The sequence below is a fragment of the Oerskovia jenensis genome (assembly GCF_016907235.1).
Taxonomy (GTDB): domain Bacteria; phylum Actinomycetota; class Actinomycetes; order Actinomycetales; family Cellulomonadaceae; genus Oerskovia; species Oerskovia jenensis.
This window is the reverse complement of the sequence record NZ_JAFBBO010000001.1, coordinates 3945705-4405201: the sequence shown is the minus strand read 5'-3', so window position 1 is coordinate 4405201 and position 459497 is coordinate 3945705. Positions and strand designations below refer to the sequence as shown.

407 protein-coding genes, 4 tRNA genes, 2 other RNA genes, 1 pseudogene and 2 riboswitches (2 of these 416 cut by a window edge) are annotated in these 459497 nt (G+C 72.3%); of the genes and pseudogenes, 151 read left to right on the top strand and 263 right to left on the bottom strand.

Translation table 11 applies throughout. The features are described from left to right. On the bottom strand, positions 1 to 442 hold the 5' portion of the coding sequence (locus JOD49_RS19660; RefSeq protein WP_205308654.1) for an alkyl/aryl-sulfatase. Its footprint begins 1469 nt before the window's first position; the window shows 442 of its 1911 coding nt (coding positions 1-442); the start codon lies at positions 440 to 442; its stop codon lies off the left edge, out of view. 189 nt (positions 443 to 631) lie between these two features. Between JOD49_RS19660 and JOD49_RS19655 the strand changes: the two genes are divergently transcribed. Beyond that, positions 632 to 2800 carry a DUF11 domain-containing protein gene (locus tag JOD49_RS19655; RefSeq protein WP_205308653.1) on the top strand — a complete coding sequence of 723 codons (2169 nt, stop codon included), beginning with the start codon at positions 632 to 634 and terminating at the stop codon, positions 2798 to 2800. Here the strand turns inward: JOD49_RS19655 and JOD49_RS20880 are convergent. Together JOD49_RS20880 and JOD49_RS19645 are read right to left on the bottom strand one after the other, a co-directional pair. Continuing rightward, a complete protein-coding gene (locus tag JOD49_RS20880; RefSeq protein WP_307822707.1) occupies positions 2797 to 3228 on the bottom strand; it encodes a helix-turn-helix domain-containing protein in 432 nt (143 codons plus the stop codon). The two genes, JOD49_RS19655 and JOD49_RS20880, sit on opposite strands and share 4 nt — an antisense overlap. Before the next feature lie 140 nt (positions 3229 to 3368). Beyond that, positions 3369 to 4709, bottom strand: coding sequence for a GntR family transcriptional regulator (locus JOD49_RS19645; RefSeq protein ID WP_205308651.1), 1341 nt, complete (start codon positions 4707 to 4709; stop codon positions 3369 to 3371). 325 nt (positions 4710 to 5034) lie between these two features. Here JOD49_RS19645 and JOD49_RS19640 point away from each other — a divergent pair, with 325 nt between their 5' ends. The 3 genes from JOD49_RS19640 (at position 5035) to JOD49_RS19630 (ending at position 9700) form a co-directional block, all read left to right on the top strand. Continuing rightward, positions 5035 to 5289 carry a hypothetical protein gene (locus JOD49_RS19640; RefSeq protein ID WP_205308650.1) on the top strand — a complete coding sequence of 85 codons (255 nt, stop codon included), beginning with the start codon at positions 5035 to 5037 and terminating at the stop codon, positions 5287 to 5289. A gap of 32 nt (positions 5290 to 5321) precedes the next feature. Continuing rightward, positions 5322 to 7196, top strand: coding sequence for a sigma-70 family RNA polymerase sigma factor (locus tag JOD49_RS19635; protein ID WP_205308649.1), 1875 nt, complete (start codon positions 5322 to 5324; stop codon positions 7194 to 7196). Between the two features lie 206 nt (positions 7197 to 7402). Continuing rightward, positions 7403 to 9700, top strand: a complete 2298-nt coding sequence (locus tag JOD49_RS19630) for a VaFE repeat-containing surface-anchored protein (protein WP_205308648.1) — start codon at positions 7403 to 7405, stop codon at positions 9698 to 9700. Between the two features lie 137 nt (positions 9701 to 9837). Here JOD49_RS19630 and JOD49_RS19625 read toward each other — a convergent pair whose 3' ends face one another. After that, the gene (locus JOD49_RS19625; RefSeq protein ID WP_205308647.1) at positions 9838 to 12204 is read right to left on the bottom strand and encodes an arylsulfatase; all 2367 of its coding nucleotides are present in this window, start codon (positions 12202 to 12204) and stop codon (positions 9838 to 9840) included. 141 nt (positions 12205 to 12345) lie between these two features. Between JOD49_RS19625 and JOD49_RS20875 the strand changes: the two genes are divergently transcribed. Next, a complete protein-coding gene (locus JOD49_RS20875) occupies positions 12346 to 14601 on the top strand; it encodes a LuxR family transcriptional regulator (protein WP_205308646.1) in 2256 nt (751 codons plus the stop codon). Positions 14602 to 14605: 4 nt separating this feature from the next. Here JOD49_RS20875 and JOD49_RS19615 read toward each other — a convergent pair whose 3' ends face one another. Continuing rightward, positions 14606 to 14926 carry a carboxymuconolactone decarboxylase family protein gene (locus JOD49_RS19615; RefSeq protein ID WP_030153209.1) on the bottom strand — a complete coding sequence of 107 codons (321 nt, stop codon included), beginning with the start codon at positions 14924 to 14926 and terminating at the stop codon, positions 14606 to 14608. A 259-nt stretch (positions 14927 to 15185) separates the two neighbouring features. On the opposite strand from JOD49_RS19615, the gene JOD49_RS19610 reads away from it, so the two are divergent. The 5 genes from JOD49_RS19610 to JOD49_RS19590 are packed head-to-tail and all read left to right on the top strand — an operon-like array spanning position 15186 to position 17977. Continuing rightward, positions 15186 to 15632 (top strand): DUF6325 family protein, encoded by a 447-nt coding sequence (locus tag JOD49_RS19610; protein ID WP_205308645.1) that lies wholly within the window; start codon positions 15186 to 15188, stop codon positions 15630 to 15632. 27 nt (positions 15633 to 15659) lie between these two features. After that, positions 15660 to 15959 carry an SHOCT domain-containing protein gene (locus JOD49_RS19605; protein ID WP_205308644.1) on the top strand — a complete coding sequence of 100 codons (300 nt, stop codon included), beginning with the start codon at positions 15660 to 15662 and terminating at the stop codon, positions 15957 to 15959. Positions 15960 to 15986: 27 nt separating this feature from the next. Continuing rightward, the gene (locus tag JOD49_RS19600; RefSeq protein WP_205308643.1) at positions 15987 to 16370 is read left to right on the top strand and encodes an SHOCT domain-containing protein; all 384 of its coding nucleotides are present in this window, start codon (positions 15987 to 15989) and stop codon (positions 16368 to 16370) included. A gap of 28 nt (positions 16371 to 16398) precedes the next feature. Next, positions 16399 to 17139, top strand: coding sequence for a hypothetical protein (locus JOD49_RS19595; protein ID WP_205308642.1), 741 nt, complete (start codon positions 16399 to 16401; stop codon positions 17137 to 17139). Positions 17140 to 17143: 4 nt separating this feature from the next. Beyond that, entirely contained in the window at positions 17144 to 17977 is an 834-nt protein-coding gene (locus JOD49_RS19590; RefSeq protein ID WP_205308641.1) for a bestrophin-like domain, read from the top strand. Here JOD49_RS19590 and JOD49_RS19585 read toward each other — a convergent pair. Together JOD49_RS19585 and JOD49_RS19580 are read right to left on the bottom strand one after the other, a co-directional pair. Then, a complete protein-coding gene (locus tag JOD49_RS19585; protein ID WP_205308640.1) occupies positions 17962 to 21081 on the bottom strand; it encodes a bifunctional [glutamine synthetase] adenylyltransferase/[glutamine synthetase]-adenylyl-L-tyrosine phosphorylase in 3120 nt (1039 codons plus the stop codon). The genes JOD49_RS19590 and JOD49_RS19585 overlap by 16 nt on opposite strands. 40 nt (positions 21082 to 21121) lie before the next feature. Beyond that, on the bottom strand, positions 21122 to 22459 hold the full coding sequence (locus JOD49_RS19580) for a glutamine synthetase family protein (protein WP_138824170.1): 1338 nt from the start codon (positions 22457 to 22459) through the stop codon (positions 21122 to 21124). A gap of 141 nt (positions 22460 to 22600) precedes the next feature. Between JOD49_RS19580 and JOD49_RS19575 the strand changes: the two genes are divergently transcribed. Beyond that, the gene (locus JOD49_RS19575) at positions 22601 to 24346 is read left to right on the top strand and encodes an NAD+ synthase (protein WP_205308639.1); all 1746 of its coding nucleotides are present in this window, start codon (positions 22601 to 22603) and stop codon (positions 24344 to 24346) included. Between the two features lie 106 nt (positions 24347 to 24452). Then, on the top strand, positions 24453 to 25295 hold the full coding sequence (gene panB, locus JOD49_RS19570; protein WP_205308638.1) for a 3-methyl-2-oxobutanoate hydroxymethyltransferase: 843 nt from the start codon (positions 24453 to 24455) through the stop codon (positions 25293 to 25295). Between the two features lie 73 nt (positions 25296 to 25368). Here panB and JOD49_RS19565 read toward each other — a convergent pair whose 3' ends face one another. Beyond that, on the bottom strand, positions 25369 to 25590 hold the full coding sequence (locus tag JOD49_RS19565) for an SPOR domain-containing protein (RefSeq protein WP_205308637.1): 222 nt from the start codon (positions 25588 to 25590) through the stop codon (positions 25369 to 25371). Positions 25591 to 25689: 99 nt separating this feature from the next. Between JOD49_RS19565 and map the strand changes: the two genes are divergently transcribed. Both map and ppgK read left to right on the top strand, forming a co-directional pair. Further along, the gene (gene map, locus JOD49_RS19560) at positions 25690 to 26571 is read left to right on the top strand and encodes a type I methionyl aminopeptidase (RefSeq protein ID WP_205308636.1); all 882 of its coding nucleotides are present in this window, start codon (positions 25690 to 25692) and stop codon (positions 26569 to 26571) included. Continuing rightward, complete coding sequence (gene ppgK, locus JOD49_RS19555; RefSeq protein WP_191789038.1) at positions 26568 to 27347, top strand: polyphosphate--glucose phosphotransferase; 780 nt, start codon at positions 26568 to 26570, stop codon at positions 27345 to 27347. Before map ends, ppgK begins: the two co-directional genes overlap by 4 nt. A 102-nt stretch (positions 27348 to 27449) precedes the next feature. Here ppgK and JOD49_RS19550 read toward each other — a convergent pair whose 3' ends face one another. After that, the gene (locus JOD49_RS19550) at positions 27450 to 27830 is read right to left on the bottom strand and encodes an STAS domain-containing protein (protein WP_205308635.1); all 381 of its coding nucleotides are present in this window, start codon (positions 27828 to 27830) and stop codon (positions 27450 to 27452) included. Between the two features lie 271 nt (positions 27831 to 28101). Between JOD49_RS19550 and JOD49_RS19545 the strand changes: the two genes are divergently transcribed. Together JOD49_RS19545 and JOD49_RS19540 are read left to right on the top strand one after the other, a co-directional pair. Further along, positions 28102 to 28371: a DUF7218 family protein gene (locus JOD49_RS19545; RefSeq protein ID WP_205308634.1), complete on the top strand. Its 270-nt coding sequence runs from the start codon at positions 28102 to 28104 to the stop codon at positions 28369 to 28371. Positions 28372 to 28384: 13 nt separating this feature from the next. Then, complete coding sequence (locus JOD49_RS19540; RefSeq protein ID WP_239525262.1) at positions 28385 to 28957, top strand: DUF6328 family protein; 573 nt, start codon at positions 28385 to 28387, stop codon at positions 28955 to 28957. Positions 28958 to 29029: 72 nt separating this feature from the next. On the opposite strand, the gene JOD49_RS19535 is transcribed toward JOD49_RS19540, so the two are convergent. From JOD49_RS19535 to JOD49_RS19525, 3 genes are all read right to left on the bottom strand, one after another. After that, a complete protein-coding gene (locus JOD49_RS19535) occupies positions 29030 to 29491 on the bottom strand; it encodes a DUF1579 family protein (RefSeq protein WP_205308633.1) in 462 nt (153 codons plus the stop codon). An 86-nt stretch (positions 29492 to 29577) separates the two neighbouring features. Then, an RNA gene (rnpB, locus tag JOD49_RS19530) (RNase P RNA component class A) lies at positions 29578 to 29979 on the bottom strand. A 14-nt stretch (positions 29980 to 29993) separates the two neighbouring features. Beyond that, positions 29994 to 30380 (bottom strand): tautomerase family protein, encoded by a 387-nt coding sequence (locus JOD49_RS19525; protein WP_205308632.1) that lies wholly within the window; start codon positions 30378 to 30380, stop codon positions 29994 to 29996. A gap of 100 nt (positions 30381 to 30480) precedes the next feature. Here JOD49_RS19525 and JOD49_RS19520 point away from each other — a divergent pair, with 100 nt between their 5' ends. Next, the gene (locus JOD49_RS19520; protein WP_205308631.1) at positions 30481 to 31254 is read left to right on the top strand and encodes a YaaA family protein; all 774 of its coding nucleotides are present in this window, start codon (positions 30481 to 30483) and stop codon (positions 31252 to 31254) included. Between the two features lie 171 nt (positions 31255 to 31425). On the opposite strand, the gene JOD49_RS19515 is transcribed toward JOD49_RS19520, so the two are convergent. The 5 genes from JOD49_RS19515 to JOD49_RS19495 all read right to left on the bottom strand — a co-directional run bounded on the left by JOD49_RS19515 (position 31426) and on the right by JOD49_RS19495 (position 36737). Further along, positions 31426 to 32655, bottom strand: coding sequence for a bifunctional RNase H/acid phosphatase (locus JOD49_RS19515; protein WP_205308630.1), 1230 nt, complete (start codon positions 32653 to 32655; stop codon positions 31426 to 31428). Between the two features lie 365 nt (positions 32656 to 33020). Then, the gene (locus tag JOD49_RS19510) at positions 33021 to 33707 is read right to left on the bottom strand and encodes a hypothetical protein (RefSeq protein WP_205308629.1); all 687 of its coding nucleotides are present in this window, start codon (positions 33705 to 33707) and stop codon (positions 33021 to 33023) included. Between the two features lie 200 nt (positions 33708 to 33907). Continuing rightward, complete coding sequence (locus JOD49_RS20610; RefSeq protein ID WP_205308628.1) at positions 33908 to 34486, bottom strand: DUF6318 family protein; 579 nt, start codon at positions 34484 to 34486, stop codon at positions 33908 to 33910. Positions 34487 to 35070: 584 nt separating this feature from the next. Next, positions 35071 to 35805, bottom strand: a complete 735-nt coding sequence (locus JOD49_RS19500) for a zinc ribbon domain-containing protein (protein WP_205308627.1) — start codon at positions 35803 to 35805, stop codon at positions 35071 to 35073. A 38-nt stretch (positions 35806 to 35843) separates the two neighbouring features. Beyond that, positions 35844 to 36737, bottom strand: a complete 894-nt coding sequence (locus JOD49_RS19495) for a Nif3-like dinuclear metal center hexameric protein (RefSeq protein ID WP_205308626.1) — start codon at positions 36735 to 36737, stop codon at positions 35844 to 35846. 70 nt (positions 36738 to 36807) lie between these two features. Here JOD49_RS19495 and JOD49_RS19490 point away from each other — a divergent pair, with 70 nt between their 5' ends. Next, positions 36808 to 37659, top strand: coding sequence for a helix-turn-helix domain-containing protein (locus tag JOD49_RS19490; protein ID WP_205308625.1), 852 nt, complete (start codon positions 36808 to 36810; stop codon positions 37657 to 37659). 4 nt (positions 37660 to 37663) lie between these two features. Then, positions 37664 to 38092 (top strand): VOC family protein, encoded by a 429-nt coding sequence (locus tag JOD49_RS19485; RefSeq protein ID WP_205308624.1) that lies wholly within the window; start codon positions 37664 to 37666, stop codon positions 38090 to 38092. A gap of 9 nt (positions 38093 to 38101) precedes the next feature. Here JOD49_RS19485 and JOD49_RS19480 read toward each other — a convergent pair whose 3' ends face one another. The 8 genes from JOD49_RS19480 to JOD49_RS20865 all read right to left on the bottom strand — a co-directional run bounded on the left by JOD49_RS19480 (position 38102) and on the right by JOD49_RS20865 (position 53080). Continuing rightward, on the bottom strand, positions 38102 to 39904 hold the full coding sequence (locus tag JOD49_RS19480; RefSeq protein WP_205308623.1) for a bifunctional 3'-5' exonuclease/DNA polymerase: 1803 nt from the start codon (positions 39902 to 39904) through the stop codon (positions 38102 to 38104). Positions 39905 to 40108: 204 nt separating this feature from the next. Further along, on the bottom strand, positions 40109 to 40963 hold the full coding sequence (locus JOD49_RS19475) for a carbonic anhydrase (protein WP_205308622.1): 855 nt from the start codon (positions 40961 to 40963) through the stop codon (positions 40109 to 40111). A gap of 287 nt (positions 40964 to 41250) precedes the next feature. After that, a complete protein-coding gene (locus JOD49_RS19470; protein WP_205308621.1) occupies positions 41251 to 43407 on the bottom strand; it encodes a hypothetical protein in 2157 nt (718 codons plus the stop codon). Beyond that, a complete protein-coding gene (locus JOD49_RS20430) occupies positions 43404 to 44570 on the bottom strand; it encodes a VWA domain-containing protein (RefSeq protein WP_307822660.1) in 1167 nt (388 codons plus the stop codon). Before JOD49_RS20430 ends, JOD49_RS19470 begins: the two co-directional genes overlap by 4 nt. Next, complete coding sequence (locus tag JOD49_RS19460; RefSeq protein ID WP_205308619.1) at positions 44567 to 47278, bottom strand: DUF5682 family protein; 2712 nt, start codon at positions 47276 to 47278, stop codon at positions 44567 to 44569. The genes JOD49_RS20430 and JOD49_RS19460 overlap by 4 nt, the downstream gene beginning before the upstream one ends. Beyond that, positions 47269 to 48423: an ATP-binding protein gene (locus tag JOD49_RS19455; RefSeq protein WP_205308618.1), complete on the bottom strand. Its 1155-nt coding sequence runs from the start codon at positions 48421 to 48423 to the stop codon at positions 47269 to 47271. Before JOD49_RS19455 ends, JOD49_RS19460 begins: the two co-directional genes overlap by 10 nt. Further along, a complete protein-coding gene (locus tag JOD49_RS20870) occupies positions 48417 to 52199 on the bottom strand; it encodes a DUF4132 domain-containing protein (RefSeq protein WP_205308617.1) in 3783 nt (1260 codons plus the stop codon). The genes JOD49_RS19455 and JOD49_RS20870 overlap by 7 nt, the downstream gene beginning before the upstream one ends. A 230-nt stretch (positions 52200 to 52429) precedes the next feature. Then, a complete protein-coding gene (locus tag JOD49_RS20865; protein ID WP_205308616.1) occupies positions 52430 to 53080 on the bottom strand; it encodes a helix-turn-helix transcriptional regulator in 651 nt (216 codons plus the stop codon). A 356-nt stretch (positions 53081 to 53436) separates the two neighbouring features. Between JOD49_RS20865 and JOD49_RS20605 the strand changes: the two genes are divergently transcribed. The 8 genes from JOD49_RS20605 to JOD49_RS19410 all read left to right on the top strand — a co-directional run bounded on the left by JOD49_RS20605 (position 53437) and on the right by JOD49_RS19410 (position 60413). Next, positions 53437 to 53571, top strand: coding sequence for a hypothetical protein (locus JOD49_RS20605; RefSeq protein WP_275588984.1), 135 nt, complete (start codon positions 53437 to 53439; stop codon positions 53569 to 53571). A gap of 147 nt (positions 53572 to 53718) precedes the next feature. Next, on the top strand, positions 53719 to 54699 hold the full coding sequence (locus JOD49_RS19440; RefSeq protein ID WP_205308615.1) for a SagB/ThcOx family dehydrogenase: 981 nt from the start codon (positions 53719 to 53721) through the stop codon (positions 54697 to 54699). Beyond that, a complete protein-coding gene (locus JOD49_RS19435; protein ID WP_205308614.1) occupies positions 54696 to 55742 on the top strand; it encodes a hypothetical protein in 1047 nt (348 codons plus the stop codon). Before JOD49_RS19440 ends, JOD49_RS19435 begins: the two co-directional genes overlap by 4 nt. Continuing rightward, entirely contained in the window at positions 55739 to 57115 is a 1377-nt protein-coding gene (locus JOD49_RS19430; protein WP_205308613.1) for a YcaO-like family protein, read from the top strand. Before JOD49_RS19435 ends, JOD49_RS19430 begins: the two co-directional genes overlap by 4 nt. A 242-nt stretch (positions 57116 to 57357) precedes the next feature. Then, positions 57358 to 57864 carry a CPBP family intramembrane glutamic endopeptidase gene (locus JOD49_RS19425; protein WP_205308612.1) on the top strand — a complete coding sequence of 169 codons (507 nt, stop codon included), beginning with the start codon at positions 57358 to 57360 and terminating at the stop codon, positions 57862 to 57864. A 119-nt stretch (positions 57865 to 57983) separates the two neighbouring features. Continuing rightward, entirely contained in the window at positions 57984 to 58493 is a 510-nt protein-coding gene (locus tag JOD49_RS19420) for a hypothetical protein (protein WP_205308611.1), read from the top strand. A gap of 16 nt (positions 58494 to 58509) precedes the next feature. Further along, positions 58510 to 59742, top strand: a complete 1233-nt coding sequence (locus tag JOD49_RS19415; protein ID WP_205308610.1) for an acyl-CoA thioester hydrolase/BAAT C-terminal domain-containing protein — start codon at positions 58510 to 58512, stop codon at positions 59740 to 59742. A gap of 74 nt (positions 59743 to 59816) precedes the next feature. Further along, complete coding sequence (locus tag JOD49_RS19410) at positions 59817 to 60413, top strand: TetR/AcrR family transcriptional regulator (protein ID WP_205308609.1); 597 nt, start codon at positions 59817 to 59819, stop codon at positions 60411 to 60413. Positions 60414 to 60555: 142 nt separating this feature from the next. Here the strand turns inward: JOD49_RS19410 and JOD49_RS19405 are convergent, their stop codons facing one another. The 4 genes from JOD49_RS19405 to JOD49_RS19390 all read right to left on the bottom strand — a co-directional run bounded on the left by JOD49_RS19405 (position 60556) and on the right by JOD49_RS19390 (position 63775). Next, positions 60556 to 61773, bottom strand: coding sequence for an MFS transporter (locus tag JOD49_RS19405; RefSeq protein ID WP_205308608.1), 1218 nt, complete (start codon positions 61771 to 61773; stop codon positions 60556 to 60558). A 760-nt stretch (positions 61774 to 62533) separates the two neighbouring features. Further along, positions 62534 to 62607, bottom strand: a tRNA-Val gene (locus JOD49_RS19400). A 288-nt stretch (positions 62608 to 62895) separates the two neighbouring features. Next, a complete protein-coding gene (locus JOD49_RS19395) occupies positions 62896 to 63372 on the bottom strand; it encodes a peroxiredoxin (protein WP_307822659.1) in 477 nt (158 codons plus the stop codon). Further along, a complete protein-coding gene (locus JOD49_RS19390) occupies positions 63362 to 63775 on the bottom strand; it encodes a DUF3052 domain-containing protein (RefSeq protein WP_205308607.1) in 414 nt (137 codons plus the stop codon). Before JOD49_RS19390 ends, JOD49_RS19395 begins: the two co-directional genes overlap by 11 nt. A gap of 560 nt (positions 63776 to 64335) precedes the next feature. Here JOD49_RS19390 and aceE point away from each other — a divergent pair. Further along, on the top strand, positions 64336 to 67098 hold the full coding sequence (aceE, locus tag JOD49_RS19385; protein ID WP_191789018.1) for a pyruvate dehydrogenase (acetyl-transferring), homodimeric type: 2763 nt from the start codon (positions 64336 to 64338) through the stop codon (positions 67096 to 67098). A 208-nt stretch (positions 67099 to 67306) separates the two neighbouring features. Here aceE and JOD49_RS19380 read toward each other — a convergent pair whose 3' ends face one another. Beyond that, positions 67307 to 67993 carry a hypothetical protein gene (locus tag JOD49_RS19380; RefSeq protein ID WP_205308606.1) on the bottom strand — a complete coding sequence of 229 codons (687 nt, stop codon included), beginning with the start codon at positions 67991 to 67993 and terminating at the stop codon, positions 67307 to 67309. Between the two features lie 155 nt (positions 67994 to 68148). Between JOD49_RS19380 and JOD49_RS19375 the strand changes: the two genes are divergently transcribed. The 7 genes from JOD49_RS19375 to JOD49_RS19345 all read left to right on the top strand — a co-directional run bounded on the left by JOD49_RS19375 (position 68149) and on the right by JOD49_RS19345 (position 75416). Next, the gene (locus tag JOD49_RS19375; protein WP_205309114.1) at positions 68149 to 69261 is read left to right on the top strand and encodes a PucR family transcriptional regulator; all 1113 of its coding nucleotides are present in this window, start codon (positions 68149 to 68151) and stop codon (positions 69259 to 69261) included. Positions 69262 to 69491: 230 nt separating this feature from the next. Continuing rightward, complete coding sequence (locus tag JOD49_RS19370) at positions 69492 to 70520, top strand: ACP S-malonyltransferase (protein WP_205308605.1); 1029 nt, start codon at positions 69492 to 69494, stop codon at positions 70518 to 70520. Continuing rightward, positions 70517 to 71524: a beta-ketoacyl-ACP synthase III gene (locus tag JOD49_RS19365; RefSeq protein WP_205308604.1), complete on the top strand. Its 1008-nt coding sequence runs from the start codon at positions 70517 to 70519 to the stop codon at positions 71522 to 71524. The genes JOD49_RS19370 and JOD49_RS19365 overlap by 4 nt, the downstream gene beginning before the upstream one ends. Before the next feature lie 137 nt (positions 71525 to 71661). Continuing rightward, positions 71662 to 71910: an acyl carrier protein gene (locus JOD49_RS19360; protein WP_030151686.1), complete on the top strand. Its 249-nt coding sequence runs from the start codon at positions 71662 to 71664 to the stop codon at positions 71908 to 71910. A gap of 109 nt (positions 71911 to 72019) precedes the next feature. Continuing rightward, the gene (fabF, locus tag JOD49_RS19355; protein ID WP_205308603.1) at positions 72020 to 73264 is read left to right on the top strand and encodes a beta-ketoacyl-ACP synthase II; all 1245 of its coding nucleotides are present in this window, start codon (positions 72020 to 72022) and stop codon (positions 73262 to 73264) included. A gap of 248 nt (positions 73265 to 73512) precedes the next feature. Further along, positions 73513 to 74271 (top strand): DUF5819 family protein, encoded by a 759-nt coding sequence (locus tag JOD49_RS19350; RefSeq protein WP_205308602.1) that lies wholly within the window; start codon positions 73513 to 73515, stop codon positions 74269 to 74271. Continuing rightward, positions 74268 to 75416: an HTTM domain-containing protein gene (locus JOD49_RS19345; protein ID WP_205308601.1), complete on the top strand. Its 1149-nt coding sequence runs from the start codon at positions 74268 to 74270 to the stop codon at positions 75414 to 75416. Before JOD49_RS19350 ends, JOD49_RS19345 begins: the two co-directional genes overlap by 4 nt. Positions 75417 to 75500: 84 nt before the next feature. On the opposite strand, the gene JOD49_RS19340 is transcribed toward JOD49_RS19345, so the two are convergent. From JOD49_RS19340 to JOD49_RS19315, 6 genes are all read right to left on the bottom strand, one after another. Further along, positions 75501 to 76001, bottom strand: a complete 501-nt coding sequence (locus tag JOD49_RS19340; protein WP_205308600.1) for a DUF3145 domain-containing protein — start codon at positions 75999 to 76001, stop codon at positions 75501 to 75503. A gap of 291 nt (positions 76002 to 76292) precedes the next feature. Next, positions 76293 to 76778, bottom strand: a complete 486-nt coding sequence (gene def, locus JOD49_RS19335) for a peptide deformylase (RefSeq protein ID WP_205308599.1) — start codon at positions 76776 to 76778, stop codon at positions 76293 to 76295. A 33-nt stretch (positions 76779 to 76811) separates the two neighbouring features. Continuing rightward, positions 76812 to 77627, bottom strand: coding sequence for a DUF1206 domain-containing protein (locus JOD49_RS19330; RefSeq protein ID WP_205308598.1), 816 nt, complete (start codon positions 77625 to 77627; stop codon positions 76812 to 76814). Positions 77628 to 77880: 253 nt separating this feature from the next. Next, positions 77881 to 78426: a DUF488 domain-containing protein gene (locus JOD49_RS19325; protein ID WP_307822706.1), complete on the bottom strand. Its 546-nt coding sequence runs from the start codon at positions 78424 to 78426 to the stop codon at positions 77881 to 77883. A 176-nt stretch (positions 78427 to 78602) separates the two neighbouring features. Further along, positions 78603 to 79010 carry an ImmA/IrrE family metallo-endopeptidase gene (locus JOD49_RS19320; protein WP_239526844.1) on the bottom strand — a complete coding sequence of 136 codons (408 nt, stop codon included), beginning with the start codon at positions 79008 to 79010 and terminating at the stop codon, positions 78603 to 78605. Positions 79011 to 79020: 10 nt separating this feature from the next. Beyond that, the gene (locus JOD49_RS19315) at positions 79021 to 79410 is read right to left on the bottom strand and encodes a helix-turn-helix domain-containing protein (RefSeq protein ID WP_205308596.1); all 390 of its coding nucleotides are present in this window, start codon (positions 79408 to 79410) and stop codon (positions 79021 to 79023) included. A 96-nt stretch (positions 79411 to 79506) separates the two neighbouring features. Between JOD49_RS19315 and JOD49_RS19310 the strand changes: the two genes are divergently transcribed. The 9 genes from JOD49_RS19310 (at position 79507) to JOD49_RS19270 (ending at position 84281) form a co-directional block, all read left to right on the top strand. Further along, positions 79507 to 79743 carry a helix-turn-helix domain-containing protein gene (locus tag JOD49_RS19310; protein WP_205308595.1) on the top strand — a complete coding sequence of 79 codons (237 nt, stop codon included), beginning with the start codon at positions 79507 to 79509 and terminating at the stop codon, positions 79741 to 79743. A gap of 60 nt (positions 79744 to 79803) precedes the next feature. Beyond that, positions 79804 to 80025 carry a hypothetical protein gene (locus JOD49_RS19305; RefSeq protein WP_205308594.1) on the top strand — a complete coding sequence of 74 codons (222 nt, stop codon included), beginning with the start codon at positions 79804 to 79806 and terminating at the stop codon, positions 80023 to 80025. A 215-nt stretch (positions 80026 to 80240) separates the two neighbouring features. After that, the gene (locus JOD49_RS19300; protein ID WP_205308593.1) at positions 80241 to 80540 is read left to right on the top strand and encodes a WhiB family transcriptional regulator; all 300 of its coding nucleotides are present in this window, start codon (positions 80241 to 80243) and stop codon (positions 80538 to 80540) included. 88 nt (positions 80541 to 80628) lie between these two features. Next, positions 80629 to 80931, top strand: a complete 303-nt coding sequence (locus tag JOD49_RS19295) for a hypothetical protein (RefSeq protein WP_205308592.1) — start codon at positions 80629 to 80631, stop codon at positions 80929 to 80931. Between the two features lie 74 nt (positions 80932 to 81005). Further along, the gene (locus JOD49_RS19290) at positions 81006 to 81320 is read left to right on the top strand and encodes a hypothetical protein (RefSeq protein WP_205308591.1); all 315 of its coding nucleotides are present in this window, start codon (positions 81006 to 81008) and stop codon (positions 81318 to 81320) included. A gap of 76 nt (positions 81321 to 81396) precedes the next feature. Next, positions 81397 to 82179, top strand: coding sequence for a peptidoglycan recognition protein family protein (locus tag JOD49_RS19285; protein ID WP_205308590.1), 783 nt, complete (start codon positions 81397 to 81399; stop codon positions 82177 to 82179). A 10-nt stretch (positions 82180 to 82189) separates the two neighbouring features. Further along, entirely contained in the window at positions 82190 to 82534 is a 345-nt protein-coding gene (locus tag JOD49_RS19280; protein ID WP_205308589.1) for a hypothetical protein, read from the top strand. Positions 82535 to 82645: 111 nt separating this feature from the next. Continuing rightward, a complete protein-coding gene (locus tag JOD49_RS19275) occupies positions 82646 to 83236 on the top strand; it encodes a M23 family metallopeptidase (protein WP_205308588.1) in 591 nt (196 codons plus the stop codon). Between the two features lie 328 nt (positions 83237 to 83564). Continuing rightward, positions 83565 to 84281: a M23 family metallopeptidase gene (locus JOD49_RS19270; protein ID WP_205308587.1), complete on the top strand. Its 717-nt coding sequence runs from the start codon at positions 83565 to 83567 to the stop codon at positions 84279 to 84281. Positions 84282 to 84499: 218 nt separating this feature from the next. On the opposite strand, the gene JOD49_RS19265 is transcribed toward JOD49_RS19270, so the two are convergent. Further along, a tRNA-Ile gene (locus JOD49_RS19265) sits at positions 84500 to 84573 on the bottom strand. A gap of 63 nt (positions 84574 to 84636) precedes the next feature. Here JOD49_RS19265 and JOD49_RS19260 point away from each other — a divergent pair. Beyond that, positions 84637 to 85143: a hypothetical protein gene (locus tag JOD49_RS19260; protein ID WP_205308586.1), complete on the top strand. Its 507-nt coding sequence runs from the start codon at positions 84637 to 84639 to the stop codon at positions 85141 to 85143. A gap of 54 nt (positions 85144 to 85197) precedes the next feature. Continuing rightward, positions 85198 to 85270, top strand: a tRNA-Asn gene (locus JOD49_RS19255). Positions 85271 to 85614: 344 nt separating this feature from the next. On the opposite strand, the gene dnaG is transcribed toward JOD49_RS19255, so the two are convergent. Both dnaG and JOD49_RS19245 read right to left on the bottom strand, forming a co-directional pair. Then, a complete protein-coding gene (dnaG, locus tag JOD49_RS19250) occupies positions 85615 to 87552 on the bottom strand; it encodes a DNA primase (RefSeq protein ID WP_205308585.1) in 1938 nt (645 codons plus the stop codon). Between the two features lie 78 nt (positions 87553 to 87630). Continuing rightward, complete coding sequence (locus JOD49_RS19245; protein ID WP_205308584.1) at positions 87631 to 88512, bottom strand: AraC family transcriptional regulator; 882 nt, start codon at positions 88510 to 88512, stop codon at positions 87631 to 87633. Positions 88513 to 88596: 84 nt separating this feature from the next. Here JOD49_RS19245 and JOD49_RS19240 point away from each other — a divergent pair, with 84 nt between their 5' ends. The 3 genes from JOD49_RS19240 (at position 88597) to JOD49_RS19230 (ending at position 91176) form a co-directional block, all read left to right on the top strand. After that, a complete protein-coding gene (locus JOD49_RS19240) occupies positions 88597 to 89058 on the top strand; it encodes a VOC family protein (protein WP_205308583.1) in 462 nt (153 codons plus the stop codon). Between the two features lie 67 nt (positions 89059 to 89125). After that, positions 89126 to 89974, top strand: a complete 849-nt coding sequence (locus JOD49_RS19235) for a helix-turn-helix domain-containing protein (protein WP_205308582.1) — start codon at positions 89126 to 89128, stop codon at positions 89972 to 89974. A gap of 143 nt (positions 89975 to 90117) precedes the next feature. After that, on the top strand, positions 90118 to 91176 hold the full coding sequence (locus JOD49_RS19230) for an iron-siderophore ABC transporter substrate-binding protein (protein ID WP_205308581.1): 1059 nt from the start codon (positions 90118 to 90120) through the stop codon (positions 91174 to 91176). Positions 91177 to 91299: 123 nt separating this feature from the next. Here the strand turns inward: JOD49_RS19230 and JOD49_RS19225 are convergent, their stop codons facing one another. From JOD49_RS19225 to JOD49_RS19200, 7 genes are all read right to left on the bottom strand, one after another. Continuing rightward, positions 91300 to 92565, bottom strand: coding sequence for a deoxyguanosinetriphosphate triphosphohydrolase (locus JOD49_RS19225; RefSeq protein WP_205309112.1), 1266 nt, complete (start codon positions 92563 to 92565; stop codon positions 91300 to 91302). Between the two features lie 84 nt (positions 92566 to 92649). Continuing rightward, positions 92650 to 93168, bottom strand: a complete 519-nt coding sequence (locus JOD49_RS19220) for a metallophosphoesterase family protein (protein ID WP_307822658.1) — start codon at positions 93166 to 93168, stop codon at positions 92650 to 92652. Further along, a complete protein-coding gene (locus tag JOD49_RS20860) occupies positions 93105 to 93407 on the bottom strand; it encodes a metallophosphoesterase family protein (protein ID WP_307822657.1) in 303 nt (100 codons plus the stop codon). The genes JOD49_RS19220 and JOD49_RS20860 overlap by 64 nt, the downstream gene beginning before the upstream one ends. A 116-nt stretch (positions 93408 to 93523) precedes the next feature. Continuing rightward, a complete protein-coding gene (locus JOD49_RS19215) occupies positions 93524 to 95416 on the bottom strand; it encodes a glycoside hydrolase family 13 protein (RefSeq protein WP_205308580.1) in 1893 nt (630 codons plus the stop codon). 2 nt (positions 95417 to 95418) lie between these two features. Further along, positions 95419 to 96351, bottom strand: coding sequence for a sugar ABC transporter permease (locus JOD49_RS19210; protein ID WP_205308579.1), 933 nt, complete (start codon positions 96349 to 96351; stop codon positions 95419 to 95421). Position 96352: 1 nt separating this feature from the next. Further along, a complete protein-coding gene (locus JOD49_RS19205) occupies positions 96353 to 98005 on the bottom strand; it encodes an ABC transporter permease subunit (protein WP_205308578.1) in 1653 nt (550 codons plus the stop codon). A gap of 133 nt (positions 98006 to 98138) precedes the next feature. After that, entirely contained in the window at positions 98139 to 99359 is a 1221-nt protein-coding gene (locus JOD49_RS19200) for a sugar ABC transporter substrate-binding protein (protein ID WP_205308577.1), read from the bottom strand. Between the two features lie 239 nt (positions 99360 to 99598). Between JOD49_RS19200 and JOD49_RS19195 the strand changes: the two genes are divergently transcribed. Both JOD49_RS19195 and JOD49_RS19190 read left to right on the top strand, forming a co-directional pair. After that, positions 99599 to 100636 carry a LacI family DNA-binding transcriptional regulator gene (locus tag JOD49_RS19195; protein WP_307822656.1) on the top strand — a complete coding sequence of 346 codons (1038 nt, stop codon included), beginning with the start codon at positions 99599 to 99601 and terminating at the stop codon, positions 100634 to 100636. A 208-nt stretch (positions 100637 to 100844) separates the two neighbouring features. After that, positions 100845 to 102650, top strand: coding sequence for a glycoside hydrolase family 13 protein (locus tag JOD49_RS19190; RefSeq protein ID WP_205308575.1), 1806 nt, complete (start codon positions 100845 to 100847; stop codon positions 102648 to 102650). 143 nt (positions 102651 to 102793) lie between these two features. On the opposite strand, the gene dusB is transcribed toward JOD49_RS19190, so the two are convergent. Both dusB and JOD49_RS19180 read right to left on the bottom strand, forming a co-directional pair. Continuing rightward, complete coding sequence (gene dusB, locus JOD49_RS19185; RefSeq protein WP_372441344.1) at positions 102794 to 104005, bottom strand: tRNA dihydrouridine synthase DusB; 1212 nt, start codon at positions 104003 to 104005, stop codon at positions 102794 to 102796. A 93-nt stretch (positions 104006 to 104098) separates the two neighbouring features. Further along, positions 104099 to 105487: a glycine--tRNA ligase gene (locus tag JOD49_RS19180; RefSeq protein ID WP_205308574.1), complete on the bottom strand. Its 1389-nt coding sequence runs from the start codon at positions 105485 to 105487 to the stop codon at positions 104099 to 104101. A gap of 300 nt (positions 105488 to 105787) precedes the next feature. On the opposite strand from JOD49_RS19180, the gene JOD49_RS19175 reads away from it, so the two are divergent. The 5 genes from JOD49_RS19175 to JOD49_RS19155 are packed head-to-tail and all read left to right on the top strand — an operon-like array spanning position 105788 to position 109785. After that, entirely contained in the window at positions 105788 to 106807 is a 1020-nt protein-coding gene (locus JOD49_RS19175) for a metal ABC transporter substrate-binding protein (protein WP_205308573.1), read from the top strand. Beyond that, the gene (locus JOD49_RS19170; protein WP_205308572.1) at positions 106804 to 107688 is read left to right on the top strand and encodes a metal ABC transporter ATP-binding protein; all 885 of its coding nucleotides are present in this window, start codon (positions 106804 to 106806) and stop codon (positions 107686 to 107688) included. Before JOD49_RS19175 ends, JOD49_RS19170 begins: the two co-directional genes overlap by 4 nt. Before the next feature lie 23 nt (positions 107689 to 107711). Beyond that, positions 107712 to 108617 carry a metal ABC transporter permease gene (locus JOD49_RS19165; RefSeq protein WP_205309110.1) on the top strand — a complete coding sequence of 302 codons (906 nt, stop codon included), beginning with the start codon at positions 107712 to 107714 and terminating at the stop codon, positions 108615 to 108617. Further along, positions 108605 to 109000 (top strand): Fur family transcriptional regulator, encoded by a 396-nt coding sequence (locus JOD49_RS19160; RefSeq protein ID WP_205308571.1) that lies wholly within the window; start codon positions 108605 to 108607, stop codon positions 108998 to 109000. Before JOD49_RS19165 ends, JOD49_RS19160 begins: the two co-directional genes overlap by 13 nt. Beyond that, positions 108997 to 109785 carry a DedA family protein gene (locus tag JOD49_RS19155; protein WP_307822655.1) on the top strand — a complete coding sequence of 263 codons (789 nt, stop codon included), beginning with the start codon at positions 108997 to 108999 and terminating at the stop codon, positions 109783 to 109785. The genes JOD49_RS19160 and JOD49_RS19155 overlap by 4 nt, the downstream gene beginning before the upstream one ends. A 5-nt stretch (positions 109786 to 109790) precedes the next feature. Here JOD49_RS19155 and JOD49_RS19150 read toward each other — a convergent pair whose 3' ends face one another. From JOD49_RS19150 to JOD49_RS19070, 17 genes are all read right to left on the bottom strand, one after another. Then, the gene (locus tag JOD49_RS19150; RefSeq protein ID WP_205308570.1) at positions 109791 to 110168 is read right to left on the bottom strand and encodes a VOC family protein; all 378 of its coding nucleotides are present in this window, start codon (positions 110166 to 110168) and stop codon (positions 109791 to 109793) included. 133 nt (positions 110169 to 110301) lie between these two features. Further along, positions 110302 to 111099: an isoprenyl transferase gene (locus JOD49_RS19145; protein WP_205308569.1), complete on the bottom strand. Its 798-nt coding sequence runs from the start codon at positions 111097 to 111099 to the stop codon at positions 110302 to 110304. Continuing rightward, positions 111099 to 111863 carry a DNA repair protein RecO gene (gene recO, locus JOD49_RS19140; protein WP_205308568.1) on the bottom strand — a complete coding sequence of 255 codons (765 nt, stop codon included), beginning with the start codon at positions 111861 to 111863 and terminating at the stop codon, positions 111099 to 111101. Before recO ends, JOD49_RS19145 begins: the two co-directional genes overlap by 1 nt. Before the next feature lie 150 nt (positions 111864 to 112013). Then, complete coding sequence (gene leuA, locus JOD49_RS19135; protein WP_372441366.1) at positions 112014 to 113789, bottom strand: 2-isopropylmalate synthase; 1776 nt, start codon at positions 113787 to 113789, stop codon at positions 112014 to 112016. Positions 113790 to 114114: 325 nt separating this feature from the next. Continuing rightward, positions 114115 to 116175 (bottom strand): DUF7937 domain-containing protein, encoded by a 2061-nt coding sequence (locus tag JOD49_RS19130; RefSeq protein ID WP_205308566.1) that lies wholly within the window; start codon positions 116173 to 116175, stop codon positions 114115 to 114117. A gap of 86 nt (positions 116176 to 116261) precedes the next feature. Next, positions 116262 to 117914, bottom strand: coding sequence for an outer membrane protein assembly factor BamB family protein (locus JOD49_RS19125; RefSeq protein ID WP_205308565.1), 1653 nt, complete (start codon positions 117912 to 117914; stop codon positions 116262 to 116264). A gap of 124 nt (positions 117915 to 118038) precedes the next feature. Beyond that, positions 118039 to 119610: an outer membrane protein assembly factor BamB family protein gene (locus JOD49_RS19120; RefSeq protein ID WP_205308564.1), complete on the bottom strand. Its 1572-nt coding sequence runs from the start codon at positions 119608 to 119610 to the stop codon at positions 118039 to 118041. Between the two features lie 32 nt (positions 119611 to 119642). Continuing rightward, complete coding sequence (locus JOD49_RS19115; RefSeq protein WP_205308563.1) at positions 119643 to 121190, bottom strand: alpha/beta hydrolase family protein; 1548 nt, start codon at positions 121188 to 121190, stop codon at positions 119643 to 119645. Between the two features lie 69 nt (positions 121191 to 121259). Then, complete coding sequence (gene era, locus JOD49_RS19110) at positions 121260 to 122207, bottom strand: GTPase Era (RefSeq protein ID WP_204809426.1); 948 nt, start codon at positions 122205 to 122207, stop codon at positions 121260 to 121262. Then, positions 122204 to 123682 (bottom strand): hemolysin family protein, encoded by a 1479-nt coding sequence (locus tag JOD49_RS19105; RefSeq protein WP_205308562.1) that lies wholly within the window; start codon positions 123680 to 123682, stop codon positions 122204 to 122206. The genes era and JOD49_RS19105 overlap by 4 nt, the downstream gene beginning before the upstream one ends. Continuing rightward, entirely contained in the window at positions 123679 to 124131 is a 453-nt protein-coding gene (gene ybeY, locus JOD49_RS19100; protein ID WP_205308561.1) for an rRNA maturation RNase YbeY, read from the bottom strand. The genes JOD49_RS19105 and ybeY overlap by 4 nt, the downstream gene beginning before the upstream one ends. Next, on the bottom strand, positions 124131 to 125168 hold the full coding sequence (locus JOD49_RS19095) for a PhoH family protein (RefSeq protein WP_239526828.1): 1038 nt from the start codon (positions 125166 to 125168) through the stop codon (positions 124131 to 124133). Before JOD49_RS19095 ends, ybeY begins: the two co-directional genes overlap by 1 nt. Positions 125169 to 125483: 315 nt before the next feature. Beyond that, the gene (locus JOD49_RS19090) at positions 125484 to 125852 is read right to left on the bottom strand and encodes an HIT domain-containing protein (RefSeq protein ID WP_205308559.1); all 369 of its coding nucleotides are present in this window, start codon (positions 125850 to 125852) and stop codon (positions 125484 to 125486) included. A 70-nt stretch (positions 125853 to 125922) separates the two neighbouring features. Continuing rightward, a complete protein-coding gene (locus JOD49_RS19085; RefSeq protein ID WP_205308558.1) occupies positions 125923 to 126744 on the bottom strand; it encodes a 16S rRNA (uracil(1498)-N(3))-methyltransferase in 822 nt (273 codons plus the stop codon). Positions 126745 to 126746: 2 nt separating this feature from the next. Further along, positions 126747 to 127859 carry a molecular chaperone DnaJ gene (dnaJ, locus tag JOD49_RS19080; RefSeq protein ID WP_205308557.1) on the bottom strand — a complete coding sequence of 371 codons (1113 nt, stop codon included), beginning with the start codon at positions 127857 to 127859 and terminating at the stop codon, positions 126747 to 126749. 115 nt (positions 127860 to 127974) lie between these two features. After that, on the bottom strand, positions 127975 to 128991 hold the full coding sequence (gene hrcA / locus JOD49_RS19075) for a heat-inducible transcriptional repressor HrcA (protein ID WP_205308556.1): 1017 nt from the start codon (positions 128989 to 128991) through the stop codon (positions 127975 to 127977). Between the two features lie 233 nt (positions 128992 to 129224). Next, positions 129225 to 130685 carry an MFS transporter gene (locus JOD49_RS19070; RefSeq protein WP_307822653.1) on the bottom strand — a complete coding sequence of 487 codons (1461 nt, stop codon included), beginning with the start codon at positions 130683 to 130685 and terminating at the stop codon, positions 129225 to 129227. Positions 130686 to 130831: 146 nt separating this feature from the next. Between JOD49_RS19070 and JOD49_RS19065 the strand changes: the two genes are divergently transcribed. Then, positions 130832 to 131698 (top strand): DUF3097 domain-containing protein, encoded by an 867-nt coding sequence (locus JOD49_RS19065; protein WP_205308555.1) that lies wholly within the window; start codon positions 130832 to 130834, stop codon positions 131696 to 131698. 136 nt (positions 131699 to 131834) lie between these two features. Here the strand turns inward: JOD49_RS19065 and JOD49_RS19060 are convergent, their stop codons facing one another. The 5 genes from JOD49_RS19060 to lepA all read right to left on the bottom strand — a co-directional run bounded on the left by JOD49_RS19060 (position 131835) and on the right by lepA (position 139240). Next, positions 131835 to 132329, bottom strand: coding sequence for a DUF4870 domain-containing protein (locus JOD49_RS19060; protein WP_205308554.1), 495 nt, complete (start codon positions 132327 to 132329; stop codon positions 131835 to 131837). A 212-nt stretch (positions 132330 to 132541) separates the two neighbouring features. Further along, positions 132542 to 133591 (bottom strand): DUF2189 domain-containing protein, encoded by a 1050-nt coding sequence (locus JOD49_RS19055; RefSeq protein WP_205308553.1) that lies wholly within the window; start codon positions 133589 to 133591, stop codon positions 132542 to 132544. A gap of 177 nt (positions 133592 to 133768) precedes the next feature. Next, a complete protein-coding gene (locus JOD49_RS19050; protein WP_205308552.1) occupies positions 133769 to 135853 on the bottom strand; it encodes an acyltransferase family protein in 2085 nt (694 codons plus the stop codon). Next, positions 135850 to 137244, bottom strand: coding sequence for a radical SAM family heme chaperone HemW (gene hemW, locus JOD49_RS19045; protein WP_205308551.1), 1395 nt, complete (start codon positions 137242 to 137244; stop codon positions 135850 to 135852). Before hemW ends, JOD49_RS19050 begins: the two co-directional genes overlap by 4 nt. A gap of 73 nt (positions 137245 to 137317) precedes the next feature. Continuing rightward, on the bottom strand, positions 137318 to 139240 hold the full coding sequence (gene lepA, locus JOD49_RS19040) for a translation elongation factor 4 (protein ID WP_205308550.1): 1923 nt from the start codon (positions 139238 to 139240) through the stop codon (positions 137318 to 137320). A gap of 296 nt (positions 139241 to 139536) precedes the next feature. On the opposite strand from lepA, the gene JOD49_RS19035 reads away from it, so the two are divergent. Continuing rightward, positions 139537 to 140217, top strand: a complete 681-nt coding sequence (locus tag JOD49_RS19035) for a type II toxin-antitoxin system PemK/MazF family toxin (RefSeq protein ID WP_205308549.1) — start codon at positions 139537 to 139539, stop codon at positions 140215 to 140217. Positions 140218 to 140505: 288 nt separating this feature from the next. Next, the gene (rpsT, locus tag JOD49_RS19030; protein WP_191788967.1) at positions 140506 to 140766 is read left to right on the top strand and encodes a 30S ribosomal protein S20; all 261 of its coding nucleotides are present in this window, start codon (positions 140506 to 140508) and stop codon (positions 140764 to 140766) included. Between the two features lie 199 nt (positions 140767 to 140965). Here rpsT and JOD49_RS19025 read toward each other — a convergent pair whose 3' ends face one another. Next, positions 140966 to 141484 (bottom strand): GNAT family N-acetyltransferase, encoded by a 519-nt coding sequence (locus JOD49_RS19025; protein WP_307822652.1) that lies wholly within the window; start codon positions 141482 to 141484, stop codon positions 140966 to 140968. After that, entirely contained in the window at positions 141481 to 142497 is a 1017-nt protein-coding gene (gene holA / locus JOD49_RS19020) for a DNA polymerase III subunit delta (RefSeq protein WP_205308548.1), read from the bottom strand. The genes JOD49_RS19025 and holA overlap by 4 nt, the downstream gene beginning before the upstream one ends. On the opposite strand from holA, the gene JOD49_RS19015 reads away from it, so the two are divergent. Continuing rightward, positions 142496 to 142663 (top strand): hypothetical protein, encoded by a 168-nt coding sequence (locus tag JOD49_RS19015; protein WP_205308547.1) that lies wholly within the window; start codon positions 142496 to 142498, stop codon positions 142661 to 142663. The two genes, holA and JOD49_RS19015, sit on opposite strands and share 2 nt — an antisense overlap. 81 nt (positions 142664 to 142744) lie before the next feature. On the opposite strand, the gene JOD49_RS19010 is transcribed toward JOD49_RS19015, so the two are convergent. From JOD49_RS19010 to JOD49_RS19000, 3 genes are all read right to left on the bottom strand, one after another. Beyond that, positions 142745 to 145375, bottom strand: coding sequence for a ComEC/Rec2 family competence protein (locus JOD49_RS19010; RefSeq protein ID WP_307822651.1), 2631 nt, complete (start codon positions 145373 to 145375; stop codon positions 142745 to 142747). A 133-nt stretch (positions 145376 to 145508) separates the two neighbouring features. Beyond that, positions 145509 to 146657: a ComEA family DNA-binding protein gene (locus JOD49_RS20415; protein ID WP_307822650.1), complete on the bottom strand. Its 1149-nt coding sequence runs from the start codon at positions 146655 to 146657 to the stop codon at positions 145509 to 145511. Between the two features lie 108 nt (positions 146658 to 146765). Next, positions 146766 to 147620 (bottom strand): DegV family protein, encoded by an 855-nt coding sequence (locus JOD49_RS19000; protein WP_205308545.1) that lies wholly within the window; start codon positions 147618 to 147620, stop codon positions 146766 to 146768. Between the two features lie 83 nt (positions 147621 to 147703). Between JOD49_RS19000 and JOD49_RS18995 the strand changes: the two genes are divergently transcribed. Beyond that, a complete protein-coding gene (locus JOD49_RS18995; protein ID WP_205308544.1) occupies positions 147704 to 149641 on the top strand; it encodes a helicase HerA-like domain-containing protein in 1938 nt (645 codons plus the stop codon). A 69-nt stretch (positions 149642 to 149710) separates the two neighbouring features. Here the strand turns inward: JOD49_RS18995 and JOD49_RS18990 are convergent, their stop codons facing one another. The 10 genes from JOD49_RS18990 to JOD49_RS18945 form a co-directional block, all read right to left on the bottom strand. Next, on the bottom strand, positions 149711 to 150619 hold the full coding sequence (locus JOD49_RS18990; protein WP_205308543.1) for a PDDEXK-like endonuclease domain-containing protein: 909 nt from the start codon (positions 150617 to 150619) through the stop codon (positions 149711 to 149713). A 133-nt stretch (positions 150620 to 150752) separates the two neighbouring features. Beyond that, positions 150753 to 153665 (bottom strand): leucine--tRNA ligase, encoded by a 2913-nt coding sequence (gene leuS / locus JOD49_RS18985; RefSeq protein WP_205309105.1) that lies wholly within the window; start codon positions 153663 to 153665, stop codon positions 150753 to 150755. A 220-nt stretch (positions 153666 to 153885) separates the two neighbouring features. Then, positions 153886 to 154605, bottom strand: coding sequence for a vitamin K epoxide reductase family protein (locus JOD49_RS18980; RefSeq protein ID WP_205308542.1), 720 nt, complete (start codon positions 154603 to 154605; stop codon positions 153886 to 153888). A gap of 194 nt (positions 154606 to 154799) precedes the next feature. Next, a complete protein-coding gene (locus tag JOD49_RS18975) occupies positions 154800 to 155990 on the bottom strand; it encodes an MFS transporter (RefSeq protein ID WP_239526815.1) in 1191 nt (396 codons plus the stop codon). 233 nt (positions 155991 to 156223) lie between these two features. Further along, on the bottom strand, positions 156224 to 156928 hold the full coding sequence (locus JOD49_RS18970) for a metal-dependent transcriptional regulator (protein WP_307822648.1): 705 nt from the start codon (positions 156926 to 156928) through the stop codon (positions 156224 to 156226). Positions 156929 to 157040: 112 nt separating this feature from the next. Beyond that, a complete protein-coding gene (locus JOD49_RS18965; RefSeq protein ID WP_205308540.1) occupies positions 157041 to 157943 on the bottom strand; it encodes a metal ABC transporter permease in 903 nt (300 codons plus the stop codon). Beyond that, a complete protein-coding gene (locus tag JOD49_RS18960; RefSeq protein ID WP_205308539.1) occupies positions 157940 to 158872 on the bottom strand; it encodes a metal ABC transporter ATP-binding protein in 933 nt (310 codons plus the stop codon). The genes JOD49_RS18965 and JOD49_RS18960 overlap by 4 nt, the downstream gene beginning before the upstream one ends. Positions 158873 to 158982: 110 nt before the next feature. Beyond that, on the bottom strand, positions 158983 to 159951 hold the full coding sequence (locus JOD49_RS18955) for a metal ABC transporter substrate-binding protein (protein ID WP_205308538.1): 969 nt from the start codon (positions 159949 to 159951) through the stop codon (positions 158983 to 158985). A gap of 64 nt (positions 159952 to 160015) precedes the next feature. Further along, on the bottom strand, positions 160016 to 160732 hold the full coding sequence (locus JOD49_RS18950) for a YceI family protein (protein WP_205308537.1): 717 nt from the start codon (positions 160730 to 160732) through the stop codon (positions 160016 to 160018). 323 nt (positions 160733 to 161055) lie between these two features. Beyond that, a complete protein-coding gene (locus tag JOD49_RS18945) occupies positions 161056 to 162630 on the bottom strand; it encodes an MFS transporter (protein ID WP_372441343.1) in 1575 nt (524 codons plus the stop codon). Between the two features lie 104 nt (positions 162631 to 162734). On the opposite strand from JOD49_RS18945, the gene JOD49_RS20600 reads away from it, so the two are divergent. Next, positions 162735 to 163304, top strand: coding sequence for a TetR/AcrR family transcriptional regulator (locus JOD49_RS20600; RefSeq protein WP_205308536.1), 570 nt, complete (start codon positions 162735 to 162737; stop codon positions 163302 to 163304). Positions 163305 to 163809: 505 nt separating this feature from the next. Here JOD49_RS20600 and JOD49_RS18935 read toward each other — a convergent pair. After that, the gene (locus JOD49_RS18935; RefSeq protein WP_205308535.1) at positions 163810 to 164442 is read right to left on the bottom strand and encodes an SGNH/GDSL hydrolase family protein; all 633 of its coding nucleotides are present in this window, start codon (positions 164440 to 164442) and stop codon (positions 163810 to 163812) included. Beyond that, positions 164439 to 165215 carry a FadR/GntR family transcriptional regulator gene (locus JOD49_RS18930; RefSeq protein ID WP_205308534.1) on the bottom strand — a complete coding sequence of 259 codons (777 nt, stop codon included), beginning with the start codon at positions 165213 to 165215 and terminating at the stop codon, positions 164439 to 164441. The genes JOD49_RS18935 and JOD49_RS18930 overlap by 4 nt, the downstream gene beginning before the upstream one ends. A 94-nt stretch (positions 165216 to 165309) precedes the next feature. On the opposite strand from JOD49_RS18930, the gene JOD49_RS18925 reads away from it, so the two are divergent. From JOD49_RS18925 to JOD49_RS18890, 8 genes are all read left to right on the top strand, one after another. Then, complete coding sequence (locus JOD49_RS18925) at positions 165310 to 166935, top strand: ABC transporter substrate-binding protein (protein WP_239525260.1); 1626 nt, start codon at positions 165310 to 165312, stop codon at positions 166933 to 166935. Positions 166936 to 167010: 75 nt separating this feature from the next. Further along, the gene (locus JOD49_RS18920; RefSeq protein WP_307822646.1) at positions 167011 to 167964 is read left to right on the top strand and encodes an ABC transporter permease; all 954 of its coding nucleotides are present in this window, start codon (positions 167011 to 167013) and stop codon (positions 167962 to 167964) included. A gap of 1 nt (position 167965) precedes the next feature. Next, complete coding sequence (locus tag JOD49_RS18915) at positions 167966 to 170086, top strand: dipeptide/oligopeptide/nickel ABC transporter permease/ATP-binding protein (RefSeq protein ID WP_205308532.1); 2121 nt, start codon at positions 167966 to 167968, stop codon at positions 170084 to 170086. Beyond that, positions 170083 to 170877 (top strand): ATP-binding cassette domain-containing protein, encoded by a 795-nt coding sequence (locus JOD49_RS18910; protein WP_205308531.1) that lies wholly within the window; start codon positions 170083 to 170085, stop codon positions 170875 to 170877. Before JOD49_RS18915 ends, JOD49_RS18910 begins: the two co-directional genes overlap by 4 nt. A 71-nt stretch (positions 170878 to 170948) precedes the next feature. Continuing rightward, positions 170949 to 171872, top strand: a complete 924-nt coding sequence (locus JOD49_RS18905) for a dihydrodipicolinate synthase family protein (RefSeq protein ID WP_205308530.1) — start codon at positions 170949 to 170951, stop codon at positions 171870 to 171872. Next, positions 171869 to 172936, top strand: coding sequence for an ROK family protein (locus JOD49_RS18900; protein ID WP_205308529.1), 1068 nt, complete (start codon positions 171869 to 171871; stop codon positions 172934 to 172936). The genes JOD49_RS18905 and JOD49_RS18900 overlap by 4 nt, the downstream gene beginning before the upstream one ends. Before the next feature lie 31 nt (positions 172937 to 172967). Then, positions 172968 to 173705, top strand: coding sequence for an N-acetylmannosamine-6-phosphate 2-epimerase (locus tag JOD49_RS18895; RefSeq protein ID WP_205308528.1), 738 nt, complete (start codon positions 172968 to 172970; stop codon positions 173703 to 173705). 361 nt (positions 173706 to 174066) lie between these two features. Next, entirely contained in the window at positions 174067 to 176601 is a 2535-nt protein-coding gene (locus JOD49_RS18890) for a sialidase family protein (protein ID WP_205308527.1), read from the top strand. Positions 176602 to 176697: 96 nt separating this feature from the next. Here JOD49_RS18890 and JOD49_RS18885 read toward each other — a convergent pair whose 3' ends face one another. The 4 genes from JOD49_RS18885 to JOD49_RS18870 form a co-directional block, all read right to left on the bottom strand. Beyond that, positions 176698 to 177177, bottom strand: coding sequence for a VOC family protein (locus tag JOD49_RS18885; protein ID WP_205308526.1), 480 nt, complete (start codon positions 177175 to 177177; stop codon positions 176698 to 176700). Positions 177178 to 177299: 122 nt separating this feature from the next. After that, positions 177300 to 177806 (bottom strand): heme-degrading domain-containing protein, encoded by a 507-nt coding sequence (locus tag JOD49_RS18880; protein WP_205308525.1) that lies wholly within the window; start codon positions 177804 to 177806, stop codon positions 177300 to 177302. A 27-nt stretch (positions 177807 to 177833) separates the two neighbouring features. Beyond that, positions 177834 to 178808 (bottom strand): non-homologous end joining protein Ku, encoded by a 975-nt coding sequence (ku, locus tag JOD49_RS18875; protein ID WP_205308524.1) that lies wholly within the window; start codon positions 178806 to 178808, stop codon positions 177834 to 177836. A 39-nt stretch (positions 178809 to 178847) separates the two neighbouring features. Further along, complete coding sequence (locus JOD49_RS18870; RefSeq protein WP_205309101.1) at positions 178848 to 179408, bottom strand: MOSC domain-containing protein; 561 nt, start codon at positions 179406 to 179408, stop codon at positions 178848 to 178850. Between the two features lie 184 nt (positions 179409 to 179592). On the opposite strand from JOD49_RS18870, the gene JOD49_RS18865 reads away from it, so the two are divergent. Beyond that, the gene (locus JOD49_RS18865) at positions 179593 to 179895 is read left to right on the top strand and encodes a DUF1905 domain-containing protein (protein WP_205308523.1); all 303 of its coding nucleotides are present in this window, start codon (positions 179593 to 179595) and stop codon (positions 179893 to 179895) included. Here JOD49_RS18865 and JOD49_RS18860 read toward each other — a convergent pair. Beyond that, entirely contained in the window at positions 179892 to 180656 is a 765-nt protein-coding gene (locus JOD49_RS18860) for a GTP pyrophosphokinase (protein ID WP_205308522.1), read from the bottom strand. The genes JOD49_RS18865 and JOD49_RS18860 overlap by 4 nt on opposite strands. Positions 180657 to 180891: 235 nt before the next feature. On the opposite strand from JOD49_RS18860, the gene JOD49_RS18855 reads away from it, so the two are divergent. Further along, positions 180892 to 181503, top strand: coding sequence for a TetR/AcrR family transcriptional regulator (locus JOD49_RS18855; RefSeq protein WP_205308521.1), 612 nt, complete (start codon positions 180892 to 180894; stop codon positions 181501 to 181503). A 112-nt stretch (positions 181504 to 181615) separates the two neighbouring features. Next, a complete protein-coding gene (locus JOD49_RS18850; RefSeq protein ID WP_205308520.1) occupies positions 181616 to 182569 on the top strand; it encodes a DUF5692 family protein in 954 nt (317 codons plus the stop codon). Between the two features lie 71 nt (positions 182570 to 182640). On the opposite strand, the gene JOD49_RS18845 is transcribed toward JOD49_RS18850, so the two are convergent. Both JOD49_RS18845 and JOD49_RS18840 read right to left on the bottom strand, forming a co-directional pair. Next, on the bottom strand, positions 182641 to 184389 hold the full coding sequence (locus JOD49_RS18845) for an MDR family MFS transporter (protein WP_205308519.1): 1749 nt from the start codon (positions 184387 to 184389) through the stop codon (positions 182641 to 182643). Then, positions 184386 to 185027, bottom strand: a complete 642-nt coding sequence (locus tag JOD49_RS18840; RefSeq protein WP_205308518.1) for a TetR/AcrR family transcriptional regulator — start codon at positions 185025 to 185027, stop codon at positions 184386 to 184388. Before JOD49_RS18840 ends, JOD49_RS18845 begins: the two co-directional genes overlap by 4 nt. Positions 185028 to 185204: 177 nt before the next feature. On the opposite strand from JOD49_RS18840, the gene JOD49_RS18835 reads away from it, so the two are divergent. Next, complete coding sequence (locus JOD49_RS18835) at positions 185205 to 187826, top strand: ATP-dependent DNA ligase (RefSeq protein ID WP_205308517.1); 2622 nt, start codon at positions 185205 to 185207, stop codon at positions 187824 to 187826. 4 nt (positions 187827 to 187830) lie between these two features. On the opposite strand, the gene JOD49_RS18830 is transcribed toward JOD49_RS18835, so the two are convergent. Further along, a complete protein-coding gene (locus JOD49_RS18830; RefSeq protein WP_205308516.1) occupies positions 187831 to 188490 on the bottom strand; it encodes a GntR family transcriptional regulator in 660 nt (219 codons plus the stop codon). A 117-nt stretch (positions 188491 to 188607) separates the two neighbouring features. Here JOD49_RS18830 and JOD49_RS18825 point away from each other — a divergent pair, with 117 nt between their 5' ends. The 5 genes from JOD49_RS18825 (at position 188608) to JOD49_RS18805 (ending at position 193628) form a co-directional block, all read left to right on the top strand. Further along, entirely contained in the window at positions 188608 to 189849 is a 1242-nt protein-coding gene (locus tag JOD49_RS18825) for an amidohydrolase family protein (protein ID WP_205308515.1), read from the top strand. 223 nt (positions 189850 to 190072) lie between these two features. Then, positions 190073 to 190480 carry a VOC family protein gene (locus JOD49_RS18820; RefSeq protein WP_205308514.1) on the top strand — a complete coding sequence of 136 codons (408 nt, stop codon included), beginning with the start codon at positions 190073 to 190075 and terminating at the stop codon, positions 190478 to 190480. 66 nt (positions 190481 to 190546) lie between these two features. After that, entirely contained in the window at positions 190547 to 191470 is a 924-nt protein-coding gene (locus tag JOD49_RS18815; RefSeq protein WP_205308513.1) for an NADP-dependent oxidoreductase, read from the top strand. 106 nt (positions 191471 to 191576) lie between these two features. Continuing rightward, on the top strand, positions 191577 to 192410 hold the full coding sequence (locus JOD49_RS18810) for a hypothetical protein (RefSeq protein WP_205308512.1): 834 nt from the start codon (positions 191577 to 191579) through the stop codon (positions 192408 to 192410). Between the two features lie 90 nt (positions 192411 to 192500). Beyond that, positions 192501 to 193628 carry an aminopeptidase P family protein gene (locus tag JOD49_RS18805; RefSeq protein WP_205308511.1) on the top strand — a complete coding sequence of 376 codons (1128 nt, stop codon included), beginning with the start codon at positions 192501 to 192503 and terminating at the stop codon, positions 193626 to 193628. 10 nt (positions 193629 to 193638) lie between these two features. On the opposite strand, the gene JOD49_RS18800 is transcribed toward JOD49_RS18805, so the two are convergent. The 4 genes from JOD49_RS18800 to bioB form a co-directional block, all read right to left on the bottom strand. Further along, positions 193639 to 195027 carry an MFS transporter gene (locus tag JOD49_RS18800; RefSeq protein ID WP_205308510.1) on the bottom strand — a complete coding sequence of 463 codons (1389 nt, stop codon included), beginning with the start codon at positions 195025 to 195027 and terminating at the stop codon, positions 193639 to 193641. Continuing rightward, on the bottom strand, positions 195024 to 195629 hold the full coding sequence (locus JOD49_RS18795; protein WP_205308509.1) for a pyridoxamine 5'-phosphate oxidase family protein: 606 nt from the start codon (positions 195627 to 195629) through the stop codon (positions 195024 to 195026). Before JOD49_RS18795 ends, JOD49_RS18800 begins: the two co-directional genes overlap by 4 nt. 153 nt (positions 195630 to 195782) lie before the next feature. Beyond that, positions 195783 to 196316, bottom strand: coding sequence for a hypothetical protein (locus JOD49_RS18790; protein ID WP_205308508.1), 534 nt, complete (start codon positions 196314 to 196316; stop codon positions 195783 to 195785). Between the two features lie 108 nt (positions 196317 to 196424). Then, entirely contained in the window at positions 196425 to 197621 is a 1197-nt protein-coding gene (gene bioB, locus JOD49_RS18785; RefSeq protein WP_205308507.1) for a biotin synthase BioB, read from the bottom strand. Positions 197622 to 197790: 169 nt separating this feature from the next. Between bioB and JOD49_RS18780 the strand changes: the two genes are divergently transcribed. The 3 genes from JOD49_RS18780 to JOD49_RS18770 are packed head-to-tail and all read left to right on the top strand — an operon-like array spanning position 197791 to position 199987. Continuing rightward, positions 197791 to 198378 carry a TetR/AcrR family transcriptional regulator gene (locus JOD49_RS18780; protein WP_205308506.1) on the top strand — a complete coding sequence of 196 codons (588 nt, stop codon included), beginning with the start codon at positions 197791 to 197793 and terminating at the stop codon, positions 198376 to 198378. Further along, positions 198375 to 199145: a pyridoxine/pyridoxamine 5'-phosphate oxidase gene (locus JOD49_RS18775; protein WP_205308505.1), complete on the top strand. Its 771-nt coding sequence runs from the start codon at positions 198375 to 198377 to the stop codon at positions 199143 to 199145. Before JOD49_RS18780 ends, JOD49_RS18775 begins: the two co-directional genes overlap by 4 nt. Further along, positions 199142 to 199987: a maleylpyruvate isomerase family mycothiol-dependent enzyme gene (locus JOD49_RS18770; protein WP_205308504.1), complete on the top strand. Its 846-nt coding sequence runs from the start codon at positions 199142 to 199144 to the stop codon at positions 199985 to 199987. Before JOD49_RS18775 ends, JOD49_RS18770 begins: the two co-directional genes overlap by 4 nt. On the opposite strand, the gene nirD is transcribed toward JOD49_RS18770, so the two are convergent. Beyond that, positions 199977 to 200315, bottom strand: a complete 339-nt coding sequence (gene nirD, locus JOD49_RS18765; protein ID WP_205308503.1) for a nitrite reductase small subunit NirD — start codon at positions 200313 to 200315, stop codon at positions 199977 to 199979. The genes JOD49_RS18770 and nirD overlap by 11 nt on opposite strands. Continuing rightward, positions 200312 to 202885 (bottom strand): nitrite reductase large subunit NirB, encoded by a 2574-nt coding sequence (nirB, locus tag JOD49_RS18760; protein ID WP_205308502.1) that lies wholly within the window; start codon positions 202883 to 202885, stop codon positions 200312 to 200314. The genes nirD and nirB overlap by 4 nt, the downstream gene beginning before the upstream one ends. Before the next feature lie 235 nt (positions 202886 to 203120). On the opposite strand from nirB, the gene mqo reads away from it, so the two are divergent. Further along, the gene (mqo, locus tag JOD49_RS18755; protein WP_205308501.1) at positions 203121 to 204626 is read left to right on the top strand and encodes a malate dehydrogenase (quinone); all 1506 of its coding nucleotides are present in this window, start codon (positions 203121 to 203123) and stop codon (positions 204624 to 204626) included. Positions 204627 to 204793: 167 nt separating this feature from the next. Here mqo and JOD49_RS18750 read toward each other — a convergent pair whose 3' ends face one another. The 3 genes from JOD49_RS18750 to JOD49_RS18740 form a co-directional block, all read right to left on the bottom strand. Then, a complete protein-coding gene (locus JOD49_RS18750) occupies positions 204794 to 206029 on the bottom strand; it encodes an acyl-CoA thioesterase/BAAT N-terminal domain-containing protein (RefSeq protein ID WP_205308500.1) in 1236 nt (411 codons plus the stop codon). An 83-nt stretch (positions 206030 to 206112) separates the two neighbouring features. After that, complete coding sequence (locus tag JOD49_RS18745) at positions 206113 to 207354, bottom strand: acyl-CoA thioesterase/bile acid-CoA:amino acid N-acyltransferase family protein (protein ID WP_205308499.1); 1242 nt, start codon at positions 207352 to 207354, stop codon at positions 206113 to 206115. 139 nt (positions 207355 to 207493) lie between these two features. Then, positions 207494 to 207700, bottom strand: coding sequence for a hypothetical protein (locus tag JOD49_RS18740; RefSeq protein ID WP_205308498.1), 207 nt, complete (start codon positions 207698 to 207700; stop codon positions 207494 to 207496). A gap of 89 nt (positions 207701 to 207789) precedes the next feature. On the opposite strand from JOD49_RS18740, the gene JOD49_RS18735 reads away from it, so the two are divergent. Next, on the top strand, positions 207790 to 208743 hold the full coding sequence (locus tag JOD49_RS18735) for a helix-turn-helix domain-containing protein (protein WP_205308497.1): 954 nt from the start codon (positions 207790 to 207792) through the stop codon (positions 208741 to 208743). A 122-nt stretch (positions 208744 to 208865) separates the two neighbouring features. After that, complete coding sequence (locus JOD49_RS18730) at positions 208866 to 209840, top strand: NAD(P)-dependent oxidoreductase (protein ID WP_239525259.1); 975 nt, start codon at positions 208866 to 208868, stop codon at positions 209838 to 209840. A gap of 1 nt (position 209841) precedes the next feature. Here the strand turns inward: JOD49_RS18730 and JOD49_RS18725 are convergent, their stop codons facing one another. Then, a complete protein-coding gene (locus tag JOD49_RS18725; RefSeq protein ID WP_307822645.1) occupies positions 209842 to 210657 on the bottom strand; it encodes a siderophore-interacting protein in 816 nt (271 codons plus the stop codon). Between the two features lie 228 nt (positions 210658 to 210885). On the opposite strand from JOD49_RS18725, the gene JOD49_RS18720 reads away from it, so the two are divergent. After that, complete coding sequence (locus tag JOD49_RS18720; RefSeq protein ID WP_205308496.1) at positions 210886 to 211983, top strand: fatty acid desaturase family protein; 1098 nt, start codon at positions 210886 to 210888, stop codon at positions 211981 to 211983. A gap of 51 nt (positions 211984 to 212034) precedes the next feature. Here JOD49_RS18720 and JOD49_RS18715 read toward each other — a convergent pair whose 3' ends face one another. From JOD49_RS18715 to JOD49_RS18705, 3 genes are all read right to left on the bottom strand, one after another. Continuing rightward, on the bottom strand, positions 212035 to 212727 hold the full coding sequence (locus JOD49_RS18715; RefSeq protein ID WP_307822644.1) for a GyrI-like domain-containing protein: 693 nt from the start codon (positions 212725 to 212727) through the stop codon (positions 212035 to 212037). 180 nt (positions 212728 to 212907) lie between these two features. After that, positions 212908 to 214290, bottom strand: coding sequence for a Re/Si-specific NAD(P)(+) transhydrogenase subunit beta (gene pntB / locus JOD49_RS18710; protein WP_205308495.1), 1383 nt, complete (start codon positions 214288 to 214290; stop codon positions 212908 to 212910). A 3-nt stretch (positions 214291 to 214293) separates the two neighbouring features. After that, positions 214294 to 215856 (bottom strand): Re/Si-specific NAD(P)(+) transhydrogenase subunit alpha, encoded by a 1563-nt coding sequence (locus JOD49_RS18705; RefSeq protein ID WP_205308494.1) that lies wholly within the window; start codon positions 215854 to 215856, stop codon positions 214294 to 214296. Positions 215857 to 216119: 263 nt separating this feature from the next. Between JOD49_RS18705 and JOD49_RS18700 the strand changes: the two genes are divergently transcribed. Next, positions 216120 to 216356 carry a hypothetical protein gene (locus tag JOD49_RS18700; protein WP_205308493.1) on the top strand — a complete coding sequence of 79 codons (237 nt, stop codon included), beginning with the start codon at positions 216120 to 216122 and terminating at the stop codon, positions 216354 to 216356. 132 nt (positions 216357 to 216488) lie between these two features. On the opposite strand, the gene JOD49_RS18695 is transcribed toward JOD49_RS18700, so the two are convergent. From JOD49_RS18695 to JOD49_RS18605, 19 genes are all read right to left on the bottom strand, one after another. Continuing rightward, a tRNA-Ala gene (locus JOD49_RS18695) sits at positions 216489 to 216561 on the bottom strand. Positions 216562 to 216619: 58 nt separating this feature from the next. After that, positions 216620 to 217300: a histidine phosphatase family protein gene (locus JOD49_RS18690; RefSeq protein ID WP_205308492.1), complete on the bottom strand. Its 681-nt coding sequence runs from the start codon at positions 217298 to 217300 to the stop codon at positions 216620 to 216622. Next, a complete protein-coding gene (rsfS, locus tag JOD49_RS18685; RefSeq protein WP_205308491.1) occupies positions 217297 to 217734 on the bottom strand; it encodes a ribosome silencing factor in 438 nt (145 codons plus the stop codon). Before rsfS ends, JOD49_RS18690 begins: the two co-directional genes overlap by 4 nt. 29 nt (positions 217735 to 217763) lie before the next feature. Beyond that, the gene (locus tag JOD49_RS18680; RefSeq protein ID WP_205308490.1) at positions 217764 to 218801 is read right to left on the bottom strand and encodes a hypothetical protein; all 1038 of its coding nucleotides are present in this window, start codon (positions 218799 to 218801) and stop codon (positions 217764 to 217766) included. Beyond that, a complete protein-coding gene (gene nadD, locus JOD49_RS18675; RefSeq protein WP_205308489.1) occupies positions 218798 to 219403 on the bottom strand; it encodes a nicotinate-nucleotide adenylyltransferase in 606 nt (201 codons plus the stop codon). Before nadD ends, JOD49_RS18680 begins: the two co-directional genes overlap by 4 nt. Before the next feature lie 26 nt (positions 219404 to 219429). Further along, positions 219430 to 219585, bottom strand: a complete 156-nt coding sequence (locus JOD49_RS18670; RefSeq protein WP_191788907.1) for a hypothetical protein — start codon at positions 219583 to 219585, stop codon at positions 219430 to 219432. Between the two features lie 110 nt (positions 219586 to 219695). After that, complete coding sequence (locus tag JOD49_RS18665; RefSeq protein WP_205308488.1) at positions 219696 to 221045, bottom strand: glutamate-5-semialdehyde dehydrogenase; 1350 nt, start codon at positions 221043 to 221045, stop codon at positions 219696 to 219698. Positions 221046 to 221103: 58 nt separating this feature from the next. Continuing rightward, entirely contained in the window at positions 221104 to 222105 is a 1002-nt protein-coding gene (locus tag JOD49_RS18660; RefSeq protein WP_205308487.1) for an aldo/keto reductase, read from the bottom strand. A 78-nt stretch (positions 222106 to 222183) separates the two neighbouring features. Further along, entirely contained in the window at positions 222184 to 223668 is a 1485-nt protein-coding gene (locus tag JOD49_RS18655; protein WP_205308486.1) for an MFS transporter, read from the bottom strand. Beyond that, positions 223665 to 225359 carry a dipeptide ABC transporter ATP-binding protein gene (locus JOD49_RS18650; protein ID WP_205308485.1) on the bottom strand — a complete coding sequence of 565 codons (1695 nt, stop codon included), beginning with the start codon at positions 225357 to 225359 and terminating at the stop codon, positions 223665 to 223667. Before JOD49_RS18650 ends, JOD49_RS18655 begins: the two co-directional genes overlap by 4 nt. Next, entirely contained in the window at positions 225356 to 226333 is a 978-nt protein-coding gene (locus JOD49_RS18645) for an ABC transporter permease (RefSeq protein ID WP_205308484.1), read from the bottom strand. The genes JOD49_RS18650 and JOD49_RS18645 overlap by 4 nt, the downstream gene beginning before the upstream one ends. 19 nt (positions 226334 to 226352) lie before the next feature. Further along, a complete protein-coding gene (locus tag JOD49_RS18640) occupies positions 226353 to 227303 on the bottom strand; it encodes an ABC transporter permease (RefSeq protein WP_205308483.1) in 951 nt (316 codons plus the stop codon). Positions 227304 to 227447: 144 nt separating this feature from the next. Next, positions 227448 to 229100, bottom strand: coding sequence for an ABC transporter substrate-binding protein (locus JOD49_RS18635; RefSeq protein ID WP_205308482.1), 1653 nt, complete (start codon positions 229098 to 229100; stop codon positions 227448 to 227450). 317 nt (positions 229101 to 229417) lie between these two features. After that, a riboswitch (SAM riboswitch) is annotated at positions 229418 to 229529 on the bottom strand. 166 nt (positions 229530 to 229695) lie between these two features. Next, complete coding sequence (gene proB / locus JOD49_RS18630; RefSeq protein ID WP_205308481.1) at positions 229696 to 230838, bottom strand: glutamate 5-kinase; 1143 nt, start codon at positions 230836 to 230838, stop codon at positions 229696 to 229698. Between the two features lie 279 nt (positions 230839 to 231117). Continuing rightward, the gene (obgE, locus tag JOD49_RS18625) at positions 231118 to 232641 is read right to left on the bottom strand and encodes a GTPase ObgE (protein ID WP_205308480.1); all 1524 of its coding nucleotides are present in this window, start codon (positions 232639 to 232641) and stop codon (positions 231118 to 231120) included. 90 nt (positions 232642 to 232731) lie between these two features. After that, positions 232732 to 232989: a 50S ribosomal protein L27 gene (gene rpmA, locus JOD49_RS18620; protein WP_030151568.1), complete on the bottom strand. Its 258-nt coding sequence runs from the start codon at positions 232987 to 232989 to the stop codon at positions 232732 to 232734. Between the two features lie 75 nt (positions 232990 to 233064). After that, entirely contained in the window at positions 233065 to 233373 is a 309-nt protein-coding gene (gene rplU / locus JOD49_RS18615; RefSeq protein ID WP_191789147.1) for a 50S ribosomal protein L21, read from the bottom strand. Positions 233374 to 233592: 219 nt separating this feature from the next. Beyond that, positions 233593 to 233799 (bottom strand): dodecin family protein, encoded by a 207-nt coding sequence (locus JOD49_RS18610; RefSeq protein WP_056651409.1) that lies wholly within the window; start codon positions 233797 to 233799, stop codon positions 233593 to 233595. Positions 233800 to 233935: 136 nt separating this feature from the next. Continuing rightward, complete coding sequence (locus tag JOD49_RS18605; RefSeq protein ID WP_205308479.1) at positions 233936 to 234505, bottom strand: TetR/AcrR family transcriptional regulator C-terminal domain-containing protein; 570 nt, start codon at positions 234503 to 234505, stop codon at positions 233936 to 233938. A gap of 63 nt (positions 234506 to 234568) precedes the next feature. On the opposite strand from JOD49_RS18605, the gene JOD49_RS18600 reads away from it, so the two are divergent. Further along, on the top strand, positions 234569 to 235324 hold the full coding sequence (locus tag JOD49_RS18600; RefSeq protein ID WP_205308478.1) for an NAD(P)H-dependent oxidoreductase: 756 nt from the start codon (positions 234569 to 234571) through the stop codon (positions 235322 to 235324). 79 nt (positions 235325 to 235403) lie between these two features. Here JOD49_RS18600 and trxA read toward each other — a convergent pair whose 3' ends face one another. Further along, the gene (trxA, locus tag JOD49_RS18595) at positions 235404 to 235793 is read right to left on the bottom strand and encodes a thioredoxin (RefSeq protein WP_205308477.1); all 390 of its coding nucleotides are present in this window, start codon (positions 235791 to 235793) and stop codon (positions 235404 to 235406) included. A 161-nt stretch (positions 235794 to 235954) separates the two neighbouring features. Here trxA and JOD49_RS18590 point away from each other — a divergent pair, with 161 nt between their 5' ends. From JOD49_RS18590 to ppk2, 5 genes are all read left to right on the top strand, one after another. Continuing rightward, positions 235955 to 237370, top strand: a complete 1416-nt coding sequence (locus JOD49_RS18590) for an MFS transporter (RefSeq protein ID WP_307822643.1) — start codon at positions 235955 to 235957, stop codon at positions 237368 to 237370. Continuing rightward, complete coding sequence (locus JOD49_RS18585; protein WP_205308476.1) at positions 237357 to 239012, top strand: pyridoxal phosphate-dependent decarboxylase family protein; 1656 nt, start codon at positions 237357 to 237359, stop codon at positions 239010 to 239012. Before JOD49_RS18590 ends, JOD49_RS18585 begins: the two co-directional genes overlap by 14 nt. Positions 239013 to 239126: 114 nt before the next feature. Then, complete coding sequence (locus tag JOD49_RS18580; protein WP_191788895.1) at positions 239127 to 239696, top strand: NUDIX hydrolase family protein; 570 nt, start codon at positions 239127 to 239129, stop codon at positions 239694 to 239696. Next, positions 239693 to 240397, top strand: a complete 705-nt coding sequence (locus JOD49_RS18575; RefSeq protein ID WP_307822642.1) for a Pr6Pr family membrane protein — start codon at positions 239693 to 239695, stop codon at positions 240395 to 240397. Before JOD49_RS18580 ends, JOD49_RS18575 begins: the two co-directional genes overlap by 4 nt. Positions 240398 to 240496: 99 nt before the next feature. Continuing rightward, positions 240497 to 241372 carry a polyphosphate kinase 2 gene (gene ppk2, locus JOD49_RS18570; protein ID WP_205308475.1) on the top strand — a complete coding sequence of 292 codons (876 nt, stop codon included), beginning with the start codon at positions 240497 to 240499 and terminating at the stop codon, positions 241370 to 241372. Between the two features lie 12 nt (positions 241373 to 241384). On the opposite strand, the gene JOD49_RS18565 is transcribed toward ppk2, so the two are convergent. Beyond that, positions 241385 to 243070, bottom strand: a complete 1686-nt coding sequence (locus JOD49_RS18565) for an ABC-F family ATP-binding cassette domain-containing protein (RefSeq protein WP_205308474.1) — start codon at positions 243068 to 243070, stop codon at positions 241385 to 241387. Between the two features lie 181 nt (positions 243071 to 243251). Here JOD49_RS18565 and JOD49_RS18560 point away from each other — a divergent pair, with 181 nt between their 5' ends. Next, positions 243252 to 243674: a DUF3054 domain-containing protein gene (locus JOD49_RS18560; RefSeq protein WP_205308473.1), complete on the top strand. Its 423-nt coding sequence runs from the start codon at positions 243252 to 243254 to the stop codon at positions 243672 to 243674. An 85-nt stretch (positions 243675 to 243759) separates the two neighbouring features. Here the strand turns inward: JOD49_RS18560 and rdgB are convergent, their stop codons facing one another. The 7 genes from rdgB to clpS all read right to left on the bottom strand — a co-directional run bounded on the left by rdgB (position 243760) and on the right by clpS (position 248408). After that, positions 243760 to 244425: an RdgB/HAM1 family non-canonical purine NTP pyrophosphatase gene (gene rdgB / locus JOD49_RS18555; RefSeq protein ID WP_205309095.1), complete on the bottom strand. Its 666-nt coding sequence runs from the start codon at positions 244423 to 244425 to the stop codon at positions 243760 to 243762. A gap of 14 nt (positions 244426 to 244439) precedes the next feature. Beyond that, the gene (gene rph, locus JOD49_RS18550) at positions 244440 to 245198 is read right to left on the bottom strand and encodes a ribonuclease PH (RefSeq protein ID WP_191788891.1); all 759 of its coding nucleotides are present in this window, start codon (positions 245196 to 245198) and stop codon (positions 244440 to 244442) included. 20 nt (positions 245199 to 245218) lie between these two features. Beyond that, positions 245219 to 246067: an MBL fold metallo-hydrolase gene (locus tag JOD49_RS18545; protein ID WP_205308472.1), complete on the bottom strand. Its 849-nt coding sequence runs from the start codon at positions 246065 to 246067 to the stop codon at positions 245219 to 245221. After that, positions 246067 to 246870, bottom strand: coding sequence for a glutamate racemase (gene murI / locus JOD49_RS18540; RefSeq protein ID WP_191788889.1), 804 nt, complete (start codon positions 246868 to 246870; stop codon positions 246067 to 246069). The genes JOD49_RS18545 and murI overlap by 1 nt, the downstream gene beginning before the upstream one ends. Positions 246871 to 247191: 321 nt before the next feature. After that, a complete protein-coding gene (locus JOD49_RS18535) occupies positions 247192 to 247347 on the bottom strand; it encodes a hypothetical protein (protein ID WP_164984102.1) in 156 nt (51 codons plus the stop codon). A gap of 147 nt (positions 247348 to 247494) precedes the next feature. Next, positions 247495 to 248175 carry a DUF2017 family protein gene (locus tag JOD49_RS18530; protein ID WP_307822640.1) on the bottom strand — a complete coding sequence of 227 codons (681 nt, stop codon included), beginning with the start codon at positions 248173 to 248175 and terminating at the stop codon, positions 247495 to 247497. Next, on the bottom strand, positions 248145 to 248408 hold the full coding sequence (clpS, locus tag JOD49_RS18525; protein WP_307822704.1) for an ATP-dependent Clp protease adapter ClpS: 264 nt from the start codon (positions 248406 to 248408) through the stop codon (positions 248145 to 248147). The genes JOD49_RS18530 and clpS overlap by 31 nt, the downstream gene beginning before the upstream one ends. Positions 248409 to 248606: 198 nt before the next feature. Between clpS and JOD49_RS18520 the strand changes: the two genes are divergently transcribed. Further along, on the top strand, positions 248607 to 249998 hold the full coding sequence (locus JOD49_RS18520; RefSeq protein ID WP_205308470.1) for a nicotinate phosphoribosyltransferase: 1392 nt from the start codon (positions 248607 to 248609) through the stop codon (positions 249996 to 249998). Between the two features lie 203 nt (positions 249999 to 250201). Here JOD49_RS18520 and JOD49_RS18515 read toward each other — a convergent pair whose 3' ends face one another. The 9 genes from JOD49_RS18515 to JOD49_RS18475 form a co-directional block, all read right to left on the bottom strand. Continuing rightward, positions 250202 to 252010, bottom strand: coding sequence for a DEAD/DEAH box helicase (locus JOD49_RS18515; RefSeq protein WP_205308469.1), 1809 nt, complete (start codon positions 252008 to 252010; stop codon positions 250202 to 250204). A gap of 38 nt (positions 252011 to 252048) precedes the next feature. Next, on the bottom strand, positions 252049 to 252399 hold the full coding sequence (locus JOD49_RS18510) for a DUF3039 domain-containing protein (protein WP_138823974.1): 351 nt from the start codon (positions 252397 to 252399) through the stop codon (positions 252049 to 252051). Between the two features lie 112 nt (positions 252400 to 252511). Further along, complete coding sequence (gene nagB, locus JOD49_RS18505) at positions 252512 to 253294, bottom strand: glucosamine-6-phosphate deaminase (protein WP_205308468.1); 783 nt, start codon at positions 253292 to 253294, stop codon at positions 252512 to 252514. Continuing rightward, entirely contained in the window at positions 253294 to 254274 is a 981-nt protein-coding gene (locus JOD49_RS18500; RefSeq protein ID WP_307822639.1) for an ROK family protein, read from the bottom strand. Before JOD49_RS18500 ends, nagB begins: the two co-directional genes overlap by 1 nt. Before the next feature lies 1 nt (position 254275). Continuing rightward, on the bottom strand, positions 254276 to 255205 hold the full coding sequence (locus JOD49_RS18495) for a carbohydrate ABC transporter permease (RefSeq protein WP_372441341.1): 930 nt from the start codon (positions 255203 to 255205) through the stop codon (positions 254276 to 254278). After that, positions 255202 to 256155, bottom strand: a complete 954-nt coding sequence (locus JOD49_RS18490) for a carbohydrate ABC transporter permease (protein ID WP_205308467.1) — start codon at positions 256153 to 256155, stop codon at positions 255202 to 255204. Before JOD49_RS18490 ends, JOD49_RS18495 begins: the two co-directional genes overlap by 4 nt. Positions 256156 to 256314: 159 nt before the next feature. Continuing rightward, on the bottom strand, positions 256315 to 257586 hold the full coding sequence (locus JOD49_RS18485) for an extracellular solute-binding protein (protein ID WP_205308466.1): 1272 nt from the start codon (positions 257584 to 257586) through the stop codon (positions 256315 to 256317). A gap of 164 nt (positions 257587 to 257750) precedes the next feature. After that, positions 257751 to 258911 carry an ROK family transcriptional regulator gene (locus tag JOD49_RS18480; protein ID WP_205308465.1) on the bottom strand — a complete coding sequence of 387 codons (1161 nt, stop codon included), beginning with the start codon at positions 258909 to 258911 and terminating at the stop codon, positions 257751 to 257753. Between the two features lie 174 nt (positions 258912 to 259085). Next, positions 259086 to 260126 carry a PfkB family carbohydrate kinase gene (locus JOD49_RS18475; RefSeq protein WP_205308464.1) on the bottom strand — a complete coding sequence of 347 codons (1041 nt, stop codon included), beginning with the start codon at positions 260124 to 260126 and terminating at the stop codon, positions 259086 to 259088. A gap of 58 nt (positions 260127 to 260184) precedes the next feature. Between JOD49_RS18475 and JOD49_RS18470 the strand changes: the two genes are divergently transcribed. The 3 genes from JOD49_RS18470 (at position 260185) to JOD49_RS18460 (ending at position 262781) form a co-directional block, all read left to right on the top strand. Further along, positions 260185 to 261231, top strand: a complete 1047-nt coding sequence (locus JOD49_RS18470) for an LLM class flavin-dependent oxidoreductase (RefSeq protein ID WP_205308463.1) — start codon at positions 260185 to 260187, stop codon at positions 261229 to 261231. 214 nt (positions 261232 to 261445) lie between these two features. Beyond that, entirely contained in the window at positions 261446 to 262411 is a 966-nt protein-coding gene (locus tag JOD49_RS18465) for a DUF4349 domain-containing protein (RefSeq protein WP_205308462.1), read from the top strand. After that, positions 262404 to 262781, top strand: a complete 378-nt coding sequence (locus JOD49_RS18460) for a hypothetical protein (RefSeq protein WP_205308461.1) — start codon at positions 262404 to 262406, stop codon at positions 262779 to 262781. The genes JOD49_RS18465 and JOD49_RS18460 overlap by 8 nt, the downstream gene beginning before the upstream one ends. A gap of 82 nt (positions 262782 to 262863) precedes the next feature. On the opposite strand, the gene ssrA is transcribed toward JOD49_RS18460, so the two are convergent. The 16 genes and pseudogenes from ssrA to JOD49_RS18380 all read right to left on the bottom strand — a co-directional run bounded on the left by ssrA (position 262864) and on the right by JOD49_RS18380 (position 276111). Further along, positions 262864 to 263232, bottom strand: a transfer-messenger RNA (tmRNA) gene (gene ssrA / locus JOD49_RS18455). A 127-nt stretch (positions 263233 to 263359) separates the two neighbouring features. Then, positions 263360 to 263773, bottom strand: coding sequence for a hypothetical protein (locus tag JOD49_RS18450; RefSeq protein WP_205308460.1), 414 nt, complete (start codon positions 263771 to 263773; stop codon positions 263360 to 263362). Positions 263774 to 263909: 136 nt separating this feature from the next. After that, on the bottom strand, positions 263910 to 264380 hold the full coding sequence (gene smpB, locus JOD49_RS18445) for an SsrA-binding protein SmpB (protein WP_205308459.1): 471 nt from the start codon (positions 264378 to 264380) through the stop codon (positions 263910 to 263912). A 112-nt stretch (positions 264381 to 264492) separates the two neighbouring features. Continuing rightward, the gene (locus JOD49_RS18440) at positions 264493 to 265851 is read right to left on the bottom strand and encodes a M23 family metallopeptidase (protein ID WP_205308458.1); all 1359 of its coding nucleotides are present in this window, start codon (positions 265849 to 265851) and stop codon (positions 264493 to 264495) included. Between the two features lies 1 nt (position 265852). Further along, positions 265853 to 266764 carry a permease-like cell division protein FtsX gene (ftsX, locus tag JOD49_RS18435; RefSeq protein ID WP_205308457.1) on the bottom strand — a complete coding sequence of 304 codons (912 nt, stop codon included), beginning with the start codon at positions 266762 to 266764 and terminating at the stop codon, positions 265853 to 265855. A gap of 204 nt (positions 266765 to 266968) precedes the next feature. Further along, positions 266969 to 267649, bottom strand: a pseudogene (gene ftsE / locus JOD49_RS18430) (cell division ATP-binding protein FtsE); the annotation flags it as partial. A 181-nt stretch (positions 267650 to 267830) separates the two neighbouring features. Continuing rightward, entirely contained in the window at positions 267831 to 268943 is a 1113-nt protein-coding gene (prfB, locus tag JOD49_RS18425) for a peptide chain release factor 2 (protein WP_205308455.1), read from the bottom strand. A 74-nt stretch (positions 268944 to 269017) separates the two neighbouring features. Next, on the bottom strand, positions 269018 to 270304 hold the full coding sequence (locus JOD49_RS18420) for a WxL protein peptidoglycan domain-containing protein (RefSeq protein ID WP_205308454.1): 1287 nt from the start codon (positions 270302 to 270304) through the stop codon (positions 269018 to 269020). Between the two features lie 110 nt (positions 270305 to 270414). Next, entirely contained in the window at positions 270415 to 271071 is a 657-nt protein-coding gene (locus JOD49_RS18415; RefSeq protein ID WP_205308453.1) for a hypothetical protein, read from the bottom strand. A gap of 175 nt (positions 271072 to 271246) precedes the next feature. Continuing rightward, entirely contained in the window at positions 271247 to 271762 is a 516-nt protein-coding gene (locus tag JOD49_RS18410) for a pilus assembly protein TadG-related protein (protein WP_307822638.1), read from the bottom strand. Beyond that, positions 271759 to 272169, bottom strand: coding sequence for a pilus assembly protein (locus tag JOD49_RS18405; protein ID WP_307822637.1), 411 nt, complete (start codon positions 272167 to 272169; stop codon positions 271759 to 271761). Before JOD49_RS18405 ends, JOD49_RS18410 begins: the two co-directional genes overlap by 4 nt. 149 nt (positions 272170 to 272318) lie before the next feature. Continuing rightward, positions 272319 to 272690, bottom strand: coding sequence for a TadE/TadG family type IV pilus assembly protein (locus JOD49_RS18400; protein WP_205308452.1), 372 nt, complete (start codon positions 272688 to 272690; stop codon positions 272319 to 272321). A gap of 47 nt (positions 272691 to 272737) precedes the next feature. Then, the gene (locus tag JOD49_RS18395; protein ID WP_205308451.1) at positions 272738 to 272935 is read right to left on the bottom strand and encodes a hypothetical protein; all 198 of its coding nucleotides are present in this window, start codon (positions 272933 to 272935) and stop codon (positions 272738 to 272740) included. A 119-nt stretch (positions 272936 to 273054) separates the two neighbouring features. Continuing rightward, positions 273055 to 274005 (bottom strand): type II secretion system F family protein, encoded by a 951-nt coding sequence (locus tag JOD49_RS18390; protein ID WP_307822636.1) that lies wholly within the window; start codon positions 274003 to 274005, stop codon positions 273055 to 273057. After that, the gene (locus tag JOD49_RS18385) at positions 274002 to 274862 is read right to left on the bottom strand and encodes a type II secretion system F family protein (protein WP_205308450.1); all 861 of its coding nucleotides are present in this window, start codon (positions 274860 to 274862) and stop codon (positions 274002 to 274004) included. Before JOD49_RS18385 ends, JOD49_RS18390 begins: the two co-directional genes overlap by 4 nt. A 1-nt stretch (position 274863) precedes the next feature. Then, positions 274864 to 276111: a TadA family conjugal transfer-associated ATPase gene (locus JOD49_RS18380; RefSeq protein WP_205308449.1), complete on the bottom strand. Its 1248-nt coding sequence runs from the start codon at positions 276109 to 276111 to the stop codon at positions 274864 to 274866. A gap of 254 nt (positions 276112 to 276365) precedes the next feature. Between JOD49_RS18380 and JOD49_RS18375 the strand changes: the two genes are divergently transcribed. Next, positions 276366 to 277694, top strand: coding sequence for a pyridoxal phosphate-dependent aminotransferase (locus tag JOD49_RS18375; RefSeq protein WP_205308448.1), 1329 nt, complete (start codon positions 276366 to 276368; stop codon positions 277692 to 277694). 7 nt (positions 277695 to 277701) lie between these two features. Here the strand turns inward: JOD49_RS18375 and JOD49_RS18370 are convergent, their stop codons facing one another. From JOD49_RS18370 to JOD49_RS18355, 4 genes are all read right to left on the bottom strand, one after another. Beyond that, positions 277702 to 278997, bottom strand: coding sequence for an LCP family protein (locus JOD49_RS18370; RefSeq protein WP_205308447.1), 1296 nt, complete (start codon positions 278995 to 278997; stop codon positions 277702 to 277704). 158 nt (positions 278998 to 279155) lie between these two features. After that, entirely contained in the window at positions 279156 to 280439 is a 1284-nt protein-coding gene (locus JOD49_RS18365) for a multidrug effflux MFS transporter (RefSeq protein ID WP_307822635.1), read from the bottom strand. 101 nt (positions 280440 to 280540) lie between these two features. After that, on the bottom strand, positions 280541 to 281350 hold the full coding sequence (locus tag JOD49_RS18360) for a hypothetical protein (RefSeq protein ID WP_205308445.1): 810 nt from the start codon (positions 281348 to 281350) through the stop codon (positions 280541 to 280543). Beyond that, positions 281347 to 281733 carry a PadR family transcriptional regulator gene (locus JOD49_RS18355; protein WP_205308444.1) on the bottom strand — a complete coding sequence of 129 codons (387 nt, stop codon included), beginning with the start codon at positions 281731 to 281733 and terminating at the stop codon, positions 281347 to 281349. The genes JOD49_RS18360 and JOD49_RS18355 overlap by 4 nt, the downstream gene beginning before the upstream one ends. Before the next feature lie 149 nt (positions 281734 to 281882). Here JOD49_RS18355 and JOD49_RS18350 point away from each other — a divergent pair, with 149 nt between their 5' ends. Further along, on the top strand, positions 281883 to 282626 hold the full coding sequence (locus tag JOD49_RS18350; protein ID WP_205308443.1) for an SOS response-associated peptidase: 744 nt from the start codon (positions 281883 to 281885) through the stop codon (positions 282624 to 282626). A 38-nt stretch (positions 282627 to 282664) separates the two neighbouring features. On the opposite strand, the gene JOD49_RS18345 is transcribed toward JOD49_RS18350, so the two are convergent. Both JOD49_RS18345 and JOD49_RS18340 read right to left on the bottom strand, forming a co-directional pair. Next, positions 282665 to 283837 carry an adenylate/guanylate cyclase domain-containing protein gene (locus JOD49_RS18345; RefSeq protein WP_307822634.1) on the bottom strand — a complete coding sequence of 391 codons (1173 nt, stop codon included), beginning with the start codon at positions 283835 to 283837 and terminating at the stop codon, positions 282665 to 282667. A 9-nt stretch (positions 283838 to 283846) separates the two neighbouring features. Next, a complete protein-coding gene (locus tag JOD49_RS18340) occupies positions 283847 to 284737 on the bottom strand; it encodes a biotin--[acetyl-CoA-carboxylase] ligase (RefSeq protein WP_205308442.1) in 891 nt (296 codons plus the stop codon). 132 nt (positions 284738 to 284869) lie between these two features. Here JOD49_RS18340 and JOD49_RS18335 point away from each other — a divergent pair, with 132 nt between their 5' ends. The 7 genes from JOD49_RS18335 (at position 284870) to JOD49_RS18305 (ending at position 293020) form a co-directional block, all read left to right on the top strand. After that, positions 284870 to 286489: an acyl-CoA carboxylase subunit beta gene (locus JOD49_RS18335; RefSeq protein WP_307822633.1), complete on the top strand. Its 1620-nt coding sequence runs from the start codon at positions 284870 to 284872 to the stop codon at positions 286487 to 286489. A 56-nt stretch (positions 286490 to 286545) separates the two neighbouring features. Further along, positions 286546 to 287154: a hypothetical protein gene (locus JOD49_RS18330; RefSeq protein ID WP_239525256.1), complete on the top strand. Its 609-nt coding sequence runs from the start codon at positions 286546 to 286548 to the stop codon at positions 287152 to 287154. Continuing rightward, positions 287151 to 287417, top strand: a complete 267-nt coding sequence (locus tag JOD49_RS18325; protein ID WP_205308440.1) for an acyl-CoA carboxylase epsilon subunit — start codon at positions 287151 to 287153, stop codon at positions 287415 to 287417. The genes JOD49_RS18330 and JOD49_RS18325 overlap by 4 nt, the downstream gene beginning before the upstream one ends. Further along, positions 287414 to 288409, top strand: coding sequence for a hypothetical protein (locus tag JOD49_RS18320; protein ID WP_205308439.1), 996 nt, complete (start codon positions 287414 to 287416; stop codon positions 288407 to 288409). The genes JOD49_RS18325 and JOD49_RS18320 overlap by 4 nt, the downstream gene beginning before the upstream one ends. Before the next feature lie 51 nt (positions 288410 to 288460). Next, positions 288461 to 290215, top strand: coding sequence for a DUF885 domain-containing protein (locus tag JOD49_RS18315; protein WP_205308438.1), 1755 nt, complete (start codon positions 288461 to 288463; stop codon positions 290213 to 290215). Then, the gene (locus JOD49_RS18310) at positions 290212 to 290931 is read left to right on the top strand and encodes a Maf family protein (protein WP_205308437.1); all 720 of its coding nucleotides are present in this window, start codon (positions 290212 to 290214) and stop codon (positions 290929 to 290931) included. Before JOD49_RS18315 ends, JOD49_RS18310 begins: the two co-directional genes overlap by 4 nt. Before the next feature lie 271 nt (positions 290932 to 291202). Continuing rightward, on the top strand, positions 291203 to 293020 hold the full coding sequence (locus JOD49_RS18305; protein ID WP_307822632.1) for an acetyl/propionyl/methylcrotonyl-CoA carboxylase subunit alpha: 1818 nt from the start codon (positions 291203 to 291205) through the stop codon (positions 293018 to 293020). Positions 293021 to 293116: 96 nt separating this feature from the next. Here the strand turns inward: JOD49_RS18305 and JOD49_RS18300 are convergent, their stop codons facing one another. Further along, positions 293117 to 294577, bottom strand: coding sequence for an MFS transporter (locus tag JOD49_RS18300; RefSeq protein WP_307822631.1), 1461 nt, complete (start codon positions 294575 to 294577; stop codon positions 293117 to 293119). Between the two features lie 88 nt (positions 294578 to 294665). On the opposite strand from JOD49_RS18300, the gene JOD49_RS18295 reads away from it, so the two are divergent. Together JOD49_RS18295 and JOD49_RS18290 are read left to right on the top strand one after the other, a co-directional pair. After that, on the top strand, positions 294666 to 295967 hold the full coding sequence (locus tag JOD49_RS18295) for a benzoate/H(+) symporter BenE family transporter (protein ID WP_307822630.1): 1302 nt from the start codon (positions 294666 to 294668) through the stop codon (positions 295965 to 295967). A 98-nt stretch (positions 295968 to 296065) separates the two neighbouring features. Then, entirely contained in the window at positions 296066 to 296608 is a 543-nt protein-coding gene (locus JOD49_RS18290; RefSeq protein ID WP_307822629.1) for an NUDIX hydrolase, read from the top strand. Positions 296609 to 296701: 93 nt separating this feature from the next. Here the strand turns inward: JOD49_RS18290 and JOD49_RS18285 are convergent, their stop codons facing one another. Next, complete coding sequence (locus tag JOD49_RS18285; RefSeq protein WP_205308435.1) at positions 296702 to 297085, bottom strand: DMT family transporter; 384 nt, start codon at positions 297083 to 297085, stop codon at positions 296702 to 296704. Between the two features lies 1 nt (position 297086). Then, positions 297087 to 297401, bottom strand: a complete 315-nt coding sequence (locus tag JOD49_RS18280) for a DMT family transporter (protein WP_205308434.1) — start codon at positions 297399 to 297401, stop codon at positions 297087 to 297089. A gap of 13 nt (positions 297402 to 297414) precedes the next feature. After that, positions 297415 to 297479: riboswitch (guanidine-III (ykkC-III) riboswitch) on the bottom strand. 142 nt (positions 297480 to 297621) lie between these two features. Here JOD49_RS18280 and JOD49_RS18275 point away from each other — a divergent pair. Continuing rightward, complete coding sequence (locus JOD49_RS18275) at positions 297622 to 298398, top strand: methyltransferase domain-containing protein (protein ID WP_205308433.1); 777 nt, start codon at positions 297622 to 297624, stop codon at positions 298396 to 298398. 144 nt (positions 298399 to 298542) lie between these two features. Here JOD49_RS18275 and JOD49_RS18270 read toward each other — a convergent pair whose 3' ends face one another. The 5 genes from JOD49_RS18270 to JOD49_RS18250 are packed head-to-tail and all read right to left on the bottom strand — an operon-like array spanning position 298543 to position 305014. Continuing rightward, positions 298543 to 299682, bottom strand: a complete 1140-nt coding sequence (locus JOD49_RS18270; RefSeq protein WP_205308432.1) for a TIGR03842 family LLM class F420-dependent oxidoreductase — start codon at positions 299680 to 299682, stop codon at positions 298543 to 298545. 16 nt (positions 299683 to 299698) lie between these two features. Next, positions 299699 to 301135, bottom strand: a complete 1437-nt coding sequence (gene hydA, locus JOD49_RS18265) for a dihydropyrimidinase (RefSeq protein WP_205308431.1) — start codon at positions 301133 to 301135, stop codon at positions 299699 to 299701. A gap of 27 nt (positions 301136 to 301162) precedes the next feature. Continuing rightward, positions 301163 to 301996 carry a nitrilase-related carbon-nitrogen hydrolase gene (locus JOD49_RS18260; RefSeq protein ID WP_205308430.1) on the bottom strand — a complete coding sequence of 278 codons (834 nt, stop codon included), beginning with the start codon at positions 301994 to 301996 and terminating at the stop codon, positions 301163 to 301165. Further along, a complete protein-coding gene (locus tag JOD49_RS18255) occupies positions 301993 to 303447 on the bottom strand; it encodes an aspartate aminotransferase family protein (protein ID WP_205308429.1) in 1455 nt (484 codons plus the stop codon). Before JOD49_RS18255 ends, JOD49_RS18260 begins: the two co-directional genes overlap by 4 nt. 28 nt (positions 303448 to 303475) lie before the next feature. After that, positions 303476 to 305014, bottom strand: a complete 1539-nt coding sequence (locus JOD49_RS18250; protein WP_205308428.1) for a CoA-acylating methylmalonate-semialdehyde dehydrogenase — start codon at positions 305012 to 305014, stop codon at positions 303476 to 303478. 199 nt (positions 305015 to 305213) lie between these two features. On the opposite strand from JOD49_RS18250, the gene JOD49_RS20855 reads away from it, so the two are divergent. Beyond that, positions 305214 to 307952 carry an endonuclease/exonuclease/phosphatase family protein gene (locus tag JOD49_RS20855; protein ID WP_205308427.1) on the top strand — a complete coding sequence of 913 codons (2739 nt, stop codon included), beginning with the start codon at positions 305214 to 305216 and terminating at the stop codon, positions 307950 to 307952. Between the two features lie 26 nt (positions 307953 to 307978). On the opposite strand, the gene JOD49_RS18240 is transcribed toward JOD49_RS20855, so the two are convergent. Continuing rightward, positions 307979 to 309388: an aminotransferase-like domain-containing protein gene (locus tag JOD49_RS18240; RefSeq protein WP_205308426.1), complete on the bottom strand. Its 1410-nt coding sequence runs from the start codon at positions 309386 to 309388 to the stop codon at positions 307979 to 307981. On the opposite strand from JOD49_RS18240, the gene JOD49_RS18235 reads away from it, so the two are divergent. Next, positions 309387 to 310379, top strand: coding sequence for a DMT family transporter (locus tag JOD49_RS18235; protein WP_205308425.1), 993 nt, complete (start codon positions 309387 to 309389; stop codon positions 310377 to 310379). The genes JOD49_RS18240 and JOD49_RS18235 overlap by 2 nt on opposite strands. Here the strand turns inward: JOD49_RS18235 and JOD49_RS18230 are convergent. Further along, entirely contained in the window at positions 310309 to 311757 is a 1449-nt protein-coding gene (locus tag JOD49_RS18230; protein WP_205308424.1) for an NAD(P)H-quinone dehydrogenase, read from the bottom strand. The genes JOD49_RS18235 and JOD49_RS18230 overlap by 71 nt on opposite strands. Positions 311758 to 311867: 110 nt before the next feature. Between JOD49_RS18230 and JOD49_RS18225 the strand changes: the two genes are divergently transcribed. Both JOD49_RS18225 and JOD49_RS18220 read left to right on the top strand, forming a co-directional pair. Further along, on the top strand, positions 311868 to 312707 hold the full coding sequence (locus JOD49_RS18225; RefSeq protein ID WP_205308423.1) for a purine-nucleoside phosphorylase: 840 nt from the start codon (positions 311868 to 311870) through the stop codon (positions 312705 to 312707). A gap of 1 nt (position 312708) precedes the next feature. Next, positions 312709 to 314526: a phospho-sugar mutase gene (locus JOD49_RS18220; RefSeq protein ID WP_205308422.1), complete on the top strand. Its 1818-nt coding sequence runs from the start codon at positions 312709 to 312711 to the stop codon at positions 314524 to 314526. 108 nt (positions 314527 to 314634) lie between these two features. On the opposite strand, the gene JOD49_RS18215 is transcribed toward JOD49_RS18220, so the two are convergent. Beyond that, positions 314635 to 315396 (bottom strand): DUF4352 domain-containing protein, encoded by a 762-nt coding sequence (locus JOD49_RS18215; protein WP_205308421.1) that lies wholly within the window; start codon positions 315394 to 315396, stop codon positions 314635 to 314637. Between the two features lie 447 nt (positions 315397 to 315843). On the opposite strand from JOD49_RS18215, the gene JOD49_RS20395 reads away from it, so the two are divergent. After that, positions 315844 to 317175: a sensor histidine kinase gene (locus JOD49_RS20395; protein WP_205308420.1), complete on the top strand. Its 1332-nt coding sequence runs from the start codon at positions 315844 to 315846 to the stop codon at positions 317173 to 317175. A 7-nt stretch (positions 317176 to 317182) separates the two neighbouring features. Here JOD49_RS20395 and JOD49_RS18205 read toward each other — a convergent pair whose 3' ends face one another. Next, positions 317183 to 318136 (bottom strand): DUF2332 domain-containing protein, encoded by a 954-nt coding sequence (locus tag JOD49_RS18205; RefSeq protein ID WP_205308419.1) that lies wholly within the window; start codon positions 318134 to 318136, stop codon positions 317183 to 317185. A gap of 118 nt (positions 318137 to 318254) precedes the next feature. Here JOD49_RS18205 and JOD49_RS18200 point away from each other — a divergent pair, with 118 nt between their 5' ends. Further along, complete coding sequence (locus JOD49_RS18200) at positions 318255 to 318899, top strand: response regulator transcription factor (protein ID WP_307822627.1); 645 nt, start codon at positions 318255 to 318257, stop codon at positions 318897 to 318899. 43 nt (positions 318900 to 318942) lie between these two features. Here JOD49_RS18200 and JOD49_RS18195 read toward each other — a convergent pair whose 3' ends face one another. The 15 genes from JOD49_RS18195 to JOD49_RS18125 all read right to left on the bottom strand — a co-directional run bounded on the left by JOD49_RS18195 (position 318943) and on the right by JOD49_RS18125 (position 333931). Beyond that, on the bottom strand, positions 318943 to 319755 hold the full coding sequence (locus JOD49_RS18195) for a siderophore-interacting protein (RefSeq protein WP_205308417.1): 813 nt from the start codon (positions 319753 to 319755) through the stop codon (positions 318943 to 318945). Positions 319756 to 319873: 118 nt separating this feature from the next. Then, entirely contained in the window at positions 319874 to 320581 is a 708-nt protein-coding gene (deoC, locus tag JOD49_RS18190; RefSeq protein WP_205308416.1) for a deoxyribose-phosphate aldolase, read from the bottom strand. Then, positions 320578 to 321693, bottom strand: a complete 1116-nt coding sequence (locus tag JOD49_RS18185; RefSeq protein ID WP_205308415.1) for an adenosine deaminase — start codon at positions 321691 to 321693, stop codon at positions 320578 to 320580. Before JOD49_RS18185 ends, deoC begins: the two co-directional genes overlap by 4 nt. Positions 321694 to 321832: 139 nt before the next feature. Then, positions 321833 to 322081 carry a hypothetical protein gene (locus JOD49_RS18180; RefSeq protein WP_205308414.1) on the bottom strand — a complete coding sequence of 83 codons (249 nt, stop codon included), beginning with the start codon at positions 322079 to 322081 and terminating at the stop codon, positions 321833 to 321835. 28 nt (positions 322082 to 322109) lie between these two features. Then, a complete protein-coding gene (locus JOD49_RS18175; RefSeq protein ID WP_205308413.1) occupies positions 322110 to 323177 on the bottom strand; it encodes a hypothetical protein in 1068 nt (355 codons plus the stop codon). Positions 323178 to 323220: 43 nt separating this feature from the next. Continuing rightward, positions 323221 to 323535, bottom strand: coding sequence for a DUF202 domain-containing protein (locus JOD49_RS18170; RefSeq protein ID WP_205308412.1), 315 nt, complete (start codon positions 323533 to 323535; stop codon positions 323221 to 323223). Beyond that, the gene (locus JOD49_RS18165; protein WP_307822626.1) at positions 323532 to 323957 is read right to left on the bottom strand and encodes a YidH family protein; all 426 of its coding nucleotides are present in this window, start codon (positions 323955 to 323957) and stop codon (positions 323532 to 323534) included. The genes JOD49_RS18170 and JOD49_RS18165 overlap by 4 nt, the downstream gene beginning before the upstream one ends. A gap of 13 nt (positions 323958 to 323970) precedes the next feature. Continuing rightward, positions 323971 to 325317 (bottom strand): thymidine phosphorylase, encoded by a 1347-nt coding sequence (locus JOD49_RS18160; protein WP_205308410.1) that lies wholly within the window; start codon positions 325315 to 325317, stop codon positions 323971 to 323973. Beyond that, positions 325314 to 325745, bottom strand: a complete 432-nt coding sequence (locus JOD49_RS18155; RefSeq protein ID WP_205308409.1) for a cytidine deaminase — start codon at positions 325743 to 325745, stop codon at positions 325314 to 325316. The genes JOD49_RS18160 and JOD49_RS18155 overlap by 4 nt, the downstream gene beginning before the upstream one ends. Positions 325746 to 325749: 4 nt before the next feature. After that, positions 325750 to 327027 (bottom strand): ABC transporter permease, encoded by a 1278-nt coding sequence (locus tag JOD49_RS18150; protein ID WP_205308408.1) that lies wholly within the window; start codon positions 327025 to 327027, stop codon positions 325750 to 325752. Next, positions 327024 to 328292, bottom strand: a complete 1269-nt coding sequence (locus JOD49_RS18145; protein ID WP_191788828.1) for an ABC transporter permease — start codon at positions 328290 to 328292, stop codon at positions 327024 to 327026. Before JOD49_RS18145 ends, JOD49_RS18150 begins: the two co-directional genes overlap by 4 nt. Next, entirely contained in the window at positions 328289 to 329842 is a 1554-nt protein-coding gene (locus JOD49_RS18140) for an ABC transporter ATP-binding protein (protein WP_205308407.1), read from the bottom strand. The genes JOD49_RS18145 and JOD49_RS18140 overlap by 4 nt, the downstream gene beginning before the upstream one ends. A 111-nt stretch (positions 329843 to 329953) precedes the next feature. After that, a complete protein-coding gene (locus JOD49_RS18135) occupies positions 329954 to 331045 on the bottom strand; it encodes a BMP family lipoprotein (protein WP_372441365.1) in 1092 nt (363 codons plus the stop codon). A gap of 273 nt (positions 331046 to 331318) precedes the next feature. Then, on the bottom strand, positions 331319 to 332515 hold the full coding sequence (locus tag JOD49_RS18130) for an amidohydrolase (protein ID WP_205309083.1): 1197 nt from the start codon (positions 332513 to 332515) through the stop codon (positions 331319 to 331321). A 243-nt stretch (positions 332516 to 332758) separates the two neighbouring features. Continuing rightward, positions 332759 to 333931: a mannose-1-phosphate guanylyltransferase gene (locus tag JOD49_RS18125; protein WP_205308405.1), complete on the bottom strand. Its 1173-nt coding sequence runs from the start codon at positions 333929 to 333931 to the stop codon at positions 332759 to 332761. A gap of 336 nt (positions 333932 to 334267) precedes the next feature. On the opposite strand from JOD49_RS18125, the gene sdhC reads away from it, so the two are divergent. The 4 genes from sdhC to JOD49_RS18105 all read left to right on the top strand — a co-directional run bounded on the left by sdhC (position 334268) and on the right by JOD49_RS18105 (position 337802). Beyond that, positions 334268 to 334651: a succinate dehydrogenase, cytochrome b556 subunit gene (sdhC, locus tag JOD49_RS18120; protein ID WP_205308404.1), complete on the top strand. Its 384-nt coding sequence runs from the start codon at positions 334268 to 334270 to the stop codon at positions 334649 to 334651. After that, entirely contained in the window at positions 334651 to 335112 is a 462-nt protein-coding gene (gene sdhD, locus JOD49_RS18115) for a succinate dehydrogenase, hydrophobic membrane anchor protein (protein ID WP_205308403.1), read from the top strand. The genes sdhC and sdhD overlap by 1 nt, the downstream gene beginning before the upstream one ends. 84 nt (positions 335113 to 335196) lie before the next feature. Continuing rightward, the gene (gene sdhA, locus JOD49_RS18110; RefSeq protein ID WP_205308402.1) at positions 335197 to 337029 is read left to right on the top strand and encodes a succinate dehydrogenase flavoprotein subunit; all 1833 of its coding nucleotides are present in this window, start codon (positions 335197 to 335199) and stop codon (positions 337027 to 337029) included. Further along, entirely contained in the window at positions 337029 to 337802 is a 774-nt protein-coding gene (locus JOD49_RS18105; RefSeq protein WP_205308401.1) for a succinate dehydrogenase iron-sulfur subunit, read from the top strand. The genes sdhA and JOD49_RS18105 overlap by 1 nt, the downstream gene beginning before the upstream one ends. Before the next feature lie 71 nt (positions 337803 to 337873). Here the strand turns inward: JOD49_RS18105 and JOD49_RS18100 are convergent, their stop codons facing one another. The 7 genes from JOD49_RS18100 to sigE all read right to left on the bottom strand — a co-directional run bounded on the left by JOD49_RS18100 (position 337874) and on the right by sigE (position 344420). Beyond that, complete coding sequence (locus JOD49_RS18100; RefSeq protein WP_205308400.1) at positions 337874 to 339058, bottom strand: YihY/virulence factor BrkB family protein; 1185 nt, start codon at positions 339056 to 339058, stop codon at positions 337874 to 337876. Positions 339059 to 339087: 29 nt separating this feature from the next. After that, positions 339088 to 339639: a 2'-5' RNA ligase family protein gene (locus JOD49_RS18095; protein ID WP_205308399.1), complete on the bottom strand. Its 552-nt coding sequence runs from the start codon at positions 339637 to 339639 to the stop codon at positions 339088 to 339090. Next, on the bottom strand, positions 339639 to 340676 hold the full coding sequence (trpS, locus tag JOD49_RS18090; protein ID WP_205308398.1) for a tryptophan--tRNA ligase: 1038 nt from the start codon (positions 340674 to 340676) through the stop codon (positions 339639 to 339641). Before trpS ends, JOD49_RS18095 begins: the two co-directional genes overlap by 1 nt. Before the next feature lie 71 nt (positions 340677 to 340747). Then, the gene (locus JOD49_RS18085) at positions 340748 to 341125 is read right to left on the bottom strand and encodes a twin-arginine translocase TatA/TatE family subunit (protein ID WP_205308397.1); all 378 of its coding nucleotides are present in this window, start codon (positions 341123 to 341125) and stop codon (positions 340748 to 340750) included. 9 nt (positions 341126 to 341134) lie between these two features. Beyond that, a complete protein-coding gene (locus JOD49_RS20390; RefSeq protein WP_239525255.1) occupies positions 341135 to 342757 on the bottom strand; it encodes a S1C family serine protease in 1623 nt (540 codons plus the stop codon). Beyond that, on the bottom strand, positions 342754 to 343764 hold the full coding sequence (locus JOD49_RS18075; RefSeq protein ID WP_205308396.1) for an anti-sigma factor family protein: 1011 nt from the start codon (positions 343762 to 343764) through the stop codon (positions 342754 to 342756). Before JOD49_RS18075 ends, JOD49_RS20390 begins: the two co-directional genes overlap by 4 nt. Beyond that, positions 343761 to 344420 carry an RNA polymerase sigma factor SigE gene (gene sigE, locus JOD49_RS18070; protein ID WP_205308395.1) on the bottom strand — a complete coding sequence of 220 codons (660 nt, stop codon included), beginning with the start codon at positions 344418 to 344420 and terminating at the stop codon, positions 343761 to 343763. Before sigE ends, JOD49_RS18075 begins: the two co-directional genes overlap by 4 nt. Positions 344421 to 344636: 216 nt before the next feature. Between sigE and JOD49_RS18065 the strand changes: the two genes are divergently transcribed. After that, positions 344637 to 345287: an O-methyltransferase gene (locus tag JOD49_RS18065; protein WP_372441364.1), complete on the top strand. Its 651-nt coding sequence runs from the start codon at positions 344637 to 344639 to the stop codon at positions 345285 to 345287. 65 nt (positions 345288 to 345352) lie between these two features. Here JOD49_RS18065 and JOD49_RS18060 read toward each other — a convergent pair whose 3' ends face one another. The 6 genes from JOD49_RS18060 to dapE form a co-directional block, all read right to left on the bottom strand. Then, positions 345353 to 346900: a leucyl aminopeptidase family protein gene (locus tag JOD49_RS18060; protein WP_205308393.1), complete on the bottom strand. Its 1548-nt coding sequence runs from the start codon at positions 346898 to 346900 to the stop codon at positions 345353 to 345355. An 87-nt stretch (positions 346901 to 346987) separates the two neighbouring features. Further along, a complete protein-coding gene (locus JOD49_RS18055; RefSeq protein ID WP_064506638.1) occupies positions 346988 to 347155 on the bottom strand; it encodes a DUF3117 domain-containing protein in 168 nt (55 codons plus the stop codon). Between the two features lie 182 nt (positions 347156 to 347337). Further along, the gene (locus tag JOD49_RS20385) at positions 347338 to 348846 is read right to left on the bottom strand and encodes a putative hexosyltransferase (protein WP_239525254.1); all 1509 of its coding nucleotides are present in this window, start codon (positions 348844 to 348846) and stop codon (positions 347338 to 347340) included. Further along, the gene (gene folP / locus JOD49_RS18045) at positions 348843 to 349841 is read right to left on the bottom strand and encodes a dihydropteroate synthase (RefSeq protein ID WP_205308392.1); all 999 of its coding nucleotides are present in this window, start codon (positions 349839 to 349841) and stop codon (positions 348843 to 348845) included. Before folP ends, JOD49_RS20385 begins: the two co-directional genes overlap by 4 nt. Positions 349842 to 349861: 20 nt before the next feature. Beyond that, on the bottom strand, positions 349862 to 350680 hold the full coding sequence (locus JOD49_RS18040; RefSeq protein WP_205308391.1) for an LOG family protein: 819 nt from the start codon (positions 350678 to 350680) through the stop codon (positions 349862 to 349864). 42 nt (positions 350681 to 350722) lie between these two features. Beyond that, positions 350723 to 351811, bottom strand: coding sequence for a succinyl-diaminopimelate desuccinylase (gene dapE / locus JOD49_RS18035; RefSeq protein ID WP_372441363.1), 1089 nt, complete (start codon positions 351809 to 351811; stop codon positions 350723 to 350725). 128 nt (positions 351812 to 351939) lie between these two features. Here dapE and dapD point away from each other — a divergent pair, with 128 nt between their 5' ends. Further along, positions 351940 to 352923, top strand: a complete 984-nt coding sequence (dapD, locus tag JOD49_RS18030) for a 2,3,4,5-tetrahydropyridine-2,6-dicarboxylate N-succinyltransferase (RefSeq protein WP_205308390.1) — start codon at positions 351940 to 351942, stop codon at positions 352921 to 352923. A gap of 127 nt (positions 352924 to 353050) precedes the next feature. Beyond that, complete coding sequence (locus tag JOD49_RS18025) at positions 353051 to 353926, top strand: hypothetical protein (RefSeq protein ID WP_307822624.1); 876 nt, start codon at positions 353051 to 353053, stop codon at positions 353924 to 353926. A gap of 111 nt (positions 353927 to 354037) precedes the next feature. On the opposite strand, the gene JOD49_RS18020 is transcribed toward JOD49_RS18025, so the two are convergent. The 3 genes from JOD49_RS18020 to fdxA form a co-directional block, all read right to left on the bottom strand. Further along, on the bottom strand, positions 354038 to 355336 hold the full coding sequence (locus tag JOD49_RS18020) for a citrate synthase (RefSeq protein ID WP_191788809.1): 1299 nt from the start codon (positions 355334 to 355336) through the stop codon (positions 354038 to 354040). Between the two features lie 296 nt (positions 355337 to 355632). Further along, positions 355633 to 356769: a succinyldiaminopimelate transaminase gene (gene dapC, locus JOD49_RS18015; protein ID WP_205308389.1), complete on the bottom strand. Its 1137-nt coding sequence runs from the start codon at positions 356767 to 356769 to the stop codon at positions 355633 to 355635. Positions 356770 to 356785: 16 nt separating this feature from the next. Continuing rightward, positions 356786 to 357103, bottom strand: a complete 318-nt coding sequence (gene fdxA / locus JOD49_RS18010) for a ferredoxin (protein WP_205306357.1) — start codon at positions 357101 to 357103, stop codon at positions 356786 to 356788. A gap of 92 nt (positions 357104 to 357195) precedes the next feature. On the opposite strand from fdxA, the gene JOD49_RS18005 reads away from it, so the two are divergent. Next, positions 357196 to 357522, top strand: coding sequence for a DUF6725 family protein (locus JOD49_RS18005; RefSeq protein WP_307822623.1), 327 nt, complete (start codon positions 357196 to 357198; stop codon positions 357520 to 357522). A 4-nt stretch (positions 357523 to 357526) separates the two neighbouring features. On the opposite strand, the gene JOD49_RS18000 is transcribed toward JOD49_RS18005, so the two are convergent. The 9 genes from JOD49_RS18000 to JOD49_RS17960 all read right to left on the bottom strand — a co-directional run bounded on the left by JOD49_RS18000 (position 357527) and on the right by JOD49_RS17960 (position 369558). Next, positions 357527 to 357928, bottom strand: a complete 402-nt coding sequence (locus JOD49_RS18000; protein ID WP_205308388.1) for a RidA family protein — start codon at positions 357926 to 357928, stop codon at positions 357527 to 357529. A 45-nt stretch (positions 357929 to 357973) separates the two neighbouring features. Next, complete coding sequence (locus tag JOD49_RS17995) at positions 357974 to 359107, bottom strand: prephenate dehydrogenase/arogenate dehydrogenase family protein (RefSeq protein ID WP_307822622.1); 1134 nt, start codon at positions 359105 to 359107, stop codon at positions 357974 to 357976. After that, on the bottom strand, positions 359098 to 360114 hold the full coding sequence (locus tag JOD49_RS17990; RefSeq protein ID WP_205308387.1) for a prephenate dehydratase: 1017 nt from the start codon (positions 360112 to 360114) through the stop codon (positions 359098 to 359100). Before JOD49_RS17990 ends, JOD49_RS17995 begins: the two co-directional genes overlap by 10 nt. Then, a complete protein-coding gene (locus tag JOD49_RS17985) occupies positions 360111 to 360998 on the bottom strand; it encodes an ACT domain-containing protein (RefSeq protein ID WP_205308386.1) in 888 nt (295 codons plus the stop codon). The genes JOD49_RS17990 and JOD49_RS17985 overlap by 4 nt, the downstream gene beginning before the upstream one ends. Before the next feature lie 248 nt (positions 360999 to 361246). Then, the gene (locus JOD49_RS17980; protein WP_205308385.1) at positions 361247 to 363847 is read right to left on the bottom strand and encodes a VanW family protein; all 2601 of its coding nucleotides are present in this window, start codon (positions 363845 to 363847) and stop codon (positions 361247 to 361249) included. A gap of 82 nt (positions 363848 to 363929) precedes the next feature. Beyond that, on the bottom strand, positions 363930 to 364391 hold the full coding sequence (locus JOD49_RS17975; protein ID WP_205308384.1) for a DUF6113 family protein: 462 nt from the start codon (positions 364389 to 364391) through the stop codon (positions 363930 to 363932). Continuing rightward, positions 364388 to 365482 carry a PIG-L family deacetylase gene (locus tag JOD49_RS17970; protein WP_205308383.1) on the bottom strand — a complete coding sequence of 365 codons (1095 nt, stop codon included), beginning with the start codon at positions 365480 to 365482 and terminating at the stop codon, positions 364388 to 364390. The genes JOD49_RS17975 and JOD49_RS17970 overlap by 4 nt, the downstream gene beginning before the upstream one ends. A gap of 118 nt (positions 365483 to 365600) precedes the next feature. Beyond that, entirely contained in the window at positions 365601 to 367511 is a 1911-nt protein-coding gene (typA, locus tag JOD49_RS17965) for a translational GTPase TypA (protein WP_205308382.1), read from the bottom strand. Positions 367512 to 367752: 241 nt separating this feature from the next. Further along, positions 367753 to 369558: an ABC transporter ATP-binding protein gene (locus tag JOD49_RS17960; protein ID WP_205308381.1), complete on the bottom strand. Its 1806-nt coding sequence runs from the start codon at positions 369556 to 369558 to the stop codon at positions 367753 to 367755. A gap of 86 nt (positions 369559 to 369644) precedes the next feature. On the opposite strand from JOD49_RS17960, the gene JOD49_RS17955 reads away from it, so the two are divergent. Beyond that, entirely contained in the window at positions 369645 to 370235 is a 591-nt protein-coding gene (locus tag JOD49_RS17955) for a PH domain-containing protein (RefSeq protein ID WP_205308380.1), read from the top strand. A 67-nt stretch (positions 370236 to 370302) separates the two neighbouring features. Here the strand turns inward: JOD49_RS17955 and JOD49_RS17950 are convergent, their stop codons facing one another. From JOD49_RS17950 to JOD49_RS17925, 6 genes are all read right to left on the bottom strand, one after another. After that, on the bottom strand, positions 370303 to 371388 hold the full coding sequence (locus JOD49_RS17950) for an ABC transporter permease (protein ID WP_205308379.1): 1086 nt from the start codon (positions 371386 to 371388) through the stop codon (positions 370303 to 370305). Then, positions 371385 to 372911 (bottom strand): ABC transporter permease, encoded by a 1527-nt coding sequence (locus JOD49_RS17945; protein ID WP_205308378.1) that lies wholly within the window; start codon positions 372909 to 372911, stop codon positions 371385 to 371387. Before JOD49_RS17945 ends, JOD49_RS17950 begins: the two co-directional genes overlap by 4 nt. 238 nt (positions 372912 to 373149) lie before the next feature. Next, positions 373150 to 374997 carry an ABC transporter family substrate-binding protein gene (locus JOD49_RS17940; RefSeq protein ID WP_205308377.1) on the bottom strand — a complete coding sequence of 616 codons (1848 nt, stop codon included), beginning with the start codon at positions 374995 to 374997 and terminating at the stop codon, positions 373150 to 373152. 332 nt (positions 374998 to 375329) lie between these two features. Then, positions 375330 to 376415: a redox-regulated ATPase YchF gene (ychF, locus tag JOD49_RS17935; RefSeq protein WP_205308376.1), complete on the bottom strand. Its 1086-nt coding sequence runs from the start codon at positions 376413 to 376415 to the stop codon at positions 375330 to 375332. 155 nt (positions 376416 to 376570) lie between these two features. Next, the gene (locus tag JOD49_RS17930; RefSeq protein WP_205308375.1) at positions 376571 to 378157 is read right to left on the bottom strand and encodes a hypothetical protein; all 1587 of its coding nucleotides are present in this window, start codon (positions 378155 to 378157) and stop codon (positions 376571 to 376573) included. Beyond that, the gene (locus JOD49_RS17925) at positions 378139 to 379071 is read right to left on the bottom strand and encodes an ABC transporter ATP-binding protein (protein ID WP_205308374.1); all 933 of its coding nucleotides are present in this window, start codon (positions 379069 to 379071) and stop codon (positions 378139 to 378141) included. The genes JOD49_RS17930 and JOD49_RS17925 overlap by 19 nt, the downstream gene beginning before the upstream one ends. 164 nt (positions 379072 to 379235) lie before the next feature. On the opposite strand from JOD49_RS17925, the gene JOD49_RS17920 reads away from it, so the two are divergent. Further along, a complete protein-coding gene (locus tag JOD49_RS17920; protein WP_205308373.1) occupies positions 379236 to 380840 on the top strand; it encodes a DNA recombination protein RmuC in 1605 nt (534 codons plus the stop codon). 64 nt (positions 380841 to 380904) lie between these two features. Here JOD49_RS17920 and JOD49_RS17915 read toward each other — a convergent pair whose 3' ends face one another. Next, complete coding sequence (locus JOD49_RS17915) at positions 380905 to 381924, bottom strand: 4-hydroxy-3-methylbut-2-enyl diphosphate reductase (RefSeq protein WP_205308372.1); 1020 nt, start codon at positions 381922 to 381924, stop codon at positions 380905 to 380907. Positions 381925 to 382119: 195 nt separating this feature from the next. Between JOD49_RS17915 and xseA the strand changes: the two genes are divergently transcribed. Both xseA and JOD49_RS17905 read left to right on the top strand, forming a co-directional pair. Continuing rightward, positions 382120 to 383406 (top strand): exodeoxyribonuclease VII large subunit, encoded by a 1287-nt coding sequence (xseA, locus tag JOD49_RS17910; RefSeq protein ID WP_205308371.1) that lies wholly within the window; start codon positions 382120 to 382122, stop codon positions 383404 to 383406. 95 nt (positions 383407 to 383501) lie between these two features. Continuing rightward, a complete protein-coding gene (locus JOD49_RS17905) occupies positions 383502 to 383771 on the top strand; it encodes an exodeoxyribonuclease VII small subunit (RefSeq protein WP_205308370.1) in 270 nt (89 codons plus the stop codon). Between the two features lie 16 nt (positions 383772 to 383787). Here the strand turns inward: JOD49_RS17905 and JOD49_RS17900 are convergent, their stop codons facing one another. The 4 genes from JOD49_RS17900 to JOD49_RS17885 form a co-directional block, all read right to left on the bottom strand. Next, a complete protein-coding gene (locus JOD49_RS17900) occupies positions 383788 to 385056 on the bottom strand; it encodes an ABC transporter ATP-binding protein (RefSeq protein ID WP_205308369.1) in 1269 nt (422 codons plus the stop codon). A 73-nt stretch (positions 385057 to 385129) separates the two neighbouring features. Beyond that, positions 385130 to 385984 (bottom strand): carbohydrate ABC transporter permease, encoded by an 855-nt coding sequence (locus tag JOD49_RS17895; RefSeq protein ID WP_205308368.1) that lies wholly within the window; start codon positions 385982 to 385984, stop codon positions 385130 to 385132. After that, entirely contained in the window at positions 385981 to 386979 is a 999-nt protein-coding gene (locus JOD49_RS17890; protein ID WP_307822621.1) for a carbohydrate ABC transporter permease, read from the bottom strand. Before JOD49_RS17890 ends, JOD49_RS17895 begins: the two co-directional genes overlap by 4 nt. Beyond that, positions 386976 to 388271, bottom strand: coding sequence for an extracellular solute-binding protein (locus tag JOD49_RS17885; RefSeq protein WP_307822620.1), 1296 nt, complete (start codon positions 388269 to 388271; stop codon positions 386976 to 386978). Before JOD49_RS17885 ends, JOD49_RS17890 begins: the two co-directional genes overlap by 4 nt. A 254-nt stretch (positions 388272 to 388525) precedes the next feature. On the opposite strand from JOD49_RS17885, the gene JOD49_RS17880 reads away from it, so the two are divergent. After that, positions 388526 to 389158, top strand: a complete 633-nt coding sequence (locus JOD49_RS17880; RefSeq protein ID WP_191789122.1) for a carbonic anhydrase — start codon at positions 388526 to 388528, stop codon at positions 389156 to 389158. 103 nt (positions 389159 to 389261) lie between these two features. Next, positions 389262 to 390671: a class II fumarate hydratase gene (locus JOD49_RS17875; protein WP_205308366.1), complete on the top strand. Its 1410-nt coding sequence runs from the start codon at positions 389262 to 389264 to the stop codon at positions 390669 to 390671. Positions 390672 to 390843: 172 nt separating this feature from the next. Here the strand turns inward: JOD49_RS17875 and JOD49_RS17870 are convergent, their stop codons facing one another. Together JOD49_RS17870 and JOD49_RS20380 are read right to left on the bottom strand one after the other, a co-directional pair. Then, positions 390844 to 391371: a VanZ family protein gene (locus tag JOD49_RS17870; RefSeq protein WP_205308365.1), complete on the bottom strand. Its 528-nt coding sequence runs from the start codon at positions 391369 to 391371 to the stop codon at positions 390844 to 390846. Between the two features lie 101 nt (positions 391372 to 391472). Further along, positions 391473 to 391961, bottom strand: coding sequence for a MarR family winged helix-turn-helix transcriptional regulator (locus JOD49_RS20380; protein WP_191788783.1), 489 nt, complete (start codon positions 391959 to 391961; stop codon positions 391473 to 391475). A gap of 73 nt (positions 391962 to 392034) precedes the next feature. Between JOD49_RS20380 and JOD49_RS17860 the strand changes: the two genes are divergently transcribed. Further along, positions 392035 to 393399 (top strand): FUSC family protein, encoded by a 1365-nt coding sequence (locus JOD49_RS17860; protein WP_205308364.1) that lies wholly within the window; start codon positions 392035 to 392037, stop codon positions 393397 to 393399. 100 nt (positions 393400 to 393499) lie between these two features. Here JOD49_RS17860 and phoH2 read toward each other — a convergent pair whose 3' ends face one another. From phoH2 to JOD49_RS17845, 3 genes are all read right to left on the bottom strand, one after another. Further along, positions 393500 to 394759: an RNA 5'-3' helicase PhoH2 gene (gene phoH2 / locus JOD49_RS17855; protein WP_239526715.1), complete on the bottom strand. Its 1260-nt coding sequence runs from the start codon at positions 394757 to 394759 to the stop codon at positions 393500 to 393502. A 479-nt stretch (positions 394760 to 395238) separates the two neighbouring features. Next, on the bottom strand, positions 395239 to 396912 hold the full coding sequence (locus JOD49_RS17850) for a DHA2 family efflux MFS transporter permease subunit (protein WP_205308362.1): 1674 nt from the start codon (positions 396910 to 396912) through the stop codon (positions 395239 to 395241). An 84-nt stretch (positions 396913 to 396996) separates the two neighbouring features. After that, positions 396997 to 397632, bottom strand: coding sequence for a PadR family transcriptional regulator (locus JOD49_RS17845; protein ID WP_205308361.1), 636 nt, complete (start codon positions 397630 to 397632; stop codon positions 396997 to 396999). 386 nt (positions 397633 to 398018) lie between these two features. Here JOD49_RS17845 and JOD49_RS17840 point away from each other — a divergent pair, with 386 nt between their 5' ends. Then, complete coding sequence (locus JOD49_RS17840; RefSeq protein WP_205308360.1) at positions 398019 to 399176, top strand: formylglycine-generating enzyme family protein; 1158 nt, start codon at positions 398019 to 398021, stop codon at positions 399174 to 399176. A 21-nt stretch (positions 399177 to 399197) separates the two neighbouring features. Beyond that, complete coding sequence (locus JOD49_RS17835) at positions 399198 to 399740, top strand: DUF1697 domain-containing protein (RefSeq protein ID WP_307822617.1); 543 nt, start codon at positions 399198 to 399200, stop codon at positions 399738 to 399740. 11 nt (positions 399741 to 399751) lie between these two features. Here JOD49_RS17835 and JOD49_RS17830 read toward each other — a convergent pair whose 3' ends face one another. After that, positions 399752 to 400525: a YqeB family protein gene (locus JOD49_RS17830; RefSeq protein WP_205308358.1), complete on the bottom strand. Its 774-nt coding sequence runs from the start codon at positions 400523 to 400525 to the stop codon at positions 399752 to 399754. A gap of 264 nt (positions 400526 to 400789) precedes the next feature. On the opposite strand from JOD49_RS17830, the gene nhaA reads away from it, so the two are divergent. The 3 genes from nhaA to JOD49_RS17815 all read left to right on the top strand — a co-directional run bounded on the left by nhaA (position 400790) and on the right by JOD49_RS17815 (position 405357). Continuing rightward, the gene (nhaA, locus tag JOD49_RS17825; protein ID WP_205308357.1) at positions 400790 to 402172 is read left to right on the top strand and encodes a Na+/H+ antiporter NhaA; all 1383 of its coding nucleotides are present in this window, start codon (positions 400790 to 400792) and stop codon (positions 402170 to 402172) included. Between the two features lie 72 nt (positions 402173 to 402244). After that, on the top strand, positions 402245 to 403420 hold the full coding sequence (locus JOD49_RS17820) for a hypothetical protein (RefSeq protein WP_205308356.1): 1176 nt from the start codon (positions 402245 to 402247) through the stop codon (positions 403418 to 403420). Positions 403421 to 403488: 68 nt separating this feature from the next. After that, positions 403489 to 405357: an alpha/beta hydrolase gene (locus JOD49_RS17815; protein WP_205308355.1), complete on the top strand. Its 1869-nt coding sequence runs from the start codon at positions 403489 to 403491 to the stop codon at positions 405355 to 405357. A 79-nt stretch (positions 405358 to 405436) separates the two neighbouring features. Here the strand turns inward: JOD49_RS17815 and JOD49_RS17810 are convergent, their stop codons facing one another. Further along, the gene (locus JOD49_RS17810; protein WP_205308354.1) at positions 405437 to 407596 is read right to left on the bottom strand and encodes a catalase; all 2160 of its coding nucleotides are present in this window, start codon (positions 407594 to 407596) and stop codon (positions 405437 to 405439) included. 401 nt (positions 407597 to 407997) lie between these two features. Between JOD49_RS17810 and JOD49_RS17805 the strand changes: the two genes are divergently transcribed. Further along, positions 407998 to 409593: a methionine--tRNA ligase gene (locus tag JOD49_RS17805; RefSeq protein ID WP_205308353.1), complete on the top strand. Its 1596-nt coding sequence runs from the start codon at positions 407998 to 408000 to the stop codon at positions 409591 to 409593. Between the two features lie 87 nt (positions 409594 to 409680). On the opposite strand, the gene JOD49_RS17800 is transcribed toward JOD49_RS17805, so the two are convergent. After that, complete coding sequence (locus tag JOD49_RS17800; protein ID WP_205308352.1) at positions 409681 to 411240, bottom strand: helix-turn-helix domain-containing protein; 1560 nt, start codon at positions 411238 to 411240, stop codon at positions 409681 to 409683. Between the two features lie 305 nt (positions 411241 to 411545). Between JOD49_RS17800 and aceA the strand changes: the two genes are divergently transcribed. The 3 genes from aceA to JOD49_RS17785 all read left to right on the top strand — a co-directional run bounded on the left by aceA (position 411546) and on the right by JOD49_RS17785 (position 416061). Beyond that, positions 411546 to 412856, top strand: a complete 1311-nt coding sequence (gene aceA / locus JOD49_RS17795; protein WP_205309077.1) for an isocitrate lyase — start codon at positions 411546 to 411548, stop codon at positions 412854 to 412856. Between the two features lie 113 nt (positions 412857 to 412969). Further along, complete coding sequence (gene aceB, locus JOD49_RS17790; RefSeq protein ID WP_205308351.1) at positions 412970 to 414751, top strand: malate synthase A; 1782 nt, start codon at positions 412970 to 412972, stop codon at positions 414749 to 414751. A 284-nt stretch (positions 414752 to 415035) separates the two neighbouring features. Continuing rightward, positions 415036 to 416061: a hypothetical protein gene (locus tag JOD49_RS17785; RefSeq protein ID WP_205308350.1), complete on the top strand. Its 1026-nt coding sequence runs from the start codon at positions 415036 to 415038 to the stop codon at positions 416059 to 416061. Positions 416062 to 416089: 28 nt separating this feature from the next. Here JOD49_RS17785 and JOD49_RS17780 read toward each other — a convergent pair whose 3' ends face one another. The 5 genes from JOD49_RS17780 to JOD49_RS17760 all read right to left on the bottom strand — a co-directional run bounded on the left by JOD49_RS17780 (position 416090) and on the right by JOD49_RS17760 (position 422372). Then, positions 416090 to 418042: a glycerophosphodiester phosphodiesterase gene (locus tag JOD49_RS17780; RefSeq protein ID WP_205308349.1), complete on the bottom strand. Its 1953-nt coding sequence runs from the start codon at positions 418040 to 418042 to the stop codon at positions 416090 to 416092. 71 nt (positions 418043 to 418113) lie between these two features. Then, a complete protein-coding gene (locus tag JOD49_RS17775; RefSeq protein ID WP_205308348.1) occupies positions 418114 to 419010 on the bottom strand; it encodes a DUF1353 domain-containing protein in 897 nt (298 codons plus the stop codon). A 10-nt stretch (positions 419011 to 419020) separates the two neighbouring features. Further along, entirely contained in the window at positions 419021 to 420121 is a 1101-nt protein-coding gene (locus JOD49_RS17770) for a 5'-nucleotidase (protein WP_205308347.1), read from the bottom strand. A gap of 49 nt (positions 420122 to 420170) precedes the next feature. Beyond that, positions 420171 to 420716, bottom strand: coding sequence for a hypothetical protein (locus JOD49_RS17765; RefSeq protein ID WP_205308346.1), 546 nt, complete (start codon positions 420714 to 420716; stop codon positions 420171 to 420173). Between the two features lie 270 nt (positions 420717 to 420986). Continuing rightward, entirely contained in the window at positions 420987 to 422372 is a 1386-nt protein-coding gene (locus JOD49_RS17760; RefSeq protein WP_239526698.1) for an SNIPE associated domain-containing protein, read from the bottom strand. On the opposite strand from JOD49_RS17760, the gene JOD49_RS17755 reads away from it, so the two are divergent. The 4 genes from JOD49_RS17755 to JOD49_RS17740 all read left to right on the top strand — a co-directional run bounded on the left by JOD49_RS17755 (position 422371) and on the right by JOD49_RS17740 (position 425516). Further along, complete coding sequence (locus JOD49_RS17755) at positions 422371 to 422661, top strand: hypothetical protein (protein ID WP_205308345.1); 291 nt, start codon at positions 422371 to 422373, stop codon at positions 422659 to 422661. The genes JOD49_RS17760 and JOD49_RS17755 overlap by 2 nt on opposite strands. Before the next feature lie 398 nt (positions 422662 to 423059). Further along, on the top strand, positions 423060 to 423683 hold the full coding sequence (locus tag JOD49_RS17750) for a DUF6318 family protein (RefSeq protein WP_275588983.1): 624 nt from the start codon (positions 423060 to 423062) through the stop codon (positions 423681 to 423683). A gap of 60 nt (positions 423684 to 423743) precedes the next feature. Further along, positions 423744 to 424613, top strand: coding sequence for a hypothetical protein (locus tag JOD49_RS17745; protein WP_205308343.1), 870 nt, complete (start codon positions 423744 to 423746; stop codon positions 424611 to 424613). A gap of 75 nt (positions 424614 to 424688) precedes the next feature. Then, positions 424689 to 425516 (top strand): alpha/beta fold hydrolase, encoded by an 828-nt coding sequence (locus tag JOD49_RS17740; RefSeq protein ID WP_205308342.1) that lies wholly within the window; start codon positions 424689 to 424691, stop codon positions 425514 to 425516. Positions 425517 to 425583: 67 nt separating this feature from the next. Here JOD49_RS17740 and JOD49_RS17735 read toward each other — a convergent pair whose 3' ends face one another. From JOD49_RS17735 to JOD49_RS17725, 3 genes are all read right to left on the bottom strand, one after another. Next, complete coding sequence (locus JOD49_RS17735; RefSeq protein WP_205308341.1) at positions 425584 to 426315, bottom strand: HAD family hydrolase; 732 nt, start codon at positions 426313 to 426315, stop codon at positions 425584 to 425586. 196 nt (positions 426316 to 426511) lie between these two features. Further along, a complete protein-coding gene (locus JOD49_RS17730; protein WP_239525253.1) occupies positions 426512 to 427237 on the bottom strand; it encodes an esterase/lipase family protein in 726 nt (241 codons plus the stop codon). 118 nt (positions 427238 to 427355) lie between these two features. Continuing rightward, positions 427356 to 427745 (bottom strand): YccF domain-containing protein, encoded by a 390-nt coding sequence (locus JOD49_RS17725; RefSeq protein ID WP_205308340.1) that lies wholly within the window; start codon positions 427743 to 427745, stop codon positions 427356 to 427358. A 192-nt stretch (positions 427746 to 427937) separates the two neighbouring features. Between JOD49_RS17725 and JOD49_RS17720 the strand changes: the two genes are divergently transcribed. Further along, positions 427938 to 428711, top strand: coding sequence for a YggS family pyridoxal phosphate-dependent enzyme (locus tag JOD49_RS17720; RefSeq protein WP_205308339.1), 774 nt, complete (start codon positions 427938 to 427940; stop codon positions 428709 to 428711). Between the two features lie 151 nt (positions 428712 to 428862). Here JOD49_RS17720 and JOD49_RS17715 read toward each other — a convergent pair whose 3' ends face one another. From JOD49_RS17715 to lplAB, 7 genes are all read right to left on the bottom strand, one after another. Next, positions 428863 to 429834 carry an N-acetylmuramic acid 6-phosphate etherase gene (locus JOD49_RS17715; RefSeq protein WP_205308338.1) on the bottom strand — a complete coding sequence of 324 codons (972 nt, stop codon included), beginning with the start codon at positions 429832 to 429834 and terminating at the stop codon, positions 428863 to 428865. Continuing rightward, a complete protein-coding gene (locus tag JOD49_RS17710; RefSeq protein WP_239525252.1) occupies positions 429831 to 431141 on the bottom strand; it encodes an anhydro-N-acetylmuramic acid kinase in 1311 nt (436 codons plus the stop codon). The genes JOD49_RS17715 and JOD49_RS17710 overlap by 4 nt, the downstream gene beginning before the upstream one ends. Beyond that, positions 431138 to 432700 carry a glycoside hydrolase family 3 N-terminal domain-containing protein gene (locus JOD49_RS17705; RefSeq protein WP_205308337.1) on the bottom strand — a complete coding sequence of 521 codons (1563 nt, stop codon included), beginning with the start codon at positions 432698 to 432700 and terminating at the stop codon, positions 431138 to 431140. The genes JOD49_RS17710 and JOD49_RS17705 overlap by 4 nt, the downstream gene beginning before the upstream one ends. Further along, entirely contained in the window at positions 432697 to 433533 is an 837-nt protein-coding gene (locus tag JOD49_RS17700) for a carbohydrate ABC transporter permease (protein ID WP_372441362.1), read from the bottom strand. Before JOD49_RS17700 ends, JOD49_RS17705 begins: the two co-directional genes overlap by 4 nt. A gap of 104 nt (positions 433534 to 433637) precedes the next feature. Continuing rightward, the gene (locus JOD49_RS17695) at positions 433638 to 434654 is read right to left on the bottom strand and encodes a carbohydrate ABC transporter permease (protein ID WP_205308336.1); all 1017 of its coding nucleotides are present in this window, start codon (positions 434652 to 434654) and stop codon (positions 433638 to 433640) included. Positions 434655 to 434661: 7 nt separating this feature from the next. Then, entirely contained in the window at positions 434662 to 435969 is a 1308-nt protein-coding gene (locus JOD49_RS17690) for a sugar ABC transporter substrate-binding protein (RefSeq protein ID WP_205308335.1), read from the bottom strand. A 300-nt stretch (positions 435970 to 436269) separates the two neighbouring features. After that, a complete protein-coding gene (gene lplAB / locus JOD49_RS17685; protein WP_205308334.1) occupies positions 436270 to 437319 on the bottom strand; it encodes a lipoate-protein ligase LplAB in 1050 nt (349 codons plus the stop codon). Between the two features lie 337 nt (positions 437320 to 437656). Here lplAB and JOD49_RS17680 point away from each other — a divergent pair, with 337 nt between their 5' ends. From JOD49_RS17680 to JOD49_RS17670, 3 genes are read left to right on the top strand one after another with little or no spacing between them, the layout of a single operon-like run. Continuing rightward, on the top strand, positions 437657 to 438862 hold the full coding sequence (locus tag JOD49_RS17680; RefSeq protein ID WP_239526683.1) for a BadF/BadG/BcrA/BcrD ATPase family protein: 1206 nt from the start codon (positions 437657 to 437659) through the stop codon (positions 438860 to 438862). Continuing rightward, the gene (locus tag JOD49_RS17675; protein WP_030152170.1) at positions 438859 to 439746 is read left to right on the top strand and encodes a MurR/RpiR family transcriptional regulator; all 888 of its coding nucleotides are present in this window, start codon (positions 438859 to 438861) and stop codon (positions 439744 to 439746) included. The genes JOD49_RS17680 and JOD49_RS17675 overlap by 4 nt, the downstream gene beginning before the upstream one ends. Further along, positions 439743 to 442610, top strand: coding sequence for an FAD-binding and (Fe-S)-binding domain-containing protein (locus JOD49_RS17670; protein ID WP_205308332.1), 2868 nt, complete (start codon positions 439743 to 439745; stop codon positions 442608 to 442610). Before JOD49_RS17675 ends, JOD49_RS17670 begins: the two co-directional genes overlap by 4 nt. An 84-nt stretch (positions 442611 to 442694) precedes the next feature. On the opposite strand, the gene cimA is transcribed toward JOD49_RS17670, so the two are convergent. Beyond that, positions 442695 to 444359 carry a citramalate synthase gene (gene cimA / locus JOD49_RS17665; protein WP_205308331.1) on the bottom strand — a complete coding sequence of 555 codons (1665 nt, stop codon included), beginning with the start codon at positions 444357 to 444359 and terminating at the stop codon, positions 442695 to 442697. 383 nt (positions 444360 to 444742) lie between these two features. Between cimA and JOD49_RS17660 the strand changes: the two genes are divergently transcribed. Then, on the top strand, positions 444743 to 445321 hold the full coding sequence (locus JOD49_RS17660) for a DUF6069 family protein (RefSeq protein WP_205308330.1): 579 nt from the start codon (positions 444743 to 444745) through the stop codon (positions 445319 to 445321). 91 nt (positions 445322 to 445412) lie between these two features. On the opposite strand, the gene JOD49_RS17655 is transcribed toward JOD49_RS17660, so the two are convergent. Both JOD49_RS17655 and JOD49_RS17650 read right to left on the bottom strand, forming a co-directional pair. Then, positions 445413 to 446543, bottom strand: coding sequence for a branched-chain amino acid aminotransferase (locus JOD49_RS17655; RefSeq protein WP_205308329.1), 1131 nt, complete (start codon positions 446541 to 446543; stop codon positions 445413 to 445415). 207 nt (positions 446544 to 446750) lie between these two features. After that, complete coding sequence (locus tag JOD49_RS17650; RefSeq protein WP_205308328.1) at positions 446751 to 447794, bottom strand: 3-isopropylmalate dehydrogenase; 1044 nt, start codon at positions 447792 to 447794, stop codon at positions 446751 to 446753. Positions 447795 to 448051: 257 nt separating this feature from the next. Here JOD49_RS17650 and JOD49_RS17645 point away from each other — a divergent pair, with 257 nt between their 5' ends. Further along, entirely contained in the window at positions 448052 to 449317 is a 1266-nt protein-coding gene (locus JOD49_RS17645) for an ROK family transcriptional regulator (RefSeq protein WP_205308327.1), read from the top strand. 218 nt (positions 449318 to 449535) lie between these two features. Here the strand turns inward: JOD49_RS17645 and JOD49_RS17640 are convergent, their stop codons facing one another. The 5 genes from JOD49_RS17640 to JOD49_RS17620 form a co-directional block, all read right to left on the bottom strand. Further along, positions 449536 to 450168, bottom strand: a complete 633-nt coding sequence (locus JOD49_RS17640) for an ASCH domain-containing protein (protein ID WP_205308326.1) — start codon at positions 450166 to 450168, stop codon at positions 449536 to 449538. Between the two features lie 450 nt (positions 450169 to 450618). Continuing rightward, on the bottom strand, positions 450619 to 451647 hold the full coding sequence (gene ilvC, locus JOD49_RS17635) for a ketol-acid reductoisomerase (protein WP_191797418.1): 1029 nt from the start codon (positions 451645 to 451647) through the stop codon (positions 450619 to 450621). Between the two features lie 90 nt (positions 451648 to 451737). Then, positions 451738 to 452262 carry an acetolactate synthase small subunit gene (gene ilvN, locus JOD49_RS17630; protein ID WP_205308325.1) on the bottom strand — a complete coding sequence of 175 codons (525 nt, stop codon included), beginning with the start codon at positions 452260 to 452262 and terminating at the stop codon, positions 451738 to 451740. Positions 452263 to 452282: 20 nt separating this feature from the next. Further along, positions 452283 to 454202 carry an acetolactate synthase large subunit gene (locus tag JOD49_RS17625; RefSeq protein ID WP_205308324.1) on the bottom strand — a complete coding sequence of 640 codons (1920 nt, stop codon included), beginning with the start codon at positions 454200 to 454202 and terminating at the stop codon, positions 452283 to 452285. A gap of 461 nt (positions 454203 to 454663) precedes the next feature. Continuing rightward, entirely contained in the window at positions 454664 to 456490 is a 1827-nt protein-coding gene (locus JOD49_RS17620) for an alpha-glucosidase (protein ID WP_307822699.1), read from the bottom strand. A gap of 145 nt (positions 456491 to 456635) precedes the next feature. Here JOD49_RS17620 and JOD49_RS17615 point away from each other — a divergent pair, with 145 nt between their 5' ends. Beyond that, entirely contained in the window at positions 456636 to 457100 is a 465-nt protein-coding gene (locus JOD49_RS17615; protein ID WP_205308322.1) for a GatB/YqeY domain-containing protein, read from the top strand. A 90-nt stretch (positions 457101 to 457190) separates the two neighbouring features. Here the strand turns inward: JOD49_RS17615 and JOD49_RS17610 are convergent, their stop codons facing one another. Next, entirely contained in the window at positions 457191 to 457853 is a 663-nt protein-coding gene (locus tag JOD49_RS17610) for a 4a-hydroxytetrahydrobiopterin dehydratase (RefSeq protein ID WP_205308321.1), read from the bottom strand. Between the two features lie 168 nt (positions 457854 to 458021). Next, positions 458022 to 459497 carry the 3' portion of a dihydroxy-acid dehydratase gene (gene ilvD / locus JOD49_RS17605; RefSeq protein ID WP_205308320.1) on the bottom strand. It continues 225 nt past the right edge of the window, so the window shows 1476 of its 1701 coding nt (coding positions 226-1701); its start codon lies beyond the right edge, outside the window — the gene reads right to left on this strand; it ends in the stop codon at positions 458022 to 458024.

Below are 459497 nucleotides of genomic sequence, written 5' to 3'. Positions count from 1 at the left end.
CGACCACGGGCTTGTCGACCACGTGCTCGCGGAAGACCGCCATGCCGGTGCGTGCGAACTCGACCGACGACCCGCAGTCGATGATCACCAGGCCGTCGTCGCCCTCGACGATCGTCAGGTTGGCGATGTCGGCGTTGCGGAACTGGAAGATGTGGTCGACGACCTTGTACAGGCCGGCCTTGTGGATGACCTTCGACTGCCGCCACAGGCTCGGGTTGACCGTGTCGGGGTTCGGCGACTCCTCGTCGACGAGGAAGTCCGTCGCGCCGACGTCGTAGCTCACGCGCCCGTCGGCCAGCACGATCTTCCCGTCCGGCACGTCCGCGATCTTTCCCCGGGAGGCCAGCTCGAAGTCCCGGACGTCGTCGAGCGCGTACAGCGCCCTGGCCTCCCGGTTCACGGCGGCGGTGGCCGGTGTTGCGTCCTTCGGCGAGTACGGCACGTGCGACTCCTTCGACGACGATCGCCGGCGAGGTCTCGCCGGCCACACCGACCGTCCCGCCGAACGCCGCGGTGCGCAACAGGAGCCCGGAGCCTGTGTCGCGAGCGGGGGGCGAGGGCGGGCGGGGATCGAGGGCGGATGCCACCATGAGGAGTTGCCACATCGGGGTGGGCGAGCATCGGAGGGGCCATGAGCGCTCGAACGGCATGGCGGGCGGCCGTCGCAGGACTGGCGGTCGTGCTCGGCCTGGGCGGAGCTGTCGTGCTCGCGCCGTCGGCCGGCGCGGCGGAGTTCACCGACTACGTGGTCGTCTCCGAGCAGGAGCTCGACTTCGGCCAGGACGTCCGCTTCGGGGACCCGAACATCACCCTGACCTACACCCTGACCGCCGTCCAGGACACGACCCTGTCGACCGGTGGCTGGTACACGCCCGGACCCGACCAGTGGCTGAGCGAGGTGAGCGGCGGAGCGTGCCCCGGCCTGTCCGTCTTCACCACGAGCGTCACGCTCTCCGCCGGGCAGGTCTGCACCATGACCGTGACGTTCAACCCGAACATCTCGATCGCCCCGGGCAACTCCGTGTGGGGCGGGCGCGGCTGGAACGCGACGGGCGCCGACGGCCCTGCGACCACCCAGCAGTACCTGCCCTACAAGGCGATCGTCCGCGCCCTGGACTGGGACCCGCGCAACCTGAGCTTCACCGCCGCCCCGGGAGCGACCACCGATCCTCAGACGGTGACGTTCACCAACCTCGCACGCGTCCCGTTGTCGGCGCTCGACATGGGCGGGGAGTCCGCGGACTTCACGTTCGACGCGGGCACCTGCGCATCTCCCCTGCCGGTCGGGGGGACGTGCACCGTGAGCTACACCTACACGGGCCTGGGCTCCTCGGTGAGCTCGAACACGTGGGTCCACTTCTCCGCGACCGGCCCCAACGGCCCCAAGTCCTACACCTACGACTCGACCGTGGTGCGCCTGTTCGGCTGGACGCAGACTCCCCCGACGTTCGCGGACATCGCCGTGACCAAGTCGGTCGTGGGGACCGACCCGATCGTCGCCGGGTCGACGATCGGGTGGGACGTCACGGTGGCCAACCTCGGCCCGGACACCGCGAACACCGTCTGGCTCTACGACTTCCCCGGCCCGTACCTGGACGTCGACCGGGTCGAGGGAGCGACCTGCGAGCCGGTCGTCACCGGCCCCTCCGGCCAGGAGGGCGTCGAGCTGCGGGACCCCTACGCGCAGTGCACGGTCGGCCCGCTCGTCAACGGCGCGACCGCCACCGTGCGCGTCTGGACGAACGTCTCGGCCGACACCCCTCCCGGCACGACGCTCACGAACTCCGCGTCGGCCTACGGCGACGTGCAGGAGACCGACTACGACAACAACTACTTCGTCGCAGAGGCCGGCCCGACCGCGGCCGTCGCCGACGTCCAGGTGACCAAGACCGCGCCGTCCGACCCACCGGTCGTCGGGGCCACGACCGTCTGGCCCCTGACCGTGACCAACACCGGACCCGACGACGCGGCGGACGTCGTGGTCGGCGACACGTTGCCCGCCGGGACGGCCTTCGTCTCGGGTCCTGACGAGTGCACGGCCGACGCCGACGAGGTCACGTGCCTCGTCGGGGCGCTGCCCTCCGGCGAGTCCTGGTCGGGCGAGATCGTCCTGCGAGTCCAGGATCCGTCCCTGGTCGGCACGACGATCACCAACACCGCCACGGTGTCGACCACGTCCCTCGACCCCGACCCGTCGAACGACTCCTCGACCGCGACCTCCTTGCCCGTCGCGGCGGCGCCGGAACCGACGGGCAATCTCTCGGTCGCTCTCACCGCGCCGCCGAGCGTCGCCGCAGGGGACGAGCTCGACCACACGATCACCGTGACGAACACGGGCAGCGTCGCGATGGACGGCGTCACGGTCGTCACGCACGTCCCCGCCGGCACCGCCTTTCTCAGCGCCGGTGGCAGCGGCGCTCCCGGCGCGGCCGTGATCGAGCTCGCGGCAGCCTGCCCGGCGAGCGGCGACGTCGTGACCTGCTCGGCCGGGACCATCGCCCCCGGCGACACCGTGACGATCCCCGTCGCGCTGCGGGTGGCGCCTGCGACGACCGTCGGCAGCGCGATCCCGCTCGACGCGACCGTCACGTCCGCGACGCTCGACACGGACCCGTCCGACGACACGGCGACCGCCCAGGTCACGGTCACGGCGGCGGCTCCTGCTCCGCAGGGACCGCGTTCCGCGGGCACCGCGCTCGCCAACAGCGGCACCGACCTGTCGACGACCGCGGCGGTGGCGTTCCTGCTCCTGGTCGCCGGGGCGTCCGCCCTCGGCGTCCGCCGTGCCGTGCACCGCTAGCCTTCCGACGCTGCCCGGGGCGCCGGTCGGGCGCGCGTCCGTGGGCGGGAGGCACGCAGCTCCTCGACGTCCTCCCGACGAAAACGTCGATGCCCGCCGCTCGAGCGCTGGACGGGCAGGTGCCCGTGCTCGACCCACGACAGGAGGACCTTCACGCTGACCTCCAGCCGAGCGGCGGCCTGCGACGACGTCAGGAACATCTGCACCCTCTCAGGGCACTGCCCCTCGCCGAGCGCCCCCCTCTCGCCGAAGGCTCCGGGGCTCTCCAGGTGGATCCCGCCCCACACGCCCCACCGTTCCTCGCGGCCCCGCTCGAAGCACGCTCGACGGACGGCGCAGCCGTCGCACACCTCCAACGCCTGCAGCACTCCGGTCGTCGTGCTCGGATAGAACCTCTCGGTGCTCATGCCGCGGCATCGCGCACCCACCCACCAGGGACTCTGATCGTTCACGTTCGTGTCGCCTCCTCTCCCGAGGGACACGCCCCCGACCGCGCTCCGGTGACGCCCGGCGCCGGTGGGACCCGGGAGACGGGACGAGGCGCCACCCCCGCGCTCCGACGAGTCGGCTACCGGCGCGAGGAGTCTTCCGGTCCGGGCGCCGGGTCGACGGCGTCGATGTCGTAGACGCGCCCGATCGTCCGGACGGCGGACTCCACGTCCCCCGCACGCAGCAGCTCGACGACCCGGTGGTACGGATCGGGACCGAGCCGCTTCAAGGTCGTCGGACGGTTCGCGACGACGACACGCTGCATGGAGGCGCTGAGCTTCGCGCCGACCTCGACGAGAACCTGGTTCTCGCACCGGGAGCGCAGCAGGTCGGAGTAGGCGGCGGCACTCTGCGCCACCGCGCCGAACGCCCGGCTCTCGACGGCCTCGCCCATCGCGGTCGCCGCGTCGTCGAGGGCCGTCAGGTCCTGCTCGGTGAGGTGCGGTGCGGCACGGCGGACGACCTCCTGGGTGAGGACCCCGACGGCGACCGAGATGTCGGCGTACTCCTGGTCGCTGGGGCGGGAGACCCGTGGCTGCCGGTTCGGCTCGATGTCCACGAAGCCTTCGTCCGCCAGGACGTTGAGGGCCACCCGGATGGGGGTGCGCGAGGTACCCATCCAGGCGATCAGCTCGGACTCGGTGAGCTGCTCGCCGGGCTCCAGCGTGCCGTCCATGATCGCCTCGCGCATGCGGTCGGCGATCTGGTCGCTCATGAGACGGCGGGTTCCTGACCGTTCGTCCGTGGGTCGCGCCTGGCGGGGCGGCATCGCTTGCGGCAGGACGGAGTCGACGAAGCCGGTCAGCGCTTCCCTGGCGGCCACCGGGTCCCGGTCGACCATCGCCTGGGCGTGCTTCCTGGTCCGGGCAAGGGCGTCGTCGAGGTCGATCGCGTCGACCCGGGAGGCCAGGTACCGGGCGAGCATCGGGCGGAGCTCGTCACGCAACCGGCAGAAGGCCGAGTTGGCGTACCGGTCCAGGGTGACGTCCGCCAGGAGCATGTAGCGTCCGGCGACGATCTCTCGACGGACGTCGACCGTCGTCGTGCGTTCGCGCAGCACTCGACGGGCGACCTCCACGTCCTCCTCTGCGGCATGCGGCGTCACGTGCTTGTTCGCGTGGCGCCACAGCGCATCGAGCGTCTCGACCGCGTCCTTGGCCCTCCAGGGATCAAGACGTGAGACCAGGGTGTGCTTGCGGGGCGCGATCTCGACCAGGCCCAGGGCCGAGAGCCGGTTGAGTGCCTCTCGGATGGGAGTTCGCGAGGTGCCGAAGCGCGCGATGAGGTCGGCTTCGACGAGCGGGTCCCCCGGCCTGAGGGTCCCGGAGACGATGTCGTCCTTGAGCTCGTCGAACACGGTCGCGTGCAGCGGGGTGTTACCTCGGCCGATGGCGAGCACCTCGCCCTGAGGGATGGGCATGGCACTGATCGTAGCCGCTCCGTATTTTTGTCTGAGTCTCAAGTCTCACAGCGACCCGTGCAGGTCATGGCGACCTGCACGGGGCACAGACCTCTCACAACGGACAGGGACCAAAGTCCCTCGTCTCATCTGAAACTGAAATATAGACTGGCACTCATACCGACGCCGCGCTTCTGGATCTGGGCCGGCTCGACACATCCCCCATCGCCAAGGCATCGAGAACCCCTGTGCACCCACGACGGTCTCCCGCTGCGTCATCACCTCGCCCCTCCTCGCGTGCCACCAGAAGCAGCGGCAGCCGACCGGCGCCGCGAGGAGGGACGACATGACGACGAGCAGCGCACCGACCGAGGCATTCCCATCCGATCCCCGACGACAGTCGGCGACGCTCACCACGCTCGCGTGCTGGCTGTGCGGCGCGACCGCCTTCGCGCAGTGCGACGTCACGGCCCACCAGCAGTACGCGAACGCGTGGTTCGCCTGCACGACGTGCGAGGCGGAGGCCGGTGAGATCTGCCGCCCGGAGTGCGACGCCTCGAACGCCCTGACCGATCTCCTCGCCGGGATCCGGGCTCTGTGACCACCCCCTGTCCCCACCTCCAAGGAACCCTCATGACGAGCAGCACCCCAGAGCTGTCCGACGTCGAGCTCGTGGCCCGGGTTCGGGCCGGAGACCGCGAGGCGTACGCCGACCTGTGGCAACGCCATCGCGGCTCAGCCCTCTCCGTCGCCCGGCAGTACGCAGGCATCGCCGACCCCGAGGACATCGTCCAGGAGGCCACCCGCGCGGTCCTCGCCGCGATCCTCGCCGGGGGCGGCCCCTACGGGGCCTTCCGCCCCTACCTCAACCAGTCGGTCCGGAACACGGCGATCTCCATGTCCCGCCGTCGCGCTCCCCAACCGGTGGGCGACCTCCACGACGTCGCCGAGCGCTCGCTCGACGACGCGGTGGAGGACCCGGCCGACGGTTCGCTCGAGAAGCTGGTGACGGTCCGAGCCTTCAAGGCCCTCCCGTCGCGATGGCAGTCGGTGCTGTGGTTCACGTGCGTGGAGGGGCTGAACGTCCGAGACGCCGGTGCCCGACTCGGCCTGTCGCCCAACGCGACGTCCGCGCTCGCCGTCCGCGCCCGGGAAGGGCTGCGCAAGGAGTGGCTCCGGGCCCACCTGAGCGACCACCGTCTCGCCGTCACGTGTCGCACGGTCGTCGAGCAGCTCCCTGCCCTGGAGCGAGGAGCCCTCCCGGCAGACGACCTGAGAGTCGTCGAGACCCACCTTCGAGACTGCCTCCACTGCTCGATCGTCGCCGCAGAGATCAACGACCTGGCGGCACGACTTCCGGTGATCCTCGCACCCTTGGTCGCGACCGGCTTCGACCTGTTCGGTCCCGTCGCCCTGCGACGGCACGCCGTGCTCTCCCAGCGCCGGTCGCTGCACCGGCGCGGCCCGGTCGCCCGTCGAACCGCTCTGCGCTCGATCCGGGCGATGGCATCCGGGCCGGGGAAGGCGTGGGCCGTCGGTGCACTCGTCGTCGGGGGTGCGGCTGCCGCAGCCGGCGTCCTGACGCACGGGGTGACGCCACCGAACGCTGCGAGTACCGCCACTGAGCAGCCCGCACCGACCGGGTCCGTGGTCGGGTCGCCGGACCTGCCGCACGAAGCAGCCGATGACGCCCCGGGCTTCGAAGCAGCCGACGACGCACGACCGGTCCCGGTCCAGGCGGTCGCGCCCGTCAGGGTGCACGACGACCAGGTGGACGTCGAGACCGATGTCCCCGACCCCGCTCCCCCGGCCACAGGCTCCGGCGTCCTCCCCGACCCTGCAGACCTGGTTGCGAGCGGGTCACCCGAGGCCGAGCCCCCCGACCCCTCAGGTCGCGCAGACCGCGACCGGAGCGGAGAAGACCCGGGTCCCGCCCCGGCCATCAGCCTGCCCGCTCCGACGGTCGATCTGCATCCCCGCGGGACCGCGCCGCTCTGGGCCCTTCCTGTCGCGGGTACGGGCACTGCCCACGCGACGGTCGAGCTGGTGGACACCACGGGGACCGTCGTCGCGAAGGCGGCGGTCGGCAACGACGGTCGCTGGCAGCTCGCGCTCCTCGCGTCCGAGCGGACGGCCGATCTCGACACGTACTCGGTCCGGCAGGTAGATCAGGACGGCGCCGTCTCGCCCCAGGAACTCGTCGGGACGTACGGATTTGCCGCGCCCTCGATCGACGTCTGGCACGTCGAGCCGTCCGGCCTCGAGCGCCCGGGCACCCCGGGCGTCGCCCTGTGGCTCCACGGCTCCCCTGGAGTCGTCCAGACGAAGGTCGACGGCTCCCTGGGCGAGACCCACGCCATGCCTGGCGGGCTCCTCGTGCGCCTCCCCGAGCTCGCGGCAGGTCCTCACACCGCGAGCGTCCGCTACGTGAACCCCTGGACCGGAGAGACCGGTGCCTGGCGGTCCGTGCCGGTGATGATCCCGGCCCAGGACCGGTCGGCCGACTGAGCGCGGCCTCCCCGCACGGCTCGACCGCGGCGGGTGAAGTCCTTCCCACCTTCGTCATCCGTGCAGACCCGCACGCGTGACCAACGCGATGGCCCGCCGACCGGCGACTGGCCACCGCCCACCCATCACCGGCCTGTGCCGGTCCGAGACCTCTCTGCGTCGCCGATCGCGTCGCACGGAGCGTCCGCAACAGAGAGAAGAGCTCCATGAAGGTTCAGTGGATCTCGCGTCCCAGACGGCGCGGGAACGACAAGACAGCACGTCCCCGGTACGCACGACGCGCCGTGACGTTCGGTGCGGCTGCGGCGATGGCCCTGCTGCTCGGAACGAGCAGCCTGCTCGCCGGCGTCACGAGCGCACAGGCCGCGGTGGGCGACCAGACCCAGGCCACGAACCCCGACTGGGGTGGCGGGTCGTCGACGTGGTCCGCGCTGTGGGGCCTGAGCAACGGCACGTCTCAGTACTGCCTCCAGATCGACCGCTCCGGCCCGGAGACGAGCTACGAGGGCTTCAGCGTCAAGTACACGCAGAAGGCCTCGAGCGCGCAGGTCTTCGACTACAACCGTCCCGCCGACGCGCAGGGGAAGATCAACTGGATCCTCCAGCGCGCCTACCCCTACCTGACGATCTCCGAGGTGTCAGCGATCACCGGCATCAACGGTCTCGACTCGGACGAGGTCATCGATGCGACCCAGACGGCGATCCACTACTACGGCGACTCCCCCACGGTGGACGCGAGCCGGATCACGACCGGGGCCGACGCCCGCGCCCTCTACAACTGGTACGTCTCCCACGCGGTGAGCGTCAGCCCCAACGGCCCGAACGACGGCTCGATCTCCTTGACCCGCGCCAGCACCTTCTCCCAGGCCGCCGGTGGGCTGGTCGGCCCGTACGTCGTGCACACCGACCAGGTGCAGATCGTGCACCTGAGCGCCTCGGGCGGACGCGTGGTCAACGCAGCGGGAGCCGCGGTGAGCACCGTGACCGACGGCGCAAGCGTCTACCTGGCGCCGACCGGTGCCGGTCCGGTGACCCTGATCGCGAACGGCACGTACGTGTACGTCTCCGGGAACGTGTGGGACCCCCAGCCGGGACAGTACTCGCGCCGCAGCAAGCCGTTCCAACAGCTCACGACCGCCGAGGCCAAGCCGCGCCAGGCGCAGATCTCCGACACGCCCACGCCGCCTCCCGCACCCACGGTCGCGACCACCGCGGTCGACAAGGCCGACGGCGACCACACCCTGCCCGCCACCGGCGGCACGATCACCGATACCGTGACCTACACCGGACTCACCCCCGGCACGAAGTACACGCTCAACGGCGAACTCATGGACAAGACCACAGGCGCCACCACCGGCATCACCGCCACCGCCGACTTCACCCCCACCACAGCTGACGGCACCACCACCCTCGACTTCACCGTCCCGGCGAACATGGGCGGCACAGACCTCGTCGTCTTCGAGACCATCCTCAACGCCACGGTCACGATCGCCGAGCACACCGACATCAACTCCGAACCCCAGACCGTCCACATCGACACACCCCCCACCCCCCGCACACCCACGGTCGCGACCACCGCGGTCGACAAGGCTGACGGCGACCACACCCTGCCCGCCACCGGCGGCACCATCACCGACACCGTGACCTACACCGGACTCACCCCCGGCACGAAGTACACGCTCAACGGCGAACTCATGGACAAGACCACAGGCGCCACCACCGGCATCACCGCCACCGCCGACTTCACCCCCACCACAGCTGACGGCACCACCACCCTCGACTTCACCGTCCCGGCGAACATGGGCGGCACAGACCTCGTCGTCTTCGAGACCATCCTCAACGCCACGGTCACGATCGCCGAGCACACCGACATCAACTCCGAACCCCAGACCGTCCACATCGACACACCCCCCACCCCCCGCACACCCACGGTCGCGACCACCGCGGTCGACAAGGCTGACGGCGACCACACCCTGCCCGCCACCGGCGGCATCATCACCGACACCGTGACCTACACCGGCCTGACCCCCGGCACGAAGTACACGCTCAACGGCGAACTCATGGACAAGACCACCGGCACCACGACCGGCATCACCGCCACCGCCACGTTCACCCCGACCGCCCCCGACGGCACCACGACCCTGGACTTCACCGTCCCGGCGAACATGGGCGGCAAGGACCTCGTCGTCTTCGAGACCATCCTCAACGCCACGGTCACGATCGCCGAGCACACCGACATCAACTCCGAACCCCAGACCGTCCACATCGAGGAACCGGCTGAACCGACCCCTACCCCCACCCCCACGGCCCCACCGACCACTCCGCCCACCCCGGCCGCGGTGCCGACGCCCGGGCCGAGCCCGACGCCCAAGGCAGTCCCCACGGCGCCGTCGCGGCTCTCGTCCACCGGCGCGAGCGTCGCGTTCGCTGCCCTGAGCGGGATCGTCCTGGTGGGCGGCGGGACGGCTCTCCTGGCTGTCCGGCGTCGCCGTAGCGAGCACTGACCACCACGACCCGACAGCACCAGGGCCGGCCACACCGAGGTGTGGCCGGCCCTGGCCCGCGCCCGTCCTCCTCTGTCCCCCTGAGGTCGCGGCGCCGTCGGGCCGTGTGCGGGTGGGGGCGCTCCCTCACCGACCGGTCACTGGCGCGCCATCGCGATCCGCAGGCGCTCGTCCGGGTCGATGTAGTGGTCGTGGTCGTCGGTGCCCAGGTCGATCTGGACCCAGCCGATCCTGCCCGTGAACCGGCTCCCCCGGGTCGTGTAGTCGGACGTGACCGTGGTGCCCGACTCGTACCCGACGTCGGTCGTCTCGTCCGCGGAGAAGATCATGGGCTGCGTCGCCCCGACGCGTCCGGTTCCCACGACCTCGCCGTCGTAGTAGAGAGTGACGTCGCCGCCCTTGGCGAGGCCGCCGCCGTCGTACGCGAACTCCATGCGGACCTGGTGCGTGCCCATGGGGACGGGGCGCTCCGCGGTGACCGCGAACTCCTGGAGGCCCAGGACGTTGTAGACGAACTTCGCCCGCCCCTCCGTGGCGTAGAGCGACCACCCGCCGAACCGGCCGCCCTGGGCGATGATCACGCCCTCGACGCCCGCGGCAGGGACCTCCACCTCGGCCGTGACCGAGAACGACTTGTTCTTGACGCTGAGCACGCTGTTCTCGGAGAGCCGACCCATGCCCGGGAAGAGCTGCTGCGACGTGCCGCGGACGAGCGTGGGGCGACCCGCGAGGTCGGGGTTGAGCCGTTCGCCCCCGCGGTCGTCGAGGGGAAGCACGCCGTACTTCGCCGCCTCGATGAGCCAGAGCCGTTGGAGCACGTGCAGCTTCTCCGGGTGCTCGGCCGAGAGGTCGCGCGCCTGGCTGTAGTCAGCCGTGCCGTCGTAGAGCTCCCAGACGTCGTCGTCGAACGCGGGCACCACCCCTCCGACGAGGATCCACGGGGTCCTGTGCTTCGTGACCGCGCTCCAGCCCTTGTGGTAGACGCCGCGGTTGCCGAACATCTCGAAGTACTGCAGGTCGTGACGTTCGGGGGCGTCGGCGTCGTCGAACGCGTACAGCATGCTCGTCCCCTCCATCGGGGACTGGAGGACACCGTCGACCAGGGTCGGTTCGGGCAGTCCTGCGGCCTCGAGGATCGTCGGCGCGACGTCGATCACGTGCGTGAACTGGGTGCGCAGCCCGCCCTGGTCGCTGATGCCCTGCGGCCAGTGCACGATCGTGCCGTTGCGCGTGCCGCCCCAGTGCGAGGCGACCTGCTTGGTCCACTGGAACGGCGTGTCCATCGCGTGCGCCCAGCCGACCGCGTAGTGGTTGTAGGAGCTGGGCGACCCGAGCTCGTCCAGCTTGGAGCGCAGGAACTCCGGTGTCTCGAGCGCCGCCATGCCGTTGAAGTTCGCCATCTCGTTGAACGCGCCGTTCAGGGTCCCCTCGGCGGAGGCCCCGTTGTCGCCGATGATGTAGTAGATCAGCGTGTCGTCGAGGATCCCCAGGTCGTCGAGTGCGTCGACGAGCCGGCCCACGTGGTGGTCGGTGTGCTCGAGGAACCCCGCGTAGACCTCCATCTCCCGCGCGAGCACGGGCTTGAGGTCGTCGGGCATGTCGTCCCACGCCGGAATCTCCTCGTGCCGCGCGGTCAGCTCCGCGTCGGCCGGGATCACGCCGAGCTCCTGCTGGCGCGCGAACGTCCGCTCCCGCTGCACGTCCCAGCCGTCGTCGAACTCTCCCGCATACCTGTCCGCCCACTCCTGGGGGACGTGGTGCGGTGCGTGCGTCGCTCCCGGCGCGAAGTACGCGAAGAAGGGACGCTCGGGCATGAGGGCCTTCTGCGTGCGGATCCAGCCGATCGCGTGGTCGGCGAGGTCCGCCGTCAGGTGGTACCCCTCCTCGGGAGTGGCGGGCGGCTCGACCGGGGTCGTCCCGTCGTACAGCGCGGGGTCCCACTGGTTGCTCTCGCCGCCGATGAACCCGTAGAACGTCTCGAACCCGCCGCCACCCGAGGGCCAGGCGTCGAACGGCCCCAGGGGCGAGGACTGCCAGACGGGCACCTCGTGACACTTCCCGAACTGGGCCGTCGAGTACCCGTTGAGCTTGAGGGTCTTCGCGAGCGGCGCCTTGGTGTTCGGTCGCACCGAGCTGTTGCCGGGGGCCGACGTCGCGGTCTCGGTGATGCTGCCCATGCCCACCGAGTGGTGGTTGCGGCCCGTCAGCATCGCCTGCCGGGTCGGCGCGCACAGCGCGGTCGTGTGGAAGCGGTTGAAGCGCAGGCCGCCTGCCGCGAGCCGCTCCGCGGTCGGGGTGCGGCACGGGCCGCCGAACACGCTCGACGCCCCGAAGCCCACGTCGTCGAGCAGGATCACCAGGACGTTCGGCGCACCGTCCGGGGGGAGCAGCGGCTCGATGGGCGGGAACGACGTGTCGGGGTCCTTCGCGTCGTAGGTCGTGAGCCCGGGGGCCGGCCGGTCCGGGACGGGCAGCATCGTGCGGGCGTGCTGGTCGGGACGCATGAGGGACTCCGCTCGGTCGGGCGACGAGAGACGTGGATGCGTCCCACGCTAGGAACGGCCCCACCCCGGGGCATCCCCCAGACCAGGTGATCCCTCGGCTCCCCCGGGCGCTCCGGGGGCCCGCGCCCTATCGTGAATGACGTGAACAAGGAGCCGTGGACGGCACCCACGACCGTGGAGCTCGACCGTCAGCTCCTCGACGCCAAGCTCACCGTGCCCCGGACGGGAGCGCCGGTCGTGAGCCGGGCCTCGCTCATCGACGCGGCACGCGCGAGCGGACGACGGGTCGTCGGGGTCACCGCTCCCCCGGGCTACGGCAAGTCCACGTTCCTCGCCGAGTGGGCCGCGAGCGACCCGAGGGCGGTCGTGTGGCTCACGCTCGACCGGTTCGACGACGCCCCCCTGACCCTGCTGTCCGTGCTGGCCTCCGCCCTCGCCCGCCACGGGATCGGGCTGCCCGACCTCGGCGCGGACATGGCCGGCCCCGACGCTTCGCTGCTGGGGCGGGCGGCCCCGCACCTGGCGTCGGTCCTGCGGACGAGCCCTGCCGCCTTCGTCCTGGTGCTCGACGACCTGCACGAGATCCGGCACGCGGCCTGCCACGACGTGCTGGGCATCGTGGTCGCGGGGATCCCCGACGGGTCGCAGCTCGTCGCCGCGAGTCGCGACGAGCAACCCCACCTGGCGCGGCTGCGTGCGACGGACGAGACGGTCGAGCTCGGGGTACGTGAGCTCGCGCTCGACGCCGAGGGCACCGCGCAGGTGTTCGCCGCCTCGGACGTGCGCCTCACTCCCGACGTCGCGGCCGCCGTCCGGACACGGACCGAGGGCTGGCCCGTGGGGGTGCACCTCGCGGCACTCGTCGCACGCGACGGCGGGGACGGGGCGGACGCGGCGGCCGTCACGGGCACCGACCGGTACGTCGCGGACTACCTCCAACGAGAAGCGCTGCGACGACTGCCCGACGAGACGCGGCAGTTCCTGCGCCGCACCGCGATCCTCGACGACCTGACCGCCCCGCTGTGCGACGCCGTCCTCGGAGAGACCTCGTCGCTGCGGCACCTGCGCGAGCTCGAGTCCGCGCACCTCTTCCTCGTGCCGCTCGACCAGCACCGCCGGTGGTTCCGCTACCACGCCCTGTTCCGCGAGCTGCTGCTCGACGACCTCCTGACAGCAGAGCCCGAGCTCGCCGACGAGCTCCGGGTCAGGGCCGCCGACTGGTACGAGGCGAACGGCTCCCCGGCGCGCGCCGTCGAGCAGCTCCTCGCGACGGGCGAGCACGAGCGCGCCGCCCGGCTCGTCACCCGGATCGTCATGTCCCTCTTCCAGGGCGGGCAGATCTCCACGATCGACCGCTGGTTGGGCGTCCTGGGGGACGACGCGATCCGCAGCCACCCACCGCTCGCGGTGCTCGCCGGGTACGTCGCGGTGTACGAGGGACGCGCAGGGGCCGCCGAGCACTGGGGAGCGGTGGCGGACGCGGCCGCGTTCGACGGCGACCCCGGGGACGGGTCGGCCTCGTTCGACTCGGCGCGCGCGATGTACCGGGCGCTGAGGTGCCCGGACGGCCCGCAACGGATGCTCGACGACGTCGGTCTCGCCCTGGCGGCCGAGCCCGAGTGGAGCTCGTGGCGCGACACCGCGCTCGTGATGAGTGCAGACGCGCTCCGCCTGAACGGCGACGACGAGTCCGCCGTCCGGCACCTCGAGCTCGGGGTCGAGGCCGCGAGCGCCCACGGCGACGCCGACACGCTCGTGTACGCCGAGGCGCAGCTCGCCGACCTCGACATGGACCACCGTCGGTGGGAGAGCGCCAGGATCCGGGTCCAGCGGGTACTCACCACCATCGAGGACCACCGGCTGGACGACTACCCCACGAGCGCGCTCGGCTACGCGGTGGCCGCTCGCCTGGCCCACCACGACCACGACCCTGCCCTGACGAACGACCTCCTGACCCGCGGGATGCGCACCAGGACGTTCTGCACGTACGCGTTCCCCACGCTCGCCGTGCGCGTGCGCCTGAGGCTCGCTCGGACGAGCTGGGCGACCGCGGACGTCGCTGCGGTCCGGCACCTCCTGCGCGAGATCGACGACGTGCTGCTCCGACGGCCCGCGCTCGGCGTGCTGAGCGACGAGGTCGCGGACCTGCGCAAGGCCTTCGACGCGGCCGAGCACGCGAGCACGGCCGTGGGGCCCGGTCCTCCGCTCACACCCGCGGAACTGCGGCTCCTGCCCTACCTCCAGACCCACCTCACGATCCGGGAGATCGGCGAGCGACTCTTCGTGTCGCGGAACACCGCCAGCTCGGAGATCGGTTCGATCTACCGCAAGCTCGGGGTCTCGAGCCGGAGCGAGGCCGTGGAGCGCGCGGTCGACCAGGGGCTGCTGGGCGCGTGAGCCCTCACCCCGGCTCGCGCGCGTCGAACGGGTCGTAGCCGAGCGCGAGCGCGAGCTTGGGCGCCGCGGCCACGACGGCCGGCAGCCCGACGATGGGAATGGTCGCGGCGAGGACGTCGACGATCTCCGCGGTGGTGGCACCTGCCGTGACCGCTTCGTCGACCTCGCTGCCGTACGTCGGCTCGGCCCCGCCGACCGCGACGAGCGCGGCGAGCCGGATCAGCGCGAGCGTCTTGGGCTCGAGGACGGTCGACTCGAGCTCCAGGTCCTCCTCGAGGCGCGCGTCGTTGATCGCGAAGCGCCGAAGTCGGTCGGTGTAGTCCACGGTCTGGCCATCCTCTCGCCCGGTCACGTCCTCCCATTGCCGCACGCCGTCCGGGGGGCTCGCATCACCCCGATCACATGATCCGGCCGCGCGCCCACCGCGTGCCGGTGCGAGCAAGTTCATGCGGTCTGCATGACGACGGCGACCGGCGAGCGCCGGATGCTGGGCAGGAGCGACACGAGACGTGCGACCTCGCCCCGCACGGGGCGCCCCTGACATGAGGGGCGAGCGAGGTCCCGGAGGAGAGGACCGACGACCCATGACCCAGGACCCGAGCGACCTGCAGGACACCGGACCGATCGACTACCTCGTCGTCGAGTTCGAGTCCGACGCCATGACGGGCGAGGCCTTCCCCCTGCTCGTCGACCTGGTCGAGCAGGGGATCATCCGTGTCCTCGACCTGCTCGTGCTGCGCAAGGAGGAGGACGGGAGCGTGGTGGGGGTCGAGCTCGACGAGCTCGACGACGGCTCGACCGGCCTCGAGATCTTCGCGGGTGCCTCGTCGGGGCTCCTGGGACACGAGGACCTGACCGAGGCCGCAGAGGCGGTCGAGCCCGGGAGGACGGCGGCCGTCCTGGTGTACGAGAACGTGTGGGCCGCACCCTTCGCGTCCGCCCTGCGCCGCGGTGGCGCCCAGCTCGTCGCGAGCGGGCGCATCCCGGTGCAGGCCGTGCTCGCGGCGCTCGACGCCGCCGAGAACGCCTGACCCACGTCCCGACAGAGGAGGAACACCATGCCCGGACTCATCCGAGGCGTCGCGCGCACCGCCGTCGTCGCCGGTACCGCGACCGCCGTCTCCAACCGCGTCTCCCGCCGTCAGGCCGGCCGCTGGTCCGCCCAGGAGGAACCGCCTCCGCAGCAGGCACCGCAGCAGACCTACGCCGCACCGCCGCCGGCCCCGGCCCCCGCGCCCGCGTCCGCCGGCATGGACGCCAAGATCGCCCAGCTCACGCAGCTCGCCGCGCTGCGTGATCAGGGAGTGCTGAGCCCTGCCGAGTTCGAGACGCAGAAGGCTCAGATCCTCGCCGGTTGACCGGCACCCACCTGAGGAGGAGTTCGCATGGACAGCTTCATGGACTGGTTCTGGCTGATGGTCTGGTGGTTCTTCTTCTTCATGTACCTGATGATCCTGTTCCGGATCCTCGCCGACCTCTTCCGCGACCACACGCTCAACGGCTGGTGGAAGGCGCTGTGGGTCGTCGCCCTCATCGTCGTCCCGTTCCTGTCCGCGCTGGTCTACATCATCGCCCGCGGGCGAGGGATGGCCGAGCGCCAGATGCAGGACATGTCGCAGGCCAAGGTGCAGACCGACGCCTACATCAGAGGCGTCGCGGGCTCCGACACCTCCCCGGTCACGCAGATCGCCGATGCCAAGGCCCTGCTCGACTCGGGCGTGATCGACGAGAACGAGTTCGCCACGCTCAAGGCGAAGGCCCTGGCCTGAGGCTCGGGGCGTCCCAGGACCGGGCCGCATGACCGACGTGACCGGCACGGCCGCCCCGGACGGCCCCACCGACGCCGCCGACCGCAGGAGCAGCGCCTCCCGCGGCCCGGCGGCGTCGGTGCACCGGCACCTCGAGCTCGTCGCCGCGGTGCTCCTCGCGGTAGCGACCGTCATGACGGCGTGGTCGGCGTTCCAGAGCGCGCGGTGGGGCGGCGAGATGGCGACGGCGTACAGCGCGGCCGGCGCGGCGCGCACCGAGAGCAACCGGGCCTCGACGCGCGCCGGGCAGGAGACGATCATCGACGTCCAGCTCTTCACCGACTGGCTCAGCGCGCTCGACGCCGAGCAGGGCAGGGTCGGCCCGGCCCCGGGCTACGAGCCCGACCCCGCGACCTACTCGGGGTTCCTCTACGCGCGCTTCCGCGAGGAGTTCCAGCCCGCCGTCGAGGCGTGGGTCGCGCAGGACCCCTCGACCAACCCGGCCGCGCCGCCCAGCCCGTTCGCGATGGACGAGTACGTCCTGGCCTCGTCCCAGGAGTCGCAGCGGCTCGAGAAGAAGGCCGACGTGCTGGCCGCGCGGGCGCACCAGGCGAACGGCGTCAAGGACAACTACGTCCTGGCCACGGTCATGTGCGCCTCGGTGCTCTTCTTCGGCGGGATCGGCGCCAAGCTCGCGTCCCCCCGTCTGCGGCTCGCCATGGTCGGGCTCGGCGCGGTGGTGCTGCTGGCCACGCTCGGGGTCCTCCTCGCCTACCCGATCACGGTGTGAGGCCGTGAACCTCCTGATCGCCGCCCTCGTCACGGTCGGCGCGACCGCGATCACCGTGACCGCGATGCTGCTCGTGCGCTCCCGGGCCCCCGAGGGCAGCCGGTTCCGCGACGGCGACCGGGCCTCGGGGGTCTTCGGGGTGCTCGCAACGGGCTTCTCGGTGCTGCTCGGCTTCATCATCTTCCTGGCCTTCGAGTCGTACGACGACGCCCGCAGCGGCGCCGAGGAGGAGGCCCAGGTCGTCGCCCAACAGCTCCAGACCGCGCAGTTCCTCCCGCCCGACGCCGCGGCCGAGCTCTCGGGGCAGCTCGTCTGCTACGCCCGGTCGGTCGCGACGACCGAGTGGGAGGCCATGGCCGACGGCAGGCTCGGGGAGGCCGTCAACCCGTGGGGCGTCGAGATGTTCCGCACGATCCGCGGCGTCGAGCCGGCGTCCGACACCGAGCAGTCCGCGTACGACCGGTGGATGGACCAGACCGCCGACCGGGAGCAGGCGCGCCAGGCGCGCGTCCACGGCGCCGAGGGTCTGATCCCGCTGCCCCTGTGGCTCGTCCTGTTCGTCATCTCGGCGACCATCTTCGTGTTCATGCTGTTCTTCGCCGACTCGGGCGAGGGCGCCGTCACGCAGTCGGTCCTCATGGGCAGCGTGACGCTCGTGATCGCCCTGATGCTGAGCCTGCTCGTGTTCTTCGACCATCCGCACGGGCACCAGGTGGGCAAGCTGCAACCGGTCGCGATGCAACGCACGCTCGTGCTGATCGACCAGCAGGTGAGCGCGGCGGGCCTCGCGGTCGACGCACCGTGCGACGAGCAGGGCGCGGCTCAGTCCTCGCCGTAGAACACGCGCTCCATGACGGCACGTGCCCGTCGCGCGGTCCGCAGGTAGCGCTCCTCGAGCTCGGCCCCCGACTCCTCGTCGCCGATGACGCGCGCGAGCCCGGACAGTGCCCGGATCTCGTGCGGCAGGACGTCGGCCGTCGGGCCGCCCGAGCGACCGGACCAGAGCACGAGCGCGCTGCGCAACCGCGACGCGAGGTGCCACGACTCCCCCAGGGTCGCGGCGTCGTCGGGCGTGACGAGGCCCGCGAGCGCCGCAGCCTCGAGCGCGTCGATGGTCGACGTCGTGCGCAGGCCCGCGACCTCGTGGGCGTGCTGGAGCTGCAGGAGCTGGACCGTCCACTCGACGTCCGCGACGCCGCCCCGGCCGAGCTTGAGGTGGCGTGAGGGGTCGACGCCGCGCGGCAACCGCTCCGACTCGACGCGTGCCTTGATGCGCCGCACCTCCCGCACGGTCGCGGCATCGAGCCCGCCCGCCGGGTAGCGCAGCGGGTCGACGAGCGTCATGAACCGCTCGCCGAGCCCCGCGTCGCCAGCGGCCGGTCGGGCGCGCAGCAGCGCCTGGGACTCCCATGCGGCCGACCAGCGGTCGTAGTACTCGGCGTAGGAGGCGAACGAGCGCACGAGCGGGCCGTTGCGTCCCTCGGGGCGCAGGTCGGCGTCGACGGGCAGCCCGGGCTCGGGGCCCATGTCGCCCAGCAACGAGCGCAGCCGCGTCGCGACGACGAGCGCGAACGCCTGTGCGTCGCGGTCGCTCGCGCCCTCGACGGGCTCGTGGACGAACATGACGTCGGCGTCCGAGCCGTAGCCCATCTCGCGCCCGCCCAGGCGGCCCATGGCGATGATCGCGAACCGGGCCGGGTCGTCGGCCGGGCCCGCGACGCCGAGCTCGCCCCGGGCGACGAACTGCGCGACCCGCAGCCCGCCCACGAGCGCGAGGTCGGCGGCGTCGGAGATCGCGCGCGCGGCGTCGACCGGGTCCACGACGCCGAGGATCTCGGCGGCCCCGGTGCGGGCGAGCTCGCGACGGCGCACGGCCCGCAGCGCGGTGGCGGCCGGCGCCGCGACGTCGGCGCGCGTGAGGATCGCGTCGGCCTCCTTCGCGAGGCGCTCGGCCCCGCGCGGGACGAGGTCGGCGTCGTCGGCGAGCCAGGCCACGGACTCGGGCGAGCGCGAGAGCGCGTCGGCCATGTACCGCGAGCTCGAGAGGAGCGTCGCGAGCCGGTACGCGGCCGAGCCCGAGTCCCGCAGCAGCTTGAGGTACCAGTGCGTCGAGCCGAGCTCCTCGGACAGCTTGCGGAAGTTGAGCAGCCCCGCGTCGGGGTCCGCGCCCTCGGCGAACCAGCCGAGCATGACCGGCAGGAGCTGGCGCTGGATGGCGGCGCGGCGGCTCACGCCCTCGGTCAGCGCGAGCACGTGCCGCATCGCGCCCGCCGGGTCGCGGTACCCGATCGCCTGGAAGCGCGCCTTGGCCGCCTCGGGCGCGAGGCTCGCCTCCTCGGCCGAGAGCTGGGCCGTGGCCGGGAGCAGGGGCCGGTAGAAGAGCTCCTCGTGCAGCGCGCGCACCTCGCGGCGCGTCGCGCGCCAGCGGTCGAGGAGCCCCTCGGCGCCCTCGGCACGCATGCCCAACGAGCGTGCCAGACGGCGCAGGTCGTCCTCGCCCGTGGGCACGAGGTGCGTGCGACGCAGCCGGAAGAGCTGGATGCGGTGCTCGAGCGAGCGCAGGAAGCGGTAGCAGACCGCGAGGCGCGCGGCGTGCTCGCGCCCGACGTAGCCGCCCGCGGCCAGGGCCGCGAGCGCCGTGAGGGTGCTGGGGCTGCGGATCGAGTCGTCGGCCCGCCCGTGCACGAGCTGCAGGAGCTGGACCGTGAACTCGACGTCGCGCAGGCCGCCCTTGCCGAGCTTGAGCTGGCGGTCGGCCTCGGCGGCCGGCACGTGGTCCTCGACGCGGCGGCGCATGGCCTGGGAGTCCTCGACGAAGTTCTCGCGCGTCACGGCCGACCACACGAACGGGTTGATCGCGTCGTGGTAGGCCGCCCCGAGCTCGCGGTCGCCCGCGACCAGGCGCGCCTTGAGCAGCGCCTGGAACTCCCACGTCTTGGCCCAGCGCTCGTAGTACGCGAGGTGGCTCGCGAGCGTGCGCACGAGCGGGCCGTTCTTGCCCTCGGGGCGCAGCGCCGCGTCGACGGGCCACAGCGGCGGCTCCGACGACGTCCCCTGGCAGGCGCGGGCGAGCCCCGTCGCGAGCCGCGCGCCCACGCTCGTCGCGTACGCCTCGTCGTGGCCCTCTGCGGGTTCGACCACGTAGATCACGTCGACGTCCGAGACGTAGTTGAGCTCGCGGCCACCGCACTTGCCCATGCCCAGGACCGCGAGCCGCACGCCCGCCCCGAGGTCGTCGAGCTCGGAGCGCGCGATCGCGAGCGACGCCTCGAGCGCCGCGGCCGCGAGGTCCGCGAGCGCCGCCGCCACGGCCGGCATCCGCGTGAGCGGCTCGTGCGACGTGAGGTCGGTCGCGGCGATGCGCAGGAGGCGGGACCGGTAGGCGCGGCGCATGGCGTCGGTCGCGACGGGGGCCGGGGTCGCCGCGACGGGCTGGTGCGCCTCGGGGTCCGCCTCGACCGCGCGCAGCAGCTCGGCCCGGACCACCCCCGCGTCCACGCCCGTCCCCGGGGCGGGATCCGCGACGACGGCCAGCAGGTCCGGGTGGGACACGAGCTCGTCCCCGAGCGCGACCGACGCGCCGAGCACCGCGAGCAGGCGGTCGCGGCCCGAGGGGGTCGCGCCCTCCGACACAGGGGGCTCCCCTGTGAGCAGGTCGCGGAACGCCCGGCACGACGCCTCGTCCCCGGCCACCGCGGACGACAGCCGTGCGAGCTGGAGCAGCGCGAGGTCGGGGTCCGCGGTCGCGCCCACCGCGACCAGCAGGTCCTCCGGCAGCGGCCCGACGACCCCCACGAGGTCCCGGTCGTCGAGCAGCGTCGCCGAACGGGTCACGTCGGCGAACCCGAGCCTGCGCAGGCGCGAGCTCACGGTGGGGCGGCGCGAACCACCCGGCGCACCGATGCTGCCCAGGCGCGTGACGTCGTCGGGCCCCGCGGTCATGACGACCACCGGGACCCGACCGACCGACGGGAGGACTGGCTCACAGGACCTGGAGGAACCGCTTCAGCTCGAACGGCGTGACCTGCGACCGGTAGGCGTCCCACTCCTGGCGCTTGTTGCGCAGCACGAAGTCGAACACGTGCTCGCCCAGGGTCTCGGCGACGAGCTCGGACGTCTCCATGATCTGGATCGCGGCGTCGAGCGACTGCGGCAGCGGCTTGATGCCGAGCGCGCGGCGCTCGGCGTCGGTCAGCTCCCACACGTCGTCCTCGGTCGCCTCGGGGAGCTCGTAGCCCTCCTCGATGCCCTTGAGGCCCGCCGCGAGGATCACCGCGTACGCGAGGTACGGGTTGGTCGCGGAGTCGAGCGCGCGGTACTCGATGCGGCTCGAGTTGCCCTTGCCCGGCTTGTACATGGGCACGCGCACGAGCGCGGAACGGTTGTTGTGACCCCAGCACACGTAGCTCGGGGCCTCGGCCCCGCCCCACAGGCGCTTGTACGAGTTGACGTACTGGTTGGTGATCGCGGTGATCTCCGCCGCGTGGACCAGCAGGCCCGCGATGAACGAGCGTGCCGTCTTCGACAGCTCGAACTGCGCGCCGGGCTCGTGGAACGCGTTGCGGTCGCCCTCGAACAGCGACAGGTGCGTGTGCATCCCGGAGCCGGGCTGGTCCGCCATGGGCTTGGGCATGAACGACGCGAAGACCCCCTGCTCCAGGGCGACCTCCTTGACGACCGTGCGGAACGTCATGAGGTTGTCGGCCGTCGTCAGGGCGTCGGCGTAGCGCAGGTCGATCTCGTTCTGGCCGGGGCCCGCCTCGTGGTGCGAGAACTCGACCGAGATGCCCATCGACTCGAGCATCGTGATCGCGGCGCGGCGGAAGTCGTGCGTCGATCCCCGGGCCAGGTGGTCGAAGTACCCGCCCTGGTCGACCGGGACGAGCGGCGCCGAGGCGTCGGCCGGGTGGTTGAAGAGGTAGAACTCGACCTCGGGGTGCGTGTAGAACGTGAAGCCCTTGTCGCTCGCCTTCGCGAGCGCGCGCTTGAGCACGTTGCGCGAGTCCGCGAGCGAGGGCTCGCCGTCCGGGGTGAGGATGTCGCAGAACATCCTCGCGGTCCCGTGCCGCTCACCGCGCCACGGGAGCACCTGGAACGTGGTGGGGTCGGGGCGCGCGATCATGTCGGCCTCGTAGACACGAGTGAGACCCTCGATCGAGCTGCCGTCGAAGCCGATGCCCTCCGCGAACGCGGACTCGAGCTCCGCGGGAGCCACGGCGACCGACTTGAGCATCCCCAGCACGTCGGTGAACCAGAGACGGATGAAGCGGATGTCGCGCTCCTCGACCGTGCGGAGCACGAACTCCTGCTGCCTGTCCATGGGCTACATCCTGCCTGAAGAGTGTGACGAGCGGGTTACGTCGCGTCCTGACGCGGCCGACGTGTCACCAGCCTGCCACGACGAAGCCCACGTCGGGTGCGGGTGGGCGCCTGACCGGCGGTTTCGCATAGGCTGGCGGGCATGGCAGACCTCCGGATCGCCCTCGCACAGATCGACACGTGCGTGGGAGCGATCGACCAGAACACGGCGGCGATCCTCGAGTGGACCAGGCGTGCGGCCGGCGAGGGCGCCGACCTCGTGGCCTTCCCCGAGATGACCCTCACGGGCTACCCGATCGAGGACCTCGCGCTGCGGGCCTCGTTCCGGCGCGCGGCCTGGGACGCGGCGGCCGACGTCGCCGTCCAGCTCGAGCGCGAGGGCCTGGGCCACGTGACGGTCGTCCTGGGCACCGTGGGCACCTCCGAGACCGCGCTCCCGCGCGGCGCGGGCGCCACCGAGCGCGAGGTGTCGGGCTCGCCCGCCGACCTCCCGACCAACCGTGCGGTCGCGATCCAGCACGGGAAGGTCGTCGCGTCCTACGACAAGCACCACCTGCCCAACTACGGCGTGTTCGACGAGTTCCGCATCTTCGCGCCCGGCACCGAGCCCCTCGTCCTGGAGATCGCGGGCCGCTCGGTCGGCATCGTGATCTGCGAGGACATCTGGCAGGACGGCGGCCCGATCACCACGCTGGGCGGGCTCGACGAGGCCGGGCACGGGATCGACCTGCTCCTCGTGCTCAACGGCTCACCCTACGAGGAGGGCAAGGGGCACGTCCGCACCGACCTCGCCGCGCGCAGGGCGCGCGAGGTGGACGCCCCGGTCGCGTACGTCAACATGGTCGGCGGCCAGGACGACCTGGTGTTCGACGGCGGGTCGTTCGTCGTCGGGCCCGACGGCGCGGTGCTCACCTCGGCGCCGCAGTTCGTCGAGGACCTGCTGGTCTGGGACCTGCCCGAGCGGACCTCCGCTCCGACGGGAGCCGGGGCGACGACCACCTCGTACCCCGCAGGCCGCCTCGCTCCCCCGCTGCACCCCGACGAGGAGGTGTACCGGGCGTGCGTCACGGGCCTGGCCGGGTACGTGCGCAAGAACGGCTTCCGGTCGATCGTCCTGGGCCTGTCGGGCGGGATCGACTCGGCGCTGTCCGCGACGATCGCGGCCGACGCGATCGGCGGGCAGAACGTCGTGGGCGTCTCGATGCCCTCGACGTACTCGTCGGACCACAGCAAGGACGACGCCGCCGACCTCGCCAAGCGGCTCGGCGCCGACTACCGGGTGCAGCCCATCGCGCCCATGGTCGACGCGTTCCAGGGCGAGCTCGCGCTCGAGGGCGTCGCCGAGGAGAACCTCCAGGCGCGCGTGCGCGGCGTGGTCCTCATGGCGATCTCCAACCGCGAGGGCCACCTCGTCATCGCGCCCGGCAACAAGTCCGAGCTCGCCGTCGGGTACGCGACCATCTACGACGCGGGCAGCATCGGCGGGTACGCCCCGCTCAAGGACGTCGACAAGTCGCGCGTGTGGGCCCTCGCGCGCTGGCGCAACAACGCCGCGCTCGACGCGGGCGAGCTCCCCCCGATCCCCGAGTCCTCGATCACCAAGCCGCCCTCGGCAGAGCTCCGGCCCGGCCAGACCGACCAGGACTCGCTGCCGCCCTACGACCTGCTCGACGAGGTCCTCGACGCGTACATCGAGCACGCCGAGGGACGCGCCGAGCTGCTCGCGCGCGGGTTCGACCCCGAGGTCGTGGACAAGGTCGTGACGCTCGTCGACCGCGCCGAGTGGAAGCGGCGCCAGTACCCGCTCGGCCCCAAGGTCACGTCGCTGGCCTTCGGCCGCGACCGCCGCCTGCCCGTCACGTCCCGCTGGCGCGAGCCGGTCGAGTAGCCCCGACCGGCTCGCCCGCGCGCGCCCGCCGCCTGCCACCCATCCGCTTCCCGAACGACCGGCCCGCCGACCACCGACGGGCCGTACGACCTGGAGAGACGAGAGCATGTCCGCACACACCCAGCCCGGCCAGACCCCGGGCACGCCCGTCAAGCGCTTCCGCGTCCACCACCTCGCGGAGGCCAAGGCGCGGCACGAGAAGCTCACGATGCTCACCGCGTACGACGCGGTGACCGCCCGCATCTTCGACGAGGCGGGCATCGACATGCTCCTCGTCGGGGACTCGATCGGGAACACCATGCACGGCCACCAGACCACGCTGCCCGTCACGGTCGACGACATGATCCCCGCCGCGCGCGGCGTCGCCCGGGCGGCCCGTCGCGCGCTCGTGATCGTCGACCTGCCGTTCGGCTCGTACGAGGCCGGGCCCGAGCAGGCTCTCGCGACGGGCGTGCGCATCATGAAGGAGACGGGCGCGCACGCGGTCAAGCTCGAGGGCGGGCGCCGCTCGGCCGCGCAGATCCGTGCGCTGACCGACGCGGGCATCCCCGTCGTCGCGCACCTGGGGTTCACTCCCCAGTCGGAGAACATCCTCGGTGGGCCGCGCGTGCAGGGCCGCGGGGACGAGGCCGCGGAGATCCTCTGCGAGGACGCCCTCGCGGTCACGGACGCCGGGGCCGTGGCCCTCGTCCTGGAGATGGTCCCGGTCGAGGTCGCTGCGCGCGTCACCGAGATCGTGCGCATCCCGACCATCGGCATCGGCGCCGGCCCTGACTGCGACGGCCAGGTCCTCGTCTGGACCGACCTCGCGGGCATGACCGAGTGGTCACCTCGCTTCGCGAAGCGCTTCGCGGAGATCGGCGCCGCCCTGGGCCGCGCCGCGCAGGACTACGCGGCCGAGGTCAAGGGCGGGACGTTCCCGGACGCCGCGCACAGCTTCGAGAAGTAGCCCTCCCGCCCGATGATGCCACGCACCCGGGTGCACCGGTGCACCCGGGTGCGTGGCGTCGTCGGGCCGCAGGTCACCGGTCCTGCTCGCGCTCGCGCTCCTCCTCGTCCCACGCCTCGGAGCGAGCCCGGGCGAGCTCGAGCGCCTTGGCTGCCGCCTCCCGCGTCGGGTACGGCCCCATGCGCGACGACCACGTCGACTGCGGGCCCTTCGACACCTCTCCCGTGCGGGTGTCGAAGTAGTACTGCTCTTCGGTGGCCGGGTCACCGTCGTCGGAGAATCGTTCCTTGGTCATAGGACGATCCTGCCGTACCGACGCGTCCCCGCGCGCGACGGCGGGCGCGCGGGGAGCGGATGGACGTCTCGACGGCGCTCACCTCCGTAGACTGGCACGATGCCCGGTTCTCCCGTCCTGACCGCCCCGCGCGGACCTCTGGTCCCCGGGACGGTCTCACCGCCACGCGCCGTGCCGCGCTCGATCGCGCGGCCCGAGTACGTCGGGCAGCCCGGCCCGCTGCCCTTCACGGGCGACGACGTCGTGGACCCCGAGACCATCGAACGGATCCGCGTCGCGAGCCGCATCGCTGCCCAGGCCCTCGCCGAGGTCGGGATGCACGTCGCCCCCGGGGTGACCACCGACGAGCTCGACCGCATCGGGCACGAGTTCCTCCTGGACCACGGCGCCTACCCCTCGACGCTCGGCTACCGCGGGTTCCCCAAGTCCCTGTGCACGTCCCTCAACGAGGTCGTGTGCCACGGCATCCCCGACTCGACCGAGATGGTCGAGGGGGACATCGTCAACGTCGACATCACCGCGTACATCGGCGGCGTCCACGGCGACAACAACGCGACCTTCGCGGTCGGCGAGATCAGCGAGGAGGCCGCGCTGCTCGTCCAGCGCACACGCGAGTCCCTCGACCGGGCCATCAAGGCCGTGCGCCCCGGGCGCGAGGTCAACGTCCTGGGCCGCGTCATCGAGAAGTACGCGCACCGCCACGGGTACGGCGTGGTGCGCGAGTACACGGGCCACGGCGTCGGGGAGGCCTTCCACTCGGGCCTCGTGATCCCGCACTACGACGCGGCCCCCGACCACGACACCCTCATCGAACCAGGGATGGTCTTCACCATCGAACCCATGCTGACGCTGGGCGGCCCCGAGTGGCAGATGTGGGACGACGGGTGGACCGTAGTCACCGCGGACCGGTCACTGACCGCCCAGTTCGAGCACACCCTGGTCGTCACCGAAGACGGAGCGGAGATCCTGACCCTGCCATGAGCAAGCACTCACACCACCACCACGGCCTCGCCTTCGGGATCGACGTCGGCGGCAGCGGCATCAAGGGCGCTCCCGTCGACCTCTCGACGGGCGAGTTCGCCCAGGAGCGCCACCGCATCCCGACGCCGCAGCCCTCGACCCCCGAGGCCGTCGCCAAGGTCATCGCGGAGCTCGTCGACGAGTACGACCTCCCGCACGACGTCCCCATCGGCGTCGCGTTCCCCGGCCCCATCCGCCACGGCGTGATCGGGTTCATCGCGAACCTCGACAAGTCCTGGAAGGGCGTCGACCTGCCCGCCCTCATCAAGAAGGAGACCGGCCGGCACGTCGTCGCCGTCAACGACGCCGACGCCGCCGGGATCGGCGAGGTCCGCTACGGCGCCGCGAAGGACGCCCGCGGCACCGTGCTGCTCGCGACGCTCGGCACGGGCATCGGCAGCGCGCTCGTCGTCGACGGCGTCCTGGTGCCCAACACCGAGCTGGGTCACCTCGAGATCGACGGGTTCGACGCCGAGTCCCGCGCCGCGGAGTCGGCGCGCAGCCGTGAGGACCTCTCCTGGGAGGAGTGGGCCGCGCGGCTCCAGCGCTACTTCGACGTCGTCGAGATGTTGTTCTCGCCCGACCTCATCGTGGTCGGCGGCGGCATCTCCAAGCACCACGAGAACTTCCTGCCGCTGCTCGACCTCAAGGCGCCGATCGTCCCCGCGAAGCTGCGCAACGCGGCCGGGATCGTCGGGGCCGCGGCGCTGGCCGCCGAAGGGGCAGGGCTCGCGTAGCAGTCCGGGCCGGGCCGACTCATCGCGTCTGCTGGTCCGGCTCGCCGCGCCTGCTGGTCCGGCTCGCCGCGTCGCGGCGGGTCGGACCGGCTCGCGCTCCGGCTAGACCGCGGAGTGGTGCCGGTCCTCGACCGGGTGCTCGAGATGGTGGTTCGCCACAGCCGGGAAGATGTCGATCACGCCCAGCATCTCCAGGACGTCGGTGACGACCGTCGGCGGGTTGCGCAGGCTGACCTGAAGCCCTTCCTCGCTGCCGATCGTGTAGAACTGCACAAGGAAAGCGATCCCCGTCGAGTCCATGAACGTCACCTTCGAGGTGTCGATCACGACGGGAACGTCCCGATCGAGGGCGTTGGCCAGAGCCGCGCTCGCCTCGCTGCGCAGGGCGACGTCGATCTCGCCCCACATGTCCACCACGCTCGTGTCGGGCTGCTCGAAGAGCGTGATCCCGCCGGTCGTTGTCGTCGTCTTGCTCGCGATCATGACGTGAGCCCCCGCTCGTCGTGTTCTCGGCGCCTGAGAACTGGAGCGCCGCCAACAGAGCCAGAGTACCCCCGACAGGCGCCCGCATGACAGCATTCTGGGGATTGCTTTACCTGGAGTACCCATCAGGTGCGTTTTCGGGCGAAACCTCCTCGTGCTCGTGGTGCTTCGACCGGGTCTGCACCACCTGAGTGCACTTTCTCGCGCGAGTGGCGCGACGCCGTCGTACGGTCGGACGACCTGCAGAGACCCGACCCGAGAGGTGACCCCCATGCCCCGGCGCGACCCTGGCCCGTCCATCAAGGACAAGGACCTGTACGAGACCCTGCGCGACGAGGGGAACTCGAAGGAGAAGTCCGCACGGATCGCGAACGCGGCCGCAGCGTCCTCACGGAGCGAGGTCGGCGCCAAGGGTGGGTCGTCCCCCGCGTACGAGGAGTGGAGCCTCGACGACCTGCGGGTGCGTGCCCGGGAGGTCGGCATCGAAGGACGCTCGACCATGCGCAAGGGCGAGCTCATCACCGCACTGCGGAACCACTGAGCGGGGCGGCCGGATGAACAGAGGGGCCGACGCCGGCGGCCCCGCGGGATCGAGCGCCTCGGGCGACAGGGCCGGCACCGGGCAGCCCGACGGTGCGCGAGACGGGCTCCTCCGCGACTCGCGGGACGAGACCGACGACGAGCGGGCCGACCGGAACTGGGCCGAGCTCCTCCAGGAGCTGCGCGTCACGCAGATGGGCGTGCAGATCCTCACCGGGTTCCTGCTCACCCTGCCGTTCCAGCAACGGTTCGCCGAGCTCGACACAGCGCAGCGCAACGTCTACCTGTGCCTCGTGGTGCTCTCGGTGATCGCGACCGGGCTGCTCGTGGCCCCCGTGTCGTTGCACCGCATGCTGTTCCGCAAGCACCTCAAGTCACGGCTCGTGACGTCGGCCGACCGGTTGGCCCGGGTAGGGCTCGTCGTCCTCGCGCTCGTCGTCACGGGGACGGTCCTGCTGATCTTCGACGTCGTCGTGGGGCCCGCGGCCGCGCTCGCCGCGGCGATCGGCGCGCTCGTGCTGTTCGCGCTCCTGTGGGTCGCGCTGCCGCTCGAGCTGATGCGGCGGGCGCGGGCGGGCGACGAGTAGCCGTCCCCGCTCAGGTCCGCGGGCGTGCCGGTCCGGGCTGTGCGGGGCCGGCCGGCGGGAGCGTCGCGGCGTTCAGACCCGGTGGTCGTAGACGGCCTCGACGGCCTCGTACGCGGCCTCGCCCGGCACCAGGTTGAGCATGGTCATGCGCCCGCCGCCGCCCTCGACCGGCGCGACGAAGATCTGCCAGCCCCAGTCGGGGCCTTCCGGGGCCGCGTAGCTCCCCGTGAGTCGCACGACGGCGTCGTCCCCCACCGTCCCACTGAAGAGCATCCATGCGGGAGACGCGTGCCACGAGTCGAGCCACACCGCCGACACCCCCTCCTCGCCCGAGCCGCCGCTCAGGAGGAGCAGCCCCTCCTGGGGCGCGTCGCCGTCGGACCACGTGTACGCGAGCGAGACGTACTCGCGCGCCGTGACCGTGACCGACGCGGTCGCGGCCGACGCGACGAACTCGTCGGTCGGGAGGAGGCGCTGCCGATGGACGCCCTGCCACTGCCCCACGAGGGGGGCCAAGCACTCGACGATCCTCATCCCGCCAGCCTACGCAGGGGGCGCGGAGGGCGACAGGGGCGCGCGTGCGCAAGGGGGCTCCGGCGACGCCGGGTCGGAGGTGAGGGCGGATGAGTCGGTCGGTACGCCGGGTTCTGTCCCCGCGCGCGGTTGCCCCCGCACGGGTGACGGCCATCCATCTACGACGTACGTTGCCGCACGCCTCCAGCGGTCTACCCGACTGTGCTTCTCACCAGAGAATCGGGCGGGCCGCCCTCCAACACAGTCTGTCTGACCTTGCTCCAGGTGGGGTTTACCTAGCCGGACCAGTCACCTGGCCCGCTGGTGGTCTCTTACACCACCGTTTCACCCTTACCGCCCACGGCCGGAGCCGTGGGAGGCGGTCTGTTCTCTGTGGCACTGTCCCGCGGGTCACCCCGGGTGGGCGTTACCCACCACCTTGCCCTGTGGAGCCCGGACGTTCCTCGGCGACGCCACGAGGGCGCCGACGCGGCCGCCTGACCGACTCATCCGCTCCCGCAGCCTACACGTCCACGCGGTAGCCCAGCGCGAGCTCGTCGCCGCTCTTGCCGCGGATGCCCCAGCTCTCGGGCGGGCTCTCCAGGATGACGACCTCGAGGTCGTCCGCCGCCAGTCCCAGGAAGGGCGCGACGTCGTCGAACATCGCGGCGATGAGCGCCCGCTTGGCCTCGCGCGAGCGCCCGGTGAAGCACACGACCTCGATCACGAGGTACGCGTCACTGCGCGCCGGTGCGACCAGGTCGCCGTCCTCCATGAGGAGGAAGCGGTGGAACCGCTTGTCCTTCGGGAGCCCCCAGGCGCCGACGACCGCCCGGTGGATCGCGTCGGAGATGTCCTCGCGCTTCATCTCCCAGACCGTGCGGGTGCCGTAGATCTTGACCTGGACCATGCGGCTCAACCTAGTGCCCCTGGCCTCGCGTTCGCCACGGGTGACCATCGCCACGCCGGTGGCGGGCGGGCGCACGTCGGGACCGCCCTAGAGTGGCGGTGTGCTCCTGCTCCTGCCGCCCTCCGAGGGAAAGTCCGTGCCCGACGACGGCGCTCCCCTCGACCTCGCCTCCCTCAGCTCGCCGTCGCTCACCCGGCAGCGCAAGGCCGTGCTCACGGCGCTCGTCGCCGCGAGCAGGCGGCGCGACGCGCTCGATGTGCTGGGCGTGAGCGCGGGGCTCGCCGACGAGGTGGCGCGCAACGTGTCGCTGGCCACGGCACCGACGGCCCCCGCCGCGGAGATCTACAGCGGGGTGCTGTACGCGGCCGCCGGCCTGGCCGACCTGCCGCCCGCTGCTGCCGCGCGGGCCGAGGACTCGGTGCGGATCGTGTCGGCGCTGTGGGGCGCGGTCTCCCCCGCCGACCGCATCCCCGCCTACCGGTTGTCGATGGGCACCAAGCTTCCGCCGCTCGGGGCTCTGGCCCCGTCGTGGCGGCCGCACCTCGCCGCGGCCCTGGACCCGCGGGCGACCGGTGACGTCGTGATCGACTGTCGTTCTGCGCCCTACGCGGCCGCGTGGAAGGTCCCCGCCGGGGCCGAGCATGTCGCCGTGCGCGTGCTGCGCGAGCTCGACGGCAAGCGCAGCGTCGTGTCGCACAACGCCAAGCACACGCGCGGGGTACTCACGGGTCACCTGCTGACCTGTGCCGAGCCCGTGCACACGGCCGAGGAGCTGCTCAAGGCCGCGTACGAGCTCGTCGGGACCGCGCTGCTCGACGCGACGCTGCTGCCCGGGGCGCGTGGCGCGTCGACACTGGAGCTCGTCGTCGCCTGAGATTCCCTCGAAGCCGTGCGACCTGTCGGCGCCGAGCATGCTCGAGGCCGGGACGTCAGCTAACTGAGGTAGAGGTTCCGCGCGGTCCAGAACGAGGTGGAGGTCGATGGGGGCCTCATGGCGACCTCAACCCCGTTCTCGGCACCGGGCGCGCACTGGCGAGCGGCGGGCTCAGGGTTCGCTCGGGCACCCGACGACGGTCAGCTCGGTGGTCCCGTCGGCCCACAACCGCACGATGCTCACCGACCCCGGCGGCACCCTGAAGCCCGCCCATCGCGAGGGCGGCGCCTCGATCGCCCGCCCGACGGCGGCGCGCACCTGCACCGCGTGACCCACCACGACCACGGTCCGGCCGGTGCCCTGCGCGAGAAGATCCTGCAGCCCTGCCCAGACGCGGTCGCCCACGTCGGCCATCGACTCCCCGCCCGGCGCGACCTCGGTGCCCGAGACGAGCCACTGCTCGGGATGCCCGTCCCAGCGCTCGGCGATCTGCCCGGCCGTCAGCCCCTCCCACTCGCCGAAGTGGACCTCGGCGAACCGTTCGTCGGTGCGGACGTGCAGTCCCAGTCGGCGGCTCACGGCCCGCGCGGTCTCCTGCGCCCGAACCATGGGGGACGCCACGATCTCGGTCGGCTTCGGCAGGTCCGTCCAGCGGTCCCGGCCGATGCGGTAGATCAGGTCGGCCGCCTGGGCAGCCTGGACCCGACCCCGCGCCGTGAGCGACGGGCCCGGCACCGAGGAACCCGAGTAGGCACCCGCGACCGTGAGCGGCGTCTGGCCGTGCCGGACCAGGACGACGGTCAGCGGCTCGGCGCCGTCGAACCGGGCACGGGCGCCCGAGGGGCGGGTCGGCGTGTCGAAACCAGGGCCAGCGGCGACGGCGCCGGGCGCACCGCTCGCGTCGGCCGGCTCCTCGAATGCCGGGTCCGTGTTTGCCTGCACCTGGTCGGTCACAGGTGTGATGTCGGCCGCCTGGTAGTCGTGGGCGATCTCGCCGCGCGAGTCCATGACCTGGTTCGCGAGGGCGTCCGCATCGGAGTTGTCGGCCCGCGGCACCCACTCGTACGTGACCTGAGACGGTGGCAGCACCTGGGCCGCCTCGGCCGCGAGCCGCCGCATGTCCTCGTGCTTGATCTTCCAGCGCCCCGACATCTGCTCGACGACGAGCTTGGAGTCCATGCGCACGACCACGCGCGCCTCGGGGTCGATCTTCCGCGCGGCGTCGAGCCCCGCGACGAGCCCCGAGTACTCGGCGACGTTGTTCGACACGATGCCGAGGTAGCGGGCTCGCTCGGCCAGCACTGCTCCCGTCGCGGCGTCGCGGACGAGCGCGCCGTAGCCCGCTGGTCCGGGGTTTCCGCGCGATCCGCCGTCCGCCTCGACGATCAACGTCCTGCCCATTCCTCGTCCTCCACGTCTGCCATCGTCCTGTCGATCCGCTCGATCGGTGTGCCCGGCCGGTCGGTGTGCCCGGCCGGTCGGTGCCCGGCCGGTCGGTGTGCCCGGCCGGTCGGTCTGTCCGGCCGGTCTGTCCGGTCGTCCGTCCCGGGCGAACGTCGCTGTCCGGACCCCAGCTGCGTCACAGTTCATGGCCGGGGCCCGCACCGAGCGGTCGCCTCAGTGTTCCTCGCGCGGGCTGCTGGCGTCGAACCGACGGCGTTGATGGCACCTCCTGCGGCGACTGGCTGGCCGGGTCGATGGCAGGCACCGAGATGCTGTTCGTTGTCGCTCGTGGGTGCGACCGGGCGACAACGAGCAGCATCTCGTCAGTCGAGGGGTTCGGTGACGAGGCGGGAGCGGGCTTCGTGGATGGTCAGGGGTGGGGCGGTGGTGGTGGTCGTGGCGGTGCCGGTGATGGGGGTCCAGGTGGTGGTGCCCGTGATCTGGAAGCGCCCGTGCCAGGTCGTGCCCAACGTGATGGTCGCGGTCGCTTCCTGGGCGTAGACGTGGGCGACGGTGTGCTCGGGATAGGGCGCACCAGGGTCGGTCGTGGTGCGCGCGGCGGTGCCGTCGTCGTAGTCCCACGTGTACGTCGCCGGGGTGGCCTCGATCGTGACCGGGATACCCAGCAACGTGGTCGCGAACACCTGCGGGGCCGGGCTGGTGTAGGTGATCGTGTCGACGTTGACCAGGGTCCACCCGTCCGGCGGCTGGATCGTGATCGGGGACGGAGCGATCGTCAGACGCTGGAACTCGGCCTCGACCAACGGCGCCAGGTCGACCGCGGTCAGACAGTCACCCGGGTCAGCCGGGTCCTGCAGCTCCCACCGCGACAGATCGCTGATCGTGCCATCAGGGTTGTTGACCCAGGTCTGCTTGAAGATCGGGTCCAACGCGACCTGACCCGCCTCACACGTGACCGCCAACGCCCCCTCACGCTCCCCCGCCCTGCACGCCCCCACCTGCCCCTTGGTCGTCGGGAAGTCATCGGTGAAACAGACCGACGCGGGCATCCGCCGATACTCCTCCGACGCCGGCGAACCATCCGCATTCCGCGGCCGATGCGCCGACCCATCAGCCGAGACATCAGTCGCTCTCAGAACGACGGAGTCGTCCTCGGCGTCACCGGAGATGCTTGCCGCTGCCGCAACGACCGCAGTCGCGTTCACGATCACCAGTGCGAGGGCGGCAATCACAAGGTGCCGTAGCCCCCTCATGAAGCGGTCACGTCAGTGGACACGCCAGCAAGACGCCACTTCTCTCCGTCGTGGATCAGTTCGGCGCGCAGCACTGAGTCCTCCGCAGCCGTCTCCTCCAACACCGCACCGGTGGGCGAAACCACGGTAGAGCTGGCTTGTTGTACCCGAACATCTACGGGGTAGCCAGCATAGAGAGTGTCCAAGGGGTAAACCTCGAGGACTTCGACCGTGACTGCACCGCCCAGATACTGGTTACCGGCCGATACGTACCCAGCAACATGGTCGAGTACGGCACTACAGAATTCGCATGTCTCCCTCAACGAGACCTGCTCCCACTCCGTCAGGTCACCGGTCGCCATGACATACGGGTACAGCTCCAGGAAGTACGTCGCCGCCGCAGCCGCCCCGACCTCGTCGGTACGGTCCATGTCCGCCGGCCGCTCGGGCTTGACCGGCCCCGTCGGAGTCGGAGTCGGCGTCGGGTTCGGGGTCGGGCTCGGCTCCTCACTCACCACCGGCGCCGAAGACTCGACCGCCGGCCCAGGCGAAGAACACCCTGCCACCAGGCCGGCGAGCACCGCGACCACCACCACCAGCGCACCCCTACGCCGTCGTGCACCTGCAGCGGAAGCACGACCGCTTCCCGGACCAACCCCGCCCACGAACCCCATGGCACGCCCTCGACCACGCCCGACCAACCCCTGCGAACCCATCCCTGCCCCCTCGGTAGGTACCCGGCACAGGGCCACACCGCCCCCACCTCCAAGGAACCTAACGGGTCAAACCACCCCACCGGAACCCCTCGTCCCAGGCTGTGGACAACCGCCCCCACCCGCACCGGCACCGGCACCCCGCAGCCGGACCACGCCCGGCACCCGGGCACCGGGCACGAGCCGAACATGCGGCTACCGTCGCCCGACCATGCGGTTGACGTCCCTGTCGGGCCGAAACCCGACGCCAACCGCATGCTCGGCGCCAAGACCCTCGAACCCGAGACCGGGCACGACCACGACCTTCCCCGCCTTCGACCACGACCTTGAGGCCGCCAACCGCCCCGAGACGGCCTCAACCCCGTTCTCGACACCCGCTAGCCCCCAAGGGGGGCTGTGCCGGAGAGCAACCGAGGCCCCACCCCCGGACAGTCGGGGGCAGGGCCTCGGGCCACGGAAGGTCGACGTCAGGCGTCGAGCCGCACCAGGATGCGGGAGCACTCCTCGCAACGCGCGACCTGCTCGGGCGCCTTGGCCTTGATCGCGGCGACGTCGGACGGGTTGAGCTCGAGTCGGCAGCCCTCGCAGCGGCGGCCGTTGAGCACTGCGGCGCCCAGGCCGCCGAGCTGGTTGCGCAGGCGGTCGTAGAGCGTGACGAGGCCGGCGTCGATCCCGTCGGCGGCCTTGGCCCGTGCGGCGCTCACGGTCGCGACCTCGGCGTCGATCTCGGCGAGCTGCGCGTCGCGCTCGGCCTCGACCTCTCGCTTGGCGGCGACGAGCTCGTCGTTGGCGGAGTCGAGCTTGGCGAGCGCCTCCTCGTGGGCCTCGAGGCGCTCCATGACACCGAGCTCGATCTCCTCGAGGACCTCCTGGCGGCGGGACAGCGACTCGAGCTCACCGACGAGCGCCTGGGCGTCCTTGGCGCCGACCTGGCCCGAGTCGAGGCGGGTCTGGTCACGGGTCGCACGGTTGCGGACCTGCTCGACGTCTCCCTCGGCCTTGGTGAGCTCGCGCTTGAGGTCGCTCACGGCGGTGCGCGAGGCGACGAGCGAGGTGCTGAGGTCGGAGATCTGCGCGTCGAGCTCCGCGATGCGGGCGATCGAGGGCAGGGAGGCGCGCTTGTGCGTGAGCTGCTGCAGGCGGGTGTCGAGTGCCTGGACCTCCAGCAGTCGTCGCTGGTCCTCGGGGGGTGCAGTGCTCACAGGGTGCGTTCCTTTCGATGCAGTTGTGGGGCGCCGGGTCAGGCGCGGGGCGCGGAGCCGATCCGGGCGGTCCAGGGGTCGGTCCGGCGGACGCTCACGCGGGTCTCCACCGTACCCGCATCTGCGAGCCGTTCCGTCAGGTCGGCGGCCGCGTAGCGCAGCCAGGGCCATTCGCTCGCGAAGTGCGCGACGTCCACGAGGAACGGCCCGCCCGCCTCGCCCGCCTCGAACTCCGCGCGCTCGCGCAGCTCGGAGGCGGGGTGGTGGCGCAGGTCCGCGGTGACGTAGACGTCGGCCCCCGCGCTGCGGACGGCGTCGAACAGCGAGTCCCCCGAGCCGCCGACGACGGCCGCGGTGCTCACGGTCGCGTCAAGGTCGCCCGCGACGCGCACTCCTTGCTCGGTCGCGGGCAGGGCTGCGGCGACGCGCTCGGCGAAGGCGCGCAACGTCGTCGGCTCCTCGATGCGGCCCACACGACCGATGCCGGTCTCCACGAGGTGCGTGGCGCCGTCGGGCCCGGCAGCCCCGGATCCGGACGCCGGGACGAGCGGGGTCCGGTCCACGAGGCCGATCGCGTCCGCGAGCGCGTCGGCGACCCCGCGCGGTGCGGCGTCCGCGTTGGTGTGCGCGACGTACAGCCCGATCCCTGCCCGCACGAGGCGGTGCACGAGGTAGCCCTTGAACGTGGTCGCGGCGATCGAGTGCACGGGCCGCAGGAAGAGCGGGTGGTGGGTCACGATGAGGTCGGCACCCCACTCGATCGCCTCGTCGGCGACGGTCGCGACGGGGTCGACAGCGAAGAGGATCTTGCGCACGGGCTGGGCCGGGTCCCCGGTGACGAGCCCGACGGCGTCCCACCCCTCCGCGGTCGACGGCGGGTAGAGCGCCTCGAGGGTCCGGACGACGTCGGCGAGCGTGGGGTGTGCGGTCACGGGTCCAGGCTATCCGCCGCGGGCCGGCGACGACGCGCGCCGAGCGACCCCCAGGACCTACCGTGAAGGCATGGGACAGCACTACGTGCGCGCCTCCCCGGCCGGACCACTGGGGTCTGCGGTCGGCTCGATCCTGGGCTACGAGATCACGGACGAGGCCCCCTCGGTCCACCGTGGGCTGCCCTCGCCGTGGCTGACGTTCGTCATCAGCCTCGACGGTCCTGTCCCCACCGCGACGGGCCCAGGTGACGCGCCGCTGCACCGGTACGCCTCGCTCGTCGGGGGGCTGCACCTGTCCCCCGCCTACATCCATCAGCCCGCGCACCAGGAGGGCGTCCAGCTCGCGCTCGACCCCCTCGCGAGTCGCGCGCTGCTCGGCGTGCCGCCTCGCGAGCTGGGCATGGTGACTGACGCCGACGACGTGCTCGGCCCCCTCTCGCGCGACCTGCGGGAGCGGGTCGGCGAGACGGCGTCGTGGGACGAGCGACTCACGCTCGTCGCCGAGGCGTTGCGTCGCGTGGCCACTGCCCGCACCCCTGGCCACGGACACGTCCGGGTCGAGGTCGCCGAGGCCTGGCGCCACATCCTGCGCAGCAACGGCCGGTTGTCCGTGCCCGACGTCGCCGCGCACGTCTGGCTCAGCCCTCGCCAGCTCACGTCGCTCTTCTCGGCCGAGCTCGGTCTGAGCCCCGGTGCAGCGTGCCGCCTGGTCCGGTTCGACGCGGCCAGGGACGAGGTGCGCGCGGGGTTCCTGTCGCCGTCGGGCCCGCACCTCGCGGACGTCGCGGCCCGCACCGGGTACGCCGACCACTCCCACCTGGTGCGTGACTTCCACGCGTTCGCGGGCCTGAGCCCGACGGCGTGGCTCGCCGAGGAGCGCGCAAACATCCAAGCCGGGGGTGGCGCACCGCGAGCAGGCTGAGCTCATGGACACGTACACGACACAGGCACCCCCGGCTCAGGTCTGGCCCACCCTCCAGGCGCACGACGCGTCCGGGCTGATCGACTTCCTCGTCGACGTGGTGGGCTTCCGACGCAACACGGTCATGACGGGCGACGGGGGCGTCGCGCACGCCCAGCTCGACTGGCCGCCGGGCGGCGGCATCATGCTGGGCTCGTTCAAGCCCGACGGCGAGTGGTCACGTCCGCCGGGCACGTTCGGCGGGTACGTGGTCGCCGGGGCGCTCGGCAGCGGGACGGGGATCGAGGAGATCGCAGACCGGGCGGAGCGCGCCGGCGCGGTGCTCACTCCCCTGCGCGAGACCGACTACGGCAGCCGTGAGCTGGTGCTCGCGGACCCCGAGGGCAACCTCTGGTCGGTCGGGACGTACCGGGGCGAGCCGCGGGCCGCCTGAGCGAGAGCGCTACTTCGCCTGCGAGTAGTCGTCGACGATCGCGACCGTGAGCGGGAAGTCGACCGGGAAGTCGCCGAAGAGCAGCTTCCCGGCCTCGGTGCCCGCGGCCCGGATCTCGGCCGCGACCTGCTCGGCGAGCTCGACCGGGGTGTGCACGATGATCTCGTCGTGCAGGAAGAAGACCATGTGGGGCTGGTCGGCGAAGGGAGTCGGGGCTCGTCCGGGCGTCGCGGCCCGAGGCATGGCGGCGAGGCGACCGCGCAGCGACGCCATCCAGCACAGCGCCCACTCGGCGGCCGTGCCCTGCACCACGAAGTTCCTGGTGAACCGGCCCCACGCGCGGGTCTGGCTGCGGGCGCGGGACTGGGCGTCGCTCGACGCGGACTCGTCGTACGCGCTGCCCTGCGTCTCCTCCCAGCCCGACCCGGGCGGGGGCGAGCTCCGGCCGAGGCGCGTGGTGACGATCTCGCCGCGCTCCCCCGCCCGTGCGGCCTGCTCGACGAGGTCGAGCGCGCGCGGGAACGCCTTGGCGAGCCGTGGCAGCATGAGCCCGCTCTCTCCCGTGGTGCCGCCGTACATGGCGCCGAGCATCCCGATCTTGGCCTGGGCGCGCGTCTCGACGGCGCCCGCGTCGACGATGCCCTGGTACATGTCTCCGCCGCGCCCGGCCTCGGCCATGACGAGGTCCCCCGAGAGCCCCGCGAGCACCCGGGGTTCGAGCTGCGCCGCGTCGGCGACGACGAGCGTCCACCCGGGGTCTGCGACCACGGCCGAGCGGATCTGGTGCGGGAGCTGGAGGGCTCCTCCGCCGTTGGCGGCCCAGCGCCCGGTCACGACCCCCCCGACGACGTACTCGGGCCGGAAGCGTCCGCCTCGCACCCAGGTGTCGAGCCAGTTCCAGCCGTTGGCGGTCAGCAGGCGGCTGAGCTTCTTGTACTCGAGCAGGGGTGCGACGACCGGGTGGTCCACACGTTCCAGGTCCCACTTGCGGGTCGACTTGACGCCGACGCCCGCGTACTCGAGGGCCTTGAGGAGCTCGGGGGCCGAGTCGGGGTTGAGCGCGGGCGCGTCGAGCGCCGCGCGCACCCGCTCGGCCAGGGCTTCGAGCCGTGCGGGGCGCAGGCCGAGCGGTGGCCTGGCCCCCAGGGCTCCGGTGAGCATCGCGTCGTGCAGGTCCTCGCGCCAGGGCAGCCCGGCGTGGCTCATCTCGGCGGCCACGAGGGCGCCCGCGGACTCGGCCGCGAGCAGCAGCCGCAGCTGTCCCGGGCCCGACGACGTCGCGACCGCCTCGAGCTGTCGGCGCAGCTCCCCGACGGGGTCGGGTGGGGAGGCGTCCCGGGGGGCGCCGAGGTCGAAGAGAGCGTCGGGGCGCTCGATCCCCGGCACGGGGACCGTCGGGACGGGGAGCATGTCGTCCCACGCGTCGCGCGGCCCGCGCGCCAACGGTGTACCCGACGTGAGGACCGAACGCCGCAGGATGGCCCGGGAGAGACGCAGGTCGTGCGCGCGCTCGACGCGCACGCCCGCCGCGAGGGCGGCCGGGTACCAGAGGTTCGTGTCTTCCCAGACCCAGCGGGTCGCGGGCACCGCGGCCTGGGGCGCGTCGAGGGTGGTCGTGGCCACCGCGGGGCTCGCGGACAGGGGACCGGCGCGCTCGAGGACGGCCTCCGGCCAGGTCGTGCGGCGTGGGGCGGGGTGCAGCCGGCCGCCGTGGGGGTCGAGGTCCTCGACGTCGACGACGACCGGGTCGGCGGACGACGTGCGGAGCGGGACCGAGTACACGCCCCGAAGTCTGCCGTGAGGGTCTGACATCCGGGGCGCCCCGCGTCCCGCCCACCGTGATCACCGGTGCACGCCGTCACGTCACGGATATCGTCGGCAATTCCTGAACGACGGAACCAGAAATCCGGCCGCCGAATGAGAGCATTCTCATTTCCGCCTCTGGGACCGACGAAAGAAAAGCGTCCGGCCACCGACTCGACGTCGGCGACCGGACGCCTTTCCGGCAGTCAGGGATCAGTGCACGTCGACCTCGAACAGGCTCCTGCCGTTGAGCGGCTGTACCGGACGGCTGTTCTCCGGGTGCACCGCGGTGAAGGCGCCGAGCTGCGCCTTCGAGATCATCCGAGGACGCTCGTAGACGGTCCAGAGCACGCCTTCGCTGCACGGCGGCGTCGTGAGCGACCCGTCGTAGCGGATCAGGTCCGACCACGCGGGCACCAGGTGCGCCGGGTTGATCTGGACCGGCTGGGGCGCGACCGACGACGTCGCAGCGGCAGCCGCCGGGATCGCGTCGAAGTAGCCCGCGAGCGCCGCGTTCTCCCGGCCGAGCTCGAGCAGCACCCCGAGCACCGCGAGCTTGCCCTCGGCGCTCTGGTGCACCAGATGGAGCTCCATCGCAGCCGGCTCGCCGTCGATCGTGTGCTCGCTCGGGGTGTGCAGGTGGAACTGCCGGAGCTCGAAGCGGGTCCCGTCGACCGTGATGGCGTTGGAGCCGACCGTGGTCAGGTCGGCCTGGATCGTCTCCCCGGTGTCGCGGACCGTGAACGGGGCGCGCTCGTAGTCGAGCACGGGCGCCTTGACCTTGCGACTCTCCGTGAGGGAGCGCAGCGGGATGTCGACGGGCGACTGCTTGCTCGTGGGCGTCGACGCGCAGGTCGAGGCGATCTCGCCCCAGTGCTCGGGGCCGGTCGCCCCCTCGTAGGACCACCCTCCGCCGGGCGACGCGAGCTCGAGCACGCCCGTCGAGGTGCTCGCCGGGGCGACCGTGCTCGTGGGGGCGCTTGCCGGCGCCGCCCAGGCCGAGACGCCGCCCGTCAGGGCGAGCGCCGCGGCGGTCAGTGGAACGTAGAAAGCTGCGTACTTCGTCATACGGAACTCCGATCACAGGTATCGGTCACACATGGCAGAAGAATCGACGATGCCGAATCCTTCCGGCCGGATACGTCTTCCCCCGTCCGGCCCGCTGGACACTATGCGCACAATTCGTCGACCAATCAGGCACAAACAGAACATCGACAGTTCCGACACCTCATCTTCACATCGCCTGGGGCAACGAAGAATGCACTTCACAGCACCGAAAACTCCGTGACGAAAATGACCAGAACTCTGCGAGGTGCGGATTCACCACGCCCGCCCCTGCCCGTGCCCCTCCCGGGCTACGCGTCCGCGAGCCCCCGCGCCCGTCCGAGCACGAAGCGCGCCCGCAGGAGCATCGAGGTCGTCGCGTCGGTGCTCAGCGCCTCGATCGTGCGGCCGACGGTCACCATCCCGAGGTCGTGGGCGAGCCGTGCACGGTCCTCGAGCACGCTCTGCTGGTGCGCGGTGAGCCTGCGACGTCCGGTCGCCCCGAGCGAGTCCACGACCTCGAGCGCGGGCTCGCACACGCGTGCCACCGGGCCACGGGCCACCGGTTCGGCCACGTGCACCGTCGAGCCCCGGTGCAGCGCCGCGATCCGGGCCCTCAGTCGGCGCAGCGCCGTCCAGCTCACAGCGCGGAGCACGGGGGACATCGACGGCGCGAAGAGCTCGACGCTCCCCTGGCCCGTCCGCAGGAACACACCGACGGGTTCGTCCGCCCCTGTCGAGGCGTCGCGCTCGACGAGGACCGCGACCACCTGCTTGCGCGACGCCACGACCGACAGCAGCGCCTCCACGCTGCGCTCGTGCTCGACGCCCGTGCGCAGGACGTGCGTGACCCCGTCGGCGGCCGTGACGGGCCAGGTGACGTCTCGACGAACCTCGTCGACCCCGACGGCGCCGGTCTCCCGCACCATCACGAGACGGACGCTCCGCCTCGCCCGGCCGAACCCGACCGTTCCTGTCGTCGCGCCGCCCTCGAGGTGCTGCGCGATCGCCCGCAGCTCCCCGACGTCGAAGCCCCCTCGTGGCACGAGGCTCGTGCGCGAGGTCGTGCTGAGGGAGCCGTCAGGTCGCGTCTCCGCCCCCGCGAGCTCGAACGGCCCGCTGCAGACCGAGGCGACCGACACCTTCCAGAGCAGCGGCAGGTCGACGTCGCGGCGGAAGGTCGGGTCCGCACCCGAGGGCCTCGCGACCGTCGCGGTCCGCAGTTCCCGGTGGCGCGTGTCCCAGGCCGTGAGCGTCAGTCCGCGGGCGCCGCTGGGCGCCCGCCACCACCGCACGCCGAGCGGCACGAGGCGGCCCGGGAGCTCGTCGCCGGGTTCCGCGTCGGTGGTCCGGCGCACCGGTGCCCCCAGGAGGTCGGGAAGCGCCGCGACGGGCGCGTCCCTCAGCGCCGCCGCGAGCGCCCACGCCTCGGCGAGGACTCCGAGCGCATCGGCCTCGCTCACGTCGTCGTCGCGGGACGCGAGGCCGTCGACGAGACCGGCCGCGACGAGCAGGAGGCGGTGGAGCAGGACGAGGCCGGTGAGCCGTGCGCGGGCGGCAGCTCCGCGCAGCGTGTCGGCGGCGTCGGCACCGAGGTGGGACAGTCCGGCGTCGACCACGTGCCCGACGACGGCGCTCGCCTCCTCGATCCCCGCACGCTGAGCAGTGGTCAGCTCGCCCGAGCGTTCGGCCTCGATCTCACGCGGCCACGGCCACGACCTGCCCTCGCGGGCGAAGACCCGGACGACGGCCTCGAGCCGGGCCGCGGCCTGGTCCCCGGCAGAGCGTGCTCCGGCGACGACCATGCCCGCGAACCCCGCGGGGGCCACGAAGACGACCTGGGTCGGGACGCCCGCGCCGTCCGCCCACGTGATCGTGAGCCGCGCACCGTCGGCCGCGACCTCGCACGCGGTGGGCACCCCCGGGCCGTCCTGCGCGAGCGCCGCGAGCAGCGCCGCCGGGAGCCGTTCGACGACCCGGCGCAGCGCGGGCCTGCCCGCGGCCCGGTTCACGCCGACGGGGTCGAGCGCGAGGAGGTCGGCCAGGGAGTCCTGGGTGCCCGCGCGGTCGGCGCTGGGGGCCCGGCCCCCGCCGCCACCGGCGTCGACGCTGGTCGGCGCCGGCTCGACGGGCTCGCGCGCACCGACGGGCTCGCACAGGACCGCGTCCGTCGACTCCCCCGACGTCCCACCGGTCACCTGCTCGCGGGCCCACAGGCACGCCGCGACCACGTGCTGGCACACGCCCGCCGTCGGGCACGAGCACGACGCGGCCACCGGGCCCTTGGGCCCGAGCCGCACCTCCGCGCTCCCGCACGCGACCACGACCTCGACCGCGGACTGCGACGTGAGCGACACGTTCCCCGCCGCGAGGTCCTTGCCCGCACGCCGCAGCAGGCCCGCGTTGGCGAGCGCGACGAGCGCGGCGTCGTCGTACCCCGCGAAGACCGCGAGCCAGTCCGGCGTCATACGAGCACCTCCCCGAGCCACTCGGCGAACCGGTCGGGGGTGAGGGCGGCGACGTGCATGCCGCACTCGGCGAGGCGGCGGGCCGTCCCGTGGTCGTAGACGGGCTCGGCCGCCTCGTCGAGCGCCGCGAGCCCCAGCATCCGGACGCCGGACTCCGCGAGCCGCCGCACGCCCGCGAGGAGCTGGGTGACCGAGCCACCCTCCTCGAAGTCGCTCACGAGCACCACGACCGTGCGGCTCGGGTTCGTGACCTGCTGCTCGGCGTAGCGCACCGCCTTGGCGATGTCGGTGCCACCGCCCAGCTGCGCCGTCAGCAGGACCGCGACCGGGTCGTGCGCGAGGTGCGAGAGGTCGACCACGTTGGTGTCGAAGACTGCGAGCCGGACCGTGATCCCCGGCAGCGCCGACATGATCCCCGCGCACACCGCGCTGTAGAGCAACGAGGCCGCCATCGAGCCCGACTGGTCGACGAGCAGCACGACCTCCCAGGTGAGCGTGCGCCGCGCCCTGGACACGAACCGCACGTCCCCCACGATCAGCCGCCCGGACTCCGGGTCGTAGCGCGAGAGGTTGGCCGCCAGCGTGCGCTTGCCGTCGAAGTTCTGGCTGACCTTGTGCATCGAGCGTCGGGACCTGTCCTTGCGCCCGGTGAGCGCGGTCGCGAACTGCGGCCGAAGCCGTCGCACGATGTCCTCCACGACGCGCGCGATGACCGTGCGGAGCCCGGCGGCGGCACGCTCGTCGAGGCGTCCGCGCACCTGCAGCAGCGCGGTCGCGAGCTCACGGCTGGGTTCGAGCGCCTCGGCCGCCTCCGGGTCGGCGAGCAGGTCCGTGAGCTGGTACCGGCTCACGGCGTCGACCTGCATGCGCTCGAACGTCTCGCGCGGGAACAGCGTGCGGGCCTGGCCGAGCCAGTCGAGCGCCGTGAGCGCCGACGGATCGAGGCTCCCTCCGCCGCCACGCCCGCCAGGCCCCTTGCCCAGGCGATGCCCGCGCTCGACGTACTCGCGGTCGTAGAGGTACTGCAGCGCCCGCTCGACCCCCGCGTCCGACGGGTCCTGCGGGAGCTCCTGCGCGGCGTAGCGGCCGAGCACGAGCCGCCAGCGGCGCGCGGCCTCGAGCTCGTCGGCGGACGACGCCGGGAGTGCGGTCGGGACGGTCACGGCAGATTCTCCTGGTCGGGCAGGGTGGTGGTCAGGGTGGTGGTCGGGGTAGCGGTCGGCGTCGGCGTCGGACCGGTGCGCTGGGACGCACTGAAGGCCCACGCGCCGAGCCCGTCGCGCACGAGCATCGCGGTGAGCTCGCGTTCGAGCGCGAGCCCCGCGTGAAGGTCCTGCTCGGTCGCGGCCAGGTGCACGTCGATCCGCTCGGCCCGGGCGCCGGTACGCATCGCGACCTGCTGCGCGAGCCCGTGCGTCTCGGCGGGCTTGAGCCAGGTGAACGCGCGGCGCAGGTCCGGCAGCACGGCCAGGAACGCGTCCCCGTCGAGGCCACGGAGCCCGGCGTGGACGGCGTCGAAGAGCTCGGGGGTGTGCAGCAGGAGGTCCGGGGCGACGCGCAGCAGCCCGCCCAGGAAGCGGACCGCGGAGACCGGGTCCGCACCCGGGCTGAGCTGGGCACGCGCCTCGCCGACCAGGACGTCGTCGTCGAGGGAGTCGTCGGTCGCGGCGAGCGCCACGAGGGCACCTCGAACGCCGGGGGCCGTGCCGCGGTCCTCACGGAGCCGGGAGAGCTCGCGGAGCACGGGTTCGGCCCGACCCGTCGTGCGCGGGGCGGCCTCACCCGCCGGCGACGAGTCCCCGCGGGGGTGCGCGCCGCCGTCGGGCATCGGTGCGAGCGTGGCGCGGCTCGCCTCCCGCAGGAGGTCGCGCAGGGCCACGAGCGTCCCGACGGCGGCGGGTTCCGCGTCCGCGTCGACCGCGCCGAGGCCGGGCACGAGGTAGGCGACGGTCGCGAGGCCGTGGTCGAGCAGGTCCAGCAGGTCGTCCGCGTGGTCCTCCAGGCCCAGCTCGACGCGCGCGTCCCACAGGTCCACGAGGCGGTGCAGCCCGCCCACGACGGACTCGAGCGACGGGTCGACGTCGAGCGTCGAACGCAGGAGAGCGACCAGGCGGTCGAGGTGCTCCGAGAGCCCCGCCACGACGGCCTGGGCCACGAGGCGAGCGACGCCGAGCGCCGATCGTCCCGTCGTCGCGAGCTCGAGCTCGAGGCGGTGGAGGCGGTGCACCGCGACGGCGTCGAGGGTCGCGCCCACGTGCGACAGCTCGACCAGGGACGCCTCGACGAGGGGCGTCCAGGCATACTCCCACTCCTCGATCAGGAGCCCCAGGCCGCGCCCGGCGACGTGGTCGGGTCCCGAGACCTGGTGCGCGAACCCGCTCCCGACGAAGTCCATGAGCGACAGGAACGCCCGGCGCTCCCGGTGGCGGGGCGTGCGGCGGGCGTCGAGGCGCGTGCGACGCGGCGTCGAGTCGGTCACCACGAGCCGCAGCTCCTCGGCCCGTTCCCGCGCCCGCTGCACGAGCGGCGGCGAGGCGGTGCCCGGGGGCACCTCGCCGAGCGCGCGCCCGCCGAACACCTCGGCGACCGCCTGCCCGAGCGGGCGCCCGATGCCCACGTCGAGCCCGCCGTCGTCCTTGACGAAGCACGACGTGAGCGCGTCGAGGAGGTCCGTGCGTCCCGGCCACGGGCGCTCGCGCAGGTCCGCGAGCCGGGCCGCCTGCTCGGCCGCCGACGCGATCTCGGCCAGGCTCACCTGCGCCCCGCGCGCGGTGGCCGCCGCCGCGACGTCGACGAGCAGCGACGTACCCAGCGCGCGCGGCCCACCCGGTTCCCGGTGCGCTGCCCAGAGGCGCTCGTAGAAGCCCGGCGACGGCATGCCCGCGCCGTAGCCCCGCAGGCCGTCGAGCCGTTCGTGGTCGTAGCGGATGAGCCAGGCGTCGGCCGACGCGGGCGGGCCATAGCCGCCGGCCGGACGGCGGCTCACGACCGCCTCGCCCTCGGGCGCCCCGGTGAGGGCCTCGACGAGCGCGAGCGTGTGGAACGCACCCGTCACCACGACCACGGGCCCCTCGACCCGGGCCCGGTGCTCGGCGACACGGGCCGACATGAGGGCCTCGCGCGCGAGCGACCCGTCGGCGTCCAGCACCTCCTCCTCGTAGTCCAGACGCGCGAGCCCTGCCCAGGCGAACACGTCGTCGAAGAGCTCGCGCCAGTCCGCGAGCTGCTCGCTCGTGCGCGCCTCGAAGAGGTGGTCCCACACCTCGTCGTGGTCGCGGCACCCCAGTCGCTCGGCGATCGCGGTGATCGTCCGCGAGTGCGCGAGGTTGCGCTCGGACTGGAGCGTGCGGGCGAACGCGTCGCCGTCGGCGCCCTCCGGGGCGTCGCCGGCACCGCCGGGCGCGCCCTCGACGCTCTCGCCGTCGTCGGGCGGGCGCCGCCCGGACGCGTCGCCGGGCCGCTCGCCCGCCGCACGCGCGACCCACGACCGGTCGACGAACGCGACCTCGGCGCCCAGACGTGCCCCGGCGCGCAGCGCGACCCACTCGGGCGAGAACTCGGCGAGCGGGTAGAAGCCCGCGCCGCCGCCGTCGGTGCCCAGGCTCAGGACCGCGACGGGCGGGCGCGTGCGCGGGTCGAGCAGCGCGGGCAGGAGGCGCCCGTACTCCTCGGGTCCCTCGACGAGCACGACGGCGGGTCGCACCTCCTCGATGAGTGCCCCGACCGCGAGCGCGCACGCCGGGCTGTGGTGGCGCACGGGAGCGAGGTAGATCCCGTCACCACGCAACCGCTCGACCGCCGCAGCGGCCGCCCGCATGCGCGCGGGCGCCCGTCCCCACGCCACCCGTGCCGAGGTCTGCGCTACTGCCACAGGGACTCCGCCGCGGACAGGAAGGACTTCCAGCGCGGGTCACGGCGTGCCCGTTCGCGCACGACGTTGTCGACGTAGTGCCGCAGACGTCGGGCGTCCTCCTCGTCGCCCTTGGAGGCCACGCCCGCGAGCTGGCGCGCGACCTCGGCCGGGGTCACGGTGCCGTCGCCCAGGTAGCGGGCCTCGAGCGACGCGGCGACCGCGACGTTGACGGCCTCGGCCGTCGACATGACGGTCTCGGGGCGCTTGACGGGTGCTCCGTTGCTCGTGGCCCCGGTCCGCAGGTCCTGGAACGCCGTGACGAGCACGTCCAGGACGTCTCGCGCGAGCGGCGGGCGCTCGTTCGCCGGGCCCAGCTCGGCCGTGAGCTGTGCCTCGATGAGGTCGATCTCGAACTGGCGGTCCGTGAGGGGCTTGATGGTCTCGAAGTTGAACCGGCGCTTGAGGGCCGCCGACATCTCGTGGACTCCCCGGTCCTTGAGGTTCGCGGTCGCGAGCACGTTGAAACCCGGCCTGGCCGAGACCCTCGCCTCGCTGCCGAGCTCGGGGATCATGAGCTGCTTCTCGGAGAGGATCGAGACCAGGGTGTCCTGGATCTCGGGGGCACAGCGCGTGATCTCCTCGAACCGGACGACCTTGCCCGCGCTCATGGCCTGCTGGACCGCCGACGGTACGAGCGAGCGTTCGCTCGGCCCCTCGGCGATGAGCAGCGCGTAGTTCCACGAGTAGCGGATGTGGTCCTCGGTCGTGCCCGCAGTGCCCTGGACGGTGAGGTTCGACGTCCCGCTGACCGCCGCGGCGAGGAGCTCCGAGAGCATCGACTTCGCGGTGCCGGGCTCGCCGACGAGCATGAGTCCCTGACGGCCGAGCAGGGACACGACGGCACGGTCCACGAGGGGGTCGTCGCCGTAGAACTTCCGTCGCACCCCGAGCTCTGCGTCGCCCACGACGAAGGTGCGCACGGCCCGTGGACTGAGCCGCCACCCGGGGGGCAGCTCGGAGCCCTTGGCCCGGTCGGCCGCTTCGAGGACTGCGAGCTCGTCCGCGAAGCGCACCTCGGCGGGTGGGCGGATCTCCTGGGCAGGGGCACGGTCGAGGACCTGGGGTCCGTCGTCCTGCGTGGTCGCGCTCGCGACGGTCACCATGCGCTCTTCTTCTCCCACTCGGCGTCGAAGCTGCCACCGGCAGCGACGGTCAGGTAGTCGCGGTAGGACTCCGCGACCAGGACGGGCGGCAGGTCCGCGAGGCGGGCCTCCGCGCTCTGCCCGTACGCCCGGGTCGAGCGGCGGAACACGAGCTCGGTGATCGCCGCGGCGATGTTCTCCTCGGGCAGGAACGCGCCCGTGAACTCGATGACCGCCGTGATCCCGACGCTCGGGTACGCCTTCTCGTAGCCCGAGAACCAGCCGCCGTCCTCGGCCTGGCTGCGCGCGTAGCCGAGCTTGGTCGCACGCCCACGGACCGTGTAGCTGTCAGTGAGCCATCCCTTGCGGTCGCTGATCGAGGTCGCCTTGCCGTCCGTGACGGGCACCGTCACCTCGAGCTGGTCGAACAGGGGCGTGATCTCGTAGTCGGCCAGGTGCTCGCGCCAGCGGCTCGTCTCCTCGTCGCCCAGCAGCACACCGTGCGCGACCGAGACCGTCGCGCCCTCGGCGAGGGTCACGTCCTCGTCGTCGGCGTCGATGAGGGCTCCCCCGTCCCCGGGGCGGAACGCGCGCTGTCCCGGGCCGGGGTTCTCGAGCCACACCAGCCGGGCAGCGAGCCGGGACATGATCGGGTGTCCCGCCACGAACTCCAGCCAGTCGGCGACGGGCCACTCGCGGCCCGTGCACATGGCCTCGTAGAGGCGCTGGGTCTGGAGCGCGACGACAGCCTTGAGCTCCTTGCGGCTCGTCGAGAGCTGCGCCTTGGCGGCCTTGACCTGCTCCGGGTCGTCGTCCGCGCGGGGCGCGGGCAGCGCCTTGACGACCTTGCCCGCCTCGTTGGTGAGCTCGAGCGTGAACGTGGGCGAGATGCGCCCCGTGTACTCGCGCGACCCGAGGTCGAGGTGCAGGATCCCGTCGTCCTCGAAGCCCGCGGTCTGCACGGTGCGGTCGGCGAGCTCCTGCGCCGACCAGCCCCGGCGTTCGGCCAGGTCCTCGACGAGCTGTTGAGCGGTCGCCTGGACCGTGGCCTGGCGGTGACGGCGCGCCACGGACAGCAGGAGCTGGATCGACGCGGGGTCGCCGTTGGCCGCGAGCGCCCGGACGAGGGCCTCGATCTGCGCGCGGCGCGTGATGTGGGCCTTGAAGTACTGCTGGACCGAGCGCGTCAGGTCGACGCCCGGCATACCCACGGTGAGTGCGAGCAGCCCCTTGTCGGCGATGGCCGACCCGAGGTAGTTCGCCTGGTGCTCGCGGAACGCGTCCTGGTGGTGCTGGTCGACGGTCCGTGCGGCCTCGGCCTCGTAGTACTGGGGGTGCTGCTTGTACCAGTGCTGGTAGCGGTCGTACCGCTGCTGGGCCTCGCCGTCCGCGTAGGCCCTGCTCTCCTCGGCCGTGGGGCCCTGGGTGTCCTTGCCGATCCACGCGTCGAGCACGAACCGGCCGAGCGCCGCGCGGCTCTCGTCGTCGAGCAGCGACTCGTAGCGCGCGATCAGGCCCAGCCCGCTGGGGTCCTTGAGCTTGACCGCGAGGACGACCCACCACCGCACGACCTCGACGGGTACGGGGTCGCCGTCGGCGGCCCAGCGGAGCGCGGGCAGACCGTCGAGCGGGAACCACGCCATGCTCGCGGGCGCCTTGGCCTTGAGCCCCTTGGTCGCCTCGGCGAGCAACGCCGCCGGCGCGAGCTCGGGGGCGATGTCGTCGCCGAGTGCCTCGAGGGCCCCGAGGAGCGCGGCGCGGGCCACCTCGCGACGTTCCTTGGCGAGCGCGGTCCGCAGCGCCGGGACCGCGGCCGGGTCGCCGAGCCGCTGGAGCCAGACGGCGGCCGTGACGCGGATCTCCGCCTTGCCGTCGCGCAGGCCCTGCTCGGCGAGGTCGCGGGCACCGACGTGCGACTCGAGCACCTTCTGCGCCGCGACCCGGTGCGTCTTGCCCTCCCCGAGCGCGAGCTCGGCCAGTCGCGGGAGGTAGCGGTTCGGGATGACGGGGAACGCGCCGAGGATCGTGAGGGCGACCTCGAGCCGCTCCGAGCGACTGTACGCGTCGACCGTGCTCGACGGCCGCAGCCCCAGGATCGTGTCGAGCGAGCGCGGGTGCTCGGCGAAGTAGGGCCACAGGTGCTCGGGGGCGAACGTCCCGCGGGCGAACCAGGAGTCGAACACGAGCTCGGCGACGGCCGACTCGGAGTCCTGGACGCCCGCTCGCTCGACGCCGTCGGCCAGGACCCGGAGGTCGACCGCGATGTCCGTCGTCGCGTTGAGCTGGTACCAGGGATAGCGCTGCCTGCCGCCGCCGTGCGAGCGCGCGAAGCGGATGTCGTGCAGCATGGTCAGGCCGTCGAGCCGGCCCCGGATCGCGGGGGCCTGGAGCTCGAGGAGCACCTTGTGTGGGGGCACCTTGGTCAGGGCGCCCGAGAGATACTGCGCGACCTGCGCGAGGTGGTCGTCGGTGATGCCCGCGAGGTCCTTGACGGCTCCGCGGGCGTGCGACAGCCGCCAGCCCTGGGCCTCGGCCTTGGGCAGCGCCTCGAGCGTGGCGAGCTCGTCGCGGTTCGCGGCCAGCTTGCGGTCGACCGCGTCGCGGGCCGAGCGCACGAACGCGTCGCCGAGGACGACCTCGGGCAGGGGCGTGAACGGCGGGACGGCGAGGGGCTCGTCGACCACGACCGTCGCGACGTCGAGCGCGGTGGCGCGTTCGATCGCGTTCGACAGCAGCGTGCCGCGAGCGCCCTTGCCGTCGGCGGCGTGCGCGCGCCGCAGCGCGTCGATGCCACCCTCGACCCCCACGAGGTGGGTCACGATGCCGGCGAGCCGGCTCGCGGGCATCGTGGCGAGAAGGGGTTCGAGGAGCTCGACCTGGCGCTCGGCGGGCAGGGCCGCCAGGTTTCCGGCCGCCTCCTCGCGCACCGACTTGGCGTTGTCGGTCGCGAGCTGCGCGACGAGCCCGACGAACGCGTCCAGCGCAGCGGTCCGGGTTCGCAGGAACTGCAGGAGCTCGACCTTGCCGGTCGCGCGCAGCAGGGGTGCGACCACGGCCACGGCACCCGTGTGGGCGACCAGGTACTCCTCGACACCGGGCTGCGTGGTGAACACCGCGAGCGGGTCGCCGTAGTAGTCCGCGGTGACCGGGCGGTCGAAGATCCCGGCCACGACTGCCACGGGGATGCTCTCCTCGGCCATGCCGCCGTCGCGCAGGATCGCGGTCAGGAGCTCGGGCGTCCACTGGCTGCGGACGCCCGGCTTGCCGTTCTTGCCCTGGGTGCGCCGGTCGCCGCACGTCTTGGCGACGTCGGTCAGGAGGGCCGCGAACCAGGCGGGAAGCCTGTCCGAGGCACGCGAGACGTCGGGCGAGACCGCCGCGAGCAGGCGGCCCATCCGGACGAGCGCGTCGACGCCCACGGACTCGGTGAGCGTGTAGAGGTTGCTGCGGGCCGTGGCGCCCTTGGAGACGTTCCAGCCGGGCACGCGCTCCTTGATCGCCTTGTCCTCGGCCTGCGTCGTGTAGGTCCAGACGCCCAGCGTCGCGGGCCGGTTGAGCAGGCGGTCCGCGGCGTCGTCGGTGCGCTGCGACAGCTCGGTCACGAGCTCCGGTCCGTCGCCCGTGTGGACGTAGGCGACCGCGCGGGCTCCGAGGCCTTCGGTGTCCGCGTCCAGGATCTTCAGTCCGTCGACCAGTCGAGCCGAGGGCTCGGCGCGTCGCCGCCCCTCCGTCCTACCACCACCCTCGACCGCACCGTCGTGGTCTCCCTGGAGCCAACCCTTGATCTTGTCGAGCACGCGTCCCACCGTCTCCTCCGGGCCGCCGGACCACGTCCGGAGGCCGCCGCGCTCCGTCGGCACGGCGTCGTCGGTCACAGTAGGAGACGCCACCGACACGCGTCGATGCTGTCAGTGGAGAACGAGCGGGTGATTCGCCGTGCGGCGCACCACGAGGCACATCCTCTTGGCCCGACGGCGTCGATCACCCACCCCGTCGGGGCGGACGGCTGGACGCGAGAAAACTCCGGCTAGTGGTCTCGCAGAACCTGGTGCGTCATGAACCATGCCGCGATCTCCGAGCGCGAACGGACCTGCAGCTTCGTGAAGAGTCGTCGGACGTACGTCTCGATGGTGCGCTCGCTGACCTGAAGCCGCTGCCCGATCTGATAGTTGGTACAGCCCTGCGCGACGAGATCGGCAACCTCGAGCTCCCTGTGGCTGGCAGGCGTCGTCGCCCGCGCAGGGTCCGCGCCGGTTCGAGGGGGCATCGACAGGGCTGCCGCGACGGCGAACGAGTCCTGGCCGAGCCGCACGACGACCCCGCTCTCCACCAGCTCCTCGAGAGCCGCGCGAATGCGCCTGTCGGAGAGGACGAGAAGAGGCTCGAGCACTGCCGGGCCGAACGGGCTGCCTGCGAATCCTGCCGCGACCATGACCGCAGTGCCCTCGTCCGAGAGGCCGTCGACGCGGTCCACGAGATCGAGAGCGCCGTCGACGCGAGCCCGCATCGCGTCGATGAACGCCCGAGCGCCCGCGTCTCCGCTCCCCCACGCGCTCCCGGTACATGCGATGAGGGCCTCGGCGAACGGGTCGAGGTCGACGAGCTCCCGCACGGCGCTCGGGGTCGTCGACGCCAGCCCGGCCCAGCCCGTCCGCCGAGCGATCGCAGTCCGCCTCACCCGCGGCCTCTCCCCCGCCGCACGGCTGGCGGCGGTGATTCGGCATCGAGAATCAGTGCGGTCGCGGCGACGACGCGCCGACCGGCATTTCCTGTCGAAAGCGTTGCGGGCGCGAACCCCACCATGATCGCCCCCTGCCCGATACACCGTTCCGACAAAGCGATTTGCTTCATTTGCGCCCTCATGGGCTATACATACAGGATGACTCGTATCACTGTCAAGAGTTCCCATGTCCGCAAATATCCGGACTAGAGGATCACAAGCGTTCGTTCCTACGGTGAGAAGGCGAAATCGCAGCATCCTCTGGATCCGAACAATCCTCGTTCGGAGGGGTGCATCTTCAAGGAGGTCAGGTCATGCGTCTCACCACCACCGAAGTCGCAGAGCAGCGCACGCTCGCCCACAACGACGACGCCGGCGTGCAGATGGTCGTTCCCGCAGGGACGACCGGAACCACGACGGCCGCCGTCGTCACCGTCGACGACGAGTAGGTCGCCGGGGTCGCTGACGGTGCCGACAACCGGCACCTGATCAGCGGGTCGGCCCCTGGGTCAGCAGATCGAGCCCAGGGGCCGGCATCCCCTTCTTTTTTCCGTCATCGCGAGACCGTAGGCAACGAGAGATCGAAGAGAGGGCCCATGCCGGACCGAATCACTCCCGAGAGCGTGCGGGCGGACGAGACGCCCAGGACCAGGAACGCCCCGGGCCTGACATCGTCGGAGCTGCGCCATCTGGCGATCAACAACGGCTACAAGACATGGCAGCCGTCGATACGAGCGACGGGCCTGCGGTCGTCCGAGCTGACACATCGCACACTCGGGCAAGGGCCGAGCAGCCGCATCGCGGAGCAGTACCTGCTCGCCTCCCGGATGGTTCGTGGCGACGTCCGGGTCCAGATCTCGACCCGGCCCTACTTCAACGACGACGGCCTACGAACGGTCTCGCTGATCGGGCAGGAGGACGTCCATCCGGACGATCTCGTCCAGCTCCCCGCCCCGACCCCGACGGACATGACGCTGAGCGAAGCGATCACGTCACGGCGCAGCCGGCGGGACTTCGTCTCGGCACCACTGTCTCTGCAAGAGCTCGCCGACCTCATCGGCCACAGCGCGGCCGAGACGGGCCGGGCGCACGTTGCGCTCACCGGCGGCGGCCAGGTCGAGCTACCTCTGTACGCCGCGGCCAACGGCGGCGGCCTCCGGCCGATCGACCTGTACGTCCTGCCACTCCAGGTCGACGGGCTCGCACCCGTCGTGCACCGATACGGCCGGAGACGACACGCGCTGGTCCGGGATCCCGCGGCCGCAGAAGCCCGACGCATCGTCGACGCGTGCGTCTCACCGCCCGACCAGGAACACCTCGCGCGCTCGTCGGTGGTGTTCATCCTGACCGGTCGGCCATGGCGATCGATGCGGAAGTACGGCGCACGCGGTCTGCGCTTCCTGTTCGTGGAGGCTGGGCACCTCGCGGCGGCCACCGGACTGACCGCGAACGCCCTCGGGCTCGGTGCGGTCGAGTGCGGGAGCCTGTGCGACGACGAGGTGCACGAGCTGCTGGGTATCGACGGGCTGTACGAGACATACATCCATTCGGTGATCATTGGAAAGAGGGCCCGGTGAGCAATACCTCCGAGAAGTACTACTCGATCAAGAAGCGGTACTCCGTCGTCGTTCACGAAGCCGATCGCATCGAGTTCCGCCAGGGGGCCTGGAATCCGACGTCCATCACGCTCACCGACGAGTCCGGATCAGGAAAGCTGGCGTCGACCATCGACCTGCTCGACGGCGCGCACAGCATCGACGCGATAGCGAGTCTCACCGTCCAGTCGATCGACGACGTGCGCGCCATCATCGATCATCTGGTGCTCAAGGAGGTCGTCTCGCTGCAGGCCGACAACTATCTCGACCAGTACATCGATGTGATTCAAGGTCGGCGCGCACCGATCGCCGTCTTCGACGGGCCGGTGGTCATCGCAGGACCGCCGGAGATCGCCGAGCCCCTGCGCACCGGCCTGGCACGCACGGTACCGGCCCTGCGTGTCACGATCGCCGACGAGGAGCACCCGTTGTCGACGATCGACCATCAGGACACCACCTGGCTCGAGGACGGGCTCGACTTCCACCGCAACGCACGGCGGTTCGAGGACCTTCGAGGGGCCTTCGTCGTCTACGCCGAGTCCGTCGCCGATCCCGTGAAGACCAGGATCGTGGATCGAGTGCTCCACCACCTGGGCACACCGTGGTTGTACGGCGTGGTCGACGGACCGTTCGTCCTCGTCGGGCCTACGACCGTTCCCGGCCGCACCCCCTCGTGGGACGCGTACGAGACGCGGATGCTGATGAACCTTCGAGAGAGCGCCTCGTACCAGGGCTACAAGAGGGCACTGGCCGAAGGGCGTGTCCGTCGCGACAAGGACTACGAGGTGCAGCCTGTTCTTGCGCAGCTCCTCGCCGCCCACCTCCTCCCGGAAGCCACGTCGTGGGTGACGACCGGAACGGCAGGCACCCTCTCGCACGCCTACACGTTCTTCGCCCCGACCTCGGAGTTCGCCGTCCACGAGATCCTGCCGCTCCCCGACAGCACTGTCGGGATGCCGGTCGCAGAGCGCGACGACTTCGAGCTGTACTTCGGGACCCGGACGCTGGAGGAGATCGCAGAATGAGCGCACCGAGCACCGTCAGGCTGTCCTCGACGGATCACCACCCACGCCTGAACCCCGGCTTCGATCGTCTGGCCCGCCGCGTCGTCAGCCCGCTCACCGGGCTCGGTCGGACCCTGGGGTTCATGATGCGCGGCAGGGACGAACCACGGATCATCGTCTCGGGGGCGCAGCTCACCGGCGTCGAGCATCTCCTCGGACGCAAGGGCGGCCTGACCTACCACATCGGTGGATGCGGCATCTTCTCCGAGGAAGCCATCATCCGCAGCGTGGGAGAGACGATCGAGCGTTACGCCCAGGTCGTCAAGCCACTCACTGCCGACTATGCCAGCATCTTCGCGACCGAGTCGGACATGGCTGAGCAAGGCCGGAGCACACTGGTAGGTGCATTCGCGCGCCCGTTCCTGGAGGACCAGTACGCGCAGCACAAGTGGGCCTACTCGCCCCTGGCGCCGGATTCCCCGGTGACCTGGACCCCGGCTCGCTCGCTCATCACGGGTAGGACGCTGTGGGCCCCGGCCCAGCTTCTCTACATCGGCTATCAGCTACGCCGCCGTGACGGAGAACCTTGGCTGAACTCCGCGGTGACCACCGGCAGCGCCGCGCACACGTCGCCCGAGCTGGCGATCAGGTCCGCACTGTACGAGCTGATCCACGGCGACGCCGCGATGGGTCACTGGTACTCCGACCGAACCGCTCCTCAGGTGCGCCTGGGCCGCCGCACCACCGCACTCAACGACCTTCTCGATCAGCATGTCGCGGGGTCCCACGTCACCCCCACGTTCCACTATCTCGAGCTACCAGGTTTCCGTGTGCACGTGACGGCGTGCGTCATGCGCAGCCGCCCAGGATCCGGCAGAGGACACAACCTCGGACTCGGCATCTCGTCAAGTCTCGAGGAGTCGCTCTACAAGGCCTTCCTCGAGGCCGCCGCCGGGGTCCAGCTCTCGAAGATGCTACGGATCTCGCCAGAGCTCGTGGACGGAGCGGTCGGGGCGCGAACCACCGACACCTCCCAGATGTTCGACCTCGATGCCAATGTCGCCCACTACGCCCGTCCCGCCGGGGCCGAGGTGCTCGAGCGAAAGTTCCCGACGGACGACGTCGTCGACAGCGCCGACCTGCCCGCCGACGGCAGGTCGGACGTACGGTCCGAGATCGATGCCGTCATCGACGGCTATGCCGACCTGGGCGCAGAGCTGGTCTTCGCCGACTGCACGACTCCTGAGGCACGACGTCTCGGCTTCCACGTCCCGAGGGTCTGGTCGCCCGACACGATGAGTCTGTGTCTGCCGAGCGCACCGCCGCTCAACCATCCACGCTTCCGAGCGTACGGGGGTGTCGCAGAGACGCTGCTACCTCACCCCTACGCCTAGCCGCCGGACGTCAGGTGATCGCCCTCACCGCTCTGGCGCTCGCGAGCCGACCACTGAGCGCGTACGTGCTCGCGTGGAGCGTCAGCCGCGGACTGAACGTGCGACCGGGCACGGTGTTCGTCGCCACCATGGCTCCCCTCGGGCTCGTGGCTCTGCTGATGCACGCCACGGTGATCGCATTCCCGGAGACGCTCGCTCTGGCGTTGGTCCAGGCTCTCGTGGGTCTTCTCCTGGGAGGAGTCATGATCCTCGCGGAGCGGACGGTCGCGCGCCGCCCGGTCACGGGCCGGGAAGGAGCCCAGTCCCCCACGTCTGTCGACGAACAGCTGCTCACCGACCCGTGCACCCGCAGTGCGCCCGGAATCGCACGCACCTACGGCAGGTGGGCCGCGCCACATCGAGCAGCCGTCCTCCGGCCGTGGTCCCTGCCCGAGCTGGCCGGCGTCGCCGTTCTGGAAGAAGTGCTGTACCGGGGCGTGGTCGTCTTTGCCGCACTGGCGCTGGACGATCCGGCCTCGTCCATCGGGCTCGTGCTCACGTCCGCCGTGCTCTTCGGTCTCTCGCACGACACGTTCGGCACGCGCCACGTGGTTCTCAAGTGCGTCCATGCCGGCGCGCTGAGCATCTCGGTGCTCGCGGCGGGCACGCTCCTTCCTGCCGTCGTCGCTCACCTCACGCTGAATGCCTGCTCCTGGGTCGAGGCGCGTCGGTGGACGCGGGCGGCGGCGCTGTCGGGGCGGGGCGCGTGACGCGACGGACAGGTGTCGACACGGCCACTTCCTCGCACCTCCTGCGTCCTGTCGTCGTGATGGCGGCTGGGATCCTCGGTTCCGCTGTCGCCCTTGCGGCAGGACGCTGGTCGCCGACCGTGTCCTCCTGGCCCGAGTCGGTCATGACCGGGCTCGGGCTCGGCCTTGCGGAGGCGACGGTGCTCCTCAACGTCTACCTCTGGGCGGGTCGGACGGCGTCGCGGGCGACGGGCTCGATCTCACGGCCGACCCCACGAAAGACCGCAGGGTGGATCTGGTCCGCCCACCAGGGCACTGCGCACCCGCTCGCCGTCGTCCAGCAGAGTTTCAGACACCTCGAGATCGGCACGGTCCTCGCAGTCGTCCTTGTCGTCGGGGAGGAGCTCGTGCTGCGTCTGGTGCAAGGACTGGCCACTCCGCTGCACGCAAGCCTCGGGATCGGAGCAAGCGTTCTGGCCGGGGTCATCCTGGCGTGGTCTGCCAGGCAACCGTGGTACCAGTCGTTGTTCACCGTCCTGTCCGCCCTCGTGTCCGGCATCGTCCACGCACTCGTGTTCGCCGCCACTGGCGATCTCCTGGTCGTTCTCACGGCCGCCGCCATGCTCTACCTGGTCCTCAAACGCCTGTAGCCGGAGGAGTGATCCCATGCTGTACTTTGCACCGCACGTGTCCTCGACGCTGATCGACGAGCCGATCACGGCGACTCTGCACGGTGTCGGCCTGGGTGAGGCCGTCGACATCCGGGTGTCCGCCCGGGATCACGATCACCGGTTGTGGTCGCAGACCTTTCAGATCCACATCGACGGGTCCCGCGCGATCGACCTCGTCCACGCTTCCCAGGCCGACGACGACCTTCCGTTCGATCCTCATGCCCTCGTCCACCAGCTGGCGCCCGAAACACCCACACGATGGACGAACCAGATCTCGAGCACCCTGCGCCCACTGACCGTGTCGATCGAGGCGCTCGACCCCGCGACCGACAGACTCCTGGCATCGACGGAGCACATCCGGGCCTTCTCGCGCCCGGACGTCTCTCGCCACGAGTGGCGAACACGCCAGACGATCGCAAACCTCTACAAGCCCGCGCAGAGCCATGACCCACGAGCAGTCATCGTCCTTCCCGGCGCCTGGGGAGGGTTCGACTGGTGCAATCAGATGGCCGCGCTGATCGCGGCGCGAGGACGACCGGCCCTCGCGCTGCCGTACTTCGACTGGAGGGGAGAGTACGGGCTGCCGACCGGCATCGCCCACATCCCGCTGGAGTATGCCCAGCGGGCCGCACGACGCCTCCACGAGGAGCCTGGGATCGATCCGCACTGGATCAGTGTGATCGGCATGTCCAAAGGGGCGGAGTTCGCCCTCGCGTGGGCCTCGCACGACCGACGGGTGAACGAAGTGATCGCGCTGTCGCCGACGCTCTACGCATGGGAGTCGGTGCGCGAGGACGGAACCCCACCTGCCCGATCCTCGTGGACCTACGCCGGGAGACCACTGCCCTTCCTGCACTTCGACGCCGACGCCGAGTTCTACGAGACGCTCGACAAGACCCTCCTGCAGAAGTTCCACGAGAGGGCAGTCGCGGCAGCACCCGACGGGTCGCCGGCCCGCCTGCCGGTGGAGGACATCACGGCCAGGACCTTGCTGATCTCGCAGGAGAGCGACACCTTGTGGCCGGCTTCGTCCATGGGCACCCAGATCGCCCAAGCGATGGACCGAGCGAGAAAGGGCGCGCAGGTCGAGCACGTCATCGCCCCGGGACGCGGTCACGCCATGTTCGCCGCTGGTGTGCCGGCCAATGGTGTCGATGCATCGCCGCGGGTCAACGGGCTCGCCCAGACTGAGATCTGGTCGCACGTCCGACGCTTCCTGCAGCTGTGACGACGAGCACCCGCCGTCGACGCGACGGCAGGCATCACCATTCCGCACTAAACGATACATGTTAGCATGTATAGATGAAGCGAACCGCTGAAGAGGCGGCGTTGACACGCCTGTCACTGCTCGACGCCGCACTCCTGGCCTTCGAGGAGAAGGGGTGGCGCGGAGCGACGTTCGAGTACGTCTCGGAACGAGCGGGAGTCACGCGCGGCGCGCTGAACCATCACTTCCGCGACAAGCAGGCACTCCTCTCCGAGGCCCTCGAGTGGGGTTGGGCGGAGTACGGGCACCGCCTGTTCGCCGACGTGGACGAGAACGCCGCGCTCGACGGAGGCGACGCGCTCGAAGGACTGCTGACGCACTTCGTGCGCCTCCTCGTCGACGACGCGAGGTTTCGAGCACTGGCGTCGACGACGGTTCTCGTCGCACCCCAGGCGTTGGGTCGCAGCGGTCAGAACGATGCCCTCGACGGCTGGCACGAACGCATCGCGCACATCGTCACGGACGCCGACCAGGTGGAAGGAAGCCTCCCGGCACAGCGGGTCGCAAGCCTCGTCCTGGTGCTGCTCCAAGGGTTCACCGTGACGGCCGTGACCCGCCCCGACGACCTACCCCGATCGGACGAGCTCGCCAGCACCGTCGCATCGCTGGTGAGGGGGCTGCTGGGTAGCTGAGGACGACCCGTCAGAGCCCCCGGCCGCGCGCCGAACGGTCGCCTGCTCCCGCTCCGGCGGACCGTCGGCGCACCCTCGGCTCCGTGCAAGGCGCGTGCCTCCCCACCCCGACGGGGCGAGGAGGCACGCTCACGACGGACTCTCAGACGCGGAGCCCCTCCTGGGGGACGCCCGTCCCTCGGGCAGGCAGCCGGGTGAGCGCCACCGAGCCGAGCACGGCAAGGATGACGGCCGTGAGGACCAGCGCAGTGGTGAACCCGGCCTGCTGCACGCCGAAGCCCGTCAGGAGCGGACCGCCGGCCAGCCCGGCAGCGTAGGCGAGGTTGTACAGCGCGAACGAGCCACCCAGCGTCGGCGGGCTGGATCGGAAGCCCTGCTCGCTGATCAAGGTGGTCGCCGGGGCGAGCAGGAGCGCCGAGGCCAGGCCGAGCAACCCCATGCCGACCCCGGTCTGCCACAGCGCGTTCGACCACCCGGTTACCAGCAGCGCAGCAGTGACGGTGACGACACCGGCCCCGAGGAGCAGGCGCGGCGAGGTCGTGGCGACGAAGCGACCGATGATCGGGTTCGCGACGATGCTCACCAGCGCCGCGATCGCGAACATCATGCCGACGAGGGTGCTGGAAGCCCCCTCCCCCAGATGTGCCGGGAGCACGGGCTGCACTGCGGCGATGACGGCGGCCCCGATGGCGATCGCGACGACGATCCCCACCGACCCTTGGACCCGCAGGACCGTGAGCGGACCAGCCGTGTCGTCGGTCTGTCGCGGCGAGCCCCCGATCAGGGCCATCAGGAGCACCAGGGCGACGAGTGCGATGACCGCAGCCAGCAGGAACGGTGACGCGGTGCCGAAGGCGTCGACGAGCACGCCCGACAACGGTGGCCCGACGAGGACGCCGAGCGAGATGGTCGACAGCGCGATACCCATCATCTGGCCGCGCTTGTCGAATCTGGTGACGGCCGCGATCAACGACAGGGCCGCCACCCAGGACATGCCACCCGCGATGCCCTGGGCCAGCCGGGCGAGCAGGAGCAGCCAGTACGGAGCACCGAGGGAGAACAGCAGGGTCGCGGCCACGAGTCCGACGAGCCCGATCATCAGTGGCGTCTTGGGGCCGTACCGATCGACGATGCGCCCGGCGAACAGGGTGGCGACGATCATCGCCACGGCGTAGGAGGAGAACAGGATGCCGGTGGCCGCCGGGCCCTGCTCGACCACCGCAGGGAGGCGCGGCAGCACCGGGATGGCGAGTCCGTGAAGGAGCATGTCAGTGAACAGCACCGCGGCCGCCACGACCGTCGCGCGGATCGGGGTGGCGTCGGAGCCGCGTGCAGGGTCGCGGCCGTGAGAGGTCGTCATGGGGAGGTTCGTCGACTTTCTGAGAGCGCACCCTGTGCCGTCGCGGCCCATCGCGACGATCGCGACGTCACGCGAGCAGGGTGCGGAGCGTTCGATGAATCGGGCCAGCGCGAGCACGCACCGCCCCCTTGCGACGGGCTCCGACACCGAGCCGGGGACCGCCACCACCACGTGCTGCTTGCAGGTTGCGCCGAGCGCACCGGCAGGGATGCGACCCGACGGCCGCACCGCGCTCGAGCGGCCCCCTCCGGACGAGGGAGCCGACGGTCGCCCGGCGGCCATCTCGCCGAGGTCGATGACTCGCCGCGTCGCGACCTGTGGAAGAGGCACCGACGGGGCGCTCGACGACCTCGGGCGAAAGCCCATCAGCCCGTCTACATACATACATGCTAACACGTACGTAACGACGCGCGGCTTCTCGACGTCGCGTCCCACGAGGCCGGGACGATGGCGCGGAGGCGCTGCGGGCATGTCCCCGCAGGGAGCGGACGGAGCACGCGCCCTCGACGGGCACGGCCAGTCACGAGGCGGACGAGCAGCACGGGGGCCCTTGAGCGCGACGAGACCGCGCTCACGACGGCTCCTGACCAGGGGTTCGCGCTCTGGTCGCAACGAGATCGCGTCGCAACGCACTCCCCGCAGACCATGCCCCGGGGGGCGGGCGTCGCCGCGGCCAGACTGGACGAGGGGTCCCGCACGACGTGCGGGTCGAGAAGCCGCCGACGTCCTTGTCGACAGCGTCTGTACGACGCACAGGGGGTGGGCCCGGAGGGACTCGAACCCCCGACATCCACGGTGTAAGCGTGGCGCTCTAACCAACTGAGCTACAGGCCCCAGAACAGCGGTGCACAGCCTACCGGGTCCTCGGCGCTGCCCGGCACATCGGCCGCGCAACGGGCATCCCGTGCCCCACAACGCGCGGGCCCCGCGGCCACCCGCGGGCGAAGCCGGCCCGAGCGTCCGGCGAACCCGCGTCCCACACCCTGAGGTCCGACACCCTGAGGCCCGGCCCCGGGCCCGTCGCACCGACGGGACGGACGCACCGGCGTGCCCGACTCGCCACACGCACCGACGGGCGCACCACGGCACGAGGCCGCGGTGCGCCCGTCGAGAGAGTGCGCGTCAGAGCTCCGCGAGCGCCGTCCGGTACCCCGCGAGGTCCCGGCGCTGCCCGCGCGGGTTCACGACGGACCACCGGACGACGCCGTCCGCGTCGATCAGGAAGCTGCCGCGGATCGCGAGGCCGCGCTCGTCGTCGAACACCCCGTACCGGCGGGCGACCTCGCCGTGCGGCCAGAAGTCCGAGAGGAGGTCGAACGTGTACCCCTCCTGCGCGGCCCAGGCCTTGAGCGAGAACACGGGGTCGCACGAGATCGCGTAGAGCGAGACTCCCGCCGTCTCGAAGTCCTCGATGTTGTCGCGGAGCTCGCACAGCTCGCTCGTGCACGTCCCCGAGAAGGCGAACGGCACGAACACGAGCAGGACGGGTCGACCACGCAGGTCCGCGAGGCGGACCGGGGTGCCGTGCGTGTCGGTGAGCGTGAAGTCCGGAGCGAGGTCGCCGGGACGGACCGTCAGCTCGGGTGCCTCAGCGGCCACGGCCACGCGTGCCGAGCTTGGTCGCGGACCAGTCCGGTGCGATCGCGAACGTGCTCGTGGCGTGCAGGCCGGCCGTGGTCGCGGCCTCCTGGAGGTCGTTGTGCCCCACGTGGCCGTCGCGGCCCGCCTTGGGCGTGAAGATCCAGATGAGACCACCGTCGTCGAGGACGGTCTGGACGTCGACGAGCATGTCGGTCAGGTCGCCGTCGTCCTCGCGCCACCAGATGACGACACCGTCGGTGACGTCGCCGTAGTCCTCGTCCACCAGCTCGGAGCCGACGAGCTCCTCGATCTCGGCGCGCAGGTCGTCGTCGACGTCCTCACCCCAACCGAACTCCTGCACCACATGGCCAGAGAGGAACCCCAGGCGTCCTGCACCCTGGGGGTCCGGCGTCGCTCCCACTTGTGTCTCTTTCCCTTCTTCGTACTGCTCGATGATCTGTGACCTGCTGGCAAAGGTAGCCCACACCACTCCCGCATGCCTCAGCAGGGGCGGGTGTCGCGCGGGCGTCTTCACCTGTGCAGTTGCACCAGTGTTGCGGTGTTCTGCACTCGGCACAACGTCAACGCACCGTCGACGCACCGTCGGCACGTCGCCGAGCAGCCTCGCGCCGAGCCCCCGGAGCCCCGCGGGAGCACCCTCGACGCGCGGCTCGCGCACCTCCGGACGCACCTCGACGACACGACGCGTCGTGCGCCGTCGGCCCCGTGAGCACCGCCTCCGCGCTCTGCGTACCGGACGCACACCCTCTTGTGTCGTGAGGATCACGCTCCCTTGCCCCCCTTGTGGTGTGACTTCCACGCCGCGGGGTAACAGAATGGTTCGACCACCCGAGAGTGTGGAGGCACAGTCGCCACCAGCGGCTGCTACCGCCGCGCAGGAGTGGCTGGAGGTGAGCGGGCACGGTGTACCGCGCCGTGATTCAATCCGAATACCGCTCCGAACAAGATATGAGGTTGCTGGTGGCTTCGTTTGACGAGACCGGACCGCTGATCAACGGTCTGCTCAGCCAAGTACCGGACATCGACCCCGCTGAGACGAGCGAGTGGGTCGAGTCCCTGGACGGACTGATCGACGACCGTGGTGGCCCCCGCGCCCGCTACGTCCTGCTCAACATGCTCAAGCGAGCACGCGAGCGCAACGTGGCGATCCCGACGTCGGTGAACACCCCCTACGTCAACACCATCGGTGTGCACGAAGAGCCGTACTTCCCCGGTGACGAGGCCATGGAGCGTCGTTACCGCAGCTGGAACCGCTGGAACGCGGCCGTCATGGTCACGCGCGCGCAGCGCCCCGGGATCGGGGTCGGCGGACACATCTCGTCCTACGCGTCCGTCGCGACGCTGTACGAGGTGGGCCTGAACCACTTCTTCCGCGGCAAGGACCACCCGGGCGGCGGTGACCAGGTCTACTTCCAGGGTCACGCGAGCCCCGGCGTCTACGCCCGCGCCTTCCTCGAGGGCCGCCTCTCGGCGGACCAGCTCGACGGGTTCCGCCAGGAGAAGTCGCACGCGGGCGGCGGCCTGCCGTCCTACCCGCACCCGCGCCTCATGCCGGACTTCTGGGAGTTCCCCACGGTCTCCATGGGCCTCGGCCCGGCCTCGGCGATCTACCAGGCGTGGACCAACCGCTACCTGCACAACCGCGGCATCAAGGACACGAGCCAGCAGAACGTCTGGGCGTTCCTGGGTGACGGCGAGATGGACGAGCCGGAGAGCCGCGGCATGCTGCAGCTCGCCGCGCAGCAGGGCCTGGACAACCTGAACTTCGTGGTTAACTGCAACCTGCAGCGCCTCGACGGCCCGGTCCGTGGCAACGGCAAGATCATCCAGGAGCTCGAGGCGCAGTTCCGCGGCGCGGGCTGGAACGTCATCAAGGTCATCTGGGGCCGCGAGTGGGACACCCTGCTCAACGCCGACAAGGACCGTGCGCTCGTCAACCTGATGAACGTCACGCCCGACGGCGACTACCAGACCTATCGTGCCGAGAGCGGCGCGTTCATCCGCGAGCACTTCTTCGGTCGCGACCCGCGCACCAAGCAGCTCGTCGAGAACATGTCGGACGACGACATCTGGGCACTCAAGCGTGGCGGCCACGACTACCGCAAGCTCTACGCGGCGTACGCGGCGGCCACGGCCCACACGGGCCAGCCGACCGTCATCCTGGCGCACACGGTCAAGGGCTACGGCCTGGGCTCGGGCTTCGCGGGGCGCAACTCGACGCACCAGATGAAGAAGGTCGGCCTGGCCGACCTCAAGACGCTGCGCGACTCGCTGCGCATCCCGATCACGGACGAGGAGCTCGACGCCAACCCGTACGAGCCCCCGTACTACCACCCGGGTGCCGACGCGCCGGAGATCCAGTACATGCAGGAGCGTCGCCGCCAGCTCGGCGGGTACGTGCCCGAGCGTCGTGCGGCACCGGCTCCTGTCACGCTGCCGGGCGACAAGACGTACGAGATCCTCAAGAAGGGCTCGGGCAACCAGGAGATCGCCTCCACCATGGCGTTCGTCCGTCTGCTCAAGGACCTCATCAAGGACAAGGAGATCGGCAAGCGCATCGTGCCGATCATCCCGGACGAGGCCCGGACCTTCGGTCTGGACTCGATCTTCCCGTCCGCGAAGATCTTCAACACGCAGGGTCAGAACTACCTCGCCGTGGACCGCGAGCTCATGCTGAGCTACAAGGAGTCCGAGGCCGGGCAGATCATGCACACCGGCATCAACGAGGCCGGTTCCGCGGCCGCGTTCCAGTCGGTCGGCACCTCGTACGCCACGCAGGGCGAGGTGATGATCCCGTTCTACATCTTCTACTCGATGTTCGGGTTCCAGCGCACGGGCGACCAGTTCTGGGCCGCGGGCGACCAGCTCACGCGCGGCTTCATCATCGGCGCGACGGCCGGGCGCACGACGCTCACCGGTGAGGGCCTGCAGCACGCGGACGGTCACTCGCCGCTGCTCGCGGGCACCAACTCGGCGATCGTCCAGTACGACCCGATCTACGGCTACGAGATCCGCCACATCGTGCGCGACGGCATCGAGCGCATGTACGGGCCGGGCAAGGACGGTCACGGCGAGGACGGGCGCGACCAGAACGTCATGTACTACCTGACGGTCTACAACGAGCCCATGCAGCAGCCGGTCGAGCCGGAGGACGTGGACGTCGAGGGCATCCTGCGCGGCATCCACCGCATCAAGGTGTCCGAGGCGTCGGGCCCCAAGGCGCAGATCCTCGCCTCGGGCGTGGGCGTGCCGTGGGCGCTGGAGGCGCAGGAGCTCCTCGAGAAGGACTGGGGAGTCTCGGCGGACGTCTGGAGCGTCACGAGCTGGAACGAGCTGCGCCGCGACGGCCTGGCCGCCGAGCAGGACGCGTTCCTCAACCCGGCCGCGACGCCGCGCGTGCCGTACCTGACGGCCAAGCTCCAGGGCGTCGAGGGTCCGTTCGTCGCGACGAGCGACTACGACCACCTCGTCCCCGACCAGGTCCGCCAGTGGATCCCGGGCGACTACGCGGTGCTCGGTGCGGACGGCTTCGGCTTCTCCGACACGCGTGCGGCGGCCCGTCGTCACTTCAAGATCGACGGCCCCTCGGTCGTGGTGCGCGTGCTCCAGCAGCTCGCGAAGCAGGGCAAGGTCCCCGCGGAGGCCTCGGCCCAGGCCATCGAGAAGTACCGTCTGATGGACGTCACGGCCGGCACGTCCGGCAACGCGGGCGGCGACTCCTGATCGTCTCCCACCCGTAGTGCCCGACGGCGCCGCTCACCTCTCCAGGTGGGCGGCGCCGTCGGCGTCGGGGGGCTGGGGACGCCCGCGGACCAGGCACCGGGGGAACACGGTGCCCGTCCTCCCCCGCGGTCGCCGCACGCGATGCACCAGCCCGGACCGGGTGGACGCCACGCCGTCGGGCGTCCGGGGCGAGGCGTGCCGGCGGGACCTACGTCCCCGAGCGGTGCTGCTCGGCCTGCGCGATCGCGAGCGTGAGCTCGGACTGCAGCGGCGCGACGAGCGCCGCGTCCGGGTACATCGCGAGGGACGCGAGGTGGTGCTTGGCCTCGAAGATGCGGTCGGCCTCGATCGCGGCCAGGACGAGCTGACGGCCTGCGGCCGGCGTGTGCTCCTTGGCCCGCCAGTGCCCCACCCCGAGCCCCAGGGCCTCGACCGGCAGCCCCGCCTCGCGCAGGATCTCCATGCTCTCGGCGAGGGCCAGACCCGACGGGTCGCGCTCGGCGGCCGTCGCGAACCGGCGCAGCGCCGCTTCCTGGTCGTCCTCGAGCGAGAGCCGGCCCAGCTCGACGAGCGGGTACCACCCGCGCGGGTGGCCGGCCAGCTCCTCCGCGAGCGCCCAGACCGCGAGGTCGGCCGCGCGCTGCTTCTCGCTCTCGTCGGCCGGGGCCGCGAGCGGGTCGGCCGACACGTGCGACTCGGCCGCACGGCGCCGGACGATCTCGGCGAGGGCCTGAAAGGCCCGCTCGTCGTTGGGGTCGTCGGAGAGCATGGCGCGCAGCGCGTCCTCGTGCACGGTGTCACCGCGGCGCTCGGCGCTCGTCGGACGACGCGCGCCCACCGTCGACGCCGAGGACGGGCGTCGCATGAGCTGTCGGAGTCGGGGCATGAGGGCCATGGATCGACACTAGCGGCTCCGGTGCGCCTCGCCCCCGGAAGGTCACACAGCGCGGGTCCAGGTTTTGTGGACTCCCCACAACCACGCCGTATGCTCGGGACGTGCCGATCACGGGGAACACCGACAACCTGCAGCGACTTCGGGACGGCAGCGGGATGCTGGCCGCCGCGGCCCTGCGACGCCTCGACGAGGACCTGCCGTGGTACCGGGCGCTGCCTGCCGACGACCGCTCGTACGTGGGTCTCGTCGCACAGTCGGGCATCACGGCGTTCGTGACCTGGTACGCCAACCCCGCCTCCCCCCCGCACGGGGTGAGCGAGATCTTCGCCGCGGCGCCCTCCGAGCTGACCCGGTCCATCTCGCTCCAGCACACCCTGCAGCTCGTGCGGATCGTCGTCGAGGTCGTCGAGGCGTACTCCGACCGGCTCGCGATCCCCGGCGGCGAGCGCGACCTGCGCGAGGCCGTGCTGCGCTACTCGCGCGAGGTCGCGTTCTCGGCCGCCGAGGTCTACGCACGCGCCGCCGAGGTGCGCGGCGCGTGGGACGCGCGCCTCGAGGCCCTCATCGTCGACGCGCTCATCCGCGGCGACGGCGACGACTCGCTGCGCTCGCGCGTCTCGGCGCTCGGCTGGGGCGGGCACGGTTCGACCCTGGTCATGGTCGGGACCGCGACGTCGGCCCTCGACGACCTGCGCACGGCCGAGCTGCGCCGCGCGACCCGACGAGCGGCCGGGGACGCGCTCGTCGGCATCCACGGCGACCGTCTGGTCCTGGTCCTGGGCGGGGCGGGCGACCTCCAGGCCGCGGCCGCGTCGCTGCTGCCCCGGTTCGGTCCGGGACCGGTCGTGATCGGCCCCACGGTCCCCTCGCTCGACGACGCCGCCCGCTCTGCCCAGGCCGCGCTCGCGGGCCTGGCCGCCGCCCCCGCGTGGCCCCAGGCCCCCCGCCCGGTCCTCGCCGACGACCTGCTCCCCGAACGGGTCCTGACGGGCGACACGACGGCCCGCCGCACCCTCGTGGTCCAGGCGTACCGCCCGCTCCTGGAGAGCACGGGGGCGATCCTCGAGACCCTGTCCGCCTACCTGGGGACAGGACGCTCGCTCGAGGCCGCCTCGCGCAGCCTGTACGTGCACCCCAACACGGTCCGCTACCGCCTGCGCAAGGTCGCCGAGATCACGGGCTGGGACCCGCTCGACGCGCGCGAGTCGTTCGTGCTCCAGGTCGCGCTCGCCCTCGGGCAGCTCTCGACGGGTCCCGCGGGCAGGTGACGACCCGCCGGCCCGGCGGGTGACCGGGCGTCGCCCCGGGGGCGGCCGGGCCGCTGCCCGGGTGCGGGCCGGCCCGGTGCTGGGTGCGGACCGGGCGCACGAGCGGGCGCCGACCGCTCGTGGTGCACGACGCCATCCCGCGCCTCTTGTAGGTTCGGTACAAACGGCCCGGACAAGGTTGGTGCGCGTCGTGACGTCACGCCGGGTCACCCGGTTGACACAGTTGACGGGTGCTAGCCGTCTTGTGCCCTGGACAGGGCTCCCAGTCCCCCGGAATGCTCGCCCCCTGGCTCGAGCTGCCCGGGGTCCCCGCGCAGCTCGACGCGTTCTCCGCCGCGTCCGGCCTCGACCTGCGTGCCCACGGCACCGAGTCGGACGCCGACACCATCCGTGACACCGCGGTGGCGCAGCCGCTCATCGTGTCGGCCTCGCTGATCGCGCTGCGCGTGATCCTCGAGGGACGGGACGCGAGCGAGGTCGCGGACGTCACCGCTGGTCACTCGGTCGGCGAGTTCGCCGCCGCCGCCGTCGCGGGCGTGTTCGAGGACGCGGCCGCGGTGGGTCTCGTGACGGCCCGGGCCCGCTTCATGGCCGAGGCGGCCGCCGCGACCCCGACCGGCATGGCCGCCGTCGTGGGTGGTGACCCCCAGGAGGTCCTCGCGGCGATCGAGGCCGCGGGCCTGTGGCCCGCGAACGTCAACGGTGGTGGCCAGGTCGTCGCCGCGGGCTCGCTCGAGGGCATCACGGCCCTGGGGGCCAACCCACCTGCCAAGGCACGCGTCATCCCGCTCCAGGTCGCGGGCGCGTTCCACACCCCGTTCATGCAGCCCGCGCTCGACGCGTTCGCCCCGGTCGCGGCCGGGTGGGACGCCACGGACCCGCGCCTGCCGTTCCTCTCGAACGCCGACGGCGCCCCGTACGCGACCATCTCGGGCGCGGAGTCCGGTGGCCTGTTCGGGGTCAAGGAGGACGTGCTCTCGCGCCTGACGGCCCAGATCGCGGCCCCGGTCCGCTGGGACCTGTGCCAGGAGACGCTCGCGGCGCTCGGCGTGACCGCGATCCTCGAGCTCGCCCCGGGCGGTGTCCTCACGGGCCTCGCGCGCCGCACGCTCCCCGGCATCGAGACCGTGGCGGTCAAGTCGACCGCCGACGTCGACAAGGCGCGGGACCTGATCGCGCGTCACAGCGACGCGGGCGGTGCCTCGTCGACCGCTGGTGCCGGCGGCGCCCCCTCCCCCGCCGCGGAGACCACCGCGTGAGCGCCCTGACCATCCGCCAGGCCGCAGGCGCGGAGTACTCGCGCATCCTCGGTATCGGCGGGGTCCGGGGAGAGAACGTCGTGACGAACGACGACCTCGCCGGGCCGATCGACTCCTCGGACGAGTGGATCCGTCAGCGGACCGGCATCGTCACGCGCCGTCGTGCGGGCGCCGGGGTCGACGTGCTCGACCTGGCGGAGGGCGCCGCGCTCAAGGCGATCGCCGCCGCGGGCCTCACGGGGGCCGACGTCGACGCGGTCCTGTTCGCGACCACGACCTACTTCCACCAGACGCCCGCGGCGGCCGCGGTGCTCGCGGACCGGATCGGCGCGACCCCCGCGGCGGCGTACGACGTCTCGGCCGCGTGCGCGGGGTACGCGTACGGGATCGCCCAGGCCGACGCCCTGGTGCGTTCGGGCGCCGCGCAGCACGTCCTCGTCGTGGGCGCGGAGAAGATGAGCGACTTCGTCGACCCGACGGACCGCACCATCTCCTTCCTGCTGGGCGACGGCGCCGGCGCGGCGGTCGTCGGGCCCTCGGACACGCCGGGCATCGGCCCGACGATCTGGGGCTCGGACGGCGGCAAGGCTCCCGCGATCCGCCAGACCCACGCGTGGTCGGACCTGCGCGAGAACCCCGAGCTCGGGTGGCCGACCCTGCGCCAGGACGGGCAGACCGTCTTCAGGTGGGCCGCGTTCCAGATGGCACCGATCGCCGAGAAGGCGCTCGCCGCCGCCGGTGTGACCGCGCAGGACGTCCAGGCGTTCATCCCGCACCAGGCCAACATGCGCATCATCGACCAGATGATCAAGCAGCTGGGCCTCCCCGAGTCCGTCGCGGTCGGCCGTGACATCGCGGAGACCGGCAACACCTCGGCCGCCTCGATCCCCCTGGCGACCGAGCGACTGCTCGCCGAGGGCAGGGTGCGGTCGGGAGACCTCGCGCTGCAGATCGGGTTCGGCGCCGGGCTCGTCTACGCGGCGCAGGTGATCGTCCTCCCGTAGGGGAGAATCATCCTGTCCGTCCCCCGGCCCGTGGTCCCCGCAGGCCGGCCAGGGCGGACGACGCACGACCCTTTCACTGTTCCACAGCAAGTTCCCGGTGCCGGACGGCCCCGGCACCCATCACAAGGAGAAACCCCATGGCTTACACCGAGCAGGAAGTCCTCGCTGGACTCGCGGAGATCGTCAGCGAAGAGACCGGCCTCCCCACGGACGCCGTCCTCGCCGAGAAGTCCTTCACGGACGACCTCGACATCGACTCGCTGTCGATGATGACGATCGTCACGCACGCCGAGGACAAGTTCGGCGTCCGCATCCCCGACGAAGAGGTCAAGAACCTCGCGACCGTCGGCGACGCCGTGTCCTTCATCACGGGCGCTCAGGCCTGATCCTGCGATCTGCGCCGGGTCCTGTGGACCCGGCCGGTGCGGGCCGGCGGTCGACGAACCGCCGGCCTGCCCGCCCCCTCTTCTTCCCCCTCAGACACCTGGAGATGCCATGACCTCCCTCCGCGACGTCGTCGTCACCGGCCTCGGCGCCACCACGCCGCTCGGTGGGGACGTGGCCTCCACGTGGGCCGCCGCCCTCGCCGGGCAGTCCGGCGTCAGCCCGCTCGAGAACGACTGGGCCGAGCGCTACGAGATCCCGGTGACGTTCGCCGCCCAGATCAAGGTCAAGCCCGAGGACGTCCTCGCCCGCCCCGAGACCAAGCGCATGGACCCCTCGACGCAGTACGCGATGATCGCGGCGCGCGAGGCCTGGGCGGACGCGGGCAGCCCTGAGATCGACGGCGACCGCCTGGGCGCGGTCGTGTCGTCGGGCATCGGCGGCATCTGGACGACCCTCGACGGCTGGGACACCCTCAAGGAGCGCGGCGCCCGGCGCATGCTGCCCATGACGGTCCCCATGCTCATGCCCAACTCCCCCGCGGCGTACGTCTCGCTCGAGTTCGGTGCCCGCGCCGGCGCGCACGCGCTCGTCTCCGCCTGCGCGTCGGGTGCCGAGGCCATCGGCTACGGCATCGACATGATCCGTGCGGGCCGTGCGGACGTCGTCGTGGCCGGCGGCACCGAGGCCACGATCCACCCCATGCCGATCGCGGCGTTCGCGGCCTCGCGCACGCTCTCGCTGCGCAACGACGACCCGCAGGGCGCGTCGCGTCCCTACGACGTCGACCGCGACGGGTTCGTCATCGGTGAGGGCGCGGGCATCGTCGTCCTGGAGAGCGCCGAGCACGCCGCGGCGCGCGGGGCACGTGTCTACGCCCGGATCGGCGGCGTGGGCCTGTCGGCCGACGCGTACCACATCACCTCCCCGGACCCCGAGGGTCGCGGGCAGGTCGCGGCGATGACCCGTGCGCTCGCCGAGGCGAAGGTCGAGGCGCGCGACGTCGTGCACGTCAACGCCCACGCGACCTCGACCAAGGTCGGCGACCTCACCGAGACGCGCTCGATCCGGACCGTGCTGGGCGACGACGCGGACCACGTCCTGCTCTCGGCGACCAAGTCCATGACCGGTCACCTGCTGGGTGGTGCGGGCGCGCTCGAGACCATCTTCACGGTCAAGGCCGTGCACGAGCGCCTGGCTCCCCCGACGATCAACGTCGCGCAGCCGGACCCCGAGCTCCAGGTGCCCCTGGTGCGCGACGTCCCGGCCGAGCTGCCCGCGGGCGACATCGCCGCGATCAACAACTCGTTCGGGTTCGGCGGGCACAACGTGGCCCTCGTGGTGACGAACGCCTGACCCTCTCCCGGGCGCGAGCGCCCGGGACCCGACGACGCCCGGTGGTGCGGTGGACCTGGTCCTCGCGCCACCGGGCGTCGTCGTGCCCGGGGCAGGCCGCCGAGACGTGGGCGGACCGGTGCGGGCACGGGTCCGGGACCCGCGGCGGACCCCGGACCCGTCGGGCGCGGGGTTCCGTGGAATCGTTAGCACCGGTTATCATTCCTCGAACGCGGTCGTTCGGGCCGTCCTCGATGTGGAGGTACACGGTGAGCTCCGCGGGTTCCCGCACGGTCGCACAACGCGCCGCCCTGGTCGTCGTGGCCGCGCTCGTCGCGTTCCACATGTTCTCGACGTTCCTCTGGGCCGCGCCCACGTCGGCGATCAACGAGAAGGCCTCCCCGGTCACGTCCAAGCACATGTATCCGCTGTTCGCGCAGAACTGGCAGATCTTCGCGCCGGACCCGCAGTCGGTCGACCTGCGTGTGTGGGTGCGCGCGACGACCAAGGACGCGGACGGCACGGAGACCGTCTCCGAGTGGGCGAACCTCGGGGACGTGTTCAACGAGCAGGTGCGGCACCAGATCCTGCCGACGCGGACCTGGCGGATCCCGGTCAGCATGAACCGCTTCTACACGACGTCCTACAGCACGCTGGAGGGCCAGCAGCAGGCCGTGGTCCACGGGGACCACGTCTCGGCCGACGGCGACAGCGGTCGCCAGGACCTCACCAAGGCTCTCCTGGGGACGGGCATGAGCGTGAGCAGCATGGACGCGTACCTGCTCTCGGAGGACTCGCTGTACGAGTTCGGCACCCTCGCGGCCATGGACCTGTGGCCGGACGGCGAGGTCGTGGCGGTCCAGATGAGCACGTCGACGCAGGGCGTGGTCGCGTTCGAGCAACGACTCACCCCGGGGATCCAGCGCCCCGAGGAGCAGTTCACCCGGCTGGGGTGGCGCGACCCGTCGCCCGTGACCCCGGAGGCCCGGGCCGGGTTCAGCGGCGTCTTCGGAGGGTGGGTCTCATGAGCGGCGACACCGGCGCCACGGGCACGACCGGCCTGTGGACGAGCGCCGTCGGCTGGCTGCGCGACACCTGGAACGCGGGCGAGTCCTGGATGCTCGACTCGCGCAAGGCGTCCTACGGGGTCGCGGTGCTGCGCATCGGCTTCGGCCTGATCATCGCGGTGCAGCTCGCGGCCAACTGGGGAGACCGCAGCCTGGCCTGGGGGGCTGGGCGCACCTTCGCGCAGGGACGCGTCGAGGTCGACGAGTTCCCGTCCTGGCTCGACACGTTCTTCAACGGCTCGGCCCCGCCCTGGGCGTTCGACCTGCAGTACCTGGCCCTGATCGTCCTCGCGGTGCTGCTGGTCCTGGGCTGGCGCTCGCGCATCGTGATCCCGGTCCTGCTGGTGCTGTACATCGCACTGTTCCGGACCAACGCGTACATCGGTGACGGCGGCATCCAGCTCCTGCGCATGGTGCTGCTGTACATGGTCTTCGTGGACACGTCGGGCCGGTGGTCCCTCGATGCCCGACGGCGGCGCGCGGCCGAGGCGGCCGGCAAGCCCTCGTGGTTCGCGTCCTGGGCCTGGCTCGCGACCCTGCTGCACAACGGGGCGGTCGTGCTCATCGCGTTCCAGATCTTCGTGGTCTACGTCGCCTCGGCCATGTACAAGATCCAGGGTGGGATGTGGCAGCACGGGACCGCGATCTACTACGTCTTCCAGCTCGACGAGTTCTCGACCTGGCCCGCGGTGACCGAGGTCATGGGACGGTCCGGGGTGCTGATCGCGATCCTCAGCTACAGCGCGGTGTTCGTGCAGCTCTTCTTCCCGTTCCTGCTGCTGCGACGCTCGACCCGCATCCTCGCGCTCGTCGCGATCACGGGCATGCACCTCGGTATCGGGGTGCTCATGGGTCTCATGTACTTCTCGATGACCATGATCGCCATCGACGCCATCTTCATCCGGGACGTGACCTACCAGGCCGTCGAACGCCGTCTGGCCCCCGTGCTCCGACGCTGGTGGGACCGTGCCCGGCGGCGCCCGGCCACCTCCCCCGCGGAGCCACCGACCGTCCCCGCTGCCCGCACGGGCGACCTCCAGCCCGTCGGCGCCGTCCCCAGCCCCCGGTCCGACGGTCCGGACGGCTCCGCGCCGTCCGGACCCTAGACGCGCGATGCCTGCCGGTTCCTAGTAGCCGGCAGGCATCGGGCGACCGTGAGGCCACCGGGGCCCCGTGGGGGCGACGTGAGATCAGCCCACGCGGTGGAGCCAGCGCACGTTCGAGTCCTCGCCCGCGTGACGGAAGGGCTCGAGCTCGTCGTCCCACGCCTTGCCGAGGGCCAGGTGCAGCGCCTCGCGCATGGCGCGGTTGTCGTGCGCGACCTCGAGCGCGGCACGCACCCGGTCCTCGGGGATCATGACGTTGCCGTGCACGTCCGTCACGGCGTGGAAGATCCCGAGGTCAGGGGTGTGGGACCAGCGGGCACCGTCGGCCCCGTGGCTCGCGTCCTCCGTGACCTCGTAGCGCAGGTGGGACCAGCCGCGCAGCGCCGAGGCAAGACGCGCACCCGTCCCCTGTGCTCCCTGCCAGGCGAGCTCCGCCCGGTAGAGGTCTCGCGCAGCGGGCTGCTCGGTCCAGTCCAGCGTGACGCGCACGCCCAGGACGTTCCCGGCAGCCCACTCGAGGTGCGGGCTCAGCGCCCGGGGCGCCGAGTGCACGAAGAGAACACCGCGTGTGATGGCACCAGTCATGTCGTTCCTCCCTAGGTCGAGGTTTCGTCTTCCCCAACGTCCTCACCAGGGGTGGATCATCATGCCTGATCAACCAGCGGTATACGAGCCATATCTTGCCTGAGAGTGGAGCGGATCGCGAGGGGAGGACTCCCCATCGCAGATTTCATCCCACTGTGCCTGCGCCGGCCGACGCGCTTCTCCCCCTATGCGCTCACGCTCCCCGACAGCCGTGACCGTCCGGGACGACGCGGCATTCCCCCCGTCGCCGCGGCGCTGGGCCGGGGTGACGAGGGGACACCGAGGTGCGCCTCAGAGCTGGGCGCGCATCTCCCGCATGGCCTTCTTGCGGACCGCACGGTCCAGGCGATCGAGGTACAGCATGCCGTCGAGGTGGTCGGTCTCGTGCTGGAGGCAGCGCGCCATGAGCTCGGTCCCTTCGACCGTGATCTCCTTGCCGTCGAGGTCGATGCCCACGACCCTCGCGTACCAGGCGCGCCGCGTCGGGTACCAGAGGCCGGGCACCGACAGGCACCCCTCGTCACCGTCCTGGATCCGCTCGGAGAGCTCGACGATCCTCGGGTTGAGGATGTAGCCGATCTCGTCCTCGATGTTCCACGAGAAGGCTCGCAGGTTGACGCCGATCTGGTTGGCGGCGAGGCCGGCCCGGCCCTCCTGGTCGACGGTCTCGACCAGGTCAGCGACGAGCGAGCGCACCCCGTCGTCGATGGTGGTGATCTCGTCGCACGGGGTGCGGAGCACGGGGTCCGGGATCACTCGGATCTCTCTCATCGCCATGGGCGCCATTCTTCCATGACGCCCCGTGCCGTCTCACATCCGTGCGTACCGGGCACGGGCGAACGAGTAGACGCCGTAGGCGGCGAAGCCGACGCCCGTCGCGGCCAGCAGGAAGGCACCGAAGGGCTGCTCGCCGATGGTCCGGAGTGCGGCGTCCAGGCCGCTCGCCTTCGCAGGGTCGGCAGTCACGGCGGCAGCCACGACGAGCGCACCGAGCACACCGAGCGCGATCCCCTTCGCGATGTAGCCGACCCGTCCGAGGACGACGACGGCGTGGCCGACCTGGCCGCCGGCGTTGCCCTCGAGGTCCTGGAGGAAGCGCTTCCTCCAGCCCTTGACCACGTGGTAGGCGCCGGCCACGACGATGCCGATCCCGACCGCACCGACGAGGACTCGGCCTGCGCCATTCGCGAGGAGCGAGGCGGTGAGGCTGTCCTGCTGCCCGCCGCTGCCCGAGCCGCTCACGACCTTGAACGTCAGCACGGCGAGCGCGAGGTAGACGACGGCCTTGCCCGCCGACTTGGCGCGGTATGCCTTGCGGTCCTTCACGTTCCCGCTCGTGCCGGCGATCGCCTCGAGGATCTGCCAGAGGCCCAGCGCGACGAAGGCGACGACCGCGAACCAGAGGACGAACTCTCCGCCGGTCGTCCCGGCGATCTCCTGGAGGGCGCCGGTCTCGCTCGCCTGTCCACCGCCGGAGCCTGTCGCGATCCGGAGGGCGATGATCCCGATCATGATGTGCAGCAGCCCGCTGACGGCGTAGCCGGTGCGGGCGAGGACCCGCAGGCCCTTGCTCTGCTGGAGCCGCTGGGCGGTCCCTGACGTGGTGCGGTTGGTACCGGTAGGCACGGGTGGGTCTCCTTCGAGTCGACGGAGGTGGAATCCTGACACGACCCTGAGCCGTTCGCTCGTTGAACGGGACGATCCGGTCTACCGGGAGGTATCGGGTGTTTTGCCGCGCGTCGCCTGCTGGCGGTGCCCTGAGCACGGCCGCACGGTGCCTCGAGGCTCAGGTCGGCCGCACCGAGAACGGGACAGCGGTCGCGCCGACGGTCGCGGCGACCCCGCCCCGCGGTCTCGACCTCACCGAGGCTCGCGCCCGTCAGGGATCGGACGCCCGTCGGTCCGCCGCGGCCAGGTGGTCACGCAGCACCCCGGCCTGGTTGTCCTGCTCGTCCTGGGACCCGTAGAGCAGCGTGACGACCGGGTGGACGGCGATGATCGAGCGCAGCTCGTCGACGGCCGGGTTCTGGTCGAGCTCGGCGCGGTAGCGCGCCGCGAACTCGTCGAACAGGGCGCGGTCGTGGTGGAACCAGGTCCGTAGCCCGGTCGACGGTGCCACGTCCTTGAGCCACCGGTCCACCCGGGCGCGCTCCTTGCTCAGACCGCGCGGCCAGAGCCGGTCGACCAGGACGCGGTAGCCGTCGTCGGGCGTGGGGTCTGCGTAGACGCGGCGAGTCTGCACGGTCATGTCTCCCAGGGAACGCCACGAGACGTCTCGGCGCGCGACGAGAAGGTGGCGAGGAGTGCGGGCCGGGCCGCGCTGCTCGAGCGTGAGACCTGGGACGCCGTCGGGCTCGCCGACGAGCCGCGCCGCGCACCCGACGTCAGTCGTGCGGCCCGGGCGCGTCGCGGCCTCGTACAGCATGGGGTCCACGTCGAGATGATCGCGCGCCGCGACCCGCAGATCCTGACGAAACACCCGGAGGTCGTCGATCAGGAGCACGTCGCGGTGGACGGGCTCGGGAAGGGGGCGCTGGAGATCATGCGCCCCAGGGTGCCATGGTCGACGTAGGCGGTCGCCCGGATTCTCGGCCCGGAACGTCAGCCGAACGCGGTGAACCCCCGCGGGACGCGGTGCGCGTTCGCCCGCCACGCTCGACGCCAGGCGTGGATCATCCGCGCGGGGACTCCGAGCTCGCGCGCGATCAGGGTCACGTCGGGTCCGTACATGTGCTCGGCCTGGGCGTACTCCCCCGGCCCGAAGAGCAGGTTCGCGGCGTACTCGTCGGCCTGCCGCTCCTGCCTGGACTCGCGAGCACCGACCATGTGCACGTGGCAGTGCACGTGGTGCCCGCACTCGTGCGCCAGCGCAGCGCGCTGCAGCAGGTACGACCGGCCGTCGTTGATGACCACGACGCCGTCCTCACGGAGATGGGCATGCCGCGCCCCCAGGTCGTCGAACAGCACCTCCAGCCCCAACGACTGCGCGTGCTCGATCAGGTCGTACATCTCCACGCTCCTACGGTTGCTCCTCGTGGCTCTCCATCTCGGCCACCAGGTCCTCTCCGTCGTAGTCCTCCATCGCCGCGATGACTCCCGGCTCGGTGACCGTAGTACCACGGGCCTCGGTCCGCGCGGGGAACGCGTGCACGGACGCGCCGGGTGCCGGCCGCTCCTTCTCTGCACGGGCGAGGATGACCTCCGCGCGCTCGATGATCTCGTGGGGGTAGATCTCGAACGCCTCGGCGAGCTGCGCCACCTGGACGACCTTGATCTCGCGCTCGGCCTGGAGCACGCGCATGAGCGAGCGCTCGGGGATCCCGGCCCGGGCAGCCAGCTCGCGCACGGTCATCCCGCTGATCGCGCGCTCCGCAGCGATTGCACGCGCCGTTGCCTCGTTGATGTCCATACGGGCATGCTACACGTTCGATCTGGCAGCCCTACTGCCGAAAGTGGAGCAGTCGCCACCTTGCACACTGTCCATTCGGGCAGTACTGTTGCCGTTATGGACAGCAACCACTACGCATCCGCAGTGGCCGCCAACATCGAGGCGGCGCGACGGGAGATCGGGTTGTCGACGGTCGCGCTCGCCGCGTCGTCGGGCATCCCCCGGACCTCGCTCGACCGCAAGCTCAACCGCCACGGCAACTTCACGGTCCGCGAGATCAAGGCGCTCGCGACCGCACTCGGCTCCACGGCCCTGGCTCTCTCGACCGTCCGGGACGTCTCGGCCGCAGCCTGAGCCCTCCTCCCACCCCCGCTCCGAGGTTCGCCACGGACGAAGAGACCAGGAGTCGTCGCCATGCCCATCACCCGCACCGGGTGGGAACAACGGATCCGGACGTTCGCCGCCGAGAACAGCATCGACCTGGGACGCAGCAGGACGCAGCGGCTCGCGCTCAAGATCCACCGACGCGCCGAGCAGATGCAGCACGTCGACCCCGACGACCTGCTGCGCTCGGTCCTCGGCTACCACGACCCGACAGGCGAGACGGCAGTCAGGAACGTGACGCGCGGCTCGTAGGTACGTCCTGCGCGCCGTCACCCGGACCAGCCCCCACCCAGCTCGCCGTCACGGCCCTTCGCGCGACGGCTCGTCGCGGCCCGTCACGGACGGCCACGTCCCGTGCCGGGCCCTTCACACCACCCGCTCCACGGCCCCGGACGCACCGGGACGACGAGCACCGACGACCGACGGCCCCACCGAGCGTGCGCGGCCACGAGACGAGGAGAAGACCGATGATCGACCTGCGCGCCACGTCACTCACCCGACCGACGAGCCGGCTCGCGACCCGTGAGGGCGTCGAGTGGCGCCTCGACGCAGCGTGCCGAGGCTGGGACCACGAGCTGCAGGGCGACCCCTGGCACCCGTACTCCGAGCTCCCGTCCGCCTACGACCAGGCGCGCCGCATCTGCGGGGACTGCCCCGTCAGCGCGCCCTGTCTCGCCGAGGCTTCGGCAGCCGAGTCCGACGGCCCCGGAGCCCTGCGCTTCGGGATGTACGGCGGCCGGACCCCGGCCGAGCGCGCGGCGTCATGACCGCTCGTCCTGGCGATCGCCCGCCCCCGCCACGCTGCACGCTCCCGCGCCGACCCGCCGCGCCCACCGACCGACCAGGAGCCCCGCCATGACCCGACCCGATCCGTATCTCGACGCCGACCGCCTCTACGTCCTGTCCAACGCCGTCCCCGCGATCGCCGGGCACCTCGGCATCACGCTCGACCGCGAGGGAAGAGCCCTCGCCCCTCCCGACGGCGCCACGCTGGTCGAAGCCGTGGCCGCACTGACGTACGCCAGGCACACGACCGACACCTACCGGCGCTGGGAGGACCTCGGTCCGCGCCGCCGCGCGGACTGGATCGCCACGGCCGAGGCCGTCGTGAGACTCACCGCCGCGACGAACGGCGCGGACCCCCTGCCCCCGTCCTGATACACCGACCTGCCGAGGAGGCGCACCATGCGGTGGAGCTGCACAGCCCGCGGGGCGTACGGCGTCGAACGACCATGAGCACACCCGAACAGCAGCAGGCCGAATCGGTCCCCGTGACCCTCGCCCGCCTCGAAGGCAAGGTGGACGCCGCTCTCGCGGTGCAGACCGCGCGCCTCGAGGAGCACGCACGCCGCCTCGACGCCTCCGACCGCACCGCCGCCGCCCACTCCGTGAGCATCGGCGAGCTCGAGAAGAACGCCGCTGCCGGCACCCGTGCCGGGACCTCGGGCTGGACCATCGCCTCGGTCGTCGTGTCCTCGATCGTCGGGCTCGGGTCGCTCCTGGCGGTCCTGCTCACGCTCGTGCGCGTCGTCCCTGGCGCGCCCTGACCCCACCCCCCTGTCCACACACCCATCGGCCCCGCACGCGAACGCGTCGGGGCCTTCGTCACGCAAGGAGGAGTCCATGCCCGTCTACCCAGGCGCAGTACAGCGCCTGATCCCGCACGCGAACACGGAGAACGTCCGCGCCTTCGTCCGCAACCGCATCAACTTCCACACGGCCGTCACCGATGCGTCGTCCCTCTACCCGTACTTCTCTCCACCCGGTCGACCCTGCTCGCACTTCTACGTGGCCGAGGACGGGACCGTCGAGCAGTACATCGACACCGACTACTACTCCGCCGCCGACTACGAGGGCAACGACGCGACGATCTCGATCGAGTCCTGGGACGGCTACGGACGCCTCTGGACGACCGGTCAGCCTCCGCCGTGGACGGCCGCACAGGTCGCGGCCCTCAAGGCCCTGTCCACGTGGATCATCCAGACGCACCCGACCATCCCGACCCGGCTGGCCACCGACTCCCGCATCGGAGCGAGCTCCCGCGGCCTGTCCTGGCACCGCCTGGGGGTGGAGTCCTCTCCCCCGTTCCGGCCGGGCTACCGAGTCGACGGGGGCATGTACTACTCCACCTCCGTCGGCAAGACCTGCCCCGGCGACGCTCGCATCGCACAGATTCCCGGCATCCTCGCCGCGATCCCACCCATCCCCACCCGACTACCCGTCCAGGAGGACGACATGCTGCTCATCCGTGACAACTCGACCGGCGCCGTGATGCTCGTGCTGGGGGGCGTCGGCTCCGCCGTCCTCGGCCCGGACTACGCCTCCTTCCAGCGCGCAGGCGTCCCCGTGGTCGGCGTGACGACCGAGGGCTTCGCCATCGCGTCCAACCGCTACCTCAACCGGTGACGGTGGCGCCATGGCCACCGTCCGACCTCGGACCGACCGTGCGGTCAGCTATCTGCGCACCGTCGTCCCCGTCCTGTGGGGGGCGGCAGTCACCTGGCTGCTGACCCTCGTCGTGCTACCCCCTGAGCTCGTCGACCTCCTGACGTCCGACCTCGCGGTCAGCGCCGTCACGGCCCTGATCGTCAGTGCCTGGTACATCGCCTGGCGAGGGGTCGAGGCCCACGTCCCCGAATGGCTCACGCGCATCGTCCTCGGCTCCGCCCGGAGTCCGAGCTACGCCGGGCGACGCACGGGCGCGCTCCGTCCCGCCGACGCGTCGCCCGAGTCCAGCACCACACCGCGCGACCGTGCCTGACCACGTCGCCGGACCCCCGTCCGGGTCGACCCCTCGACCCGGTCCGCACAACAGAAAGGAGCTCACATGTGGGTGAACCCTGCAGTCGGTCGCATCACCTCCGGATTCGGCATGCGCACGAGTCCGACGGACGGTGTGTACCGGCTCCACTCCGGCACCGACATCGGGGCGCCGTCCGGCGCGCCGATCTGGGCCGCCACCGCAGGAACGGTCACGTTCTCCGGCTTTCAGACCGGGGGCGGGAACATGGTCAAGATCGCCCACCCCGGCGGCATCGAGACCTGGTACCTGCACATGACCGCCCGCCACGTCACCGTCGGCGCACAGGTCGCCACGGGTCAGCAGATCGGCACGATCGGCTCGACCGGCAACTCGACCGGGCCGCACCTGCACTTCGAGACCCGGGTCAACGGCAACCCCCAGAACCCCGTCCCCTTCATGACCGCCAGAGGCGTCACGCTCGGCTCCGGCACCCCCACCACCAACCCCACCCCCACACCGGACCCCGAGCCGGTGCCTGACGTCCAGGAGGACAACATGGTAGTCATTCTCAACAAGTCGAACAACGCGGCGATCGTCGTCTCGGGCGGCAAGTCGGCGCCCGTCATCGGCTGGGACATGTACGTCACGCTCACCCAGACCCTGCCGTCGCTCGGGGTCACCAACGAGCAGTTCAACGCCTTCGCGGCGTCCTTCGCCTGACCCCCCGGAGACGAAGCCCCGCCCCTGCCAGGGGGCGGGGCTTCGTCGTCCCCAGGCTCGCGCCCCCGGGCGCGAGGACTCGTGGGGGCCCGGCGCGTGATCGACATCAAGTTCCAGGGCTAGAGAAAGACCCATCTAGCCCTGGAGCTTGAGCAGGACCGAGCGGGCGGCGCCGTGCTGCACACGGTCGACGACAACGCCTCCTCGATCGCGTCACCCCGCGTCGAGCAACACCTCCAGGTCGGTCCACGACCTGATCCGCACAACAGAAAGGAGTCCTTCCATGTGGGTGAACCCCGCAGTAGGACCCATCACGTCCAGGTTCGGGATGCGCAAGAATCCCGTCACCGGCGTCGTCCGGCTTCACGCAGGCACCGACATCGGGGCGCCGCCCGGCGCGCCGATCTGGGCCGCCACCGCAGGAACGGTCACGTTCTCCGCCTTCGACACCGGGGGCGGGAACATGGTCAAGATCGCCCACCCCGGCGGCATCGAGACCTGGTACCTGCACATGACCGCCCGCCACGTCGCCACCGGCGCACACGTCGCCGCCGGTCAGCAGATCGGCACGATCGGCTCGACCGGCAACTCCACCGGGCCGCACCTGCACATCGAGACCCGACTGGGCGGCCCCCAGGACCCCATCCCGTTCTTCGCCGCCCGCGGCGTGAACCTGGGCGTCGGCACACCTCCGGCACCCAACCCCAACCCCACCCCCACGCCGGACCCCGAGCCGGCCCCCACCGTCCAGGAGGACGACATGCGAGGACTCATCGAGGCACTGTACCGACGCTACCTGGGGCGCGAGGGCGCCGCCCGCGAGCTCGACGACTGGACCATCAGCGCCGCGACCGGCGCGAGGACCGGGGCCCAGGTGGTCGACACCTTCCTCAGCGGACGCGCCGAGTCCGCCACGGTGATCGCCGCCTACCAGGAGTTCCTCGGACGCGCTCCGGGCGAGTCCGAGATCGCGAGCTGGCTCCAGAGCCAGCCCAGCATCCGCCAGGTCCGCACCGGCATCGCCGGTTCGCCCGAGGCGGGCTGACCCCCAGCACGACGAAGCCCCGCCCTCTTCGGAGGGCGGGGCTTCTCGTCATGAGCGGGGGACCCGCCCTCCCCGACGTGCGGCACCGGCCTGACCCACGCCTGGTGGGCGAAGGGTGGCGCGCCCTACGGGTCCGGCGTGCGCAGGTTCGAAGGTGGCTACGGTTGTGGCTACACCCCCGGTGTAGCCAACCCCGAGTTTTTCCAGCGATCGCAAGGTAGGGCAGGTGGGGCTTGAACCCACGACCGGCGGATTATGAGTCCGATGCTCTGACCGACTGAGCTACTGCCCCTCGGCGGACAAGCGTACCGGCAGGCGGGCGCCGTACGGGCGCGTGGGCAGTACCGTGTCTGGCATGGCTCTGTTCGCCCGTAGCTCCCTGCCCGACGACGCCCGCAGGTCCCTGCGCCTCGCCCCGAAGGACGCGGTGCTCGCTTCTGCGCAGCTCGTCGACGGGGCGTGGGCCGTCGCGACCCGCACCGTCCTGGCCACGACCGGAGACGACGCCACCTCGCGCCCGTGGTGCGACGTCGACAAGGCCGGCTACGACCCGGCCACCGCGTCGATCACGGTCGAGTGGGTCGACGGCGCCGCTCCCCTGGTCCTGCGCCTCGCCGACGTCCGGCGCACCGCGCTCGCGCAGACGGTCCGCGAACGGGTGCAGTCGTCGGTGGTGCTCGCGGAGGTCGTGACGCTGGGCGGAGGACGCTCGGCCAAGGTCGCCGTGCGCCGCGACAGCGACGGCTCGCTCTTCTCCCAGGTCGTCGCCGAGGCCGGCGTGGACCTGGAAGAACCCCGGACGCGGGCTGTGATCGACGCTGCGGAGGACCGGCTCCGATCGATGTCCGGACTACCCCTCTGATGCTGATAGAGTTTTCCCCGGTCGCCCAACCGGTGAAGATCGGTGGGTGAGCGGTCCCGCGTAGCTCAGCTGGCAGAGCATCCGACTGTTAATCGGACGGTCGTAGGTTCAAGTCCTACCGCGGGAGCAGCACACGAGGCCCCTGATCTGCGGAGACGCGGATCAGGGGCCTTCTGCATGCCTGCTGCGCGCAGCTCGCGCTCAGGCACCCCGCAGGCCCATGTGCCGCGATGTGACCCTCGTCGCACCTGACCGGAACCATGCTCAGGACCTGCACGCCTCGCCTCACGCCCCTGCCGGTGAAGCGGCACTTCGGGCGATGACGGGCACCGCGACGGCACGGGACATGGTGGTCCGGTCCCGGCACCCCACGTCGGTCGTCCACAGCTCGCGAACCCGTCGTACGACACGACGGACGCCAGGGAGCGGGGATCCACCCCGGGGACGGCGCCGCCCGGTCGAGCACGTGCCTCAGACGCGTTCGCGCAGCTCCCGGCGGTCCCGCTCGACGGCCAGCAGCTCGGCGAACGCCGCCCCGTAGGCGTCGGGGTCCGCGGCGGGGTCGAGGCGTTGCAGGCGGCTCTTGGCGTCGGCGACGCGACGCGTGAGCCCCAGGTCCACGAACGCCTTCACGACGCCCTGGACGTACCCCTGGATGACGTTCTCGCGGTCCTCGGGCAAGGGGGCGACCGCGAGCTGGTTGACGATGCCGCGCACGGTCTCGGGGGCCTGCTCGATCACGTGCTCGACCCACTGCCCCGCGGGGTGGGCGGCGGCCCCCGCCATGCCTCCGGCAGCCCGGATCGCGTCGTGCACGGCACGCCAGGCCGGGGTCGCGAACGCCGTCTCGGAGAACGCGTCGAACTCCTCGGCGGGCACGTACTGCGGGTACTGGAGCGCGACCACGAGCGCCTGACGCTCGAGGCGCGCCACAGGGTCGCGCGGGTCCGGCGGAGAGAAGACCGGGCCCGACGGCGCCGCGGACGCTCCGTCGTCGGGCGTGGGAGCGAGCGGGCGGACCGGGGCCGGCAGAGTCTGCGGGACGCCCGCCTTCCCCGCCGCCGCGACCGCCCGCCGCACCGACTCCGAGTCCATCCCGATCCAGCCCGCGAGCATGCGCGCGTACTCGGGCCGCAGGGCCGTGTCGCGGATGCCCGCGACGACCGGCGCCGCCGCACGCAGCGCAGCCACGCGCCCCTCGGCCGTGTCGAGGTCGAACGTGGCGAGCGACGTGCGGATGACGAACTCGAACAGGGGCTGTCGCCCGTCCACGAGGGCCCGCACGCCCTCCGGGCCGCGCGCCATGCGCAGCTCGCACGGGTCCATGCCGCTGGGCTCGACGGCGACGAACGTCTGGGCGTAGAAGCGCTGGTCCTCGCCGAACGCGCGGACGGCGGCCTTCTGACCGGCGGCGTCGCCGTCGAACGTGAAGACGACCTCTCCCCCGAGCGACGCGCCCGACGCGAGCTGGAGCCCGCCGCCCGCGGTCGTGTCCCCCAGCAGCCGGCGCACGATGCGCGCGTGGTCGGTGCCGAACGCCGTGCCGCACGTCGCGACGGCCGTCGTGACGCCCGACAGGTGCGCGGCCATGACGTCGGTGTACCCCTCGACGACCACGACGCGCTTGTTCTTGGCGATCTCGCGCTTGGCGAGGTCGATCCCGTAGAGCACCTGGGACTTCTTGTAGAGCGTGGTCTCCGGGGTGTTGAGGTACTTGGGGCCCTGGTCCTCGTCGAAGAGCTTGCGCGCGCCGAACCCGATGGTCTCGCCCGTGACGTCGCGGATGGGCCACACGAGGCGGCCGCGGAAGCGGTCGTAGATGCCGCGCTGGCCCTGGCTCATGAGGCCCGACGCGATCAGCTCCGCCTCGGTGAAGCCACGCCCGCGCAGGTGGCGCAGGAGCGAGTCCCAGCCCGTCGGCGCGAACCCGACGCCGAAGCGCTCGGCGTCCGAGCGGTCGAAGCTGCGCTCGGCCAGGAACGTGCGCGCGACCGTGGCGCCGGGTGCGAAGAGCTGCTCGGAGAAGTACTGCGAGGCCACGCGGTGAGCCTCGAGCAGGCGCTGACGCTTGCCGGGCTCCTCGGTCCTGCGCGGGCCGCCGCCCTCCTCGTACCGGAGCTGGACGCCCACGCGGTCGGCCAGGTACTCGACGGCCTCGGTGAACGTCATGCCGTCGATCTTCTGCACGAAGGAGATGACGTCGCCGCCCTCGTTGCAGCCGAAGCAGTGCCAGCGCCCCACCTGGGGGCGGACGTGGAAGGACGGGGAGCGCTCGTCGTGGAAGGGGCACAGCCCCTTGAGCGAACCGACACCGGCGGGCTTGAGGGTCACGTGCGAGGACACGATCTCGTCGATCCTCGCGCGTTCGCGCACCGCGTCGACGTCCTCGCGTCGGATCAGACCTGCCACGTACAGAGTGTAGGTCCCGCCGGTCCCGAGGGGCAGCGGGCGCCCGACACCGGGCCCCTCGGGGTGTGTCCGGTCCGGTCAGGTGGACACGAGCTCGAGCAACCGGGCCCGCGATTCCGCGCACCGTCGGGCGTACGCGCCGGGGGTGTGACCCGTCACGGAGACGAAGTCCACAGCGAGGTGCGCCTGGTCGTAGTAGCCGACGTCGACCGCGAGCGCCGCGAGGTCCTGCCCGGGGTCGGCGGCCAGGCGCTCGGCCGCGAGGTGGACGCGGTGGCGCTGCAGGACCCACTTGGGCCCGACGCCGACGCGCTCGCCGAGGAGACGCTGGAGGCTGCGCGTGCTGGTACCCGCGACGCGCGCGAGGTCGGCGACGCGGGCGTGCGGCCCGAGCTCGCCCGACGTCGCGGCGTCGAGCACGCGGGAGACCTGGGGCAGCGCGGGGTCCGGCGCGAGCCGGTCGCGCAGGAGGTCCGCGAGGACGCCGACCGCAGCCTCGTCCTGGCCGCGCCCGGCGAGCGCGAGGGCGCGCTCCCCCGCCTCGTCCGCCCCGGGCCCCAGGACGCCCGACGCCGGCACGGACGTCCCGCGCGCCACGACCAGCGCGCCGGGGCGCAGCTTCGCGGCGACGACGACGCCCGACCCGAGCAGCGTGCGGTCGAACAACCCGTCGGGGATGCCGTGGGCCGCGAAGCCGCTCGGCTCGGCGACGAGGTTGACGCACGGGTGCGGGATCACGGTCTGGGTGAACGACTCCCCGACCGGCAGGTCCCAGCGCACGAGCCAGAACCAGTCGACGCGGTCCGCGAGGTCGGCCGGGGCGGGCAGGCGCTCGAGCGCGAAGGCCCGGCGCGCGGCCGCCGGGTCCACGACGCCGTACGTGGTGGACGGGACGCGAGGGCCGCGCTGGCCGTCGCGACCGCTCGGCGCGCTGCCGGCGCCCGCGGGTTCGTGTCGCATTCCTCCAAGACTGCCACCCCGCACCGACACGACGATGGATATGAAGCACCCCGACGTGCACCCCCACCGACCACTGGAGGAACCATGGACATGTCAGCCCTGCACCCGAACCTCGCCGTCTCCGACGCGCGGGCCGCGATCGACTTCTACACCGCGGCGTTCGGCGCCGAGGTCGACGACGTCATCACGGTCGGCGACGCGATCATCCACTCCGACCTGCGTCTGCCCACGGCGTCCGGGTACTCGACGTTCACGGTCGCCCAGGAGTTCCCGGGCGCGGGGTCGGTGGCTCCGGACCCCGAGGGTCCGACGCCCGTGTCGTTCACGGTGCCCGTCCCGGACACCGACGCCGCGTACGCCCGCGCGATCGCCGCGGGCGCGACGAGCACGGCCGAGCCCGCGGACTGGTTCGCGGGCTTCCGCCAGGCTGCGGTGCGCTGCCCGTTCGGGCACCGGTGGTACTTCACGACGGTCGACGACTCGGTCACGGCCGAGGACGTGCAGCGCGCGAGCGACGCCTGGATGAGCGAGCAGCCGGCCGGCTGAGCGGTCAGCCACCGGTCGGCCGAGCCGGTCGACCGGGTGCGCCGGCACGGAAGGTAACGTCCTGCCCATGACGATCGACGAGCACCCCGGGAGCATCCGCATCTGGGGTGCTCCGTCGTTCACCGAGGAGCCCGCGGTGCCCTACCGGGCGCCCGAGGGCCGGATGGTGGCCGCCCCGTGGAGCCTCGCGACCAACGTGTACGAGCCGGGCCACGCGCGCGAGTGGCCCGACGAGGTCCACTACGAGCACGAGCTCGTCTGGGGCGAGGGCGGCCCGCTCGACGTCGAGGCCATGGGCAGACGGTGGCTGGTCCCGCCGACCCTGGGGATCTGGCTTCCCGCGGGGACCCGGCACAGGGTCCGGGCCGATCCGGACGTGACTCTCTACGCGACCTATCTGAACCCCGACCAGGTCGCGCCACGGTGGGAGAGCGTCGTCGGGGTCCCGGTCAGCGCCCTGCTGCGCGAGCTGCTCCTGCACGACGCGACGGCCGTGATGCAGGATGCCAGCCGGCACAGCCTCCAGGCGCTCGCGGTCGAGCAGATGCTGCCGCTGCCCGTGGCGAGCATCGAGCTGCGCATGCCGCGCGAGGCCGACCTGCTGCACGTCGCCGAGCGGCTGCTCGCGACCCCCGGGGACGGCCGGTCGCTCGACGCCTGGGCCTCCGACGTGGGCATGAGCCCACGCACGTTCATGCGGCGCTTCGTCGAGGAGACGGGGCTGTCGTTCGCGCAGTGGCGCATCCTCGCGCGCACGGGGGCAGCACTCGTGCTGCTCGCCGAGGGCCGCCCGGTCCGCGAGGTCGCCCGCGAGGTCGGCTACTCGAGCCCGAGCACGTTCGTCACGGTCTTCCGTCGCACCACGGGCATGTCGCCTGCCGCGTACGTGCGCCTGCTCGGAGCGCCCGGCCGCTGACCGTGGCGGGAAATCGGTCATCCCTGGCAGGATTTCTCGATCCCGCCCGGGTTAGCCTCACCTTCGTCCCGCCAACTAAGGCTAGGCTCATCTAACTAGCGGGCGTCGAGTCGCACTGCGAGACGCCCGACGGAGGACCCTTCATGACCCCGAGCACCACCCGCCGTCGCGCCGCTCCCCGGCGCCGTCTCCTGGGCGCCGTCGCGGCGCTCACGACCCTGGCCGCGCTCGCGGCCTGCTCGACGGGAGGGACCGACGGCTCGACGCCGGCCCCCGCGGGCGGAGCCGACGTCGCCGCGACGCACCTCGCCGAGGCCGACGCGTTCCCGGTCGAGATCGAGCACACGTACGGCTCGACGACGATCGAGGCCGAGCCCCAGCGCGTCGTGACGATCGGCTGGAGCAGCCAGGACGCGGTCGTCGCGTTCGGCAAGGTCCCTGTGGGCATCGAGAGGTTCACCGGACCCGGCATCGAGGACGACATCCTGCCGTGGCTCACCGAGACCTTCGAGGGCGCCACGCCCGAGCTGCTCACGAGCAACCCCGACGTCCCGTTCGAGCAGATCGCGGCCCTGCGTCCCGACGTGATCGTCGCGGTCTACTCGGGCATCACCGACACGGCCTACGAGCGTCTCTCCGAGATCGCCCCGACCGTCGCGTTCCCGGGCTCCGCCTGGGAGACGTCGTGGCAGGACCAGACCACGATGATCGGGGCGGCCCTGGGGCAGCCGGCCAAGGCCGACGAGCTCGTCGAGGGTGTCGGGACCACGGTCGCCGAGACGGCCGCGGCCCACCCCGAGCTCCAGGGCAAGACCATCACGTACGCGATGAACGGCGAGGGCGGCCTCATCGTCTTCTGCCCCTCGGACCCGCGCATCGAGCTGCTGACGCAGATCGGGCTCGCGCCGTCCCCCGGCACGCTCACCGTCTGCGGCGCCGAGGACGCGTCGTCGGTCTCGGTCAGCTCGGAGCTCATCCCCACGCTCGACGCCGACGCGTTCATCCTCATCGACGTCGACGAGACGGTCTACGACACCCTCCTGGGCAACCCGCTGTTCGCGGCGCTGCCCTCGGTCGTCGACGACCGCGTGATCCGCGTCGTCGGCATGGACTACGCCATGGCGACGTCCGCACCGACCGTCCTGAGCATCCCCTACGCGCTCGACGAGTTCGTCGCCCAGCTCACGGCCACCCTCGGCTGAGCGGTCCCGCTCACACCCCAGGACAGGCACGGACACCCGCTGACGCCCGAGAGCACCTGAGAACCCCGTGAGCACGACGACGGCCCGACCCCCACCAGGGGCCGGGCCGTCGCCACGTCCAGGTCAGCGCGGCCCGGAGACCCACCGCTCGTGGAGCTGGTAGGCGCTCACGTCGGTGAGCGATGCGACCTGGTCGACGACGACCCGGAGGCGAGCGGCGTCGTCGGGCGCCTCGACCCAGTCCGCCGCGAACGGCGCCTCGAGCGCGTCCGGGGCCTTGTCGATGAACACCTCGACGAGATCTGCCAGGACCTGTCTCTGCTGGTGGTGCAGCGGCTCTTGCTCACGCGGGGCCATGACGTACGCGACCGCCATGCCCTTGAGCACGAGGATCTCCGCGGACGTCGCCTCAGGGACGACCAGGCGGGCCGAGTAGCGCGTGAGCGGACCGTCGCCGTACTCCTCGCGCGTCGCGGCCTGCGCCGACCCGCTGAAGCGCCCGATGAGCTGGCTCGTCGAGTCCTTGAGGGCCGCGAGCGCCCGGCGCGACCCGTCGAACCCGCGCATCAGGTGGCCCGTGGACTCGAGCCGGGAGATCGCGGCGTCGAGCTCGCCCGCGGTGTATGCGTCGCCGTACCAGGCGCGGACCGCGGCCACGACCCGCGCCCGCTCGTCGGGGTCCGCGAGGACCGCGAGGTCGAGCTTGCCGCCCACGATCGCGTCCTCGACGTCGTGCACCGAGTAGGAGATGTCGTCGGCCAGGTCCATGACCTGGGCCTCCATGCACTTGACGTGCTCGGGGGCCCCCTCACGCAGCCACGTGTAGACGGGCACGTCGTCGGGGTAGACGCCGAACTTGTGCGTCGTGGTCCCGTCCGCACGCACCGGCCCCTCGCCCCGGCGCCACGGGTACTTGACGCTCGCGTCGAGGCTCGCGCGGGTCAGGTTGAGCCCCACGGGGGTGCCGTCCGCGGCGAAGACCTTGGGCTCGAGGCGCGTCAGGAGACGCAGCGTCTGGGCGTTGCCCTCGAAGCCGCCGTGATCCGCCATGATCTCCGCGAGCGCCCGCTCGCCGTTGTGCCCGAACGGCGGGTGGCCCAGGTCGTGGGCGAGGCACGCGGTGTCGACGACGTCCGGGTCGCACCCGAGCGCGCGCCCCATCTCCCGGCCCACCTGCGCGACCTCGAGGCTGTGCGTCAGGCGCGTGCGCACGAAGTCGTCGGACCCAGGGCCCAGGACCTGGGTCTTGGCACCGAGCCGGCGCAGCGCCGAGGAGTGGACCACGCGCGCCCGGTCCCGTTCGAAGGGCGTGCGGGCCTTGCTCTTGGGGGGCTCGGGGACCCAGCGCTCGACGTCGTCGGCCGAGTATCCGAAGGCACTTCCTGGCATCGTGTGGGGCACGGGACCCACCCTATCGACGCGGCGGGTCGCCGTGGTGCTCGTCCCCAGGGCTCCGTCGCGGGCCGCTGCGGCTCAGGCCTCCTCGGCGCGCACCTGGAGCCCCCGGTAGACGCCCGTGCGCAGCTCGACCTCCCAGACGTCGGCCGTCGGCATCGCGAGCCGGTGGGCGACCTCGATCTCGGCCTCGACGTCGTACGGCACGCGCACGAGCTGGAGCCCGAAGGGCCCGGGCGCCTCGTCGTCCAGGCGCCCCTCGAGGATCGCGTAGCTGGGCACGGGCTCGTCGAGCGGGTTGCCCACGCTGCCCACGTTGAACAGCGTGCGCCCCTCGCGGACCTCGACGTACGCGTCGTGGACGTCGCCGTAGCCGACCATGGTGGGCTCGGGGCCCGGGCCCGTGAGGTCGGTCGCGCGGAACATCGCGTCGAACTGCTCGTCGCTGTGGTGGAAGTGCACACGCGTGTGCACGCTCTCGGCGGAGGCGTGGAACAGGCGGATCCGGCGACCGCTCAGGAGCACGTCGTGGCTCAGGGGCAGGGCAGCGAGCCACGCGAGCTGGTCGGCTCGCAGCTCGCCGTGCCACCAGCGCATCTCGGCCGGGGCGTCGGGGGCGTGACGGGCAGGAAGTCGTCCCAGTTCCCCCGCACGTTCACGGCGCACGCCGCACGACAACGGTCCACGACGGCACTGCCGCGCGGCCCCTTGCCGACGTAGTCACCGAGGTTGACGACGTGCGTGACGCCGCGCGCGGCGATGTCTGCGAGGACGGCCTCGAGGGCCGTGAGGTTGCCGTGGACGTCGGACAGGACGGCGATCCGGTCGAGGGTCATGCGGGGATCCTGCCACGGCGACGATCTCGCCGAGAAGTGAGCAGATGCCCCTGATCGCCGCGGATCAGGGGCGTCTGCTCACTTCTCGGCACGGGCGGCCCAGCGCGCGAGCCGGCTCAGGCCAGCCGCCACACCCCGACGCCGGGGCCGTCACCCGCCACGTCGAGGCCCGCGGCCGAGACGTCGAGGGTCAGGTCGCCGTACAGGCGCTCGGCGTCGCCCCCCGCGAGCAGGTGCTGCGGCAGCCGCGCCCCGGCCCACGCCTCGCGCGCGACGACGACGAGCACGCGCTCGTCGGTCGTCTCGCGCAGGTACGCCACGGCGTCGTCGTCGACCACGAGCCAGCGCAGCCCGCCCTCGCGCAGCGCCCGGCTCCCCCGGCGCAGCGCGACGAGCCGCCGGTAGACCTCGAACGTGTCGCCGTCCCAGCGGTCCGGGCGGTCCCACGGCATGGGCACGCGTGCGTGCTCGCCGTTGGTGCCCGTGAGCCCCACCTCGTCGCCCGCGAACATCACGGGCGTGCCGGGGTAGGTCAGCAGGAGCGTCGCGGCGACCTCGACCATCTCCGCCGAGCCCACGATCGAGCGCAGGCGCGGGGTGTCGTGCGACCCGAGCATGTTCCACTGGCGCGACGTGACCGACCACGGCAGCACGGCGTCGAAGTCACGCATGGTCTCGACCATGCTGCGCCCGCCGCGGCGCGGCGTCGTGACGGGCAGCCCGAGGAACGGGACGGTCGAGTCGTGCGGCGCGAGCCACGTCCAGATCGGGCGCGTGAACGCCGAGTAGTTCATGTTGGCGTGCCAGCCGTCGCCCGCGAGGTCGAGCGAGGCGTCGTGGAAGTGCTCGCTCACCAGGACCGAGTCCGGGTCGATCTCGGTCATGGTGGCCCGGATGCGGCGCGCGATCTCGAGCGTGCGGTCCTCGTCGCCGTAGCGCCCGGTCATGTTGGCGACGTCGATGCGCCACCCGTCGAGGGAGAAGGGCTCACGCAGGTAGCGCCCGACGACGGAGCCCGGCCCGTCGATCATCCTCGCCCCGAGCGTGGGCGAGCCGTAGTTGAGCTTGGGCAGCGACGCGTGCTCGAGCCAGCCCACGTACCCGGGCTCGTCCGGCGTCCAGTAGAACCAGTCGCGCTCGGGGCTCGACTCGTCGGCGTGCGCTCGCTCGAACCACTCGTGGCCCGCGCCCGTGTGGTTGGTCGTCAGGTCGCCGAGGAGGCGCATCCCGCGCTCGTGCACGGCCCGCGAGAGCGACGCGTACGCCTCGTCGCCGCCCAGCAGGGGGTCGACACGGTCGAACGTGCTCGCGTCGTACCGGTGGTTGGAGCGCCCCGGGAACACCGGGGTCAGGTAGACCGTCCCGACGCCGAGCGCCTGGAGGTGGTCCAGGTGCTCCTCGATCCCCCGCAGGTCGCCGCCGTAGTACTGCGTCCCGACGCCGGGCCCGGCCGCGAGCGGCTCGTCGTCCCAGTCGGCCGGCTGCGCCCAGTCCGGGACGGGCCGCGAGTCCGCCGCTGCCGAGCGCGCGAACCGGTCCGGGAACACCTGGTAGACGACGCCGTCGCCCATCCAGGACGGCGCGGGCGGGTGCACGGTCAGGCGGAAGTCCGCGGCGTCGGGCACGTCCCGGTCGAAGACCCCGCGCCCGTTGAGCCACCGGTACCCGCCCGGGACGTCCAGGAAGAACCGGTAGCTCGTGACCGGGTTGTGCACCAGGACGTCGGCCACGTACCAGGACTCGTGCTCGTCCTCCCGGTCGAGCCGGGCCTCCGACAGGCGCGGCTCGCCGTCGCGCACGGTCCGCAACCACACGGCCCGGACCTGCGCGTCGGCACCGCCGGGGACGCGTGGCACGCGCACCCGGACCGGGACCACGTCCCCCAGGACGGGCGTGCCGCCGGGGACGTAGACCTCGGAACCGTCGTGGTGCGCGGCCAGGGTGACCACCTCGCGGGACGAGGCGGCCCTCCCGGCGGACGTGACGTCGTCGGGCAGGGAGCTGCTCATGCTCAGCCCTTGACCGAGCCGGCCGTCAGCCCACCCACGATGTACTTCTGCAGGTAGAGGAACAGCGCCAGCACCGGGATCGTCGAGATGACCGCCCCCGCCGTGAACAGACCCCAGTTCGCCTCGCGCAGCGAGGAGACCCAGCCGTACAGGCCCACCGCGAGCGTCCAGTTGGACTCCGAGGTCAGGACGATGCGCGCGATCATGAACTCGCCGTACGTGCTGATGAAGGACAGCAGCGCCACGACCGCCAGGATCGGCGCCACGAGGCGCAGGATGATCGTCCAGTAGATCTGCGCGTGCGTCGCGCCGTCGAGCTTCGCGGCCTCGTCGAGCTCGCGCGGGACCGTGTTGAAGAACCCGTACATGAGGAAGGTGTTCACGCCCAGCGCGCCACCGAGGTACACGCAGATCAGGGCGAGCTTGCTGTCCAGGCCCAGGGCCGGGACCACGTCGCCGAGGCTCAGGAGCAGCAGGAAGATCGCGATGAACGCGAGCATCTGCGGGAACATCTGGATGATGAGCAGCGACGTCAGGCCCGCCCGGCGCCCCGAGAACCGGAACCGCGAGAACGCGTACGCCGCCGCGGCGCCCATGAGCACGGTACCGACCGAGGTCACGACCGCGATCACGAGCGTGTTGAGCATCCACGTCCAGAACAACGAGTCGCCGAGCTCCGCGTAGTTCACGGTGCTCACGTCCGCGAAGAGCGTGTTCGACCCCGTGAGGGTGCCGTTCTCCGACAGCGACGCCGAGAGCACGTAGACGAGCGGGAACGCCGAGAACACGACCGCGACGACGCCCACGAGGTGACGCCAGCCGAGCTCGCTGAACCAGCGGCCGGGCTTCATGCGCGTGCGGCCCTCGGGACCGGGCGCGCCGCCGGAGGACGAGCCCGCCGAACCGACGGGAGCAGAGACAGAGGTGGTCGCCATGTCAGTTGATCTCCTCGAACTTGCGGGTGCTCCGGAAGGCCAGGGCAGAGATGGTGCCGACGATCACGAAGATCACGATCGACAGCGCGCTCGCGAGCCCGAAGTTCTTGGGCGCCGAGCCGTCGACCCCGGAGATCTGGTAGACCATCGAGATCAGGATGTCGGTGTGCCCCAGCGGGACCGAGGCGTCCCCGAACCGTGGACCACCCCCGGTGAGCATGTAGATGAGCGTGAAGTTGTTGAAGTTGAACGCGAACGACGAGATGAGCAGCGGCGCCGTCGAGATGAGCAGCAGCGGCAGCGTGACCGAGCGCCACGTGCGCCAGCGGCCGGCACCGTCGATCTTCGCGGCCTCCATGACGTCCGAGGGCAGCGACTGCAGTGCGCCCGTGCAGATCAGGAACATGTACGGGAAGCCCAGCCACAGGTTCACGAAGAGCACCGAGAGCTTCGCGAGCACCGGGTCCGTGAGCCACGGGATCTCCGCGCCGCCCAGCAGGACCTCGTTGATGAACCCGAACCGCGTGTTGAGCAGACCCGACCACAGCAGCGCCGCGAGGAAGCCCGGGATCGCGTACGGCAGGATCATGAGGACGCGGTAGACCTTGCGTCCCCGCATGCGGACGTCGTTGAACGTGATCGCGAGGAACAGGCCCAGCAGGAACGTGGTCGCGACCGACCCGATCGCGAAGACGAACGTCCACACGAGGATCTTGAGGAAGGGCTGCGCGTAGCGCGCGTCCGAGAAGGCCGTGACGAAGTTGTCGACCCCCACCGCGACCCGCCAGCCGACGGCGAGCGTCGTGCCGTCCGCGGCCTCGAACTGACCGTTGTCGTTCGGGGTGTAGACGGTCCCGGTCGTCGTGTCGGTCATGGTGTCGCTCGCCGCGTCCCACTCGAGCGTCGAGGTGTAGACGAAGCCCGTCATCGCGTCGGGGGTGCGGATCGACCCGTCCCCGGGGTCGTCGGACACGGGCACACGGAGGGTGGTGACCTCCTCCTGGCGCTGGAGCACCTGGCCGCGCTCGAGGACCGTGTACCCGGGGACCTCGGTCGCGCGGCCTGCCTCGACCGTCGCGTCCTCGACCACCGTCAGCGGCTGCTCGGCCGACCCGACCTCGACGTCGCCGTCGGGCGTCACGATCGCGAAGGCGAGCGTGCCGCCGTCCTCGACGACCGTGAGCGGAGCCGACTCGGAGCCCTCGACGCGGCGCTCGTTCTGCACGAGCAGGGCCTCGATCGCCTGCTCCTTGGTCGAGTTGTGCCCCGTGCCGTAGTTCGTGAAGGCGATGTAGCCCGTGTAGGCCACGACGAAGATCTGGTAGGCCAGCAGGAAGATCAGGCCCGGCAGGATGTACTTGAGCGGCAGTGCGCGCCTGGAGAAGTAGACCCAGTTGGCCGCGACCAGCATGGCTGCCGACGCGGCGAGGATGCCGTACGACTCGGCGCTCCACGCGGACCAGACCACGTACACGCCCAGCGCGTCGATGACGGCCATGAGGGCCAGCTTGGCGAAGAACCCGGGGCTGTAGTTCCGGGCGTGCGACCCGTCGCGGTCGCGGCGCTGGCGCTGCCCTCGCGGTCCTTCAGGGGGCCCGGAGTCCTCCGGAGCGCCGACGGCGGTGTCGGTGGGCGTGATCTGTGGGGCGGACATCGAGCCTCCGTAGTCGTGCGACACGGGTACCGGCCCGTGTCATGGGGGTGGCGCAGCGCCGCTGGTGCGGGCTGCGCCGGCGACCTCGTGGCCGTGACGCCGGGAAGGGCGTCCCGGCCACGAGGTCGGTCGATCAGGAACCGATGGCCGTCTGGATGTCGGTGATCATCTTGTCCCAGGTGGTGATCGGGTCGGCGCCGCCGACGATCGCTGCCTCGGTCACGCCCCAGAAGCTCCACACGGAAGCCATCTCGGGGATCGAGGGCATGGGCAGGGCGTCAGCACCGACGGCGCGGAAGCCGGCGATGATCGGGTCCTCGGCCGCGGCCTTGTCGGCCGAGACGGTGAGGGCCGGGGGACGGTTGCCCGACTTGTACAGCGCCGTCTGGGCCTCCTCGGTCGAGAGGAAGTTGACGAGGAAGTCGTTGGCGACGAGCGCGTTCTTGCTCTGGTTGCTCAGGTAGAAGCCCTGGACGCCCACGAAGGGCTGCGCGGTCTGGCCACCGGCGCTGGGGACCGGGTCGATCGCGAGGTCGAGACCCTCGAAGGACTCGATCATCCACGGGCCGCCGACGATGAAGGGCGACTCGCCGTTCTTGAAGGCCTCGACGGCGATGTCGTACGTCGTGTCCTGGCTCAGGACGCCGGCAGCACCCTGTGCGCCGAGCCACGTCGCGAAGGCCTGGCCCTCGGGGCCGCCCATCGCGAGCTCGGAGGTGTAGGAGCCGTCCGCGTTCTGCGCGAAGACCGGGGCGCCGAACGACGTCTGGAACGGGTAGTGCGTGTAGGGGTCGCCCTTCGCACCGTCCGACTGGACGAGGATCGGGAACTTCGTGCCCGCGGCCTGGCCGGCGGCGACGGCCTCGTCCCACGTGGCGGGGGCCGTCGCGGCGAGCGCGGTGTTGCGGATGAGGGCGATGTTCTCGGTCGCGTAGGGCAGACCGTAGACCTGGCCGTCGAGCGTGAAGGCCTCGATCGAGACGGGCTCGAACTCCGCGGCCTTGTCGCCGAGCTCGAGCGGCGCGACGACACCGTTGACCGTGAACTCGCCGAGCCAGTCGTGCGCGCCGACCGTGATGTCGGGGCCCTTGCCCGTCGGGACCTGCGCGAGGAAGTCCGCGCGGATGTCCTCGTAGTTCTTCTGGACGATGTCGACCTTCGTCCCGGTCTCGGTCTCGAAGGCCTTCGCGGCATCGGTGACCGCAGCCTTGCGGGTCTCGTCGACCCAGACCGTCAGCGCACCGGCCGTGTCCTCGGACCCCGTGGTGGGGTCGTCTCCGCTACCGCCGCCGGAGCAGGCTGTGAGCGCCAGCGTGGTGCCGAGCGCTGCGGCAAGAAGGATGCTCCGTCGCATCTGAGTCACTCCCAAGCAATCGAGATTGTCAGCCAAGGGTGGCGAACCTGCCCTCCTCGGCCCTGATGGGGACGACCGTACGTCGCCGGGTAGCCATGATGCAAGCGCTTGCGGTAACTTTCATGCAACGCATTGCACATCACAGCGAAACCGCTCATCGCACACCGCTTCCGGGACGGCGACATCCAGCCCGCGAGCAACCAGGACGAGGAGGTCCGGTGTCCCCTACACTCCCCCACGTGCGTACCCGTCTCACAGATCTGGCCGAGCAGGCCGGCGTCAGTACAGCGACGGTCTCGCGCGTCCTCAACGGCAAGGTCGGCGTCGCGAGCGAGACGCGCCAGGCGGTCCTCGCGGCCCTCGACCTCCTCGGGTACGAGCGGCCCGAGAAGCTCCGCAACCGTTCGGCCGGCCTCGTCGGCCTGATCGTCCCGGAGCTGACCAACCCCGTCTTCCCCGCGTTCGCCCAGGTCATCGAGTCGCTGCTCTCCGAGCACGGCTACACGCCCCTGCTGTGCACGCAGTCGCCGGGCGGCACCACCGAGGACGAGTACGTCGAGATGCTGCTCGACCACGCGGTCGACGGCATCGTCTTCATCTCCGGCCTGCACGCCGACACCCAGGCCAGCCACGAGCGCTACGAGCGCCTGCGCAGCCGCGGGATGCCCATCGTGCTGGTCAACGGCTACGCGCCGGGCGTGGACGCCCCGTTCGTCTCTCCCGACGACGTCGCGAGCATCGAGCTCTCGGTGCGCCACCTGCAGTCGCTGGGCCACCGCAAGATCGGTCTCGCGATCGGCCCAGGCCGCTTCGTCCCGGCCCAGCGCAAGCTCGCGAGCTTCGCGGACGCCCTCGTGCGCCACGGGCTCGCGGACGACACGGACCAGGCCGCCGAGCACATCGTGGTCACGCTCTTCACGGTCGAGGGCGGGCAGGCCGCCGCCGGCGAGCTCATCGACTCGGGGCACACGGCGATCGTGTGCGGCTCGGACCTCATGGCGCTCGGCGCGATCCGCGCCGCGCGCTCGCGGGGACTGCGCGTCCCCGAGGACGTGTCGGTCGTCGGCTACGACGACTCGCCGCTCATCGCCTTCACGGACCCCCCGCTCACGACCGTGCGCCAGCCCGTCGCCGCGATGGGCCAGGCGGCCATCAGCGCGCTGCTCACGGAGATCTCGGGCGACAGGGCCCCGCGCTCGGAGCTCCTGTTCCAGCCGGAGCTGATCGTGCGCGGATCGACGGGCGCCGCACCGAACGGCCGACTCGACAACCCCTAGCCGTAAGCGCTTACACTCGGACGACGGCTCACCGCGACGGCCCGTTTCTCCTGTCGCGTCCGCAGCCGCCGTTCCGGTGGTCCCCGAGGCGCGCTCGCGCCCGGAACCTCGCACGGAGCATCGCGCCGCAGGCGGCGCGTGACCCCGCGACCATCACCCAGAACTCGCAGCACCCAGCCACACCCCGCACAGTGAGGACCTGTACTCCATGTCTCGTATCGATTCGATCCCGGCGGCCGAGGTCGACGCCGCCTCGGCACTGACCGCCACCCAGCTCGTCCACGCGGCCCACGAGGGCCCCGGCGAGTGGTGGCGCGACGCCGTGATCTACCAGGTCTATCCGCGGTCCTTCGCGGACGGCAACGGTGACGGGATCGGCGACCTGCCCGGAGTGACCGCACGCCTGCCGCACCTCAAGGCCCTGGGGATCGACGCCGTCTGGCTCTCGCCCTTCTACCGGTCCCCGCAGAAGGACGCCGGCTACGACGTCTCCGACTACCGCGACGTCGACCCGCTGTTCGGCACGCTCGCCGACTTCGACGAGATGCTCGCGACGGCCCACGGCATGGGCATCCGCGTCATCGTCGACGTCGTCCCGAACCACACCTCGGACCAGCACGCCTGGTTCGTCGAGGCGCTCGCCGCGCCCGAGGGCTCGCCCGAGCGCGCCCGCTACCTGTTCCGCGAGGGCAAGGGCGAGCACGGCGAGCTTCCCCCCAACAACTGGCAGTCCATCTTCGGAGGCCCGGCCTGGACCCGCGTGACCGCTGGCGCGAACGCGCACGTCGTGACCGGCGCCGAGGGCGAGGTGCCCGGCCAGTGGTACCTGCACATGTTCGACTCGACCCAGCCCGACCTCGACTGGAGCAACCCCGAGGTCCGCGCCGAGTTCGAGGACGTCCTGCGCTTCTGGCTGGACAAGGGCGTCGACGGCTTCCGCATCGACGTCGCGCACGGCATGGTCAAGCAGGACGGGCTGCCCGACTGGGACGGCTCGGTCTCGATGGTCGAGGGCACCGACGCGGGCGCGCCCGAGGACGGCTCCACGGGCGCCGGCAACTCCGGCCCCATGTTCGACCAGGAGGGCGTGCACGACATCTACCGCGCCTGGCACAAGGTCCTCGCCGAGTACGACGGCGACCGCGCCCTCGTGGCCGAGGCCTGGGTCGAGCCGCTCTCGCGCCTGGCCCGCTACGTGCGCCCCGACGAGATGCACCAGGCGTTCAACTTCTCGTTCCTGACGACGGCCTGGGACGCGGCCCCGCTGCGCGCCGTCGTCGCGGCGTCGCTCACCGCGTCCGACGAGGTGGGCGCCCCCACGACCTGGGTGCTGTCCAACCACGACGTCGTGCGCCACCCCTCGCGCCTGGGCCTCGCCGAGCCGGGCCTGCGCCCCAACGGGATCTTCGCGCACGAGCCCCAGCCCGACGAGGAGCTCGGCCTGCGCCGCGCCCGGGCCGCGAGCCTGCTCATGCTCGGCCTGCCTGGCAGCTCGTACCTGTACCAGGGCGAGGAGCTCGGCCTGCCCGAGCACACCTCGCTGCCGAACGACGTCCGCGAGGACCCCGCGTTCTTCCGCACCGAGGGCGCCGAGGCGGGCCGCGACGGCTGCCGCGTGCCGCTCCCCTGGTCGGCCGACGCCCCCGGCCTCGGCTTCGGACCGTCGGGCGAGACCTGGCTCCCGCAGCCCGAGTCGTACAAGGCCCTCGCCGCGGACGCCCAGTACGGCGTCGCCGGCTCGACGTTCGAGATGTACAAGGCCGCGCTCGAGATCCGCAAGGCCGAGAACCTCGGCGCGGGCTCGCTCGCCTGGGTCGACGCCTACGCCGACTCCACCGACGTGATCGCGTTCCGCAACGGCGACGTGGTCGTCCTGGCCAACCTGGGCTCCGAGCCCGTCGTCCTGCCCCGCGGCGCGCAGGTCCTGGTCGAGAGCGGCCCCACGGTCACCGACCGCAGCGCCGACCCGCAGGTCCGCGTCCCGGTCGACACCACGGTGTGGTTCCGCGCGTGACCTGCTAGCCCTCGTCGTCCGGGGGCCCGTCTCGCCGCGCGCGACCGACGGACCCCCGGACACGTGGCGCAGCACGTACGACGACGGCCCGGTGCCGGAGGAGTCCTCCGGCACCGGGCCGTCGTCGTACGTGCTGGCGGGCCTCAGCCGCCGGAGACGCTCAGCTCGGCCTCGCGCAGCTTCTCCTCGAACTCCTCGGAGAGCTCGCGCGAGTCGAGCCAGCCGTAGGGCAGGTGCGGCTTCTTGGGCGAGCCCGCGCGGCCGCGCTGCCCCTCGGCGGCCTCGCCCGGGTAGGGCTGGTCGAGGTCGAGCGCGTCGAGCTTGCCGCGCAGCTCCTCGAGGGTCGAGACCATCGCGAGTCCCTGACGCGCCTCGCCGCCCACGGCGTACCCCTTGAGGTACCAGGCCATGTGCTTGCGCAGGTCGCGCATGCCCTTGCCCTCGTCGTTGCCGAAGTACTCGATCATGAGCTCGCCGTGGCGGTAGATGGTCTCGGCCACCTCGCGCAGGCCGGGCGTCACGCGCACGTCCGAGCCGGAGAAGGCGGCGGCCAGGTCCGCGAAGAGCCAGGGGCGCCCCTGGCACCCGCGCCCGACCACGACGCCGTCGCAGCCCGTCTCGCGCACCATGCGCACGGCGTCCTCGGCCGACCAGATGTCGCCGTTGCCGAGCACCGGGATCTCGGTCACGGTCTCCTTGAGGCGTGCGATGGCCGACCAGTCCGCGGTGCCGCTGTAGTAGTCGGCCGCGGTCCGGGCGTGCAGCGCGACGGCCGCGACCCCCTCGCGCTGGGCGATGAGCCCGGCCTCGAGGTAGGTCAGGTGGTCGTCGTCGATGCCCTTGCGCATCTTGATCGTCACGGGCACGCCGTACGGCTCGGCGGCCTTGACCGCTGCTCGGACGATCGAGGTGAACAGGTCCCTCTTCCAGGGCAGCGCCGAGCCGCCGCCCTTGCGCGTGACCTTGGGCACGGGGCAGCCGAAGTTGAGGTCGACGTGGTCGGCCCGGTCCTCGCCCGCGATGATCTTGACCGCGGCCCCGACGGTCGCGGGGTCCACGCCGTACACCTGGGCCGAGCGCGTCGACTCGTCCGGCTCGAACGTGACGATGCGCAGCGACTCCTCGTTGCGCTCGACGAGTGCGCGGCTGGTCACCATCTCGGCGACGTACAGGCCCGCGCCGTGCTCGCGGCACAGCCGGCGGAAGGCGGCGTTGGTCACGCCGGCCATGGGGGCCAGGACGACGGGGGTCTCGACGACGTGGGGCCCGATCCGCAGGGGCGGCAGCACGTGTCCGGTTGCGGGCGCCGGGGTCTCGGGCGCACGCGTGGCGTCGGAAAGGGTGGGGAGGGTCACCAGGCCATTCTCCCACCAACCCCCGGCAGGAGAAAAAGGGCCGCCGTCCACGGGTGGACGGCGGCCCTTCTCCGGCCCCGGAGGGCGGGCGTGCTAGGCGCCGAGGAGGCGGGCGCCCAGGTACGCGGTGACCTGGTCGAGCGCGACGCGCTCCTGGGCCATGGTGTCGCGGTGACGGATCGTCACGGCCTGGTCGTCGAGCGTGTCGAAGTCGACCGTGATGCAGAACGGCGTGCCGATCTCGTCCTGGCGGCGGTAACGACGGCCGATCGCCCCGGCGTCGTCGAAGTCGACGTTCCAGTACTTGCGCAGCTCGGCGGCCAGGTCGCGCGCCTTGGGCGAGAGCTGCTCGTTGCGGCTGAGCGGCAGGACGGCGGCCTTGACGGGCGCGAGGCGCGGGTCGAGGCGGAGCACCGTGCGGACGTCGGTGCCCCCCTTCGCGTTGGGCGCCTCCTCCTCGTGGTACGACTCGACGAGGAAGGCCATGAGCGAACGCGTCAGGCCCGCGGCGGGCTCGATCACGTACGGCACGTACTTCTCGTTCGTGACCGGGTCACGGTAGGTGAGGTCCTTGCCGGAGTGCTCGGAGTGCGTCTTGAGGTCGAAGTCGGTGCGGTTCGCGACGCCCTCGAGCTCGCCCCACTCGGAGCCCTTGAAACCGAAGCGGTACTCGATGTCGACCGTGCGGGTCGAGTAGTGCGACAGCTTCTCCTTGGGGTGCTCGTACAGACGCAGGTTGTCGCGGTCGATGCCGAGGTCGACGTACCAGTTGGTGCGCAGGTCGATCCAGTACTGGTGCCACTCCTCGTCCGTCCCGGGCTCGACGAAGAACTCCATCTCCATCTGCTCGAACTCGCGCGTGCGGAAGATGAAGTTGCCCGGCGTGATCTCGTTGCGGAACGACTTGCCGATCTGCCCGATGCCGAACGGCGGCTTCTTGCGGGCCGCGCCGACGACGTTCTGGAAGTTCACGAAGATGCCCTGCGCGGTCTCGGGGCGCAGGTAGTGCATCCCGGACTCGTCCTCGACGGGGCCGAGGTACGTCTTGAGCATCATGTTGAAGTCGCGGGGCTCGGTCCACTGACCGCGGGTGCCGCAGTTGGGGCAGGCGATCTCGGCGAGGCCGCCCTCGGGGGCGCGGCCCTTCTTCTCCTCGAACTCCTCGATCATCTGGTCCTCGCGGAACCGCTTGTGGCACGAGAGGCACTCGGTGAGCGGGTCGGTGAAGACGCCGACGTGGCCCGAGGCGACCCAGACCTCGCGCGGGAGGATCACCGAGGAGTCGAGGCCCACCACGTCGTCACGGCTCGTGACCATGGTGCGCCACCACTGCTTCTTGATGTTCTCCTTGAGCTCGGTGCCGAGCGGCCCGTAGTCCCAGGCGGACCGGGTACCGCCGTAGATCTCGCCCGAGGGGAAGACGAACCCGCGCCGCTTGGCGAGGGAGACGACGGCATCGAGTCGAGAAGGCGCAGTGGCCACAGTTGATCACTCCATGAAGATCGTGCGTAGCCCGCACGTGGCTTCGTGCGGGACGTTGCGGGACGCCGGCACCCCGGCCGTCGCCGTGAGGCGGGCGGGCCCTGGGCACCAACGTCCCAGGTTACTCGGTCTTTCCTGGCGAGGCGGCGCGCGGCGGGGTGGCATGCGACGGCACAGGGTGAGACGCGGGCCCGACGGCGAGCGGCGCCGTCGGGCGGGCAGGTCGCCCTGGGACCGTGTCGGCCAGGCCACACCGACCCTTGTTGACATTCGTTATCAATATCAGTGACGATAGGTGCCATGCCCCGCCGACTCCTCCGCTCCCGCGCTGCCCTCGCCACGTCCGTCGCCCTCGCGGCGACGCTCACCCTGGCGGCCTGCGGATCCGGGGGCGCCTCGGGCGGTGGCGGCTCGGGCGACTCGGACACCCTCGACGTGCTCGCCTCGTTCTATCCCCTGCAGTTCGTCGCCGAGCGCGTGGGCGGCGACCGGGTCTCGGTCTCCAACCTCACCCCGCCCGCCGCCGAGCCCCACGACCTCGAGCTCTCCCCCGCCCAGGCCCGCTCGATCGGCACGGCCGACCTCGTGGTCTACCAGTCGGGCTTCCAGGCCGCGGTCGACGAGGCCGTCGAGGCGCGTGACCCGGCACACCTGGTCGATGCGACCGAGGCCGCCGGGCTCGAGGAGCACCCGGGAGAGTCGACCACGAGCACGGGGACGGCCGCCGAGGACGAGCACGCCGCGCCCGACGGCCACGCGGACGACAGCCACGCCGACGACGGGCACGACCACTCGTCGGCGGGCGGCCTCGACCCGCACTTCTGGCTCGACCCCACGCGCCTGGTCCCGGTCGCCGAGCAGGTCGCGGCCGAGCTGACCGCGGTCGACCCCGCCGGCGCCGACGAGTACGCGGCCAACCTGACGGCCCTCACGGCCGACCTGACCGCCCTCGACGCCGAGTACGAGGCCGGCCTCGCGAGCTGCGCGAGCCCCTACCTCGTCACGTCGCACGAGGCGTTCGGGTACCTCGCCGAACGCTACGGGTTGGAGCAGATCGGGATCACCGGGATCGACCCCGAGGCCGAGCCCTCCCCCGCCCGGCTGCGCGAGGTCGCCGACATCATCCGCGACCACGGCGTGACCACGATCTTCTTCGAGACCCTCACGAGCCCCAAGGTGACCCAGACCCTCGCGCAGGACGTCGGCGTGCAGGCTCAGGTCCTCGACCCGCTCGAGGGTCTGAGCAAGGACGGGACCGACTACCTTGGCGTCATGCGGACCAACCTGGAGGCGCTGCGCACCGGCCTGACCTGCGCATGAGCACCTCACCCCTGACCCCCTCGACCGAGCCCACCACCACTCGGCCCGCAGGAGCCCCCGCGATCGAGGCCCGCGGCGTGCACGTGCGCCTCGGCAGCAGCGACATCCTGCGCGGCATCGACCTCACGGTCGAGCGCGGCGAGGTCGTCGCACTGCTCGGCGCGAACGGCTCGGGCAAGTCGACGCTCGTGAAGTCCCTCGTGGGCATCGTCCCGCTCGCGGCAGGCCACGTCCGGCTCCTCGGCGCCGAGCTCGGCCCCCAGGTCCCCTGGGCGCACCTGGGCTACGTGCCGCAGCGCGTCTCGGCCCAGACCGGCGTCCCCTCGACCGCGGAGGAGGTCGTCGCCTCGGGGCTGCTCCACGGCCGCCGCATCCGCCTGCCCCGCGGCTGGCGCGCCACGGCCCGCGAAGCGCTCGATCGCGTGGGCCTCGCCGACCGGGCCCAGAGCGCCGTCCACGAGCTCTCGGGCGGCCAGCAGCAGCGTGTGCTCATCGCCCGCGCGCTGGCCCGCAGCCCCGAGCTGCTCATCCTCGACGAGCCCGTGGCCGGTGTCGACCAGCCCAGCCAGGAGGCGTTCGCCGCGACGCTCACCGAGCTGACGCGCGGTGGCATGACCGTCCTGGTCGTCCTGCACGAGCTCGGCACGCTCGCGCCCCTCATCCAGCGGTGCGTGGTGCTGCGTCACGGTCTCGTGGTGCACGACGGCGCCCCACCCCAGGCCACGGCCGCGCACGCCGGCCCCGACCACCAGCACCTGCACCCGCACGGGGACGACACCGAGCACGGCGCCTCCGCCGGGATCGACATGGGCCTGATCGACGCCCCGCTGACCCGCCACAACCCCACCCCCGCCCGCATCGACCGTGGAGCCGCCTCGTGAACGCCCTCGACGAGCTGGTCGGGATGCTCTCCGACCCCTTCATGCAGCGCGCGCTGATCGCGGCCGTGCTGGTCGGCGTGACCGCGCCCGTCATGGGGACCTACCTCGTGCAGCGCAAGCTGTCGCTGCTCGGCGACGGGATCGGGCACGTGGCCCTCACGGGAGTCGCTCTCGGCTGGCTCGTCGGCGGCGCCATGGGCGTCGTGCCCGACGACGCGCTCGCCATCCCCGGGGCGGTCGTCGCGGCCGTGATCGGCTCGGTGGTCATCGAGATCGTGCGTGAGCGCGGCCGCACGAGCGGCGACGTGGCCCTGGCCCTGATGTTCTACGGCGGCATCGCGGGCGGTGTCCTGCTCATCGGCGTCGCGGGCGGCAGCTCGGGCAACCTCATGCAGTACCTGTTCGGCTCGATCTCGAGCGTCTCCCCGACCGACCTGTGGCTGACCCTGATCCTGGGCGTGCTCATCCTCGCGGTCGGCATGGGGCTGCGCGCCGCGCTGTTCGCCGTGAGCTACGACGAGGAGTTCTCGCGGGCCTCGGGACTGCCCGTGCGGGCGCTCAACATCGCGATCGCCGTCATCGCGGCCCTGACCGTGACCGTGGCCATGCGTGTCGTCGGGCTGCTGCTCGTGAGCGCCCTCATGATCGTGCCCGTCGCGATCGCCCAGCTCGTCACGATCTCGTTCCGGCGGACCATGGCGCTGGCCATGGTCATCGGCGTCGTGGTCTGCGTGGTCGGACTGTCCGTCACGTACTGGCAGACTCTGTCCCCGGGGGCCACGATCGTCGTCCTGGCGATCGCCCTCTACGCGGTCGTGGCGGTCCTGCGGCCCGTGCTCGTGCGGCGCAGGCCGCGCACGTCGCACGACCCGCACCCCGACATCCCCGACGACGTCCACGTGGAAGGTGGCGAGCGATGCAGCGCATGACCCGTCAACGGGCAGCGGTCTCCGAGGCTCTGGAGGACCTGCCCGACTTCCGCAGCGCGCAACAGCTCCACGAGCTGCTGCGCGCTCGCGGCGACGCCGTGGGTCTGGCGACCGTCTACCGCACCCTGCAGACCATGGCCGACGGCGGCGACGTCGACGTCCTGCGCACCGAGGACGGCGAGAGCCTGTATCGCAAGTGCGAGCGTTCCGAGCACCACCACCACCTCGTGTGCCGCTCGTGCGGCAAGGCGGTCGAGATCGACGGCCCGACCGTCGAGACCTGGGCCTCCCAGGTGGGCGCCGTCCACGGCTTCACGGACATCCAGCACACGATCGAGCTGTTCGGCACGTGCGAGGCGTGCCGCGCGAAGCAGGTGTCGTGAGCGTCTCGCTCCTGGGCCCGACGGCGTCGCTCGCCTCCGCGTCGTTCGTCCCGGCCGCCGCCGGGGTCGTCACGGCGGCCGACGAGTCGACGGGGATCTTCGCGATCGACGGCGTCCCGTACTGGGTCATCTACGCCGCGGCCTTCGCGATCGTGTTCGTCCGGGCGCAGGCCACCTACTGGGTCGGTCGCGGGGTCGCTCGCGGGACGGGCAACACCCGGTGGGCGCAACGCCTCGAGAGCGAGCGGGCCCGGCGCGCGATCGCCACGATCAACACGTGGGGACCCATCGCGGTCACCCTGTCGTTCTTCACGGTCGGGGTCCAGACCGTCATCAACCTCACCGCGGGCTACACCCGCATGAGGTTCTCGCGCTACCTCGCGGCGCTGCTCCCGGGCTGCGCCATCTGGGCCGCCATCTGGACGACGATCGGGATCGCGGCGTTCAACACGGCCGTGCTGCTCGCGGCCCGGAGCCCGGTCGGGCTCGCGGTGCTCGTGCTGCTCGTGGTCGCGCTCGTGGCGTGGATCGTCGTCGCCTCGCGTCGTCGACGCGCTCGTTCCGCACAGGGCGACGAGGCCCCCGCGGCCCTCGCGACGCCGTCGGGCAGCGTCGGCGCACCGGTCGCGGCCGAGGCGACGGACACGCCGCCCGGGACGACCGGGAGCAACCCGTTCGGTGACGTGGCCGACCTGCTGCTCGACGTGCCGGGCGAGGCCCCCGGCCCCACCGGCCGCACGTCGGACGGCCCCTCGGGCGCGCCCGCGGCCCCCGAGCGCGACTGACCTCCTCAGGAGATCTCGGTCGCGCTCTCGTCCGCCTGGCCCACGCAGAACTGGTTGCCCTGCGGGTCCGCGAGCACCGTCCACCGGTAGCCGGGGATCGTGTGCTCGGCGACGTGCGTCGCGCCGTCCGCGACCAGACGGGCGACCTCCGCCGCACGGTCCGCGGCCGACGCGTCGAGGTGAAGCCTGTTCTTGCCGGGGGTCGGGTCCTCGACCTTCTGGAACCCCAGGACGGGCCCCTTGCCCTCCTGCGCGGGCACGACCTCGAGGAACCAGCCGTCGGCCTCGTCGATCACCTTCCCGCCCGTCTGCCGGGCCCACCACTGCGCCAACGGGCGCGGGTCGGTCGAGTCCACCGTGACCATGCCGATCGAGAGAGTCATACCGGGCACCCTAGCGAGAGGCACCGACACGCGCAGGCCCTCGGGGTCCGCGCGTCGAGGTGGAGGTCTCGCGTCGAGAAGGAGGCTCCAGGCCTTCCCCTCCACCTCGACGTCGGAGGACGTCAGGGACGTGTCAGGGGATGTCGGCCGCCTCGGTCGACCTGTCGACCGCCCCGCCGTAGCGCCGGTCGCGGCTCGCGTACTCCTCGACCGCACGCCACAGGCTGCGCCGGTCGACGTCCGGCCAGTGCTCGGGCAGGAAGACCATCTCGGCGTACGCGGCCTGCCAGATCATGAAGTTCGACGTGCGCTGCTCACCCGAGGACCGCAGGAACAGGTCCACGTCCGGAAGGTCGGGCTCGTCGAGGTACTTCGCGACGGTCTTCTCGGTGACCTTCTTCGGGTCGAGCCGACCCGCCGCGACCTCGCGGGCGATGGCCTGCGCCGCGTCCGCGATCTCGGCGCGCCCGCCGTAGTTCACGCACATCGTGAGCGTGCACGTGTCGTTGTCCTTGGTGAGCCGCTCCGCGTCCTCGAGCTCCTTGATGACCGAGCCCCACAGGCGCGGACGACGCCCTGCCCACCGCATCCGCACGCCCCAGCTGCTCATCTCGTCGCGCCGACGACGGATCACGTCACGGTTGAACTGCATGAGGAAGCGCACCTCCTCGGGCGAGCGCTTCCAGTTCTCGGTCGAGAACGCGTACGCCGAGACGTGCTTGACGCCGATCTCGACCGCGCCGGCCACGACGTCGAGCAGAGCAGCCTCGCCCGCCTTGTGCCCCTCGGTGCGCGGGAGCCCCCGCTCGTTGGCCCACCGGCCGTTGCCGTCCATGACGATCGCGACGTGGTTCGGCACGAACCGCGCCGGGATGTTCGGAGCCGTGGCCCCCGACGGGTGCGGCGGGGGCGGCTGGATCGGTCGACCCATCAGGCCGCTCCCCCGCCCCTCGGGGTGCCCGCGTCGTCTCGTTCCACCATCCGCAGTGATCGCAACGTTCTCTCCAGGTGATATTGGCTGTAGGCGGCCACGAGGCCGCTGGCTTCCTTGCGATGACGCACGTCCGACACGTCCGCCACGTCCCACTCGCCCGCGAGCAGCGCAGCGAGCAGGGAGAAGGTCTCAGGGGCCGGGGACGTCGACCCCGGCGGCCGGCACCGCGAGCAGACCGCGCCGCCCAGGGCCACCGCGAACGAGCGGTGGGGTCCTGGCTCGCCGCACCGCGAGCAGTCGGTGAAGCTCGGGGCCCAGCCGGCGACCGCGAAGGCACGCAGCAGGTAGGAGTCGAGCACCAGGCCCGGCGCGTGCGCGTGCGCCGCGAGCGAGCGCAGCGCCCCCGCGAGCAGCCAGAACTGCTGCACCGCCGGCTCCTTCTCGGCCTCCACGAGCCGGTCCGCCGTCTCCAGCATCGCGGCCCCCGCCGTGTACAGGCCGTAGTCCTCGCAGATCGCGCGCGCGTACGGCCCCACCGTCTCGGCCTGCGTCACGACGTCGAGCGTGCGGCCCACGTGGAGCTGGACGTCGACGAACATGAACGGCTCGAGCCGGGCCCCGAAACGCGACGACGTGCGGCGCACGCCCTTGCCCACGGCCCGGACCTTGCCGTTCTCCCGCGTGAGCAGGGTGACGATGCGGTCCGCCTCGCCCAGCTTCTGGGCGCGCAGCACGATCGCTTCGTCTCGGTAGAGGACCACTCCCCCATTGTCCGTCATGACACCGACGCGGCGGTGCACCGTCCGCCGTCGGACGCCCCCGTGCGTCCTGCACGGGAACCTGACCGAAGGCCCCCGGACGGACGACGGGTCCCGTGCCACGAGGCACGGGACCCGTCGTCGGACGAGGTGTCAGCCCTCGGAGCGCTCCACGCGGTTGACGGCCGAGACGATCGCCTTGAGCGAGGCCGTGGTGATCGAGGGGTCGATCCCCACGCCCCACAGGACCTCGTCGCCGACCTGGCACTCGACGTACGCCGCGGCCGTCGCGTCCCCACCCTCCGGGAGCGCGTGCTCGGCGTAGTCCAGGACGCGGACCTCCACGCCGACCTGCGCGATCGCGTCCACGAACGCCGCGACGGGACCGTTGCCCGAGCCCTCGAGCGTCAGGTGCTCACCACGGTCCAGCACGTCGACCGCGAGCGTGTCCGGGCCGTCCTCCGACGACACCGCACGCGTCCCGCGCAGCTTGAGCCGGCCCCACTGCTCCAGTCCCGACTCGGGCGCGACCGGCAGGTACTCGTCCGAGAAGATGCGCCAGATGTCGTCGCCCGTGACCTCCTGCCCGCCCGCGTCCGTGAATGCCTGGACGACGCGCGAGAACTCGATCTGCAGCCGGCGGGGCAGGTCCAGGTGGCGCTCGGACTGCAGCAGGTACGAGATGCCACCCTTGCCGGACTGCGAGTTGACACGGATCACGGCCTCGTACGACCGCCCCACGTCCTTGGGGTCGATCGGCAGGTACGGCACGCCCCAGACCAGGTCGTCGACACCCTTGCCCGCCGCCTCGGCCTCGGCCGCCATGGCGTCGAGACCCTTCTTGATCGCGTCCTGGTGCGAACCCGAGAACGCGGTGAAGACCAGGTCCCCGGCGTACGGGTGGCGCTCGTGCACCGCGATCTGGTTGCAGTGCTCGACCGTGCGGCGGATGCGGTCCATGTCGGAGAAGTCGATCTGCGGGTCGATCCCCTGGCTGAAGAGATTCATGCCCAGCGTGACCAGGCAGACGTTGCCCGTGCGCTCGCCGTTGCCGAACAGGCAGCCCTCGATGCGGTCCGCCCCGGCCTGGTAGCCCAGCTCGGCCGCCGCGACCGCGGTGCCCCGGTCGTTGTGCGGGTGCAGCGACAGGACGACGTTCTCACGGTGCGCGAGATGCCGGTTCATCCACTCGATCGAGTCGGCGTACACGTTCGGCGTCGCCATCTCGACCGTCGCGGGCAGGTTGATGATGACCTTGCGGTCGGGAGTCGGCTCGAAGACCTCGATGACCTCGTTGCAGATCTCCACGGCGAACTCGAGCTCGGTGCCCGTGTAGGACTCGGGAGAGTACTCGTAGAAGACCGTGGTCTCCGGGATGGTCTCCTCGAACTTGCGGCACAGCTTCGCACCGTTGACCGCGATCGCGATGATGCCCTCGCGGTCCGTGCGGAACACGACCTCGCGCTGGAGCCGAGACGTCGAGTTGTACAGGTGCACGATCGCCTGCTTGGCACCGCGCAGCGACTCGTACGTCCGGGCGATCAGGTGCTCGCGGGACTGCGTCAGGACCTGGATCACGACGTCGTCCGGGATGTGCCCGTCCTCGATGAGCAGGCGCACGAAGTCGAAGTCCGTCTGGGAGGCCGACGGGAAGCCGACCTCGATCTCCTTGTAGCCCATCTCGACGAGCAGCTGGAACATCTTCAGCTTGCGCTCGGCGTTCATGGGCTCGATCAGTGCCTGGTTGCCGTCCCGCAGGTCGACCGCGCACCAGCGCGGGGCCGCGTCGATGCGCTTGTCGGGCCACGTGCGGTCCGGCAGAGCCACGTCGAACTGCTCGTGGAACGGCTGGTACTTGTGCACGGGCATGCCGGAGGGCTGCTGTGCGGAGCGGGGGCTGGTCTGGGGGGTCTGCGCCGTGGTGCTCATCATGTCCTTCGCGATCTCTTCGTCGGTGCTGTTCAGCCGGCACACCAGACCACCGCGACGAGGATGCGGCCTAGAGGGCCTCGTCGCGGCAACGAAGGAGGAGCAGCTGAGTCACGTGCACGGTGCCACCTTACCCCCGTCCGCGGCGATGTTCCGGGACGTCCCGGTGGATGACACGCGCACGGCGGGCCGACGACGTCACGTGCGTGACGTCGTCGGCCCGCCGTCGAGCGGGACCGGGCGAGCGACACCGTCTGCCCACCCCGGGGCGGGGCGCCGGCCGGTCAGGGCCGGTCAGGGCCGGTCAGAGCCGGTCAACGGCCGGTCAGCGGCCCCGCGAACGCAGGGCGGCGTCGACCGCGGGGTCGCCGAGGTTGCCGAGCCACTCGACCAGCGCGGGGTACGTCGACGGGTTGGCCGCCACCTGGGGCCGCAGGTGCGGAGCCTCCTGGACGATCTGCGCGAGCACCTCGAGCGGCGTGGACGGGTCCAGTGCCTGAGCGGCGCTGAAACCGGCCGGCTGCGGGTCCTGGTACGGCGGCAGCACCGCGGTGTCACCCACGGGCTGCGCCGCGTAGCCCGGGCGCGCCGCGTACCCCGAACGCTCGGGGACGACCGGCTGCACGGGGTGCGAGGACGAGCCGCCCTGGGCCGGCAGGACCTGGGTCGGCTGGTACTGCTCGACCGGGCGAGCAGGCTGAGGGTCCTGCCGGACGGGCTGGGTCGGCTCCTGGCTGGGCTGGTAGCGGACCTGCTGCACGGGCTGGGCCGACGGGGGCTGCTGGGCAGCCTGCACCGGCTGGTCCGGCCGCGCCGCCTGGTCCGGCCGCGCGGGAGCGCGGACGGGCGTCGGGCGCGACGGTGCCGCGACCTGGTCGGGCTCGTGCTCGCCGGGCTCGGGGCCGTACCCGTCCGGGCCGGTCGCGTAGCTGCCGCTGCCGTACGGGCCGGCGACCGGCTCCGGCGCGGGCTTGGGGCGCGCCGGACGCGGCGCCGGCGGCTGCCACACGTACGCGCTCGGCGCGGCGTCGGCCCCGACGAGCGACGACGGGCGGTTCTCCGCGAAGTGCGTGCGGACCTCGGCCGGCACCGTGAGCGCGAACACCACGACGAGCGGCAGCCCGTACGCCAGCAGGAGCAGCGTCGTGCCGAAGCCGGCCCCGGGCTGGTTCGTCGCGACGATGAGGAGCACGATGCCGAGGATCGCCACGACACCCGCAGCGCCCAGGGCGAGAGTCCGCCCGGCCACGGCGTCGCGGGCGAGCGAGCGACGTGCCACGAGCGCGGCGCCCGCAGCGAGGAGCCCGAACACGATCGACAGGATCAGGACCGAGCCTCGCCCGCCGTCCGCGAGCGTGAAGACACCGGTCAGGGCAGTCCCGAGCGCGACGACGACGACGAGGTCGAGCGCGTGGACCGCGACGGCGACCCACGTCGAGACGGGCGACGACGAGGAGGTGGTCCGCGCGAGGGCCGGCGACGAGGCGACCGCCGCGGCAGCGGGGACGAGCAGCAGGCCGAACTGCCCGAGGGCGAACGAGTCGAAGCTGACCAGCAGGTTGCTGGTGTTCAGGACGAACAGCACCACGAGCGCGATCCCCAGCCCGACGAGCACGAGACGCCAGGCCTCGTCGCGGCGAAGGATCCCCCACACGGGCCACCCGACGAGCGCCACGGTGACCGCGCCGGCCACGAGGAACCGGAGCACCAGCAGGGCCGACACGCCCAGGGAGAAGGTGAGGAGGAAGGCGACGACCGCGCCGACGACCGCCACGCCGGCGATCACCGTCAGGACCAGCGTCCACAGACGCGAGGCCGCGCCGTCCTGCTCGACCGGGCCGAGCTCGGCCTGTCGAGGCTGGGCCGCGAGGAACGCCCCCGCAAGGCCCAGCGAGAGCGCCGTGCCGACGCCGCCCCAGCCGTTGTCCGTGGTCCGGTTCACGAGGTCGAGAACGATGTAGACCGCGGCCAGCAGCACGTACGGAGCGTTCGCGACGAGACGGGCGAGACGGGTCGTGTGCACCGTCCACGTCGTGGGCAGAGCACCGGTCCGCGCCAGGTACGGGAGCGCGAGCGAGAGCAGCGAGACCACCGTGACGAGGATGACCTCGACCTTGTCCGACGCCTTGTGCCCGACGTCCCACGGCATCGTGAGCGAGACGAAGAGCAGCAGGGCCGCCACGCCGTCCCGCACGTAGTCGCTCACGGGGATCCCGGCGAACGGGTTGCCCCCGACCGCCGCGGCCCGCCCCTGCTCGGCGACACGCGTCGGCTCCGAGGTGGCTCCGGTCGCGGACCCCTCGGACGACGGGGCCTGCGCGGACCCTCCGGCCGGGGTCCGTGAGTGCTGATCGGGACCAGGCCCGGGGTCGGTCTCGTTGGTCATCGCGTTCTCCCTACAGATCACCCCGGGCTCGCGTCGGTCGAGCGCCGGATCAGGCCACGACGGCCCCGTCAGTTTCTACCGGTAGATCACCGATGGCTCAAGTCTCCCACTCTGTACCTGCGCGTCCCACGACCCAGACGCACGACCTCGGTCCTCGTCACCGCGAACAGCGTCCCCTGCGCGGACACGACCTCGTAGTAGTCCCCGTCGAGGGCTCGGCGCCACTCGGTACGACCGTCGAACAGGCTCACGGACACGACGCTCGTCGAGGCACCGTCCGTCCCGCCGATCCCGTCGCCGACCGTCGCCAGGAGCACCGAGTCACCGTCGGTGAACACCCGGACGACCTCCGCGGGCAACCAGCGCTGCCAGATCTCACGACCGGTCCTGGACTCGAGCGCGAGCAAGCGCGACCCGGACTCCATCACCACGACGTCGTCGGTCTGGAGCCACAGCACCTCGGGCCACTCCTCCCGGTGCCAGAGCCGGCGCCCCGTGGTCGCGTCGTACCCGGTGAAGCCCGGCATCCGGACCACGACGACCTGGGGCGGGCCGCCATCTGCGACCTGGGGCACGAACGGCTCACCGGTCAGGCTGAACCGCACCCGACCGTCCGACCCGACGGCGTCGATGCGGTTCTCCCGCCCGGTCCGCCGGTCGTCGACCACCCTGACGGACGAGCCTCCGGGCAGACCGCCCTCCTTCAACCATCCCCGCGCCTGCGAGCTCGCGCGCTCGGTGAGCGCGTCGCCGCTCGTGTCGAAGGTCGTCGAGGAGCCGCCGGCCCGGACCTGCAGCAGTCCGCGCACCACGACCATCCCGACGTCGTCGGGTGGCACCGTCCCCGTCGCGGACGTGTCCGCCCCCGTGGACCCGACCGCGTCCGCCCAGCCCTCGGCGACCGCGACGGTGCGGATCCTCTCGACCGCACCGTCGAGCGCCCCCTCCCACGCGACGACGACGCCGCCCGCCCCGTGGGCGGCCGTCGCCACCCGCCCGCCCGCGAGCGGCACGGCCGCCACGACGCCGTCCGCCAGCCCACGCGACCCGACGACCGCTCCGGACCGGTCCAGGACCGTCACGAGGATCGGGAACCCGTCGTCGCCGCGACCGGCGACCGGAGGGGAACCGCGGACCGTGACGCACACGAGAGTCGAACCCACGACGTCCGGGTCGAGGAGGTCGGGGCCGCACGTGGTCGCCCCGGACGGCAGGTCGGCGGTCCACACCTCCTCGCCCGTGGTGAGGTCGCGGGCGGTCAGCGTCCCGTCCGTGCCGACGAGCACGACCTGACCCTCGACGGCCGCGGGCTGCGCTCCCCCCGTCGACGCTCGCCACACGGTCGCAGGCTCGCCCGCGACGGGCCACAGCCCTCCCACCTGGGCGGCAACCCTGTCGGCCCTCGCCCGTTCGAGGACCGCGCCCACCCCGAACGAGCCCCCCACGGCGCAGACCACGAGGACCGCACCGAGGACCACGTGGCCGAGGACGCCCCTCCTGGCGCCACGCGACCTGGGCGATCCGCTCCCGTCCACGTCCTCGCCGTGGCTGCGGCTGCGGCTGCGGCTGCGGCGGCGTCCCGCGGCGGCGTCGCCCCGGGGGTGCGCGGCACCCGTGACGACGCTCGCCCGCTGCCGAGGGGCCGCACCCGACGGCTCCGCGTCGAAGTCGTCGTCGAGCTCGGCCACCTCGACCAGCTCGACGGCGTGGGCATCATGCTCACGACGTCGTGGAGCCACTTCTCCACGGTAGTCCCGTTGTCCCGGCAGGGCGGGGCGAGGCCGCCGGGGGCGCGACCCGCCGGGTGGCGCGGTCGGGCACGGAGCCCACGACGAGCCGGGCGTCCCGACGCGGACAGGTCCGTCACCCGATCCCGAGCAGGCCGCCGTCGTCGCTCATCACGACGAGCCTGCCGCTCACAGCCATCCCCGAGATCACGGAATCCTCGAGCTCGCTCGACCACAGCTCGTGCCCGGAGTCCAGGGAGATCGCCGTGATGCTCGTCCCGCCCGACGCGCTCGTGCCCACCAGGTACAGGTCCGTGCCGTCGGTGTGCGACGACGTGTAGGTGCGGACCCCGGAGCTCTCCCAGAGGCGCTCCCCGGATCCCAGGTCGACGCCCCACAGCCGACCCGCACCCGACAGGACGCCGACGTCCCCCACCTGGGCGACCGGGGTGTCGACCCCGTCCCTGCTCCACAGGGTCCGCCCGGTGGCCGGGTCGAGCGCGGTCGTGCGCGCAGGGGCGATCTCCCCGGACTCGTCCATCACACCACCGCCCACGGTCACGAAGTACACCTTCGGCGGCGCACCGTCCGTCGTCTCGAACTCCTGGACCGTGCCCCGCGCGCGGAAGAGCTCCGTCCCGTCGCGGTCGAGGACCGTCGAGCCCCCGTCACGGTGCTGGACGCGTGCACGCCCGTCGCGCAGCGGTACGGTCCACGCCTCCTCGGCCCCGTCGACCGTCCCGCCGTCGGCGTCCAGCGTCACGAGGCGGCCCGCGACCGCGACCAGGAGGACCGACCCGCCGTCCTGCAACCCCAGGTAGCTCGCGTCCGCGCCGCTCCCGCGCTCCACGGCGATCTCCCGTGACCAGCGCGGCTCCCCCGTCGCCATGTCCTCCAGGTCGACCACCGCCTGGCCCTCGTCCCCCCACCTGACCGTGGCGATCCCGTCGTCGAAGACCGCCGCTCCCTGGGTCCCCTCGTCGAACGCGCGCGAGCCCGTGACCTCCCCGGTCGTGGCGACCATCACCTCGAGGCGCACGGGGACGAGGTGCTCGAACGTCCCCCCGGTCATCGGGACGGCCCGGATCTCGGACGTCGTGCAGACCAGCGGCCCCTCCTGGGCCCACCAGGTCCCGGTTCCCGAGCACCCGGTCAGGCGCTCGGCGGCCCCGCTCGGCTGCGGCGTCCCTCGCCACCGCTCCTGCCCCGTGACCGGGTCGTACCCGACCACCGGATCTCCGGGCACGACGAGCGTCCCGTCCACCACGGCCGGCTGGACCCACCGCATCCCCTGGAAGTCCTCCTGCGCCGGCCTCGGCGGGTCGATCCGCCACTCGACGGTCGCACCCGACCCCAGAGGCCGGACACCCCCGGCGGCGACGACGCGCTCGACGCGCGCGGACTCGTTCAGCTCCCCACGAACGACCCCGCCGCCGACGAGGAGTGCGACCACGGCAGCGCCCGCCCCGACCAGGAGGCCGGACCGGCGCGACCACGGCCGACGTGCGGCTCTCTCGTCGCCGGGCGCTCCGGCACCGGACGAGTCGTGCGACTCCCCCACCCCGGCAGGCCCCGGGACGGACGCTCCGCCGTCGGGAACCTCGCTGCGCGCAGGCGGGCCGGACGTCTCCAGGACGTCCTCGTCGACCTCCTCGATCGCCAGGACGCGCACGCGCGAACCCCCTGTTCCCCGCGCGCGTCGTCCCATGGGACGACCATAGGCGTCCGCGACCCCGCGCGTCAGATGCCCAGCTGGTACACACCCCAGTAGGCGAGGGTCACGAGGAGGATCGTCGAACCGGCGACCGTCGCCCACAGCGTCGTGCGGGCACCGACGCCGGTCGCCGGGCGCACCACGACCCCTCCCTCCGGGGAGGCGTCCACGGCCTTGTGCGCCGTCCGCAGGTCCGACAGGCGGTTGATGATGAACGCCGCGGCGACGACCGTCGCCAGCCCCAGGAGGCGCACGGCGACCCACCCGCCCTGGACCACCCACGCGTCCGTCCGGTAGTCGAGCGCCAGCCTCGCGACCGAGACCAGGTAGACGACGAGCCCCGCCATGGTCGCGACCGACCCGACCGCGAGTCCCACGAGCGGCCACCGGAGCCCGGGCGCGAGCCGACCCGGCGAGTGCGGCGTGCGGCGTACCCGGCGCACCGTCCCGGTCACGAGCCACACGAGCGGACCCACCACGAGCAGCGCACCGCCGACGATCACGAACCCGATGACGATGTCGCCGTTGCCGTACCACCGAGGGTTGGGCACGGCCGAGGCGAGGTAGAGCTGGTTCGGCTGACCACCCGCCACGGTCGGCGGGGCCCCCGCGGTGCCCGGGAGACCCTGGACCCACGCCGAGACGTCACGCGCGAAGTCCGGCACGAGGACGTCGTCGATCTTGATGCCGTGGTTCGCACCCTCGTAGTAGCGCACGGTCACGTCATGGTTCCCGTTCGCCCCCGCCTCGGCGATGATGCGCAGGGCCCCCTGCTCGATCGGCATCGACGGGTCGGCCGTGCCGTAGACCACGAGGGTCGGCACGTCGAGGCGCGCGAGGTAGGGCGTGACGTCGAAGTCCGCGTACTCGAACCCGCCCCCCGGCATCTCCATGCCCACCGCGCGCGGGATCGCCCGGAAGACGCCCTGGGGAACGCCCGTGTTGCGCAGGTACGAGTCGACCGCGAAGCCCGCCTGCTGCCGTGGCGGCACCACGGGCGCGGAGACCATGACCAGGAAGGACACGTCGGGGTCCTGGTCCACCAGGACCGGCGCGATCCACGTGCCCTCGGACTCGGCGTACAGCCCCACCCTGTCCGGGTCGACCGAGGGCCTGGTCCGCAGGAGGTCCACCGAGCGCTGGTAGTCGTCGGCCATGTCGACGTAGTCGCGGTGCCGGGTCGTGTACGTGTCGAGCCGCTTGGACGGCACGAGGGTCACGACGCCCGCGCTCGCCATGTCGGTCGCGACGTCGACGAACGCCTCGTCGGCCGCGCCCGTCCCGGCTCCGTGGAGGAACACCACACCGGGGAGCCCCTCCGGGGCGCCGACCGGTTCGCGCACGATCCCGTCGACGCTCGTCCCCTCGAGCCTGACCACGACCGGCGTCTCCCGGACCTCGTAGGTCCCCACGGGCTGGACGTCGGGTCCCTGGCCGCCGATGGTCGTGTCGGCGGTCGTGGGCTCGAGGTGGTCGGTGACCGGGACCGGGGACCACTGAGGACCGGTCACGGCCCCGACCAGGGCGAGGCCGATCGCGAGGGCGGCGCTCGTGGCCGCGGTACGGAAGATCACGACAGGATCGTCTCGCGGGACCGGGTCCGTCCGCCCTGGGGACGGCCCGACGCCGAGCGGGGGTACACCCTAGAACCCGAGTCGGCGCAGCTGCTTGGGATCGCGCTGCCAGTCCTTGGCGACCTTGACGTGCAGGTCGAGGTACACGCGCGCGCCGAGCAGCGCCTCGATGCCCTTGCGGGCCTCGGTCCCGACGTGGCGCAGCCGCGACCCGCCGCGCCCGATGATGATGGCCTTCTGGCTGTCGCGCTCCACGAAGAGGTTGACCCGCACGTCCAGGAGCGGCGGCCTGCCCGTCTCCGGGTTGCCCGACCCCTCGCGCGGGACGATCTCGTCGACGACGACCGCGAGGCTGTGCGGCAGCTCGTCGCGCACGCCCTCCAGGGCGGCCTCGCGGACGAGCTCGGCGACCATCACGGCCTCGGGCTCGTCCGTCAGCTCTCCCCCGGGGTACAGCTCGGGGCCCGGCGGCAGGTGCTTGACCAGCACCTCCTCCAGCGTCTCGACCTGGAAGCCGTCCTTGGCGGAGACGGGCACGATGTCCTGCCACTCGCCGAGCTGGTCGACCGCGAGGAGGTGCTTGGTCAGGGTCTCGCGGTCCACGAGGTCCGCCTTGGTCACGACCGCGACGACCGGCGTGGGGCGCCGGCCCTTCGTCAGGTCCGCGAGCTGGGCCGCGATGTACTTGTCGCCCGGCCCGACCTTCTGGTCCGCCGGGAGGCAGAACGCGATGACGTCGACCTGCGCGAGCGTCTCGCGGACCAGGTCGTTGAGGCGCTCGCCCAGGAGCGTGCGCGGACGGTGGAGCCCGGGCGTGTCCACGAGGATGAGCTGCGCGTCGGGGCGGTGCACGATGCCGCGGATCGTGTGGCGGGTCGTCTGCGGTCGCCCGGAGGTGATCGCGACCTTCTGTCCCACCAGGGCGTTCGTGAGCGTGGACTTGCCCGCGTTGGGCCGTCCGACGAAGCACGCGAAGCCGGCCTTGTGCTCTGCTGCTGCGTGGTCGTTCTGGGTCACCGGTGTGCTTCTCTCTCGTTCGACTCGCCCGCGCGACGCGGGGAGTCACTGGTCCGCCCGGCACGCTCGGCGTGCTCGGGGGTCGTCTGGTGGTCTCGGTGGCCGCGCTCGCGCGACTCGGCGCGCTCACGGTTCCCGGCGCTCGGCGCTGCCTCGGGATCGCCCGCAGCCTCCCGGTCGGTGGCCACGGCGTGCACGAGCACGGTCGCGAGCTGCTTGCGGCGCCCCTCGACCCGTTCGCCCGTCATGTGCACGCCCTGGGCCTCGGCGGCCGACCCCGGCAGCGGGACCTTGCCGAGCGCCTTGGAGAGCAGTCCTCCGACCGTGTCGACGTCGTCGTCTTCGACGTCCAGGTCGAAGAGCTCGCCCAGCTCGTCGAGCGGGAGGCGCGCGGGGACCCGGAAGGTCCCGTCCCCCAGGTCCTCGACCTCGGGGCCCGACCGGTCGTGCTCGTCGGTCAGCTCGCCCACGATCTCCTCGAGCGCGTCCTCGATCGTCACGAGGCCCGCGACGCCGCCGTACTCGTCGACCACCATCGCGATGTGCGACGACGAGGCCTGCATCTCGCGCAGCAGGTCGTCGACCGGCTTGGACTCGGGGACGAAGATCGCGGGCCGTGCGACGTCCGCGACACGGCGCGACGCGGCCTCGGGCGTGCCGTGCACGACCTTGACGACGTCCTTGAAGTAGACGACGCCCACGAGGTCGTCGACCGACGTCCCCGTGACCGGCAGGCGCGAGAAGCCCGAGCGCAGGAAGAGGGCCAGCGCCTTGGACAGGGGCGTGGAGGCCGGGGTGGTGATCATGTCGGTGCGCGGCACCATGACCTCGCGCGTGAGCGTGTCGCCCAGCTCGAAGACGGAGCGGATCATCTCGCGCTCCTCCTCCTCGATGATCTCGGACTCGTTCACGCGATCGACCATGTCCCGCAGCTCACGCTCGTGCGGGCCGTCGGCGTCCTCCTTCGAGGCCGTGACCCGCGCGAGCCAGCCCGTCAGGGCGACCGCGGGGCTCAGGACCCCCGAGAGGGTCAGGAGCACGCGCACGGGGTGCTGACGTCCGAGGGCGCGCGGCGCGACCCGCGCGAAGACGAGCGCGACCAGGACCGCGAAGAGCAGCGCCGCGAGCAGCGCCTGCCACCAGTCGTCGAGCCAGGCCAGGACGAGCAGGGTCACGCAGGCGGCCGCGAGCATCTCGGCGACGACGCGCAGGAACGCGAGCGAGGCCGCGGTGTGCGGCGGGTCCTCGGTCAGCGCCTGGACCCGACGCACCCGGACCACGCGTGGAGGGGGCGGGCTCGCGGCTCCGCCGTGCGCCCCACCGCTCGCGGCCCCCGCCTCGGCCTCCGCGGCTGCCTCGGTGACGGCCGCGCGCGTGACGCGCATGACCGCTGCCTCCCCCGCACCGAGAGCACCCGCCAGGACGACCCCCACGACCGCGAGGACGAGCAGCAACGCGACGGGGACCTCCGTCATCGGCTGGCGAGGAAGGTCAGGAGGAGCTTGCGCTGCAGCGCGAACATCTCCTTCTCCTCCTCGGGCTCGGCGTGGTCGTAGCCGAGCAGGTGCAGGATGCCGTGCGTCGTGAGCAGGAGCATCTCCTCGGCCGTGGAGTGACCCGCCGTGATCGCCTGCTGCGCCGCGACCTCGGGGCACAGCACGATGTCCCCCAGCTCGCCTGCGGGGGTCACGTCGCCGTCGCGCCCGGGCCGGAGCTCGTCCATCGGGAAGGACAGGACGTCGGTGGGGCCGGGCTCGTCCATCCAGCGCACGTGCAGCTCGGCCATGACGTCGGACTCGACGAACCGGATGCCGAGCTCGGACTGCGGGTGGACGTGCATGGCGTCCAGGACGTAGCGCGCGAGGGCCGCGAACTCGGCCTCGTCGACCTCGTAGCCGGACTCGTTGTTGATCTCGACGCTCATCAGCGTGCCTCTTGCTCTCGTGGGTCTCGTGGTTCTCGTGGGTCTCGCGGCCTCTCGCGGCGTGCGGTCCCGCCCCGCACGGTGCCACGCGCGCGGCTGCCGCCGTCGTGCGCGGGACGCGCGGTGCTCACGTCCCAGCGCGCGTACGCGTCGATGATGTCGCTCACGAGGCGGTGCCGGACGACGTCCGTGGACGTCAGACGGCAGAACTCGACGTCGTCGACCCCGGTCAGGACGTCCTCGATGACCCGCAGGCCCGACGGCGTCCCACCCGGCAGGTCGACCTGCGTCACGTCACCCGTGATGACCATCCTCGACCCGAAGCCGAGACGGGTGAGGAACATCTTCATCTGCTCGCTCGAGGTGTTCTGGGCCTCGTCGAGAATGATGAACGCGCTGTTCAGCGTGCGACCGCGCATGTAGGCCAGCGGCGCGACCTCGATGGTCCCGGCCTCGATGAGCTTGGGGATCGACTCGGGGTCGATCATGTCGTGCAACGCGTCGTACAGCGGGCGCAGGTAGGGGTCGATCTTCTCCGAGAGCGAGCCGGGCAGGAACCCGAGCCGCTCCCCCGCCTCGACGGCCGGGCGCGTCAGGACGATGCGGCTGACCTGCTTGGCCTGGAGCGCCTGGACGGCCTTGGCCATCGCGAGGTACGTCTTGCCGGTTCCCGCGGGCCCGATCCCGAACGTCACGGTGTTCGCGTCGATCGCGTCGACGTAGCGCTTCTGCCCCACGGTCTTGGGCCGGATGGTCCGGCCGCGGCTCGAGAGGATGTTGAGCGTCAGGACCTCGGCCGGGCGCGACGCGGTCGCGGCGGTCAGCATCGCCACGGACCGCGTCACGACGTCGGGCGTGAGGCGTGTACCGGACTCGACGACCTCGACGAGCTCGTCGAGCAGGCGCGAGGCCAGCGCGACGTCGCCCACCGGGCCGGTCACCGCGATCTCGTTGCCGCGCGCGTGGACGTCGATCGTGGGAAACCCCACCTCGATCGCCCGCAGGACCGCGTCGCCGCTGCCCAGCAGGTCGACCATGGGCACGTGGGCCGGGACCACGATGCGGTGCTCGACCCGAGCCCCGGAGGGGTGGGCCGCCGCACCGCCGGTCCCGTTCGTCCGCGCGGCGCGGGTACGGTCCTGGTCTCGAGAGGTGCCCGCGGGGCCGTGCGACGTCGGGCCGTTCGGTGAGGGCGGTGTCGAAGATGGCATGAGCCGGCTTGCGCCGAGGCACTCCTTCTGCAGGTCTGGGTGGTTCGTGGTGCATCCATGATATCGAGCGCGACCCGCCGGGTCAGGGCGAATACCGGCGGCCCCCGGCGGCTCGGGGCTCGGGCGCACGACGCCCGGCGCTCAGGCCGGGTTCCACCCCAGCGCGGCACCGCCGATGACGTGACCGTGGACGTGGAACACGCTCTGCCCGGCGCGCGGCCCCGAGTTGAAGATGAGCCGGAACTGACCGTCGGCCTGCTCGCTCGCGATCTCGTCGGCCAGGGCCACGACCGCCGCGAGGAGATCCGGGTCCGCGGCGGCGAGCTGCGCGATGTCGCCGTGGTGCGCGCGCGGCACCACGAGCACGTGGAGCGGGGCCTGCGGGTTGATGTCCTTGAACGCCACGGCCTGGTCCGTGGTCGCCACGATCGTCGCAGGGATCTCCCCGGCCACGATCTTGCAGAACAGGCAGTCGGGGTCGTTCGGGCGAGCGGTGTCGTTGCTGGTCATGACGGCAGGCTACCCCCGGCTCACCGACACGGCCCGGGCGACGGGACCTGCGCCGGCACCGTGCACCAGGTCATCGCTCGTCGTCCGCCCCGCCCCATCGGCCGAGCCGTTGGACGAGCATCGCGATCGCGACGGGGCCCGCGGTCGAGGTCCGCAGCACGTGGGGGCCCAGTCGCGCGGTACGCGCCCCGGCCTCGGTCAGCGCCTCGACCTCCCGCTCGGAGATCCCTCCCTCGGGCCCGACGACGACGAGCACCTCGGGTGCCCGGCCTGCCGCGGCCGTGTCCTGGGTCGCAGGGACGGGGAGGGACACCTCGGCGAGCGGGACGAGCGCCTCCTCGTGCAGCACGATCACCGCACCGCCGGCGCCGACGATCTGGCGCGTGCGCTCGACGAGCGATCGCGTGTCGATCGCGAGGTCGACGCGGGGAAGGCGGGCCCGGCGGGCCTGCTTGGTCGCGGCCCGCACGGTCGCGAGCCAGCGGGCACGCGACTTGGCCGCACGGTCGCCGCGCCACACCACGATCGAGCGCTCGGCCTGCCACGGGACCACGGCGTCGGCGCCGACCTCGGTCGCGGCCTCGATCGCCATCTCGTCGCGGTCCCCCTTGGCGAGGGCCTGGACGAGCGTCACGACGACGTCGGGCGCCGGTTCCTGGACGACCTCGCGGACGCGCAGGCTCACCCCGGAGGGCTCGACCCCCTCGATGGTGCACCGCAGCCGGAGCCCCTCGCCGTCGACGACGTCGACCGACTCACCGACCCCGCGCCGCTGGACGACGCCCGCGTGGCGCCCCTCGGCGCCGTCGAGCACGTAGAGCGACCCCTCCGGGAAACCCGCGAGGCCGCCCGTGGGACCGTTCGCCTCCGCGAGGAAGACCGGCGCGCTCACGCTCAGCGCCCCGAGAGCTTGTCGCGCAGGCGGGAGAAGACTCCCGGGTGCGCGGCCGACAGGCGCGGGTCCGGGCGCTCCTCGCCGCGAGCCTTGGCGAGCGAGCGCAGCAGCTCCTCCTGCGCCTCGTCGAGACCCGTGGGGACCTGGACCTCGACGTGCACGTTGAGGTCGCCGCGACCACCGGTGTGCAGGTGGCCGACCCCGAGGTTCTTGAGGGTCACGATCTGACCGGGCTGGGTCCCGGGACGCAGGTCGATCTCCTGCGGGCCGTCGAGCGTCTCGAGCTCGAGCACGGTGCCGAGGGCCGCGGCCGTCATGGGCACCTGCAGGGTGCAGTGCAGGTCGTCGCCGCGGCGCACGAAGATCTCGTGGTTGCGCTCACGGATCTCGACGTAGAGGTCGCCCGCGGGGCCGCCGGCGGGGCCGACCTCGCCCTGCGACGTGAGCTTGATGCGCGTGCCCGTGTCGACCCCTGCGGGGACGTTGACGGTCAGGGTGCGGCGGCTGCGCACGCGACCCTCGCCCGCGCACTCGGCGCAGGGCTCGGGGATCACGGTGCCGAAGCCCTGGCACGCGGCGCACGGCGCGGTCGTCATGACCTGGCCGAGGAAGGAGCGCGCCACGCGCTGGACCGTGCCGCGACCGTTGCACACGTCACAGGTGCGCGGCGAGGTCCCGGGGCGACAGCACGAGCCCGAGCACGTGCCGCAGATCACCGCGGTGTCGACCTGGAGCTCGCGGCGTGCCCCGAAGGTCGCCTCCGAGAGGTCGATGTCGAGACGCACCAGGGCGTCCTGGCCGCGGCGTGCGCGCGGGATGGGCCCGGACTGCGCCTGACCTCCCCCGAAGAACGTCTCGAAGATGTCCTGGAAGCCGAACCCGCCGCCCATGCCACCACCGGCGGCCGACGGGTCCGAGCCGAGGTCGTACTGCTGGCGCTTGTCCGGGCTGGACAGCACCTCGTAGGCGCGGGACACGTCCTTGAACTTGTCCTCCGCGGCCTCGCCCGCGACGTCAGGGTGCAGCTCACGGGCCAGCTTGCGGTAGGCCTTCTTGATCTGGTCCTGGCTCGCGTCCCGGGGCACACCCAGGATCTCGTAGTAGTCGCTCACAGGTCACTCTCTACTAGCGCACACCGATCGAGGATCGGCGACTTCCGACAACACCGTGCGGTGACGGCCAGGGCCCGAGGACCCGGCGCGGCGCCCGCCGGCGCAAGAACAGAACTCAGGTGGTCAGGACGCGCGACAGGTACCGCGCGACAGCGCGGACCGAGGCGATCGTCCCGGGATAGTCCATGCGGGTCGGTCCGATCGAGCCGATCAGCGCGACCGAGTCCCCCTCGTTACCGTATCCGCTCGTCACGACCGAGGTCTCCACCAGCCCCTCGAGCTGCGTCTCGTGACCGATCCGCACGCTCACCCCCGACTCCGCGGCCATCTCGGTCAACAACCCGAGCAGCACGACTTGTTCCTCGAGCGCCTCGAGGACGGGGCGGAGCGCGTGCTCGAACCTCATGCCGACGCGGGCCAGGTTCGCGGTACCGGCGAGCACGATGCGTTCCTCGGACTCCTCGGACAGCGTCTCCTCGACGAGCTGCGCGAGCGAGCGAGCGAGGTCCTGGTGCTCGGGGCGGAACTGCTCGGCGACCTCGGTGAAGCCCTGCCCGAGCTCCGCGAGCCGCTTGCCGGCCGCGACGGCGTTGAGCCGAGAGCGCAGCTCGGCGAGCGTGGCCTCGTCCGGAGCGGCCGCGACCTCGAGGGTGCGCTGCTCCACCCGCCCCGTGTCCGTGATGATGACCACGAGCAGGCGGCGGTCACCGATCGGCACGAGCTCGAGATGCCGCAGGCCCGACCGGCGCAACGACGGGTACTGCACCACGGCGACCTGGCCCGTGAGCTGGGCGAGGAGACGCCCCGCACGGGCCACGACGTCGTCGAGGTCCACGGCTTCCGACAGGAAGGTCTCGATCGCGCGGCGCTCGGGCGACGACAGCGGCTTGACCGTCGAGAGCTTGTCCACGAACAGGCGGTAGCCCTTGTCCGTGGGGATGCGCCCGGCCGACGTGTGCGGCTGGGCGATGTAGCCGTCCTCCTCGAGGGCGGCCATGTCGTTGCGGATGGTCGCCGGGGACACGCCCAGGCGGTGCCGCTCGGCCAGGACACGGGATCCCACGGGCTCCCTCGTCAGGACGTAGTCCTCGACGATCGCACGCAGCACGTCGAGCCGTCGTTCCTCGCTCATGACCACCTCCTGCCGATCGTCGCGCGTTCTCGCACTCTCCACCGTCGAGTGCTAATTCTACGCGGTCGCCGGAGGCGTGGGGCGCGACGTGCACAGGGTCCTCACGGTGTCTTCCCGAGCACGCCCCGGACGCGACCGCACCCGACGACGCGGGCCGCGCTCCGCCGTCGGGCCCCGGACGGTCGCCGGGCCTCGCGGCGCGCGCCCCCGCCGTCCCCGCCCGACGGCGGCGCTCACGTCGTGGACGCCACCTTGCCCTCCGGCGCGCCCTGCGCGTGGCGCGCACGCAGGTCCACGACCGCGACCACGAGCGAGAGCGCGACCAGGGCGACCGTGATGAGCATCGCGGAGCTCGCCGCGACGGCTCCGGTCGAGCCGCCCGCCTTGAGCGAGTAGTACGTCGAGAGGACCACCGCGATGCCCATGGCGGAGCCCACGCGCTGCCCGAGCTGGAGCATGCTGCCCGCCACGCCCGCGAGCTCGACCGGGACGCGGGCCAGGGTCAGGGTCTGGTTGGGCGAGATGACCGTCCCGCTGCCGATGCCCGTGACCATCATGGTCAGGGCGATGGCCCAGCCCGCGGCCGACGAGTCGTCGCCGGTGGCGCGGATCGCGAGGATCACGCCCACGAGCCCCACGAGCACGACGACCAGTCCCGCGACCACGAGCGGCCGGCCCCAGCGCGCGACCCCGCGACCGGCGAGCCAGGACGCCACGCCCGACGCGATCGCGAACGGCATCCCGATGAGCCCCGCGTGCAGCGGCGTGAAGTGCAGGTCGTTCTGCAGGTAGAGCGTCGCGACGAGGAAGATGCCCGTGAACCCCGCGAAGTACGTGATGCCCAGCAGCGTGCCGTTGCGGAACGACGCGAGCGACAGGACCCGCGGGTCCAGGACCGGGGCGCCCGTGGTGCGCTGGTAGCGCCGCTCCCAGAACACCGCGGCGACGATCGCGACCACGCCGAGCGCGAGCCACCACCAGCGGTCGGGGTCGTCGTCCTGGCCCGACGTCGTGACGAACGGGAGCATGACCGCGACGGTGGCGACCGCGATGAGCACGAGGCCCACGGGGTCGAGCCGGCGCGGACCGGGCTTGTGCGCCGTCACGGGCAGGAACCGGATCGCCAGGGGCAGCACGACCGCGATGATCGGGACGTTGATCCCGAAGATCCAGCGCCACCCGTTCTCCTCGCCCGCGACCTGGAGGATCAGTCCGCCCAGGAGCGGGCCCAGCGCCGTCGAGACGCCGATCGTCGCACCGAACATGCCGAACGCCTTGCCGCGCTCGTACCCGGAGAACATCTGCTGGATGAGCCCGATGACCTGCGGGTTGAGCAGGCCCGCGCTCACGCCCTGCAGGAGCCGGGCGATCGCGAGCCACTCGTCGTTCGGCGCCAGCCCCGCCGCGAGGCTCGTGAGGGCGAAACCCACGAGGCCGACGATGAACAGCGTGCGGCGCCCGCCCGCGTCGCCCAGGCGACCGGCGGGGACGAGCGCGAGCCCGAACGCCAGCGTGTAGCCCGCGACGATGAGCTGCAGCTCGGTCGGGCCCGCGTCGAGGGCCTTCTCGATCGACGGGAGCGCGACGTTGACGATCGACACGTCGAGCATCGTGATGAAGCCGACCGCGAGGCACAGCCACAGGACCCGCCAGCGCTGGGGGTCCGGCGCGACCTGACCGCTCGAAGTACTCACCGGCCAGTCGTACCACGGTGCGGGGGCCCGCACCCGGCGAGCCGGGCCTGGCGAGCGGCCGCGACGCGTCGATGTCCGCGACGACCTCGCGCGTCGCCGCGCGCCCCTTCCCGCCGTGGGGGCGGTGAGCGCCTAGGGTGACGTCGGTGAGCTTCGATCGCTACGGTTCCGACGTCCTGTCCAGCGCGACCCCCGCCCCGGTCCCCCACCGCAGGCGCCCGGTCTCCCGCCCTCAGCCCGCCGAGCGCGGCCTCGTCGTCGAGGACGTCGAGACCGGCTGGGTCGGCGCGGTCGTGCGGGTCGAGAAGTCCGGCGGCATGCACGTCGTCGTCCTCGAGGATCGCGCGCGCCGCACGCGCACCTTCCCGCTCGGAGCGGGGTTCTGGGTCGACGGCGAACCGGTCGAGCTGACCGCCCCCGTGACCTCGACGGCCCCCGCAGCCCCGACCCGCACGGCGTCGGGCTCGCGAGCGGTCGCGAACGTCCGGGCACGCGTCGCGCGCGGCAGCCGCATCTGGGTCGAGGGCAAGCACGACGCCGAGCTCGTCGAGAAGGTCTGGGGTGACGACCTGCGCATCGAGGGGGTCGTGGTCGAGCTGCTCGACGGCGTCGACAACCTCGGCGAAGCCCTCAAGGACTTCGGCCCGACGGCGGAGCGCAAGGTGGGCGTACTCGTCGACCACCTCGTTCCCGGCAGCAAGGAGACGCGCCTGGTCGCGGAGGCGCTGCGCGGCGTGCGGCCCGGCACGGTCAAGGTGCTCGGCCACCCCTACGTCGACGTGTGGCAGGCCGTGCGCCCCGAGCGGATCGGGCTCGACGTCTGGCCCGTGATCGAGCGCGGCACCGAGTGGAAGCGCGGGATCCTGCGCGAGCTCGGGTGGCCCGCGGCCGAGCAGGCCGACGTCGCGCGGGGCTGGCAGCGCATCCTCGGGACCGTGCGCACCTATGCGGACCTCGAACCGTCGCTGCTGGGGCGCGTCGAGGAGCTCATCGACTTCGTGACGGCCGACTGAGGTCTGGGCCGAGGACCGGTGCCGGGCACCGGGCGGCCGGCGCGCGCCACGGGCCGTTCCTGCGCTCGACGACCGGTCGGCGCGAGGGGCGCCCCGAGAAAGCTCCCGGGACGCCCCTCGCTCCGCGCAGGAGTGGCTACTTCACGATCTTCAGGTCCACCGGGTACGCGGTCTCCCGGCCGTTGTTGAACGCCTGGAAGTTGAGGATGCCGAACACGAGCGACGTCACCCAGACACCGAAGACGACCAGCCCGGACAGGAAGCCCGGGAGCACCCAGCTCGCGGCGAGGAGGACGATCGCCACCAGGATCTGGAAGTTGAGCGCCCTCTTGGCCTCGGTGTCCACGACGTGGCTGCGCTCGCGGAAGACGAGCCAGATCACGAGCGGCGCCAGGAACCCGAGGATGCCCCCCAGGAGGTGGGACAAGCCGGCCCACGTCCTGGTGTCGGCCGGCGAGAGCGGGTCGGCCGGCGCGGCCGGGTAGCCCTGCGGCGGGTACTGGCCCTGGAACCCTGGCTGCCCGCCCTGGTGCCCGTACGGGTTCGGCTGTCCGGGTGCACCGTTCTGGTCCGCCGGGGGCACGTACTGACCGTACTCGGGGACCTGGTCGGACGGGTTCTGGCTGTTCATGGGGGCCTCTCGACGGACGGACCGGACCGATCAGGACGGACCGGGCGCCCTCACGCTAGCCGGTCCACCGTGCCGAGAGCCAGGGCGTCCGCCCGCCGACCCGACCGGTTCACCCGCTGGTCTCGCCGCCTCGGACCCCTCGGACACGCCGACGGGCTGCGCCGCCGCCCGGGACGAGCGTGCGGCGCAGCCCGCGGTCGTGGTGCTCGAGGTCAGACGGGCTGCTCGCCCACCAGGCGACGGTAGGCGTACGCGACCGCGATGTAGGACAGCGGGAGCGTCACGAGCAGTCCGATCCCGCACAGGAGGGCTCCGACGATGTTGATGCCGAAGAGCGCGAGGAGCAGCAGGAAGACCGACCCGAAGTTCTTCGCGACCAGCGACCAGCTGGACTTGATCGCCGTGATGGCGTCCTGCTCCTTGTCGAGCGTGAAGTAGTAGACGAACGTCGAGAAGAGCAGGACGGCCAGGCCGGGCAGCACGCAGAGGAGGGTGCCCACGGCAGCCATGATGCCGACCAGGAAGGCCGCGAGGATCACGTTCACCACGTTGCCGATCCGGAAGAACGCGGCGACGTCGGGCTTGCGCCCCTGCGACTCGTCGAGCGCCCCACGGGTGAAGAAGGCGGTGATGAGGTAGCCGATGATCGCTCCGACGATCGACAGCAGGACGCTGACGAAGCTCAGCCCCAGGGCCTCGGCCATGTTGGTGTCGGTGAACCCGTCGGTCCGGTAGTCCGTGAGCTGGTCGAAACCGCCGGTGATCCAGCTGAAGACGACGTTGATGAGCACGAAGATCAGGGCGGCCAGGATCCACGGCCACGGGTTGGCCCAGAACCTCTTCCACCCGAAGCCGATCGCGTCACCGACCGAGAAGGGCGCGGCGCCCGCGTACGCGGGCTGGCCCGGAGGCGGCGGGTACGCACCGCCCGGTGGCGGGTAGGCCCCGGCGGGAGGCGGGTAGGGAGGCTGCTGGCCGCCGGCGGGGGCACCGTAGGGCTGTGCGGCCGGAGGCGGTGTCGGGGCTCCGTACGGTGGCGCGACGGGCGGTGCCACCGGTGGCGCCACGGGCGGCGTGGGCTGCGCGGGCGGTGTGGGCTGCGCGGGCGGCGTGACCGGCGGCTCCGCCGGCGGCTGGCTCGGTGGCACGGGCTCGGAGGGAGACTGCGCGCCGGCACCGGGCTCCGGCGTGCTCGCGTACGGGTTCTGCGGCGTCGGCTCGTTCTCTTCCGGCGGCGGCCCGCCTGCGGTGTTGTCGCTCATCGGGATCCCTCGGGTCGTCGGGGTGCGGCAAGCCACACTGTGGACAGACTGTGACGATCGAACATTTCACCTGTCGATACCAACGATGGGGCCGTCCGGCGATTCGCGCCACACGAGGAACGACGACCGGGGGTGAGCGACGCCACAGTCCCGTCCGTCGAGCGGGACGGCGCGGGATCAGGGCCCGCGGAGCCCGGCTGCCTGGGCGAGCCCGCCCGTGACGACCCCCGCGTAGAGCGAGGTGCCCTCCCCCGTGGGGTGCACGCCGTCGGGCCCGAGGAACGTCGGCTGGGCCGAGACCGCGCCGCTCCAGTCGGCGACCACGACGTTCCCGTGGCGCTGGGCCGCGCCGACCAGCTCCGCGTTCGTGACCGGCACCCAGGACCGGTCGGCGTACCCCGTGACGAGCACGACCGTGTGGTCGGGGCCGATCGCGGCCAGGACCTTGTCCATCATCGCGGCGTCGACCGTGCTGTTGGTGCCGAGCGAGAGGACGACGTAGGGCCGCAGGTTCCCGGCCGCTCGGACGGCGTCGACGAGGCCGACGGCGTCCTTCATCTGCCGGGCCACGGCGCCGTCGATCAGGACACCGGGGAGCGTGGCAGCCAGCGCGGGCGCGCTGGCGAGCGTGACCGAGTCGCCGATGATCGTGACCTGGTCGCCGGTCGGGGGCGCGGGTGCGGGTTCCGGGGCGACAGGGCCTGGAGCCGGCGGCGCCGGGGTCGCGACCTCAGCAGGAGCCGGGGGCGCCTCGGGTGCGGCGCCGCCCGGCTGCTGGGTCTGCGCCGCGACCTCCTGGCCCGCGCGGATCTGCGCCTCGACCGAGGAGGTCGCCGGGGCCCGCACGAACCCCGAGACCGCGAGCCCGACGACCACCACGACGCCACCGACCGTGAGCCACCCACGGGCGGGCAAGGGGTTGCGCCCCGTCGCTCCCCGGCGGAGCCACGCCACGAGCGTGCGCGCGTAGCCCAGCAGGCCGCGCCCCATGACGGGACGTTCGACGTAGCGGTAGGACAGTGCCGCGGCGCCGAACGTCACGACCGTCGCGGCGAGCGCGACCCAGGGACCGGGGCTCGCGTACAGCCCCCCGCCTCCGGCGAGCGCGGCCACCAGGACGAAGACCGGCCAGTGCCACAGGTACAGGCCGTAGGAGCGCGCACCGATCCAGCCCATCGGCCCGCGGTCGAGCTGACTGCCGAGTCGCGGCGCGTGCAGCACCAGGTTGACGACCCCGGCGGTCGCGAGCGACACGACGAACAGCCCACCCCGGTAGGTGATGCCGTCGTCCCACGGCATCCAGAGCATCGCGACGACCAGGACGATCGCACCCGCGACGCCCGCCCCCAGGACGAACAGCGTCCCCCTGCGCGTCGTCGTCCGAGGGGACTCGCGGACCAGCGTGGGGCGCCCGGTGCGCAGGTGCCAGAACGACAGGAAGGCGCCGATCATGAGCCCGAACAGGTGGGTGTCGGTACCGAAGTAGACCCGGGTCGGGTCCGTGCCGGGCGAGTAGAGGAGCGCCATCGCGACGGCGGACCCCACGGCGAGCACCCCCGCCAGGACCAGGGCCCTGCGCCGGGTGATCCGCAGCGCGAGCACGGCGAGGACCACGAGCGGCCACACCAGGTAGAACTGCTCCTCGACCGCGAGCGACCACAGGTTCGCGAAGATCTGCGGCGCCAGCCCCCCGGAGTACGTGCTCCCCTGGGCGATGTAGACCCAGTTGCTCGTGAACGTGGCGGCACCGGCCACCTGCGCCCCGATCCCCACCAGGAGATCGCCCCCGACCAGGCCCGCCGCGGCCGTGCACACCAGGACGACGAGCCCCAGGGCCGGCAGCAGCCTCCGGGCCCGCCGGACCCAGAACCGGCTCAACGACACGGCCCGCCGAGCCCGGAACTCGCGGACCAGGAGCGTCGTGATGAGAAAGCCCGAGAGCACGAAGAAGACGTCGACACCCACGTACCCGCCGGGAAGCAGGTGGGGCGCGAAGTGGAAGACCATGACCGAGAGCACGGCCAGCGCACGCAGCCCGTCGAGCCCGGCGATCCGCCGGTACCGGACCGTCGGACGGACGGGTCGGGACGGGCGGTGCCCACCGGCAGCCGGTGGGCTCTGCGGCAGGGGCCCGACGAGGGACCGGTCCGGGGAGCCGAGGTCGAGGTCGGCAGGTCGCAGTCGCTGCCACACGTCGACGCGGTCGGTCGAGGTCCCGGCTGCTCCGGCCTGCGCCCGAGCCGACTGTCCTACCGTCGTCACCCGTCAGTCAGCTCCCGTACCACCGTGTCCGCCAGCAACCGCCCCCGCAGGGTCAGCACCCCGCGGCCACGGATCGCCGCCTTGCCGTCGAGGAGGCCCGCCGCGACCATGCCGGCCACGTTGCGCCGGCCCACCTCGGTAAGGACGCTCAGGTCCAGTCCTTCTCGCAGTCGCACCCCGAGCATGACACGTTCGAGATGGGCCTCGGCGACCGTCAGGAGCTCCCGTCCGGCCGCCGGGCTGGTGCCCGCCTCGAGCAACGCCGCGTAGCGTCGCGGGTGCTTCACGTTCCACCATCGCACGCCCTCGCGACCGCCCGGCGCAGGCTGGGCCGAGTCGTCGGCCGAGTCGTCGGACACGTCCTGGAGGACCCCTGAGGGCTCGTCGACATCGGCCGAACAATCTGTACGGTTCGATGCGCCACCGATGTACGAGTGCGCTCCCGGGCCGATCCCCCACCAGTCCTCACCCCGCCAGTACGCGAGGTTGTGACGGCACACGTACGCCGGGTCCGGCCCCTCGCCCTCGGGAGAGCGCCGGGCCCAGTTGCTGACCTCGTACCACTCGAGACCGGCCGCGGTGAGCAGCTCGTCCGCGAGCTCGTACTTCTCGGCCTGGTCGTCCTCGCTCGGCAACGAGATGTCCCCACGACGAACCTGCGCGGCCATCTTGGTCCCCTGCTCCACGACGAGCGCGTATGCCGAGACGTGGTCGACCCCCGTCGCGAGCGCGGCCTCGAGGCTCGTGCGCCAGTCGTCGAGGCTCTCGCCGGGCGTCCCGTAGATCAGGTCGAGCGACACCGCGAGCCCCGCGTCGCGCGCCCAGCGCACCACGTCGGGGATACGGCGCGGGTCGTGCGTGCGCTCGAGCGTCGCGAGCACGCGCGGCACGGCCGACTGCATGCCGAACGACACCCGCGTGAAGCCCGCCGCAGCGAGCTCGGCGAGCGACTCCGGGGTCACCGAGTCGGGGTTCGCCTCGGTCGTGACCTCGGCGCCCGGGGCGAGGCCCCACGCGTCGCGCACGCCCGCGAGCATGCGTCCCAGGTCGCCGGCAGGCAGCAGGGTCGGGGTGCCGCCGCCCACGAACACGGTCGAGACCGGGCGCGAGGCCAACCCGGCGCGGTCCATGACCCGCGCCGCGAGGTCGATCTCCCGCAGGGCCGTGTCCGCGTACGACGCCTGGCTCGCACCACCGCCCAGCTCGGAGGCCGTGTACGTGTTGAAGTCGCAGTACCCGCACCGCACCGTGCAGAACGGCACGTGCAGATACACGCCGAAGTCACGACCCGCGTGGTCGTCCGACCCCGCCCCACCAGGACCCGCACCCACCCACGCGGGGAGAGCGCCGTCGTCGGGCACGGGGATGCCGTCCGGGAGAGCCGGGCTCATGCCCGTGCCCCGGACGCCGCGGAGCGCGCGGCTCCCAGGACGGGAGCCACGCGCTCACGAGAAGAGCAGCACATCACTTCTTGGACTTGTCCTTCGCGTCCTTGCCGCCGGCGCTGCCCGCGCCGTCGGAGGACAGCGCCGCGATGAACGCGTCCTTGGGGACCTCGACCGTACCGATCGTCTTCATGCGCTTCTTGCCCTCCTTCTGCTTCTCGAGCAGCTTGCGCTTACGGCTGATGTCGCCGCCGTAGCACTTGGCGAGCACGTCCTTGCGGATCGCGCGGATGGTCTCGCGGGCGATCACGCGCGCGCCCACGGCCGCCTGGATGGGGACCTCGAACTGCTGACGCGGGATGAGCTCCTTGAGCTTCTCCGTCATCATGACGCCGTACGAGTACGCCTTGTCCTTGTGCACGATCGCGCTGAAGGCGTCGACCGTCTGCCCCTGGAGCAGGATGTCGACCTTGACCAGGTCCGCCGCCTGCTCGCCCGAGAGCTCGTAGTCGAGCGACGCGTAGCCGCGCGTCTTCGACTTGAGCTGGTCGAAGAAGTCGAACACGATCTCCGCGAGCGGCAGCGTGTAGCGCAGCTCGACGCGCTCCTGCGAGAGGTGGTCCATGCCGCCCAGCACGCCGCGCTTGCCCTGGCACAGCTCCATGACCGCACCGATGAACTCGGTCGGGCACAGGATCGTGGCCTTGACGATCGGCTCGCGGATCTCGCCGATCTTGCCGCCCGGGAACTCGCTCGGGTTGGTGACCGTGACGACCGAGCGGTCCTCGAGGGTCACCTCGTAGACGACGTTCGGGGCGGTCGAGATGAGCTCGAGGTCGAACTCGCGCTCGAGGCGCTCGCGCACGATCTCCAGGTGCAGCAGGCCCAGGAAGCCCACGCGGAACCCGAAGCCGAGCGCGACCGAGGTCTCGGGCTCGTAGTTGAGCGCCGCGTCGTTGAGCTTGAGCTTGTCCAGGGCGTCACGCAGGACCGGGTAGTCCGAGCCGTCGATGGGGTACAGGCCAGAGAAGACCATGGGCTTGGGGTCGCTGTAGCCGCCGAGCGCGTCCTCCGCGGGCTTGGCCGCGTTCGTGACGGTGTCGCCGACCTTGGACTGGCGCACGTCCTTGACGCCCGTGATGAGGTAGCCGACCTCGCCCACCCCGAGCCCCTTGGTGGGGTGCGGCTCGGGCGCGCTCACGCCGATCTCGAGGAGCTCGTGCGTCGCCTTGGTCGACATCATGACGATCTTCTCGCGCGGGTTCAGGCTGCCGTCGACCACACGCACGTACGTCACGACGCCGCGGTAGGTGTCGTAGACCGAGTCGAAGATCATGGCGCGCGCCGGGGCGTCGGCGTCCCCCTGCGGGGCCGGCACCTCCTCGACGATGCGGTCGAGGAGCTCGGTCACGCCCATGCCCGTCTTGCCCGAGACCTTCAGGACGGTCGACGGGTCGACGCCCACGAGGCCAGCGATCTCCTCCGCGTACTTCTCGGGCTGCGCGGCCGGCAGGTCGATCTTGTTGAGCACCGGGATGATCGCGAGGTCGTTCTCCATCGCGAGGTACAGGTTCGCGAGGGTCTGCGCCTCGATGCCCTGCGCGGCGTCGACGAGCAGCACGGCCCCCTCGCACGCGGCGAGCGAGCGCGAGACCTCGTACGTGAAGTCGACGTGCCCCGGGGTGTCGATCATGTTCAGGGCGTACGGCACGAGCGGCGCCGACTCGTCGTCCGGGTCGTCACCCTCGCGCACGGCCCACGGCATGCGCACGGCCTGCGACTTGATCGTGATGCCGCGCTCGCGCTCGATGTCCATGCGGTCGAGATACTGGGCACGCATCGCGCGCGCGTCGACGACGCCGGTCAGCTGCAGCATGCGGTCGGCCAGCGTGGACTTGCCGTGGTCGATGTGCGCGATGATGCAGAAGTTGCGCAGCAGCGCGGGCGGCGTCGCCGCGGGCTGGATGCGGGTGCTCAGCTGGGCGCTGGGGATCGGGGACAACGGGGGTGCGCTCCTGTGGTGGGTCAAGACGGGGCGGCGGACGGCGCCCGCCCCTGCGGATCGGTGCTCGACGACGGAGCGTGAGCCGCCGGGACGCGCCCGGCAGGTCGCTGGTCGTCGCACGCAGGGTCGGACAGCAACCACCATTGTCCCACGACCCCGCACGGCCGAGGCTCACGCGCCCGGGCACGCCGGGGCACTGCTGCGTGCGCCGGGTGGGCGCCAGTGCGTGCTGGACAGGCGTCGACCGCCTGGACGCGCCCTGCTCCCCCGCCCGGCGCGGGTAGATTGCGGGCGTGGCTCAGAACATGTGGATCTCCCTGCTCACGGACGCGGCCCGCGCGATCCTCGGCGCGCTCGGCGGCTCGTCCCGCCCGGGTGGCGGATCGGAGACGGCGCACAAGCCCTCCGGCCCGACGACGTCGGGCACCCCGCGCGGGGTGGCGCCACGCCCGCGGACGGGCACGACGGCGTCGGGGACGCGGGGCCCACGACCCCGTGCGGCTCAGCAGGCCGGGCCCGCAGGCCGCACGGCCGGGGCGACCACGCCCCAGCGCGGACCCCGGCCCGGCACCGGCACCTACCCCGGCGACTACACGGGGCGCGTCCGCGCCGAGTACTCCCCGCAGCTCGACGGCGACCCGGACCCCGGTGAGATCGTCTGGACGTGGGTCCCCTTCGAGGAGGACTTCTCCCAGGGCAAGGACCGTCCCGTGCTGCTCGTCGGGCGCGACGGCGACTGGCTCCTCGCGATCATGCTCTCGAGCAAGGACCACTCGCGCGACGCGGCGGACGAGGCGCGGTGGGGGCGGCACTGGCTCGACATCGGCTCCGGCCCCTGGGACGCGCAGGGTCGCGACAGCGAGGTCCGCCTCGACCGCGTGATCCGTGTCGACCCGGGCGCCGTGCGCCGCGAAGGAGCGGTCATGGGTCGTTCCACGTTCGACACGATCGTGCGCGAGATGGGCAAGGTCTGAGAGAGCCGTCCGGGGCGGCCGCACGGCCCGCGAGGAGCGCCACCCACCGTGGGCGCGCTGTGCCCACGGCCCGCCGAACCGTCCGTCGAACCGTCGGACCGGGGGCCGGCGGTGAGCATTCTGGCCGTTCTCGCGGTCGGCTGGTAGTCTTGGTGGCTGCGTGTCCGCCCAGGTCGGCGGGCACAGTTCCAGCTCCTCCCCAAGGGTTCCCCACCCCCAGTCCCGGAGCTGGAATCGCCCTCTACGACCTATTCGATCGCTTCGGCGAACACACCAGAAAGTCCACACGTGGCAAACATCAAGTCTCAGATCAAGCGCATCAAGACGAACGAGAAGGCTCGTCTGCGCAACAAGGCCGTCAAGTCGGAGCTCAAGACGAACGTTCGCCGCGTTCGCGAGGCCGTCGCCGCCGGTGACAAGGAGGCCGCTGCCAGCGCCCTCGCCACCGCGTCGAAGAAGCTCGACAAGGCAGTCTCCAAGGGTGTCATCCACCAGAACCAGGCTGCGAACCGCAAGTCGGCTCTGTCGAAGGCCGTCAACGCTCTCTGAGCGTGACACTCCCTTCCACGCGTGACCTTGTGCGCCCCTGATCCACCTCGGGCTGCACGGTGAACGTCGAGAGGCGCTGCTCCCTCCACGGGGCAGCGCCTCTCGTGCGTCCGGGGACGGATCGTTCGTTCCGGCCTGCGTGGAGCGCCGTCGGATCGAGCCGGTCCGCAGGAGAACACCATCGGGCGGGGCGGTGCCGTCAGGCGCGGCCCGTGCCGAGCTCGGCCCGCAGGAGCACGCCGCTCCCGCCCGTGAAACGGATCGTGTGGAACGACGCCGCACGTGCCACCTCGCGGAACCCCAGGCCCTCGTGCAGTGCGAGCGAGGCGACGTTGGTCGCGTTCACGACGCAGCAGACGAAGCCCGCTCGCTCGGCCACCCAGTCCATGCGTGCCCGGGTCAGCGCGCTCCCGACGCCACCGCGGCGGAAGCCCGGGTCGACCGTGACGCCTCCGAGGTAGTGGCCGACCGGCGCAGGTCCGTCTGCGTACGACCACCGGTGGGTCTTCCCCCAGCCGACGACCTGGTCGTCCACGGTCGCGACGACCACGACCCGTTCCGGGTCGACCAGGGCGAGCACGAGCTGCTCCCGGTCCGCGCCACGACGGGCACGGCGCTCGATCTCGGCGACCGCGTCCAGGTCGTCCTGGGTCGCGCGCCGGACCCGTACACCGGCGCTCGCGTCCTGGCCCGGCACCACGGGGCCCGGGGCGCTCACCGTCCCGAGCCGTGCGCCCCGGCGATCGTCAGCACCGCACGCTCGACCGCGAAGACCGGGTCACGGCCGCCGCCCTTGACCTCGGCGTCCGCCTGCGCCACTGCGGTGATCGCGGCGGCGAGCCCCTCGGGGCTCCAGCTCGACAGGTCCTTCTTGGCACGGTCGATCTGCCACGGCGCCAGTCCCAGGTCCTTGGCCGAGACTCCCCCGCGGCCGCGCATCGCGGCGACCTTGGCGAGCGTGCGCAGCTTCATCGCGAGCACAGCGACCAGCGGCACGGGGTCCAGGCCCGTCGCGAGCGCGTGCCGCAGCAACGACACGGCCTCGCCCGCCTTGCCCGCGACGGCCGCGTCGGCGACCCGGAACCCCGTGGCCTCGACCCTGCCCCCGTAGTACCGGTCGACCGTCGCGGCACTGATGGTGCCCGTGGTGTCCGCGACGAGCTGTGCGCACGCGCTCGCGAGCTCGCGCAGATCGTTGCCGAGCGCCTCGACGAGCGCCTTGACCGCTCCCGCGTCGGCCCGACGCCCCGCAGCCTTGAACTCCGCGGCGACGAACGACAGCTTGTCGGCGTCCTTCTTGATGGCCTCGCACACCACGACCGGGGCTCCGCTCGCCCGGATCGCGTCGAGCATCTTCTTGCCCCGCACCCCGCCGCCGTGCACGATCACGACGGTCGTTTCCGGGTCCGGCGAGGCCACGTAGTCCACGACGTCCGGGATGAGCGCGTCGGCCGCCGCCTCCGCGCCCCGCACCACGACGAACTTGGGCTCACCGAAGAGCGACGGGCTCGCGGCGACCGTCAGCATGCCGGACTCGTAGGTCACGGCCTCGATCTCCGACTTCTCCGCCTCGGGGTCGCGGGCCCGAGCGAGCTCGAGCAGCGCGTCGACGGCTCGCTCCGCGAGCAGCCCCTCGGGTCCCTGCACCAGCACCACGGGCGCGAGCTCGACGGCGTTCCAGGGGAGGGTCGCGGACGGGCGGGCAGAGGTGCGGGAGGGAGCGGCAGCCATGGGCACAACGATCCCACGGCCCACCCACCCGGGGCACATCCCGGGACACGCCCCGGTGCACGCCCCGGTGCACGTCCCGGTGCACGCCCCGGTGCACGTCCCGGTGCACGTCCCGGTGCACGTCCCGGTGCACGCCCCGGTGCCGAGCATGCGGTGGGCGTCGTGACGGGCCGGATTCCGGACGACAACCGCATGCTCGACCGACCACAACCGCATGCTCGGCATCCGAGCGGCGCAGCCCGTCCCGTCAGCCGTCCGCGCAGCCGGCGACCGCGAGAGCCGCGTCACGCACGACGAGCGCGAACGTCCCGCACCGGTCCGTGCGCAGGACCGCCGCTCCGACGCTCCCGTAGAGGTCGAGTGCAGCGTCGGTCGGGTGACCGTAGGTGTTCTCGCCCGAGCTCACGATCGCGACCGTGGGGCTCAGGAGTGCCGCAAGCCCCGGCGACTGGACGCGGGACCCGTGGTGAGCGACCTTGACGACGTCGACCTCGGCACCACCGTCGCGGGACCGCAAGGTCCGCTCGAGCGCCTCCTGCCCGGCGTCCTCGAGGTCGCCGAGCGTGACGAGCGTGAGCTGCGGGGTGGTGACGAGCAGGGCGATGCTCGCGTCGTTGGCTCCCCCGTCGGCCTCGGCGAGGGTGGGCCGCCCCCGCTGACGGCTCGGCGACGGGTCGCTGGACGTGGTGCCCGGTCCGGCCTGCAGCACCTCCCACGACACGTCGCCGAGCACCCCGCCGGTCCCGGGCTCGGCGACCTCGACGAGCACCCCTCGGCCGGTCAGGTCGTCGAGAACCCGATCGGCCTGCGCGGCCGGGTCCCCGAGGCCGGTCACGAGCACCCTGTCCACCCGACGTCCGTCGAGCACCGCGTCGAGCCCACCGACGTGGTCGGCGTGGAAGTGCGTGAGCACGAGCAGGTCGAGGCGCTCGACACCGAGCTCGTCGAGGCAGTTCCCTGCGGCGTCCCCTGCGGGCCCGACGTCGATCATGAGGCCGCGCCCGGCCCCGGTGCGGACCACGAGTCCGTCACCCTGCCCGACGTCGCACGCCGTGACCGCCCAGTCGGCCGGCACGTCCCGTCCTGCGGGGGCGACCCAGCGCGGCCACGCGAGGACCACGCATCCGGTGGCCACGGTGGCGAGCAGCGACCAGGCCACCAGAAGGCGCAGTGTGGCGCGACGCCGTCGGGCGGTGAACGCCTCCCGTGCGTTCGCCCGCACCGCCGTGCGCCACGCGTGGGGCCACCCGCTCCCCCGGCTCCACGGCACGCGCACCCCGACCAGGCCCGCGACCCACCGCCACCGCCACACCAGGACGATCCCGACGACCGTCAGCACCGCGAGCGCCGCCGCTCCGCCGAGCCCGCCGGGCCACGGCAGCCGCGCCCCGGGCAGGTCCGCGAAGAAGCGCGCCACGGCGGCGATCCACCAGGACGCCAGCCCCGCGGGCCATGCGAGCAGCACCCCGCCCAGCGGGAACCACGGCGCCACGATCGTCGCGAGCACCCCGAGCACGGTCGCCGGCACGAGCGCCGGGGCGGCGACCAGGTTGGCGGGTACCGCGTAGGTCGCGACGGAGGGGTCGAGCAGCACGAGGATCGGCGCGCACGCGAGCTGCGCCGTCAGGGGGACCGCGAGCGCGAACGCCGGGACCTTGCCGATCCACGGAGCGAGGCGCCGGGCCACGGGCTGGGTCCCGAGCACCAGGGCGGCGGTCGCGACGCTCGACAGGACGAACCCGTACGAGCGCGCGAGCCACGGGTCCAGCACGAGCAGCACGACCACAACGGCCGCGAGCGCCGGCATCGCCCTGGACGGCCGCCCCAGCCCGACCCCGGCGAGCCCGACGACCCCCATGGCCGCGGCGCGCAGCACGCTCGGGTCGGGGTGGACCAGCAGGACGAAGCCCGCCATGGCCGCACCCGTCACGACCACGCGTGCCCAGCGCGGCGCACGTGCCGTGGCGCACAGCGCGGTCACGGTCGCGACGACGATCGCGAAGTGCCCGCCCGAGACCGCCGTCACGTGCGTCAGCCCCGTGGTCCTGAGGGCCGAGTCGAGCTCGTCGTCGATGCGTGACGTGTCGCCGACCGCCACACCGGGCAGGAGCGCTCGCGCGTCGTCGGGCAGCCCGTCCGAGGCCGTGAGCAGGTCGGTCCGCAGGATGTCGACGGTCCGCAGGACCGGTCCGGGTTCGGCGACGAGCCCGGGTGGTCCGGTCGCGACGAGCGTCGCGACGGCCTTGTCGCCGGGGTCGGCGAGCGTCAGCGTGCCCGACGCGCGGACCTCGCTCCCGTAGGTCACGTCGCCCCAGGCGAGACCTGCGAGGACGTCGGCCTGCCCGCCCGCGGGGGCTGCCACGCCGCGGCCCTGCACGGTCGAGAGGGCGAGCGTGGTGCGCACGGAGTCCGTCTCCCCCGACCACGGGTTGGTCACCTTCTCCGGCTCGCCGACGACCCGCCCGACGACCTCGACCGTCGCGCCCCGCGCCGCGAGGTCCGCGGCGCCCCCCGCGGCTCGCTCGACGAGGTGGACCGACCCGGCCACCAGGACGGCGAGCACGCACGCCAGGAGCACGACGACCTGCCCGAGCCGGCGGTGTCGCGGCGCGCGCTGCCGCTGCCCAGGCGCCCCCGGTGCGCGCGGCGTGCGCGCGACCGCATCCGGCCGCCGGCTCCCCAGGGCACCTGGCCCACCGGAGTCGGGCACCACGCCGACCAGCACGGTCGCGTGATCCGTTCGTCCTCGCGTCGTGAGCAGCAGCGCCCCGAGGAGCGTCAGCAGGACGGCGGTCACGACGACCGATACCAGCACCGGGCCGGGTCCGGCCGCCGAGAGCCACCACGCGCTCCCCCAGGAGGCGAGCGCGGAGGGCACCAGCCGGAGGTCGGTCGCGGTCGCCCGTGGCGGCCGCGGCGCGGCGAGCGGTGACGGCGCGGCGAGCGGTGACGGCGGGCCCGCAGGTGCCCCGTTCGACGACGCCACGGGCGAGGGCGACGCGGGCCGCACCTCAGACCCGGACCTGGTCGCGCAGCCTCGCGAGCAGTGCGTCTCCGATCCCGCTCACCTCCCCCAGCTCCTCGACGGTCGTGAACGGTCCGTTCGCCTCTCGCCACTCGACGATCCGGGCAGCGAGCACGGGTCCGATCCCCGACAGTCCGTCGAGGGCGGCCTCGTCGGCCGAGTTGAGGTCGAGCGGTCCCGTCGCCGGTGCAGCGCCTCCCGGTGCGGGCTGCGGAACGGCGGCGACGACCTCACCGGGTCGAGGCACGACGATCTGCTCGCCGTCGACGACCTCCCGTGCCAGGTTCACCCCCGCGAGATCCGCGTCCCCGGTGGCATCCCCGGCCGCGGTGAGCGCGTCGACGACGCGTGACCCCGCGGGCACCGTCACGAGCCCGGGCGCGGCCACCGCCCCGACCACGTGCACGACGACGTCGCGCACCGCAGGCGGCGAAGTTCCCTCCTCGGCGGCCTGTCCAGGTGCGGCTCCCTGCTCGGGGCGGGACCCGTCGGAGTCGTCGTCGCCCGGACCCGCGTCCACGACCGTCCCCGGGACGTCGTGTTCCGCGCCCGGTGCTCCCAGCGCTGCCACGGGGCGCAGGTCGTCACCGTCCGCGAGCGCCCACGCACCGACGACGATCGCGAGCAGCAGCACCGCGACCGCGGCGACCACGGCTGTCCTTGCCCCCACGGACCAGCGGCGCGGGCCGCCGTCGTGCACGTGCTCGAACCCCGAGTGCGTCGTCGGGTGGCCGTTCGCGGCCGTGTACGCCTCGGCGACCGCGAACAGGGGACCGCGTCGAGGTGCGTCCCTCTCCCACGGCAGCTCCTCGCCCTCAGCACCCGACCCTGAACCTGAGGTCGAACGTGAGGGCCGCAGGTCGCCCGCTGAGCGCCCCGGGCCGGCGATCGACGTCTCGCGGTCCAGCCCCTCCGCCCCCCGCCACCACGTGGCGTCCTCACCCTCCGGCGCGGGACCACTGCGTCTCGACCCGGGGTCGAGAATCGGGTCGAGAGTCCGGTCGAGAGTCGGGTCGAGGCCGCGCAGGCGACGCAACCCGGCTCCTCCCCCGTCGACCGAGGGGTCGGCCCCGCGCACGCCGACGTGCGGCAGGTCGTCGTCGGCGGTCGGTGGGCGCGTCCGGGAGAAGGTCACGCGGGCACGCTAGGCCCCTGGCCCCACCGCCCGCCGGGCGCGGCGAGGGTGCTGTGGACGCGACGCGCTGCAGGCCGACCTGTGCACGGCCAACCGCCGAGGAAGGGCCTACGGTGCGCGGTCCGCCACGACGATCGCCAGCACACCGGGTCCCGCGTGGGCCCCGACGACCGCGCTCACGGGCGTGACCGATGCCCGCACCCCGGTCTCGTCCCACAGCCGGTCGGCCACGTCTCTCGCCGCGCCGTCGTCGCCCAGGTAGTGCACCGCGAGCTCGGGCTCGCCCCGACGCTCGACCGAGTCGACCGCCACCTGGATCAGCCGGTCCACCGCCGCGCCCCGCGTCCGGACCTTCTGGATCACCTCGATGCGACCGTCGCGCACCGCGAGCAGCGGTCTCACGCCGAGCACGGTCCCGAGGGTCGCGGCCGCCACTCCCAGGCGGCCACCGCGGCGCAGGTGGTCGAGCGAGTCGACCATGAAGATCGCTCGGCTCGAGTCCGCGACCGCGATCGCGCGGCGAGCCACCTCGTCGACGGTCCCGCCGGCCGCCGCGGCGTCGGCCGCCGCGAGCGCCGCGAACCCCAGCCCCATCGCGACGGTCCGCGAGTCCACGACCCGCACCGGCACCGGGGAGCGCGTCGCCGCGAGCGCGGCCGCGTGCACCGTGCCCGACAGGTCTCCCGACAGGTGGATCGAGACGATCGACCGCGCACCGGCCCCCGCCGCAGCCTCGTAGGCCGTGACCAGGGCGTGCGGCGTCGGCTGCGAGGTCGTGACCCGCTCGCCCGCACCGATCCGCTCCGCGACGTCGTCCGGCGAGACGTCGACGCCCTCGAGGAACACCTCGTCCCCGGCCAGCACGTGCAGGGGCACCACGGACAGCGCCGGGTGGTCACCGGTGGGGAGGGAGGCGGTCGAGTCCGTGACGACGTGGACGGCCGGGTGCTTCGCAGGACTCATCTTCGGGACACCTTACGTGGCGGTCACGGGCGGTCGCATCCTGCGCCGCGCGCTCACCGGGGCACCGCCCTAGTATCCGAGACATGCCCGACGACGCAGCCCCCTCCCCCGCAGAGCTCGCCGCCCTGAAGGCAGCCGCCGCACAGGCAGCCGCCGAGGCGGCCGAGGCCAAGGCCGCCGCAGCACAGGCCGCGCTCGAGGCCGCCGAGGCCGCAGCGGCCGGCAGCACCGGCACCCCCTCCGGTGCGGGTTCCCCCGCCGGACCGGGCACCGAGGCGCCTGACGCACCCGCCGACGCCGCGCCGTCGGGCACGCCGGACCCGGCCACCCCGGACCCGGCAGCCGCACCTCCCGCGCAGGCTCCGCCGTCGGGCCCCCTGGACGGCTACCCCGCCGAGGTCGCCGCGGGCTACGCCTCCAAGGACGCGACGCTCGCGCTGGGTGCGCTGCTCGAAGCCCCCGACGCGGCTCCCGGCGACCCCGTGCCGCGCGCCGACGTCCAGGTCGGGTTCTCGCTCGCGATGCTCAACCGCCACGGACTGGTCGCCGGGGCCACCGGGACGGGCAAGACCAAGACGCTGCAGGGCATGGCCGAAGGACTGTCCGACGCCGGGGTGCCGACGTTCGTCGCCGACATCAAGGGCGACCTGTCGGGGCTCGCCGTGCCCGGCGCGAGCGGCGAGAAGATCCTCGAGCGCACCGCGAGCATCGGGCAGGACTGGGAGCCGACCACCTACCCGGTCGAGTTCTACTCGCTCGGCGGGCTCGGCAAGGGCATCCCGATCCGGACGACCGTGAGCGACTTCGGGCCGCTGCTGCTGTCCAAGGTGCTGGGGCTCAACGACACGCAGGAGTCGAGCCTGGGGCTCATCTTCCACTGGGCCGACACGCAGGGCCTCGCACTGCTCGACCTCAAGGACCTGCAGTCGACCATCGCGTACCTCACCTCGGACGACGGCAAGGCCGAGCTCACGGGCATCGGCGGGCTGTCCACGGCCACGGCCGGTGTCATCCTGCGCGAGATCGTGACGCTCCAGGCGCAAGGAGCGGACGTGTTCTTCGGCGAGCCCGCGTTCGACACGACCGAGCTGCTGCGCGTCGCCGCCGATGGCCGCGGCACGATCTCGGCGCTCGAGCTGCCCGCCGTCCAGGACCGGCCCGCGCTCTTCTCGACGTTCCTCATGTGGCTGCTCGCCGACCTGTACCAGGACCTGCCCGAGGTCGGCGACCTCGACAAGCCCAGGCTCGTCTTCTTCTTCGACGAGGCGCACCTGCTGTTCACGGGTGCGACCAAGGAATTCGTGGCGCAGGTCGTGCAGACCGTGCGGCTCATCCGCTCCAAGGGCGTGGGCGTGTTCTTCGTGACGCAGAGCCCCAAGGACGTGCCCGCCGACGTCCTGGCCCAGCTCGGCAACCGCGTCCAGCACGCGCTGCGCGCCTTCACGCCCGACGACGCCGCGGCCCTGCGCGCGGCCGTGCGGACGTTCCCGCGGTCCCCCTACGACCTGGAGCAGCTGCTGCAGTCGCTCGGGACGGGCGAGGCCGTGGTCACGGTGCTGACCGAGAAGGGTGCCCCGACACCGGTCGCGTGGACCCGGGTGCGGGCGCCGCAGTCGTCGATGGAGCCCGCACCGGAGGCCGTGATCGACGGGATCGTGGCAGGCTCGCCGCTCGCCGCGCGGTACACCGTGGCGGTCGACAACGAGTCGGCCTACGAGCTGCTGACCGCGCGGATCGCCGCGCAGCGGGCCGCGGCGGAACAGGCGGCGACCGCCGAGAAGGTCGCCAAGGAGCAGGAGGCCGCCCAGAAGGAGGCGGACAAGGCGGCCAAGAAGCAGGCCGACGAGCTCGAGAAGATGCGCGCCAAGCTCGAACGGGACGCGGCCCGCGCCGGGAGCGGGACGCGGAGCACTCCCCGGAAGTCGAGCGCGTCGTCGGGGCTCGACAAGTTCCTGGGGTCGATGGCGACGCAGCTCGGGCGGGAGATCACGCGGACGGTGTTCGGCACCCGCCGCCGCTGAGACGGCCAGCTCCGCTGAGTGCGTGATTCGGCTGCGACTCGCCGGGCGTGTCGCAGCCGAATCACGCACTCAACGAGCCAGGGCCGCCTGTACACGGCGGATCAGCCGTTCAGGATGTCGGATCACATCGTCCGCGGTGACCGTGATGATCAGCCAGCCAGCCTCTTCGAGGCGCTGCCGACGCTCGACGTCTCGTCGCCAGGTGGCCGGATCGGTCCGGTGGACGTCGCCGTCGTACTCGATCGCGATCCGGAGCGCCGGGTAGGACATGTCGGGCAGCGCCAGGAACGCCCCCGACGGGTCGATCGCAGGCACGTTGACCTGCGGACAGGGCAGTCCCGCTTCCACGAGGATCATCCGCGTCCGGGACTCCATCGAGGAATCGGTCCCAGCGACGACGTGCTCGATCGCCGCACGCGCACTGACTATCCCTCGCATCTTGTGTGTCGCAGCGAGCAGGTCGCGCAGCTTCTCGACGGTCGTCGCAGGGTTCTTCCGGCGAGTCATGGAGTCCCCCAGCACCACGAGATCGGTCACGCTGAGCCCGTCAGAGAGGTGGAGCCAGGTCTGCGCGGGTGTCGTGACCGGGAGGCCGTGCCACGTGAAGACCTCGAGCGCCGGCTGGTTGCACGCGTGGGCGACGAGGTCCTTCCTCTGCGGCCGCACGTCCCGACGCGGAACGACGACGTGCAGGCGTTCTGGCGTCTCGTGACCTCCGGCGAACCCGCGGTCCAACCGCCAAGGCACCTCGATCCCGAGCAACCTGAGCGCTGTGACGTGGCTGAACGCGGCGGACGGCGGCAAGATCTCCAGAGCGGCGCGGCACCGGGCGGCGACAGTGTCGACACTGCCGGTCGGCACGCGCACTCCGCGGATCGGCGCCTCCCACCAGGGCCGGCCCAGGTCGTGGCGTGTCAGCCCATAGCTCGCTGCGTCCCGCGAGCGGAGCACGACCGATGGCATCTGAGGGTTCGTCATGCGGCCACGATGCGCCGATCGGCGGCGCCATAGTGGTGAGCCGACGAATCTGTGGACAACGCGCCGTTGAGTGCGTGATTCGGCTGCGACTCGCCGGGCGAGTCGCAGCCGAATCACGCACTCAACAGAGATGTCAGGCCGGGACCACGTTCACCAGCTTCGGGGCGCGGACGATGACCGTGCGGATGCCCCGCCCGTCGAGCGTGCGCTGCACGTTCGCGTCCGCCAGTGCCAGCTCACGCAGCTCGTCCTCGCCGATCGACGGCGGGACCTCGAGGCGGCTGCGGACCTTGCCCTGGACCTGCACGACGCACGTCACGGTGTCCTCGACCAGGTACTCGTCGAGCGCGACCGGGAAGGGCGCGTGGGCCAGCGACTGCGGGTGGCCGAGGCGGGACCACAGCTCTTCCGCGATGTGCGGCGCGATGGGCGCCACCATGAGGATCAGCGGCTCGATCGCCTCGCGCGGCACACGGTCCAGCCCCGTGAGGTGGTTGTTGAGCGCGATGAGCTTGGCGATCGCCGTGTTGGAGCGCATGTGCTCCATCTCGACGCGCACGTCCGCGATCGTCCGGTGGACCAGGCGCAGGGTCGCGACCTCGGCGGGCTCGTCGGAGACCGTCGTCTCGCCCGTGTCCTCGCTGACCACGTTGCGCCACAGCCGCTGCAGGAACCGCTGCGAGCCGACGACGGCGCGCGTGTCCCAGGGGCGCGACAGGTCGAGCGGCCCCATGGACATCTCGTACACGCGGAACGTGTCGGCGCCGTAGGCCTCGTACATGTCGTCGGGCGTCACGACGTTCTTGAGCGACTTGCCCATCTTCCCGTACTCGCGGTGGACGGGCTCGCCCTTCCACAGGTACCGGACCTCGTCGCCGCTGCCTTCTTCGACGACCTCCTCGGCCGGCACGTACGCGCCGCGCGCGTCGGTGTAGGCGTAGGCCTGCACGTAGCCCTGGTTGAAGAGCTTGTGGAACGGCTCGGTGCTGGTCACGTGCCCCAGGTCCAGGAGCACCTTGTGCCAGAAGCGCGCGTAGAGCAGGTGCAGCACGGCGTGCTCGACGCCGCCCACGTACAGGTCGACGCCGCCCGCGGGCCCGGCCGTGGCGTTGTGCCCGGGGCCCGTCCAGTACTTCTCGAGCTCGGGCGAGGCCATGTGCTCGGTGTCCGCGGGGTCGAGGTAGCGCAGGTAGTACCAGCAGGACCCGGCCCAGTTGGGCATGGTGTTGGTGTCGCGGCGGTAGGTCTTGGGACCGTCGCCCAGGTCGAGCGTGACGTTGACCCAGTCCTCGTTGCGGCCCAGCGGCGGCTCGGGCGAGGAGTCGGCGTCGTCGGGCTCGTAGGTGCGCGGCGAGTAGTCGGGGACCTCGGGCAGGTTGACGGGCAGCAGCTCGTCGGGCAGCGCGATGGGCTGGTCGTTCTCGTCGTAGACGATGGGGAACGGCTCGCCCCAGTAGCGCTGGCGGCTGAAGAGCCAGTCGCGCAGGCGGTAGGTGACGGTGCCCGTGCCGATGTCCTTGGCCTCGAGCCACTCGATCATGGCGCGCTTGGCGTCGAGCACGCTCAGGCCGTCGAGCGAGATCTCGTCGTTGGACGAGTTGACGATCTCGCCGTCGCCCGTCCAGGCGCCCTCGTGGCCCTCGGGGGCCGCGACCGTGCGGACCACGGGCAGCTCGAAGGCCTCGGCGAACGCGTGGTCGCGCTCGTCGCCGCCGGGGACGGCCATGATGGCACCCGTGCCGTAGCCCATGAGGACGTAGTCCGCGGTGAACACGGGGATGAGCGTGCCGTTGACGGGGTTGACCGCGAGGTGGCCCGTGAACACGCCGGTCTTCTTGCCGGCGTCGGCCTGGCGCTCGACCGCGGTCTTGGCCGCGGCCTCCTTGCGGTAGGCGGCGACGGCGTCGATGGGGGTCGCGTGCCCGCCGGTCCACGCGTCGCGCGTGCCGTCGGGCCACTCGGCGGGGACCTCGTCGAGCAGGGGGTGCTCGGGCGAGACGACCATGAACGTCGCGCCGAACAGGGTGTCGGGGCGCGTGGTGAAGACCTCGACGTCCTGGGTCGCGGCCCCGCCGATCGCCCCGTCGATCGCGAAGCGCACGTTCGCACCCTCGCTGCGGCCGATCCAGTTGCGCTGCATGGACTTGACCTTCTCGGGCCAGTCGATGAGGTCGAGGTCGTCGGCCAGGCGGTCGGCGTACGCGGTGATGCGCATGTTCCACTGGCGCAGGCTGCGCTGGAAGACGGGGAAGTTGCCGCGCTCGGAGCGACCGTCGGACGTGACCTCCTCGTTGGCGAGCACGGTGCCCAGACCCGGGGCCCAGTTCACGGGAGACTCGGACACGTAGGCCAGGCGCTGCGGGTCGATCACGGCGCGCTGCGCGACGCGGTCGAGGTCTGCCCAGCGGGTGCCCTCGGGGTGGCCGGGGACGGGCCGCGTGCCCGCGGCGTACTCGGCCACGAGCTCGGTGACGGGGCGCGCACGGCCCGTGCCGCCGTCGGGACGCACGGCGTCCTCGTCGTACCAGGCCTCGAAGATCTGCAGGAAGATCCACTGGGTCCAGCGGACGTACTCGGGGTCGATCGTCGCGAACGATCGGCGCGAGTCGTGGCCCAGGCCCAGGCGGCGGAGCTGGCGCTTCATGTTGGCCATGTTGGCCTCGGTCGTGACGCGCGGGTGCTGACCGGTCTGCACCGCGAACTGCTCGGCGGGCAGGCCGAACGCGTCGTAGCCGAGGGCGTGCAGCACGTTGTCGCCGCACATGCGCCGGAAGCGCCCGACGACGTCGGTCGCGATGTACCCGAGCGGGTGCCCCACGTGCAGGCCCGCGCCCGAGGGGTACGGGAACATGTCCATGATGAAGTAGGGCGAGCGCCCGTCGGCGTGCTTGCCGTCGCCGTCGGTGAGGTGGCCCGAGGGGTTGGCCGCCCAGAACGTGCCGCGCTCCTCCCACGCGTCCTGCCACCGGAGCTCGATGTCCTGCGCGAGGGCGGGCGTGTAGCGGTGGGAGGTCGTCTCGGGCGAGGACGCGGGGGCGTCGTGCACGGACTCGGCGGGGTTCTCGGGGGCGGGGTTCTCAGGCGTGCTCACCCCGCGAGTTTACCGTTCGGCGGGGCGTCGTCCGGCAGGCGGGCGCGGGCTGGACGCCCACGTCCCACCCGGCCCGACGGCGCCGCTCGCCCGCCGTGCCGGGGCGCCACGTCCGCCCGCGTCGGGGTCGGGCGGACATGGCCGGCGACCGCGGACGAACGCGGGCGGGAACCGGTCAGACCGCCTGGAGGTACTCGACGATCGTGGGGCCCATCTCGAGGAAGACCCAGGCGACGAGGAGCACGTAGAGCACCGCGAGGAGCGTGCCCTTGTTGTCGACGATCACACGGCGAACCCCCTCGGAGACCTTCAGGTGTCCCTCCTGGACGGCGTGCACCACCTGGAACCAGAAGATCGGCAGCATCGCGGCCCACACGACCATGCAGAACGGGCAGAGCACGACGAGCGCGTACAGGCTGGTCCACACGAGGAAGACGACGAGCCCCATGGCGACGGTCGTGACGGCCAGCATCGTGAGCCAGAACCATCGTGGCAGTCGCGCACCGGTGAGCACCACGACACCGATCGTCATGACGACGGGGAAGGCAGCGACGCCGAGGAAGGGGTTGGGGAACCCGAGGAGCGCGCCCTGCCACGACGCCATCGCGGGGCCGCAGTCGAGGAACGGGTTGAGCGAGCACGCCGCGACGTGGTCGGGGTCGATGAGCTTGAGGTAGCGCTCGATCGAGAGCCAGGCTGCGCCGACCAGTCCGACGGCACCTGCGACGAGAAGCACCCATCCGAGGGCTCGAGGGGTGAGGTTCTTCGCGTCGGCTCCCCGGAGGAGGTCGTCACGCTCGTCGCCGGTGGCGTCGTCGACAGCGGACCGGTCTCGGTCGGGGGTCGTGCCCGGGGTGCGCCGGGTGCGGGAAGGACGGGTGGGGCTCTCGCTCACGAACCGCTCCTGAGGGTCTGCGTGTGCGCTTCCGGCACACAGGTGCGCTCAAGGTACCGGCGATCTCTGGGGTTTGGCTGGATGTGTCGCCCCTCGTCGCACGACGGACGGCGGACCGCTCGGTCGTGCAGGGTCGTGGCGGGGTGTGCTGCCACCCGCGCGGGGGCCGATCGGCCCCCGCGCGGCGACGCGACTCAGGACGCGGCGACGGCCTCGGCCTCGTTCTCGGTGACGGCGGGCTCGCCCTCCCGGACGTGCGCGACGCGCTGCCGCCCGAACAGGACGATGATCGCGAGGCCGGCGAGCGTGAGCGCGAGCCCGGTCCAGGCGAGGTCGAGGTAGCCCCAGCCCGCGGCGATGACGAGGCCGCCGAGGAACGCGCCGTTGGCGTTGCCGACGTTGAGGGCCGAGTGGCACAGCGCGGCGCCGAGCGAGGGAGCACCGGGAGAGAGGTCCATGAGCCGGGTCTGGAGCGCGAGGCCCAGGATCTGCGAGGTCACGCCCAGCAGGAACAACGACGCGACCGCGGGCACCACGCTCTGGCCGGTGAGCGCGAACGCGACCAGGGCCACGGCCGTCGAGCCGAAGCCGATCCATACGGTGCGCAGGACGTCCTTGTCGGCGAGCCGTCCGCCGACGACGGTCCCGAGCGTCATGCCGAGGCCGAAGATCGCGAGGACCACGGGGACGACCCCGAGCGAGAGCCCGGTGACCTCGGTCAGCGTGGGCGCGACGTAGGAGTAGACCGCGAACATGCCGCCGAAGCCGACCGCTCCTCCCACGAAGCTGATCCACAGCGGGCCGTTCCGCAGCGCCGCGAGCTCCTTGCTCACGCTCGACCCGGTGTCGCCCGCGCCTGCCGGGACCCAGCGCCACAGGGCCGCGAGCGTGATGCCGCCCAGGACCCCGATGAGCACGAACGCCGCACGCCAGCCGAGCTGCTGGCCCGCGAACGTCGACAGCGGCACGCCCACGACGTTCGCGATCGTGAGCCCGGTCATCATCATGGCCACGGCGTGGCCGCGCCGTCCGGGTCCGGCGACGGCCGCGCCGACCGCGGCCCCGACGCCGAAGAACGCCCCGTGCGGCAGGCCCGCGAGGAAGCGCCCCGCGATGAGCCCCTCGATGCTGGGGGCGGCGGCCGAGAGCACGTTGCCGAGCGTGTAGGCCAGCATGAGCGCGATGAGCAGCTTCTTGCGCGAGACGCGTGCGGCGAGCACGGTCAGCAGAGGCGCGCCGACCACGACGCCCACGGCGTAGGCCGTGATGGCGTGCCCGGTGACCGGGATGGTCGCGCCGAGGTCGGCCGCGATGTCGGGGAGGAGGCCCATGGTCGCGAACTCGGTCGTGCCGATCGTGAAGCCGCCCGCGGCGAGCGCGAGCAGCGCGAGCCCGGTGGTCCGCGCACCTCGGGGCGAGCCGCCCCTGCCCGCCCGACGGCGTCGCGCTCCCGGGGCGGGCGCGTCGGCGTGGGGGGCGGTCGAGCCGGGCAGGCCGGTGCTGTCGACGGTCAAGGCGGGACCCTTTCGAGGGTGTTCGGGAGCAGGATGCGGTGGATCGAATCGATTCGAGCCGGTCGCTGGCACCGTCGGCAGCGTGAAGCGGGAAGAACGCCAGTCTAGACCGGGCCGCGGTCCCCCGCGAGGGCCTGCGGCACGACCCACACGCGGGACGCCGCCGGGAGCCCCAGGTGCACGGGGCTCTCGTCGCTCCCCCACGTGATGGCCATGGTGCCCGCGTACTCGCGCCGCTCGTGCACGCAGACCTCGGCGTCGAGCCCCAGCCCCAGCTCCGCGAGATAGCGCAGCACGTCCGGGTCCGAGTCAGAGATCCGCGCGACGACCGCGCACGCCCCCGCGTCGAGCTCCGAGAGCCGGATCGCCGCCGGGCGCGGGACATGACCCGAGGCCGTCGGGATGGGGTCGCCGTGCGGGTCGCGCGTCGGGTGGCCGAGCAGCGCGTCGATGCGGTCGAGCATGAGGTCCGAGACCGCGTGCTCGAGGACCTCGGCCTCGTCGTGCACCTCGTCCCACGAGTACCCCAGCTCCGAGACCAGGTACGTCTCGAGGATGCGGTGCCGCCGGACCATGGCGACCGCGTGCGCGCGCCCCAGGTCCGTGAGCTCGATCGCGCCGTAGCGCGCGTGCACCAGCAGGCCCTGCGAGGACAGTCGACGCACGGTCTCCGAGACCGTCGAGGCCCCGACACCGAGGCGGTCCGCGAGGAGCTTCGTGGTCACGGGCTCGTCGGACCACTCCTGCGCCGACCACACCACCTTGAGGTAGTCCTGGGCGACTGAGGTCAGGTCGAGGGGATGGTCCACGGCGCTCACTCTATTTCACGGCTCTCCACGGGGGCCGGGCGGACCGAGGTCCGGACGCCCCGGCGCACCTCGGCACCGGTCGACCGCCCGCACAGCACCCACCCCGGCCCGCTCACCCGGCGACCAGCTCCGCGGGCTCGCGCTCCGCCGTCGGGCCCACGGCCTGCGCCACGCGCGGGCGCCGCGCCAGGTGCACCACGTACGCGACCGCGAACACCACGCCCTGCGCCACCACGATCGTCGCGGCGCTCGCCGTGTCGAGGTAGTAGCTCGCGTAGATCCCGACGACCGCGCACCCCACCGCGACGAGCGGTGCGACCACGAGCATGCGCGACATGCGGTCGACCAGCAGGTAGGCCGTCGCCCCCGGCGTGATGACCAGGGCGACGACGAGCACGACCCCGACCGCCTGGAGCGCGACCACCACGGTCAGCGCGAGCGAGCCGAGCAGCAGCGCGGACAACCGGCGCGGCGAGATGCCCACCGCGTGCGCGTGGACCGGGTCGAACGCGAACAACGTCAGGTCCCGTCGCTTGAGCACGAGCACCACGGTCGTCAGCGCCCCCAGCACCACGACCTGCCACAGGTCCGTGTCCGTGATCCCGAGCATGTTGCCGAACAGGATGTGCCCCAGGTCGATCTGGCTCGGCGTGACCGAGACGAGCACGATCCCGATCGCGAACAGCGTCGTGAAGACCACGCCGATCGCCGCGTCCTCCTTGAGCCGGCTCGTGTCCCGGACCGTGCCGATCAGCGCGACCGCCCCGATCCCGAACACGAGCGCACCCACCGCGAACGGCACCCCCACGATGTAGGACAGCACGACGCCCGGCAGCACCGCGTGCGAGACCGCGTCGCCGAGCAGCGACCAGCCGATCATGATGAGCCAGCAGCTCAGGAGCGCGCACACGATGCTCGCGACGACCGCGACCAGCAGCGCTCGCTGCACGAACTCGTACTCGAGGGGCGCCGCGAGCCACGTCCCCGCGGCGGCGAGCAGGTCGAGCGGGTTCATCGGGCGGCTCCTTCGGTCGTCGCGGAGCCGTGCGGCGCCGACAGGGGGGACGGGGCGGGTGCGGCGCCGTCGGCCGGGTCGGCGCCGTCGGCCGGGTCGGCCGGGTCGGCCGGGTCGGCCGGGTCGGCCGGGTCGGCCGGGTCGGTCGTGTCCGTCGTGCCGACCGTGTCCATCGCGCCCCGGGTCGCCGCGAGCGGGTCGATCCCGAACGTGCGGGCGAGGTTCTCGGGGCGCAGCACCACGTCGGGCGGCCCGGTCATGATGACGCGCCGTTGGAGCAGGATCGCGTCGTCGACGAGGTCGGGCAGCGAGGACAGGTCGTGCGTCGAGACGAGCACCGCGACCCCCACGTCCGCGAGCCCGCGCAGCACCGCGGTGATCTGCGCCTCGGAGACCTTGTCGACCCCGGCGAACGGCTCGTCGAGCAGCAGCAGCCGCGCACCCTGCGCGATCGCGCGCGCCACGAAGACCCGCTTGCGCTGGCCGCCGGACAACCGGCCGATCTGGCGGTGCGCGAGGTCCGTGAGCCCCACCCGTTCCAGGGCCTCGGCCACGGCCCGGCGATCCTCGGCGCGCGCACGCCGCGTGGGCCCGAGGCCCCCGTAGCGGCCCATGGTCACGACGTCGCGCACGTCGACCGGGAACGCCCAGTCGACGTCCTCGGACTGCGGCACGTAGCCGACCAGCCCGTCCTTGCGCGCCGCGTCAGCGTCCCGGCCGTAGATCCGCACGTCCCCGGCCCGGGTCACGCCGTTGCCGCGCGTCATGCCCATGACCGAGCGGAACAGCGTCGACTTGCCCGAGCCGTTGGCCCCGATCAGCCCGGTCACGGTGCCGGGCGCGAGCGAGAGCCCCACGTCCTCGAGCGCGAGCACCTCGCGGTAGCGGACGGTGAGCCCGCGGACGTCGAGGGCGGGCGTGGGGTCCATGTGCGGCTCCAGGTCGTCGGGTCGGGCATCTGGTCGGGCGGCGAGCGAGGTGTCGGGTCGGGTGGTGGCCGGGTCACGGGTCTCCCCCACGGTCACCCGGCGAGCGCTCGTCACGACTCGCCCCGCAGCCCGTCGCTGATGACGCGCGCGTCGTGGGCGAGGAGGTCGAGATAGGTGGGGACGACGCCGTCGGGCCGGGACAGCGAGTCGACGTAGAGCGTGCCCGCGTAGGTCGCACCCGTCTCCGCGGCGACCTGCCGCTGGGCCGCGGCCGAGACCGTCGTCTCGCAGAACACGGCGCGCACGTCGTTGTCCCGGACGTAGTCGATGACGCGCGCGACCTGCTGCGGCGTGCCCTGCTGGTCGGCGTTGACGGGCCACAGGAACTTCTCGTCGAGCCCGACGTCGCGCGCCAGGTAGGAGAAGGCCCCCTCGCACGTGACGAGCGCGCGCGAGCCGGCCGGGACCTGGTCGACCTCGGCCGCGAGCTCACGACCCACGGCGTCGATGCGCTCGGCGTAGTCGGCTGCGTTCGCGCGGTAGTCCGCCGCGTGCGCGGGGTCGGCCGCGGCGAAGGCCTCGCCGATGTTGCGCGCGTAGATCGCGCCGTTGACGGGCGACATCCAGGCGTGCGGGTTGGGGCGCCCGTCGTACGCGCCGGAACCGATCTCGATCACCTCGACGCCCTCGGAGACCGTGACGTGCGGAGCGTCGAGCCGCGCGACGAACGGTTCGAACCACTTCTCGAGCCCGAGCCCGTTGTCCAGGACCAGGTCAGCGCTCGCGGCGCGGCGCAGGTCCGCGGGTGTGGGCTCGTAGCCGTGGATCTCGGCGCCGACCTTGGTCAGGGACGCGACCTCGACGTGGTCCCCACCGACCTCGCGGGCCATGTCCGCCAGGACGGTGAAGGTGGTCAGGACCTGCAGGGGCCCGACGGCGTCGCTCGCCCCGGCGACGAGGCCCTCCCCCGGCGCGGCCTCGCCCTGGGGGCTGCCGGCGGTGCAGCCTGCGACGAGGAACAGTGCGGTGAGCCCTCCGAGGAAGGGTGTCACCCCTCGACGAAGTTGAAAGTTCGGCATACCGAACTTTAACCACGAGCGGGGTCCGGCGTCGACCCCCGCAGGGTCCGGCGGCGAGCCGGAGTCAGGGAGCCGGGGTCTGGACCGCCGCGCCCCGCTCGAGCCGGAGGAGCATCTCGACCGTCCCCGACGGGTCGAGCGTCACGAACGGCAGCTCCGGCACGTGCACGCCGTAGTCGGCGAACGTCACCGGGATGGCTCCGCTCACCTGGACCCCGTCACCCGACCGCCTCGCCTCGAGCGTCACGTTCACCGGCTCGGTCACGTCCCGGATCGTGAGGGTGCCCCGCGCCGTGATCGTCAAGGGCTCGTCCCGGTTCTCGATCCCCGTGAGATCGACCGGTTCGGTGAGGATGAACACCGCGTTGGGAAACACCTCGGTCTCGAGGATGCGCCGGAACGCGTCGTCGCGCACCACGCTGTCGCTCGCGATCGAGGCCGTGTCCACCGTGACGTCGGCCCGGGCGAGCTCGCCGTCCGTGACCACGAGCGTCCCACCCACTGCCTCGGTGCGGCCCACGACCGTGCCCTTCTCGCCGGAGAGGACCTCCTCGACCCGGTACCCCGCCTGGGAGCCAGGGCTCACGACCCACGTACCGTCCGGGTCGAACGGTCCAGGATCCGGCGACTCGGTCGGCAGGGCGCTCTCGCCCGGGGTCTGGAGACCGAGCGGAGGGGGCGGGTTGCCCGCCGAGATGCGGGCGACGACGTACGGCCCGGCGAGCACGATCACCAGCGCCGCGACGACCGCGACGAGGATCCACCGGGCACCTCTGCTCATGCCCCGTATTCTGCCGTGCCGCGTGCCGACTTCCGGACCGTCGAGGTCCGATTCACCGGGTCCGGCAGGATCGCTCACGGGTCCCTCACCGCTCGGCGCCTCGCGAGGGCCCCGCCCCGACGTCCAGCAGCATCCGGCGCACGTCGACGCCGGATCCTCCGGCCACGGGCGCACCGAGGCCGTCGGGCCCGACCAGCACGCGTCGGGCCCCGTGGGACGGGGTGGTGCGAAGGCGACTCATCACCTCTCACACTTCCCGATCCCCCACCCGGATGCCAGTGGGCACGCTCACAGGCACCCGGGTGAATGTCCGGCGCGGAGGATCAGGCCCGCGCGGAGCGCAGCGCCACGAGCGCGATCGTGGCCGCCACGAGCATGAGCCCGAAGCCGATCCACGACGTGGTCCCCACGCCGCTGCCGAAGGCCTCGTGAGCCGAGGCCAGCAGTGCCTGGGCCTGATCCGTGGGCAGGGTCTCGGCGACCTGCGTCGCGCCGCCGAGGGTCTCGGCGGCAGCGGTCGCGTCCGCGGCGGGCACCCCGTCGGGCACGACGACGTTGCGGTGGTAGGACGCCGTGAGGATGCTCCCGAGGACGGCCGTGCCCAGCACGGCGCCGACCTCGTACGCGGTCTCCGAGATCGCCGAGGCAGCCCCTGCCTTGTCCGCGGGGACGGCCGAGACGATCAGGTCGTTCGACACGGTCTCGGCCGCGCCGATCCCGATCGCGAGGACCACGAACGCGACGACGAGCACCGTGAGCGTGCTCGAACCCGCGCTCAGAGCCACGATCGCGTAGCCCGCGGCGGCGAACAGGAGTGCGACACCGACCACGAACGACGGGCGAACCCTGCGCACCACCCGCACGACGAGCAGGCCCGCGACGATCATCGCGGCCAGTCCCGGCAGCAGCGCGTAGCCGGCCTTCATGGGGCTCAGGCCGAGGACGAGCTGGACGTCCTGCGACACGAAGAACAGGAAGCCCACGAGCGAGAACACCGACAGCAGGTTGATCACGACCGCACCGGAGAACTCGCCCCGGCGGAACAGGCGGACGTCGATCATGGGGTCGGGTCGCCCGAGCTGACGACGCACGAACACCCACCCGGCGACGATCCCGAGGACGATCGCACCCACGGCGAGCGCGTTGGGTCCGGACTTGGCGAGGGTCTTGATGCCGAGCACGATCGGCGCCATGGTCGCCATCGAGAGCACGATCGAGACGACGTCGACCCGGCCGGGGTTCGCGTCCTTGGACTCGGGCACGAAGATCGGCGCGAGGACCAGGAGGAGCAGCAGCACGGGGACCGCGAGCAGGAAGACCGAGCCCCACCACGAGTGCTCGAGCAGGAAACCGCCCGCGATCGGGCCGATCGCGTTGCCGGCAGCGAAGCCTGCGGCCCAGATGGCGATCGCGAGCCGGCGCTCCTCACGGTCGGTGAAGATGTTGCGCAGCAGCGAGAGCGTCGGCGGCATGATCATGGCGCCGAAGAACCCGAGCCCTGCCCGCGACGCGACCAGCGCCTCGGCGCTCGGCGCGTAGGCCGCGACGACCGAGACCGCGGCGAAGCCGACGGCTCCGACGAGCAGCAGCCTGCGCCGCCCGATGCGGTCGGCGAACGAGCCCATCGAGACGAGCAGCCCGGCGAGCACGAGCGGGTAGATGTCGATCATCCACAGCAGCTGGGTCCCCGTGGGGCGCAGGGCCTCGGAGATCTGCGGCAGCGCGAAGGTGAGCACCGTGTTGTCGATCGAGACGAGCAGCACGGGGAGCATGAGCACGGCGAGCGCGACCCACCGGCGGCTGCGGGTCAGCGGCGTACCGGAGGTCGCGGGGTCGGTCGAGGCGCCCTGGGGGCCGTTCGGGTCCCGGGGCGTCCGGTTGTCCTGGACGAGAGTCACGGGAGCAGTCCTTTCACGTACGAGGACGGCTGGGGCGGCGCTGTGGCGCCGGACTGCCAACCGTCCAGACGGTACAGTAACCGACCGGACGGTACACTTTCAAGATGCCGCCGCCCCCTGCCGCTCGCGCCAAGGTCCTCGAGGCATTCGCCACCCTTCTCGTCACCCAGGGAGAGCGGGCAGCCACGCTCGACGCGGTCGCCGCCGAGGCCGGCGTCTCCAAGGGCGGCCTGCTCTACCACTTCGGCTCCAAGGTCGCGCTCGCCGAAGGTCTCATGAGGCTCCTGCGCGACCTGACCGCCGCAGACGTCGAGACCATGCGCTCGTGGCCCGCCGGGCCGGTCGACTACTTCATCAGGACGTCCGCCGACTCCGACAGCGGCTTCGAGCTCGTCTACGTCGCCGTCTCACGGCTCGCGCAAGGCAGCTACCCGCAGGCCCGCGCCGCGCTCGACGACGCCCACGACGCCTGGACCGGCGCCGTGCTCGAGGTCGTCGGCGACCCCGTCCTCACCCGGGCGATCATGCTCATCGGCGACGGCCTCTACGCACAGGCCAGCGAGCACTTCGCGAGCGGCGCAGCCCCCTCGGCGGCGAACCAGGACCGGGCCGGTTCGATCGACGACCTCCTCGCGCTGATCGACGAGATGGTCGCGCTGCGCTCCAGGAGCTGACCCGGCGGTCGACGGTCCGCCACCCTCGAGCACCGGACGGCCGACGGGTCCGCGAACCGGTGCGACGCCGTCGGGCACCGGACAGGGCGGCACCGAGCAGGGCCGGACGGCGCAGGAAGAACCGAGCGGGCCCGGACGTGCGGGAGGCGCCGGCCGCCCCCAGTGGCAACCGGCGCCCCGTCCTCCCGCACACCTCATGCGGTCTCCCCACCCTGCACGCAGTGCGGGGAAATCCCGTACCTCGCCCCGGCCCCACGGTCCGTAGCGTGGGGGCGTCCGAGACGACGACGGTCAGGGAGTGCCCAAGGGACACTCAAGGACCAGTGTCCCCCCTCGACCCCGCAACCGCCAGAGCGAACCCCGCACGTGTTGCGCGATGCACATCCTCGGGCGCAGGGTCGCGCGCCGGTCGCCGTGCCGTCGGGGGTCGACGACCCGCAGGCTCAGCCCGGCCGGCGGGCCCAGCCGGCAGGCTCAGCCCAGTCGGCGGGCCCAGCCGGCAGGCTCAGCCCAGCCGGACCACGCCCGTCCACGCCTCGGCGAGCAGGTCGTGCCCCGCCGGTGTGGGGTGCACACCGTCGTACGCCCAGGCTTGCGGACCGAGCCCGCTCGTGGCGACGGCCTGCGCGAACGGCCCGTCGGTCGCCACGAGCGCCAGCCCGTACTCGGCCGCGAGCCGCCGCACGACCTGGATCTTGGGATCCAGGTCCTCTCGCCAGCCCCACTGCTCCGGCCGGACCGGCACCAGGAAGGGCTCGACCAGGACGATCGCCGCGCCGGGTGCTCCGACGCGGGTCCGGTCGAGCAGGTCGCGATAGCCGGCCTCGAAGGCACCGGCGCTCGTCGCCTCGCCCCGGTCGTACCGGCGCCACGTGTCGTTGATCCCGATCTTGATCGACACGAGATCCGGCGCGAGCGCGAGGACGTCCTCGTCCCACCGGGCCTGCAGGTCCACGACCCGGTGGCCACCCACGCCACGGTTGAGCACCTCGATCCCGTGCCGCCCGCACACGCCCGCGACCCGGGCCGCGTAGCCGTGCCCGAGCCCGAACTCGCCCTCCGTGAGCCGCCCGGCGTCGGTGATGGAGTCACCGATCAGGACCACCCGCGCACCGGGGGCCAGCAGCGGGCGGCTCATGCAGTGCTCGCTGCTGCGGCGGCGGCGCGCTCGGCCTCGACCGTGGCCGCCACCTGACGCAGGGCGTCCTGGAGCGGCGCGTAGTGCGCGAGGACCGCGGCGCGGTACGCGTCGGCGTCCCCGGCCTCGGCGGCCCGCAGCATCGCCCCGTGCGCCTTCGCGGTGAGGTCGATCTGCTCGGGGGCCGGGAGCCCCAGCTTGGGCGAGACCACCTGGTGCACGTCCCAGAACGCGGTGCCGAGCTGCGCGACGAGGAAGTTGTCGAGGTGCGCGAGCAGGTGCGAGTGGAACTCGCGGTCCTCCTCGAAGAAGTCCTCGCCCTTCTGCGCCTTGCGCTCCATCGCGGCGACGAGGCTCTCGAGGTCGGGGTTCGACGTGCCGGCCATCTCCGTGACGATCTGCTCGGCCATCGACAGGTCGAGCGCCTGGCGCACCTCGACCACCTCGCGCAGCGCCGAGAAGTCGTCGCCCGGGATCAGGACCCCACGGAACACGAGCCCCTCGACCAGGGGCTTGAGCGAGAGCTGCCCCACGTACGTGCCGTAGCCGTGCCGCACCTCGACGATGTCGAGGGCCGCGAGGGTCCTGATCGCCTCGCGGACGTTGGACCGGCTGACCCCGAGGAGCGAGCACAGCTCGGCCTCGGTCGGCAGCAGATCACCGGGTCGCAGGTGGGCCCGCAGGATGTAGTCCTTGATCTGTTCGGTAGTCGTCGGGGGACGCACCCCCTGACCTCCGAAGCCCAGATGTGACACGGGCTCGGTAGCTGTCATGCGCCTTGACCTCCTCAGAAATTGCCTCTACGGTTCAACCCTACCAGCGTCAGACATCAGACGTCCTATATCTGGAGAGTTCATGGCTACCTCGATGGCGAATAGCACGAACGCGACCGACACCTCTCGCCGGAGCTTCCTCAAGCTCGCCGGCGTGATCGGCGCAGGAGCGGTGATCGCGGGCACGATCGCCGCCTGTGGCGGACCCGCGTCCACCTCGGCCGACCCGCAGACCACCCCCGCCGGCAGCGGGACCAAGCCCAACCTCGACGGCACGATCGAGGCGGGCATCTCCTACGCCCTGTCGACCGGCTTCGACCCCATGACGACGTCCGGCGCCGTGACCATGGCCGCCAACTGGCACGTCCTCGAAGGGCTCGTCGAGCTCGACCCGGCAGCCCGCACCCCTTACGCCGCCCTCGGCAAGGAGCTGCCCAAGAAGATCGACGAGACCACGTGGGAGGTCACGCTGCGCGACGGCGCGACGTTCCACGACGGCTCCCCCGTCACGACCGACGACGTGGTGTTCAGCTTCAACCGCGTCCTCGACCCCGCGAACGCCTCGCTGTACTCGCAGTTCCTGCCGTTCCTCGCGTCGGTCGCCGCCAAGGACGACAAGACGGTCACCTTCACGCTCAACTACCCGTTCGGGCTGTTCGTCGACCGCGTCTCGGTCGTCAAGATCGTCCCGAAGGCCATCGTCGAGGCCGACCCCAAGGCCTTCGACTCGCTGCCCGTGGGCTCGGGTCCGTACAAGCTCACGAGCGCGACGGTCGACGACAAGATCACGTTCGAGCGCTTCGACGCCTACAACGGCGCCCGTCCGGCGCTCGCCAAGGCCATGACGTGGAACCTGCTCTCCGACGCGGCCGCTCGCGTGACCGCGGTCGAGTCGGGCCGCGTCCAGTCGATCGAGGACGTGCCCTACCTCGACGTCGACCGCCTCGCGAACGCCGTCACGGTCGAGTCCGTCCAGTCGTTCGGTCTGCTGTTCATGATGTTCGACTGCACCAAGGCGCCGTTCACCGACAAGCGCGTGCGTCAGGCGTTCTTCCACGCGCTCGACATGGACAAGATCATCAGCACGGGCCTGCTCGGCAACGCGACCGCGGCGACCAGCTTCCTGCACAAGGAGCACCCGTCGTACGTCAAGGCCTCGACGGTCTACTCGCACGACCCCGCCAAGGCCAAGAAGCTCCTGGCCGACGCGGGCGTGAGCGGCCTGACGATCACCCTCCTGACGACCGACACGAGCTGGGTCAAGGACGTCGCCCCGCTCATCAAGGAGGACCTCGACGCGGTCGGGATCTCCACGACTCTCGACATCGGCCAGTCCGGCGGTCAGTACAAGAAGGTCGACGACGGCGGGCTCGAGGTCATGGTCGCCCCCGGTGACCCCTCGGTCTTCGGCAACGACCCCGACCTGCTGCTCCGCTGGTGGTACTCGGGCTCGGTGTGGCCGGTCAAGCGCTACCGCTGGGCCAGCACGCCCGAGTTCGCCGAGGTCACGCGCCTGCTGGACCAGGGTGCCGCCGAGCAGGACGCGGCCAAGCAGAAGAAGACCTGGGGCCAGGTCTTCGACATCCTCTCCGACGAGGTCCCGCTGTACCCGCTGCTGCACCGCAAGCTCCCCACGGCCTGGGAGGACTCGGCGCTGACCGGGTTCAAGCCCATCCCCGTGACGGGCCTGTCCTTCCTGGACGTCTCCCGCACCGCCTGACGTCCCCGTGTTCCGGGTGGCGGCGGCGCCCCTCCCTGCGCCGTCGCCACCCACCCCGACCCCGAGGAGTACCGCGTGACCGCGCTCCTACGACTGACCGGACGACGCCTGGTCGCCCTGCCCGTCATGATCCTGGGCATCACCCTGCTCGTCTTCGTCGTCATGCAGTTCGCGCCCAGCGACCAGGCGACCAACGCCCTCGGCGAGTCCGCCACGGACGCGGCCAAGGAGGCCTACCGCGCGGCGAACGGTCTGAACGACCCGATGCTCGTGCAGTACGGCAACTTCCTGGCCGGCCTCGTGCGCGGCGACATGGGCATGACCGTCCCGCCGTCCCAGCCCGTGAACGAGCTCATCGCCAACGCCTTCCCGCTCACGCTCCAGCTCACGTTCATGGGCCTGGCGATCGCCGTCGTGCTCTCGCTCGTGCTCGGCGTGACCGCCGCGCTCTACCGCGACCGCTGGCCCGACCAGGCCATCCGCGTCCTGTCGATCGCGGGCGTCGCGACGCCGTCGTTCTGGCTCGCGATCCTCCTCATCCAGCAGTTCTCGCTACGCCTGGACTGGTTCCCGTCGGGCGGGTACACGAACCCTGCGGACGACTTCGGGATGTTCCTCGCCTCGATGTTCCTGCCCGCGCTCTCGCTCGCGATCCCGGTCGCCGCGTCGCTGACCCGCGTGGTGCGCACCGCGATGGTCGAGGAGCTCGACCGCGACTACGTGCGCACCGCGATCGGCTCGGGCCTGCCCCGCGGCGTGGTCGTCGGGCGAAACGTCCTGCGCAACGCGCTCATCACGCCCATCACGGTGCTCGGCCTGCGCGTCGGCTACCTCATGGGCGGCGCGGTCATCATCGAGGTCATCTTCGACCTGCCGGGCATGGGCAAGCTCATCCTCAACGGCGTGACCGCGAGCGACACGGCCCTGGTGCAGGGAGTGACGCTGACCGTCGCCCTGACCTTCGTGGTCGTCAACATCCTGGTCGACCTCCTCTACCTCGTCGTCAACCCTCGAATCCGGACGGTGTGACATGCGTCGGAAGCTGACAGAACGACTGTCCCGCCCGGGCATGCGCCTTGCCGCGCTCCCCCTGGGTTCCAAGATCGCCCTCGGTTTCGTGCTCCTGGTCGCGCTGCTGGCGATCTTCGCCCCGCTCGTCGCGGCGTACGACCCCCTGCAGTCCGGCACGCCGGCCCAGCCGCCCTCGGGCGAGCACTGGTTCGGCACCGACCGCACGGGGCGCGACATCTTCTCCCGCATCGTCTACGGGGCCCGCTACTCGCTCGTGATCGGCCTCGGTGCGACCGGTGTCGCCCTGATCGCCGGCGCGATCCTCGGCTCGATCGCCGCGACGGCCCACAAGGCCGTGAGCGAGACCCTGATGCGGATCCTCGACATCATCATGGCCTTCCCGGGCATCGCCCTGGCCGTGGTCTTCGTGGCCGTGTGGGGCAAGTCCCTGCCCGTCCTGATCTTCACCATCGCGTTCCTCTACACCCCGCAGATCGCCCGCATCGTCCGGGCCAACGTGCTGAGCCAGTTCGGCGAGGACTACGTGTCGGCCGAGAAGGTCATCGGCGCCCGGACCTCGCTCATCCTGATGAAGCACGTCGCGCGCAACTGCCTCGCCCCGATCATGGTCTTCGCGACCGTCCTGGTCGCCGACGCGATCGTGTTCGAGGCCAGCCTGTCGTTCATCGGCGCGGGCGTGCAGGACCCCGAGCCCTCGTGGGGCAACGTCATCGCCTACGGCCGCAACCTGCTGCTCAACGGCGGCTGGTGGGCGACGTTCTTCCCCGGCATGGCGATCCTCCTGACGGTCCTCTCGCTCAACGTGCTGTCCGAGGGACTCACGGACGCGATGGTCCGCCCCGCGGCCCGCAAGCCGGCCACGGGACACAGCGCGTCCGCCGCGACCGCTGCTGCTGCCGAGGACGCCGCGCACGCGACGGACCCGCTCGCCGAGCCCGACGCCGACGCTCCCCTCGAGTACACGGGCGGCGCCGACCTGCGCGAGCCGCGCGTGCTCGACGAGCTGGTCGACGACACCTCGGTGATCCCCGACCCGGAGATCGCGATCGCGGCGGCCGCCGCGCAGCGCGAGGCCCTCGCGGTCCAGCTCGAGCGCCTGCGCGTCGTCGAGGCCGCCCGCACGGACCGCCTGGTCTACACGGGCGACGCCGCTCCGCTGCTCGAGGTCAAGAACCTCTCGATCCGCTTCCCCGAGCGGCACGGCGAGGTGGCCGTCGTGGACGACATCAGCTTCTCGGTGCGTCCCGGCGAGACCATGGCGCTGGTCGGCGAGTCGGGCTGCGGCAAGTCGCTCACGAGCCTCGCGGTCATGGGCCTGCTGCCCTCGTCCGCGCAGGTCACAGGCGAGATCCTGCTCGACGGCGTGGACCTGCTCACGGCGACCCCGGCCCGCCGCAACGCGCTGCGCGGTCACGAGATGGCCATGGTCTACCAGGACGCGCTGAGCTCGCTCAACCCGTCGATGCTGATCCGCTCGCAGATGGCGCAGCTCGTCACGCGGGGCGGGACGCGCACCGCGGTCGAGCTCCTCGAGCTCGTGGGCCTCGACGCCCAGCGCACGCTCAAGAGCTACCCGCACGAGCTCTCGGGCGGGCAGCGCCAGCGCGTGCTCATCGCCATGGCCCTGACGCGCGACCCGCGACTGGTCGTCGCCGACGAGCCGACCACGGCCCTCGACGTCACGGTCCAGAAGCAGGTCGTGGACCTGCTCAACGAGCTCCGCGAGGAGCTCGGGTTCGCGATGGTCTTCGTGAGCCACGACCTCGCGCTCGTCGCGTCGCTCGCGCACCGCGTGACCGTCATGTACGCGGGCCAGGTCGTCGAGTCGGCGCCCGTGCCGAGCCTGCTCATGAACCCGCAGCACGAGTACACGCGGGGGCTGCTCGGGGCGGTCCTGTCGATCGAGTCGGGCGCGGAGCGCCTGCACCAGATCCCCGGCACGGTCCCCTCGCCGCGCGACTTCGCGACGGGCGACCGCTTCGCTCCCCGGTCCTCGCGGCCGCAGGACGCGTTCGTGCCCCGTCCCCCGTTGCGCACGCTGCCGGGGACCGACCACCGCTACGCCAGCCACACCGAGTCGACCGACAGCGGTCTGCTGGTCCAGGAAGGTGCCCGATGAGCGACGAAACTCCCGTCCTGGAGCTCAAGGACGTGCACGTCGTGCACAAGGCCCGCACGGGCAAGCTCTTCCGCCCGGACCGCGTCCACGCGGTCGCGGGGGTCGACATGGCCGTGCGACGCGGCGAGACCATCGGGATCGTGGGCGAGTCGGGCTGCGGCAAGTCGACGCTCGCGAAGGTCATGGTGGGCCTCCAGGCCCCCACGAGCGGCGACGTCGTGTTCAACGGGCGCAGCGTGCTCAAGCGCAACGCCCGCACCCGCAAGGAGTTCGGGCGCGCGATCTCGATCGTGTTCCAGGACCCGTCGACGGCCCTCAACGGCCGCATGCTGGTGCGCGACATCCTGCGCGACCCGCTCGACGTGCACCAGATCGGCTCACCCCGGGACCGGGAGCGTCGCGTGAGCGAGCTCCTCGACCTCGTGGGCCTGCCCCAGTCGGCTCTCGACGTGCTGCCGAGCCAGGTCTCGGGCGGTCAGCGCCAGCGCGTGGCGATCGCCCGTGCCCTGGCCCTCGACCCGGACGTGATCGTCGCGGACGAGCCCACGTCGGCGCTCGACGTCTCGGTGCGGGCCCAGGTCCTCAACCTCCTGACGGACCTCAAGGCGCGCCTGAACCTCGGGCTCGTGTTCATCTCGCACGACATCCAGACCGTCCGGTACGTCTCGGACCGCATCGCGGTCATGTACTTCGGGAAGGTCGTCGAGGAGGGCACGGCCGAGGAGGTCTTCGACCGCCCGACGAACGACTACACCCGGACCCTGCTCGGCGCCGCGCCGACCCTGCTCTGACGGTCCCCCATCCACCCGGTGCCGGGCGGACGTTCCCGCCCGGCACCACCGCACCATCCTTGGAGTCCGCTGTGCCCACCACGACCACCTTCTCCGGTGTCATCCCTCCCGTCGTCACCCCGCTCACGGCCGACGGCGAGCTCGACCGCGCGTCGTTCGAGCGCCTCATCACGAGCCAGCTCGACGCGGGCGTGCACGGCCTGTTCGTGCTCGGCTCGTCGGGCGAGGTCGCGTACCTCGACGACGCCCGCCGCTCCCAGGTCATGGAGGCCGCGGTCGAGATCACCGCGGGCCGCGTGCCCGTCATGGCGGGCGTGATCGACCTGACGACGCGCCGCGTCGAGGACCAGGTCCGCCGCGCGGTCGACGCGGGCGTCGACGCGGTCGTCGCGACCGCTCCGCTGTACATCCGCACGAACGACGACGAGATCGAGCGTCACTTCCGCGGCGTGGCCGCGGCGAGCGACCTGCCGCTGTTCGCGTACGACGTCCCGGTCTGCGTGCACTCGAAGCTCGACCTGGGCATGCTGGTCCGCCTGGGCTCCGAGGGTGTCATCGCGGGCGTCAAGGACTCGAGCGGCGACGACGTCGGCTTCCGCCGCCTGGTCGCGGCGAACCGTGCCGCGGGCAGCCCGCTGCGCCTGTTCACGGGGCACGAGGTCGTCGTCGACGGCATGCTCCTGCTCGGTGCGGACGGCGTCGTGCCGGGCCTCGGCAACGTCGACCCGGCGGGCTACGTGCGCCTGTGGGACGCGGCGCAGGCCGGCGACTGGGCCCGGGCCCGCGACGAGCAGGACCGTCTCGCGTCCCTGTTCGAGATCGTCTTCCAGCCCCGCGGCTACAGCGGCGGCGCGAGCGGCCTGGGCGCGTTCAAGACGTCGCTGCAGCTCCTCGGCGTGATCGGGTCCAACGTCATGACGACCCCGGCCCCCGCCCTGGAGGGCGAGGTCGTGGACCAGATCAAGGTGATCCTCGCGGAGGCCGGGCTGCTGTGAGCGTCCCGACCAGCCACCGCACCGCCGTCGGGGTCGACCTGGGCGGTACCAAGATCGCCGCGGGTCTCGTCCGCGACGACGGCACGGTCCTCGCCCGGGCCGGGGTCCCCACCCCGGCCCGGGAGGGGGCGGCCGCGATCCTCGACGCGGTCGCGCGCCTGGTCGCGCTCCTCCTGCCCGACGGCGCCGACGCACCCGAGGTCTCCGGCTCGCCCGAGGTCCTGGTCGGGGTGGGCATCGGTTCGGCCGGGGTCATCGACTCCGGCCGCGGCCGGGTCGTGGCGGCGACCGACGCCCTGACGGGCTGGGCCGGGGCCGACCTCGCGGGTGGGGTCGCCTCGCGGCTCCTGGCCGCAGGCGGGGCCGCGGCGGGCCTGCCCGTGCACACCGACAACGACGTGCACGCCCACGCGCTGGGCGAGCACTGGCTGGGGGCGTGCGCGGGGACGCGGACCGCGCTCGTGGTGGCGGCGGGCACCGGGGTCGGGGCCACGCTCCTGCTCGACGGCACGCCCCAGCACGGCGCCCGCCACGTGGCCGGGCACCTGGGGCACCTGCCCGCGGCCGAGGCGGCGGGTCTGCTGTGCACGTGCTCGCGCACGGGGCACCTCGAGGCCATCGCGTCGGGGCCCGCGCTGCACGCCCTGTACCTGCGCCTCGGCGGCGACCCCACGGTCGCCACGGCCCGGGTCGTGTGCCAGCTCACCGACGTCGACCCGGTCGCGCACCAGGCCGTGGTCCTCGCGGCCACGGCACTGGGCCGGACCGTGGGCGGTGTCGCGAACATGCTCGACCCCGAGGTCGTCGTGATCAGCGGCGGCCTCGCAGGAGCCGGGAGCCTGTGGTGGGACACCCTGTCCGCCGCGGTCGCGTCCGAGCTCATGCCCGCGCTCGACGGCCTGCCCGTCGTGACCGCGACCCTCGGGGGCGACGCCGCCGTCCTGGGTGCGGCGCGGCTCGCGTTCGTCGCGCACGAGGCGCGCGGGACGGCCGTCGCGCCGGGCGTGCCCGTCCACCACGGCCCTGCGGCCGCTGCACCGCTCCCCTCTCTCACCACCCCGTGACAACCGTCCCCCTCGCCTCCCGGAGGAACTCGTGACCGACCGACCGTCGACCGCCCCCGCACCCCCCGCGGGACCGGCGACCCCCGACCCGCTCGTCGCGCTGCGCGGTGGCCTCGTCGTCTCGTGCCAGGCCTACCCCGGCGAGGCCATGCGGGACCCCCGGACCATGACCCAGGTCGCGCTCGCCGCGGTCCGCGGCGGTGCGGCGGGCATCCGGGTCCAGGGCGTCGCGGACGTCGAGCACGTCACGCACGCGTTCGCCGAGCTCGGGATCACGGTGCCCGTCACGGGGCTCTGGAAGGACGGGACCGACGGCGTCTTCATCACCCCGACCCTGCGCCACGCGGTCGCGGTCGCCCACGCCGGGGCGACGATCGTCGCGATCGACGGGACCCGGCGTCCGCGCCCCGACGGCCTGAGCCTCGCGCAGACCGTCGCGGGCCTGCGCGAGCAGACGTCCGCGCTGGTCATGGCGGACTGCGGGAGCCTCGACGACGCGCTCGCGGCCCGCGACGCCGGGGTCGACGTCGTCGGGACCACGCTGTCCGGGTACACGGGCGAACGGCCCCGCACCGACGGGCCGGACCTCGAGCTGCTCGCCCAGCTCGTCGACCGCCTCGACGTGCCCGTGATCGCCGAGGGCCGCGTCCACTCCCCCGCCCAGGCGCGCGCCGCGCTCGACGCCGGTGCGTGGGCCGTGGTCGTCGGGACCGCGATCACCCATCCCACGAGCATCACCGGCTGGTTCGTCGACGCACTCACCGCCTGACGCCCACCGCCCCTCCTCTCAGCCCCTGGCCGGAACGGCCCGCCCCTGGCTGAACCTGCCGCCCCCGACCGACCCAGCCCACTCCCGCCCGACCCGGCCACACCCCGGACCCGCCCGCACCGCCGCGGACGACCCGGTCCCCGCACCGCCGGACCACGACGGTCCCGCACCTGCACCCCCGACGTCCGCTCCGCCGTCGGGCACCTCGCACCAGGAGCACCACAGACCGGACCCCCGCACCCGACTCGGTGCCGAGGCGGAGGTCCGCGCCGCGCCCGCCCCGCACCCCGCGGCGGGCACGGCACCCGCAGGACCGCACCGTGCACCAAGAACTCTGACCCGACGAAGCCAGGAGTATCTGATGCCACTGCACCCATCCACCCCGCCCAGCGCAGCGCTGCCGGCGCCGCCCGCGTGCACGCGCCGCCGGTCGCGCGCGGCGCTCGCCGCCGGGCTGTCCCTGCTCCTCGTGGCCCCGGCCGCGAGCGCCCAGGCGTTCGACCCGTTCCCGCCCGCCGCGACCGACGGGCCCGGGACGTTCTCCGAGCAGACCCTCGCGGTCGGCGGCACGGGCGGCTACGCGAACTACCGCATCCCCGCGCTGACCACGACGAACGACGGGACGATCCTCGCGTCCTACGACGGGCGGCCGTTCAACGCCGCGGACGCCCCGCAGCCCAACTCGATCCTGCAGCGCGTGAGCCGTGACGGCGGCGCGACGTGGGAGCCCACGACCGTCGTGGCCGCGGGGCACGGAACCACCTCTTCCCCCGACAAGTACGGGTTCTCCGACCCGTCCTACGTCGTGGACCGCGAGACGGGCACGATCTTCAACTTCCACGTGAAGTCCTTCGACCAGGGCTTCGGCGGGTCGGCCACGGGTGTCGACCCGACCAACCGGCAGATCCTGCACGCAGCGGTCAGCGTCTCCGAGGACGGGGGCGAGACCTGGGAGGGCCGCGTCATCACCGAGGGTGCCAAGGACCCGTCGTGGGCCGGCATCTTCGCGGCCTCGGGCGAGGGCATCCAGCTGCGCTACGGCGAGCACGCCGGACGCCTCGTCCAGCAGTTCACGGCCCGCACGGGCGGGACCTACAAGGCCTACAGCGTCTACTCCGACGACCACGGCGCCACCTGGCAGCACGGCGAGGCCTTCGGCACGGGCATGGACGAGAACAAGTCGGTCGAGCTCTCCGACGGTCGCGTCCTGATGAACTCGCGCGACTCGGCGGGCAGCAAGTACCGCAAGATCGCGTACTCGACCGACGGCGGGCACACCTACGGGCCGGTGACGCTCGACCGTCAGCTCCCCGACCCGACCAACAACGGCTCGATCTCGCGCCTGTACCCCGACGCCCCCGAGGGCTCGGCCGAGGCCAAGATGCTGCTGTTCAGCAACTCCAACAGCACCACGGGCCGCGAGAACGTGACCGTGCGCCTCTCGTGCGACGACGGCGCGACGTGGCCCGGCTTCCGGGTCGTCAACCCCGGCTCGGGCGCGTACTCGACGCTCTCGCCGATCGGCGACGGGCGCTTCGGGCTCCTCTACGAGACGCAGGGCATGAACGCGATCTCGTTCGCGAGCTTCGACCAGGAGTGGCTCAACGCGACGTGCGCCTCGACGGTCGTGCCCGACACGACCGTCGCGACCGGCGGCACCGTGCAGGTCCCTGTCACGGTCACCAACCAGAACCAGGCGCCGCTCGCCGCGTCACGCCTGTCGATCGACGCCCCCGTGGGCTGGAGCGCGACGACGGTCGACGTGCCGGCGCTCGCGGTCGGCCAGACCGCCACGGTCCAGGTCGCGCTCACGGCGTCCCCGACCGCCGCGGCGACCACGGCCGCCAACCCCGTCCGCGTCCAGAGCGTCCTGACCGCAGCCGACGGCACGCAGGCGCGCGCGTACGGCTACGTGACCGTGACCGGCGGCCCCGCTGGCCCCGTGACCTCCCTCGCGGTGTTCGGGAAGTACACGACCGACCGTGACGTCGCGGCCCAGCCGTACGCCGTGGGCGAGCGCGTGCCCTACTCGTTCCGCGTCTACAACACCGGCACCACGGCCTACCGCTCGACCGCGACGGGCAACCTGACGAACCTGTCCCCGGGCTGCAACTGGAGCAGCCTGCCCGCGGGCGGCACCTACCTGTGCGCGCTCGCGTACCGCGTCGTGACGGCGGGCGACCTCGCGGACGGCTTCTTCGTCCCCGAGACCCGCTGGTTCATGAACGCGGACCAGGCGTCGTCGGTCGCCCTCCGGGGCGAGCCCGTCGACCTGGTCGACCGCCGCCCCTCGCTCGCCGTCACGACCGGCGAGCCCACGGTCGAGGACACCGACGCGAACGGCTCGGTGAACGCGGGCGACGTCGTGGTCAACACCGTCACGGTGCGCAACACCGGCAACGTGCGACTCACGGGCGTCGGGGCCACGGGCCTGTGCACGCTGCCCGAGCTCGCGGCGGGCGCCGAGGCGTCGTGCGGCACCGTGCGGCGCGCCCTCACGGCGGCCGACGTCGCGGCGGGCTCGCTCGCGGGCCGGACCCTCACGGTGGCCGCGTCCAACGGCGCGCTCGCCGTGACCGGGCGGGTCGACGTGGCGCCCTACGACGTGCCCGCGCAGCCCGTCGTCCCCGTCGAGGTGACCGCGAGCACCCAGTGCGTCGCCGGGAAGGTCCACGTCACGGGCCGCGCGGTCAACGCCGGGGACGAGGCGGTGGACGTCACGATCCGCTCGACCGCGGGCACCAAGGCGTTCTCGGGGCTCGCCCCCGGGCGCAGCGCGTCGCAGCGCTTCGCGACCCGCTCCGCCTCCGTGGCCGCCGGGCAGGTCTCGTTCGACGTGACCGCCGGTGGCGCGACGGCGATCCTCGCCGCGCCCTACGACGCGACGTCGTGCTGATCCGCGGCTGACGCACCACAGACCTCGGCCCTCGTCCCCATGCCGGTGGGGACGGGGGCCGAGCCTCTTCGCCCCCCCCCCCCCCCCCCCGCGGCGTCAGGCGTCCGCGGGCTGCTTCCCCTCGAACGCGGCCCGCAGCGCGGGCATCTCGAGCTTGATCATCTGCATCATGGCGCCCATCATCCGCGCCACGGCCTCCTGGTCGTCGGACTGCGCGAGCTCCTCGAACTCGACGGGCACGACCTGCCACGAGAGTCCGTACCGGTCCTTGAGCCAGCCGCACTGCGACTCGGTGCCGCCGCCCGAGAGCAGGGCGTCCCAGTAGTGGTCGACCTCGGCCTCGTCCTCGCAGCGCACGATGAACGAGACGGCCTCGCTGAACGGGAACTGGTGGTCGGGGCCGCCGTTGATGAGGTTGAAGGGTTGCCCCTGCAACGTGAAGTCGATGGTGACGAGGGTGCCGTCGGGCATCTTCAGCGAGTCGCCGACGGTGCTGTCGGGGAACACCGACGTGTAGAAGGCCACGGCCTCCTCGAGTCCTCCGTTGAACCACAGGCTCGGGACGATCGGTCGCATCGTTCTCCTCCTCCCGCGCGGCGCGCGGTGCGTCACGCTCTCCTGGTCCGACCTGTTGGAGCGGCCGAACTCATCGGTCCGCGCACCTCGGCCGGCGACGCCCGGTCGGGGCGGGTGCACCGTCAGGCGACGGTCTCCAGGAACGTCTCCAGCGCCTCGACGACCAGCAGGTGGTCGTCGCGCTGCGCCAGGCCGGACACCGTCACGACGCCGATGACCCCGACGCCCTCGACCCGCAGCGGGAACGCCCCGCCGTGGGCCGCGTACTCCTGGAGCGCGAGCTCGTGCTGCGCCGTGAACGTCGTCCCCTTGGCCTTGGCACGCAGGCCCATGAGGTAGGACGACGCCCCGAACCGCTCGACCACGCGCACCTTGCGCTGGACCCACGTGTCGTTGTCGGGCGTGGTGCCCTCGGTCGCGGCGTGGAAGACCTGCTGCGGTCCGCGGCGCACGTCGATCGTGATCGGCAGCGAGCGTTCGGCCGCGAGCTCGACGAGCAGGCAGCCGAGCCGCCACGCGTCGTCGTGCGTGAAGCGCGTGAGCACGAGGTCGCGTTCGTGCTGCTCGGCCTCCGCGATCAGGCGTCCGATGCGGGCGAGGTCGGGGTTCTCGGGCTGGTCGTGGGTCATGGCGTCAGCCTGGCACGCCGCGAACGCTCATGCCGAGGCCTTCTTGCGCGTCGTCTTCTTCGCGGGTTCCTTGGTCGAGGCCGCTGCCTGGGTCGAGGCGGCCTTGCCGCCCGAGGCGCGCGACGCCGTCGGGCGCTCGCCCTTCTTCTTCGTGGTGCCCGACGACGCCGCCTCCTTCGCGGGCTTCTCGCCCTTCGCGTCACCCGACTTCTTGCCGCGCGAGCTCTCGACGCTGCGGCGCAGCGCCTCCATGAGGTCGATGACCTCGGCGCCCTCGTCGGTCTTCTCCTCCTGCTCGCCGAACGTCTCCGCGGTGTCCAGGGCCTCGCCCTTCTCGATCTTGGCCTCGATGAGCTGGCGGAGCTGGGCCTGGTAGTCGTCCTGGTAGTCCTCGGGCGTGAAGTCGGCGGCGAAGGACTCGACGAGCTGGGACGACATCGCGAGCTCCTTGGTGCTGACCTTCGCAGGCTCGTCGAGCGTCGGGAACGCGGCCTCGCGCACCTCGTCGGCCCACAGCAGCGTCTGCAGGACCAGGACGTCGTCGCGCACGCGCAGCGCCGCGAGCCGCGTGCGCTGACGCAGCGCGAACTTCACGATCGCGGTGCGGTCGGTCTCCTCGAGCGTGCGGCGCAGCAGGACGTACGCCTTGTTCGACGACGAGTCCGGCTCGAGGTAGTAGCTGCGGTCCAGGAGCATGGGGTCGATCTGGTCGGTCGGCACGAACTCGACGACCTCGACCTCGCGGCTGCGCTCGGCGGGCAGCGACCCCAGGTCCTCGGCGGTGAGCACCACGGTGCGCTCGCCGTCGTCGTACGCCTTGTCGATGTGCTCGTACGCCACGACCTCGCCGCAGACCTCGCACCGTCGCTGGTAGCGGATCCGCCCGCCGTCCTTGTCGTGCACCTGGTGCAGCGGCACGTCGTGGTCCTCGGTCGCCGAGTACACCTTGATCGGCACGTTGACCAGACCGAACGTGATGGCACCCTTCCAGATGGCCCTCATCGTTCCATGGTGCGCCCGGGCGCGGGGCCCGGCGAGTCGTCAGACCATCTGGAGCCGGTGGTGCGGGCCCGCGGGGAGCTCGACCTCGATGTCGTCCCCGACCGCGACCGTCCCCCCGCGGGCGACCACGGTCATGATCCCGGCCTTGCGGATCACGTCGCCCGCGCCGTCGGGCAGGACGAGCCGCTTGAGCAGGCCCGGCCGGAAGTCGTTGATCTGCTGGCACGGGTTGCGCAGACCGGTCACCTCGAGGACGACGTCGGCACCGAGGTGCAGGCGGGTGCCGCGCGGCAGCCCCAGCAGGTCGACGCCGCGCGTCGTCACGTTCTCGCCCAGGTCGGCCGGCCCGACGTCGAAGCCCGCCTCGGCGAGCTCGTCGAACAGCTCGGAGTGCATGAGGTGGACCTGGCGCAGGTTGGGCTGCGACGGGTCGGCCCGCACCCGGCTGCGGTGCTTCACGGTCTCGCCGGCGTGCGCGTCGCCGACGACGCCCAGCCCTTCGACGATCTGCACGCTGGGCGCTCGGTCCTTGCTGAAGTCGTGGGTCGGGCTGGAGGCCACCGCCACGACCCAGGGCACGGGTTCGGTCACGGGCAGCATCATGGCGTGCCCGCCCGGCCGACCGCGAGGCTGTCCAGCCCGCGGCGCCGGGGGCGGCGTGACGCGCCCCTGGCGTGGCACGCCCTCTGCGTGACGCGCCCTCTGCGTGACGCGCCCTCTGCGTGACGCGCCCCCGGGGCGGAGCGGACCGACGCCTGTGGGCGGCGCCCGGCATCATGGGTGCATGGCCGGCACCAGGTACGAGTTCGAGGCGGAGCTGTGGCGCTGGACGGCGCGCAGCGACACGTGGGTCTTCGCCGCGCTGCCCACCGAGGTCAGCGACGAGATCGCGGACTCCCCGCTCCCCCCGGCCGGGTTCGGCTCGGTCAAGGTCGAGGTCACCCTCGGCGCGTCCCGCTGGTCCACGTCGGTCTTCCCCGACGCCGAGCGCAGGACGTTCGTCCTGCCCGTCAAGGCCGCGGTACGTCGCCGTGAAGGGGTCGACGTCGGGGACACCGTGCGGATCGCCGTCGAGACGCTGATCTAGCCTGCCGGCTCGGGTTCGCCCGCGCCCGGCCTGCCCCGCAGGTACGAGTCGAGCAGCTCCCACGACGGCGTGAACGGACCTGCCATCTTCTCCGCCCCGGGGCGGAGGTCCGCGGTGTCGCGCGAGTGCTGGAGCACCTCCTCGTGCAGGCGCTCCATCTTGGCGTCGAGCTCCGAGGCAGCGAGCGAGGCCTCCTTGAGCTCGTCGAGGAGGCGCTGCGGCACGGCCTTGTCGTACTTGTAGTAGATCTTGTGCTCGAGGCTGGCCCAGAAGTCCATGGCGATGGTCCGGATCTGGATCTCGACGACCACGGGCTGCACCCGGTCGGACAGGAACACGGGCACCTCGACGATCAGGTGCAGGCTCTTGTACCCGTTGCCCTTGGGGTGCGCGATGTAGTCGCGCTCCTCGAGGACGACGACGTCGCGCTGGGCCGCGATCATGTCGCGCACCGTGTAGATGTCGGACACGAAGCTGCACGTGACGCGCACGCCCGCGATGTCGAAGATCTCCGCACGCAGCGCCTCGATCGTCAGGTCCACGCCCTTGCGACGCGCCTTGGCGAGCAACGACTCGGGCGACTTGAGGCGCGAGGACACGTGCTCGATCGGGTTGTACTCGTGGGCGTAGGCGAACTCGTCGCGCAGGATGGTGATCTTCGTCATCACCTCGTCCATGCCGAACCGGTACGTCATCATCAGCCGCGTGAAGTGCTCCCGCAGGGCCCTCAGCTCTGCCCCGACCTGGGGTTCACCGCTCATGGATTCCTCGCTGATCGTGCCGACGTCGATCCTCCACCGTCGCACACCGTCAGGCCCCGGGGCGCCCGCGTCCGCCCTCGCCCACCGCTCGTCTCACGTCGTGGCCCCGGACGCCCGCCGCGACGGGCCGTTGGGCCCCGAAGCCCGGGACCAACGTCCTGACCTGGTCGAACACTGTTGACGCTGTGTCAATAGTGGATCTAGCGTCCAGGTATCAGCTCAGGAAGGGGCTCCGATGACCGACGCGACGACGCCGAGGAGGCGACGTTCAGCACCCGAGGTTCGTGCCGAGGAGATCGTGCACGCCGCCCGCGAGCTGTTCGCCGAGCAGGGCATCGCCCGGACCTCGACCAAGGAGGTCGCCGAGCGCGCGGGCATCGCCCGGGGCCTCGTCTACTACTACTTCCCCGACAAGGACGCTCTCGTCGACGCCGTGCTCGAGGGCTACGTCGCAGAGTTCGTCGAGGCCGTGCGCGCGTGGGACGCGGCGCGCGAGACCGGGAACATCGACAAGGCCCTCGTCGACTGCATCGCGATGTTCCGCACGCACCTGCGGGCGGTCGCCCCGCTGCGCGACGACATGCAGCGCACCGAGAGCGCGGGGCTGTACAACCGCTTCCTCGACCGGGCCGTGCGGGCCGTGGTCGAGTGCATCGGCGCCACGACCGTCGAGGCCTACGCGGCCAGGCACCACATCGGCATCGAGCACGTCCCCGAGACGTTCTACGTCCTCGTCTACGGACTCGTCGGCCTCGCCCGGAACACCCCGGAGGTCGACGACGCGGTGCTCGTGACGATCGTGCGACAGGTTCTGCACCTCGAGGAGGCGCGTTCCGACACCGAGTGACGCGACGGCTCGGAACCCGACGGTGCGCCGGGACCGGGCTCGCTCACCTGGCGCACCGTCCTCCACCCCGGGCGGCCACAAGCCGTCCCGTCGTCCTGAGAAAGGGAGCGACGTGTTCCTCTTCGATTCCATCCCCTGGCAAGCAGCCGTCATGTGGTTCGTGGTGCTCGCGGCCCTCGTGGGCCTCAACGAGCTCGTCCGCTGGTCCAAGACCGCTGCGATCGGCATCTTCGTCGTCCTGCCGGTCCTGCTGACGATCTTCGTCTGGCCCCACACCGCAGGGGCAGGGTCCTCGACCGGCACCTGGTTCCACTGGGTCAAGGTGTACTCGGCCCTCGCCGGCTGTATCGGCTTCATGCTCATCCGGTACAACAAGCGCGTCGGGGCGATGAAGTACGCCCTGCTGTTCCCGCCGGCGATCCTCGCGCTCAACATCGCCGAGGCCGTGATCCGTGACTTCCAGGTCTACGGCATGGACGGCATGGTCGACGGCGTGTTCATGGTCGGCGGCTCGTGGAACATCATGAACGGCATAGCGGGCATCCTGAACCTGCTGACGATCTGCGGCTGGGCCGGCATCTACATCACGCGCGACCGGTTCCGCGACATGGTCTGGCCCGACATGATGTGGTTCTGGATCATCGCGTACGACCTGTGGAACTTCGCGTACGTCTACAACTGCGTGGGCGACCACGCGTTCTACGCGGGCGCCGCGCTGCTCATCAGCTGCACGATCCCGGCGTTCTTCCTGCGCAAGGGCGCCTGGCTCCAGCACCGTGCCCACACGCTCGCGTTCTGGATGATGTTCACGATGGCCGTGCCGACGTTCGTCTCGGACTCGTCGTTCGCGGTCGACTCGTCGCACGACCCGACGGCGTTGTTCGTGGTCAGCCTGATCTCGCTGCTCGCCAACGTCGCGGTCGCCGTCTACCAGGTCAAGGTGATCGTGACCAAGCGCCGCAACCCGCTGCGCGACGAGCTCTTCACGGACCACAAGTCCTACCAGGAGCTCGCGAAGGACCGTCCGGCACCGGAGCTTGCCACCGCGGGCGCCCCGACCGCCTGACGACTCCGCTCACGACGAAGGGTCGCCCGACACGGTGTCGGGCGACCCTTCGTCGCGTGCTGCGGGGCCGGTCACCGCTCGGGTCGCGCCCCGGCGCTCACGCTCTCCCCCCGCCCGACGGCGTCGCTCGCCTCGTCGGGGTCGGCGTCGGTGTCGGGGTCCGCGTCGGACACCAGGAGCTGACCCTCGGCCAGGGACTCCGCGGCGATCTCGTGCTCGACCGAGGTCGCGAGCGGCTTCTCGTGGACGAAGCACAGGGCGATCGCCGCGATGACCGCGAGCGGCACCATGTAGAGGAAGAGCGGCACGAGCGCCTCGTTGTAGGACTCGATCACGAGGGCGCGCACGCCGTCGGGCAGGGACTGGACCAGGTCCGGGGTGAGCGACCCCGTCCCGCCCGCTGACCCCGTGCCCTGCGGGAACTTCTCGGCGATGAGCGAGGTCAGGCGTGAGATGAAGACGCTGCCGACCACGGCCGAGCCCAGCGTGGCACCGACCTGGCGGAAGTAGTTGTTGGCCGCCGTCGCGGTCCCGACCTCGCGCAGCGGGAACGAGTTCTGCACGATCAGCGTGAGGATCTGCATGCTGCTGCCCAGCCCGATCCCGATCACCCCGAGGAACACGCAGATCATGGGGGTCGGGGTGTCAGCCTCGACGGTCGAGAGCAGGGCCAGGCCCACACCCAGGATCAGCGACCCGACGATCGGGAGGACCTTGTACTTCCCGGTCCGCGAGACCATCTGGCCCGTGACGACCGAGGTGACGAGCAGGGATCCCATCATGGGGATCATGAGCAGGCCCGCGACGGTCGCGCTCGCGCCGGTCGCCATCTGCAGGTACGTCGGCATGTAGCCGATCGCGCCGAACATCGCGATGCCGGTCGCGAGCGCTGCGATGGTCGTGACCGTGAAGTTGCGGTCGGCGAACAGGTGCAGCGGGATGATCGGCTCGTCGGCCCGCTTCTCGACGAGCACGAACGCGACGGCCGCCACGACCGCCAGCGCGATGAGCCCGAGGATCGTCGCCGAACCCCACGCGTACTGCGAGCCGCCCCAGGTCCCGACCAGCACGATCGCAGTGGTGGCCACGGCCATGAGGGCCATGCCGAGGTAGTCGTGGCGGACGCGCTCGGTGCTGCGCGCCTTCTTGGGCAGGTGCAGCAGGAAGACCGTCGCGAGAGCCGCGAGGATGCCCAGCGGGATGTTGATCCAGAAGACCCAGCGCCAGCCCGGCCCCTCGGTGAACCACCCACCGAGCAGCGGGCCCGCGACCGAGGAGACCGCGAAGACGGCACCCATGATGCCCATGTACTTGCCACGCTCGCGTGCGGGGATGACGTCGGCGATCGCGGCCTGCGACAGGATCATGAGCCCGCCGCCGCCGAGGCCCTGGACCGTGCGGCCCACGATGAGCAGGTTCATGTCGCCCGCCACGGCACCGATCACGGAGCCGGCCATGAACAGCAGGATCGCCGTCAGCAGCAGGGGCTTGCGCCCCAGGACGTCGGAGACCTTGCCGTAGATCGGCATGGTGATGGTCGACGCGAGGATGAAGGCCGTGATGACCCAGCTCATGTGCTCGACGCCGTTGAGCTCGCCGACGATCGTGGGCAGCGCGCTCGACAGGACCGTCTGGTTGAGGGAGGCGAGCAGCATCGTGACCATGAGGCCCAGGAAGAGCAGGACGATCTTGCGGTCCTTCGTCTCGGGGGCGGGGGCCGCCTGGTCGCTCGGCGCGGGTTCGGTGGGCGCGGCACCTCGGGTGGGCGCCGCGCCCTGGGTGGGTGCCGGCGTGCTGCCGGTTCGGGGGGTGGTGGTCATAGCGTGGCCTCGAAGACTTCTCGGAAGATGGTGATCGCTTCGCTGATCTCGGCCTCGGCGTCGGCGTCGCTCAGGGCGGTGCCGGGGTTGCGCGAGTACGCGAAGCGCATGATGGTGCCGGCGAGCATGAGGAGCGCTCGCGCGGTGTCGGGGCTGTCGGGCAGGCCCAGCGACGCGAGCTCGCTGAACCCCGTCCCGTCCTCGGCCCGGTCGGACAGCAGATCGTTGACGAGCCCCTCGACCTGGGACACGTAACCCATGGCGTGCTTGCGCAGCTCGGGGTGCTCCCGCACGAGCGCCTTGCGCTCGGCGAACGGGACGCCGGGGTGGAGCGTCGAGCGCAGGATCGAGAGCAGGAACCGCACGACCCGCTCGAACGCGGGCCCCTCGGTCTCGGCACGGAAGGCCGCGAGCGCCTCGTCGGAGACGGTCGGGGGCACGAGGCCCAGGATCGCCTCCTCCTTGGTCGTGAAGTAGTTGAAGAAGGTCCGCGGCGAGACTCCCGCCGCGGCGGCGATCTCCTCGACGGTCGCGTGGTGGAGCCCCTTCTCGCGAACCACTGCGGCGGCCGCCTGGTGGATCGTGAGCCAGGTCTCGGCGCGCTTGCGTTCGCGGAGGGACGTCGGAGCGGTCTGCATGACTGCACTGTATGCATGACTGCAAAGATTGCACAACTGCACGTTTGGCCACAGCCCCCGCTGAGTGCGGAGTAGTTGTCGTCGGACGGGCCGATCGGCGACAACTACTCCGCACTCAGCGGGGGAAAGGGCCGACCCCACCGAGCGCACCAGCCCACCCCGGGCAACCATGGACCCATGGCCTCCTCGACGGCGGCGCAGACCGTGAGCGTCGGCGGTCACCGCCTCAAGCTCACCAACCTGGACAAGGTCCTGTACCCCGCCACGGGCACGACCAAGGGCGAGGTCCTGGCCTATCTCGCCGCGGTCGCGGACGTCCTGCTCCCCCACGCCTCGAACCGGCCGGCGACGCGCAAGCGCTGGCCGAACGGCGTCGAGGGGCCCGTGTTCTTCCAGAAGAACCTCGACGCCGGCACGCCCACGTGGGTCCGGCGCCGCACGATCCAGCACAAGCACAGCACCAACGCGTACCCGCTCGTCAACGACCTCGCGACCCTCACGTGGCTCGGGCAGGTCGCCGCCCTGGAGATCCACGTGCCGCAGTGGCAGTTCGGGCGGACCGGGGTCCAGAAGAACCCCGACCGCCTGGTCCTCGACCTCGACCCCGGTGAGGGCGCGGGGCTGCCCGAGTGCGCCGAGGTCGCCCGCCTGGCCCGCGGCGTGCTGCGCGGCATGGGCCTGGACCCCCTGCCCGTGACGAGCGGCTCCAAGGGCATCCACCTGTACGCCGCGCTCGACGGCCGCCAGACGACCGACGAGGTGAGCGCGGTCGCGCACGAGCTCGCCCGCTACCTCGAGGCCGAGCACCCGGACCTCGTCGTGAGCGACATGAAGAAGGCGCTGCGCGGCGGCAAGGTGCTGGTCGACTGGAGCCAGAACAACGGCAACAAGACGACCATCGCGCCCTACTCGCTGCGGGGCCGCGCCCACCCGACCGTCGCGGCACCGCGCACGTGGGACGAGCTCGACGACCCGGACCTCGCGCACCTCGACAAGGACCAGGTCGTGGAACGCGTCCAGACCATGGGCGACCCGCTCGCGGCCCTGACCGCGGGCCACCTGGCCTCGCTCGAACCCACGCCCGAGCGTATGGCGACGTTCGCGCGCAAGGGGGCTGCGCCGTCGGGCGGCGGGAGCACGGACGACGGCGGGCGCGACGCCGCACCAGGAGACCCACCCCGCCGCGACCGCCTCGAGACCTATCGCGCCAAGCGTGACGCCTCCCGGACGCCCGAGCCGGTCCCTGAAGCGGCCCCACCGACGAGCCAGGGCAACTCCTTCGTCATCCAGGAGCATCACGCGCGCCGCCTGCACTGGGACTTCCGCCTGGAGCACGACGGCGTGCTCGTGAGCTGGGCCCTGCCGCGCGGCGAGCCGACCGACCCGCAGCAGAACCACCTGGCGGTCCAGACCGAGGACCACCCGCTCGCGTACGGCTCGTTCGAGGGGACCATCCCGGCGGGCGAGTACGGCGGCGGGGAGGTGACCATCTGGGACGCGGGCACGTACGAGCTCGAGAAATGGCGCGACGACGAGGAGGTCATCGTCACGCTGCACGGCGAGCAGCACGGCACGCGGCGGCTCGCGCTCATCCACACGGGGGGCCATCAGCAGCACGGGTCCTCCGGCACATCAGGCAGAGCCGAGGAGAACAACTGGCTCATCCATCTCATGGCCCCGCGCGACGAGGGGCAGGCGCCACAGCGGGCGACACCGCACACCGCACCGCGCGGCAAGGTGACCGGGCAGCACCCCACCGAGCCCGACGACGAGCCCGCGGGCGCCGCCCTCCCCCGCCCCATGCTCGCGACCGCCGGGACGGTCGAGACGCTCACGGCCGAGGGCGACGCCGACGACTGGGCCTACGAGATGAAGTGGGACGGCTTCCGGGTGATCGCGCAGGTCACCGGCGGCGCTGCGGCGCCCGGCGGCACCTCCGCCCCGAGGGTCCGCCTCGTGAGCCGCAGCGGCAAGGACATGACCGTGACCTATCCCGAGCTCGCGGACCTCGCGGCCCGCGTCCCGCCCGAGGAGCTGCCCGTGGTCGTGGACGGCGAGATCGTGGCGCTCGACGCACGCGGTCGCCCGAGCTTCCGCCGCCTCCAGCACCGCGCGAACCTCACCAGGGCGGGCGACGTCGCGGCGGCACGCGCCAAGGTCGGGGTCGAGCTCATGCTGTTCGACGTCCTGTCCGTCGGCGGTCGCTCGCTCGTCCGACGCACCTACGACGAGCGCCGCGCAATCCTCGAGGACCTGGTCGACGGGTCGGGGATCGTGCACGTGCCACCTGCGTTCGACGGCGACCTCGCGGGGGCTGTCGCGACGAGCAGGCAGCTGGGCCTCGAGGGCGTGGTGGCCAAGCGCCGCACGAGCACGTACACGGCCGGGCGGCGCTCGCGGAGCTGGATCAAGGTCAAGCACTCGCACTCCCAGGAGGTCGTGGTGGTCGGCTGGCGCCCGGGGCACGGTGACAGGTCGCACCTCGTGGGATCGCTGCTGCTCGCGGTGCCCGACGACGTGGGGCTGCGCTACGTGGGCCGCGTCGGGTCGGGTTTCACCGAGAAGGACCGGCGCGACCTCGTGACGCGCCTCGGCCGGATCGAGCGGGTCACGAACCCGGCCCTCGACGTCCCGGCCGCGGACGCCTCGGACGCACGCTGGGTCACGCCGCACCTGGTCGGCGAGGTCGACTACGCGGACTGGACGAGCGCCCCCGAGGGCGACGGCAAGCTGCGGCACGCGGTGTGGCGCGGCTGGCGGCCCGACAAGTCGCCCGAGGACGTGCGCCGGGAGGACTGATCTCTCAGCCTCGCGCGGGGCCCTGGGCGGCGCGCCGGGTGCGCGCCGCGTCGCGGCTGGTCCGCAGGTGCCCGACGGCGAGCCGCGCCGCCTCCTGCCCGTCCCCCGCGCGGATCGCGGCCAGGAGCCCGCGATGCTCGTCGACCATCTCCTGGAGGTCGACGTGCTGCCCGAGCAGCCAGCGCAGGCGGCTCGAGGTGATGGCGCCGATCTCGTCGAGGAGCGGGCTCGCGGCGGTCGTCGCGACGAGCTCGTGGAAGTCGGCGCCGGCGCGGTGGGCGGTCTTCGCGTCGTGCTCGCGCGCGGCCCGGGCCTCGCGGTCGAGGACGGTCTCGAGCGCGGCGAGGTCGTCGGGGGTCCTGCGTTCGGCAGCGAGGCGGAAGGTCAGGGTCTCGAGCGCGGAGCGCACCTCGATGAGGTCCTCGACGTCGGCGTCGGTGAAGGTCCGCACGACGGCCCACGTCCGGGGGCGCGGGGTCACGAGCCCCTCGGAGATGAGGGCCTTGAGGGCGTCTCGGACGGGCACGCGGCTCACGCCGAGCTCAGCCGCGAGGTCACGCTCGACGAGCTTGTCGCCCGGGTCACGGTCGCCGTCGATGATCTGCTCGCGCACGATCCGGGCGACGCGGTCCGCCTCGGGCTCGAACGGCTGGTCTGCGCTCATGCGTCTCATCCTCCCGGAACCCCGCGCAAGAAATGGTATACCATTTCCTCCCAGTGGAGCGCTCCTGGGGGTGAGCCTGCACCGCCCCGTCCAGCACCACCGGAAGTAGGACCTCCCATGCCCCTGTTCCCCGCCGCTCCTCAGGCCGCAGTGACGGTGCTGCGCAACGTCCGCCCCTGGGGCGCCGACCCCGTCGACCTCCACGTCGCGGACGGGCACATCACCCGGGTGACGCCGCACTCCTCCACCGAGGCCGAGGCCCCCCGCGCCGGCACCGCGCCCGTCCCGGGCGAGGTCGACGGGCGCGGCCTCCTGGCCCTGCCCGGGTTCGTCAACGCGCACGCGCACGTCGACAAGAGCTGGTGGGGCAAGCCGTGGGTCAGCTACGGCGGTGAGGCCACCACGCAGGGACGCATCGCGCACGAGCGCGAGCACCGCGACGAGCTCGGCATCCCCGGCGTCGACGTCACGGTCGCGGTCCTGCGCGAGTTCCTGCGGCACGGCACGACCGCGATCCGCACCCACGTCGACGTCGACCTCGGCCTCGGGCTGCGCGGCATCGACGTGGTCCGCGAGTCCCTGTTCGTGCTGGGCGGCGCGGTCGACGCCGAGATCGTCGCGTTCCCCCAGGACGGCGTCCTGCGCCGACCCGGCGTCCTCGAGCTGCTCGACGCCGCGGCAGCCGCCGGGGCCGAGCACATCGGCGGCCTCGACCCCGCCTCGATCGACCGCGACCCCGTGACCCAGCTCGACGGGCTGTTCGAGATCGCCGAGCGCCGCGGCGTGGGCGTCGACGTCCACCTCCACGACGGCGGGGAGCTCGGCGCGTTCCAGATCGAGCTCATGATCGAGCGCACGATCCGCGCGGGCCTGCAGGGCAAGGTCAACGTGGCGCACGGCTTCGCCGTCGGGCAGCTTCCCCCCACCCGCATGGCCGACCTCGTCGAGGCCATGGGCGACGCGGGCATCAGCATGACGACCGTCGCCCCGATCGGTGCGACCCCGCTCCCGCTCGACCTGCTGCGCGAGCACGGCGTCAAGGTGGGCCTGGGCACCGACGGCATCCGCGACCTGTGGGCGCCGTACGGCACGGGCGACCTCCTCGCGCTCACGACCCGCCTGTCCCAGCTCGCGCGCTTCCGCCACGACGAGGACATCGTCCGTGCGGCCCGGCTCGCGACGAGCGACGCCGCGCACTTCGTGGGGCGCCGGGTGCACGACCTCGTCGAGGGCGCGCGCGCCGACGTCGTGCTCGTCGACGCCGAGAACACCATGGACGCGGTCGTCCGGGCGCCGAGCCGTGCGCTCGTCGTGGCCGGCGGCCAGGTCGTGGCCCGCGACGGCGAGGTCCTGGTCTGACCCTCGCGGCCCGACCGGCTCGTCGAGGTAGAGGGCCCACGTCGAGGTAGAGGGCCGGGACCCTCTACCTCGACGTGAGACCTCTCTCTCGACGCGTCCCCTCTCTCGTGACGCACGGTCGGCTGCGCGCCGATGAGTTCTCCGCGGACCGCCGGTCTCTACCGGCGACACCTTGTCCCACCGCCCGGAGCACCGCCCGGCGGCACGTCCGAAGGAGACCGTCATGACCGGAACCCAGATCTTCGTCAACCTGCCCGTGGCAGACCTCGAGAAGTCCAAGGCGTTCTACACGCAGCTCGGGTTCACGATCAACGCGCAGTTCACCGACGAGAACGCGTCGTGCGTGGTCATCAGCGACACGATCTACGTCATGCTCCTGACCCACGAGTTCTTCCGCCGATTCACGCCCAAGGACATCGTCGACGCCCGGATCGCGACCGAGGCCATCAACGCGATCAGCGCCGAGTCCCGCCCGGGCGTCGACGACCTCGCCGACCGCGCGCTCGCCGCGGGCGGGTCGCAGACCAACCCGCCGCAGGACGAGGGCTTCATGTACTCGCGCAGCTTCTCCGACCTCGACGGTCACCTGTGGGAGGTCATGTACATGGACCCGAGCGCGATCGAGGGCTGACCTGCCGGGACACGACGGGCGGCGGCTGCGGGGAATGTCCCGGCGCCGTCGCCCGTTGCCGCCTGCATGCGAGCCATCACCTACTCCCGCTACGGCGGAGCCGACGTCCTCGAGCTCAGCGAGCTCCCCACGCCCAAGGTCGGACCGGACACCGTCCTTGTCCGGGTCAAGGCCACGAGCGTCAACCCCGTGGACTGGAAGGTCCGCCAGGGCTACCTCGACGCGATCATGGACGCGACCTTCCCGGTGGTCCCGGGCTGGGACGTCGCGGGCGTCGTCGAGCAGGTCGGCCTGGACACGCCCGAGCTCTCGGTCGGCGACGAGGTCTTCGGGTACGTGCGCAAGGACGTGGTCTCCGGCGGCACGACCGCCGAGCTCGTCGCGGCCCCGGTCCGCACGCTGGCGCGCAAGCCCGCGGCGTGGACGTGGGAGCAGGCCGCCGGGGCGCCCCTGGCCGGACTCACGGCCCTCCAGACCATCGACCGGACCGGGCTGAGCAGCGGGCAGACCGTGCTCGTGCATGCGGCGGCGGGCGGCGTCGGGTCGATGGCCGTGCAGATCGCGGTCGCCCGCGGCGCCCGGGTCATCGGCACGGCCTCCGAGCGCAACCACGAGTACCTGCGCTCGCTGGGCGCCGAGCCCGTGACCTACGGCGACGGCCTCGCCGAGCGCGTGCGCGCCCTCGCGCCCGAGGGCGTCGACGTCGTGCTCGACTACATCGGTGGCGAAGCACTGGCCACCACGCCCGACGTCCTGCGCGACGGCGGCACGGTCGCCTCGGTCGTCGAGGCCGCGGCCCGCGACGAGCTCGGCGGGCACTACGTCTGGGTCCGCCCCGACGTCGAGGGGCTCACCGAGCTGGCCCGCCTCGCGGACGCCGGACAGCTCACGGTCGACGTCGCCGAGGTCTACGACCTGGCCGACACCGCGAAGGCCCACGAGGCGAGCAGGACCGGGCACGTGCGCGGCAAGGTCGTCATCACGGTCTGAGCCGTCTGCCCCGCTCCCACGGGGCGCGGTTCCCCGCGCGACGCGCTGCGCGTCGCGCACCAGGGGTCCGCGCCCCGCGGCCGGTCGGTGACGTACCGTGAAGCCCATGCCCGCCACCGTCCCCGCCCTCGTCGCCGCCGACTCCGCACGCCTGCGGACCCGCGCCGCACGACATGCCCGCTCGCTCCCCCTGGCCGTCGCGGGGGTCACGACCTGGGTCGTCGCGGGCATGGGGCTGCTCGACAGCAGCTGGCTCTGGCTCGTCATGCTCGTGCCCGCAGCCGGGTTCATCGCGATGTACGTCACGGCCTTCGCCCTCCGGCTGCCCACGGGAGTAGGCGTCGGGAGCGACGGATACGGGATCGCGCTCGTCCTGAGCGCCCTGATCGCCTTCCTCCTCCCCTGGATCCTCTGGACGACGGGCGTGCCCTTCGTCCTGGGCCTCGGGCTCGTCGTCCTGGGGCTACGTGCCTCCGACCGATTCCTGTGGGTCGCCGGGCTCGCGACGATGGCCGCGTCGTTCGGGATCGCGACCCTCTCGTCGCCGCTCTTCTTCCCGCTCTCGACGCCCGGCCTCATGGCGATGATCGCCCTGGGCCTCGCCCTGCTGGCAGCCGCACTGGTGGCCCTGCGCGGTGAGCGCCAGACCCTCGCCGCCGGGGACGGCGCCCTGAGCATCGGCGACCCCGCGACCGACAACCTGCGCGTGCTCGCGGTGCTCGGCGACGCCGACGAGGCCGACCAGCCCGCGCTCGGGCGCCTCACGGGCATCGAGGAGCGCAACCTCGCGGCCCGCCTCCACGACCTCACCGAGGCGAGCCTGGTCCATGCCCGGATCACGAAGAACCGGAACTGGGCACAGATCACCCGCGAAGGCCGCGAAGAGCTGCGGACCCGCCGCGAGGCCCTGCGCGGGGTCGCGGAGCACCGCAAGGCCTGACCTCCGTCCCCAGGGCCGCGCACCCGGGCCGCGTACCGCCGTCGGGCACCTCGCCCGGCGCACCGGCGAGAGCGGTGGCAGGCTGACCCCATGAGGGAGTTCACCGCACAGGACTTCGCCGCGCGCATCGACCGCGCGGCTGCCCAGGCCCGCGACGCCGGCCTCGCCGGGGTGCTCGTCACCCCTGGCCCGGACATGACGTACTTCACGGGGTACACGCCCACGGCCATGACCGAGCGCATCACGCTGCTCGTGGTCCCGGCCGAGGGCGAGGCGTCGATCGTGGTGCCCGTCCTGGAACGGCCGGACCTCGACCGGGCACCCGGCGCAGCCGCCCTGCACGCCACCCCGTGGACCGACGGCGTCGACGAGTACGCGGTCACGGCCGACCTGCTCGACGCGGCCGGGCGCTACGCGATCTCGGACTCTGCGTGGGCCATGCACCTGCTGGGCCTCCAGCGCACCCTGCCGGGCTCGTCGTACTCGGCGATGACGCAGGCCCTGCCCATGCTGCGCGCGGTCAAGGGACCCGACGAGATCGAGCGCCTCGCGGCCGCGGGAGCCGCGAACGACGCGACGTTCGCAGACATCGTCGAGATCCGTTTCAGCGGCCGCCGCGAGCTCGACGTCGCGGCGGACCTCGCAGGCTTCCTGCGCGACCACGGCCACTCACAGGTCGACTTCACGGTCGTCGGCTCGGGCCCCAACGGTGCCAACCCGCACCACGAGGCGGGCGACCGGGTCATCCAGGAGGGCGACATGGTCGTGCTCGACTTCGGCGGCCTCAAGGACGGCTACGGCTCGGACATGACGCGCATGGTGCACGTCGGCGGCGACGTCACGGACCAGCAGCGCGAGGTCTTCGAGATCGTGCGCGCCGCGCAGCAGGCCGGGGTCGACGCGGTCCGACCGGGGGCGACCTGCCAGGACGTCGACCGTGCCGCCCGCGCCGTCATCACCGACGCCGGGTACGGCGAGCAGTTCATCCACCGCACGGGCCACGGGATCGGCCTGACGACGCACGAGCCGCCGTACATGATCGAGGGCGAGGAGCAGCCCATCGTCTCCGGCATGTGCTTCTCGGTCGAGCCCGGGATCTACCTCCCGGGGAACTTCGGGGTCCGCATCGAGGACATCGTGGTCGCGTTCCCGGACGACCTGCCCGACGGCGGCCGTCGCCTCAACAACGCACCGCACGACCTGCACGTGGTCGAGTAGGCGACAGCCCTCAGGCGGCAGGGGCGTCCGCGGCCCCCGCCGCCACGACCTGCTCGTTGCGGATGCCTACCCAGCTCACGAGACCGCCCGCGACGAGCAGCGCGGCCGTGACGATCAGTGCCCGGTGAAACCCGGCGACGTCGAGCACGGGACCGATCACGATCCCCGCGCACGCGATGACCACGAGGCCCGCGATGCGGGAGACCGCATTGTTGACGGCCGACCCGATGCCCGCGTCGGCAGCCGGGATCGACCCCAGGATCGCCGCGGTCAGCGGCGCCACCGTGACCGCGAGCCCCAGGCCGAACAGCAGGATGCCGGGCAGGAGCTGCGTGAAGTAGCTCGCCTCGGCGGTCGTGGTGAGCATGAGCAGGTAGCCGCCGCCCGCGATCAGGGGGCCCACCGTCATGAACAGGCGGGGGCCGTACCGGCCCGCGAGCGCCCCGAAGCGCGAGGACAGGAACAGCATGAGCACGGTCACGGGCAGCAGGGCCAGCCCCGCGAGCGTCGCGCTGTACCCGGCGACCTGCTGCACGAACAGGGTCACGGCGAACCCGCCGAACGCGAGCGCCCCGTAGATCGCGGCGGTCGCGACGTTGCCCGCCGCGAAGTTGCGCACCGAGAACAGGGACAGCGGCAGCATGGGGTCCGGGGCGCGGCGCTCCCAGGCGAGGAACGCCCCGAGCGCCGCGATCCCGGCGACGAGCGGCACCCACACGACCGGGCTCGACCACCCGAACCGCCCGTGCTCGATGAGCGCGAAGACGGGCCCGGCGAGCCCGACGGCCGCGAGCACGGCCCCGCGCACGTCGATCCGACGACCGGTCTCGGTGTCCCCCTCCGCCATCCCGCGCAGGATCCACAGCGTCACGGCCACGGGCAGCAGGTTGATGCCGAACACCCACCGCCAGGACAGGGTGTCCACGAGGACTCCCCCGAGCAGCGGCCCGGCGATCATCGCGGTACCCGTCCACGCGGTCCAGGTGCCGATGGCCTTGGCCTGCGCGGCACCGCTGAACGAGGAGATGATCATCGCGAGCGAGCTCGGCACGAGCAGCGCCCCCGCGATGCCCTGGAGACCGCGCGCGACCACCAGCACGACGCCCGTCGGGGCCAGCGCGCACAGCACCGACGTGACCGCGAACCCGACCAGCCCCCACCACATGACGCGGCGGCGGCCGTGGACGTCGGACAGCGAACCGGCCACGAGGATGAGCGAGCCGAGCGTGATGAGATAGGCGTCGACGACCCACTGCTGGAGCGCGAGCCCGTCGAGCGCTCCTCCGGCCAGGTCCTGCGCGATCGCGGGGAGCGCGACGTTGACCACGGTCCCGTCGAGGAACGAGACGAACGAGGCGAGGATCGCGACGAGCAGCACGCGACGTTGGACGGGGGTCACGCCTTCACGCTAGCCCCGTCCTCGAAGGTCCACCGGGTCGAGGTGTAGTCCTCGCCGCGCCCGTAGGCGTGGATCGTGCGGGGACGGACCTGGAAGACGTGGGCCTCGCCGGCTGCGGGCGCGTCAGCGGGCGACCCCTCGGACGGCGCCTCGCTGTCCCAGAACGAGCCGTCGTGCACCTCGAAGTGCCACTCGTACTTGCACGCCCAGCGGTCGGCCAGGCGTTGCAGGACGTGGTCCTCGGTGATCCGTCGGGCGACCCCGGCGAGCACGACGTCGAGCCCCTCGCTCATGCGGTTGGTCCCCGTGGTCAGCACGCACCCAGGGTTCTGCTCGAGGTTGCGCGCCTTGCGTTCGGTCGGGCCGGTGCAGAAGTGGAGCGCGCCGTCGGCCCAGACGGTGATGAGGGGGGTGACGTGCGGGCTCCCGTCGGGACGGACCGTGGACAGCCAGAAGATCTCGGCTTTCTGGAGCACCGCCAGGGTGTCGGCCCAGGAGGTGGCGGTGGCACCGGGTGAGGAGAAGTCCGTCATCAGCTCTCCCGCGGGACCGCCGTCGGGCGCGGATACCGGGTCCACCTGCGTGCTGGGTTCCGTGGCCATGGGATGTTCCTCCGTCTCTCGGGCGGCTCCGTCGCCGCACCGTCCCTCTGGGACCGGCATGGGCACCCGAACTCATCGGCGAGGCCGGCTCGTCCGTCGGCACGGGCCACGACCCGCGCGGACCCCGGGGACGACCCGGGGCCCGCGCCGTCATCACTCCCCGCAGCCGCACAGGCCCGAGTTGGGCAGCACCATGAAGCACGACGGGCACGGCAGCCCTCGGGGCTCGTCGGCCGTCCCCGCGGTGGCGCGCGACGTCGATCTCGCGACAGCGAGCTCCTCGGGTCCGGCCCCGGTGTAGACGATGCCCTTGAGGAACCACGCCACGGCGACCCCGGCCGCACCCGAGCCGAGCGCCACGTAGGTCATCGAGTTCGGCGTCCAGATGCGGTCGTACGTCTCGCCCGCCGCGATCTCGCGCATCCGAGGACGGTTCTCGACCGGTGCGCCGAACGCCTCCAGCGCGGCGTCGAAGCTGGGGTGGTAGGTCCGCCCCACGCCGTCGATCTCTGCCTGCGACCACTGGCAGACGGGCAGCCGCTCGGGAACCTCACCGTGCGCCGCGAGGATCCTGTCGGCGTCGGTCACCTGCAGGTGCGGGCACACGCGCAGGTGCCGGGTCGCCCCTCCGTGGACGTAGAACAGCTCGGGCGTGGTCGGGACCTCGCCGGAATCGTGCGGGACCATCGTCGGTTCCCCCTTCTGTCGGTGCAAGCATCCTGGCTCTCACCACTGACACGGGGGTGCGCGGGTCCTCCAGGGGCTCGCGCCGGTCACCTGGCCGCGGGGCCGGTGTCAGGCGTTCGGCGCGACCCGGGTCCCCGGCCCGCGACGGCGGACCGCCACGTCGGGCACCACGTCGGGCACCGCGCCGGGCACCGCGCCGGGCATCGCACCGGGCCGCTCCGGCCCGGCGGCTGCGCGAGCCGCGGTTCCCTCCTCACCGGCCGCACCGACCCCTGGGACGGCGCCGTCGACCTCGAACCCGCCGTCGGCGAGCAGGGCGAGGTCGGCCTGGGCGGCCTGGCCCTCGCTCGTGAGGTAGTCGCCCAGGAAGATCGAGCTCACGATCTCCAGGGCGAGGGGTTGGAGCGAGCGCAGGTGCACCTCGCGACCGGCCGCGAGGCGGAGCTCGGCCGCGGGGCACACGAAGCGCACCATCGCGAGGATGCGCAGGCACCGCTGGGGCGTGAGGTCCCACCTCCCCGCGAGGGGGGTGCCGTCGAACGGCACGAGGAAGTTGACGGGCACCGAGTCGGCCCCGAGGTCTCGCAGCGCGAACGCGACGTCGACGAGGTCCTCGTCGCTCTCGCCCATGCCCGCGATGAGCCCCGAGCAGGGCGAGAGCCCGGCGCCCCTCGCCCGTTCGACCGTCTCGACGCGGTCCGCGTACTCGTGCGTCGTGCAGATGTCGGCGTACGTCGCCTCGGACGTGTTGAGGTTGTGGCTGTAGGCGTCGGCTCCGGCGGCGGCGAGCCGCTCGGCCTGGCCGTCGCGGAGCAGGCCGAGGCACGCGCAGACCTCGACGTGCGGGTGCTCACGCTTGATCCCGTCCACCATCGCGGAGACCCGGGCCACGTCACGGTCGCTCGGCCCGCGCCCGCTCGCGACGAGGCAGACGCGGCGCGCACCGCCCGCCACCCCGGCCCGAGCGGCCGCGACCGCGTCGTCGGTGCTCAGCCACGAGTACGTCAGGACCGGGGCCGTGGAGCCGAGGCGCTGCGAGCAGTACGTGCAGTCCTCGGGGCACAGGCCCGACCTCAGGTTGACCAGGTAGTTGAGTCGTACGCGCCGGCCGAACCGGTGGCGCCGCACGCGCCCGGCGGCGGCGACGACGTCGAGCAGGTCGTCGTCGCTCGTCCGCAGGACGGCCACCGCCTCGGCGCGCGTCGGGGCGGCACCGGCGAGGCCGCGGGCGACGAGGGAGTCCAGGAGGTCGCGGACGTCCGCAGGGCCGGTGCCGTCGCGGCCGGGAGAGGGTTTCACGTCCATGATCCTTCTCGTCCTCCCGCTCTCCCTCCCCGGCCAGCCCTGACAAGGCGGACCGCCTTCCCTTGGACCGGACCACAGCCTGTCGTGGGGTTCCTCCAAGGGTTTCGCCCGCGCGTTGGCGACGGCCGCGGAACTCGACACCATACCTAGAGGTAGGTATGGTGTCGGCATGAGCACCACCGACCTCCCGAGCCGCGAACGCCTCGTCCGCGCGGCCCGCGACCTGTTCTGGGCCCAGGGCGTCGAGGGCACGAGCCCGCGCCAGGTCCTCGAGGCGAGCGGCGTGGGCCAGGGCAGCCTCTACCACCACTTCCCCACCAAGCACGACCTCTCGCTCGCCGCGATCAGCGCGACCACCTACGAGGCGCTCGCGTCCGTCGCGGGAGACCTCGAGGACGCCGACCGCTCACCCGCCGAGCGTCTCGTGGCCTACCTCGAACGGCCTCGTCCGGCGCTCGCGGGCTGCAAGGTCGGGCGCCTGACGAGCGACCGGTCGGTCATGTCGGACGAGGAGCTGCGCGGTCCCGTCCGCGACTACTTCGCGGGCCTGGTCGCACGGGTCCAGGCGGTCTTCGAGGAGACCGGCCTGCCCGACGACGCCGCGCACGACCGCGCGTACGCGGCGGTCGCCGTCGTGCAGGGCGGGTACGTGCTCGCGCGGGCCCTCGACGACCCGGCGGCCCTGCGCGCCGCGGTCGAAGGGTTCGTGTCGATGCTCGGACCGGCGCTCGAGGCCGACGCCGTGGTGACCCGATGAGCAACGGGTCACCGGACGACGCCGGGGCAGGGAACGGCGATGCGCGAACGGGCCGACGGACCGGCGGCACCCCGCGCGACGGACTGGACGGCACAGGCGGCGGCACCGACCCCGCACCGACGTTGCGCGAGCGGCTCCGCGCCCTGCCGACCTTCGGTCCGGGCCTGCCGACCCTCGATCCGGACGCGACGCCGTCGGACCCCGTGACGCTGTTCCGTACCTGGATCGAGGAGGCGATCGACGCCCGGGTGCCGCTCCCCCACGCCATGACGCTGGCGACTGCCGGGGCCTCGGGCGAGGTGCACGCGCGCACCGTGATCCTCAAGGACGTCGACCCCTCGGGATGGTGGTTCGCGACCGGCTCGTCGAGCCCCAAGGCCCGCGACCTCGCGGAGAACCCGCACGCCGCCCTCACGTTCCTCTGGCCAGTCCTGGGTCGCCAGGTCCGCGTCACCGGACCCGTGACGCGGCCCGACCCCGCGACGAGCGCGGCGGACTTCCTCGCCCGCTCGGACGGCTCGCGCGCCGCCGCGCTCGTGGGCCACCAGAGCGAGCCCCTCGCGTCCCGGCAGGAGTACTCGGACGCGTTCGCGGGCGCCCTCGCCCGCGTGCAGCGCGACCCGACGCTGGTCGAGCCCGCCTGGACCGCGTACGCGCTCGCGCCCACGACGGTCGAGTTCTGGCAGGCGTCGGACGACCGCGGACAGACCCGGCTGCGCTACCGCGCAGTCGGTCACGACTGGGAGAAGGGGCTGCTCTGGCCATGACGAGGACCACGCAGGACACCAGCACGAGCATCACCGGCACGCGCACCATCTCCGACGCGACGCACGCCGCACGCGCCGACGCGGGTGCCGCGCTGCACCAGCTCGTCGAGGCCGTCCGCACGCTCGACGACGCCTCGCTCCGCTCCCCCAGCGCGCTCGACGGGTGGACCGTCGGGCACGTGCTCTCCCACGTCGCGATGGTCGGCGACGCGCTCGCCCGCCAGGCCGAGCTCGCGGCCCACGGCGAGACGGCCGAGGTCTACGAGGGCGGGGCCGAGGGCCGCGCCGCGGGGATCGAGTCCGGCGCGACCCGCTCGCGCGACGAGCACCTCGACGCGCTCGGGGCCGCAGGAGCGCGGCTCGACGCGGCCTGGGACCTGACGGACCGCACCGGGTGGGACGCCCCGGTGACGTACCGCGACGGGGCGGTCGCCGACGTCCTCGACTGCTGGTGGCGCGAGGTCCGCATCCACGCGACCGACCTCGGCGAGGTCAGTACCGCCCAGGGGCTCACGCCGCCCGCGACCTGGGGGCTCGCCTTCACCGACCACCTGCTCGACTTCCTGAGCCTGCGCCTGGCCGAGCCCGTGCTCGTGGTGCGGGACGAGGACGGGGCGCGCTCCGTCGTCGGGCCCGCGGGCGTGCGGGCCGCGGTCCCCGGGGCCGACGACGCGCTCACGCGCGTAACGGGTTCCGCGGCGGACGTCGCCGCGTGGCTCGCGGGACGCGAGAGCGCCACCACCCCCGTCGCACACCGGGACGGCAGGACCGTGGAGCTGCCTCCGCTCGCGCCCTGGCCGTCGGGAGTCCCCGTGCGCCGCTCAGCAGCGGTCAGGCCCTGACCAGGACCGTCCCGTCCTCGACCGCGACCTCGAAGGTCACCAGCGCCTCGGGCTCCTTGCCGCTCGGGTCGAGACACTCGCCCGTCGTCAGGTTCCACACCTGCTTGTACATGGGCGAGGTGATGGTCGGGGTCTCGCCCGCCGAGCCGACGATCCCGCGCGAGAGCACGTTGGCCCCCGAGTAGGGGTCGCGCTGCTGGACCGCGAACAGCCGGTCGTCGGCCAGACGGAACACCGCGACCTGCGTGCCGTCGACCAGCGCGGCGACGCCGCGCTCGGGCACGAGCCGCTCGAAGGGGCAGACCGTGGTCCATGCCGTCGCGCTCACTTGCGGACCTCCACCGTGCGGGCGATCACCGGGTTGTTGTCGGAGGGCTCGCCGGGGCGAGCCGGCCGGACCTGCCCGCGCACCCCCGTGTAGGCGAGGTCCGGGTCGTGCTGGTCGGGCGCGTTGACGAACGACACGAACCGCGACAGGCGGTCCGGGTCGTCGAGGGTCTGCGCCCACTCGTCGACGTACGACTCGACGTGCCGCGCGACCTCGGCCTCGAGGTCGGCCGCGATGCCCAACGAGTCCTCGACCAGGACCTTGCGCAGCTCGACGATCCCCCCGGGGAAGTCCGCGACCCACGGGGCCGTGCGCTGCAGGCGGTCCGCGGTCCGCACGTAGTACGCGAGGAAGCGGTCGACCACCGCGACGAGCGTCTCGTCGTCGAGGTCCTCCGCGAGCAGCTCGGCGTGCCGGGGCGAGAAGCCGCCGTTGCCGCCCACGTACACGTTCCAGCCCTTCTCGGTCGCGATCACGCCCACGTCCTTGCCGCGCGCCTCGGCGCACTCGCGCGCACAGCCCGAGACACCGATCTTGAACTTGTGCGGCGAGCGCAGCCCCCGGTAGCGGAGCTCGAGACGCACGGCCATGCCCACCGAGTCCTGCACCCCGAACCGGCACCACGAGGAACCCACGCACGACTTCACCGCGCGCAACGACTTGCCGTACGCCTGCCCCGACTCCATGCCCGCGTCGACCAGGCGGCGCCAGATCTCCGGGAGCTGGTCGATCCGCGCCCCGAACAGCCCGATGCGCTGGGCCCCCGTCACGCGCGTGTACAGGCCGAAGTCCTGCGCGACCTGCCCGATCACGATGAGCTTCTCGGGCGTGATCTCCCCCGCCGGGACGCGCGGGACCACCGAGTACGTGCCGTCCTTCTGCAGGTTGGCCAGCGCACGGTCGTTGGTGTCCTGGAGCGCAGCCTGCTCGCCGTCGAGGATGTACCCACCCCACAGCGACGCGAGGATCGAGGCGACGACGGGCTTGCAGACCACGCAGCCGCGGCCCGTGCCGTGCGCCGCGACGATCTGGGTGAAGGTGCGCAGCCCGTCCTGCCGCACGAGCGCGAAGAGCTCGGCGCGGGACATCGTGAAGTGCTCGCACATCGCGTTCGACACCGTGACGCCGGCCGCCTCGAGCGTCGTGTTGACGATCTTGGTGAGCACGGGCACGCACGACCCGCACACGGTCCCGGCCTTGGTGCACGCCTTGACCTCGCCCAGGCTCGAGCAGCCGTGCTCGGTCACCGCCCCGCGGACCGTCCCGGCGGTGACGTTCGCGCACGAGCAGACCACGACGTCGTCGGGCAGGTCGCCGCCGAGCGCCGGGGCGCCGCCCTCCGGGGCGAGGAACGCCGACGGGTCGGCGCCCAGCGAACGCCCCAGCAGGGGGCGCAGCGACGAGTAGAGGGCCGCGTCGCCCACGAACACGCCGCCGAGCAGGGTCCGTGCGTCGTCCGAGACGACGAGCTTGCGGTAGGTCCGCGCGACGGGGTCCGCGAACGTGACCTCGAGCGCGCCGGGCGTGAGCCCGAACACGTCGCCGAAGCTCGCGGCCTCGATGTCGACGCCCTTGAGCTTGGTCCCCTCGGGCGCCGGCGAGTACGTCGAGACTCCACCCAGCAGTCGGTCCACCACGACGTCGGCCATGGCGTTGCCCGGCGCGACCAGGCCCACGCACTGGTCCTCGAACGACGCGCACTCCCCGATGGCCCACACGGCGGGGTCCGAGGTGTGGCACGCCGCACCGACGACGACGCCGCCGCGCTCGCCGATCGCGAGGCCCGCCTCGCGCGCGAGGCGGTCCCGGGGCCGGATGCCGGTCGAGAAGATCACGACGTCGGCGGGGATCCGCGACCCGTCGGACAGGTCCATGCCGCCCACCGCGCCGTCGCCCGCGGCCGTGAGGCCCGTGGCGCCGGTCGTCGTGCGGACGTCGATCCCGCGGTCGGTCACGAGCACGCGCAGCGCCTCGCCGCCCGCGTCGTCGAGCTGGACGCTCATGAGGCGGTCGGCGAACTCCACGACGGTCGCGGCCGCGCCGAGGGTCTGGAGCGCGGCCGCGGCCTCGAGCCCCAGCACGCCGCCCCCGACGACGACGCCGTGCAGCGGACGCCCCAGGCGTGCGGTGCGCAGCCCGACGTACTCGCGCAGCCCCTCCAGGTCCGCCAGGGTGCGGTAGCTGAAGACGCCGGGCAGGTCGGTGCCCTCGGTGCGCGGGGTCCAGGCCCAGGAGCCCGTGGCCAGGACCAGGTGGTCGTAGGCGAGCACGCGCCCGGAGCGGGTCGTGACGGTCTGCGCCTCGCGGTCCACGGCCGCGACCGCGTCGCCCGTGACCAGCTCGGTCCGCGGGTCGTCCCAGACGGCAGGGTCCATCGTCAGGTCGTCGGCCGAGCGTCCCGTGAAGTACTCGGACAGGTGCACGCGGTCGTACGGGGCACGGGCCTCGTCCCCGACGACGGACACGTGCCAAGACCCCTCGGGAGAGCGTGCGATCATCTGGCTCACGAACCGGTGGGCGACCATGCCGGCGCCGACCACCACGACGCGGCCGGGGGTGGGAGTGCTCATGTGGGGGCCTCACGAGAAGGGTCGGGCGGAGGGGCGAGTCGGGCCGCGGGGGGCGAGTGCGACCGTCGTGACCATCCTGGCGCATAGATACGAGGTTTCTGGTCAAAACACCAGATCAGCGCGTCGCGGGGACCTAGGACGGGACGTCCAGGGACCTTGGTCCCGAAAAAGTGTGACGCACGACCGTGATGGACGGCACAGCATGTGCACTCCTTCACAAGCGTAAAATCGAGCGGTGGCGACTAAGAAGACAACGGGTCAGAACACCATCGACGTAGCCCTCATCGGCGGCGGCATCATGAGTGCGACCCTCGGCGCCCTCCTGAAGCTCCTCGAGCCCACGTGGACCATCAAGGTCTTCGAGCGCCTCGACGCGGTAGCCCAGGAGTCCTCCAACCCGTGGAACAACGCTGGCACCGGCCACGCTGCGCTCTGCGAGCTGAACTACACCCCCGAGAAGGCCGACGGCACCGTCGAGATCTCCAAGGCTGTCGCGATCAACGAGCAGTTCGAGGTGTCGCGCGAGTTCTGGCACCACCTGCTCACCGGGGGCCACCTGCCCGAGCCCGCGAGCTTCATCAGCCACACCCCGCACATGACGTTCGTGCGCGGTGCGGCCAACGTGGACTACCTCAAGCGCCGCTTCACCGCGCTGAGCGCCCACCCGCTGTTCAGCGAGCTCGAGTTCACCGACGACCCCGCGGTCATCGCGCAGTGGGCACCCCTGCTGGTCCTCGACCGGGACGGCGACGAGGCCGTCGCCGCGACCCGCGCGACGAGCGGCACGGACGTCGACTTCGGAGCGCTCACCTCGCAGCTCTTCGACTTCCTCACGGCCCACGACGTCGAGCTCAACCTCCAGCACGAGGTCAACCGCCTCAAGAAGCGCAAGGACGGCACCTGGGACGTCACCGTCAAGGACGTGTCCTGGAACGCCACGCAGGGGCCGCGCACCGTCAACGCCCGCTTCGTGTTCGTCGGCGCGGGCGGCGGCGCGCTGCCGCTGCTGCAGAAGGCCGGCATCAAAGAGGCCAAGGGCTACGGCGGCTTCCCCATCAGCGGCGAGTTCCTGCGCACCGACAACCCGGAGATCGTCGCCCAGCACCAGGCCAAGGTGTACGGCAAGGCCGACGTCGGATCGCCGCCCATGTCCGTCCCGCACCTCGACACGCGCGTCGTCGACGGCAAGACCTACCTGATGTTCGGCCCCTACGCCGGGTTCAGCCCCAAGTACCTCAAGAAGGGCTCGCTGCTCGACCTCTTCACGTCGCTGCGGACCCACAACATCGGGTCCATGCTCGGCGCGGGCCTCAAGAACATCGACCTCACGCAGTACCTGGTCGGCCAGCTCGTCGCGAGCCCCGAGGCCAAGTTCACGGCGCTCCAGGCCTTCATGCCCACGGCCCACCCCAAGGACTGGGAGAAGATCACCGCGGGCCAGCGCGTCCAGGTCATCAAGAAGGACCCGGTCAAGGGCGGCGTGCTCGAGTTCGGCACCGAGGTCATCGCGGCCGCGGACGGCTCGATCGCCGGCCTGCTCGGCGCCTCGCCGGGTGCCTCGACCGCCGTCCCCGCGATGATCGACGTCCTCGAGCGCTGCTTCCCGCAGCAGTTCGCGACGTGGCGTCCCGCGCTCGGAGCCATGATCCCGAGCCTCGGCCAGGCCACGTGGGAGGCGACCGAGCTCGACTCGCTCTCCGCCTCCGCAGGCCCCTCGGAGGAGGCGGTCGGCGCCCGCTGACCCCGCCTGCGCGACGCACCGACGCCCCGGTCTCCTTCGTGGAGACCGGGGCGTCGTGCTGTGCCCGTGGCCCCGTGGGACGCAGCCCGTGGCCGGTGTGACGCGGGACCGGGCCGGTGGGACGCGGGACGCCCGCGTAGTCCACGGGCCGCACACGTCTGCCCCTGCTACTGCCGCGCCTCCGCGAGCACCTCCTCGACCGTGTTCCAGAAGTCGACGCGGGCCTGGTGCGTCGCCGCGGGGGTCGCGTCGGGCTCGTTCAGGCCCAGGGGGAGGTAGGGCGCGTACGTGATGAAGTGCCCCGCATCCTCCTGGACGAGCGAACGGACCTGCTCCGGATCGCTGAACCGGGGCGTCATCTCGGCAAGAAGGTCGCAGGCCACCCACACCGGGTCGGCCGTCCCGCACGCGAGGACGACCGGCCCGGCGATCTCCTCGACGGCGACCTTCGTCTCCGGGCTCATCGGAGCCCGCGTGTACTGTGCACACGGCAGCCCGGCCCCCGCCACGGTCCAGGCTGGTCGTGTCGCGTCCGGGTAGCCGCAGAACACGATGCCCGACCCCGTCGGGGCGAACGCGCCGTACACCTCGTCGGGGCGGTTGGCCGCGAGCCACAAGGCCATCTCGCCTCCCCGTGAGACCCCGAACGTGAAGACGCGCTCGGTGTCGACCCCCGGCTGGTCGTGGAGCCAGGCGAGTCCGGTGAGGAAGGTCTCGACCGGTACGTCCGCGAGCGCGGGCGGCTGCCCCGGGCTCTTGAAGTAGCTGATCGCCAGCGCCGGATACCCGAGCTCGGCGAGCCACGTGGCGGTGGCTCGGGCGAGGCCCAGCCCCCCGTCGGAGCCGCTGAACACGAGCACGGCCGGCAACGAGGCGTCGGCCGAGAGCCCGTCCGGTGTCGCGTACGCGGCGACCATGCCACCGTCGGACACGTCGCGGACCTCGACGTCCGCCCCGTACCCGGTCCGCTCGACGACCGTCTCGGCCAGCGCTTCGCCGTCAGCGCTCACCGACAGCGTCACCGAGTGGTCCGCACCTCCTGACCCCACTCCGGGCAGGTTGCCCGCCATCGACCAGAACGGCCCCATGGCGTCAGGAGTCGTCCACGAGCCCTCGGTGGGGGCGTCCCTCGCGAGATCGACGCGCCCCTCGTCGTCAGCGGTGAACAGTGCGCGCGACGACATCGCGCTCCCGTCGAGCTCCGTCGTCGCGACCAGCCGCACCTCGCGCCCCGCGCCGAGCCCAGTCAGCGTGATCGCGAGCGGGTCGAAGGCCCCGTCCTGCTCGACGACCTCGATCGCCGGCTCGGGTTCGGGAGGCGCAGAGCATGCCGCGACGACCAGCGACGAAGCGGTCAGCAGGAGGGCAACGGCAGGGACATGGTCACGTCGTCGGGAGGCCATGGGTATATGTTCCCGTACCTCACCAATCCGGCACAACCCGGCACGCCGGGCCGGTGGCTCACCCCTCGATCCGCCTCGAGGACCTACTCCTGGCGCGCCTGCGCGAGCACTGCGTCGACCGCATCCCAGAAGTCGACGCGGGCCTGGTGGGTCGCCGCAGGGGTGGCACCGGGCTCGTCGAGACCCCACGGGACGTAGGGAGGTGCGGTGACGAGGTGCCCCGCCCCGCGCTGAACGATCGCGTGCACGCGCTCGGGATCGTCGAACCGAGACGCCATCTCGTCGAGCAGGTCGCAGGACCGCCACACGGCATCGGCACTCCCGCACGCGAGGACCACAGGCCCCGAGACCTCCTCGACCGGGACCTGCACCGCGGTGTTCGAGCCCATCGGTTCGTTCATCGGCAGGCAGGGCATCGGGGAGCCTTCGAAGGTCCAGGCCGACTTCCGCGCGTCCGGGATCCCGCAGACGAGGTACCCCGCTCCGACGGGGGCGAACGCGCCGTAGACCTGCTCCGGGCGGTTCGCCGCGAGCCACAGCGCCATCTCTCCCCCACGCGACGTCCCGAACGCGAAGACCCGCTCCGTGTCGACACCTGGCTGCGCACGCAACCACTCGAGTCCGGTGAGGAACGTCTCGACCGGGACCTCGGTGAGCGTCGACGGCTGCCCCGGGCTCTTGAAGTAGCTCACCGCCAGGGCGGGGTAGCCGAGCGCCGCGATCGAGTCCGCCGATGCACGCGCGGCGTCGAGTCCGCCCTCCGATCCCCCGAACACGAGGACGGCGGGCAACGGCTCGTCGGTCGAGAGGTCCGAGGGCGCCGCGTAGTAGGCGATCAGGCCGTCGTCGCCGACCTCCCTGAACCTGGCGTCGGTCAGTGCGCCACGCCGCTCGACGACGACATGGGTCAGCTCCTCGTCGCCCGCGCTCACGGTGAGCCGGACCTGATGGTCGGCCCGCCGTTCGAAGACCGCCGACGGCGGCCCGACCATCGACCAGAACGGTCCCATCGCATCGGGCGTCGTCCACGACCCGTCGGTCGGTGCGACGTCCGCGAGGTCCACCCGTCCCTCGTCGTCCGCGATGAACGTGGCGTGCGACGAGTAGGCGGACCCGCCGATGCCGGCCGTCGCCTCGAGCCGCACCTCCTGCCCTGCCCCGAGCCCGGTCAGCGTGATCGCGAGCGGGTCGAAAGCTCCCTCCTGGGCCACGACCTCGATCGCCGGTTCCTGCACGGGAGGCGCAGAGCACGCCGCGATCACCAGCAACGGAGCGGTCAGCAGGAGGGCGACAGCGGGGACAGGATCACGTCGTCGGGAGGCCATGCGCGGATACTCCCGCACCCGCCCGTTCTGAGACAACCGTGCCGCGCCGTGGTCGCGCGACCACTGCCGGGACCTGTCAGATCGAGAGAGCACTCGAGCCCTCGCTGGTTCTGACAGGTCGGCGCGCGATCCTCCCCTGTCAGAGCGAGCGAGGCCTCGAGGTCACGCTCGTTCTGACAACACGCGGCGTGGTCGGCGCCGCCGCCCTCGGGGTCCACGTCCAGCCGTCGTCCGTCCCCGCAGGGAACCGACCACCTGCCGGCGGGCGCCGCAGCGCCATCACCACGAGCGGCGCCACGAGCGCCGCGACCACGACCAGCCTCATCACGAGCTCCACGATGTCCATGCGTCCAGCCTGGTCCGGCGTCGCGCCCCGCACGAGTGGCAGGAGAGACAGGTGTCGACAAGATCCTGCCACGGGCGTAGCGTCGAAGGATGTTGCGCACAGTGGCGGCCGTCGTCGCCGACGGACTGGCCCCGTTCGAGTTCGGCGTCGTGTGCGAGGTGTTCGGCCTCGACCGCACGGACGACGGCGTCCCCCGGGTCGACTTCCGCGTCTGTGGCCCGGTCGCGGGAGCGCCCGTCCGTACCAGCATGGGTGCCTCCCTGGTCCCTGACCACGGGCTCGACGCGCTCGAGGACGCCGACCTGGTCGCGATCCCCGCGCTCACGATCCGCGACGAGTACCCGCCCGAGATCGTCGACGCCCTGCGCGCGGCCCACGCCCGCGGCGCGGTCCTGCTGAGCGTCTGCTCGGGCGCGTTCCTGCTCGCCGCGGCGGGGCTCGTCGACGGGCGCCGCATCACGACGCACTGGCGCCACGCGGAGGACCTCACGTCGCGGTTCCCGCAGGTCGACGTGGACCCGGACGTCCTGTTCGTCGACGACGGCGACATCATCACGAGCGCAGGGACGGCCGCCGGGATCGACGCGTGCCTGCACATCGTGCGCAAGGAGTTCGGCAGCGCGGCGGCCAACGCGATCGCGCGCCGCATGGTCGTCCCGCCCCAGCGCGACGGCGGGCAGCGCCAGTACATCGACCGCCCCGTGCCGGTGTGCGAGGAGCAGAGCATCCGCGAGGTGCTCGCCTGGATGAGCGATCACCTCGACGAGCCTCAGACCGTCGAGGACCTCGCGCGGCGCGCACACCTGTCGACGCGCACGTTCGCGCGCACGTTCGTCGCCGAGACGGGCACCACTCCCATGCAGTGGCTCGCGACCCAGCGCGTGCACCACGCCCGGACCCTGCTCGAGGAGTCGGGCCTCGACCTCGAGGAGATCGCGCGGCTGTGCGGGTTCGGGTCGGCCGCGCTGCTGCGGCACCACTTCCGCCGCGCGGTCGGCGTCCCGCCCACGGACTACCGGCAGACGTTCCGGCACGCGTCCTGAGCAGCATCGGGCGACGCGCGCGCCCGGGGTGCGCTCCGCCGTCGGGCCGTGTCCCACGTTGCACGACGGCGGCGCGCACCTAGGGTCGAGAGAGTCAGGTCCCGTCCGACGTGAGGTGCCCCATGACCGTCCCCGCTCCCCAGCCCCCCGTCCGGCCCGGACCGGACGACGCGACACGAGCATCTGGAGACGGCCTGCCGGGCGACCTGCCGACCGTGACGGTGCTCGGCACCGGCACCATGGGCACCGGGGTGGCGCACTCGCTGCTGCGGGCGGGCTTCGAGGTCACGGTGTGGAACAGGACCGCGTCGCGTGCGGCGCCGCTCGCCGACGCCGGGGCGCGCGTCGCCCCGACCTCGGCGCAAGCCGTGCACGGGGCCGATGTCGTCCTGAGCGTGCTGTTCGACGGCGCCGCCGTCCTCGACGTGCTCGACACGGCGGGCCCCTCGGTCGGCACGGGCGGGGTGTGGGTCCAGGCGTCGACCGTCGGGCGCGAGGGCACGGCCCGGATCGTCGAGCGCGCCCGGCAGCTCGGCGTGACCCTCGTCGAGGCCAACCTGCTCGGCACCAGGCAGCCGGCGGAGGACGGACAGCTCACGGTGCTCGCCGCCGGCGACCCCGACGTCCTGGCCGGGATCTCCCCCGTGCTCGACGCGATCTCCGCGAAGGTCGTGGTCGCCGGCACCGAGGTGGGACAGGGCACGGCCCTCAAGCTCGCGTGCAACGCCTGGCTCGCGGCGATCACGGCCGCGACGGCCCAGTCGATCGCGCTCGCCCGCGCCGAGGGCATCGACCCGCACCTGTTCCTCGACGCCATCGCCGACGGCGCCTCCGACTCCCCCTACGCCCACCTCAAGGGCACCGAGATGCTCACGGGCGTCTTCACCCCGCAGTTCGCGCTCGACGGGCTGCGCAAGGACATCGGGCTCATCTCGGAAGCCGCCGAGAACGCCGGGCTGGACCCCGCGCTGCTCGACGCACTGTCGAACCTGTACGCGAGCGCGGCCGCGCGCGGGCACGGGGGCGACGACATCGCCGCGGTGTACGTGGCGTTCGGCGCTCCCTCCGGGCGCTCGGAGCAGGACGAGACCGCGTAGGTCAGGCCGCTGCGCGCCCGTGCCGCCAGTACCCGATGAAGTCGACGTCGGCCTTGGGGACGCCGCGCTCGTTCACGAGGTGCCGTCGCGCCCCGGTGACCAGGCCCGACTCCCCCACGACGTAGGCGTAGACCTCCCCGGGCGGCAGGTCGGCCCTGGTCAGCGCGTCGAGCGCCAGACGCCCGGGGACCTGGTGCGGGTCGCCGCCGCACTCGTCGCGCGCGACCCACCGGAGCTCGACCCCGGCCGGGACACGGAAGTCCTGGGCGTCGGCCGCGAGCGGGAGCTCGACGATCGCGAGCCCGCGCGCGTCGTCGGGCAGCGAGGCGCAGATGCCCGCGACCGCGGGCAGACCCGTCTCGTCCGCGACGAGCAGCGTCCAGTCGTGCGGGGCGCGCGGGTTGTAGCCGACACCCTGGTCGAGGATCCCGACGGGGTGGCCCGCGCTCGCACCGAGCGCGAACGCCGACGCGGGGCCTCCGTCCTCGTGCGCGACGAAGTCGATGTCGAGCTCGCGCTCGGCGGGACGCACGTCCCGGACGGTGTAGTTGCGGACCCAGGGCCGCCGCGCCCTGGGAGTCGCGAGGTACTGCACGTACCAGAGCCCCGACGTGGCCGTGGGCAGGCGCAGGGACTCCTGGTCCTCTCGCGGCAGGAAGAGGCGGAACCACTGGTCGAACCCCATGGGGTCGAACTGCGCGATACCCTCGCCCCCGACGGTGACGCGCACGATCGACGGGCTGACCCGCCGCGACCTCACCACCTCGGCGGCGATGACCTGCACCACGGACGGCTTGACCATCTGAAACCCGGCCACGAGACTCCTTCGATCGAAAGAAGGCCAGGCTAACCTAAGCCAGTCGTAGAGCGCCGAGAACGCCCACCCAGCGGCCTCCCCGACCCGCCGCACGGCCCAACCCGCACCGGACCTTCGTCCTTCCTCCACCCTGATCCGGATGTCACACGTAGACTCGGGCCATCTGTACAACGGGCATCTCGCTCACCACCGCGGCTGGGAAGTCGACACCAGCCCTGTGAGGGACGTATGACCGACACTGCAGTCCGCCCCGGATTCCGCCCGACGAAGCCGCGCACCAGCGACGGGACGAGCGTCACCAGCACCTACACCGAGCTCTCCAAGCGCATCCGTGAGGCCGGGCTCCTCGAGCGGACCCACGGCTACTACGGCTGGGTCGCCGCGATCCTCACGGTCGCGCTCGGCGGCGCCGTCGCCGGCTTCGTGCTCCTGGGCGACTCGTGGTTCCAGCTCCTCATCGCGGGCGCGCTGGGGCTGATCCTCACGCAGTTCGCGTTCCTCTCGCACGAGGCCGCGCACCGCACGATCCTCACGTCGGGACCCGCGAACGACCGCGTCGGGCGGTTCCTGGCCAACGGCGTCGTCGGCATCAGCTACTCGTGGTGGATGAACAAGCACACACGCCACCACGCGAACCCGAACCGCGTCGGCAAGGACCCGGACATCGAGACCGACACCATCTCGTTCCTCGAGGAGAGCGCGGCCGAGCAGAAGGGCTTCCTCGCCCTCATCACGCGCCACCAGGGCTGGCTGTTCTTCCCGCTGCTGACGCTCGAGGGCATCAACCTGCACATGATCTCGATCCGCTCGCTGCTGTCGTCCGCGAAGAGCCGGGCACGGACGCTCGAGCTCGTGACCATCGCCGTGCGCCTCACGCTCTACGTGGGCGTCGTCCTCTGGTTCCTGCCGCTGGGCATGGCGTTCGCGTTCCTTGGTGTACAACTCGCAGTGTTCGGCGTGTACATGGGTGCGTCCTTCGCGCCCAACCACAAGGGCATGGCGATCATCCCCGCGGACAGCAAGCTCGACTTCCTGTCCAAGCAGGTCCTGACCTCGCGCAACATCACGGGCGGGCGTGTCATGAACGTCCTCATGGGCGGTCTCAACTACCAGATCGAGCACCACCTGTTCCCGAGCATGCCCCGCCCCCACCTCGCCAAGGCCCGCCTCATGGTCCGTGAGCACTGCGCACGACTGGGCATGCCGTACACGGAGACCAACCTGCTCGCGTCGTACGCGATCGTGGTCCGCTACCTCAACCGGGTGGGCCTCGCGGCGCGCGACCCGTTCGACTGCCCGATGTTCAACCAGCTCCGCAAGGTCTGAGCCTCCTCACCCCTCGCCCTCGCTCGTGTCAGAACCAACGAGCCCTCGAGCTCACGCCGGTTCTGACACGTCGGGTCCGGCGCGGTCCACCGCCCGCACCGGCTGGCGCAGCACCGTCCGCAGCTTGTCGGGTGCAGTCCGGCGCACGTCGCTCAGGTAGATCTCGTGGTGCGGGCCGTCGAACGTCAGCCCGTGCTCGGGCAGGTACTCGTCGTGCAGGCGGGCGAGCGTCGGCGCCTCGTCGTCGTAGGACCCGACGTGCAGGACCTGCACCGCGTCCCCCTCGTCGTACGTCGCGAAGCGCACCCGGTCGAGCGCGGGCAGCCCCTTCTTGCGGGTCGTCGCCTCGGCCACGTCGGCCACGAACGCGTCGGTGAGCCAGTCGGGTTGCAGCACCATGAGGGTCCAGCTCCACGCGTCCTTGTCGCGGCGCACGAACGAGGCCGGATCCTCAGCGGTCCACAGCCCTTCGAGCGGCCCGACGACGTAGTCCCTGCCCAGGTCCTTCTTGCTCGCGAACTTCACGGCGTACGAGAGCGAGAACAACGCCTCGACCGCCTGCGCGTACGCCGGAGCCGTGTTCGGGTCGCCCTCGCCGTCGATCTGCAGGTACGCGAGCGGCGGCACGACGACCCGCGTGAACTCGCGGGGCGGCGCGTACAGCTCTCGGTGCACCGTGCGCAGGTCGACCTTGTCCATGGGGTCCTCCGGGTTCACGAACGACGGGTCGCGGGCGGAACGCACCCACGAGTGCTCGGGACCATGCTCGCCCGGCCCCACGGGGCGGGCGACCCGAACGCGCCCGGTGCGCGGCGCCGTCGGGCCGGGACGACGAGGAGGTGAGCCACGTCGCTCTGCCTGACGACGTCGCCCACCTCCTCAGCCTCCCTCGCCCCGCGCGGGTTCGCACTCCCGCGCCGGGCCTCAGAGCGCCTGGATGATGTTCTCCACCTGGTCCTTGGCGTCTCCGAAGAGCATCGCGGTGTTGTCCTTGAAGAACAGCGGGTTCTGGACCCCCGCGTACCCCGTGGCCATCGACCGCTTGAAGACGATCACCTGCTTCGCGTTCCAGACCTCCAGCACGGGCATGCCCGCGATCGGGGACCCGGGATCGTCGAGGGCCGCCGGGTTGACCGTGTCGTTGGCGCCGATGACGAGCACGACGTCGGTGTCCGGCAGGTCACCGTTGATCTCGTCCATCTCGAGGACGATGTCGTAGGGCACCTTGGCCTCGGCGAGCAGGACGTTCATGTGCCCGGGCAGGCGCCCCGCGACGGGGTGCACGCCGAACCGGACCTCGATGCCGCGCTCGCGCAGCCGGCGCACCAGGTCCGCGACGGGGTACTGCGCCTTGGCGACCGCCATGCCGTAGCCGGGCGTGACCACGACCGAGCGGGCGTGCTTGAGCAGGTCCGCGACCTCGGCCGCCTGGATCTCGTGGTGCTCGCCGTAGTCCTGGTCCGAGGCCACGACCGTGCCGCCCTCGGCCCCGAAGCCGCCCAGGATGACGCTCACGAACGAGCGGTTCATGGCCTTGCACATGATGTAGGACAGGATCGCACCCGAGGACCCGACGAGAGCACCGGTGATGATGAGCAGGTCGTTGCTGAGCATGAAGCCCGCCGCGGCCGCGGCCCACCCGGAGTACGAGTTGAGCATCGAGACGACGACCGGCATGTCGCCGCCGCCGATCGAGGCGACCAGGTGCCAGCCGAGCGCGAGCGCGACGACCGTCATGAGGATCAACGGCAGCAGACCGTGGCCCGCGATGAACCAGGCCATGAGGCCGCCCGAGGCGACGAGCGCCCCGAGGTTCCACCAGTTGCGCCCCGGCAGCATGAGCGGGTTCGACCGGATGCGCGCCGACAGCTTGAGGTAGGCCACGATCGAACCCGTGAACGTCACGGCCCCGATGAGCACCCCGAGGAAGACCTCGACCAGGTGCACCACGTCGCCCTGCTCGGTCAGGTACGAGTTGAAGCCGACGAGGACCGCGGAGAGGCCCACGAAGCTGTGCAGGAGCGCGATCATCTCGGGCATCTGCGTCATCTCGACGCTGCGCGCACGCCACGTCCCGACGACCGCGCCGATCAGGAACACCATGGCGATGAGCAGCAGCGTCACCATGACGGGACGCTCGCTGTCCTGCAGCGCGAGCGCGACCGTGGCCACGAGGGCGAGCCCCATGCCCGTCATGCCGAGCAGGCTGCCGCGACGAGCGGTCTCCTGCGTGGACAGGCCCGCGAGGCTGAGGATGAACAGGACGGCTGCGATGACGTAAGCAGCCTGGACCAGGGAGGTCAGCACGGGTCAGGCCTCCTTCCGGAACATGCCGATCATGCGGTAGGCCACGAGGAACCCACCGAAGATGTTGACGGAGGCCAGGGCGGCCGCGACGAAGGCGATCGTGGTGACCACCCAGCTCGAGTCGCCGATCTGCAGGAGCGCGCCGACCAGGATGATCCCGGAGATCGCGTTCGTCTGGGCCATGAGGGGGGTGTGCAGCGAGTGGCTCACGTTCGAGATGACGTAGTAGCCCACGACCACCGCGAGCGCGAACACCGTGAAGTGCCCCACGAACGCGGGCGGCGAGAACGTGATGGCGAGCGCTGCCAGGACTGCGGCCAGGGCGTACCCGACCGCCCGGCGGGTGCCGCGCCGTCGGGCGTCGTCGAGGGCGGTCGCCGCGTCGAGCGCGGCCTGGGCCTCGTCCACCACGGGCGCTGCCGGGGCCACGGGGGCTGCGGCCGAGACCGCGACCGGGGGCGGCGGCCACAGGACCTCGCCCGCCCGCGCGACCGTCATGCCGCGCAGCACCTCGTCGTCCAGGTCGAGCACGACCTGTCCGTCGTTGCCCGGGGTCAGCAGCTTGAGCAGGTTGACGATGTTCGTGCCCACGAGCTGCGACGTGTGCTTGGGCATGCGGCTCGTGAGGTCCGTGTACCCGAGGATCACGACGCCGTTCTCGGTGACGACGCGCTCCCCCGGCACCGTGAGCTCGCAGTTCCCGCCGCCCGAGGCCGCGAGGTCCACGATCACGCTGCCGGGGCGCATCGCGGCGACCATCTCGGCGCTGATGGTGCGCGGCGCGCGACCCCGCACGAGTGCCGTGGTGATGACGATGTCGGCGCGCGCCGTCTCGGCCGCGTACATCTCCGCGGTGAGGCGCTCCTGCTCGGCCGTCAGCGCGCTCGCGTAGCCGTCGGTGCTGACCTCCTGGCGTGCGCCCTCGGCCTGGACGAACTCGGCACCCATCGATTCGATCTGCTCGCCGACCTCGGGACGCACGTCGAACGCGCGCACCTGCGCGCCGAGGCTCGCGGCCGTGCCGATCGCTGCGAGACCCGCGACGCCCGCACCGATCACGAACACGGTCGCCGGGGCCGTCTTGCCCGCCGCGGTCACCTGGCCTGCGAACATGCCGCCGTACTCCTCGGCCGACTCGATCACCGCGCGGTAGCCCGCGACGTTCGACATCGCGCTGAGCACGTCGAGCGACTGGGCGCGCGAGATGCGCGGCACGGCGTCGAGGGCCAGGGCCGTGACGCCGTGGTCCGCGAGCTGCTGCACGAGGGCCTCGTTCGCACCGGGGGCCAGCATGGCGACCAGGGTCGCGCCCTCGCTCAGCGCCGCGACCTGCTCGGCCGACGGGGCGTTGACGGCCGTGACGACGTCCGCTCCCCACGCCTGCGCGGCGTCGCCCAGGCTCGCGCCTGCCTCCGAGTACGCCTCGTCGGGGTAGCTCGCGCGCTCACCGGCGCCGCGCTCGACCACGACGTCGTACCCGAGGCCCACGAGCTGGGCCACCGTACGGGGCGTCGCGGCGACGAGCCGCTCGCCGGGACGGGTCTCTCTGGGCACGCCGATGCGCATGCTGACCTCCTTGCTCGGATGGTTGCACGGTATCGGTACGGCAAAGAAAGCGCCGCAAGGCACGCATCGTGGACGAATGTCGTCCACGCGGATCGCGGTCCGGGAGGCGAGACGGGTGGTCCGGTCCGAGACGGGCGAGTGCGCCGGCGGCGCGGAGACCCGTCTCGGACGGAAGCGCCCGTCTCACCTGCGCCGCAGCCGTCCCCCGCCCGACGGCGCCAATCACCTGGCATCTGCCACGCGCCGCTGGCTAGGGTCGCGCCATGAGTGCTTCCGGACCTCCCGACGCCCGCGGGCGACTCGTCGAGGACCCGTTCGACCATCGCGTCACGGCGTCCGGGACCGTCCTGGCCTACCGAGGCGGCCGGCTCGTCGCGACGATCTCCGGCGCCCGGGCGGCGCGACTGATCGCCGCTCTGGAGACCGCCGACGAGGACCGGACGCAGCACCTGCTGGCGCGGGCCACCGGGAACTACCGTCGGGGCAACGAACGGCGGTGACCCGTCGGGGCGCGCATCCGACCTTCCCCGCCCATCCTATGACGTACGCCACATTCGCCCCCTGACGGGCGAAAACCACCCCGGACAACGACGAAGGCCGCCTCCCTCGCGGGAGACGGCCTTCGTGTCGGGTGGAGCTGAGGGGACTCGAACCCCTGACCCCCTGCATGCCATGCAGGTGCGCTACCAGCTGCGCCACAGCCCCAGAACCATTGCTGGCCCCGTGCTTCCGTGAGGTTTTCCCCCTCGGAAGCATCGCTAGTTTATGCCGAAGTCGGCTGGAAAATCCAATCGGGTCCAGACGCCCACTCGTCGAGCGAGAAGTCCGCTCCGACGTTGTGCGCGACGAGCCTCCACGCGGGGTGCGCGTTGGCGCCCGAGCGCTGGAGCTGGGACCAGTGGACGTTGTTCAGCCCGGAGATCCCCCGCCATCCCGACGGGTCCAGCCCGAGCATCGCGGTGATCGCGAGCGTGATCGCCGCACCGTGCGAGACGACCACGAGCGTGTCCTTCTCGTCCAGGGCATCGGCGTGCTCGGTCACGGCCTCGACCATGCGGGCCGCGACGTCGGCCCGTGACTCGGCGCCCGCACGTGCGGGCTCCTCGCCACGGCGCCACGCCGCGTACTCGTCGGGCCAGCGCTCGGCGAGCTCGACGCCCGTCATGCCCTCCCACTCGCCGAACCCGCGCTCGCGCAGACGCTCGTCGAGCGAGACGGGCAGGCCCGTCGCCTTCCCGTAGTACGTGGCGGTCTCTGCCGCACGCGTCAGGTCCGACGCGACGACGACCGTCGCGGCGTGCGCGGCCGCGAGCGACCGGGCCCCCTGCTCGGCCTGCCAGTGGCCGACCGCGTCCAGCGGGATGTCGACCTGCCCCTGGAGGCGCATGGCCGCGTTGTACTCGGTGCGCCCGTGACGCAGGAAGACGACGGTGCGAGCGCTCACGCCTGCGGGTCCTCCGCGAGGTGGATGGCACCGTCGGTCCCGGCGTCCTCGTTCGAGGAGCCGTCTCCGCCGCGAGCGTCCTCGGGCAGCTCGATGGCCGGGCAGTCCTTCCAGAGGCGCTCGAGCGCGTAGTAGACCCGGTCCTCCGAGTGCTGGACGTGCACGACGATGTCGCCGAAGTCCAGCAGGACCCAGCGCGACTCCGACTTGCCCTCGCGGCGGATGGGCTTGACCCCCACCTTGTGCAGCTCTTCCTCGACGGCGTCCACGATCGCGGACACCTGCCGTTCGCTCGTTCCCGAGGCGATCAGGAAGACGTCGGTGAGCACGAGCTGCTCACTGACGTCCAGGGCGATGATCTCTTCGGCCTTGCGGTCCGATGCGGCGCGGGCCGCGATCACCGCAAGCTCGACAGCGCGTTCCGTTGCAGTCACGACTCTCCGTGTTGTTGATTCGGGGCCTGTCAGGAGGACAGGCCGTGGTGGTGCGTGGGGCCCGAGGCCAGTGCCTCGATGCCGGTCGGGGCGAACGGCTCGGCGACGCTCGCCCCCTTGCCCAGAAGGAGCTGCCAGATCAGCAGCCCCAGGACGAAGGCCACGGCGATGAGGATCAGGTAGTGCAGCCAGGTGTACGCGTGCCCCGGGGGCCGCTCGTCCACCTCGTCGTCCTCGTCGCCCTCGGCACCGCGAGCCGTCGGGCTCTGGCGCGCGCCCGCGGCGGCCGGGAACGGGGAGTCCTCGTCGGTTCCCTGTCCGCCGTCGCTCGACGCCCCGGGAAAGGGAGAGGCCGGCGAGGCCGGCTGGGCCGGGGTGACGGGAGACTGGGTCTCCCACGGGAGCGCAGCGCGCGCGGGCTCCGCGGGCTGCTGCGCGAGCCCGCTCGGGGCGCTCTGCTCCCACGGCAGCGGCGCAGGGGCGGGGGCCGGGGTCGCTGCGGCTCGCGGCGCGTCCGGCGCGGGGGTCCGCGACGCCACCGACTCCCGCGCGGGCGTCGCCTGCGCAGGAGGGAAGGGTGAGGACTGCTGCGCGGACGGGAAGGGTGAGGGCGCGCTCTGGGGCGCCTGCTCCGGGGCCGCCGGGCGCGTCGGCGTCGCGAAGGGCGACGGCGCTGTCGACGGGGCCCGCATGCTCTGGCGGACCGGCGGGTTCATCCCGGGGGGCGGGGACTGCGCGGGGCGGATCGCTACCCGCTCGGCCGTCTCCTGGATCGGCGTGAGCCTGCCGGTCTCGTCGACGCCGCGCATGCCACCGGTCATCGACGGTGGTCGGACGACCGGCGCCTGGGGCGAGTACCCGTCGGTGGGCGTCGGGGCCGACACGTCACGCATCGAACGTCTCGAAGGCGGCGGGCCGGCGGGTGCCTGGACCGGCGGTGGGGCGTAGCCGCCCGTCGCGGACGGCGCAGCTCCCGCCGCCTGCTCGGCCGCCGCGGCTTCACGCTCGCGGATCTCTCGGCGCGTCAAGGGGCGGACGGGCTGCATGCTCCCGTGCTGATCACTCATGATGCTGATCCTCTGTACAGGCCGTGCTTCGCGATGTACTGGACGACTCCGTCCGGCACCAGGTACCAGACCGGTTGGCCGGCCTCCGCCCGTTGCCGACAGTCCGTCGACGAGATCGCGAGCGCGGGGATCTCCAACGTGGAGACGACCCCGGACGGCAGACTGTCGACGCTGAGTCGGTGTCCCGGACGGGAGACCGCCACGAAGTGTGCCATCTTCCAGAGGTCGTCGGCATCCTTCCAGGTCAGCATCTGCTCGATCGCGTCGGCACCGGAGATGAAGTAGAGGTCTGCCTCGGGTCGCTGCTCACGCAGGTCGCGCAGCGTGTCCACGGTGTAGGTGAGCCCTGGCCGGTCGACGTCGACCCGGCTCACGGTGAAACGTGGGTTGGAGGCGGTCGCGATGACCGTCATGAGATAACGGTGCTCGGGGGCGGTGACCTTCTGGTGCTGCTTGAAGCTGGGCTTTCCGGTGGGGACGAAGATGACCTCGTCGAGCTCGAAGCGGGCCGCGGCCTCGCTCGCAGCGACGAGGTGCCCGTGGTGGATGGGGTCGAACGTGCCACCCATCACCCCGAGCCGGGGGCGCTTGCTCGCCGTCATCTCCGAAGGATCCACCAGCGCCCGGGTCAGTGGCGGGTACCGACGCTACGGAAGGCGTAGGTCACGAGGAGCAGGCCGACGAGCACCCCGAAGGCGACGATGCCGAACCCGACGGGCGGGATCGGGAGGTGGGTGACGGCTTCGGTGTTCTCCTGGGCAACCTGTGCGGCAGCAGCGAGCACGATGTCCTCCTAGTAGGTCTGAGCGTGGTGCGGGTCAGCAGGTGATCTGCGCCGGGCGCTGATCGCCGTCCAGTCTCTCACGGTCGTGCTGGACGTCGAGCAGCATGTGATCAGGGACGCACGTGGCCGTCGCCGTGCACGACCCACTTGGTCGTCGTGAGCTCGGCGAGCCCCATGGGGCCGCGCGCGTGGAGCTTCTGGGTCGAGATGCCGATCTCCGCACCGAGCCCGAACTGCGCCCCGTCCGTGAACCGCGTGGAGGCGTTGACCATGATCGCCGCGGAGTCGAGCTCGGCGACGAACCGCTCCGAGGAGGCCAGGTCGCGCGTCACGATCGCCTCGGTGTGCCCCGAGGTCCAGGTGCGGATGTGCTCGATCGCCGCGTCGAGGTCCGGCACGACGCGCACCGCGATCTCGGGTGCGAGGTACTCGCGCGCCCAGTCGTCGTCGGTCGCGGCGAGGATCTCGATGCCGTCCGGGGCGAGCTCGGCGGTCCGGGGGTCTCCGTGCAGCACGACGCCGGCCCCGTCGAGGGCCGCGAGCGCCGAGGGCAGGAACTGCGCGGCCGCGTCCGCGTGGACGAGCAGCGTCTCGGCCGCGTTGCAGACCCCGACGCGCTGCGTCTTGGAGTTGAGCAGGATCTCGAGCGCGCTCTGCTGGTCCGCCGACGCGTCGACGTACACGTGGCAGTTGCCGACCCCGGTCTCGATCACGGGCACCGTGGACTCGCGGACGACGGTCTGGATGAGGTCCGCTCCCCCGCGCGGGACGAGCACGTCGACGAGGCCGCGCGCGTGCATGAGCGCGACGGCGCCGGGGCGCCCGTGCCGGTCGATCGACTGGACGAGGTCCGCGGGCAGCCCCTGGGCCGCGAGGGCGCGGCCCAGGACGGCGACGATGACCTCGTTCGAGCTCGCGGCGGCCGAGCCGCCCCGCAGGATCACGGCGTTGCCGCTCTTGAGCGCGAGGCCCGCGGCGTCGACGGTCACGTTGGGCCGTGCCTCGTAGATCATGCCGACGACGCCCATGGGCACGCGCACCTGGCGCAGGCGCAGGCCGTTGGGCAGCGTCGAGCCGCGCACGACCTCGCCGACCGGGTCCGGCAGCGCCGCGAGCTCGCGCAGCGCGTCCGCGATGGCGACGATCCGCTCGGGCGTGAGCGCGAGGCGGTCGAGGAGCCCGGCAGAGGTGCCGTTCTCCCGTCCACGGTCGAGGTCCTGCGCGTTGGCCGCGACGATCTCCTCGGTGGCCGCGACCAGGGCGTCGGCCAGAGCGTGCAGCGCGGCGTCCTTGGTGGCTCGCGTCGCCGTGGCGAGCGCGCGCGAGGCCGACTTGGCGCGGCGCGCCGTGTCCTCGACGTCGCGGGCGACCGTGGGGGCCGGTACCTCGGGCACCTGAGGGGTGCGCGCGACGACTGTCGCGGGCTGGTCGAGGTCGGAGGCAGGGCTGAGCGCGGTCATGCGACGAGCCTACGACGCACGGGCCGCGCCTGTCTGCGGCGTCCGTGGACCGGCGCGCTCATCCGCCGAGCAGCTCCATCTGGGGGTGGCGCTGACCGCGGACCGCGCCCCGGGCCCAGAGGGCGCCGATCGCCTCGACCTCGTCCGGGCTCAGGTGCACGTGCGCGGCGGCCACGTTCTGCTCGAGGTACGCCCGCCGCTTGGTCCCGGGGATGGGCACGACGTGCTGTCCCTGGGCGAGAAGCCATGCGAGGGCGAGCTGCGCCGTCGTGACCCCGCGGGCCGCCGCGACCTCCTCGAGGCGCGCGACGAGGGACCGGTTGTGCGCGAAGTCCTCGCCGCGGTACCGCGCGTGGGAGCGCCGGACGTCGTCGGCCGCGAAGTCGTCGGTCGCCTCGACCGTCCCGGTGAGGATGCCCCGTCCCAGCGGGGAGAACGGCACGAACCCGACGCCGAGCTCCGTGAGCGCGGGCAGCACCTCGTCCTCGGGGTCGCGCGTCCACAGCGAGTACTCGCTCTGGACCGCGGTCACCGGGTGCACCGCGTGCGCGCGGCGGACCGTCTCGGCCGAGACCTCCGAGAGCCCGAGGTGCAGCACCTTGCCCGCCGCGACGAGCTCGGCGAGCGCACCGACCGTGTCCTCGACCGGGACCTGCGGGTCCACGCGGTGCAGGTAGTAGAGGTCGAGCCGGTCGGTACCGAGGCGGACCAGGCTCGCGTCGATCGCGCGGCGCACGTACTCGGGGCGCCCGTCGACGGGCCGCCCGTCGGGGTGACCGCCGGCGGGCGGCAGGCCCAGCTTGGACGCGATCACGACGTCGTCGCGCCGTGAGCGCAGGACCCGTCCGAGGAGCTGCTCGTTGCGACCGTGACCGTAGACGTCGGCCGTGTCGAACAGCGTGACTCCCGCGTCGAGGGCCGCGTGCAGGGTGTCGGTCGCCTCGCGCTCGTCGGCCGGACCGTAGGCGTCGGTCGCGGACATGCCGCCGAAGCCGATCGCGGAGACGACGAGCGGGCCGGCGGGCGCGGCGCCGCCGAGGGTGCGGGTGGGAAGGCTCATGGCCCGCACCCGATCACCCGAGGGCCCGCGTGGCAACCCTTTGCCGTTCCTCTCTCACATGGCGAGAAGGCTCGGGCGTCACACGGGCTGGAGGGAGTCCTCGGTCGCAGGGGCCTCGGCAGGCGACGGTGCGGCCCGACGGCGCCGCGCGAGCACGTCGTCGAGCACCGAGCACGCCGTGGCCGCCACGGCGAGGAGCCCGGTGGTCACGATCACGCCCGCGAGCGCCGCGTCGTACCCGTCGGGGCGGGTCGCGACGGCCCCGACGAACGCCCCGGTCATCCCGGCGATGCACACCGTCGCGGAGATCCGCTGGGAGACCTGGAGCATCCCGGCGGCGACGCCGTGCTGCCCGGCGGGCGCACGGTCGAGCGTGAGGGCCTGGTTGGTGGACATGCTCAGGCCCCCGGTGACCCCCGTCAGCACCTGCCCGACGACGAGACCCACCACCATGAACCGGTCCGGCAGGAGCAGCACGGCCAGGAGCATCGCGACCGCCACCGGGACCTTGGCGGCGATCACCGTGCTCACGCCGGCCCGTCCGAACCGTCGCACGAGCCGCCACGAGAGGTTCGCCGCGACGACGGACGCGAGGGCCCCCGGGGTCGTGACGAGCCCCGCCTCGAACGGAGTGAGTCCCGCGCCCTCCTGGAGGTAGATCATGAGGACGGCCGAGAACCCGAGCGCCGAGCCGAACGTGCACGTCGCCACGAGGCAGCCGAGCGCGAACCCCGGCGCCCGGAGCAGCTCGGGCGAGAGCACCGGGCTGCGGCCCGCGCGGGCGTGGCGTCGTTCCCACCCGACGAGAGCCACCGCACCCACGACGACCACGCCCGCCCACGGGGCACGAGCAGCGAGCGAGCCGGGCAGGACGAACGGCACGAGCAGGCCGAGCGCCGTCACGCTGAGGAGCACCAGGCCCACGGGGTCGAGCCCGGTCGCCGCTCCGGGACGCCCCCCGGAACGCGGCACGAAGCGCGCGCAGAGCACCGCGGCGGCGAGCGCGAACGGGAGCGTGAGGACGAGGGAGACCCGCCAGCCCGTCGGGCCCACCGCGGCGAGCACCACCCCGCCGACCAGCGGTGCGATCACGGCCGCGAACGCCCCGGTCGAGGCGTAGGCCCCGAGTGCCCGGGCCCGGGCGGGGCCCGCGAAGTGGTCCTGGAGCAGCCCGATCACCTGCGGGTTGGCCATGCCCGCCCCCACCCCTTGGACCAGGCGGGCCGCGACCAGCACGTCCGCGTCCTGCGCGCTCGCACCCACGACGCTCGTCAGGGCGAACAGGATCAGCCCGGCCACGAGGAACCCCGCGCGTCCGTACCTGTCGCCCAGCCGTCCAGCGGGTACCAGCGCGATCCCGAACGTCAACGAGTAGCCCGCGAGGATCCACTGGAGCTGGGCCGTGCTCGCCCCGAGACCCTCGCGCAGCGCGGGGGCCGCGACCGTGAGGACCGCGGAGTCGAGGAGCGTCGTGAACCCCGTGGCCAGGCAGACGAGCAGGACACGGGTCTGGAGCGCGGTGCGCGAGCCCGAGGAACCCGAGGAACCCGAGGAAGCGCTCACGGCGTCCCGACGTCGGAGAGCGCGCGACGCCCCGGGATGGCCGCGACCAGCTCGCGCGTGTACTCCTCGTGCGGGTCGAGGAGGATCCGGTCGGCCGTACCGGTCTCGACGAGTCGCCCCCGGTGCATCACGCCCACGTGGTCGGCGACCTGCCGGACCACCGCGAGGTCGTGCGAGATGAAGAGGTAGGCCAGCCCGTGCTCGGCCTGGAGCGCGACCAGCAGGTCGAGGATCTGCGCCTGGACCGAGACGTCGAGGGCCGAGACGGGTTCGTCGAGGACCACGAGCTCGGGACGCAGCGCCAGGGCGCGCGCGATCGCGACCCGCTGACGCTGCCCGCCCGACAGCTCACGCGGCCCCCGCCCGAGCGAGGCCGCCGGGAGCGCGACCTGGTCGACGAGCTCGCGCACCCGGGCACGGCGCGCCCGGGTGTCGCCCAGCGCGTACGCGCGCAGCGGCTCCTCGACGATCTGCTCGACCGTGAAGCGCGGGTCGAGCGACGCGTACGGACTCTGGTAGACGACCTGGAACCGTCGGCGGAGCCTGCGCAGCTCCTCACCGCGGGCCGCCGTGAGGTCGGTCCCGTCGAGCACCAGGGAACCGGCCGTCGGCTGATCGAGGCGCAGCACCAGGCGCGCGGTCGTGCTCTTGCCCGAGCCCGACTCGCCCACGAGCGCGAAGGTCTGCCCGGCGTGCAGGTCGAAGCTCACGTCGTCGACGGCGACGAGGGACCGCGTCGCGGCACCGCGCGGCAGCGAGAACTCCTTGCGCAGCCCCCTCGCCTCGAGGAGGGGGGCCGACGGCGCGGGCCGAGCGCCGCCGTCGGGCAGGCCGTCCGCCCGCGACGTCGCCCGCACGGCGCCCTCCGATCCCAGCCGGGCGCTCGCGAGGCTCGGCGCGGCCGCGATGAGCTCACGCGTGTACGGGTGCTGCGGGTCCGCGAGGACGCTGCGTGCGGGCCCCTCCTCCACGACCCGGCCGTGCCGCAGGACCACGATGCGGTCGGCGCGGTCGGCGGCCACCCCCAGGTCGTGCGTGATGAGGAGCACCGCGGTGCCGAGCGTCGAGCGCAGCAGCTCGATGTGGTCGAGGATGCGGCGCTGGACCGTGACGTCGAGCGCGCTCGTGGGCTCGTCGGCGATCACGAGGTCGGGCCCGGCGGCGATCGCGATCGCGATGAGGACGCGCTGACGCATCCCGCCCGAGAGCTGCGACGGGTACTGCCGGGCGCGAGCCGCCGGGTCGTCGAGACCCGCCTTCTCCAGGAGCTCGACCGCGCGCCCGCGCGCCTCCCGACGACGCGCGAGGCCGTGGATCACGAGGACCTCGGCGACCTGGTCGCCCACGCGCTGGACCGGGTTGAGCGAGACGGTCGGGTCCTGCGGGACGAGCCCGATCCGGCGCCCGCGCACCTCGCGCCACTCGCCCTCGCTCAGCCCGGCGAGATCCCGCCCGGCGAACCGGATCGTGCCCGCCGTGCGGCGACCACCGCGCGGCAGCAGGTTGATGACCGCGTGGGCCGTGGTGCTCTTGCCGGACCCCGACTCGCCCACCAGCGCCACGACCTCGCCCGCACGGACCTGGAGCGAGACCCCGTCGACGGCGGGCGCGTCACCACCCGTCGCCGTGCGGTAGCCGACGTGCAGGTCCTTGACGTCGAGCAGGACGTCGTCGTGCACGGGGACGCTCATCGGTCCTCTCCGTCCTTCTCGAGCGAGCGGGAGACACGGTTGGCCGACAGCACGACCGCGACGATCACGAGGCCCGGCAGCGTCGTGAGCCACCACGCCGCGGCGAGGTAGTCGCGCCCGCCGGACACCAGTGCACCCCACTCCGGGGTCGGCGGCGCGGCCCCGTACCCCAGGAAGCTCAGGGCCGAGATCGCGAGGACCGACGACCCCAGCTCGAGCGCGGTCAGCGCGACCACCGGGCCCGCCGAGTTGGGCAGGACGTGGCGTCGCAGCACGGTGTACCAGCGCACTCCCGACGCGCGGGCAGCCTCGACGTACGTCGTCGACGACGTCCGCAGCGCCTCGGCCCGCATCACGCGGGCGAACGCCGCGATCGTCGTGATGCCCACCGCGATCGCCACCTTGACCGTGCCGAACCCCAGCACCGTGATGATCGCGAGCGAGAGGAGCAGGCTCGGCACCGCGAGCAGCACGTCGACCACGCGCCCCACCACGTCGTCGACCCAGCCGCGCAGGAACCCCGCGAGCAGACCGAGCAACGAGCCGACCGACAGCCCCAGCGCGACCGCGATCACGGTCGCGCTCAGCGAGAGCCACGAGCCGTGCACCACCCGGGCGTACACGTCACGCCCCAGGTGGTCCGTGCCGAACAGGTGCTCGGCGCTCGGTGCCTGCAGGCGGTCCGCCGGAACCCCGGTGACCGGGTCCTGGGACGCGAAGACGCCCGGTGCGAGCGCCCACGCGACCACGAGCAGCAGGAACAGCACCGCGAGCAGCAGGCCGGGACGGCGCAGCACCGCGAGCCCCGCGCGACCGAACGTGCGGGGCAGCGCACGCACGCCCCCGACGCGTCGGCGCGCGGTCTCGGGCGGGACCGGGTCCGCGAGCGCCCCCGGGGCGAGGGACGTGCCCGGCGCGGGCGCGTCCGGCGACGACGTCTCCGGGACGGCATAGGTGTCGAGTCGTGCGGTCATGGTGTCCTCCTCCGTTCCCTCACGCCGCGGCGGAGGGTTGGCGGGTGGTGATCCGGGGGTCGAGCACGGGGTAGAGCAGATCCACGAGCAGGGTCACGACGACGAAGACCACGGCCGAGAAGACCACGATGGCCTGGACCACGGGCACGTCCTGCTGGTCGACCGCGGTCACCGTCAGCCGACCGACCCCGGCCCGGGAGAAGACCGTCTCGGTCACGACGGCACCGGCGAGGAGCCCACCGACCGTCACACCGAGCACCGTGAGCGCCGGGATCGACGCGTTGCGCAGCGCGTGGCCGAAGTGCACGCGGGCCCGCCCCGCCCCCTTGGCCCGGGCCGTCTCGACGTAGGGCTCCGCGAGGGACTGGCGCAGGCTGCGCGAGAGGACCTGTGCGAACGCGGCGCTCGCGGGGATCGCGAGCGTGAACGCGGGCAGGACGAGGCTCTCGAACCCCTCGTTCCCCATGGCGGGGAACAGCCGCAGCTCGAACGAGAACCACTGGAGCAGCAGCAGCCCCACCCAGAACGTCGGCAACGAGATGCCCAGGGCCGGCAGCGACGCGAGCGCGTGCCGGAGCCAGCGGGCGCGCGGGTAGGTGCTCGCGAGCGCGAGCGTCGCACCCCCGACGAGCGCGATCCCCAGCGCCAGGGCCGTGAGCTGGAGCGTCGGTGGCAGGGCCTCGGCGAGGAGCTTCGTGGCGGGCGCGCCCGACGAGAACGATCGGCCGAAGTCGAGGTGCAGCGCACCCCAGAGGCCGTGCGCGTACTGGACCAGGACGGGACGGTCGAGCCCTTGCTCGGCGCGCAGGCGCGCGACGAGCTCGGGGTCCGAGAGGTCGCCGTCGGCTCCTGCCGCCTTGATCGAGGCCGCGTCGCTCGGCAGGACGTAGAGCAGGAAGAACGAGATGGTGAAGGCCGCCCAGAGGACGAAGCCTCCCTGACCCAGGCGGCGGGCGATGTACCGGCCCATGGTCGGCTCCTCTCGGTCGTGGCGCGCGGTGCGCGGGTGCGGGGTGCGGTGTGTGGCGCGCGGGTGGTCAGGACGGGTGGCCCGGTGGTGCGCCGGCGGTCGGGCGGGACGCGCGACGACGCGCCCCGCCCGACCGCGCGGGACTCAGTCCTGCTGGACCCAGGCGCCGTGGAAGTCGAGGCGGGTCGACGCCTCGAAGCCCAGTCCGTGGACCGTGTCGGCCGCCGCGATCGTCGTCGAGAGCTCGTAGACCGGGATCGAGTGCCCCTGCTGCACCAGGAGGCGCGCCGCCTCGGTCACGAGCTCCTGCCGCTCGGCCGGGTCGGTCGACGCCGCCGAGCGGTCGAGCAGGTCGTCGACCTCCTCGGGGGCCCGCTTGTTGATGTTGCGCGCGTTGGCCGAGAAGATCGTGCGCAGCACGTCGGGGTCCGAGCGCGTCAGGTTGTAGTAGTCGAAGTCGAAGTCCCCGGACTTCTTGAGCTCGGTGGACTCGGCGACCGTGACCTGCTTGAGCTGGAGGTCCACGCCGATCTTCGCGAGCTGCTGCTGGACGAGCTCGAGCGGCTCGGCCACCTGCCAGAACGTGACCGTGGTGGACAGGCGCTGCCCGTCCTTGACCCGCACGCCGTCGGCACCCTCGACCCAGCCCGCGTCGTCGAGGAGCTTCTCTGCGCCGTCCGGGTCGTACGCCAGGTCGTCCGAGACGTCGGCCCACAGCGGGGTCGAGTGCGACAGCACGCTCGTCGCGGGCTCGTCCTGCGGGGTCAGCAGGGTCGCGGCGATCTCCTCGCGGTCGATGCCCTTGCTGATCGCCTGCCGCACCGCCGGGTCGGCGGCGAGCGGACGGGACTCGTTGGGGAAGAGGTTGAAGACGACACCCGGGTTCGCCCGGTACGCGAGCCAGAAACCGTTGCCGTCGAACTGCGGCAGGTCGACCGTGCTGATGGCCGCGGTCGCGTCGATCTGCCCCGAGAGCAGGCTGCCGGTGCGCACGCTGGCCTCGGGCACGAACTTCACGGTCACGGTGTCGAGGTACGCCTCGCCCGTGTGGTCGTCCGCCTCGGAGGCCCAGTCGTACCCGGCGACCTTCTCGAGCACGACCTCCTGGTCGAACGTGTACGACCTCACCGCGAACGGTCCGGAGCCCACGAACTTCCCGGCGCACCGGTCCTCGACGCTCAGCGCGGCCGACGCGGGCGAGAGCAGCCCGAGCGAGAAGGTCGAGGACGCCTGGAGGAACTGCGCGCTGGGTGCCGAGAAGTCGACCCGCACGGTGCGGGGGTCCACGACCGTGGTCCCCTCGTACCCCACGAGGTAGGCCGAGCCGAGCGAGGCCGCTGCGCCCAGCTCGACGATCTTGTCGAAGTTCGTCTTGACCGCGGCCGCGTCGATCGGCGTGCCGTCGGCGAACGTCGGTCCCTCCCGGAGCGTGAACGTGAAGCTCGTCGCGTCCGCGTCGACCTCCCAGCTCTCGGCGAGCCAGGGCAGGATCTCGCCCGTGTCGGGGTCCTGCGCGGTGAGCGAGGCCACGGTCTGACGGGCCGAGGCGATCGCGTCGTTGTTCCCGACCTGCTGCGGGTCGATGCAGTGCGAGTCGACCGTGACCGCGAAGGTGAGGTTGCCGCCCGGGACGGGCTCCGCCGTCGGGCCGGGGGACGTGCCGTCCGCCGCGCCGCCGTCACCGGAGCCGCACGCCCCGAGCAGGAGCGCCGTCGTGGCGAGGGAGGCCGCGGCGAGTGCGCGGCGGGACGGGGCCGTGCGGCCGCCGGGGCCCGTGGGCCTGGTCGAGAGGGACATGCGAGAGGTGCTCCTTCGGTCGTGCGCGCCGCGCGACCGGCAGGGCCGGCGGCGCGCAGGGGTCGCCGACGGACCGTGGGTGCGTCGGGTCGACGCCTGCTCACGGTGCGCGGCGGTGGGGGCCGTCAGGGGACGGCGAAGGTGGGGACGTGGTCGACGCGGGGGTCTCGCCCGCGCGTCAGGTGCGACCTGGGTTCAGCCGGGTGTCAGCGACAACAGGGGACGAGGAGCCGGGGGCCGTCGAGGTGGCGGACCGCCCTGCGGTCGTGCTCCTGCTCCGTGCCGGGTGCGCGCATCGTCCGTTCCTCCGTGTGCCTACCGCGTGCTTACCGCGCCCGACGGGTCGCGGTCAGGTACCACCCGGAGCACCCCGTCACGTCGAAGGGTTGCTGGCCAGCGAGCCGGGTCTTGGCACTGGCGCTCTTCACCTGCCGCACAGGAAAGCCCCCCGAGGGCGAGGAGTCAAGGGGTGAGAGCGCCGTCCCACACGGTGAGACGCCAGGGGGGTGCGAGACGGGGCCCGGTGACCCGTGACGGGTCGCCGAGCCCCGTCAGGGAGTCGTGCGGCAGGGCGCCCAGGCGCGGCGAACCCCGCTCAGGACGCCTTGCGCTTGCGGCCGACGAGCACCAGGTCGTCACGGTGCACGATCTCGCGGTCGTACCCCTCGCCCAGCTTGTCGCGCAGCTCGTGGGTCGAACGTCCCAGGAGGCCGGGGATGTCGCTCGAGTCGAAGGCCACGAGGCCGCGCGCGATCACGCGCCCGTCGGGGGCGACGAGCTCGACGGGGTCGCCCGCGTCGAAGTCGCCCGTGACCCCGACGACCCCCGCGGGCAGCAGCGACGCACGTCCGGCCAGCACCGCGGCGACGGCCCCCGCGTCGAGCTCGAGGCGTCCGCGAGTGCGGGCCGCGTGCGCGAGCCACAGGCGCCGGCGCGTGGTGCGCTTGCCCGTCACGGCGAACCAGGTCCCGACCTCGCGCCCCGCGAGCGCGCCCTCGGCGTGCGCGGCCTTGGTCAGCACGACGGGGATGCCCGATCCGGTCGCGATGCGCACCGACTCGAGCTTGGTCAGCATGCCGCCCGTCCCGATCGAGCTGCCCCGGCCCGTGACCTCGATGCCCTCGAGGTCGAGCGCGGAGTGCACCTCGCGGATGCGCTGGGTACCGGGCCGCGAGGGCGGACCGTCGTACAGGCCGTCGACGTCGGTCAGCAGGACCATCGCGTCGGCGCGGACCAGGTGCGAGACCAGGGCCGCGAGGCGGTCGTTGTCCCCGAAGCGGATCTCGTCCGTCGCGACCGCGTCGTTCTCGTTGACGACGGGCACGATCCCCAGGTCGAGCAGGCGTTCGAGCGAGCGCTGGGCGTTGCGGTAGTGCCCCCGGCGGATGGTGTCCTCGGCCGTGAGGAGCACCTGGCCCACGCGGATGCCGTACTCGGCGAACGCCTGCGCGTACCGGGCGACCAGGAGCCCCTGCCCCACCGAGGCCGCGGCCTGGGCCGTGGCGAGGTCGCGTGGTCGCGCGCTCAGGCCGAGCGGGCCGATCCCCGCAGCGATCGCCCCCGACGTCACGAGCACGACCTGTCCACCCGCGGCGTGCCGCGCGGCGATGACGTCGACGAGCGCGTGGAGGGCCGGGACGCTGAGGTGCCCGTCGGGTCCGGTGAGCGAGGACGAGCCGATCTTGACGACGACCCGGTGGGCCGTGGCGACCTGGGAGCGAGCGGAGAGCGCATTCACCGGGACATCATCGCGCGCCGGGCGCGGGGACGGGGCGCCATGTCACCGTGTGACACCCCGCGGTGAGACGGCGTGGGCACCGGTCCTGCTCGCCGGGCCCGACGACGTCGCTCCCCGCCCGCTCGACGTCACGCCCGGGCGGAGGGTCGGCACCCCCCGGGGACGCCGCAGGGCGGGCACGACCCGAGGGTCGTACCCGCCCTGCGTGCGGACGTCCGGGGTGGGCGGGACCGGTGGTCCGCCGGTCGTCAGGCGAACCGGCGACCCGCCCCCGGCAGGTCAGTCCTGGTCGGGGTCCGTCCAGTGCCCGGACTCGCGCTCGGTCCAGAGCTCGGCGCGGGCCTCGGCCTTGGCGTCCATGCGCTCGGTGTACTCGCGGCGCTTGTCGGTACGCGTGGGGCGCGAGGTGTCCTCGAGGCGGAGGTCGGAGCCGCGGGGGCCGCCGAGGTGCTCGGCGCCCGTGATGAGCGTGGGCTCCCAGTCGAACACGACCGCGTTCTTGTCGGAGCCGATGCGCACCTCGTCGCCCGCGATGGCGCCGGCCTTGAAGAGCTTCTCCTCGACCCCCAGGCGTGCGAGGCGGTCCGCGAGGTAGCCCACGGCCTCGTCGTTCGAGAAGTCGGTCTGACGGACCCAGCGCTCGGGCTTGGAGCCGCGGACCTCGAAGTAGAAGCCGGTCTCGACGCCACCCTTGCGGGTCACCGTGAAGCCTGCGTCGTCCACGGCCTTGGGGCGCAGGATCGTGCGGGCCGGGGCGGGGGCCGGGGCCTCGCGGCGGGCCTGGTCGACGAGCTCGGCGAGCGCGAACGTCAGGGGGCGCAGGCCCTCGTGGCTCGCGGTCGAGATCTCGAAGACCCGCAGGCCGCGGGCCTCGAGGTCGGGGCGCACGAGCTCGGCCAGCTCGCGTGCCTCGGGCACGTCGATCTTGTTGAGCACCACGAGGCGCGGGCGCTCGTTGAGCGGGAGCCGCGCGCCCTCGATGTCGAGGTCGCCCGCGTAGGCGTCGAGCTCTGCCTCGAGCGCCTCGAGGTCGGAGATCGGGTCACGATCGGGCTCGAGCGTCGCACAGTCGAGCACGTGCACGATCACCGCGGTGCGCTCGATGTGACGCAGGAACTCGAGCCCGAGCCCCTTGCCCTGGCTCGCGCCGGGGATGAGCCCGGGGACGTCGGCGACGGTGTAGCGCGAGTCGCCCGCCTGGACGACGCCCAGGTTGGGGACGAGAGTCGTGAACGGGTAGTCGGCGATCTTGGGCCGGGCAGCGGAGATCGCGGCCACGAGCGAGGACTTGCCGGCGCTCGGGAAACCGACGAGCGCGACGTCGGCGATCGACTTGACCTCGAGGACGAAGTCGGCCTCCTCGCCGGGCTCGCCGAGCAGCGCGAAGCCGGGTGCCTTGCGACGCTGGGAGGCGAGCGCGGCGTTGCCGAGGCCACCACGGCCCCCCGCGGCGGCGACGTACTCGGCGCCCTCACCGACGAGGTCGGCCAGGACGTTGCCGTCGGTGTCCTTGATCACGGTGCCGTCGGGCACGCGCAGGATCAGGTCGCCGCCGTTGGCGCCGGCGCGGTGGTCACCCATGCCCTGGGTGCCGGAGGTCGCGTGGCGGTGCGGGGAGTGGTGGAACTCGAGGAGCGTCGTGGTCTGGGAGTCGACGACGATCCGCACGGTCCCACCATCACCTCCGTTGCCGCCGTCAGGGCCGGCGAGCGGCTTGAACTTCTCCCGGCGGATGGAGGCGCAACCGTTGCCGCCGTCACCGCCGGAGGCGTGCAGGACGACGCGGTCGACGAACGTGGCCATGGAAATGGTCCTCTCAAGCAGGGGGGAAGAACACCAGGAGGGGCGCACCGCGTCGGTGCGCCCCTCCTGTCAAGCGTGCTGCGTCGTGGATCAGGCCTCAGCAGAGACGATGTCGACGACCTTGCGTCCGCGGCGCGTACCGAACTGGACCGCACCGGCGGTCAGGGCGAACAGCGTGTCGTCGCCACCGCGACCGACGTTGTTGCCCGGGTGGAAGTGGGTGCCGCGCTGGCGGACGATGATCTCGCCGGCGCTGACGACCTGGCCACCGAAGCGCTTCACGCCGAGGCGCTGGGCGTTGGAGTCACGACCGTTGCGCGAGGAGCTCGCGCCCTTCTTGTGTGCCATGTCGAACCTGCTTTCGTGCTGGAAGAAGAGGGGGTGGGATCACCTGCGGCGGCCCTCACGAGCCACCGAGGGAAGTCACTTGATGCCGGTGACCTTGAGGCGGGTCAGCTGCTGACGGTGACCCTGGCGCTTGCGGTAGCCGGTCTTGTTCTTGTACTTGAGGATCGTGATCTTCGGGCCCTTTTCGTCCCGGACGACCTCAGCAGTGACCTTGACCTTCGCGAGCGCCGCAGCGTCGTGGGTCACCTTCTCCCCGTCCACCAGCAGGATCGCAGGAAGCTCGACGGACTGTCCGGCACCAGCCGACAGACGGTCGACGACGACGATATCGCCGACGGACACCTTCTCCTGGCGGCCACCGGCCTTGACGATCGCGTACACCACGTTGTTGCTCTTCTCTTCTAGTCTTGGCGTGCTCGCCATGTCTGATCGTCTTGGCAGGACTCAACACACCGTGGCGTGCGAGTGCGACCGGACCATGGGCACACGGGACCAGTGCGCACCGAGCGCACCGACGTTCAAGGGTACGGGAATCTCGGAGGCAGGGTCAAATAGCCGCCGCGCCGCCCCCCGGTCAAGTCGGCGCGCCCGCCGAGACCTCCGTCAGTCGAGGACGAACGTGACCTCGAGGGCCACCTGCCAGGCGACGATCTTCCCGTCCCTGACCTCGACCTTCTGCTCCTTGACCCACGCGCCCGTGAGGTTGCGCAGCGTCTCGCTCGCCCTCTCGATCCCGGTCTTCACCGCGTCGTCGAAGCTCACGTCGGACCGTGCACTGATCTGGGTGATGCGCGCTACCGAGCCGCTCATGACGTCCTCCGCCGTCCGGGGCGGACGCCTCGTCGCGTCCGCGCACCCCTCCACGATCCCCCGCGCGGCATCGGCGCGCCAGCCCTGGCGAAGCGTCCGTGCCGCCGCACCGCACACGGGCGCACCCCTCGCGACGTCAGTGCAGGCGTGTCGCCAGCCCGGCGACGATCACGTCGGCACCGAACCCGAACCGCTCGTCGAAGCCGCCGGCACGTCCCGCGTCGCCGGCGCCACCGACCGCCTGCTCCTCGACGACGAAACCCAGGACGAAGCTGAGCACGGTCCCCCAGGCGTGCGCGGCGTCGTCGGGCGTGAAGCCTGCCGACGTGAGGATGCCCAGCGGGACCTCGACCGCGTCGCGCAGCGCCTCGTCCGTGACGAGGGTCCCGCTGAAGACCCGGGCGCCGTCGCGGTGCGCGAGCAGCATCCGGCGCAGGTTGGTCGCGGAGTCGCGCACGCAGTCCTGCCAGGGAGATCCGGCGAGGACCGCCTCGTCCCAGGACTCCCCCGCCACGAGGTCGCGCAGCATCGTGACGGCCATCTCGTGGAGCAGGTCGGCCTTGCTCGCGACGTGCCAGTAGAGCGCGGGCGCCTTGACGCCGAGGTCCTGGGCGAGCCGGCGCAGGGTCAGGCCGTCGAGCCCGACCTCGTCGAGCAGCGCGAGCGCCGCCCGCACGACCCGCTCCCGATCCAGCCGGTCGGCCATCGCTCGCCCTCCTCCGACGTCGGCGGCCACGAGTCGGCCGCACCCCACCTTGACACCTTAACGATGTTCAGCAACTCTAACGTTGTTAGATTGAACAACGTCAAGGAGAGTCCGATGCGTGTGCTGTTCGTGATCGACCACCCGTACGAGGGCAGCTACAGCCGGGCGCTCGCCGCCGCGGCGATCCGCGGGGCCACGAGCGCCGGGCACGACGTCGACGTGATCGACCTCGACCTCGACGACTTCGACCCCGTGGTCCGACGCGCGGACCTGGGCGCGTGGCGCGAAGGACGGACCGTCGACCCCCGGGCCGCGGAGTACCAGGACCGCCTGGCCGCGGCCGACCACCTCGTCCTCGTGCACCCCGTCTGGTGGGAGGTCATGCCCGCACGCCTCAAGGGGTTCTTCGACAAGGTCCTGGTCCCCGGCTTCGCCTACACCGAGACCCGCGTCGGGACGCTCGAGGGGTTGCTCGGGCTCTCGGGCGTCACGCTCGTGACGACCATGACGACCCCCGGGCCGCTCTACCGCCTGTGGTTCGGCGCCCCCGTGCACCGCGTCGTGGCCCGCGGGGTCTTCGGCCAGCTCGGCGTGCGGCGGGTCCGCTGGGTCAACCACCCGCGCGTCGCCGAGGTCTCCCCCGCCCGGCGCGCGCGCTGGCTCACGGCGCTCGAGCGCCGGTTCGCGAGCCTCCCCGAGCCCTCGGGCCGGGCCCGCGAGCGCGCGGCCCGCCGGAACGCCGCGCGACCGGCGGACGCGCGACCGGTGGACGTGCGAGGTGGCGCCGAGCACGAGCCGGCCGCACGCCCCGCCGCCTGAGGGCCCACGACGCACCCCTGCACGACGAAGGACCCCGGCCGGAGCCGGGGTCCTTCGGTGGTGCGGGGCGGTCGACGGGTCAGGCGTTCGCCTGGCCGTTCGACTCCGCGGCCGCGGCCTGGGCGATCTGCGCACGGACGTCGTCCATGTCGAGACCCTTGACGGCCTCGACGACCTGCTCGAGGGCCGGCGCGGGGAGCGCGCCGGGCTGCGAGAAGACCAGGACGCCCTCGCGGAACGCCATGAGCGTCGGGATCGAGGTGATGTTCGCGGCGGCGGCCAGCGACTGCTCGGCCTCGGTGTCGATCTTGCCGTGCACGACGTCGGGGTGGGTCTCCGAGGACGCCTCGAACACCGGGGCGAACTGGCGGCACGGGCCGCACCACGAGGCCCAGAAGTCCACCAGGACGATGTCGTTGTCCTTGATGGTCTGCTCGAACGTGGCGCCGGTGAGTTCCTGGGTTGCCATGAAGGTCCTTCCTGAGGGGTTCACCAGGTGCAGCAACGGGTTCCCGGGAGGTATTCCCGGCCCGCGGGCGAACATACGCCGGGTTCCTCGCAGCCGCCCGCCGTGGCCAGGGAACCCCGACCTCCACCACGGTGACCCAGGTCACGTCTAGGCTGTGGCGCGTGGAACGCCTCAGGCCGCGCACGATCGCGGGATACGCCATCGGTTCGGTCGGCACGGGCGGGTTCGGCACCCTGCCCGGCCTCATGCTCCTGTACTACCTGACCGACGCGCTCGCCGTGCCCGCCGCGGTCGCGGGCCTGGTCGTCACGGGTGCCAAGGTGTGGGACGTCGTGATCGACCCGTTCATCGGGTACGGCAGCGACCGCGACCTGGCGCGCACGGGCTCACGGCGACGCTTCATGACGATCGGCGCGTGCACGATCCCCGTGTTCTTCGCCCTGACGTTCGCCGTGCCCGCGGGGGCGTCGACCGTGGCGGCCTCGATCTGGGTGCTCGTCGCCTTCCTGCTCGCGGCCACGGCGTTCTCGCTGTTCCAGGTGCCGTACATCGCGCTGCCCGCGGAGATCGCCCCGACGTACGACGAGCGCACGCGCCTCATCAGCTGGCGGGTCGCGACGCTCGCGTTCGCGATCCTGCTGTTCGGCGCGGGCGGCCCGGTGCTGCGCGGGGAGACGAGCTCGTTGTCCGGGTACCTGACGCTCGGTGTGGTCGCAGGGCTGGTCATCGGCGCGGGCATGCTCGTCGCGTCGCGCGTGGCCCCGCGCGGCGCCCGGGCTGCCGGCCCGACGGCGTCGCTCCCCCCGGGTGCGCAGGCGGCCACCTCGGCCGCGGGCGCCTTCCGCATCGCGGTCTCGGAGGCCGTCGCGACGCTGCGCCGCAGCCAGCCCTTCCGGGTCCTGCTCACGGCGTTCGTCCTCCAGGCCCTCGCGACGGGCCTCATGCTCGCGGCCGCGAACTACGTCGCGACCTACGTCCTCGAGTCGACCCTCGCGGTGAGCCTGCTGTTCGCTGCGCTCATCGCACCCGCTCTCCTGGTCATGCCGCTCTGGAACCGGCTCGCGCGCCGGGTCGGCAAGGAGCGCAGCTTCGTCCTCGCGAGCTCGCTGTTCGCGGTCGCGACGCTGTGCATGGTGCCGCTCGCGTGGGCTCCGGGCGCCTGGGTGTACCTGCCGACCGCGCTCGCGGGCATCGGGTACGCGGGCATGCAGGCGCTCCCGCTCGCGATGCTGCCCGACGTGATCGCGCACGACGCCCGCACGGTGCCCACGACGCTCTCGGGGGCAGCGGACCGCGGCGGGGCGTTCAGCGGCGTGTGGACCGCGGGCGAGACGACGGGCATGGCGTTCGGCGCCGGGCTGCTGAGCCTCGTGCAGTGGGTCACGGGCTACCAGTCGTCGAGCGCGGGCTTCACGCCCGAGCAGTCCGCCGCCGCGATCGACGGCATCGCGCTCTCGTTCTCGCTGGTCCCGGCGGTTCTTGTCGCGCTGAGCCTCCTGGCCCTCGTACGCTATCGACTGCGCAGGGGCGACATCGACGTGCCCACCGAGGAGTTCGCCGCGCATGAGCGCCCATGACGCCACCCCTTTGCCCGCACCCCCTGTCCTGCGGACCGCAGGCATCCTCGACCGCCTCGCAGCACTGCGCGCGGCCGACGCCCCGACGCACGGGGGCCGCGTGCTCTCGTACGTCTACGACCCGGACCTGGCCGAGCTCGACGCCCTCGCGGGCGACGCGATCCGCGCGGTCCAACCGCTCAACGCGCTGGACCCCACGACGTTCTCCTCGGTCGCGGTCATGGAGCGCGAGCTCGTGGCCTTCGCGCGCGACATGCTGCACGGGACGGCCGCGCCGGACGCGAGCGGCGTCGTCGGGACCGTGACGTCCGGCGGGACGGAGAGCTGCGTGCTCGCCGTCAAGACCGCCCGGGACGCGTTCCTCGCGGCGCAGCCGCCGCGGGCCGACGGTACGCCGCACACGCTCGCGACGCTGGGCTTCGCGCCCAAGGTCGTGGCGCCGAGCACAGTCCACGCGGCGTTCCACAAGGCCGCGACCTACCTGGGGCTCGAGCTGGTGCTGGTCCCCGTGGACCCCGCGACGTGCCGCGCGGTCCCGGCCGCCGTGGCCGCAGCCGTGGGAGACGGGAGCGACGTCGCGCTCGTCGTCGTCTCGGCGCCGTCCTACCCGCACGGGGTCGTGGACCCGGTCGAGGAGGTCGCGGCGGCCGCGAGCGCCGTGGGCGTCCCGGTCCACGTGGATGCGTGCGTGGGCGGGTGGGTCCTGCCCTTCTGGCCCGACGACGCCGCGCACGTCCCGCTCTTCGACTTCCGCGTGCCGGGGGTCACCTCGATCTCGGCCGACGTCCACAAGTACGGCTACGCCCCCAAGGGCGCCTCGCTCCTGCTCACGCGCGACCGTGACCGCCAGCGCCACCAGCTCTTCGCGACGACGCGCTGGCCGGGGTACCCGGTCGTGAACTCCACGATCATGGGCTCGAAGTCGGCGGGTCCGCTCGCTGCAGCCTGGGCCGTGACGCAGGCCCTGGGCGTGCCGGGCTACCGGGCCGTGACCGCCCGGTGCGCCGTCGCGACGGTCACGCTGCGCGAGGTGCTCGACTCGATCGAGGGCCTGCGCGTCGTCGGCGAGCCCGTGGGGCCGCTCGTGGCGGTCGCGACCGACGAGTCGGCGCCTGCCGACCGCCGGGTCGACCCGCACGTGTGGTCGGACGCCGTCCGTGCGAGCGGGTTCGTGCTCCAGCCGCAGCCCGGGTACACCCAGCCCGACGGCTCGCGCCTGCCGCACACGACGCACCTCACCGTGACCCCCGTGACCGCGGGCGTGGTCGGGGAGCTGGCCGCGGCGCTCACCACGGCCGCGGACACCGCGCGGGGTGTGCCCCGCCCCGACCCGCGGCAGGTCCTGGGCGCGCTGGTCGAGACGATCGCCCCCGGGGTCCCCGCGTCCGAGGCGATCGCGGCCCTGGGTGCGCTCGACTCGCGCGGTGCGTGGGAGCTCGTGCAGGCCGCCGTGCTCGGTGGCCCCGACCGGCGAGGCGGCGACGCGCCCGAGCCGGGCACGGGGCCCATGGCGCCGCTCCTGGCCCTGGTCGAGGCGCTGCCCGCCCCCGTCGCGGAGCGTCTGCTGGTCGAGCTCATCGCGCGGCTCGCCGAGCCCGTGGACGTGGTCGCGACGGGGCACGACGAGGAGCCCGCCGTCTGACTCGTGCGTCCCCGCGGCGGGCGCGCGGGCGGGGAGCCGGGGACCGTGCGGTCCTCGCGCTCCACGCCCGCCGGGTTCAGCGCGAGTCCCCGTCCCGGGTGGTAGAACAGTCAGGTGACGGACACCGCCGACTTCCCGCCCGACGACTTCTCCCGCGAGATCCCCCAGCCCGCCGGGTGGCTGAGCGCGGAGGACCTCGCGGCCGCACGCTCCCACCTGCCGCTCGTCTACGTCGACGCGGTCCCGGTCCGGGTCGACGACTCGGGCGACGTGGTCGCCGTCGGGCTGCTGCTGCGTGTGACACCCGAGGGGCAGATGACCCGCGCGCTCGTGTCGGGGCGCGTGATGTACCACGAGCGCATCCGCGACGCGCTGCTGCGCCACATCGAGAAGGACCTGGGCCCCGTGGCCCTGCCTCACGTCCCGGCGTCCCCGCAGCCCTTCACGGTCGCCGAGTACCTGCCGACGCCCGGCATCACGGGGTACCACGACCCTCGCCAGCACGCGGTCTCGCTCGCGTACGTCGTCCCGGTCTCGGGCGACTGCCAGCCCCAGCAGCAGGCGCTCGAGCTCGCGTGGCTCACGCCCGAGCAGGCGTGCAGCGACCAGGTGCAGCTCGAGATGCACGGTGGCCAGGGCACGCTCCTGCGGCAGGCCATGGCGTACGTCGGCCGCCTGTCGTGACCTCCGCTCCCGTGACGGCGTCGTCGGGCGGGGGCGTGGGTGACCGCCTGCGCGGGCCGACCGCGGCCCGCTGGTGGCACGGCGTCGTCGCGGCCATGGCGCTCGTCGGCGTCGTCTGGGAGCTCTTCGGCACGCTCGGGCGCGGACCGCTCCCGGGCGACACGACGACGGATCTCGTCGTCCACTTCTTCAGCTACTTCACGATCCTGTCGAACGTCCTGGTCGGGGTCACGTGCGTGCTGCTGCTCGCGGACCCGCTGCGGGACGGACGCGTGTTCCGCGTCGCGCGCCTCGACGCGCTGCTGTGCATCGCCGTGACCGGGATCGTCTACAACACCGTCCTCGCGGGGCTCCAGGAGCTGGGCGTCGCCGGGATCTTCACGAACCTGCTGCTGCACCAGGCCGGGCCGCTGCTCGCGGTCGTCGGGTGGCTCGTCGTGGGGCCTCGGCCTCGCATCGACACCGCGACGATCTGGTGGTCGGTCCTCGGGCCGCTCGCGTGGATCGGGTACATCTTCGTGCAGGGTGCGTTCTCGCACTGGTACCCGTACCCGTTCATGGACGTGACCGAGATCGGGTACCCGCAGGCGCTGCTCAACACGGGCGTCGTGGCCGTGGTGTTCCTCCTGCTCGCGGCAGGGCTCGGCTGGGTCGACCGGCACATGAGACGTGCCCCCTCGCCCTCGGCCGTGGGGCGCTGACGGCGGACAGGGCCGGGCCGGCCCGTTGCTGCCCCCGGACCCCTCGCGCGCCTCGCGCGTCCCGCCCCCGTCACCCTGCCGCAGCGGTAGCGTGACGCCATGTCGAAGACGTCCAAGAAGTCGAGCACGACGAAGAAGTCGAAGAAGAAGTCTGAGAAGGCCGAGGGCCTGCCCCGCGAGGTCTACGAGGCCGAGCTGTTCCGGCTGCAGGCCGAGCTCGTCAGGCTCCAGCAGTGGACCCAGGCCACCGGCGCGCGCGTCGTCGTGATCTTCGAGGGGCGCGACGCCGCCGGCAAGGGGGGCGTGATCAAGCGCATCACGCAGTACCTGAGCCCTCGCGTCGTGCGCATCGCCGCCCTGCCGACGCCGACCGAGCGCGAACGCTCCGAGTGGTACTACCAGCGCTACATCGCCCACCTGCCCGCGGCGGGCGAGATCGTGCTGTTCGACCGGTCCTGGTACAACCGGGCGGGCGTCGAGAAGGTCATGGGCTTCTGCACCCCGCAGGAGTACGACCGCTTCATGGCGCAGACCCCCGTCTTCGAGCAGATGCTCATCGACGACGGGATCATCCTGCGCAAGTACTGGTTCTCGGTCTCGGACGGCGAGCAGCTCAAGCGCTTCCGCTCCCGGCTGTCCGACCCGGTGCGCCAGTGGAAGCTGAGCCCCATGGACCTCGAGTCGATCCACCGCTGGGAGGACTACTCGCGGGCCAAGGACGAGATGATGGCGCACACCGACGTGCCCGCCAGCCCGTGGTTCGTGGTCGAGTCGGACTCCAAGAAGAACGCGCGGCTCAACATGATCTCGCACCTGCTCTCGACGATCGGCTACGTCGACGTGCCGCACGACAAGGTCGTGCTGCCCGATCGCCCGCCCGCGTCGGGCGACTACGTGCGTCCTCCGCGCGAGCTCGCGAACTACGTCCCGGACCACGTGGCCCAGCTCCTGGGCGACCCCGAGAACGGGTTCTGAGACGCCCCGGGCCTAGAGCTCGAGCGTGGGCCAGTCCGCGAAGTCCTCGCGCATCCTGCGGTCGTGCGTCGCGACGACCACGGCCGCAGGCGTGACGCGCAGCGCCTGGGTCAGCTCGTCGACCAGGTCGATCGAGAGGTGGTTGGTCGGCTCGTCGAGCAGCAGGACGTGCGGCACCGCGAGCAGCGCGCGGGCCAGGTCGAAGCGGCGCCGCTGCCCCGCGGACAGCTCGCGCAGCGGCCGGTCCAGGTCCTCCTCGGTCAGCAGCCCCAGGAACGCGACGGGCACCAGGTAGTCCGGGTCGAGCGTGCCCGCCGAGAGCAGGTCGAGCGCCTCCTGCGCGTACTCCTCGAAGCCCGTCCGTTCCTCGGCACCCGCCGGCAGCGACGGCCCCTCCTGCGCGACGATCCCGACGCGCACCCCGTCGGCGACCGTCCTGGTTCCCCGGTCGAGGCCGATCGTGCCCGCGAGCGCCGCGAGGAGGGTCGACTTGCCCGAGCCGTTCGGCCCCGTGATGAGCAGCCGGCCCGACGGCGGGATCGCGATGCGCGTCCCGGGCAGGTCGAGCCGTGCCCCTGGCAGGGCCGGCCCCGTGGCGGCGGCGCCGTCGGGCAGGGTCTGCGGTGCGGCACCCGGGCCGGCGTCCACGCGCGGGCTGCGCACCTCGAGCAGCGGGGTGTCGGGCGACCAGCCGGGAGACATGGCCAGCAGGTCCGGGAAGCGCAGCTCGAGCGGCGGGACCGGGACCTCGACGGCCTCGGCCTCGAGCTTCTGCACGAGGCGGTCCGCGGCCTTGACGTGGATGCGCGCGTGCGTCGCGCGCCGGTGCTTCTGGCTGCCCTTGGCGGGACGCCACTCGTCGGACAGCCCCTCGTAGGAGGCGTCGAGGCGCTCGGCGAGCTTCTCGGCGCGCTTGCGCTCGGCCCGGTAGCGCTGACGCCACCGGTGCAGGGCCTGGTTCTTGGCGAACCGGTAGGCGAGGTAGCCGGGCTGCCCGTACAGGACGGGCTTGCCGTCCATCGCGGGGTCCAGGTCGAGGATCTCGGTCGCGACGTCGTCGAGCAGCTGGCGGTCGTGCGTGACCATGACGATCCCACCGCCCCACGCCACGATCTCGCCCGTGAGGAAGTCGATGCCGCTCGTGTCGAGGTGGTTGGTCGGCTCGTCGAGCAGCAGCAGGTCGCTGCGCTCGGCCAGGCGGCACGCGAGGCGCACACGGTAGCGCTCGCCCACCGAGAGCGTCGAGAGCTCGCGCTGCGGGTCGCGGCACGCACCGAGCCGGGAGAGCGCGACCTCGACGCGCCGGTCCGCGTCCCACACCGCCAGGTGCTCGGCGCGGGCCAGGACGTCCGAGAGCTCGGCGAGGTTGCCGTGCTCGTGGTCGAAGTCGCGCGTCACGGCGTCGAGCTCGGCCCCCACGGCGCGCACCGTCGCGAGGCTGTCGTGGATCAGGTCCCCGACCGTCTGCCCGGGCAGCGGCACGAGCTCCTGCTCCACGACGGCGAGCGAGCCCTGGCGGCGCACCTCGCCCCCGCTCGGGGCGAGCTCCCCGGCCAGGACGCCCAGGAGCGTCGACTTGCCCGTGCCGTTCTCGCCGACCACGCCGAGTCGCGTGCCGGCGCCCACGCGCAGCGAGACGCCCGACAGGACGGGGCGTCCGGGGTAGGAGAAGGAGAGGTCGTCGACAGCCAGGTGCACAGGTCAACCCTAGGGGCAGTCGCCGAGGAGGTGGCTCACGCGCGCTGGCGACCGGCCCGTCGTGCGCGCGGCGCGGGCGGACCCGGGGACACGACCGGTCGCCGTCCCGGCTCGTGGACGCGGCACGTGCGCCACCTGGCGGTGGGCCGCGCCCGCGCTGCCCTCCGGTAGCGTCGTGGCCATGACCTCGCCGTCCTCTGCCGCCCCCACCACGTCCCGTCCGGCCGTCCGGCCCGGCATCGTCGCCCTCGCCGTCGTGCTCGACGTCGTCGCCGTCCTCGCGTTCGCGGCCGGCGGTCGGGCGACGCACTCGGCGGACAGCCCGCTGGCTGCCGTCCTGACGATCGCGTGGCCGTTCCTCGTCGGGCTGGCGGTCGGATGGGTCCTGCTTCGCGCCTGGCGCTCGCCGCTCACGGCCTGGCCGACCGGGCTGGTCCTGTGGGTCACGACGTGGGTCGTGGGGATGGCCCTGCGCTGGGCCACGGGCGAGGGCCTCGCGACCGCGTTCCTCGTGGTGTCCGCGGGCTTCCTGCTCGCGACGCTCGTGGGCTGGCGGCTCGTCGCGCTCCTGGTGCTCAGGCTCCGCGGCGGGCGGCAGGGCTGAGCGGCCGCCCCTCCAGCAGCGTCGTGTCAGAACGAGCGTGACCTCGAGGTCACGCTCGTTCTGACAGCTCGGTCACGCTGACGGCTCAAGCGGACTCGGCGGCCTGAGGCTCGTCGATCCCGACGCCCGTGAGCACCGCGACGACCAGTGGGGCGAGCGCACGGAACGCCTGGCCGCGGTGGCTGATCGCGTTCTTCTCCGCGGCCGACAGCTCGGCGGCTGACCGGGTCTCGCCGTCGGGCAGGAGGATCGGGTCGTAGCCGAAGCCGCCCGCGCCGCGCGGGGCGCTCAGGAGCGTCCCGCGCATCTCTCCCGTGCGCACCCACTCGCCACCGTCCGGCGTCACGAGCGCGGCCGCGCACACGAAGCCCGCCGCACGGTGCTCCGCCGGGACGTCACCGAGCTGCGCGAGCAGCAGGTCGAGGTTCGCCCGGTCGTCGCCGTGCCGGCCGGACCAGCGCGCGGAGAAGATCCCCGGTGCACCGCCCAGGACGTCGACCGCGAGACCCGAGTCGTCGGCCACGGCCGGCAGACCGGTCGCCGCGGCCAGCGCGCGGGCCTTGATGAGCGCGTTCTCGGCGAACGTCACGCCGTCCTCGACGGGCTCCGGCGCGCCGACCTCGCGCGCCGAGACCACGGCCTCCGGCGGCAGGTCCAGGCCGGGCTGCGCGGCCAGGATCGCACGGAGCTCGGTGAGCTTGCCCACGTTGTGGGTCGCCAGGACGAGGCGGGCCCCCGCGGGGACGCTCACGCCGGAACCAGCGCTCACCGCGACGCCTCGTCGAGCGCGAGCTGCTGGATGATCGCGAGCTCGGACGTGCCGCGCAGCGCGAGGTCCAGCAGCACGTCGAGCTCGGTGCGGTTGAACGGCGCGTGCTCGGCCGTGCCCTGCACCTCGACGAAGTCGCCCGAGCCCGTGACCACGACGTTCATGTCGGTGTCCGCGCGCACGTCCTCGACGTAGGGCAGGTCGAGCATGGGGGTGCCGTCGATGATGCCGACGCTCACCGCGGAGACCGAGTCCGTGAGGACCTTCTTGCCCCCCTTGATCGCCCCGTGCTTCTTGCCCCACGTCACGGCGTCCGCGAGCGCGACGTACGCGCCCGTGATCGCCGCGGTGCGCGTGCCGCCGTCGGCCTGCAGGACGTCGCAGTCGAGCACGATCGTGTTCTCGCCGAGCGCCGACACGTCGATGACCGCGCGCAGCGAGCGCCCGATGAGACGAGAGATCTCGTGCGTGCGCCCGCCGATGCGCCCCTTGACGGACTCACGGTCGCTGCGGGTGCTGGTCGCGCGCGGCAGCATCGAGTACTCGGCCGTGACCCAGCCCTGCCCCGAGCCCTTGCGCCAGCGCGGCACACCCTCCGTGAACGAGGCCGCGCACAGCACGCGCGTGCGCCCGAACTCGACGAGCACGCTGCCCTCGGCGGCGTCGAGCCAGTTCCGGGTGATCGTGACGGGGCGGAGCTCGTCGGGCGTGCGGCCGTCCGCGCGGACGGTCTGGGAGGTGGAGGCTGAAGTCATGGAGCCAGCCTATCCGGGCCTCAGAGCGTGAAGACCCGACCCGTCGCCGCGAGGTCGACCGGCCCGGCGTAGACCGCCGTGGCCTCGTCGCGCGCGGCCTGCTTGTCGTTCCAGGCCGGCAGGTGCGTCAGGACGAGCCGCCTGGCGCCGGCCGCCGTCGCGACCTCGCCCGCGCGCCTGCCCGTCAGGTGGATGCCGCGGTCGACCGCGTCGTCCCGCCCCTCCTGGAACGCGGCCTCGGCCAGCAGGAGGTCGGCGTCGCGCGCGAGCTCGACGACCGCGTCGCACGCGTCGGTGTCGCCGGTGTAGGCGAGCGTGACGCGCTCGCCCGGGACCAGGCTGGAGGGCCCCGTGACCCGCACGCCGTAGGCCTCGACGGGGTGGTAGACCCGGAACGGCTCGATCTCGAGAGGTCCCACGGTCACGACCTGGCCCGGTTCCCAGGTCTCGAACGTGAACTGGGACTCCATGGACTCCCCCGCCTCGAGGCCGTAGGCCGCTCCGATGCGCTCGGCGGTGTTCGACGGCCCCCAGACCGGCAGGGCACCCACGGCGGGCTCGTCGTTGGGTCGCACCGGCGGCGCCGCGGACGTCGCCGCCGCCCTGTCCGGGTGGTACTTCAGGTAGACGTACAGCCCGCAGACGTCGACGAAGTGGTCGGGATGCAGGTGGGACAGGCCGATCGCGTCGAGCCGGCGCGGGTCGACGAAACGCTGCAGGGCGCCGAGCGCGCCGTTGCCCATGTCGAGCAGGAGGTTCCACTCGCGCCCGTCCGGTGAGACGTCGTCGGGCACCTGGACGAGGTACGACGAGGCCGGGGAGTCAGGGCCCGCGAACGAGCCCGAGGAGCCGACGACGACCAGGCGCATCAGACGGCCTCCACGAGCGAGACCTCGGGCCCGAGGAAGCGGCGCGCGAGCTGGTCGAACGGCTCGGCGCTGCCCGTCGCCCGGAACCGGTGCGCCGGGGCGCCCGCCTCGCGCGAGCGCTCCAGGCCGTGCGCGACGAGCGTGCGGTACACGTCCTTCGCGGTCTCCTCGGCGCTCGAGACGAGCGTGACCTCGTCACCCATGACGTAGGAGATCGCCCCCGCGAGGAGCGGGTAGTGCGTGCAGCCGAGCACGAGCGTGTCCACGCCGGCTGCCCGGACCGGCGCGAGGTACTCGTGCGCGATCTCGAGCACCTCCGGCCCCGACGTCACGCCCGCCTCGACGAGACGCACGAACTCGGGGCACGCCTGCGACGTGAGCCGCAGGCCGGGGGCGACCGCGAACGCGTCGTCGTACGCACGGGACTCGATGGTCCCCCGCGTCCCGATGACACCGATGTTGCCCGTCCGGGTCGCGGCCACCGCGCGCCGCGCGGCAGGCAGGATCACCTCGATCACGGGCATCCCGTAGCGCGCCGTGTAGCGCTCGCGAGCGTCGCGCAGCACCGCGGACGACGCCGTGTTGCACGCGATGACGAGCATCTTGACGCCCTCGTCGACCAGCTGGTCCATGATCGAGAGCGCCATGGCGCGCACCGCGGCGAGCGGCTTGGGTCCGTACGGGCTGTTCGCGGTGTCACCGATGTACAGCAGCGACTCGTTCGGCAGCTGGTCGAGGATCGAGCGGGCGACCGTGAGGCCCCCGACTCCCGAGTCGAAGATGCCGATGGGTGCGTCGTTCACGGTGACGAGCCTAGTGCCGGGGCGCCGGAAAGGGAGATCGCGCCGGCCGCACGGGCCTGTGGGACCGACCACAGGGCCGTCCCGGGCGCCGTGCGGACGGGTCGGCGGCGGGGCGGCGGGCGGCCTGGCGGGGTGGTGGCGGGGTGGTCGCGGGGCCGCGGGCGTCCCGGCGGGGCCGCGGGCGTCCCGGCGGCAGGCGGCAGGCGGCACCGGAGCGTCCCGGCGGGGCGGCGGGCGGGCACGACGAAGGGCGCCGCGCTCGTGCGCGACGCCCTTCGTCCGGCTCCCGGGTCGCCGCCGTCAGGCGGCGACCCGGGGCGCCTAGACCCTCGCCTTGCCCCGTCCGATCAGCCCCACCACGAGGCTGACGACGAGCACGATGATGCCGAGCCAGATCAGGAACTTCGCTGCTTCGACCGCCACACCGAACACGAGCAGTACGACTCCGACGAGCAGGATGATGAGCCACGTAGGCATGGTGTCCCTCTTTCTCTCGGCCGGGACGCGGACGCCCCGGTTCAACCAGGACAATCGTGGCACCACTTCACCCTCCTCGCATCTTGACACAAATCTAGCGAGAGGCTTATAAGCGTGATAGATGAGCGCGGGCGCAGCCCGGCACGATCAGCGAGCGGTCCGGCGCACCTCGGCGAGCATCAGCTCGACCAACGACTCCTGCAACCATCCCGAGAGCAGGAACACGCTCGCCAGGAAGCGCCGTGCGGCGTCCGGGGCCTCCTCCGGGGGCTCGACCCCCGACTCCTCACGCGCCAGGACCTCGTCGTGCAGGTCCTCGACCTGGTCGTCGGTGCGCAGGTCCAGACGCTCCGCGAGGACGACCCGGATGTCGGTCAGGGCTCCCGCGACGCGACGCGCGTCGTCGGGCCGGACGATGAGCGGCGTCAACGCCTCCGCGTCCTGCGGGTCGCCTGCGAGCAGCAGGTCCGCGAGGAGGAGCAGCCGTCGGGCCTTCTCCGCCACGAGGTCGCCCTGGGTGAACCGACGGAACTCCGCCGACACCTCGCCGTCCTCGCGCGAGGCGTCCGGCAGGAGCCGGCGCACCGCCGGGTCCGTGGGGGCCTGCACGTCCTCCGCGGGCGCCGACAGCGGCGCGACGCCCTCGATCCGGGCCCCCTCGGGGTCCTCGTGCGGGACGGTCCCCGTCTGCTCCTGCAAGAGCTCGACGACGTCGCCCACCACGTGCGCGAGCACGAGGCGTTCCGAGGCGCTCAGCTCCGCGACGTACCCGCGCCGCGCGCGCCGGAACGGCCGCACTACTCCCCGCTCCGCTGCATCGTGGCCCACAGCCCGAACTCGTGCATCGCCTGCACGTCCACCTCGACCTTCTCCCTGCCGCCCGACGAGACGACGGCCCGCCCCTCCTGGTGCACCTGCAGCATGAGGGTCCTCGCCTTCTGCTGGCTGAACCCGAAGTAGCTCTCGAAGACGTACGTCACGTAGCTCATGAGGTTCACCGGGTCGTTCCACACCAGAGTCACCCAGGTGTCGGCGAGGGAAAGTCCCTCCCGCGTGTCGATCTCCTCGTCGAGGCGGGGCCCCGCGGTCGCCGTTCCAGTCACTCCCCCACTCTATGGGGTGGGTGAGCTCTGGCCACGCCGTGTCCACCGCCTGCCCCACGGGTCCACCGCCTGTCCCCGGCGGGGAGACGGACCCGGACCGCGCCCGCCGGTGGCCCGTGACCACCCGAGCGCCACCCTCTGCTCTAGGTTGAGCACATGAGTCCCGCAGACCACCCGGGCACAGGCGCCCCGGCCGCTCACCCCGCCCCCTACGCCCCGTCCACGCAGACCTCGCTGCTCACGGACCGTTACGAGCTCACCATGCTGCAGGCAGCGCTCGCCGACGGCACCGCCGACCGGCACTGCCTGTTCGAGGTCTTCACGCGACGGCTGCCCGCCGGTCGGCGCTACGGCGTGCTCGCCGGCACCGGGCGTGTCCTGGAGTCGCTCGCGACGTTCCGCTTCACCGACCTCGAGCTCTCCTGGCTCCAGGAGGCCCGCGTCGTCGACGACCGCACGCTCGACTACCTCGCGGGCTACCGGTTCACCGGCTCCATCACCGGCTACGCCGAGGGTGACGTGTTCTTCCCCCAGTCCCCCGTGATGGTCGTCGAAGGCACGTTCGCGGAGGCCGTGCTGCTCGAGACCCTGGTCCTGTCGATCCTCAACTACGACTCCGCGGTTGCGTCGGCGGCCTCCCGCATGACGAGCGCCGCCGTCGAGCGCCCCTGCCTCGAGATGGGCTCACGCCGGGCGAGCGAGACCGCGGCCGTCGCCGCAGCCCGTGCGGCCGCGGTCGCGGGCTTCGCCGGGACGTCGAACCTCGAGGCGGGTCGCCGGTACGGGATCGCCACGATCGGCACCGCCGCGCACGCGTTCACGCTCCTGCACGACGACGAACGATCTGCCTTCGCGTCGCAGGTCGCCTCGCTCGGCGTCGGCACGACGCTCCTCGTCGACACCTACGACGTGCGCCAGGGCGTCAAGAACGCGGTCGCCGTCGCGGGCACGGAGCTCGGCGCCGTCCGCCTCGACTCGGGCGACCTGGGCATCCAGGCGGTCGAGGTCCGCAAGCAGCTCGACGGCCTCGGCGCGACCGGCACCCGCATCACGGTCACGTCCGACCTCGACGAGTACGCGATCGCCGCGCTCGCGGCTGCCCCGGTCGACTCCTACGGCGTGGGCACCTCGCTCGTGACCGGCTCGGGCGCCCCGACCTGCGGCATGGTCTACAAGCTCGTCGCCCGGTCCGACGCCGACGGCGTCCTGCAGCCCGTCGCCAAGGCCTCGACGCTCAAGACGAGCACCGGAGGCCGCAAGTCCGCAGCACGCCAGTACGGGGAGGACGGCAGGGCCGTCGCCGAGGTCCTCGTCACCGGACCCGACGACGCCGTAGCCCTCTGGGAGCCCGGCGACGACGAGGACCTGCGCCCCCTGCACGTCCCCCTCGTGCTCGACGGCGCCGTCGACTCCCGCTGGATCGGCGCCTACGGGGTCCACAACGCCGCGCGGCGGCACGCCGAGGCACGGGCCGAGCTGCCCCGTGGTGCGCGACGCCTCTCCGCGGGAGACCCCGCGCTGCCGACCCTGACCCGCACGCTCGGCTGAGGGCGGCCTCTCGCCCCGACGGTGCGCGTCGCCGTCTCCGGGTCGGACGCCGCGGACGAGCGGGACGGGCGCCCTCCGCTCCCCCGTGGATCCTGGTCGTCAGGGACTGGTCCCCCCGTCGCGCAGACGCCGAGGGCCCGCACGCTCGTCGAGCGTGCGGGCCCTCGGCCGTCGCGGCACACGAGACGCCGCGCCGGCGGCCACTACTTCTTGCCGACGAACCAGCCTCGGAGCACCGCGACGCGTGCGTCGAGCTGGGCGACGGTCGCGAGCGGAACCTCGGGCCCCCCGCAGCGGCGGCGCAGCTCGGTGTGCACCGTGCCGTGCGGCTGACCGCTGCGGCGCGCCCAGGCCCCGACCAGCTGTGAGAGCTCCTTGCGCAGCTCGGCGGCACGCCGGTGGTCGAGCTCGCTGCGATCGACCTCGGCCGCCCGCGACTTCTTGGACCGGGCCGACATCTGGTCGGCCTGCCGCTGGCGCAGCAGACTCGTCACCTGGTCCGCGTCGAGCAGGCCCGGGAGCCCCAGGAAGTCCTGCTCCTCGTCCGAGCCGATGTCCGCCTCCGTGCCGAACTCGCCCCCGTCGAAGAGCACGCGGTCGAACGACGCCTGCGCCTCGAGCGCCTGGAAGGAGCCCTGCATACCGTCGGCGAGATCGTCGGACGCCTTGTCCTCGCGGTTGGCGGCCGCCATGAGGGCGTCCTCGGGGTTGTACATGTCCCCTTGCTCCTCGGCCGTGAGCGGTCGGTCGAGCGCGTGGTCGCGCTCGAGCTCCAGACCGTTCGCGAGCGCCAGCAGGTGAGGCACGCTGGGCAGGAACACCGACGCCGTCTCGCCCCGCTTGCGGGCGCGGACGAATCGACCGACCGCCTGCGCGAAGAACAAGGGCGTGGCGGTCGACGTCGCGTAGACGCCCACCGCGAGCCGCGGCACGTCGACCCCCTCCGAGACCATCCGGACCGCGACCATCCACCGGCCGTCGCCGTCCGAGAACTCGTCGATGCGACCGCTCGCACCGTCGTCGTCGGACAGGACGACCGTCGGAGACCTGCCCGTGATCCGCGCCAGGTGACCGGCGTAGGCGCGCGCGTCGGTCTGGTCCGTCGCGATCACCAGCCCCCCCGCGTCGGGGATCGCCCGACGGACCTCGGTCAGACGCTTGTCCGCCGCCGCGAGCACCGACGGGATCCACTCACCGTCCGGGTCGAGAGCCGTGCGCCACGCCTGGCCCGTCATGTCCTTGGTCAACGCCTCACCGAGCCGGGCACTGACCTCGTCTCCCGACTTGGTGCGCCAGCGCATCTGCCCCGAGTACGACAGGAAGATCACGGGGCGCACCACGTGGTCGCGCAACGCGTCGCCATAGCCGTACGTGTAGTCCGCGGCCGACCGACGGATGCCGTCGGCCCCCCGCTCGTACGTCACGAACGGGATCGCCGCCGTGTCCGAGCGGAACGGCGTGCCGGTCAGCGCAAGTCGACGGGTCGCGGGCTCGAACGCGTCCCGGACAGCCTCGCCCCAGGACAGGGCGTCGCCACCGTGATGGACCTCGTCGAGGATCACCAAGGTCCGCTCCGCCTCGGTCCGAGCGGTGTGCAGCGCGGGCTTGGCCGCCACCTGGGCGTAGGTGAGCGCGACACCGTCGTAGCTCGAACCGTGCCGACCCTGGCTGTTGCGGAAGTTCGGGTCGATGCGGACGCCCACGCGCGCGGCAGCGTCCGCCCACTGGTGCTTGAGGTGCTCCGTGGGGGCGACGACCGTCACGCGTCGTACGACCCCCTGCTCCAGGAGCTCGGTGGCGACCCGCAGCGCGAACGTCGTCTTGCCTGCTCCCGGGGTAGCGACGGCAAGGAAGTCACGCGGCGAACGGGTGCGGTAGAGATCGAGCGCCTCGGCCTGCCAGGCACGCAGCTTGGAGGCGGTGCCCCACGGGGCACGTCGAGGAAACGCCGGCGACAGGTGCGACGCAGCGGCGGAGGACGCCCCCAACGGTGCCGAGGGGGGAAGGTTCACGGGTGGGCGAGCGGACGAGTTCGAGAGAGGCTGCCCACTCACTTGCCGGAATCACCCTCGCCGTCCTGCGGGGCGCGAAGGCCGTCGTAGATCTCCTTGCACGTGGGGCACACGGGGAACTTGTTGGGATCACGCCCCGGCACCCAGACCTTGCCGCAGAGCGCGATGACGGGCTTGCCGGACAGCGCCGACTGCATGATCTTCTCCTTGCGCACGTAGTGCGCAAAACGCTCGTGGTCCCCGGGCTCGACCTCCGCCGTGGTCTCCGTGCGCTCGAGGACGCTCGTCGACGTCCCGCTGCTCGGGTCACTGTCCGGGACGATCGGTTCCGGTCCCGACGGGCTGCCTGCCGCCGGTCCGTTCGTGGGGAGGGTCAAGGGTTCGATCATGATCTCGAGTCTACGTCGGGGAAGGAGAAACCCGTCGGCTCCGACCAGGGGCGTGATCGGAACCGACGGGCGGCTGTGGGTCGGGCCGGGAGGGCCCGCCGGGGCGGACGGGTCAGAGACCCTGCCACTCCGGCTTCGAGAGGAACGTCTGGCGGTAGTAGTCACCGAGCTGCAGGCGCGAGGCCGCGGCGTCGTCCACCAGGACGGTCGCGTGCGGGTGCATCTGCATGACCGTCGCGGGCCACATCGCGGAGACCGGACCCTCGACGAGCTGGTGGACGGCCTCCGCCTTGCCCTTGCCCGAGGCGAGGAGCACGAGGTGCTTGGCCGACATGATGGTCGCCAGGCCCTGCGTGAGGCAGTGCTGCGGCACCTGCGCGAGGTCGTCGCCGAAGAAGCGGGCGTTGTCCTCACGCGTCTGCGCGGTCAGCGTCTTGATGCGCGTCCGCGACGCGAGGGACGAGCCCGGCTCGTTGAACGCGATGTGACCGTCCGTGCCGATCCCCAGGATCTGCAGGTCGACACCCCCGGCGTCGACGATCTTGCGCTCGTAGTCGGCGCACGCCGCGACCAGGTCGTCCGCGCCTCCGTCGGGCCCCTGCACGGCGCCCTGGGAGAAGTCGACGCGCGAGGCGATCTCCTTCTCGATGACGTTGCGGTAGCGCTCCGGGTGGTCCTCCGCGATCCCGACGTACTCGTCGAGCATGAAGGCCTTCGCCTGGGCGAAGGACAGCCCTTCCTCGGTGTGGCGGCGGACGAGCTCGTCGTACACCTTGAGCGGGCTCGACCCGGTCGCCAGACCGAGCACCGCGCTCGGCTTGGCACGAAGCAGCTTGTCGATCGCCTCTGCGGCGAGTACCGCGAGCTGATCGGCGGGCGCAATCACAACTTCCATCAGGACACCTTCCTACGGCCGGCGATGGCTGCTCCCACCGCGGCAACGGGCACATCGCTGGGCGCCAGGGAGACACGCTTCTCCAGCTCCAGCGAGGACAAGAACGGCGACGTGCTCGCCTGGGCCACGAGGGCCTCCTGCACGGCGTCGAGGAGCGGCTGGCCGAGACCGGTCACGCCACCTCCGAGGACGACGTGCCGGACGTCGACCGTCAGCTCGAGGATACGGACTGCGCTCGCCACTGCGGCGGCGAACTCGCCCTTGATCCTGAGGGCTTCGGGGTTTCCGGCGGCGGCCGCCTCGAAGAGCTCGAGCGGTGCCGGGCGGCCGGACTGCGAGGGCCAGCGGGCGCTGAGCGCGGTGCCCGAGGCATACGTCTCGACACAACCACGCTGTCCGCACGCGCACAGGGGACCGTCGGGGTTGATCGGGATGTGGCCGATCTCACCGGCGGCACCGCTCACGCCGCGACGGAGCCGGCCCCCCAGCACGATGCCGGCCGCGAGTCCCGTGCCGAGCGCCAGGAACGCCAGGTCCTGACCGTCGGCGCCCATCGCGTGCGACGCACCCAGCGCCGCGACGTTCAGGTCGTTGTCGACGTCCACCGGGATGCCCCCGAAGATCGCCGACAGCTCGTGGGCGAGCGCGAACGGCTCCCCTTCGATCCCCAGGTTCACCGCGTGCATGACCGACCCGCTCTGCGGGTCGACGAGCCCTGGGACACCGAGGCCCAGTCCCGCGAGCGCGGCGGGCTCGAGGCCCGCCGCGTCCGTCAGGGACCGGACGGCCCGGGCAGCACTGGAGACCACACCCTGCGGGCCCCGAACGGTCGGCAGCTTGACCGACCCCTCGATCGAGCCGTCCGGTCCGAGCAGGACGCCGAGGACCTTCGTTCCTCCGACGTCCAGACCGACCGAGTGGCCGCCGGGCAGGGCGGCTGCCTCGCCGAGCGACGAGGCAGCCGTTGTCACCTCACTCACGTCAGCCCTTCACCGCACCCGAGACCAGGCCACCGGTCATGCGTCCCTGGACGATCAGGAAGAAGACGACGACGGGGATCGCGATGAGCACCGATCCGGCCATCAGCCCACCCCAGTTCGTCGCCTGGGTCGCCTGCTGGAAGGTCCGCAGCCACAGCGGGAGCGTCATCGACTCGGGACGCGTCATGATGATCAGCGCCATCACGAACTCGTTCCAGGCCTGGATGAACGCGAAGACACCGGTGGCCACGAGCCCAGGAGCCAGCAGCGGGAAGGTGATCCGCCAGAAGGCCTTGGAGCGCGAGCAGCCGTCGATCATGGCCGCCTCCTCGAGCTCGGCCGGGACGCCTGCGACGAACCCACGAAGGGTCCAGATCGTGAAGGGCAGCACGCCCGACAGGTAGACGATGCCCAGGCCGATGATCGAGTTGAGCAGCTGCCAGCCGTCGATGATCCGGAAGATCGAGATCATCATGGCCTCGCCCGGGATCATCTGCACCGCGAGGATCGCGATGATGAACGCCTTGCGGCCCTTGAAGTTGAACCGGGTCACGGCGAGCGACGCCATGAAGGCCAGGACCATCGAGATCACGAGCACGAAGAACGTGACCATGATCGAGTTGCCCATCGCGGGCAGGAAGGGCGCGCGCTCCTGGTTGAAGATCGCGTCCTGGTAGTTGTCGAGCGTGAAGCTCGAGCCCGGGAAGAACGTCAGGTCCTTGTTGCGGATGAGGTTCGTTGGGAGGAACGACGAGTTGATCATCCAGTAGACCGGGAAGACCGAGCAGAGGAAGACGACGACGGCGATCACGCTGTAGATCGCGTTCGAGACCTTCTTGCGCTGCCCCTCGCGGGTCTTGCGCGGTCCGCTCCCAGCCGACGTGGGTACCGACGACGCCGTCCCGGCGACGGTCGGGTTGAGGGTGCTCACAGCTGTTCCTCCTTGACGGTCTGGCGCACGTAGTAGAACGAGATCCCCATCATGATGAACACGAGGATCACCGCGATGGCGCTGGCGGCGCCGTAGTGCCCCTGCGCCATACCCATCTGGTAGATGTACACACCGATGGTGTTGGTCTTCTCCGCGATACCGCCGATGCCCTGCAGGGCGAAGATCTGTGTGAAGACGCGCAGGTCCCAGATGATCGACAGGATGATGAGCACCACGATGATGCTGCGCACGTAGGGCACCATGATGAGGCGGAAGCGCTGGGCCGGGCTCGCGCCGTCGAGCGACGCAGCCTCGAGCACCTCGCCGGGGACCTGGGTGAGGCCCGCGTACATCGTGAACGCGACGAACGGAACGCCCTGCCAGACGATGATGAGCGTGGCGACCAGGAAGAACATCCAGGGGTTGATGAGCCACGAGTGACCCATCCAGTTGTCCCCGGTGATCTTCGTGAGGATGTTGTTCACGACGCCGTACTGGGTGTCGAAGATCCAGCCCCACACGATGACCGCGGCCAGTGCGGGCATGGCCCACGCCAGCAGGAGTCCGACCGACACGAGCAGACGGAAGAACTTGTTGAGCCGCATCATGAGGAGGGCCAGCAGGATGCCGATGACCATGGTCAGGACGACACAGACCACCATGAAGGCGAAGCTGCGAGCCAGGACCGTCCAGAACACCGGGTCGGCCAGGGTGTCGGTGTAGTTCTTGAAGCCGACCCATTCAGCAGGCACGCCCATGAGCTGGGCGCGCTCGTACTTCTGGAACGACATGATGAAGAGGTTGGCCAGCGGGTAGCCGACCATGATGCCCAGGACCAGGAGGCTGGGGGCCAGCAACAGCCACGGCAGCTTGGCCGACGGCTTCTTCGGGGGCTTGAGAGTGTCCTTCAGCTCGACCGCTGGGGACGACTCGAGGGTGGATGAGCTCATTTTCTCACTCCGTCGAGGGGTTGCACGGTTCGAGCAGGACCGTGCAGGTACAGGTGGTGCGCGCGGGGCCAGTCATGCCGAGGGGTGGGAGCTCCGAGGAACTCCCACCCCTGCGGCGTCTGGCGAGGCGCCCCTCCTCGCGGAGGGGCGCCGGTGGGATCAGCTGTTGAGGGTTTCCTCGATCTGCTGGTCGAGCTTCTCGGCGATCGCCTTGACGTCGCCACCCTGGGCGATCTGGACGAACGCGTCCTGCAGGTAGCGCTTGGCCTCGACGTCAGCCCACTTCGGGGAGGCCGGGGTCAGCTCGGAGTTCTTGGCGGCAGCCGCACCGGCCTGCGTGACCTCGTCCTTGGGGAGGAACTCCGCCTGCGAGACCTTCGCGGGGATGTTGCCCTTCTCCGCGAGGAACTTCTGGTAGCCGTCGCTCAGCATGATCTCGAGCGCGCTCAGCGCGAGCTCCTGGTTCTCCGACTTCGCGGCGATCGCGAGGTTCGAGCCACCAGCGAAGACCTTGGCGGCCTCGCCGGCCTTCGCACCCGGGAGGGCGAACGCGTGCAGGTCAGAGCCGAACGTGTCGGGGCAGCCCGGCGCCTTGGCGTCGTCCGCAGGCGTCTTGATCGAGCCCTGGAGCCAGGTCGGAGCCGAGAGGTAGCCGATGTTGCCCTCGCAGAACGGAACCTGCTGGTCGGTCTCCTGACCGTCCTTGGGCGCCTTCGAGGCCGTCGTCATGACCTCCTGGACCTGCTGGAGACCCTTGATGCCACCCTCGGACGAGAAGCCCGCCTCCCACTTGCCGTCCTTCTGCTCGGCGATGAAGCCGCCGTTCTCCCAGACGTAGGGCAGGGCGTTGTACCAGTCCTGGCCGGGCCAGTAGATGCCCGAGCGCGTGTCGGTCGTCATGGCCTGGCCGTTCGCGACGTACTCGTCGAGCGTCGTCGGGACCGTCGTGCCGGTCTGGTCGACGACCTGCTGCGAGTAGAAGACCACGCGGGCACCCGAGTAGTACGGCGGGGCGTAGAACTTGCCGTCGTACGAACCGGCCTTGACGAAGCCCTGGAGCAGGTCGTCGCCGCCGAGGTCCTCGTAGTGGTCCGTCAGGTCCGTGAAGAAGCCGGACGACGTGAAGGCCGCGGCCTGCGTGTTGCCGACCTCGACGACGTCAGGGCTGTCCGAGCTCGCGAGCGAGGTCGTGAGCTTGTCGACCAGGCCGGTCCAGGACTGCTCCTCGATGGTGAGGGTCGAACCCTTGTTCTCGGCCTCGAACGTCGTCTTCAGGTACTCGCGCGCTTCCTTCGGCGTGTCCGTGGCGCCGACGAGCCAGACGCGGATGTCTCCGGTCTTCGCGCCGTCTGCCGATGCGCCGTCGCCGGAGCCCGAGTCGCCCGAGCCGCAGGCGGTGAGCGCGAGCGCCAGGGTGATCGTCGAAGCCATCGTGGTGGCTACGAGGCGGTTCCTCTTCACTGGGGTACTTCCTCTCGGTAATTCGAAGTGGCGGCGTCGATGACACCACCTGAGGTGATACGGGAGGTACTGCGGTACTACTTCTGGGATTACTGCAGGACCGGGTCAGCCCGACGGGAGCTCACGAGCAGCGCTCATGAGACGCCCAGCTGGCCGGACAGGATGAGGACGGCGGCTCCGGCGAGGACGACGTCCTCGTCGAGAGAAGCCATCCGGAGCTCGAGACCGGCATTGATGGCCGGCATGGTCCGAGCGTTGATGGTGTCGATCGCAGCGTCGCGAAGAGGGCCGTCGAGCAGGTCCGCAGGACCGCTGATGAGGATCTCACCGAGGTTGAGCGCTGACACAACAGGCGCCAGGGCGATGCCCAGGAGCTTGCCGACCGATGCCAGGACGGCATCGGAAGATTCCTTGTCGAGTCCTTCCACGGCACGGCGCAGGGCCGGCACCGAGAGGATGGTCTCGAGACACCCCGACCGCCCGCAGGCGCAGGGAAGACCGTCGTCGACGACGGTGACGTGCCCCAGCTCGCCCGCCGCGTCGGCAGCGCCACGCACCCGGGACCCGTCGAGCATGATGCCCGCGCCGACCCCCTCGCCGACCGTGAGGACCATGAGGCCGGTACCGTCCGCGCCGCCGAACGTGAACTCGCCGAGCGCCGCGATGTTCGCGTCGTTGGCGACGTGCACGGGCAGCGCCAGGCTCTCGCTGAGCTGCTCCGCGAGGGCGACGTCGTACCAGCGGCGGTTGGGCGCCTCGACGATGCGGCCCTCGCTGTCCACGACGCCCGGTGAGCCGATGCCCACGCCGAGCACAGGACGCGTCGCCACGGCGATGAGCCCTCGGCAGAAGCGTGTCAGGAGGTCCACGAGCTCGGTGCCCGCGCGCCCCTCGATGGGCAGGCTCTGTCGCACCACGAAGTCACCCGTCAGGGACATCACGGCGCCGCGCATGAGCGCGTCGTCCGTGAGGTCGACCGAGACGATCTGGTAGGCGCTCGTGCGCATCCCGATGAGGATGGCGGGCTTGCCGACGCGCTGGCCGGGGCGGATGCCCAGCTCCTCGACGAGCCCCTCGGCGATGAGCACCGAGACCAGGTCGGAGATGGTGACCCTCGTCAGCGAGGTGGCTCGAGCAAGGTCCGCACGGGACGTCGGCCCCTCGTGGAAGAGGTGCTGGAGGACGAGCGAACGGTTGTGCGCGCGAGCGTGCTCGGGGAGCACCTTGGAGGTGGGCCTGAGACCTGTGCTCAGACCTCTCCGGGTGACTGCACTTCGCGTGACTGCCGTTGTCATGTTTGTTAGTAGACCTCCTTTACTAAGCGCATGTCAACCTGTTCGAGCCGTCGAGACCAAACCGTTGTACTTCGTTCGGATCGCTGCGATTCCCCTCGGGGAGCACTCGAGGTCTGACCACACGAGAGCCGCGGGATGCTGCCGTTTCCGCGAGCACCGACCGGCCCTGCGGGCCTACCTCCCGATCCAGCCCCGGGCGCCCTCGTAGGTCACGGAACGGCTCGCGACGTCCACGGCCGCCCGCAGCGCGCTCCCCCACCCACGCCCTCGGGACACCTCTGCGGCGAACGCGCCGTGCAGCACGTCACCCGCACCGAGCGTGTCCACCACGGCACCCACCTCCGGGACGAGGACCTCGGAGCGGAGACCCTCCTCGAGCACCTCGAGGGGCGCGCGACCGCGCGAGCGGGCGACGAACGCCGGGCCCAGGTCGGCCACGGCCTCGAGCACACGGCCCTGGTCCTCGCCAGGGATCCGGAAGTCCTGCGAGAGCACGACCGCGTCGCACAGCGCGAGGAGCTCGGCGCTGCCGTCCTTCCAGGAACCACCGTCCAGCACGACGAGGACCCCCAGCTCGCGCCCCCGCTCGGCAAGAGCTCGCGCGAGCACCGGATGATGGCCGTCGAGGAGCAGGACGTGGCGTCCTCCCCCCGGCTCGCCGGCGCCGGCACCGGCACCAGCACCAGCACCTGCACCAGCACCTGCACCTGCACCTGCACCGATGCCCGCACCGCCCGCAGTGTCGATGTCGGGCGCCGCGCCGGCCCCGCTGTCGACGGCCCTGGCGCCTCGGGCCCGTCGCACCTCGTCGAAGGCCCTGGTCACCGTGTCCTCGTCCCCCGCAGCGGCCGGTCGGTCCGTGGCGTTGGTGCTCACGACGGCGCGTTCGCCCGTCCCGGCCGTGACCAGGACGGTGGACACCGCGGGCCCCCTCACCTCACCACCCGGTCCAGCAGGCGCGCCCGCCGTCACGTCGAGCAGCGCGACCTGCGCGGCGAGCAGCTCGGCGCGCACCACCTCGGCGAGCGCCCCGGCACCGACGGCCGTGACGAGGCGCACGGGCACCCCGAGCGCCGCGGCCGTCGCGGCCGCGTTGGCGGCGGGGCCCCCGAAGGTCGCGCGCTGCGAGGTCGCGACGACCTTCTGGTCGGGTCCGGGCAGCGCATGGACCACCTGGGTGATGTCGAACGTCGTGAGCCCGCAGCAGATCAGCACGCCTCATCCTCGCCCATGCAGCGGGGAATATCCTTCTGCTCCATACGTTTGCATTGACATGCGACTTGGCTTCTACACCTTCGGCGACAACGCCCCCGACCCGACGACCGGCGAGCAGATGCCGGTGTCCCAGCGCCTGCGCGACGTGCTCGAGAGGATCCGCCTCGCGGACGAGGTCGGGCTCGACTACGCGGGCATCGGCGAGCACCACCGGCCCGACTACGCGATCTCCTCCCCCTCGACCATGATCGCCGCGGCGCTCGCCCAGACCGAGCGGATCACGGTCGGGAGCGCCGTCACGGTCCTCTCGACCGAGGATCCGGTACGGGTCTACCAGCAGTTCGCGACGATGGACCAGTACTCGGGCGGCCGCGTCGAGCTGCTCGCCGGACGCGGTTCCTTCATCGAGTCGTACCCGCTCTTCGGCGCGGACCTCGACGACTACGACGCGCTGTACGACGAGAAGATCGTCCTCCTGCGCCTGCTCGACGAGGGCGGACCCGTGACGTGGTCGGGCAAGTTCCGCCCGCCGCTCGAGAACGCCCTGATCCTGCCCCGCCCGTTCGACAAGCCGGGGCGTGGCGAGCACCTCGACATCGCGATCGCCACCGGGGGCAACCCGCAGTCCTCGGTGCGCGCGGGCGCCCTCGGCCTGCCGGTGAACTACGCCATCATCGGCGGCAAGCCCGCGCAGTTCGCGCCGCTGGTCGACCTGTACCGCCGCGCCGCGACCCAGTCCGGGCACGACGCCGCCGCTCTCGAGGTCTCGGTGTCGACCATGGGCTTCCTCGCCGACGACGGCAAGCAGGCACGGGACTTCTTCTACCCCTACTACCTGCAGAACATGAAGAAGATCTCGGCGGAGCGCGGGTTCCCCATGCCGAGCCGTGTCTCGTACGAGGCGACGGCCGCACGGGGCGGGGCCTACTTCATCGGGGCACCCGAGGAGATCGCGGAGCGCATCGTCGAGCTGCACGGTGCACTCGGCCACGACCGTCAGATCTTCCAGATGGACCTGTCGGGCGTCCCTCAGAAGGAGTCGCTGCGGGCGATCGAGCTGCTGGGCACCGAGGTCGCGCCGCGCGTCCGGGAGGCGCTCGGCTGACGACCGACGCCGACCCGCACCCGGCCGAGGAGCACGGGTGCGGGCCACCGGCGTGGAAGCGTTCCCGCAGGTCATGCACACGGCTGCGGCCCGGATCCGGGGTGGTGCACGGGAACGGGGGCCGTGTTTCGGTGCGGTGACGGCGAGTTCACAACAAGGTCACGATCCGCCCGAACCGACCGCCTCCGGGCGATCGCGCACCTAGGGTCGTCGCATGCGCACCTCGCCCCGCCGACCGTCGGTCGTCGCGATCGCCCTCCTCGGCAGCCTCCTGCTCGCCGGGTGCTCCGCCACGACCGGCAGCACGGACGCCTCGGACGGGGCCGGGGCGGCCGTCCAGGAGCGCGTGCCGGCCGACGCCGCCGAGGGCGCGGCCGGCCTCCAGGTGGGGTCCTCGGTGCCGGACGAGGACCGCGAGGTCATCACCACGGGCGACCTCACGATCGTCGCGGCGGACCCCCGTTCGGCCGTCCGGTCGATCAGCGAGCTGGTCGAGACCGCAGGCGGTCGGGTCGAGAGTCGTGCGGAGCACCTGGGCGCCGACGACCGGGCCTACGGCAGCCTCACCGTGCGCGTCCCCGCCGACAAGATCACCGCGACCGTCGAGGCCCTCGACGGGATCGGCGAGGTCCAGGACGTCTCGCTCGACGCCAAGGACGTCACCGCGACCGCGATCGACCTGGACGCCCGGGTCCAGGCCCTGTCCGCCTCGGCGGCCCGCCTCGAGACACTCATGACCGAGGCCACCACGACAGCCGACCTGCTGGCCGCGGAGAAGGAGCTCACGGCACGCCAGGCGGAGCTGGAGAGCCTGCAGTCTCAGCGCGCGTCGATCACGGACCGCGTCGACATGTCGACGCTCACGATCCAGGTCGTCTCGCAGGCGCCCGAGGTGACGATCCGCCCCGCCGGCTTCCTCGGAGGGCTCACGGCAGGCTGGGGTGCGCTGCTCGTCGCCCTCAACGCCCTCGTCGTCGCTGCCGGGGCGCTGCTCCCCTGGCTCGTGGCCGCAGCGCTCGTCCTGATCGCCGTGCGGGCGGTGCTGAGAACCGTCCGGGCCAGGCGCCCAGGTCCCCGCGGTGGACCCGACGGGCCACCGGCCCCGGACGGTGGTGACGGGCCGGGCCCCGGCCCGGACGAGAGCTCCCGCCTCGTCGGATCGGGTGAGCGCCGTGGATGAGCGAGCAGCCGTCGAGAGACGCGAGCAGAGCCTGGAGACCTATCGACGACGTGTCGGGCGGCTGTACGACGGCGATGTCCCTGTCGGTCACCTCGTCACCCGGGTCTGCACGCACTGGGAGACCGTGGGCCCGCACTCGTTCCCGACCTACGTCAACCCCGAGGAACGCCTGCAGTGGCGGGTCCACTTCGACGACCCCGAGCGTGCGGACACCTTCAGCGACGACCGGGACCGGTCCGTCGCCGGCCTCGTGGGGCGGGAGATCGACGCCTGGGAAGCCGGACGCCTCGAGCTCGCCGAGCGCACCCTGCGCGTCGAGTGGCTCGACGGCGACGACGCGGTCTCGGCCTGGCAGGCGGACGGCTGGTAGCACCACGGAACGACGAAGGGCCGCCCCGGTGGGGCGGCCCTTCGTCGTGACAACTGGGGTGATACGCCGCCCGCAGGCGACATGGTGGAGGTGCGGGGAATCGAACCCCGGTCCGGTGACGCAAATCCAGGTCTTCTCCGGGCGCAGTCTGCTGTTGATTTTCTCGGCCCCAGCACTCACGCAGACAAGGTGCTGACGGGCTCAGTCATCTAAGAGTCCCTACGCCGCCGGTGACGAACGTCGTAAGCAGTGGCTCTCTGTCTGACGCCAGGAACCGGGGCGAGAGCAACCCCGGGCTGACGGACTTCGAAGACTCGCTCAGGCGGCGAGTGCGAAGTCGGTGCGCTTGGAATCGGCACCTATTGGTTTGCAGACATCGTTTACGAGATAAGTCTGCATCCTCGGCCCGCTTCTCCTCGAAGCACGACCACCGTCGAAACCGATCACCCCCTGTGCAGTTGTCAATCACCGACCGAGCACCACGCGTCCGTCCGCCGAGGCGGCCGTCCGGTTCGACACCGGGTCAGTGGTACCAGCCTACGGGATCAACACCACCGCGGGCGAACGTATTTCCGCGCCTACTTCTTGCGGCTCAGCGCGTCGACCAGCAGACCGCCCGCGATGCCCAGCAGGAAGACGTCCTTCGCGAGCCCGATGCCCTGCGGGGTCGGCCTGATCCCTTCCTTCTCGGTCATCCCCGGAGTCTTGAGGTACATCGCGACGAGGCCCGCGGAGAACGTCCCGAGCCCGAGCGCGACGACGCCGGTGGGGACGAACGGCACGAGCAGGGCCGCGCCCAGGGCGATCTCGGTCGTGGACAGCGTCTTGGTGAACTGCACGGGGTCTTGGTCGCCGAGGAACGGGAACGTTCCGGCGGCCATCCCGTGGATCCCCTGCGCGGTGGCCTCGTCGGCCCCCCGCTTGGAGAGTCCGGAGTTGAGGATGAACGCGCCTGCTGCGACGCGAGGGATGTACTGACGGAGCTTGACCACGGGGCCTCCTCGGCAAGGTGACTACGACTACCCTGCGACGCTACGTCGTCGGGCAGCCGGATGCACGTCCACCCGCCGGACGCCGTCACCTCCTCGGCCCACGGCGTACGACGGCGTCACTCACCTCACGCGCACGTCACCGGTTCTGGCGCTGGCGCATGGCGCGCTGCGCCTCACGGTTGTCCTGCTGCTCACGCAGGGCCTGACGCTTGTCGTACTCGCGCTTGCCCTGCGCGAGGGCGATCTCGACCTTCGCACGGCCGTCGAGGAAGTAGAGCGAGAGCGGCACGATCGTGTAGCCCTTCTCGCGAGACTTCGCCTCGAGCCGCAGGATCTCGTCCTTGTGCAGCAGCAGCTTGCGCTTGCGACGAGGAGCGTGGTTGTTCCACGTCCCCTGCGAGTACTCCTGGATGTGCACGTTCTCGAGCCAGGCCTCGCCGCCGTCGACGGCCACGTATCCGTCGAGCAACGAGGCCCGGCCCTGCCGCAACGCCTTGACCTCGGTGCCGCTCAGGACGAGCCCGGCCTCGAACACGTCGACGATCAGATAGTCATGGCGGGCCTTGCGGTTGCTGGCGATGATCTTGCGGCCAGTCTCCTTCGCCATGAGGGCAACATCCGATCTGCTCGAGCTCCGTGGTGCGCCCAGGACGGACCCACCCGCGCCGTGCGGCGCGACGTCCCAGGTTACGCGAGTTCGGCCCGCGACCAGTAGGTGATTAGCGCAGCCACTTCGCGGGGTCGACCGTCGAGCCGTTCTCGTAGACCTCGAAGTGCAGGTGGCACACCTGACTGGTGCCGGTCGTCCCCGAGTACCCGACGAGGGTCCCCTGCGCGACGCTCTGCCCGGCGGCCACGACGTACCGCGTGAGGTGGTTGTAGCTCGTCATGAGGTTCTTGCCACCTACCGTGCCGTGGTTGACCACGACCTGGTTCCCCAGCCCGCCGTACGTCCGCGCGAACTGGACGGTGCCCCCCGCCGAGGCGTAGATCGGGGTACCGCAGTAGGCGCGCAGGTCCATGCCGGCGTGCAGCCTGGTGACGGGCAGGAAGGGGTGCTTGCGCATCCCGTAGCTCGAGGTGATGTGCGGGACCGCCGTCGGGTAGGCCAGGAAACCGGACGTCACGGCTCCCCCGCCGCCACCGCCCCCGCCACCGCCAGTGCCACCGCCACCGCCGGACCCGCCGCCCGTGGCGGGCGGCGGCTGCTTGGCCGCTTCCTCGGCGGCCTTGCGGTCGCGCTCGGTCTGCGCCGCGATGATGCCCTGGAGCTCGCTGGTCAGCGCCGCCTGCGCCTGCTCGTTGGCCGCCATCTGGGCGAGCGCCGCGTCCTTGCGCGACTCGATCGTCGCCTGCTTGGCCTGCTGCTCCGCGATCAGCCCCTCGATCTCGGCCTTGCGGTCCGCGGCCGCCGACTGTGCGGCGTCCGCCGCGACGACGTTCTCGTCGGCCTGGACCTTCAGGTCCGCGATCGTCTCGCGGATGGCGGTCAGGCGCGCCTCGCGGTTGCGCGCGATCGACTCCGCCTCCTGGAGGTCGGTCAGGGTGCGAGCCTGCGTGCGCGCCGCCGTCGACGACATCGCGTACTGCTCGATGAAGTCCTCGGTGCTCTGCGCCCCGGTCACGATGCCGAGCCCGCTGACCTCACCCTGGCCCCGGTAGGCCTGGCGGGCCATCTCCGCGATGCTCGACTTCGCGGAGCTCGCCTTGCCCGCCGACTCCTGGATGTCCAGGCTGATGGCCTCCTCCTCGGCCTGTGCGTCCTGCAGACGCACCTCGAGCTGGGCGGCCTCGCGCTGGGTGCGCTCGAGCTCGGCCGTCGCCGTGTCGAGCTCGGCCTGCGCCACCGGCAGACGTCCCTCGATGGTCTGCAGGTCGAGGATCGCCTGGGCGAGCTCCGCGTCGGTGCCCTCGAGCTCCGACTCGAGACCCTCCCGGTCCTTGAGCGCCTGGCTCTGGCGGCGCTCGGCGGCGGCGCGCTGGTCGTCCAGGTCGTCCGCGGTCGCGGCGACCGCCGTACCCAGGAGGAGGATCAGCGCAGTTCCGCCTGCTGCGAGGCGTCGGGTCAGCTGGGACATGTCACACCCTCGTGTATCGGCTGAGCGTGACGACCGAGGAGATGGCCGCCAGGACGAATGCGATGAGGAGCAGCAGCGGCGCGATGCGCAGCACGTCCGACTCCGAGATGTAGGCGATCCAGCTCACCGAGCTCTGGAGCCAGTCCGTCACGAGGTACTTGACCCCGAGCCAGAGGCCACCGACCGCGAGGAACGCACCGACCACCGCGGCGATCGCCCCCTCGAGGATGAACGGCAGCTGGATGAACAGCTTGGACGCCCCGACCAGCTTCATGATCTCGGTCTCTCGCTGCCGACTCATCGCGGACAGGCGGATCGTCGTCGTGATGAGGAGCACCGCGGCGAGCATCATCACGACCGCGAGGCCACCGGCCATGAGCGAGGCGCGGTTGAGCGCCAGGAAGAGCGAGTCGAAGATCCTGCGCTGGTCCTCGACGCCTTCGACGCCGGGACGGCCGGTCACGACGTCGTTCACGACCTCGTAGTTCTCCGGGTTGGTGAGCTTGAGGCGGAACGACGCCTGCATGTCGTCGACCGTGAGCTGGGTGCCGTTGTACCCGTCGGGGAAGCGCTCCTGGAAGGCCCCGAACGCGTCCTCCTTGGACTCGAAGAAGACCGTCTGGACCTCGTCACCGAGCTCGGTCTCGAACAGCGTCTCGAGCGCGTCGACCTGCTCGGCAGACGCCTCGCCGGCGGCGCACGTCGGGTTGGGCGAGTCGATCGGGCACAGGAAGACCGAGACCTCGACCCGGTCGTACCAGTCGTCCTTCAGCTTGTCGATCTGCAGCTGGAGCAGAGCCGAGGCCCCGACGAAGGTGAGCGACACGAAGGTCACGAGGACGACCGAGATGGTCATCGCGAGATTGCGGCGCAGGCCGGCACCGATCTCGGCAAGGATGAACTGGGCGCGCACCTGCTACCACTCCCCCCGGCCGGGCTGCTGCACCCGCGTCGAGCTCACGGCCGACCCGAGGGGCGTGCCCTGCGACGACGGCTGGACCTGCGCGGACCGCTCGATCGCGGGCACGGGACGCACCTCGACGGGCGGCGACCAGGGCCGCTCCGCGAGGTGACCGGACGGCTCACGGAGAGCGTCGTCGTCGGGCATGGGAACGCCCGCACCGTAGACGCCGTCCTTCTGGTCGCGCAGCACGACGCCGTTCGAGAGCTCGATGACCCGCTGGCGCATCTGGTTGACGAAGCCCGAGTCGTGGGTGGCCATGACGACCGTCGTCCCCGTGGCGTTGATGCGCGACAGGAGGTTCATGATCCCGAGCGACGTGTTCGGGTCGAGGTTTCCCGTGGGCTCGTCCGCGAGCAGGATCGAGGGGCGGTTGACGAACGCGCGGGCGATCGCCACACGCTGCTGCTCGCCACCCGACAGCTCGTGCGGGCGCCGCTTCTCCTTGCCCTGCAGACCGACCGTCTCGAGCACCTCGGGGACCGTCACCGCGATCATGTGACGCGGCCGGCCGGTCACCTGGAGCGCGAACGCGACGTTCTCGAAGACCGTCTTGTTCTGCAGCAGGCGGAAGTCCTGGAACACGACGCCGATCTGCCGACGCAGCGACGGGACCTTCCAGCTCGACAGGGTCGACAGGTCGCGGCCCGCGACGAAGACCTTGCCCTGGGTGGGCCGCTCCTCGCGCAGCGCGAGCCGCAGGCACGTCGACTTCCCGGAGCCGGACGCACCGACCAGGAAGACGAACTCGCCGCGCTCGATCTCGGCGGACATGCCGTTCAGGGCAGGTCTGGCGCCACGGGCGTAGACCTTCGAGACGTTCTCAAAACGGATCACAGGGGTTGACCAGTCTCTCGTTGGGGGAAGCGAAAACTGTTCGCTGGTCGCCCACGAGAGTAGGCACGCCGGAAAGGACTGACACCGCTGACACGCCGGGTACGCCGGTATCCGGCGTGCCGGAGGGACGTTTCACCCAGGGGTGAGGAAAGGGGCGGGACGCGACGTCCCGCCCCGTCCATCACTCCTGGTCAGCGCTGCGACGCCACCGGATCCCGGCCTCGATGAAGCCGTCGATGTCGCCGTCGAAGACCCCCGAGGTGTTGCCGACCTCGTACTCGGTGCGCAGGTCCTTGACCATCTGGTACGGGTGCAGGACGTAGGAGCGCATCTGGTCGCCCCAGCTCGCCTTGATGTCTCCCGCCATGGCCTTCTTGGCCGCGCTCTCCTCGGCCTGACGCTGCAGCAGCAGGCGGGACTGGAGCACGCGCAGGGCCGCGGCGCGGTTCTGGATCTGCGACTTCTCGTTCTGCATCGAGACCACGATCCCCGTGGGGATGTGCGTCATGCGCACGGCCGAGTCGGTCGTGTTGACGGACTGCCCGCCCGGGCCCGAGGAGCGGAAAACGTCGACCTTGATCTCCGACTCGGGGATCTCGACCGAGTCCGTCTGCTCGATGAGCGGGATGACCTCGACGGCCGCGAACGACGTCTGACGGCGGCCCTGGTTGTCGAAGGGCGAGATGCGCACCAGGCGGTGCGTACCGGCCTCGACCGACAGGTGCCCGAACGCGTAGGGCGCCTTGACCTCGAACGTCGCGGACTTGAGCCCCGCCTCCTCGGCGTAGGACGTGTCGAGGACCTGGGTCGGGTAGCCGTGACGCTCGGCCCAGCGCAGGTACATGCGCATGAGCATCTCCGCGAAGTCCGCGGCGTCCACGCCACCGGCCCCCGACCGGATCGTCACGACGGCCTCACGGGCGTCGTACTCGCCCGAGAGCAGGGTCTTGACCTCGAGCACACCCAGGTCCTTGCGGATCTGCTCGAGCTCGGACGTCGCCTCGGCGAGCGTCTCCGGGTCCCCGTTGTCCTCCGTGGCCATCTCGACGAGCGTCTCCAGGTCGTCGATCCGGTCGCCCATCTTCGTGATGCGGTCGAGCTCGGACTGCGTCTGGGACAGGGCCGTCGTGACCTTCTGGGCGGCGTCCGGGTCGTCCCACAGGTCCGGCGCCGACGCCTTGTCCGACAGCTCGGCGATCTGGACGCGCAGGCCGTCCGGGTCGCTCACGGCGCTGATGGTGTCGAGCGTCGATCGGAGGGCGCGGATCTCGTGCGGGAAGTCGATGGTGGCCACGGTCCTCAAGGTTACGCGAAGTGAGCGGCCCGCACGGTCGGTCTCCGTGGGCGGGCCCCCGCGGAGCTCCCGCGTCAGCCGCCCGACGACGGCGCGCGGCCCCCCTGGGCGGGCTCGGCCTCGGCGTCGGAGCCGTCGCGGGCCTCCGTGCCGGCGGGCACGGGCGCGGGGTCGTCCTCGGGCGTGGGCACGGTAGGCGTCGCGGGCGCTGCGGGCGCGGGGGCGCCGCCCGGGGTGGGCTCACCTGCCGCCGCGGCCCGACCCTCGGCGCGGGCGCTCGCCAGGAGCGCCTCGAGGCGCTGCTTGCGACGTCGGCGGTTGTCCCGCACGCCGATCACGACGAGCACGACCATCGCGACGAGGAGCAGGTGGACCCAGGGGATCGCCCAGGTCGTGACGGTGACGGTGACAGGACGCAGGTCCGCCGCGGGGACGTCGAGCGCCCCGCCCGCCTCCCCCTCGGTCGCCACGAGCGCAGGGGTGACGACGACCTCGGTCGTCACGGGCCCGACGGGCCAGATCCCTCCGATCGTGACGGCCGTCGAGCGCGAGGTGCCGGGGATCAGCTCCTTGATCCCCTCGACGCCGCGGTCGACGGTCGACGCACCGATGCCGAACGGCCCGGAGGCGGCGATGGACTGGTCCCCGCCGACCCGCAGGTTGCCGTCGTTGGTCACCTCGTAGGACACCCGGACGTCGCCGGGGGCGAACGGGTTCCACGACGGCGTGTAGGTCGCGGTGACCTGGTCGAGCGCGATCGAGGGCACGACCTCTCCCGGCACCCGCAGGTTGACGCGCACGCCCACCCGGCTCTCGACCCCGACGCCGGGGCCGGCCGCGGAGGAGGCCGTCGTGACCGTCGCCACGATCCCTGCGGGGTGGTCGCCGGGCGTCACGTTCTCCGGCACCGTGATCGTGAACGGCACGATCACGGTCTCGCCCGCGGGGACCTCGACGCTCGGCTGCACCTCGAACCAGCCACCGGAGTCCTGCGGTTCCTGGTCGGAGGTCCTGATGTCGAAGCTCCCCGTGGGGGTGAAGATGCCGTCGTTCGTGACCATGGCGAACGTGACGGGGGCGGCGCCGTGGTTGGAGACGGCGACCTGGTCCTGGATCTGCGCGCCCGGTTCGGCGACGAAGTCGAAGATCCTCCGGTCGTCGGGGCCGTCGACCGAGGCCGTGGTGACCGAGAACCGGATGCCCCCGGGGTCGGGTGCGGTCGCCTGGGCGGACCCGACGACGCCCATCAGGGCCAGGGCCAGCACCCCCAGGGACGCGAGCCCGCGCACGCGCCCGGCAGCGGGCCTCCTCGCAGACCGAGGTCCTGTCTCACGCGCCTTCTTCATGTCCTTGCTCACCACGACTTCCGGTCTTCCTCGAACGGGCTTGCTGCTCCGGAGACGGTACAGGGCCGACGGACTTCCGCCGGCCCTGCGTCGTCACCGTCCGTGACTGGTCTCGCGAGGAGCTGTCAGCTCTCCATGAGCGTGAGCGTCAGCGTCGACGCGTACGCACCGGAGGGGGTGCCCTTCGGGACCGTGAGGTTCAGACCGGCCTTGACACCGAACGACTGTCCCTTGGCCTCGAGCGACGAGCCGCTCGACACCAGGAGGTCGCCGACCTGGACGCCGCCCGTGAGCCAGTCGCCGCCGGGGCCCTCGCCGGCCGGCACCTCCTGGAGCTCGCCCGCGATGGGCTGGCCCGGCGTGACGTTGAAGTCGCCCGGGATCGGGTTCGCCAGCTCGGGGACCCACCCGAGGTTGGACGAGTCGATGTCCGCCAGACCTGCCGCGGTGAAGTTGCTGACCTGGCCGGTCACGGTCCAGCTCGCGGCGGCGCCCACGTCGTTGCGGTCGTCGGTCACGCTGATCCCGTCGAGGAGACCCGTGAACTCACGGTTCCCGGCTGCCCAGATGTCCTCGTCCGTCGTCTCGCCGAGGGTGACGGACGGGTTGGCGACGTTGAGCGCGAGCGCTCCGACCGGCGTGACGGCGACCTGGATCTGGACGTCCTCCTCACCGTGGGTCACCTCGTCGGCGACGGCCCCGGAGGCCATCGCGACGGTCCCGAGGAGCATCGCACCGAGTGCTCCGCCGGCCATCCACTGCTTCCTTGCACGTGCGTTCATGTAAGTCTCCGTCGTTGGAGGGTGTCGGACCGGATCACCATAGCGGCGAACCCTTGTTTTGTCAGTCATCAGACAAAAGTGGCATGGTTCGTTAAGAAAGTGAACGTACTTTGGCCACCTTGCAGTTCTCGTGTTCACCGGTTGGTCATGCCTGTCGTCGGCCCGCTGGACGCACTCACCACGCACGCGCACCCGACTCGGCGCGCACGACGATGCCGTCCGACCACAGCTGGGTCACCCAGCTGACGAGGACCGGGCGGGACAACCCGGCCAGCCGGACCTCCGCGGTCCGTCCGTCGGGCGTCGACGCCTCGACGATGGTGACAGCATGCAGGTCGTCCAGCATCTCGGGATGCGCTGCCAGGAACTCCTCGACCGAGGCCCGGACGTCCGCGTCGCTCAACCGGAGCACGGCCTGGTCCTCCGGCACGGGCACCCGCCCCTCGTAGAAGGTGTCCGCGCTCATCGAGTCCGCCGCGTCGAGAGCAGCGGCATCGGCCACGTCGAGAAGACGCTTGCGGTCGAGGTGGACGCCCGTCGCGGAGACCACCACGGTCACGAGCAGGAGGGCGAACGCGACGAAGGCGCTCGTGAGGAGCAGGATCTGACCGCTCTCCCCCGTCGTGCCAGGCCCGAGGACACGGCGTCGGCGAAGCCACCGCCGCGGCAGCAGGCGACGACCGCGCCTCACGGCCGAGCCCCCGCGTACCGGTCCACGGGCGAGACGTGGGTCGCCTCGACCGGGACGGACAACGGCACCCACGAACGAACTCCAGGCGGCACGAACGGGAGCGGGACGTCGTAGCGCACGACCGTGGCGACCTCGCCCCCCGGGTCGAGACAGTGCGGGCTCGAGCACGTGATCGACAGGACGTCGGCGGGCCGGACGTCGGTGAAGCCCTGGTCGGCCAGGGCCAGGGAGACCGCGACCCCCGCACGCGCCTCGCCCTGCACGACCGAGTCGGCCGTGACGAACGCGCGGGCGGACTCCTTCGCGGCGCCCTCGACCGCGAAGGTCGCCGCCTGGACCCGTCCGAGCGTCAGCGCGAGGTACATCACGGGCAGAAGGAGGAGGAGCGCGGCACCGAGGAACTCCACGATCGCGTTCCCCTGCTCGCTCGCCCCCCGCCCGCCCGAGCGCCGTCGCCTGGACCGGTGAGCCCCGTGACCCGTCGGCGCACCACGGGCGGTCGTACCCGCCGGCGCCCGCCCGTCGCGCCGACGCACCCCAGCTCCCCCGTGCCCGCTCACTGCTCCTCCTTCAACGCGTGCCCGTCCACGGTGAGCGCTCCCGACGGGCCGAGCAGCCCGACGACCGGCAACGGAAACCTCACCGTCACCTCGACGACCCGCAACCCGTCGTGATCGATCTCCCGAGCCGTGACGTCCTGCGCGAACCGCTCCGACAAGGCCGCGTCGATCAGGGTGCGCGTCCGCGCCACGCCGTCCTCGGCGGTGCGGTCCGCCCTGCCCGCCAGCCGTGCGCCCTCCGCCGCGCTGTCGATCACGATCGCCCGCACGTGCACCGCGAGGACCACCTGGAGCACCGCCAGGAAGAGCGCGAGAAGGAGGACCGAGACCAGGACGAAGTCGACGACCGCCGAGCCCCTGTCCCGCACACGACGGTGCTCCTCACGGCACAGGACGAGTCGCCGACGCGAACGGCTCACGGACCGCCGACGCTGTTGATCGCGTTGGTGAAGGTCTCCGTGAGCGCGGGGCCGGCGACGGCCCACAGGGCGATGACCAACCCTGCGGTCATCAAGGTCACCAGGACCCACCCCGGGACGTCTCCCCGCTCGCTTCGCAGTGCACCCAGGTGAGACCTCACGCCTGCGGTCCACCACGTCGGTCGTCTGGTCATGTCGCTCCTTCGGTCGATCGTCCGCGTCGTGAGTGCGCGGACGAGGTAGGGGTCGGTCGTCCAGGTCGATGGCCCGGACAGGCGGTCGGCTGCGGTCCGAGTCCCCGCTCGAGACCCGTTCACAGGCCGATCCGCAGGGTCGCGATCGAGGGAAACACCGCGAAACAAACTGTCACCGGAAGGATCAGGAAGACCACGGGCACCATCATGAGAACCTCCTTGCGCCCACCCGACTCCATGAGCGCCCGGCGACCCGCCTCTCTCACGTCCTGCGCCTGGGCACGCAGGACGTCCGCGAGCGGCGTCCCCCGCTCGACGGCCACGGCGACCCCCTCGGCGAAGCGCGTGAGGCTGCTCAACGCGGTCCGGTCCGCGAGCCCCTCGAGCGCGCGGGCCAGCGGCACCCCCGAGCGGACCATCGAGAGCGTCAGCGCGAGCTCGCTCGACAGCTCACCGCGGGCCATGGTCGCGACGCGTTCCATCGCCGCGACCGGCCCCTCCCCCGCTCCGACCGACAGCGCGAGCAGCTCCGCGATCGTGGGGAACTCCATGAGCATGCGTTCCTCCCGTCGGGCGACCTGCCGCGAGAGCCGGTAGTCGCAGCCGAGGAGACCGCCCAGGCCGCAGAAGGCGACGAGGGCCGCCAGGACCACGGGCGACGAGCCCCTCGTCGCCGCCAGGAGCAGGGCCAGGAGAAGGCCGCCGACCAGTCCGAGCGCTGCCCACACGACCTGCTGGGCCCGGAACTGGTCGACGCTCTCGAGGCGTCCCGCCTGGTCGAGGCGGCGGCGAAGCACCGCACGGGTCGACCCGAACCGTTCGAGGCCCCGTCCGGCCTCGGCGAGCCACGGGCCCACGAGTCGGTCGAGGGACGGGAAGGCGGATCGCGTCGACGACTCCTGCAACAGGGCCGACGTGGTGCCGAGCACGCGCAGGTAGGGTCCGACCCGTTCGTCCAGGCGGATCCGCCGGGCCCGCACGCGCGCGATCACCAGGAGCAGCCCGCACCCGAGCAACGCTCCTGCCCCGGCGCCGAGCCACGACGCCTCCACCCCACCTGTTCCGCTCACCGCAGGACCCGCACTTCCTCGGGCAGCCGCCCGATCCGACGCATCACCTGATAGGCCACGACCGAGGTGAGGGCACCGGCCCCGAGCACGACGGCCCCCTGGAACGAGCCGTACGCCTGCGCGGTCTCCGGTCGAGTGGCCAGCAGCGCGAGGACGACCCACGGACCGGCCACCGCGAGACGGGCACCGTTCACGGTCCACGACTGGCGTGCCTCGAGCTCTCCTCGCGTCCTGGCGTCCTCACGCAGGAACATGGCCAGCGTGCGCAAGAGCTTGCCGAGGTCCGTGCCGCCCACCTCTCTCGTCATGCGCAACGCCTCGACGATGCGGTCCGCGACAGGATCTGCCAGCCGTGCCTTGAGCGCGTCGAGGCAGTCGCCGAAGCGTCCGCTCGCCCGGAAGTCCTGGGCGAAGCGCGCGAACGGTTCGCGCAGCTCGACGGGGCCACGTTCCCCGAGCTGACCCACGGCCTCCGGCAACGAGAGTCCTGCCCGCACCCCGGACGCCAGGTGGTCCACGACCTCGGGCCACACGTCCCGCAGGCTCGAGCGGCGCCGTCGGGCCCGTGAACGCACCAGCGCCAGAGGTGCGGCGGCCGCCATCGACGCGAAGCACACCGCGACGGGCAGCGCCCGGGTGAGCCCGAGCACGACCAGCAGGACGAAGGCACCGAGCACCACGCTCGCGCCGACCAGCGCACGCGGCGTGACGGTCGGGACCCCGGCGAGCACCAGGAGGTCCTGCGTCTTCGCCGACCAACCGTCGGTCCGACGGGGCGGGCGAGGAGTCGGTTCCCACCAGGCCCACCACACGCAGAACACCCCGACCCCGAGCAGCAGGCCCACCATGACGCCCACGTCAGCGGACCTCCCCCGCGCGCGAGCCGGCCAGGAGCGCCGCGAGGTCGATCCCCGCCCGCGCGAACCGTTCCTCCGCGGGCGGGAAGCCGTCACCACGGACGAGGTTCCCCCCGGTCCTGTGGAAGAGGTCCGAGGTCTCGACCACTCCCTGCTCCACCCGCCCGGGAATCCCGACGATCTCCCGGACCTGGCGCCGGCCGTCGGCGGTCACGCCCAGGTGGACCACGACGTCGACGGCACCGGCGACCGTCGGGACGACGAAGCGGTCCGAGACGTTCTCCCCGGCCAGCAGCGGCAAGGTGCACATCTTGGAGATCGCCTCGCGCGCCGAGTTCGCGTGGATCGTGCACATCCCGGGAACACCCGCGTTCAACGCGATGAGCAGGTCGAAGCTCTCGGCTTCCCGCACCTCTCCGATGACGATCCGGTCCGGCCGCATGCGCAGCGCCTCCTTGACCAGCCGCCGCAACGGGATCTCCCCCGTGCCCTCGAGACTGGGTTGACGACACTGCATCGAGACGATGTCGCGCACCGCGAAGCGCAGCTCGAACACCTCCTCGCACGTGATGACCCTCTCGTGGGCGGGGATCGACCCGGCGAGCGCGTTGAGCATGGTCGTCTTGCCCGCCTGGGTGGCGCCCGCCACGAGGACGTTGAGACCGGCCCTCACCGCTGCGTGCAGGAACGCCGCGGCGTGCGGCGTCAGCGAACCGAGGCGCACCAGGTGCTCGAGGTGCGAGGCGCGCACGACGTGCTTGCGGATGTTCACGGCGAAGTGCTCGCGCGTGACGTCCGGGATCACGACGTGCAACCGTTCGCCCCCGGGCAGCGCGGCGTCCACGAAGGGGCTCGAGAGGTCCAGGCGCCGACCCGAGGACTTGAGCATCTGCTCGACGAGGTCCCGGACCTGGGCGCTCGTGAGGATGGTCGAGGTGAGCTCGGCGTTCCCGCCGCGCGCGACGAAGACCTGCGCGGGCGAGTTGATCCACACCTCTTCGACCTCCGGGTCGTCGAGGTACTTCTGGAGGGGGCCGAGCCCCGCGACGGCGTCGAGGACCGCCTTGACGGCACCCGGGACGTCGGCGAGCGGCGGCACGACCCCGAGCGCGGTCCGGGTGTCGTAGTCGGCGAGGGCGTCGGCGACGAGCTGGTCGATCCCCGGCTTGTCGCGCAGCGGGTCCACGCCTCGACGGCGGATCAGCTCGCGGACCTCGCGCTCGAGGATCGCCACGCCTGCGGTGCTCATCGTCGTGCCACGCTCCCCTGCGTCCCTGCGCGCCCCCCGCGCAGTCGACCACCCGGCGGGGTGGTTGCGCGCCGAGACTAGGGCACGACCGGCCGGGTCCGCACCCACCCCTGTGGACAACTCGCGACGACCCGCGGGATCTCGCGGTTCGCCCGACGGCCGATGTCCGAAGTGTGGTCACGGCGCCGCACGCTCCGGGCAGGGCAGCAGCGCGGGGCGCCACGGCGAGCACCGCCCCGGCATAGGGTCGGCGCATGTCGTCGAACTCCCCTTCGGACCCCCGCCACGCCCGGCCGCAGGAGCCGCGGCCGGCACCGCTCCACGAACAGCACCGCGAGCCGCGGCCTCGGGTCCCCGGCCGCTGGCGTGCCGCGGCCGCCGCGACGGGCCTGCTGCGCCCCGACGGCTCGGTGGCCTCGACGATCTTCGCCGAGATGACGAACCTGGCCCTGCGCACGGGCGCGATCAACCTGGGGCAGGGCTTCCCCGACGTGGACGGCCCGCACGCGATCAAGGAGGCCGCGATCCGCGCGATCGAGAACGGTCACAACCAGTACCCGCCGGGCACGGGCATCCCGGAGCTGCGTCGGGCGGTCGCGGAACACCAGCGCCGCCACTACGGCCTCGAGCTGGACCCGGACACCGAGGTCCTGGTCACCACGGGCGCCACGGAGGCGCTCGCCGCGACGATCCTGGCTCTCGCGGGTCCGGGCGACGAGGTCGTGACCCTGGAGCCCTTCTACGACTCGCACGCGGCGTGCATCGCGCTCGCCGGCGCGACGCACGTGACGGTGCCGCTGCACCCGACCCCGGACGGCTTCCGCCTCGACCCCGCGCAGGTGCGTGCCGCCGTCGGGCCGCGGACGCGGTTGATCCTGGTCAACACGCCGCACAACCCGACGGGGACGGTCCTGACGCGCGCCGAGCTCGAGGTGGTCGCGGAGGCGGCGCGGTCCGTGGACGCGGTCGTCGTGACGGACGAGGTCTACGAGCACCTCGTGTACGACGACGCGGTGCACGTGCCCGTCGCGACCCTGCCGGGCATGGCCGAGCGCACGATCACCATCTCGTCCGCGGGCAAGACCTTCTCGTTCACGGGCTGGAAGATCGGCTGGCTGCACGGGCCCGCGCACCTCGTCGAGGCCGTGCGGACCGTCAAGCAGTTCCTGACGTACACGTCGGGCTCGCCGTTCCAGCCCGCGATCGCGCAGGCCCTGGCCGACGACGAGGCGCCGCGCGCCCTGGCCGCGTCCCTCGCGGCCCGCCGTGACCTGCTGTGCGAGGGCCTGGTGTCCGCGGGCTTCGAGGTGGTCGTGCCGCGGGGCACGTACTTCGTGGTCGCCGACGGCGCGCCCCTCGGCTTCGAGGACGGCACCGAGCTGTGCCGCCGTCTGCCCGAGCTGGCGGGAGTCGTGGGCGTGCCCGTGAGCGCGTTCTGCCGCGCCCCAGGGGTTGCCCCCGGGGACACGGCAGCCACCGGCCCGACGACGGCTCTCGCCCTGGCCTCGCGCGTGCGCTTCACGTTCGTCAAGCGCGAGGACGTGCTCCGCGAGGCGGTCTCCCGCCTCGCGGCACTGCGCTGACGCGCGGTCAGGGCGGGCAGACCCCTTCGAGGAGCGGCGGCGGGGTGGCCGTGGTGCCGGTGTCGGCGGGCGGCGCGACCTCGCCGGTCGCCCCTCCGCCCGCCGCTGCTCCGGCGTCGGGAGCGACGGCACCGGTGTCGGGGGCCGCTGCGCCCGTGTCGGGGGCGGTCACGCCCGCGTCCGCAGGGGGTGCGGCCGTCTCGTGCCCGGGCGGCGGCTCGTCGGCGGCCATGCGGGCCCAGATCGCCTGGGCGTCCTTGGTCCACACGACCCGGTTCTTGTCGTTCGGCGCCTCGACGACGGGCAGCGGCGTGAAGACGATCTCGGACGGGTTGATGTCCTTGAGCGAGAAGGCGAGCCCGGCGAGCGAGTCGAGGCCCGCGAGGTTGGGGCTCGCGCTGATCGAGGAGAGCACGGCCTTGATGAGGCCGTAGAGCTGCGGGGTGTCGGTGATGATGTTCTTCGACAGGAGCTCTCGCATCATCGAGTCCATGAACGCCTGCTGACGGGCGATGCGGGCCAGGTCGCTGCCCATCTCGAGGCCCATGCCGCTGCCCTTGCGTGCGCGCAGGAAGCTGATCGAGGTGCGACCGTCGAGCACCTGCTCGCCCGCCGCGATGTTGAGGTCCCGCGAGTGCGCGCCGCCCACGACCGGCTCCGGGAAGCACATCCGCACGCCTCCGAGCGCGTCGACGACCCCGATGACCCCGGTCATCTTGACCACGACGTGGTCGGTGATCGTCAGCCCGGTCAGGTCCTGGACCGTCGTGATGGTGCACGCCGCGGCGCCCACCATGTCGTCCACGCCCCCGGAGCCGATCTCGAACGCGGAGTTGAACATCGCGTCGTTCTGCTTGCGCGTCGTCCTGCCGTCGGAGAGGTTGCACGCGGGGATGTCGACGAGCGAGTCGCGCGGGATGGAGACGACCTCGATCCGGCTGCGGTCGCCCGAGATGTGCACCACGAAGGTGGTGTCGGAGCGCATGCCCTCCTCCGCCCCGGCGAGCTCCGCGTTCTCCTCGTCGCGGTAGTCGGTCCCCATCACGAGGATGTTGAGCGCCTTGCCCGCGTACGGGTCGTCCGGGTCGCGCGGCGGTTCGGGCGCCGTCGGCGGGTCGACCAGACCCGACACGTCGCTGACCGTGACCGCCGACTGCCAGTCCATGTAGGCGGCGGCACCGCCGACGACGCCGAAGGCGAGGCCCGCGGTGGTGACGAGTCCGATGGCACGAAGGACCTTGTGCGTGCGCTGCGAGCGCGCGTGATGAGGGCCGCTCTTCGAGGCGGTCTTCGGGCTGGGCATGAGACGAGCCTAGGGCCACCGCACGGGTAAGGCCTTCGTGTCGTGCAAAGGAAATGTGAAGTGTCCTGTGGGATCTGCTGGCCGGCGGGCCTCTCCGACGGCTCTGCGAGGCCGTTCTCGGGCCGTTCTCGGGCCGTTCTGCGTCCGGTGGACCGGGTTCAGGCGGGCAGGTGCCAGCCGCCCTTGCGGAAGGCGGGCGTGGCGAGCCCGAGGACGAGCAACGACGCCACGACGGCCCCGAGCATGACCGAGCTCATGGCGACGGCATCGCCCCCGAGAACACCCACGAGCGGGCTCACGAGCCCCGCGACCCCGGCCTGGAACGCCCCGATGACCGCCGCGGCCGTCCCTGCCCGCTCGCCGTGCCGGGTCAGCGCGAGCGCCGAGGCGTTGGCGGGGATGAGCCCCTGGAGGGCGAGCGTGAGCCAGAGCGCGGCCAGGAGCCCGAGGAGCCCGCCCGCGCCCGTGAGCGCCACGACGAGCAACCCGACCGCGAACACCCCCTGGAGCACGAGGGCCGCCCGGAGGATCCGGATGGGAGCGACGCGCCGCACGAGCGAGGCGTTGACCTGTGCCGAGATCACGAGCCCGATCCCGTTGACGGCGAAGAGCGCCGCGAACTGCTGGTGCGTGAGCCCGTAGCCCTCCTGCAGGACGAAGGGCGACCCGACGACGTAGCTCATGAGGACGGCCATGCCGAGGCCCGGGAGGACGGCCAGCGCGACGAAGTGGCGGTCCTTGAAGAGGGTTCCGTAGCCGCGGAAGACGGTTCCGACCCCACCGCTCTGGCGACGCTCGGTCTCGAGGGTCTCGGGCATGAACCGCAGCACGATCAGCCCCAGGACGAGGCCCAGGACCGCGAGCACCCAGAACACCCAGCGCCAGTCGCCGTGGCCGGCGACGAACGAGCCGATGGTCGGTGCGAGGAGCGGCGCGAGGCCGATGACGAGCATGAGCCGCGACAGGATCCTGGCGGCGTCCGAGCCGGTGAACCGGTCGCGGATCACGGCGATCGACACGACCTGGGCCGAGGCGTTGAAGAAGCCCTGGAGGACGCGCAGGACGATGAGCCAGCCGATCGTCGGCACGACCGCGCACAGGACCGAGGTCACGACGTGCAGCGCGAGCCCGATGATGACGGGCGCCCGACGCCCGTAGCGGTCGGAGAGCGGGCCGATCACGAGCTGCCCGAACGCACCGCCGACGAGCATCCCCGCCAGGGTGAGCTGGGCGAGGGCGGGGCTGGCGTCCAGGTCCGCGGCGACGTCGGGCAGGGACGGCAGGTACATGTCGACCGTGAACGCCGGGAGCGTCGCGAGCGCGCCGAGCAGCAGGACCCACTTGACGGTGGAGCGGCCGGGGCGCCGGGCCGTGGCACGCCCCTCGCTGTCCTTCGACGGCGCCGGCGGGGTGGGTGCAGTTCCTGCCGGGGGTGTCTCCATGGGTTCGATCATAACGATTCGACGATTGCCCAGGCACACCGTGTCCCGACCCCCGGGTGGCCGGGGCCCGCGGGTCGCGACCGCCCGGGCCCCGGGCACGATCAGGAACCCGCGAAGAACCACGCCGCACCGAGCGGGGCGAGGGCCAGGAGGGGGACGGCCCACGTGACGAGCGACGAGAGGAACCGCGCACCCGCACCCCGCCCCTCCTCCGCCTGCTCCCCTGCGGCGGTGACCGGCGGGACGACGGGGTCGTCCAAGGTGCCCCGGCGAACCTGGACGACGCTCCAGACCGTGCCCGCGGCGAGCGTCAGCGCCCCCACCGCCCCGGCCGGCGCTGCGGGCACCGCGACGATCACCCCGTCCAGCAGGACGGCTCCGACGCCGAGCGATCCCGTCAGGAGCGTGACGACGAGCCACGACACGACCGGCCGGTCGAGGACGTGGCGCAGGACCGTCGCGCTGTGGCGCGCGACGAGCAGACCGGCGACGCAGAGCCCCGCGACCATGCACAGCATGCCGACAGTGAGTCCGACCGTCGCTCCCGTCCCGCCCGTCCGCCAGGCCCTGACGACCTCGCCCCCTCCCCACCCGAGGACGAGCATCCCCAGGACCTGGGTCCCGACGGGCCCGAGGACCGTCACGAGCTCCCACCGCCCCGCGGGCTGCGCGGGCAGGTCGAGGTCGTGCGCGTAGGCCACCGGGTCGCCGAACGCGTCGGCAGCCGTCTCGCCGCTCTCGACGCAGTGGGACTCGACCTCCGCGAGCGCAGCTCCGAGCACGTCGCCGGGGACGTCGAGCAGGCGCAGCTCGATCACGAACGCTTCGGCCCACTTCTCCTCGACGTGAGGGGCGAGGCGACGCTCGATCTCGTAGCGCACGGCGGAGCGCTTGTCGCTCAGGGGGATCATCGGTTCTCCTCGGTCGGTCGGGGCAGGCGGGGGGCGCCGGCGCCCCCGGCGCCGGCGCCGGCGACGAGGTCGCGGGTGGTGCGGGTGAAGGCTTCCCAGAGGGTCGAGCGCTGCGTCAGCTCGTGCCGGCCGGTCTCTGTGAGGTCGTAGTACTTGCGCCCGGGTCCCCCGTCGCCCGCGCGCCACTCGACGGTCACGAGTCCTGCGGCCTCGAGCCGTGCGAGGAGCGGGTAGAGGGTGCCGCCCTTGATGGTGCCGAGCCCGCCGTCGGCGAGCCGCGCGGCGATGGCGTACCCGTAGGTGGGGCCGTCGGCGAGGATGCGCAGCACGCACACGTCGAGGACGCCGCGCAGCCACTCGCTGGGCCAGGTGTTCTCGGACATGGCTAGATCGTCTCGCCAACTAGTCAGCCTGTCAACCTAGTAGCAGCGGGGCCCGACGGCGCCGCTCGCCCCGCGCGCTCCGGGTCGGCTCGCGGTCCGCTCCCGGTCCGCAGCGCACGGCGTGGGTGGCACGAGGCATCCTGGAAGGCATGTGCGGACGCTATGCCTCCTTCCGGGACGCCCAGGACCTCGCCGACGAGTTCGCGATCGCCGACCTCGCCGACGACGCGCGACTCCTCCCGCCGTCCTGGAACGTCGCCCCGACCGACCCCGTGCGGATCGTGGTCGAGCGCGCGGCCAAGGACTCGGGCGAGGTCCGCCGGTCCCTGCGCGTGGCCCGCTGGGGCCTCGTGCCGAGCTGGGCCAAGGACCCCGGGGTCGGGGCGCGCATGATCAACGCGAGGTCGGAGACGCTGCTCGACAAGCCCGCGTTCGCCAAGCCGTTCGCGGCGCGGCGCTGCCTCGTGCCCGCCGACGGGTACTACGAGTGGCGACGGATCGAGACTCCCCCGGCCGAGGGCTCGACCGCCCGCCGGCCGAAGGTCACCAAGCAGCCGTTCTTCATCCACCCCGACGGGCCCTCGGTCGCGGCCTTCGCGGGCCTCTACGAGTTCTGGCGGGACCCCACCAAGGCCGACGACGACCCCGCCCGGTGGCTCGTGTCGACGACCATCGTCACGACCGCCGCGGCCCCGGCTCTCGCATCGATCCACGACCGCATGCCGCTCGCTCTCGCCCCGGACCGGTGGGACGCGTGGCTCGACCCGTCCGTCGGCAAGGACGAGGCCGCCGGGCTGCTCGTCACCCCCGAGGTCCGCATGGAGGCCCGTGAGGTCGCGCCGCTCGTCAACAGCGTCGCGAACGACGGCCCGGAGCTCGTCCGCGCGGTCTGAGCCCCCTCGGCGTCAGCACGCGCAGCGCGTGCGGGCCGTCAGCCCTTGTACGCCCACTGCAGGCGCACGGGCTCGATGACCCCGAGCCCGTGCACCTCGCGCTCGGGCTGCGCGGTCAGCGCGAACCGCGAGTCCCTGGCCAGCAGGGCCGCGGTCTCCCGGTCCATCAGCACGGTCGCGGGCTCGGCGATCTCGGTGAGTCGCGAGGCCAGGTTCACCGACGGTCCGAACACGTCGCCGAAGCGGGAGAGCACCCGGCCCCAGACCAGGCTGACCCGCACGGGCGGGACCTCCACGCCCTCGCCGGCCCGCTCGCCCTCCTCGGCGAGCCCCAGCGCGACCTTGGCGCCGGTCGCGACGTCGTCGGCGACGTAGAGGACCGCGTCACCGATGGTCTTGACGACCCGGCCCCCCGCAGCCGTGATGATGTCGCGCGCACGGGTCTCGAAGAGCTGGACGAACTCCGCGAGCTCGCTCGACCCGAGGCCCGCGGTGCGCTTGGTGAAGGACACGATGTCCGCGAAGCCCACGGCGCGCGGCAGCGGCAGCGCCTGCGAGTCGGTGACGTCCCCGGCGCGCGCCTCGGAGAACTCGACCGTGAACCGCGCGGCCACGGCCGCGAGCTGACGACGCCACGCGTGACGCAGCTGGGTCTCCAGGACGGGGGCGAGGTCCGGCAGGCGGTCGAGCACGAGCAGACGGGCGCTCGTGTCGTCGAGGTCGAACCGCTTGGTCATGTGCTCGACGAGGGCCTCGACCTGCCACAGCACGAGCCGCTCGGTCGTGTGCCCCATCGAACGGATGAGCGTCGTGAGCGACCTGTCGTCGAACTTCTCGTGCTCCGCGACCGAGTAGATCTCCTCGAGGGCGACCGCGTCGTCGTCGGTGAACATCTGCTCCTGCTGCTCCGTGATGGGCAGCCCGAGCGCCTGCCAGTACGAGCGCACCTGCCTCTCGGTGAGCCCGGCTCGCTCCGCCAGGCCCTCGACCGTCAGGGCACGGGGCCCACCCAGGAGCGCCTCGTCGAGGTCCGCCTCGACCGGCGACGGAGCCGAGGGGGCCGAGGGGGCCGAGGGTGAACCGCCGGCCCCGACGATCGCGGAGAGCGCCGCCGCGTCCTCTCGACGCTCCAGCCGACTCTCCCCCGCAGCCTCGGTCGTCTCGATGGTCTCGATGGTCTCGTCGGCTGCCTCAGGGATGTCGTGCGTCACAGAGCGATCCTAGTTCAGGGGGACCTCGCGCTCCGGCGCTCCCAGCCGGAGGTGGTGCACGTCGCCGCTGTGCAGCACCCGGGTCGTCCCGTCCTGCTCCCGCACGAGCAGCGAACCGTCCGGGCCGAACCCGTACGCCTCCCCGGTCACCTGGCCGCCTCCCGTGAGATCGACCCGCACGTGCGCCCCGAGCGTCGCACTGACCTCGGCGCACTCCTCGGCGAGCCCGGCCTCGGCGGCGTCACCGCCCGCGTCCTGCCACCGACCGAAGGTCTGCGCGAACGACTCCTCGAGCGCGGTCAGCAGGACCTCGCGGTCGGTCGTCGCGGCCCCGACCAGGGCGAGGGACGTCGCCGAAGGGACCGGGAGCTCGTCCTCGACCTGCAGGACGTTGAGCCCGACGCCCACGATCGCTCCGCCGTCGGGCAGGAGCTCGCACAGGATGCCCGCGACCTTGCGGTACGTCCCCCACCCGGCCACCTCGGCGACGGCCCCCGCCTCCGGTGCGGGCACGAGCACGTCGTTGGGCCACTTGACCACGGCCTCGACGCCCGCGGTCGCGCGCAGGCACCGGACCGTCGCGAGGCCCGCGAGCAGCGGCAACCAGCTCAGCCGCTCGCGAGGCACGTCGGGACGCAGCAGGAGCGATCCCGTCAGCGCGGTCCGCGCGGGCGTCTGCCACGCGCGGCCCGAGCGCCCCCGCCCGGCCACCTGGTGCTCCGCCACGAGCAGCGCGGGCGCGGGCCAGGCCCGCGGGTCGGCAGCCACGGCGGCGGCCAGCTCGGAGTTCGTCGAGGCCGACTCCGCCACGACCTCGAGCCGGGCGAGCGGGCCGTGCGGGGCCACGAGCAGGTCCGCCAGGAAGCCGGGGCGCAGCGCTGGGTGGTCGGCAGTCGTCATGTGCCCATCATGCACGCGCACGTGCCGCGCGCGGCAGAGGCGACACCTTGTGGGAACCCTCCAACGTCTGCGGCCACGCCGGTGCGATCCCTCGCACCCTCTTGGTCCCACCCACCAACTAGGCTCGGCTGCGTGAACGAACCTGTCGCCGGCACCACCCCGGCCCCCACCGGTCAGCTCATCGGCACCGCAGCGAAGCTCGCCGACCTCGACCGTCGGCGCGCCGAGGCGACGGTCGCCCCCGAGGAGGCCGCGCGCACCAAGCAGCACGCCCGGAACAAGAAGACGGCCCGCGAGCGCATCGAGGCACTGCTCGACGAGGGCAGCTTCGTCGAGCTCGACGCGTTCGCCAAGCACCGCTCGGTGAACTTCGGGCTCGAGAAGAAGCGCCTCGCGGGCGACGGCGTGGTCGTGGGCCACGGCACGGTCGACGGTCGCCAGGTGTGCATCTACTCGCAGGACTTCACGGTCTTCGGCGGGAGCCTCGGCGAGGTGCACGGCCAGAAGATCACCAAGGTCCAGGACCTCGCGCTGCGCACGGGCGTCCCGCTCATCGGGATCTCGGACGGCGGCGGCGCGCGCATCCAGGAGGGCGTCGCGGCCCTGACCCAGTTCGCGGAGATCTTCCGGCGCAACGTCGCGGCCTCGGGCGTGATCCCGCAGATCTCGCTCATCCTGGGGCCGAGCGCGGGCGGCGCCGTGTACTCCCCCGCCCTCACCGACTTCATCGTCATGGCCGACCAGACGTCGAACATGTTCATCACGGGTCCCGACGTGATCCGGGCGGTCACGGGCGAGGACGTGGGCTTCGAGGAGCTGGGTGGGGCCCGCACGCACAACGAGCGCTCGGGCGTCGCGCACTACATGGGCAGCGACGAGGACGACGCGATCGACTACGTGCGCCACCTCATCGGCTACCTGCCGCAGAACAACCTCTCGGACGCCCCGAGCTTCGTCCCCGAGGACGCCGAGCTCGAGGTGACCGAGGAGGATCTCGAGCTCGACGCGCTGATCCCGGACTCCGACTCGCAGCCCTACGACATGCGCACCGTGATCGAGCACGTCCTGGACGACGGCGACTTCCTCGAGGTCCAGCCGCTGTTCGCGAAGAACGTGATCATCGGGTTCGGGCACGTCGAGGGCCAGTCGGTCGGCGTCGTCGCGAACCAGCCCCTCGCGATGGCCGGCACGCTCGACATCGACGCGGCCGAGAAGGCGGCGCGCTTCGTGCGCACGTGCGACGCGTTCAACCTCCCGGTCCTGACCCTGGTCGACGTGCCCGGCTTCCTGCCGGGGGTCGACCAGGAGCACCAGGGCATCATCCGGCGCGGGGCCAAGCTCATCTACGCGTACGCCGAGGCCACGGTCCCGCTCGTCACGCTCATCACGCGCAAGGCGTACGGTGGCGCGTACATCGTCATGGGCTCCAAGCAGCTCGGCGCGGACGTGAACCTGGCCTGGCCCACGGCCCAGATCGCGGTCATGGGGGCCGGTGGCGCGGTCAACGTCCTCCAGCGCGGCGCCCTGAGGTCCGCGGCGGAGGCAGGACTGGACGTGGACGCCGAGCGTGCCCGCCTGGTCGCCGAGTACGAGGAGGCCATCGTGAACCCGTGGGACGCGGCCGAGCGTGGCTACGTCGACGCGGTCATCCGCCCGTCGGAGACCCGCGTGCAGGTCGTGCGTGCGCTGCGCGCCCTGCGCACCAAGCGTGCGAGCCTGCCCCCCAAGAAGCACGGGAACATCCCGCTGTGACCCCGGGACAGCCCCCGGCACCGCAACCGAACGACGACAACCACCGCGAGGACGACATGCCAGACCAGCAGCACGGCGACGACCACGCAGGACACGGCCACGAGCACGCCGACGGCGGCCACGACGGCGAGTCGCACGGCCCCACGCCCCTCGGTCCTGTCGACGAGGCCCCGATGCACGAGGCCGTGGACGCCCTGGCCGCGGCCCTGCACGAGTACGTCGGCACAGCGGTCGGGGTGCGCGCCGAGTTCGGCGCCTCCGAGGCCGACGAGGACCCCCGGGTCCTCGCGCTCGAGGCGGCGATCGGCGCGCTCAACGCCCGGCTCTACGACGCGCTCCACGACTCGCTCGGCATGCACCCGGACCTGAGCTCGCTCGTGTGGGGCACCGAGGACGACCTCGGCCCCGGGACCGACGCCGACGCGCCGCCCGCCCCCGAGGTCGCCGAGCCGTTCTACCTGGGCTTCGTCGTGGGCCCGGGCCAGACCCCCGACACGTCGCTCGACTCCGTGATCGACTTCCTCGACAACGCGGGCGAGCAGGTCGTGGCCGCGCTCGTCGAGTCGGGCTTCGACGTCCCCGAGTGGGCCGCCTCGCGCGGCGAGGCCGCGGACTTCGACGGGTACGGCGACGCGGACGACGAGGCGCCGGGGGGCGCCCTGTGAGCGAGACCGGCGCGGCGTCGTCGGGCCGGGAGCTGCGCGTGGTGCGCGGCGCCCCCGACGACCTCGAGGTCGCGGCACTGGTCGCGGGGCTCGCCGCCGCGGCGGCGGCTTCGCACGTGCCCGACGACGAGGCGCCCCTGCCCGAGTGGACGAACCGGTCGCGCGGCCTGCGCGGCACGGGGTCGGGCGCGACGGCCAAGAGCTTCGGCGGGCGCTCGGGCAGGCACAACGCCGACGCCTGGCGGTGGAGCCTGCAGTCATGAGCCAGGCCACGACCGTCCTGGTCGAGCTCGCGGGCGACCCGGGGGACGTCGAACGTCCGCTCGCACCGGACGCCCCGCTCCCGCCCCTGCCCCCGCGCACCGGCTGGCGCCGGTGGGCGTGGATCGTCCCGACCGTCCCCACGGTCGCGCTCATCGCCTACCAGCAGCTCGCGCCCTCCCAGGGCTGGCCCCTGCCCGCGGCGGTGCTGGCGGTCCTGACCGTCCTGCTGCTGCTCGTCGCGGTCCTCGCTCTCGCGCGCTACCTCGACGACCGCGACGCGCAGCGCGAGTCGCGCGCACGGGACGCCCTGCTCGCGGCCGCCGAACGCACCACGGGCTCGGTGCTCGTCGACAGCGCGGCCGGGTCCGGCGAGGCCGCAGCGGCCGCAGCCACGAGCCGGGCCCCCGACGGCGCCACGCACCTGGGGGGTCGGCTCACGTTCTCCGTCGACCGTCTTCCCGTCCGCGCACCGTTCACGGTGCTCGTGCCGGCGGGCACGGCCGGCCCGCGCTCGGGCGACCCCGTCGCCGTGTGGTACCCCCGCGGCACCGACGGGCGACCGCGCGTCGTGCTCGTGCGCTACCAGCGCGCGTGGGCCGACGACCTGCTCGCGGCCATGCACCCGGGCCGGGCCGACGGCAGGGCCCCGACGGCCGGGGAGACGACGGCCGAGGGTCCGACGTCCGCCGACGGCGGACCCGACGGACCCGACGAGCCCGCCGCGGCCTCGAACCAGGACGTCCTGGCGGCCCTCGGCCGGGCCGGGGCCGAGCACCCCCGCCTGGCGGCCGAGGTGGTCGCCCCCACGGACGCGTGGCGGACCCTGCGCGTCGACCTCTCGCTCCCGGGCAGCGTGCGGTCCGTCCTCGTGTTCGAGGACGACGAGGAGCTCGTGTGCCTCGGACCGGACGGGGGCAGCCCGGTCCCGCTCGACACCCTCGACCCGGCCGAGGTCCTCGAGCTGGCCGAGCGGCTCCTGCGAGCCGACTGATCATCCTCCCGGACGACGCCCGGCCGGCTACCGCGCAGTAACCTCTACCGGGTGACCTCACCCACCGCGCCGGCCGAGCCCGGCACCCCCACCGCCCGGACCCCCCGCACGCCCACGGCGATCGACGCGATCGCCGACGCCTACGTGCGCACGGTCGCCGACCTGAACCCGCTCGCAGCCACCGCCATGGGCCTCGCCGGGTACGACCACCTCATGACCGACCTGTCGCCCGCCGGGTACGAGGCCCTCGCGGCCGCGGACCGCGCCGTGCTGGCCCAGCTCGCGGACGCCGACCCCGTCGACGACGTCGACCAGGTCACGCTCGCGGCGATGCGCGAGCGCATCGGGCTCTCGCTCGAGCTGCACGAGGCGGGCGAGGACCTCGCGATGCTCAACAACATCGCGTCCCCGCTCCAGGAGCTGCGCGACATCTTCGACATGATGCCCACCGGCACCCTCGAGGCGTGGGAGAACGTCGCAGCCCGGCTCGCAGCACTGCCCGGTGCCATGGACGGCTACATCGCCTCGCTGACCACCGCCGCCGAGCGCGGCAACGTCGCGGCGATCCGCCAGGTCCGCGAGGGCGTCAAGCAGGCCCGCGAGCTCGCCGACCCCGAGTCCTCGTTCTTCGTGGAGTTCGTCCGGGGCGAGGCCGCCGCCGCCGTGCTCGACGAGTCGTCGGCATGCTCGCTGGTCCGCAAGGAGCTCGAGCTCGGTGCCGCGGGTGCCCTGGCCGCCTACGCGAAGCTCGCCGACTTCCTCGAGAACGAGCTCGCACCCCAGGCCCCCCTGGCCGACGGCGTCGGGCGTGAGCGCTACGCCCTGGCCTCGCGCGCCTTCCTCGGCGCCGAGGTCGACCTCGAGGAGACCTACCGCTGGGGTCTCGAGGAGCTCGCGCGCGTGGTCGCCGAGCAGGAGGCCGTCGCGGCACAGATCGCCGGTCCCGGTGCCACGGTCGAGGAGGCCGTCGCGGCCCTCGACGCCGACCCGAGCCGCAAGCTCGACGGCACCGAGGCGCTGCGCGCCTGGATGCAGGAGACCTCGGACGCCGCGATCGCGGCGCTGAACGGCGTGCACTTCGACATCCCGACCCCGGTCCTGGACCTCGAGTGCATGATCGCCCCGACCCAGACCGGCGGGATCTACTACACGCCGCCGAGCGACGACTTCTCGCGGCCCGGGCGCATGTGGTGGTCCGTCCCGCCGGGCGTGACGGAGTTCAACACCTGGCGCGAGAAGACGACCGTCTACCACGAGGGCGTCCCGGGTCACCACCTCCAGTGCGGCCAGGCCGTCGCCGCGCGCGACACCCTCAACTCGTGGCGCCGGCTCGCCTGCTGGGTCTCGGGCCACGGCGAGGGCTGGGCCCTGTACGCCGAGCGGCTCATGGCCGACCTGGGCTACCTCGACGACCCGGGCGACCGGCTCGGGATGCTCGACGGCCAGCGCATGCGCGCGGCCCGCGTCGTGCTCGACATCGGGGTCCACCTCGGGCTCGACGCACCGGAGGAGTGGCGCGGCGACTCCGAGGACCCCCGCTGGGACGCCGACAAGGCCTGGGAGTTCCTCAAGGCCAACGTCAACATGGACGAGTCGTTCGTGCGTTTCGAGCTCAACCGCTACCTCGGGTGGCCGGGCCAGGCCCCGTCGTACAAGGTCGGGCAGCGCCTGTGGGAGCAGACCCGCGACGCAGCCCGTGCCGCCGCCGAGGCACGCGGCGAGGAGTTCGACGTCAAGGCGTTCCACGAGCGCGCCCTGAACCTCGGCTCGGTCGGCCTCGACGTCCTGCGCGGAGCGCTCAGGTGACGGCTACGACGACGACCCCGGACTCCGCTCCGCCCGTCCGGCTCCTGCTCGCCTCGCAGTCCCCCGCCCGCCTCGCGACCCTGCGCTCCGCGGGGGTCAGGCCCGAGGTCCAGGTCTCGGGCCTCGACGAGGACGCCGTCCTGGAGTCGGCCACGGCTCGGTTCGGCGCGCTCGACCCCGCCGACGCGGTGCTCGTCCTCGCCCAGGCCAAGGCCGAGGAGGTCGCCCAGGTCCTCTCGCGCGAGGCGCGTGAGCGCGACGAGGCGAGCGACGTCGTCGGGCCGGAGGAGATCGCGCCCGTCGTGGTGGGCTGCGACTCCATGCTCGAGTTCGGGGGCGCGGTCCACGGCAAGCCCCGGGACGCCGCCGAGGCGACCGAGCGCTGGCGCGCGATGCGCGGCAAGGCAGGCGTGCTCCACACCGGGCACTGGCTCGTCGACCTGCGCGACCCGCAGGACGGCGGCAGCGGCGCCACCCTCGGGGCCACGAGCTCCACGACGGTCCACTTCGCCGACCTCTCCGACGCCGAGATCGCGGCCTACGTCGCGACGGGCGAACCCCTCGCGGTCGCGGGCGCGTTCACGGTCGACGGACTGGGCGGGGCGTTCGTCGAGAGCATCGAGGGCGACCACCACGGCGTGGTGGGGATCAGCCTGCCGCTCGTGCGCGAGCTGCTCGGCGAGATCGGCGTGGCCTGGACCGACCTCTGGTCCTGAGGCCCGCCCGGCCCGGCGACACCCGGGCCACGGCCCGCCAGGCGGCCCGACCGCTCCTCCCGCTCGTGCGCTCCGGCGCGGGGCGGGAGGAGGGGTCGGGCCGCCTGCTTGTCGGTGCCGTACAACCACGACGCGCCACGGCCCGGTTCGCCCCGTCGACCATGGAGGGTTCCTACAAACGACCCCGGTGAGCCTTGGCCTGATCTCCAATCTTGTCCGGTACCGCCCGTCGGAGCGTGAACCCAGGGCGCCGGACGCGCTACCGTGAGCCGTGCCCGAGAACTCCACGAACCCCGCGACCAGCCCGACCCGACGCCTGTCGAAGGTTCTCATCGCCAACCGCGGCGAGATCGCGGTGCGCATCGCGCGCGCCTGCGCCGACGCCTCGATCGCGTCGGTGGCCGTCTACGCGGACTCCGACCGCGAGGCCCTGCACGTCCGCCTCGCCGACGAGGCCTTCGCGCTCGACGGTGCGCGCGCCGCGGACACCTACCTCGACATCGCCAAGCTGCTCGACGCCGCCCGCCGCTCGGGCGCCGACGCCGTGCACCCCGGCTACGGGTTCCTCGCGGAGAACGCCGGGTTCGCCCAGGCCGTGATCGACGCTGGCCTCGTCTGGATCGGCCCGCCGCCCGCAGCCATCGACGCGCTGGGCGACAAGGTCAGCGCACGGCACATCGCGCACCGTGCCGGCGCGCCGCTCGTCCCCGGCACCCCGGACCCCGTCGCCGACGCGACCGAGGTCCACGCGTTCGCCGCGGAGCACGGGTTGCCCATCGCGATCAAGGCGGCGTTCGGCGGCGGCGGGCGCGGCCTCAAGGTCGCGCGCACGGTCGAGGAGATCGACGAGATGTTCGACTCCGCGGTCCGTGAGGCCACGGCCGCGTTCGGTCGCGGCGAGTGCTTCGTCGAGCGTTACCTGGACACCCCGCGCCACGTCGAGACCCAGTGCCTGGCCGACGAGCACGGCACGGTCGTCGTCGTCTCCACGCGCGACTGCTCGCTGCAGCGCCGTCACCAGAAGCTCGTCGAGGAGGCGCCCGCGCCGTTCCTGACGGACGAGCAGCGTGCCGAGCTCTACAAGGCCTCGGAGGCCATCCTGCGCGAGGCCGGCTACGTCGGTGCGGGGACCTGCGAGTTCCTCGTCGGCGCCGACGGCACGATCTCCTTCCTCGAGGTCAACACGCGCCTGCAGGTCGAGCACCCCGTCACCGAAGAGGTCTCGGGCATCGACCTCGTGCGCGAGCAGCTGCGCATCGCCGCGGGCGAGCCGCTCGGCTACTCCTCGGTGGCCACGCGCGGTCACTCGCTCGAGTTCCGCATCAACGGCGAGGACCCCGCCGCGAACTTCCTCCCGGCCCCGGGCCGCATCTCGCGCCTGCACTTCCCCAGCGGGCCGGGCGTGCGCGTCGACAGCGGCGTGACGCAGGGCGACGTGATCTCGGGCGCGTTCGACTCGATGATCGCCAAGATCATCGTCACGGGCGCCACGCGCCGTGAGGCCGTCGAGCGCGCGCGCCGCGCACTGCGCGAGACGGTCGTCGAGGGCATCCCCACGGTCCTGCCGTTCCACCGGGCCGTGCTCGACGCCGAGGACTTCGTCCCGGCGGACGACTCGGCATTCCGCATCCACACGCGCTGGATCGAGACGGCCTTCGTCGACGAGCTCAAGCGGCTCGCACCGGCGGCACCGGCTCAGACCGCCGAGGAGGACGAGGCCCCGGCCACCGAGCGCGTCGTCGTCGAGGTCGGCGGCAAGCGCCTCGAGGTCGTGCTGCCCGCCGGGCTCGGGATGGCCGCGGGGCGCGCACGCACGGCCAATGCCGCCCGTCGTCCCGCGCGTCGCGCCGCCGCCAAGGCCACCGCGGGCAACGGCACGACCCTCGCGTCGCCCATGCAGGGCACGATCGTCAAGGTCGCGGTCGCCGACGGCACCGTGGTCGCCGAGGGCGACCTCATCGTGGTCCTCGAGGCCATGAAGATGGAGCAGCCGCTCGTCGCGCACCGTGCGGGCCGGGTCACGGGCCTGTCGGCCGGCGTCGGCGCGAGCGTCAGCTCGGGTACCGCGATCTGCGAGATCGTCGACTGACGACGCGTCGGGCGACCCGACGCGTCGACCCCGAGGCCGGTCGGGCGGCTCCCACGAGCCGCCCGACCGGCCTCTGCTCGTCCTCCCCCGGTGCCGCTACGCGCCGGCGCTGCTGTGCGCGTCGGCCGCGCGCATCGCCCGGCGCCCCGAGGGGACCAGCACCGCGACCCCGATCACGAGGAACATGAGCGCGCCCGAGACGATCAGGAGCGACTCGACCGAGTACCGGTCCGCGAGCGGACCGAAGATCAGCATCCCGAGCGGCATCGCGAGCGCCATCACGATGCCGACGAACCCGAAGACCCGCCCCTGGCGGTCGGGTTCGACCGTCTCCTGCAGGACCGTCATCGAGGTCGTCGCGAACGCGGGCACGGCGGCGCCCAGAAGGAACATGAACGCGAAGAAGACCCACATGTTCGTCGAGAGGCCCAGGCCGACGGAGAGCACGCCGAACACGAACGTCGCCCCCACGATCATCGCGACGCGGTTCTTGAGACCACCCCACGTGGCGAGCAGGACTCCCCCCAGGATCGCGCCGAACGAGAACGCGAGCTCGTTGGCCGTGAGCTTCCAGACCTCCTCGCCGAACGTGCGCACGACCATGAGCGGCGTGAGGTAGGACGGGGCCACGATGAGCAGGAACACGACCGCGTACAGGCCCAGGACCCAGCGCACGAACGCGTGGCCGCGCAGATAGCGCAGGCCGCCCACGAGGTCGTCGAAGTACCCGACCTTCTCGCCCGCGACCAGGTCGGTCCGCAGCACCTTGGTCACGGGGATCAGGGCCAGGAGACCGATCCCGATCACGGCCGTGACGACGTCGACGAAGAAGATCGCGACGATCGAGGCGCTCGCGTAGACGCCCGCCGCGACCGCGGGGGCCAGCAGCGTCATGGCCGACTGGATCGACCCGTTGATGCCGTTGACCCGCATGAGCTTGCTCACCGGGACGAGCTGCGGCAGGAGCGAGGACACCGCGGGCATCTGGATCCCCGCGCCGATCGAACGGATCGCGAGCGCGGCGTAGATGAGCCACAGGTCGTCGGTGCCCGAGAGCATGAGCAGCGCGAGCGCGAGGGTCGTCACGGCGATCGAGGCGTCGGCCGCGATGATCAGGACCTTGCGGTTGAGCCGGTCCGCCCAGACGCCGCCGAAGATCGACACGATCGCCTGCGGGAGGAACCCGAAGACGGTGGCGAGCGCGAGCACACCCCCGGACTTGGTCTCGAGCGTCAGGTGCCACATGATCGCGTACTGCACGAGCATCGACCCGAACAGCGAGACCGTCTGCCCGCCCAGGAAGATCGTGGCGTCGCGGCGCCAGCGCGGCTTGTCGGCCTCGGTGTCGGTCGCAGCGGGCGGGGTCGCCGGGTCGGCAGAGGCGGCGTCGGCGTCGGCGTCGGCGTCGGCAGAGCCGGCAGAGCCGCTGGCGGAAGCGCCGGGTAGCGCTGCCGCGGGTTCGGAGGGCTCGCCCGGGTGGTGGGGCCTGGCGTCGGCGCCGGGAGAGGCATCCTCTGCGGTCGGGTCGGACACGGTGTTCGGCTCGGGATGACTCACCTGACCATGGTGCGGGGCGCGAGGTCGTGCGTCCACCGATTTCGGCCCCCTCCCGCGCACTGCCCCGCGGTGGTGGGAGGGTGGGGCCGTGACGTCCACCACTCCCTCGCCACGCCCTGACCGCGACCCCCGGGTCGTCACCGCTCGGAGCGTCGAGCTGCTCACGGGACCGGTGCCCGCTCCCGGCCTGGTGCGCGCCTCGTCGGTGTCGGCCGTGGTCGCGGGCCTGGTCGCGGTCATGGTGTCGTTCACCGGGCCGTCGCTCATCATCCTGCAGGCCGCGCACGACGGCGGCCTCTCGACCGCCCAGACGACGTCCTGGCTGTGGGCCGTCTCGATCGGCAGCGGCGTGACGGGCGTGGTCCTGAGCCTGGCGACCCGTCAGCCGGTCATCACGGCCTGGTCGACCCCGGGGGCGGCCCTGCTGCTCGGCACGCTGGGAGACTTCGCGTTCTCGGACGTCGTGGGTGCGTATCTCCTCGCGGCCGTGGCGGCGCTCGCGCTCGGAGCGAGCGGGGTGTTCGGCCGGCTCCTGGCGGCGGTCCCGCCGCAGGTCCTCTCGGCGCTGCTCGCGGGGGTGCTGCTCCCGTTCGTCCTGGGCGCGGTCGTCAGCGCGGTCGGCTCGCCCGCGATCGGGGTGAGCGTCGCGGTCTCGTTCGTCGTGGTCCGCCGCGTCGCGCCGCGCTACGCGGTCCTCGCGGCCCTGCTCGCCGGGATCGTCGCGGCACTCGTCACAGGTGACGTGTCACGCCCGACGACGGCGCTCGCCGTGGCCGTGCCCGTGTGGACCACCCCGACGTTCGACCTCGGCGCGGTCGTCGGGATCTCGGTGCCGCTCCTGCTCGTGACGTTGAGCGCCCAGAACGGTCCGGGTCTGGAGATGCTGCGCGCGAGCGGCTACCGGCCGAACAGTCGTCTGCTGGTCGGCGGGACGGCAGCGGCCTGGGCGCTCCTGGCGCCGTTCGGTGCGCACGGCATCAACCTGGCGGCGATCACGGCGGGCATCTGCACGGGCCCCGAGGCGCACGAGGACCGTGCACGCCGCTACGTGGCGGGGGTCGCGTGCGGTCTGGGATACCTGCTGGTCGGGACGTTCGCCGGGAGCCTGGTCGGCCTCTTCCACGCCGTGCCGAGCGCCCTGGTGACGACCGTCGCGGGGGTCGCGCTCGTCGGGGCGCTCACGGGGGCGCTCGCGGGGACGTTCGCCCCGGCGGCGTCGACCCCCGGCGCCGAGCCCTCGCCCGCAGCCCTCGAGGCCGCGGTGCTCACGCTCGTCGTCACGACCTCGGGGATCGTGGTCGCCGACGTCGGGTCCGCGTTCTGGGGCGTCGTCGTCGGGCTCGCGGCGTACGGGGTCCTCACGGTGGGTCGGCGCGGCCACCCGGCGTGAGACCCGGGGGCGCGGCGAGCGCTCGGGGACGTGTCCACGACGTGGTCACCGGGGCGCAAGGCTGTCCGCGGCGCCTCGACGGATGGCAGGGTGGGACCGTGACGATCCCGACCGAACCCACACCCCCCGACGCACCCCAGCACCCACCCCACGGGCCCCGACACCTCCAGCCCGGCGACGGCTGGGTCGAGTGCACGTGCGGCAGACGACACTGGGGCCTGGCCGGCGCAGCAGGGCTGCTCGTCGCCCGACGGGGCGCGGACGGTCGCGTGAGCCACGTGCTCCTCCAGCACCGGGCTCCCTGGAGCGACCAGGGCGGCACCTGGGGCGTGCCCGGCGGCGCGATCCATCCCGACGAGACGCCCGAGCAGGGTGCGCTGCGCGAGGCGCACGAGGAGGCGGGCGTGGATCCCGCGCTCGTGACGATCGTGGGCGACCGGATCCTGGACCACGGGCCGTGGCGCTACACGACGGTGCTCGCGGAGGTCGTGCGGGGTGCGCACCTCGAGGCGCGCGCGACGGACGCCGAGAGCCTGGAGATCGCGTGGGTCGCGGTAGGCGACGTCCCCTCGCTCGCGCTGCTCGAGGCGTTCCGGGACGCCTGGCCCGAGCTCGTGGGACGGTTCGCGGAGCTCGCCTGAGGGCCTCGTGCCGCATCGCCCGGTGCGGGCGCGCGAACGGCCCGTGACCGCCCCGTCGCACGAGGTGGTCACGGGCCGTTCGTGGCCTGGTCCCTACCGGTCGGTCCGGCCGGTGGGGGTGCCGTCGGTCGTCGTGTGGTCGGCGACCTTCTTCGCGGGTCCGTGCGGGACGAGCTTGAGGCCCACGACCGCGGCGATGATGCCCGCGATGAAGACGACCTTGCCGACCGACGCCGACTCGTCACCGGTGAGGATCGCGTACGAGACGGTCAGCGCAGCCCCGACCCCGACCCACACCGCGTAGGCGGTACCGATCGGGATGTGCTTGACGGCCCACCCGAGCCCGCCCATGCTGACGGCGAGCGCGACGAAGAACACGATGGACGGGACGAGCTCCGAGAAGCCGTTCGACTGGCCCAGGGCCGTGGCCCAGACGGCCTCGAACACGGCGCTGACGAGCAGGACGATCCACGGCATGTCAGCTCACCACCTTGAGGCCGACCACGGACCCGACGAGCAGGACCAGGAGCAGTCCGCGCAGCCAGGTGAAGGTCTCCGACCCGTTGAAGAATCCCCAGACCACGGTGAGCGTGGCGCCGATGCCGACCCACACCGCGTAGGCGGTGCCGGTGGGCAGGGAGGTCATCGCCCAGGCGAGACCGGCCATGCTCAGTGTCAGGGAGAGAAGGAAGACGACGGTCGGTCGTCTGCGCGTGAAGTTCTCGGACGCGGAGAGCGCCGTCGCCCAGACGGCCTCCAGCATCCCGGAGAGAACGAGGACAACCCAAGCCATGACAAGTAACCCCTCTGAGTCAGTCTTGTCCGTGCGGGTACTGCTCCCTCGTCCGCGCGCTCCTCGTCGGAGGAACTTGGGACCATCGTACCGACTACACGTCCTCCTGGCCAGGTCTCGCCGAGCCTGCCGTCCACCAGTGACCGGGCTTCACACGATCCACCCCGTCGCTCCCTACCGGCCTCACCGTCATGCACGGACCCTCCGCCAGGATCGTCGGATGCCGACCCTCTTCGAGCTCTCGCCCCCCGACGACTACCTGACGCGCCTCGCCGCCTCGGACCTGGGGCGCGGCTACAAGGCCCTCGCGACGGCCGAGCTCGCCCTGCGCGACGGGCTCGACGTGCTCGACCTGGGCTGCGGTCCTGGCGCCGACCTGCCCGCCTTCGCCGAGGCCGTCGGACCGTCGGGGACCGTCCTCGGGCTCGACCACGACGCGGACGCCGTGGCCCGGGCTCGCGCACTGGTGCACGGGCTGGACACCGTCCGGGTCGAGAAGGCGGACATCCACGACCTGGACCTCGCCGACGCCTGCGTCGACCGTGCGCACACCGACCGGGTGCTCCAGCACGTGGCAGACCCGGAGCGGGTCCTCGCGGAGACGTTCCGGGTCCTGCGACCGGGAGGGCTCGCGGTGCTCGCCGAGCCGGACTGGGGCACGCTGGTCGTCGACGGCCCGGACGCCGCGACGAGCGACGCCTACGGGCGCTTCGTCGTCGAGCAGGTCGTGCGCAACGGGCGGATCGGACGGCGGCTCCCCGGGCTCGCCGAACGCGCGGGCTTCACGGTCGAGCGCGTCGTCCCCGTGACCGCGGTCTTCCGCGACGCCCAGGAGGCCGACCAGGTCCTCGGACTCGCGCGCGTCGCACGTCGGGCCGTCGAGGCCGGGTACCTGCGAGAGCGCGCCGAGGCACGCTGGGTCGAGCACCTCGCCACAGCGCCGTTCTTCGCGTCCGTGACGCTCTTCCTCGTGGTGGCCACCACGCGACACACGTAGCCGCTCGACGGTGCGGGCGGAGGCGGAGCGCCGCTCTCGACGGATCGGGGGCACTGCTCCACCCACGGCCTGTGGGGCGACCTCTTCGCCTGAGCCGTCCGCCGAGTCCGGGCCCATCCGGCCCGTCAGGCCGTCCGGGCCCGCTCACTCCCGGACCCGGCCCGCTTCCTGCACGGCCGGGCGGACCAGCTCGCCGTACGCCTGGAGCGTCTCGTCGTTCGCGTCGTGCTGGAGGTAGAGCGCGAACTGGTCGACGCCGAGCGCCTTGAGCTCGAGCAGCCGCTCGACGTGCCGCGCGGGCGGCCCGATCAGGCAGAACCGGTCCAGGATCTCGTCGCTCACGAACGCCGTGTGCGTGTTCCCCGCGCGCCCGTGCTCGTTGTAGTCGTAACCCCTGCGGCCCGCCACGAAGTCGGTCAGGGCGCGGGGGATGTCGGGCCCGCCGCCACCCAGCCCTGTGCCCGTGCCGTCCCCCGCCCCGTAGCGCGCGACGATCTCCGCGACGTGGTTGCCGACCATGCCGCCGAACCAGCGGCACTGGTCGTAGGCGTGGGCGAGCGACCGGCCGCCAGCGTTCCCGGGCCCCTCCCCGCCTGTACCTGTACCTGTGCCCGACGACGCCTCGTCCGTCACGTACGCGGGCGCCGCCACGCAGATGGTCACCTCGGCGGGGTCGCGCCCCACGCGCTCGGCGGCCCGGCGCACGGCGGCGATCGACCAGGCCACGATGTCGGGGTCGGCGAGCTGCAGGATGAACCCGTCCCCGACCTCACCCGCGAGCGCCAGCGCGCGCGGGCCGTAGGCCGCGACCCAGACGGGGGTGCGGCTGTCGGGGGCCCACGGCAGGTGCAGGGTCACCCCGCGGTACTCGACGGCCCGTCCGCTCGCCAGCCCCTGGACGGTCGTGACGGCCGCGCGCAGCTCCGCGAGGGTCACGGGCCGCCCGTTGGTCACCCGGACGGCCGAGTCCCCGCGACCGATCCCGCAGACCGTGCGGTTGCCGAACATCTCGTTGAGGGTCGCGAAGGTGGACGCGGTCACGGTCACGTCCCGTGTCGCGGGGTTGGTGACCATGGGCCCGACGGTCACGCGGTGGGTCGCGGACAGGATCTGGGAGTGGATGACGTACGGCTCCTGCCACAGCAGGTGCGAGTCGAACGTCCACACGTGGCTGAAGCCGTGGAGCTCGGCGCGTCGCGCGAGGTCGACGACGCGCCACGCGGGCGGGTTGGTCTGCAGGACGACGCCCAGGTCGAGGCGCTCGGCCGTGCCGGTCGCGGTCATGGCTGGTCCCCGCCCGTCATCGCAGGTACGCCGAGGTGCTGCGGCGCAGGTAGCGCCCGTGCCCGGGGTGCCCGTGGTACTCGCCGCCGGAGATCAGGACCTGCCCGCGCGAGATCACGACGTCGACGTGCCCGTCGATCTCGAAGCCCTCCCAGGAGGAGTGGTCCATGTTCATGTGGTGGGTCCTGCCGTTGCCGTCCGTGGGGTAGCCGATCGACGTGTGACCGGCAGGGTCGTAGACCACGACGTCGGCGTCGGCCCCCGGGGCGAGCACGCCCTTGCGGTCCCCCAGCCCGAACATGCGTGCCGGCGTCGTGCAGCACAGCTCGACCCAGCGTTCGAGCGAGATCCGCCCGTCGACCACGCCCTGGTAGACGAGGTCGAGGCGGTGCTCGACGCCGCCGATCCCGTTGGGGATCTTGGAGAAGTCGCCGAGCCCGAGCTCCTTCTGCTCCTTGAAGCAGAACGGGCAGTGGTCGGTGCTCACGACCGACAGGTCGCCCGTGCGCAGGTAGCGCCACAGCTCCTCCTGGTGCTCCTCGGCCCGCGAGCGCAGCGGGGTCGAGCACACCCACTTGGCCCCCTCGAACCCGGGCGCCCCGAGCTGTTCCTCGAGCGAGAGGTACAGGTACTGCGGGCACGTCTCACCGAACACGTTCCAGCCGTCGTCGCGGGCCCGGGCGAGCGTGGCCACGGCCTGCTTGGCCGACATGTGCACCACGTAGAGCGGGGCGCCCGCGAGGCGCGCGAGCATGATCGCGCGGTGCGTGGCCTCCTCCTCGGTCTCCCAGGGGCGCGTGGTGCCGTGGAAGGAGGGGGCTGTGTCGCCTCGGTCGAGGGCCTGGCGCACGAGCACGTCGATCGCGAGGCCGTTCTCGGCGTGCATCATGACCATCGAGCCGTTGGTCGCGGCCTTCTGCATGGCTCGCAGGATCTGCCCGTCGTCGCTGTAGAACACCCCGGGGTAGGCCATGAAGAGCTTGAAGCTCGTGATGCCCTCGGCCACGAGCTCGTCCATGGCCTTGAGAGAGTCGTCGTCGACCCCGCCGAGGATCTGGTGGAAGCCGTAGTCGATCGCGCAGTTCCCCTCGGCCTTGGCGAACCAGGCGGCGAGCGAGTCCTGGACCCGCTCCCCGGTGCGCTGGACCGCGAAGTCGACGATCGTCGTCGTGCCTCCCCAGGCCGCGGCGCGCGTCCCGGTCTCGAACGTGTCCGACGCGGCCGTGCCGCCGAACGGCAGCTCCATGTGGGTGTGCGGGTCCACCGCGCCCGGGATGACGTACTTGCCGGTCGCGTCGACCACGGTCTGCGCGACCGAGGCGAGGTCCACGCCGAGCGACGTGTCGCCCGGGCGCAGCAGCGCGGCGACCTGCTCGCCGTCGAGCAGGACGTCGGCGCGCGTGCGTCCCGTGGGCCCGACGACGGTGCCTCCCGTGATGAGGGTCAGTGCCATGGTGTGCGTCCTCTCGTTCGTCGGGGCTCAGGGCGCGGTCAGCGGGCCGTACGCGTCGGGGCGGCGGTCGCGGTAGAACTGCCAGCGGTTGCGGACCTCGGTCAGCAGGTCGAGGTCGAGGTCGCGGACCACGAGCTCCTCCTCGTAGGCGTCGGCGGTCGCCCCCACGAACGCTCCCTCGGGGCTCACGAAGTAGCTCGTGCCGTAGAAGTCGTTCGAGCCCAGCTCCTCGAAGCCGACCCGGTTGATGGCTCCGACGAAGTACTCGTTGGCCACGGCCGCCGCGGGCTGCTCGAGCTTCCACAGATAGTTGGACAGTCCGCGGCTCGTGGCGCTCGGGTTGAACACGACGGTCGCCCCCGCGAGCCCCAGGGCCCGCCACCCCTCGGGGAAGTGCCGGTCGTAGCAGATGTAGACCCCGATCCGCCCGACCGCGGTGTCGAAGACCGGGTAGCCGAGGTTCCCGGGACGGAAGTAGAACTTCTCCCAGAAGCCGGGCAGGTGCGGGATGTGGGTCTTGCGGTACTTGCCGAGGTAGCGTCCGTCGGCGTCGATCACGGCCGCGGTGTTGTAGAGGACCCCGGGCTGCTCGAGCTCGTACAGGGGCAGCACGATCACGATGCCCAGCTCCCGGGCGAGGGCCGCGAAGCGTTCGGTCGTCGGTCCCGGGACGGACTCGGCGTAGGAGTAGAACGCGGCGTCCTCGACCTGGGGGAAGTAGGGCGCGTTGAACACCTCCTGGAAGCAGATGACCTTCGCCCCCTGGTCCGCGGCGAGGCGGGTGAACGTCTCGTGGGCCGCGAGCATGGACTCCTGGTCACCGGTCCAACGGACCTGGGTGAGGGCGGCTCGCACGATCATGGGGTCTCCTCGGGTGGGGTGGTGGGACGCGGGCGGTGACCGTTGTGCTCGGCCGACGGCATCGACGACCCAGCGCGGCGCCGCTGCTGATCCGGCTCGACCACGTACCGGTCGGCGACGTCGAGCGCCGCGTCGACGACGTCGAGGCCGTGCTCGAGGTCCTCGACCGACGTGACGAGCGGCGGGGCGAGGTGCAGGCGGTTCACCTGCGGGAAGGGCCAGACGCCGCCCCCGGTCACCGCGGCGACGACCTCGGCCATGGGGGCGTTCTGCTCGGGCGTGCCCTGGAACGGCACGAGGCGTTCGCGCGTGATCGGGTCGCGGACGAGCTCGATCGCCCAGAGGAACCCGAGGCCGCGCACCTCACCCACGCTGGGGTGCCGGGCGGCCATGTCGCGCAACCGCGCGCCCAGGACCCGTTCGCCCAGCGACCGGACCCGGTCGAGGATGCCCTGCTCCTCGAGCACGTGGATGCTCGCGACGCCGGGCGCGCACGCGAGCGGGTGCCCCGAGTAGGTGAGCCCGCCGGGGAACGCCGTGCGGTCGAAGCTCGCGGCGACGCGCTCGGAGACGAGGACGCCGCCCAGCGGCACGTACCCCGAGTTGACGCCCTTGGCGAAGACCACGAGGTCGGGGACGACGTCCCAGTGGTCCACGGCGAACCATTCACCCACGCGCCCGAAGCCGACCATGACCTCGTCCGCGACGTACAGGATGCCGTGCTCGTCGCACAGCGCGCGCACGCCCGCGAGATAGCCGTCGGGCGGGACGAGCACACCGTTGGTCCCGACGACGGTCTCGAGCAGGATCGCGGCGATCGTCGCGGGCCCCTCGAGCTCGACGACCTCGCGCAGGTGGCGCAGCGCCGCGACGCACTCGTCCGCGTCGGTCGTGGCCCCGAACGACGACCGGTAGGTGTACGGCCCGAAGAAGTGCCGGACGCCCGGATCCACCTCGTTGGGCCAGCGGCGCGGGTCGCCCGTCGCGGTCACGGCCGTGCCGGTGTTGCCGTGGTAGGACCGGTAGGCGGCGAGCACCTTCGCCCTGCCCGTGTGGCGCCGGGCGAGCCGCACGGCGTTCTCGACCGCGTCGGCACCGCCGTTGGTGAAGAACACCCGGTTCAGCCCGCCGTCGGCACCGCCCGGCGCGCGCTCGACGATCAGGCGCGCGAGCTCGCTGCGCACAGGGTTCGCGAACGACGGTGCGACGGTCGCGAGGCGCCCGGCCTGCGCCTGGATCGCGCCGACGAGCGCGGGGTGCTGGTGCCCCAGGTTGAGGTTGATGAGCTGGGACGCGAAGTCGAGGTAGCGCGTCCCGTGGTCGTCCCAGAACCAGGCTCCCTCGCCGCCCGCGATCGTCACGGGCCGGATCAGCTCCTGCGCCGACCACGAGTAGAAGACGTGGGCGTCGTCCCGCCCGGCCCGTCCCGTGCCCTGCACTGCGTCCGCCATCCGGCTCGCCGTCCTCTCGTCCGCCTCGTCACCGGGTCCGGGGGAACCCCAGGTCGATGCTGCTGGTCGCGGGGTCCGGCCACCGCGACGTCACGACCTTGGTCCGGGTCGCGAAGTGGATGCCCTCGGGCCCGTACATGTGCGAGTCCCCGAACAGCGAGCCCTTCCAGCCGCCGAACGAGTAGTAGCCGACGGGCACGGGGATGGGGACGTTGACGCCGACCATGCCCGCCTGCACCTCGACCTCGAAGCGTCGGGCCGCTCCCCCGTCGCGCGTGAAGATCGCGGCGCCGTTGCCGTACGGGTTCTCGTTGACGAGCCGCAGCGCGTCGTCGAACGTCTCGGCCCGCACGACCGAGAGCACGGGCCCGAAGATCTCCTCGCGGTACACCGTGTGCTCGGGCCGCACGTGGTCGACGAGGCTCGGGCGCAGGAAGAACCCGCCGCTCGTGTCCTCGCCTCCCGGCCCGGGGGCGACGCGCGGCCCGTCGCGCCCGTCCAGGACCAGGACCGCCCCCTCCTCGACCGCGCTGCCCACGCGCGCCGCGACCCGGTCGCGGTGCTCGGCCGTGATGAGCGGCCCCATCTGCGAGGCGGGGTCGTTCCCCGGCCCGACGACGAGCCCCGCCACGCGCGTGCGGATCGCCTCGACGAGGGCGTCGGCGACGTCGCCCACCGCGACCACCACGGAGATCGCCATGCACCGCTCCCCCGCGGACCCGTACCCCGCCGAGACCGCCGCGTCCGCCGCGGCGTCGAGCTCGGCGTCGGGCAGGACGACCAGGTGGTTCTTCGCGCCGCCCAGCGCCTGGACGCGCTTGCCGTGGCGCGTGCCCGTCTCGTAGACGTGGCGCGCGACGGGCGTGGACCCGACGAAGCTGACCGCGGCGACGTCGGGGTGCTCCAGGAGCCGGTCGACCGCGACCCGGTCGCCCTGGACGACGTTGACGACACCGTCGGGCAGCCCGGCCTCGGCCAGGAGCCGGGCGACGAGCAACGAGACCGACGGGTCGCGCTCGCTCGGCTTGAGGACGAACGTGTTGCCGCACGCGATGGCCGTCGGGATCATCCACAGCGGGACCATGGCCGGGAAGTTGAAGGGCGTGATGCCTGCCATGACGCCCAGCGGCTGCTTGACCTCGTGCACGTCCACGCCCGTGGAGACCTGCTGGCTGAAGCCGCCCTTGAGCAGGTGCGGGATCCCGGTCGCGAACTCGACGTTCTCGAGTGCTCGCGCGACCTCCCCCTGCGCGTCGGACACGACCTTGCCGTGCTCGGCCGAGACGAGGTGCGCGATCTCGTCCCGGTGGGTGCGCAGCAGCTCGTGGAACGCGAAGAGGATCTCGACGCGCCGCGACAGGCCCGTCCGGGACCAGGCCGGGAAGGCCGCGAGCGCCGCCGCGACGGCCGCGTCCACGTCCCGCGCGGAGGCGAGGGCCACGCGCCCGGTGACGCGCCCGGTCGCGGGGTCGTGCACCGGGGCGTACCGCTCGGCGTCGTCCACGCGGCGGCCCGCGACGACGTGGCCGATCACCCCTGGGGTCCGCGCGGGGGTGCTGCTCGTCATGCTGGCCTCCCTCCCGGCACGGCACGGTGAGCGGCTGCCCGGGTCGTCGACGACTGGCTCTCAGTGTGGCACGAGGAGGCGTCGAGTGTGAGGTCGATCACATCCCCCCTCGGTCCGTGCCGGGTGAAGCGGACCCGGCCGTCGGCCCGGCCGCGCGTGCCACTGTCGCGGCGCCACCGGCCACGGGTACGGTCGGGCCGTGACCGACGAGCACCGTACGAGCAGCCAGGACCCGGACGACCGCCGAGCCTCGACGAGCCCGCCTCCTCCCGTACCGGACGCCGGTCCCGCCCGGCCCCGCACGCGCGCCGAGCGACGCGCCGCCGAGCAGGCCGCCCTCGAACGCCAGGCGGGCTCGTCGTGGCGGTCGTCGCCGTCCACCGGCGCACTGCCGGCGGCCCGTCCGGCGACGAGCGCGCTGCCCACCACTGCCCGCCCGGTCACGGCGGCCGGTCCGACCGCGCCGCGCCCCCGGTCCGAGCAGGCGACCCCGGGCACCGGGCCGGCGACGGCCGGCACCAGCGCGTGGGAGCGGGTCGACGTGTCGACCGAGACGCCACCGACCCCCTCTGCGTGGCGCGAACGTGCCGCACGCTTCGCACCGACCCTCTCGCAGGAGCAGCGCACCACCCCGGCGGCGGACCCCGCACCCCCGGCCGGGCCCGTCGCGCCGCCCCCGGCGGAGCCCCTCGACACCCCCTCGTCGCACACCCTCTCGACGCTCACCCTGGCGGGACCCGCCACCGGCACCGAGGACACGGCCCCCACCGTGGCCGCGTCCACGAACCCGTTCCCCACGCGACGGCAGATCTCCCACGCCGCCCGCCACGTGACCCGCCTCGGCCGGGGGAACGCCGCCCGTCTGCTCCTGCTCACGGTCGTCACGGCGCTCGCGGTCGAGATGATCCGGGCGAGCGGCCCCCTGCTGGACCGGGCCTTCGCCGCGGGCGTGACCGTCGCCGCCGGAACGGCGCTGGTCACGTACGCGGCCCCCGCGCTCGCCGTCACGATCATCGCCGCACGGCTGCCGATCTCGGGACGGGTCACGCTCGGGGCGGTCCTCGCCCTGGTCGGGTGGCGGCTGGGGCTGCAGGCACTCGGGATCGCCGCTGACTCGGGAGGGGCGCTCGGCTCGGCCCGCTACGGCCTGGGCCTCGGGGGCGCCTCGCTCGCGGTGGCCACGCTCGTCATCGTCGCCGCGTTCGTGAGCGGCGTGCGACCGGCCCCCGCCGACGACTCCCCCGACCGGGTGGGGGGCTGGACCCCCTTGGCGAACGGCCGGATGGTCGCACTGGGCACCGCCCTGGGCATCCTCGGCGCGGCAGGAGTGAGCCTGCTGTACGGGACGTGGGACGCCTACTGGCGCACGGGCCTGCTCGCCTGGGCCGGTCCCCTGGCCCTCGGCGGGCTCGCCGTCGTCGCTGCCTGGCTGCTGCGCGGGGACACCGCCGCGCCCGGGGCCCGCGGGATCTGGGTGCTCGGGCCCTATCTCGCGCTGGGGGTCATGACCTTCGGCAACCCGGCCTTCATCGCCTCGCAGACGGGCCTGCCCCTGTCCGTCGCGGCAGGGGCCGTCGCCTTCTCGGCGCTCATGATCGGCCTCACGACGATCCGGGGGACCGCGCGGTCGAGCCGCCCCGGGGGCAACGTCCTCCTGTCGGTCGTGGGCCGGTCGGCCGACCTCGTGGCCCTCGTGGCGTTCGCGCTCGTGGTCTTCGTCCTGCCCGGACGGACCGAGGACCTCGAGAGCCTGATGTCCTGGGCCTTCCTGGTCTGCATCGTGGGTCTGGGCGTCGCCTCGACCGACGCCGTCGTGCACTCCCTCACCCGGCCCGCCCGGGAGATCGGCTGGCTGCGAGTTGCCGGGGCGAGCACCGCCGTCGGGCTGGGGCTCATCCTGCCGCTGCTCGTCTACCAGCTCGACTACGACGTGCCGCTGCCCGTGCCCAACGCCGCCGTGCCGCTCGTCGTGGTGCTCGTCCTCGGGATCGCCGGGCTGCGGCGGACGCGGCCCCTGCCGTCGGCTGCCGCGGGCACGGTGGCCTCGGCACGCGTCGCTCCTCCGAGCGTGCGCATCGCGCTTCCCCTCGTCGCCGCGGTCACGGTCCTGGCCGTGGGTGGCGCCGTCGTGCAGCTGGTCGACCTGCCGCGCGACGGCGCCCCGACCAGCGGCGCAGCGGCCCGGTCCGGGGCGGGACTCGTCGTCCTCGACTGGAACCTGCACTACGGGGTCAGCGCGACCCCGTCGGTCGAGCTCGACGACGTCGCCGCGACGATCCGCGACTCGGGCGCCCAGGTCGTGACGCTCCAGGAGGTCTCGCGCGGCTGGGTGCTCGGCGGAGGCGTCGACATGGGCACCTATCTCGCGCGGGCCACGGGCATGGAGATCGCGTTCGTCGGGGCGGCCGACCGCCAGTTCGGGAACGCGATCCTGTGGGACCCGTCAGCGGTCACCGTGGCCGACGTCTCCCGGGTCGCTCTGCCCTTCGGGGCAGGCCCTCAGCACCGCTCGGCGATCTCGGCGACCGTGACCCCTCGGGGCGAGGCCGCCGGCGCCTGGCCGGGCGGGGTGCGCGTGACCTCGGTGCACCTGCAGCACCGCGAGCAGAACGCCCCCACCCGGATCAACCAGCTCGACGCGCTGTTCGCCGCCGAGCCCGTCGACGGGGCCTATCTGCTCGCGGGCGACCTCAACGCCGAGCCGGACTGGGAGGAGATCACCCTCGTCGAGTCCCAGGGCCTGCTCAGCGGGCAGGACACGGCAGGGAACCCCGACGACCTCACGTCGCCCGCCGACGCGCCGCGGCACCGGATCGACTGGATGTTCGGGTCGGGCCTCACGTTCGATCGCTTCCGCGTCCTGGTCGACGTCTCGTCCGACCACCGCCCGCTCGTGACCGTGGTGCAACCCGGGCAGGAGCCCGCCCCCGCCGGGTAGCGGGAGCCGGGTCAGCGGGAGCCGGGTCAGCGGGCCGCGTGCAGCGACTCGGCGATCCGCCGAGCCGCCTCGGGGAAGCGGTCCGGGCCGGGCCCGGCGTAGCCCAGCCGGACGTAGGGGCCCGCCGCCTCGGCAGGGAACCACTCGGCGCCGGGCGCGACGAGGACGCCGCGCGCCTCGCACTCTCGCGCGAACCGGTCGACGTCGGTCCCGTCGGGCAGGCGGACCCAGAGGTTGAGCCCTCCCGCGGGCACACGGTCGAGCACGGCCTCGGGGACGTGCTCGCGCAACGACTCGGCGAGCAGGTCGCGGCGCGAGCGGAGCTGGGTGCGGACGCCACGCAGGTGGCTGCGCCAGGCGGGTTGGGTCACGACGTCGAGCGCCGCGGCCTGCAGCAGCCCGCTGACGTACATGGACGTCGCTCCCCGGTCGGCCAGGACACGGTCACGCACGGGACCGCGGGCGACGACGGCGGCCACGCGCAGGGACGGCGAGACGCTCTTGGTGAGCGAGCGCAGGTAGATCACGTGCCCGTCGTCGTCGTGCGCGGCGACTGGTCGGGGCTCGGTGTCGATCGCCAGGTCGTGCGCCCAGTCGTCCTCGACGAGGAACGCCCCGTACCGACGGACGACGTCGAGCACGTCCCGACCGCGTCGGGCGGACCACTGCGCGCCGGTGGGGTTGGCGTACGTCGGCTGGGCGTAGAACGCGCGGGCACCGGACCGCTCGAATGCCCTCGCGACGTCGTCGGGGTCGGGACCTCGCGTTCCCGACGGGACGGGCACCAGCTCGACGCCCGCCTGCGCGGCAGCGAGGATCGCCCCCCAGTAGGTCGGCGACTCGATCAGGAGGGGTCGGCCGTGGCCCACCACGGCGCGGAAGATCGAGCTCAGGCCGCTCTGGCTGCCCGGGAGGATCAGGACGTCCCGGGCCGTCGCCGGGGTCACACCGACCGGCACGGAGGCCGCGAGCTCGGTCGCGAACCACGACCGGAGCTCCGGCAGCCCCTCGACGGGGGCGCGCCGCAGGGCCGCGTCGGTGCGGGCCGCGCGCGTGACGGCGGCGCGCACCAGGCGCTCCGGCAGGAGCTCGCGGTCGGGGTACCCGGAGTGCAGACCGATCACGTCGGGCCCCGGGGCGTGCTGGGTCCGCGAGATCTGGGTGCCACGTCCGTGCGGGGGGCCGAGCGCCGCGGTCTGCCAGGCGTGGTCGGCGGGCCGCGGGGTCCGCACGAGCCGGACGAAGGTGCCGACGCCGGGACGGGTCTCGGCGAGCCCGAGCGCGACCAGGGTCCGTACCGCCTTGGCCACCGTGACGGGGCTCGCGCCGTGCTCGGCGCTCAGCGCACGGCTCGAGGGCAGGCGAGCACCGGGAGGGGCATCGGCGATCCACTCGCGGAGCGCTGCCACGATTCGACCGCTGCTATCGTTGTTCATGAGTCAGAAGAGTAGCGCTATCGCCACGAAGCGCCTTGTGCTATCCGGTACGTCGGGCCTGTCGTGGGGGTTGCTCGGCGTGGTGGCCTTCTCGTTCACGATGCCGTTCACGAGGCTCGCGGTCGAGAGCCTGTCCCCCGTGTTCGTGGGATCGGCGCGTGCGGTCCTTGCGGCGACCCTCGCCGCCGTCTGCCTGGCCGTGACCCGTCAGCGCCTCCCTCGTCGGGGGCAGTGGGCCCGGCTGGCGGTCGTCGCCGCCGGGGTGGTCGTCGGCTTCCCCCTGCTGACGTCGGTCGCGCTGCGGACCGCCTCCGCGAGCCACGGCGCCGTCGTCGTCGCACTGCTCCCCGCTGCGACGGCGGTCCTCGTGGTGCTCCGCACCTCTGAACGCCCGCCGACCTCGTTCTGGGGCTTCGCGACCGCAGGCGCCCTCGCGGCGGTGGCCTTCACCGGGCTCCAGGGCGGCGGCGGCCTGAGCCTGCACCTGTCCGACCTGCTGCTGTTCGGCGCGGTCCTGGCTGCGGCCGCCGGCTACGCCGAGGGCGGCCTGCTCGCGCGCGAGCTGGGCCCGTGGCAGACCGTGTCCTGGGCCCTCGTCCTGGCCTCGCCGCTCATGCTCGCGCTCACGACCGCCTCCGCGTGGCACGCCCCGCCCGCCGCGACCGCGACGCAGTGGGCGGCGTTCGCCTACCTGGGCGCGGTGAGCATGTTCCTCGGCTTCTTCGCGTGGTACCGCGGCCTCGCCGTCGGACCGATGGCCCAGGTCAGCCAGGTGCAGCTCGTCCAACCGGTGCTGACCATCGGGTGGGCCGCGCTCCTTCTGGGCGAGCCGCTCACCTGGCCGACGGTCGCCGGGGGCCTCGCGGTCGTGGTGTGCGCCGGGCTCGCCGTGCGCACGCGCCTGGGCCGGCGCCCGCGCCTCAGTCCTCGCGGTGGTGAAGCATGCGCGCGACCTCGGCGATCGACCCGGACAACGACGGGTAGACCGTGAAGGCCTCGGCGACGTCGTCGACCGTGAGGCGGTGCGCGACCGCGAGCGTGATGGGGAAGATCAGCTCGCTCGCGCGCGGGGCCACGACGACGCCGCCCAGGACGACGCTCGCCTCGGGGTGCGCGAAGAGCTTGACGAACCCGTCACGCATCCCGAGCATCTTGGCGCGCGGGTTGCGGGCCAGCGGGAGCGTCGTGGTCACGTACTTGGACCCCTGCTCCTTGAGCTTCTCCTCGCTGTACCCGACCGTCGCGATCTCGGGGGCCGTGAAGATGTTCGCGGCGACCGTGCGCAGCTTGATGGGGCTCACGGCGTCGCCCAGGGCGTGCGACATGGCCACGCGGCCCTGCATCGCGGCGACCGAGGCGAGCGGCAGGATGCCCGTGCAGTCGCCCGCCGCGTAGATGCCACGGACCGAGGTGCGCGAGACCTTGTCGACCTGGACGTGGCCGCTCGGCGTGAGCCGGACGCCGGCCTCCTCGAGGCCGATGCCCGCGGTCGAGGGGATGGACCCGACCGCGAGGAGCACGTGCGAGCCCTTGACCACGCGGCCGTCGGCGAGCGTGACCTCGACGCCCTCGTCGGTGCGCACCGCGGCCTCGGCGCGCGTGCGCGACATGACCGTCATGCCGCGCGAGCGGAAGACCCCTTCGATGAGCTCGGCCGCGTCGGCGTCCTCGCCCGGCAGCACGCGGTCACGGCTCGAGACGAGCACGACGTCGGAGCCCAGCGCGTTGTAGGCACCCGCGAACTCGGCTCCCGTGACGCCCGAGCCGACGACGATCAGGCGCTCGGGGAGCTCCTTGAGGTTGTAGAGCTGGGTCCACGTGAGGATGCGCTCGCCGTCGGGGATCGCGGTCGGCAGGACGCGGGGCGTCGCGCCCAGGGCGAGCAGGATCACGTCGGCGTCCACCGTGAGCTCGGCCGCGTCCTCCTGGAGCGTGACGTGCACACGCGTCGGTCCGTCGAGGCGCCCCTGCCCGATCAGCACCCGGACGCCCTCACGCTCGAGGCGCGCGTGGATGTCCGCCGACTGCGCGGCCGCGAGCGCCATGACGCGGGTGTTGACCGCGTCGAGGTCCACCATGTGGCGGCGCATCGCGGGGTGCGCGGCCTTGGCCGTGTCCACGGGCAGCCGGATGCCGAGGTCGGCCGCGCGGTCGGCGATGGTCATCCAGTCGGCGGTCGCGATGAGGGTCTTGGACGGGACCACGTCGGTGAGCACGGCGGCACCGCCGAGGCCCTGGCGCTCGACGACGGTCACGTCGGCGCCGAGCCGGCGGGCGACGAGCGCGGCCTCGTAGCCTCCGGGTCCACCGCCCAGGATCACGATGCGGGTGGCCTGCAGGTCGGGGTTCTCGTTCGTCACGGGTGCCATTCTGTCAGCATCCGAGGACAGTTCGTGTCAGCATGCGGACAGATCGACGCGCGCGAGGGACGACGGGCGTTCCGCGGGGCGCAGGGCCCCAGAACGGATAGCCTCGTCCTATGACGACGACCTTGTCTCTCGACGACCCCACGACCGACCCGTTCCTCGTGGCCCGCGCCGCTGCGGACCACATCGCCGAAGCCACCGGGATCGAGGGCCACGACGTCGCCCTCGTGCTCGGGTCGGGCTGGGGCGGGGCGGCAGAGCTCCTGGGCGACGTCGTCGCGGAGATCCCCACGAACGAGATCCCCGGGTTCTCGAAGCCCGCCGTCGCCGGCCACGTCGCGACGACGCGCTCGATCCGGATCGAGCGCGCCGACGGCTCGGTCCGCCACGCGCTCGTGCTCGGCTCGCGCACCCACCTGTACGAGGGCAAGGGCGTGCGCCACGTCGTGCACGGCGTGCGGACCGCGGCGGCGACCGGCGCGCAGACCGTGATCCTCACCAACGGCTGCGGCGGCCTGAACCTCGACCACGGCCCGGGCACCCCGGTGCTCATCCGCGACCACCTCAACCTCACCGCCACCTCGCCCCTGGAGGGCGCGACGTTCGTCGACCTCACGGACCTGTACTCCCCGCGCCTGCGGGACCTGGCCCGGTCGGTCGACGGCTCGCTCGGCGAGGGCGTGTACGCCCAGTTCCCCGGACCGCACTACGAGACCCCGGCCGAGGTGCGCATGGCGGGCGTCCTGGGGGCGGACCTGGTGGGCATGTCGACCACGCTCGAGGCCATCGCAGCCCGCCACGCGGGCCTCGAGGTGCTGGGCATCTCGTTGGTCACGAACCTCGCTGCGGGCATCAGCCCCACGCCGCTCTCGCACGGCGAGGTCATCGAGGCCGGCCAGGCGGCCGGCCCCCGGATCAGCTCCCTGCTCGCCGAGATCGCGAAGCTGGTGTGACATGACGAACCCACAGGACTTCCTCGACGTGGACGACCCCGGCTACGAGGCCGGGCAGGGCCACGCGTCCTTCCTGGCGCAGGTCGAGTCCTGGATCGAGGCGGACCCCGAGCCGCGCGACCAGGCCGAGCTTCGCACGCTCCTCGCGGAGGCCGACTCCCCCGACCCGCGCGACCACGAGGTGCGCGCCCGGGCACGGGCCGAGCTGCGCGACCGCTTCGTCGGCACGCTCCAGTTCGGCACCGCGGGCCTGCGCGGCGAGATGGCGGCAGGACCCAACCGCATGAACCGCGCGGTCGTGATCCGGGCCGCGGCGGGCCTCGCGTCGTTCCTGCGCGACGCCCTGCCGGGGCAGACGCCGCGCGTCGTCATCGGCTACGACGCCCGGCACCACTCGCACACGTTCGCGCTCGACAGCGCCGCGGTGTTCACGGCTGCGGGCGTCGAGGCGTCGATCCTGCCGTCCGCGCTCCCGACGCCCGTGCTCGCCTACGCGGTGCGCCACCTGGGTGCCGACGCGGGCGTCATGGTCACCGCGAGCCACAACCCCCCGGCGGACAACGGCTACAAGGTCTACCTCGGTGGTCGTGTGGTCACCGACTCGGGTCAGGGGGCGCAGATCGTGCCCCCGTACGACGCCGAGATCGCGGCCGCGATCGAGCGCGCGCCGGTCCCCGCGCGGGTCCCGCGCGCGACCGACGGCTGGACGGTCCTCGGGCGCGACCTCGCGCTCGGCTACGTCGAGGCGGTGGGCCGCCTGTCCGACGGCGCCGCGCGCGACCTGCGCATCGTCGCCACCCCGCTGCACGGCGTGGGCGGTGAGGTGGTCAACCGGGTCCTGGCGGACGCGGGCTTCACCGACGTGATCTCCGTGGCGGAGCAGTTCGAGGCGGACCCGCTGTTCCCGACCGTGGCCTTCCCCAACCCGGAGGAGCCCGGCGCGATCGACCTCGCGCTCGCGTACGCGCAGGACGCCAAGGCGGACCTCGTGATCGCGAACGACCCCGACGCGGACCGGTGCGCCCTCGCGGTGTACGACCCGCGTGTCGGGACGTACCAGGGAGCGGAGACCGCGCGCTCGAACGGGTGGCGCATGCTGCACGGTGACGAGGTGGGCGCGCTGCTCGGCGAGGAGATCGGGCGACGTGCGGCGGACGGCGGGACCGGGACGCAGTTCTTCGCGAGCTCGATCGTGTCCTCGCGGTTGCTGCGCAGGATCGCCGAGAGCCACGGCCTGGGCTACTCCGCGACGCTCACGGGCTTCAAGTGGATCTCGCGCGTCGACGGGCTCGTCTACGGCTACGAGGAGGCGCTCGGCTACTGCGTCGACCCGCAGGTCGTGCGCGACAAGGACGGCATCAGCGCCGCGCTGCTCCTCGCACAGCTCGCGAACCGGCTCAAGGCCGAGGGGCGCACGCTGGTCGACGCGCTCGACGACCTCGCGCGGGCCCACGGCCTGCACGTGACCGACCAGCTCTCGGCCCGGTTCACCGACCTCGACCAGATCCCGGCAGCCATGTCGAGGCTGCGGGCGGCGCCCCCGCGCACGCTCGCGGGCTCGGGGGTCAGCGACGTCGTCGACCTGTCGGAGGGCCTCGACGGCCTGCCGCCGACCGACGGCGTCCGCCTCCTGTCCGCGGACGGCACCCGGGTCATCGTGCGCCCGAGCGGCACCGAGCCCAAGGTCAAGTGCTACCTCGAGGTCATCGTCCCGGTGGCGCCCGACGCGAGCTACGACGACCTGACGGCGGCCCGGGCCTTCGCGCGGACGCGCCTCGACCAGGTCCGGGCGGACGTGGCGGCGGCGCTCGGGATCTGACGGCGGACGGTCCTGCCGGCCCGACGCTGCGCACGACGACGGCCGTCGTCCGCTCCGCGAGGAGCGGGCGGCGGCCTTCGTCGTGCGCGCGGCGGGCCCTCCCGGCCGTCAGCCGAGCGCGACCGTCGTGCCGCCCGACAGGAACGAGTCGTGCAGCTCGAGGCTCGCCGGCACCGCGTCGGCCGGTACGTCGAACACCACGACACCCTGGATCGAGTTGCCGGGGTTGATGTCGTTGAGGAAGCTGTTGGCGTCCCCCAGGTAGATCCCGGCCGTGGAGTCGGCCGAGTGCTCGCGGCCCTGCGCGTCGAAGAGCTTCTGCGAGCTCGCGTCGAACATCTGGGCGACATCCCCGACGTTGGTCACCGTGACGTGCACCAGCACGAACTGCCCCTGAGCATCCACACCCAGGAAGTCGTCCCCGACCCGGGCGACACCCGGCTCGACGGCCGTGACCGTGAACTCGAACTTGCCGTCGCGCACGGCCGCGCCGAGGCCCGGCACGGCCTCCTCAGGAGCCGGGGCCGCCGGGGCCTGATCACCCGTCGCACCGCCGTCGGCGCCCGGATCGGCCGCGTCGGCGACGCCTGCCGAGCCTGCCGCCTCGGGAGTGTCGGGAGTGTCGCCACCGAGGCTGGAACCGATCGAGACGACGAGGACGAGCGCGAGGATCGCCAGGAAGACCGTCAGGACCTTGTGCCGGGCGAAGAACGACCTGCGCGGTGCGGGCGGCTGCTGCCCCGGGTAGGGCTGCCCCGGGTAGGGCTGCCCGGGGTACGGCTGGTTCTGCTGGGGCGGGTGGGGCTGCCCGGTGTGCTGCTGCGGGGCGTACGCCTGGTGCGGCTGCTGCGGGTTCGGGTCGTTGCTCATGGGAGGGCCTCTCGTGGTTCCGGATCGGTACGGGACCACTTCATCGCCTCGGGCCGGTCGGGCGCGTGGGCGGACCGGGTACGGCCGTCGCACCGAAAGTCGTACACGCCCACAGGTCCGCGGACCCGGTCGGTGGACCCCACCGTCGGTGGTGTTCCCTACGCTGGGTCCGTGACCACCCCGTACCCGCCACCGGGTTCCTCCTGGCCCGGCTCGACGCCGCCGCGCAGCGGTCCCGTACCGCCGGTCCGGCGGGCGTCGGCCACTCCCGGTGGATGGTCACCTCACCCGGTGCCCGGACCGGTGCCGCCCCCGTTCCGGCCCGAGCCACGACCGTCGCGAGACGGTGGCTCCTGGTCGCCCGCCCCCCGCCCGGGCCGGGGCACGGTCCCCGACGCGCCGACCGCAGGCCGACGCTGGTGGTCCCGCGTCGCGACCGTCTGGATCGTGACCACCTCGTTCCTCGCCGCGTCCGTGTGCGTCTCGTTCGCGGGGTCCGCCGCAGGGATGGGCGAGAGCGCAGGAGGAGGCGAGGCACCCGGTGGGGTGTTCGTCTGGGTCGTGCTCGGCTGGCTGTACGCGGTCGGGGTCGCGACGCTGCTCGTCTTCCGGCGACGCTACCCGGTCGCGCTCTGCCTGGTCGCGTGCGCGGGCGCGCTGGTCTTCCCGCTCGACGCGATCGGGGCGCTCGTGGCGCTGTCCTGGGTGATCTCGTCGCGCCCGGTCCGGCAGGGCTGGGCGCTGGGCGGTCTCACGGCCCTCGCGACGGCGACCGCCCTCGGGCGGGACATGCTCCGCGAGCCGGCGCAGCAGATCTTCTCCTTCACCCCCGTGGACTCGCAGACCCCCGTCGGGGCCGCACCCTGGGTGTACGTCGTGCTGCTCGTCGCCGGTCTCGCGCTCTCGGTCAGCGTGGGCTGGGCGCGCCGGGCCCACTACCAGGTGGGCAGGTTCCGGGGCGAGGCCCAGCGCCACGAGGTCGTGGCCGAGCACCTGCGCGACGAGGTCGCACGCCAGGACCTCGAGGCGGAGAAGCTGCGCGACGAGGTGACCCGCCAGCAGGACGAGGTCGCACGCCAGCAGGAACGGCACCTGATCGCCCGCGAGGTGCACGACACCCTCGCCCACAGCCTCTCGCTCGTCTCGTTGCACTCGGGGGTGCTCGAGGTCTCCGTCCCCGAGGAGGACGAGCAGCTCCGTGACGCCGCCAAGGTCGTCCGTGAGGGAGCCCACCGGTCGCTCGAGGACCTGCGGGACCTGATCGAGATCCTGCGCGACCCCGACGGGTTGGCGCAGCGCCAGGCCGAGCGTGCGGGGGGCACCCTGTCGGACCTGCCGGCCCTGCTCGCCACGACCCGGGCCGCGGGCACACGTCTGGTCGCGACCGTCGTGTTCACCGACGCCTCGTCGATCAGCCCGCAGGTCGCCCGGGCGACCTACCGGATCCTGCAGGAGTCGCTCACCAACGTGCACAAGCACGCTCCGGGCAGCGAGGTCCTCATCGACCTCGGTGGGGACACGTCGAGCGGTGTGAGCCTGCGCGTCGCCAACCCGCTCCCGCCGGAGCCGGGTGCTCTCCGTGCGCCCGGGAGCCGCGCCGGGGTCACGGGTATCGCCGAGCGCGCCAAGCTGCTCGGGGGGCGGGCCGCCGTCGGACCGCAGGACGGGTGGTTCGTCGTGGACGTCTGGCTGCCGTGGGTCAGCGACGCCGTCGACGTCGCCGACGCGCCACGCACGACGGCACCTCGGCCGAGCCCCGGCCGCGGACCTCGGGCGTGAGGCCCGCTCACAGGCGCACGAGGCTCCGCCCGTGCGGGTCCGCCCGTGCGACCGGGACGTCGTCCACGGTGAGCACGGTCCTGCCGTCGTGCGCCAGAGCGGCGGAGGACTCCAGCACCAAGGACCCTTCGTTGGAGATCCACGTCCCGTCGAGCCCGCGCATGCGCTCGACGAACCGCTGCCGAGGTGCCGGCTCGACGTACGTCAGCACCGAGCTGTGGAAGACCACCAGGTGCGCGTCGGGGGGCGCGGACCCCAGGAGCGCGTCGAGGTCGTCGAGGAGATCTCCGCGGACGAGGTGCGGTGGATCTGTCGCCACCAGTGCGCACGCCGCCTCGAGGCGCTCGCGACGGTCGTGGTGCTCGGGCCACACGAGAGCCCGCAACCACGCGACGTCCTCGGGATCGCGGACGTCGAGAGGGTTGAGGTCGATGCCTGCTCGCCATGCGACGTCGGGCAGCCGCGTCGGTGCCGCGCTCTCGTCGTCGAGCGTGCACTCGATCACCACGGGCGAGGGCCCCGTGGCAGGATCGAGCGTGAGGACGCCGTCCGGTGTGCGGTAGCGGTAGGAGTACCGGTCCGGGTAGAGACACAGGCCTGCGGACGCGCCGACCTCGACGAGTGCGAGCGGCCCGGCGAGCCGGGCGAGCTCGGGCAGGAGGACCGCGCAGCGCGCCGCCTCGTTGGTCTGGGTCGAGCGGGCGAGCACGATGCCCGCGACCTCGCGCCAGTGCTGGACGAGCCAGGGGCGGAACCGCTGGTAGACGTCGAGCGGGGCGCCTGCGGTCCGGGCCGCGGCGAAGACGAGATTGGGCTGCCGCTTGCGAGCGGGCAGCGCCTCGATGAGGGCGAGCACGTGGTCGTCGCCCGCGATCGCGCGCGCCCACTCCTCGTACGACGGGGACGATCCGCGCGTCTCGATGTCGGCCCACCGCACGTATGCCTCCGCCAGCGACGTCATGCGCCCAGAGCGTAGCCGACCCGTCGCACGCCGCGCGCCGGCTCGGCAGCACGTGCGCGGCCGGCGGCCCGGCGGCCACGGACGAGAGGGTGTGGGCGACACCCCCTACGATCGTCGCGTGATCCGAGTACTCCTGGTCGACGACGACGCGCTCGTCCGTACGGGCCTGCGCCTCATCCTGTCGAGCAACCCCGGCATCGAGGTCGTCGCGGAGGCGACCGACGGGGACGAGGCCGTCCCGGCGTTCCACGCGCACCGTCCGGACGTCGTGCTCATGGACCTGCGCATGGCACGCGTCCAGGGCATCGAGGCCACGCGCGCGCTGCGGGCCCTTCCCGATCCCCCCGTCGTGCTGGTCCTGACGAGCTTCGAGAGCGACACCGACGTCCTGGGTGCCCTGGAGTCCGGTGCGGGCGGCTTCCTGCTCAAGGACGCCTCGCCCACCGAGCTCATCGGGGGTGTCCTGGCGGTCGCGGGCGGCGAGTCGGTGCTGGCCCCCCGCGTGGTCCGCTACGTGGTCTCACGGGTCGCGCAGGGGCAGGTGACCAGCGAGCGCCAGCGCGCCCGGGCGCTCCTCGACCTGCTCACGGAGCGCGAGCGGGCGATCGCCCAGGGCGTCGCGGAGGGCTTGAGCAACGCGCAGATCGGCCAGCGGCTCTACTGCGCGGAGGCCACGGTCAAGACGCACCTGAGCCGCACCATGACCAAGCTCGACCTGCCGAACAGGGTCGCGCTCGCGATCGCGGTCGAGCGCGCCCGCTGAGGACCCCCGGTGCACCGGCCGACGGCGCGAGGCGGTCGGGCCGTCAGGTCCGCAGCGCGGGCTCCTCGTCGCGCGCGACGGCGGCCTTCCAGTCGGCCTTCTCGGCCCGCCAGCCCTCCTCGGTACGCCCGCGACGCCAGTACCCCGACGCGGAGAGCGCGGTCACGGGCACGCCCCGGTCGAGGCGCAGGTGGCGGCGCAGCGTGCGCACGAACCCGGCGTCGCCGTGCAGGAAGACCTGGGGGTCACCGGGCAGGAAGGCGAGCGACCGGACGATCTCGACGAGCGCCTCTCCGGGAGCGTGCTCCGGGTGCTCGTCGCGGCGCACCCAGCGCAGGTCGAGGGCTCCGGGCGAGGTGAGAGCCTGTTCCTCGGCGGCCGAGGCGACCTCGATCACGGCGAGGACGGGCGCGCCCTCGGGCATGGCCTCGAGGGCCGCGGCGATCGCGGGCAGCGCGCTCTCGTCGCCCACGAGCAGGTGCCAGTCGTAGCTGCCCGACGGTGCGTAGTCGCCACCGGGGCCGACGAAGGACATCGCGTCTCCGGGCCGGGCGGCGGACGCCCAGGGGCCCGCGAGGCCCTCGTCGCCGTGCGCGACGAAGTCGATGGCCAGCTCGCGCGCTGCGGGGTCCCACGAGCGGATCGTGTAGGTGCGCATCGGGACGCGCCCCTCGGGGCCCGCCGCGGCCGGGAAGAGCAGCTTGACGTAGCGGTCGGTGTACGGGCCGGCGTCGAGACCTGCGAGCCCCTCCCCGCCGAGGACCACGCGGATCATGTGCGGCGTGAGGCGCTCGGTGCGCACGACCACGGCGTGGGTCGCGACGCGCTCGGGCTTGCGGGGGGCGGGGTCGGTCATACGGTCCTCCAGGGTGCGCTCCGCCCGCGATGGCGAAGTGAGGCTAGCCTAACCCCGGATACGCCGAGGGGTGACCGCCCGTCCGGGCACGGCCACCCCTCGGTCCGTCGGGTGCGGGTCAGTAGCCCGCTGCGCCACCCTCGGCCGGCTCGACGCCGTCGAAGCCCGCGAGCACCGCGGCCGTGCCGGACAGGCCCAGGCGCGTCGCGCCGTGCTCGATCATCGCGAGCGCGTCGGCCAGCGTGCGCACGCCCCCCGACGCCTTGACCCCGAGGCGCCCACCCACGGTCTCGGCCATGATCGAGACCGCGTGCGTCGAGGCGCCGCCCGCCGGGTGGAAGCCCGTGGAGGTCTTGACGAAGTCGGCACCCGCGGCCTCCGAGGCGCGGCACGCCTCGACGATCTCGTGGTCCGTCAGCGCGGCGGACTCGATGATGACCTTGAGGACCTTCGGGGCCGGGACGGCGGCCCGGACGGCCGCGATGTCGGCCTGGACGTACGCCCAGTCCCCCGCCTTGGCGGCACCCAGGTCGATGACCATGTCGACCTCGTCGGCGCCGTCGGCGATGGACCGTGCGGCCTCGGCGGCCTTGACGTCGCTGTGGTGGGTCCCGGACGGGAACCCGCACACGGTCGCGATCTTCAGACCCTTGCCGTCGAGCGGCAGGACCGAGGGCGAGACGCACACCGAGTAGACGCCGAGCGCGACGCCCTCCTCGACGAGGGCCTCGAAGTCCGCGCGGGTCGCCTCGGGCTTGAGCAGGGTGTGGTCGACGAACTGCGCGAGAGCCGCGCGGTCGAGCGGGGACGTGCCGGGGGTGCTCACAGCTGTGCTCCTTGGATCTCCTGGTAGCCGGGGAGGATGACGTCGTCGATGAGCGCACGGCGCTCGTCGTGGTGGATGAAGGCGCTCCACGCGGCCGTGGCCGTGACGTCGTAGAGGTCCTCGAGCGTCCACCCGGCCTGCTCGACGAGCAGCGTCATCTCGTGGGTCATGGACGTGCCCGACATGAGGCGGTTGTCCGTGTTGAGCGTGACCGCGAAGTCGAGCTCCTTGAGCCGCGTGATGGGGTGCGCCGCGATCGAGGTCGCCGAGGCGCCGGTCTGCAGGTTCGAGACGGGGCACAGCTCGAGCGGGATCTGGTGGTCGCGGACCCAGTGGGCGAGCTGGCCCAGGGCTGCGGTGCCGTGGTGCTCGTCGAACGAGATGTCCTCGATGAGGCGCACGCCGTGCCCGACGCGCGAGGCCTGGCCCAGGTGGACCGCCTCGGCGATCGACGAGACGCCCGACGCCTCGCCCGCGTGGATCGTCACGGGGAGGTTCTGGTCCGCGAGGTACTGCCACACGCCCGGGAAGCGCGAGGGCGGGAAGCCGTCCTCGGCGCCCGCGATGTCGAACCCGACGACGCCGTTGCCCCGGTTGGCCACGGCGAGCTCGGCGATCTCCTGCCAGCGGTCGGCGTGCCGCATCGCGGTCACGAGCTGGCCCACGCGGATCGTGCGCCCCTGCGCCGCGGCGAGGGCGACGCCCTCGTCCAGCCCGGCCTGCACGGCGTCGACCGTGTCCTGCAGGCTCAGGCCGGCGCGCAGGTGCTGCTCGGGGGCCCACCGCTGCTCGGCGTACACGACGCCGTCGGCCGCGAGGTCCAGCACGGACTCGCGCGCGACCCGCACGAGCGCCTCGCGCGTCTGCATCACGGCGATCGTGTGGTCGAAGGTCTCGAGGTAGCGCACGAGCGAGCCCGAGTCGGCCGACTCGACGAACCAGGCGCCGAGAGCGTCGGCGTCGGTCGCGGGCAGGTCGTGCCCGATCTCGGCGGCCAGCTCGATGATGGTCTGGGGCCGTAGCCCACCGTCGAGGTGGTCGTGCAGGACGACCTTGGGGAGCGCGGCGATCGCCGCGACGGTCTCGCTCACGGAGGAGGGTGTGGAGGTCATGGACTCACGCTACCGGGCGCGGGCCGGGCGCGGGCGACGGCAGCCCTCGTCCCGAGGTCACGGCTCCATCACGCCCCGTCCGGCGCAGGGCGCGGGCGCGGACGGGCACCTCGGAGAGCCCGCGTCACGGCACCGGGGCCTACTCCCCCTCGGCGCCGGCCCCCTCGTCGAGCACCACCACGGACGCCTGCTCGACGACGTCGGCCTCGTCCGCCTCACCGTCGAGGTCGGGGCGCGGCGTCCGGGGGCTGTAGTCCTCCACGTCGTCCGCGTCCGTGGAAGGGGCCGGGGGCGTCAGCTCCTCCTCGACCAGGTTCTTCGGGGCGTCGTCGTCGGGCGTGACCAGGCCGGCGTCTCGCCAGGAATCGGTGCCGGGGACCGTGCTCATGGTGAGCTCCTCTCGTCTCCTCCCATCGTCACCCGACGCGGCGCGACCCGCCAGCCCGTCCGGCGGGCAGGACCGCCCAGGTGACGTGCGGCCAGCCGCCGAGCGCGCGGCGCACGCCCTTGCCCGGCTCCCCGTCCTCGCCGACCTCGCCGAGCAGGTCCGCGACGCGCAGCCGGTGCAACGTCCCGGAGGACGGTTCGTACACCGAGCACCAGCGCCCGCCGAAGGGGGCGTCGTCGTGCCCTGGCCCCGACTGCGCGGGTGCGCCGACCCCGGCGAGCAGCACCACGTGACGAGGCACGGCGGTCGCCCACCCCGTCCCGACGTCCCCGCCCGTGTACAGCGGGACGGGCACGCCCGCCGCGGCCGAGCGCAGCGCGGCGCCCAGCACGGGGTCCTTCTGCCCGCCGCCCGGCACGACCCGGTGGGTGAAGCGCACGTCGGCGTAGCGGGCGTCGCGCGCGGCCGTCCAGGGCGGCGTGCCGAGCCCGCCCGGCCAGGGCAGGGGGCCGAGCGCGGCGCGCGTCGTGCGCGCCTTGAGGAGGCGCTGCAGCGCGGCGAACCGTCCCGACGACGTCTCGAGCTCTCGGGCGGTCGCGCCACCCCGGTCCGCGCTCACCACGTACGTCGAGCTCCCTCCGGAGACGTCCGTCCCCGCCACGAGCCACAGCGCGACCACGGGGTCCCCCGCCGCGGCGAGGACCGCGAGCACGGCCGAGCCGCACGTCGTCTCGTCGACCTGGACCGCTCGGGCGCTGCCCAGGACGAGCGGCTCACCGAACCGTGCGTCGGGGCCGCCGGACACCGACGCGGGTCCTGACGCACCGCCTGCCGGTGCCGAGGTGGGCGCGGCCCGGCGCAGCGGGTCCAGCACGTGCGCCCGCTCCCACGGTCGCAGCGTCGCGAGCGCGTCGACGAGACGGTCGGCGACGTGCTCGGGATGCCCGGCCCGCCGGGCGAGCCGTCGGACCTGGGTCGCTGCGCCGTCGGGCTCCGGAAGCACGTAGCGGCCCGACGGCGGCGCGGGCGGCAACGGACCGCGCCCCGCTCCCAGCGCACGCAGGACCCGGGACAGGCGGAGGTCGGCGACGATCATGCCGACAGCCTGCCATCCCCTCGGGCCCCGCGACGACCCGCCCTCAGGCCAGGCTCGCCACCGCGCTCGCCGCTCCCAGCAGGCCGAGGACGCCCACGAGCGTCGCGACCCGCACGAGGAATCCCCAGGAGCGCAACCGGCCGTCCTTGGGCAGACCGCCCGACGGAGGCCGCAGGACGGCGGGCACCAGGGTCGCGACCGCGAGCGCGCCCGCGAGCACGGACAGGACGGGCTGCCCCACCCGCAGGTTCACCGCGGCCAGCAGGACCGACCCGATCACGACACCGAGGACCGTGCGCTGCCACGCGAGGGCGGTGCGCTCGGGCTGCAGGCCGGGGTCGCGCGCCGCGGAGGTCACGTCCGCCAGACCTCGGTCACCGCGTACCCGGCCACGAGCAGCGCGAGGACGAGCACGCCCGCGACGAGCACGGGCAGCCCCGTCGGCGCGGGCAGCGGCTCACCGCGGCGCATGGCCCGTTCGTTACGTCGCCACGCGAGCAGCGCGTAGGCCGCGAAGCCCGCGCCCGCGAGGCACGCGACCGCCGCGATCACGTCGACGAAGCCGGACATCCGCGCGAAGGACGCGAACGACGTGAGCGCGACGCCGCCCGCGACGAGCCCGAGGCCCGTCCGCACCCAGGCCAACGCGGTGCGCTCGTTGGCCAGGCTGAAGCGGACGTCCGGGTCGTCGCCCACGCCGTAGACCGAGCGTGGCCTGCGGTCGTCGGACGAAGGAACCCCCGGACCACGCGTCGCCGCGTCGTCCGAGGGCTCCCTCACCGGTGAGGTCATGTCAGCTCAGGCGGTCGAGGATCAGCGCCGGGGTCTCGACGACCGTGCCCGGGTCCGCGACGCCCCACGCCCCGTCGAGGGCCTCGACCGCACGGTCGAAACGCTCGGGGGTGTCGGTGTGGAGGGTCAGCAGGTGCTGCCCCTTGGTCACGACGGCACCCGGCTTGGCGTGGATCTCGATGCCGGCTCCCGCCTGCACAGGGTCCTCCTTGCGGGCACGGCCCGCACCGAGGCGCCAGGCCGCGACCCCCACGCCGAACGCGTCGAGGTGCGAGAGGACGCCGTCGCGGTCGGCGACCACGTGCTCCTTCTCGCGTGCGACCGGCAGCGGCGCACGGGCGTCGCCGCCCTGCTCCGCGATCATCTCGCGCCACTTGTCCATGGCTCGGCCGTTCGACAGCGCGCGCCGAACGTCCTCCTCCGGCACGGGCTTGCCCGCCGCGGCGAGCATCTCGACCGCGAGCGCGACCGTGAGGTCCACGACGTCGCTCGGGCCACCGCCCGAGAGCACCTCGAGGGTCTCGCGGACCTCGAGCGCGTTGCCCGCCGTGAGGCCGAGGGGTGTCGACATGTCCGTCAGCAGCGCGACCGTGCGCACCCCTGCGTCGGTGCCCAGGTCCACCATGGTGCGCGCGAGCTCGCGTGCCTGCTCCAGGTCCTTCATGAACGCCCCGGAACCCACCTTGACGTCCAGGACCAGGGCACCCGTGCCCTCGGCGATCTTCTTGCTCATGATCGACGACGCGATGAGCGGGATCGCCTCGACCGTGGCCGTGACGTCGCGCAGCGCGTAGAGCTTGCGGTCCGCGGGCGCGAGCCCCGAGCCCGCCTGGCAGATGACCGCGCCCACGTGCTCGAGCTGGTTCATCATCTGCTCGTTGGTCAGCGCGGCGCGCCAGCCCGGGATCGACTCGAGCTTGTCGAGCGTGCCGCCCGTGTGCCCCAGACCGCGGCCCGAGAGCTGCGGCACGGCGACCCCGAAGACCGCGACGAGCGGCGCGAGCGGCAGAGTGATCTTGTCCCCCACGCCTCCCGTCGAGTGCTTGTCCGCGGTGGGCCGGGACAGCGCCGAGAAGTTCATGCGCTCGCCCGACGCGATCATCGCGGCCGTCCAGCGGCCGATCTCCGTGCGGTCCATGCCGTTGAGAAGGATCGCCATGTTGAGGGCGGCCATCTGCTCCTCGGCCACGACGCCACGGGTGTAGGCGTCGATGACCCAGTCGATCTGCTCGGCCGACAACCGGCCCTTGTCCCGCTTGGTGCGGATGACGTCGACCGCGTCGAACGACTCGGTCGCCTTGTCGGGCAGCGCGCCCGAGGCGCCCGCCGGGATGCTCTGCGTGCTCATGCTCGTTCCACCAGATCCTCGGGCCCGAACGCATCGGGCAGTACGTCGCTCATGGGCTTGATGCCACGGGTCGTCTCGACGAGCAGCGCGGGGCCGCCGTGCTCCCACAGGAGCTGGCGGCACCGCCCGCACGGCATGAGCGTGTTGCCGTGACCGTCGACGCACGCGAACGCCACGAGGCGACCGCCCCCGCTCCCGATCAGGTCGCTCACGAGCGAGCACTCGGCGCACAGCGTCACGCCGTACGCCGCGTTCTCGATGTTCGCGCCCGTGACCAGGCGTCCGTCGTCGACGAACGCGGCCGCCCCGACCTTGAAGGACGAGTACGGCGCGTACGCCTTCTCCATGGCGCTCCGTGCGGCGCCGCGCAGCGCCGGCCAGTCGAAGCGGTCCCCCGCGTCGACGGCCGCGCGGTTGCTCTCGCTCATGCCGTCACCCCTTCACGTAGGGCTGACCCGCCGCGGCGGGACCGCGGACGCGGCCGACGAGACCCGCCACGGCGAAGATCGTGACGATGTACGGCAGCATCAGCATGAACTGGTTGGGGATCGGCGTCTCGAGGACACCGAGCACCTGCTGGAGCTTGTCGGCGAAGCCGAAGAGGAGAGCTGCGCCGAGCGCACCCCACGGGGTCCACCGACCCAGGATCATGGCGGCGAGCGCGATGTACCCCTTGCCGGCCGTCATCTCCTGGCCGAACGCCCCCACGGAGCCGATCGTGAAGAACGCGCCACCGAGCCCCGCGACCATGGACCCGAGCAGGACGTTGCGCCACCGCGTGCGGTTGACGTCGATGCCGACCGTGTCGGCCGCCTGCGGGTACTCGCCCACCGAGCGGACACGCAGACCCCACTTGGTGCGGAACAGCGCGATGCTGATCATGATCACCGCGACGTAGAGCAGGTAGACGATGATCGACTGGCGGAACAGCACCGGTCCGACGATCGGGATCTCCGACAGCAGCGGGATCGGGAGCGTCGGCAGGCGCGGCGGGGTGTTGAGCGTGGCCGCGTCGTTCTTGAGCACCGAGCTGAACAGGAAGCTCGTCAGGCCCACCGCGAACACGTTGAGCACCACACCGACGATGATCTGGTTCACGTGGTACTTGACCGTGAACAGCGCGAGCATCGCGCCGATGAGCAGACCCGCGATCGGGGCGGCGACCAGCCCGATGTAGGCGTTGCCCACGACCGAGGCGAGCACCGCGGCGCCGAAGGCCCCCGTCAGGAGCTGACCCTCGATCGCGATGTTGACCACGCCCGCCCGCTCGTTGAGCAGGCCGCCGAGGGCGCCGAACGCCAGCGGGACCGCGAGGAGCAGCGACCCCTGGAGAAGGCTCACGATCGACGTGCTCTTGTCCGCGACGGCCCACACGAGGAACGTCAGGACCCACAGGACGCCGAAGACGGCGAGCACCCACCGGCCGACCGGCTGGTCCGCCCGGACCCGGACGTACGCGTAGCCCGCGAGCAGGAGGCACAGTACCGAGAGCACGATCGCGGTCGCCCTGGTCGGGACGGCGACCGGGTCGAACTGGAGCAGGTCCGCCCCGGTCGAGATGCCGAACGTCGTGACCGACCCCGCCGGTCCGAGGAGACCGAACAGGACGAACGAGAGGAGCCCGAAGACCCCCAGGGTGATGGGGAGCTTCCAGCTGCGGGCCGCGGTGACGGTAGCGACCTGGGTAGCAGGTGCAGCCATGGCGGTCATGCGCTGACTCCCTTCATGACGACGGGGTTCGGGGCGGGCAGGCGGAAGATCGCCCGCACGAGCGGCGGCGCCGCGATGAAGAGGACGACGAGCGACTGGATGACCAGCACGATGTTGATCGAGGTCCCGGTCGAGGCCTCCATCGCGCGCCCGCCGACGTTGAGCCCGGCGTACAGGAGTCCGGCGAAGAAGATGCCCAGCGGCTTGGAACGCCCCAGGAGGGCGACGGTGATCGCGTCGAACCCGATCGAGCCCGCGATGCCGCCCGTGAGCGCCTTCTCGGTGCCGAGGATCTGCACGGCACCCGCGAGCCCGGCGAGGGCACCGGAGACGACCATGACGAGGACGAAGGACGACGCGACGCCCATGCCCGCGGTCCGGGCGGCCTGCTGGTTCGAGCCCACGGCCCGGAAGCGGAAGCCCCAGGTCGAGCGCGTCATGAGCCACCACACGAAGACCGCGGCAAGGATCGCGACCAGGAAGCCCGCGTTGAGGCGGAACTGGTCACCGAGGAGCAGCGGGAGCTGCGCGGTGTCCTTGACCCCGGGGCTCTTGGGCTGGTTCGACCCGGGCCGGGTGAAGGCGCTCGTCGTGAGGAACCACGCCACGAGGTAGAGCGCTACGTAGTTCAGCATGATCGTCACGATCACCTCGTGCGCACCGGTGCGCGCCTTGAGGAAGCCCGCGATGCCGGCCCAGAAGCCACCGGCGAGGATGCCACCCAGCAGGGCGAGCAGCAGGTGCAGCACCGGCGGGAGGTTCCATGCGAAGCCGACGTAGCCTCCGATCGCGGCCCCCATGATGACCTGGCCCTGAGCGCCGATGTTGAACATCCCTGCGCGGAAGCCGACCGCCACGCCGAGCGCGGCGATGATCAGCGGGGTCGAGACCGTCATGGTCTCCGTGAGGGAACGGATGCCGCGCGCGAACGTCGGGGCGTCGTAGTTGTACACCGCTCCGCGGAACATGGCCGCGTAGGCCTCGCTCACGGCCGTCCAGGCCGCACCGAAGAAGTCGGCCGGCTTGGCGAAGAGGTAGCTCGCGGCCGCGGTCACGTCGGGGTCGGTGACGATGATCAGGAGCCCGCCGATGACCAGTGCCAGGACGAATGCCAGGACGGTCACGCCGAACGGGCCGGTCGTGATCTCGCGGAAGGTGGCGGTCCAGCGAGCGGACTCCGAGCCCTCGGGCTGAGGCTTTGCCGCGCCGGCCGGCTCGGGCGCCGGCTCTCCCGTCGGTGGCGGGGCGGGCTGCTGGTCGGTCACTGGGTTGCTCCCGTCGTGTCGGTCTGGTCGTGCACCTGTGCGATGGCCTCGTCGTGCGGGACCCCGGCCATCATGAGGCCGAGCACCTCGCGCGACGTCGTCGGCGGCACCACGCCGACGATCCCTCCCCGATACATCACGGCGATGCGGTCGGCGAGCTCGACGACCTCGTCGAGCTCGGTCGACACGATGATCACGGGCGTGCCGTTGTCGCGCTCCTGCACGATGCGACGGTGCAGGAACTCGATCGAGCCCACGTCGACGCCGCGCGTCGGCTGGCTCGCGATGAACAGCTTGAGCGGCCTCGAGAGCTCGCGCGCCAGCACGACCTTCTGCTGGTTGCCGCCCGATAGCCGACCGACCTCCTGGCCAGGGCCCTGGGTACGGATGTCGAACTCCGAGATGCGCTGCTCGGCGTTGCGGCGGATCGCCCCCAGGTCGAGGCCGATGCCCTTGGCGTAGGGCCGCTTGTCGTAGAGGTCGAGCACGAGGTTCTCGGCGACCGAGAAGTCGAGCACGAGCCCGTCGACCTTGCGGTCCTCGGGGACGAAGCCGATCCCGGCGTCGAGCGTCGCGTCGGGCGTCAGTCCCCGCAGCTCCTGCCCGTGCAGGGAGATCGACCCCTCTGCCGAGGGCAGGAGCCCGAGGATGGCCTCGGTGAGCTCGGTCTGCCCGTTGCCCTGCACGCCTGCGACGGCGAGGATCTCGCCCTGCGCGACGGAGAACGACACGCGGTCCACGACCGCCTGCCCGTTCGGCGCGAGGACCGTGAGGTCGGTGACGACGAACGTCTCCTCGCCGGGTTGCGCGGGCGCCTTGTCGAGGCCGAGAGAGACCGCGCGTCCCACCATGAGGGAGGCGAGCTCGCTCTCGGAGGCGGTCGGCTCGGCGGTCCCGACGACGGCGCCCCGGCGGATGACCGTGATGACGTCGGCGACGGCCTTGACCTCGCGCAGCTTGTGCGTGATGAACACGATCGAGGTGCCGGACTCGCGGAGCTGACGCATGATCTCGATCAGCTCGTCGGTCTCCTGCGGCGTGAGCACCGCGGTGGGCTCGTCGAGGATGAGCACCTTCGCCTCACGAGCGAGAGCCTTGACGATCTCGACGCGCTGCTGGACGCCGACGGGGAGGTCCTCGACGACGGCGTCCGGGTCGAGCCCGAACCCGAACCGCGCGGACAGCTCGCGGACGCGCTTGCGGGCGGCGTCCAGGTCGAGCAGTCCCCCGGCCTTGGTGTCCTCGTGGCCCAGCATGACGTTCTCGGCGACGGTGAAGACCGGCACGAGCATGAAGTGCTGGTGCACCATGCCGATCCCTGCTGCCAGGGCGTCTCCCGGTCCACGGAAGGCGCGCTCGACGTCGTCGAGCAGGATCTTGCCCGAGTCGGCCTGGTAGAGGCCGAACAGCACGTTCATCAACGTGCTCTTGCCCGCGCCGTTCTCCCCGAGCAGGGCGTGGATCTGCCCCGGTTCGATGACGAGGTCGATGTGGTCGTTGGCGACGAGCGGTCCGAACGACTTGGTGATTCCGCGGAGCTCCAGCTTCACGTACGGTCTCCTTCGATGCACAGGCAGCCTTGCCTGCGACGTTAGCCCAAGACTGGTCGAGCCGGCCCGGCGAGGTGCCGGGCCGGCTCGACCACGATGTACTGCGTCAGGTCACGGCGAGCTCGGGGACTCCACGACGATCGTGCCGTCGATGATGTCCTTGCGGAGCTGGTCGATCTCGTCCTTGAGCTCCTGAGGAACCTTCGAGTCGAAGTCGTGGTAGGGCGCGATGTCCACGCCGCCGTTCTCGAGCGTGCCCACGTAGGGCTCGTTCGAGAACTCGTCCTCGGAGGCCGCCGTGATGACGTCCTCGACGCCCGCACCGATCTCCTTGAGCACGGAGGTCAGGATGAGGTCGCCGCTGTCGGGGTTGGTCTCGAAGCCGTCGGCGTCGACCCAGATGACCGACACGTCGGTCGCGTCCTTGGCGGCGGCGAGCGTGCCGACGCCGACCGGACCGGCGACGGGCATGATGATGTCGGCACCCTGGTCGATGAAGGTCTGGGTCAGCTGCTGGCCCTGGGACTGGTCCTCGAAGCCACCGGCGAACGAGCCGTCCTGGGTGTCCTTGTTCCAGCCGAGCGTCTTGACGTCGGTGCCGTGCGTCTCGTTGTAGTTCGCGACGCCGTCGACGAAGCCGTCCATGAAGATCGTCACGGACGGGATCTCCAGGCCACCGTAGGTCGCGACGGTGCCGGTCTTGCTCATGCCCGCGGCGAGATAGCCCGCGAGGAACGAGGCCTGCGCGGTGTCGAAGCTGATCGGCTTGACGTTGTCGAGCTCGATCGTGTTGCCGTCAGCGTCTTGTGCCGTCGAGTCGACGATCGCGAAGTCGACGTCGGGGTTGGCCTGGGCGGCGTCGCCCGTGGCCGTCGCGAGGAGGAAGCCGACCGTCACGATGACGTTGCAGTTCTCGGAGATGAGGTTGTCGATGTTCGGAGCGAAGTTCGACTCCTCCTTCGACTCGGCGGTGGCGGTCTGGATGCCCAGGCTCTTCTCGGCAGCCATGAGGCCGTTGTAGCCCGACTCGTTGAAGGACTTGTCGTCGAAGCCACCGGCGTCGGACACCATGCACGCCTTGAAGCTCGACTCCGAGCCCCCGGCCGTGCCCGACGCGCTGCCCTCGTCGGGTGCGCTCCCACATGCAGCCAGCGCCAGCGCGGCGACGGCCGCGAGCGCTGTCATCTGCGTTGCTCTCTTCACCATGAGCTCCTGTCGATCTCGTCGATGGCCCCCGGGAGAAAACCGGGACCTGCCCGCGCTTCGTTGCACGGGTAGGTCACGGGGTCCGTCGGCCTGTATTGATCGAACACTAGCCACGTCGATGGACGTCGGACGTTACTTGCGGGTAACGCGGGCGCTTCGTTATGGAAGCGTCATCTGGCGTCTCAGCCGTGACCGCCGGCGTTCCAGCGGTCGGACACTTGGTTGCACAAGGCAACAGTTCGCCGGGCCTCGTGGAGCCGCACGGGCCGCTCAGCCGAGCGCGACGCGGGCGAGCAGCCGGACCCCCGCCCCGATGGCGGCCTCGTCGACCCGCAGGTCTCCCTGGTGGATGTCGTAGGACCGTCCGCCCGGCGTCCGCGTCCCGAGCCTGGCCATCGCACCGGGCACCTTGGTCAGGTACCAGGCGAAGTCCTCGCCACCGAGCGACTGCTCCGTGAGCAGCACCGAGGCCGGCCCCAGCACGTCGCGCGCCGCGGCCTCGAGCGAGGCCGTGCAGTCCTCGGCGTTCTCGACGGGTGGGACACCACGGGTGTGGTTGACCGTGACCTCCACCTCGTAGGGCGCGACGACCTGCTCGACCGCGTCGTGCAGCACCTGTCCCGCGAACTCCCACGCGCGCACGTCGAGGCAGCGCAGCGTCCCACGGACCGTCCCGGTGCTCGGGATCGCGTTGTGCGCGGACCCGGCGTGCACCGCACCCCACGTGAGGTTGACCCCCGAGCGCGGGTCGAGGCGCCGACCGAGCACCGCGGGGACCTGTGTGATGACCTGCCCGAGCGCATAGACCACGTCGCCCGTCAGGTGCGGGCGCGACGTGTGCCCGCCCGGCGAGGTGATCGTCACGGAGACCTCGTCGGACGCCGAGGTGATGGGGCCGATGCGCGTACCGATCTGCCCCGCATCGACCTTGGGGTCGCAGTGGACCGCGTAGATCTCCTCGATCCCGTCCAGGCCGCCCGCGGCGATCACGTCGAGCGAGCCGCCGGGCTGGACCTCCTCCGCGGGCTGGAAGACGAGCCGGACCGGGCGGGGCAGGTCACCACGCTCGGCGAGCGCGGCCAGGACCAGCCCGGCGCCCAGCACGACCGTCGCGTGCACGTCGTGCCCGCACGCGTGCGCCACCCCCGGGGTCGTCGAGGCCCACGGCAGATCGCAGCGGTCCTGGACGGGGAGCGCGTCGATGTCGGCCCGCAGCGCGACCCGCCCGGCCGCCGCGCCGCCCGGCCCCTCGGCGCCGCCGATGTCGCACACGAGGCCCGTGCCGGGCAGGAGCCTGGGCTCGAGACCCGCCGCGCGCAGCCGGTCGGCGATCAGGGCCGTCGTCCGGGTCTCGGCGCGCGAGACCTCGGGGTGCGCATGGATGTCGCGACGGATCGCGACGAGCTCGTCCTCGAGGCCCGAGGTCAGGTCGACGACCGCGTCCCCGAGCGCCGTGCGCGGCAGCACGTGCGCCGACGCCGGCGGCCTGCCCCCCGTCCGGGTGCGGTCCGACGCGGTGCTGGTCTCGGTGCTCTCCTCAGGACTGCTCACCAGCCGAGACTATCCCCGGCCTCGCGGGCGCGGGCGACCGTGCCACGCTCCGGGACGACCTCGGGGCGCCCCTACTTCATCACCGACGAGACTCGGTGACGGCCTGCCGGTGGGAGCGTCCGCGCTCCCACCGGCAGCAGCGCACAGCGCGGGCCCTGGCTAGAGGAGCTCGTCCAGACCTCGCTCGCGCACCAGGTCGACCATCGACTTGACCTGCTGGGCGCGAGCGCGCGTCGTGACCAGGAGCGCGTCGGGGGTGTCGACCACCACGACGTCGTCGAGCCCGAGGATCGTCACGACCCGGTCGCTCGCCGGGACGACGACCGAGCCCGCGCTCTCGCGCCGCACCACCTTGTCCGCGTCGCCGAGCACCTTGGAACCCGACTCGTCGGCCGAGGGCAGCAGCGCGGCCAGGGAGTTGAAGTCGCCGATGTCGTCCCACCCGAAGTTCCCCGGCACGACCGCGACCCCGCCCACCGCCGCGACCGGCTCGGCGACCGCGTGGTCGATCGCGATCTTCTCCAGGCCCGGCCACACCTCGGCGAGGACACGGTCCCGGTCCGGGGTGTCCCAGGCCGCGGCCACGGTGCGCAGACCGTCGTGCAGCTCGGGGCGCTGGTCCGCGAGGTGCCCGAGCAGGACCGAGGTGCGCGTGATGAACATGCCCGCGTTCCAGCGGTACTCCCCCGACCGGACGTAGCGCTGGGCCGTCGAGGCGTCGGGCTTCTCCGTGAACCCCTGCGCGTGCAGGGCCGTGGGCGCACCGGCGAGGTCCAGCGTGTCCCCGCTCCGGACGTAGCCGAACGCGGTCGAGGGCCGCGACGCCGCGATCCCGACCGTCACGACGTAGCCCGCCCGGGCGGCCTCGACCCCCTCACGGACCGCCTGCTCGAAGGCGGCCTGGCCGGTGATGACCTGGTCGGCCGCGAACGAACCGATCACCACGTCGCCGTGGCGCTGCTCGAGCACCGCGGCCGCCAGGCCGATCGCGGCCATCGAGTCCCGGGGCGAGGGCTCGGCCAGCACCGCGTCGTCGCGCAGCCCCGGGAGCTGGGTGCGCGCGGAGGCGACGTGCTGCCGTCCGGTCACGAGGACGATGCCGTCCTGGCCCGCGAGGGGCGCCAGCCGGTCGACGGTGGCCTGCAGCAAGGACCTGCCGGCCCCCGTCAGGTCCAGCAGGAACTTGGGGTTCCCACGACGCGAGAGCGGCCACAGCCGCGTCCCGGCGCCTCCGGCGGGGATCACCGCGTAGAAGCCGGGGATCGCCGACCCCTGGGCAGACCGGTCCGTCGACGAATCAGGGCTGGGCGCGGGAACGGGAAGGCTCGACATCCTCGAAGCATAGTGACCGGCGCGTGACCGACGCGTGACCGGGCGCCCCGCGACCTCCCGCGGACGGCCATCCGCGCGCCATCGACCCCCGTGTGGAATGAGTCACAATCAGGGCCGGCCGGGCCACCTGGAACGCGCCGCGGTCCGCACCACGATGCCGGTGTCACTATGGTGGAACCCCAGAGACGGATATCGACGGACTCCGGCGAGCCCTGGATCTGCCGCTCTTCCCGACTCCACGGAGCCTCGGCGCGGAGCGGTCGTGAACGGCCCCCGGCGGACGACGTCGTCCAGCTCGATATCTCACCCCTGAACTCGCCACAGGAGGCCCCTAAAGTGCCCAGTGCACCTGCTGGCACGCTGTACCGCGGCCGTGAAGGCATGTGGTCGTGGGTCGCGCATCGCGTGACCGGCGTGCTCATCTTCTTCTTCCTCCTCGTGCACGTGCTGGACACAGCACTGGTACGAGTCTCGCCCGAGGCGTACGACGCCGTCATCGGCACGTACAAGACGGTGATCATGGGACTCGGTGAGGCCGGCCTCGTGGCCGCCATCGTGTTCCACGCCTTCAACGGCGTCCGCATCATCCTCGTCGACTTCTGGGCCAAGGGCCCCAAGTACCAGCGCACCATGCTCTGGGTCGTCGTCGGCCTGTCCGTCGTGACGATGGCGGGCTTCCTGCCCCGCCACCTCATGAACGTCTTCGGAGGTGGGCACTGATGAGCACCACGAGCACCAGCTCTCCCCTCGCGGCCCCCCGCGACCCGTACAAGCGTCAGAAGACGACGCGCTCGAACTACGAGCTGTACAGCTGGGTCTTCATGCGCGCCTCGGGCGTCGTGCTGATCGTCCTCATCTTCGGGCACCTGTTCGTCAACCTCATGGTCGGCGAAGGCGTCCACGCGATCGACTTCGGCTTCGTCGCCGGCAAGTGGGCCAGCCCGTTCTGGCAGGTCTGGGACCTGCTCATGCTCTGGCTCGCGATGATCCACGGGACCAACGGCGTGCGCACGATCATCAACGACTACGCGGAGCGGGACGGCTCGCGCCTCGTGCTCAAGGGCGCCCTGTACCTGGCCTTCGTGGTCGTCACGGTGCTCGGCACGCTCGTGGTCTTCACGTTCGACCCGTGCCCCCCGAACGCCCTGGACTACCAGCTTCCGTCGTTCTGCACCGCCTGACGGCCGTGACGGTCGACGGTCCCCCAGCCGTCGTCTGACACCCCCGTCCCCCCTTCCCACTCGTCACAGGAGGCATCGACACCGATGCAAACCCATCAGTACGACGTCGTCATCGTCGGAGCAGGCGGCGCCGGCATGCGCGCGGCACTGGAGTCGTCCGGCAAGGTCCGCACGGCGGTCATCTCGAAGCTCTACCCCACCCGGTCCCACACCGGCGCGGCGCAGGGCGGCATGTGCGCCGCCCTCGCGAACGTCGAGGAGGACAACTGGGAGTGGCACACGTTCGACACGGTCAAGGGCGGCGACTACCTCGTCGACCAGGACGCCGCGGAGATCATGGCCAAGGAGGCCATCGACGCGGTGCTCGACCTCGAGCGCATGGGCCTGCCGTTCAACCGCACGCCCGAGGGCAAGATCGACCAGCGCCGCTTCGGCGGGCACACGCGCAACCACGGCGAGGCCGCGGTGCGTCGCTCGTGCTACGCCGCGGACCGCACGGGTCACATGATCCTCCAGACGCTCTACCAGAACTGCGTCAAGCAGAACGTCGAGTTCTTCAACGAGTTCTACGTCCTGGACCTCATCACCGACCACGACCTCGCGGCCGAGGACGTGCCCGACGGCGAGCAGGTCAACGCGACCGGTGTCGTGGCCTACGACCTCGCGACCGGCGAGATCCACGTGTTCCAGGCCAAGGCGATCATCTTCGCCACGGGCGGCGCGGGCAAGATCTTCAAGACGACGTCCAACGCGCACACGCTCACGGGTGACGGCATGGCCCTGGCCTACCGCCGCGGCCTGCCGCTCGAGGACATGGAGTTCTTCCAGTTCCACCCGACGGGCCTCGCGGGCCTCGGCATCCTCCTGTCGGAGGCGGCCCGTGGTGAGGGCGGCATCCTGCGCAACGGCGAGGGCGAGCGCTTCATGGAGCGTTACGCCCCGACCATCAAGGACCTCGCGCCGCGCGACATCGTCGCGCGCTCGATGGCGAACGAGGTCCGCGAGGGCCGCGGCGCCGGGCCGAACAAGGACTACGTCCTGCTCGACCTCACGCACCTCGAGCCCGCGCACATCGACGCCAAGCTGCCGGACATCACGGAGTTCGCGCGCACCTACCTCGGCATCGAGCCCTACACCGAGCCGGTCCCCGTGTACCCCACGGCGCACTACGCGATGGGCGGCATCCCGACCAACGTCGAGGGTGAGGTCCTGCGCGACGGTCACAACGTCGTCCGCGGCCTGTACGCGGCCGGCGAGGTCGCGTGCGTCTCGGTCCACGGGTCCAACCGCCTGGGCACCAACTCGCTCCTCGACATCAACGTGTTCGGCAAGCGTGCCGGTCGCGAGGCCGCGAGGTACGCAGCGACGGCCGAGTACCGCGACCTGCCGGCGAACCCGGCCGCAGCCGTGATCACGCAGCTCGACGAGATGCGCAACCGCCCCGACGGCGAGCGCGTGGCCGACGTCCGCAAGGCGCTCCAGGAGACCATGGACGCCAACGCCCAGGTCTTCCGCACGGGCGAGTCGCTCGACCAGGCCCTCTCGGACATCCGCGCCCTCCAGGACCGGTACCGCAACGTCTCGGTCCAGGACAAGGGGCGCCTGTTCAACACGGACCTCCTCGAGGCCATCGAGCTGGGCTTCCTGCTCGACATCGCCGAGGTCACGGTCATCGCCGCGATCAACCGCAAGGAGTCGCGTGGTGGTCACTACCGCGAGGACTACCCGGACCGCGACGACGCCAACTACATGCTCCACACGATGGCCTACCGTCGACCCACGTCCGCCGGCGACACCGCCGACGGCCACGTGGACGGCTACTTCGACCACGTCGAGGAGTTCGATTCCTACAAGATCGTGCTGGGTTCCAAGCCCGTCACCCAGACCCGGTACGAGCCCATGGAGCGTAAGTACTGATGACTGCCACACTCGAAGCCCCTGCCGGTTCTGAGAAGACCGAGGTCGGTGCCGTGCCCTCCTTCGAGGTCACGATCAAGCTCCGCCGGTACAACCCCGAGTCCGAGCACGGCGAGGACGCGTACTGGGAGGAGTACACGGTCCTGGCCCACGGCACGGACCGCGTGCTCGACGCCCTGCACAAGATCAAGTGGGAGCACGACGGCTCGCTGACCTTCCGTCGCTCGTGCGCGCACGGCATCTGCGGGTCCGACGCGATGCGGATCAACGGGCGCAACCGCCTGGCCTGCAAGACGCTGCTCAAGGACGTCAACCCGGACAAGCCGATCACCGTCGAGCCCATCAAGGGCCTGCCGGTGATCAAGGACCTGGTCGTCGACATGGAGCCGTTCTTCGCCTCCTACCGCGAGATCATGCCGTTCCTCATCACCTCGGGGAACGAGCCCAGCAACGAGCGGCTGCAGTCGGCCGAGCAGCGCGAGCGGTTCGACGACACGACCAAGTGCATCCTGTGCGCCGCGTGCACGTCGTCCTGCCCCGTGTTCTGGACCGACGGCCAGTACTTCGGCCCCGCGGCGATCGTCAACGCCCACCGGTTCATCTTCGACTCCCGTGACGAGGGCGCCGCCCAGCGCCTGGAGATCCTCAACGACAAGGAGGGCGTGTGGCGCTGCCGCACGACCTTCAACTGCTCCGAGGCGTGCCCCCGTGGCATCGAGGTCACCAAGGCGATCCAGGAGGTCAAGCGCGCGATGATCACCCGCGCGTTCTGACACCTCTTCCCCGCACTGCCCGACGGCGGTCCCCGGCTCCGGCCGGTGGGCCGCCGTCGGCGTTCGGCGGCTCAGATCCTGACGGACACCCTGGGCTCACGGCCCCGCCGGACGCCCCGGACCACCGGGCTCCAGGGGTAGCCGTACCCGGCGCCACGACGGACGCGCTCCTCGAGCCGCTCGTCCTGCTCGGCCTCGGCCCGCTCCCGCAGCTCGTCCGCCGTCGGCTGCGCGGGCGGGTCCGCGATCCAGGCCGCGACCATGAGCAGGATGCGTGTGACGAAGTTGGCGAGCAGGAGGATCGTCACGAACGTCGCGAACGATCCCAGCAGGGCGTTGCGTGACGAGCTGCCGACGATGATGCTCGTCCCGAGGTAGCGCAGCACCCCGAACGCGGCTGCCGCCGTCATCGCGCCGATGTACAGGTCCTTGCGCGGCGGCCGTACGCCCGCGACGAAGCGGATGATGAGCAGGACCACGATCGCGTCGAAGACGAGCCCGACGAAGATGCCGATCACGGGTACCAGGACCGAACCCAGGACGCCGTGGCCGAACAGCGTCGTGCCGAGCGTCTGGACCACCACGGTCGCGGCCGCGGAGATGACGACGCTGATTCCCAGCACGGCGAACCCGCCCAGCTCTCGCAGCTTGGACAGCACGGGGTTCTGCCCGACGTCCGTGAGCGAGAACATGGCACGGGTCGAGGTGCGCAGCGCCGCCATGAAGGAGATCGCGCTGAACAGCAGCACGAACACCGCGATGATGCTCGACAGGTCGAAGCCCCGGTCGAGGATGAGCTGGTCCGGCGAGATGATGCCCGACCCTTCGGGCGTCTGCTTGATCAGTCCCGGGATCGCCTTGTCGATCTGCGCGAAGATCTCGTCGCGCAGCTCCTCCCTGTTGCCCAGGAAGGCCATGAAGGCCGTGTAGAAGATCGTCAGACCCGCGAACAGGGAGAACAGTGCGGAGTAGGCCATCCCGCCGCACAGGAGCGCTCCACGCTGGACCCCGTACTGCGCGAGCGCACGCGCCGGTCGGGTCGTGTTCCACCAGGTCTGGACGGCCTTGGCGCGGGCGGTGAGGCGAGCGACCGCCCCGGGGCCCTCCGCAGCGCCGTCGTCGGGGGTGGTGCTGCCCGCACTCGGCGGGCGCACGTGCGACGGGGTCGCCTTCTGGATGTCGGAGGAGGGGCCGTCTCGGCCCGGACGTGCTGTCCCGGCCTGACGAGCGTGCGCCGGGGTGGTTGCCTGGGTCATCGCCCGAGCCTAGAAGAGGACGGCCCGACTCACCCGTCCGACGAGCCGGAGAGCTCGAACCGGCGGGCCGGACGCCACACCCCGTCGTCGCCGTGCTCGTACAGGTGGATGCCGGTGACGTCGAACGCGGCCTCGAAGCCCGCCATCTCCTCGAACGCCAGATCCAGCGCCTCGTCGTCGACCTCGTGCGCGACCGTGACGTGCGGGTGGTAGTTGAAGCGCAGCTCCTGGTCCAGGACGCCCGAGCGCACCGCCCCCTCGAGGCCCTCGCACTCGGCGATCCCCTGCGCGACGATCACGAAGACCACGGGTGACACGGGCCGGAACGTCCCGCTCCCCCGCAGGATGACCCGGAACGGTGCCGCTTGGGCCGCGACGCCCTCGAGATGGGCGTAGACCTCGTCGAGGACGGACTCGTCCAGGACGGTCGGGCCGAGCAGCGTGATGTGCGGCGGGATGTCGCCGGCGAACGGGTCGCCGAACGCTGCGCGCGCTTCCTGCAGCGCGGTGCCGTAGGGCTCGGGGATCTCGATCGCGATGCCGATCCGCACCTGGTGCGGACCCCGCTCGGGGAGGTTCATCAGCGCGTCCGACGAGCGGGCAGCAGTCCGACCCGGTCGTAGATGCGGTCGAGGGTGACCTGCGCCAGGCCACGCGCACGTTCGGCGCCCCTGGCGAGGACCGCGTCGAGCTCTGCCGGGTCCGACAGGTACTCGTTCGCCCGCGCCTGGAACGGGGTCAGGAAGTCGACCACGACCTCGGCCAGGTCCACCTTGAGGTGCCCGTAACCCTTGCCCGCGTAGTCCGCCGCGATCTCCTCGACAGGCCGCGACGTGAGGGCGGAGAAGATCGTCAGGAGGTTCGAGATCCCCGGCTTGGCCACGGGGTCGTAGCGGATCTCGTTCTCGGAGTCCGTCGCGGCCGACTTGATGCGCTTGGCGGCGGCCTTGGGGTCCTCGAGCAGCCAGATGACGCCCTTGCCCCCCGACGAGGACTTGCTCATCTTGGCCGTGGGCTCCTGCAGGTCGTAGATCTTCGCGACGGCCTTGACGATGTGCGGCTCGGGGACGACCGTGGTGTCCGCACCGAAGCGGGAGTTGAGGCGCTCGGCAAGATTGCGTGCGAGCTCGAGGTGCTGTCGCTGGTCCTCACCGACAGGCACGAGCGCCGCGTCGTAGAGGAGGATGTCGGCGGCCATGAGCACGGGGTAGGTGAACAGCCCCACCGTCGTCCCGTCGGTGCCCTGCTTCGCCGACTTGTCCTTGAACTGGGTCATGCGTCCGGCCTCGCCGAACCCCGTCTGGCAGGAGAGCACCCAGGCGAGCTCCGCGTGCTCGGGGACGTGCGACTGCACGAACAGCGTCGACCCCTCGGGGTCCACCCCGCCCGCCAGGTACTGGGCAGCGGTGCGGCGGGTGCGCTCGCGCAGCTTCTCGGGCTCGGGGTTCACCGTCAGGGCGTGCATGTCGACGACACAGTAGATCGCGTCGTACGACTCCTGCAGGGCGACCCACTGGCTCAGAGCCCCGATGTAGTTGCCCAGCTGGAGGGAATCTTCCGTGGGCTGCATCCCCGAGAAGATGCGTGGACGCCGTACGCCGGGAACCTCGTTGACCATTGCCCCATTCTGACAGGTCGGCGTGCCGCCGCCGAATCCGGTCCCGGCCTCCGGGACGCGACCGACCGGGCTCAGGTCGCCTCGTCGTCGAAGGGTGCCCGCCGCACGGGCACAGGCACCTCGGTGGCGGCGCCACCGGAGGGCGGAGGAGGCACAGGACCCGGGGCGCGCGGGCGCGCAGGCGCGCCCAGCACGTCGTCGTCGAGCAGCGCCTCCCGGACGATGCGCCGGGGGTCGTACTGGCGCGGGTCCAGCTTGGACCAGTCCACGTCGCCGACCTGGTCGCCCAGCTCGTCGTCCACCCGCGCCTTCGCGTCCTTCAGGAAGCCTCGAGCGGTGCGGACGAACGCGCCGAGCTGCTCGGCGTACCGGGGAAGCCTCTCCGGACCGATGACGATCACCGCGACCACCAGAATGATCCCGAATTCCCAGCCGTTGATTCCGAACACGCGGTCAGACTACTCGCTCGTGGCTTCGTCGAGCACGACACGGACGTCACGCTCCTGGTCGCCCGTGCGGACCCGCAGCGTCACGGTGTCACCCGGAGCCTTGGCCCTGATCGCGACGATGAGCTCGTCGCTCAGGCTCACGGGCCTGCCGTCGATCGACAGGATGACGTCGCCCGCCTGGATCCCCGCCGCTGCCGCGGGGCCGTCCGCCGTCACCGGCGCCTGGCCACCCTGCGGCTCGGTCGTCACCTGGACGCCCTCGCCCTGGTAGCGGGAGTCGAGCAGCACCCCGATCACCGGATACGTGGCCGTCCCGCTCGCCATGAGCTCCTCCGCGGTGCGTCGTGCCTGGTTCGAGGGGATCGCGAACCCCAGCCCGATGCTGCCCGTCGCCGAGCCCGTGCCGGGCGGCTGCGCGATCGCCGAGTTCACCCCGACGACCTCCCCCGCACCGTTGACGAGCGGTCCGCCCGAGTTGCCGGGATTGATCGCGGCATCCGTCTGGATGGCGTCGATGAACGCCGTCTCCGCCGAGTCGCCGGCTGCGACCGGTCGGTGCAGGGCGCTCACGATGCCCGTGGTGACCGTGCCGTTGAGACCGAGCGGCGCACCGATCGCGACGACGGGGTCTCCCACCACCACCGAGTCGCTGTCGCCGAGCACGAGCGGCGTCAGCCCCGTCTCGTCGACCTTGACGACAGCGAGGTCGTAGTCGGGAGTGCGGCCCACGATCTCGGCAGGACGTTCGCTGCCGTCGGCGAAGAGCACCGTGACCTCGCCGCCGGCCGCGCCGGCCGCGACGACGTGGTTGTTCGTGAGGATGAACCCGTCCTCGCGGATCACGAAGCCCGAACCGGTCGAGACGCCGTCCGCACCCTCCACCTGGAGCGAGACCACGCTCGGCAGGACGCTCGCCGCCACGGCCGCGACCGATCCCTGCGGACGTTCCTCCCCGGGCGCGATCCCGGATGCCGGCAGCGACACGTCGACGGGCCGCCGGTCGGCTCCGTCCATGATCCTGTCCGCGGCGACGCCGCCGACCGCCCCGGCGACCAGAGCCAGTGCGGCGACGCCGGCGACCGCGCCCACGCCGAAGCGGCGCCGCTTCGTCGGAGCAGGTCGCCCCTGCCCGCCCCAGGGCTCGACAGGGGGCGTCGCCGGGCCGGTCTGCGGGTCCTGGACCGGGTGCGGCGGACGAGGGGGCTGGCCCGGAGGGTAGGAACCGGGCTGGCGCACCTGGTAGGAGGGCGGGGGCGGGACCGGGGCCACGCGGCCCGCGGACGAGCCGTAGCCCTCGAGCCCGGGGCGCGCGACCGGGAGCGAGCCCAGCGGGGCGCCGTACGGCCGGGTGTCGCCCTGCCCGGGAGCCGGTGCGGGTGCGGCGGGGACCGCCGGGTTGCTCTCGGCCGAGGTCAGCGCCACGCGGGGCGTCGACCGGTACGCCGAGGGCGGGGCGAAGGGGTTCCTGGGCTCGTGCGGCGGCTCCTGCGGCGCGCCCTCGTCGGGCGACGGGACTCTCGGTGCGGGCGCCTGCGCGTCCGACGGCGGTGCGTCGACCGCGTCGGGGGTGGCAGGCGAGTCTGCGGCCGGCTGCGGCTCCGCGGGTCCGGGCGCTGAGTCGTGTGCGGTCATGGGGTGCCCAAGGCTCCTGTCATGGTCGTCCATCCCCGGGAGATACGGGCCGGGACCCCCTCGTCGAAGTCGTGCGCAGGGAACGTCGCCACGAACGCGGCGAGGACCTCCTTGCGCGCCTCCGCCACCACGTCGATCACCGTGTCCCCAGCCTGCCACACGATGTGCCACGGCTCGTCGGAAAGGACGTAGACGGCGCGCCCGTCGAACCCCTCGGACCGGGTCAGGGACGTCGTGTCCAACCGGCCCACCTGCTCACGCACCACGATCGTCCCCTCGGGCCCCTCGAGCTCGACCTGCAGGACGTCCCTCGCGTCCCCGACGAGATGGACACCCGTGACGTCGAACCCCTCGATGATCCCCGAGGGGCTCGTCCACCCGTGCTCGGCCATCCAGGCGAGCGCGGCGGAGTCGACCAGGTCCAGGGAGTCGGCAGGGCCGGCGTCCGAGCCCGCCGCGCTGTTCCCCGACCCGCCTGCCGCGGGAAGCACCGGGACCAGGTCGACCTCCGCCGGGTCCTGCCCGTCGTTCCCGGCCTGCGCGAGCAGCGTCAACGGGGCGGCAACGTGCCGGTCCGGGACCACCACGGGGCGGTCGCCGAGCGTGAACAGGGCGACCGCGAGCACGGCGACGCCGCTCGAGGCCGCGACGACCATCCGACGTGAGCGACGTCGTCGGGCGTGCGCCACGAAGTCCCCCGTGAGGGCGTCGCGCAGCGCGCCGGCCTCGGCCGACGCGGCCCACGGGTCACGCGCCGGCGGCCCCTGCCGCAGCGGGTCGCCCTGCGTCCCCGGGATCTCCGAGGACAGCGCGAGCAGCCGGGACGTCAGGTCCGTCGTGGGCAGCACGTCCCGCGCGCACGACAGCCGCTTGCGCACGGCCCGGGCCACGGCGAGCTCTGCGGCGCACTGGTCGCAGCCCGCGACGTGCGTCAGCGCACGCTCACGCGTGGCGGGCGAGAGCTGGTCGTCGGCGAGGGCGCTGACGAGGGTCCCGAGGTGCGTCATGGTCCCCCCGGCGTGGTGTGCGTCGCGAGCGCCGCGAGCTCGTCGACGGCGCTGTCCGGGGAGAGCGCCGAGCCGTCGCCGTCCGCGCGGCCGTCCGTGGCAGGGCGTTCCGAAGGATCGCGGTGCGGCAACGCGGCCCGGAGCTGGGTGCGGGCACGGTGGATGCGCGAGCGCACCGTGCCCAGCTTGATCCCGAGCGTGACCGCGATCTCCTCGTAGCTCAGCCCCTCGATGTCGCACAGCACGACTGCCGCCCGGTACTCCGGGGACAGGGCGTCGAGCGCCCGCTGCACGTCGTGGTCGAGGTTCGTGTGCTCGTACCCTCGCTCCGGGTGGGTCATCTCGCCCGTGGCCGGGTACTGCGCCGAGTCGTCCCCCATGGCCTCCATGCGGATGCGCTGCTTGCGTCGCACCTGGTCCAGGAAGAGGTTGGTCGTGATGCGGTGGAGCCAGCCCTCGAAGGTCCCGGGCGTGTAGCTCGACAACGAGCGGAACACCCGGATGAACGTCTCCTGGGTCAGGTCCTCGGCATCGTGCTGGTTCCCGGTCAGGCGGTACGCCAGCCTGTACACGCGCGCGGAGTGCTCCCGCACGATCTGGTCCCACGAGGGGGGCGTCCAGGGCTGGGCACTCACGTCACTGCTCACACGGTCCATTGTCCCCTCTCAACGCAGCACGGCCCGCATCCGTTCCCGTCCCCGCACGGACGTCGACACGACGTGCACGAAACCTCCCCTCGCATGCTCCCCTGCCAGCGCTTTCGGACCCTTCGACCGGTACGATCACTTCACCTGCACCGCGCGGTGCCGTCGCACCGCAGCAGTCCGTCCGGGTCACCGGAGGGACGCGGTGCCCAAGACCAGGAGGGTTCTATCACCACCGACATCGGCCGGACGAACGCCAAGGCGTCGAGCTGGACCTACTGCGAGGAGTTCGTGCCGGAGGACGACGTCCTCCTGCGCGCTCGCGAGCGCGCCGCCGAGCTGGGTTGCCCCGCCGTCCTGCCCGGCGTGGGGGCCGTCCTCCAGGCGCTCGCTGCCGCCCTCGCCGCCCGCGCGGTCGTCGAGATCGGCACGGGCACCGGCGTCGCCTCGCTCTGGCTGCTCCGGGGAATGCCCGAGGACGGCGTCCTGACCACGATCGACGTCGACGTCGAGCACCAGCGCGCTGCCAAGGAGGCCTTCTCCGAGGCAGGGATCCGTGCGACGCGTACCCGGACCATCCCCGGTCGGGCGAGCGACGTGCTGCCCCGGCTCACCGACGGCGCCTACGACCTCGTGCTCGTCGGGGCGGACCGGCACAGCTACCCCGAGTACGTCGAGCAGGCGCTGCGCCTCCTGCGACCCGGCGGCATCCTGGCCGTCGACGGCGCGCTCGTGGGCGACCGCGTGGCAGACCCTGCACGCCGCGACGAGGTCACGGCGATCGTCCGTGAGGTCGGCCGGTCGCTGCGTGCCGACGAGCGCGTCCTGCCCGCCCTGATCCCCAGCGGCGACGGGCTCCTGCTGGGCGTGCGGCGGTAGTCGCGCACGACGAGAGAGGGCCCCTTCACCGATCCCGGCGAAGGGGCCCTCTTCTGCGTCGAGTATCAGTCGAGGTCGCGCAGGAACCGCAGCAGGAGGCGCGCGCCGTAGCCGGTCGCCCCTTCCGTGACCTCGTGCCGTGACGCCGTCGCACGTGCCGGGCCCGCGATGTCGAGGTGGACCCACGGCAGGCCGCCCGTGAACTCGCGCAGGAACAGGGCTGCGGTGATCGATCCACCACCGCGGGCCTCGAGCGGGACGTGCCGCAGGTCCGCGACGTCCGAGCGCAGTGCGTTCGTGTAGTCCTCGACGAGCGGCATGTGCCAGACCTGCTCGCCCGTGACGGCGGCCGCGGCCTCGAACCCGCTCACGAGCTCGGGGCTGGTGGCGTACAGCGCCGCGTGGCCCCGTCCGAGGCCGACGCTGGCCGCTCCCGTGAGGGTCGCGACGTCGATCAGCAGGTCCGGCGCGAGCCGCGCGACCGCGTAGCCCAGGGCGTCCGCCAGGACGAGGCGCCCCTCGGCGTCCGTGTTCGCGATCTCGACGGACGTGCCCGAGTACGTCCGCAGCACGTCGCCCGGTCGGTAGGAGTCCGCACCGAAGTGGTTCTCGGCGAGCGGCAGGACGGCCGTGACCTTGTGCCGCACGCCCGACTCCGCGGCTCCGAGCACCGCGGCCAGCGCCACCGCGGCGCCGGCCATGTCCGTCTTCATGGGCACCATGGCCTCACGCGGCTTGATCGACAGGCCGCCCGTGTCGTACGTGATGCCCTTCCCGACGAGGACGACGTGGCGCTCGGCGTCCTCGGGCTCGTACGTGACGGTCACGAGACGCGGCGGGCTGGCCGACGCGGCCCCCACGGCCAGCAGGGCGCCGAATCCCTGTGCCGCGAGCTCCTTGGGACCGAGCACCTCGACGGCCAGACCGGCCGCGCCGGCCAGGGCCGTGGCCTGCTCGGCGACCCACGCGGGGTCCTTGACGTTCGAGGGCGTGTTGGCGAGGTCCCGGACGAGCCAGGTCGCCGTGGCCGCGATCTCGGCGGCCCGGAGCTGGGGCTCCCTGCTCTCGCCGAGGAGCACGAGCTGCTCGGCGGGTGCGTCCGGGGCCGGGCCCACGGTCGTCCGCGCGGGCGCCGGGCGTCCGAAGCGCGGGACGCGGTAGGCGGCGAGGAGATAGCCCTCGACGAACGCCTGCACGCCCGCCGCTGTCGCGTCCGCGGTGACCGCGCTCACGACCCGTTCGAGACCACGGGTGGCCCCTGCCAGGGCGGCGCCGGCACGACGCAGCTCCTGGTCCGTCCCGCCACCGATCCCGAGCAGCACGATCGTCGACGGCAGCCCCGCCCACGGGAGGCGGTGCGTGGAACCGGAACGGGCCCGTGGGAGGTCGACGGTCGCGACCTGGCCGGCCGCGCCGCGGAAGGCGGCGCCCCCGGAGCGGTCCGCGAGCTCGGCCAGGTCGATGCCGTAGCGTGCGGTCGCGTCCACGGTGCCCGCCCGCGGCTGGAGACCGTCCTCCTCCTCGAGCGGAGGAGCGACGGCGACCACGAGCGCGGCCACCGCGTCGTCGGTGAGGAACGGGCAGTCCAGGACCGTGCCCGGTGCCTCGACCACCTCGGGGAGGTGTCGGGGGACGCCCCCGACGGGCGGGAGGTCAGGGACTGGCTGTGCTGCCTGGGCTGCGCGCGCGGTCAAGGTGTCTCAGCCCACGACGGCTTGAAGAGCCTCGCCCAGCTCGCTGGCCTCGGTCGCGTTGAGCTCCACCACGAGTCGACCGCCACCCTCGAGCGGGACGCGCATGACGATGCCGCGACCTTCCTTGGTGACCTCGAGCGGGCCATCCCCCGTACGCGGCTTCATCGCAGCCATTGTGGGCTCTCCATTCCGTAGTCCAGTACTGCTGTGGTCGACGTCCCGGCAGGTCGGCGGCGCGTCGCCGCGCCGACCGTCCAGAGGACGTCCAGGTATCATTCTAGTTCACCGATACGACACGCCGTGGCCGCAAATGCCCAGATCGTGACCTCGGGGGCGCTAGGAGGCGCCGATCGGCGCTACGGCGGCCAGCCGCTCGGCGGCGTGAGACGCCACAGCGACCAGATCCACCACGCCTGACCCGCCACGCCGGCCGCGACGCACCCCCAGAACCACCATCGGGAGCGGGTCCAACCGATCGTGACCGCAGCCAGGGGAAAAGCCAGCAGCAAGAACCTGACGATGCTCGTCCAGGGCTCGATCACGGCGACCAGGTATCCCAGGTACGCGAGCGGCCAGGCCTGGAGCTCGGGGCCCAGGCGCCGCGCCACGGGGCTCAGCCCGAGAGCCGCGACCCCCGCCAGGACGACCGCCAGGACCCACGGCCCGGCACCACTGAAGAGTGCCCGAGAGATGTCCAACCACGGCAGGAAGGGCACCACGGGTCCGGTCCCTCGCCAGGCCGCCTGGGTCAGGAAGTACGCGTCCGAGCGGCCCGTGACGAGCCCGCACACGACCTGCCAGAGCAGACCGCTGAGCACGGCGACGACCAGGAGGGCGCCGATCCGCGCGACGTCCCACCACGGGACGGGCCCGTGGGTCGGGGCGGGGTCCGCCACGTCGGCCGGCGCAGCGCCCACCGCCGGACCCGCCCCGAGCGCTCCCGGCACGTGGTCGCCCGGCGGGCCGCCGCTCGTCGCGGGAGCGCCGGCTCGGCGCGTGCGCCGCCACTCCTGGAGGCGCACGACCGCGTGCCACGCCACGACCAGCGCGAGCGGCAGAGCGACCGCGCGCGTGAACCCGAGCAGCAGGATCACGAGCCCGGCCCACTCGTAGCGTCTCGCCCAGAGCAGGTACAGGGCCGAGGCGATCAGCAGGAGCGCGAGCGCCTCGGTGTAGGCGACCTGGAGCACGACCGAGGACGGGAAGACGCTCACGAGCGCGACCGTCGCGAGCGGCAGGCCGGGCCGTCGCGCGACGGCCCGGTGGCCTGCCCGCTCGACGAGCCGGTGGATCACGAGCACGGCGCCCGCCCCGCAGAGCAGCGCGATCGTGGGCGCGACGAGGTCCCAGCCCAGCCCGGTGACCTGCTGGACCGCGCGCACCAGGAACGGGAAGAGGGGGTAGAAGGCCCAGACGTTCTGCCGCACCGTCCCGTCGGGCCCCACGGGCAGCTCCGCGGGATACCCGTTCTCGGCGATCTGCTGGTACCACGAGGCGTCCCACATCCGCCCCGTCCACGCGGTGTACGACGGCGCCGCGTCCGTCCAGAGGTTGGCCTCCTGCCAGCGCGAGACGACCAGGAGGATCAGGGCCGTCACGAGCCGCGCCGCCGCGTAGACGGCCAGGACCTGGACCCACCACGGCCAGCGTCGAGGTGCGATCGCCACGCGGCGGTGCGGGGTCCGGCTCACCGTCCTGGTCGTCCCGGTCGACCCGGAAGCCGCGGCCGTCCCGGTCGCCCCGGCCGCCCCGGCCGCCCCGGTCGCCCCGGCCGCCCCGGTCGCCCCGGCCGCCCCGGTCGTCCCGGCCGCCGCGGCAGGGGCGCCGTCGGGCGCAGCAGCGTCGGCCCCCTCCCGAGGGCTCATGCCAGACCGCGCAGCGCGCGCGTCGGCGGCACGTCTCCGCGGATCGCCGCGACCATGTCCAGGACCCGTCGGGTCGCCGCGACGTCGTGGGCCCGGAAGACGCGGGCACCGAGCCACGCGGCGACAGCGGTCGCCGCGAGCGTCCCCTCGAGGCGTTCGTCGGCGGGCAGGTCGAGCGTCTCGCCCACGAAGTCCTTGCGTGAGAGCGCCATGAGCAGCGGGAAGCCGAGTCCTGCGAGCGCCTGCGTCCTGCGCACCAGATGGAGCGAGTGCCAGGTGTTCTTCCCGAAGTCGTGGGTCGGGTCGACGAGGATCGAGGCCGCGGGCACGCCGCACGCGACCGCGCGCGCGGCCGCGGCGGCGAGCGTCGTCACGACGTCCTGCACGACGGCGTCACGCGGGTCGTGCGGACGGGGCGCCCCGTCCTGCTCCGCGGGCTGGTAGGCGACGCGGAACGGGTCGGTCCGCGGTACGGCTCCGCCCGTGTGCGAGCACACGACGCCCACGCCGAGCTCGCCCGCGACCTCGACCAGGGCCGGGTCGTGCCCGGCCCACGTGTCGTTGATCAGGTCGGCCCCGGCCAGCGCGGCCTCCCGGGCGACCTCGGACCGCCACGTGTCGACGCTCACGAGCAGGTCCGGGAACTCCGCTCGCACCCGCGCCACGAAGGGCACGACGCGCCGGATCTCCTCGACCGGGGTGACCTCGGGCCCCGTCCCCGCACGCACTCCCCCGACGTCGACGATCGCGGCACCCGCGGACCACGCCCGCGCGACGGCCTCGAGGGCCGCTCCGTCGTCGGGCTGGCGGGCAGGGGCGTAGAACGAGTCGGTCGTGCGGTTGACGATCGCCATGACCACGGGGCGCTCCGGACGCCCGGGAGCCGACTCGTCGACGCCGACCTCACGCCCTCGCAGGACCAGCGGCGCGCTCTGCGGCGGGACCGGCGACTCCGGGCCGGCGAAGGAGCGGTCGTGCGTCCGGGCGGTCCCCACCTCCGGACCGGAGTGCCGGGTCACCGGTCGCCGGAGGCCCGCTGCTGTGCGGTTGCCGTGTCGGCCACCGACTCGAGCTCCTCGGCGCGCAGCTGCTCGCCGCGCTCGCACACGTACTGGACGGCCTCTGCCGGGTCGTCGCACAGGTACAGCAGGTCGAGGTCGTGCGCGCTGATCATGCCGCGGCCGGCGACCGTCGTGCGGGCCCAGTCCAGCAGGCCCTGCCAGTACTCGGTGTCCACGAGCGCGATGGGGAACTCGGTGACCTTGTGCGTCTGGACCAGGGTCAACGCCTCGAAGAGCTCGTCGAACGTGCCGAACCCGCCCGGCAGGACGACGAAGCCCTGCGCGTACTTGACGAACATGGTCTTGCGGGCGAAGAAGTACCGGAAGTTCACGCCGAGGTTGACGTACTTGTTCATACCCTGCTCGAACGGGAGCTCGATCCCGAGACCGATCGACAGACCGCCCGCCTCGTTGGCACCCTTGTTCGCGGCCTCCATGATCCCGGGGCCGCCACCCGTGATGACCGCGAGGTCGCGCTCGGCCAGGAGGCGACCGACCTCCTCGGCCAGCGCGTAGTCCGGATGATCCGGGCTCGTGCGCGCGGACCCGAAGACCGACACCGCCGGGCCGACCTCGGCGAGGGCTCCGAAGCCCTCGACGAACTCGCTCTGGATCCTCATGACCCGCCACGGGTCGCTGTGCACCCAGTCCGCGCTGCCGGCGGTGTCCAGGAGGCGCTGGTCGGTCGTCTGCTGGGGGATCTGCTCGCCCCGCAGCAGCACCGGCCCCTTGCGGTAGCCGGTGCCTGCCTGGGGAACTCCGTCGTCGCTCATGCTCTCGAGCCTAAGCGTTCCGCGGACCCGTGGCGGGGACGATCAGCGGGTGAGCCACGCGTGCAGCGCGTCGTGGCACAGCGCGAGGTGCCCGACCGGGCAGCGCTCGTCGTCCTTGTGCGCGAGCACGGGGTCGCCGGGGCCGAAGTTCACCGCCGGGATCCCCATCTCGGCGAAGCGCGCGACGTCGGTCCAGCCGTACTTGGGCGCAGGGGCGCCCCCCGTGATCTCGAGCACGGTGGCCGCGAAGTCGGCCGCGAGCGGGTCGTCGAGCCCGGGGCGCGCACCAGGGGCGGCATCGGTGACGACCACCTCGAAACCGGAGAAGAGGTCGCGGACGTGCGCCTCGGCGTCGGGCAGCGAGCGCGAGGGCGCGAAGCGGTAGTTGACCGTGACCACGCACTCGTCCGGGATGACGTTGCCCGCGATGCCGCCGCGGATGCCGACCGCGTTCATGCCCTCGCGGTAGACGAGACCCTCGACCTCGATCGACGCGGGCTCGTAGGCCGCGAGGCGGTCGAGCACGACCGACGCCGAGTGGATCGCGTTGGAGCCCATCCACGCCCGTGCCGAGTGCGCCGCGACCCCGGGGACGCGGACCTCGACCCGCAGCGTGCCGTTGCAGCCGCCCTCGATGCCCGCGGCCGTGGCCTCGCCGAGGATCGCGAAGTCGCCCTGCAGGAGCTCGGGGTGGTTGCGCGCGAGGCGACCCAGCCCGTTGAGGTCGGACGCGACCTCCTCGAGGTCGTAGAAGACCCACGTGACGTCCTGGGTGGGGGCGGTGAGCGAGGCCGCGAGCGCGAGCTGGACCGTGAGGCCGCCCTTCATGTCGACCGTCCCACGCCCCCAGACCTCGGCCTGCGCGCCCTCGCCGACCACGCGGGTGGGCAGGTTCGGCGGGTCGGTGAGCGGCACGGTGTCGATGTGCCCGGCGATCACGACGCGGCGCGGTCGCCCGAGGTGCGTGCGCGCGACGATCGCGTTGCCGTCGCGCACGACGTCGAGGTGCGCGAGCGGGCGCAGCGCGGCCTCGATCGCGTCGGCCAGGGCCTTCTCGTCCCCGCTCACCGACGGCGCGTCGCACACCGCGCGGAAGAGCGCGAGGAGGTCGCCGTCGAGGTCGAGCCGGATCGCCGGTGCCGACGACACGGGCGGCGCGGTCTGGTCGGAGGTCTGGAAGGAGGTCTCGTCGCTGGTCACACGCAGACCCTACCCGGACGGATCACCACCCGCGCCGAGGTGGCCGATAGGGTGAAGGCATGACTTCAGCGACCCCCACCGGCGCCGCACCCGGCCCACGCACCGCCTGGGCCTTCGGCCTCGCCACCGTGACCGACGAGGGCACGGTCCTCGACGTCTGGTACCCGTCCCCCGCCCTCGGGCAGGCTCCCGCGGACGAGACCGCGCCCGCGTCGCTCGACGCCCTCACGGAGCGCGACGAGGCACGCCGGGTCGACGTCGTGGTCGTGCGCACCGAGATCGACCTCGACGCGGCGCCCGTGGGCGCGGCCGACGCCTACCTGCGCCTGCACCTCCTCTCGCACCGCCTCGTCGCACCGCACGGTCTCAACCTCGACGGCGTCTTCGGCGCGCTCGCCAACGTCGTGTGGACCAACCACGGCCCGTGCGCGGTCGAGGGCTTCGAGGAGACCCGCCTGCGGCTGCGCGCCGCGACGGGCCAGTCCGTCCAGGTCCTCGGGGTGGACAAGTTCCCCCGCATGGTCGACTACGTCGTCCCCTCGGGCGTCCGCATCGCCGACGCCGACCGCGTGCGCCTCGGCGCCCACCTCGCGGCGGGCACGACCGTCATGCACGAGGGCTTCGTCAACTTCAACGCCGGCACGCTCGGCACCTCGATGGTCGAGGGCCGCATCTCGGCCGGCGTCGTCGTGGGTGACGGTTCGGACATCGGCGGCGGCGCGTCCATCATGGGCACGCTGTCCGGCGGCGGCCGCGAGGTCATCTCGATCGGCCAGCGCTCGCTGCTCGGCGCCAACGCCGGGCTCGGCATCCCGCTCGGGGACGACTGCGTCGTCGAGTCCGGCCTCTACGTGACCGCCGGGACCAAGGTGACCCTCGTCGGCCGCAGCGGCCCGGACGGCGCCCCGGTCGTCGTCAAGGCGCGCGAGCTGTCGGGACAGGCCAACCTCCTCTTCCGTCGTAACTCGCTCACGGGCGGGGTCGAGGCGGTCTCGCGCACAGGCGTCGGGATCGAGCTCAACGCTGCGTTGCACGCCAACTGACGTGTCCGCCACCAGGGGTCCCTCCGGTCCGCAGGGCGCCGCGCCCTTCTTCGGACCGGAGGGCCCGGGGTCCGGGCCGCGCACGCCACGCGACCGACGGCGACGGCGCCGCCCGCTGCGTCTCGCCGTGACCGTCGTCACCGTGCTCGCGGTCGCCACCACCGGGGTCGTCCTGGCCCTCAACCGGCTCGACGACCACAGCCCGGTCGCCGAGCGGTGCGCGGCCACGGCCGACGGCCAGGCCTGGCACCTCTCCCCCGCCCAGTCCGACAACGCTGCCCTCATCGCGGTCACGACCGTGCGGCGCGGGATGCCGGCACGGGCCGCGACGATCGGCCTCGCGACCGCACTGCAGGAGTCGCGACTGCTCAACATCGACTACGGCGACCGCGACTCGATCGGCCTGTTCCAGCAGCGCCCGTCGCAGGGCTGGGGCACGATCGAGCAGATCATGGACCCCGTCTACTCGACGACGGCCTTCTACGACGGCCTCGACAAGGTCGACGGCTACACCGAGCTGCCCGTGACCGTGGCCGCCCAGGCCGTGCAGCGCTCGGGGTTCCCCGACGCGTACGCCCAGCACGAGTCCCGCTCGCGTGCCTGGGCCTCCGCCCTCACGGGCAACTCGCAGGGCACGCTGACCTGCGACCTGGCGCCCGTGGACCCCGCGACGCTCGTCAGCACCGGGGACTCGGTCGACGGGCTCACCGCACGGGTCCAGCGCGACCTCGGCGACCTGCCGGTCAGCGTCGACGGAGCGTCCGTGACGGTCGACGCCCTCCCCCTCGCAGGCGTGCCGCCGGAGACGGCCCGGGCCGGCTGGGCCGTCGCGCAGTGGGCCGTGGCGAGCTCCGACGCGACGGACGTCGTGCAGGTCGAGGTCGGGGACCGGACGTGGTCTCGCGAGTCCCCCGAGTGGACCACCACCGAGGCCGCCGACGGTTCCTCGCACCCCGGCCCGGGCCAGGTCCGGATCACGGTCGCGACGACCGACGAGCCCTGACGGCACGTCGACCGCCTCCTCGTCGAGACCTGCGCCGGGCGGCCCCGGAAGACGCCGACGGCGCCCCGCTCCGTGAGGTGCGAGGCGCCGTCGGGCGGATGAGTGGTGAGGTCAGCGACCGTCGACCGGCACGTACGGACGCTCGGTCGCGCCCGTGTAGACCTGGCGCGGGCGCCCGATCTTGGTCTGCGGGTCCTTCATCATCTCGCGCCACTGGGCGATCCACCCGGGCATGCGTCCCAGCGCGAACAGCGGCGTGAACATGGCCGGCGAGAAGCCCATGGCCTTGTAGATCAGGCCCGTGTAGAAGTCGACGTTCGGGTAGAGCTTGCGCTCGATGAAGTAGTCGTCGTTGAGCGCGATCTCCTCGAGGCGCAGCGCGATGTCGAGGAGCTCGTCCTTCTTGCCGAGGGTCGACAGCACCGCGTCGGCCTTGGCCTTGACGATCGCGGCACGCGGGTCGTAGTTCTTGTAGACCCGGTGACCGAAGCCCATGAGACGGACGCCGTCCTCCTTGTCCTTGACCTTCTTCATGAAGGTGTCGACGTCGAAGTCGCTGTTCTGAATCTTGTCCAGCATCGACAGGACGGACTCGTTCGCGCCGCCGTGCAGCGGTCCCGAGAGGGCGTTGACCCCGGCCGCGACCGAGGCGTAGAGGTTCGCGTGGCTCGAGCCCACGACGCGCACCGTCGAGGTCGAGCAGTTCTGCTCGTGGTCCGCGTGGAGGATGAGGAGCTTGTCGAGGGCGTCGACCACCGTGGGGTCCGACTCGTACTTCTCGTACGGCGTCGCGAAGGTCATGCGCAGGAAGTCGTCGACGTACCCGCGCGAGTAGTCCGGGTAGAGCAGCGGCTCGCCGACCCGGCGCCGGTGCAGGTACGACGTGATGGTCCGCGTCTTGGCGAGCAGCAGGACCGTCGCGAGCTCGACCGTGTCGTCGTCGAAAGGATCGAGGGAGTCCGGGTAGAACGTCGACAACGCGTTGATGGCCGAGGAGAGCACGGCCATGGGGTGCGCGTTGCGGGGGAAGGTCCCCATGAACGTCCGGAAGTCCTCGTGCACCATGGTGTGGCGGTTGACGCGCTCGACGAACGCGTCGAGCGTCGGAGCGTCCGGGAGCTCGCCGTGGATCAGGAGGTACGCGACCTCGAGGAACGTGGACTTCTCCGCGAGCTGGTCGATCGGGTACCCGCGGTAGCGCAGGATGCCCGCGTCACCGTCGATGTACGTGATCTCCGACTCGCACGAGGCGGTGTTCATGAACCCGGGGTCCACGGTGACGAGCCCGGTCGACTTCAGCAACGAGGAGACGACGATGCCGTCGTTGCCCTCGGTCGCTGCGACCACGGGCAGGTCCTGGCTCGATTCGTTGACGACGAGCCGAACTGTCGCCTGCTGGGTGGTGGTCATGTCTTCCTTCCTTGCGCGCTGCCGCACCCCCTGCGGGTGGCTGCGCGTGTCTTTCCGAGGTGTCGCTGCGAGATCGTCACCTGTCCGGCCTGGGTCATTCGATGGCCGAGAGCGTCGGACAGCATTGGCCTGGGTCGACGGTACTCGCTTCACCCACACGTGACCAATCTGGAACGGTCACGAAACCGTCACGCGGCTGTGACGCGAGTCACAGGCGAGAACGGGGAGGGATTGCACCAACAATCTCCCCGTGACCGTGCGGGCCACCGCACGGTCATGGCGTGGTCACCTCGTGGTCACCGCGCGGAGAGCCTGGACGCGGCCTCGTGCACCCTCTCGTCGCTCGCCGTGAGCGCCACCCGCACGTGACCAGCCGCCGCAGGACCGTAGAACGCTCCCGGCCCCACCAGGATCCCGAGGTTCGCGAGATCCCCCACGGTCCGCCAGCAGTCCTCCTGCTCGACGACGGCGCCCGCGGGGCGCGACCACAGGTAGAGCCCCGCCTCGGACCCGTCGACCTGGAGCCCGACCTCACCGAGCGCGGGGAGCAGCACGTCCCGACGGCGCCGGTAGACCTCTCGCTGCGCCGCGACGTGCGCGTCGTCGGTGAGCGCCGCGACCATGGCCGCCTGGACCGGTGCGGGCACGATCATGCCCAGGTGCTTGCGCGTCGTGAGCAGGTCCGCGACGACCACCGGGTCACCCGCGACGAACGCGGCCCGGTACCCCGCGAGGTTCGACTGCTTGGACAGCGAGTACGCCGCGAGCAGGCCGTGCGTCGAGCCTCCGCTCACGCGGGGGTCGAGGATGCTCGGCACCCCCTGGCTCGCGAACGGCTCGGCCCACGCGAGCTCCGCGTAGCACTCGTCGCTCACGACGAGCGCGCCGATCTCCCGGGCCGCGGCCACGACACGCGCGAGCTCCTCGACGCCCAGGACCTCACCCGTCGGGTTGCCCGGCGAGTTGACCCAGACGAGCCGCACGTCGCTGCGCCCGGCCCAGTCCTCGACCCGGTCGGTCGCGAGCGGGGTGGCCCCGGCGAGGCGCGCACCCACGTCGTACGTGGGGTACGCCGTGGCAGGGTGCACGACGACGTCGCCCGGGCCCAGCCTCAGCAGCGAGGGCAGCAGGCCCACGAGCTCCTTGGACCCGACCGTGGGCAGGACCGCGTCGGGGTCGAGACCGGGCACACCGCGACGGCGCTCGAACCAGCCGACGACGGCCTCGCGCAACGCGGAGGTCCCGTGGGTGGTCGGGTACCCGTGCGCGTCGCCGGCCGCGGCGAGCGCGTCACGGACGACGGCAGGGGTCGGGTCGACCGGCGTACCGATCGACAGGTCGACGATGCCCCGCGGGTGCGCGCGCGCACGCTCCGCGTAGGGCGTGAGCGAGTCCCACGGGTAGGCGAGGCCACCCAGGTCGGCGAATCCCATGCTCCGCTGCCCGCGCTCAGGCCTGCGGGGACAGGGCCGCGATCATCGGGTCGTCCTTCTCGATCAGGCCCATCTTCGCCGCACCACCCGGCGACCCCAGGTCATCGAAGAACTCCACGTTCGCCCGGTAGTAGTCGCTCCACTCCGAGGGCACGTCGTCCTCGTAGTAGATCGCCTCCACCGGACACACCGGCTCGCACGCACCACAGTCCACGCACTCGTCCGGATGGATGTACAACGACCGCTTGCCCTCGTAGATGCAGTCCACCGGACACTCCTCGATGCACGCCTTGTCCTTCACGTCCACACAAGGCTGAGCAATCACGTACGTCACGTCGGAGGTTCCCTTTCACCTGCTGCACCGAGCACTTCCCCCTAGTATCGCTCAGGAACGGGGCATCCCGGCCACCGGCGGACGAAGAGAGCGTGAGCACGACCATGAACTCCACCCCGCGACCGGCGCTCGACCCGCAGTGGGCCGCGTGGCCCCCGGGGGCACGGGTCGTGGTCCGGCGGCGACTGACGCCGGACGAGGTACGGGCCACCCAGGACGACACCGGGGAGACGAGGTCGGTGACCGACGTGATCGGGATCGTCCTGACGTCCACCCCGGGCACCTCGATCACCCTGCGGACGGACGCCGGCGGCTCGCGCGAGTCGGTCGAGGTCACGATCGGGGCCGAGCAGCTCGTGGCCGCCAAGCGCATCCCGCCCCGACCACCCCGCAGGCTGCCGCGCCAGCCGGTCGACTGACCGCTCAGGCGGGGAGGACGGCCGCGATCGCGCTCACCTCGATGAGGGCCCCGGGAACCCCGAGCCCTGCGACGAGAGCAGCCGTGACGAGCGGCGGGGCGCCCGGTCCCGCGAGCCGTGGCGCGATGGCCCCGTAGGCCGCCCCGAGGTCGGCGCCCTCGACCAGGAGCACCGTCCACTGCACGACGTCGGCGAGCGACGCCCCCGCCGCCTCGAGCGCGACGCTCACGTTGTCGATCGTGCGCACCGACTGCTCGACGACGTCGTCCGAGACGACCGCGCCGGTCTCGTCCACGCCGTTCTGACCGCCGACGTAGATGGTCGCGGCCCCCGGAGGCACGATCGCGACGTGGCTGAACGCCGGGCTCACGACGAGCCCGGCCGGCTGAATCCGTGTGATCTCCATGACACCCACGGTTCCACCCGCCACCCACGCACGCACGCCGTGCGACTACCGGTCCAGCTCCACCAGGGTGCCGTGCACCGCGACGACGACCCAGCCGGCGAGGCAGAGCTCGAGGAGCTCGGGGCACCAGCCGGTCTCCCCGAGGTCGACCGACAACCGCTCCGGGTCGCCGGAGACCTCCCCACGCGACGCCGCCTGCCCTTCGCGCAGGGTCGTTGGCGCCACTTCGGGCACCGTGGGCACCGCAGGCACTGGAGGCCCCGGAAGCACGGAAGCCGTGCCAGGTCCGACCACGGCCGCTCCCCGGGGCTGCCACGTGGCCCGGACGTCGTCCGCGCGGTCGAAGAACTCCGTCGTCGAGGCGTTCGCCTCCAACGCCGTCGCGAGCGCCTCGAGGTCGCGCGCCGCGAGCCGTAGCGCGGGAGCCACCCAGCCGGCGTTCTCCGTGAGCATGGCCTCGGTCCGGCGTGGGTCGGTCCGGCCCACCCGGGTCCCGTCCCGGAAGCTCCCTGCGGCCAGCGCCAGGGCAACCCCCCGGACAGGGGCGGCCGACACCAGGTTGAGGAGCTCGATCGCGAACGCGTGCGGCACGTGGCTGATGAGCGCCGCAGCCTCGTCGTGCACCTCGTCGGTCAGCACGTAGGCCCGCCCACCGGCCGCCCCGGTCACGAGCGCGAGCACGCTCGCGAGCTGCTCGGGTCGCGTCCTGTCGGTGACGGTGACGGCCCACCGGGCGCCGTCCAGGAGCTCGGCCGCCGACGCGGCGAAACCCGACTCCTCGGTCCCGGCCATGGGGTGCGCGCCGACGTACCGGTCCCCCAGACCGCACCCCTCCAGGACGTCGCGCACCGGACCCTTGACCGATCCGACGTCGGTCACGAGCGTCGAGCCGACCAGGTGCCGGGCGACCTCGGTGGCCACCGCGCGCACGGCCCGCAACGGGACAGCCAGGACCAGGACGTCAGGTGCGGACGCGCACAACGACTCGACGTCCGCGACCACGTGGAGCCCCGCGCCCGCGGCCTGCGCCCGGGACTCGGGCGAGGTGTCGTACCCCGTGACCGCCACGCCACGGCGCGCGAGGAGCCGGGCCAAGGACCCGCCGATGAGGCCCAGCCCGAGGATCGCGACGGTCCGCGGTGGCTCGGCACTCGTCCGGGGAGCGCGCGTCAGGTCCACAGCAACCCCCTGTCGAGCGCGTCGGACGACGCACCCGCCCGGACCGAACCCACCGGGACGTCGTCGGAGGACAACGCCTCGTCGAGCTCGCCGCGAGCCGGGAAGACGCCCAAGGTCTTCACGGAGTCCCCGGCCGCGAGGAGCCCTTCGAGCACCTCGCGCACGGCCGGCTCCCACGGCGCGGCGTCGACGGTCAGGACGAACACGTACTTCCCCTCGAGCGCCTTGAGCGGACGCGTGATGAGGCTCGACAGGTTGACCCCGCCGGCCCCGAAGGCCTGCGTGATCCTCGCCAGGACGCCGGGGCCCGTGACGAGCGGCGTGAGCGCGAGCATGGAGCGCCACTGGGCGGGGCCGGCCGCCCGCGCCGCAGCGAGCGCAGCCCGCGCCCGGTCGCGCCGCACGATCGTCAGGAACCGGGTGCGCGCTCCACGGAAGTCCTCGACGCCGGCCTCGAGCAGGTCGAGCCCGTACAGCTCCCCGCAGATGGCCGGACCGATCGCGATCTGGTGCTCGGTCGCGTCACGGCACGCCGCCGCGTTGGACGACGACGGGACCGGGACGGCACCCGACCGCACCACGAAGCCCTGGCACTGGGCCAGGCCGTGAGGGTGGGCCGTGACCTCGGTCAGCTCGCCGTGCCCCGGGCGCACGAAGGCGTCGAAGGTGATCTCCAGGACCACCTCGTCGATCGCGGCGACGTCCTCGCTGCCCACGATCGCGTCGAGCGACGGGACCACGTAGCCCTCGACCGAGTTCTCGATCGCGACGATCCCGTGGTCGAAGTCGCCCGCCGCGACGCCGGCGTAGACGTCGGTCACGGTCGGCGCCGCGACGAGCTCGAACCCCGCTCGGTCCGCGGCGCCCCCGGGTGCGCCGGCACCCTCGTCCCCCGAGGTGAGCGCCGCCGTCGGGGCCGCTGCTCCCGCCCTCTGCGCGCGGGCCCAGCGGACCGCCGCCTGGTGCGTGAACGTCCCCTCCGGCCCGAGGTAGGCGACCCTGGTCACGAGCCCACGTGCTCCGGCGCCCACTGCGGTGCCAGGGCGTCGGGGCCGGGGACGAACTCCCGGCCCGGGAGGACCGCGAGCACCCGGTGAGCGACGTCGCGCGACGAGAGCTCCGCGATGAGGCCCGTGAGCACCGAGGCGTCGGGGCACGAGAACGACGAGAAGAAGATGTGCGGTCCGGCCGAGGAGCGGTGGCTGCGCAGGTGCTGCATGTCGATCCCCCTCTCGGCGATGACCGCCAGGGTCTGCTGGAGGGATCCCCGGTGGTCGTCGCGGGGGCCGAACGCGAGCCACACCTGCGCCTCTCCCGCGAACTCGGGAGCGGAACGGCGCGCCTCGACCAGGCCGTACCAGATCGGTGCCCCCTCGCTCAGCCGGGCGCTGCCGGGGATCTCCTCCCACCCGGCGGGGATCTCCGAACGCTCGACGACGAGGGTCCCGCTGGGACCGGCCAGGGCGATCCGCTCGTCGAGCGCGGTCCGCGACGGCACCAGCCGAGGGTTGGCCCCCAGGGTGCGCAGGACGTGGCGGCAGTCGCGCATGCCTGCCTCGTCGACGACGACGCTCCCCGTGGACTGCCCCGGGCGGCCGGCCCACACCCACTGGGCAGGGACCGCGACGGCGGACGTGATGACCAGGGACGGCGCGGCCGCGAGCAGGGCACGCTCGAGGTCGTGCGACGGCTGCGCGGGGTGCCCGATGTGGACGACCGCGGCCAGGTCGTCGATGCTCGCGACCGTCGCGAGCGTCGTGGAGGTGGACCCCAGGTCGAGGAGGTCGTCCGCCCCCGTCCCCGCGGGCCACCCGTCCGCACCGTGCCACTTCGCCATCTGCGCGGCGAGCCGTGCGTGGGCCCCCGACTCGCGTTCACTACGTCCGAGCATCGAGTGTCCTCGCCCTGCCTCTCGCGGTGGCCGCGCGAGCGCGGCGCCTGTCAGCGTCCGACGAGCAGTCTAGCCGCGGGCCCCCGTGTGGACGGGGCGCGAGCCCCCGCTGAGACGCGGGCGCCCGCACCGTCGTCACGAGCGGCCGGACGACGGAGCGGGCCGAGACCTTCCGGCCTCGACCCGCTCGTGACCCGCGGTTGCGCAGGATGCCCGAGGCCCCGTGCCACGGCCCCGGACGTGCGACCTCAGGGGGCGCAGACCACCTGGTTGTCCGGCTTGTAGCGCCAGGTGTCCTTCTCGTCCTTCACGACCTGCCCGTTGAGCAGCACCTTCCGGTAGGTCGTGATCGAGAAGCCCGGGTTGCCCATGGGCTGGGCCACGCAGTCCGCGCCGGTGTGCGTGACCGTGGTCGGCTGGACGACGTTCTGCTGCCCGCTCGACGACGTCTGCACCTCGTAGTACTTGGTGCTCCAGACCGCCACGTGCAGCTCGCCGCCGGCCACCCAGGACTGCATGAGCACGCCGTACGGGGTGTCGTTCTTGAACTTCATGTCGATCGACCCGACGAAGATCGTGGCTTCGCGGCCCGCGGGGTACCGGGTGAACCAGTAGCTGTGCTGGCGGTGCTCGACGTCGTCGAGCCCGGCGAAGAAGCCCGCGTTGTACGTCGTGGTCGCCATCTGCGAGAGACCGCCGCCGATCCCCTCCACGTGCTTGCCGTCCTGCACGATGCCCGAGGAGTGGTAGCCGCCCGCCGTCGTGATCGGGGACAGCGTCTCGACCAGCGAGAACGTCTCCCCGGGCTTGACCAGGGTGCCGTTGACCTTGCTCGCCCCGACCCGCAGGTTCTCGGTACGCAGCGAGTCGTTCGTCAGGGGGGTCGAGAACTCGGAGATCTTCTCCTTGACGCCGAGCGCCTCGAGCGCGGCCACCGACTGGGCGGGGTCCGACTGCGTGAGCTCGATCGACGCGGTCCGCTCGGTGCCGAGGGCGGCGGTCGCCACCGCGGTGCTCAGGGCGGCCGGGTCGATCGTGGTCCCCGGGGCGCCACCCTCGATCACGGGCGCACCGTTGACGAAGACGAACTTCGCGTCGGCGGCCTCGTCGAGCAGGTCGTCCGTCCCCGCGACGACCGCTTCGAGCAGCGTGGGCCCGTCGAAGGTGAGCGCAAGGGTGCCGTCGACCGCGTTGAAGGCCGCCGCCGACGCCAGGACGTCGGGCGTGAGCTCGGCCTGCTGACCGCCGACCGCGACGGTGACGGGGGCCGAGACGACGGTCTGGGCCTGGGCGAGGGCCGCGTCCGTCTCCTCCTGCGTGACGGCCGGCGCCTCGGGCGTGGTGGGCAGGTCGAGCGGGTCGGGACCCGTCAGCCACGACGAGCTGATGATCTCGATCGACTCGTCCTCGATGATCTCCGAACCGTCCTGCGCCGCGGTGGCCACCGCCTGGCCGTCCGTGAAGACCACGCTTCCGTCGACCGGTTCGAGCGCGAGACGCGCCTTGAGCTCGGTGACCTGGGCCTCGAGCTTGGCGGTGTCGACCGTCGTGACGGGTTCCTCGTCGGAGCCCCCGAAGACGTGCTTCCAGAGCTGGACCGGGCTCAACGAGAACGACGTCAGCTCGTCGGCCGTCGCCTGCGCGTCGAACGCGAGCCCCGCGGCTGCCGGGTCGAGCGTCGTCGTCGAGGCCCCCGCCTGCAGCGTGATCGGCTCGGCGGCACGCGGACCCAGGCCCTTCTCGAGAGCGGCTGCGGCGGCCTTCGTGTCGAGGCCGCCCACGGACACCCCGGCGACCACGGTCTTAGGCGGGACCTTGTCGGAGTAGAACCACTGGGCCCCGGTGTAGAGACCGCCGAGCACGACGACCCCGATCCCTGCCCACAGCGCCACCTTGGGCAGCCGGCTGGGTGCCTTGTCGCCCGAGATCCCGTCGAGCGGCGACCCGCCGTCCGACGGGCCGGCGGGCGCCTCGGCGGGCGTGCCGTCAGGCGTCTCACCGGCCGTGCCGACCGGCGTGAACGCCGACGCGATCGAGGGTCGGGCGGGCGCGGCGGCCGTCTCCTGGGCGGTGGCGGTCGACGTTCCCGACGTCGCGGCGCTCGTCCACGCGGACGTCGCCGGCGCGAACGGGGAGGAGGTGCGAGGAGTCGGTTCGGCCGAGGTGGGGTGGTGGTCGGCCGGCGCGGCCACGGGCGGCAGGACCTGCGTGGACCGGGCGTCCGCGCTCGGCGGCGTCGCCGGCACGACCGGGGTGGCGGGCGTCGTCGGCACGGCCCCGGCGGCGGGCGTCGCCGGCACGACCGGGGTGGCGGGCGTCGCCGGCACGACCGGGGTGGCGGGCGTCGCCGGCGGCGTCGAGGCGCTCGACGACGGGGCTGCCGAGGGCTCGGTGGCCGCGGACCGTGCGTCCGGTGCGTCGGGAGCGGGTGTCGCCTGCGCGGCGGCCTGGGGGGTCGCCGCGACGGCGGGAGCGGCGGGAGCTGCGGCCGGTTCCTCGAAGGCGAACACACGGGGCGAGTACGGCTCGTCGTCGTCGTCGTCGAAGCTGGGCAGGCGAGGCTCCGCGGCGGGGGCCGCCGAGGGCGGGTCGGCCGGGGTGGGCGTCTCCGGCGCGCTCGACGCGCCGGGCGCCGTCGGAGCGGCCGAGGGCTCGGGCGTCTCCTCCGGGCTCGACGCGGGAGTCACGGCAGCAGGCGTCGTCTCGGTGGCGGCTGGCAGCACGGACTCCTGCGACTCCCCTGGTGCGGAGGTCTCGGAAGGCGCGCCCGCGGTCGGCTGCTCCGGGGTCGACACCTCGTCGGTCGTGCTCGGTTCGTGCGCGTTCTCACGCTCGGTCGGGTGGCCCATCGACTGTCTCCGTGACGGTTCTGGTGCGCGGCGAAGGCCGCGACGAAGGAGGGGTGGTGCGGACTGCCCGCGGGGGGCAATTCTATGCGTCCGTACCGATCTGTCCGGTCGGTGTCCGGCGTGAAGATCCGGTGACGATCTGCGGCGCCGGAGCGCTCGCGACGCCGGACCGCAGCGGCTGCTCGCTGAACCACGACCACGGCAGGAAGGCCACGATCGCGATGACGGCCATCCCGCCGTAGACCCAGACGAGACCGACCGTCTGGTTCGGCACCAGCAGGTCTCCGCCCGGCCCCTTGGAGGCCAGGACCTGCACCGCCACGACCCAGCCGACCGCGTAGCCGATCACACCGGCCCAGCCCGTCCAGGCCCGCGCGAGGACTCCCCCGGCGAGCACTGCGAGCAGCGCGACGACGATCCCGACAGGAAGCAGGTGGTCCGTGACCACCACGCGGTGCATCACGGTTCCGACGGCGCCCACCACGAGGCCGAGCAGCACGCACAGCAGCGCGCGCCCGAGCATGCGAGGTCCGGTCTTCTTCACTGTGTCCACGGTACTGGTCCTGTCTGGTCATTTCCCGCAGAACTGCGGGGAGGTCCCGCAGACTCCGGGGCCACGGTGTAGAACTCGCGTGAAGGAAGGGCGGCGAGGACGTCGTTGCTCAACGCGTACCACCCGAGCACGCCCCCTGGCGTCTCGGACGAGCCCACGCCCCGCCCCGCGCCGGTGGGCACGGTCCCGACGTGCTGGACCTGCGTCGCGTGCGCCCGCAGGGCGCCCGTCACGGCGTCGAGCACGGGCACCACCTCGACGACCACGACCTCGTCGAGACCGTCCTTCGCGACCGGCGGCAGCTCTTCCTGCGGGTCCGGCAGGGTGAGCTCGGGGTGCTCGGCGAGCAGCGCCTGCACGCCCTCCAGCGCCGCCAGCTCACGCCGCGCGGCGCGTGCCGTGCCCGCGGGCACGACCGACTCCCACAGCCGAGGCTCCCCCTCGACACCGCCCTCGGGTACCCGAGGGTCGAGGGGAGCGACGTCGTCGGACCCGAGGCCCTGCTCGGCGCGCGCGGCGAGCTCGATCGCCCGCACCGTGATCTCGTGCGCCCGGACATGGTCCGGGTGCCCGTACCCGCCGGACGGCTCGTAGGTCACGACCACGCGAGGACGCCGCTCGCGCAGCACGCGCGCGAGCCGGTCCGCCGCCTCGTCGAGCGGGGCCGCGACCAGCGCACCGGCAGGAAGGTCCGCCTGGGCGGCCGCCCGCGCGATCCCGGGCGCGGCCCACGCCATGCCCGAGTCGCGGTACGCGACCGTCGTACCGTGTCCCGCGGCCCCCTCGGGCGCGCTCGTCGGGACCTGGTCGAGGAACACGTGGTCCCGGACCCCCAGGCTCGCCAGTGCCGCGGCGAGCTCACCCTCGCGGTGCGCCGCCAGCGCGGGGCCGTCCCCTTCGAGGTGCGCCAGCTCCGCACCGATGACCTCGCCCTGCTCGCCGCGCGTGCAGGTCACGACCGTCACGGGCTCCCCCGCCGCGGCCCAGGTCGCGAGCAGCGCACCGGTCGCGAGGGTCTCGTCGTCGGGGTGCGCGTGCACGGCGAGCAACCCACCACGGGGCCGGACCGGCTCGTACCTCATGCGTCCTCCACAGGAAGCGGCCTCCACGAGGAAGCGGACAGTGCGGAGCCCGCACCGCCGGTCACGAGGACCGGCGGCACGGGCTGCGTACGGGATGGTGCGGGTCGTCCTGACGAGGTCAGGACTTCTTCGCGCGGGAGAACGCGCGGGCGCGCTCGGTCTGGTCGAGGATGACCTTGCGGATGCGCACGACCTCGGGGGTGACCTCGACGCACTCGTCCTCGCGGGCGAACTCGAGGGACTCCTCGAGCGTCAGGTGCTTCGGGGGCGTCAGGTTCTCGAAGGTGTCGGAAGAGGCTGCACGCATGTTCGTGAGCTTCTTCTCCTTCGTGATGTTGACGTCCATGTCCTCGTTGCGCGAGTTCTCGCCGACGATCATGCCCTCGTAGACCTCCTGCGTGGGGTCGACGAAGAAGGAGCCGCGCTCCTGCAGGTTGATCATCGCGAACGGCGTCACGACACCGGCACGGTCCGCGACGAGCGAACCGTTGACGCGGGTCTCGATGGGGCCGGCCCACGGCTCGTAGCCCTCGGCGATGGACGACGCGATGCCCGTGCCGCGCGTGTCCGTGAGGAAGCGGGTGCGGAAGCCGATGAGGCCGCGCGCGGGGACGACGAACTCCATGCGGACCCAGCCCGTGCCGTGGTTCGACATGGTCTCCATGCGGCCCTTGCGCTGCGCGAGGAGCTGGGTGACGTTGCCCAGGTACTCCTCGGGCACGTCGATCGTCATGCGCTCCATGGGCTCGTGACGCTTGCCGTCGACCTGCTTGGTGACGACCTGCGGCTTGCCCACGGTCAGCTCGAAGCCCTCGCGACGCATCTGCTCGACGAGGATGGCCAGCGCGAGCTCACCACGGCCCTGGACCTCCCAGGCGTCGGGGCGCTCGGTCGGCAGGACGCGCAGCGACACGTTGCCGATGAGCTCCTTGTCGAGACGGTCCTTGACCTGGCGGGCCGTGACCTTGTGGCCCTTGCCGCCCTTGCCGGCGAGCGGCGAGGTGTTGATACCGATCGTCATCGAGATCGCCGGGTCGTCGACCGTGATGAGCGGCAGCGGACGCGGGTCGTCGGGGTCCGTGAGGGTCTCACCGATGGTGATGTCCTCGATGCCGGCGACCGCGACGATCTCGCCCGGGCCCGCCGAGTCGGTGGGCACACGGGTGAGTGCCTTGGTCTCGAGCAGCTCGGTGATCTTGACGTTCTGCATCGTGCCGTCGGCACGGGCCCACGCGACCGTCTGGCCCTTGTGGATGGTGCCGTTGAAGATGCGCAGCAGCGCGAGGCGGCCGAGGAACGGCGACGCGTCGAGGTTGGTCACGTGAGCCTGGAGCGGCGCGCCCTCCTCGTACGTCGGCGCGGGGATCTTCTCGAGGATGACCTTGAACAGGGGCTCGAGGTTCTCGCTGTCGGGGACCGAGCCGTCGGCGGGCTGCTCGGTCGAGGCACGCCCGACCTTGGCCGCGGCGTAGACGACGGGCATGTCGAGGATCGCGTCGAGGTCGAGGTCGGGGACCTCGTCGGCGAGGTCGCTCGCGAGTCCGAGCAGCAGGTCGGTCGCCTCGGCGACGACCTCCTCGATGCGCGAGTCGGGGCGGTCGGTCTTGTTGACCACGAGGATCACGGGCAGCTTGGCGACGAGCGCCTTGCGCAGCACGAAGCGCGTCTGGGGCAGCGGGCCCTCCGACGCGTCGACCAGGAGCACGACACCGTCGACCATGGACAGGCCGCGCTCGACCTCGCCACCGAAGTCGGCGTGGCCCGGGGTGTCGATCACGTTGATCGTGATGCCGTCGGGCTGACCGGCGGCGATCGCTGCGGGGCCGGCGTAGTGCACGGCGGTGTTCTTCGCGAGGATCGTGATGCCCTTCTCGCGCTCCAGGTCACCGGAGTCCATGGCCCGCTCGTCGACGTGCGCGTGAGCGCCGAAGGCGCCGGACTGGTGCAGCATCGCGTCGACGAGGGTCGTCTTGCCGTGGTCGACGTGGGCGACGATCGCCACGTTGCGCAGGTCAGAGCGCACAGACATACAGAACTCATTTCGGGAGAGGAGCGAGCGACGGAGGATTCCGCCCGAGTTGGTGGCCGGCGGACGGGCGCCGCCCGCGCAGAGCACGCGCGCGCCGTCGTCCGGGCACGGCTATCTTACCGGGTGGTTGCCAGTGCGTGGAGAGGGTGCTCCGTCACACCCGGCTCTCGCCCCCACGAACGCGAGATGCCCGACGACGGCGCGTGCCGTCGTCGGGCATCTCACCCGTGCTGTGCGCAGGTCAGGGCTGCTGCGGGATGCGGTCGCCCTCGATGTTCTCGCGGCGGTCCACCTGCGAGCGCAGAAGAGCGTCGACCTCGTTCGACTCGTCCTGGGCGATGTCCTTCGCCTCGTTGACGAGCAGGAGGTCGCGAGCCTCGCGGCGCACGCGCTGCTGCTCCGGGTCCGGGACCGGCACCGCGGCGAGCAGACGACGCGTGTAGTCGTCCCGCGGGGAGTTGACGACCTGGGCCGTGTCCCCGACCTCGACCAGCTTGCCGTGGTGCATCACCGCGATCCGGTCGGACAGGATCTCGACGACCGCGAGGTCGTGCGAGATGAACAGGCACGCGAAGCCGTGCTCACGCTGCAGGTCCTGGAACAGGTCGAGGACCTTGGCCTGGACCGACACGTCGAGCGCCGACGTGGGCTCGTCCGCGACCAGCAGCTTGGGCTCGAGCGAGAGCGCCCGGGCGATGCCCACACGCTGACGCTGACCACCCGAGAGCTCGTGCGGGTAGCGGTTGCGCATGGCACGCGGCAGCTCGACCTGGTCGAGCAGGCGCTCGACCTCGGTGCTCAGCGCCTTGCCCTTGATGCCCTTGTGGAGCATGAGGGGCTCCCCGATGGACTCACCGATCGGCAGGCGCGGGTTCAGCGACGATCCCGGGTCCTGGAAGACGATCCCGACCTGGTTGCGCAGCGGGCGCAGGTCCTTCGAGCGCGCGCCGACCATGTTCTGGCCGACGATCGTCAGCTCGCCACCCGTGACGGGCAGGAGGCCCACCACGGCACGGCCGATCGTCGTCTTCCCCGAGCCGGACTCGCCCACGAGCCCGACGACCTCGCCCTGACGGATCGTCAGGTTGACCTCGTCGACCGCGCGGAAGCCCGGCGCCCGGCCACGGCCGGGGTACTCGATGACCATGTCCTTGGCCTCGAGCACGACCGGACGCTCGTCGGCGACGGCCTGCGCGGGCTCGACGACCTCGGCACGCGCGGTGCCCAGGTGCGGGACCGCGTCCAGCAGGCGCTGCGTGTAGGGGTGCTGGGGCGCGGAGAAGATCTGCGCCGCCGTCCCCTCCTCCACGACCAGGCCGTTCTTCATGACGAGGATGCGGTCCGCCATGTCGGCGACGACACCCATGTCGTGGGTGATGAGGATGATGCCCGAGTCGATGCGGTGACGCAGGTCGCGCATGAGCTTGAGGATCTCGGCCTGGACCGTCACGTCGAGGGCCGTGGTCGGCTCGTCGGCGATGAGCAGGCGCGGGTCGCACGCCAGCGCCTGCGCGATCATCGCGCGCTGGCGCTGACCGCCCGAGAGCTGGTGCGGGTAGGAGTCGAACCGGCGCTCCGGCTCGGGGATCTCCACGAGCGTGAGCAGCTCGATCGCGCGCTTCTTGGCGTCCTTGGGACCCATGTCGAAGTGCGTGCGGAGCGTCTCGACGATCTGGAACCCGACGGTGTACACCGGGTTGAGCGCCGTCATGGGCTCCTGGAAGATCACCGAGATCTCCTTGCCACGGATGTGGCGGAGTTTGCTCGTGGACATCCCGATGAGCTCACGGTCGCCGAGCTTCGCGCTGCCGGTCGCCCGGCCGTTCGGCGGGAGCAGACCGATGAGCGACATCGACGACTGCGTCTTGCCCGAGCCGGACTCGCCCACGATCGCGAGCACCTCGCCCGGGTGCACGTCGTAGCTGACGCCGGACGCGGCGGGGAACCACTCGCCGTCGACGTAGAAGTCGACGCCGAGGTCACGGACGGTCAGCACGGGTTCGCCGGTGGGCGCCGGGGCCGCCTGGGGTGCTGTCTCGATTGCCACAGGTATCAGGATCCTTCCTGTATGCGACGGACGTCGGCGCTGGTCAGCGCTCCGGTCGATGTCTGCATCTCTGGGAGTATGGGCCCATGGGACCCACACACGTTTTCAGGTCGACGTACGGCCGGATACTGACCGGTGCCGCAGCGCTGGTCGCGCTCGTCACCCTGGTCAGCCTCGCGACGTCGGGGGGCGTCGAAGAAGTACTGCGCTACGGCGCGTGGCCGCTGCTCGCGGTGCTGGTCGTCTGGGCGCTCTTCTGGAACCCCGAGGTCCAGGTGAGCGACGGAGAGATCGTGCTGCGCAACGTGCTGCGCACGGTGCACGTCCCGTGGCCCACCTTCCGCAGCGTGGACTCGCACCTGGCGCTCAAGGTCACGACGACGACCGGCACGTTCACGGCGTGGGCCGCACCCGCCAGCAGCGGCTCCGCGGCGAGGCTGCGCAACCCCCGCACGGTGGACCCCGCCAAGGGCATGGTCGGTGACCGGCTGGTCAGCGGCGCCAACGCCGACGCGGCAGCCCTCGTGATCGGGGAACGCTACGAGGCGCTGCGCTCGGCCGGTCACCTGGACGGCGACGACCACGGGCTCACGCCTCGCACGTCGTGGCACCTCGCGACCGTCGCCGGTCTCGTGGTGCTCACGGCCCTCGGGGTGCTCGCGCCGCAGCTCGGCTGAGCACGCCACCGGTACCGACGACGCTCCGAGGAGGTTCGTCGGTACCGGTGACGTGGGGCCGGTCATGTCAGTTCCCGCCACCCAGGCCGACGTGGCCGCCCTGGGCCTGCAGCGGGATCGTCGTCTCGCGCGAGGCACCGGCGGCGCGGTCCATCTTCTTCTGCGACGGGATCCGCTTCTGACGCGGGTCGAACGCGTCGCGCAGGCCGTCACCGATGAAGTTGATGCACAGTGCGATCACCACGATGAACAGGCCGGGCCACCAGAACAACCAGGGGCGCGTCGCGAACGACGACTGGTACTGGTTGATCAGCTGACCGAGCGAGATGTCGGGCGACTGGATGCCGAAGCCCAGGTAGCTCAGTGCGGTCTCGAGCAGGATCGCCGAGCTCATGAGCAGGGTCGTGGCGACGATGATGACGCCGATCGCGTTCGGCAGGATGTGCTTGAAGATGATCCGGGTGTTCGAGGCGCCGGCGACGCGGGCCGCGTCGACGAACTCCCGCTCACGCAGGCTCAGGAACTCACCGCGCACCAGACGGGCCAGGCTCGGCCAGAGGATCAGGCCGAGCGCTGCACCGAAGACGGCCGCGCTCAGCGAGCCGGCCATCTTGCCGATGACGGCACCGATGACGATGGTCGGGACCGTGATGACGAGGTCCGTGAAGCGCATGAGCATGCCGTCCGTACGACCACGGAAGAAGCCCGACAGCGAGCCGATCAGGACACCCAGCACGCAGGCGATGCCACCGATCGTGAACATGACCCCGAGCGAGGTCTGGGTGCCCTTCATGACGTAGAAGAACATGTCGTGCCCGTTCTCGTCCTGACCGAACGGGTGCTGGCCGATGGCGAAGCCGGACCCGCCGAGCCAGGTGGGCATGCTCAACGTGGGAGCGCCTCCCGGGTTGATGACCTTGCCCGACCCGCCGCCCTGCGGCCACCAGCCCGGGACCGGGCCGAAGCCCACCGAGGTGAACGCGAGCAGCACCACGAAGATCAGGACGGCGAGCCCGACCATGGCGCCCTTGTGCCGGAAGAACCGGCTGCGGACGATCTGCCCCTGGGACAGACCTTCGACGTCCTTCAGCTCGATCGCGTTCTCGATGGTGACCGAGTCGTCGCCGTTCTGGGGGTTCTGAGGGGTACTCATGCGTTCACCCGAATTCGTGGGTCGAGGGCAGCGTAGATCAGGTCCGCCACGATGTTGGCGATGATCGCGAGCGCAGCGGTGATCAGGAGGTAGGCCATGACCGGCTCGATCTCAGCTTCCTGGAGGGAGTTGAGGAAGAGCGCACCCATGCCCGGCCGGTTGAAGATCCGCTCCGTGACGACCGCACCACCGATGAGCGTGATGACGTCGATCGGGACGATCGTCGCGAGCGGGATCAACGAGTTGCGGAAGCCGTGACGCATGATGACGGTGCGCTCGCTCAGCCCCTTGGCCCGGGCCGTACGGATGTAGTCCTGGCTCATGACCTCGAGCATGCTCGATCGCGAGTAGCGCGTGTAGCCCGCGAAGGCGACCAGGATCAGCGTCAGGGTCGGCAGCAGCAGGTGCGTGTACTGGTCGAGGACCTGCACCCAGTAGTTGCCCCCGAGGTTCGGGGTCCGGTCGCCGAACGTCGCGATGGGACGGCCGTTGATCGCGTTCGAGTTCATGTACGCGGGCCAGACCTGCATGACGCGGTCGATGTAGATCATGGCCGCGACGACGAACGCCGTGATCCCACCGGTCCTCGCGGAGACACCCCAGTCGGGTCCGCGGAACAGGAAGCCGACCAGGACGCCCACACCGATCGCGACCAGCGCGAGGCCGAACATCATGAGGTGCGACGGGACCACCGAGTTGAAGAAGCCCTGGAGCGGGTAGTACAGGGCGACGCCGATGGCCACGGTCGCGAGGGCCGTGTAGAGCGCGCGGCGGTTGCGCAGACCCGCGGAGACGGCCGTCAGCGCGAACGCGAAGCCCACCCCGGTGATCGCGATGAGCACGGGGCCCAGCTGCGGCCTGGCCCACCAGTCGGTGAGCTGGACGTAGAGCATGACGCCCAGCGTCGCCGCGAAGGCCAGACCGAAGGTCTGCAGCCTGCGCGTGACCGATCCGCCGATCGCGAGCACCCACAGCAGGCCCATGAGCGCCGCGATGCCGACGAGGACCGGGATCGAGAGGGTGGGGTCCGCGAGGAAGTCGTTGAACCCGATGGCCCCCCACTGCTTGAGGAGGACGGCGACCCAGAACGAGGGCAGCGAGTAGAGCAGGAAGGACAGGAAGATGATCAGGTAGTCGAACGTCGCGTACTGGCGCAGCGCGCTGACGATACCGACCGACACACCGAGGATCAGCGACAGGACCGTGGCGGCCGTCACGAGCTGCAGGGTCGAGCCGATGGCGTGCGACACGAGCGTGCCGACGTCCTGCCCCGAGCGCCAGGCGACGCCGAAGTCTCCCTGGAAGGCGTGGCCGAGCCACTGGAAGAAGCGCACCACGACGTTGGTGTCGAGGTTGAGCATCGCCTCACGTGCGGCGATCTTGGCGGCCTTGTCCGCTCCGCGGTACTCCTGGAGGTCGGCCAAGGGGTCGATCGCGAGATCGACCAGGAGGTACATCATGAAGATCGCCACGAACAGTGTGGCTATGCCGGCCAGAAGGCGGCGCGTAATGAACGTCAACACGTTGGGATAAACCTCGCAGACGACTGAGGACTCGCGATCAGCGAGTCATTCTATTCCGCGGCCTGGCAGCTGATGCACGGCGGATACTGCTGGCCGGCCTGTGCAGGCACGCGCGAGGGCGCCGGATGGGTGCTTCCGGCGCCCTCTCGTCGTCTCCGACCGAGGAGATCTTACGCGCTCGCGGGGAGGGGTTCACACCCTCCCCGCGAGCGTCTCGTCTCACCTGACGGAGTCGGTACTACTTGCTGGCCTCGGCGCTGCCGGTCTTCCAGTCCCAGAACCCGTAGAAGATGCCCGGGGCGATCGTGAGCGGGTTGACGCCCGAGATCTTGGACTCGTTCCAGGCGGTGACGCCCGGGAACTGGAAGATGGTCACGCCGAACGCGTCGTCGACGAGGTGCTTCTCGACCTCACCGAGGATGCGGGTCTGCTCGGCCGGGTCGGTCTCGGGCTGCAGCTGGTCGAACAGCGCGTCGACCTCGGGGTTCGAGTACCCGTAGTGGTTGTTCGTCGCGCCGGTGCGGTAGTTCGCGTCCGACTCGGTCACTGCGGTCGAGGTCGACTGCCAGCCGAAGAGCGCCGCGTCGTAGAACGACTTCGCGCTGCTCAGGTCCGTGCCCCAGTCGGTCTGGACCTGGTACGGCGCGACCGTGAAGCCCGCGAGGGCGGCCGACTCGGTGATGAGCTGCGCCTGGTTGACACGACGCGTGTTGTTGGGGTCGAACAGCAGGCGGACGGAGACGGGCGAGGTGACGCCGGCCTCGGCCAGGAGCGCCTTGGCGCCCTCGATGTCGACCTCGTCGTACTGGGACTGGCCGTTCGCCGCGACGATCTCGTCGTAGGCGGGCGAGCCGGGGACCGTGGTGTACGAGTTGCGGATCTCGGCGTCCGGGTTCAGCGGCTTGATCAGGTTGTCGATGATCTGCTGACGCGGGACCGTCTTGAGGAACGCCTGGCGGACCTTCTTGGCCTTCTCGGCGTCGCCACCGTAGGTGTTCGGGTCGAAGGGCCCACCGTTGGAGAACTGCAGGTCGACGTGCTCGTACGTGCCCTCGGTCGCGGACTCGACCTGGACGCCGTCGAGCGCGCTGACTGCCGAGAGGATGTCGGCCGTGGACTGCGGGTTGATGAGGTCGACCTCACCGTTCTGCAGTGCCTGGACCTGGCCCATCGGGTCGCCGTTGTAGCGGATGGTGACCTGGTCGATGCCGGCCTTGTGCTCGCCCTTGTACTTCTCGTTGGCCTTCAGCGTGACGTACTGGTCCTTGACGAAGTCCGTCATGACGTACGCGCCGCTCGAGAGGTAGAGGTTCGCGTCGTCCGGGAGCTCGGCGTAGTTGAAGTCCTTGTTCCAGACGTTCGCGATCTTCTGCAGGCTCGCGATGTCGCCGTCCTGGATGGCCTTGACGACGGCGTCGCTCGCCTCGGTCGCGTCCTCGATGCCGAGCGCACGCTGCCCGACGACGTGCGCCGGGAGGTTCGGGGCGATCGCGGTCTCCCAGTCGGCGAAGGGCTTGGAGTACGTGAACGTGATCGAGTTGTCCTCGATGACGGGCACGTCGGTGACGAGCGAGATGCCCGGGGACGCGGCGTCGAAGTAGACACCTGCGTCGACCTCGGCCTGGTTGGTGACCTCGCCGGTCTCCTCGTCGTACGTCGGCTCGACGTTGTTGTACTTACCCGTCTGGGCAACCCACTCGAGGAGGAGGTCGGCAGGGCCGGCCGGGACGTCGTCGGACCAGCCGGCGGTGTCCGCGTAGGTGTACTTGATCGTCAGCGGGTCGTCGGAGACCTTCTCGTAGGTGCCGTACGACTCGTCCTGAACCAGGTTCAGGTCCTCGTCGTAGTAGTTGAAGCCGGCACGCATGAGGTAGAGCACGACGTTGTTCGCCGTGGCGTTACCGGTCATGGAGTTGCCGTTGTACGAGTAGAACGGCTGGTTCCACGCGATGTTGACGCTCTCGCTGTCGTTGATGCCTGCGCCGTCGTCGCTGTTGCCGTCGCCGGACCCACCGGCGCACGCGGAGAGCGCCAGGGCGCTCACCGCCACGGCTGCGACAGCCGCAGACTTCCGTGAGATCTTCAATGTTCCTCCTCAAGGGGATGGCGGGTTCCCCGTCGACGCGCCCCGCAGCAGCACTGCGCGCGGAGCTCGGCGACACTCGCGGGAGACCCACCATTGGTTTGGGGCAACGGTACCGACCAAGATGGGTGACTTCACCCGGTTGCCCCTTTCGAGCGGCCGATCGTTACCGAGTTGATACTGGCCGGTACGGTGCTGTTTCCCGTTCGATACCCGGAGAAACCGGTACGTAACGGACCGGAAACACAGGACGGGCGCCGTCCGCATCTCACGATGCGGCGGCGCCCGTCCCATAACCGGCGAATGTGGCAGACCTCATAGCGGCCCGCCGCGGGTCAGACGTTGAAGCGGAACTCCACCACGTCACCGTCGACCATGACGTAGTCCTTGCCCTCGATCCGGGCCTTGCCGGCCGCCCGGGCCGCGGCCACGGAGCCCGTCTCGACGAGGTCGTCGAACGAGATGACCTCGGCCTTGATGAAGCCGCGCTCGAAGTCGGTGTGGATGACCCCGGCCGCCTGCGGCGCGGTCCACCCCTTGCGGATCGTCCAGGCGCGCGACTCCTTGGGCCCGGCCGTGAGATAGGTCTGCAGACCGAGCGTGTCGAAGCCGACGCGCGCGAGCTGGTCGAGGCCCGACTCCTCCTGGCCCGTCTCGGCGAGCATCTCGGCCGCCTCCTCGGGCTCGAGCTCGGAGAGCTCGGACTCGAACTTGGCGTCGAGGAAGATGGCCTGCGCCGGCGCGACGAGCGCGCGCAGCTCGGCCTTGCGGTCCTCGTCCACGAGCCCCGCGTCGTCGGTGTTGAAGACGTAGATGAACGGCTTGGCCGTCATGAGCTGCAGGCTCGCGATCTCGGCCAGGTCCAGCCCGGCGGCCTTCGCGCCCTGGAACAGGGTGATCCCCTGCTCGAGCAGCGACTGGGCCTTCTGGGCCGCGGCGACCAGGACCGGGTCGCCCTTCTTGATCTTGACCTCCTTCTCGAGGCGCGGCAGCGCCTTCTCGAGGGTCTGGAGGTCCGCGAGGATCAGCTCGGTGCTGATGGTCTCGATGTCGTCCGCCGAGTCCGTCGACCCCTCGACGCGGATCACGTCGGGGTCGTCGAACGCGCGGGTCACCTGGCAGATCGCGTCCGCCTCACGGATGTTCGCGAGGAACTTGTTGCCGAGACCCTCGCCCTCGCTCGCTCCCTTGACGATGCCCGCGATGTCCACGAAGGACACGGTCGCGGGCAGGATGCGCTCGCTGCCGAAGATCTCCGCGAGCTTGTTCAGCCGCGGGTCCGGGAGGGACACCACGCCGACGTTCGGCTCGATCGTCGCGAACGGGTAGTTCGCCGCGAGGACCTGGTTGCGCGTCAGGGCGTTGAAGAGGGTGGACTTGCCGACGTTGGGCAGGCCGACGATGCCGATTGTTAGAGCCACGGGGCCTGAGTCTACGGGAGCGACCGCGGGCGGCGCTCGCGCCGGCTCCCCGCACGGCGACGGCCCGACGACGGCGCTCGCCCCGGGTGCGCAGGTGCGCTGCCGCACGGTCACCCCCAGGGCGAGCGGCGTCGTCGGGCCGCTCGCGTACGCGCCTACTTGTAGCTCATGACCTGCTGGAGAAGCTCCGGGCCCCGCTGGTCGACCAGGCGGCCGCCCCAGCGCATGCCCACCACGAGGAAGACGACCCCGAGGCCGACGCCCACGACGAGCGTGAGCCAGCCCCAGACCGCCGCCCCCGTCAGGACGTTCGTGAGCGCGAGCCCCGCGGCCGGCAGGCACAGGGCCGTGAGGACGAGCATCGTGACCATCTGCGCGAAGAGCGTCGCCATCGCGGCGCCCTGCGGCGACTTGAAGGGGCTGTCCCCCGGCTTGGGCACCGGGTAGAGCAGCCGCGCCGAGACCACGCTCGACACGCCCAGGCCCGCCCCCAGCACACCCAGGCTCAGGCCGATCGTTGCGACCAGGAGGTCCCACCTGCCCGTGAACGCGACCGAGGCGATCGCGAAGATCGTCACGACCGGCACGCCGAGCACCGCAGCGGCGACCACCCGGCCCGCACGGTCCGCGAAGCCGCTCACGCCCGAGGACACCTGGGTCCAGAACGCCGTGTGGTCGTACGCGACGTCGGCCGAGATCGCGAACCCGAACGTGAAGGCCGTGACCGGCCCCAGCACGAGCATGAGCTCCTGGAACCCGTCCCCGCCGTCGATCCCCATGCTCGACCCCACGAACCACAGCAGGACGGGGAGCAGCGGCACGACCGCGATGGACCCCGAGTAGCGCGGGTCGCGGAACCAGTACGTCAGGCAGCGCGCCGCCACGGCGCCCACGGGCGTCGCCGGGAACCGGTCGAACCAGCCGAGCCCCTTGGACTTGCCTGCCGAGGCACCACCGTGCGGGGCGACCAGGGCCTTGGCGAGCGCGCGGTCCCACACGACCCACGCCGCGACCAGGACGAGCACCGCGATGGCGAGCCGCGCGAGCGCGAGGCCCCAGGCGCCGTCGGACACCGCGGACGCGAGCGCCCACGGCGCCCCGAACGGCGTCCACCCCAGGACGTCCGCGATGACCGGCAGGACCTCCTGGCCGCGCGCGATCGCCGACGTCGCCCAGCCGATGATCGGCCCCGCGAGCATGAGCGGCACGAACGCCGCGATCGACAGGACCTCGCGGTAGCGCCGCGAGTCGAGCAGCGGGGCGAGCGCGGTCGTCGTGGCACGGGACCCGACGACGCACAGCGCGACCGCGAGCAGACCCCCCACGAGCGCGGCGAGCGCCGCGAGCGGCGTCCGCCACCATGCGAGCGTCGTGCCGACCGAGGCGACGAGCGTCACGATCCCCGGGATGCCCACGAGACCCGCGACCGCGAGGCCCGCGAGGAGCTGGCGCTGGGGCACCGCGAACGTCACGAACCGCTGCGGGTCGAGCGTCGCGTCCACCCCGAACGCGAAGAGCGGCACGATCCACCACGCGAGCACCACGACGGCGCCCACGATCGTGACGATCTGGCCCGCGACCTCCGGGGCCGTGGTGCCGAGGACCGCGAGGCCGATCAGGGCCATCGAGATGACGCCCAGCCCGTAGAGGATGCCGAGGACCAGCCCGACCGTCTGCCACACGCTCTTCTTGAGCGTGTTGCGCAGGAGGGTGAGCTTGAGCCTTACGAGGTGCGCAACCACGACAGCCCCTCCGTGGTCTGACGCCCGCCGACCAGGTCGACGAAGCGGTCCTCGAGGCTCTGGCCCGCACGGACCTCGTCCACGGTGCCCGCCGCCAGCACGTGCCCGCCCGCGATGACCGCGACGTGGTCGCACATGCGCTGGACCAGGTCCATGACGTGCGAGGACACGATCACGGTGCCGCCGCTCGCGACGTAGCCGTTGAGGATCTCGCGGATGTTGGCCGCGGAGACCGGGTCGACGGCCTCGAACGGCTCGTCGAGCACGAGCAGGTTCGGGGCGTGGATCAGCGCCGAGGCCAGCGCGATCTTCTTGGTCATGCCCGCCGAGTAGTCGACCACGAACGTGTTCGCGTCGGCCGCCAGGCCCAGGGCCTCGAGCAGGTCCGCGGTGCGCTCGGCGACCGTCTCGCGGTCCATGCCGCGCAGCAGACCCGCGTAGGTGATGAGCTGGGCGCCCGTGAGGCGGTCGAAGAGCCGCACCCCGTCCGGGAGGATGCCGAGCATGCGCTTGCCCTCGAGCGGGTTGGCCCACAGGTCCAGACCGTGCACGTGGACCGAGCCGAAGTCCGGGCGGAGCAGTCCCGTGGACATCGACAGCGCGGTCGTCTTGCCCGCGCCGTTGGGGCCGACGAGCCCGTAGAACGAACCCGCCGGGACGTCGAGGTCGATGCCCGCCACGGCGATCTTCTCGCCGAACCTCTTCCACAACCCGCGCACCGACAGAGCGGGGGCGGTGCCCGCCGCGTGCGTCGTGGCCGGCGGCGTGGCGGGCGCGAGCACGGGCGCCGCGCCCTGCGGGCCGGGCGCCACCGGCGCTACCGGGGCTGCGGTGGCTGCCGGGGTCGCGGGGGCTGCGGGGGCGAAGTCGTCGAGGGGTGGGAGCTGGTCGCGGGGCTCAGGTTCGTGGGCCATACGGACAAACCTAGTGGAGCCGGACCGTGTCCCCCCAGGAGATATGTCACGTCTTTCCAGGTGGGAGGCGGATTCACCCGGCCGAGGGCCCGCGTGCGGACCGGCGACGCGCCCGACGGCGCAGCTCCCCCTCGCCTGTGGGTGCCACCTGGCAGAGTGCGGGCATGGACAACGCCCTGCCGTGGCTCATGCTCGTCGTCGGACTCCTCGTGGGAGCTCTCCTGGGCTGGCTCGCGCGCCGCACCTCCCCCGACTCGGGACGCGCCGAGATCGGTCGGCTCACCGGGCTCCTGACCCAGGCCCAGCAGGAGGCCGCGCGCGGCGCGGGTCTGGCCGAGCGGCTCGCGGCCGAGCGCGAGGGGTTCGAGCGCCAGCTCCGTACCGAGCGCGAGGCGTTCGGCCGCCAGCTCACGAGCACCGAACGCTCCGCGGACGAGCGCTTCGACATCGAGCGCGCCAACCACGAACGAGCCATCGAGGAGCTGCGCGCGGGCTCCGAGAAGCGGCTCGCCGAGATCCGCGGCGACCAGGCGCGGCTCGAGGCCCAGTTCGAGGCCCTGGCCCGCAAGGCGCTCGCGAGCAGCTCCGAGCAGTTCCTCACGCAGGCCGAGGAACGCTTCAAGCGCAGCCAGCAGGTCGGAGAAGCGGAGCTCGCCAAGCGCGAGCAGGCCGTGCAGCAGCTCGTCGAGCCCCTCAGCAAGGCCCTCGACCAGGTCAAGGCCGAGGTCTCGGCCGCCGAGCAGGCCCGCCGCGAGGCCCACGGCACGCTCGCCGAGCAGGTCCGCGGCATGCGTCACGACTCCGAGGCCCTGCGTGCTGAGACCTCTCAGCTCGTGACCGCGCTGCGCTCGTCACAGGTGCGCGGTGCGTGGGGCGAGCTCCAGCTCCGCCGCGTCGTCGAGGCCGCGGGCATGATCCCGCACGTCGACTTCGTGGAGCAGGACCAGGTCAGGACCGACGACGGCGCGCTGCGCCCCGACATGGTCATCAAGCTCGCGGGCGGCAAGAACGTCGTGGTCGACGCCAAGGTCGCCTTCCTCGGCTACCTCGACGCCCAGCAGACCACCGACGCCCGCGTCCGGGCGGAGCGGCTCGCCGCGCACGCCCGCCACTTCCGCAAGCACGTCGACGACCTGGCGGGCAAGCGGTACTGGGACCAGTTCAGCCCCGCGCCGGAGTTCGTCGTCATGTTCGTCCCCGCCGAGTCGTTCCTGTCGGCCGCGATCGAGCAGGATCCGTCGATCCTCGAGTACGCGGTCGCGAAGAACGTCATCATCGCGGCCCCCATGACCATGATCGCCCTGCTGCGGACCGTCGCCTACGCCTGGCGGCAGGACGCGCTCGCCGCGAACGCCCAGCAGGTGCTCACGCTCGGCAAGGAGCTCCACGGGCGGCTCGCCGTCATGGGCAGCCACCTCGCCCGGCTCGGCCGGTCCATCCAGGGCGCGGCCGACTCCTACAACCGGACCGTGGCGTCCCTCGAGACGCGCGTGCTCGTCAGCGCACGCCGCTTCGCCGACCTCAACGTCGTCGACGAGGACCTCGAGACCCCCGCCGCGGCCGACCCCCAGCTCAGCGCCGTGAGCGCTCCTGAGCTCCTCGCCTCGGTCCACGAGAGCTTCGTCGCGATCGACGAGATCGCCACGGGGTCGCGCGCGGGTGCCGCTCCGGCGCAGGACGACGAGCAGGACCCGCTCGACGCCGGGATGCTCGGCACCATCAACGCCCCCGGACGGCACGAGCGCGACCGGGGAGCGGACGCGTCCTGACGTGACGTGACGACGGACGAGGCCCGTCCCGGACGCTCCGGGACGGGCCTCGACGTTCAGCGGGTCAGACGGGCTCGACCGAGAGCGACGTGCGGTTCTCGCGGCGTGGGCGCGCCGGGGCGTTGCCCGCGGCCTTCAGGTCGGCACGCAGCTCCTTGGGGAGCGAGAACATGAGGTCCTCGGTCGCGGTGCGGACCTCCTGGACGTCGCCGTAGCCGCGCTCGGCCAGGTACGCCAGGACGTCGTTCACGAGGATCTCCGGGACCGAGGCCCCCGAGGTCACGCCGACCGTCGTGACCCCCGCGAGCCAGGACTCGTCCATCTCCTGCGCGCGGTCGATGCGGTACGACGCGTCCGCGCCGGCGTTCAGCGCGACCTCGACGAGGCGCACCGAGTTCGACGAGTTCGCCGAACCGACCACGATCACGAGCTCGCACTCGGGCGCGAGCTTCTTCACGGCGACCTGGCGGTTCTGCGTCGCGTAGCAGATGTCGTCCGACGGCGGGTTCTGCAGCGTCGGGAAGCGCTCGCGCAGCCGGTCGACCGTCTCCATGGTCTCGTCGACCGACAGCGTCGTCTGCGAGATCCACACGACCTTGTCCGGGTCGCGGACCGTGACGTTCACGGCGTCGTCGGGCGAGTTGACGATCTGCACGTGGTCCGGCGCCTCCCCAGCGGTGCCCTCGACCTCCTCGTGGCCCTCGTGGCCGATCAGCAGGATGTCGTAGTCGTCCGCGGCGAAGCGCACGGCCTCCTTGTGCACCTTGGTGACCAGGGGGCAGGTCGCGTCGATGGTCTGGAGGTTGCGCTGGGCCGCGGCCTCGTGGACCGCGGGCGAGACGCCGTGCGCCGAGAACACGACGCGCGCGCCCTCGGGCACCTCGTCGGTCTCGTCGACGAAGACCGCGCCCTTGTCGCTCAGCGACTCGACGACGTACTTGTTGTGCACGATCTCCTTGCGGACGTACACGGGGGCGCCGTAGTGCTCGAGCGCCTTCTCGACCGCGATCACGGCACGGTCGACGCCCGCGCAGTAGCCGCGGGGGGCGGCGAGAAGGACACGCTTACCAGTCGGGGAAGTCACCCCACGAGTCTAGGCGACGGGTCTGCGGCGCTCGGCCTGGCGGACGGGTCCGGACGAGCTCCGGGCCATGTCCTGGCAGCAACTCCACAGGATCCCCACGGCGCAGGGTCCAGGACGGTCACGTACCGGCGCGCCGAGGGTGCCGGGTCCGCCGCCCTCGGCACCCTGTCACACCCATGAGGCAGGCTGGACCCCGTGACCGACCGACCCGCCGACCCCACCGGCTCCCCGGCCTCCCCGGTACAGCCGCCCGCACAGCCGACCGCGCTCCCCGTCCGGGCCCTCGACACGAGCGCCGAGCACCCCTGGCCCGTCCGGCTCCTGTCGAGCAAGATCACCGCGTACATCGACAAGATGTCGCCGGTCTGGGTCGAGGGGCAGGTCGTGCAGCTCAACCGTCGTCCCGGCGCCTCGATGGCCTTCCTCACGCTCCGCGACACCGATGCCGACATGTCGCTCCCGGTCGCCGCCCTCGCCAAGGTCTTCGAGGCGGCGAGCACGCCGCTCACCGAGGGCGCGCACGTCGTCGTCCACGCCAAGCCCGTGTTCTGGCCCAAGCGCGGGTCGTTCCAGCTCCAGGCGAGCGAGGTGCGCACGGTCGGGATCGGCGAGCTGCTGGCCCGGATCGAGCACCTCAAGCGCATCCTCGCGGCCGAGGGGCTGTTCGACGCGGACCGCAAGGTCCCGCTCCCCTTCCTGCCCGCCGTCGTGGGGCTCGTGTGCGGGCGCGAGTCCAAGGCCGAGCACGACGTCGTGGTCAACGCCCGCGCCCGCTGGCCCCAGGTGCGCTTCGAGATCCGCGAGGTCGCGGTCCAGGGCACGGGAGCCGTCGCGCAGGTGAGCGCCGCGATCGCCGAGCTCGACGCGCGCCCCGACGTCGACGTGATCGTGGTCGCGCGCGGCGGTGGCGCGGTCGAGGACCTCCTGCCGTTCAGCAACGAGGCGCTCGTCCGGGCCGCGGCGGCGTGCCGCACTCCCCTGGTCAGCGCGATCGGCCACGAGACCGACACCCCGCTCCTGGACCTCGTCGCCGACTACCGCGCCTCGACCCCCACGGACGCCGCCAAGCGCATCGTCCCGGACGTGGGCGAGGAGCGTGCGCGCGTCCTGCAGGCCCGGTCGCGCATCCGCGCCGCGATCACGCACCAGCTCCAGCGCGAGCAGTCGCGACTCGACAGCGCACGCTCACGCCCCGTCCTCGCGGCCCCCGAGACCATGATCTCCACGCGCGAGCAGCAGGTCCTGGCCGCGAGGGACCGGGCCCGGCGCTCGCTCGACGCGATCCTGCTGCGCGCGCACGGCGAGGTGGACCGCCTCGCGGCCCAGGTGCGCGCCCTGTCCCCCGCGTCGACGCTCGAGCGCGGCTACGCCGTCGTGCACGGCCCCGACGGCGGGATCGTCCGCTCCCCCGAGGACGTGAGCCCCGGCGACGCCCTGCACGTGCGCCTCGCGAGCGGCGCGATCGACGCGACCGTGCGCTGACCCGAGCACCCCGGCCGGTCCGGGCACAGCCCGCCCGGCCCACCGTCACACTCTCCGACGACCACAGACCCTCAGCTCCAGGAAGGCCCTTCACCATGAGCAGCACCACCCCGCCCCCCGCCGACGTCGCGGACCTCAGCTACGAGCAGGCGCGCGACGAGCTGGTCCAGGTCGTGTCCCGCCTCGAGGCCGGCGGCGAGCCGCTCGAGGCCTCGCTCGCCCTGTGGGAGCGCGGCGAGGCCCTCGCGGCCCGGTGCCAGCAGTGGCTCGACGGAGCACGCGAGCGCCTCGCGTCGGCCCGGGCGGCCGACGGCGCCCCGACCACCTCGGTCGACGCGCAGGACGCCGGCGCCGAGGACGACTGACCGGGTCGCCCGGGGGTCACGCGCTCTTGCGCGCCTGACCCTCGGACTGCGCCTGAGCCCGTTCGAGCGAGGCGCGCCGGTCCTCCTCGTTCTCCTTGTCGAGCCGGTCCACCTCGTCCTGGTCGTGCGTGAGGTTCTCGCCCGTCTCGGGGTCGAAGACCATCATCTTGTCCGGGTCGAACCAGAGCTCGGTCGTGTCGCCGTCGCGCACGCGGGACGCCGAGTTGAGGGCGACGACGAACTGGGTGCGCAGTCCTTCGCCGTCGAGCTCGCGGTCGAGCTCCTCGAGCTGGGCCGCGACCGAGGCGTGCATCTCGAACGGCACGTAGGCGTAGAGCTCGGCGCCGAGCCACTCGGTCACGTCGATCTGCGCGTCGAACGTCCGCCCCCGGTCCTTCTTGGTCGGGTCGACGAGGCGCGCGTCCTCGAAGTGCTCGGGGCGCAGCCCCACGATCACGAGCTCGCGCTCCCCGATCGCCGAGACGATCCGCTCGGGCAGCTCGAACGTGCCGAACGGCAGCTCCATGCTGCTGCCGGAGACCTCGCCGGGCAGGAAGTTCATGGGCGGGGAACCGATGAACCCCGCGACGAACAGGTTGACGGGCTGCTCGTACAGCGCGCGGGGGCTCGCGATCTGCTGGAGCTCGCCCTTGCGCAGGACGGCGACGCGGTCGCCGAGCGTCATGGCCTCGGTCTGGTCGTGCGTCACGTAGACCGTCGTGGTCGCGAGGCGTCGCTGGAGGCGCGCGATCTCGGTGCGCATCTGCCCGCGCAGCTTGGCGTCGAGGTTGGACAGGGGCTCGTCGAACAGGAACGCCTTGGCGTCGCGCACGATCGCCCGACCCATCGCGACGCGCTGGCGCTGCCCACCGGAGAGGTTGGCGGGCTTGCGGTCGAGGTGCTCGTTCAGGTCGAGGAGGTCGGCCGCGTGCTCGACCTTCTCGCGGATCTCGGCGTCGGTGAACTTGCCCTTGGTCAGCCGCAGCGGGAACGCGATGTTCTCGGCGACCGTCAGGTGGGGGTAGAGCGCGTAGTTCTGGAAGACCATCGCGAGGTCGCGGTCGCGCGGGGCCTTCTCGTTGACGCGCTCGCCGTCGATCAGCAGGTCGCCCGAGGTGATGTCCTCGAGGCCGACGATCATGCGCAGCAGCGTCGACTTCCCGCAGCCCGAGGGGCCGACGAGGATCACGAACTCGCCGTCGGCGATGTCGATGCTGACGCCTTTGACGGCGGGGAACCCGTCGCCGTACTTCTTGACGATGTTCTTGAGGGTGATGGAGGCCATCAGCTCTCTCCTCGGTCGGGGGACGGGGGGCGAAGGGTGCGGGGCTGGGGTGCCGTCGGGCAGGTCGTGGCGCTCATCCCTTGACCGCCCCCTGCGTCAGGCCCGAGACGATCTGGCGCTGGAACAGCACCACGAGGATCACCACGGGGATGGTCACGACCACGGCTGCCGCCGAGATCGCGCCCGTCGGCTCCTCGAAGTACGACGCGCCCGTGAAGAACGCGAGGGCGGCCGGCACGGGCCGCGCCGCGCTCGTGGACGTGAGCGAGATGCCGTAGATGAAGTCGTTCCACGCGATGAAGAACGCGATGAGCGCCGTCGTGAAGACGCCGGGTGCGGCGAGCGGCACGATGACCTTGCGGAACGCCTGCCACGGCGTGGCGCCGTCGACCTGCGCGGCCTGCTCGAGCTCCCACGGGATCTGGCGGAAGAACGCCGCGAGGGTCCAGATGGAGATCGGGAGCGTGAGCGACAGGTACGGGATGATCAGGCCGAGCCACGTGTCGTAGAGGCCGATGTTGCGCCACAGGTTGAACAGGGGCGTGACGATCGAGACCACGGGGAAGATCGAGACCCCCAGCGCGGTCGTGAGGATCAGGCGCTTGCCCGGGAAGTTCAGGCGCGCGATCGCGTACGCGGCGAGCGTCGCGAGGACGACCGCGATCGCGGTCGCGATGAGCGAGATGCCGACCGAGTTGCGCAGGGCCGACAGGAACAGCTCCTGGGCCGAACCGCTCGAGGACAGGATCTGCTCGTAGTTGTCGGTGCTCCACTGCGGCGGCAGGAACGTGCCGGAGTTGAGGTCGCTCGGTCCCTTGAAGCTCGTCATGAGGATCGACAGGACCGGGAACAGCGCCCCCACGAGGACGACGACCGTGATGACGGCCCACCACACGCGGGCCCGGGTGCTCAGGACGCTCCCCATCATCGCTCCCCTCTCGCGCCGGCAAGATCCACCTTGAACAGCTTGATCGCGACGAAGCAGATCCCGATCACGCACAGGAACAGCAGCACGGAGATCGCCGAGCCCATGCCGATCTGGAGCTGACCGATCGAGGTCCGGTAGGCCAGCAAGGACAGCACCTCCGTGTTGTTCGCGCCGTTGGTCATGATGAAGACGTTGTCGAAGATGCGGAACGCGTCGAGCGCGCGGAACAGGACGGCGACCATGATCGCGGCCTTCATGTTGGGCACGATCACGCGCGAGAAGCGTTGCCAGGCGGTGGCGCCGTCGACCTTCGCGGCCTCCTCGAGCTCGCCCGGGACCTGGGCGAGGCCCGCGAGCAGCAGGAGCGAGATGAAGGGCGTGGTCTTCCAGACCTCGGACGCGATGATGACGAACAGGCTCGTGCCCTGGTGGGCGAACCAGTTGAGGTCCGGCCCGATCCCGGGCACCCAGTCGAACCAGCTGTTGACGTACCCGGACGTGATGTCGAACGCGTAGAACCACGCGAAGGCCGACACGACGGTGATGATGCCGTAGGGCACCAGGATCGCGGTGCGCAGGAGCCCTCGCAGGCGCTTGATCGCGCGGTGCATCACGAGCGCGAGCGCGAAGCCCAGGACGAGCTCGACGACCACGGAGACGACCATGATGAAGAACGTCACCGCGAAGTCGCGCCACCAGACGGGGTCGGTGAGGATCACGACGTAGTTGCCGAGGCCGACGAACGAGCGGTCGTCGGGGGCCGTGAGCTTGTAGTTGAACAGCGAGTCGTAGACGGCCTGGAGGATCGGGTAGAGCGTCACGGCCAGCATGACGACGAATGCGGGCCCGGCGAGGTACCAGCCGAGGCGGGCCTCGGCCCGGGCCCGGTCGCTGCGCGCGGCCTTGGCCTTCCTGTCGGGGACGAGGTCCTGGCTGTCGGGCGCGGGGTCCGGTTCGGGCTGGGGTCGACGTGCGCCCCGGGTGTCGGTGCTCACAGCAGTCGCTCCCCTCGCAGGACGGCGGTGATGAAGTCGGTCGACGTCACGGGCGTACCGTCCTCGGTCACGCTCGCGGGCGGGTACCAGGTCTGCTGGAGCCCCGTGGAGACCTCGTTGTAGAACGGAGTCTGGGGCCGGGGCGCGGCCTGCTCGAGCGACTGCCGGATCGCGTCGTACATGGGATAGGCCTCCTGCACGGCGGGGTCGTCGTAGGCCGCGGTGTTCGCCGCGGGGTTGCCGTCGGACACGAAGTACGCGGCCTGGTTCTCGGCGCTCACGATGCACTGCGCGGCCTCGTAGGACAGGTCGGTGTGCTCGCTGAACGCCCCGACGCCGAGGCTGATGCCGCCGTAGGGCGGGCGCGCGTCCTGCCCCTCGACCACCTGGGGGTAGGTGGTCCACCCGATGTCGTCGAGCAGGGACTGCTCGATCGACCCCGCGTCGACGCCGCTCAGGGTCGAGGACCACACGAACGGCCAGTTGACCATGAACGAGCCCTTGTCCCCCTGGAAGAGGGTCAGCGACGCGGCCTCGTCCTCGCTCGGCAGCCCCGCTCCGCCGAGGCCCGAGCTCCCGATCTCGCCGATGATCCGTGCGGCGGCGCGGCCCGCGTCGGTCTCCAGGCCGAGCTTCAGCTCGGCGGCCGGGGCCTCGGGGTTCTCGAGGATCTGCCCGCCCGCCGACTCGACGAGCGCGTTGATCCACACGGTCAGCGACTCGGCCTTGGCACCCTGCACCGCGAGGTACTTGTCCTGGTCCGTCGCGGCGGTCATGATCTGGTCCCACGTCACGGGCTTCGTCAGGTCGAGACCCGCGGCCTGCGCGACGGACTTGCGGTACCAGAGGAGCTGCGTGTTGGCCCAGAACGGGATCGCGACGAGCTCGTCCTTCCACGTCGACCCGTCGATCGCGCCCTGCACGACGTCCTGGGTCGTCGCGGCCGCCACGTCGTCGGGCACGGGGGCGAGGAAGCCCGCCTCGGCGAGCTCGGGGATGAACGGCGGGTCGAGGCTCATGAGGTCGATCGACGAGTCCTTGGCCGCGAGGCGGCGCGCGAGCTGCTCGCGCTGCGCCGCGGCGTCGCGCGGCAGGAGCGAGGTCTCGATGCTGTACGCGCCGCCCGAGGCGTCGCTGCAGGACTTCGCGATCGCGGCCTGTCCCCCGTTGTCCGGGTTGATGTACCAGGTGAGCACGGGTGGACCGGAGCCCTCCCCGGTGCTGCACGCGGCGAGCGGCACGATCGTCGCGACGGCCAGCGCCGCGGCGAGTGCCCGGGTGCGTCGGTGCACGGTCTCCCCTTCGTCCGACGAACGCATCGCTGCGCCCGTCCGTGGTTGGTTCCTCCTTCTAGGGGTACCCGGTTCCGGGACGTCTCGCCACGCGAGGGACATTTCCACCAGGCCCGACGGCGCCGCTCGCCCGGGTGCGGACGTCGCGGTGTCCAGGGGTCTGGTCAGATCGTGAACGCCGCGCACGGCACGGCCCGCGGTGAGCGAACATGGAGGTTGTGACGACGACGAGCAGCACCCCCGAGACCACCTCCATGACCCCCGCCGAGGCCTGGGCCCAGCTCCGCGACGGCAACGGACGATTCGTGCGCGACGAGATGGAGCACCCCTCGCAGGGCGCCGCGCGCCGCGCCGAGGTCAGCGTGGCCCAGCACCCCCACACCGTGATCTTCGGCTGCGCGGACTCGCGCGTCGCGGCCGAGATCATCTTCGACCAGGGGCTCGGTGACGTGTTCGTCGTGCGGACCGCGGGTCACGTCCTGGACACCACGGTGATCGGGTCGATCGAGTACGGGGTCAACATCCTCGGGACGCCGCTCGTGGTCGTGCTCGGCCACGACAGCTGCGGCGCGATCGCCGCGGCCGCCCACACGCTCGCGACGGGCGAGCAGGCCGACGGGTTCGTCCGGGCGGTCGTCGACCGGGTCATCCCCTCGATCGTCAACATCACGAGCAGCAAGGGTGGCGTGTCCGCGGTCGACCCGGACACGCTGCGCCGCGAGCACGTGCGCCACACCGTGGACATGCTGCACGGCTACTCCGCGGCGCTCGCCGACGCGGTCGCCGAGGGACGGCTCGCGATCGTCGGTGTCGAGTACACGCTCGCGGACGGCCGTGCCCGGCTGGTCGAGGTCGTGGGCGAGGTCGGCGACACCCCGGACGTGTGAGGCCCGGGTCCCGCCTGCGGGCGGGACCTGCCCGACGCTCCGCTCGCTGGTCGCGTGCGGACCGGTTCGAGAACACCCGTCCCGGTGCGGCACCATTAGGCCCATGACTTCTGCCGAAGCTTCCGACTACCGCATCGAGCACGACACCATGGGTGAGGTCCGCGTCCCCGCGGCCGCCCTCTACCGCGCGCAGACGCAGCGCGCCGTGGAGAACTTCCCGCTGTCGGGCACCCCTCTCGAGCGCAGCCACATCGAGGCCCTCGCTCGCGTCAAGAAGGCCGCCGCGCGCGCGAACGCCGAGCTGGGGGTGCTCGACGAGGACGTCGCGGCCGCCATCGTGGCCGCCGCCGACGAGGTCGCCTCGGGCGCCCACGACGCCCACTTCCCGATCGACATCTTCCAGACGGGCTCCGGCACGTCGTCGAACATGAACACCAACGAGGTCCTCGCGACGCTCGCGACGCGCTCGCTGGGCCGCGAGGTCCACCCCAACGACCACGTCAACGCGTCGCAGTCGTCGAACGACGTCTTCCCGACGTCGGTGCACCTGGCCGCGACCGCGGGCGTCGTGCACGACCTGGTCCCCGCTCTGACGCACCTCGCGGAGGCGCTCGAGGCCAAGTCGGCCGAGTTCGCGACGGTCGTGAAGTCGGGCCGCACGCACCTCATGGACGCGACGCCCGTCACGCTCGGCCAGGAGTTCGGCGGGTACGCGGCGGCCATGCGCTACGGGATCGAGCGCCTGCAGTCGGCGCTCCCCCGCGCGGCCGAGGTGCCCCTGGGCGGGACGGCCGTCGGCACGGGCATCAACACCCCGGCCGGCTTCCCGCAGCGCGTCATCGCGCTGCTCGTCGAGGACACGGGCCTGCCGCTGACCGAGGCGCGCGACCACTTCGAGGCGCAGAGCTCGCGCGACGGGCTCGTCGAGCTCTCGGGCGCGCTACGCACCATCGCGGTCTCGATCACGAAGATCTGCAACGACCTGCGCTGGATGGGCTCGGGCCCCAACACGGGCCTGGGCGAGATCTTCATCCCCGACCTGCAGCCCGGCTCGTCGATCATGCCGGGCAAGGTCAACCCGGTCGTGCCCGAGGCCGTCCTCATGATCGCCGCACGCGTGATCGGCAACGACGCGACCGTGGCGTGGGCCGGTGCGAGCGGCTCGTTCGAGCTCAACGTGCAGATCCCCGTCATCGCGCTCGGTGTGCTCGAGTCGATCCGCCTGCTGTCGAACGCGTCGGTCGTCCTCGCGGACAAGACGGTCGTGGGCATCACGGCCAACGTCGAGCGTGCGCGCGCGCTCGCGGAGTCCTCGCCGTCGATCGTCACGCCGCTCAACCGCGTGATCGGCTACGAGGCGGCGGCCAAGGTCGCCAAGCACTCGGTCAAGCAGGGCCTGACGGTCCGCGAGGCCGTGATCGACCTGGGCTTCGTCGAGCGCGGCGAGGTCACCGAGGAACAGCTCGACACGGCGCTCGACGTCCTGTCGATGACGCGCCCGCCGCAGGCGTGACCGCTCGCTGAGGCTCCTGCCCGAGAGGGCGGTGCCTCGGGAGGAACGACGAACGGCGTGGGCCGGGTGCTCGTCACCCGGCCCACGCCGTTCGTCGTTCCGGGCGACCAGCGCGTTCCTCGGCACCGCGGTCCGCGATGGACTCGCGTCGGCGCTCCACGGGTGGAACCGGTCACGGCCTGTCGCCGACCCGGTGCTCGGTCCGGCCGGGTTCGGGCTCCTGAGCCGGCCGACGTCGGGCGGCCCAGATCGCGGCACCGGCCAGGAGGGCGCCGATCGCGGCCCCGATCGAGTTGGTGAGCCAGTCGTTCGTGTCGCACGAGCGCCCCAGTGCGGGGGCCAGCGCCTGCACCAGCTCGACCGCGGCGGAGCCCGCGACGCCACCGAGGAACGCGACCAGCGGGCGGCGGCTCGCGATCGCGGCGAGCAGGACGGGCGGCACGCAGAGGATCACGTTGGCCATCAGCTCGACGCGGCCGAACGTCGGGAGCGTCCAGGCGACGGCGCACCGTTCGACGATCTCCCGACCGGACGGCACGAGCGTGAGCAGCACGATCGGCACGAGCGAGATCCAGAACAGGGCCCAGGCGACGTGAGGGCGCCCGTACAGCCACCTTCCCGCGAGGGGGCCGGCGACCACGAGCAGAGCGAGGACCGCCGGGGAGAACCACGGGTACTGGACCAGGAGGGTGGAGATCATGGTGCGAGGACGCCTTCAGCCGAGTCGGGCACGAGCGCCCCACCGTAGCCCGCCACCGCGACGCCACCGGGGACGCGCCCTGTCCTTCGGGGCTCCACCGGTCAGTAGTCGACCGGGTCCACCCGTCGCAGCACGATCGCGAGCAGCTCGCCGAGCCGTTCGCGCTGGTCGTCGGTGAGCCCGTCGAGCGCCGCACGTTCGCGGTCGAGCTGGGCGGGGAAGAGCTCGTCGACGAGCCGTTCGCCCTCCTCGGTGAGCGAGAGCAGCACCCCGCGCCGGTCGCGCTCGACGACGGTGCGCTCGACGAGCCCCTCGCGCTGGAGGTGGTCGAGCCGCTTGGTGATCGAGGCGCCGGGCGCGCGCGTGATGGTCGTGACCTCGCGGGCCCGCAGAGGGCGTCCCGCGCGGCGGAGCGCGGCGAGGACCTCGAACTCGGGCCGGGTCAGGGAGCGTTGCGCGAGGGCCGCGTCGCTCGACTCGGCCAGGAGCGCCGCGATGCGGGTGATCCTGCCGATCGAGTCCACGGGCGAGAAGTCGACGTCGGGCAGCCGTTCGACCCACTGCGCCCGCAGGCGTTCCACGTAGTCCACGGGTCCAGCCTATGGCCTACACCTCAATAGTTCACTTGTGAAACATCTACGAACGAGGCGTATCCTGGACGGGATGCCACCCTCCTCCTCGCCCCTCGCTCCCCCGTCCACGCCCCCAGCCACGACAGCACCCCGGCACGCGCCGACGACCCAGCCGGCACCGACCGGTCGCCGCTCGCCGGTCCGCGCCGCCGCGCGCGAGGTCCTCGACCCCGCGCACCTGCGCGCCGCCCTGCGGCTCACCTCGGTCGACGCGACGCTCGTCGCGGCCCTGCTGTGCGGGGCGAGCGTCGCCGTCGCGCTCGTGATCGCCGCGACGAGCGGCCATCAGGACCTTGCGGGCTTCGCCGCCCTCGGCGCCCTGACCTCGCTGTACGGGCGCTTCGACCCGTACCGGCGCCGGGCGGCGCTGCTCGCGTCGGTCGGCGCGGTCATGGTCGGCGCGATCCTGGTCACGACCGCGGTCACCGCGGCGGGCGCCCCGACCTGGGTCTCGCTCGCGATCGTCGCGCTCCTCGCGGGAGGCATGACCGCGCTGTGCCAGCTCCTGCGCACGGGCCCTCCCGGCGCGACGATCGTCGTCTTCGCGGCAGGCGCAGGGCTCGCGGGGGCACCCACGTTCGCCGACCTCGCGCCCCGGGGGCTCGCCGGACTCCTGGGCGTCGCGGTCGCCTGGGCCGTGTGCGTCGCGGGATTCCTGGTCCGTCCGAGCGGTCCGGCGCGGCTCGCCGTGCGGCGCGCGACCCTCGCCGCCGAGGCCGCAGCCCTCGCTCCCGACGACCGCGGCGCCGTCGGGCGGGCGCGCGACGCCGTCGCCCTCGCACGGACCGTCCTCGCCGACGACGCGTCGCACCGCCGCACGCGCGCGACCGCGCTGCGGCTCGCCGACGAGCTCTCGGGGGCCGCCGGGACACCCGCCGACCTGCCACCGCGCCTGACCCTGCGCGCGACCGCGCGCGAGTCCCTCGCGGGAGCGAGCTGGCGGCTGCGCTCGGTGCGCGTGACGCTCGCGGCCGCGACCGCGGCGGTGGTCGCGCAGGTCGCAGGGTTCGGGCACCCCGCCTGGGCCGCGATGGGTGCGACCGCGACACTCCAGGGTACGACGACGCAGCACGCCGTGGTCCGCGCGCTCCAACGAGCCCTCGGCACGGTCGCGGGCGCCCTGATCGCCTGGCCGCTGCTCGAGCTGCACCTCGGCTTCTGGGCGACCGCAGCCCTCGTCGTCGGGCTGCAGGTCGTCACGGAGATCGTCGTGGGGCGCCACTACGGCCTCGCGATGCTGACCATCACGCCCATGGCCCTGCTCATGACGTCGCTCGGCGGGTCGAGCCAGGGCATCGCGCTCGACCGGGCGCTCGACACGGCGGTCGGTGCAGTCGTCGGTGTCCTCGCGGTCGTGCTGGTGCACGCGCGGACGCGACCTCACGAGGCTGCGTGACGCCCGGGACGGACCCCACCGGGCCGGTCCCCCGCTCGCGGCGTCGTGGCCCCGGTCCCCCGCGGACCGGGGCCACGACGCGTGCCGGACGGGCCGGGACTCAGACCTCGATGCTCTCCAGCATCTCCGTCACGAGCGCCGCGACGGGCGAGCGCTCGGACCGGGTCAGTGTCACGTGCGCGAACAACGGGTGCCCCTTGAGCGCCTCGATCACGGCCGCGACGCCGTCGTGCCGTCCGACGCGCAGGTTGTCGCGCTGCGCGACGTCGTGCGTGAGGACGACCCGCGAGGACTGCCCGATGCGCGAGAGCACCGTGAGCAGGACGTTGCGCTCGAGGGACTGGGCCTCGTCGACGATGACGAACGCGTCGTGCAACGACCGCCCACGGATGTGCGTCAGGGGCAGGACCTCGAGCACGTCGCGGTCCACGATCTCGTCCATGACCTCCTTGGACACGACCGCGCCCAGGGTGTCGAAGACCGCCTGGGCCCACGGGTTCATCTTCTCGCTCTCCGAGCCGGGCAGGTAGCCGAGCTCCTGCCCGCCCACGGCGTACAGGGGCCGGAAGACCATGATCTTGCGGTGCTGCCTCTTCTCGAGCACCGCCTCGAGGCCCGCGCACAGCGCGAGCGCCGACTTGCCCGTCCCCGCGCGCCCCCCGAGGGACACGATCCCGATCTCCTCGTCGAGCAGCAGGTCGATCGCGATGCGCTGCTCGGCCGAGCGCCCGTGCACACCGAACACCTCCCGGTCGCCCCGGACGAGCTGCACGTGCTTGTCGGCCGTGACCCGGCCCAGCGCGGACCCCCGCGGCGAGTGGATCACGAGCCCCGCGTGGACCAGGAGCGGTTCGGCGGCGGCGACCGTGGCCGGGTCGAGGCTCAGGAGCTCGACCGACTCGTGCTCCCACAGCGCGGCCATCTGCTCGTCGCTCACGTCGATCTCGCCCATGCCCGTCCAGCCCGAGTCGATCGCGAGCTCGGCCCGGTACTCCTCGGCGCGCAGGCCCACCGCGGACGCCTTGACGCGCATGGGCAGGTCCTTCGACACCACGGTCACGTCGCACCCCTCGCTCGCGAGGTTCGCCGCGACCGACAGGATGCGGGTGTCGTTGTCCCCCAGGCGGAACCCGGCGGGGAGCACGCCCGAGTCCGTGTGGTTGAGCTCGACGCGCAGCGTCCCGCCCACGGCGCCCACGGGGAGCGGGGCGTCGAGGCGGCCGTGCTTGACCCGCAGGTCGTCGAGCATGCGCAACGCGCTGCGGGCGAAGTACCCGAGCTCGGCGTGGTGACGCTTGGCCTCGAGCTCGGTGATGACGACGACGGGGAGGACGACGTCGTGCTCGGCGAACCGCAGCATGGCGCGCGGGTCGGACAGGAGCACGGACGTGTCGATGACGAAGGTGCGACGACCTTCAGGGGACGCGACGTCCGTGACGTCGGGTGCAGCTCCAGAAGCAGAAGCGGTTCGGGCCACAGCAGGCTCCCTCCGGCGCTCAGCGCCGTTCTCGCTGGGTGGGGCAGGCGACCGGCCGACGGAGGGCCGGTGCCGGCCCTCCTGCGCGGAGCAAGAACTCCATCGGATGGCCTCCCGGAGGACGACGTGTGTCGTCCGTCACGTTCGAAACTACGCCCGTGACGTTCTCCCGTGTCGAGGGGACACGCCGCGCGTCCGAGTTGTCACCTGCCGTTCACGCGACGACGTCCCGCCCACCCCCTGGGACGGGGTGGGGCGGGACGCTCCGGGCGCCCCGGTCGCCGCGCCCGTGCGCGACGAGGCCCGAGCCCGCCCGACGACGGCGCTCGCGTGCCGCCGTCGGGCCCTGGTCGCGCGGTGGCTCAGTCCGCGTGCACGACGTGCGTCGCGCGCATGCTGAGTGCCGCGACGAGACCCACGACCAGCACGCCTGCCGTGACGAGCAGCGTCTGCCCGACCGCGACCGAGAAGCCCTGGTGCAGGGCCGTGGTCGCGGCCTCGCGGATCTGCTCGGCGACCTCGGGCGGGATGCCCGCGGGGAGCTCCATGTGCTGGGCTCCCCCGGTGAACGCCCCACCCGCCGAGGCGAAGCCGTCGACGAACTGCTGGCGGAACTCGGCGGGCAGCCCCGCCGCGGCGTCGCGTGCAGCGGCCGGCAGGGTCGCCGACAGCCTGCTCGTGAGCGTCGCGACGATCGCGGCCGAGCCGATCACACCACCCACCTGACGGAACGTGTTGAACGCGCCCGCGCCGGCGCCGGCCGTGCGGTGGTCGAGCCCCGAGGTCGCGAGGTTCGCGAGCGGCGAGAAGAGCGCGCCCGTCCCGATCCCGAACAGGGTCATGGGGGCGACGATCGCCCACACGCTCGCATCGGGCGTGGCCGCGATGCTCAACCACACGACCGAGGCCGAGAGCAGCGCGAAGCCCGTCGCGACGACCCACTTGCCCGGGATCCGGTCCGAGAGCCGACCCGCGAACGGCGCCACGACCCCCGACACGAGCGAGCCGGGCAGGTTGATGAGCGCCGCTTCGAGGGGCGAGAGGCCCAGGATCGACTGCAGGAAGATCGTCAGCGGGAAGAAGATCCCGATCATGCCGAACGACACGGCCATGCCGGCCACGTTGGCGAGCGAGAAGTTGCGCGAGTGGAACAGCGTGAGCGGCAGGAGCGCCCGGTCACCGAGGTGGCGCTGCCACAGCACGAAGGCCGCCAGGACCAGCACGCCCAGGCCGATGATCGTCCAGATGTTCAGCGGCCCGACGACCGTGCCCCAGTGGTACGTCTCGCCCTCCTGCAGTCCGAACACGAACAGGAAGAGCCCCACGATCGACAGGGCCACGCCGACCATGTCGAAGCTGCGCTTGCTCGTGGGCAGGGACGGCAGGCTGCGCAGCGCCAGGACCAGGGCGACCACGCCCACCGGGATGTTCACGAAGAAGATCCACTCCCAGCCCCACGTCTCGACGAACACACCGCCGAGCAACGGGCCGGCGATGGTCGCGACACCCGCGACCGCTCCCCACAGCCCCATCGCGGCCCCGCGCTGACGCGGCGGGAAGACGCGCGTGATCATCGACATGGTCTGCGGGGTCATGAGCGCCGCACCGACGCCCTGGACCGCGCGCGCCACGATGAGCATCTCGACCGAGCCGGACAACCCGCACCACAGCGAGGAGAGCGTGAAGATCACGAGCCCCAGGACGAACACGGGCTTGGGGCCGAAGCGGTCACCGAGGCGCCCCGCCAGGAGCAGCAGCACCGCGTACGTGAGCAGGTAGGCGCTGTTGACCCAGCCCACCGCGGTCAGGGTCGTGTCGAACGTGTCGACGAGGGTGGGGACGGCGATGTTCACGATCGTGGTGTCGACCATGATCATGAAGAAGCCCAGGCACAGGGCCGGCAGGATGCTCCACGGGCTGCGCCCGCCGAGATCGACGAGCGGGGGCCCTGCGGGTGCCGGGGCGGCCGGGCCGGTCGGTATCGCGGGCGCCGCGGCGGGCGCTGGAAGGCTCCCTGAAGGAGGGGTCGTGGTCATGGGGATCCTCTGGGGTCGACGAGGTGAAGGACGTTCGGGAAGGCTGCGCGAGCAGCCGTGACCGGGCGCGAGCCCGGTGGCCGGTCAGGGCACGTGGTCCGTGGTCTGGGCCCGCGAACGGGCGGCGACGAAGTCACGGAAGGACTGCGGGACGGGCTCGTCCCAGTCCAGGGCACCGGAGTCGAGGTCCGCGAGGAGGCCGTCGAGCCACGTCAGCTCGGACTCGATCCGGTGGATGTCGTACTCGACGTCGAGCAGGAGGCGGCGGGGCAGCCCGTGGTGCCGGACGACGTCGTACCTGCTGGTGTAGGCGGCGAGCTCGTCGGCCAGCGCCGCACGACGGGCCCGCGTCGCCGCGAGCGCGCTGGCCCGGTCGATCGCGTGGGCCTGGGAGAGCGCGAGCGGGAAGCAGGGGTGCTCTCGTCGTGGTTCGCCGAGCAGCAGCGCCGTGCGCGCGGCGAACGCCTCGCGCCCCGCGTCGGTGAGTCGGTAGGTGGTCCGCTGGGGCCGGTTGCCCTCACGGTCCGTACCGACCGCCTCGACGAGGCCCTCCGACTCCAGGCGGTCCATGGCGTGGTAGACCGAGCCCGGGGTGATGCTCGCGAGCCGGTCGTCCCCGCGCTGCTTGAGCGTCTGGTGCACCTGGTAGGGGTGCATGGGTCGTTCGTGGAGCAGCCCGAGGAGGAGCAGGGCAGCCGCGGAGAGCTCCTTGCGTGCCATCCCCTCACCTCCTCCGTGACCGGCGGGCGTCCCGCCGGACGACCGCGCGGCGCGCGACATCCTTCCTGACGGAATATTCCGGTTGGAATATACGCCTCGGTCAACGGTTCGGTCGAGGGATTCGGTCCCGTCGTGAGCGGCGTCACGGCACCGGCCCGGGGACACCCGCCCGGGCCTGCCGCCCGTTCCCCGTGCAGACGCGTGCGCGCCCGCAGCGCTAGGGTCGGGGGTAGCAGGTCGCGGGTCCCCGGAGGCTCGGCGTCGTCGCAGGTCACAGGCCCGAGGCGCCGCTCCCCCGGGCACCGGTCCGCCCCTGCCGGCGCATCGGAGCCCCGCCCACGAGCGGCCCCGGCCGCATCGAGAACGAGCCCGACACGAGGAGACACATGGACACGGCAGCGGGCGCAGCACGGGCGACGGACCCGACGCGAGGGCCGGCACGCACGACGACCGGCTCCGACGAGGGCCCGTCCCCGCTCGTCGCCCTGCCCGGTGGCTCGTTCCGCATGGGCTCGACCGAGTTCTACGCCGACGAGGGGCCCGTCCACGAAGCGACCGTCGCACCGTTCGAGATCGAGCAGCATCCCGTCACCAACGCACAGTTCGCCGCGTTCGTCGCCGACACGGGCTACGTGACCGTCGCCGAGCGCCCGCTCGACCCGTCCGACTACCCGGGGGTCGCACCCGAGGACCTCCAGCCGGGGGCGCTCGTGTTCACGCCGACCGCAGGCCCGGTGAACCTCGCGGACTGGCGGCAGTGGTGGCGCTGGCAGCCGGGTGCCCGGTGGAGCGCACCGCACGGTCCGGGGAGCTCGATCGAGGGTCGCGAGGACCATCCCGTCGTGCAGGTCTCGTTCGAGGACGCGCAGGCGTACGCCCGGTGGGCGGGCCGGTCTCTGCCGACCGAGGCCGAGTGGGAGTACGCCGCGCGCGGCGGGCTCGACGGCACGCGCTTCGCCTGGGGAGACGAGTACCGCCCGGACGGCGAGCTCCTCACCAACCACTGGCAGGGCTCGTTCCCCTACCGCAACACCGGTGCACAGGGCTGGGTCGGCACGAGCCCCGTGGGGACGTTCCCACCGAACGGCTTCGGCCTGGTCGACATGACCGGCAACGTCTGGGAGTGGACCACGTCGTTCTACACGCCGAACCATGCGGCCGAGGCCCGTTCCGCCGCGCAGGCCGAGGCGGCTCGGTCCGCGCTCACGGTCGAGATGCCGGCGTGCTGCTCACCGAGCACCGGACAGGCCAGGGCGGGCCGCGCCGATGCGCACTCCGCAGGCCGGTCCGGTGCGCCCGACGACGACCCGCGCGCCGCAGCGAGCGCCGAACCGGGGTCCTCGATCCCCCGCAAGGCGCTCAAGGGAGGGTCGCACCTGTGCGCCCCGGAGTACTGCCTGCGGTACCGGCCGGCGGCCCGCTCGCCGCAGGCGATCGACACCGCCACGAGCCACATCGGCTTCCGCTGCGTCGTGCGTCCCCCGGTCACCGTGCCCCCTGTCGCGGTGTCGCCCCCCGCGTCGGCGCGCAACCTGCTGGGCTGAGCCGTGGCGTCGAGGTTCGCGGTGCTGCTGCGAGGGGTGAACGTGGGTGGCGGTCGCAAGGTCCCGTCCGCAGACCTGCGCGCGGTCGCGCAGGACGCCGGGTTCACGGGGGCGCGCACGATCCTCAACAGCGGGAACCTGGTCGTCTCGTCCGGCGCGTCGGGAGCCACCGGTCCCGACGACGTCGCCCGCCTCGTGCGCGCGGGACTCGCCGACCGTCTGGGACTGGACGTCGACGTGCTCGCGCTGACCGGTGAGGACCTGGCGGCCGCGATCGCCGCGAACCCCTTCGACGAGGCCGCCCGCGTGGACCCGTCCCACCTCCTGCTGACGTTCCACCCGCGACCTCCCGACCCGGACAGGCTCGCGGCCCTCGAACCTGCCCGGTACGGGATCGAGCACATGGCGTGGTCGGGACCCGTGAGCTACACGTGGTTCCAGGGCGGGGTCGGTACGTCGAAGCTCACGCCCGCGGTCCTGCTCCGGACCCTCGGGGTGTGGGGCACGGCCAGGAACTGGAACACCGTGGAGAAGCTGGCCGTGCTCGTGGACGAGGCGGCCTGACCGCACACCCTTCAGGCGCGACGCTCGACGCCGACCGCCCCGACCCCGGCCCCGTCCGTCGCGAGACGCCAGTGCTGGACCTTGCCCTCGTCCCGCACGACGACCCCGATCGCCGCAAGGTCCGCGCGCACCTCGCGGACATGGACCGTCTTGCCGGCCTCGATCAGCCCCGCCCGGGCCCTGAACAGGGCGTCCGCCCCTGCGGGGAGCGTCTCGTCCCCGATCTCCCAGCGCCGGTACGAGGAGCGGAACGGGTCTCCGCCCTCGCGCCAGGGCCAGCCGTGGTGGGTGAACGCCGCGCCCACCTCACGGACCGGCAGGTCGGCGGGCCATCGGTGGAGCTCTCGGCCACCCGCGAGGAGCACGATCGACGCGCCCTCGACGAACACGTCGGTGACCTCCGTGCGACCGACCGTCTCGAGCGTGTCCTCGTTCTTGAACCCGGCCCCGGTGGACGTGACCGCGATCCGGCCCATGGTCTCCACGAGGTGCTGCGCGAAGCACGCCCCGACGACAGCGCCCACGATCCCGAGCCCGACGAGCGTCCAGGTGCCCCCGACGTCGGCCAGCGCGTCGACCGACCGCGCCAGCCCCTGCCAGGGGATCCAGGGCAGGCTCGCCATCCAGGCCGCGAGCCAGCGCAGGCCGACGCCCGCAGCCAGGCCGAGGACCGGCACGACCACCCGGAGGAAGCGGGTCTCGCCCGAGGAAGCGCCGACGACCGTCTCCGCGGGGTCGCGAGAGACGGCGTCGGTGGTCAGGGAATCGTGGATCTTCTCGTGCACCTGGTCATGCTCCCGCGATCCGCAGGACCGAGACATCCCTCTTTGGGTGGACTTCGCCCCGGGCCGTGTCGTCCTTGCGGCGGCACCCGCGGACCACGGCACCCGGCCCCGAGCCCACGGCACCCCGCGATCTCCCCCCGGTCGGCCTCGCCCGGCCTCCCGACCCCTTCGTCCGTCGAGCCGCGCACCCGGTAGGGTGGGACGCTGGTGTGCCGGGAAGTCTGGTCGGCGTGACGTCGACGACCCCTCAACCACAGGAGACCTGTGAGCACGCACGAGCAGCACACCCCCGCCCCGGACGAGACCCCTCACGACGGAGAGCCGACCCACCCGACGGGCGCGACGCCGTCGGGCAGCGAGAGCCCTTCGACTGCCGCGCTCCCGGCCGCACGGCCCAGCGGGGCGCAGCGCTGGAAGCGCTGGGTGACCCGCGAGACCACGGGCGGAGCACTCCTCATCGGCGCCGCGATCCTGGCGCTGCTGTGGGCGAACTCCCCCTGGCGCGCGGCGTACTTCGACCTCGCGGCGCTCACCGTCGGCCCCGAGGCGCTGCACCTGAACCTGTCGCTGTCGACGTGGGCCGCCGACGGCCTGCTCGCGATCTTCTTCTTCGTCGTGGGCGTCGAGCTCAAGCAGGAGTTCGTCGCCGGGTCTCTGCGCAACCCGCGCGAGGCCGGAGTGCCCATGCTCGCGGCCGTGGGCGGCATGATCGTGCCCGCGGTCCTCTTCGTCGCGGTCGCCCTCTGGGGCGGCGGCGCGGACGCCGTGCACGGCTGGGCCATCCCGACCGCGACCGACATCGCCTTCGCGCTCGCGGTCCTCGCGGTGTTCGGCCGCGGCCTCCCGACGGCGATCCGCACCTTCCTGCTGACGCTCGCGGTGGTCGACGACCTGCTCGCGATCATCGTCATCGCCGTCTTCTACACCGAGACCCTGCACTGGGCACCGCTGGGCCTCGCCCTCGTGGGCGTCGCGCTGTTCGCGTTCCTGGTGCGCCGGCGCCGGACGCACTGGTGGCTGCTGCTCCCGCTCGCGTTCGTGGTGTGGGCGCTCGTCCACGCGTCCGGCATCCACGCGACCGTCGCGGGCGTGCTGCTCGGGTTCATGGTCCCCGCCCTCGTCATCCACGGCGAGAAGACCTCGCGGACCCAGCAGTACGAGCACCGCATCAAGCCGATCTCCGCAGGGATCGCCCTGCCGATCTTCGCGTTCTTCGCCGCGGGCGTCTCGCTGGTCGACGGTGGCGGGGTCGGGGAGATGATCGGCCAGCCCGTCGCGATCGGCATCATCGTCGGGCTCGTGGTCGGCAAGGGGATCGGCGTGCTGGGCGTCACGGCGCTCGTCACGAAGCTCACGCCGCTGCGCCTCGCACCCGGCATCGGCGTCCGCGACCTGCTCCCCGTGGGCCTGCTCGCGGGCATCGGCTTCACGGTCTCGCTGCTCATCGCCGAGCTGTCCTTCCCCGACTCCGAGCACACCGAGTCGGCCAAGGCCGCGGTGCTCCTCGCCTCGGTCGTCTCGGCCCTGCTCGCGGCCGCCGCGCTGCGCTGGGACGCCCGCCGCAAGCGTTCGGACGACATGAACGAGGACGGCCTGCCCGACGACGTCTCGGCGTACATCGGCGACACCGCGGACGAGGAGCGCTGACGCGGCAGGTCCGCGCCTGCCCCCGCCCCCAGCGCGACTGCTGACGCCCCGGGCAGCTGCATTGAGGGAGTCATGCGCGACTCCCTCACCTCGACCGCCGACCGCACCTGCGTCGCCGGCTGCGACGAGACCCCGTGCCGGTGCGCGTCGTCACCGCGACCTGCGCAGGGTCGACGCCGTCGCAGGCTCGGGCTCCGACTCCTCGGGGTCGCGCTCGTGGTGGTCCTTGCGAGCGGGACCGCGGCGATCCGCACCGGCGACTCCCCCGCGTCCGCGACGAGCGCCGCCATCGCCGCCGCGACCGGCGCCTCGGAACGTGCGAGCGCCCAGGACAAGGCGGCCAGGTTCGTCGAGCGCGCGAACCGCACCCTCGCACGAGCGACCGGCAAGGTCGACGAGGCCCTGCGCACCTCCCTGCGCCGCGCCGTCGACGAGGTGAACGTGCAGGCCGAGAGCGCCGCACGGACGCCCCGTCCCCTCCTCGCCCGGGGGCTCGTGCGCCTGCGCAACGCCGTCGAGCACGCCGAGGGGCTCGACGCCCAGGTCCGCCTGGCCGTCGCGAGCTTCGAGGTCGAGCGGTCGAAGGCGGCTGCGGCCGAGAAGGCCGCAGCGGAGCAGGCGGCAGCCGAGCAGGCCGCGGCGGAACAGGCCGCCGCCGAACAAGCCGCCGCAGAGCAGGCCGCCGCCGAACGAGCAGCCGCAGAGCAGGCGGCCGCCGAACAGGCCGCCGCCGAGCAGGCCGCGGCCGAGCGCGCCGCACAGGCAGCAGCCGCACAGGCCGCCACGACCCCGCAGCCCGGCGCCACCGCGACCGCACCCCCGGCCCCCGCGCAGTCGATCCACGAGGTCGGGGAGGCGACCCTGCGCAGCCTCCCCGGCAACGGCGGCGTGTCCCTCTCGTGGGACGACCCGGGCCTCTCCGGTCACCTCGGTGGCGTGTGGAAGGGCAACACCTCGACCATCCTCGTCAACGCGTCGCGCCTGGCCGGGCAACCGTCGAAGACCAAGGACGTCATCCGGCACGAGATGGCCCACATCTACCAGGGCCGCCTCATGGCCGCGCACGGCATGACGTGGTCGCAGATCGACGGCCTGCTGTCCGGGGCGTTCGGCGGCAACGCGAGCGAGAAGGTCGCGGACTGCGTCGCGATCCGCTTCGGCGCCTCCTGGGTCAACTACACGAGCGACTGCTCGGGCGCGGACAAGCAGGCCTGGGTCGACGCCTTCATCGGCGGCTACCTGCCCTGAGGACGGCGGACCGGCGCCCCACACCGCTCTCGGTGGCGCGATCCCACCAGCCACGTACGATCGCACCCGTGCAGCCAGACGCCACGCGCCGGTCCGAGTCCACCCCCCGCAGCACCGCTCCGGGGGGCGCGGACACCGTGGTCCTGGGCGACGAGGCAGCCCGGCCGACCTCTCCGGCCGCCCCCGGAGCCGGCGGCGAGCCGGCCGCCCGGCCCCCGCTGCGCCGTCGGGCGTGGGCGTGGCTCCAGCACTACGTGCGGCGCTTCTCCACGACCGGGCTCGTCCTCGCCCTCCTGTTCTTCTGCTACTCCCTGACCCCCTCGCTCATCCCCCGCGCCTGGTACTACCAGGCGCTCATCACGGGCATGAGCATGGTGGGCGGGTACGGGATCGGGGCGTTCGTCGAGTGGTTCGCCCTCAAGGTCGGGCTGCGGATCCGCTGGAGCCCGCGCGTGAGCCGCATCGCGTGGTGGGTGCTGGGCGCCGCGACGCTCGTGCTCGTCCCCCTGTTCCTCGTCCTGGGCGCGCGCTGGCAGCACGAGCTGCGCGCCCTGTTCGGCATGCCCGAGCAGGCCCCGGCCAACGACGTCGCGACCGTGTTCGTGGCCCTGCTCATCGCGATCGGCGTCCTGCAGCTCGCGCGAGCGCTGCGTCGCGTCGCGCAGTGGGTGAGCCTGGTGGTCGACAACGTCATGCCGAAGCCGGTCGCCCGCTTCCTAAGCGGCGTGATCGTCGCGGTCGTGGTCGTGCTGCTCTTCAACGGCGTGATCTGGGCCGGGGTGCTGCACCTGCTCAACAACGTCTACGCGAGCGCCAACGAGCAGATCGACCCGAAGCTCTCCCCACCGACCTCGCCCGAGAGGTCCGGCTCCCCGGAGTCCGGTTCGTCGTGGGAGTCGCTCGGCGCCGAGGGACGGCGCTTCGTGGCCCTCGGCCCGACCCAGGCCGAGCTCACCGAGTTCGCGGCAGGCGGCGACGTGGTCGACCCGGCGGACGTCCAGGTCCCGATCCGCGTGTACGCGGGCCTCGACCCTGCGGGAGACCTCGACGCGACCGCGCAGCGCGTGGTCGACGAGCTCGACCGCACGAACGCGTGGGACCGGTCCGTCCTGGTCGTCGCCACCACGACGGGAACGGGCTGGGTGGACCCGGGCATGAGCAACTCGCTCGAGCTCATGCACGGCGGCGACACCGCGATCGCCTCGATGCAGTACTCCTACCTGCCGAGCTGGATCAGCTTCGTGGGTGACCGCAGCACCCCGCCGGACGCGGGCAAGGCCCTCTACGAGGCCGTGTACGCGGCGTGGTCCGAGCAGCCCGAGGACTCGCGGCCGCAGCTCATGGCGTTCGGGATCTCGCTCGGCTCGTTCGGCGCGCAGGGCGCATTCAGCGGCCTCCAGGACATGACGACCCGCACCGACGGCGCCCTGTTCGTGGGCACGCCCAACTTCACGCCCAACTGGACGTACTTCACGACGAACCGCGACCCGGGCTCGCTCGAGTACTCGCCCGTGTACGGGGACGGGCGTCAGATCCGCTGGGGCACCGAGGTCTCGAGCGCCGCGAACGTCTGGTCCGTGCCTGGCACGTGGGAGACCCCGCGCGTCGTCTACGTCCAGCACGCGTCCGACGGCGTCACGTGGTGGTCGCCCACGACCCTGTGGTCCGAGCCCGACTGGATGCGCGAGCCCCGCGGCCCCGACGTGCTCGACGCCGTGCAGTGGCGACCCTTCGTCACGTTCTGGCAGCTCACGGGCGACCTGTTCGTCGCGGCTGCCTCCGACATCCCCGCAGGTCACGGGCACGTGTACTACCTCGAGTACGCCGACGGCTGGTCGGCGCTCAACGCGCCCGGCGGCTGGGACGAGGCCGACACCGCGCGGCTCAAGGAACAGATGCTCACCGAGCAGCCCGCGGCGTCGAGCTCGACGGGCTGAGCCGCCCTCCCTGCTGCCCGACGGCGGCGCGCACCTTCCGCGTGAAGGTGCGCGCCGCCGTCGGGGGACGAGGGGACAGCTACCAGGCCTGGGTGCCCGCGGCGTCCAACGCCGAGAGCCGGCCCCACGCACGGTGCAGGCCGACGGCCTCGACCAGGTCGTCGAGCAGGCCGTCCGACAGTTCGTCGGCCGTCAGAACTCCTTCGGCCTCGGTGTCGATCCCGGCCGCGACCAGGACGTCGACGCCGTCGCCCCAGGCCGCGATCGCCTTGCCGTGGCGGAAGGCCTCCTGGAGCACGGTCAGCGTCCGCGGGTGGGTCCCGAGCGCAGACCCGGCCATGCCGTCCGCGACCACGACCGCGTCGAGCTCGATCGAGCGGACGGTCGCCGCGGTGCGGTCCACCTTCTGCTCGTCGGCCCCCGAGCCGACCACGCCACCGCGTGCGGCGACGACCTTGACGAGCGCCTGCTCGGCGCCGATCCGCTCCCGGACCGCACGAAGGCCGTCGACCAGGTCCTCGCCGACGAAGACGCCGAGGTTCCTCCCCGCGATCGGACCGGGCACGTCGCTGACCTCCGAGATCGCGGCCGACCGCGTGATGCCGTCGGGCTCCCCCGCCCCCGGCCCTTCTCCCGCGCCGTCACGGCCGTCGCCCGGCTCGCCGCCGGGGACCGGCAGGCCCAGGCCCGTCGCGACGCGGGCGACCAGGTCGGCGTCGATCTTCGCCAGGGCGCGCAGCTGGTGCACCCGCACGTCCTCGCTCTCGCACTTGCCGAGCTCGAACGTGTAGGCAGCCACGGTCTGCGTCTGCTCGATGGGCGTGAGCGAGTTCCAGAACATGCGCGGCTGCGTGAAGTGGTCGGCGAACGACACGGGGTTCTCCCGGACCTTCTCGCCCGACACCGGGGTCGGGAGCGTCACGTAGACGCCCGGGTCGCTCACGGGACACACGGCCGGGAGGCCGTCCGCCATCGTGTTCGGCTGGTACGTCCCCAACCCCTCGTGCACCGCCGTCTGGTGCATCCCGTCGCGCAGCATGTCGTCGACCGGGGCGTGCGGCCGGTTGATCGGGAGCTGCGCGAAGTTCGGCCCGCCCAGGCGGCTGATCTGCGTGTCCAGGTAGGAGAACAGGCGCCCCTGGAGGAGCGGGTCGTTCGTGACCTGGATGCCCGGCACCAGGTGGCCCGGGTGGAACGCCACCTGCTCGGTCTCGGCGAAGTAGTTCGACGGGTTCGCGGTGAGCCGCAGCCGCCCCACCTTCTGCACCGGGCACAGCTCCTCGGGCACGATCTTGGTCGGGTCGAGGAGGTCGATGCCCATGAACATCTCGTCCGCGGTGTCGGGCATGACCTGCAGACCCAGCTCCCACTCGGGGAACGCACCCGCCTCGATCGCGTCCGCGAGGTCACGACGGTGGAAGTCGGGGTCGAAGCCGGCCGCGAGCTGCGCCTCCTCCCAGACCATGTTGTGCACGCCCGCCACGGGCTTCCAGTGGAGCTTGACCAACGAGGTCTCCCCGGCGGCGTTCTCCATGCGGAAGGTGTGGACGCCGAACCCCTCGGTCGTCCGGTACGACGCCGCGAGCCCGCGCGGCGACATGACCCAGATCGTCGTGTGCTGCGCCTCGGTGTGCCGGGACACGAAGTCCCAGAACGTGTCGTGCGCGCTCTGCGCCTGCGGGATCTCACGGTCCGGCTCGGGCTTGACCGCGTGGATGAGGTCGGGGAACTTGATCGCGTCCTGGACGAAGAACACCGGGATCACGTTCCCGACGAGGTCGTACACGCCCTCGTCGGTGTAGAACTTCGTCGAGAAGCCCCGGACGTCACGCACGGTGTCCGCCGATCCCCGCGACCCCGCCACCGTCGAGAAACGGACGAAGACCTCGGTCTCCTTGCCCTCCTGCGCCAGGAAGCCGGCCTTCGTGACCGCGGACGCGTTGCCGTACGAGGTGAAGACACCGTGGGCGGCCGCGCCCCGCGCGTGCACGACCCGCTCCGGGATCCGCTCGTGGTCGAAGTGCGTGATCTTCTCGCGCAGGTGGTGGTCCTCGAGCAGGACCGGTCCGCGAGGTCCGGCCTTGAGCGAATGGTCGGTGTCGTGGACCCGCAGCCCCTGGGCCGTGGTCAGCCGGTCGCCCTGCTGGGCGCGGGGGTCCGGGTCCTTCTGGTCGGCGGGCACGCCCGTGGGGCTCACGTCCGCCGGGGGCTCCTGGTCGGGGGTTCGTCGCGCGCTCATGGGTGATCCCTTCGGTCGGGGCGTCGGTGGTCGGTCCGGTGGCGTCTCCGGTCGCTCGTGGCGTCCGGAGCCTGCGGACCCGCCACCGTAGGCACGGCCCGGGAGGGCTCGCACGCGCTCGCACCGCCATGTGCCGGTGCCGGTGCTCGACCCGGTAGGAGCACGTGCCGGAGACCGGGCTCACCGGGTTGCAGGCCCACCACCCGCCGCTGCTAGGGTCGACGCATGAGCTTCTCGTCGACCGTCATGATGCGCCCCACCCGGGGCCCTTCGTGATGCGCTGACGCGCTCCACCACCCAAGGCCTCGCCGCAGCGAGGCCTTTCGTGTGTCCGGGCGCGGTGCGGTCGAGGCGCCGCAGCACCCGCCAAGGGTGCCCGCCGTCCCGAGAGGACACCCGCCATGACCACCCAGACCACCCCCACCGGCACGTCCGCCCAGCCGACGGCCCCCACCTTCTACGTCACGACCGCCATCCCCTACGTCAACGGCGACGCGCACCTGGGCCACGCGCTCGAGCTCGTCCAGACCGACGTCCTGGCCCGCCACGCACGCCTGCGCGGACGCCCGACCCGCTTCCTCACGGGCACCGACGACCACGCCCTCAAGAACGTCAGCGCGGCCCGCGCCGCGGGTCGCGAGGTCCGTGACTTCGTCGCCGAGCACGTCGAGGACTTCCGCGCGCTGCGCCCCGCGCTGTCCCTGTCCACGGACGACTTCCTGTCGACGTCGACCGACCCCCGGCACCGCCCCGGCGTCGAGGCGCTGTGGCGATGCTGCGCCGACGCCGGGGACTTCTACCGCCGCTCCTACGAGGGCCTGTACTGCGCGGGCTGCGAGCAGTTCTACTCCCCCGACGAGCTCGACGCGTCGGGCCGCTGCCCCGAGCACCTGCCGTTGCCCGAGCGCGTGGTCGAGGAGAACTGGTTCTTCCGGCTGTCCCGCCACGCCGACGCGATCCGCGACGCGATCGTCTCGGGCCGCGTGCGCGTCAACCCGGCCGCCAAGCGCAACGAGGTGCTCGCGTTCCTCGACGCCGGGCTCGAGGACTTCAGCGTCTCGCGGCCCGCGACCCGCTCGGACGGCTGGGGCGTCCCGGTCCCCGGGGACCCGTCCCAGGTCGTCTACGTGTGGTGGGACGCGCTGACCAACTACGTCACCGCGCTGGGCTACGGCGCGGACCCCGCCGCCCCGGCCGCGGCGGACGACTACCGCACCTGGTGGTCCGGCGGCGACGAGCGCGTGCACGTGATCGGCAAGGGCATCACGCGCTTCCACGCGGTCTACTGGCTCGCGCTGCTGCTCTCGGCGGGCGAGCCGCTGCCCACCACGATCCACGTGCACGACTACGTCACGGCCGGGGGCGCCAAGCTCGCCAAGTCCGCGGGCACCGCAGTGCACCCCGTCGGGCTCGTGGACGCGTACGGCGCCGACGCCCTGCGGTGGTGGTTCGCGCGCGAGGTCCCGCTCCTGGGCGACACCGAGTTCACGACCGAGCGCCTCGTCGCGCGGCACGACGACGAGCTCGCGCACGGCGTGGGGAACCTGGTCAACCGCACGCTCACGCTCGTGCACCGGTTCCGGGACGGCGTCGTGCCCGCGCTCCCCCGCACCCGGGCGACGGACCCCGACGAGCTGAGCGCCGCCGTCGGGCAGGTGGAGGCGGCCGTGGACGCGGCCCTCGCGGACGCGGACCTGCGGACCGCGACCGGGGCCGTCCGTCGCATCGTCGACGCGGCCAACCGGTACGTCGACGCGGAGAAGCCGTGGGAGCTCGCGGCCCGCGAGCGCGCCGGGGACGCGGACGCGGGTGAGCGACTGGACGAGGTGCTCGCGCGGCTCGTCGAGGCGTGCCGGGTCGTCGCGGTCGAGCTCTCGCCGTTCGTGCCCGACGGCGCCGCGCGCCTGCGCGAGCAGCTCGGCTCCCCGCAGGGCCACCAGGCGGCCGGACCCGACCGCGTGGGCACCCCGACACCGGCCTTCCCGCGCCTGGGCTGACCGGCGCCCCGCCGAGTGCGGAGTACGTGTCGCGACACGCCGGGTCGCACGACAACTGCTCCGCACTCATCGGCCGGCGGCCGGCGGCTACCGCAGCGCCGGGGCGTGCGCCTCCAGGAACCGGAACACCTCGGTCTGGTCGACGCCCGGGAACGCCCCGACCGGCATCGCGGCGAGCATGCTCGCGTGCGGGCGCGCACTCGGCCACGACCGGTCCGCCCACCGCTCGGTCAGGGCTGCGGGCGGGCGCCGGCAGCACGACTCGTCGGGGCAGCGCGAGACCGTGCGCTCGGTCGTCTCGCGCCCGCGGAACCACTTGACGTGCCCGAACGGCACGCCGACGCTCACCGAGAACTGGCCGTCGTCGGAGTCCTGCACGCGCGAGGTGCACCAGTAGGTGCCGGTCGGGGTGTCGGTGTACTGGCTGAACGGGCTCAGCCGGTCCTCGACCGCGAAGACCGTGCGCGCGGTCCAGTGGCGGCACACGTACTGCCCCTCGACGGCCCCGAGGGGGTCCGCGGGGAAGCGCACGCCGTCGTTCTCGTACGCCTTGTGGATGATCCCCGACTCGTGGATCTTCATGAAGTGCACGCCGATGCCCAGGTGCGTCGTAGCGAGGTTCGTGAACCGGTGGGCCGCGGTCTCGTAGGACACCGAGAACGCGTCGCGCAGGTCCTCGACCGAGATCTCGCGCGCCTCCTTGGCCTCCTTGAGGAGCTTGACCGCGTCCCGCTCGGGCAGCAGGAGCGCGGCCGACAGGTAGTTGGCCTCGACGCGCTGGCGCAGGAACTCGCCGTAGTCGCGCGGCTCGTGGTGACCCAGCACGTGCGACGCGAGCGCCTGGAGCAGGGCCGAGCGCGGGTCGCTCGACGCGCGCGTGCCGGTGCTCGGCAGGTACACGCGGTGGTGCCGCAGGTCGATGACCGAGCGCGTCGAGTGCGGCAGGTCGTGCACGTAGTGCAGCGAGAAGCCCAGGTGCGTCGCGAGGTCCGCGGCCACGCGCTGGGACATGGGACCGCGCGCGTGCCCGACGCCGTCGAGCAGCTCGCGCGCGGTGGCCTCGAGCTCGGGGAAGTGGTTGTCCTGGGCGCGCATGGTCGCGCGGAGCTCGGTGTTCGCGCGGCGAGCCTCCTCGGGCGTCGCGGCGCGCTCGGTGTGCAGGCGCTCGAGCTCACGCTGGAGACCGACGATGGCCTCGAGGGCGTCGCTCGGGAGCGACTTGCCGACCCGTACCGTGCCGAGCCCGAGCGAGGCGAACAGCGGGCCGCGCTGCGCGCGTTCGAGCTCGATCTCCAGGGCGGCGCGGCGCGTGGGCGGCTCGGCCGAGAGCAGGTCCTCGACGCTCGCGCCGAGGGCACGGGCGATGGCCTGGAGCTGGGAGAACTTGGGCTCGCGGCGCCCGTTCTCGATCACGGACACCTGCGAGGGTGCCCGCCCGATCGCGGCCCCGAGCTCGTCGAGGGTCATGCCGCGCTCGGTCCGCAGGTGCCGGACGCGGCGCCCGATGGTCAGGGCGTCGGCCTCGTCCTCGACGGGCAGGGTGCCACCGACCGTTCTGCCGCTGCCCGGCGGGGCCGTGACACGCGGCGCACCGGTCGTGGCGCGCGGTACGGGGAACTTCTGTGCTGACGGCGAGTCAGATGCCATGACTGAGGGTGACACACGCCACTCCTTGCGCACAACAGAAGAAGTTCATTTCTTCTGCCAGGGAAGTCCTTGTGCACCCCTTGCGCGGCGCAGGAAGGTCGTTCTACGGCCACCGCTCACCCGGGCGGCGGCCGGAACGAGTACCACCGCACGCAACGAAGCTCTGGAGGCACCCCGTGACCACCCCGCCCATCATCAGCCGCCGCTCCGAGAACGAGTACGCCACGCCCCGGGCGTCCGCGACCTCCCGGTCCGAGGCCGTCACGGCCCCCGTCACGCAGCCCACGACCAGCGCCCCCGGCCACCTGCCCGCGCGGCCCGGCGACCAGCGCCAGTCCGCCGCCGACCTCGCCCTGTCCTGGGCGACCGACCCCCGCTGGGCCGACGTGCAGCGCGACTACACGGCCGAGGACGTCGTGGCCCTGCGCGGCTCGGTGCGCGAGGAGCGCACCCTGGCCCGCCGCGGCGCCGAGAAGCTGTGGGACCTCATCCACACCGAGGAGTGGGTCGCCGCGCTCGGCGCCATGACCGGCAACCAGGCCGTGCAGCAGGTGCGCGCGGGCCTCAAGGCCATCTACCTGTCCGGGTGGCAGGTCGCGGCCGACGCCAACCTGTCGGGTCAGACCTACCCCGACCAGTCGCTGTACCCCGCGAACTCGGTGCCGGCCGTCGTGCGCCGCATCAACAACGCCCTGCTGCGCGCCGACCAGATCGAGACCGCTGAGCGGTCGGGATCCCCCGCTGGGCAGACGCCCGAGCGCGACTGGATCGCCCCCATCGTCGCCGACGCCGAGGCCGGTTTCGGCGGGCCCCTCAACGCCTACGAGCTCATGCACTCGATGATCGAGGCGGGCGCGGCGGGCGTGCACTGGGAGGACCAGCTCGCGTCCGAGAAGAAGTGCGGCCACCTGGGCGGCAAGGTCCTCGTCCCGACCGCGCAGCACATCCGCACCCTCAACGCGGCCCGCCTCGCCGCGGACGTCGCGGGCGTCCCGACCGTCATCATCGCCCGCACCGACGCGCTCGCCGCGGACCTCATCACGTCCGACGTCGACCCGCGCGACCAGGAGTTCCTCACGGGTGAGCGCACGGCCGAGGGCTTCTACCGGACGCGTCCTGGCATCGACACGGTCATCTCGCGCGGCCTCGCGTACGCCCCGTACGCCGACCTCATCTGGGTCGAGACCGGCGAGCCCGACCTCGAGCTGGCCCGCCGGTTCGCCGAGGTCGTCCACGCGCAGTACCCCGACAAGAAGCTCGCGTACAACTGCTCGCCCTCGTTCAACTGGAAGAAGCACCTCGACGACGCCCAGATCGCGAGCTTCCAGAAGGAGCTCGCCGCGATGGGCTACGCGTTCCAGTTCATCACCCTGGCCGGCTTCCACGCCGTGTCCCACTCCATGTTCGAGCTCGCCCGCGGCTACAACGACCGCGCGATGAGCGCCTACGTCGAGCTCCAGGAGGCCGAGTTCGCCTCCGAGTCCGACGGCTACACGGCCACCCGCCACCAGCGGGAGGTCGGCACCGGCTACTTCGACCGCGTCGCCACGGCTCTCAACCCCGACAGCGCCACCCTCGCGCTCGCCGGGTCCACCGAGACCGCCCAGTTCCACTAAGCCCCGCCCCGCCCGCCGCGCCGAGGTAGAGGTCTCGCGTCGAGGTAGAGGGCTCCAGCCCTCTACCTCGACCACTCCCCTCTACCTCGCGGCACAGACCATCGGAGCACGCCATGCCCAGCACCCTCACGACCCACTCCTCCGGCCCGACGACGTCACGCACCTCGTCCGACCAACCCGCCTCCCCCGGCCCCCAGCCGGGCCACCACGACGGGCGCGACGACGACGCGCGGCGCGCGACACCGTCGGGCACCCTGGACGTCACCGGGTCCCTCGGCGAGCGCTACCGCGAGATCCTGACCCCGGGCGCCCTCGACTTCCTGACCGCCCTGCACGACCGCTTCCTGGCCGCCCGCCACGGGCTGCTCATGGACCGCCAGCAGCGCCGCCAGGACGTGGCCGACGGGATCGACCCCGACTTTCGCGCCGCGACCCGGCCCGTGCGCGACGACCCCTCGTGGCGCGTCGCCGGCTCGCACGGCGCCCCCGGGCTCGAGGACCGCCGCGTCGAGATCACCGGCCCCACCGACCCCAAGATGGCGATCAACGCGCTCAACTCGGACGCCAAGGTGTGGCTCGCCGACCAGGAGGACGCGTCGTCGCCCACGTGGCGCAACGTGATCGAGGGCCAGCTCGCGCTGCACGACGCGATCCGCGGCACGCTCGCGTTCACCTCACCCGAGGGCAAGGAGTACGCGCTGCGCTCGACCGAGCTGACCGACCTGCCGACCATCGTGTTCCGGCCCCGCGGCTGGCACCTCATCGAGAAGCACCTGCGCTACGTCGACCGTGCGGGCGTGGCGGTCTCGGCGTCGGCCTCGCTCGTGGACTTCGGGCTGTACTTCTTCCACAACGCGCGCGAGCTCGTCGAGCGCGGCCGCGGACCGTACTTCTACCTGCCCAAGCTCGAGGGCTACCGCGAGGCGCGCGTCTGGAACGACGTGTTCGTGTTCGCGCAGGAGTACCTGGGGATCGAGCAGGGCACGATCCGCGCGACCGTGCTCGTCGAGACCCTGCCCGCCGCGTTCGAGATGGAGGAGATCCTGCACGAGCTGCGCGACCACTGCGCGGGGCTCAACGCGGGGCGCTGGGACTACCTCTTCTCCGTCATCAAGTCGTTCCGCACGCGCGGCGACCAATACGTCCTGCCCGACCGTTCGCAGGTGCCCATGACCGCCCCGTTCATGCGGGCCTACACCGAGCTCCTCGTCGCGACGTGCCACCGGCGCGGGGCGCACGCGATCGGCGGCATGAGCGCGTTCATCCCCGACCGCCGCCGCCCGGACGTGACCGAGAAGGCGTTCGAGCAGGTCCGCGCGGACAAGCGGCGCGAGGCGGGCGACGGGTTCGACGGCACCTGGGTCGCGCACCCCGACCTCATCCCCGCGGCGCGCGCCGAGTTCGACGCCGTGCTGGGCGACCGGCCGCACCAGGTCTCGCGCCTGCGCGACGACGTGAGGGTGGGGCAGCACGAGCTGCTCGACATCGGGTCGGTGCGCCGTGCGGGCGCGACGGTCACCGCGGCCGGGCTGCGGTCCAACGTCTCGGTGGGCGTCCGGTACATCGAGTCGTGGCTGCGCGGCGTGGGGGCCGCGGCGATCGACCACCTCATGGAGGACGCCGCGACGGCCGAGATCTCGCGCTCGCAGGTGTGGCAGTGGATCGCGTCCGGCACGCGCACCGACAACGGGGTGCCCATCACGCGGGCCCGCGTCGAGGCGCTGCTCGCGGAGGTCGTCGACGACCTGCCGCGCGGCGAGGGCAACCGGATCGACGACGCCGCGCACGTGTTCCGCGCCGTCGCCCTCGCCGAGGACTTCCCGACGTTCCTGACCATCGGGGCGTACTCGCAGTTCCTGGTCGGGTCGGCCGTGGACGGCCCGCGCGAGGGCTGACCACCTGAGCGCCGGCTGGCTGGCTGGCGAGCTGGCTGGCCGGCTGACTGGCTGGCTGACTGGCCGGCCGACGGTCTGGCCGGCTGGCGAGAACGGGGTTGAGGTCGTCATCGAGGGGATGACGACCTCAACCCCGTTCTCGCGCACACAGAACACCGGCTGAACTGCACAGATACCACTGGCGCGCCAGGTCCGGAGGGTGCGATGATCCACCCGCACGGCGCGCGAGCTGCCGAGCGACACCCTTCCTGGACCGTCCGGTCCCGTCGCCCCGTGGAGCCTTCGTGAGTGACCTGTTCGCCCCGCCCTCGTCGTCCCCGAACCATCCCTCCGGCGCGGGGGCACCCGGTCCCGCCTCCCCGACGGCCCCGTCGCCCGTCCCGCCGGCGAGCCCGGCTGCGACGGCTCCTCCGGCCGCGGGGTACCCCGTGGCGACGGCGTACCCCGGCCCCGGGACGGCCGCACCGGCCGGGGCTGCGGCACGCAACCCGTACGCCGCGTACCCACCAGCCCCGCAGCACGGGGACGGCGGCCCGGGCGCCCCCGGTCCGTACGCCGGGCACGGCGGCGCGTACGGCCCGGGTCACGAGGCCTCGCACCGCTCGGCCGCGCCCCTGTCCCCGTACGCGAGCCCCCCGGTCGTCCCGGGCACTCCCGGGGGGAGGACGGGGCCCTCGCGCGTCCTGGTCGGTGTGCTCGCGGGGGTCGCGGGCCTGGTGATCGGGGGCGTCGGCGCGACCAGCGTGACCCTGGCCGTGGTGGCGGGCAACGAGCTGTTCGCGGACGCGGGCGCGGCGGCCGACCCGTGGCCCCTGGGACCGGTCCCCGACGAGGAGTCGTGGGACACCTACGGCGACGAGGACGTCGCGGGCCGCGACGGTGGCACGGTCGAGGACCCCTGGCTCCTCTCGGACGAGGTCTACACCGAGGAGTGGTCGGTCCTGCTCGACGCACCCTACGAGGCGACCGCCGAGGTCCTCGCGCACAACGACGTCAACGTGCCGCCCGCCGACGGCATGGAGTACTGGATCGTCCCCGTCCACGCGACGTACTTCGGCCCCTCGCTCGAGGCGAGCGCGCCGCAGTCCATCACCCTGGAGCTGGTCGACGGGACGGGGACCGTCTTCGACGGCCGGTGCGGCGTCGTGCCCGACGGCCTGACGGGCAAGGGGTTCATGTCCACGGACGAGTCCGTCTCGGGCAACGTCTGCCTCCCCGTGCCCGCGGGCGCCCCCGGCCTGTGGCGACTCACGATCGACGACTACATGCCGGTCTACCTGACCACCGACCCATCGACCACCGAGTCCTGAGACCTCGCGGGTCCGCGGAGGCCGGCCGTCACCAGGCGAGCGCGTCGCGCAGCTCGTCCTCGAGCCGCGTGGACAGCGCCGTGTCGTCGCGCACCACGGCGCGCTCGGCTACGGCACGGCGCGGGCTGCTCGTGATGATGCCGTCGACGCCGCTCCGGAGCTGGGCGCGCATCGCGGCGGGGTCGTTCACGGTCCAGACGTAGACGTCGATTCCGGCCGCACGGGCCTCGGCGCGCACGCGGGAGGAGTCGGAGGACTGCTCGATCGCCACGAAGTCGACGGGCAGGTCGCCCAGTGCTCCACGCAGGAACGGGACGACGTAGCCGACCGCGATCTCGGGGCCGAGCGCCCGCACCTCGTCGGCCTGCTCGGGGTAGATCGACTGGACCAGGTAGTCGTCCGCGACACCCTGCGCCCGCAGGAGCGCGACGACGTCCGCGACGAACGTCGGTGTCTCGTGGCCGTGCGCCTTGAGCTCGACCAGGAGCGGTACGTCGAGCTCGCGGGCACGCTCCACGAACTCCTCGAGCGACGGGATCGTCGCCTCGAACCCGCCCTGGCGGATCGTGGTCGCGGTCAGCTCGTCGAGGGTCATGGTGTGCACGGCACGGTCGGAGCCCGCGAGCCGGCGCAGGGTCAGGTCGTGGAAGACGACGAGCCCGCCGTCCGCGGCCTGGAGCACGTCGAGCTCGACGTAGTCCGCACCGAGCGCCGCGGCCGACTCGAGCGACGCGATCGAGTTCTCGACCCCGCCGCCCGGGTCGCCCCGGTGCGCGATCACCGCGCCGGGCTCCTCGCGCGCGAGGGTCGTCATGGCGCGGGTGTTGGCCACCGTGACGGCGAGGAGCACCAGCACGGCAACCAGCCCGACGGCGGCGCGCACAGCGCGCGGTCGGCCCGCCAGGCCGCGGCGCAGGACCCGCGGTACGCTCGCCGACCCGTGCGCCGACACTGCGGAGTCTCCCGCGGGCGCTCCTGGTCCTGCCCCGGCGGACGGGACGACCACCTCGGTCGCGGGCGCGCTGCTCCCGGCCCGAGCGGCGCCGTCGGGCAGCGACGCCCGGTGCTCCGCCGCGAACGCGACCACGACCTGGGTGAGGAGCGCCGTGACGAACCCCGCGAGCACGAACCCGACCACCTGCACGACCGTGAGCGTCGCTCCCGCGACCACGGGTGCGAGGCCGGGCGCGTGCAGGTCCGCGACCCGCGTCGGGACGAGCGCGAGCGTCACGACCCCCGCGGCGACCACGAGCACCCCCAGCCCCACGACCGCGAACACCCCCAGGAGGCGCGGCCACGACCGACGGGTCGCGCGCCAGCTCGCGGCCATGGCCCCCGCGACGGACTCGTCGGAGGTCAGCAGGACCGCGAGCGTCAGCACCAGGCGCAGGTTGAGGAACAGGACTCCCGCGAGGAACACGAGGTAGACGGACAGGCCGCCGTCGAACTTCAGGAGCTCCCCGACGACGAAGTCCGGGATCGCGATGCCCCGCACGAGGAACGCCGCCATGCCGAACCCACCCACCGGGACGAGCACGAAGAAGTACCCGACGAACAGCGCGAGCTGAGGGCCGAGGAGCCGGCGGCTCGCGCGGGCGAGGTCGTGCGCGACGCCGCGCACCGAGACGGGCTCCCCCGCCCGCACGCGCGCGCCGATCGCGAGGAACGCCCCCTGCTGGACGAGGACCACGACCGAGGCGCCCAGAGCCAGCAGCACCAGCAGGAGCACCGCGCCCGGGCTCGACAGGACCCGCACCACGTCGAGGTGCGTGAACGAGGGAACGCCCGCGACCGCGAGCGCCCGGTCGAACAGCCACACCATGAACGGGACGACGACCAGGCCCGTGACGCCCTGGAGGAGGACGACGGTCAGGAGGTAGGTCGGCAGGTGCGCGCGGACCGTGCGGGCCGCGGGGAGCAGGAGCTTCGGCCCCTCCTGGCCGTCGAGGGGTCGCGGAGCGGTGCGGGCGGCGGAGGGCACGAGCGCAGCCTACGGGCGCGACGACGGGCGCCGGTGAGCCCAGCGGTCTCGGAGGCGGGCTGGGCGAGAAGTCACCCGGCCGCCGGGTACGTGATGCGGGTGGTCGGGAGCGCGTCCGTCGAGCCCCGGCCCGTCGGAGCGCCCTGCGCCCGGACACCCGCTCGGCCGCCCTCCCCCAGCCCGACGACGAGCTCGGTCACGAACGTGAGCAGGATCAGCGGGAGCAGCACGGGCAGCGCGACGAGACCGGTCGCGACCGCGCCGAGCACGCTGCCGGACGCGGCGGGCACCCAGCGGACCCGCTCGGTGCCGCCCGGGGTAGGGCGCGGGCGCGACTCGAACCCGACCCAGACCGCCAGCACGAGCAGCACACCGAGGCAGGCGGCAGCCACGACGACGGCACCCACGAACCACGGGCTCCCCCCGCCGGTCCCCGCCCCGGCCACCCGCAGGCCGAGCGCGACGAGCCCGGCGACCACGGCGAGCAGGAACACGACCGCAACCGGCAGGCTCCCGAAGATCCGGACCGCGGCCCACATGAGCCACCGACGGACCGGGCCCGTGCCCGTCTCGCGCAGGGTGCCTCGGAAGAGGCGGTCGGCGTCGCGGCGTGCGGCCCGCCTGCTGCTCGCCGGTCGGTCGGAGTCCGCGAGCGCCCGCGAGGTCGCGTCGTGCAGGATCGCGGGGAGCGTCTGGCGCCCGTAGCTCGCGACCACTCCCCACAACGGCATGGGGACCGACGCGAGGTCGGTCACGAGGCCGGTCGGGACGGTCTGCTCGACCGCCTCCCGGTGCCACACCGGCCCGGACGCCGTCTGCTCATCGGCGGGGCGAGAGGTGTACCCGAACGGGGTCAGCACCTCGAACCAGACCTTCCACCGCCCCGAGACGGGTAGCTGGCGCAGGTCGACCGTCGCGGCCGGGGCCCAGCGGTCCGGGTCGCCCGGCAGCGGCGCGACGAACGGCACGGGGACCGCCTCAGCCGACCTGTGCGGGAACCGGCGCGGGCTCGGCCACGCCGGGCTCGGGTGCCGGACCTGGCGTCTCGTCCGTCACCGGCGCCTCGTTCGTCACGCCGTACGGCACCAGGACGCTCGCGACCTCCCGCGAGACCGGGTCGAGGTGCCCGCGCTGGTCGTCGAAGAAGATGTGCGGCCGCAGGACCCTCAGCACGCGGCCCTTGTCTGCGCCGCCCAGGAAGAACGCGTCGTTCACCGTCACTCCCCACGAGCGCAGCGTGTTCACGGCGCGCTCGTGCGACGGGGCGCTGCGGGCCGTGACGATCGAGACGCGCACCCGGGGCCGGTACGCCGGGTCCTCGGCGGCACGCTCCTCCTCGCGCCGCTGGATCGTGCCCAGCGCCCGCAGGAACGGCAGGATCGGCCCGGCGTGGTGCTCGGTGACCTTGCGCGCGCTCTCGTACTGGTGGAACTGCTCGATCCCGCTCGACTGGTAGACGCGCTCGGCGCTGTCGTCGGCGAGCACGCCGTCGAAGTCGAAGGCCACGCGCAGGGTGCCGTCGTCGGCCGCGCCGTCCGGGTCCTCGCCCGGGCTCCCACCCGGGAGGACGGGCGCTCCCGGCGGGTGCTCCGCCGTCGGGCCGGGTGCGGCGAGATGCCCGACGGCGGCGCTCCCCAGGACCTGCCCGGCCGGGTGCCCCAGCGTGGTCGCCGTCCGGACGTCGCGCGCGTCCCCCGACAGGAAGAGCGAGACGTTGAGCGCCGGGATGTACGCGTACGGCGCGAGGCCCTGCGTGAAGATCGCCCGGCTGATGGGCAGCCCGTACGCCGCGACCGAGCTCATGACCCGCAGCCCCGTCGACGGGTCGTTCTTGGACAGGACGAAGACCTCGACGAGCGGGTCCTGCGCGTCGGGCGAGAGATCGTTGAGGCTCAGGAGGCGCTGCACGAACTCGAACGCGACCCCGCGCCGGAGCGTGCGCTCACGGTACCGGTCCTGGTACGCGCGGTACGCGTCGATCCCCTGCTCGTCGAAGACCCGCTGGGACGTCGAGAGGTCGAACAGGGCGCTCGAGGAGACACCGACGACGAGCCGGTGATCGAGGTCGTAGGGCGGCACGGCGCTCCTTCGTCGGGACTGGCGGGTTCGTCGGGACTGGCGGGGAGCCTCAGGAGGGCTCGGCCGGGCCGTCGGGCTCGACGGGCCGGAAGACCGGGTCCTGCGGGTGGCGGCGACGGTACCTCACGACGCACTCCTTGCACATGGGCATGGTCGGCAGGCGCGCGGCCTCGCGCGGCGTCATCTCACCGATGACCTTGGCACCGCACAGGCCCCGGTCCGGGTGCACGATGTGCCCCCACTCCGACTCCCAGCGGTACCCGAAGCGGTAGGGCGGGCGCACCTGGAACTCGCGAACCTGCGGCGCCGAGCGCAGCGCCTTGGCCTTGTCGATGCCGTCCTCGCCGCCCGTGCCGTAGCCCTGGGGCTGGCGCTGGCACACGTGCCGGACCCTGAACGGCATGGTCGGCCTGTACGCGAGCTGTGTGCCCGGCACCGCTCCCCGGTTCGACGTCAGGAACCAGCGCACCTCGTCCCCCGCGTGCACGCTGCGGACCTCGTCGAGAGCGAAGGCCCGACGGCGGCCGTCGTAGCACGGCAGCCACTGCACGTCGCCGCCGCACTGCTCGCACCGGCCCAGGCGGACGTCGCTCATGCGGGGTCCGCCGACACGTCATCGTCGGGTGCCACCGGTGCTGCTGGCACGTGGACGGGCAACAGGTCCTCCGACAGGTAGGGGGCGGGAACGGCCGAAGCCACTGTACGTGCCGTGGCCCACGCAGAGGCTCTGCCCAGAGCACCACGCGGGAACCACCGGGCCTGTCGAGATGCTGCCCATCGTCGCCCGGCTCCGTGGATGAGCGACGACGAACAGCATCTCGCGTCTGCGGGCCGCCCGGGATCGGAGCCGCCGTCGGCGCCGCCCTCAGGCGTGCGGGACGGCCACCCCCTGGCCGCGGCTCTGCCGGAACTCGAGCGCCTCGGGAATCTCCTCGAACGTGAGGACGTCGCCCGTGAGGTCGCGCAGGTGCCCGAGCGCCTCGTTGGGGGTCGCGTAGAAGAACTCGCGACGGAGGTTGATGCGGTTGACGCGTCGGTCGGCGAGCCGCTGGTGCATCTTGTTCTCGATCCCGACGGCATCGTCCGAGAAGAAGATGGCGTGCACGTCGAACCCGAACGGTACCGAGGCATCACCGAGCTCCTTGACGCGGTCCATGGGGTCGAGGCGACGGGTCATGCCGACCTTGATCATCTGCTCGCCGAAGGCACCGATGTTGGAGATGACGTACACGTAGCCAGCGCGCTGGTTGGCTGCGCGGTAGTCGAGGTCGGCGATGGCCTTCTCGATGTCCTCGATCTGGGCCCGCATCCGCTCGACCGCCTCGGCGTCTCCCTTGGCGACGAGCGCAGCCATCGCGTTCTCGTAGTGGCTGCGCTCCTTGCTCAGGCGTTCGCGCTCACGGGCCGTCTCGAGCTCGACCTTGCGCTGCTCGCGCAGGGCCTCGCGCGCTTCACGCTCGGCCTCCTTCTCGGCGGCGAGCTTGGCGACGAAGTCGGCCGTCAGCTCGAGCTCCTGGATACGCAGCTGGTGGTAGCGCGGCGAGATCTTGATGCTCATGGAGGTGCCGAGCTTCTGGATGGTGAGGGTGGTCTTCTCGAGCTTCTCGACGCTCGCGGCAAGGCGATGGGGCTTGAGCCCGCGCACCAAGGTGTCCGCCTCAGCGTTGTAGGCCCGGAGCATGAGCTTCGAGATGTCGGAGACCATCTTGCGTCCCTGCGCCGCCGAGCCGTTGACCTGCCAGGTCGTCGATGCCTCGACGGCGCCTCCGTTGGCCGTCGTCATCTCCTTGATCCGGACCCTGAGCTGCGCGAGACGCACCTTGTAGGCCTCGGCGTTCTCCAGAGGGTGCTGGTAGTCGTAGATCCCGACCTCCTGCAGGAGCGCAGTCTCCTCCAGCTGCACGACGAGCCGGCTCAGGTCGCGCACCTGGGCATCGCGCGTCCCGACCTGCGCCCCGAGGTCCGCGAGCTCGCGAGCGAACCGCTGGCGGGCGGCCTCCTGCTCGACCTCGCGAGCCGTCCGCTCCTCGACATAGCGCCGCTGCGCCGTGACACGCTCCTGCTCGATCTGAGCGACGTCCATCGCACCGATGCGTGTCAGCTCGGCACGCAGAAGCTCGACCTCCGCGCGGAGCGCGTCGGTCTCGCCGGCGAGCTCACGCGCCTTCTTCCGCGCGCCGAAGAACGGGATCGCGGAGCCGGACGGCGCGCCGGTCTGAGTAGGGACCTGTCCCGTGCCCGACGGCGGCATGCCCACCGCAGGGGTGGCTGCGGCAAAGACGGGGCTCGACTGGGCCGGCGGGGTCTGGGCCGGCGGGAATGCCGCGGCGGGAGCGGGCGCTGGCGCGGGAGCGGGCGCCGGCGTCCGCGCGGGCACCGGTGCCGACGCGGTGGGCTGCTGGGGCATCGGCGTGGGTGCCGCGACCGGGACCCAGAACTGCCAGTCTGGCGGAGGGGCCGGCCAGCTCGCGGGCGGAGACCACCCGTCCGGCGGGCTCCAGCCGTCTGGGGGCGCGGGCCAGTTCGGGGGTGAGACGTAGCGAAGCTCTGGTGAGGTCATGGCAGGCCGTTCGTCAGGTGTGGCGACATCGCGGGAAGGACGCGTCGCCCCGAGGGAGGAGGGCAGCGAGCGTTTGGGACATTAGTCCAGAAGCAGACGATCCGACGCGAGCAACCGGGTGAACTGTCCGCTCCGTCGCGCGCGAGTCAGCCCACGGGTTCTCCGAGATGCTGGGGGTTGTCGCTCGGCTCCGTGGATGAGCGACGACGAACAGCATCTCGGTGCTGGTGCCTTGCTCCGCCGGCCGCCCTGGGTCGGGAGGTTGTCCACAGGGCGGGACGGTGGGGTTCCCTGGAGTGGTCCGTTTCGCTAGGTTCTGTGGGGAGTTCGCGGGGGTGCCAAGGTCGGCATCGTCGTCCGTGCCATGCAGGGGGTCTCATGTCTCGTCGTGCCCGCAGGTCCCGTCACGCCATCCAGTGCGTACGGGCGGCTGTCGTCCTGGTCGTCGCGGGTGGACTGGTCGCCGGGTGCGCAGGCGCGCAGGAGCCGACGCCGTCACCACCCCCCGAGACCGTCGACGAACCGGCACCCGCGCCGAGCCCGACACCGTCCCCGAGCGGGCCCGTCAAGCCCGAGCGCCCTCCCGCGATGGACACCGACGACGCCGAGGGAGCGGCCGCGGCGGCGGAGTACTACGTCGAGCTGTCGGGGTATGCGCTCGCCGCTGTCGACGACTCGGATCTGAAGGCAATGTCTCACCGCACGTGCGGATACTGCTCAGAGACCTTGGAGCAAGTGGCGTGGCTCGCTTCGTCTGGCGGGTCATACGCCGGAGGTGAGATGGACGCGTCGGTCGACGACCCCGGCAAGTACGTACGCGACGAGCAGACGGGAATCTATCCGCTCGACGTGACGGTGACACAAGAAGCCCTGACCGTGGTCGATCGCGACGGGGTGGAAATCGCCTCGGAGCCGACCTCCGTCGCGACCGCCCGAGTTGAGGTCGGGCGAAGCGACGGCAGCTGGGTGATCGTCGAGATCGCATCGGTTCCAGAGGGCTAGGCGGACATGGCGCATAGGATGCTTCCGCTCCGCGGAAGAGTACTCACCGTTCTCCTCGCCTTGACGGCACCCCTCCTCCCATCTCCCTCTTCGACGACTACCGAACTACCTCCAGGAGATTGGGGCTTCACTGGCAGGACCGACGGTCAGTCGGTCAATCTCGAGGCGGAGTACGCGACCCGCGGTGGTGGCGCGTTCGAGGCCGGCAGCACGGGTGGACCGGCGACGGAGAAGTTCTTCCGGGCGACTCCCGAGCAGTGCGAGGTCTTCCACGGCCTGGACGCCGACACGGACCTCTCGCGCGGCTGTGGCCAGGCCAGGCGCCTCGTCGAGGCCGGGATCGAGTGCGCCGCGGACTCCTACTACCTCGGCGCCCTGTACCGCCAGACCCGCACCATCGACGCCGACGGTGTCCCCGGTGCGTGGTCACCTGCCGGGGAGCCCGTCGTCGACCAGTCCTGCGTCACCCCGGCCGACCTCACCGCCGAGGCCGAGCGCGCCCTGGCCACCTTGGCCATCAGCCCCTCCCCGGTGAGCGTCCAACCCCCCGACGGGTGGACCCTGGTCAACATCCCGACCATCACCCACACCACCGACGACTCCCAGGAGCTCGCCACGACGCTCCTCGGCATCCCCGTCACCCTGCGCGTCGACCCCGACACCTTCACCTGGGACTACGACGACGCCACCCCACCCCTGGTCACGACCGACCCCGGCGCCCCCTACCCCGACCACACGGTCCACCACACCTACACCCAGCCCGCCGACCAGGTCACCATCACCCTGACCACCACCTGGACCGCCCGCTTCCGCATCACCGGCGCCCCCACCTGGACCCCCATCACCGGCACTGCGACAACCACCAGCACTGCCGCACCCCTCCAGGTCCACGAAGCCCGCTCCCGCCTCGTCACCGAACCCCTGCCCTGAGACGCGACCGGCGCACCCAGCAAGCGGATCACCGCACGGGTGGCCCACGCCCCACTGCTCTGCCACGATCGGCTCATGGCCGCGAACACCGCCGGATGGACCGAGGACACGGCGGAGATCGACGGGCACCGCGTGTTCTACCGGCGCAGTCCCGACGTCCCCGACGCCCTGCCGATCGTCCACGTGCACGGCTTCGGGATCTCCGGCTCGTCCCTCCTGCCCACGGCCGAGGTCCTGGCCGCACGGGCGACGAACCTCGTCCCCGACCTGCCGGGGCACGGCCGGAGCGAACGGTGGGACTACACCCTCGGCATCCCTGGGCTCGCGCACGCCCTGATCCGCATCCTCGACGCCCTGGGACTCGAGAAGGTCGTGCTGGTGGGCAACTCGATGGGCTGCCCGGTCAGCCTCGAGATCGCGCACAGCGCGCCGGAACGGGTGGACCGCATGGTGCTCGTGTCGCCCGCCGGGGGCCGCCACAACCAGGGGCTCGCACGCGCCATCGGCCAGCTCGCGCTCGACGGTCCTCGCGAGAGCCCGAGGATGGCACGCCTCGCGGTCCCGGACTACCTGCGGTTCGGGCCCGTCAACACGTTCAACCTGTTCAGCGAGCTCACCCGCTTCCCCTCGTTGGAGCGGATCATCACCTCGACGGTGCCGACGCTCGCCGTCGTCGGGAGCAGAGACCCGCTCATGCCACCACCTGCGCGGGTCCGGGAGGTCGGCCGACTGGCGGGGGACCTGACCACGGTCGCCCTCATCGAGGGTGCCGCGCACGCGATCAACTTCAGCCACCCGGGCGAGCTCGCGCACGTGATCGGGTCGTGGCTCGACGGCGTCGAGATCGTCGACGACCCGGACTCCCCCGGCCTGACGCGCGTCCTGCAGCTGCCGCGCGGCTAGGGCACGTCTCCCCTGTCGGGGTGGGGTCCGCTGGAGTCCGCGCCTGCCCCACGCCCGATCGAACCCGTCAGTCGCTCCCCCGCTCAGCGCGAGGATGTCCCGGGAGCACCAGGTCCAGCACCCGGTGCAGCCGCTCGTCCGCGGGGTCCGCGAGCGCCGGTAGCAGGAGGGTCGTCATGCCGACGTCGACCGCTGCGCCGTCCCAGCCGGCCCGGTCCCCGACCATCAGGACGTCGGACGCGGACATGCCGAGTCCGTCGAGAGCCGTCCGGAAGATCGCCGGGTCCGGTTTCGCGACCCCCAGCTCGTAGGAGAGCGCCCAGGTGTGGACGAGGTCCGCCCACGAGCGCCCGTCGGGCAACAGGTGGGCTGCGAACGTCGGTCGCAGGTCGACGTGGACGTCGCTCACCACCCCGACGCGCACGCCGGCCTCGGCGAGTCCGGTCAGCAGGGGCTCGACGTCCTGCGCGAACGCGTTGAGCGAGACGTCCGACTCGACGGCGTAGAGCGTCGCGGCGAGCTCGTCGTCGAGCCCCGCCGACCGGAACCAGTCCGCGTACGCCGCACGATGCTCGACGACGTCGGTGTCGATCTCCGACGAGTCGACCCGCGTGCTGTCGGCGCCCCGCAACGCGATCAGCACCCGTTCGACGTCAGCGTCTGCGGTGCACCGACCGAGCCGTACCAACGCCGTCACGACGAGCCACCGGTAGGTCGGCGCGACGACGAGCGTCCCCCGCCAGTCGAGGAGGACCCCCCGGAACGCAGGAGCGGGCACGGTCCTCGCAGGCGCGGTCACGGCGCGATCCTAGCGCCGCCGGGCGGGCGCCTCGCTTCGTGGACCAACAGGGCTCGCCAACGTCTCGCTGCCCGGTCCGCCTGGTCACGGACACCGTCGAACGCACCCCTCGGCCGTCGCGTCCGGGCCGGCGCGACGACGGCGCTCACGCCCCGACGAGCCTGAGGGCGAAAGAGCAGGTCGGCGGCCGGCCCGCTCAGGACCGCTGCGGTGCGACGATCCGTTCGATCAGGAGAGCGTGCAGCCTCGGGTCGGCGAGCGGTCGGAAGTGCCCCGGGGTCTCGAGCACCACGTCCTGCGCGCCGTCGAGCATGCTTCCGGCGGGGATGTGCGGGTCCCAGCGGCTGTGCACCGACGTGATGCGCTCGTTGACCGCCCGCTCGGCGGACAGCGCGACGATCGTGGCGTCGTTCGGGACGAACGCACGGACCGCGGGGGCAAGGAACCAGCGCGCGTAGACGGAGCCCGCGAACGGCGTGTTGATCGCGATCATCGACGCGATCCGGCCGTCCGGACTCTGGCGCACCATGGCGAGCTTCCCGATGAGCCCGCCCTTGCTGTGCGCGACGACGACGACGTCGTGCAGGTCCTGCTCCCGGAGGTACCGCGCGAGGAGGACGGCCCCGTCGGCGACGGGTCTCCGGTTGTCCCGGAGCTCCGGGAGCACGTGGACCGCGACCCCGTGGTCGTGGAGCAGCGTGGCGAGCGGCAGGAGGAAGCGCCAGGACTCGTACACCCCGGGGACGAGGACGACGGGTGGCCCGACCGGGTGGTCCGGTCGGCGGAGCTCGTCGGGTCCCGTGCGGGACAGCAGTCCGGCCACCTGCCAGCGCAGCACGCAGGCGTAGTCGAGCGCGCGCCACCACGTGCGTCGCAGCGCTCGTCCGAGGTACGGCACCTGGCTCCGCCGAGCGTCGTCCATGTCTCGCTCCCGTCGTCGCAGGCCCCGGACTCCGTGGCCCGCGGTCGCCCTCGGACCGCCGGCCCGTCCGTGCCGCGCGGTCGCCCGGACTCCCCGGGCCCCACCCGATCCTGGCGCGTCAGGCCCCGAAGCGCGCGTTCGTCGGCACGATCTGCTTGCCGAGCGGGAGCAGGGAGATCGGGATCATCTTGAGGTTCGCGATGCCCAGGGGGATCCCGATGATCGAGACGAACAGCGGGATCGAGGTGACCACGTGCCCGATCGCGAGCCAGAGCCCCGCGAAGATCACCCAGATCACGTTGCCGATCGTGGAGAACGCACCGGCCGTGGACTTGTCGACGACGGTCCGCCCGAACGGCCACAGCGCGTACCCGGCGATGCGGAAGCTCGCGATGCCGAACGGGATGGTGATGATGAGGACGCAGCAGATGATGCCGGCCAGGACGTAGCCGAGCGCGAGCCAGAGGCCCGCGAAGATCAGCCAGATGACGTTCAGGATCGCGTTCATGCCCCGATTCTCCCCCAGCCAGGTCTCGTGGTGGGTCGCCCGCGCCTCGTGACCGGCGCAGCAGGCGACCGGCGCAGCACCGCGACCGTCCGGCTCGCCCCGCCCCCGGCGCGCGGCCCTCCCGGGGTGCGCGACGCCGTCGGGCAGGACTCGCCCCGGCCCGACGCGCGCCGCCGAAACTAGACTGCTGCGGTGCCCTCCCCTCATGACGCCACCCTCGACCCACCCTCGACCATCGCCGACCGCTACGCCGCGGTGCGTGCGCGCATCGATGCCGCAGCGCTCGCCGCGGGCCGCACTCCGGAAGAGGTGGCGCTCCTCGTCGCGACCAAGACGCAAGGTCCCGCGGCGATCCGCGAGGTCGTCGCGGCGGGCGCGACGCTGATCGGCGAGAACCGCGTCCAGGAGCTCGTCGCCAAGGCGCCCGACCTCGCCGACCTGGTCGCGGACGGCGGGGTGCGCGTCCACATGATCGGGCACCTGCAGCGCAACAAGGTCAACCAGGTCCTGGCCACGGCCACGGGCGTCGAGTCCGTCGACTCGCTCGCGCTCGCCGAGGCGCTCGCGAGCCGCTGCGTGCGCGAGGGCCGCACGCTCGACGTCATGGTCCAGGTCAACGTGTCGGGCGAGGAGTCCAAGGCGGGGACGGGGCCCGACGACGCCGCGCACCTCTCCCGTCAGGTCGCCGCCCTGGAGGGTCTGCGCCTCACGGGGTTCATGACGATCGGGGCGCACTCCCCCGACACCGCGCTGGTGCGCGCCGGGTTCGAGCGGCTGCGCGCGATCCGCGACGAGGTGCTCGCGAGCGGGGCCCCGGGGACGGGTGAGGCGCGCGAGCTGTCGATGGGCATGAGCGGCGACCTGGAGGCGGCGATCGCCGAGGGGGCCACGATCGTGCGCGTGGGGACCGCGGTGTTCGGCGCGCGCGCCGGCACAGCGCGTGACGGCACCGCGCCCGCCGGCTGACCCGGCCTCCGTCGGGCGGCCGCGTCTCCGTCGGCCGGCGGCCGCGTCTCCGTAAGGTGGCCGGGCCTCGTCGGGCGGCCGTGCCTCGTCGAGCGCCGAGCCGCCGGCCGGGCCCCAGTGCCCGGTCGGCCGCCCGACGACCCGCTCGCGCTCAGGCCCCCAGCAGCTCGAGCGCGCGGCGCACGCCGGGTGCCCCGGCCCCGCGCAGGGCCTCGCGGGCCTCGTCGACCCCGACGCCGGCGAGCAGCATCACGAGCGCGACGTGGATCTCGCCGCCCGCCCGTGCGAGGACCTGCTCGCACTCGTCGGTGCCGAGCCCCGTGGCCTGGACGAGCATGCGCACGATGCGCGCGCGCAGCTTCTGGTTGGTCGGGCGCACGTCGATCATGAGGTTCGAGTACGTCTTGCCGAGCCGGATCATGGTCGCGGTCGAGAAGGTGTTGAGCACGAGCTTCTGCGCCGTGGCGGCCTTCATGCGGGTCGAGCCCGTCACGACCTCGGGGCCCGTGTCGAGGAGGATCGCGACATCGACGCGCGAGGCGAGGCGCGCCTGCGGGTTGGCGCTCACGAGCACGGTCGCGGCGCCTCGCTCGGCGGCGACGTCGAACGCCCCACCCACGTAGGGGGTGCGGCCGCTGGCCGCGAGCCCCACGACCAGGTCGCCCGCTCGCACGCCGTCGGCGTCGCGGCGTCCGAGCTCGACGTCGTCCTCGGCCCCTTCGACCGCGAGCATCATGGCGCCGGCGCCGCCTGCGAGGTGCGCCTCGAACCACTCGTCGCCCACGCCGTACGTGGGCAGCAGCTCGACCGCGTCGAGGACGCCGAGGCGTCCCGACGTGCCGGACCCGAAGTAGTGGACCTTGCCGCCGCCGCGCAGCGCGGCCACGGCCAGGTCGACGGCCGCGGTGATGTGGTCGGCCTGGGCGCGCACGGCGTCGGCGACCCCCGCGTCCTCGTCGGTGATGCGGCGCACGACCTCAGCCGTGGGGAGCAGGTCGATGTCCGTGGTGCGCGGGTTGCGCTCCTCGGTCGGGGAGGCGAGCCGGAGCACGTCCTGCCAGTCCTCGTCGGCGGAGGTGAGTCCTGCCGGTCCGGCGTCCGTCGCGGGGCGGGTCTCGGTCATCGGTGCGTTCCCTTCGGCATCGGGACGAGCCCGAACGGGGTGTTGGCCAGCACGAGCCGGCGGATGGGCCCGGTGAACGCGGGCCAGACGAGCGGGGTGGGTGGGGTCAGCGAGCCCAGGACGGCGGCGCGGCGCGCCCCGGTCGACCGCCGGCGCTGGGCCCCCTTGGCGGTCCCTGCGACGCCGTGCGCCGACAGGAAGCCGAGGAGCGCGAAGAGGTACGCCTCCTTGGCGTCGATCGGCATGCCGAGCTGGTCGGCCGTGAGGAGCTCGCAGCCGCCCGGCAGGTAGGCGCGCAGGCGCGCGAGCAGCGTCGGGTTGTGCGCGCCGCCGCCAGAGACGACGACGCGGCGCACCTCCCGCTGGGGTTCGGCGGTGGCGTCTCCCCCGGGGCGCCGGTCGGCGGGGACGGCCTGGGCCACGCTGAGCAGTCCCTCGGCGATGGTGACCGCGGTGAGCTCGGTGAGGGTCGCGACGAGGTCGGGACCCGTGAGGTCGGGGCGCACGGACGCGAGCTTGCGCGGCACGTAGGTCGCGTCGAACAGCTCGCGGCCGGTCGACTTGGGGGCCCTGGCCGCGAAGTACGGGTCGTCGAGCAGGGCACGCAGCGCGGCCTGGTCCACGGTCCCGGCGGCGCCCAGGGCGCCGTCGCGGTCGAACGGCTCACCCGTGAGTTCGTGGGCCGCCAGGTCGATGAGGCAGTTGCCGGGCCCGGTGTCCCACCCGGTCACGGGCGCCTCGACCTCGCCGACGAGCGTGACGTTCGCGATCCCGCCGATGTTGAGCGCCGCGCTCAGCCCGGCCGGCGCGCCGTCGGGCGACTGCGGGTCGCGGCCGAGCCACAGCGCGTCGAGGACGCTCACGAGGGGCGCGCCCTGGCCGCCCGCGGCGATGTCGGCGACGCGGAAGTCGCTGATGACGGGCCGCTTGGTGCGCTCGGCGATCCAGGCGGCGTTGCCGAGCTGGAGGCTGCCGTGCGCGCGGGCGCCGACGACCCAGTGGTACAGCGTCTGCCCGTGCGAGGCGACCAGGTCGACGTCACCGCCGGCGACGTCGTCGATGGCCTGGCGTCCGGTCTTGCCGAACTCCTGCCCGATGAGCGTGTCGAGCTGCGTGACCTCGCCCATGTCGACCGCGGCGGGCGGCAGCGCCTTGAGGATGCGTTCGCGCAGCGCGGCAGGCCACTCGTACTCGGTGTGCCCGAGGGGCCGCATGCGCAGGACCCCGTCGGGGCCGAGGTGGAAGTCGGCGGCGGCCGCGTCGATCGCGTCGACCGACGTGCCGGAGGACAGGCCGAGGACGATCATCGGGGTACCTCCGAGGTGAGCGCGGTCAGCCGTCCGACGGCGGCGCACGCGTTCGCGCGTCCGGTGCCGCAGGCGACGACGACGGTGGTCCGGTCGCCGAACCAGGCGGGGACGGCGTCGGGGAAGCCGGTGTGGACCGCGACGAGGTCGGGCCGGGCGGCGCGCAGGGCGTCGAGCATGCCGGCCTCGCGGCTGCCCGGGACGGGCTCGCGCGTGATGACGACGAGCGGTCGAGCGGGGCCGTCCGCCTGCCGCGCCGAGACCGCGACGAGCACGCCCTCCCACCCGGCCGGGTCGGAGAAGGCGTGGAGGGCCGTGTCCGGGAAGGCCGCGACGAGCGCGGTCTGGACGTGCTGGGCGGTGCGCCCGGCGGCGTGGTCGAACCGCTGGCGCAGGTCGACGACGTCGGGCGCGGGGCCGGACGGGTCGAGGTGCGTGGCGGGACCGTGGACGCGCACGGCCCGCTCGGCGGCCTCCTGCCCGACGACGGCGAGCGCCTCGAGCGCGGCCGTCGCCTCGACGGGACCGCAGGTCGCCCCCGCGGCGGTCTGGAGCTCGCGTACCCGGCGCACCGTGCGCGCGGTGCGGGCCGCGGACTCGTGGAGGCGCTCGATCGTGACCCGGCCCTCCTCGACCGCGGCGAGGAGCGCGGTCTGCGCCTGGCGGAACAGCGCCTCGTCGTCGCGGCCGACCGTCGTGCCGAGGCACAGCAGGTCCGCGCCGCCCTCGATGGCCTGGACGGCGACCTCGCCGATCCCGTCACCGCCCGTGACCGCGCCCATGTCGAGCGCGTCGGTGATGATGGGGCCCTCGAAGCCGAGCTCGCGCGCCAGGGCTGCGGCGGCGGGCTCGAGCGAGACGGGTCGCGGTCCGATCGCGGGGACCAGCAGGTGCGCGGTCATGATCGAGTCGAGGTCGACGTCGGGCTCGAAGGCCCGCAGGAACGGCGGCAGGTCGCGCTCGCGGATCGTGGCGAGCGAGTCGTCGACCACGGGCAGCGACAGGTGGGAGTCCACGTCGGTCGCGCCGTGCCCCGGGAAGTGCTTGCCGCACGCCCCGACGCCCGCGCGGTGCAGGCCCTGCACGAACGCGGCGCCGTGCCGGGACACCAGCCCGGGCGTCGCGCCGAACGCACGGACCCCCACGACGGGGTTCTCGGTGCGGGAGTTCACGTCGAGCACGGGTGCCAGGTCGAGGTCCACCCCGGTCGCCGCGATCAGCCGCCCGAGGGCGAGCGCGACCCGCTCGGTGAGGTCCTCGTCGTCGACCGCCCCGAGGGCAGCGGCCCCCGGGATGCTCGACCCCGTGACCGCCTCGAGGCGGCTGACGTCCCCGCCCTCCTCGTCGATCGCGATCAGCAGGTCGGGCGAGACCTCGTGCAGGCGGGCCGAGAGGCGGGCGGTCGTGGCGACGTCGGGCGTGTTGTACGCGAAGTAGATCACGCCCACGAGGCCCTCCTCGCAGGCCGCGAGGAGCCAGTCCGGGGCGTCCGTCCCCGTGAAACCGGGGAGCAGGACGCCGTTGACGGCGCGCAGCGCGTCGTGGTGCACGGTGGTCATCCCTTCACCGACCCAGCAGTCAGGCCGGAGGACAGGTTGCGCTGCACGAGGACGAAGAAGACGATCACGGGCAGCGTGATGAGGGTCGAGGCGGCCATGACGGCGCCCCAGTCGGTCGTGTTCTCGCCGAAGAACTTCTGCAGGCCGATCGGCACGGTGTACTTGGCCGACTGCTGGAGGAAGGTCAGGGCGAAGATGAACTCGTTCCAGGCGGTGATGAACGAGAAGACGCTCGTGGCGACGACGCCGGGGGCGACGAGCGGCAGCAGGATCTTCCAGAACATGCGGCCCCACGAGGCGCCGTCGAGGTACGCGGCCTCCTCGAGCTCGACCGGGACGGCCGCGACGAACCCGCGCAGCATCCAGATCGCGAACGACAGCGAGAAGGCGATGTAGACGATCGTCAGACCCAGGAGCGAGTTGAGCATGCCGAGGGTGCGCATCTGGAGGAACAGCGGGATGACGAGGGCCTCGAGGGGCACCATCTGCACCATGAGGACGAGCACGAGGATCGACTTGCGGAAGCGGAACCTGAACCGGCTCACCGCGACGGCCGCGAGCAGCGCGAGCACCGACGAGAACACGACCGCGCCGATCGCGACGACGATCGAGTTGCGCAGGTAGTTGCCGAACCCTCCGTCGTCGATCACGGTCACGAAGTTGTCCCACGTGACGCCTGCGGGAAGGAGCCGGGCGCCACGGGTCGCGGCCTCGGGGTCGATCGCCGAGGAGAACATCCAGTACGCCGGGAACAGCGCGAAGGCGAGCAGCGCGACGATGCCCACGACCTTGCCCGCGGTGGGCAGGGGACGCTTGCGTGCCTTGACGCGCAGGACCTGCGGGGGGCGCGGGGCGTCTCCGTCGATCGATGCGGCCTCCGTGCGACCCGCGCGGCCGGCCGTGCGCGGGGTGCTGGACGGGGTACCGGTCAGGGCGCTCACAGCTCCTCCTCCTTGAACAGGGTGCGCATGTACACGACGGTGATCCCGAGCAGGATCAGGGTGAGCAGCACGGCGATCGCCGAGCCCATCCCGTACTTGCCCTGCGCGAAGGACTGGATGTACGACCACACGCCGAGGTTGAAGACCTCCTTGTTGCCGCCGTTGCCGCCGGGCATCAGGTAGATCTGGGTGAAGACCTTGAAGTCCCAGATGGTCGACAGGATCGTCACGACCGCGAAGACGGGGCGCAGGATCGGCGCGGTGATGGTCCAGAACCGGCGCCAGGGCGTGGCGCCGTCCATCATCGCGGCCTCGTGCAGCTCCTTGGGGATCGTCAGCAGGCCCGCGAGGACCGTGATCGCCACGAAGGGGAACCCGTGGTGCACGACGTTGAGGGTCGCGATCGCGTAGAAGCTCAGGCGCTCGGTGAACCAGTTCGTGGTCGCCGGGTCGATCAGACCGACCGAGTCGAGCACCGAGGAGACCAGACCGTTGAGCGGGTCGAAGATCCAGATCCACACGTACGTGCCGGTGATGGCCGGGACGGCCCAGGCGACCATGATCGCCGTCGAGCAGATCGTGCGCCAGAACGTCCCGAGGTTGTTGAGGAACAGCGCGACCGCCGTACCGAGGACCACCGTGAGCACCACGCACGCGACCGCGAAGCCGATCGTGTTGGGCAGGACGACGGTCCACAGGAACGAGTCACCGAAGATCGCGGCGTAGTTGTCGAAGCCGATGTAGTTCGACTCGCCCGAGGCGATCTGCCGCAGGCCGTAGTCCTGCAGCGAGATCATCACGACGCGGGCCAGGGGCCACAGGAGCAGGATGCCGAGGACACCGAGCGCGGGGGCCAGGAGCAGCCAGGGGCGCAGCGGAGACTTGTGGCCGAGCGCGCCGTGCATGCCGCGCCGGCCCGTGCTGCGGCCCGGGGTGGACGGAGAAACCGGGGCCGGAGCCCGGCGCGTCAGCTTGTCGGCCGACGCGCCGGGAACCTGGTGCAGATCTGCCATGGGTTCGTCAGGACCCGAAGGTCTCGTTCATGTCGGCGGCCGCGGTGTCCGCGGCCTCCTTGACCGTGGCGCTGCCCGAGAGGATCGACTGCAGCATCGTCTCGACGGTCTTCTTGCCCTGGATCTGGCCGTAGAGCGGCGTCACCGGGACCGAGGCGCCGGCCTCGACCATCTGCTGGGCGAACGGCGCGACGAGCGGGTCGTTCTCCTCGATGACCTTCTCGAGGAGCGAGGTCTGGCCGGGGAAGTACCCGGACTGGTTGCCCCACTCCTGCGCGAACTCGCCGGTCGTCATCATCTCGACGAACTCCCACGCGAGGTCCTGCTTCTCGCTGGCCGCGAAGACACCCAGGTGCGAGCCGCCCAGGAACGAGTCCGACAGGCCGTCGGTCTCGCCCGGGATGGGGAACGCGCCGATCTTGTCGGCCATGTCCGGGACGTCCGTGAGGATCTTGCCCGGGGTCCAGCTGCCGGAGATCATCATGCCGACGTTGCCCTGCTCGAAGTTCGACAGGAGGTCGGTCTCCTTCCACGTCGTGGCCGCAGCGGTCGACAGACCCGCGTCGGTCGCGAGACCCGTGTAGAACTCGAGGCCCTTGACGGAGTCCGCGGAGTTGATCTCGGACTTCCAGGTGTCGCCGTCCTTGACGGCCAGGTCGCCGCCCGCGCCCCAGATGAAGGGCATGGCGCCGTACTGGGAGTCACCGGCGATCGGGAAGGGGATGAGACCCGGGTTCGCGGCCTTGAGCGTCTCGGCCGCGGCCTGGAGCTCGGCCCACGTCGTGGGGATCGCGATGCCGGCCGCCTCGAAGAGGTCCTTGCGGTAGATGACCGAGCGCACCCCGGCGTACCAGGGCATGCCGTACTGCGCGCCGTCGAGCGTCGCGGACTCGACGAGCCCGGGGACGAGGTCCTCCTCGAGGCCCGCGTCCTTGATCCGGTCGGTCAGGTCGGACAGGGCGCCGACGTCGGCGAACTCACCGGTCCAGGTGGTGCCGAGCTCGGCGACGTCCGGCGTGGTGTTGCCCGCGATGGAGGTCGTGAACTTGTCGTGCGCGCTGGCCCACGGCTGGAACTCGATCTGGAGGTCGGCGCCGGTCTCTTCCTTGAACGCGGTGGTGACCTCGTCGAAGAAGGCGTCCCCGTCGGGGTTGGTGCCCTCCATGATCCAGACGGTGAGGGTCTCGCCGGTGTGGTCGGCGGAGGCTGCGTCCCCCGTGGCCTCGCCGCCGCTGTTGTCCCCGCCGCCACACGCGGTGAGGCCGAGCGCCAGGAGGAGGGTGCCCGTGACGGCCACCGTGCTGCGTCGCTGCATGCCGTGACTTCCTTTCTGGTCGGCTGCCGCGTCGCGGCCAGCCGTTCGTCCCTGCGGACCTGATCGTTCGTGAAGGCGCCGGATCGTCGGGGCCCTTCGACTCTGAAACAAACTTACATCAGGTTGGGTGTTCGTGAAGATTACCGCCAAACGATGGCAGAGGGAAGTCCGCCGCGAAGTTGTGACCTGCCGGTGACCTCGGCGCCCCGCCACGGGGGCTCGCCCCCGCACGAGACCCCAGCAGAGGGCGCCGGGCGACGGCACGGAGCGTCACCCGGCGACGACCCGACGGCTACCGCGTCACGGCACGCGCGCGGTCCACTCCTCGGTGCCGAACTTCGTGCGCACGAGCTCCTCGGCCTGCGCGCGCTCGTCGGCCGTCACGGCACCGTCGACCGTGCGGTACCGCGACCGGAAGTGCGCCTTGAAGGCCTCGATGACCTCCTCGCGCGCCATGCCGGTCTGCGAGCGCACCGGGTCGACGCGCTTGTTGGCGCTCTTGGTGCCCTTGTCGCTCATCTTCTCGCGACCGATGCGCAGGACCTCGAGCATCTTGTCGGCGTCGATGTCGTACGCCATGGTCACGTGGTGCAGCACCGCTCCCCCGCGCAGGCGCTTCTGCGCGGCGCCCGCGATCTTGCCGGCCGGGGACGCGATGTCGTTGAGCGGCTTGTACGTGGCGTGCACGCCGACGTCGGCGAGCGCCCCCAGCACCCAGTCGTCGAGGAACGCGTACGAGCGCTCGAAGCTCAGCCCCTCGACGAGCGAGGCCGGGACGGTCAACGAGTACGTGATGGTGTTGCCGGGCTCGACGAACATGGCGCCGCCGCCCGAGATCCGGCGGACCACGGTGATGCCGTGCTTCGCGGCCCCCTCGGGGTCGACCTCGTTCGCGAGCGACTGGAACGACCCGATGATGACCGCGGGCGCGCCCCACTCCCAGATGCGCAGCGTCGGGCCGCGCCGGCCGGCGTCGAGCTCCTCGGTCAGGACCTGGTCGAGCGCGAGGTGCATCGCGGGCTGCTCGGGTCCCTCGTGGATGATCTCGAAGACGTGGTCACCCCAGCCGGTCGCGTGACCGAGCGCGCGGCGCACCGCGATCGCGACGGCCTCGGGCGAGAACCCGACCATGGTGATGTCGTCGGTCAGGACGGCCTCGATCGCCTGCGCCAGGTCGGCGACGGTCGACGTCTCGGGCAGCCCGGTCAGGGCGGCGTTGATGTCGTCGAGCGCGTCGTCGGGCTCGAGGAAGAAGTCTCCGCTCAGCGCGACGCGGGACAGCCTCCCCTCGTCGGTCTCGACGTCGACCGCCACGAGCTTGCCACCGGGAACCTTGTACTCGCCTCTCATGGGCTCCACGGTACGTGCCGCAGGATGCGAGCCGCCGCTCCACGGGCCTCCTGGACGCGGGACTCGTGGTGACCTGGGCCACACGCTGGAGTAGCCTCCAAGCACCAGGGCACGGGCCCCCGCTCGAGGGCCCGGCCTGGGACGCACCCCGGGGCCCGGCCCGGGGCCCGGCTGAGACCCGGCCGGGGTGCGACCGCGAACCGGCCGGGGCGCGACCGCGAACCGGATCGACGGCGCCGCGGCCCCCCCTCGGGCAGAGCCGGGTGAACGCCGTGGCACTTTTCTCCGCACGCTAGCGCTGTTGTGAAATTTCATGCCACAATGAGGCGTGACCAGCATGCAGGACGCCGCCCCCGGCCGCCCGGACGCCCGTGCAGACGTCGCGAGGACCGCCACGGGCTCCCCCCGCTGGATCGTCGCGATCGACGTCGGCGGGAGCGGCAGCCGCCTGGTCGCGGCCCGGCTCGAGCGCGATCCCGACACCGACCTCGCCGCCACCCCTGACGCCCACCGCACGAGCCTCACCGGTCGCCCGGTCGCGATCGGACCCGACGGCAGCGACGTCGCCGACGTCGTGCACGACCTCGGCGCGGCGTTCGTCACGGCCTGGACCGAGACTCACGGCGAGCCCCCCGTGGTCGCCGCCGCCGCGGTCGGCGCGACGGGCGTCGCGACCCTGGTCCCGGACCCGACCGCCGTCCACGACGCGCTCCGCGCGAGCCTCGGGGCCGAGCGCACAGCGGTCGCGGCCGACGCCGTGACCGCCCACCTCGGCGCGCTGAGCGGCCGGGCGGGCGCGGTGGTCGCGGTCGGCACCGGCACGATCGCCCTGGGCACGGACCTCCACGAGATCTGGCAGCGCGTCGACGGCTGGGGTCACCTTCTCGGCGACCTCGGCTCGGCGTCGTGGATCGGCGCCCACGGGCTGCGGGCGGCGCTCGCCGCGCACGACCGTCGTTCGACGGGCGGCTCGCGCCCGCTGCTCGCCGCCGCCACGGCACGGTTCGGCCCCGCCCCGACCTGGCCCGCCCAGCTCTACACGCGCCCCGACCGCGCCCAGGTCCTCGGGTCGTTCACGCCCGACGTCGCGGCAGCCGCCGCGGCGGGCGACCCGGCGGCCGTGCAGATCCTCACCGAGGCCGGACGGCACCTGGCCGAGTCGCTCGCGGCGGCCCTCGTCCCCGGGCTGCCGCCGCTCGCCGCGGCCACGGGGGGCGTCCTGGCGGCGGGCCCGTCACTGACGGGAGCGCTCACGCGTCGCTTCGCCGCGCTGCGCCCCGACGCCGAGCTCGTCCCCTCCGCGGGCACCCCGCTCGACGGCGCGCTGCACCTGGCCCGGCTGCTCGCCGAGAGCACGGGCAGCACCGGGGACCCCGGGGGCACCGAGGGCACCGCGGCGCTCGTCGCGCACGAGCCGTGGCTGAGCCTCGGAGGTCCTCACCCGGACCCCGCACCCGCCACCGGTACCAGCACCAGCTCCGCCCCCCGGACCGACAGCCACCCCGACAGCCACCCCGCACCGATCACAGGAGATCCGACATGACAGGTGATGGACTCGTCCGCATCCGGCAGGCCCTGCCGACGCTCCGCCCGGCCGAGGCCCGGATCGCGGAGGCCGTGCTCGCGGACCCGACCGCCGTCGTCGGGTCCACGATCAACGAGCTCGCGGCGCGAGCGGGCGCCTCGCAGGCCACGGTCGTGCGCTTCTGCCGGGCGATCGGCTACGCGGGCTACCCCGAGTTCCGGATCGACCTCGCCCAGGCCACGTCGCGCCGCGAGATGGAGCTCGAGCGCTCGAACGTCGCGCACGGCGAGATCAACGAGACCGACACGGCCGAGGACGTCGTCGCGAAGATCGCGTTCCACGAGGCGCGGACGATCGAGGAGACCGCGCGCATGCTCGACCTCGGCGCGCTCGAGCAGGTCGCGGCGGCGGTCGCGGCCGCGCCCCGCGTCGACGTGTTCGGCGTCGGGTCGAGCCAGCTCACGGGGCAGGACCTCGCGCAGAAGCTCCAGCGCATCGGGCTCGTGTGCTTCGCCGCGCCCGACCCGCACCTCCAGCTCCAGTCCGCAGCGCTGCTGCGCCCGGGCGCGGTCGCGATCGGGATCTCGCACAGCGGGCAGACGGTCGAGACGAACCACGCGCTCGGCATCGCGCAGGCGCGCGGGGCGACGACCGTCGCGATCACGAACTTCCCCGAGTCCCCGCTGGGCCAGGAGGCCGGCATCGTCCTGGGCACCACGGCGCGCGAGACGCAGTTCCGCTCGGGCGCCCTGTCGAGCCGCATCGCGCAGCTCGCGGTCGTCGACTTCCTGTTCGTCCGCGTGGCCCAGCGCCTGTACGAGCAGACGAGCGCCAACCTCAAGGCGACCTACGACGCGGTCCAGCCCCACCGGCTCGACGGGGAGCGCAAGGCCCGGGCATGAGCGTCTCCGCCGCGACGACGCGGGCCCTCGAGATCCGGACCGACCTCCTGACGCGGGTCGCCCAGGCGCACGACGCGTCGCACTACCTGCTGCGCCCCGAGGCGGTGGCCCGCGCCCACGACGTGCCCGACGTCGTCGCGGCCTTCGCCGAGGCCCGTCGCCGTGGGCTGTCGGTCACGTTCCGCTCGGGTGGGACGAGCCTGTCGGGTCAGGCGTCGGGCGCGGGCCTGCTCGTGGACACGCGCACGCGCTTCACGCGTGTCGAGGTGCTCGACGACGGCGCCCGCGTGCGCTGCCAGCCGGGCGTGACGCTGCGCTCGGTCAACGGGCGGCTCCTGCGCCACGGGCGGCGGCTCGGCCCCGACCCGGCGAGCGAGATCGCGTGCACGATCGGCGGGGTCGTCGCGAACAACTCCTCGGGCATGGCCTGCGGGACGGTCGACACCGCGTACCGCACGATCGAGTCGATGACCCTGGTCCTGCCGAGCGGGACCGTGCTCGACACGGGCGCCCCGGACGCGGACGAGCGGCTGCGGGCCCTCGAGCCCGCGCTGCACCGCGGCCTGGCGGAGCTGCGCGACCGGGTGCGTGCGAGCGCGTCGATGCGCGCGACGATCGCGCACCAGTACTCGATGAAGAACACCATGGGCTACGGCGTCAACGCGTTCGTGGACCACGACTCCCCCGTCACGATCCTCGAGCACCTGGTCGTCGGGTCGGAAGGGACGCTCGCGTTCGTGGCGGACGTGACCTTCCGGACCGTGCCGCTGCTGCCCGCGGCCTCGACGACCCTCCTGGTCTTCGACGCGCTCGAGCACGCGACCGACGCCCTGGCGACAGTCACCGGCTCGGGCGCGCGCGCGATCGAGCTGCTCGACGCGGCCTCGCTCCGCGTCGCGGCCGCCGACCCGCTCGCCGACGCGTCGATGCGGGCCTTCGCGACCGCCACGACCCAGACGGCCCTGCTCGTCGAGTACCAGGCCACGAGCGCCGAGGGGCTCGAACCGTTCGAGGAGGCCGCGCGCCGCGTCATCGGCGACCTCGCCCTCGCGACCCCTGCCGAGCTCACGCGCGACCCTGCGGCCCGCGGGCGCCTGTGGCGCGTGCGCAAGGGCCTCTACACCGCGGTGGCCGGCGCCCGCGCGCCGGGCAGCACGGCCCTGCTGGAAGACCTGGTCGTCCCCGTCCCCGACCTCACCGCGACGGTCCGCGACCTGGGAGGCCTGTTCGACCAGCACGGCTACGACGACGCCGTGACGTTCGGGCACGCCAAGGACGGCAACCTGCACTTCATGATCACCCCGCGCCTGTCCGACGACGGCGAGCTCGACCGGTTCGCGGCCTTCACCGAGGACATGGTGACCCTGGTGCTCGACCGAGGCGGCTCGCTCAAGGCCGAGCACGGCACGGGCCGCATCATGGCGCCGTTCGTCCGGCGGCAGTTCGGGGACGACCTCTACGCCGTGATGCGCGAGGTCAAGGCGCTGTGCGACCCGACGGGACTGCTCAACCCGGGGGTCCTGCTCACGGACGACGACGAGGCGCACCTGACGCACCTCAAGCTCGTGCCGCGGGTCGGGACGGCCGCGGCCGGCGATCTCGCCGAGGTCGTGGACCGGTGCGTCGAGTGCGGCTACTGCGAGCCCGCGTGCCCGTCGCGGACCGTCACGACGACCCCGCGCCAGCGCATCGCGCTCCTGCGCGAGATGGTCACGGCTCCCCCGTCCGAGCGCGCGGAGCTCGAGCGCGCCTACGAGTACTCGGCCGTCGACACGTGCGCCGTGGACTCGCTGTGCGTGACCGCGTGCCCGGTCGGGATCGACACGGGCAAGGTCATGAAGGTCCGCCGCGCACAACGGCACGGGGCCGTCGTCCAACGCGCCGGGCGGGTCGCGGCCGAGCACTGGGGCGGCGCGGTCACGGGCCTGCGCGGGGCGCTCGGCGTCGTCGACCGCCTGCCCACCCCGCTCGTGACCGCGGCCTCGAAGGTCGGGCGCGCCGTGCTGGGCGCGGACGTCGTGCCGCTCGTCGGTGCGGACCTGCCCGGGCCGGGACCGCGTCGCGTGGCGTCGGCCGGGGCCGTCGCCGACGCGTCGGTCGTCTTCTTCCAGTCCTGCATGGGCTCGCTCTTCTCTCCCGCCGAGGACTCTCCCAGCCCGGGCGGCGTGGGTCCGGCGTTCCTCGCGCTGTGCGAGCGCTCGGGGATCCAGGTCGCGATCCCCGAGCCGATCGCGGGCCTGTGCTGCGGCACCCCCTGGGTCTCCAAGGGGCTGACCGACGGTGCGACCGCGATGGCCGAACGGGCCTTCGCCGCGCTCTGGGCCGCGACCGACGGCGGCAGGCTGCCCGTCGTCTCGGACGCGTCGAGCTGCACCCACGGGCTCGAGGGGATCGGCTCGCACCTGACCGGTGAGGCCCGCGAGTGGTTCGGTCGGCTGCGCGTCCTGGACGCCGTGACGTTCGTCCGCAGAGACGTCCTGCCCGCGCTCGAGGCGAGCGGCCGCTGCCCCCGGGCCGTCGGTACGACGCTGGGCTCGCTCGTCCTGCACCCGACGTGCTCGTCGATCCACCTGGGGGTCGTCGGCGACCTCGAGGCGGTCGCCCGCGCGGTGGCCGACGACGTCGTCCTCCCCCTCGACGCGGGATGCTGCGGGTTCGCGGGCGACCGCGGGATGCTCCACCCCGAGCTCACCGCGGCTGCGACGCGTACGGAAGCCGCCGAGGTCGCGGCCCACGCGCGCGATCACGGCACCGCGGACGCGTACGCGTCGAGCAACCGGACGTGCGAGATGGGGCTGAGCCGGGCGACGGGGCAGGACTACGTGCACGTCGTCGAGCTGCTCGAGGCGGCCACCCGCCCCTGACGGCCCACCCGCCGACGTGTCAGAAGGAGCGTGACCCGGAGGTCACGCTCCTTCTGACACCGGGGGTGCTGCGCGGCGCGACGCTCAGCGCGGCTGCACGCCCGCGTGGATCAGCCCGTAGATCGCCGAGTCCGTCAGCGCCTCCCAGGCCGCCTCGATGAGGTTGGGCCCGACACCCACGGTCGACCACGACGTCGCCCCGTCGGTCGTCTCGATGAGGACGCGCGTGATGGCGTCCGTGCCCTGCTCGGTGTCGAGGATGCGGACCTTGAAGTCGATGAGCTCGAACGCCTCGATCTCCGGGTACACGCGCCGCAGCGCGAGCCGCAACGCGTGGTCGAGCGCGTTCACGGGCCCGTTGCCCTCGCCCGTCTTGACGATGCGCTTGCCTCCGGCGTGCAGCTTGACGGTCGCCTCGGCCGTCGCCTCGGTGCCGCGCCCACCGGCCCGCTCGACGATCGTGCGCCAGCTCTCGACCCGGAAGAACTGCGGCCGCTCGCCCGCGATCTCCTCGCGCAGGAGCAGCTCGAACGAACCGTCCGCGGCCTCGTACGTGTACCCGCGGGCCTCGTCGTCCTTGACGCGGTTGGTCACGCGCGAGAGCACGTCGCCCTGGTCGGACAGGTCGAAGCCCATCTCGCGCCCCTTGAGCTCGATCGAGGCGCGTCCCGCCATGTCCGAGATGAGCATGCGCATGTCGTTCCCGACGAGCGTGGGCTCGATGTGCTGGTAGAGGTCCGGGTCGACCTTGATCGCCGAGGCGTGCAGGCCGGCCTTGTGCGCGAACGCGCTCGCCCCGACGTACGGCTGGCGCGCGTACGGGGAGATGTTGGTGATCTCGCTGATGGCGTGCGCGATGCGCGTGGTCTCCTGCAGACCGCCGTCGACGAGCAGCGTGCGCCCGTGCTTGAGCTCGAGGTTCGCGACGACCGTGATGAGGTCCGCGTTCCCGGTGCGCTCGCCGTAGCCGTTGACGGTCCCCTGGACGTGCGCGGCGCCTGCGGCCACGGCCGCGAGCGAGTTGGCGACGGCGCAGCCCGAGTCGTTGTGCGCGTGCATCCCGAGCAGGGGGTCGCCCGCGCGGGCGTGGAGCCCGTCCGGGATCCCGACGACGTCGCGCAGCTCCGTGACGATCTCGCCGACCCACTCGGGCAGCATGCCGCCGTTGGTGTCGCACAGCGCGACGACCTCCGCCCCCGCCGCGAACGCGGCCTCGACCGTCGCGCGCGAGTACGCAGGGTCGAACCGGTAGCCGTCGAAGAAGTGCTCGGCATCCAGGACCACCCGACGCCCCTCGGCCACGAGGAACGCGACCGTGTCGGTGATCATGGCGAGGTTCTCGGCGCCCGTGGTCCGCAGCGCACGCTCGGCGTGACGGAGGTCGGACTTGGCGACGAGGGTGATCACGGGCGCCTGAGAGGCGACGAGCGCCCGGACCTGCTGGTCGTCGGCGGCCTTGATCCCGGCCTTGCGGGTCGCGCCGAACGCGGCGAGCACGGCGTTCTTGAGCGTGAGCTCCTTCGCGGCGCGGGAGAAGAAGTCGGTGTCCTTGGGGATGGCCCCGGGCCAGCCGCCCTCGATGAACCCGACGCCCAGCTCGTCCAGGAGCGGGGCGATCGCGAGCTTGTCGGCGACCGTGAGGTTCATGCCCTCCTGCTGCGCGCCGTCGCGCAGGGTCGTGTCGTAGACGTGGAACGTCGAGGGTGCGCTCGCTGTGGCGGGAGCTACGGGGTTCACCTGGGAAGTCATCGTGCCGCTCTCTGGGGAGATCTCGGGGTCCAGCGGTGCCGCCTGGGCGAGACCACTCTAGGTGGACCGGGCGATCCGCTTCCGCGCTCGCCGGGGGTTCCTCGTTCCCACGCGCCGGGCGGTCGCTCTCGTGAAGCTCGTGCCCGGCGCTTCGGTGCCCGACCGGGGTGGTGTCAGGCAACAAAAAAACCCCCCGAGGGTGCGGGAGGTTTGCGCGTCCGGTGTGGTGGCCGGGCGCGCTACTCGATAATGAGGTGGGATACGAGGTGTGTCACAGGACACATGCTGCCACAGCAGCCGCCAGGATGGAACGGTGTCCACGGACTGAGCACGCCCACCGGCGAGCGCCCGGAACGACAGCCTGCAACGACAGGAGACGCATCATGAGCGACCCGAACTACCCGCCCCGCGGCAACGTCCCGCAGCCTGGTTCGCCCGGCCATCCCCAAGGGGTCCCGCCGGCCATCCCGCCCACGGTCCCACCCGACCCGCACGTCGACTTCCCCGCGCCCCACGAGCCCGTCAACCCTGCGGACCCGCGCCTCGCGGTCGAGGTCGGCCGCTTCTGGGCCGGGGCGGCCGCCACGGCGCTCGTGGCGGCGCTCATCGGCCTCGTGGCCGTGATCATCCTCGAGCGGATCTTCTCGTTCACGCTCGTGCCGCCGCCGGACATCTTCTCGACCGCCTCGCACCAGGCCGCGTTCGCGATCGACGGGGCGATCCTCGCCCTGCTCGCGGCGGGGCTGCTGCACGTGCTGATCCTCACGACCCCGCGCCCGCGGGCGTTCTTCGGCTGGATCATGGCGCTCGTGATCGTCGTCATCACGGCCCTGCCGTTCGCCTGGACCACGGACACGACGTCGGCCGTGCTGTCCGGGCTCGTGAACCTGCTCATCGGGGTCGCCGTCTGGTCGCTGCTCGCGGGCGTCGCGGGCCGGACGATCGTGCGCCGACCGGTCTGAGCCCCCCGAGACGCTGAGTGCGGAGTAGTTGTCGCAGATCGAGTCGATCGGCGACAACTACTCCGCACTCAAGGGTGGGTGAACGGGCGACTCAGGCCAGGCGCGTCATCCAGCCGTGGCGGTCTGCCGCGCGGCCGTTCTGGATGTCGGTGAGCTCGCCGCGGATCGCCAGGGTCAGCTCGCCCGCTCCGCCGTCGGCGATGGTGTGGTCGAAGTTCGACCCGCCCAGGCGGCCGATCGGCGTCACGACCGCGGCCGTGCCGCACGCGAACACCTCGGTCACCGCGCCGGACGCGATGTCGGCCAGGAGCTCCTCGAGCGGGATGCGCCGCTCGGTGACCTCGTGACCGCGGTCGTTGAGGAGCTGGATGATCGACGAGCGCGTCACGCCCTCGAGGATCGACCCCGTGAGCTCGGGCGTCTCGACCGACCCGTCGGCCTTGACGACGAACACGTTCATGCCGCCGAGCTCCTCGAGGAACGTGCTCGTCGACGAGTCGAGGAAGCAGACCTGCTCGAAGCCCTTCTCCTGCGCGAGCGTCTGCGGCAGCAGGCTCGACGCGTAGTTGCCGCCGCACTTGGCGTCACCCGTGCCACCGGCACCGGCGCGGCTGAACTCGCGGTCGACCCAGATCGAGACAGGCTTGACGCCGCCCGAGAAGTACGGGCCCACGGGCGAGGCGATCACGAGGTACTCGGCCTCGAGCGAGGCCCGCACACCGAGGAACGACTCCGAGGCGTACATGAACGGACGCAGGTACAGGCTCGCCTCCTCGCCGCTCGGGACCCACTCGATGTCGGTGCGCACGAGCGCCGTGATCGAGCCGATGAAGTCGTCGACCGAGAGCGCGGGCAACGCGAGCCGGTGCGCCGAGCGCGCGAAACGGGCCGCGTTGGCCTCGGGCCGGAAGGTCCACACGGACCCGTCCTGGTGCCGGTACGCCTTGAGACCCTCGAAGATCTCCTGGGCGTAGTGCAGCACCGCGGTCGCGGGGTCGAGCTGGAGCGGTCCGTACTTCTCGATGCGACGGTCGATCCAGCCGTCGGTCGAGTTCCAGCTGATCCGGGCCATGTGGTCCGAGAACACGGTGCCGAACTTCGGGGCGGAGATCGCGGCGGCCCTGGCCTCGGGGGAGGTCGGGGTGTCCGAGGTGCGGATGTCGAAGAGCGCGACGAGGTCCTCGGCCGAGGAAGCGGGCTGCGCTGTGAGGGGGGAAGTCATGTCATGGGCCTTTCACCTGGCGACCCGGGTGGGTTCCTCGCCTAGTTTTCCATGACGGAGCGCCCTTCGGCGCCCGCAGGGCGGGCGAGAACTCCCGGGCCTTCGACGAGGACGTGGGAGCGGTGAGGACGGCAGAGGGTGCGCGCCGCCGTCGGGCCCCTCAGCAGGGGGCACGACGGCGACGCGACGGCAGGTCGGGAGGACCGATCAGCCGGCGACGCGGGCAGCGAGCTCGCGCCCCACCTCGGCCGTCGACCGTACTCGGGTCCCCCGCTCGGCGAGGTCCGCGGCGACAGCGGCCTCGACGCGCTGCGACTGCTCGGCGAGGCCGAGGTGGTCGAGCAGCATCGCGACGGACAGGACCGTGGCGGTGGGGTCCGCCTTGCCCTGGCCCGCGATGTCGGGGGCCGAGCCGTGCACCGGCTCGAACATGGAGGGGGCCGTGCGGTCGGGGTTGATGTTGGCCGAGGCCGCGAGGCCGATGCCGCCGGTGATCGCGGCGGCCTGGTCCGTCAGGATGTCGCCGAACAGGTTGTCGGTGACGATGACGTCGAATCGCGACGGGTTCGTCGTGAGGAAGATCGTGGCGGCGTCCACGTGCAGGTAGTCCGTGGTGACGTCCGGGAACTCGGCGTTGACGGCCTCGACCGTGCGGCGCCACAGGTGACCGGCGTGGACCAGGACGTTGTGCTTGTGCACGAGCGTCAGGTGCTTGCGGGGGCGCGCCTGGGCGCGGGCGAACGCGTCACGCACGACGCGCTCGACGCCGAAGGCCGTGTTCACGGAGACCTCGGTCGCGATCTCGTGGGGCGTGCCGACGCGCAGCGCACCGCCGTTGCCGACGTAGGGGCCCTCGGTGCCCTCGCGGACGACGACGAAGTCGATCTCGCCCGGGTCCGCCAGCGGGGACCTCACGCCCGGGTACAGCTTGCCCGGGCGGAGGTTGACGTAGTGGTCGAGCGCAAAGCGCAGCTTGAGCAGCAGGCCGCGCTCGAGGACGCCCGACGGGACGGTCGGGTCGCCGATCGCGCCGAGGAGGATGGCGTCGTGCGTGCGGATCGCCGCGAGATCCTCGTCGGTGAGGGTCTCACCGGTCGCGTGCCAGCGGCGCGCACCGAGGTCGAAGGGGGTCGTCGAGACCTTGACGTCGGAACCCGAGAGCGCCGCCTCGAGCACGGCGAGGCCCTGCTCGACGACCTCGATACCGATGCCGTCTCCGGCGACCACTGCCAAGTCGATGTTGCGCGTCATGCTCCGCACCGTACGCGTCGAGGTCAGCCCTCGGGACGCCCATCTCACGCCTTGGGCGGTTCAGGGGGCGAAAGTCGCACCATCTCGCGGATCGGGCCGCCTCGTCTCGCCTGGCCACGCTCCCACCTCGAGCGGCTCGGTCCGCTCGACGCTCGGTGGTGTATGGAGAACCAGCACCCCGCCGACTTGCGCAATCCGCCAGAGTGCGCAACTCTTAGGAAACTTTCCTAAGATGCTGGCAGAGAGGCCACCACGCCGTGTCCCGCACGCACGTCCCGGGAACCCCCGGGTTGCTCCGCACGATCAACGACCGCGCCGCGCTCGAGCTCCTGCTCGACACCGGCCCCATGACACGGTCCCAGATCGGCGACCTCACCGGTGTCTCCCGCCCGACATCCTCCCAGATCGTGGCACGCCTCGAGTCCGCCGGGCTCATCGAACCCACCGGGGCCGTCCAGGGAGCCCGCGGCCCCCAGGCCGTCACGTACGCCGCGCGCACCGATGTCGTCGTCGGCCTGGCGCTCGACGTGCTCCCCGGAGGGGTGCAGGCCCGTGTCGTCGACGCCCGCGGCGCGGTCCTCGGCGGTGCCGAGGTCCCCACCTCGGCCGACCGCACGGCCGTGAGCGACGTCCGAGCAGCCCGGGACGCCGCCTGCGCCGACGCACGGGTGCCCGTCGAGCGTGTGGGGGCGATCGTCGTCGGGGTCCAGGCCGCAGCCGACCCGACGACGGGAGACCTGTGGCTCGTGGGCGACCTGCCGGGTTGGCCCCGCCTCGCCGTCCGCTCGCTCCTCGAGCAGGAGTTCGGCATCCCCGTGCACATCGAGAACGACGTCAACCTCGCGACGATCGCCGAGCAGGACGCCGGCCGGTGCGACGACACGAGCTTCTCCCTGCTCTGGATCGGGCAGGGGATCGGCCTCGGCACCCTCATCGACGGCCGTCTCCACCACGGCGCGACAGGCGCGGCCGGCGAGCTCGGGTACCTCCCCGTGCCCGTGACCGTGCGCGAGTACGACGACCACTCCGTCAATCTTCAGGACCTCGTGGGTGGCCGCCGGCTCGAGGAGCTCGCCGTGCGGTACGGCGTCCCCGGCGTCGGGTACACCGAGCATCTCGCGGCCATGGTCGCCGACCCGGACAGCCCCGCCGTGGTCGCGCTCGTCGAGGACTTCGGGCGGCGCCTCGCCACGGTCGTCCAACCGGTCGTCGCGGTCGTCGAACCACATCTCATCGTCCTGAGCGGCCCGACGTGCATCGCCGGCGGGCAGCGCCTCGCCGACGCGACCCGCAGCCACCTCACGGACACCGAGCAGGGGGTGGCCCTGATCGTCCCGGCGCTGGCCCCCTCGGCCCCGGTCCTGCGGGGCGCCCAGGCGGTCGTGGCGGCGGAGGTCCGCGCGCTCCTGCTCGACCGCGTCTCGCCCCACATCGTCGACCACGGCACGCACGGCGCACCTCTCCAGACGGTCCGCGCGACCGCAGCGCACCTCGGCGCCGCGGCGCCCTCACGCTCGGGGTAGCTCCTCTCGCTGCCCCGACGGGCGGTGGTCGCGGCCTGGGACGGCGACCACCGCTCACCCCCTGGGCCGTCGATCGCCGAGCACAGGGGCCCGACGACGTCACTCACCCCGGGCGCCGCACCCTCACCCGGTCCGCGGCCAGCAGCGCCCGCGCCTCGGCGGCCGTCGTGTCGCGCCCGTAGTCGGCGAGCTGGAACGGGCGGCGTGCGGGGAGGAGCTCATCGCTGCCGCGGGAACCGGAGCTCGAACCGCTCGCACACCACGGGCATGTCGTCGCGGAACTCCTGGCCCACGAGGACCCGCGAGAAGTACTCGCGGTGGCCCGCCCGCCAGGAGTCGAGCGTCCGGTCGTCCTCGCCCTCGGCTGCCGCGAAGTCGGCCGTGACCTGGTCGAACGGCACGACCTCGACCGACGTGGTGCGGATCAGGGCCCGCGGGTGCCCGTCACCGTCGAGGATGATCGAGAGCTCGCCGACCTGGGGCAGCGGCACGTCGGCGCCGTACTCCCAGTGCGACGACGACGTCGCGGTCTTGTCGCCCGACAGGACCGCTGCGAGCAGGCCGTCCGCGAGCACAGGGTTGTCCCCGAAGGACCACGCGGGCGGCGGCACGGTCGCCGAGATCCCGAAGCCCGTCACCACACCGACCTTGCCCTCCCCGGCGCGGACGCGAGCGGTCTCCCAGAACTCGAGGATCTCCTCGCCGCGGGGGTCGCTCTCGACCTCGCCGGGGCTCTCCCCCACGGGAACGTCCGAGGCGGCCCGGTGCTCGTCGCCCCGGGCGTCCCGCGGCGCCCGGTCGGCGCCGCCCTCGTTCGTGCTGTCCGGTCCGCGGTCGTCGTGGTGGCTCATACGTCCATGGTGGACCACGGACTCCCGGTGTGCCCGTCTTGTCGTGCTTTGGCCGCCGGGGTGTCGGGGATTCCACCCTGTCCCCGGGGGAACCGTCCGCGCCGACGGTGACGGCCAAGCCCGCCGAGGGTGGCCGCACGACGTGTCGGCGGTGACGCCGAGGCCGCCGACGGTGACGACAGGACGCGCCGACCCATCGTCCTCGCCGACGGTGCGCCACCCTCGACAGGCGGGACCGTCACCCTCGGCCGCAGCGTCCACCCGGATGCGAGCACCCGGGAGGCTCCGCCGTCGGGCAGCGGAGCAGCTCGCGAGCGAGCCGGACGCACAGAAGAGGGTGACCCGTCCTGCGCGATCGTGGTCCGGTCCGGCGGGAGGCCGCCAGGCCGGAGGGAAGATCGCGCAGGACGGGTCACCCTCCTCAGAAGGTTCGCCGCAGCGAAGCGAGGGTCAGCGACCGACCGAGCCCTCGGTGTAGTCGTCGTCGCCCGACTTGGCCCACGCGAACATGCCGCGCAGCTCGCGGCCCGTGGCCTCGATCGGGTGCGCCTCGCCCTTGGCGCGGAGCTCCTTGAACTCGGGGGCGCCCGCGTCCTGGTCGTCGATGAAGCGCTTCGCGAACGCGCCGTTCTGGATGTCCCCGAGGACGGCCTTCATGTTCTCCTTGACCCGCGGGTCGATGACACGGGGGCCCGAGACGTAGTCGCCGTACTCGGCGGTGTCGGACACCGACCAGCGCTGCTTGGCGATGCCGCCCTCCCACATGAGGTCCACGATGAGCTTGAGCTCGTGCAGGACCTCGAAGTAGGCGATCTCCGGCTGGTAGCCGGCCTCGGTGAGCGTCTCGAAGCCGTACTGGACGAGCTGCGACACGCCACCGCACAGGACGGCCTGCTCGCCGAACAGGTCGGTCTCGGTCTCCTCGGTGAACGTCGTCTTGATGACGCCGGCGCGCGTGCCGCCGATCGCCTTCGCGTACGAGAGCGCGATGTCCCACGCGTGGCCCGACGCGTCCTTCTCGACGGCGATGATGTCGGGGATGCCGCGGCCCGCGACGAACTCGCGACGCACGGTGTGGCCCGGCGCCTTGGGGGCGACGAGGATGACGTCGACACCCTCGGGGGCCTCGATGTAGCCGAAGCGGATGTTGAAGCCGTGCGCGAACGCGAGCGTCTTGCCGGCGGCGAGGTTCGGCTTGATCTCGTCGTTGTAGATCGAGCGCTGGTGCTGGTCCGGCGCGAGGATCATGATGAGGTCGGCCCACTGGGCGGCCTCGGCGACGGTCTTGACCTCGAAGCCCTCGTCGGTCGCCTTGGCGATCGACTTGGAGCCTTCCTTGAGGGCGATGACGACCTGGACGCCAGAGTCGCGGAGGTTCTGCGCGTGCGCGTGCCCCTGGCTGCCGTACCCGACGACCGCGACCTTCTTCTGCTGGATGATCGAGAGGTCGGCGTCGTCGTCGTAGAAGAGCTCTGCCACGGTGTTACTCCTTGGGTTCTTGTGGTGATGGCGAACACGATAGTTCGACGGCGGTGGGCGACGTGGGGGCGTCCACCGCCGGTGGACGGGTCAGGCCGACCGGTGGGCGCGGTCGAGCGCCCGGTCGGTGATGGAGCGGGCGCCACGGCCGACGGCCACGGTGCCGGACTTGACGATCTCACGGACCCCGTAGGGCTCGAGCGCGCCGAGGAGGGCGCTCAGCTTCTCGGGGGTGCCCGTGGCCTCGATCGTGACGGCGTCGGGGACGACGTCGACGACCTTGGCACGGAACAGCTCGACGACCTCGAGGACCCCCGTGCGGTTCGTGCCGTCGGCCCGGACCTTGACGAGCAGGAGCTCGCGCTGGACCGAGGACGCCTGGTCGAGCTCGACGATCTTGATCACGTTGACGAGCTTGTTGAGCTGCTTGGTGACCTGCTCGAGCGGGTTCTGGTCGACGTCGACGACCACGGTGATGCGCGAGATCTCCTCGTGCTCCGTGGGTCCCACGGCGAGCGAGTGGATGTTGAACGCGCGGCGGGCGAACAGGCCCGCGACGCGCGTGAGCACACCGGGCTTGTTCTCCACGAGCACGGAGAGGGTGTGACGGGACATGGTTGCGGCTCTCCCCGGTCTCAGTCTTCGCGGTCCCACGCGGGCGAGATGCCGCGTGCGTACTGGATGTTGTCGTTGCTCACGCCCGAGGCGACCATGGGCCAGACCATGGCGTCGCGCGAGACGTTGAAGTCGACGACGACGGGTCGGTCGTCGATCTCCATGGCGCGCTTGATCGCGGCGTCGACCTCGCTCCTGGACTCGACCCGGATGCCCTCGCAGCCGTAGGCGTCGGCGAGCTTCACGAAGTCGGGCACCCGCTGCGTCCCGCGGCCGGTGTACAGGTCGGTGTTGGAGTAGCGGGACTCGTAGAACAGGGTCTGCCACTGGCGGACCATGCCGAGCGAGGAGTTGTTGATCAGCGCGACCTTGATGGGGATCTCGTTGATCGTGCAGGTCGCGAGCTCCTGGTTGGTCATCTGGAAGCAGCCGTCGCCGTCGATCGCCCAGACGGTCTTGTCGGGCTGCCCGACCTTGGCTCCCATCGCGGCGGGGATCGAGTAGCCCATGGTGCCCAGGCCGCCCGAGTTGAGCCACGTCCTGGGGTGCTCGTAGCGGATGAACTGAGCGGCCCACATCTGGTGCTGGCCGACGCCCGCGACGTAGATCGAGTCGGGACCGGAGATCTCGCCCAGGCGCTGGATGACGTGCTGGGGGGCGAGGTGCCCGTCCTCGGGCTCGGAGTAGCCGAGGGGGTAGGTCTCGCGCCAGTCGTCGATCTGGCGCCACCAGGCACCGAGGTCCGGTTGCCCCTTGGCCGCGTGCTCGCGCTCGAGCTCGGGCAGCAGGTCGGAGATGACCTCGCGCAGGTCGCCCACGATGGGGACGTCCACGTCACGGTTCTTGCCGATCTCGGCGGGGTCGATGTCGGCGTGCACGATCGTGGCGTGCGGGGCGAAGCTCGACAGGACGCCCGTGACGCGGTCGTCGAAGCGCGCGCCGAGGGCCACGATGAGGTCGGCCTTCTGGAGCGCGGCGACCGCGGGGACCGTGCCGTGCATGCCGGGCATGCCGAGGTTCTGCGGGTGCGAGTCGGGCAGTGCGCCGCGGGCCATGAGCGTGGTCACGACGGGGGCGCCCGACAGGTCGACGAGCTTGCGCAGCTCGGCCGAGGCGTTGGCACGGATCGCGCCGCCGCCCACGTACAGCACGGGACGGCGCGCGGACGCCAGCAGGCGGGCAGCCTCACGGATCTGCTTGGAGTGCGGCTTGGTCACCGGGTGGTACCCGGGAAGCTGCAGCTCCTGGGGCCAGGAGAACGTGGTGCGCGCCTGCATCGCGGACTTCGCGATGTCGACGAGGACCGGCCCGGGGCGCCCGGTCTGGGCGATGTGGAAGGCCTCGGCGATGACGCGCGGGATCTCGTCGGGGTCGGTGACGAGGAAGTTGTGCTTGGTGATCGGCAGGGTGATGCCGACGATGTCCGCCTCCTGGAAGGCGTCGGTCCCGATCAGGGACGCGCCGACCTGGCCCGTGATGGCCACGAGCGGGATCGAGTCCATGTTGGCGTCGGCGATGGGCGTGACGAGGTTCGTCGCGCCGGGGCCCGACGTCGCCATGGTCACGCCGACGCGGCCCGTCGCGTGGGCGTAGCCCGAGGCCGCGTGGCCGCCGCCCTGCTCGTGGCGCACGAGGATGTGGCGGAGCTTCTTGGAGTCCATGAGCGGGTCGTACGTCGGCAGGATCGCGCCGCCGGGGATGCCGAAGACGACGTCCACACCGGCTTCCTCGAGCGAGCGGACGATCGACTGCGCACCCGTCACCTCCTCGGGCCCGACGGCGAGGCTCGCCGTGCGCTCACCCGTGACCGAGGCGCGTGCTCGGCTCTCGGGGCGGGCGGCGAGGCTCGCGGGGGACGGGGCTGGCTTCGGTGCCACGGCCTCGCCGGCGGGCGCGGGGGCGCTCGGCGTCGGCGGGGCCGGGTGGGGACCCTGGACCATCGGTATCTCCTGTTTCTCGGTGGCGACTGGCTGCCACCGGCTGGATCGAGCTCACCGTGGTGGTGCTGGTACTTCTGGTGCTCTCCGTGCTGTTCTGCCGCGGGGTGGTGCGGTCCGGTGACCGGCTCCGGAGCGGGGTGTGCCCGGAGGGGGTGGTCATGACGGTCGTGGTCGTGACATGAAAAAACCCCTCGTACCCGGTGAGGGCTCTTCGAGGGGTGAGCGCGCTGACGAGACCTGGTTGCTTGGCCTCAGCCGGCGCGCTCAGGAAGTACTACGAGAAGGATCGTCTGCACGTTGTGCACACTACGCCCTCGATCGGGCGATGTCATGCGTCGAGCCGGACGTCTCAGGGAATGGGACGTCCGGCCCGACGGCGGTGGTCCGGCCAGGAGCACGGGGCCCGCCGGGCGCCACGCGCCGCGAGCGGAGAGGCGGTTCACGAGCGGTTCACGAGCGGCTCACGAGCGGCGCAGCACGAGACCTTCCCAGGGGCGCAGCACGGAGGACCGGGCGCTCGCGAGGCCACCTCGCGGGCCCGCTGCGTCGTCGTGCGTCGAGATCAGCAGCTCGGCGTCCTCCCAGCCGGCCAGGACCTCCGGAGGGACCTCCTGCTCGGCGCCGCCGACGTTGACCAGGACGAGCAGCTCGTCGCGCGACGCCGTGCTCGCGGCGGACGCGACGCCGTCGGGCCCCTCGACCGGGTACGGCAGGTCGAGCGCACGCGTGAACGCGTACACGGCCTCGTGCTCGGGCAGGAGCAGGTGGAAGTCCCCCAGGGCCACGACAGGGACGTCGTGCCGCAACGCGATCAGACGACGGTAGAAGTGGAAGACCGACCCGAGGTCCGCTCGCTCAGCCTCTGCGTTGAACCAGGCGTGGTTCGGGTTGACCGCGAGCCACGGCGTGCCCGTCGTGAAGCCCGCGTGCTCCGACTCGTCCCACTGCACGGGTGTGCGGGCGTTGTCACGGCTCATGGCACGCAGCGCCGCGAGCATCTGCTCCTCGGTCGCGACGCCCGCGTCCACCAGCTCGTGGAAGTGCCCCAAGGACTCGATGTCCTGGTACTGGTCGATCGACGTGAAGCCCGCGTTCGTCATCCCGAGCTCCTCGCCCTGGTAGACGTACGGCGTCCCGCGGTGCAGGTGCAGCAGCAGAGCCAGGGCCTTGGCCGAGGCGACGCGGTGCACCCCGTCGTCGCCGAACCGCGACACGATGCGCGGCTGGTCGTGGTTGTTCCAGTAGAGCGAGTTCCAGCCGCGCTCCGCGAGTCCCGCCTGCCAGCGCCCGAACGTCGCCTTGAGGTCCGTCAGGCGCAGGGGCTTGACGTCCCACTTGCTCTCGCCGTGGTCGATCCCCACGTGCTCGAACTGGAACACCATGTCGACCTCGTGGCGCTCGGGATCCGTGAAGAGCACGCCGTCCTCGATCGTGACGCCCGGGGTCTCCCCCACGGTCAGGAGCTTCTCGGGCCGCCCGGCGAAGACCTCGCGGTGCATCTCCTGGAGGAACTCGTGCACGCGCGGACCGCTCGTGTAGAACGGGCTGCCGTCTCCGTACGCGCCGTAGCGGACCTCGCCGTCGGGCAGGGCAGGGACCTTGCTGATGAGGTTGATGACGTCCATGCGGAATCCGTCGACGCCACGGTCGAGCCACCACGTCATCATGTCGTGCACGGCCCGGCGCACGTCCGGGTTCTCCCAGTTCAGGTCCGGCTGCTTGCGCGAGAACAGGTGGAGGAAGTACTCGCCCGTCGCCTGGTCGTACTCCCAGGCCGACCCGCCGAAGAACGAGCGCCAGTTGGTGGGCTCGGCGCCGGGGGTACCGGGCTCCATGCCCTCGCGGGCCGGGCGCCACCAGTACCAGTCGCGCTTGTCGTCGGTGCGCGAGGAGCGCGACGCGCGGAACCACGCGTGCTCGTCGGAGGAATGGTTGACGACGAGGTCCATGACCACCCGCAGGCCGCGGTCGTGGGACGCGGCCAGCAGCCGGTCGAGGTCCTCGAGCGTCCCGAACATCGGGTCGACGTCCTGGTAGTCGCTGATGTCGTAGCCGTTGTCGTCCTGCGGCGAGCGGTACACGGGCGAGAGCCACACGACGTCGACGCCGAGCGCCACGAGGTGGTCCAGGCGCCGCTCGATGCCCCGCAGGTCACCGATCCCGTCGCCGTCCGAGTCCTGGAAGGACCGCGGATAGATCTGGTAGACCACCGCGTTCGTCCACCAGGGCGGCTCACCGGCCGACCAGCCTCCCGCGCGGCGGGGTGCGGGGCTGGAGGCGGGGGGCACGGCACGTGCGGTCTCGTCGCTCACGAGATCGAGACTCTCACCACCCCTGGGGCGGCGCCCGCCAGGACCCGGGTGACACGCCGCCCGGCCCGCGCCGGGCGCAATGCGGTAGGACCTGAGCTGCCGGACCAGGCACCATGGACCCATGACCACCACGATCGAGCGCCTGACCTCCGACCTCACCACCGCCATGAAGGCCCGCGACGAGTTCGCGAAGAACACCCTGCGTCAGATCATCGGCGCCGTCCGCACCGCGGAGAAGTCCGGCTCGACCGCGCACGAGCTGACCGACGCCGAGGTGCAGACCGTCCTGGCCGCCGAGGTCAAGAAGCGTCGCGAGAGCGCGCAGATCTACACCGACGCGGGTGCCCCCGAGCGCGCCGACAACGAGACCCGCGAGGCCGACTTCATCGAGAAGTACCTGCCTGCGAGCCTCACGGCCGAGGAGCTGGACGCGCTCGTGGCCTCCGCGATCGTCTCGACCGGCGCGTCGTCCATGAAGGACATGGGCACGGTCATGAAGACGGCCACGGCTGCGGCCGCGGGCATCGGCCGCGTCGACGGCAAGGCGCTCTCGCAGGCCGTCCGCCAGGCGCTCGGGGCGCTCTGACCCACGCCCGCAGCGGTGTCAGAACGAGCGAGGCCCCGGGGTCACGCTCGTTCTGACAGGCCGCGCGCCGCGCTCGGTCGTGCACCGGGCTCAGTCGCGCGCCTGCCACGTGCAGACGCACGCCTCGTTGCCCTCGACGTCAGCGAGGACCCAGAAGGCGGGCGCGCGGGAGTCCGAGACCAGGTGGCCTCCTGCTGCGATCGCGGCGGTCACGCGCGCCTCGGCCAGGTCGTGCGGGACGGAGACGTCGAGGTGGATGCGGTTGCGCTGAGGGCGCGGCGCGTCCATCTGCTGGAACCAGACGGACGGTCCGTACCCTGCGGGGTCCGTGAGCCCCAGCCCCTCGTCCTCGGGCGGCGCTTCGGCGTAGCCGAGCACCGCGCGCCAGAAGGGCCGCACGGCAGGCCGGTCCAGGGCGTCGATCGCGATCTCGACCTCGACCAGCCCGTCCGTCTCGGCCGGGTGCTCGAGCTCCTTGGCCACGAGGGAGATCCGGCGGGCCAGGGTCACGTCGCGCCGGCTCAGCCCGCCCACGTCGTGCGAGGACACCCGGACGGTGACGGTCGCGTAGCGCAGGTCGACGTCGGGGTGGTGGTTCATGCCCTCGGCCAGCTCGCCGATCGCGTCGATCAGCTCGACCCCGGCGGTGAACGAACCCGTCCGGAAGCGGGTCTGCGCGGTGCCCAGCACGACGCGCCAGTCCTCCACCCCGTCGCTGTCGTGGAACTGTCGGGCGGTGATCGCGTCGCTCATGGCTGCTGCTCCGGTGCGGTTCGGCGCGGACGGTGGGCGTTCCTCGTCCACTATCCCGCAGCCCGGACCGGGTCGCCAGCACTCGCGACCGCAGGTGCCGAGCACGGGGTTGCGGTCGTTCCGCCCGTCGGAGCGACCCCGACCCCGTGCTCGACCGCGCGCAGACCCCTACTCGAGGATCGCACCGCGCGATGCCGACTGGACGAGCTTGGCGTACTTGGCGAGGACTCCCCGGGTGAAGGTCGGCGCCAGAGGCGCCCACCCTTCCTTGCGAGCCTCGAGCTCGTCCTCGTCGACCAGCAGGTCCAGCGTCTTGTGCGCGACGTCGAGACGGATGCGGTCGCCGTCGCGCACGAACGCGATGGGCCCCGCGTCGACGGCCTCGGGCGCCACGTGCCCCACGCACAGCCCGGTCGTCCCGCCCGAGAAGCGGCCGTCGGTCAGGAGCAACACGGTCTTGCCGAGGCCCGCGCCCTTGATGGCTCCCGTGATCGCGAGCATCTCGCGCATGCCCGGCCCGCCCTTGGGCCCCTCGTACCGGATGACGACGACGTCGCCGTCCGTGATGGTCCCGTCCTCGAGCGCGTCGAGGGCCGCGCGCTCGCGCTCGAACACGCGGGCCGTGCCCTCGAACACGTCGGAGTCGAAGCCCGCGGACTTCACGACCGCCCCCTCGGGCGCGAGCGAGCCGCCGAGGATCGTGATGCCACCCGTGCGGTGGATGGGGTTGTCGAGGGCGCGCAGGATCTTGCCGTCAGGGTCCGGGGGGTCGATCTCCGCAAGGTTCTCGGCGACCGTCCGGCCCGTGACCGTGAGCGCGTCGCCGTGGATCAGCCCCGCGTCGAGCAGAGCCTTCATCACCACGGGCACGCCGCCGATGCGGTCGACGTCGTTCATGACGTACCGGCCGAACGGCTTGAGGTCGCCCAGGTGCGGGACCTTCGCGGCCACGCGGTCGAAGTCGGCCAGCGTCAGCTCGACCTCTGCCTCGTGCGCGATCGCGAGCAGGTGGAGCACCGCGTTGGTCGAGCCGCCGAACGCCATGACGACCGCGATCGCGTTCTCGAACGCCTCCTTGGTCATGATGTCGCGCGCCGTGATGCCGCGGCGCAGCAGCTCGACCACGGCCTCGCCCGAGCGGTGCGCGAAGTTGTCGCGGCGACGGTCGGCCGAGGGCGGTGCGGCCGAGCCGGGGAGCGACATGCCCATCGCCTCGGCGACCGACGCCATGGTGTTCGCGGTGTACATGCCGCCGCACGCGCCCTCGCCCGGACAGATCGCGCGCTCGATCCGGTCGAGGTCCTCCCGGCTCATGAGCCCGCGCGAGCACGCGCCCACGGCCTCGAACGCGTCGATGAGCGTGACGTCCTTCTCGGTGCCGTCGGAGAGCTTGACCCAGCCGGGCATGATCGAGCCCGCGTAGAGGAAGACGCTCGCGAGGTCGAGGCGCGCGGCGGCCATGAGCATGCCGGGCAGCGACTTGTCGCACCCGGCGAGCAGCACGGACCCGTCGAGCCGCTCGGCCTGCATGACGGTCTCGACCGAGTCCGCGATGACGTCGCGCGACACGAGCGAGAAGTGCATGCCCTCGTGCCCCATCGAGATGCCGTCGGACACGGAGATGGTGCCGAACTGCAGCGGATA

Coding starts and splice junctions, on each gene's coding strand:
- JOD49_RS19655 (WP_205308653.1), top strand. CDS start 632: ATGAGCGCTCGAACGGCATGGCGGGCGGCCGTCGCAGGACTGGCGGTC.
- JOD49_RS19645 (WP_205308651.1), bottom strand. CDS start 4,709: ATGCCCATCCCTCAGGGCGAGGTGCTCGCCATCGGCCGAGGTAACACC.
- JOD49_RS19640 (WP_205308650.1), top strand. CDS start 5,035: ATGACGACGAGCAGCGCACCGACCGAGGCATTCCCATCCGATCCCCGA.
- JOD49_RS19635 (WP_205308649.1), top strand. CDS start 5,322: ATGACGAGCAGCACCCCAGAGCTGTCCGACGTCGAGCTCGTGGCCCGG.
- JOD49_RS19630 (WP_205308648.1), top strand. CDS start 7,403: ATGAAGGTTCAGTGGATCTCGCGTCCCAGACGGCGCGGGAACGACAAG.
- JOD49_RS19625 (WP_205308647.1), bottom strand. CDS start 12,204: ATGCGTCCCGACCAGCACGCCCGCACGATGCTGCCCGTCCCGGACCGG.
- JOD49_RS19610 (WP_205308645.1), top strand. CDS start 15,186: ATGACCCAGGACCCGAGCGACCTGCAGGACACCGGACCGATCGACTAC.
- JOD49_RS19605 (WP_205308644.1), top strand. CDS start 15,660: ATGCCCGGACTCATCCGAGGCGTCGCGCGCACCGCCGTCGTCGCCGGT.
- JOD49_RS19600 (WP_205308643.1), top strand. CDS start 15,987: ATGGACAGCTTCATGGACTGGTTCTGGCTGATGGTCTGGTGGTTCTTC.
- JOD49_RS19595 (WP_205308642.1), top strand. CDS start 16,399: ATGACCGACGTGACCGGCACGGCCGCCCCGGACGGCCCCACCGACGCC.
- JOD49_RS19585 (WP_205308640.1), bottom strand. CDS start 21,081: ATGACCGCGGGGCCCGACGACGTCACGCGCCTGGGCAGCATCGGTGCG.
- JOD49_RS19580 (WP_138824170.1), bottom strand. CDS start 22,459: ATGGACAGGCAGCAGGAGTTCGTGCTCCGCACGGTCGAGGAGCGCGAC.
- JOD49_RS19575 (WP_205308639.1), top strand. CDS start 22,601: ATGGCAGACCTCCGGATCGCCCTCGCACAGATCGACACGTGCGTGGGA.
- panB (WP_205308638.1), top strand. CDS start 24,453: ATGTCCGCACACACCCAGCCCGGCCAGACCCCGGGCACGCCCGTCAAG.
- JOD49_RS19565 (WP_205308637.1), bottom strand. CDS start 25,590: ATGACCAAGGAACGATTCTCCGACGACGGTGACCCGGCCACCGAAGAG.
- map (WP_205308636.1), top strand. CDS start 25,690: ATGCCCGGTTCTCCCGTCCTGACCGCCCCGCGCGGACCTCTGGTCCCC.
- ppgK (WP_191789038.1), top strand. CDS start 26,568: ATGAGCAAGCACTCACACCACCACCACGGCCTCGCCTTCGGGATCGAC.
- JOD49_RS19550 (WP_205308635.1), bottom strand. CDS start 27,830: ATGATCGCGAGCAAGACGACGACAACGACCGGCGGGATCACGCTCTTC.
- JOD49_RS19545 (WP_205308634.1), top strand. CDS start 28,102: ATGCCCCGGCGCGACCCTGGCCCGTCCATCAAGGACAAGGACCTGTAC.
- JOD49_RS19540 (WP_239525262.1), top strand. CDS start 28,385: ATGAACAGAGGGGCCGACGCCGGCGGCCCCGCGGGATCGAGCGCCTCG.
- JOD49_RS19535 (WP_205308633.1), bottom strand. CDS start 29,491: ATGAGGATCGTCGAGTGCTTGGCCCCCCTCGTGGGGCAGTGGCAGGGC.
- JOD49_RS19525 (WP_205308632.1), bottom strand. CDS start 30,380: ATGGTCCAGGTCAAGATCTACGGCACCCGCACGGTCTGGGAGATGAAG.
- JOD49_RS19515 (WP_205308630.1), bottom strand. CDS start 32,655: ATGGGCAGGACGTTGATCGTCGAGGCGGACGGCGGATCGCGCGGAAAC.
- JOD49_RS19510 (WP_205308629.1), bottom strand. CDS start 33,707: ATGCCCGCGTCGGTCTGTTTCACCGATGACTTCCCGACGACCAAGGGG.
- JOD49_RS19490 (WP_205308625.1), top strand. CDS start 36,808: ATGGGACAGCACTACGTGCGCGCCTCCCCGGCCGGACCACTGGGGTCT.
- JOD49_RS19485 (WP_205308624.1), top strand. CDS start 37,664: ATGGACACGTACACGACACAGGCACCCCCGGCTCAGGTCTGGCCCACC.
- JOD49_RS19480 (WP_205308623.1), bottom strand. CDS start 39,904: ATGTCAGACCCTCACGGCAGACTTCGGGGCGTGTACTCGGTCCCGCTC.
- JOD49_RS19475 (WP_205308622.1), bottom strand. CDS start 40,963: ATGACGAAGTACGCAGCTTTCTACGTTCCACTGACCGCCGCGGCGCTC.
- JOD49_RS19470 (WP_205308621.1), bottom strand. CDS start 43,407: ATGACGCCGGACTGGCTCGCGGTCTTCGCGGGGTACGACGACGCCGCG.
- JOD49_RS19455 (WP_205308618.1), bottom strand. CDS start 48,423: ATGGTGACCGTCGCGAGCGCGACCACGCAGGACGACGGACCCCAGGTC.
- JOD49_RS20605 (WP_275588984.1), top strand. CDS start 53,437: ATGCGTCTCACCACCACCGAAGTCGCAGAGCAGCGCACGCTCGCCCAC.
- JOD49_RS19440 (WP_205308615.1), top strand. CDS start 53,719: ATGCCGGACCGAATCACTCCCGAGAGCGTGCGGGCGGACGAGACGCCC.
- JOD49_RS19430 (WP_205308613.1), top strand. CDS start 55,739: ATGAGCGCACCGAGCACCGTCAGGCTGTCCTCGACGGATCACCACCCA.
- JOD49_RS19425 (WP_205308612.1), top strand. CDS start 57,358: ATGATCCTCGCGGAGCGGACGGTCGCGCGCCGCCCGGTCACGGGCCGG.
- JOD49_RS19415 (WP_205308610.1), top strand. CDS start 58,510: ATGCTGTACTTTGCACCGCACGTGTCCTCGACGCTGATCGACGAGCCG.
- JOD49_RS19410 (WP_205308609.1), top strand. CDS start 59,817: ATGAAGCGAACCGCTGAAGAGGCGGCGTTGACACGCCTGTCACTGCTC.
- JOD49_RS19405 (WP_205308608.1), bottom strand. CDS start 61,773: ATGACGACCTCTCACGGCCGCGACCCTGCACGCGGCTCCGACGCCACC.
- JOD49_RS19380 (WP_205308606.1), bottom strand. CDS start 67,993: ATGGCCCTCATGCCCCGACTCCGACAGCTCATGCGACGCCCGTCCTCG.
- JOD49_RS19375 (WP_205309114.1), top strand. CDS start 68,149: ATGCTGGCCGCCGCGGCCCTGCGACGCCTCGACGAGGACCTGCCGTGG.
- JOD49_RS19360 (WP_030151686.1), top strand. CDS start 71,662: ATGGCTTACACCGAGCAGGAAGTCCTCGCTGGACTCGCGGAGATCGTC.
- fabF (WP_205308603.1), top strand. CDS start 72,020: ATGACCTCCCTCCGCGACGTCGTCGTCACCGGCCTCGGCGCCACCACG.
- JOD49_RS19345 (WP_205308601.1), top strand. CDS start 74,268: ATGAGCGGCGACACCGGCGCCACGGGCACGACCGGCCTGTGGACGAGC.
- JOD49_RS19340 (WP_205308600.1), bottom strand. CDS start 76,001: ATGACTGGTGCCATCACACGCGGTGTTCTCTTCGTGCACTCGGCGCCC.
- def (WP_205308599.1), bottom strand. CDS start 76,778: ATGGCGATGAGAGAGATCCGAGTGATCCCGGACCCCGTGCTCCGCACC.
- JOD49_RS19325 (WP_307822706.1), bottom strand. CDS start 78,426: ATGCTGTACGAGGCCGCGACGCGCCCGGGCCGCACGACTGACGTCGGG.
- JOD49_RS19320 (WP_239526844.1), bottom strand. CDS start 79,010: ATGTACGACCTGATCGAGCACGCGCAGTCGTTGGGGCTGGAGGTGCTG.
- JOD49_RS19315 (WP_205308596.1), bottom strand. CDS start 79,410: ATGGACATCAACGAGGCAACGGCGCGTGCAATCGCTGCGGAGCGCGCG.
- JOD49_RS19310 (WP_205308595.1), top strand. CDS start 79,507: ATGGACAGCAACCACTACGCATCCGCAGTGGCCGCCAACATCGAGGCG.
- JOD49_RS19305 (WP_205308594.1), top strand. CDS start 79,804: ATGCCCATCACCCGCACCGGGTGGGAACAACGGATCCGGACGTTCGCC.
- JOD49_RS19300 (WP_205308593.1), top strand. CDS start 80,241: ATGATCGACCTGCGCGCCACGTCACTCACCCGACCGACGAGCCGGCTC.
- JOD49_RS19295 (WP_205308592.1), top strand. CDS start 80,629: ATGACCCGACCCGATCCGTATCTCGACGCCGACCGCCTCTACGTCCTG.
- JOD49_RS19290 (WP_205308591.1), top strand. CDS start 81,006: ATGAGCACACCCGAACAGCAGCAGGCCGAATCGGTCCCCGTGACCCTC.
- JOD49_RS19285 (WP_205308590.1), top strand. CDS start 81,397: ATGCCCGTCTACCCAGGCGCAGTACAGCGCCTGATCCCGCACGCGAAC.
- JOD49_RS19280 (WP_205308589.1), top strand. CDS start 82,190: ATGGCCACCGTCCGACCTCGGACCGACCGTGCGGTCAGCTATCTGCGC.
- JOD49_RS19275 (WP_205308588.1), top strand. CDS start 82,646: ATGCGCACGAGTCCGACGGACGGTGTGTACCGGCTCCACTCCGGCACC.
- JOD49_RS19270 (WP_205308587.1), top strand. CDS start 83,565: ATGCGCAAGAATCCCGTCACCGGCGTCGTCCGGCTTCACGCAGGCACC.
- JOD49_RS19260 (WP_205308586.1), top strand. CDS start 84,637: ATGGCTCTGTTCGCCCGTAGCTCCCTGCCCGACGACGCCCGCAGGTCC.
- JOD49_RS19245 (WP_205308584.1), bottom strand. CDS start 88,512: ATGCGACACGAACCCGCGGGCGCCGGCAGCGCGCCGAGCGGTCGCGAC.
- JOD49_RS19240 (WP_205308583.1), top strand. CDS start 88,597: ATGGACATGTCAGCCCTGCACCCGAACCTCGCCGTCTCCGACGCGCGG.
- JOD49_RS19235 (WP_205308582.1), top strand. CDS start 89,126: ATGACGATCGACGAGCACCCCGGGAGCATCCGCATCTGGGGTGCTCCG.
- JOD49_RS19230 (WP_205308581.1), top strand. CDS start 90,118: ATGACCCCGAGCACCACCCGCCGTCGCGCCGCTCCCCGGCGCCGTCTC.
- JOD49_RS19225 (WP_205309112.1), bottom strand. CDS start 92,565: ATGCCAGGAAGTGCCTTCGGATACTCGGCCGACGACGTCGAGCGCTGG.
- JOD49_RS19220 (WP_307822658.1), bottom strand. CDS start 93,168: ATGCGCTGGTGGCACGGCGAGCTGCGAGCCGACCAGCTCGCGTGGCTC.
- JOD49_RS20860 (WP_307822657.1), bottom strand. CDS start 93,407: ATGACCCTCGACCGGATCGCCGTCCTGTCCGACGTCCACGGCAACCTC.
- JOD49_RS19215 (WP_205308580.1), bottom strand. CDS start 95,416: ATGAGCAGCTCCCTGCCCGACGACGTCACGTCCGCCGGGAGGGCCGCC.
- JOD49_RS19210 (WP_205308579.1), bottom strand. CDS start 96,351: ATGGCGACCACCTCTGTCTCTGCTCCCGTCGGTTCGGCGGGCTCGTCC.
- JOD49_RS19205 (WP_205308578.1), bottom strand. CDS start 98,005: ATGTCCGCCCCACAGATCACGCCCACCGACACCGCCGTCGGCGCTCCG.
- JOD49_RS19200 (WP_205308577.1), bottom strand. CDS start 99,359: ATGCGACGGAGCATCCTTCTTGCCGCAGCGCTCGGCACCACGCTGGCG.
- JOD49_RS19190 (WP_205308575.1), top strand. CDS start 100,845: ATGTCTCGTATCGATTCGATCCCGGCGGCCGAGGTCGACGCCGCCTCG.
- JOD49_RS19175 (WP_205308573.1), top strand. CDS start 105,788: ATGCCCCGCCGACTCCTCCGCTCCCGCGCTGCCCTCGCCACGTCCGTC.
- JOD49_RS19170 (WP_205308572.1), top strand. CDS start 106,804: ATGAGCACCTCACCCCTGACCCCCTCGACCGAGCCCACCACCACTCGG.
- JOD49_RS19165 (WP_205309110.1), top strand. CDS start 107,712: ATGCTCTCCGACCCCTTCATGCAGCGCGCGCTGATCGCGGCCGTGCTG.
- JOD49_RS19160 (WP_205308571.1), top strand. CDS start 108,605: ATGCAGCGCATGACCCGTCAACGGGCAGCGGTCTCCGAGGCTCTGGAG.
- JOD49_RS19150 (WP_205308570.1), bottom strand. CDS start 110,168: ATGACTCTCTCGATCGGCATGGTCACGGTGGACTCGACCGACCCGCGC.
- JOD49_RS19145 (WP_205308569.1), bottom strand. CDS start 111,099: ATGGGTCGACCGATCCAGCCGCCCCCGCCGCACCCGTCGGGGGCCACG.
- leuA (WP_372441366.1), bottom strand. CDS start 113,789: ATGAGCACCACGGCGCAGACCCCCCAGACCAGCCCCCGCTCCGCACAG.
- JOD49_RS19130 (WP_205308566.1), bottom strand. CDS start 116,175: ATGACCAACGAGACCGACCCCGGGCCTGGTCCCGATCAGCACTCACGG.
- JOD49_RS19120 (WP_205308564.1), bottom strand. CDS start 119,610: ATGGGACGACGCGCGCGGGGAACAGGGGGTTCGCGCGTGCGCGTCCTG.
- JOD49_RS19105 (WP_205308562.1), bottom strand. CDS start 123,682: ATGACGGAGGTCCCCGTCGCGTTGCTGCTCGTCCTCGCGGTCGTGGGG.
- ybeY (WP_205308561.1), bottom strand. CDS start 124,131: ATGAGCGTCGAGATCAACAACGAGTCCGGCTACGAGGTCGACGAGGCC.
- JOD49_RS19095 (WP_239526828.1), bottom strand. CDS start 125,168: ATGGTCGACCTGCTGGGCAGCGGCGACGCGGTCCTGCGGGCGATCGAG.
- JOD49_RS19090 (WP_205308559.1), bottom strand. CDS start 125,852: ATGACCAGCAACGACACCGCTCGCCCGAACGACCCCGACTGCCTGTTC.
- hrcA (WP_205308556.1), bottom strand. CDS start 128,991: ATGAGCGAGGAACGACGGCTCGACGTGCTGCGTGCGATCGTCGAGGAC.
- JOD49_RS19060 (WP_205308554.1), bottom strand. CDS start 132,329: ATGAACAGCCAGAACCCGTCCGACCAGGTCCCCGAGTACGGTCAGTAC.
- JOD49_RS19055 (WP_205308553.1), bottom strand. CDS start 133,591: ATGAGCGACAACACCGCAGGCGGGCCGCCGCCGGAAGAGAACGAGCCG.
- hemW (WP_205308551.1), bottom strand. CDS start 137,244: ATGAGCCCGGCTCTCCCGGACGGCATCCCCGTGCCCGACGACGGCGCT.
- JOD49_RS19015 (WP_205308547.1), top strand. CDS start 142,496: ATGGGCACAACGATCCCACGGCCCACCCACCCGGGGCACATCCCGGGA.
- holA (WP_205308548.1), bottom strand. CDS start 142,497: ATGGCTGCCGCTCCCTCCCGCACCTCTGCCCGCCCGTCCGCGACCCTC.
- JOD49_RS19000 (WP_205308545.1), bottom strand. CDS start 147,620: ATGAGTCCTGCGAAGCACCCGGCCGTCCACGTCGTCACGGACTCGACC.
- JOD49_RS18995 (WP_205308544.1), top strand. CDS start 147,704: ATGCCCGACGACGCAGCCCCCTCCCCCGCAGAGCTCGCCGCCCTGAAG.
- JOD49_RS18990 (WP_205308543.1), bottom strand. CDS start 150,619: ATGACGAACCCTCAGATGCCATCGGTCGTGCTCCGCTCGCGGGACGCA.
- JOD49_RS18965 (WP_205308540.1), bottom strand. CDS start 157,943: ATGAACCCGCTCGACCTGCTCGCCGCCGCGGGGACGTGGCTCGCGGCG.
- JOD49_RS18960 (WP_205308539.1), bottom strand. CDS start 158,872: ATGGACCCCACGCCCGCCCTCGACGTCCGCGGGCTCACCGTCCGCTAC.
- JOD49_RS18955 (WP_205308538.1), bottom strand. CDS start 159,951: ATGCCGAACTTTCAACTTCGTCGAGGGGTGACACCCTTCCTCGGAGGG.
- JOD49_RS18950 (WP_205308537.1), bottom strand. CDS start 160,732: ATGAGCAGAGGTGCCCGGTGGATCCTCGTCGCGGTCGTCGCGGCGCTG.
- JOD49_RS20600 (WP_205308536.1), top strand. CDS start 162,735: ATGCCGCCGCCCCCTGCCGCTCGCGCCAAGGTCCTCGAGGCATTCGCC.
- JOD49_RS18935 (WP_205308535.1), bottom strand. CDS start 164,442: ATGAGCCGCCCGCTGCTGGCCCCCGGTGCGCGGGTGGTCCTGATCGGT.
- JOD49_RS18930 (WP_205308534.1), bottom strand. CDS start 165,215: ATGACAGCTACCGAGCCCGTGTCACATCTGGGCTTCGGAGGTCAGGGG.
- JOD49_RS18925 (WP_239525260.1), top strand. CDS start 165,310: ATGGCGAATAGCACGAACGCGACCGACACCTCTCGCCGGAGCTTCCTC.
- JOD49_RS18915 (WP_205308532.1), top strand. CDS start 167,966: ATGCGTCGGAAGCTGACAGAACGACTGTCCCGCCCGGGCATGCGCCTT.
- JOD49_RS18910 (WP_205308531.1), top strand. CDS start 170,083: ATGAGCGACGAAACTCCCGTCCTGGAGCTCAAGGACGTGCACGTCGTG.
- JOD49_RS18890 (WP_205308527.1), top strand. CDS start 174,067: ATGCCACTGCACCCATCCACCCCGCCCAGCGCAGCGCTGCCGGCGCCG.
- JOD49_RS18885 (WP_205308526.1), bottom strand. CDS start 177,177: ATGCGACCGATCGTCCCGAGCCTGTGGTTCAACGGAGGACTCGAGGAG.
- JOD49_RS18880 (WP_205308525.1), bottom strand. CDS start 177,806: ATGACCCACGACCAGCCCGAGAACCCCGACCTCGCCCGCATCGGACGC.
- ku (WP_205308524.1), bottom strand. CDS start 178,808: ATGAGGGCCATCTGGAAGGGTGCCATCACGTTCGGTCTGGTCAACGTG.
- JOD49_RS18870 (WP_205309101.1), bottom strand. CDS start 179,408: ATGCTGCCCGTGACCGAACCCGTGCCCTGGGTCGTGGCGGTGGCCTCC.
- JOD49_RS18865 (WP_205308523.1), top strand. CDS start 179,593: ATGGCCGGCACCAGGTACGAGTTCGAGGCGGAGCTGTGGCGCTGGACG.
- JOD49_RS18860 (WP_205308522.1), bottom strand. CDS start 180,656: ATGAGCGGTGAACCCCAGGTCGGGGCAGAGCTGAGGGCCCTGCGGGAG.
- JOD49_RS18855 (WP_205308521.1), top strand. CDS start 180,892: ATGACCGACGCGACGACGCCGAGGAGGCGACGTTCAGCACCCGAGGTT.
- JOD49_RS18845 (WP_205308519.1), bottom strand. CDS start 184,389: ATGACCACCACCCCCCGAACCGGCAGCACGCCGGCACCCACCCAGGGC.
- JOD49_RS18840 (WP_205308518.1), bottom strand. CDS start 185,027: ATGCAGACCGCTCCGACGTCCCTCCGCGAACGCAAGCGCGCCGAGACC.
- JOD49_RS18835 (WP_205308517.1), top strand. CDS start 185,205: ATGGCCTCCTCGACGGCGGCGCAGACCGTGAGCGTCGGCGGTCACCGC.
- JOD49_RS18830 (WP_205308516.1), bottom strand. CDS start 188,490: ATGAGCGCAGACCAGCCGTTCGAGCCCGAGGCGGACCGCGTCGCCCGG.
- JOD49_RS18825 (WP_205308515.1), top strand. CDS start 188,608: ATGCCCCTGTTCCCCGCCGCTCCTCAGGCCGCAGTGACGGTGCTGCGC.
- JOD49_RS18820 (WP_205308514.1), top strand. CDS start 190,073: ATGACCGGAACCCAGATCTTCGTCAACCTGCCCGTGGCAGACCTCGAG.
- JOD49_RS18815 (WP_205308513.1), top strand. CDS start 190,547: ATGCGAGCCATCACCTACTCCCGCTACGGCGGAGCCGACGTCCTCGAG.
- JOD49_RS18810 (WP_205308512.1), top strand. CDS start 191,577: ATGCCCGCCACCGTCCCCGCCCTCGTCGCCGCCGACTCCGCACGCCTG.
- JOD49_RS18805 (WP_205308511.1), top strand. CDS start 192,501: ATGAGGGAGTTCACCGCACAGGACTTCGCCGCGCGCATCGACCGCGCG.
- JOD49_RS18795 (WP_205308509.1), bottom strand. CDS start 195,629: ATGGCCACGGAACCCAGCACGCAGGTGGACCCGGTATCCGCGCCCGAC.
- JOD49_RS18790 (WP_205308508.1), bottom strand. CDS start 196,316: ATGGTCCCGCACGATTCCGGCGAGGTCCCGACCACGCCCGAGCTGTTC.
- bioB (WP_205308507.1), bottom strand. CDS start 197,621: ATGGACGTGAAACCCTCTCCCGGCCGCGACGGCACCGGCCCTGCGGAC.
- JOD49_RS18780 (WP_205308506.1), top strand. CDS start 197,791: ATGAGCACCACCGACCTCCCGAGCCGCGAACGCCTCGTCCGCGCGGCC.
- JOD49_RS18775 (WP_205308505.1), top strand. CDS start 198,375: ATGAGCAACGGGTCACCGGACGACGCCGGGGCAGGGAACGGCGATGCG.
- JOD49_RS18770 (WP_205308504.1), top strand. CDS start 199,142: ATGACGAGGACCACGCAGGACACCAGCACGAGCATCACCGGCACGCGC.
- nirB (WP_205308502.1), bottom strand. CDS start 202,885: ATGAGCACTCCCACCCCCGGCCGCGTCGTGGTGGTCGGCGCCGGCATG.
- JOD49_RS18750 (WP_205308500.1), bottom strand. CDS start 206,029: ATGGCCTCCCGACGACGTGACCATGTCCCTGCCGTTGCCCTCCTGCTG.
- JOD49_RS18745 (WP_205308499.1), bottom strand. CDS start 207,354: ATGGCCTCCCGACGACGTGATCCTGTCCCCGCTGTCGCCCTCCTGCTG.
- JOD49_RS18740 (WP_205308498.1), bottom strand. CDS start 207,700: ATGGACATCGTGGAGCTCGTGATGAGGCTGGTCGTGGTCGCGGCGCTC.
- JOD49_RS18735 (WP_205308497.1), top strand. CDS start 207,790: ATGTTGCGCACAGTGGCGGCCGTCGTCGCCGACGGACTGGCCCCGTTC.
- JOD49_RS18730 (WP_239525259.1), top strand. CDS start 208,866: ATGACCGTCCCCGCTCCCCAGCCCCCCGTCCGGCCCGGACCGGACGAC.
- JOD49_RS18720 (WP_205308496.1), top strand. CDS start 210,886: ATGACCGACACTGCAGTCCGCCCCGGATTCCGCCCGACGAAGCCGCGC.
- JOD49_RS18705 (WP_205308494.1), bottom strand. CDS start 215,856: ATGCGCATCGGCGTGCCCAGAGAGACCCGTCCCGGCGAGCGGCTCGTC.
- JOD49_RS18700 (WP_205308493.1), top strand. CDS start 216,120: ATGAGTGCTTCCGGACCTCCCGACGCCCGCGGGCGACTCGTCGAGGAC.
- JOD49_RS18680 (WP_205308490.1), bottom strand. CDS start 218,801: ATGAGTGATCAGCACGGGAGCATGCAGCCCGTCCGCCCCTTGACGCGC.
- nadD (WP_205308489.1), bottom strand. CDS start 219,403: ATGACGGCGAGCAAGCGCCCCCGGCTCGGGGTGATGGGTGGCACGTTC.
- JOD49_RS18665 (WP_205308488.1), bottom strand. CDS start 221,045: ATGACCGCGCTCAGCCCTGCCTCCGACCTCGACCAGCCCGCGACAGTC.
- JOD49_RS18660 (WP_205308487.1), bottom strand. CDS start 222,105: ATGAGCCTTCCCACCCGCACCCTCGGCGGCGCCGCGCCCGCCGGCCCG.
- JOD49_RS18650 (WP_205308485.1), bottom strand. CDS start 225,359: ATGAGCGTCCCCGTGCACGACGACGTCCTGCTCGACGTCAAGGACCTG.
- JOD49_RS18645 (WP_205308484.1), bottom strand. CDS start 226,333: ATGACCGCACGACTCGACACCTATGCCGTCCCGGAGACGTCGTCGCCG.
- JOD49_RS18640 (WP_205308483.1), bottom strand. CDS start 227,303: ATGGGCCGGTACATCGCCCGCCGCCTGGGTCAGGGAGGCTTCGTCCTC.
- JOD49_RS18635 (WP_205308482.1), bottom strand. CDS start 229,100: ATGTCCCTCTCGACCAGGCCCACGGGCCCCGGCGGCCGCACGGCCCCG.
- obgE (WP_205308480.1), bottom strand. CDS start 232,641: ATGGCCACGTTCGTCGACCGCGTCGTCCTGCACGCCTCCGGCGGTGAC.
- rpmA (WP_030151568.1), bottom strand. CDS start 232,989: ATGGCACACAAGAAGGGCGCGAGCTCCTCGCGCAACGGTCGTGACTCC.
- JOD49_RS18610 (WP_056651409.1), bottom strand. CDS start 233,799: ATGAGCGGCTCGGTAGCGCGCATCACCCAGATCAGTGCACGGTCCGAC.
- JOD49_RS18605 (WP_205308479.1), bottom strand. CDS start 234,505: ATGGCCGACCGGCTGGATCGGGAGCGGGTCGTGCGGGCGGCGCTCGCG.
- JOD49_RS18600 (WP_205308478.1), top strand. CDS start 234,569: ATGTTCAGCAACTCTAACGTTGTTAGATTGAACAACGTCAAGGAGAGT.
- trxA (WP_205308477.1), bottom strand. CDS start 235,793: ATGGCAACCCAGGAACTCACCGGCGCCACGTTCGAGCAGACCATCAAG.
- JOD49_RS18585 (WP_205308476.1), top strand. CDS start 237,357: ATGAGCGCCCATGACGCCACCCCTTTGCCCGCACCCCCTGTCCTGCGG.
- ppk2 (WP_205308475.1), top strand. CDS start 240,497: ATGTCGAAGACGTCCAAGAAGTCGAGCACGACGAAGAAGTCGAAGAAG.
- JOD49_RS18560 (WP_205308473.1), top strand. CDS start 243,252: ATGACCTCGCCGTCCTCTGCCGCCCCCACCACGTCCCGTCCGGCCGTC.
- rph (WP_191788891.1), bottom strand. CDS start 245,198: ATGACTTCAGCCTCCACCTCCCAGACCGTCCGCGCGGACGGCCGCACG.
- JOD49_RS18545 (WP_205308472.1), bottom strand. CDS start 246,067: ATGCGCCTGGTCGTCGTCGGCTCCTCGGGCTCGTTCGCGGGCCCTGAC.
- JOD49_RS18535 (WP_164984102.1), bottom strand. CDS start 247,347: ATGCCTACGTGGCTCATCATCCTGCTCGTCGGAGTCGTACTGCTCGTG.
- JOD49_RS18520 (WP_205308470.1), top strand. CDS start 248,607: ATGAGTCCCGCAGACCACCCGGGCACAGGCGCCCCGGCCGCTCACCCC.
- JOD49_RS18510 (WP_138823974.1), bottom strand. CDS start 252,399: ATGATCGAACCCTTGACCCTCCCCACGAACGGACCGGCGGCAGGCAGC.
- nagB (WP_205308468.1), bottom strand. CDS start 253,294: ATGGAAGTTGTGATTGCGCCCGCCGATCAGCTCGCGGTACTCGCCGCA.
- JOD49_RS18490 (WP_205308467.1), bottom strand. CDS start 256,155: ATGAGCTCATCCACCCTCGAGTCGTCCCCAGCGGTCGAGCTGAAGGAC.
- JOD49_RS18485 (WP_205308466.1), bottom strand. CDS start 257,586: ATGGCTTCGACGATCACCCTGGCGCTCGCGCTCACCGCCTGCGGCTCG.
- JOD49_RS18480 (WP_205308465.1), bottom strand. CDS start 258,911: ATGACAACGGCAGTCACGCGAAGTGCAGTCACCCGGAGAGGTCTGAGC.
- JOD49_RS18470 (WP_205308463.1), top strand. CDS start 260,185: ATGCGACTTGGCTTCTACACCTTCGGCGACAACGCCCCCGACCCGACG.
- JOD49_RS18465 (WP_205308462.1), top strand. CDS start 261,446: ATGCGCACCTCGCCCCGCCGACCGTCGGTCGTCGCGATCGCCCTCCTC.
- smpB (WP_205308459.1), bottom strand. CDS start 264,380: ATGGCGAAGGAGACTGGCCGCAAGATCATCGCCAGCAACCGCAAGGCC.
- JOD49_RS18440 (WP_205308458.1), bottom strand. CDS start 265,851: ATGTCCCAGCTGACCCGACGCCTCGCAGCAGGCGGAACTGCGCTGATC.
- JOD49_RS18415 (WP_205308453.1), bottom strand. CDS start 271,071: ATGAACGCACGTGCAAGGAAGCAGTGGATGGCCGGCGGAGCACTCGGT.
- JOD49_RS18395 (WP_205308451.1), bottom strand. CDS start 272,935: ATGACCAGACGACCGACGTGGTGGACCGCAGGCGTGAGGTCTCACCTG.
- JOD49_RS18380 (WP_205308449.1), bottom strand. CDS start 276,111: ATGAGCACCGCAGGCGTGGCGATCCTCGAGCGCGAGGTCCGCGAGCTG.
- JOD49_RS18375 (WP_205308448.1), top strand. CDS start 276,366: ATGTCGTCGAACTCCCCTTCGGACCCCCGCCACGCCCGGCCGCAGGAG.
- JOD49_RS18370 (WP_205308447.1), bottom strand. CDS start 278,997: ATGCCCAGCCCGAAGACCGCCTCGAAGAGCGGCCCTCATCACGCGCGC.
- JOD49_RS18365 (WP_307822635.1), bottom strand. CDS start 280,439: ATGGAGACACCCCCGGCAGGAACTGCACCCACCCCGCCGGCGCCGTCG.
- JOD49_RS18360 (WP_205308445.1), bottom strand. CDS start 281,350: ATGATCCCCCTGAGCGACAAGCGCTCCGCCGTGCGCTACGAGATCGAG.
- JOD49_RS18355 (WP_205308444.1), bottom strand. CDS start 281,733: ATGTCCGAGAACACCTGGCCCAGCGAGTGGCTGCGCGGCGTCCTCGAC.
- JOD49_RS18350 (WP_205308443.1), top strand. CDS start 281,883: ATGTGCGGACGCTATGCCTCCTTCCGGGACGCCCAGGACCTCGCCGAC.
- JOD49_RS18340 (WP_205308442.1), bottom strand. CDS start 284,737: ATGACGACTGCCGACCACCCAGCGCTGCGCCCCGGCTTCCTGGCGGAC.
- JOD49_RS18330 (WP_239525256.1), top strand. CDS start 286,546: ATGCCAGACCAGCAGCACGGCGACGACCACGCAGGACACGGCCACGAG.
- JOD49_RS18320 (WP_205308439.1), top strand. CDS start 287,414: ATGAGCCAGGCCACGACCGTCCTGGTCGAGCTCGCGGGCGACCCGGGG.
- JOD49_RS18285 (WP_205308435.1), bottom strand. CDS start 297,085: ATGCCGTGGATCGTCCTGCTCGTCAGCGCCGTGTTCGAGGCCGTCTGG.
- JOD49_RS18280 (WP_205308434.1), bottom strand. CDS start 297,401: ATGGCTTGGGTTGTCCTCGTTCTCTCCGGGATGCTGGAGGCCGTCTGG.
- JOD49_RS18275 (WP_205308433.1), top strand. CDS start 297,622: ATGCCGACCCTCTTCGAGCTCTCGCCCCCCGACGACTACCTGACGCGC.
- JOD49_RS18270 (WP_205308432.1), bottom strand. CDS start 299,682: ATGACCGCGACCGGCACGGCCGAGCGCCTCGACCTGGGCGTCGTCCTG.
- hydA (WP_205308431.1), bottom strand. CDS start 301,135: ATGGCACTGACCCTCATCACGGGAGGCACCGTCGTCGGGCCCACGGGA.
- JOD49_RS18260 (WP_205308430.1), bottom strand. CDS start 301,996: ATGATCGTGCGAGCCGCCCTCACCCAGGTCCGTTGGACCGGTGACCAG.
- JOD49_RS18255 (WP_205308429.1), bottom strand. CDS start 303,447: ATGGCGGACGCAGTGCAGGGCACGGGACGGGCCGGGCGGGACGACGCC.
- JOD49_RS18250 (WP_205308428.1), bottom strand. CDS start 305,014: ATGACGAGCAGCACCCCCGCGCGGACCCCAGGGGTGATCGGCCACGTC.
- JOD49_RS18235 (WP_205308425.1), top strand. CDS start 309,387: ATGAGTCAGAAGAGTAGCGCTATCGCCACGAAGCGCCTTGTGCTATCC.
- JOD49_RS18240 (WP_205308426.1), bottom strand. CDS start 309,388: ATGAACAACGATAGCAGCGGTCGAATCGTGGCAGCGCTCCGCGAGTGG.
- JOD49_RS18230 (WP_205308424.1), bottom strand. CDS start 311,757: ATGGCACCCGTGACGAACGAGAACCCCGACCTGCAGGCCACCCGCATC.
- JOD49_RS18225 (WP_205308423.1), top strand. CDS start 311,868: ATGACGACGACCTTGTCTCTCGACGACCCCACGACCGACCCGTTCCTC.
- JOD49_RS18220 (WP_205308422.1), top strand. CDS start 312,709: ATGACGAACCCACAGGACTTCCTCGACGTGGACGACCCCGGCTACGAG.
- JOD49_RS18215 (WP_205308421.1), bottom strand. CDS start 315,396: ATGAGCAACGACCCGAACCCGCAGCAGCCGCACCAGGCGTACGCCCCG.
- JOD49_RS18205 (WP_205308419.1), bottom strand. CDS start 318,136: ATGACGTCGCTGGCGGAGGCATACGTGCGGTGGGCCGACATCGAGACG.
- JOD49_RS18195 (WP_205308417.1), bottom strand. CDS start 319,755: ATGACCGACCCCGCCCCCCGCAAGCCCGAGCGCGTCGCGACCCACGCC.
- JOD49_RS18185 (WP_205308415.1), bottom strand. CDS start 321,693: ATGACCTCCACACCCTCCTCCGTGAGCGAGACCGTCGCGGCGATCGCC.
- JOD49_RS18180 (WP_205308414.1), bottom strand. CDS start 322,081: ATGAGCACGGTCCCCGGCACCGATTCCTGGCGAGACGCCGGCCTGGTC.
- JOD49_RS18175 (WP_205308413.1), bottom strand. CDS start 323,177: ATGATCGTCGCCGACCTCCGCCTGTCCCGGGTCCTGCGTGCGCTGGGA.
- JOD49_RS18160 (WP_205308410.1), bottom strand. CDS start 325,317: ATGAGCACGCAGAGCATCCCGGCGGGCGCCTCGGGCGCGCTGCCCGAC.
- JOD49_RS18155 (WP_205308409.1), bottom strand. CDS start 325,745: ATGAGCGAGAGCAACCGCGCGGCCGTCGACGCGGGGGACCGCTTCGAC.
- JOD49_RS18150 (WP_205308408.1), bottom strand. CDS start 327,027: ATGACCGCCATGGCTGCACCTGCTACCCAGGTCGCTACCGTCACCGCG.
- JOD49_RS18125 (WP_205308405.1), bottom strand. CDS start 333,931: ATGTCGAGCCTTCCCGTTCCCGCGCCCAGCCCTGATTCGTCGACGGAC.
- sdhD (WP_205308403.1), top strand. CDS start 334,651: ATGAGCACCACGAGCACCAGCTCTCCCCTCGCGGCCCCCCGCGACCCG.
- sdhA (WP_205308402.1), top strand. CDS start 335,197: ATGCAAACCCATCAGTACGACGTCGTCATCGTCGGAGCAGGCGGCGCC.
- JOD49_RS18105 (WP_205308401.1), top strand. CDS start 337,029: ATGACTGCCACACTCGAAGCCCCTGCCGGTTCTGAGAAGACCGAGGTC.
- JOD49_RS18100 (WP_205308400.1), bottom strand. CDS start 339,058: ATGACCCAGGCAACCACCCCGGCGCACGCTCGTCAGGCCGGGACAGCA.
- JOD49_RS18095 (WP_205308399.1), bottom strand. CDS start 339,639: ATGAACCTCCCCGAGCGGGGTCCGCACCAGGTGCGGATCGGCATCGCG.
- trpS (WP_205308398.1), bottom strand. CDS start 340,676: ATGGTCAACGAGGTTCCCGGCGTACGGCGTCCACGCATCTTCTCGGGG.
- JOD49_RS20390 (WP_239525255.1), bottom strand. CDS start 342,757: ATGACCGCACACGACTCAGCGCCCGGACCCGCGGAGCCGCAGCCGGCC.
- JOD49_RS18075 (WP_205308396.1), bottom strand. CDS start 343,764: ATGACGCACCTCGGGACCCTCGTCAGCGCCCTCGCCGACGACCAGCTC.
- sigE (WP_205308395.1), bottom strand. CDS start 344,420: ATGGACCGTGTGAGCAGTGACGTGAGTGCCCAGCCCTGGACGCCCCCC.
- JOD49_RS18055 (WP_064506638.1), bottom strand. CDS start 347,155: ATGGCTGCGATGAAGCCGCGTACGGGGGATGGCCCGCTCGAGGTCACC.
- JOD49_RS20385 (WP_239525254.1), bottom strand. CDS start 348,846: ATGAGCCCTCGGGAGGGGGCCGACGCTGCTGCGCCCGACGGCGCCCCT.
- JOD49_RS18040 (WP_205308391.1), bottom strand. CDS start 350,680: ATGAGCGACGACGGAGTTCCCCAGGCAGGCACCGGCTACCGCAAGGGG.
- dapD (WP_205308390.1), top strand. CDS start 351,940: ATGACTTCAGCGACCCCCACCGGCGCCGCACCCGGCCCACGCACCGCC.
- JOD49_RS18020 (WP_191788809.1), bottom strand. CDS start 355,336: ATGACCACCACCCAGCAGGCGACAGTTCGGCTCGTCGTCAACGAATCG.
- dapC (WP_205308389.1), bottom strand. CDS start 356,769: ATGGGATTCGCCGACCTGGGTGGCCTCGCCTACCCGTGGGACTCGCTC.
- JOD49_RS18000 (WP_205308388.1), bottom strand. CDS start 357,928: ATGGAGATCACACGGATTCAGCCGGCCGGGCTCGTCGTGAGCCCGGCG.
- JOD49_RS17985 (WP_205308386.1), bottom strand. CDS start 360,998: ATGCTCGGACGTAGTGAACGCGAGTCGGGGGCCCACGCACGGCTCGCC.
- JOD49_RS17980 (WP_205308385.1), bottom strand. CDS start 363,847: ATGGGCCACCCGACCGAGCGTGAGAACGCGCACGAACCGAGCACGACC.
- JOD49_RS17970 (WP_205308383.1), bottom strand. CDS start 365,482: ATGAGGTACGAGCCGGTCCGGCCCCGTGGTGGGTTGCTCGCCGTGCAC.
- typA (WP_205308382.1), bottom strand. CDS start 367,511: ATGTCTGTGCGCTCTGACCTGCGCAACGTGGCGATCGTCGCCCACGTC.
- JOD49_RS17955 (WP_205308380.1), top strand. CDS start 369,645: ATGGGACCCACACACGTTTTCAGGTCGACGTACGGCCGGATACTGACC.
- JOD49_RS17950 (WP_205308379.1), bottom strand. CDS start 371,388: ATGAGTACCCCTCAGAACCCCCAGAACGGCGACGACTCGGTCACCATC.
- JOD49_RS17925 (WP_205308374.1), bottom strand. CDS start 379,071: ATGGCCCACGAACCTGAGCCCCGCGACCAGCTCCCACCCCTCGACGAC.
- JOD49_RS17920 (WP_205308373.1), top strand. CDS start 379,236: ATGGACAACGCCCTGCCGTGGCTCATGCTCGTCGTCGGACTCCTCGTG.
- JOD49_RS17905 (WP_205308370.1), top strand. CDS start 383,502: ATGAGCAGCACCACCCCGCCCCCCGCCGACGTCGCGGACCTCAGCTAC.
- JOD49_RS17900 (WP_205308369.1), bottom strand. CDS start 385,056: ATGGCCTCCATCACCCTCAAGAACATCGTCAAGAAGTACGGCGACGGG.
- JOD49_RS17895 (WP_205308368.1), bottom strand. CDS start 385,984: ATGATGGGGAGCGTCCTGAGCACCCGGGCCCGCGTGTGGTGGGCCGTC.
- JOD49_RS17880 (WP_191789122.1), top strand. CDS start 388,526: ATGACCCCCGCCGAGGCCTGGGCCCAGCTCCGCGACGGCAACGGACGA.
- JOD49_RS17875 (WP_205308366.1), top strand. CDS start 389,262: ATGACTTCTGCCGAAGCTTCCGACTACCGCATCGAGCACGACACCATG.
- JOD49_RS17870 (WP_205308365.1), bottom strand. CDS start 391,371: ATGATCTCCACCCTCCTGGTCCAGTACCCGTGGTTCTCCCCGGCGGTC.
- JOD49_RS17860 (WP_205308364.1), top strand. CDS start 392,035: ATGCCACCCTCCTCCTCGCCCCTCGCTCCCCCGTCCACGCCCCCAGCC.
- phoH2 (WP_239526715.1), bottom strand. CDS start 394,759: ATGCTGCGGTTCGCCGAGCACGACGTCGTCCTCCCCGTCGTCGTCATC.
- JOD49_RS17850 (WP_205308362.1), bottom strand. CDS start 396,912: ATGACCACGACCCCTCCTTCAGGGAGCCTTCCAGCGCCCGCCGCGGCG.
- JOD49_RS17845 (WP_205308361.1), bottom strand. CDS start 397,632: ATGGCACGCAAGGAGCTCTCCGCGGCTGCCCTGCTCCTCCTCGGGCTG.
- JOD49_RS17840 (WP_205308360.1), top strand. CDS start 398,019: ATGGACACGGCAGCGGGCGCAGCACGGGCGACGGACCCGACGCGAGGG.
- JOD49_RS17820 (WP_205308356.1), top strand. CDS start 402,245: ATGCGCGACTCCCTCACCTCGACCGCCGACCGCACCTGCGTCGCCGGC.
- JOD49_RS17810 (WP_205308354.1), bottom strand. CDS start 407,596: ATGAGCGCGCGACGAACCCCCGACCAGGAGCCCCCGGCGGACGTGAGC.
- JOD49_RS17805 (WP_205308353.1), top strand. CDS start 407,998: ATGACCACCCAGACCACCCCCACCGGCACGTCCGCCCAGCCGACGGCC.
- JOD49_RS17800 (WP_205308352.1), bottom strand. CDS start 411,240: ATGGCATCTGACTCGCCGTCAGCACAGAAGTTCCCCGTACCGCGCGCC.
- aceB (WP_205308351.1), top strand. CDS start 412,970: ATGCCCAGCACCCTCACGACCCACTCCTCCGGCCCGACGACGTCACGC.
- JOD49_RS17765 (WP_205308346.1), bottom strand. CDS start 420,716: ATGAGCGACGTCCGCCTGGGCCGGTGCGAGCAGTGCGGCGGCGACGTG.
- JOD49_RS17755 (WP_205308345.1), top strand. CDS start 422,371: ATGCCCACCGCAGGGGTGGCTGCGGCAAAGACGGGGCTCGACTGGGCC.
- JOD49_RS17760 (WP_239526698.1), bottom strand. CDS start 422,372: ATGCCGCCGTCGGGCACGGGACAGGTCCCTACTCAGACCGGCGCGCCG.
- JOD49_RS17750 (WP_275588983.1), top strand. CDS start 423,060: ATGTCTCGTCGTGCCCGCAGGTCCCGTCACGCCATCCAGTGCGTACGG.
- JOD49_RS17740 (WP_205308342.1), top strand. CDS start 424,689: ATGGCCGCGAACACCGCCGGATGGACCGAGGACACGGCGGAGATCGAC.
- JOD49_RS17730 (WP_239525253.1), bottom strand. CDS start 427,237: ATGGACGACGCTCGGCGGAGCCAGGTGCCGTACCTCGGACGAGCGCTG.
- JOD49_RS17725 (WP_205308340.1), bottom strand. CDS start 427,745: ATGAACGCGATCCTGAACGTCATCTGGCTGATCTTCGCGGGCCTCTGG.
- JOD49_RS17715 (WP_205308338.1), bottom strand. CDS start 429,834: ATGACCGAGACCCGCCCCGCGACGGACGCCGGACCGGCAGGACTCACC.
- JOD49_RS17710 (WP_239525252.1), bottom strand. CDS start 431,141: ATGATCGTCCTCGGCCTGTCCTCCGGCACGTCGGTCGACGCGATCGAC.
- JOD49_RS17705 (WP_205308337.1), bottom strand. CDS start 432,700: ATGACCACCGTGCACCACGACGCGCTGCGCGCCGTCAACGGCGTCCTG.
- JOD49_RS17695 (WP_205308336.1), bottom strand. CDS start 434,654: ATGGCAGATCTGCACCAGGTTCCCGGCGCGTCGGCCGACAAGCTGACG.
- JOD49_RS17690 (WP_205308335.1), bottom strand. CDS start 435,969: ATGCAGCGACGCAGCACGGTGGCCGTCACGGGCACCCTCCTCCTGGCG.
- lplAB (WP_205308334.1), bottom strand. CDS start 437,319: ATGAGAGGCGAGTACAAGGTTCCCGGTGGCAAGCTCGTGGCGGTCGAC.
- JOD49_RS17680 (WP_239526683.1), top strand. CDS start 437,657: ATGCAGGACGCCGCCCCCGGCCGCCCGGACGCCCGTGCAGACGTCGCG.
- JOD49_RS17675 (WP_030152170.1), top strand. CDS start 438,859: ATGACAGGTGATGGACTCGTCCGCATCCGGCAGGCCCTGCCGACGCTC.
- JOD49_RS17670 (WP_205308332.1), top strand. CDS start 439,743: ATGAGCGTCTCCGCCGCGACGACGCGGGCCCTCGAGATCCGGACCGAC.
- cimA (WP_205308331.1), bottom strand. CDS start 444,359: ATGACTTCCCAGGTGAACCCCGTAGCTCCCGCCACAGCGAGCGCACCC.
- JOD49_RS17660 (WP_205308330.1), top strand. CDS start 444,743: ATGAGCGACCCGAACTACCCGCCCCGCGGCAACGTCCCGCAGCCTGGT.
- JOD49_RS17655 (WP_205308329.1), bottom strand. CDS start 446,543: ATGACTTCCCCCCTCACAGCGCAGCCCGCTTCCTCGGCCGAGGACCTC.
- JOD49_RS17650 (WP_205308328.1), bottom strand. CDS start 447,794: ATGACGCGCAACATCGACTTGGCAGTGGTCGCCGGAGACGGCATCGGT.
- JOD49_RS17640 (WP_205308326.1), bottom strand. CDS start 450,168: ATGAGCCACCACGACGACCGCGGACCGGACAGCACGAACGAGGGCGGC.
- ilvN (WP_205308325.1), bottom strand. CDS start 452,262: ATGTCCCGTCACACCCTCTCCGTGCTCGTGGAGAACAAGCCCGGTGTG.
- JOD49_RS17625 (WP_205308324.1), bottom strand. CDS start 454,202: ATGGTCCAGGGTCCCCACCCGGCCCCGCCGACGCCGAGCGCCCCCGCG.
- JOD49_RS17615 (WP_205308322.1), top strand. CDS start 456,636: ATGACCACCACGATCGAGCGCCTGACCTCCGACCTCACCACCGCCATG.
- JOD49_RS17610 (WP_205308321.1), bottom strand. CDS start 457,853: ATGAGCGACGCGATCACCGCCCGACAGTTCCACGACAGCGACGGGGTG.